We start from the raw sequence: 452,547 nt of genomic DNA on the forward strand, positions 1-452,547 counted from the left end.
ATGAAAAAGCATTGATCCCAATCAGCCGGATCCGGAGCATCACCCCATGTCAACAAGGGGTCGCTCCACGAAAGGACCGATATCCGTGGCGCAGCGCGTAGTAGTAACGCTCTCCGATGACATCGACGGAGGAGAAGCCGCAGAGACGGTCGCCTTCGGATTGGACGGGAAGACGTACGAGATCGACCTCAATCCAGCCAATGCGAAGAAACTGCGCGGCGCCCTCGCTCCGTTCGTCGAGGCCGGCCGCAAGCGGGCCAAGTCCGGCAAGGCCTACCACCGGACCGCGGTGAACCCCGATCCCGCGGCCGTCCGCGCCTGGGCCCGCTCCCACCAGATGGACGTCCCGCCGCGCGGCCGGATCCCCAAGAAGGTGTACGAGGCCTTCAACGCCGCCAACCACTAACCGACTTGCCGGCGTCCCCCGGCCCGGGCGCAGCCGACTTGCACAGCACCCCTACTGATCAGCTAGAGTCTGGAGCACGCCGAGGGGCGAGGCCGACAGGCCGGACCTCACGGAGTCACGCGGGTGTAGCTCAGTAGTAGAGCGCCCCCTTTCCAAGGGGGAGGCGCAGTGTGCAATCCCTGTCACCCGCTCTGACTGCTCGACCGGTCCTACGGATCAGGTAGAGTAGCTGTCGCGCCGCTCGGTGAAAGCCGAGTGGATGCCTGCGGACGTAGCTCAGTTGGTAGAGCGCAACCTTGCCAAGGTTGAGGTCGCGAGTTCGAGCCTCGTCGTCCGCTCAGAATAAGAAGGCCCCGGTTCTCTGGACCGGGGCCTTCTGCATTTCTGAAGTCACGTCACACACTCTGTTCACTTCCCGCACTCCCGGCACCGGCAACTGACATTTGTCATCGGCTGCGATGACAGGCCGCACTGCCCGAGGCCGTGATCCGGCGAAACGCTGGACGCATGAACATCGGGGAGAAAACCATCGCGAGCCCCGCCGGGAGCACCGGCCCCGGGGGCGGTGTGATCGACGTCACCGGACTGCGCCGACGCTACGGCTTCGTCTCCCGCCGGCGGCAGACGGGCGGGCCCGGCGACCGGAGCCGTTCGAACGGACGGCAGGACCACGAGGCCGTGCGCGGCATCGACTTCTCCGTCGGCCGCGGGGAGCTGTTCGCCCTGCTCGGGACCAACGGCGCGGGCAAGACCTCCACTCTCGAACTACTGGTTGGGCTGGCGCCGCCCAGCGGCGGACGGGTCCGGGTCCTCGGCAGGGATCCCTACCGGGAGCGGCGCGCGGTGCGGCCGCGGATCGGCGTCATGCTCCAGGAGGGCGGCTTCCCCGGCGAGCTGACGCCGGCGGAGACCCTGCGGATGTGGGCCGGGTGCACCACCGGGGCGCGGCCGGTCGACGAGGCACTCGGCACCGTGGGGCTCGGCCGGCGCCAAAACGTCCGGATCAAGCAGCTGTCCGGCGGCGAGCGGCGGCGGCTGGACCTCGCGCTGGCGCTGCTGGGCCGGCCGGAGGTGCTGTTCCTGGACGAGCCGACCACCGGGCTGGACACCGAAGCGCGCCGTACGACCTGGGAGTTGGTCCGCGGACTGCGGGACGAGGGGACCACCATCGTGCTGACCACGCACTATCTCGAAGAGGCCGAGGAGCTGGCGGACCGGCTGGCGATCCTGCACGAGGGGCGGATCGCGGCGGCGGGGCCGGTCGCCGAGGTGGTCGCCGCGCACCCCGCCCGCCTCTCCTTCGAGCTGCCCGACGACCTCTGTCCCGGATCGCTCCCGGCGTGGACGGAGCTGGGCGTCCTCGGCCGGGAGACGGAGGGGCGCACGATCCGGCTGCGGACGGGCGAACTGCAGCGGACCGCGACCGGAGTGCTGCTCTGGGCGCAGCGCGAGGGGATCACGCTGCGCGGACTGGATGTCAGGTCCGCATCCCTGGAAGAGGCTTTTCTGCACATCGCGAAGGGGCTGGAGCGCGCATGAACACGCCTGCGGAACACCTCACGGGCACCGGCCCGGCGAAAGACCCCGCGCGGACCGGGAGCGCGGGCCGTCTGCTGTCCCTCGGGCGGGCCGAGTGGACGCTGCTCACCCGCAACAAGTCCGCGCTGTCCACGTCGCTGGCCCTTCCGGTCGCCATGGCGTTCGCGATGAAAGGGGCGGCCGGCCACGTCGGCCCGGCCCGCTCCGGGCTGTCGCCCGACACGCTGCTGCTGCCCGCGGCCCTGGGATACGTCCTGCTCTTCGCCGTCTACTCCACCCTCACCGGTGCCTATGTCGCCCGGCGGGAAGAGCTCGTGCTCAAGCGGCTGCGCACCGGTGAGCCGGCGGATCGGGAGATCCTGGCCGGCACCGCGCTGCCGTTCGTGGTCCTCGGGCTGGTCCAGTGCGCCGTGCTCGTCGTCCTGGGCGACGTGGTCCTGCACGCGGGACTGCCTCGCGCTCCGCTGTCCCTGGTCGCCGGCGTGCTGCTCGGCACGGTGCTGGTCGTGACCCTCGCCGCGGCGTGCTCCTCGCTCGCCGGCTCGACCGAGGCGGCGCAGCTGGTCGTGCTGCCCCTGATGTTGCTGTCCATGGCCGGGTCCGGGATCGTGGCCCCTCTGGAGGCCTTCCCCGAGCGCGTGGCCACGGTCCTCGAACTGCTGCCGCTGTCACCGGTGATGGCGCTGATCCGTGCCGGGTGGACCGGTGGGGCGGATGCCGGGCAGACGCTGTCCCACCTGGCCGTCGTCGCGGTGTGGATCGCGCTCGCGCTGGTGGCGGTACGGCGGTGGTTCCGCTGGGAGCCGCGGCGCTAGCGTCAGGGGAGCCGGAGCGGCGGGGGTGGAGCGATGGGTGGGCTACGGGCGGTGTGGCGGCGCCGCAGTGAGCGGGGCATGGTCGATGCGTACTTCCGCTGGACGCTGTGCGCCTTCCCCTGGCTTTCCGTCCTCGGCGGGGTGACGCCCCTCCTCAGCAGCACGGAGGAGGGCGCGCTGCCCACCGCCCTGGCCGGCACCGCGGTGGGCCTGAACATCCTTCAGGCCGGCCTGGCGGTGCCCCTGTTGCACCACGCGCTGGACGGATATCTCGGGCGTGGGGCGCCGCCGCGCCGGCTGCTGCTGGTCTCGGGTGTGCTGACCGCCGCCGCCGAGGCCGCGCTCCTCGCGCTGGTGGCCGTCAAGGGACTGCGCGGCGTGGACGCACCGGGCGGGGCGGCGCTCGCGTTCGGCGCGGCCCTCACCCCGTTCCTCATGGCGTACTGCCTGATGGTGTCCAAGCGGACGTACCTGGTGGCGCTGGCCGGCGGCGCGGTGCTGTCGGCCGGGCTGCTCGCCGCGCTGACCGGCGCCGGGCCGCTGCCCGTGGTGCTGGCGGTGCTGCTGCTCTCCGCGGGCCTGTGGAGCTTGGTCCTCGCGCGGCCCACGGGCTGGCTGCTCGCCGTGTTCCGCAAGCTGGAGTCGGCACGCGAGACCGCGACCCGGCTCGCGGTCGCCGAGGAGCGGCTGCGGTTCGGCCGGGATCTGCACGATGTGATGGGCCGGAATCTGGCCGTGATCGCGCTGAAGAGCGAGCTGGCGGTCCGGCTGGCCCGGCGGGGGCAGCCGGCGGCCGTGGCACAGATGGTGGAGGTGCAGCGGATCGCCCAGGAGTCACAGCGGGAGGTACGGGAGGTGGTGCGCGGCTACCGGCGGGCCGAACTCCGGACGGAGTTGGCCGGTGCCCGCGGTGTGCTCCGGGCCGCGGGGGTGGACTGCCGTATCGAAGGCGGGGAGGGCACGCCGCTGCCGCCGGAGGTCGAGTCGGCGCTCGGCTGGGTGGTCCGCGAAGGCACCACGAACGTCCTGCGGCACGCCGCCGAGGCCCGGCGCTGTGTGCTGCGGATGCTGATCGACCCGGACCGCTCGGTCCTGGTGCTGACCATGGAGAACAACGGGGTCATCCGGCCGCCGGACGCGGCCGCCCCGCCCGCCGGCAGCGGACTGAAGGGACTGCGCGAGCGGCTGGACCCGCTGGGCGGGACCCTGACCGCCGGTCCGGCCCCGGACGGCTGCTTCCGGCTGACGGTCGAACTCCCGCTGGGCGGGGTGCGCACGGAGCGTGCGGGGCACGAATCTCCCGGCCCGGCGGCCGGCGTGAGCGAGGAGGCGGGGCGGCGGGATGGGTGACGGGATGATCCGGGTGCTGCTCGCGGACGACGAGCACCTGATCCGGGGAGCGCTGGCGGCGCTGCTGTCGCTGGAGGACGACCTGATGGTCGTGGCGGAGGCGGCGTCGGGGCCCGAGGCCCAGGCGATGGCGCGGGCGCACGCACCGGATGTGGCGGTGCTGGATCTGCAGATGCCCGGGGCTGACGGTGTGACGGTTGCCACATCTTTGCGGGTCGATGTGCCGGGGTGCCGGTCGATGATCGTGACGAGCCACGGACGGCCGGGGCATCTGAAGCGGGCGCTGACCGCGGGGGTGCGGGGCTTCGTGCCGAAGACGGTCTCGGCGCAGCGGCTGGCCGAGATCATCCGCACGGTGCACGCCGGGAGCCGTTATGTCGACCCGGAGTTGGCGGCGGACGCGATCAGTGCCGGGGACTCGCCGCTGACCGCGCGGGAGGCGGAGGTGCTGGCATGCGCCGCGGACGGGGCGCCGGTCGTGGAGATCGCGGAGCGGGCCTCGCTGTCGCCGGGGACGGTGCGCAACTACCTCTCGTCGGCCAGCGCCAAGCTCGGTGCGGAGAACCGCCACGCGGCGGTGCGGCTCGCCCGGGAGCGAGGTTGGCTATAGTGGTCCCCGCACCGCGCGGCGGCGACTGACGCCAGGAGCCTTGTACGGCGCATGCGGACGTAGCTCAGTTGGTAGAGCGCAACCTTGCCAAGGTTGAGGTCGCGAGTTCGAGCCTCGTCGTCCGCTCAGAAGGAGAAGCCCCGGTCGGTAGGGATACCGACCGGGGCTTCTTCGTACGCCGGTGTGGTCCGCGGACCCGTCGGCCCGGGCCGCGGGGGCCCGGGCCGGGAGGCGCTACGTCCAGGGAAGTCCCGTGAGGCGCTCGTAGGCCTCGGCGTACTTGGCGCGGGTGCTCTCGACGATCTCGTGCGGGAGGGCGGGCGGCGGCAGCGTGCCCGTACGGTCCCAGTCCGCGGCGGGCGAGGTCAGCCAGTCGCGGACGAACTGCTTGTCGAACGACGGCTGGGCGCGGCCCGGCTTCCACAGGTCGGCCGGCCAGAAGCGCGAGGAGTCGGGCGTCAGGACCTCGTCGGCCAGGGTCAGCCGCCCGCCGTCGAAGCCGAACTCGAACTTGGTGTCCGCCAGGATGACGCCGCGCTCACGGGCGATGTCGCGGGCCCGGCCGTAGACGGCGAGGGTGGTCTGCCGCAGCTCGGCGGCGACCTCGGGACCGACCTGGTGGGCGACCTCCTCGTAGGAGACGTTCTCGTCGTGGTCGCCGACGTCGGCCTTGGTGGCCGGGGTGAAGATCGGGGCGGGCAGCTCGGAGCCGTCCACGAGGCCTTCGGGCAGGGCCAGCCCGCAGACCGTACGGGTCCGGCGGTACTCGGCCAGGCCCGAGCCGGTGAGGTAGCCGCGGGCCACGCACTCGACCGGGACCATGTCCAGCGACTTGCAGACCAGGGTGCGGCCCGCCCAGTCGGCGGGGGCGCCGGCCGGGACGTCGGTGGACAGGACGTGGTGCGGGACCAGGTCGGTGAGCTGCTCGAACCACCACAGGGACAGCTGGGTGAGGATGCGCCCCTTGTCGGGGATCTCGGTGGGCAGCACCCAGTCGTAGACGGAGGTGCGGTCGCTGGCGACCATGACCAGCTCGCCGGCGGCGTTGCGATAGAGGTCGCGCACCTTCCCGGTGTGGAGGTGGGTGAGCCCGGGGACCTCCACCGGCTCAGGCTTTTCTACAAAACCGGGCACGCTTCCTCCGCGTAGGTTGATCCAGGAGTCCCCTCGATTCTCCCTCACGCCGGGCGGTGGTGACCGACGGGGGCCGGGTGCGCCCGGTGGCGACGGGCGCCCCGGGGCCCCGGAGGCGCGGGGCCACCCGGGCCCGGCGGGCGTACGGCAACGTTTCTGCCGTCCTGGGCTGCCGCGTTCAGTCGCGTTTGCAGATCCGGTCGAGGAGGTTGGCGGTGGCGCGCTGGACGCGCTGGTCGACATGGCCGGGGCGGTCGAGGGCGGGGGACCAGGCGAAGGTGCCGGACGAGAAGACCCAGGCGCCGCTGGGGGCGCGGTAGAGGGAGGTCTCCTGATGGCGGCGGGCGCCCTCGCTGTCGCGGTAGGGGGAATGGGCGAGCAGGATGCGTTCGCTGTGGTCGGGGAGGCTGGTGCGGGGGAAGTAGCGGTCGGCCTCGCCGGCGACCAGGCCGGGCAGCTCGTCGCCCTCGTGGGCGCCGGTGGCCTCCCACAGCCAGTGCTCGCCGTTGCGGACGACCAGGGGCGCCGGCTCGGGGACCCGGCCGGCGTACTGGATGCCCATCAGCCGCTGCTCGGGGTCGCCCAGCTCGCGCCAGAGCGCGGGACGGCCGGGACCCTGCCGCTTGCGGCACGTCAGCAGCGAATCCGGGCCCGAGGGCGACGGGGACAGCTCGACCTGCCAGTACATGGTGTTGGCGGACAGGAAGACCAGGGAGGTGCCGTTGTCGCGGGCGCTCTCGACCGTGCGGCGCATCGGCACCGACCAGTACTCGTCGTGGCCGGGGAAGACCAGGCCGCGGTAGCGCGAGGGGTCGACGCGGCCGGCGTGCAGATCGCGGGCGTCGGCGTAGGCGAGGTCGTAGCCGTAGCGCTCCGCCCAGCGGATGAAGTCGTAGGCGTGGCCGACATGGAGGGGCAGTCCGGCGCCCGCGTAGGGGCGGTTGAAGGAGACGGTGGTGGCGGCGTCCCCCTCGCCGAGCAGCGCGCCGTCCTCGTCCCAGGCGTGGTAGAGGCTGGCGCCGGTGCGGCCGTCCTCCGGGTAGAGGTTGTAGGCCTGCCAGGTGATGTCGGGCAGCAGCAGGAGGAGGTCGGCGGGCTGGTTGTCGCGGACCGTGAAGGGGATGTGGGAGCGGTAGCGGCCGTCGGCGGTGGTCAGCACGGCGACATAGGCGCCGAGGTTCCAGTAGGTGGGGACCTGGAGGCGCCAGGACAGCCACCAGTGGTGGCAGGTGACCGTGCGCTCGACCGCCATCGGGGGCGGCTGGACGATGCCGGCCAGGCGGGGGCTGGTGGTGACCTTGTGGGCACCCGTCCCGCCGTAGTGGCCGATGCGGTAGACGTCGATGCTGAAGGGCTGCGGCGGGTCGACCGAGACCCGGAAGTCGATGGCCTCACCGGGGGCCACCGCGCCGGTGCCGGCGAAGCCCTTGATCTGGCGGTGCACGTCATCGGCGGTGCGCGGGCCGTTGTGCTTGTGCGGCGCCGGCTCGCGCAGATCGCCCCGGGCCACGGCCGGGTCGACGTACCAGGGAACGATGCGGCCGGACTCGAAGTACGTCTCGCTGCCGCGCAGCCAGGGCAGCGGGCCCTGTCCGAACGGGTCCGTGACCGCGTGCGCCAGCGCGCCCGACTCCCAGCGCCTGATCTGATCCGTCGCCACCTTCCACTCCCCTCCCGCATCCCCCGTCGGTCCGGGCCGACGGGCCGGTGCTGCGTCCGGCTGAGCGGACCCGGCCGGCCATCCCCCAGCACATCACATTACGCACTCACTTCGTCACCCTTCGTCGTGAATTTAGAGGGCACCGCCCCCGAAATGCGAACTGGAAGGGAACATTCAGCCGGTAGGGGCGGGCGGCCCCGGGTGTCCGGCCCGGATCTCGCTGCCCGGTTCGCCTCCTCACGGCGGGGTGGCGGGCAGCCGCGGCCGTCGAGTCATACCAGCCGGACCGGCTTCTCGGGGCGGACGCCGACGGTCGTCAGCCAGCCGCGCAGCGGCCCGTCGTCCCCGTCGTCGACCAGGCTGAGCACCGGGCGGCCGAGGTCGGCCCGGCGGGCGCCGTCGACCAGCAGCGCCGGGCCGTCGAGCCAGTCCAGCCCGGGGGCGGCACCGGCGGTGTCGACGGCGGCGCAGCAGACCATGGCGGTGACGTGGTCGGCGAGGAGCTCACGGCCGGTGCGGGGCGGTTGCAGCGGGAACAGCGGCAGGCCGCCCTCGGCCAGGCCGTCGCCCCAGGCCACCCCCACGGCGGCGTCCTGCTCGCGGCTGCCGCGGGCGGCCTGGCGGGCCGCCTCCTCGCGCTCCTCCCGCTCGACCTCCGCGCCCAGCCGGGCGGCGACCAGATCGCCGGCCCGCTCGTCGTGCGCGAGCCGGTCGATGACCCGGGCCAGCGTCGGTCCCGGGGCCGGGGCGGCCGGTGTCCGGTCGGCGGGCGGCGGGCCGTCCGCGGGCGGGCTCACGGCCGGGACGCCGTCGGGACCGGGCAGCGCCGGGCGGCGGCCGGCGGGCGCGTGGGCGGGGGTGTGGGCGTACGAGAGGGGCGCCGCGGCGGAGTCGGGGGCCGCGGGCGGGGGCGCCGGCAGCGCGGTCGCCGGAAGATTGTCGAGAACCCGATGGAGGCGGGCGGCCTCCAGACGCCATTTCCGGTCCACGACCTCTTCCGGATACTGCTGCCAGCAGACCGGCGACCAGTCGGGCCCCGGCTCGGCGGGGCCGCCGTGGAAGAGCCGGGCGGCCAGCAGGGAGGCGGCGCGGTCGATGGCGCCCGGCTCCTCCAGGAGGTCGCAGGCCGGGCGGTCGCCGAGGCGGGAGGCGAAGCCGTCGGCGAGGCGGTCGCGGCGGGAGAGTTCGGTGAGCGCGGAGACCACGCCGGCGTCCAGCCGGGACGGCCAGCGGCCCATCCGCCAGGCGGGCAGCGCGACCCGGGTCAGCAGCCGGTCCCAGCCCGCGTACGCCAGGCCGACCTGCTCCTGGGCGACGATCCGCAGGCCGTAGTCGACGTTCTGGGCGCGCTCGGAGGCGGCGGCCGCGACGGCGCGCTCCATGATCGTGGCGTGCTCGCGGCCGACGTGCAGCAGCAGCCGCGCCACCCGGCCGACGAAGCGGAGCGGAAGACCGTGCAGCCGGCCGCCGGTCCTGGCGGCTACCGCCACGGCGGCGTCCAGACCGCGGATGAACCGGCGGGCGGCGGCTATGTCGGGGTGCGCGGAGGGGCCGGTGCCGGCGACGACGGGCGCCAGCAGGGCGCGCAGCTCGGCGACCCGCATCCACCACAGGAACGGGGAGCCGATGACCAGGACCGGCGCCTCGGGGGCCCGGCGCCCGGCACCGTCCGCACGGCGCAGGCCGCGCGGCGGGCCGTGGGCGCGGTGGGTGCGGTCCTCCAGCCAGCTGTCGCAGTCCGGGGTCAGCGCTATGGCCGAGGGAGCGGGGACGTCCAGGCGCTCGGCGAGATCGCGGACCAGGCGGTAGAGGTCGGGGGCCGACTTCTCGGAGATCGGCACGGACGGGCTGAGGGCGGGTCTGGCGCGCGCCACGACGACGGTGACCAGCGCGGCCAGCAGCAGGCTGACCACGGCGGCGCCGCCGGCGATCCAGCCGGCGAGGTCCCAGCCGGCGCCGAGCCGCCCGGTCGCCCGGCCGGCGAACAGCACCACCGCCACAGCCGCGGGCAGCAGCGCCACGGCTCTCGCCCTGCTGCGGATCCGCAGCACGGCGAGGGCGCGGGCACGCGCCGCCAGGACGCCTGTTTCGGGACTTGCCACGAGCCTGTACACCCCCTGCTGTCCTGACGGAGCCGGACGGAGAGAACGCGGGACGGACTACGAGAGATGCGCGTCGGTGGTGCACGCGAGGGCACACCACCACTGTGGCACCGGCCACCGACATCGCAATGCCGGTGAGCCAGTTGCCGGACGCCGCCGCGGCGGGGGTGCCGGATTCCGGCACGGCCACCGCAGGACGCTTGCGCGGCACCCTAGTTGGGGGGTGCGCGCCCCGTCAGCGGGATATGTGGTGCGGTCACCCGATGGAATGGCTTTGGGCAAAGCCGGGAACCGGTGCCGGGACGGTGTGGGCGGTGCGCCCTTCGGCCCTGTCTGCGCCCACAACGACAGGGGCATATGCCACGGTATGTGACATATGCCCCAGAAGAGACCTCGCCGGGTGGAGCAGGCACGCCCGCTCCGGCGTCCGCTCCCGCTACGCGCCCGGTGCCTGCGCCGCCTCGTCCGCGACCTTGGCGGCGATGTCCGTGCGGTGCTGCGAGCCGTCCAGCCGGATCCGGTCCACGGCGCGGTAGGCGCGCCGGCGGGCGGTGGTGAGGTCGGCGCCGACGGCCGTGACGGACAGCACCCGGCCGCCCGCGCTCAGCACCGCGCCGGCGTCGTCGAGCCGGGTGCCGGCGTGCAGCACGTACGCGTCCGGGGCGTCCTTCTCGGCGACCTCGGCCAGGCCCTCGATGGGGTCGCCGGTGCGCGGGGTGCCGGGGTAGTTGTGCGAGGCGATGACGACCGTGACGGCGGCGTCGTCGTGCCAGCGCAGCGGCGGCAGGGCGGCGAGGTTGCCGGTGGCGGCCGCGGTCAGCAGCCCGCCGAGCGGGGTCTGCAGGCGGGCGAGGACGACCTGGGTCTCCGGGTCGCCGAAGCGCGCGTTGAACTCGATCACGCGCACCCCGCGGGAGGTGATCGCCAGGCCCGCGTAGAGCAGCCCGGAGAACGGGGTGCCGCGGCGGCGCAGCTCGTCGACGGTGGGCTGCAGGACCGTGGCCATGACCTCGTCGACCAGCTGGGGGTCGGCCCAGGGCAGCGGGCTGTAGGCGCCCATGCCGCCGGTGTTGGGGCCCGCGTCGCCGTCGAGGGCGCGCTTGAAGTCCTGGGCGGGCTGCAGCGGGACGACGGTCTCGCCGTCGGTGACGGCGAAGAGCGAGACCTCGGGGCCGTCGAGGAACTCCTCGATGACGACGCGCTCGCAGGCCAGCGCGTGCGCCCGGGCCGCCTCGACGTCCTCGGTGACCACGACGCCCTTGCCGGCCGCCAGCCCGTCGTCCTTGACGACATACGGCGCCCCGAAGGCGTCCAGGGCTTCGTCGATCTCTTCCGGGGTGGTGCAGACATAGCTGCGGGCGGTGGGGACGGCCGCGGCGGCCATCACGTCCTTGGCGAAGGCCTTGGAGCCCTCCAGCTGCGCGGCCTCGGCCGAGGGGCCGAACACCGGGATGCCGCGCTCGCGGACGGCGTCCGCGACGCCCGCCACCAGGGGGGCTTCGGGACCGACCACGACCAGATCGGCCGCCAGGCCGGCGGCGAGTTCGGCGACGGCCGTGCCGTCGAGGGCGTTGACCCCGTGCAATTCGGCCACCTCGGCGATGCCGGCGTTGCCGGGAGCGCAGTGCAGCGCGGTGACGTCGGGGTCGAGGGACAGAGAGCGGCACAGGGCGTGTTCGCGGGCGCCGCCGCCGATGACGAGGACCTTCACGGTGGCAGCCTAGACGAGAGCGCCGGACCGCCGGACCCCGGCCGGGCCCCGGCGGCGGGCGGGCCCGAAGCGGCCGGAAACCGCGCGTCGCCGCGGCGGCAACTCTTTCGGGTGAGTTGCCCGATGCCCCTATACCCGACATGGCACTCCTTCCGGGCGGAAAGAGCGTGATCGTGGGGCCGACGCCAGCCGTTCGGCGGTAGGAAGGAGGCTGCGTGCACCGACCGTCCCGTATGACACGCGTGCCTCGCACGTACCGGAAGAGAGTTTTGGAGAGGGAGTGCACGGGTGAGTCAGCCGGAGATGCAGCCCGAGGGACCCCCTCGGGAGGGCGGCAGCCCCACGCGGGAGAACGGCCGCCGGGGCTCCGGCCGGCGGGATCTCGCGGGGCGGGTCTTCCCGCTCGGCGACTGGGGTGAGCCGGCCGACCGTCTGGACGCGCTCTACCTGTGGACCGAGGAGGGCGCGCTGCGCGCCGCCGACTGGTATCTGCGCGACCGGCGGGGCAAGCGGCGCGGTGCGCGGGTGCTGCGGCTGGGGGCGGCGGCCGGCGTGACGGTGGGCGGGGCGCTGCCGCTGCTGGATCTGGCCGGGGTCTGGCCGGGCGGGGCGCCCTGGGGCTGTCTGTCGCTGCTGCTGGCCGCGGTGTGCGTGGGCGCCGACCGGTACTTCGGGGTGACGGCCGGGTGGATGCGGGACCTGGCTACCGCCCAGGCGATCCACCGGCGGCTGGAGGCGCTGCAGTTCGACTGGGCGGCGGAGAGCGTGCGCGAGGTGCTCGGGCCGGCCGAGGGCACCGCGGGCGAGGCGGCGGAGCGCTGCCTGGGCCTGCTGCGGCGGTTCACCGAGGACCTCGCCGAGCTGGTGCGGGCCGAAACGGCCGACTGGATGGCGGAGTTCCGGGCCGGGCCGGTGCCGCAGGCCACGCTCGCGGTGGTGCCGTGGGCGGCCGTGCCGCGGCCCGAGGGCACGGCCCCGCAGCCCCGGTATCCGCTGCCGCCGCCGGGCGCCCGCCCGAACATGCCGCGGCAGCGGCCGCCGGAGTCCCCGCGCTGACCGCGGCCGTACGGGGTGGCGGGAGCGAGCGGGGTCACTCCCCGGCCCGCTCCCGCCCCCGTTCCGGGTCAGCTGAAGACGATCATGGAGCCCTGGCCGAGGCTCCGGGTGGCGGCCGCGTGCAGCCCGAGCCAGACGTGCCGCTCCCGGGCGAACGGACTGTCGTCCAGGGGCACCGCGCTCGCCCGCTCCTCCAGTGAGGTGGGCCCGGCCGGCGGCGCCGGAGGGGCCGGCGGATTGGCCGGATCGATGCCCAGGGACGGCGCGACGAGTTCGAGCTCGCGCAGCAGGCCGTGCGAGGAGCCCAGCGGGCCGCCGCCCTCCAGCAGTTCGTCGTTGGCGAGCGGCTGCGGGAAGTCGACCGGGACGTAGGCGCCCGCGTGGTCGTAGTGCCACACCAGATGGGACTCCTGCGCGGTGGCCTCGAACATCTCCAGCAACTGCTCGTAGTCGCCGCCCAGTTCGTCGACCGGGGTCACCTCCAGGCCGCACAGCCGCAGCAGATAGGCACGGCGCAGGAAGTGCAGGGCGTCGTAGTCGAAGCCGGCGATGGGCGCGACGTCACCGGAGAGCCCCGGCATGTAGCTGAAGACCGGGACCGGTGGCAGACCCGCTTCCGTCAGGGCCTTGTCATAGGCGGCGATCTCTTCGGAGAACGGGTTGTCGGGGCTGTGGCACAGCACATCGACGAGGGGTACCAGCCACAGGTCACATGCCACGAGTGTGGGCTCGCTTCCGGTCGGGGGACTAGGACTCCGGCGCACGTACGCTACGGGTACGGCCCATGACGGCCGACGGTCGGGACAGCGTAGTGCTAGCCGCGCGTTCCGACGAGAGCGAGGGAGTGCTCGTTGTACTCCGCGATCAGCCGCTGGGCGGTGGGCAGATCGTGGTGGATCAGCGCGTCGGCCAGCGCGCCGTGCCCCTGCCACAGATGGCTGCGCAGATCCGCCTGGCGGCGCAGCAGCGGCACCGCGAACATCCAGGTCTGCACGCGGATCCGGTCCAGGAAGTCGCTGATGTAGGCGTTGTGCACGATGCCGCTCAGCTCACGCCAGAACCGCAGGTCGTAGCCGATGAGCACGTCGAGGTCACCGGCCCGGGCGGCCCGTTCGGCCTCGTCGGCGCGGCGGCGGATGGAGACCAGCACCCCGGCGGGGGTGGCGCGCAGGGCGTGGTCGGCGCCGCTGCGGAAGATGCCCTCGATGATCAGCGTGCGGGCCTCGACCATGGCGCGGAAGTCGTCGGAGCTGAAGGCGTGCACCTTGTAGCCGCGGTGCTGTTCGACGTCGAGCAGGCCCTGGGCGCACAGATCCAGCAGCGCCTCGCGCACCGGGGTCGCGGAGACGCCGTACTGCTCGGCGATCTCCTTGACGGTGAAGGGGTGGCCGCACGGCAGCCGGCCGGCCAGGATCTCGTCGCGCAGCGCGTCGGCGATCTGCTGGCGCAGGGTGCTGCGTCGTATGACTGAGCTGTCTCCGCCGGCGGCCATCGTCTGCGTCTCCTTCGACGTCCCAGACCGCGCAGGTGGGAGCGGCCCCCGCCCACGATAGGCGAGGGCCACGCCGGGCCGCCGGGCGAGGGCGCTCTTCGAGCGTCCCGCGCGGCGGCCGTGACCTGCGGTTTCCCCGCGGACGGGGACCGCGGGGCGACGGTTCAGACGGTGTGGGCGTCGGCCGCCGTCAGCGCCTGGTCGAGGGCGGCGAGGCCCTCCTTGGCCTCGGCCTCGGTGACCGTGCAGGCGGGGACGACATGCGTCCGGTTCATGTTCACGAACGGCCACAGCCCACCGCTCTTGCAGGCCGCGGCGAATTCGGCCATCGGAGCGTTGGCGGCGCCGGACGCGTTGTAGGGGACCAGCGGCTCGCGGGTCTCCTTGTTCTTCACCAGGTCCAGGGCCCAGAAGACGCCCATGCCGCGGACCTCGCCGACCGACGGGTGACGTGCGGCGATCTCGTGCAGCGCGGGGCCGATGACCTTCTCCCCGATCTCGGCGGCGTTCTCCACGATCCGCTCCTCGGTCATCGCGTTCATGGTGGCGACGGCGGAGGCGCAGGCCAGGGGGTGGCCGGAGTAGGTCAGACCGCCCGGGTAGGGGCGCTGGTCGAAGGTGGCCGCGATCTCGGCGCTGATCGCCACGCCGCCCAGCGGCACATAGCCGGAGTTGACGCCCTTGGCGAAGGTCAGCAGGTCGGGGGTGACGCCGAAGTGGTCGGCGGCGAACCAGGCGCCCGTGCGGCCGAAGCCCGCCATGACCTCGTCGAGGATGAAGACGATGCCGAAGCGGTCGCAGATCTCGCGGACCCCGGCGAGGTAGCCGGCCGGCGGGACCATGATCCCGGCGGTGCCCGGCACGGTCTCCAGGATGATCGCCGCGATCGACTGCGGACCCTCGAAGGCGATGGTCTGCTCCAGGTGCGCGAGGGCGCGCTCGCACTCCTGCTGCTCGTTCTCGGCGTGGAAGGCCGAGCGGTAGAGGAACGGGCCCCAGAAGTGGACCACACCCGCGGAGGCGGTGTCGGAGGGCCAGCGGCGCGGGTCGCCGGTCAGGTTGATCGCGGTGGCGGTGGCGCCGTGGTATGAGCGGTAGGCGGAGAGCACCTTGGCGCGGCCGGTGTGCAGCCGGGCCATCCGGACCGCGTTCTCCACGGCCTCCGCGCCGCCGTTGGTGAAGAAGATCTTGTCGAGGTCGCCGGGGGTGCGCTCGGCGACCAGCCGGGCGGCCTCGGAGCGGACGTCCACGGCGAATCCGGGCGCGAGGGTGCACAGCTTCGCGGCCTGCTCCTGGATCGCCGCGACGACCTTGGGGTGCTGGTGGCCGATGTTGGTGTTGACCAGCTGGGAGGAGAAGTCGAGGTAGCGGTTGCCGTCGTAGTCCCAGAAGTACGAGCCCTCGGCGCCGGCGATCGGCAGCGGGTCGATCAGGCCCTGCGCGGACCAGGAGTGGAAGACGTGCGCGCGGTCGGCGGCCTTTACTGCGGCACCGGCAGCGGGGTCGGCGGAGGCGGAGGGCGTCGTGGTCACGGTCAGTACCTCGGATCGGTCGCTCGGGTCCGCCGGGGGATGGGCGCGGCGAACGTCCTCAGCGTAGGGATCACGGGCACCGGTCGACACCGACAGTGTGTATGGCACTCACCACCCGCGCGGACACACTGTCTACGGGCGGGCGCCCTGTCCGGCGTCCGGGGACGGCCGGCCGGGCGCGGGGCGGTCAGCCGGCCGCGGGGAACACCGTCCGCACCGCCCGCCCCCAGGGGTGGGCGGTCAGCTCCGGGCGCAGCGCCGCCAGGCCCCCGCAGTAGACGGGGAAGTCCTCCGCGGGTATCCCGCGGGCGGCCAGCAGCCGGTCCGCCGGGCCGGGCCCGCCGCCGGTCCGGCTCCGTACGAGGACCAGCCCGCCCTCGGCGCGCACCGTGCGGCCGGTCTCCGCGTCCCGGCAGCGCAGCGCCGCGTCACAGACCAGGCGCTGGCCGTCCGCGGCCAGGACGGCCCGGGTGCGCTCGGTCTCCAGGACGCGGCGCAGGCCGTCGGGGGCCGCGGGGCCGTCGGAGCCGTCCAGTACGGAGGCGAGGAAGCGGCGGGGCGCCGGGCCGAGCACCGCGTCATCGGGCAGCAGCGGCCTGCGGTGCGTGACCGGTGCCCCGCCCCGCCCGGTGAGCGCGACCTCGACCTGCCGCTCCCCGGTGTCCTCGCAGGTCCACTCCCGGATCGTGTGGCGGGTCCGGCGCTCCAGCCGGTGTTCGTGGAAGAACCGCAGGCCGGGGGTGTCGTAGTAGACCGCGCGGCAGGGGAACCAGCGGCGGCCGTTGACGCACAGCGCCACGAACCCGCCGCCGGGCCGGTCCCGTTCGGTGAGTGCGACCGCCACGGCGGTGAAGACCTCGAACGGGACGAGATAGCTGCGGTCGCACGGGGCGGGGCGGGCGGCCCGTGCCCGGACGTCGGCGAGCGTCGCCGGACGTGCGGCCATGGCGGCGCGGGCGAGGGCTCGTACGGCGGGGATCACTCGGTCTCCTTCGGCGTGACGTCGGTGGCGTTGCTGTCGGAGGCGCTGCTGTCGGAGGCGTCGTTGTCGTACGCGTTCTACGCCCTGCGCGCCCCCGGAAGTTCCGGTACGCGGAAACCGGCATCCGTCATCGCCGGGTCTCGGACAAAGTCGGCCGGTTGTGACACCCCGCCGACGACCGCGGGCCCCTCCGGCGCGGCGGATTGACAGCACACTGTCGTCATGCCCAGGGTGCTGTCACGGGCCGTGTGCCGCACCGGCACCGGACCCGGGAGCCGGGGATTCCGCCGCCGACCGAGGAGCACCCATGACCGACAGCACCGCACCCGACGCACCGGCCGGCGGCACCGTGCACGTCGCCGCCTACGACACGCTCGCCGACTGGGAGTGCGGCCACGCCCTCGCCCACCTCCGCGACGGCGGCTCCTTCCGCCCCTCGCGGCCGGCCTACGCCGTGGCCACCGTCGCGCTCACCGCCGACCGGCCGGTGACGACCATGGGCGGGCAGCGGATCACCCCCGATCTCGCGCTCGACGCGCTGCGTCCCGGCGACAGCGCGCTGCTGATCCTCCCGGGCGCCCGGCTCTGGGACACCGGCCCGGAGTTGGCGCCCTTCGCCGACAAGGCCCGGGAGTTCCTCGCCGCGGGGCTACCGGTCGCCGCGATCTGCGGCGCGACCGCGGGTCTGGCCCGGGCGGGCCTGCTGGACGACCGCGCGCACACCAGCGGGGCCGCCGGGTACCTCGCCGCGCAGTCCGGCTACCGGGGCGCCGGTCACTACCGCGAGGCGGACGCGGTGCGCGACGGCGGGCTGATCACCGCGGGCCCGACCGAGCCGGTGGCCTTCGCCCGGGAGATCTTCGCCGCGCTCGACGTCATGGAGCCGGCGGTCCTCGACGCCTGGTACCGGCTGTTCGCCCGCTCCGACGCCGCCGCCTTCCCCGTGCTCCGGGCGGCGGGCGCGGCCCGCGGCGGCTCCGCGTGACCGCCCCCCGGCCGCACGGGTCCCGGGGCGCCGTGCGGGAGGACCCGGAACTCCGCGGCTCCGCGCTCCTCAGCCGTACCGCCCTCGCCGTCTTCCGCCTCAACGGCCGGCTCCTGTCGGTCGCCGACGGCCTCGCCCGCCCGTCCGGCCTGACCGCCGCCTGGTGGCAGGTCCTGGGCGCCGTCCTGCCCGAGCCGCTGCCGGTGGCCGGGATCGCCCGCGCGATGGGCATCACCCGGCAGAGCGTGCAGCGCATCGCCGACCTCCTGGTCGACCGCGAGCTGGCGGAGTACCGCCCCAACCCGGCACACCGCCGCGCCAAGCTCCTCGCCCCCACCACGGCGGGCCGGGCGGCCGTGGCCCGCATCGCCCCCGGTCACGCCGAGTTCGCCGCCCGCCTGTCCGAACGACTCGGCGGCCCGGACGACTTCCGGCAGGTCATGGCGTCCCTGGAGCGCCTGTCGACCGCCCTGGACGCCCTCGCGGAGGACGACGGGATCCCCCCGGCCGCGCGCGGGTGAGAACCCACCCGACGTCCTCCCGGGACGACGCGTACTCCCCCATCACGACGAACAACCGCGCACCCACCCCGTGAGGGAATGGATGTGCGGCTGTCCGCGCCCGCCGTTCCGGCCGTCCTACGACAGGAACGAGTTGATCTCGATCGTCTCGTCGCGGCCGGGGCCGACGCCGATCGCGGAGATCGGGGCACCGGACATCTCCTCCAGCGCCTTGACGTACGCCTGGGCGTTCTTCGGCAGGTCGGCGAAGGACTTGGCCTTGGTGATGTCCTCGGACCAGCCGGGGAGCATCTCGTAGACCGGCTTCGCGTGGTGGAAGTCGGACTGGCTGTAGGGCAGTTCCTCGGTGCGCTTGCCGTCGATCTCGTAGGCGACGCAGACCGGGATCTGCTCCCAGCCGGTCAGCACGTCGAGCTTGGTGAGGAAGAAGTCCGTCAGACCGTTGACGCGGGTCGCGTAGCGGGCGATGACCGCGTCGAACCAGCCGCAGCGGCGGTCACGGCCGGTGGTCACCCCGCGCTCGCCGCCGATGCGGCGCAGCGCCTCGCCGTCCTCGTCGAACAGCTCGGTCGGGAACGGACCGGCGCCGACGCGCGTCGTATAGGCCTTGAGGATGCCGATGACGCGGCTGATCTTGGTGGGGCCGACGCCCGCACCGGTGCAGGCGCCGCCCGCGGTCGGGTTCGAGGACGTGACGAAGGGGTACGTGCCGTGATCGATGTCCAGCAGCGTGCCCTGGCCGCCCTCGAAGAGGACCACCTTGTCGTCGTCCAGCGCCTTGTTCAGGATCAGGGTGGTGTCGGCGACATAGCCCTTGATCTTGTCGGCGTAGCCCAGCAGCTCCTCGACGACCTGGTCGGCCTCGATGGCGCGGCGGTTGTAGAGCTTGGTCAGCAGCTGGTTCTTGACCTCAAGAGCCGCCTCGACCTTCTGGATGAGGATCGACTCGTCGTAGAGGTCCTGCACCCGGATGCCGACGCGGTTGATCTTGTCGGCGTAGGTCGGGCCGATGCCGCGGCCGGTGGTGCCGATCTTCCGCTTGCCGAGGAACCGTTCCGTCACCTTGTCGACGGTGATGTTGTACGGCGTGATCAGGTGCGCGTTACCGCTGAGCAGCAGCTTGGACGTGTCGACGCCGCGCTCGTTGAGTCCGCTCAGCTCGGAGAGCAGGACCGCCGGGTCGACGACGACACCGTTGCCGATGACCGGGGTGCACCCCGGCGAGAGGATTCCGGAAGGGAGCAGGTGCAGTGCGTACTTCTGGTCGCCGACGACGACCGTGTGGCCGGCATTGTTGCCGCCCTGGTAGCGCACCACATAGTCCACGGACCCACCGAGCAGATCGGTGGCCTTTCCCTTGCCCTCATCACCCCACTGAGCACCGAGCAGCACAAGTGCGGGCACAGGCGTACACCCCTTCCGGGCGGGGCATGTCCAACGTGCGTGGATGGCGACAACGTGCGTGTTCACGCGTACGTCATCGCCAGAGCCGTCGAACCGGTGCCCCGGAATAGACGAAGCCCCTGGCGCAATAGCGCAAGGGGCTCTTGCACCGAGATGCTACCTGAGGAAGGACCGAGGTGTCGGCGCAGCCTTCTGGGCACTTTCCCGTGGACTCCGTTCGGGGGTACCCCCTGCTCGTGGTCATCGACCCGGTCGCCCGCAGTACCGACGGCGAGGCCGTGCGGATCGCGAAGGATGTCCTGTGCGCGGGCGCGGGGGCGAAAATCTGCCTCCCGGAGGGCCCGGAGGAATTCGCGCGGATGCTGGCCCGGCGCGGGCAGCGGCGGCCGGTGGTGATCGGCGACGACCGGGCGCTGCTGCGCGTGGTGAGCCTGCTGCACAAGGAGCGGGAGCTGGCCGGGGTGCCGCTGTCGATGGTCCCGGTCGGGGCCCCGGCCACCGTCGCGCTGAGCCGCGCCCTGGGCATCCCGACGGACACCGTGGCCGCCGCCCGGACCGTCCTGGACGGCGGGGAGCGCCCGATGGACCTGCTCACGGACGACAGCGACGGCATCGTGCTGGGCAGCCTGCGCATCCCGTGCGGCGAGACGGGCCGGCCGGGGCCCGGGACGGCGGTGCCCCGGCAGTCGTCCCCGGCGGACGCGGCGGATCCGGCGGATTCCGTGGCCCCCCGGGGCGGCCCGGCGGCACCGGGGGATCCGGCCGACGGGGACGGCCCCTGGTGGCGGCCGTACGCCCGCACCGCCCGCACGGCGCTGTCGCTGCTGGCCGCCCCGGCGGCCGGGCACCTGCGGTCCGGCGACGGCCGCACGGGCGGGCGACGGGCACGGGTGCCGGGGCAGCGGCTGCGGATCGAGGCGGACGGGGTGCTGCTGGCCGATCTGGACCGGCCGGTGCGCGGGGTGTCGGTGGTGCCGGGCGGCCGGGCCGGGAACGGGTCCGGGCCGGACGGCGGCGGTGAGCTGGCCGAGGTCGTGGTGCACTGGCCCGGCGGCGGGCGGTCGGTGCGCACCCGGGCGCGGGCGGTGACGGTGTCCGGCGCGGACTTCCACTACCGGGCGGACGCCCTGGTCGGCGGCCCGGTCCGGACCCGTACGTGGACGGTGCAGCCGGCGGCCTGGCGGCTCCAGCTGCCGCGGGACTGAGGCGGCCTCCCGAGGCACAGCAGAAACGGTCCCTCAGCGGGCGGCGTCCTCCAGCTCGGCCCGCATCCGGTCGCGGTGCTCGCGCCAGCGCTGGAGCAGCCCGGTGAGCTCCGTCTGCAGGAACTCGAAGAACACCAGCGTCTCGCCGATCCGGCGGCCCGCGGGCGAGTCCTCGCCGAGGCTCACCACGCCCTCGCGCAGGGTGCCCTCCCAGCGGGTGAGGACGTTGTCGCGGCGGGCCAGCGCCTCGTACCACTGGTCGCTGTGCACGCGGTAGCGGTCGCGGCGGGAGCCGGGCTCGCGCTCGCGGCTGACCATGTCGACCTGGGACAGATAGCGGATCGCGCCGGAGACGGCGGCCGGACTGACCTGGAGGCGCTCGCCGAGTTCGGCCGAGGTCAGCACGCCGGAGTCGGAGGCGAGCAGACAGGCGAAGACCCGGGCGGACATCCGCTGCATCCCGGCGTCGACCAGCTGCGCGGCGAACCGCTCGACGAACTGCGCGACCGCCTCGTCGTCGCGGGCGTGCCCGGTGGGGTCCGGACGGGTCCCGGCGGTCCGGTCCGCGCTCCGGTGCTGCTCGCTCATGTCCGCATCATCTCCCCTGATCAGCGACGCCCCTCAACTTTATATGGTTTCTTAACTTCACAAGTTTGTGAATCTAGCGTACCTTCGAAATCATGACCACGGCAATCTCTCCCGCTCCCGCGATCCGGGTGGACGGCCTGCACAAGTCCTTCGGCCGCACCCACGCGCTGGACGGCCTCGATCTGCGGGTCGGCGCCGGTGAGGTGCACGGCTTCCTCGGCCCCAACGGCGCCGGGAAGTCCACGACGATCCGCGTCCTGCTCGGCCTGCTGCGCGCCGACGGCGGCACCGCCCGGCTGCTGGGCAAGGACCCCTGGCAGGACGCCGTCGAGCTGCACCGCCGCCTCGCCTACGTCCCCGGCGACGTCACCCTGTGGCGCAACCTCTCCGGCGGCGAGGTCATCGACCTCTACGGACGGCTGCGCGGCGGACTGGACGCCGGGCGCCGGGCCGAGCTGCTGGAGCGGTTCGAGCTCGACCCCACCAAGAAGGGCCGGACGTACTCCAAGGGCAACCGGCAGAAGGTCGCCCTGGTCGCCGCCTTCGCCTCCGCCCCCGAGGTCGAACTGCTCATCCTCGACGAGCCGACCTCCGGTCTCGACCCGCTGATGGAGGAGGTCTTCCAGAGCTGCGTGGCCGAGGAGCGCGACCGCGGACGCACCGTCCTGCTCTCCAGCCATGTGCTGTCCGAGGTCGAGGCGCTCTGCGACCGCGTCAGCATCATCCGCGGCGGACGCACCGTCGAATCCGGCACGCTGGCGGAGCTGCGGCACCTGACCCGCACCGCGGTCACCGCCGAACTCGCCGGTCCACCGGGCGGACTGGCCACCCTCCCCGGCGTCCACGGGCTGGAACTGCGGGGCGACCGCGTCACCTTCCAGGCCGACACCGACAAGCTCGACGCCGTGCTCCGCTCGCTCGGCGCCTCCGGCGTCCGCAGCCTCACCAGCACCCCGCCCACCCTGGAGGAGCTCTTCCTGCGCCACTACCAGGACGACGCCCGCGGCGCGGCGGTCGCGCGATGACCACCGTGGCCGCACCGCTCCCCGTCCGCGCCGCGCGCACCCGTCAACTGGCGGGCACCGGGCCCCTGCTGCGGCTGGCGCTGCGCCGCGACCGGGTGCTGATCCCGGCATGGGTGCTGGGCCTCGGCGTGGTCGTCGCCGGCACCGGCTCGTCCTTCGAGGCGCTCTACGACACCGCCGCCCGCCGCGCCGCCCTGGCCGTCTCGATGAACGCCAACGGCTCGATGCGCGCGCTGTACGGACCGGTCTTCGGCGACTCCGTGGGCGGGCTCGTCGCCTGGCGGATGGCCGGCTTCGGCGCCGTCCTCGCCGCCATGATGAGTCTGCTGATCGTGGTCCGGCACACCCGCGAGGAGGAGGAGACGGGCCGTCAGGAGCTGCTCTGCGCGGGCGCGGTCGGCCGTCGCGCACCGCTGACCGCGGCCCTGCTGACGGCCCTGCTCGCCGATGCCGCGCTCGCCGTGGTGATCGCGGGCTCGCTGGCCGGCTCCGGGCGGCCGGCGGCCGGTTCGCTCGCGCTCGGCCTCGGCATCGGCGCCACCGGTCTGCTGTTCGCCGCGCTGGCCGCCGTCACCGCCCAGCTCACCGAGAGCGCGCGGCTCGCCAAGGGGCTGACCGGCGCCGTCCTCGGCCTGGCCTTCGCGCTGCGCGCCGCGGGCGACGCCGGCTCCGACGGCGCCACCTCCCCGCTCACCTGGGCCTCCCCGCTCGGCTGGCCGCAGCAGCTGCGCGCCTTCGCCGGCGAACGCTGGTGGCCGCTCGCTCTGTTCGCGGCGGCGACGGCCCTGGTCGTCGCCGTCGCCCACGCCCTGACCGCCCGCCGCGACCTCGGCATGAGCTTTCTGCCCACCCGCCCCGGTCCGGCCCGGGCGCCGCGCTCCCTGAGCGGTCCGCTCGGTCTGGCCTGGCGGCTCCAGCGCACCACCCTGGCGGGCTGGACGCTCGGCTTCCTGTGCGCGGGCGGGATCTTCGGCGGTCTCGCCAAGGGCGCCTCGGACCTGGTCGGCGGCAACGCGCGCACCCGCGAGATCGTCGCGCGGATGGGGGGTCAACAGGACCTGACCGATGCCTTCCTGGCGACGATGGCCGGCCTGCTCGGCATGGTCGCCGCGCTCTTCGCGGTGGGTGCGGTGCTGCGGCTGCACGGCGAGGAGACCGCCGGGCGGGCCGAGCCGGTGCTGGCCGGCGCGGTCGGCCGGCTCCGCTGGGCGGCCGGTCATCTGGCCCTGGCCTTCGGGGGCGGCGCCGTCATCCTGGCCTTCGGCGGCCTGGCCCTGGGCGTCTCCTACGGCGTCTCGGCCGGCGACCCGCTCGGCTGGACCGGCCCGGTGCTGGCCGCCACCCTCGCCCAGGCCCCGGCCGTCTGGACGCTCACCGGTCTGGCGGTCCTCGTCCTCGGCCTGCTCCCCAAGGCCACCGGGGCCGTCTGGGCCCTGGTCGGCGGCTGTCTGGCCCTCGGCTGGGTCGGCCCCTCCCTGGACCTCCCCCGCTGGGCGATGGACCTCTCGCCGTACAGCCATCTGCCCAAGCTGCCCGGCACGGAGGCCACCGCCGCGCCGTTCCTCTGGCTGCTGGCGCTCTCCGCCCTCTTCACCGCCGCCGGTCTGCTGGGCCTGCGCCGGCGCGACCTTGGCTGACCGGGGCGGCGCGAGCGTGTCCACAGGGTGTGGATGCCGCACCCCACCCCCACACGGCAGCACATCGGGGATCCGAAGACCAGTCACCCTGTGCCATTTCACCTGACGGTGCGATAACCCACAGTAACTCTAGAGCGCAGGGTGATGGTCTTGTTACTTTCCGTATGCGTAGCCGTGACCACGGCGCGCGGCATCGGAGGGGATCATGCGACGCATCAGCACCAGGATCGGCATGCTCGCGGCGGCGGCGCTGCTGGCCGTCACCGCGGCCGGGCCCGCCCGGGGGGCGCAGGCGCACGACACCGCCCGGCGCACCGGCACCGACTCCGCGGCCTACTTCGTGATGACCGATGTCACCCGCGCCGAGTTCGTCATCAAGCTCACCGACCCCCGCAAGATCCAGCACGCCCGGGAGCTGCTGAGCGGGGCGACCAGGTCGGAGCCGCATGTCATCGGCCGGATCGAGAAGCGCCCCGCCCCGTACAACGGACGCTGGAGCTTCCATCTCCGCCCGGAGACGATCGACTTCTTCGACTTCGCCATCGAGGTCTGTGACGCCACCACGCCCTATGTCGAGGACCATCTCGACGAGGCCGGCGGCCCGTTCCTGCCCGGGCTGATCTGGTGCCCCTGGAGTTCGACGCTGGTGCGGGAGGTTCCCCAGCCGTAAGGCCCCCGGTCCGGGCCGCCGGCCTGCCCCGCCCACGGCTCCCGGGCGGGGCCCCCGCCGGGGCGGCGGCCCTCATCCTCCCGGAGTCACCAGCCGCGCCTCGTAGGCGAACACCGCCGCCTGGGTGCGGTCCCGCAGCCCCAGCTTCACCAGGATGCGGCTGACGTGCGTCTTCACCGTGGACTCGGCGACGACCAGATGCTCGGCGATCTCGCCGTTCGACAGACCCTGGGCGACCAGCACCAGGACCTCCGTCTCCCGCTCCGTCAGATCGGCGATGCGCTCCTGGGCCGGGGCGCGCGGGGTGCCCAGCCGGGAGAACTCCGAGATCAGCCGCTTGGTGACGGTGGGCGCGAGCAGCGCCTCGCCGGAGGCGACGACCCGTACGCCGTCGGCGAGCTGTCCGGCCGAGGCGTCCTTGAGCAGGAAGCCGCTCGCCCCGGAGCGCAGCGCCTGGTAGACGTACTCGTCCAGATCGAAGGTGGTCAGCACGAGCACCTTGGCGTCCGCGTCGGCGGCCACGATCTCGCGGGTCGCCTCCAGGCCGTTCATCTCCGGCATGCGGATGTCCATCAGGACGACGTCGGGCCGCAGCACCCCGACCTTCTGCACCGCCTGGCGGCCGTCGACGGCCTCGCCGACGACCTCGATGTCCGGCATCGCGTTGAGCAGGACGGAGAAGCCCTCGCGGACCATCACCTGATCGTCGACGATCAGTACACGGATCATGCCTTCTTTCCCCCTGCCGCGGCCTCGCCGGCCGCACTCCCCACCGGAATGAACGCCGCGACCTCGAAGCCGCCGTCCTCGGTGTGGTCGGCGGTCATCTCACCGCCCAGCATTTGTACCCGCTCGCGCATGCCCAGCACACCGTGCCCCGCCCCCGGGGACGGTTTGGCCAGCCGGCTCGGCCGGCCGTTGATGATCCGCAGGCCGATGCCGCCCAGGACGTAGGAGATCTCCACCCGGGCGTCGGCGCCCGGCGAGTGCCGCAGCGCGTTGCTCAGCCCCTCCTGCACGATCCGGTACGCGGACAGCTCCACGCCCTGCGGCAGCTGCCGCGGCGCACCGGTGACCACGGCCTCGACGGTCAGCCCGGCGCCGCGCACGCTGTCCAGCAGCGAGTCGAGGGTGGCGAGGGTGGGCTGCGGGGCCTCCGGGTCGCTCTCCGCGAAGGCGTCCGGATCCGCGGAGCGGACCACGCCCAGGATGCGGCGCAGCTCGGTCAGCGCGGCCACCGCGTTCTCCCGGATCGTCGCGAAGGACGTGGCCAGCTCGGGCGGGGTGTCCGCCACCCGGTACGGGGCGGCCTCGGCCTGGATGGCGATCACGGACATGTGGTGGGCGACCACGTCGTGCAGCTCACGGGCGATCAGGGCACGCTCCTCCAGCAGCGTGCGCCGGGAGCGCTCCTCGGCGGTGACGGTCCGGGTCTCGACGACCTGCCGGCGCTCCTCGCGCCAGGCGCGGACCGCGGCGGCGGAGACCAGCACCACCCCGCAGAACACCGCGACCGGCGGCAGATCGCCGGGATCCCTGCCGATCAGCGCCGTCAGCACGGCCGACAGCGCGAAGGTGACCAGCCACATCTCGATGGCCAGCCGGGGCCGGGTGCGCAGCACCACGAGCACCATCACGGCGAGGTGCGTGGCGAAGGCCGGGCCGCCGAAGACACTGGCGAACGGGGAGGAGAAGCCCACCGTGGTGACCGCCGCCGCCACGAACGCGAACAGCGACAGCCAGTAGGCGCCCACCGGGCGGAAGAGCGTGAGCATCGGCCCCGCGGCGACCAGCGCGCTGAAGCCGGTGACCAGGAGGCCGCGCAGCGAGCCCATCGAGCTTCCGCCGGTGAGGGTCGCCAGGAAGACGCACACGGAGAAGAAGCCCACGGTCAGGTGCGGCAGCCAGCGCGCCCAGTGCCGCAGCCGTTGCGGCAGCCACGGCACCCACCGGGACACCTTGGCGTCCTCCAGCGGCGGCATCGGGCGGAACGCGAAGGCGTCGACGAACAGGTCCTGGCGCAGCCGGTGCAGCGCGCCGTGCGCCATCCGGGCTTCCGAGCGCAGGCTGTCCTGCGTCTGGGTCGTGTCATTCACGCTGACAACGGTAAGCAACCGCACGCCGCCGGGCGTCCTCACCAGTGGGGATCTGTGGGCGTCCGCCTCAGGTACTAGACGGCCGACACAGGAGCCGGGTCAGCACGTCACAGCTGGGGCTGCCGGGAGTGACGGGGGCGTAGTGACCGACGCCGGGCAGCTCGCGCAGCACGGTGGTGGCGGGGCCGCGTGCGGCGTAGCGGCGGGAGAGTTCCGGCGGGACGTCCGGGTCGTCGGTGCCGTGCAGGATCGTGACCGGAATGCCGGCCGGCGGCCGCTGCGCCGGGTCGGCCGCGGCGAGGCGGGCCGGGAAGCCGGGCCCCGCTCCGAGGAGTTCGGCGACCGCACCGCCGCTCAGCCCCAGCGCGTGGGCGCGGGCGAGGTCGGCGACCGGGGAGACGGCCAGCACCCGGGCCACCGGGGTGCCCGGGCGGGCGGCGGCGAGCAGCGCGAGATGGCCGCCCGCGGAGTGGCCGACCAGCACGGGCGACGAGCCGGGCGCCTCGGGCGCCAGGGCCGCGCAGGCCGCGTCGATGCCCGCCGTGACGTCCTCGAACGTCTGCGGCGCCCCGCCGCCCGCCCCGACCCTGCGGTACTCCGCGAGCGCGACCGGCAGCCCCCGCCCGGCCAGCTCCGCGGCGAGCGGCGACAGATGGCGGCGGTCGTAGGCCGCGCGCCAGAATCCGCCGTGCAGCAGGACGACCACCGGGCCGCGGGCCGCCGCGGGCGCGCCGTCGCCCCGCGGCAGATACACATCGACGAGCTGGTCCGGATGCGGCCCGTAGGCCACCGTCCGGTCCGGCGCCACCGGGGCCAGCCCCAGCAGCGCCGACTCCTCGTCCGCGACCGTCACCCGCCGTCCCCCGACGACACCTCGGGCAGCGCCCGCAGCACCTCGCCCAGCACCCGGGCCGCCCGCTCCGCGTCCGCGAAGGAGGTGTAGAGCGGGGTGAAGCCGAAGCGCAGCACGTCGGGCGGGCGGAAGTCGCCGACCACCCCGCGCCGGATCAGCTCGTCCATCACCTGGCCGGCGACCGGGGTTTCACCCTGCCCGAACGGCGAGCCGAGCGCGGGCGCGCAGGCCAGCGACACCTGGCTGCCGCGCCGCTCGTGCGCGGCGGGCGTCAGGGAGCGGACCCGGCCCGGCGGCACACAGGCCTGCACGCACTCCAGGAAGAAGTCGGTCAGGGCCAGGCTCTTGGTGCGGACCGCCTCGATGGACACCCCGTCCCAGACCTCCAGCGCCGCCTCCAGCGCGAGCAGCGAGAGGATGTCGGGGGTGCCTACCCGGCCGCGCGCGATGCCGTGGGCGGGGGTGTGGTCGGGGTCCATCGCGAACGGGTCGGCGTGGGAGTTCCAGCCCGGCAGCGGCGACTCGAACCGCTCCTGGAGGCTCTCGCGGAGGTAGAGGTAGGCGGGCGAACCCGGCCCGCCGTTGAGGTACTTGTACGTGCAGCCGACGGCCAGGTCGACGTGGTGCGCGTCGAGGCCGACCGGCAGCGCACCGGCGCTGTGGCACAGGTCCCAGACGGCGAGCGCGCCCGCGGAGTGCAGCGCGTGGGTGATGCCCGGCAGGTCGTTGAGCCGGCCGGTGCGGTAGTCGACGTGGTTGACCAGTGCCAGCGCGGTCCGCTCGGTGACCTCGTCGGCGATCCGCGCGGGCTCGACCGGGCGCACCGCGAGGCCGGTCATCCGGGCCGCGGACCGGGCGATGTAGCCGTCGGTCGGGAAGGTCGTGGCGTCGACGAGGATCTCCGTGCAGCCCTTGCCGGCCATCCGGACCCCGCCGACCACGGCCTTGAAGATGTTGACGCTGGTGGAGTCGCCGACCACCACCCGGCCCGGCCCGGCACCGATCAGCGGCGCGATCTTGTCGCCGATCCGCTCCGGCGCGGTCCACCAGCCCGACTCGCTCCACGAGCGGATGCGCAGCTCACCCCACTCGCGGGCGATGACATCGGCGAGGCGGTCGGGCACCGCGCGGGGCAGCGCCCCGAGGGAGTTGCCGTCGAGGTAGACGGCGGCGCCGCCCGATGCCTCGTCCGGCGCGGCGTCCAGGACGAAGCGGTCGCGGACCGCGGCCAGCGGGTCGGCCTTGTCCCACTCCCGCGCACGGGCGCTGAGTTCACCCTCCGTGGGGGAGCCGGGGCCGGCCGCGCCGGCGGGGAATCCTGGGATCTCAGACATGACTGCGCGCCGTCCACAGCTCGGGGAAGACATTCTTGCGGGCCCGCTTCTCCAGCCAGGCCACCCCCGCGGAGCCGCCGGTGCCCATCTTGGCGCCCATGGCCCGCCGGGTCGCGACCAGGTGATCGTTGCGCCATCGCCAGACCAGCTCGGCGACATCGGTCAGCGCCTCACCCAGCAGGACGAGGTCCGACTCCTGTGAACCGGCGTAGATCTCGGCCCAGACCGCCTCGACGGCCGGGTCCGGTTCGTAGCGCAGCGCCGGGTCCCGCCGCAGCACGGCCTCCGGTATCGCATGGCCGCGGCGGGCCAGCAGCCGCAGCACCTCGTCCCACAGGCTCGGCTCGTGCAGGGCCTTCTCCAGCTCGGCGCGCTCACGGGGCGCACCGCGGTGCGGCACCAGCATGGAGGCGGACTTCTCACCGAGCAGGAACTCAAGACGCCGGTACATCGCCGACTGGAACCCGGATCCCTCGCCGAGCGCGCTGCGGTAGGCGTTGAACTGCGCCGGGGTCAGCCGGGCCAGCGGCTTCCAGGCGGCGTTCAGCGCCTCCAGCTCGTAGGTGGAGCGGCGCAGCGCGTCGCGGACCACCGTCAGGTCGTCGCGGCGCAGCGCCTCGGCGGCGGTGCACCACTCGTGGACGATGACCGTGAACCACAGCTCCATGACCTGGGTGGTGACCAGGAAGACCATCTCGCCGGGGTCGTCGGAGAGCGGGTGCTGGAGGTGGGTGAGGACATCCGCCTGGACATAGTCCTCGTACGGGGTCGTGCCGCGGGAGCCGATGCTGAGATCGGGGGCGAACGGCGGCTCGGACTCGGCATCGGCCGGTGCGGCGCCGACCGGACAGCCGGGTCCGCCGGGAGCGGTCACCGCGCTGTCCGCGGGATCTGTGGGAGACGGCTGCGACATGAGGGACTCCTCAGGTGCGAACTACCGGGTAGCGGTCCGCCCCTTCCTCGTCGGCTTGGGAGCCCCGGTCCCCTCGGGCTCGGGATGGCCCGGCCCACTGAAATCATCGGTGCTGGACAGCGACCGCGCAAGGGCCGGCCGCGATCACGCGGCCGGCCCCCGGTCGTGCCCTGTTTCCCGTCGCCGGGCCGCCCCAGGAAGGGGCGCCGGCGGTCAGCCGAGGGTGTCGGCCGCGGTCGGCGAGGACTCCCGCAGGAAGGTCGAGCAGCGCGCGTACTCCTCCTGCTCGCCGATCGACCCGGCGGCCCGGGCGAGGGCGTGCAGCGCCCGCAGGAAGCCGCGGTTGGGCTCGTGCTCGAACGGCACCGGGCCGTGGCCCTTCCAGCCGGCCCGGCGCAGCGCGTCCAGCCCGCGGTGGTAGCCGGTGCGGGCGTAGGCGTACGACTCGATGACCCGGCCCCCCTCGAACGCGTCGTCCGCCAGCTGCGCCCAGGCCAGGGAGGAGGCCGGGTACTTCGCGGCGACGTCGGACGGCGCCGTGCCCGCGGCGAGCATCTCGCGGGGCTCGGGGTCGTCGGGCAGATGGGTCGGGGGCGGTCCCCCGAGGAGGTTCTCGTGAATGGCCATGCGTCCCAGTCTGCCTGGTCGCGGGGGCCGGGTGGGACCGGCCGGGGCCGGACCGGGGGCCTCGCGGCGGTCATCGGCCCGCTCATCCGCCCTCCGGCGCCGCTCCGCCGCCCCGCGGCGGCTGCGCCTCCCGCACCCGTATCCCGCCCGGATCGAGCGGCGGGGCGCCCACCCCGCAGTGGAAGGTGCACTCCGGGTGGCACCGCTCCGCCAGGGCCGGCTCGGCAGCCTGCGCCACCGGGGTGCGCACCGTCAGAAACGCGATCAGCGCACCCACCACCAGGATCCCCGCGCACAGCGGCATCGCCCGCCGGAAGGCCGCCCCGAACTGGTCCGCCGAGCGATAGGCCTCCGGGCCGATGCCCGCCAGCAGCGGCAGCGCCGCGACCGCCACCAGGCTCGCCGCCCGGGCCGCCGCGTTGTTGATGCCGCTGGCCAGGCCCGCGCGGTCCACGTCCACCGACGCCAGCACCGTCGAGGTGAGCGGCGCGACCAGCGTCACCATGCCCGCGCCCAGCACCACCAGCGCGGGCAGCACATCGGTGAGGTACGAGGAGCCCCGGTCCGCCCGCGTCATCAGCAGCATCCCCGCGGCGCACAGCAGCGGCCCGACGGTCAGCGGGATCCGGGGCCCGATGCGCTGCCCCAGCGCGCCGGAGCGGGCGGACAGCAGCAGCATCAGCACGGTGGTGGGCAACAGCGCGGTGCCGGCCTGCAGCGCCGAATAGCCCACCACGACCTGGAGCTGGAGCACGGACAGGAAGAAGAAACCGCCGAACGCGGCATAGACGCACAGGGTCACCACGTTGACGGCGGAGAACAGCCGGATGCTGAAGATGGCCGGCGGCAGCATCGGATCCGGCCGCCGCCGTTCGACCCGGACGAAGACCACCCCGAGCAGCACGCCGAGGACCGCGGGCAGGATCACGCCCACCGACGCGCCCCCGGCCGGCGCGGCGATCAGCGCATAGGTCACCCCGGCCAGCGCCAGCGCCCCCAGCACCGCGCCGGGCACGTCGAACCCGCGGCGCTCGCGGGCGTCCCGCTCCCGGGTCTCGGGGACGTGCCGCAGCGCCACCGGCACACACACGGCGGCCAGCGGCACGTTGAGGAAGAACACCCAGCGCCAGCCCGCGCCGTCCACCAGCCAGCCGCCGATGAACGGGCCGACGGCCGCGGCCACCCCGCCGAGCCCGGACCAGGCGCCGACCGCCCGCGGCCGGTCGTCCGGGTGGTAGACGGCCTGGATCAGCGCCAGCGAACCGGGGGTGAGCAGCGCACCGCCCACGCCCTGCAGCGCCCGGGCCGTGATCAGCACCCCCGCGTTCGGCGCCAGCCCGCACAGCAGCGAGGCCGCGGCGAACCACACCACGCCGATCACGAACACCCGGCGCCGGCCGAACCGGTCGCCGAGCGCGCCGCCCAGCAGGATCAGCGAGGAGAGGGTGAGCATGTAGGCGGTGACCGTCCACTGGAGCACGGCCAGATCGGCGTTGAGGTCCTCGCCGATCCTGGGCAGGGCGACATTGACGACGGTGCTGTCGAGCATCGCCATCCCGGACCCCAGCACGGCGGTCGCCAGCACCCACCGGCCCCGTGCCGAGGTCAGCCGGACACCTCCGGGGGCCGCGGACTCCTGCCGTTCACTCATACCGCGAGCTTGCCCGGCGAACCGGCGGTCTGCACGGCGAAGGCCCCGCATCTCACCAGGAGATGCGGGGCCTTCGCACCCGTAAGGGTCGGACCGCCCGGACTACTTGATCTTGGTGCCGGCCGAGCGCAGATGGGTGCAGGCCTCGGTGACGCGCTTGGCCATGCCGGCCTCGGCCAGCTTGCCCCAGCTGCGCGGGTCGTAGGTCTTCTTGTTGCCGACCTCGCCGTCGACCTTCAGCACGCCGTCGTAGTTGCGGAACATGTGGTCCGCGACCGGGCGGGTAAAGGCGTACTGGGTGTCGGTGTCCAGGTTCATCTTGACCACGCCGTTCTCCAGCGCGGTGGCGATCTCCTGCTCGGTGGAGCCGGAGCCGCCGTGAAAGACGAAGTCGAACGGGGCCGACGTGCCGTACTTGGCGCCCACGCCCTCCTGGAGGTCCTTCAGCAGCTCGGGGCGGAGCACGACATTGCCCGGCTTGTACACGCCGTGGACGTTGCCGAAGGAGGCGGCGAGCAGGTAGCGGCCCTTCTCGCCCAGGCCCAGCGCCTCGGCGGTGCGCAGCGCGTCGTCGACCGTGGTGTACAGCTCGTCGTTGATCTCGTGGGTGACGCCGTCCTCCTCGCCGCCGGTCGGGGTGATCTCGACCTCAAGGATGATCTTGGCGGCGGCGGCCTTGGCCAGCAGCTCCTGGCCGATGGCGAGGTTGTCGGCCAGGTTCTCGGCCGAGCCGTCCCACATGTGGGACTGGAAGAGCGGGTTCTGCCCCTTGGCCACGCGCTCCGCGGAGATGTCCAACAGCGGGCGGACGTAGCCGTCGAGCTTGTCCTTGGGGCAGTGGTCGGTGTGCAGCGCGACGGTGACGTCGTACTTCTCCGCCACCACGTGCGCGAACTCGGCGAGGGCTACCGCGCCGGTCACCATGTCCTTCTTGTACTGGCCGCCCAGGAACTCCGCACCACCGGTGGAGATCTGGATGATGCCGTCGCTCTCGGCCTCGGCGAAGCCACGCAGCGCGGCGTGCAGCGTCTGCGTCGACGTGACGTTGATGGCCGGGTAGGCGAACTTTCCTGCCTTCGCCCGGTCCAGCATCTCGTTGTAGACCTCGGGGGTTGCGATGGGCATCTGTCCGCTCCTTGTGTGTGCGGGGTGTGCGTTCTTGGCCCTGACCAGGGGGCGAGGACTTCGCCGAGCACATCTTCCCAGACAAGGCCGATCGGGCCGCATTGCCCGCCCGGCCGTCTCGCACAGTGGGCGGCCGGTTTCACGTGAAACCAGCCGCCCCTCGGCAAAGCCGCAGCTCAGAGTCGTGCCCGCGCCGGAGCGGGGCCCGGCCGGACCTCAGCCCAGGCCGAGGTCACCGAGCTGGTAGCCGGTGAGGTAGGGCAGGCCGGCCTCGGCGATGGCCGACGCGGCACCCCGGTCCACGATCGTCGCCACCGCGACGACCTCGGCACCCGCCTCCCGCGCCGCCTCGACGGCGGTCAGCGGCGAGCCGCCGGTGGTGGAGGTGTCCTCGACGACCAGGACCCGGCGGCCCGTGATGTCCGGGCCCTCGATGCGGCGCTGCATGCCGTGCGCCTTCTGCGCCTTGCGGACGACGAAGGAGTCCAGCCGCCGGCCGCGCGCGGCCGAGGCGTGCAGCATCGACGTCGCGACCGGGTCGGCGCCGAGCGTGAGCCCGCCGACCGCGTCGTAGTCCAGCTCGGCGGTCAGGTCCAGCATCAGCTGCCCGACCAGCGGCGCGGCCTCGCCGTCCAGGGTGATCCGGCGCAGGTCGATGTAGTAGTCGGCCTCCTTGCCGGAGGAAAGCGTCACCTTGCCGTGCACCACGGCCTTGTTCTTGATCTGCTGCAGCAGCGCGCCGCGCACGTCGTCACTCATACGCACGAGCTTAGGCGCTGTCCCCGGCCAGGCTCCGCCAGCTCCAGGTCATGGAGACCTCCAGCGGATCGATGGGGGTGACCAGGCGCGGCAGGGTGTTGAGACCGTTCGGCGGGCCGGACTGCGGCTCGACACAGACCGCCTCTTCCTGCTCGTCGTAGACCACCACCCACTCGGCGCGGCTGGCGACCGTCAGCTCCAGCCGTCCCGGCCAGGTGAGCGTGGCCCGGACGCCCTGCGGCATGCCGAAGCAGTCGTCCCAGGGGCCGGGCACCGGCGGGATCCGCCGGCCGGTGGGGAGGTGGTCCTCGCCCCGCTCCTCCTGCCACTCGGGCGCGAAGTCGAGCCGGACGTCCTCGCCGCCCTCCCCCAGATTCCGCCGGAACCAGGGGTGCCAGCCTGCCTGGGCGGGGAAGGAGTCGTCGATCGTCTCGATGCCCAGGGTGACGGTCAGCGAGCCGCCGTCCTCGGCCAGTTCGACGAGCTGGGTGACCCGGCCCGGGTACGGCCAGGGGGCCGCCGGGTCGGTGAGTTCATAGGTGAAGACCGCCTCGGTGGCGCTCGAACGCGCCGTCCGCCAGCGGAGGTTGCGGCCGGTGCCGTGGATGGCGTGCGGCGCGGCGTTGAGCGGCATCTGGTGCAGTACGCCGCCGCCCCGCGCCCCGTTGCCCGCGGCGACGCCGCTGCGGAACTGCCCGTGGTCGAGCCTGCCGCACCACGGAACCATCGGGAAGCAGCCGTAATGGTCGCCCTGCCGCAGCAGCTCCGTGCCGCCGACACGGAGGCCGGCGATCCGGCAGCCGTTGTCCGGCCGGACGATCACTTCGGCGTCTCCGGCGGCCAGCCGTACGCCCTGAGGCGCCCCGGTCCGCGCTGCGTGCTGCGTGGTGTTGTCGGTACTCACGCAGGCGACCCTAGCGGGGCCCGGTTCCCCGGGGCGGGACGCCGCGGCCTCCCGGCGGCCGTCCGCCGCGGCCCGCGAACGGCGCGGGGCGGAGCCGGGTCAGCGGCGCCGGCGCAGCACCCGGCCGACGACCACGGCGGAGGCCAGCACGACCGCGGCGGCGGGCGCCGCCCAGCGCAGGGTCATCGAGGTGCCGTGCGGTTCGGGCGCGGGCACCGGCGCATAGCGGCCGCGCGGCGGGGCGTGGTCGACCTCCTCCGCGCTGCGTCCGATCATCGTCCGGCGGGCGTGCGCCGCCTCGGCGGGGGCGAGCCCGTCCTCGTCGTGCCCGTACGCGTGCTCGGGCCGCTCCTCGTGCACGGCGTGGAAGGCCTCCGCCGCCTCGTCGCCGTCGAGCCCGTCGACGCCCTCGAAATCCTCGGCGCCGGCCGCGTCGCCGGTGTCCGCCGCCCCGAGGACGTCGTCCTCGCCGGGCGAATCCCCGGACGGCGGCGGCGCCCCGGGACCGGACTCCGCGCCACCCCCGGACTCCCCGGCCGGCCGCTGCCGCAGGTCCTCCGTGAGGTTCGCCGCGAAGCGGTCCAGCAGCCGGCGGCCGGCGGTCTCCGCGGCGTGACCGGTGGCCTCGGCGAGCCGGCCGTCGCTGTGCACCGTGCCGGAGCAGACCAGCCGCGTACCGGGTCCGGGCTCGGTGGCCGGGAACAGCCGCAGGGTCAGGGACAGCACCGCCGCCCCGTCGCCGCGCGACTCGGCACCCTTGGCCTCGACGGTCACCACGGCGGCCGCACCGTCGCCGCCGGTGGCGTCGTCCGTGGCGGCGACCGTCAGCGAGCCGCGGTAGGTGATGGTGGAGCTTCCGATGCGCAGCCGCAGCCGGCCCTCCGCGCGCCCCGGGGCCGCGTCGGCATCGAGCTGGACTCCTGGGACACAGCGCGCCACCCGCTCGGGCCTGCTGAGCGCCTGCCGCACGGTCCCGACGGGAAACGGAACGTACACCTCATGCTCCATGACATGGGAGCCTACCCAGCACGCCCGGACCCGTGCCCGCCCACGCACGGTTTTCCGCGCACCGGCCCGCAGCAGCCCCCTCGCAGCGGCCCGCGCCCGCACACTCCCCGCACGCCCGAGCGCCGCCGACCGCCGGACCCGGTGCCGCCCGCTCACCCGAGATAGCGCGGATGTATCAGCGTCGACGGCGGCAGCCCCGGGATGCGGCCGCGGGCCGACCCGCGCCTACCGGCTTCCAGCTCCTCCCGGCCCAGGCCCGCCAGCGGGGGCGCGTCGGGCGCCAGTCCGAAGCGCGGGCGGTGCCGCGCGGCCAGCAGGAAGCCCCAGTAGCGGCCCCGCCCGGCCGAGGGCGCGGCGGCGGGCACCTCGGCGTCCACCAGCGGGAGGGGGTGCGCCGCACGGTCCGGGCCCCCGTAGAAGGACGCGGGCCGGCCCGGCACGCGGTACGGCACGGTGGCCAGCCCCACGGAGCGGAGCGTCGCGTCCACCGTCCAGTACAGCCGCGCCCGTTCGACCGGCGGCCCGGCGTGCACCACCAGCCGCCCGTCACCGGCCAGCACCCGCGTGGCGAGACCGTAGAACTCCTGGGAGTAGAGCTTGGTGCTGGCGGCGATCCCGGGGTCGGGAAGGTCGGAGACGATCACGTCGTACGGGGCCCGCCGCCGGGCGCTCATCCCCTGCTGCCGCAGCCAGTCGAAGGCGTCCTCGGTCACCACCCGCACCCGGGGATCGGCGAGCGAGTGCCGGTTGAGCCGGGAGAGGCCCGGGTCATTCCGCGCCAACCGCAGCACACCCGGGTCGAGTTCGACGACGGTGACCGAACGGACCGAGCGGTAGCGCAGGATCTCGCGCACCGCGAGCCCGTCCCCGCCGCCGAGGACCAGCACCCGGCGGTGCGGACCACCCGCCATCGCCGGATGCACCAGCGCTTCGTGGTAGCGGAACTCGGTCTCCGAGCTGACCCGCAGCCGGCCGTCCAGATACAGCGCCAGCGGCCCGCCAAAACCTTTCCTCCCCCGCCCCACCCCGGCTCCCCCGCCCGTGCCGCCGGTCATCACCACCTCCTGGATGCCGGTCTGCACCGCGACCCGCGCCGAGGAGCCGTACACCGCCTGCCGGGCGGCCCGTTCGAACGGCGTGGCCAGCACCATGCCAGCCGCCAGCAGCGCGAGCACCAGGGCGTTGACGCCGAGCAGCGCCCAGCGGGCGCGGACGGTCAGATCACGGCGGAAGAGCCACAGCACCAGCACGGCCCCGGCCACCGCGTTGACGACGCCGGTCAGCAGCGCGCCGGTCAGCTGCCCGAAGCTCGGCAGCAGCAGGAAGGGGAAAGCCAGTCCGCCGACGAGCGCGCCGACGTAGTCCGCGGCGAAGAGGTCGGCGACCGCACCGCCCGCGTCCTGCCGCCGCACCCGCTGGATCAGCGTCATCAGCAGCGGCACCTCGGCGCCGATCAGGATGCCGATGGCCAGGGAGAAGCCGACGAGCGCGGAGCGGGACTGGCCGAACCACGCGAAGCCGGCGTACAGCGCCATCGCGGAGGCGCCGCCGACCAGTGCGAGACCCGCCTCGACCGCGCCGAAGCCGACCGCCGCCCGGCAGCGCAGCCGCTTGGCGAGCAGCGCGCCCACCCCCATCGCGAAGACCATGACGGACAGCACGACGGAAGCCTGGGTGACGGAGTCCCCCACCAAGTACGTCGCCATCGCGACGAGTTCGAGTTCGTAGACCAGACCGCAGGCGGCGCAGACGAAGACGATGCCGAGGACGAGCAGTCGGCCGAGCCCGGCCGGCACGGGCAGCCGCGCCGGGGTCAGGTCCTCCGGCGGCCCGACGACTCCGGTGGGAGCGGGCTCTGACGGGTCGATCATGCGTGAACGTTACGTGACGATTCGGTGCCCCTCCGTCACCCACACGAGTACAGTCTGCGGGCGCCGTACGGCAGTTGGGGGCGCGGCGGCACACGGGGCACCGCAGGGGCGTCCGTGCCACACCGGCCGCGCATACCCCGCAATGCGCGCCCCGCCGGACCTCCCTGCCCCCGGCGCATCACCCTCGCGCCCCTCGCCCCGCCCACGCTCCCGCACGCTCCCGCCGGCCGGACCGGTCACTTTCCGCCGGCTCCCGCCGGCCCGCCGCGACCGCCGTCCGTACGCCCACCCGGGTGCGGGTGGCCACCAGGCGCCCCTCCTGTGGATACGCGTGCCAGGTCCGCCAGCGCACCTGCCCCTGCTGACACTGCGCCAGCATCGCGGTGAAGGCGTGCGGCGAACCGGGGAACGTCCCGGCCAGGCCGTGCGGATGCTCGGCGACCAGCGCGAGCAATTCCTGCGCCCGCCCGGCGAACGAGCCGCGCGAAAGGGTCTCCACATGGGCGGCGAATTCGTACTCCCAGTCCCCCAGCCGCTTTGCCACACCGAGCGGCAGCGGGGTGCTGCTGCCCGGCATACAGGCGACCGTTTCGGAGCACCTGCCGCGCTCCTGTTCCAGGAGCACCTGATGGGAGGCGCCCAGCAGCCTCAACTGAAGCTGGGCGCCATGGAGTTGAAGATCGAGTACGGCCAGCGCCGGCAGGGGTTCCCTGCCCAGCGCCCAGGCCAGGTCGGAGGCACGGGTATCGGTGTACGCCGCTGTCAAAGTGGTGAGCATGGGTCGGCTCCGCAAGCACGCAGTGGAATGGTGGGCCGGCCCGCCCGAGAAGGATCAGGAATGTACGACTGCCTGCCGGCTCGTGCCCACGTGGGATCGGAGAACGTGGGGGATTCTCTGATGAAGAGGGAATCATGAAAGCCCGGTCGCCCACAGCGCTTTTACCCATCTCCACCCGGGTTTACATCCGCGCGGGGGCCTTCCAGTTCAGTTGTTCAACACGCAAGCGTACGGCGGGTGTTGGTATTTACCCCGCACCCGCCGTGTGCATATGCGATGAGCAATGAGCCACCCGCATAATGCCGTGAAAAAACCGCGCTCGTGAATCAGGAACTGCCGCCCCCGCCACCGCAGCCACCGCCGCCACCACAGCCACCGCCCCCGCAGGAATGGCCGCCGCCGCACCCGTGATGCCCGCCTCCGTGGTGCCCGCCGCCGTGGTGCCCGCCGCCGTGGTGGCCGTGGTGCCCACCGCCCGAGCCGTCGCCGCTGAGCCACCAGCCGCCCGCGGCGCCGGAGGTCCTCCCGCGCCGGGCCCCGCCCCGCGAGGCCAGGGCCACCAGCCCGATGACCACCGCGCAGATCACGAGAAACATGACGATTCCCATGTGCCTCACACTCCTTTCGTTCCCCCGAAGCGTGGGGGCACCTCGCACGCCCTTTGGGCAGTGGGGCGCCTCCGCTCCCCGTCCGGCGCCCCGTGCGCCGTCCCGGCACCGTCCCGCGCCGGTGGCCGTCCTCGTCGACGGCCGTCACTGTCCTTCGCCCGGGGCTGATGCCCGGGCCACGCGGTCTCAAAGCACAGTTGAGGAACTCCAGAGGTTCGGCGGAGGATGGCCGGCATGGACCGACCGCTGCTCAACCGCCGCCTCGCCGAATTCGGCACCACGATCTTCGCCGAAATGTCGGCCCTCGCCGTACGGACCGGCTCCCTCAACCTCGGCCAGGGCTTTCCCGACGCCGACGGGCCCGAGGAGGTCAGGGAGGCCGCGGTGCGTGCCCTGCGCGACGGCCGCGGCAACCAGTACCCGCCGGGCCCCGGCGTCCCGGAGCTGCGCACCGCCGTCGCCGCCCACCAGGAGCGCTTCTACGGGCACCGCGGCCTGTCCTGGGACCCCGACACCGAGGTCCTGGTCACCGCCGGCGCCACCGAGGCCATCGCGGCCACCCTGCTGGCGCTGCTGGAGCCGGACGACGAGGTCATCGCGCTGGAGCCGTACTACGACTCCTACGCCGCGTGCATCGCGATGGCGGGCGGCCGGCGCGTGCCGGTGACCCTGCGCCCGGACCCGGAGGCCGGCAGCTACCGCCTCGACCTCGACGAGCTGCGCGACGCCGTCACCGACCGCACCCGCCTGATCCTCCTGAACACCCCGCACAACCCCACCGGCACGGTCCTGTCCGCCCCGGAACTCGCCGAGATCGCCCGCCTCGCCGTCGAGCGCGATCTGCTCGTCGTCACCGACGAGGTCTACGAGCACCTGGTGTTCGAGGGCGAGCACCTCCCCCTCGCGTCGTTCCCCGGCATGCGCGAGCGCACCGTCACCATCAGCTCGGCCGGCAAGACCTTCTCCTTCACGGGCTGGAAGGTCGGCTGGGTCACCGCGCCCGCCGAGCTGGTCACCGCCGTGCGCGCGGCCAAGCAGTTCCTCACCTACGTCTCCGCCGGCCCCTTCCAGTACGCCGTCGCCGAGGCGCTCGCCCTGCCGGACAGCTACTACAGCGGCCTGCGCGAGGACCTGCGCACCAAGCGGGACGTCCTGGCACGCGGACTGGCCGACGCCGGCTTCCGCGTCTTCACCCCCTCCGGCACCTACTTCATCACCACCGACATCCGCCCCCTGGGCCACGACGACGGCTTCGCCTTCTGCCGCGCCCTGCCCGAGCGCGCCGGTGTCGTCGCCATCCCCAACGCCGTGTTCTACGACCACAAGGACGAGGGCGCGCCCTACGTCCGCTTCGCGTTCTGCAAGGGCGTGGACGTCCTGCGCGAGGCGGCCGACCGGCTGCAGAAGCTCTGAGCGACAGAGCCGCACACATGACGACGCGGGCCCCGGAGCCGAAAGCTCCGGGGCCCGCGCAGCCGCACTGCGGACGGGGACTCAGGCCTCGTCGTCGCCCGGCTTCTCGTCGGAGTCGCCTTCGATCTCGGCCTCCAGGCCGAGCTGCTCGACGATCCACTTGTCGAATTCGATCGAGGCGCGAACCCAGCTGACCGTGCTCGACACGAAGTGTTCGAGCGAAACACCGGTGCCGATCAGCATCGATGCCTCACCGATCAGACGGACCGTGCCGTCGTCATGGGTGTGGGTGTAGGCCTTGGGCCACAGCGTCCGGCGGTTCCAGTCGTCGATCGCCTCCAGCAGCTTCGACTTGTCGTCGATGCCGTGGGCGCGGTCGTAGAACGTACGGACGGAGAAGATCTGCTGCTCCTCCTCGCCCCGGAACATGAAGTACGTGCGGAACTGCTCCCACGGAGCGGCGAGGTCACCCTCCTCGTCGACGACGTACTTCAGCTCCATCTGGTCGAGGAGCTGCTTGACCAGGTCCTGGTCAGGCACGACGGGACCCTCAGGCCCCGAGGGCTCGGGTTCGGGCTGGCCCCCGAAATTCGGAATCGAGGACGGGTCGATGCTCACCGTGGAATTCCCTTCGTATGGTCCCTGCCATCCTCCCCCACATCCGCCCCGTACTGGCAACCCGGGACGAGACGGATACGGGCGGGCCGTCGCCCGGGCCACGCCCGCGGGCGGGCGGCCGGTCCGCACCGGCCGGCCGTGAGGGCCCCGCGGCGCGGCGCGGCGGCGCACCCCGCCGGTGCGGCCCGGAGCCCGGGCCCGGGGCACGGGGGCCGGGCCCCGGCGCCGCGGCGCCCCGCTCAGCCCGCCGCGTGCCCCACCGGCTCCACCGACAGCTGGTCGCCGTCCACGTCCACCCGCACGGTGTCCCCGTCGAGCACCTCGCCGGAGAGGATCGCGCGGGCGAGCGGGTCGCCGATGGCCGTCTGGACCAGGCGGCGCAGCGGACGGGCGCCGTAGGACATGTCCGGGGCCGGGGCGTCGGCCGCCGGTTCCTGGCCGAGCCAGGCGAGCCAGGTCAGGGCGCGGTCGGTGACGTCCAGCGTCAGCCGGCGGTCGCCGAGGCGGCGCTGGAGGTGGTCCAGCTGGATCCGGGCGATCCGCTGGAGCTGGTCGGTGCCGAGCGGGTGGAAGACGACCACGTCGTCGAGGCGGTTGAGGAACTCGGGCCGGAAGGAGGCCCGGACCGTCTCCAGCACCTTCTCCCGCTTCTGGTCCTCCTTGAGCAGCGGGTCCATCAGGAAGCCCGAGCCGAGGTTGGAGGTCAGGATGAGGATGGTGTTGCGGAAGTCGACCGTGCGGCCCTGGCCGTCGGTGAGCCGCCCGTCGTCGAGGACCTGCAGCAGGACGTCGAAGACCTCGTGGTGGGCCTTCTCCACCTCGTCCAGCAGCACGACGGAGTACGGACGGCGGCGGACCGCCTCGGTGAGCTGGCCGCCCTCCTCGTAGCCGACGTAGCCGGGCGGCGCGCCGACCAGCCGCGCGACGCTGTGCTTCTCACCGTACTCCGACATGTCGATGCGGACCATCGCCCGCTCGTCGTCGAAGAGGAAGTCCGCGAGGGCCTTGGCCAGCTCGGTCTTGCCGACACCCGTGGGGCCGAGGAAGAGGAAGGAGCCGGTGGGGCGGTCGGGGTCGGCGATGCCGGCGCGGGTGCGGCGTACGGCGTCGGAGACCGACCGGACGGCCTCGGTCTGGCCGATCAGCCGCCGGCCCAGCTCCTCCTCCATCCGCAGGAGCTTTTGCGTCTCGCCCTCCAGCAGCCGGCCGGCCGGGATGCCGGTCCAGGCGCCCACCACGTCCGCGATGTCGTCGGGCCCGACCTCCTCCTTGACCATGGACTCCTTGGACGCCTCCTGCTCGGCCTCGGCGGCGGCCGCCTCCTCCAGCTCCTGCTCCAGGCCCGGGATCTCGCCGTAGAGCAGCTTGGAGGCGGTGTCGAAGTCGCCGTCGCGCTGGGCGCGCTCGGCCTGCCCGCGCAGCTCGTCGAGCTTCTCCTTGAGCGCGCCGACGCGGTTGAGGCTCTGCTTCTCCTTCTCCCAGCGGGCGGTCAGACCGCGCAGCTCCTCCTCCTTGTCGGCGAGGTCCTTGCGCAGCTTCTCCAGGCGCTGGACGGAGCCGGCGTCGGTCTCGTTGCGCAGCGCCAGCTCCTCCATCTTGAGCCGGTCGACCGCGCGCTGGAGCTCGTCGATCTCCACGGGCGAGGAGTCGATCTCCATCCGGAGCCGGGAGGCGGCCTCGTCGACCAGGTCGATGGCCTTGTCGGGCAGGAACCGGGAGGTGATGTAGCGGTCGGAGAGGGAGGCGGCGGCGACCAGCGCGGAGTCCGCAATCTGCACCTTGTGGTGGGCCTCGTAGCGGCCCTTGAGTCCGCGCAGGATGGCCACGGTGTCCTCGACGGTCGGCTCGGCGACCAGCACCTGCTGGAAGCGCCGCTCCAGCGCCGGGTCCTTCTCGATCCGCTCGCGGTACTCGTCGAGCGTGGTGGCGCCGACCATGCGCAGCTCACCACGGGCCAGCATCGGCTTGAGCATGTTGCCGGCGTCCATGGACGAGTCGCCGCCGGCGCCCGCGCCGACGACCGTGTGCAGCTCGTCGATGAAGGTGATGATCTGGCCCTCGCTGGACTTGATCTCCGCCAGGACGGTCTTCAGCCGCTCCTCGAACTCACCGCGGTACTTGGCGCCCGCGACCATCGCCCCCAGGTCCAGCGCGACCAGCCGCTTGTTGCGCAGCGACTCGGGCACGTCGCCCTTGACGATCCGCTGCGCCAGCCCCTCGACGACGGCGGTCTTGCCGACGCCCGGCTCGCCGATCAGCACCGGGTTGTTCTTGGTACGGCGGGAGAGCACCTGCACCACACGGCGGATCTCGTGGTCCCGGCCGATGACCGGGTCGAGCTTGCCCTCGCGGGCGGCCGCGGTGAAGTCCGTGCCGAACTTCTCCAGCGCCTTGTACGTGCCCTCCGGGTCGGCGTTGGTCACCCGCTGCCCGCCGCGGCTGGCCTCGAAGGCGGCCAGCAGCTTCTTGGCGGAGGCGCCCTGCTGGGCCAGCAGGGCGCCGGTCCGCCCGCCCTTCTCCGCGATGCCGATCAGGAGGTGCTCGGTGGAGACATAGGCGTCCCCGAGCTCCTTGGCGCGCTGGGTGGCGTCCGCGATGGCGGAGAGCAGATCGCGGTCCGGCTGCGGCGGCGCGACCGTCGAGCCCTGCACGCTGGGCAGCGCCGCGAGCTGCCGCTCGGCCCCGTTGCGCAGGGCCGCGGCGTCCGCCTCGACGGCGGACAGCAGATCCATGATGTTCTCGTTGTCCTGCCCGGACAGCAGCGCGAGCAGGAGATGCGCGGACGTCATGTCCGCATGCCCGGCGGTGACCGCCCGCTCATTGGCGGCGCTCAGCGCCTCCCGGCTCTTGTTGGTCAGCTCGGCGTCCACGTGCGCGTGATCCTCCTCGACTCGTCCTGAACAGCCTCGTCGCCCGGCCCGGCGCCCGGTCCCGACGCTTCCTGCTCACACCGGCATGCGATAAGTTGAGTCTAGTGCACTCAAGGCTCTTTCGGGAGTGCCGGCCCCCGCCCGGCGCGCCCGCTCTCCGTGAGCGACCCCCGGCGCACCCGCCGTCACCCGCCGGCCACCGCCGGGCCCGGGCCGCCGCACGGCCGCGAACTACGCTTGCCCCCATGGCCCACGACCTCAGCGCCCTCAGCCCGGACTATCTCGCCTTCTGGGGCGAGTATCTGATGCCGACGCTCACCACCCCCCGCCCGGACAGCACCCCGCACGTCGTCCCCGTGGGCGTCACCTACGACGCCGGGCAGCGGATCGCGCGGATCATCACCCGCAAGGACAGCACCAAGGTCAAGAACGTCCTCGCCGCCGGCGCGGACGGTGCCGCGGTGGCCGTCTGCCAGGTCGACAAGGGGCGCTGGGCGACGCTGGAGGGCCGGGCGCGGGTGCGCACGGACGCCGAGTCGGTGGCCGACGCGGTGCGCCGCTATGCCGAGCGGTACGGCCGGACGCCGGCCCCCAACCCCGACCGCGTCATGATCGAGATCGCGGTGACCCGGGCCATGGGCCGGGCCTGAGCGCCGCATGGCGCCGGCCCCTCGCTCCATGACGACCGCTGCGCACCACCCCGGCCCCGCCCCGCCGCGGCCCCGGGCCGAGCTGTGTCCGCGCTGCGGCGGGCAGCTCGCCGTCAATCAGGACGGCTGGAAGATCTGCCACGCCTGCGGATACGCCTCTCCACCCGGTACAGCCCCTCCACCACGGACCGCCCACGGGGGTATCGTCGCCCCCACAGTCGCCACGCCCCGGAGGGCACGATGAACTCGGTCCGAGTCACGGCGATCGCCTGCCTGATGCCGCTGTCCGAGCTGGACGAGGATCCGTTTCTGGTCGACGACCGCGGCCAGCACGACATGTGCACCCGGTGGGCGGCGGCCCGTGCGTACCACCTCACCTGCCGCCTGAGCCTGCACCAGCTGCGCGCCGACCACGGCGCGCTGTGGCGGGACGTCGAGGAGGGCCTGGTCGACGTGTTCGTGGCGCCCAACCGGCGGGCGCTGGAGAACGCCATCCACGGCGCCGACGAGTTCAGCGCCCGGTGCGCCGCGGCCGGCGTCCGGCTGGAGACCGCGGACCTCGACGAGCCGGTCTACACCCTCGCGATGAAGTCCCACGTGCACCGGCGGCTGTCCATGCCGACCGCCGGATACAGCGGCCGCTGAACCGCCCCCGCACAGCGGAAAGGGCCGGGTCTCCCCGGCCCTTCGCCACTTCTCGCTCCGGACGGCCGCCCGGCCGGCCCGTTACTCGGACCGCTTGGGCCGCCAGACCACCAGCGCGCTGGTCTGCTGCACATCCTGATACGGCACCAGATCGCGCCGGTAGGAGGCGTGCACCGCCGCCTCCCGCTGCTGCATCGTGCTGGCCGCGCCCTCCAGGGCGCCCTGGAGCTCGACGACCCGCTGCTGCAGGGCCGCGACCTGGTTCTCCAGCTCGATGATGCGCTTGATGCCGGCGAGGTTGATGCCCTCGTCCTGGGACAACTGCTGCACCGTACGGAGCAGTTCGATGTCCCGGGCCGAATAGCGGCGGCCCCGCCCGGCCGTGCGGTCGGGCGAGACCAGCCCCAGCCGGTCGTACTGCCGGAGGGTCTGCGGATGCAGCCCGGAGAGCTGGGCCGCGACGGAGATGACGTATACCGGCGACTCTTCGGTCAGTTCATACGGGTTACGACGCTGCCCGCCCCGGCTGTCCATCTCATGCTCCCTTCGCGGCCTGGAACAGCTCCGCCCGCGGGTCCGGGCCCGCGGTCGCCTCGCGATACGACTCCAGCGACGCCTTGGCCCGGTCGCTGAGGTCACCGGGGACCAGCACCTCGATGGTGACCAGCAGATCACCTCGGGTGCCGTCCTTGCGGGTCGCTCCCTTGCCGCGGGCCCGCATGGTGCGTCCGTTGGGGGTGCCGGCCGGCAGCTTCAGCGTCACCGGCGGGCCGCCCAGCGTCGGCACCTTGACCTCACCGCCGAGCGCGGCCTCCGGGAAGGTGACCGGCACCGTGACGGTGAGGTTGTCGCCCTTGCGGCCGAAGACGGGGTGGGCGTCGACATGCACGACCACGTACAGATCGCCGGCCGGACCGCCCTGCTCGCCCGGGGCGCCCTTGCCGCGCAGCCGGATGCGCTGCCCGTCGGAGACGCCCGCCGGGATACGCACCTGCATCGTGCGGGCACTGGTGGCGCGCCCGCTGCCCTTGCAGACCTCACAGGGGTCCTGGGCGATCAGGCCCCGGCCCTTGCAGTCGGCGCACGGGTCGGTGAGCGAGAAGCCACCGCCCGCGCCCCGGCTGACCTGGCCGGTGCCGACGCAGGTCGGGCAGACCCGCGGCGTACCGTTTTTGTCGCCGGTGCCCGAACACGCCTTGCACGGCGCCTGGCTGGACATCCGCAGCGGGACCGTGGCCCCGTCGACCGCCTCGGTGAAGCTGAGCGTCACCTCGGACTCGATGTCCTGGCCGCGGCGCGCGTGGGTGCGCGGACCGGCCCCGCCGCGGTTGAACAGGCCGCCGAAGACATCGCCCAGGCCGCCGCCGAAACCGCCGCCGCCCTGGCCTCCCTGGCCGCCCCCGAAGAGGTCACCCAGGTCGAAGTTGAAGTTGCCGCCGCCCCCGCCGGGTCCCGGCCGGAACCCGCCGTTGCCGAACAGCGCCCGCGCCTCGTCGTACTCCTTGCGGCGCTTGCTGTCGCCCAGGACGTCGTTGGCCTCGGAGATCTCCTTGAAGCGCTCCTCGGCCTTGGCGTCGCCCTTGTTGGCGTCCGGGTGGAACTCGCGGGCGAGCTTGCGGTACGCCTTCTTGATCTCCGCTTCGGTGGCGTCCTTCGGGACGCCGAGGACCTTGTAGTAGTCCTTCTCGACGAAGTCCTTGGTGCTCATCCCCGACGTCCCTCCTCCCGCACGGTTTTCCTGTCTGCGCTCACGTCAGCCCTCGTCCGGGCCACCGTTCTCCTCGTCCGAAGCCTTGGCACCCGGTGAGTCGTCATCGGATCCGGACTTGGTGCCCTGGGCACCCGGCTGCGGCTCGGCGACGGCGACCCGCGCGGGGCGGATCGTTCGTTCACCGATGCGATACCCGGGCTGCAGGATCGCCACGCACGTCGTCTCGGTGACGTCCGGTGCGTACGAGTGCATCAGCGCTTCGTGGATCGTCGGGTCGAAGGGCTCGCCCTCCGTGCCGAACTGCTGCAGACCCAGCTTGGCGACCACGGTCTCCAGCGACTCGGCCACCGACTTGAAGCCGCCGACCAGCTCGCCGTGCTCACGCGCACGGCCGACGTCGTCGAGGGTGGGAAGGAGTTCGGACAGGAGGTTCGCCGCGGCGATCTCCTTGACCGTCACCCGGTCCCGTTCCACCCGACGGCGGTAGTTCTGGTACTCCGCCTGGAGCCGCTGGAGGTCCGTCGTGCGCTCGCTGAGCGCCGTACGCACCTGGTCCAGCTGCGCCTGGAGCGCTATGTCCGTTACGTCCCCGGCCGGGGCCGAGCCCGCCTTGTCGGCGGACTCGGCCTGCGCCGCGTCTTCGGGAGCGGCGTCGGAAGGGACGTCGGGCTTCTCGTCGAAGCCCGGGGTCTCCTCCGTCACGCGGCACCATCCTTCTTCGGCTTCTCGTCGTCGACGATCTCGGCGTCCACCACGTCATCGGCGGCGTCGGCCTTGGCCTGCTCGGCGCCCTCGGCACCGGCGGCACCGGCGGCACCCTGGGCGTCGGCGTACATGGCCTGGCCCAGCTTCTGCGAGACGGCGGCGACCTTCTCGGTGGCCGTGCGGATCTCGGCGGTGTTGTCGCCCTCGGCGGACTCACCCTTGAGCTTTTCCTTCAGCTCGGTGAGGGCCTCCTCGACCTCGGTCTTGACCTCGCCCGGGACCTTCTCCTCGTTGTCCTTGAGGAACTTCTCGGTCTGGTAGACGAGCTGCTCGGCCTGGTTGCGGGTCTCGGCGGCCTCGCGGCGCTTGGTGTCCTCGTCCGCGTACTGCTCGGCCTCCTGGCGCATCCGGTCGACCTCGTCCTTCGGCAGCGAGGAGCCGCCGGTGACGGTCATCTTCTGCTCCTTGCCCGTGCCCAGGTCCTTCGCGGTCACGTGCATGATGCCGTTGGCGTCGATGTCGAAGGAGACCTCGATCTGCGGGACCCCGCGGGGGGCCGGCGGCAGACCGGTCAGCTCGAACATCCCGAGCTTCTTGTTGTACGCCGCGATCTCGCGCTCGCCCTGGTAGACCTGGATCTGCACGGACGGCTGGTTGTCCTCGGCCGTCGTGAAGATCTCGGACCGCTTGGTCGGGATCGTGGTGTTGCGCTCGATGAGCTTGGTCATGATGCCGCCCTTGGTCTCGATACCGAGGGACAGCGGGGTGACGTCCAGCAGGAGGACGTCCTTGACCTCACCCTTGAGGACACCGGCCTGGAGGGTGGCGCCGATGGCGACGACCTCGTCCGGGTTGACGCCCTTGTTGGCGTCCTTGCCGCCGGTCAGCTCCTTGACCAGCTCGGCGACGGCCGGCATACGGGTCGAGCCGCCGACCAGGACCACGTGGTCGATCTCGGACAGGTTGATACCCGCGTCCTTGATCACGTTGTGGAACGGCGTCTTGCAGCGGTCCAGGAGGTCCGAGGTGAGCTGCTGGAACTGCGAGCGGGTGAGCTTCTCGTCCAGGTGCAGCGGGCCCTCGGCGGAGGCGGTGATGTAGGGAAGGTTGATCGTCGTCTCCGTGGAGGACGACAGCTCGATCTTCGCCTTCTCGGCGGCCTCACGCAGGCGCTGGAGCGCCATCTTGTCCTTGGCCAGGTCGACGCCGTGGCCGTTCTGGAACTGCTTGACCAGGTAGTCGACGACGCGCTGGTCCCAGTCGTCACCACCGAGGTGGTTGTCACCGTTGGTGGCCTTCACCTCGACGACACCGTCGCCGATCTCCAGCAGCGAGACGTCGAAGGTGCCGCCACCGAGGTCGAAGACCAGGATGGTCTGGTCGTCCTTCTCCAGGCCGTAGGCCAGAGCCGCGGCGGTGGGCTCGTTGACGATGCGCAGGACGTTCAGGCCCGCGATCTCGCCGGCCTCCTTGGTGGCCTGACGCTCGGAGTCGTTGAAGTAGGCCGGAACGGTGATGACCGCGTCGACGACCTTCTCCCCGAGGTACGACTCGGCGTCGCGCTTGAGCTTCTGCAGGATGAAGGCGCTCATCTGCTGCGGGTTGAAGCCCTTGCCGTCGATGTCGATCTTCCAGTCGGTGCCCATGTGGCGCTTGACCGACCGGATGGTCCTGTCGACGTTGGTGACCGCCTGGCGCTTCGCGACCTCGCCGACCAGCACCTCGCCATTCTTGGCGAAGGCGACGACGGACGGCGTGGTCCTGGCGCCCTCGGCGTTGGTGATGACGGTGGGCTCACCGCCTTCGAGAACACTGACGACGGAGTTCGTCGTGCCCAGGTCGATGCCGACCGCACGTGCCATTTCAATTCCTCCAGCTGACTTGAGTGGAACAGGCTCAACAGTGCAGCACGGAAGAAAGCCTGTCAACAGACGTGAGTCGGTGGCGCTCAAGTTTTATGTGGCGCTTATCGTCACTACGTCTCCACGGAGACGCCCGCAGGGCCACAGAGGGTTGCCTTCGCGACGCAGATCACCGGCCGGGCGGCTTCATGGGGCACGGGAGAATGGGTAACCTCAGCGCAGACCCGAAAAGTTACCGCTTAGTAGTTCCGCTCAGTTTTCCGCTCTCGCAGGTTCGAGGAGCCACCCATGCAACTCGCCGCGATCATTGTGTCGCTGGTCCTAATCGCGGTCGGCGTCGCCCTGTTCGGCCGCGCCATCCTGCAGATCTACCGCTTCGTGCGGCTGGGTCAGCCGGTGCCCGCCGGCACCCGGACGGACGATCCGACGCGCCGCACGGTCACCGTGGCCAAGGAGTTCCTCGGCCACACCCGGATGAACCGCTGGGGCGTCGTCGGCGTGGCGCACTGGTTCGTGGCCGTGGGCTTCTTCTCCCTGCTGCTGACGATCGTCAACGCCATCGGCCAGCTCTTCCAGGCGGACTGGCTGATCCCGCTGATCGGCGACTGGCTGCCGTACGAGATCTTCGTCGAGTTCCTCGGCCTGACGACGACGCTGGGCATCGTGACCCTGATCGTCATCCGCCAGCTGAGCAAGCCCGGCAAGGCGGGCCGCAAGTCCCGCTTCACGGGCTCCAACTTCGGCCAGGCGTACTTCGTCGAGGCCGTCATCCTCATCGTCGGCGTGTGCATCATGACGCTGCGCGCCCTGGAGGGCGTCCAGCACGGTGTGGACCACTACGAGATCGGGTTCTTCGCCTCGTACCCGCTGATCCTGGCCTTCAAGGGACTCGGCCTCACCGCGATCCAGAACCTCACCTACCTCGTCGCGGGGATCAAGATCGCGACCTCCTTCATCTGGATGATCACGGTCGCCCTCAAGACCGACATGGGCGTCGCCTGGCACCGCTTCCTGGCCTTCCCCAACATCTGGTTCAAGCGCGAGGCGTCCGGTGACGTGGCGCTGGGCGCGCTCCAGCCGATGACCAGCGAGGGCAAGGAGATCGACTTCGAGGACCCGGGCGAGGACGACCAGTTCGGCGTCTCGCAGATCGAGCACTTCTCCTGGAAGGGCATCCTCGACTTCTCCACCTGCACCGAGTGCGGCCGCTGCCAGTCGCAGTGCCCGGCCTGGAACACCGGCAAGCCGCTGTCGCCGAAGCTGCTGATCATGGCGCTGCGCGACCACGCGCACGCCAAGGCCCCGTATCTGCTGGCCGGCGGCGGCAAGACGATGGAGGGCGAGGAGAAGGCGAGCGAGGAGCAGCTCAAGGACGTTCCCGCCGCCGCGCTGGCCGAGGCCGAGCGCCCGCTGATCGGCACCCTCGAAGAGAACGGCGTCATCGACCCCGACGTCCTGTGGTCCTGCACCACCTGCGGCGCCTGCGTCGAGCAGTGCCCGGTCGACATCGAGCACATCGACCACATCGTCGACATGCGTCGCTACCAGGTGATGATCGAGTCCAGCTTCCCCAGTGAGGCGGGCACGATGCTGAAGAACCTGGAGAAGAAGGGCAACCCCTGGGGCCTGGCCAAGAAGCAGCGTCTGGCGTGGACCAAGGAGGTCGACTTCGAGGTTCCGGTCGTCGGCCAGGACGTCGAGGACCTCACCGAGGTCGAGTACCTGTACTGGGTCGGCTGCGCCGGCGCCCTGGAGGACCGCGCCAAGAAGACCACCAAGGCCTTCGCCGAGCTGCTCCACATCGCGGGCGTGAAGTTCGCGATCATGGGCGGCGACGAGAAGTGCACCGGTGACTCGCCGCGCCGCCTGGGCAACGAGTTCCTCTTCCAGCAGCTCGGCGCGGAGAACGTGGCCACGCTGAACGCGGCCTTCGGTGAGGATGACGAGGACGAGTCGACCAGGAAGCCGAAGTCCTCGAAGAAGATCGTCGCGACCTGCCCGCACTGCTTCAACACGATCGCGAACGAGTACCCCCAGCTGGGCGGCGAGTACGAGGTCATCCACCACACCCAGCTGCTCCAGCACCTCGTCGACGAGGGCAAGCTGACCCCCGTCACGCCGGTGGAGGGTCTGATCACCTACCACGACCCCTGCTACCTGGGCCGCCACAACAAGGTCTACACGCCGCCGCGCGAGATCATCGCCAAGGTGCCGGGCCTGCGGAACGAGGAGATGCACCGCCACAAGGAGCGCGGCTTCTGCTGTGGCGCCGGCGGCGCCCGGATGTGGATGGAAGAGCGCATCGGCAAGCGCATCAACAACGAGCGCGTCGACGAGGCCCTGTCGCTCAACCCCGACATCGTCTCGACCGCCTGCCCCTTCTGCCTCGTCATGCTGACCGACTCGGTCAACGGCAAGAAGAACGACGGCAAGGCGAAGGAATCCATCCAGGTCGTCGACGTCGCCCAGCTGCTGCTGGACTCCGTCAGGACCCCCGTCGACCCCGCGGGCGACGAGGAGCCCAAGGACGCCCCCGAGCCGGAGCCGGTGCAGTAGCCGCCCGGTGAACGCACAGGCCGGCGGCCGGTCCCGTAGCTGTACGGGGCCGGCCGCCGGCGTTTTCCACAGGCCCGCGACCGGCGTTGCGGGACGGCCGCCGGCCGGGGAGCATCAGGGGCGGCGAAGCACGCCACGACGACAGCGTGAGTGAACGGGGTGGGGACGGCATGCGAGGACGGTCCGCGGTGGCGGCGGGGTGCGGGCTCGCGCTCGCCCTGCTCCTCAGCTCCTGCCATCCGTTCGGTTCCTCCGGTGCCGGCCGTCCCGCCGCCCGGCACCGCGCCTCCTCGCTGCCCGCCGCGCGCGCCGTCCCCGCCGGCCACGGCAGCACCACCGACCCGGACTTCAACGGGGACGGCCACCCCGATCTCGTCGTCGACAGCCTGCTGGCGCCCGCCGGCGGCCATGACGACGACCCGGGCATCGGCATCGTCTACGGCTCGGCGCACGGACTCGCCCCGGCCACCCGGGAGTTGCTCACCCCGGCCCGCAACGCCGCGCCCACCGGCGCCACCGTGCCCGCCTCCTTCGAGGCCGAGACCGTCTGCGATCTCGACCGGGACGGCTTCAGCGACCTCGTCGTCACCACCGACCCGCCGTACGACGGCATCGGCCGCCCGCCCGTCCCCGTCCAGCTCCTCTTCGGCTCGCCGCGGGGCCTCGGCGCGGCCCGTTCCGTGCGGCTGCGCATCCCCGCCCGGGCCCGCTTCGGCAACGAATGGCCCGACCAGCCCGTCTGCGGCGACTTCGACGGGGACGGCGCCCAGGATCTGGCCGTCACCGCCTCCGGCCCCCGGATCAGCTACCTCCGCGGCCCGTTCACCCGCTCCGGCGCCCCCGAGGCGGCCGGCGCACCGGTCGCCGTCCCCGGTACCGCCCTGGCCCCCGCGGCCCCCCTCTCCGCCGCCGCCGACCTCGATCACGACGGCGCCGACGACCTCCTCGTGCGCGCCGCCGGCCCCGGCCGCACGGCCCGCAGCCGTCTGGCGCTCGGCGGCCCCCGGGGTCCGCTCCGTGCGGGCCCGGCCGCCTATCCGCCCGGGTACGCCACGGTCTTCGGCCGCTTCTCCGTCGGCGGCCGGGGCGCGACGGCGGTCACCGCCGGCCCCAACGGCCTGCTGTCCGTCGCCGGCCGCCCAGGCACGGTCCGTACGGACACCGGCGGCACGCCCACCCTCGCCGCCGCCGAGGTGACCGGCGACGGCTACACCGACCTCGTCATAGGCGGCGCCCGCCCCGCCTTCCTCGCCGGCTCCGCGAAGGGGCTGTCCACCGCCGTGCACCGCCTCACGGTGCCCCGCCTCCCCGGGACGGGCGGCTCGCGCTCCACGGTCCTCGCCCTCGACGACTTCGACGGCGACCACCGTGCCGATCTCGTGCTGCTGACCCGGCGCGGCCACACCCACGACAGGGTGACGGTGTACCCCGGCGGCCCGTCGGGCCCCGCCCCGAAGCCCGCCCTCTCGTTCACCACGGCGGACTTCACCGCTCCCTGAGCGGTTCATGACCACCACTCAGGCCCGCGGTGGCCGTGGGCGCACGACCGCCACCGTTCACGGGCCGGCCGACCCGCCGTCAGCACCCCGCCAATCGGCCCCGTGAACAATGCAGTTGCCCGCCCCCGAGGCGCGACCCGACCATGACGGCATGGACAATGCGGGCTCCCACGCCGGTCCGGGCACAGGCACGGCCACCGGCAGCGATCCGGACACCGGCGCCGCCGACGGCACCGGCCTCGGCACCCCCGGCACCGGCACCGGCACGAACGTGACCATGAAAGTGAACACGCGCATGCACCTCAGCACCGGCGGCCCACCCGCTGCCGCCCCCGCCCCGCCGCTGGCCATCCGGCTCGCCCTGCCCGTCGACGCCCCGGCGATAGCCGCCGTCCACCTGGCATCGCGGCAGGCCACCATGCCGTATCTGCCACCGCAGCGCCGTACGCACGACGAGGTCACCCGCTGGATCCGGGAGATCGTGCTGCCGCAGTGTCACACCGTCGTCGCCGCCCGTGGCGCGGAGATCCTCGGCTACGCCAGCGTCCGAGGCGAGCTGCTCGACCAGCTCTATCTGCGCCCGGACGTGCTCCGTGCCGGCATCGGCAGCCGGCTGCTCGCCGCGGCCCGGCGCCACCGCCCGGCCGGCCTGTCCCTGCACGTCTTCCAACTCAACACCCGGGCCCGGGCGTTCTACGCCCACCACGGCTTCCGCGTCATGGCCACCGACGACGGCAGCGGCAACATGGAGAACCTGCCGCAGCTCACCCTCCGCTGGACGCCCGCCACCGCCCCGGTTCCCCCTCGGGGAACCCCCTAGGGGATGTCACAGGTCAGCAGCAAACCCCGCCCCGATGCCCCTGCTCCGCCACCCGATCCGCGCGGACCAGGTACTTTCGAGTACGTGGCTGGATTCAGGATGGGTCGCGGACGGGATGCCCGCCCCGCGCAGAACGGACAGCAAGGGCAGCAGGGGCAGCAGGCCCCGTACGGACAGCAAGGGCCGTACGGGCAGCAGCCCCCACCACCGCACGGGCAGTGGCAGCAGGCGCCGCAGCAGTACGGCGGACAGCAGCCGCAGCCGCACGGGCAGCACGGCGAGCCCGAGTACTTCGGCGACGGCGGCTACCACCCCCAGCAGTCCTACGCGCCGTACACGAACGACAACAACCCGGGTCACACCCAGCAGTTCAGCGTCGGCGAGGCGCCGGACGCCTACGGCACGCAGCCGGGCGGATACGACAACGGACCCGACGGCGCGTACGCGGACAGCGGCACCTACCGCGCGGGCCGGACCAGCGCACCGCCGGCCGGCCCCAAGCTGCACTGGAAGCAGCTGCTGTCCGGCATCGTGCTGCGCCCCGACGCCACGTTCTGGCAGATGCGCGACCACGCGGTCTGGGCCCCCGCCCTCCTCGTCACCTTCATCTACGGCCTGCTCGCGGTCTTCGGCTTCGACAAGGCCCGCGAGGACGTGCTGAACGCCACGCTGTCCAACAGCATCCCCTGGGTGCTGATCACCGCGGTGATGTTCATCATCGGCAGCCTGATCCTGGGCACGGTCACCCACACCATGGCCCGCCAGCTCGGCGGTGACGGCGCCTGGCAGCCGACCATCGGCCTGGCCATGCTGATCATGACGATCACGGACGCGCCCCGGCTGCTCTTCGCCATGTTCCTCGGCGGCGACAGCACCCTGGTGCAGGTCCTGGGCTGGCTGACCTGGCTCGCCACCGGCTATCTGCTCACCACCATGGTGAGCAAGTCGCACGACCTGCCCTGGCCCAAGGCGCTCGGCGCCTCCGCGATCCAGCTGGTCGCCCTGCTCGCCCTGCTGAAGCTCGGCACGCTGTGACGCTCGGCACGCGGTAACGCCGTACCGGCCACGGGCGAGGGGCCCGCCCCGGAGCACGCACACTCCGGAGCGGGCCCTTCGCCGTACGGGCATCCCCCAGGGGCAGGCCCCGCGTCCTACGCGAACCGCTGCCCGTCCGACCCGTCACACGCCCGCAGCCGCAGCGGTTCCTTCGCCGCACCCAGCGTCAGGCACAGCGACGGCGCGGCGGCCGGCCGGATCGTGCCGCCGGTCCGTACGAACTCCTGGTTGGCCGCGCCCGAGCAGTTCCACAGCACCAGACCGGCCCCCGCCTCGTACCGGGCACCGGGCACGTCCAGGCACCGGTCCTGGGTCAGCTCCACGTGCACCGACCGCCGCTCGGGGTCGTACCACCAGCCCTGGTTGCGCCCGCCGTGGCAGTCCCAGCCGCCGACCACGGTCCCGTTGGCGCTCGCGCCGCCGGTCGCGTCCACACAGGTGCCCGTGGCCGCGTTCTTCAGCGGCCCGTAGGCCTCGTCCCAGGCGCCGGCGTACAGCGTCGGCCCCCCGGTGCTCGCCGAATCCGCGCAGCCCGCCTCCCGCAGCCCCGACGCGTACAGCTGGGTCAGGCACGAGGCGAACGCGCCGTGCCCGCGGGCGTTGGGGTGGAAGGACTGCCGCACCGAGTTCGCGTTCGGCGGGAAGGGATTCGTGAGGTTCACCCACAGCCCGCGGGCCCAGGTGTCCTCCATGCACACCTCGTGCCCGTGGAACAGCCGGGAGGCGTCCAGATAGGTCGCACCCGCCTCCAGCGCGGCCTTCCGCATCCCCTTCTCGAACCCCGGCACGGCGGCGTTGCGCCCCCAGCCCGCGTCGGAGGTGTATCCCGTACATCCGCCCGGCAGCTTCCCCGGATAGTGCGGGTTGTCCTTCACATCCGGCCCGATCGGACTCGGATACGACATCACCACGAGCCGGTAGTCACCGTCGGCGTACCCCGCGTCCCGCATCACGGTCCGCAGATCCCCGACCGTCCGCTCGACCTTCGGCACCAGCCCGTCGACCCGCGCCTGCCAGCCCGGCTGGTACTTCTGCTCGCAGGTGCCCTGCAGCAGGAACCAGCGCTCCACGCAGTCCGTCATCACCGGCCCGAACTGCAGATCGTCGTTGGCGCCGGCCACCAGGAGCACCATCTTCAGCCGGGTGTTGCGGGCCGCGATCGCCAGGCTGTCGCTCTGCACCAGCTCATCGGCGTACTGCTTGCTGCCGCCGATCACGATGTTGCCGGTACCGGCACCCGAGCAGGCGGCGTTGTACGTCACGTCCGCCGCGATCCCGGTCCGGTGGATGGCCGAGTCCGGGGAGCGGTGGCACCAGTTGTCCGGCCCGTCGGTACCCGGCTCGTACGTCCCGACGCCCTCCCCCGAGATCTCGCTGTCACCCAGCGAGATCAACGAGGTCTTCCGCTCCCCCACCGGCCGCTCGGCCGGATCCCCGTAGAGCCTCGTCGCCTCCCGCGCCCGGATCTTCTCCAGTCCGGGCGCCAGCGGCGCGACGGCCGCGGCGCCGCCCGGCCGGTCCCGCGCCACGGCCCCGGGCGCGGCCGCCGCACCACCCGCCGCCACGGTGCACACCACGGTCAGCGCCGCCGCCGAGGTCATCACCACCGCCCGCAGCCGCCGCCCTCTCCCCTCGCGCCACCCATGTAACGCCCCCCGCCCACGTCTCGCACGCGCCATGGACCCTCCCCTACGGTCTGCTGTTACCGCGGGTTGTAGTCGCCACCGGCCCCACACGGAACACCCGGAACGGAATTGGCCGGATCCGGCACACAGCAGCGCACCCGACCGCCGACTCCGGTGCGGAGTGCGGCGATCGGGTGCAGGAAGGGTGCGTGCGCGGCGCGGGCAGGTGCCCGCCCGCCGCGGGCTCAGGCGTCGAGTATCTGACCCTCGCGCCGCACGACCGGCGGCTCGACGCTCCAGGGGAAGTTGATCCACTCGTCCGTGCGCTTCCACACGTACTCGCACTTCACCAGCGAGTGCGACTTCTCGTAGATCACCGCGCTGCGGACCTCCGCCACGGTGCCCTGGCAGAAGTCGTGGACCAGCTTGAGCGTCTTGCCGGTGTCCGCGACATCGTCGGCGATCAGCACCTTCTTGTCCGAGAAGTCGATCGCGTTCGGCACCGGCGCGAGCATGACCGGCATCTCCAGGGTGGTCCCCACCCCGGTGTAGAACTCCACATTCACCAGGTGGATGTTCTTGCAGTCCAGCGCGTACGCCAGACCGCCGGCGACGAAGACGCCGCCGCGGGCGATCGACAGCACGACGTCGGGCTCGTACCCGTCGTCGGCGATCGTCTGCGCCAGCTCGCGGATCGCCCCGCCGAACCGCTCGTACGTCAGGTTCTCCCGCACGTCACTCACGTATCTCTCTCAGACCCTCGGTGTCCACGCCCTGCCACGCGCCCGCCCTGTGGAGCGCGCCCCCGCACCGACGCGGCTGTGTCATACCTGCGAACGGTGAAAGTTCTTGAACGACCGGGACGGCGTCGGACCGCGCTGCCCCTGGTAGCGGGAGCCGTACTTCTCACTGCCGTACGGGTGCTCGGCCGGGGAGGTCAGCCGGAACATGCACAGCTGCCCGATCTTCATGCCCGGCCACAGCTTGATCGGCAGCGTGGCGACATTGCTCAGCTCCAGCGTCACGTGACCGCTGAACCCCGGGTCGATGAATCCGGCCGTCGAGTGCGTCAGCAGCCCCAGCCGCCCCAGCGAGCTCTTCCCCTCGAGCCGGGACGCAAGATCGTCGGGCAGCGTGATGACCTCGTACGTCGAGGCCAGCACGAACTCGCCCGGGTGCAGGATGAACGCCTCGTCGCCCTCGGGCACGACCTCACGGGTCAGATCGCACTGCTCGACCGCAGGGTCGATGTGCGGGTAGCGGTGATTCTCGAACACCCGGAAATAGCGGTCCAGCCGCACGTCGATGCTGGACGGCTGCACCATCGATTCGTCATAGGGGTCGATGCGCACCCGACCAGCGTCGATCTCGGCCCGGATGTCCTTGTCTGAGAGAAGCACGAGGACGAGGATACGCGCCCGCCCGACCCCCCTCACACGACGAGGGCCCGGCCTCCCCAGGGAGGCCGGGCCCTCGCTCCACTCCACATCGCTACCGCTCACCACGGCCGCCGCGGCCTCTCCTGCTCGCCGCCGCACCACCGCTCACCACCGGCCGTCGCCGATGGCTCCGTTCACTCACTACCGCTTCGCGTACTCGACGGGCACCGAGTGCCGCAGCCGAGCACAGCGCGGGCAGCGCAACAGCCGTCCGGGACCGAGCCGGTCGGTGGTCTGCATCGGGAACGAAGCGGTGCTGAACACGTGGCCCTCGGCACAACGTACGACGGTGCGCTCCATCAAGTCCCTCTCCCAACTGCGTGGACAACAAAAGCCACATTAGGGGATGAACTGGGCGCCCTCGAAGGCGGCACTCCGACGCCCCACCGTACGCCTCAACTCCCGCACCCCGCACCCACATCCCACCCCCGACCCCACCCGCCACACACCCCCCGGCGCCACCCCCGACACCCCTCCCGAGCACGCCAAATGCACCGCAGGGCGACGATGGGGTAGAGTGTGCGACGATGTTCCGCTCTCCACGCGAGAGGGAATGACGCGGGTGTAGTTTAATGGTAGAACATGAGCTTCCCAAGCTCAGAGCGCGGGTTCGATTCCCGTCACCCGCTCCATAGTTGAGGCCCAGGTCAGCGACCTGGGCCTTGTTTGGTGTCTGGACCGGCTAGGCACGCGCACCAGATCCGCACCAGAAGGGTCGTCGGAAGGCTTCTTGCGGGCCTTGCTGCGGGCGGCACGCACGAGGGCTCGGACCAGCGGTGACGCAGGTGGGCTGGAGCGGTAGTGAGCCCGGCAAGAAGAAGCAAGAATGGCGATCACGCCCCTCACCTGTGCGTTTGTCGCAGATGAGGGGCCGTCGCCGTTCTCTTCGAGGACCCCGCCGGGCGGCGCACGTACGGTCCGTACGGCCTGTTACACGATCCCGTAGACCCAGGCCCCGTGGGAGCCCGAAACGGCCTTGCCCTTCTTGCCGTTGAATGCCCGGAGCGCGAACCGCTGTCCGTTCCGGAGCTTGGGCTTGTACGTCTGGCACCCGCCGTCGGCCATGTTGTAGCCGTAGAAGTTGTCGTCGTCCTCGATCGTCACCATGATGCTGAGGCCGTCAGAGGCGTTGTCGCACACCTTGAGCGTGTTGGTGGAGCTGTTGAACACGGCGCTCCCCTTGTTCATGTAGTGGGGGTGCGCGGTGTACGTGGCCGCTTGTGCGGGTGCAGTCGCGAGCACGGTGACTGCCGCGGCGAAGGCAACGGTCCCCAGCGTCCGGGCGTAGCGCATGTGTCTTCTTCCTCCAGGTGAGTGGTACAAGATCGCGACGCTACCAGCATGATCAACTACACGGAGCGGGAAAGCAGGCTGCGGGCTGCGGGCTGCGTCCGGCCGGAGCCGCCCGCCCGGCCGGGGAGCGGCTCGGCCCGGCGGACCCGCGGGGGCAGCCGGGAAGAGGGCGCCGGCAGGGCGGGCTGCCCGTACCTCCACCGTGCGGATGCGGGCGTGTGAGCGGACCGGACCGGACCCTGATGTGTGGCTCATCTGGCCGAGCCCGTCATGGGCGCTCCGCTCAGCGCGCCACCGTCGTGGCAAGTTGGGCGCGGGCGTCCTGGCGAGCCAGGTTGAGGATCGGCTGCTGCGGTGCCACCCACTCCAGTTGGTGCTGCGCGGGATACACGCCGTACTCGCTGATCGCGATATGCACCCTGCCGACACGTTGTAGGAAGGTCGCGCCAACCCTCGGTAGACCTGCATTTCCCTGTTGTAAGGAACCACTCCACTTACGTGGCTGCGGCACAAAACCGGCCGCTGTTCACACAGGTCAGTCCCGCAGTCGTTACGGAACACACGGTGATTGCCGGGCGCAGAGCGGGGGTTCGACTCCCGATGTCCGTTCCATGGCGAGGGTCCAGGTGAGCGACCAGAGCTTTCATGGAGCCCGCAACTCCCGCGTACGCGTGCCCTTCGATTTCACCAACTCCCGACGGTGAAATACCCCGAGGGATGCCTTTCGGCCCGTCAGAAGGCCTCGGCGCCCTTTCCGCGGCGTCTCGATGTGGTCGGAGCCGGCACGCCCGCTCCGCGGAACCGGAACAGCGGCCGTTCGGTGAGCGTGTGGGCGATCAATTTCGGGTGGGGAGAGCGGTCACGGGCAGGGCGGCCACCCCCCACAGGAGTCGCCCTGACCGTGATCGCGATAGGGCGATTGCGCGCCCGCATGGGGTTCTGCGTCGTGGGGCGCCGGCGCGTTACCCGGAGGAGCGGTACGTCCGGTGTGTGGGGTGTTGGGTGCTGTTTCGGGGGTGGGGTGGGGCGTGTGTGGGTGTGGGTGGGTGGAGGCGGGGCCCCGTAGGTGGGTGTGACGGTTTTGGTGCGGGTGTCGCAGTGGGGGGTGCCGATCGGATTCGGTCGTGCGGTGCCTGGATGATGCGGTCCCCCCGCTTCAGGTTGCCGCGCGTGGCGTGGGCGGCCCCCCAGCCGGCCGCCCGCGCCGTCGGTCGTTGGCCGTGAAGTGGTGGGCCGAGGGCAGCGATGTGAATTAGCGGTGAAGGGAGTTTCGGAAACATTGGGCGGGAAAAGCACGGCACCGTGAGTTACCTCAATGACGGCATACCGCGAAATCGCCCATACGGTTCGAGTGCAAACTCTTCCTACCACGGCGGAGATACGGCTCCGCTCCCGAATGAGGGAGGGCACGGCCCGTATCCCGGCAATGCGCCCTCGCCGTACCCGCCTGCCCCGGCCGATCCGTACTACTCCGCTCCGCCACCCACCCCTTACCACCCCAGGGAGAGTGGGCGGGGAAACCGGAGAGGAATCGGCGCGGATCGACTCGCCTTGATCATTCACAGTCTTGCGGACCTCGCCGCCGGGTTTCTCGGGCTGTGGATCCTGCTGTATCTGCTCGACGCGAATCATGCGAATGTCTTCGTCGACTTCGTCCGTGGTGTGGCCAACTGGCTCGCGAGCTGGTCGCAGGACATCTTCATCATGAAGACGGAAGGGCTGCGGGTGTTCTTCAACTTCGCCCTTCCCGCGCTGGTTTACCTCGCCGTCGGGCATGGCGCGGCTGCCTGGCTGCGGCGTCTTTGACCCGTTCTTCCGGCGTGCGCGCTCAGGGGGCGCGGCCAGTCCCTGTGTCCCCTGAGCGCCGAGGTGGGGAAGTCCGGCCGGGCGCGTGCCGGTCACCTCGTTGATGCATTTCGTGGAGATCGTTGTCTGTGAAGCCGGCTGTCCGATCGGTGGGCCGCACCGGCGGGCCGCCACCTATGGCACCGGTTTGACCCGCCTGAATTCTCTCCGTCGGCCTTGACCACCCGTTCGGTCGGCTTCCTGCGCATGTGGCGTGACATTGCAGCCGAATGTCCCCTGGGTGGGGTGCAGTTGGTCGGGGAGAGAGCTGTCCATCTGATGTGTTTTCAGGCCGGTGACCGGGCCTGTCGTCCCTCGCCGGCCGGTTTCTCGTCGGGCCAACCCCTCGTCGGGCCAATGCCTCCCCGAGCCAGCCCGTCGCCGGGCGGCACGTTCGCGCAATCTGCCGGTTCGGCCATTGGGGCCTTGAGCGTGGTGGTGGAAGACCTCGCCAGGGTGTGTGCGTGAGGTGGTGAAGGCGGCGGAGTGGAACCGCGCGAGGTGTCGGCGGCAGGCGGTGTGTGGGGGCGGCCGGCTCGGTTGCGGCTACGGGTGGGGGCCACGGGGCGCAAGTGGTGGTGGGTTTTTTGGGCTCGGGGACCGAGTGCGGTGGGGGGTCGTCGCGATGGACTCGGGGTGTGGGCGGCGCTCGTCGCTCCGCGGCCCGGTCCGCCGGGTGTCGCTCCGAGGTGCTCCGTGTGCCCGGTCCGGCCGGGTCTTCCGCACGAGACCTGTGAGGCGTGGGTGGACGAGGACGAGATCGTCGGTGGCTGGAGCCTGGTGCAGTGTTCGGTCGAGCGGGCCGGGCGGGAGACCCGGCCGCTGGGGGACCGGCCCGGCGGGATGCTGCTGTACACGGCCGACGGCTGGATGAGTGCGCTGCTGACCACCGACCCGGCGGGCGCCGACGCGGCCGGGGCGCGGGCGGAAGCGGCCACCACCGCGGGGGTGTCCGGCGGGACCGTGGCGTACGCGGGGCGCTGGGAGCGGACGCCGGACGGGGCGGTGCGTCATCGCGTCGCCGCCAGCCACTACGGGCCCTGGGTGGGGACCACCCTGGAGCGCGCCGTCCACCACGGGCCGGACGAACTGGTGCTGACGGCTACCACTGATGAGGGTGCCCGCCAGCGCCTGCGGTGGCGCAGAGCCCGGGTGTGAGCGTCCCACGATGGCCGGGCGGCCACCTTCCGGCCCCGCCCCCTCCCGGACCGCCCTCCGGCACGCCCGCCGCCGGGCGTCCTCCGGGACCCGAGGCCCGACCTCCTTCTCCTCCTTCTCCCCCCTCCTCCCCCTTCTCCCCTCTCCCTTCCTCCTTCCTTCCCTTCCCCCCGGAGGTAGTGCGTCATGCGCACAGCACAGCTCGACGGCCGACTGGTACTCGTCCACGAGGACGGAGCCGTCGATGTGGAGCGGGCCAGTGACGGCCGGTTCCCCGCCGATCCGCAGGCCGTCTTCGCGTGCTGGGCGGAGTTCTGCGAGTGGGCGCGGACGCCGGCCGCGCACGAGGGCGAGCGGATCCCGCCGGCCCACGACCGGCTCGGTGCGCCCGTGCCGCGTCCGCGGCAGGTGTTCGCGGTCGGGCTGAACTACGCCGACCACATCGAGGAGTCCGGCCTCGACACCCCTGCCCAGCCGGCCGTCTTCACCAAGTACCCGACGTCGCTGGCCGGTCCGTACGACACGGTGGAGCTGCCCAGCGCGAGGGTGGACTGGGAGGTCGAGCTGGTGGTCGTGATCGGCGCGCGGGCCCATCGGGTGTCCGCCGGGGACGCCTGGCGGCACGTCGCGGGGCTCACCCTGGGCCAGGATCTGTCGGAGCGCCACATCCAACTGCAGGGACCCGCGCCGCAGTTCGCGCTCGGCAAGTCGTTCCCCGGGTTCAGTCCGACCGGTCCGGTCCTGGTCACCCCGGACGAGTTCGCCGACCCCGACGACCTGGCGCTCGGCTGCGCCGTCGACGGCGAGACGATGCAGGACTCCCGCACCGGGCGGATGGTCTTCCCGGTCGCGCAGCAGATCGCCCGGCTCTCCGCGATCTGCCCGCTGCTGCCCGGTGACCTGCTCTTCACGGGCACGCCGGCCGGGGTCGGCGGTGCCCGTACGCCGCGCCGCTTCCTCGCCCCCGGGGAGGAACTGCACAGCTGGATCGACGGTATCGGCGCGCTGCGCAACCGGATGGTCGCCGGCGCGGCCTACCCCGACGGTCCCGGCGCCTGACCCCGATCTCCCCGCTTTCCGCTTCCGAGGAGCTGCCATGCCCTTGCACCGTCTCGCCCGCATCACCATGGGGGTGCCCGATGTCGCGGCCACCCACGACTACTACGCCGATTTCGGGCTCACCGCCCTGGGCCGCGGGCGCTTCGCCTCGGCCGACGGCGGCGAACAGCTGAGGATCGTGCACGCGGCCCGGCGCCGGCTGGACGAACTGGTCGTCGCGGCCGACGACGCCGATGACCTCGGCCGGATCGGCGCCGCCCTGGACCGCCTGGAGCTGCCGTACGTCCTCGACGGGCGCGGCCTGCGCGCGGTCGATCCGGGGACGGAGGTGACGGTGACCGTCGAGGTCCGAGCGCGCCTCGCGCAGGCCGCGCCCGCACCGGTGCCGTACAACGGGCCAGGCCGTGCCGAGCGGCCCGACGGGCGGGCACCGGCGGTGCTGCGCGAGGACCCGGTCCGGCCGCGCCGGCTGGGGCATGTGGTGCTCGGCTCGACCGACCGGCCCGCCTCGCAGCGGTTCTTCACCGAGGGCCTCGGCTTCAAGGTCAGCGATCTGGTCCCCGGCGCGGCCTTCCTGCGGTGTTCCACCGATCATCACAACGTGCTGGTGCAGCAGGCCCCGCTGCCCTTCCTGCACCACTCCTCCTGGCAGGTCGACGACGTCGACGAGGTCGGGCGCGGGGCGACGCGGATGCTGGAGGGGCACCCCGAACGGCACGTCTGGGGCCTGGGCCGCCACCACATGGGCTCGAACTTCTTCTGGTACCTCAAGGACCCGGCGGGCAACTTCTCCGAGTACTTCGCCGACATGGACTGCATCGTCGACGACCAGCTGTGGACCCCCCGGGTATGGGAGGACGCCCGCGCGCTCTCCAGCTGGGGCCCGCCGGTCCCGCCGTCCTTCCTCCGGCCCGAGGATCTCGCCGCGCTGATGACCGGCGCCCACGACGCGCACTGACCACCGCACGGCAGGAGGACGACATGAACGAGCACCGCACGGACACCGCAGCCGGCCGCGGCACGGACCCCGCCGCGAGCCCCGAACCGGCCGCCGGGGCCACCGGTCCCGACGACCACGAGGTGTACGAGGTATATGACGTACTCGTCGTCGGCGCCGGACCGGTCGGGCTGACCACCGCGGCCCAACTCGGCGCGCGGGGGCGGCGGGTGGGCCTCGTCGAACGCTGGCCCCAGCGCTACCCGCTGCCCCGGGCGGTGGTCTTCGACCACGAGGTCGCCCGCGTCCTGGCCTCGCTGGGCCTCGCGGACGAGCTGGCCGCCCTCAGTGAACCGGCCGCGGACTACGAATGGCGCAACGGCCGGGGCGAGACCCTGCTCCGGCTGGCCTTCGAGGACACCGGCCACTCCGGCTGGCCGGCCATGAACCTCTTCACCCAGCCGCAGCTGGAGGCTGCCCTGGAGGCACAGGCCCGGCGCACCCCCGGGGTCGAGGTGCTGCGCGGCTGGGAGGCCGTGGACCTCACCGAGGACGCCGACGGCATCGCGCTGACCGTCGCCGAGAGCGCCGGGGACCGGCCGGTGCTCCGCGACGGGAGGCGGCGGCAGCGCACCCTGCGGGCGCGCTACGCCGTCGGCTGCGACGGCGCCCACAGCTTCGTCCGCTCCCGGATGACGACGGCGATGACCGACCGCGGCTTCCAGCACGACTGGCTGGTGCTCGACGTGCTCCCGCACGACCGGGACCGGGTCTTCGCCCCGCGCAACCTCCAGATCTGCGACCCGGCCCGGCCCACCACCGCGGTCTCCGGCGGGCCCGGCCGGCGGCGCTGGGAGTTCATGCTGCTGCCCGGCGAATCGGCCGCGGAGTTCGGCAGCGCGGAGATGGCCTGGCGGCTGCTGGCCGGCTGGGACCTGCACCCGGGCAACGCGACCCTGGAGCGGCACACCGTCTACACCTTCCGGGCCCGCTGGGCCGAGCGGTGGCGCGAGGGACGGCTGCTGCTGGCCGGTGACGCCGCCCACCAGATGCCGCCCTTCGCCGGGCAGGGCATGTGTTCCGGCATCCGGGACGCCGCCAACCTCACCTGGAAGCTGGATCTCGTGCTCTCCGGCGACGCCGACGCCGCCCTGCTGGAGACCTACACCTCGGAGCGCTCCGGGCATCTGCGGCACGCCCTCGAACTCTCCGTCCTGCTGGGCGGCATCATCTGCGAACCCGACCCCGACGCCGCGGCGCTGCGCGACGCGCGGCTGCTCGCCGACCGGCAGGCCGGCCGGGACCCGCTGGCGGACCTGCCCCCGCAGATCCTCACCGCGGGGCTGCTGCGACAAGGGGCGGACGGCGCGCCGGCGGGCCCGGCCGGACAGCTCGGCTGCCAGGGCCGGGTGCGCTTCCGCGGCCGCACCGGGCTCTTCGACCAGGTCGTCGGCACCGGCTTCACGCTGCTCGCCACCGGGGACCCGCGCGCCGTGCTCGACGACGAGGCCCTCGGCTGGTGCGCCCGGCTCGGCATCCGCCTCCTGCGGGTCACCGGCGACCCCGCGGCACCCGGGCCGGACGAGGTCGTCGACCTCGACGGCACCTACCGTGCCCACCTGGCGCACCACGGCCAGCACGCCCTGCTGCTGCGCCCGGACCACTACGTCTTCGGCGGCGCCGCCCGCCCGGAGGAGGTGTCCGGCCTGGTGGCGGCGCTGCGGCGGGGGCTCGACGGGGCCTTCGCCGCGGTACCCGCCCGGTGAGCTGACACCCGCCCTCCCGTCCGCACCGGCGGCAGGGGCCCGCACCCCTGACGGCCGGCGGCGGTGGTAGGGGTGGTCGGGCACCGGGACACGGTGCGGCCGGCTCCGGCCCCACGCACCCGAAGGGCGACACCATGACACGCCAGTGGCTCCGGCAGCTCCGCCCGGACCCGGACCTCCCGTCCCACGATCCGGCGATTCCACCGGCCGTGGTGAGCGCCGCGGCCGCGGAGCTGGGGCCCGAGCCGGTCCGGTGGGGGCTGCAGACCGCCGACGCCATGGCCGCCGAGGTCCTGGAGCAGGTTCCCGAGCACGGCGGCGGCCCGGCGCCGCTGGCCACCCTGCGGCGCTCGACCGAGTCCACCGTGCTGGCCGCCCTGCGCCTCCTGCTCATCGAAGGCTCCGGCGACGGCAACCACCTGCCCGAGGAAGCCCTGGACAGCTGCCGCGAGTTCGCGCGCCGGGGCCTGCGGCTCGACCGGGTGCTGCGCGGGGTGCGGCTCGGCCACGCCAGGCTCACCCAGGAACTCACCACGGCCGTCGAGCGGTACGTCCCGGCCGGCGAACGCCTCACCGAGCTGCGCCGGGTCACCGAGGAACTCTTCGCCCACGCCGACGCCCACGCCGGTCTGATCGCCGAGTCCTACATCGCCGAGCGGGACCGCTGGCGCGGCAGCGACGAGGCGGCCCGCCGCGCGACGGTCGACGCGCTGCTGGCCGCCCGCCCGGTCGACCCGGAAGCCGCGACCCGGCTGCTGCGCCACGACGTCACCCGGACCCAGCTGGCCGCCGTGCTGTGGTGCGCGCGCACCGAGGACCCGGTGCCCGCCGCGGAACGGCTCCAGCACACGGCGGCCGCGCTGGCCCGTGCCCTGGGCACCGGATCCCCGCTGACGGTCCCCGCCACGGCGGACACCGCCTGGGTGTGGCTGCACGCACCCGACGACCTCGCCGGCCTGGCCGACCGGGTGCGCGGCGGATGCGACCGCGCCCCGGGCGTCCGCCTCGCCCTCGGCCCGCCCGCGCACGGCACCGCCGGGATGCGCCGCAGCCACCTCGGCGCACGCGAGGCGGAACGCGTCGCCCGGCTCGCCCCCGGCGACTGGCTGACCGACTACCGCGACGTCCGGCCGGCCGCCCTGGCCACCGCCGACCCCGAGCACGCCCGCTGGTTCGTGCACGACGTCCTCGGCCCGCTGGCCTCCGTCGGCGCCCGGGTGGGGGAGTTGCGCGAGACGCTGCGGGTGTACCTCGCCGAGGAGCGCAGCCTGCGCGCCGCGGCCGCCACCCTGCACGTGGCCCGCAACACCGTCACCTACCGGGTCAGGCGCGCCGAGGAACTCCTGCCCCGGGCCGCCACCGCGGGCAGCACCCTGGAGCTGCGCCTCGCCCTGGAGATCGCCCGGTTCCTGCCGGCCTGACGAGACCCCGGCCGGGCGGCGGCACGGTCCCCGCCGGCCGGCATCCCGGTCAACGAGCCCGAAAGCTGATCTCAACTACCGTCATTCGTAAGGTAGTTGAGAACACATGACACGACCCGTGGCCGCTCCTCCCCACACCCCCGCCGCTTTTGTCACCGTTCCGCAACAGGCGTGAACCGCCTCGGAAGATGCCCCGTACAGCCACGTGTGCGCGGCCCCGGTGGCCGCGGCGATACGCAGCGATACGCAGCGATACGCAGCGAGGGAAGGAAACGGCATGGCCGGCGGCAACATCCACATCAGCCCGGACGAGATGCGGGAGGCCTCGACCTGGCTTCAGAACCAGAAGGAACTGATGCAGCAGAGCCTGCACGAGGCCAACACCAAGATGGACGAGATGGTCGAGGCGGCCTACGCGACCCCCGGCTCGGAGACCAAGTTCCGTCCGTACTGGGAGGAGTACAAGAACGGGACCGAGAAGGCGATCGAAGGCCTTCAGGGCGTCAGCGAGTTCATCAAGCAGGTCGCCGACGCGTTCGTCGACACCGACGACCAGACGTCCGGCTCCATCGGCTGACGTGCCCCGCCTGGTCCGGCCCCGTCCTCCCGGTGAGGGCGGGGCCGGACGGCCGGAGCAGGAGAGGAGACACCGATGGGGCGCATCAGCGTGCCCGTGCAGGACCTGAAGGACACCGCCAAGGAGCTCCAGAACATCGGGGACCTGATCGGCAATTCCGCGACGCTCTACCACGCCACGGGCGAGTCCGGCTCGTTCAAGAGCGCCGCCGGTGACTCCCGTCTCGCCGAGGCCCTCGACGGGTTCGACAAGGCATGGGTGGCGGGTCACGAGCGGGTCCACGACAACGTGAAGACGTTCTCCGAGAACACCGACAAGATCGCCGAGAACTTCACGAAGACGGACGACGACACCGCCGCCTCGCTGGAGAAATCGAAGAAGGACGCGTGACAGGAGACGTCGTGCGGAAGGGAAAGGCGTCATGACGCAACCGGTCACGCAGAAGCGGCCCGAGGGCGCGCCCGCCGGCTACACACTGAGGTTCCCCGACTCCTGGTGGCATCTCGACCTCGACCCGGGCACCCGGGACGCGTCGATCCGCCGCCGTATCGAGTCCGAGGTGAAGCAGGCCCCGCAGCTCTCCCGTGAGCAGGTGGACGCGCTGATCCGCAGTACCCGGCGCACCGCCCGCGAGGCGCACGCGCAGGGCGCGCTGCGGGCGGCGGGAATGCTCAGGATCCTGCGGGCGAGCAGCGGCCCCCTGGTGCTCAGCGCCACGGCGGTGGTGCTGCGGATGTCCGTTCCCGAGGAGCAGTCGGAGGACCTGGCGGACCTCGTGATGGCGGCCGGCATGCAGCTGGGCACCGCGGCCGAGGGCACCGGACTGCCGCCCGGCGAGGTGGAGTTGACGGAGCTGCCGCATGTCGGGGCGGTCGGGCGGATCAGCCGGATCGAGGACGTGGACCACCAGGGCAAGCCGGTGCCCACCGCGATGCGGCACACCCTGATCCCGGTGCCGAACAGCCGGGACTATCTGGTGCTCGCCAGCTCCACCCCCAACGTGGATCTGGCCGAGCAGTTCTACGACGTCTTCGACGCGATCGCGGAGTCGTTCCGCTTCGAGGACCCGGCCGGCACGTCCGGCGCAGCGGATCCGGCGGCGAAGCCGGCCGGATCAGGCCCCATGGGCGAAGCAGACAAGGGAAAGTGAGGAAGCGGCCATGGCGCGTCCAGCGGTGTCCGAATGGGAATCGGTCTTCGGGTTCGACGACGACCCGACTCCGGGTGATGCGGAGGTGCTCGGACAACTCGCGCGCAGCTACCGCTCCGTGGCCGACAACGCGGGTGACGCCCTCCCCCTCGTCTCCGGGCTGGAGAACCAGCAGGTGGGCGAGGGCAAGTCCATGGAGAAGCTCCGGGACAAGCTGGGCGACCTGGCCAACCAGGTGCGCAAGCTGCACAGCTCCTACGACCAGGCGGCCGGCGCCCTGGACACGTATGTGCACTCGCTGCGCGACCAGCAGCGCAACGCCGACAACGCCCTGGAGAAGGGGCGCGAGGCCAAGGAGCGGCTGGCGTCGGCCACCGACGCGGTGCGCGCGGCCGGTGCCGACATCGGCCGGCTCGACACGGTCAACCACCCGCCGGACGACATCGACGCGCGGGCCAGTACCCGGCGCGCGCTGGACGAGGCGCACAGCAAGCAGTCCACGGCGCAGGGGCACGCCGATGACGCGCAGGCGGACCTCGACGCGGCCCGCATGCTGGCCGAGGACGCGCGGCAGGTCCGCGAGGAGGACGCCTCCACCGCGGCGCAGAAGCTGGACGACGCGAAGGACGAGTCCGTCGCGGGCTACAGCCTGTGGGACAAGATCAAGAAGGCGTTCAGCACGGCCCTGGGCATCATCAGCGCGGTGCTGGGCGTGCTGGCGATGCTGGTGCCCGGCCTCCAGGGCATCGGGATCGCCCTGACGATCGGCAGCATCGTGGCCGGCGCGGCCTCGCTCGGCATCAACATGTCGATCATGGCCGAGACGGGCGAGTGGAACGTCCTGGAGATCGTGCTCGGCGTCGTGGGCCTGGTCGGGGGCGGGGCCGCGGCCCTCAAGGGCCTCGGGGGGATCGGCTCGGCCCTCAAGGGGGTCAAGCCCGCCTCGATCAAGCCGGGCAACATCCGTGTCACCAGCCGGCCCACGGGCAGCCGTACGTGCAAGACCGACCCGGTCGATGTGGCCAGCGGGGAAATGCTGCTGACGCAGACCGACCTGTCGCTGCCCGGCGTGCTGCCGCTGGTCCTCACCCGCACGCATCTCTCCACGTACCGCTACGGCCAGTTCTACGGCCCGTCCTGGGCCTCCACCCTGGACGAGCGCCTCGACGTGGACGACCGGGGACGGGCGTCGTGGGCCCGCGAGGACGGCTCGATCCTGACCTACCCGGGCCTGCCCGCCGCCGGGTCCGACGAGCCGGTGTGGCCCGAGGAAGGCCCCCGCCTGCCGCTGACCTGCGCGGAAACCGGCACCGCGGGCGAGAGCACCTACCGGGTCTCCGACCCCCGCACGGGCCTCGTCCGCACCTTCGCGCACGATCCCGCCGACGAGAGCGGCCTGTACTGGCTGACCCGGTGGCACGACCGCAACGGCAACGAGGTCACCGTCTCCCGCCTGGAGGACGGCACCCCGACCGCGCTGGCCCACTCCGGCGGCTACCACGCCACCCTGGAGTGCCCCCTCGGCCGCGTGACCCGTCTGACGGTCACCACGCCCGACGGGCCCGTCGGGGTCATGTCCTACGGCTATGACGACTCCGGCAACCTCACCCACGTCACCAACTCCTCCGGCAAGCCGCTGGAGTTCACCTACGACGACCGCTCGCGCATCACCGCCTGGACGGACCGGAACGACTCCACCTACCGCTACGTCTACGACGACGACAGCCGCGTCACCGAGACCGTCGGCCCCGAGGGCTACCTCTCCTCCCGCTGGAACTACGACCCCGACCAGCAGCAGACGCACTTCACCGACGCCTGCGGCGCCACGACCGTCTACCAGCTCAACGACCTGCACCAGGTCACCGCCGAGACCGACCCGCTCGGCAACACCACCACCTGTGAGTGGGACCGCTACGACCACCTCCTGGCCCGCACCGACGCCCTCGGCCACACCACCCGGTTCGAGTACGACAGCGCCCGCAACCCCACCGTCATCGAACTCCCGGACGGCAGCCGGTCCACGGCGACGTACAACGAACTGAACCTTCCGCTCTCCTCGACCGGTCACGACGGGACGACCTGGCACTGTGCGTACGACGAGCGGGGCAATCCCACTGCCATGACCGGGCCGGACGGGGGCACGCTCAGGTTCACCCACGACCGCGCAGGTGCCGTCGCGACCGCAACTGACGCCTCGGGCGCAGCAGCCACGTATGACAACGACGCCGCCGGTCTGCCCCTCTCCGTCACGGATGCCTCCGGCGGAACCGCCCTGCTCGAACGCGACGCGTTCGGCCGCCCCACCGTCCTCACCGACCCACTGGGTGCGATCACCCGCACCATATGGACCGTCGAAGGCCGCGTATCGGAGCGCACAGCAATCGATGGCCGCACCGAACGCTTCACCTGGGACGGCGAGGGCAACTGCCTCACGCACACCAACCCCGCAGGCGCCACCACCCGTTTCGAGTACACGCATTTCGACCGGCTCGCGGCGCGTACCGACCCCGACGGCGCCCGGTCCACCTTCGTCTACGACGCCGAGCTGCGCCCCACCCGAGTCACCAACCCGCAGGGCCTGAACTGGGATTACGCCTACGACCGCGTCGGCCGTCTCCTCAAGGAGGCCGACTTCGACAACCGCGAAATCCGTTACGCCCACGACGCGCTGGGCCGGGTCACCTCCCGCACGACACCGCTAGGCGAGGAGATCGGCTACACGTACAACGAACTCGGTCAGCTGACGTCCAAGGACGCGGCCGGGGTGCGGACCGACTACACCTATGACGCCGCAGGCGCGCTCCTCCGCGCGGTGTCCCCCACCTCCACGCTCACTTTCGAGCGGGACATCACGGGGAACCTGCTGTCGGAAACCGTCGACGGACGCACCACCCGCTACACCTACGACTTCATGGGGCGTCGCACCTCCCGCACCACACCCACCGGCGCGTACACCGAACTCGCCTACGACCGGGCAGGCAACCGTACCTCCCTGACCTCCGACGGCCACCGGATGGAGTTCACTCACGACCTCCTCGGACATGAACTCGTCCGCGCACTGGGCACGACCGCCTCGCCGGTCGCCATGACCACAACCTGGGACATGGCTGGTCGCCCCGTCGCACAGGGGCTCACCACCCCGGGCGGGGTCGTTCGGGCCGGCACCTACGCGTACCGGGCGGACAACTACGTCTCCGCCCTCACCGACGAGGTGAGGGGGACGAGCAAGGAGATGGAACTGGACCGGGTGGGACGCCCGTTGACGGTCACCGCCGAGGGCTGGACCGAGTCCTACGCCTACGACCAGGCAGGCAACCAGACCGAGGCCCACTGGCCCGACAAGGCGCCGCGCACCGAGGCCCGAGGCTCCCGGACCTACACCGACACCCGTCTGCTCTCCGCCGGCACGGTCCGGTACGAATACGACGAGGCGGGCCGCATGGTCCTGCGGCAAAAGCGCCGCCTGTCGAAGAAGCCCGACACCTGGCGCTACGAGTGGGACGCCGAGGACCACCTCGTCGCCTGCGTCACCCCCGACGGCACCCGGTGGCACTACACCTACGACCCGATGGGCCGCCGCACCGCCAAGTACCGCATGGCGGAGGACGGCGTCACTGCGGCCGAAGCGGTGCACTTCACCTGGGACGAAACGCGCCTCGCCGAGCAGACGGACGGCACCACCGGCGTCATCCTCACCTGGGACCACGACGGCCACCGACCCCTCACGCAGCTGGAGCGCAAGCCGGGAAGCCAGGACGAGTTCGACTCCCGCTTCTTCGCCATCGCCACCGACCTCGTCGGCACCCCCACCGAACTGGTCGATGAGCAGGGCACCATCGCCTGGCGCTCCCGTGCCACGCTGTGGGGCGTCACCACACGCAATCGGAACGCGATCGCTCACACACCGCTGCGTTTCCCGGGGCAGTACGAGGACCCCGAAACGGGCCTGCACTACAACTACTTCCGCCACTACGACCCCGAGACCGCCCGCTACACGACGCCGGACCCGCTCGGCCTCAAACCCGCCCTCAACCACCACACCTACGTCAAGAATCCCCTGGCGTGGACCGACCCCCTCGGCCTCGCGCCCTGCAGTGCGACGTACGGCCCTCTGACCAACGGCGCCGGCAGCTCCATGAAGGTCAAACTGGGGCCCGGCTCCAACTTGAACGGAAAGGCCCCGTCGGTCAAGCCCGCCTGGTGGCCGACCGGAAAGGGGCCGACAGCGCTGTGGTTCCAGAAGCAGATGGTGCAAGGACATCTGCTGAACGAGCATCTCGGCGGGCCGGGCAACACCCTGAGCAATTTGACCCCGTTGACGAAGACCGGAAACCTGAACCACCTCAACTCCATCGAGGGAACTGTAAAGAGGGAAGTGGCAGCAGGAAACACGGTGGAGTACGAGGTCATCGCGCACTACGGGAAGGTCACCGGGGCGGACCTGGGGGCCACTGGCCAGGTTGCCGCCGACATCGATCGGAACTACTCGTCGCTGATTCCCGAGTACCTCTCGTGCTACGCCACGGTGTACGACAAACAGGGCGCCCACATGTACGGAGAAGGCTGGCAAGTACGCAACACGAAGTGACTCGGGCGACGCCGATTCTCCTGCGGCGAATCTCGATGCCTCCCCCGTCATCGTCGCCATCGGCGACGAATGGTGGTCCGAGGGGACCGGGCATTTCCCGCTCGGCGCGGAGGATCTGAACGGGGACGACGTTTCACGCCGGCGCATCGGGCAGCAGCGAAGCCGTCCGCACACCACAGAGGGCTCCCGCCGAACTCGTCGGCGGGAGCCCTCTGTCGCGCAGCCCGTGGGGATCAGCCCTCGGCTGCCGGGAGTACCGTCTCCGGGACCTGGACGGTGCGCAGGACACCGTCGCCCAGGTGCAGGATCGCCCGGCCCTGGCGGGTCGCGCCCAGGCGGCTGCGGGGCACCTTGACGCCGATCAGCTCGCCGTCGCTCATGTTCTGCGGCTTCAGCAGCAGTCCGCACCGGTTCCGGCGGGCCTCGGTGTGCCAGCCGGAGAACCCGGAGGTGAGCCGCTCGGTCTGGCCCGCGATGACCAGGCCCCGGCCGGTCTCGGCACCGGACTTGGCGATCTGTGTGAGGACCGGCTCGGCCTTCGTCTTCAGCAGCAGGTCGGCGTCGTCCAGGAGCACCACGGCCCCGTCGGGCGCGGAGGCCAGTGCCGCCTCCAGGGCCGTGGGGTCGAGGTCGGCGTCGTCGAACACCGCGAGCACGCCGGGCCGTCCGGCGAGGTGGCGCAGCGGCGAGCGGGCCGGGGCCCCGACCACGATCGGGGTGCCGGCCGTGAGCAGCGCCAGCGCCATCGTCGACAGCGCGGTGCTGCGTCCCGAGCGGGCGGGCCCGGCGACCAGGAACGTCGGGGTGACGGTGAAGTCCGGCCCGATCGCGCTGAGTTCGTCACCACCGACGCCGGCCAGCGCCCACCGCGCGGAGCGCCGGGCCGGGACGAGGCGGGCGGCCTCCTCGAAGGTGAGCCGGTCCGGCAGGGTGTCGACGCGGAACGGCCGGGTGGCGGCGGGCAGATGGGCCGCCCACTGCCGGCACTGCTCGGCGATCTGCTGGAGCGCCGCGGCCTGCGCCTGGCCCTCCGGGTTCTCGGTGAGGAGCGCGATCTGCACTTCGGCCTTGTCGGCGGCGCGGAAGGCGCGGCCCGGCGGGATCTCGTCGGGCACGTTGCGCTGGGTGATGCCGATCATGCCGTACTCGGACTTCTCGTTGAGCTTCAGCACGAGCTTGTCCTCGGTGGAGCCGTTGACCCGGCTGGAGAACAGCGCCCGGTCACCGGTCATCACCAGGTGGATGCCGGCGCTCGCGCCGTCCCGGAGCAGAGTGAGCACGGCGTTCAGCAGATTGCCCGCGTCGTACTCGCCGAGCTGCTTGTCGAAGACCTCCCACCGGTCGAGGAACAGCACGATGTGCGGCGGCCGTTCGTCCTCGGGCAGGGCGCGGCGCAGCTCCGTCAGGTCGGCGCTGCCGCGGGCGGCGAGCATCTCCTGGCGCCGGGTCAGCTCCGCCGTCAGCCGGGCCAGCAGCCGGGCCACCCGGTCGGGCTGGGTGCGCTGGGTGACGGCGCCGCAGTGCGGCAGCCCCTCCATGGCCAGCAGCGCGCCGTTGCCGCAGTCGATGCCGTACATGTGCAGCTGCGCCGGGGAGTGGACCCGGGCCAGCGTGCCGGCGAGGGTGCGCAGCGTCTGCGAACGGCCCTGCCGGGGCGAGCCGACGAGGTGCAGGTGCCCGAGCGTCGCCGGGTCGATCACCAGCGGGAGCCGGGCCTGCTGGGCGGGCAGGTCCACCACGCCGTACGCGACGGGCGCGAGGTCGTAGTCCGAGGCCGGGACCGGCGGCAGGTCGCCGAGGACCAGCTTCTCGGGCAGCGGCGGCAGCCAGGGGCTGTGCTGCGCGGGGATGCCCATCTCCCGGTCCGCCTCGCGGATCGCCGCGACGAGCCCGGTGAGGTCCGTCTCCACCTCGGCGGGCGCGGCCACGGCGCGCGGCCGCGCCGGCAGCGGCTCGCCGAGCCGCTCCCAGCCGACCGCCACCGCCCACGGCGCCGGCAGCGAGGCCGCCGCGGCGCCGGGCCGGCGGCCGCCGACCCGCCCGGACTGGAACGGCACCAGGGAGTTCTGGCCCAGGCGCACATAGGCCCGGCCGGGGTTGCTCTGCGAGATCCCCGCGGCCTCACCGGAGTTGAGGACGTCCTGGCTCTCGCCGGCGTCCGTCACCCGCAGCGCGATCCGCAGATTGGTGTTGGCGCGGATCTCCGAGGAGACGACGCCGCTGGGGCGCTGGGTCGCCAGGATCAGGTGGATGCCGAGGCTGCGGCCCCGCTGGGCGATGTTGACCAGGCCCTTCACGAAGTCCGGCAGATCGCGCACCATCGAGGCGAACTCGTCGATGACGATGAGCAGCCGGGGCATCGGGGGGCGGCCCGCCGCCGGCTCGCGCTCCAGCAGGTCGACGTAGTCCTCGATGTCCTTGGCGCCCGCCGCGGCGAGGATGTGCTCGCGCCGGGTGAGTTCCGCCGTCAGCGATACCAGGGCCCGCTCGACGAGGTGGGCGTCGAGGTCGGTGACCATGCCGACGGTGTGCGGCAGGTGCACGCAGTCCTTGAACGCGGAGCCGCCCTTGTAGTCGACGAGGACGAACGTCATCGCGTCCGGCCGGTTCGCCACCGCGAGGGAGGCGACCAGCGTCTGGAGCAGTTCGGACTTGCCGGAGCCGGTGGTGCCGGCGACGAGCCCGTGCGGGCCGTCGCGCCGCAGGTCCAGGTGGAACGGGCCGTCCAGGGAGACGCCGACGGCCGCCCGGGTCGAGCGGCCCCCGGCCGTCCAGCGCGCCCGGATGCCGGCGGCCTGCGGCGGGTCGAGGGAGAGGACGTCGAGCAGCCGCGCGGACTGCGGGAGCACCGCGGCCTGTTCGTCGTCCCCGCCCGGGTCCCGCAGCGGCCCCATCGCGCGGGCCAGCGAACGGCACCAGTCCTGGGACACCACGTCGGGCCGGATGCCCCCGACGGTGCCCCGCCCGGAGCGTCCCACCCGCACCGTGCCGCCGGGCTCCTCGGCGACGACGGCGAGGCACTCCTCGGGCAGCAGCCGCTCCTCGGCGTCCAGGCAGACCGCGCGGACGCCGACGGACGGCCCGTCGCGCAGGATCTGCGCCACGCCGGGCAGCGACCGCAGCCGGCGGGCGCCGTCGAGGACGACCAGCACATCGGGCCCGGCGGCCCGGCTGCGCCGGTCCTCCCGTCCGGCCCGCTCGGCGATCAGCGCGGTCAGTTCGGCGACCCGCCGGGCACAGGTCTCGGTGCCGTAGCCGATGTTCGCCGGGGTGTCGCCGGACTTCCTCCGCACGTGCGGCAGCCAGCGCAGCCAGGACCAGCCGTCGCGGCCCGGACCGCCGGTGGTCAGCAGGTGGATCTGGAGGTCACGCGGGCTGTGCAGGACGGCGGCCTGGGCGATGGCCCACCGCGCCACCGCGCGCGCTGCCGGGCCCTCGCCGGCGATGCCCAGGACGTCGTGCTCGCGCAGCGGCACGGTCACCGGGACGTCGTAGGCCGTCCAGGGGTCCTCGCGGCGGTGTTCGTCCTTGGTCGGGTCCTGGAGCACCACGTCGGAGGGCAGGTCGGCGGTGCCGATGCGCAGTTCCAGGAAGTCGGCGTCCGTGGTGCGGCGCTCCCACAGGCGGCGCCGGGGGCCGACGGCGGTCAGGACGACCTCGGCCGGGTCCGGGAAGCCGCGCCGCCGGGCGGTGCGTTCGGCCGTCAGGGCCTGCTCCGCGTCGCCCTCGATGCGCCCCTTCTTCTCCTCGTAGGCGGCGACCTGGTCGGAGTGCGACTGGCGTCCGTTGCGCCGGCTCATCAGGTAGTTGCCGACGATCACGACCGGGGAGAGCAGCCCGAACAGCAGCATCGACATGCGGCCGAAGGCCAGCGCGCCGACCCCGGCCATCACCACCGGGGCGGCCGCGGTGATCCACGGCAGCGGCCGGGCGGCGGGGGCCCCGGGCGGGGAGGGCAGGGTGAAGCGGGTGGCGTTCTCGGCCGGCCGCAGCCGCGGCGGCCGGTTGTAGTCCCAGCCGGTGCCGTCCTCCGACAGCTGCACGGCCGCGTCCGGCTTCTGGGGGAGGGCGAGTTCGAGCAGGCAGCCGCCGACGAGGAGCTGTGCGCCGGCCGGCCAGGCGGTGGCCCCGGCGAGGTCCTCGCGGTCCAGCTGGAGGGGCCCGTCCGGCGCTGCCGGGTCGGGCGCGACCCGGCAGCGTCCGCCGGGGCCCACGGTCAGCACGGCGAACGGCCGCTGCGGCACGACGCGCAGCACCTGCGCGGTGCCGTCGTGCGCCAGTCCGATCCGGTAGGAGCCGATGTCGAGCCGGTGCACCGCACCCGCCCCGGCCCCACCGACCGCGCGGACCTCCACCAGCCCGCCCGGTTCGGCCGACGAGGTGCCCGCCGGGCGCCCCAGGCCCACGACGGAGGCGTGCCGCAGCGGCGCGTCCCGCAGCCGCAGGTCCGCGGGCAGCAGCTGGTCACCGGCGTACAGGCCGAGGCCCTCGGGGGGCCGGTGGACGCCGCCCGCCCCGGCCAGCGCCTCCGCGACGGCACCCACGGGCGTGTCGGGGTCGGCGTCGAGATGGACGTCGAACGCCTCACCGCCCCCCTCGACCACGGTCAACATCAACGACACGAAAACGTCCTCCAGCCGGCGTGAACGGGGGCCACGGGAGCCCTGTCCGTCGGCTCCCGTGCCACTGACCGGACCTACGGCGCCGGTGCGCGGATGGTTCACGGGCCGGTCCGGTGCCCGTCCGCCGCCCGCCGTGAACCATCCGCGGGCGGGCCCCGTAGTGGCCTTCGGGTACCTGGCACCGCGACGTAGCCGCGGTGCCGCCCGCTTCCGACCGTCCCGGCTCCGCCGCCGGGGCGTCCCGACAAGGAGTCCGAAGATGATCTGGTACGTCCTGGCCGTGGTGCTGGGGCTGGCGCTGATCGGGGCGGTGGCCGCGCTGATCGTCACCGAGCGGCGGCCCCGCCCGCCCAAGCCCGCCGCCGCCTCGGCCGCCGTCGTGGGGCGCGAGGCGCTGGACGTGGTCAACGCGGGCCTGCGCCGGCTGACCGGTGAGTGCCTGCGCTCCGGCCGGTCGCTGCCCGACCTGTACGCCGTCGTCTACTCCGAGGCACGCCTCGGACTGCTGCTGGCCGGCCGCGAGGAATCCGCCCCCGCGCCCTGGACCGCCGAGGCCGACGGCGAGCGCTGGACGATCTCGCCCGACAACCTGCACCGCCCCGGCCCGGAGGGCGAACCGGCCCTGCCGTACGCGCTGACGGTGACGGTGGGGCTGGACGGCGCCGACCGGGTGCTGGTCGACCTCTCCCGGGCGGGGGGACCGGTCTCGGTGACCGGTCCGGACGAGGAGGTGCGCAGCCTGGCACGGGCCCTCGTCACCGAGGCGCTCGCCGGCCCGGTGGGCGCGCTCGCCGAGGTCACCCTGGTGGGCTCGCTGGCCGGCGACGGCTTCTTCGGGGGCCAAGCGCCCCGGACCTCGCGGCTGCACAGCGCGGCCAGCCTGGAGGAGGCGTTCGCCAGGGCGGCTTCGGCCGGCCGGGGACAGCCGGAGCCCGGGTCGTCCGACGTCACCCAGATCTTCCGGCTCATCGAGGGCAGCAGCCGGATCGCCGTCGAGGGCGAGGCGCCCCACCTGTTCGTCGTGGACGCCTCACAGCTCCCGCGCCGGGCGGGGGCGTTGGACGGTCTGCGGCGCGGGGACGCGCTGCTGGTGCTCGGCGACGCGCCCGCGGGGTGGCCCTGGCGGGCCGGCGCGGACGGCTCGCTCGACACCGGTCCGCTCGGCCTGGACATCACCCGGCACGCGGGGCGCCTCGCGTGAGGCTCAGCCGGCGGCCCGGTCCTGGCCGCCGGCGCGCAGCCCGCGGCTGTGCAGCGCCGCCCGCAGCGCGCGGGCGGCGTAGTGGGTTCGCGACTTGACCGTGCCCGGCGGCACGCCGAGCACCCTGGCCGTCTGGTTGACGCTGCGCCCCAGGTAGTGCACGTGCAGCAACACCTCGCGCTGCGGCGGCCGCAGGTCCCCCAGCGCCTCGATGAGCACCTGGGAGGTCAGCAGGTGGTCCACGCCGTCGGACACCGGGAGGTGGGCGAGTTCGGGGTCACCGGCCTCCGGCGGTCTGGCCTGCCGGGCGCGGTGTCCGTCGATGACGAGGTTGCGCAGCACGGTGAACAGCCACGGCCGCACCGAGTCCGCGGTCGGGTCGAGTTCTTCGGCGTGGTGCCAGGCGCGGATCGCGACTTCCTGGAGGACGTCCTCGGCGCGGTGCCAGTCGCCTCCCAGCCGTCGGGCGGCGAACTGCAGCAACGCGCTGCCGTGGCACTGGTAGAGGGCTCTGAGGAACTCGTCGGGGCGGAGTTCCGCGGTGTGGGGGCGGGATATGCGGTCTTCGGTCGAAGCACTGGCCGACAAGGGCCTTTTCCTCTCCGGATCATCTGTGGGGGGGGAGACGGACGCCGCCGGCCGTGGGGGAGCCGGCGGACGCCGCCACGAGCGGTCGTGCGCCGTGTGCGGCGTGTCCGCCGGCCGCGGGCGGCGCCGGCCCCGCCCGTCAGCCCGGTTCGCGGGAGGAAAGCGAGCGCACCTGAGCAGGCGTCAATTCCTGGTCGTAGAGATGCACATCGCAGACGCCGCCCTTCCAGTGGTCGGCCGGCTTCCCGTCGAACTTGGCGCGTCCGATCACCACGCTTCCGGTGGGCTTCACCGTCCCGGCGGCCTGCCTGCTGCCCGCGAGCCGGCCGTTCACGTAGACCCGCATCCGGTGGTCCTTCTGCCGGTAGGTGCCGGTGAGGTGGTACCAGCGGCCGGCCTGCGGCTGCCCGGCCTGCTCCGCGACCGTACGGGCACCGGTGAAACTGAAGGCGAAGTTCTGGTCCTGGCCGGAGTACTGGAGGTAGAACGTGCTGCTCCGGTCGCCGTCCTGGGACAGGACGGTGTGGAAGCCGTTCAGGTCCTCGGGGGTGAGCCGCACCCGTGCGGCGACCGAGTAGTCCTTGCCGGCGGTGTCGAGCCGGGTTCCGGTGTCCGCGAATCCGCTGGTGCCGTCCAGCCGCAGGGCGCCGGCGCCGGGCCCGTCGGCCCACTGCGCGCCGCCGTTGACGACGGCGTCGTGCTCCCCCGCCTTCGCGGTGCCCGACCGGTGCAGCGGCCACCACCCGATACCGCGCAGCGCCCCGGTACCGGCATCCGGCCCCGCCGGGGCCGCCGTTCCCCCGGTGTCGTCCTTCGCGGAACCTCCGGCCCCCTGGCCGCGCACCAGTTGGGTGACGACGAAGGCCAGCGCGACGGTCAGTACGGCGATCGCGGTGATGAGCGACCATCTGCGCGTCATGAATCTCCCCGGGACGTGCGGCATACAGGTGACACAGGTGACCACGGATCCGTTCCGGAAGTGGTTCACCATGCACGCGAAGTCTGACAGGCCGTCGACTCGCCGGATGGGTGCCCCTTAATGTGCTGACCTGCGCAGGAACAGGCGGCGACACCACGGTATGAGTGGTTCCACATGGTTCTCCGAGACACCCGGAACGGCCCCCCGGAAGGCCCGCGGACACCCCCTCGACGACTCCACCGGCCCCCGGTCCCAGCACTCCCCCCTACTAGCATGCACTGCATGACTCATGCGGTGTAAGGTACTGGCCATGGAAGAGACGCCCGCCCCCCGCGCCCAGTGGCTGCGAGGGGTGCTGGACATGTGCCTGCTGGCCCTGATGGCGGAAGGCCCGGTCTACGGATACGAGATGACCGTCCGGCTCGCCCGGGCCGGACTCGACGTCGCGGACGGCTCGATCTACCCGGCGCTGGCGCGCCTGCGCAAGCGCGAACTGGTCGAGATCGAACGCCGCAGCGGGGACGGCGGCCCCGCCCGCACCTACTACAGCCCCAGCCCCGCGGGCATGCGGATGCTCCGCTCCTGGAACCGTGACTGGCACGCGTTCGCCACGAGCATCGGCTCTCTCATCGGCCCATCCGCACGGGAGGAATCATGACACCGACGGTCGACGACGCGATACGCACGGCCACCGAGACCTGGCGCCGCCTGGGCGTCGAGCGGGACGCGATCGGGGAGATGGCCGAGGAACTGGCCGCGGACCTGACCGCCGCCGCCGGTGACGGCCGCTCGGTCGCCGACTACCTGGGCGGGGACATCGAGGCGCTGGCCACCTCCTGGGCGGACGAACGCGGCCTGCTGCCGACCCACCGGCACCTGAAGGAGACCGCCGTCGCCGCGGCCCAGGGCGCCGCCCTGCCCGCCCTCGCCGCCCTCGCCCTGTGGTGGGTGTACTGGTCGCACCTCCTCGACCCCAGCGGCGAAACCCTGACCACCACGGCCGACGGCCAGGTGCTGCACGAGATACGCAAGTTCCCCGACCCCGGCGTCCCGCTGATGTGGGTGGGTCTGCCGCTGTGCGTGCTCGCCGCCTTCTTCCTGGTCCGGCGCGCCGTCCACGGAACGCTCCGCCACCATGCCGCCCCCGCGCACGAGGCGACCGTACGGGCCCTGACCAAGGCCCTCCCCGCCCTGCTCGCGGCAGCCGCCCTCCTGGGCATCGCCACCGGCCTCTTCGGCGCCCACGTGGTGGGGCACTACCAACTCCTCTTCACCGCCCCCTTCGCCCCGGCCGCCGTGCTCGCCACCGTCGCCGCCGGCGCCACCTGGATCCGCCACCGCACCTGCCCGCGGGCGGCCGCCGCCGCATGAACAGCGACGGCGGCCGCCGTCAGGCCAGATCCAGCAACTGCTCATGGAAGCCGCCGAATCCGTTGCGCTCGTCCACCAGGTGGATCTCCAGGATCCAGTGGCAGCGCCGCCCCGCCCGGTCGGTACGGCGCATCGGATGGACGTTGTCCGGCACGACGTACGACTCCGTCTTGGCGCCGTCGATCGTCTCGTGCGGGAACTCCCCGACGAGATGCCCCGCGTGCCAGCCGCCCAGGGCCCAGCCGGCCTCCGCCGCCAGCCGCGCCACCTCGGCGTACAGCCCCGCACCCGTGATCTCCGGATCGGCCTCGAACGCCCGCCGGCCGGCCGCGAAGAGGGCCGCCAGGTCCTCCCGCAGCCGGTGCTTGACCGGGTCGTCGCCGAGGACGAAGGTGCGGCCGAAGTCCGCTTCGTACTCCTCGAAGATCGGGCCGAAGTCGGCGAACGCGATGTCGTCAGCCCCGATGACCCGGTCCGGCGGATTCTCCCGGTAGGGGAACAGGGTGTTCGGCCCCGAGCGGACGATCCGCTTGTGCCAGTGCTTCGTCGTGCCGAACATCTCGTTCGCCAGATCCCGGATCCGGTCACTGACCTCCCGCTCACCGGCCCCCGGCGCCACCAGCCCCCGCGCCTCGACCTCCGCGAACAGCGCCGCCGCCTTGCCCTGCGCCGCCACCAGCCCCCGGACCCGCGCTTCCTCGTCCACACCCTCGGATACGCCCATTGCCGGCACTCCTCTCCTCCTCGCGCCTTTCACACCCACAACACCGGGCGAGCCCCCTACGCCACCCGCCCGGCCCACCCATCCCACACGCCCACCTCCGGGCCGTCACGCAGGCGCGGCCATGAGCTGGGTCGGGTATGCCGCCCTCGACGAACTCGTCGAATGTCCCCCCGACCGAGCAAGCCTGCCGGGCCACCGGAGGCACGAAGCGGCCCTGCCCTCTGCCGCCCCCCCCCCCCGGTCCACAACTCCCTAACTCCCTTGACGCCTCCCGGGCCGGGAGCTTTAGTGATCGCGACCGTCTTCAAACGATCAACATCCAGCGATCCGCGATCTCTTGGGGGAATCGATGCGCACTCTCACCTCGGCCGGGGCCGCCCTCGCCGCCGTCGGCCTCAGCCTCGGTCTGAGTTCGGCACCGGCGTCCGCGGCGCCCGCCGCTCCTGCCGTGCCGGGTGCTTCGCAGCACTCCGTCCCGGCCCCACTGGCGGCGAAGGCCCCGCCGAAGTCGGGGAAGGACAGCATCAAGTGCAGCGGATCGAGCGGGAAGGTCAACTTCTCGTGGAAGACCGGCTGGTCGAGCACCACGGTCTACTACAACAACCACTGCCTCGGGGGCACGCGCACCACCGCTGCCTTCAAGTTCTACAACAACGGATCGACGCCGTTCTACAAGTGCGTCACCTTCCAGGGCGATGCCCAGGGCAAGTACAAGTTCGCGCACATCAACGAGATCATGGACGTGAACACCGACACCAAGAAGTGCAAGAACAACTAGTCAGCCGGCGCCCGGGGCGACGCAGCGGGGCGTAGATGCCGCGCAGGTCGTCCTCGGTGGCGAGGCCGTCGCGGCGGGCCTGGCCGGCGATGGCCGGGTCCAGGACGCGGTCGGCCACATGCCGCCCCGGTGGGCACGGTCCGCCTCGTCGGCGTGACACCAGGTGCCGGTGCTCGGTGTGATGTCGGCGAACCCGGCGGGCCGAGCCCGGGCCGGCAGCCGCCGCCCGGCGTCCGGCTCGCCGTCGTTGACCCGCGCGCACCGCGACCAGCTCGGCCAGATCGGCGGTGAGAGTACCCGGCCGGCAGCCGACATCCAGGAGACGTGCCCCGGGACGCAGCTGACCGATCGGATACGCCGCGGACCTCTGCGCCGTACGCCGGCGAAGCACGCGCAGCAACGATTCGTGCGGTCCCCGCGTGTACGCGGCCGTGCCGCCCTGGCTCACCGCGGTCGCCGGCCCCGCGAGCGGCAGAACCCGGAAGGCGCAGGGGCGGGGGCACGGCTCAAGGGGGTGTGGGTGCGTTGCGGACGCGCCGTGCGCTTCGGTATGCGCGGAGGAGGATCTTCAGCATGGCGGGGAGGGCGGGGCGTGCCGAGGACGTGAGGAGGCGTGGGCCCTTGGTGGTGGCGGCGGCGGTGGTGGCTTCTTCGAGGGCGATCAGGGCGCGGACGAAGGGGCGGTTGGCAGGCGGGAGGAGGTCCGTCACGGGGTGGCTGGCGGCCAGGGTGGTGCGGGCCTGGTGGAGCAGGTCGCTCAGCAGGGCGCGGACTTCGGGGGTGTCCCGGGCCTGGAGCAGGTCGGTGCGGGTGACGCCGTGGCGGAGCAGGGTGTCCCGCGGGATGGTGAGTCGGTCGTCGGCGAGGTCTTCGGCCAGGTCGTTGACGAAGTCGAGGCGCTGGCTGCCGTCGATGTAGGTGCGGCAGGCGGCGCGGTAGCCGGCGGGTTCGTCGCCGGGTGCGAGCAGACAGGCGACCAGCAGGAACGCCGGCAGGGAGTAGTCGTCGAGGTAACGCTGGTAGTCCGACTCCGTGGCGAAGCCGGTGAATTCGAGGTCGGTGACGGCGGTGTTGAGGAAGTCGCGGACGTGGCCGAGGAGGCGGGGGTGCCGCGTGCCGGTGTGCAGGAGGGGGCGGATCACGGGGTGGTCGCTGACGCCGGTGGCCAGAGCCTGGTGCACCTCCTTCTCCCATGCCGCGTAGGCGGCGGCGCGCTCGGGCAGCGGGCCGTGGTCGAGGAGGTTGTCGGTGTGGTGCATGAAGGCGGTGGCGGCGATCACGTGGGGAGCCAGGGGGCGCGGCAGGAGCAGCAGGACCGCCAGGTAGGCCGCGGGCTTGTAGCGGGCCACCCGTGCACGCTGCCGGGTGAAGTCGTCGCGCAGCCGCGGGTCGTGAATGCCGGCGGCGTCCAGCCTGGTGGCCCACATGCGCAGGGGCAGGCCCGGGCGGGTACCTGTCCGCGTGCCCGTGCCCGTGCCTTTCCCCATTCCCGTGCCCGTGCTCTTGCTCGTGCTCATCCGGTGTCCTTTGCGGTGGTGGGAGGTCGGAGGTCGGAGGTCCGGCCCGTGTTCCGGGGGGCGTCTCCGTGTCCGAGCGCTGCGCATGCTCATTCTCCGGGCGGGAGTGCGGGCCGCGCCGCCCGGCCGAGGAGTGGTCCCGCCCCCACCCCCGAATTCCCCTCGCCCCGGCGCCCTCCCCGAAGGCAGCATGAGGGGATGATCCTTTCCGGGCCGCCCGGCCGCGAAGTGCACGTCCCGCCGTCGATCGTCTCGCTGGCCGGCGGGCGGGCTCTGGTGCCCGTCTGGCAGAACGCCCTGGGTGGGCTGACCTTTCAGCTCGGCACCGGGGACGGCCGGGTGTTCGCCAAGTGGGCGCCGGCCGGCTCCGGACTGGATCTCGGCGCCGAGATCACGCGCCTGGACTGGGCCGGGCGCTTCACGCCGGTGCCCCCCGTCCTCGACCACGGGGACGACGCGGACGGGGCCTGGCTCGTCACCCGTGGGCTGCCCGGTGAGAGCGCCGTCAGCCCGCGCTGGAAGGCTGATCCCGGCACCGCGGTACGGGCGCTGGGGGTGGGGCTGCGCGCCCTGCACGAGCGCCTTCCGGTGGCCGGCTGCCCGTTCGGCTGGTCGGTCGCCGCTCGTCTGGAGCGTGCCCGGGGTGCGGGGGCCGATGTCCCCGCGGCGCTCACGGAGCCGGCGGTGGACCGGCTCGTCGTGTGTCACGGAGACCCCTGCGCGCCGAACACGCTGCTGCACGAGGACGGTTCCTGGTCCGGCCATGTGGACATGGGCGCGCTGGGCGTCGCGGACCGCTGGGCCGACCTCGCCGTCGCCACCTGGAGCACCGAGTGGAACTACGGGCCGGGATGGGAGGACACCCTCCTCGACGCCTACGGCATCGCCCCCGACCCGGAACGCAGCGGCTTCTACCGCCGCCTGTGGGACCTCACCTGACGCAGCTACCGCGATCCCGCCGCATTCCGGTACGTCAGATGAGCCCGGGATCCCCGGATACGAGGTGCTCCGTCCGAGGTCCGGTAATCCTGCGCATTCTCTGTGCAGAAAGGGCACGCGCGCGCTGCCGATGCCGGCTCCACGGGGCGAGAGCCCCTCACGCGGCGCCCTGTCCTTCGCGCGGCACGGCCGGCGCCGCTTGGCAATCCAGGGGTGCCCAAAGGCCGGTGAAGGAGTTGTCACCATCCGGTGGAACGGGCCGCGTGCCGACATCACGTGATACCGGAACGTCTGGGGACATGACCGATGGGTCGCAGTGGCCGGTTCGCCGTGGACGTGGTGGGATCGCGCAGCGATCGGAAGGCTCACATCCGCTTCCGCTCTGCCACGGCCGCCGGACCGGCAGCGTCAGCTTGTCGCCGGGGCGGCCGATACCGCTCAGGATCACCGTGAACAACGAAGGAAAGGGCCGTCATGCAGAAGGACTCCATGCCCCGGAACGAGACGCACGAGATCGCCGACCACGAGCTGGACCAGGTGTCCGGTGGCATGCTCGGGGCCGGAAACCTGTTGGGCGGCGGGGCGTCGGCCCTGCCCGGCCTGCCCGCGCTGCCCGCGCTGGGCGGCTCGGTCTCGGGTGGCGTGAGCGGCCAGATAGGTCCCGTCTCCGGCCAGGCGGGCTTCTCCGGCGGCGTGGGGATCTGACACGTCACGCAACACCGCTGCACCGCCCGTCCCACCGGTTCGTCGCGCCGCCCGCAGTGTCTTCCGGTGGGGTGGTCATGGGCCCCGGCACGCTCGCGCGTCCGGGGCCCACGGCAGCTCTCGGCGCCTGACGGGGCCCACGGCGGTCTCAGCGGCCGCCGGGGTCAGGGAATCGCGAACCCCCCGGCCCCCGGGCTCACTTCGGCACCCGCGGCGCCACCGCCGCCGCGAAGTCCGAGGCGAGAGCGCACAGGTCGCGCTGCGGACCCTCGTTGACCCGGGCGACATGCACGAGGACCTCGCCGAACGACGCGGGCCACAGGAGCACGCAGGCGTTGTCGTTGCCCGTGGCGGCGGCGGACGGTACGCCGGCGACCGGGATCGGCGTCGGCGACGGTGAGACCGGGACGTCCCGGGTGTAGATGAGGTGGAACGTCGCGGTCTCGCGGCCGTCGGAGCCGGCGTAGCTCCACTTGCACGACTTCAGCTGCACGCTGGAGTTGCTCGGGTCGTCGGGCAGGCCCGTGCCCAGCCCCAACTGCTGGGCCGTGGTGGCGTCGAGCACCGCGCACGGGTCGCTCGCGGATCCCGGGGAGGCCGATGCCGTCGGGTAGGACCCGTACCCGGTCGGCGAACTCGACGGCACGACGCCCGGCAGGACGTCGCCCTGGTCCATGCGGTCGTCGCTGCCGTCGCGCGCCAGCAGCCAGATGCCCGTGCCGGCCGCCGCCGCCAGCAGGACCGTGGCGACCGCCACGACCAGCATGCGCCGGGGCCTGCTGCCTGATGGCGGTCCGTCCTGGTGCGGCGCCGCCGCCCAGTCCTGCCGCTCCTCGTCCCATTGGTCCACGCCGACTACCCCTGCCTGCCCAAGAGTTGCGTGATCTGCTGCACCACGGCCGCCGCCGAGGCGAGCGTGGCCGCGGCCGTCGCACCGAGGTCGAGCCGCTCACGCAGCCACTGCAGACGGCTGCGGCGCACCTGCCCGGTGGCCTCGATCTCCTCCTCGGCCTCGGCGAGCCGGGCGTCCACGTCGGACGTCTCGTCGCTGGGGCTGAGCAGACGCAACTGCGCACGCAGGGTGCCCATGGCCGCGAGGAGTGCGTCCGGTGCGTCGAGCACCTGGGTGGTGGCGTCCAGGGCCCTGGCCTGCGGCCCCGAGGCCGCCGCGCCCCCGCTCATGACGCCGATGCTGACGGCGCCGGCGGCCGGGGGCCCGACGGGCGGCCCCCCGCCGCCGGGCGGCGGCGCGGGCCGGCCGACGCGCTGCGCGCGGTCCTCGGCCGTCGCCCCCTCGCCGGCGGCCACCGCGCCACCGGTCAGCACACCGACACTGATTCCGCCTGAAGCACTCGGCGGGGACGGCGGGACGGCGGCCGCGCCGCCCGCTCCCTCGTCCTCCGCCGGCTCCCGCATCCCCGTGGTCATGACCGGCCACCCCCCGCTTTCACCGTGATGTCCTGCTGCTTCGCCGAGGCCCGCTCACCCGTCGCGACCGCGCCACCGCTCATCTCGCCGATGAAGACCCCGCCCCCGTTCACATTGACGACGTACTGCTCGAACTCGCCGGACTCGTAGCCCTTCGTGCGCAGCGCCGTCCGCACCCCGCCGGCGATCCGGTCCTGCAGCGTCTTCACGTACCGGCTGATGTCCATCTCCTGGAGCAGCGACACCTCGTGCACGCTGCCCAGCTCCCGCACCGAGGTGACCGGCCCGTCCGGCAGCGCGTACTGCGGGAGCGTCAGCCAGGTACGGAAGAGGGAGACGGCCGTGCGGAGCAGCGAGACCGCGGCGGCGAACCCCGCCGCGGGGCTGGTGAGCAGGCAGCGCACGGCATCGCGCAGCACATCGTCCGTACCCTGCGCGGCGATCACGTCCACCGAACGGAACTCCGGGCGGACGGGCGTGAGGATGTGCGGCACGACCTCCAGGACCAGCATCCCGCCCTGGGTGTGGACGCGGACCAGGAGGGAGACCCCGACCTGTTCGTCCCACGCCCCGACGCGCACCCGCAGGAAGTGCCGGCGCGCCTCGCCGCCCTCGCCGACCGCGCCGTCGAGGTGCCGCCGCACATTGGCGGGGTCGTACCTGACCTCGCCGCGCGCGACCCCGACGGGCAGATAGACCATCTCGTCGACCTCCAGGGAGCGGAGGCGGTCGCGGCTGCTGACCGCGGCCGAGGTGCGCAGGGCCTCCAGCCGCGGCTTGATGAGGTCGATGACCTCGCGGCCCGTGAGCGCCCCGGCGTCCGCGTCCGCGCCCGGTCGCGGCACCCCGCCCAGCTGCTTCTGCGGCTCCCGCCGCTTCAGCTCCATGACGAACGACCACGGCTTGTACGGTTCGCCGGCCCCGACGAACGGCCGGAAAGGGTCGTAGATCGCCAGGTGCGCGTGCTGTTCACGGTCGATGGCCGCGCCGATGCGCTGATACTGCTCGCCGGCCGGCAGTTCCTCGCGGGGCGCCCGCGCATGGGCGGCGCGGCTCAGCCGGTGGCGCATCACGGAGGAGACGTGCGCGCGGTAGGCCCACACGGGCGGGACCAGCAGCACCGGGAAGATCACGGCGGCCCAGGCGTCGGCGCCGCTGAAGAGGGTGAAGAGCACCAGCGCCCAGTACGCGAACGTCACGGCGAACGGCAGGACCGGCAGCACCGCCTTCAGCCGGCCGCGGGTGGCTTCCTTGAGCACCGAGCGGCCGAGCGCGAAGACGGCGCCCCGGCCCCCGCGAACGCCCCAGCACACGCCGCAGACCAGCCCGTACGCCAGGAACCAGGGCACCGGCAGCAGCGTCTCCGACCCGATGCCGGCCGGCCAGCAGGCGACGAATCCCGCCCAGACCACCAGCAGCGCCAGCCCGGTCTCCGCCTCCCGGCGGCGGGCGCGCAGGGCGTGCGCGAGGACCGGCAGGACGTCGATGCCGAGCGACGGGGCGACCGGGCGCTCCTCGTGCTCGACCAGCTGCTCGATGACGCGGCGGCGGAACTGACTGTCGAAGTAGACACCCGCGCACAGCAGCCGGGTGGCCTCGCTGCGGATGTGCTGCGGAGCGCCGTCCGGCGGCGACGCGGCGGACTCTTCAGGCACGAGCACCCACCCCCCGATGGTCGAACTCACTCTCGAAACAAGGAAGTTGAGTGAGTTTCAGTAGGGACAGTATGACCCTCGGCCGCCGCCCCCGGAAGGGATTCGGGCGCAGTGTCGGTAAGCATCCGAATTGTGAGGAAGAGCGAGGGATGGGGGAGGGATGGGGGGCCGGGCGGACTGCCCGGGGCCGGGGCGTGTTCCGGGCCCGGGGCTCTGTCGGGGCCGGGGGCATCTGCCCAGCTCAGGGGCGGTGCGCGGGCCTCGCGGAGGGCGGCGGGAGCGGGGTGCGGAGTAGGGTGAAAGCACCGGGAGCACTTCGTGGAACGGCTCTCTTACGGGTGTGTCTCCCGGCCGGCAGCACCACCGGGTCGCGGGAGCCGCGAGCCCGGGACAGGTCGCGGTATGACCGAGAAGACCGGCAGCGACACCACCGGGTGTCGGCGGGAGCTTCCCGGGCCGGGAGCCCGGACCGCCGCGCGGACGCCCGTCGGCACGAAGGGTGTGAGGGCATGGAGACCGTCGTCACCGTGGCCGCGATCCTGGCCCTGATCATCGTGGTCGCGTACCTGCTCGGCCTGCGGAGCGGGCCGCAGGCCGGCCCGGGCACGGCACGCCACGGCGGACGGGGCGCGGCGGCCCGCGGGGACCGGCGCGCGGCGCGCCGACGGGCGGCCGGGCTCCCCGACCCACCCGCCGTCCCTCCGGGCGGCCCGCGATGAGACACCCCCAGCCGCTGCCCGCGGCCGGGCACGCGGAGGTCCGGATCGTGGCGGCGACGCCGGAGGTCGCCCGGCTGATCGCGGAGGCGCTGCGGAGCCGCTTCGCCGCCACCGAGCAGCGCAGCTACCCCGCCGGCGGCGAGGGCGGGACCCGCCTGCACCTCACGGTCGACACCACCCACACCGCGGGGCCACCCCGCCCCTGGCTGGTGACCAGCGAGTCGTCCGGGTACCGCCGTCTCCAGGCGGACGAGATGTGAAGGGGCCGGTGCCGGCCGCGGCCCGCGAAGCCCCGGCCGCGCCGGTGGGCGGGCGGCGCCGGCCCCGGGGGCGTAGCGAACCGAGGAGCGAGCGGCAGCCATGGCAACACTGCACGAGCGCAAGAGCTACCGCGCGGCGGTCCTGAAGGCGCTGTACCGGGCCACCGCGGAGAACCGGCTGGACACCTCGGGGGTCCGGCTGCGCGACGACCTGGGGCTGCCCGAACAGGATCTGGCCGCCGCGTGCCGGTATCTGGCGGGCGAAGGGCTCGTCGAGGTCGACTGGACCACGCACCACACGCCCGCGTTGGTCACGCTGACGCACGAGGGCATCCGGCAGATGGAGGCCGAGGAGGAGGAACGCGAGGCCCGCGGCTGACCGGGCGGCCGGGCACACGGGCAGCCGGGCGCACGGCGGCCGGACGCACGGGCGGCGGTACCGCCGGCGGCTCCCCCGCACCGCGGCGGCCCGTCACCACGCGACGGTCAGAACTGGAGCCCGGGCAGCTCGGTGGACTCCGGCGGGGCCGGAGCGGCCGGGGTGACGCAGGTGAAGCCCAGCCGGGTCAGCGCCCTGGTCATCTCGCCCGCCGTGAAGTCCCGGCGGTCCTGCCGCGTGATCACCGCACCGACCTGCTTGACGGGGTAGGTGCGGCGGCCGATGACCACACACGGGCCGAGAGCGGGCTCCGGCGAGATCCCCGCCATGAGCTGCTCCACCTCACTCTTGACGAAGTCGAAGGGGAAGTGGGCGATAACGCATCGCATGGTGCCTCAACAGGGTTGAAGGGAGGGACCCGGCGCTTCCTGCCGGGTCCCGATCGATGCGGCCGCTCATGGCGTGAGCGGTCCGGACGGACGGATCATGCGGTCGCGCCGCCACGGGAGCGGTCCCGGGACACGGGCGCCCGCCCGTGCGCCGACGCCGCGGAGCGACGCCCCCGGCCGCCGCCTCCCCGACGGCGGCGCGAGGCCGCGGTGCGCGGCGCGTTCTGCTGCGCGGCCGGGGCGGCGAGGGTGACGGGGATGCCCGAGGGGGCCTGGGCGCCGGTGATACGGCTCAGTTCGGCCTCGCCGGAGCGCACCTTGGCCGTGCGCGGGGTGATCCCGGCGTCGGCCATCAGCCGGTCCATCTCGCGGCGCTGGTGGGGCAGGACGAGGGTGACGACGCTGCCCGACTCACCGGCGCGGGCGGTGCGCCCACCACGGTGCAGATAGTCCTTGTGGTCGGTGGGCGGGTCCACGTTGACGACGAGGTCGAGGTCGTCGACGTGGATCCCGCGGGCCGCCACGTTGGTGGCGACCAGGGCCGTGACCTGGCCCTCCTTGAACTGGGCCAGGGTGCGGGTGCGCTGCGGCTGGGACTTCCCACCGTGCAGCGCGGCGGCCCGCACCCCGCTCTTCAGCAGGTGCTTGGTGAGCCGGTCCACGGCGTGCTTGGTGTCCAGGAACATGATGACGCGGCCGTCACGGGCGGCGATCTCCGTCGTCGTGGCGTGCTTGTCGGCGTCGTGGACGTGCAGGAGGTGATGCTCCATCGTGGTCACCGCCCCCGCGGAGGGGTCGACCGAGTGCACGACCGGGTCGTGCAGGTAGCGGCGGACCAGGGCGTCGACGTTGCGGTCCAGGGTGGCCGAGAAGAGCAGCCGCTGACCGTCGGCCGGCATCAGGTCGATCAGTGCCGTGATCTGCGGCATGAACCCCATGTCGGTCATCTGGTCGGCCTCGTCCAGCACGGTGACGGTGACCCGGTCCAGCCGGCAGTCACCCCGCGCGATGAGGTCCCGCAGCCGCCCGGGGGTGGCCACCACGACCTCCGCGCCGTCCCGCAGGGCGCCGGCCTGACGGCCGATCGACATGCCGCCGACCACCGTGGCCAGCCGCAGCGACAGGGCGCGGGCGTAGGGGGTGAGCGCGTCCGTCACCTGCTGGGCGAGCTCCCGGGTGGGGACGAGGACGACGGCCAGCGGCCGGCGGGACTCCGCGCGCTGCCCGGCGAGGCGGGCGAGCAGCGCGAGGCCGAAGGCCAGGGTCTTGCCGGAGCCGGTGCGGCCACGGCCCAGGACGTCCCGGCCGGCCAGCGAGTTCGGCAGCGTCGCCGCCTGGATCGGGAACGGCACGGTCACGCCCTCGGCGGCGAGCGCCGCGAGGAGCGGCTGCGGCATGTCCAGCTCGTCGAACGCGGCGACGGCCGGCAGCGGCGGGGTCAGGGGCGCCGGGACGCTGTACTCCCCCTGCGGAGCGCCGGAGCGGCCCTTCCGGCCACCCGAGGGGCGGGAATTCTTCGCGCGGTTCGGTGCCTTGGCTCGGTTGGGTGTCTTGGAACGGTCCCGGGTGGTGGGGCTGCCCTGACCCGTTCGGGTGGTGCGGCCGTTCGTACGTGCTGCGCGGTTCATGTGAACCTTCCTCGGTCGAGAGCGACACGTACGAGGAATCCTCGGCCCTGCGGACCACACGGAGAATCGCCAGAACGAGTCGAACAAGATATGAAACAGGTCCGGCTGCGAACGAGATTTTCGAGGTATGCGCGCCGGAATATCTCGGCATTCTGCGCGGCGGGCCGGCCGAGGACATCGGACGGCAGGCTTCGAAAAAGGAACTCGAACGGCAGGACTCGAAAGCCGCGGCGACGGCCGGTGATGACCGGCTGCGCCGTCCCGCGGCGGCCGCCCCCGTCGCCCGCGCCCCGGACGGCGCGAGCCACCGGGCGGCACGGCCGCGTGGGCCGCGAAATGACAAGCGCTGGGGCCCGCACCCAAGGCGCGGGCCCCAGCGTTGCACGCTTCAGCTTCAGGCGGGAACGATGTTCTCCGCCTGGGGGCCCTTCTGGCCCTGGGTGACGTCGAAGCTCACCTTCTGGCCCTCCTGCAGCTCACGGAAGCCCTGGGCGGCGATGTTCGAGTAGTGGGCGAACACGTCAGCGCCGCCACCGTCCTGCTCGATGAAGCCGAAGCCCTTTTCCGAGTTGAACCACTTCACGGTGCCAGTAGCCATATCTTATTTCTCCATTCGGGGAATTCTTTGGACCCGCACTGCGCGAGCCTCGCGTCGCCGCGATGATTCTCCCATCCGGAAAAATTCCGGCTACACAAAACGCTCCCACCGGCTCGGCCGGCCGAAGCGTTGAAGATTTCGGGAACCACAACTGCAACTGATATCGACAGTAGCACGGCTCATACAACACCGCACAGAGGATTCCCGGCCGACCACCCCCGAGCCCGGAAGCGGTGCCCACGCGTCCGTAATTTCTCTGTTGGCGACATGAGATATTCATCGCCATTCAACGCCGAATCCATGTGCGCCGCCCTCCCGGCCCGGGCCCCGACCGGCCGAAATCTGTAGCGGCCGCAATAGACATTCTTCACCGCCAGCGGATAGGCTCGGTCGCGCAGCGCGCAGCCGTCCGGCAGGGCGGGCCACGCACTGCGAGCACTGCCTGGCAGCAGGGCCACGGAGTGCGCCCCGACCCGGACGCGGTTCCCGGGCGGACAGGCGGAGACCGACCCCGGTGGGGCCTTGGGTGCAGACGGACCCGGGCCCCTGGATGCCCAGGAAGAAGGGTGCGCATGGCTCCGGAACCCCGGCCGAACGCCGCCGGCCATCTCGACGACGACGATTACCCCGCCTACACGATGGGCCGCGCCGCGGAGCTGATCGGCTCCACGCCCGCCTTCCTGCGGTCCCTGGGCGAAGCCCGCCTCATCACCCCGCTGCGGTCCGGCGGCGGCCACCGCCGCTACTCCCGCTACCAGCTGCGCATCGCCGCCCGCGCCCGCGAACTCGTCGACCAGGGCACCCCGATCGACGCCGCCTGCCGCATCATCATCCTCGAGGACCAGCTCGAAGAGGCCCTGCGCCTCAACGACGAGCTGCGCCGGCACGAGGGCCGACCGGACCGGCACACCGGCTCCTGACCGACGGCCTCACGGACGGCCTCACCGCCGGCCCCGCTGACACCCTCCCCGCCGGCCCCGCCGACGGCCCCACCGGCGGCCTCGCGGCCGGATCCCTGCGGCGGTGATCCGGGCACCTTTCCCGTGGTCTTGGTTCACGAGGTCCCGGGGATTCCCGAAGAGGCGATTGCGAACACCGCGATTGATTCCGAGCGCGCGGTGTCCAGCCGGGCCACTTCCCCCTGCCTATGCGCCACTTCACTCTTCCCGGCTTCCCCGGCTTCCCCGGCTTCCCCGGCTTCCCCGGCTTCCCCGGCCTCCCTGGCTTCTTCAGCCTCCTCGGCCTCCCCGGCGGTGAATTCCTTTCCCCGCCCCCTCGACTCCTGTCGAATATGACGCTTCCTCAAAACCCGCACACCGTCAGGGTTTTTGGTGGCCGGGTCAGGTTTCGGCATGGCGGGCCCGGGAAGATCAAGAAGCGGTCCGCAGGGCGGTGGCGGGCCTGTCCCGGCGCGACGGGCGGGCCACGGCCCGGGGCGCGGACGGGCCGTCGCGACAGGCCGCGGGCGCGGACACCCGGCACCCGCCGCGCGAATTCTCCCCTATCGGGGCGGGTATCCGGGAAGCGAATTCCCGCCCCGTATAAGGCGGATCGGCGGGCGTCGCCAATTTCCTTGGTGCATCCCGGTATTCGTGCGGACATGTCCGGAGCGGAAATACCGATGGGTAAGGAATCTGCACGGAAGCGTTACAAGCTCTACGCGTTGCCTTCTGTATGTGCCGTTAGCGTTGCTGGCCGCTCGATCCCGCGTGCGAACGTGAAAAAACGTCGCCGGCGTCCCTGGCGGCGCAGCCAGCACAGAAAGATCGCAGATGGATTACTGCTCGTCCTGCCGTCGGAATCTCAATGGGGCGCTGGTGTGCCCGGGATGCGGTGACTACGCCCCCGACATCGCCCCGCCGTCCCACCGCCGCCGCCCCTCCCAGCTGAACCCTGCCGCCCAGCCGCGTGCGGAGGCCGCCGAGTCCTCGTGGGAGGCCTGGCCCGCGAGGGAGGACGCCGCCGCGGGGGCCTTCCCCGCTGCTCCGTACCCCGCTTCCGGACCCGTCGACGACGCCGCGGCCGGTGAGCCGGCGGCCGGCGACAACGGCGGTACGGGCGACGGTGCGGCCGGTGGCTACGAGGGTGCCGCCCCCGACGGGCTCGGCCGGGCGGCCCGGCGTCGGCAGTTGGCGCGCTGGAAGAAGTACCGCCGGCGGGCCGCGGCCGCCACGGCCCTCGCCCTGGTGGGCGGCGGTCTGACCGCGAGCCTCCTGCAGAACAAGCCGGCCACCGGGCACACCCAGGCGGCCGGATCCCCCCACCCGGAGGGCGTGGGCACGCCCCGGACGGTGAACACCGGTGCGTCCTCGAAGGAGCCGGACGGGCACCCTTCGCGGCAGCACGACAGCCGCCCCTCCAGGGCGGCCGGCCGGTCGCAGCCCACCGTGGCGAGCACGCCGCCCGCCGCCCCGGCGAGCCCGCGGCCGACCGCCACCCACACCGCGCCCCGCCACTCCGCGGCCCCGCACGCCGCTCCGCACGTCACCTCCGCGCCGGCCACCGCGCACGACGACCACCGCGTCGCGGCCCCGAGCGTCACGCCGTCCCCGTCCACCACCCGCCCCGGCACCGACAACCCGCCGGCCACGAGCACCTCCCCGTCGAGCCCGGCCCCGACCGCCCCGACGGCCGACCCGACCTCGCCGGTGTGCCTCCTGGGCGTGGTGTGCGTGGGCTGACGCCGCCCTCCGGCATGGCCTCGGCGTCGCACGGCAGTGGGACGTCCGGGGAGGTGCACCGGCCGGCCGGCACGCCCCGTCCCGGTCCCGCTCGGCGGGCCGGGCCACCCGGTCCTCGCCCCGCGGCCCCGTTCAGCGGAGCGCGCCGCCCGCCCCCTCGCGGGCGCGGCGGCGGCCGGCGGGTGCGGTCGTGGGTGGCTGCGGGGCGCCGTGCGGAGCAGGGGACGGCGGGCGGGTGCGGGACTTGAGGACCTGGGCGCCGATGGCGAGGGGGACGCCCAGCAGCAGGACGTAGAAGACGCCGATCTTGCGCAGATCGTCGAGGAAGAACCAGACGGCGGTCAGCGCGGTGAACCAGAAGGCCACCAGCGCGAATCCGCCCGATCGTTCGTCCCGGTAGCCGGCGGCCAGGCACAGCACGGCGACCACCCCCAGCATCAGCGCCAGGATGACGTAGTGGGTGTCCCAGCCGATGTAGCCGCGGGCGAGCCCGGAGAGCACCGCCACCGCCTCCGCCACCGGGCCCCAGGCCACCGCGCACGCCAGCCGCGCCGACCACAGCAGCAGCACGGCCCCCGCCACCGCGGCGAGCAGGGCGACCCGGGAGAAGGCGCTGCCCTCGATCACGTCGGTCCGGGAGATCACCAGCGACAGCAGACAGCCCAGCAGCGCGACCGCCCCCTCGGCCGTCGGGCGGAACACCACCCGGGCCGGCCGCCGGCGCGCGGACCGCGGCGCCGGGACGGCGTCCTGGGGCGGTGCGGGCGTCCCCGGAGCCGGCACGGCGGCGGCCCGGGGGTCGAGCGCGGTGGGTGTCGGGACGGGCGGCGGCGGGGTGACCCGGGCCGCCGCGGTCAGCGCCGTACGCATCGCGGCGGCATCGGCGAAGCGGTTCTTCCTGTCCTTGTGCAGCGCCTGGACGATCACCGCGTCGAGGGCGGGCGGCAGGTCCGGGCGGAGCCGCGAGGGCGGCACCGGGTCCGCGGTCAGATGCTGGTGCATGACGGAGAACGGGGAATCGCCGGTGTACGGGGGCCGCCCGGTCAACAGCTCGTACAGCAGACACCCCACGGCGTAGAGGTCCGTGCGGTGGTCGGTGTCGCCGCCCTTGATCTGCTCGGGGGCCAGATAGGCCGGGGTGCCGACCGCCACGCCCGTGCCGGTCAGCCGGGTGGCCACCTCGCTGAGGGCCTTGGCGATACCGAAGTCGACGACCTTGACCCGGCCCGTGCCGGCGAGCATCACGTTCGCGGGTTTGATGTCCCGGTGCACGATGGCGTGCCGGTGGCTGTGCTCCAGCGCCTCCAGCACCTGCCCCACGACATCGACGGCCCGCTCCGGCGGCAGCGCCCCGCCCTTGAGGACGTGGCTGAGAGTGGTGCCCTCCACGTACTCCATGACGAGATAGGGCTCGGCCACGCCGCCGGAGGCGTCCTCGCCGGCATCGTGCACGGTGGCGACGCCGGGGTGGTTGAGCGCGGCGGCGGCATGCGCCTCGCGCCGGAAACGGGAGAGGAACTCGGGCTGCAGCGCCAGTTCGGCGGAGAGCGTCTTGACGGCGACGGTACGGCGCAACCGGTGGTCCAGGGCCCGGTGCACCGTCCCCATCCCCCCGTGCCCGAGCTGCTCCACCAGCTCGTAGCGCTGCCCCAATATCCTGTTCTCCACCGGGTTTCCTCCACGGACCGTCGACGCCGACACGCCGGAAGACGCCCCCGGGCGCTGGCGGGTTCCGCCGCGGGGAGGGGCGCCGGGTCCGGTCCGCGCCCGCCCGGTGGCTCGTTCAGGTGTACGGGCTAGGGTGGCCGGAAAGTGTTCCGGTGCGGTGAAGGAGACCCGCGGTGTCCGATCTGGGGCGACTCGTGGCCGACCGGTACCGGCTCGTGCAGCGCGTGGGCCGCGGCGGCATGGGGACCGTGTGGCGGGCCGAGGACGAGGTGCTCGGCCGGCCGGTCGCCGTGAAGAAGCTGCACGTACCGCCGCATCTGGACGACGACGAGGCCCGCACGCTCCACGAGCGCACCCGCCGCGAGGCCCGCAGCGCCGCCCGGATCACCCACCCCAACGTGATCGTGGTGCACGACGTCGTCGACGACGAGGGTCTGCCCTGCATCGTCATGGAGTACGTCCCCTCCGTCACGCTGGGGGAGCTGCTCCGGCGCGAGGGTGCGCTGGCGCCCGGCGAGGCGGCCCGGATCGGCTGCGGGATGGCCGCCGCACTGCGCGCCGCGCACGACGCCGGGGTGCTGCACCGGGACGTCAAGCCCGCCAATGTGCTGCTCGGCAACGGGGGGCGGGTCGTCCTCACCGACTTCGGGATCGCCGTGCAGTCCGGCACGCCCTCGCTGACCCGGACCGGCGAGCTGGTGGGGTCGATCCCCTACCTCGCGCCGGAGCGTCTGCGCAGCCAGGACACCGGCCCCGGCCCGGCCTGCGACCTGTGGTCCCTGGGCGCCACGCTGTACGAAGCCGTCGAGGGCCGCCCCCCGTTCCGGCGGGACACCGCGATCGAGACGGCCTACGCCACGGTCGTCGACGCGCACGATCCCCCGCGCAGCGCCGGCGAACTGGCCCCGGTGATCGAGGGCCTGTTGGTGAAGGACCCCGGCCGGCGCATGGCCGCCCACGAGGCCGAGCGCCTCCTCGGCCGGGCGGCCGGCACCCCGCCGGACGCCGGCGCCCCGGCCGACCCGGCCGCCCCGGCTCCCCGGACCTCCCCCGGAGCCGGCCCCGGCGCCGCCCCCGAACCGCCCACCCGCCCCCACCCCGCCGGGGAACCCACCACGGCCCGGAAGGGCCGCCGCGGCCGGCGCACGCTGTGGTGGTGCCTCGCCGCGGTGGCGGCCGCCGGCTGTGCGGTGGGCGGGGTGCTGCTGTGGCCCGCAGGAGGCTCCGGCGCCGCGGCCGGCCGGCCGCCGGGGACCACCGACGGCCCGAAGCGCCCCCGCCCGTCCCCGCCGCCGCTGCCCGCGGGATACCACCTCGCCAAGGAGGGCACGGGCGTCTCCCTCCCCGTACGGGACGGCTGGACGCGCCGGTCCGTGTCCGGCGACGAGGCCGCCTATGTGGACCCCACCAAACTGGTGGGCCTGCGCATCAACATCGCGCCGTTCGCCGGGACCGATCCGCTCCGGCACTGGCGGGACACCGAGGAGGCCCAGACCCGCCGGGACAACCCGGGATACGAGCGGGTCCGGATGGATCCCACGACCTTCCGCGGACGGCCCGCCGGGTACTGGGAGTTCACCTTCCCGGGCCGGGCGCGCACCTACCGGGCGGCCGAGCTGGCCTTCAGCGGTGCCGACCACACCCGGTACGTCGTCTACCTCTCCGCGCCGGACGCCGAGTGGAACCGGTACCGGCCGGTCTTCGACCACGCCGTCAACGGCATCCGGCTGCCCTCGTAGCCGCCGGTCCGCGCGCACAGCGCGACGAGGGTGAGCACCGCGCAGACGGGATAGCACCAGCCGAGGGCGGCGAGGTACCAGGGGCGGCCGAACACGGTGATGTCCGGCTGGGCCAGCTCCAGCCAGTGGATGGGGTAGCCGGCGAGGACGGCGCACCAGGCGAGCAGGGCGACGGTCCGCGAGCGGGTCCGGCGCGCGGTGTACACCAGCCACAGCACCGCCGCGGCGGCCCAGACCCAATGGTGGCACCAGGAGACGGGGCACAGCAGCAGCCCGGTGAACTGGACGGCGAGCAGCGCGCCGAGCCGGTCGCCGCGGCGGGCCGTGCGCACCAGCGCGGCCGACGCCGCGAGCGCCACCGGGACGGCCACCGCCCACCAGGCCGCGGACCAGCCGACGTCATGGCCGAGGGTGCGCGACAGGGCCCCGCGCAGCGACTGGTTCAGCACCGAGCCGACCGGCCCGACCCGGCCGGCCTCGCCGACCGCGTGGAGCCAGAACTCGGCGGCGGAGTGCGGAGCCGCCCACCAGCCGGCCGCGACCGTGGCGAGGAACACCGCGGCCGTCCAGCCCGCCGCCGCCCAGCGCCGCTGCGCCAGGAAGTACAGGCCGGTGACCGCGGGGACCAGCTTGATGCCCGCGGCGAGGCCGGCGCCGAGCCCCGCCGTCGCCGCGGCCCGGCGCCGGACCGCGTAGCCGACCAGCGCCGCCAGCAGCAGGTTGATCTGCCCGAAAGCGCAGGTGACGGCGGCCGGTTCGGTCCACAGCAGGGCGGCGCTCCACAGCAACACCCGGCGCCGGTGACGGACGGCCGGCGCGGCCGGGTCGGCCAGCCGCAGACAGCAGTGGACCAGCGCGCACAGCGCCGCCACCGAGGCGGCGGTCCACAGGCCGCTGACCACCGGCCAGGTGAGGAGCCCGAGCGGGAGGAAGAGCAGGGCGGCGAAGGGCGGATAGGTGAACGGCAGCGGGAAGAGGTGCGGGCCGGGCAGGCGCAGGCGGAAGGCGTAGAGGTCGCCGGTGGCCAGATGCGGGGCGGCGGCCCGGTAGACCCGCAGATCGATCAGGCCCGTCCGCAGGCACGCCGGGAGCCACACGAGCAACAGCAGCGCGGTGGCGGACAGCAGCAGCACGAGGCCGGGGTGCCGGGCGAACAGCCCGCGCAGCGCGTGGGCGCGGCCCCGGCCCGGTGCCGTACGCCACCCGCCCGTCCGGCCCGGAGGAAGGCGGACCCCGCGGCTCACGCGCCGCGGCCCGTCCGCCGGCCGTGCTCCGCGGGGCGGCGCGGCACGGCGGGGTCCGGCGCCCCGGCCGCCTCGCCGACCCCGGCCGCCTCCCAGGCCCCGGCCGCCTCGTAGACACTGACGGCGAACGGGCGGCAGCTGTCGGCCTCCACGTGCTCGGCGACGCGGCGCAGGCCCGCTTCGGCCTCCAGGTACGCGCAGAATCTGCGGGCCTCCGGCCAGGGGTGCACCAGGACCAGCAGCCCGCCGGGCGCCACGGCCGCGGTCAGATGGGCGCAGGCCCGCCGCAGTTGCCGGGCGCGCCCGAGGTAGTAGAGCAGCTCGGCGCAGAAGACGAGGTCGAAGCGGCCGGCCGGCGGGGTGGTCACGATGTTCAGCCGGACGAACCGGGGGACCGGGCCGGCGGCGCGGGCCCGGGCGAGGGCGCGCTCGGAGATGTCCGCACCGGTGATGTCGGCCTGCGGGTAGGCCGCCGCGAGGCGATGGGTGAAGGTGCCCTCGCTGCATCCCACGTCCAGGATCCGCCGGTAGGGCCGCTCGGGCAGCTGCCCGAGCGTCGTCGCGTACTTGAACTGCTCGTAGTCGTCCACGGCCAGCCTCCACGGGTCCGGCCGCCGGTGCCACCAGTCGAAGTACCGGTGCAGCAACCGCTCCTGGCCGCGGACACCGAAGAGGGACAGCACGGCGAAGAGCGTGCGGTGACAGCGGTCGAGGACCGTGTGCATGGATACCTTCCGGCGGTTGCGGTGGCCGCTTTCCCCGGTGGCCGCCGCGCGAAGGGGGCGGCGCGGTGCGTCAGCGGGTGACGTCGTCGTAGGCGTGCGCGAAAGCGTCGGTGACCACCGGCCAGGTGCAGTGCACCGGTTCGGTCTCCCAGTTGTGGGCCGCCAGGCTGCGCCGTGCCCCCGGGGTGCGGGCCAGCCAGAGCACCTCGTCGGCGAGGGCGAAGGCGGAGTGACCGCACAGCGCGCCCTCCCGGTTGTGCCGGACGAAGTCGGCGACACCGGTGTGCACCCGGGCCAGCACCGGCAGCCCGCTGGTGCGCGCCTCCAGCGCCGCGATCCCGAAGGACTCCCGGCAGGACGCGTTGACGAACAGGTCCGCCTCGGACAGCAGTTCCCGGACCTCCCGCGGCTGCAGGCGGCCCACCAGACGGATCCAGCCGTCCATCCCGTTGCGGCGCAGATAGCGCTGTATCGGCCGCAGGCTCGGGCCGGCGCCCGCGAAGGTGGCGCGCAGCGCCGTGCCCTGACGGGACATCCGGGTGTGCGCGGAGTGCAGCGCCGCCAGCAGTTCCATGGGCTCCTTGCGCGGGACGAGCCGGCCGACGGCGACCACGTGCACCCGGCCGTCCTGCCGCTCCGCCGCGGCGCGGGTGCGCCACCACGCGGCGTCGATGCCGTTGGGGATGACCCGCGGGGCCAGGTCCGGCAGCGCCTGGCGGACCAGCCGGGCGGCCGACCGGCTCACCGTCGTCACGGCCACCGGAGCGGCCGGTCCGTGTCCGGTGCGGCTCAGCAGGCGGTACATGACCCGCACGACCGGGTCCCACATGCTGTGGATGGTGGCCACGGCCGGGATGCCGCGCCGCCGCGCGCAGGCCAGCGCCGCCCAGGCGAACGGGGAGGCGGCGCCCAGGTGCACATGCACCACCCTTGGGTGACGCGTCGTCAACAGCCGGTCGATCGCCTGTCCCGCCCTGGGGTGAACGGGCAGCTGCCCGGGCACCCGCGCGGTGAGCCGGTGCACGGGAAACGGCCATGGCGTCTCCGGTGCGCCCGGGGCGGCGGGCGTGGCGGTGGCGACCTCGGTGGCCTGACCCGCCCGGTGCTGCGCGGCGGCCAGGGCGGCGACCTGGATCTCGATACCTCCGGTCCGCGGCGCAAAGCAGTCTGAAATGTGAAGGATCATGGCTGCACTTCCGAAATCTGGCGTGAAGTCCACCAGTATGGGGTGGTACATCATGCTTCGTGCGACATACGTGTTTGTTCTTCCACGCCCACCCGGACGACGAGGCCCTGCTGACCGCCGGCACCATGGCGGGCCTGGCCCGGCGGGGACACCGCGTGGTGCTGGTCCTGGCCACGGCGGGCGAACGCGGGCTGACCTCCGACGCGCTGCGCGGCGACGGCCTCGGCGGGGTGCGCCGCGAGGAGGCGCACGCCTCCGCCCGGATCCTGGGGTGCGCGCGGGTCGCCTTCCTCGGCTACGCCGATTCCGGGCACATCGGCGCCCCGGCCGCCCCCGCCCCCGGCGGCGCGCAGCCGTTCGCCTCGGCGGACGTCGCGGAGGCGGCCGCCCGGCTGGCCGGCATCCTGGCCGAGGAGCGCGCCGACCTGCTGACCGTCTACGACCCGGCCGGCGGCTACGGCCATCCCGACCACGTCCAGGTGCACCGCGTCGGCTACCGCGCGGCACACCTCGCGGGCACCCCGGTGGTGTTGGAGGCCACCGTCGACCGGACACTGCTGCTGCGCGGGCTGCGGGCGGCCTCCTGGGTGCACCGCTTCCCGCCGGACTTCGACCGGGACGCCTTCCGCGCGGCATACGGCGCCCGCTCCGAGATCACCCACCGGGTGCCGGTCAAGCGCCACTGGCGGGCCAAGCGCGCCAGCCTCGCCGCGCACCTCAGCCAGGCGCGGGGCGGTGACTCCGAACGCACCCTGGCCGCCCTGGGCCGGCTGCCCGGTCCGGCCTTCCGCCAGGTGCTGGGAACCGAGTGGTACATCCAGCGCGGGCTGCCCGCCGGGCCCGTCCTGCGCGATCCGCTGGCCACCCTGGCGGGCACCGTGGCGTCGGCAGCGCGCCGATGACGCACCGCGCCCGGCGGCTGCCGGCGTGCGCCGGGCGGCTGCTGGGCGTGCTCTCCTCCGCCGCCGGCCTGGTGCTGCTGGCGCTGGCCGTGCCGAGGGCGGCGGGCACCGACTGGTCCGCCGTCCGGGACCGGCTCGCCCATCTCGGCGGCGCGCAACCGGCCCTGATGTGCGCCGCGGCGGCCGCCGCACTGTGGACCTACACCTACGTCCTGACCGCCGCCCTGCCGGGATTGACGCGGCGTCAGGCGCTGCTGGTGCACTGCACCGGCAGCGCCGTCAGCAATCTGCTGCCGTTCGGCGGCGGTGCCGGGGTCGCGGTCACCTACGCCATGACGCGCCGCTGGGGGCACCCGCCGGGTGCGGTGGCGGTGTGCGTGGCGCTCACCGGGGTGTGCAACGTCGCCGCCCGGCTGTTCCTGTCGGCGGTGGGCGCCCTGCTGCTGGCCCGGACGGCGGTGCCCGGCATCGGCTGGGCGGCGGCCGCCGGTGCGGTGGTCCTGGCCCTGCCCGCGGTGTACGCCGCCGTCCGCCCCCTCGTCCGCCGCCGCGCGCCCCGGGTCCGCCGGCCGGACGCGCCCGCCGGGACGCTGCGGCGCCGGATCACCGCGGGCGCCAGGCGGCTGGCCGCGGGGGTGCGCACCGGCCGGGACGTGCTGCACCGCTCGTGGCCGCAGCTGATGTGCGCGATGACCGCCACACTGGCGGCCCAGGGCGCGCTGTTCGTGGTCTGTCTGCACGCGGCGGGGGCCCGTACGGGTACCGGGGACGCCCTCGCGGTGTTCGCCGCCAGCCGGCTGCTCACCCAGATCGCGGTGACCCCGGGCGGGATCGGGGTCACCGAGAGCGCCGCCGCCGTCGCCCTCGTCGCCCTCGGTGGGGCCCCCGCCGCGGTGGCCGCGGCGCTGCTGCTCTACGCCGCGTTCACGCATCTGCTGGAGATCCCGCTGGGCGCGCTCACCGGGGCCCTCTGGCTGCTGCACCCGGGGGTACGGCGGCCGGCACCGGCACCGGCCGCGCCCTGAACTCCCCTACCCGGTCCGGTCCTTGGGGCGGCCGGGGCGCGTCAGCCCGGGCCGGGCCGCGGCTCCGCCGTCTCGTACGGCGGCTCGTGGGGCGGCGCCTCGCCCGGGTGCGCGGCGGCTCCGCAGGAAGGGGCGGCGGCGACGCGGCCGGGCGCCGGGCCGGACGCCACGGGCCCGGGCCGTCCCGCCGCCCCCGCCCCGCGCCGCCACAGCGCCACCGCGGCCAGCGCCGCGGCCGCCCCGGCCACCGCCGCGCAGCCGCTCGCCCAGGTCGGCCCCTGGCCCGAGGGCATCACCACCAGTGTCAGCGCCACCACCGCCGCCTTCGCGCCGGTCCGCGCCAGCGGCCGCCAGTCGGCCGCCGCCAGCGGCACCACCGCCCACAGCGCGTACCAGGGCTGGGCCACCGGCGCGGCCGCCACCAGCGCCAGCAGCCCCGCCCCCGTGGCCCGTTCGGCGCCGGTCCGCGGGGCGCGCCACACGCACAGGCCCACCGCGACCAGGCCCACCGCGAGCCCGGCCAGCCGCGCGGCCGTCATCGCCCCGTCCGCCGTGCCCCACCCCAGCCCCTCGGCGAGCCACCCCAGCAGATGGCCGGCGTCGGTGCTCAGGGACAGCAGCGTGTGCACCTCGGCGGGCGTCCGCAGGGTCCACAGCCAGCCCCACCCCTGGCCGCACGCCGCCACCCCCGCCACCAGCGCGGCGGCGGCCACCCCGGCGAGCCGCGCCGCCTGCCGCCACCGCTCCCGCCGGCCGGCCCGCCCGGCCACGCTCACCGCGGCCGCGCACAGCAACGCCACCACGGCGGGTGCCTTCACCAGCACCGCCGCGATCAGCACGACCGTCCCCAGACACCAGCGCCCGCGGCGGAACGCCACCAGCCCGGCCGGCACCAGCCCGAGCAGCAGCGCGTCGTTGTGCGCCCCGCCCACCAGGTGCAGCAGCACCAGCGGACTGAGCGCCCCGGCCCACAACGCGCCGGCCGCCCCCGGGCCCGAGGTGCCCGCCAGCCGTCCCAGCGACCACACCAGCAGCCCCACCCCGGCCAGTGCCACCAGCCGCAGCCCCAGCGCCGCGGCCACCACGTGCCCTTCCCCGGTGAGCGCCACCACGGCGCGGGCCACGGCGACGGACAGCGGTCCGTAGGGGGCCGGCGCGTCGTGCCACATCCCCGGGACGTTGGCCGCGAGCGGGCCGCCCAGGGCCGCCGGACCCAGCACATAGACATCCAGGCCGCGGCCCGCCAGCGCGCCCTGGGCGAGATAGCTGTAGGCGTCGCTGCTGCCCAGCAGCGGGCCCGGCACCAGCGGCAGCGCCCAGCACCACAGCGCCGTCCGCAGCTGCCGCCGCCCGGCGGCCGCCCCGGACGCGAGGAGGCCGCCCAGCCGCCACCAGGCGGTGAGCAGCAGCACCAGCCCCGCATAGGACAGCGCCACGCACACCGAGGTGAACGGCTCCCCGCGCCGGCCCCACACCCCGTCCGCAACTCCCGGCGGCAGCGCCCCGGATGCCCAGGCACCGGCCCCCAGCAGCACGGATCCCAGTGTGCCCAGGAGCACGGCTCCCCGGACGGTGCTCGCTGCCGCGCTCATCCGGCCAACCTAGACGCGGAGCGGGCCGCGGCGGCGCACACGGCCGGGCAAGTCGCCCGTCCGTGGGCGGGCGGGCCCGCGCCGCCGCGGCGGACGGCCCGTCACCGCTGCGGCGCCGCGGTTCAGTCGGCGCAGTAGCTGTCTTGCTGCGGGCGCCGCCCCGTCGTCAGGAACGTGGTCACCGTGCGGTCCCCGCAGGCGTTGCCGTTGCCCAGGTAGGCGCCGTGCCCGCCGTGGCCGAGGGTGACCAGAGCGGCCCGGCCGCCGAGCGCCTGACGCATCTTCAGGGCACCGGCGTACGGGGTGTTGGGGTCCCGGCGGTTCTGGATCATCAGGATGTCGGCGGGCCCGTCCGCGGTGATCCGGGTGGGTTCGCCGGCCGGCGCGTCCTTCCAGAAGGCGCAGGCCGAGACGTTCACCGGCATCCCGCCGGTGAGCGGATGCCGGACCCGGTCGGCGGCCACCGCACGCCGGTAGGCGGGCAGCGACGCCGGCCAGCGCACATCGTTGCAGACGGTCGCCATCGTGACGGCCGCGTCCTCGTCGGGCAGCGGCCCGGCGACGGCGGCCGGCAGCACCGGCACGGCGGCCGGATCGCGGGCGGCCCGCACGAGCCGGGCCAGCCCCTCGAAGAGGTCGTCGCCGACCAGGGCGTTCTGCATCGCCTGCCGCAGCCGGTTGCCGGTCAGCGGGACGCCCGGGGTGGTGGACGGCTTCGGCGCGCGGTCCAGCTTCGCCGCCAGCGCGAGGAACAGCGGCCGGACGTCCGCGGCGCGCCGGGCCAGCCGCAGTTCCCCGCGGGCCGGGTCCGCCGCCCAGGCCGCGAAGTCCGGGAACCGGTCGTCCGCGCCGACCGCCGTGTTCGCCAGCCACCCCCGCTCCACCCGGAACGGATCGGGGTCGCCGGTGCTGTCCAGCACCCAGCGGTCGGTGTGCCGCGGGTACTTCTGCGCGTACACCGCCGCGACATAGGACCCGTACGAGACACCCCAGGCCGACAGCTTCTCCTCGCCCAGGGCCCGGCGCAGGCGGTCGATGTCGCGCACCTCGTTCGCCGTGGTCATGCTGGGCACCACCGCCCCGCCGTTCCGATGGCACGCCTCGGCGATCCGCCGGGAGCGGGCGGTGTTCTCCGCGATGCCGCCGTCCGGGCCCGGCCAGGACCGCAGGGTGACCAGGTGCCGGTCCTCCGGGGCGAGCCCGCAGCCCGCCCGCGAACTGCCGCCCACCCCGCGCGGATCGAAACTGACCAGGTCGTACGCCCCCGCCGTCGCCCGACTCAGCGCCGCGCCCTTCGCCGTCATCCGGCTCAGTCCGGAGCCGCCCGGCCCGCCGGGGACGACCAGCAGCGTGCCCCGGCGCGCCGCGGGCCGCTCGCTGCGCACCCGGGTCACGGCGAGGCCGAGCCGCGGGCCGCCGGGGTCGCGGTAGTCGAGCGGGACGGGCAGGGTGGCGCACTCCCGGCCGGGCGGGTCCTGGGGGCCGGCGCACGGCCGCCACGCGAGCGCGGGGGTGCGGACGCCGGCCGCGCCGGCCGGCTGTGCGGTGGTCACCGTGGCGGCGAGGACCGCGAGACAGAGCGCGGAGGCCCGCACCCGGGAGGCGTAAGTCGTCATGGGGCAAGGGTGGTTGAGCCATTCGCGACCGCCCATCCGGCAACCCTCAGTGCCCGCAGGGGGGTTGACCCGAGTAAGCGGTCCGCACGGAGCCGCTCCGGGCTACTCGCCGATGCCGATCAGCGCCAGCGTGATGTTGTCGGGGCCCCCCGCCTCGATGGCGGACCTCCACAGTTCGAAGGCGGCCCGGCCGCCGCTGTGCTGCCGCAGCAACTCCGCGATCTCGTCCTGCGGGACGTGGTCGGTCAGGCCGTCGGTGCACACCAGGTAGCGGGCGCCCGTGGCGAGCGGCGCGGTCGTGAGGTGCGGGACGACCGGCGTGAACTCCGGTGCCCCGCCGAGCGCCTGGGTCACGAGGGAGGTGGTGGTCCGGCCCGGAGTGAGCGGCGGGCTGTCGTCCACGCTCACCTGCCGCAGACCGTCCGCGCCCGCGTCCAGCACCCGGCTGTCGCCGACGTTGAACACCAGCACCGACCCGTCCCGCACGACGGCGCCGGCCACCGTCGTGCCCATGGTGCACAGCTCCGGGTCCCGGTCAGCGGCCGCGTACACCGCGTGGTTGCAGAGGTTCAGGGCGTCACGGACGGCCTCCTCGCCGTCCAGTGACGGGCCGAGCGCCGCCAGTTGCCGCACGGTCAGCGCGCTGGCCACCTCGCCGGCCGGCTGCCCGCCGATGCCGTCGGCGACCGCGACGACCAGCGGGCCGCCGAGCGGGAACACCAGGGTCTGCGGGTTCTCGGTCACCGTGCCGCAGAGCGTCCAGGGGCCGGCCACCAGGCTGTCCTCGTTGTGCTCGCGGACCAGTCCGGTGTGGCTCAGCGCGGTCACGGTGACGTACTGCATGGACGCGTCCCCCGTCCCCGGTCGTGCTCCACCACGGCGGGCCCGCGGCGTGCCGTGCCCCCATTGTCGCGCCGGGGTCCCGTCCCGCGCGCCCGCTGGACGGTCACCGGCCGGTCAGCGGGGTTCCCGGCCGCTCAGGGAGCCGCGCTGCATCAGCCGGGAGATGTCCTTGCCGGTGGCGATGCCCACCAGCCGCCCGCCGTCCACGACGAGGATGCGGGCCCCGCTGCGCAGGGTGAGCCGGTCGAGCGCCGTGCTCAGCGGCTCGTCCGGGGCGGCGACGGCGCACTGGGACAGCGGGATCGCCACCTCGCGCACCCGCACGCTCTCCCGGCTCGCCACCGGCAGGGACGCCAGCCGGCGCAGCTGCACGACGCCGCTGGGGCGGCCGTCGAAGTCGACCAGCGGCAGCGCGGAGTGCCGCGAGGGCACGGCGACCTCGTCGATGAAGCGCTGGACGGTCAGCCAGTCGGCGCCGGTCGTCACCGGGCTGGACATCGCCTCGGCCACCGTGACCCCGCGCAGCGCGGCGTGCAGCGCGGCACGGCGCCGCTCGGCCCCGGCGACGACCATGATGAACAGGCCGACGAAGACGATCCACAGCCCGCTCGGCGCGCCCCGCAGCACGGCGATCCAGCCGGCGGCCACCAGCAGCAGCCCCATGATCTGGCCGCCCCGGGAGGCCACCACGTCCGCGCGGTCCCGGTCCCCGGTGCGCCACCACAGCACGGCCTGCACCACCCGGCCGCCGTCCAGCGGCACGGCCGGCAGCAGGTTGAACACGCCCAGGAACAGATTCGCCCAGCCCAGCCAGGCCAGGACGACGGCGGGCACCGCCCAGCCGGACAGCCGGTGCAGCCCGAACCCGGCGCCGAGCGCGACCCCGCCGATGACCAGGCTGGTCAGCGGCCCGCTGACGGCCACCGCGAACGCCGCCGCGGCGGTCTTGGGCCGCCCCATCCGGGTGGTGCCGCCCAGCGCCCACAGCGTGACGTCCTCGACGGAGATCTTCTTGCGCAGGGCGGTCGCGGCATGCGCCGTCTCGTGCAGCAGCAGGCTGCCCATGAGCAGCGCGGCCCCGACGACCCCGGCGAGGGCGTAGACCGCGCCCGGGCGGCCCGGCGTCCAGACGGGCAGGCCCTGCCGGCCCAGCGCGTACGCGAACAGGCCGATCAGCAGCGGCACGCTCCAGTGCATGCGCAGCGGCACCCCGACCACATGTCCCACACGGACCGAGCCGTTCATGCGCGTCTCCTGCCCGCCCGGTGCCCGGCCGCCACCCGGGGCGGACCTCGTCGGCCCGCGCTCCGGGAAGTGACCGCCCGGTCCTCACCTCACCATTGTCGCGCGCGGAACCTACGCTGGAGAGACGGAAGCACGGCCGGCCGTACGGACGGCGACCCCGTCCGGCGGCGCAGCACGCGGGAGGTGCGACATGGGTCAGAGCCACCACTTCCACCTGGACCAGGGTGATCACTCGATCACCGTGAACGTGGGGCCCGGCCGGGCCGGGGAGGTCGAGCTCCTGGTGGACGGCAAGGTGATCGCCTACCAGAAGGAGCACAGCGCCGGGATGAACGTGCTGACCGGCGAGCTTCCCGAGGAGCCCGTCCACCCCTTCCGGGTCCTGCTGCGCCAGCCGCATCTGGTGCCTTCCATGCCCCGGTGCACGCTGGAGCTGGACGGCGTCGAGCAGCCGATGCCGGAGCGGCTCGTCCTCTGAGCCCGCCGCGGCGCGGCCACCGGGTGAGCGGCCGCCCGGAGCCTTCGCCTGCCCCCGTCCGCCTGCTCCCGTCCGCCTGCCTCCGCGCCGCCCGGCCGGTACCCGCTCCGCGCGCAAAAGGGCGCATGACGCGTTGGGCCACCCGGCTGATTGTGGCCGCCGAGCGTTTCGCTCCTGGCGGGTTGAACGACGGTGCGGGAGCGCAACGGCAGGACGATACGTCTGGCATCGGACGGACGCGGAGGCGAGGAGCGACGTGAGAAGAATTGCGCAGGCAGGGAGCATCGTCGGGGCATGTGGACTGGTGATGCTCGGTGGCGGGGTCGCCCGGGCCGTGACCGTTCCGGGTGACTCGCTGCTGTCGGCGGTGGCGGGTGCCGACGTCGGCACCGTGGCCGGCATGGTCTCCGGAGTGATCTGCAACAACCGCCTCGCCGACTTCAACTACAAGTCCCCGGTGGTCAGATCGCCGCACCCCTGCGTCAACGGGCCGGTCCACAGCGGCAACAGCCTGCACAGCGGCAACTTCATCAACCACGGCAACCCCAACAACAGCGGCAATCTCCACAACACCAACGGGTCCACGAACAGCGGCGACAGCGTCACCGGCGCGTCGAAGGACAGCGGCAACAACCTCCAGCGCATCCTGCGCCTGCCCTGACCCGGAACGGGCCCCGGCCGGGGCCCGTTCCCCCGCGGCCCTTCCCGATCGCCCGGCGGCCTCCGCCGGGCGATCACCGTGTGCGGCCCCGCCTCCGCCGCAGCGCCCCCGGGGCCCGCCCGGAACGACTCCCGCCGGGAACGACTCCGGCCCCGGAGCGATCCGGGGCCGGAGGGTGTGACGGGTCAGCGGCGGATCACAGGCGCTGCCGGCCGCCGTGGCCGATGTGCTGCTGGTTGTTGCTGGTCTTGTTCTCGGCTCCGGTCGTGCCGCCCGCGTCGTCGTTGGTGTTGCCGTTGACGTTGGTCGGGCTACCGCTGTTGCTGTTGTTGCCCGACAAGTGGACGTTCTGCGAGTTCTGAACGTTTCCGCTGTTCAGTGGCCCGTTGATGCAGATCCGGGCGCGCTGGGTGCAGTTGAATCCGGCGTGGAAGCTGGCCACGGTGTCGCTGTTCCACACGCCGCCCCCGTCGTCGAACGGCCCGTCCCAGGCCTGGGCGGGCGAGGCCCCGCCGGCGGCCAGGAGCAGACCGCACGCTCCCGCAATCACCACATTGAACCGTGCCATGTTCTTCACTGTGTGCTCCTGCACCTCGCGGTTGGTACCCCGCGGACTTGCTACCGGCCGTGCCTCCATCCGCCAAGCGTGCGCAACGGCCCGTCCCGCGCATTCACCCTGATCGATCACCGGATTCACCGTGACGGCCCTGCGACGGCACACCAACGGCCGCCGGGCTGCGCCGTCCGGGGCGTGCCGGACGGCGCGAGCCGGGCGGGATGTCGCGGGCGCGTCCTACGACCGCAGCCGCAGCCGCTGGCCCGGGCGGAGGTGGTCCGGGCCCCGGTGGAGGGTGCCCTTGTTCAGGCCGTACAGGGCCTTGGTGCCGCCCGGGACCCGGGCGTGCGCGGCGACGGCGGAGAGGCTGTCGCCGCGGCGCACCACATGGGTGCGGGCGGCGGACCGCAGAGCGCGGGTGGCGGGGCCCCGGCTCGGGCCGGCCGCGGCGGCCTCCTGGTCGGCGGGGAGGGTACGGTCGCTCGCCGAGGTCACCCGGGCGCAGTTCGGCCAGGCCGACAGGCCGCGGTCGCGGACGATGCGCTCACCGACGGCGATCTGCTGGGCGCGGCTGGCGAGGTCGGCACGCGGGGCGAAGCGGTCGCCCCCGTACGCGCGCCAGGTGGCGAGGTCGATCTGCAGCCCGCCGTGGTAGCCGTTTCCGGTGTTGATGTGCCAGCGGCCGCTGCTCTCGCAGGCGGCGATCCGCTCCCAGTCGGGGCCCGGCGGGCCGGCGGGCGCGCGGGACACGGCGGCGCCCCGGCCGGCGGGGCCGAGGACTCCCAGCATGACCAGCAGCACGAACAGCAGCGTTTCGACGGACCGTTTGGCTAGGTGCGACGGCATGACGGTTTCCTCCGCTGTGCTCCGGCAACGCCGTGGCGCAGTGACTCGCCACGACCGGTGGGCACGCACCAACTAACCCGGCAATATGGTTTTTGGCGTGCTTGAGGAGCGCGACATGCGGGGTTTCACCCGGGTGGGCGCGTGGCAGCAACCGGCGGACCGGGGCGGCGGACGGCGACAGCCGCGAGCGGCGGACGGGCGCGGTCAGGCGACGGGCAGCGCCTCGTACGGGGTGCGCGGCGGTGCGGCGGGCGGCGGGGAGCCACGTGCCGCGACGGCGCCGACGGGAGCCCTCGAACGGGTCGCGGCGGGATACGCCGAGCCCCGACCTCACCCGGTGGGAGTCCGCACGGCCTCTGCGCGGTCATGCCGTCGACCGCTTCCCGCTCGCCACCCACGGAAATTCCGCTACGCAGGCGCTGCGTGCGGTTCTCGGGCTGGAGCCGGGGAGGGTCCGGGACCGGTGCCCCGTGGGGGCTGGGCCGTTGAACTCCGGGCGTGGTAAGGGTCGTTCAGGTCTGTGCGTGGACCGGCCGTTGCGGTGGGTCCGGCGTCTGCGGATGTTTCACGTGGAACACGTCTGCGACGGCTCCGGTGTCCGCTCCTGCGTCTGTGCCAGGTCTGTCTCTACGTCGGTTGTGCCTCTACGTCGGTTGGACTTCGGTGTCCGCGTCAGTTCTGCGGCCGCGTCATTTCCTGCGTCCGCGTGGGCGTTGCCCGGGCTGCTGGTCCGTCGTGCGGCTCCGCTGCGGGAGCCCGCCTCGGGATCCGCTGCCGGACCGGGCGGTGGGATCTGTCCGCCGGAACTGCTCCGGAGGTGCCCACCGGTGTGCCGGCGGTGGATCGTGCCGGTGACCGCTCTTCTCGGCGCGGATCTGTCACGCGCCTCGTCCGTCTCGTGTCCGTCCCTCGTCGGGGCGGGCCGAGCCGTCGGAATCATCGGAGCCGTCGAACCGTCGAGCCGTCGAACCGTCGAAAACCCGAGGTCAGATGACACCGGCGGTGTGCGCGCGGTTGCGGGCCGCCGGGATGACCGCGCCGCGTGCGTCGGCGTGGGCATCGGCAGGCGCGGCGGCGGCCGGCTTGGCGTCTGCCGGGGCCGCGGTGGCCTGGGCTGTCGCGTCCTGGTCGGCGCAGTCGTCGGAGGTCAGCGGATCGGCCGTGTAGCTGCGTCGGCTGCGCATGCCGGGTGAGGTGCCGTGCGCCTCGGCGAGGATGCGCTGCTTGATCGTCGGCGGCAGCTCGGGCCGCGGGAACCTGCGGCGTCCCGATCCGGCCTGGCCGTACAGCGGTACGGCGCGCGGCGCGGGCACCGAGGGAGACCCCGCTCCCGGCCGGTCCGACGCGCCGTGGCCCACCGCCTCGGCAACTCCCGCGCCCGGGGCCTCGCCGCCCGTGCTCTCCTTGCCCGGCGTCCGCTCGTACAGTGCGGCGTCCCGGCGCGCCGCCGAGGCGGTCGCGGAGACACCCAGTGATGCCAGCAGCCTGCCGAGCACGGCAAGGCACACCGCCCAGAACTTCATGACCTTGGTCGCAGCCATGGCCCCTCACTTTCGGTGAGGACCTCTCCCCGAGAGATCCGTTGCGTCTACTTCCGTCGTGCCGGTGGTGCATCGCTCCAGTCGCTCCGCTTCCGGGGTGCACCGCTCGGATGGCGTCGCTTCTGTTGCGTTTTCTTATGATGAGTACGCAATGGGAGGAATCGCGGACCGACGCCCCCGGATCGGCGTTCTTCCGATGAACACCACCCGTACGCAGTAGCCGCGGCCCTCCAGGGGCGGGGGAGCGCAGGTCGCGGGCCCGGCCGGCCGGGGTCTTCACCCGCGCCGCGACGCGGGTCGGGACGCCTGCGGGTGCGCCGGACGGGAACCCGGGTTATGGCCGGGCGCGAGCCACATCCGGGCTCAGGGCGGAGCCGGGCTCAGGGCAGGGCGGGGCCGGGCTCAGGCCGGTGTCAGCTCGCCGGTGCGCGCCATCTGCGCCATCATGCGCACGCCCGTCGGCTCGGGGATGCCGGGCGGGATGATCAGCAGGTCCCAGCGGCCCCGGCCCATCGAGACCAGACAGACGGTGTCCGGCCCGGGGCGGCCGGCGGTCCTGCGCAGGCGCACCACATGGCCCTCGACGAGGATGTGGGACGGGAGCGCGGGCCAGGCCTTGCCGTTCACGGTGGCGTGCGTGATCCGCGGCCAGTCGAAGGGCAACGCGGTCAACAGTTCGGGGAGTTCGGCCAGGAGATCGGCCGAGTGCGGCCACCAGACGCCGTCGATGCGCCGCGCCGTACCGGTGTGCGGGGCGAAGGTCAGGCGGGCGACGGGCGGGGGCGCGTGGTGCCGGTGCGGGTCGGCGTGCGGGTGGTCCTTGGCGACGGCGGTCATGCGGTGCTCCCGATGCGGCGGGCCGCCACCCGCGCCGGGTCCGGCCAGTGCACGTCCCGGACCCAGCCGAGCCGTTCGAAGAGCCGGATGACGGCGGCGGACACATCGACCTGCCCGCGGTCGACGCCGTGCCGGGCGCAGGTCGGGTCGGCGTGGTGCAGGTTGTGCCAGCTCTCGCCGAACGACAGCAGGGCCAGCGGCCACAGATTGGTCGCCCGGTCGTGGCGGCGGGTGCGGAAGGGCCGCTCACCGATGAGGTGGCAGAGCGAATTGACGCTCCAGGTCACATGGTGCAGCAGCGCGATCCGGACGAATCCCGCCCACAGCAGGGCGGTCAGCGCGGTGACCCAGGAGCCGCCCAGCGCCCAGCCGAGCGCGAAGGGCAGGCCGAGGGTGAGCAGGCACAGCAGGGGAAACGCCCGGTCCACCGCCCGGATGCCGGGGTCGGCGAGCAGGTCGGGCGCGTAGCGGCGGTGCGAGGTGGGGTCGTCACCGAACAGCCAGCCGATGTGCGAGTGCACCAGTCCGCGCAGCTGACCGCGCAGGCCGGTGCCGTAGCGGTAGGGGGAGTGCGGATCGCCGGGGCGGTCGGTGAAGGCGTGATGGCGGCGGTGGGTGGCGACCCAGTCGATGACATCGCCCTGGAAGCTGAGCGAGCCGGCCACGGCCAGGGCGACCCGCAGCACGGGGGTGGCGGTGTAGCTGCCGTGGGTCAGTCCGCGGTGGAAGCCGATGGTGACGCCCAGCCCGCTGATGACGTAGAAGACCACCAGCAGCACGAGGTCGGTCAGGTGCACGACGCTGCCCCACAGCAGGGGGATCGCGACGGCCAGTCCGACGAAGGGGGCGACGACGATGATGCCGGTCACCGTCACGTACATCCTGCGGCCGCCGGTCGGCGGGGAGGGGGCGTCGCGGTCGGGGAACGGCGAGGTCCCGTCGTAGTCCCGAGCCGGCGGGGCGCCGCGGGCCGCGGAGGTCACAGGTCGCTTCCCGCCTTGCCGGAGGGCGGCGCCGGGCCGGCCACGTGCGGTCCGCTCCGGGCGGCCTCGGCCTGCTGCTGTCTGCGCAGCCGCCGCGACTCCCTCCAGTCCGCGTACCGGTGGTGGGGCATCCGCCCGGTGTTCTGTGCGTTGAGCCGGGCGAGGAACAGTGCGCCCAGCGCGACCAGCGCCAGCAGCACGACCACGGTCCACAGCGTCTGCATGTGCTCACCTCACCGCATACCTCGGTCACCCTCGGCATTTCTCGGTGTTCCGGTGCTTTCACGGTACCCCGAGTGGGCCCGGTGAACCCCTGTATGGGGGTACATGGGCTGCTCTGTGCGGTTATCGCAAGGTATGGGGCCGTCTACCGGTCGGTCCGGAGGTGCCGGCCCGTGCGCCGGCGGGGGCGCCCCCGGTGGGCGCCCCCCGGCGGGCGGGCGCCCCGGCCGGCGGCGGGCGCTCAGTAGGATGCTGCGGCGTCCCGGCCCGCGGGGCGCCCGGCGTGACGGGAGGCGACGGCATGGGCGCAAAGCCCTTCGGGAGGCCGCCGGGCGGTGCGCAAAGGCCCGGTGCGCCGGAGCCGCAGGAGCGCGGCGCAGGCGGGCCGGAGCACACCCGGCGCCGCGGGCAGGGCCAGCTGGAGGCCCAGGTACTGGCCGCGCTGCACCACGCGCCGGGGCCGGCCGGCGCCGCCTGGGTCCGGGAGCGGCTCGGCGGCGACCTCGCGTACACGACCGTGATGACGATCCTCTCCCGGCTGCACGCCAAACAGGCCGTCACCCGCGAGCGGTCCGGCCGCGCCTACCTCTGGAGCCCGGCTGCCGACGAGGCCGGGCTCGCCGCCCTGCGGATGCGCCGCGTCCTGGACGGCGAACCGGACCGGGACGCCGTGCTGACCAGCTTCGTCTCCACGCTCTCCGCGCAGGACGAGCAGCTGCTGCGCGCCCTGCTGGACCGTGCCGCGGACGAGGACCCCGGCACGGACGAAGCACGCGGGGGCTGACCGGTGGGCGTCTTCGTGTTCCTGCCGCTCGTCCTGCCGCTCACCGCCCTGCCGATCGCCCGGCTCGCGGAGCAGCACCTCCATCCGCGGGCCACCACCCGGCTGCTGACCCTGCTCGCCGCGGTCCTCGGGCTGTGCAGCACGCTCTGTCTGGGGCTGCTGGTGGTGGTCGGCACCGCCCAGCTGCCCGGCAACCCACTGCCCGACGGCTGGTCGGACCCGGAGGTACGGGCCGCGGTCCCGTACGCCGAGGTCGCCGGCGCCGCCGCGATCCCGCTGCTGGCCACGGCGCTCACCGTCTGCGGCACCACGCTGCGCCGGCACCACCGCGTCCGGGCCCGCACCCACCGCGCGCTGGACGTGCTGCCGGCCGGCGCCGACCCCGCGGTGCTGCCGGACAGCGTCCCGTACGCCTACGCCGTGCCCGCCGCCCCCGCCCGGCCCGGGCGCCCCGCCAGGCCCGGCCGGATAGCGGTCTCCCGCGGGATGCTGGAGCGCCTGGACGAGGACGAGGTCCGCGCGCTGTTCGCCCACGAGCGGGCCCACCTGACCTGCCGTCACCACCGGGCGCTGCTCGCCGTGCGCCTGGCCGGCTGCGTCAACCCGCTGCTGCTGCCGCTGCGTTCGGCCGTCGCGTTCGCCACCGAGCGCTGGGCGGACGAGGAGGCGGCGCGGGTGGTGGGCGACCGGCGGCTGACGGCCCGGGCGGTGGGCCGGGCGGCGTTGATCCAGCGGTCCGCGGCGCCGGTGGAGCTGGCGCACTTCGCGGGGCCCGAACCGGGGCCGGTGCCACGGCGGGTGGCGGCGCTGCTCGGGCCCGTACCGCCGGCCCGTCCGTGGCCGCCGGCGCTGACCCCGGCGGGGCTGGCGGCCCTGGTCGCCGCGGCGGGCACCGCCGCCTCCGCGCTCTGCGCGCTCAACGCGGCCGTCGCGCTGTTCGTCGTTCTGAAGGCGGCCACGCCGCTGTGAGTGCACACTGACCCATGACCCGTACCGGGCGGCTCCCGCGCAGTGCGCCGTGCGCCACCCGACGACCGGCACCTTCTACACGACTGTAGAACTTCCCGGTACAGTGGCGCGCACTGCGCAACAGGCGCGTCCGGAGGGGGAGATGGCGACGAGGTGCGGACTCCTGACCTGGGACTGCCCGCCTCCAGAAACGGAGGTGCGATGGGTCTATCAGCCGGTGGAGGTCCAATACCCGGACGGCGGATGGACGTTGGGCCGGATCAATGCCTGGTGGACGGACGGGGCGGGCGAGTTGTGGTGCCGGCTGCGGACGCTGCCCGGCGGCGCGTGCCCGCAGTGGCTGCGTTACGACCCCGAGTCGATCCTGCTCCTGCCCAGCACCGGTCTGTGACCCGCTCCCCCCGGCCGGCCCGCCCGGCCGCCGCGGGCGCCCCCTCCCCCGTACGGCATCACCCGCATCAACAGCATCAGAAGGACCAGAAGGGCCACCGGCGTGCATGACAGGCAGAGGCACCAGCAGACGGCCCGGCGGGGCTCCGGTGGCGCCACCGGAGCGCCCCCTGCCGCCGGTGACGGCTCCCGCGGCCCCGGCGGCTCCCGCGCCTCCGCGCGCCGCCGGCCCGCCGACCCGGCCGGCCGGTCCGCCGGCGGCTCACGGAAGGCGGGCCGGCCGGACAAGGTCCGGATGACCCGCCGCGGCCGGATCGTCGCCTGGACCGGCGGCACGCTCGGCGTGCTGCTGCTGTGCACGGCCGGCGTCGGGGCGTGGGTCTACCAGCACCTGGACGGCAACATCCACGGCGCGGACATCGGCGTGGACGGTGCCCGGCCGGTCAATCTCAGCCCCGGCTCCAAGAACATCCTGGTCGTCGGCTCCGACAGCCGGGCCGGCGCCAATGCCAAATACGGCAAGGGCCTGACCACCATGCAGTCGGACACGCTGATGATGGTGCACATCGCCGCCAACCGGAAGTGGGCCACCGCGGTGTCCTTCCCCCGGGACTCCTGGGTGCAGATCCCCGCCTGCACCCGCGGCAACGGCTCCCGGTCCACCCCCCACCACTTCAAGATCAACGAGGCGTTCTCGATCGGCGGCGACTCCGGCGACATCGGCAAGGCCGCGGCCTGCACCATCAAGACCGTCGAGAAGAACACCGGGCTGCGCGTCGACCACTTCGCCTCGGTCGACTTCCAGGGCTTCAAGGGCATGGTCAACGCCCTGGGCGGCATAGAGGTCTGCCCCAAGCACGCCATCCACGACAAGAAGGCCCACCTGGACCTGGAAGCGGGCTGCCAGAACGTCCAGGACGAGAAGGCCCTCGGCTACGTCCGCACCCGCTACAGCGTCGGCGACGGCTCCGACCTCGGCCGGATCGGCCGCCAGCAGGAGTTCATGAAGGCCCTGGGCGCCAAGGCGCAGGCCAAGCTCACCAGCCCGGGCGAGCTGTACGACTTCCTGGACTCGGCCACCAAGTCCCTGACCACCGACAAGGACCTGGACGGCCTCAAGCCGCTCTACGACCTGGCCGCGACCGTCAAGGACATCCCCTCCGACCGGCTCACCTTCGTGACCGTCCCCAACTACTACCGCGAGTCCGACGTCCCCACCGACAAGGCCAATGTCGTCTGGCAATACCCGCAGGCCGCCCAGCTGTTCAGCGACATCGCCCACGACCGGGAACTCGGCGCCGCCGGGAAGAAGAAGCTCGCCGAGGCCGCCAAGAACCCGGTGACCGCGCACGCCGTGCGGGTCCGCGTGCTCAACGGCACGGGCATCGCCGGCCGGGCCGCCTCCGCCGCCGAGCAGTTGCGCAAGCTCGGCTTCACCGTCATCGCCACCGGCAACGGCCCCGCCACGGACCGCACCACCCTCACCTACCCCGCCGCGCTCAAGACCCAGAGCGAGGTGCTCGCCGCCCGCCTCCAGGGGACCAAGGCCACGGAGTCGGCCGGTGCGGCGGCGGACGCGGTGACGCTGACGATCGGGCCGGACTTCCGGGCACAGGACTAGTCGGCCCCCGGCGCCCCGGCCGCGGTCGGGGCGCGGCGGACACCGGCGCCGTCCGTCAGACCCGCAGCCGCTCGACCGGGCGGGCCGTGCGCATCTCGATGTCGTGCGCGGCCCGCTGGATCAGCTGATGGCTGAGGTCGGACATCGCCCGCGCCACCGCCAGTTCGTCCCCGATGTCCGGGACGTTCTCATCGGCGGGATTGCAGCGCGCCGTGCCCTGACCGACCAGCTGTCCGCCGTCCTTGCCCCGCAGCCTGGCCTCGGCCCGGACCTCGCTGTCGATCTCGGTGATGCTGATCTCGGTGTTCCAGGTCTTCGTGGCGGTCACCGGAAGCCTCCTCGTACGTCCCCCGAACAGCACATGTACCGCCCCCACACCCCCATCGTCGCACCGGCCGGGACCGCCCGCACCTGGGGCGATCCCACGCACGACCAGGGGTTTTCCCATGGCGGGGGCGCGTCGAACCGCCCTGATCCGCGGCGCGGTGTCGGTGCTCCGCGCCCGGGTCAGTCCTCGCCCTCCAGCTCCCCCTCGGTCTCCAGGAACGCCTCCCGCAGCGCCGCCAGCGTCTCGGCGTCCGGCTTCTCCCACATGCCGCGGGACTCGGCCTCCAGGAGGCGCTCGGCGATGCCGTGCAGGGCCCAGGGGTTGGCCTCCTGGAGGAAGGCGCGGTTCTCCGGGTCCAGGACGTAGGCCTGGGCGAGCTTGTCGTACATCCAGTCGGCGACCACGCCCGTGGTGGCGTCGTAGCCGAACAGGTAGTCCACGGTGGCGGCGAGTTCGAAGGCGCCCTTGTAGCCGTGGCGGCGCATCGCCTCGATCCAGCGGGGGTTGACCACCCGGGCGCGGAAGACCCGGGAGGTCTCCTCGACCAGGGAGCGGGTGCGGACCGTCTCGGGCCGGGTCGAGTCGCCGATGTAGGCCTCGGGCGCCTTGCCCTTGAGCGCCTTGACGGTGGCGACCATCCCGCCGTGGTACTGGAAGTAGTCGTCGGAGTCCGCGATGTCGTGCTCGCGGGTGTCGGTGTTCTTGGCGGCGACCGCGATGCGCTTGTAGGCGGTCTCCATCTCCTCCCGGGCCGGGCGGCCCTCCAGGCCCCGGCCGTAGGCGTAGCCGCCCCAGACGGTGTAGACCTCGGCGAGGTCGGCGTCGGTGCGCCAGTCGCGGGAGTCGATCAGCTGGAGCAGCCCCGCGCCGTACGTCCCCGGGCGGGAGCCGAAGATGCGGGTGGTGGCGCGCCGCTCGTCGCCGTGCGCGGCCAGGTCGGCCTGGGCGTGGGCGCGCACGAAGTTGGACTCCGCGGGCTCGTCCAGCCCGGCGACCAGCCGTACCGCGTCGTCGAGGAGGCCGATGACGTGCGGGAAGGCGTCGCGGAAGAAGCCCGAGATGCGCAGCGTGACATCGACGCGGGGACGGTCCAACTCGGCGAGCGGGATCGGCTCCAGGCCGTTGACCCGGCGCGAGGCGTCGTCCCACACGGGGCGGACGCCCAGCAGCGCGAGGGCCTCGGCCACGTCGTCGCCGCTGGTGCGCATCGCGCTGGTGCCCCACAGCGACAGCCCGACCGACTGCGGCCAGTCGCCGTTGTCGTCGCGGTAGCGCGCCAGCAGGGAGTCGGCGAGGGCCTGGCCGGTCTCCCAGGCGAGGCGGGAGGGGACGGCCTTGGGGTCGACGGAGTAGAAGTTGCGGCCCGTCGGCAGGACGTTGACCAGGCCGCGCAGCGGGGAGCCGGAGGGACCGGCCGGCACGAAGCCGCCGTTCAGCGCGTGCACCGCGTGGTCGATCTCGTCGGTGGTGGCGGCGAGGCGCGGCACGACCTGGCGGGCGGCGAAGTCGAGGATGTCGGCGACCGCGGACGCGTGGCCCGCGGCGATGCCGGCCACCGCCGCCGGGTCCCACTGCGCGTCCTCCATCGCCTGCACCAGCGCGCGGGCGGTGGCCTCGGCCTCGTCGGCGCTCGTGCGGGTCGCGGCGGACTCGTCCAGGCCGAGCGCCTCGCGCAGGCCGGGCAGCGCCGACGTCCCGCCCCAGATCTGGCGGGCGCGCAGGATCGAGAGCACGAGGTTGACGCGCGCCTCGCCGGTCGGCGCGCCGCCCAGGACGTGCAGCCCGTCGCGGATCTGGGCGTCCTTGACCTCGCACAGCCAGCCGTCGACGTGCAGCAGGAAGTCGTCGAAGCCGTCGTCGTCCGGGCGGGCCTCCAGGCCCAGGTCGTGGTCGAGCTTGGCGGCCTGGATCAGCGTCCAGATCTGGGCGCGGATCGCGGGCAGCTTGGCCGGGTCCATGGCGGAGATCGCCGCGTACTCGTCGAGCAGCTGCTCCAGGCGCGCGATGTCGCCGTAGGACTCCGCGCGCGCCATCGGCGGGACGAGGTGGTCGACGAGGGTGGCGTGCACCCGGCGCTTGGCCTGGGTGCCCTCGCCGGGGTCGTTGACCAGGAAGGGGTAGATCAGCGGGAGGTCGCCGAGGGCGGCGTCCGGGCCGCAGGCGGCGGACAGGCCGGCGTTCTTGCCGGGCAGCCACTCCAGGTTGCCGTGCTTGCCCAGGTGGACCATGGCGTCCGCGCCGAAGCCGCCGTCGGCCGCGGAGGCGGCGATCCAGCGGTAGGCGGCCAAGTAGTGGTGCGAGGGCGGCAGATCGGGGTCGTGGTAGATCGCGATCGGGTTCTCGCCGAAGCCGCGCGGCGGCTGGATGAGGATCAGCAGATTGCCGCGGCGCAGGGCCGCCAGCACGATGTCGCCCTCGGGGTTGCGGCTGCGGTCGACGAACATCTCGCCGGGCGGCGGGCCCCAGTGCTCCTCGACGGAGTCGCGCAGCTCCTGCGGGAGGGTGGCGTACCAGCGCTTGTAGTCGGCGGCGGGGATGCGGACCGGGTTGCGGGCGAGCTGCTCCTCGGTGAGCCACTCCTGGTCGTGGCCACCGGCCTCGATCAGGGCGTAGATCAGCTCGTCGCCGTCGCCGGACGCCAGGCCCGGGACCTCCTCGGCGCCGAAGTCGTAGCCGTCGGCCCGCAGCCGGCGCAGCAGCGCGACGGCGCTGGCCGGGGTGTCCAGGCCGACCGCGTTGCCGATGCGGGAGTGCTTGGTCGGGTAGGCGGACAGCACCAGCGCGAGGCGCTTCTCGGCGGCCGGGATGTGCCGCAGCCGGGCGTGCCGGACGGCGATCCCGGCGACCCGGGCGGCGCGCTCGGGGTCCGCGACGTAGACCGGCAGACCGTCCTCGTCGACCTCCTTGAAGGAGAACGGGACGGTGATCAGCCGGCCGTCGAACTCGGGGACGGCGATCTGCGAGGCGGCGTCCAGCGGGGAGAGGCCCTCGTCGTTCTCCTCCCAGGCGCTGCGCGGCCCGGTCAGGCACAGGGCCTGGAGGATCGGCACGTCGAGCGCGGCCAGCGCCCCGGCGTCCCAGGCCTCGTCGTCACCGCCGGCCGAGGCCTCGGCGGGCTTGCTGCCGCCCGCCGCCAGGACCGTGGTGACCAGCGCGTCGGCGGCCCCCAGGGCCTCGATCAGCTCCGGCTCGGGGGCGCGCAGGGAGGCGACGAAGAGCGGGCGGGCCCGGCCGCCGGCCGCCTCGATCTGCTCGCACAGGGTCCGCACGAAGCCGGTGTTGCCGCTCATGTGGTGGGCGCGGTAGTAGAGCACCGCGATCACCGGGCCGCTGTCGTTGCGGCTCTCCCGGTCCAGCGGGCCCCAGGACGGGGCGGGCGCCGGCGGCTCGAAGCCGTGGCCGGTCAGCAGCACCGTGTCGGAGAGGAAGCGGGCGAGCTGGTCGAGGTTGGCGGGGCCGCCGTGCGCGAGGTAGGCGTGCGCCTCGGCCGCGATGCCGACCGGGACCGTGGACTGCTCCATGAGCTGGGCGTCGGGGGCCTGTTCACCGGTGAGCACGACGACGGGGCGGTGCTGGTCCTCGGCGAGCAGCAGGTCCAGGCCCTCCTGCCAGGCGCGGATGCCGCCCAGGAGGCGCACGACGACCAGGTCCACACCGTCCAGCAGGGCCGGCAATTCGGCGACGTCGAGGCGGGCGGGGTTGGCGAGCCGGTAGGGCACCGGGCCCGTGGCCGCGCGGGCGCTGAGCAGATCGGTGTCGGAGGTCGACAGCAGCAGAAGCATGCGTGCGCAGGCCTTCCTCGGGGTGTCCGCGCCCCGGGTGGTCGTAAGGACGGCGGGAGTTCCTGACTCACCCGGCGCCTGCCGGGTTCACAGTGGCGGGACCGCGCCGGATTCGCACCGGGCTTCCTCCCTGGGGTCGTCCGACCCCACGCCGTCGCTGGCGTCGGCGGATCAGCCGACCCACCGACCTGAATGGTAAGGGCTGAGCCCGGAGGAGGTAAGCGGGCCTCCGCGGCGGCCGCACCGGGGTGCCCGCGAGGGGGTCCGGGGCCGGTTCCGGCGCGCACCGTCGTAGGTATGCTCGCCGCCATGCCGCCCTCCCCCTCGACACGCCCCCCAGGGGCCGAGCCGCCCCTGCGGGACCGCGGTGACGCCTGCCCGGGAGCGCTGCGGCTGCACGGTGCCGCCGACGGGTATCTGGCCCGAGTGCGACTGCCCGCAGGAGATTTGACGGTGCGTCAGGCAACGGACCTGGCCGACGCGGCGGACCGGCTCGGCGACGGCCACCTCTCCCTGACCTCGCGCGGCAACGCCGAGCTGCGCGGCCTGCCCGAGGGCTGCGGCGCCGAGCTGGCCGGGCTGCTGCGCGACGCCGGACTGCTGCCCTCCGCCCGCCACGAGCGCGTCCGCAACATCCTCGCCTCCCCCCTTGCCGGACTGACGCCCAACAGCCCTGCCCGGGTGCGGCGGTGGGCCCGTGAGCTGGACGGTCTGCTCTGCGCGAGCGAGCCGGCGACCGCGCTGTCGGGCCGTTTCCTCTTCGTCCTGGACGACGGGCGGGGCGAGCTGGCGGGCCTGGGCGGCGATGTGAGCTTGGTCGCAGAAGCGGCCCCGGCCGGGGGGACCCCCGGCGCCGGGGACACCGCGCTGCTGCGGGTCGGCGACGATCCGGCGGCGCTGCGGATCGCCGGCCCGGACGCCCCGCGGGCCGCGCTCGCCGCCGCCGAGGCCTTTCTGACCGCCGCCGCGGCGGGCGGCAGCGGCGCCTGGCGGGTGCGCGAACTGCCCGACGGACAGCGGCTGACGGCCCGCGACGTGGCGGAGCATCTGCACCGAACCGGCATCAGCGCCACATATCTGACGCGGGCCCCGGCGCCCGCCGCCCCGGTGGCCCCCCGCGCCGCGGCCCCCGGGATCGTCGAAGGCCCCGACGGCACGGCGGCGCTCAGCGTGCTGGCACCGCTGGGCCGGCTGACGTCCGCCCAGTGGCGGCTGCTGACCGCCGTCGCCGCCGACGACGGCTGCGGCGCGCTGCGGCTGACCCCCTGGCGCGGCGTCGTCCTGCCCGGGCTGCCCGGGCTGCCGGCCGGCGCGGCCGCCGCGCGCCTGTCCGCACTGGCCGCGGCCGGGCTGATCACCGATCCCCGCTCCCCCTGGCACCGCCTCGGTGCCTGCACCGGCCGCCCCGGCTGCGCCAAGTCGCTCACCGATGTCCGCACCGACGTGGCGGCCGCCGTCACCGCGGGCGCCCCCGTCCCCGGCGCTCCCCCCGCCGCCGTACCCGACGGCCTGCCCGTCCACTGGTCCGGCTGCGCCCGCCGCTGCGGCCACCCCCACGGCGCCTGGGTCGACGTGCTGGCAACGGAGGAGGGCTACCGGGTGTCGGTCGTCCGGCCCGCTGCCGCACCGCCCCCCGGTGACACCCCGGCACCCCCGCCGCACCCCGCCCCACCGGCCCCGAGCCACACCCCATGAGCCAGCCCGCACCCGACAACCCCGAGGCCACAGTGACCGCGTTCGACTACGAGAAGGACGGTGCGGCGATCTACCGCCAGTCCTTCGCCACCATCCGCGCCGAGGCGGACCTCGGCGGGCTGCCCGCCGACGTCAGCCGGGTCACGGTCCGCATGATCCACGCCTGCGGCATGGTCGACCTGGTACGCGACCTGGCCTTCACCCCCGGCGTGGTGGCCGCCGCCCGCACGGCACTGCGCGCCGGCGCGCCCGTCCTCTGCGACGCCAACATGGTCGCCAGCGGCGTCACCCGCAAGCGGCTGCCGGCGGACAACGAGGTGCTGTGCACCCTCACCGACCCGTCGGTCCCGGACCTGGCCGCCCGGATGGGCACGACCCGCAGCGCCGCCGCCCTGGAGCTGTGGCGGGACCGGATGGACGGCGCCGTGGTGGCGTTCGGCAACGCCCCCACCGCCCTGTTCCGGTTCCTGGAGATGATCGGGGAAGGGGCGCCCCGCCCGGCCGCGGTCATCGGCATACCCGTCGGCTTCATCGGCGCCGCGGAGTCCAAGGACGCGCTGATCGCCCATCCGTCGAAGCTGGATCACCTGGTGGTGCGCGGACGCCGCGGCGGCAGCGCCATGGCCGCGGCCGCGATCAACGCCCTGGCGAGCGAGGAAGAGTGAGCGTGAGCGAGCAGCAGGCACCCGGCAACGACGGCACCCCGCCCGCCCCGGGCCGTCTTTACGGCGTCGGGCTCGGCCCCGGCGACCCGTCCCTGATGACCGTGCGGGCCGTACAGGTCATCGGCGCGGCCGACGTCATCGCGTACCACAGCGCCCGGCACGGACGCTCCATCGCGCGCGCCATCGCCGCCGAGCACCTGCGCCCCGACCACCTGGAGGAGGCGCTGGTCTACCCGGTCACCACCGAGTCGACCGACCACCCCGGCGGCTACCGGGGCGCGCTGGACGAGTTCTACGAGTCCGCGGCGGCCCGCCTCGCCGCCCACCTCGACGCCGGCCGCACCGTCGCCGTCATCTCCGAGGGCGACCCGCTCTTCTACGGCTCCTACCAGCACATGCACAAGCGGCTGGCCGACCGCTACCCCACCGAGGTCATCCCCGGCGTCACGTCCATCAGCGCCGCCGCGGCCCGCCTGGGCCGGCCGCTCGCCGAGGCCGACGAGGTCCTGACGATCCTCCCCGGCACCCTGCCGGAGGAGGAGCTGACCGCCCGTCTGGCCTCGACCGACACCGCCGTCGTCATGAAGCTCGGCCGCACCTTCCCCACCGTGCGCCGCGCCATGGAACGCGCCGGGCGGCTGCCGGAGGCCCACTACGTCGAGCGCGCCACCATGTCCGGTGAACGCACCGAGAAGCTGGCCGACATCGACGCGCAGACGGTCCCGTACTTCGCCGTCACCGTCGTCCCCAGCCGCATCGCGAGCCCGCCCGCCGAGGCCGGCGCCGAGCCCGGCACCGGTGAGGTCGTCGTCGTCGGCACCGGCCCGGCCGGCCCGCTCTGGCTGACCCCCGAGTCCCGCGGCGCCCTGGCCGCCGCCGAGGACCTGGTCGGCTACACCACCTACCTCGACCGCGTCCCCGCGCGCCCCGGCCAGCGCCGCCACGGCTCCGACAACAAGGTCGAGTCCGAACGCGCCGAACTCGCCCTGGACCTGGCCCGGCGCGGCCGCCGGGTGGCCGTGGTCTCCGGCGGCGACCCCGGTGTCTTCGCCATGGCCACCGCCGTGCTGGAGGTCGCCGCCCAGGACCCGTACCGGGCCATCCCCGTCCGCGTCCTGCCGGGCGTCACCGCCGCCAACGCCGCCGCCGCCCGCGCCGGCGCCCCCCTCGGCCACGACTACGCGGTCATCTCCCTGTCCGACCGCCTCAAGCCCTGGGAGGTCATCGCCGAACGCCTGCACGCGGCCGCCTCCGCCGACCTGGCCCTGGCCCTCTACAACCCCGGCTCCCGCAGCCGCACCTGGCAGGTCGGCAAGGCCCGCGAACTCCTCCTGGAACACCGCGCCCCCGACACCCCGGTCATCCTCGCCCGCGACATCGGCGGCCCCGAGGAATCCGTCCGCACGGTCCGCCTGGCCGACCTCGACCCCCACCAGGTCGACATGCGCACCCTCCTGATCGTCGGCTCGTCCCAGACGCAGGCGGCACACCGCGACGACGGCACCGAGATCGTGTGGACACCGCGCCGGTACCCGGAGCAGTGAACCGGCCGCCGGGAGGGCGGCGTCGGCTCAGGCGGTGAGGTCCAGGAGGCGGACCGGTTCGCCGTGCCATCTCTTGGGGGAGGCGGTGGCGATGATCGCTCCGTCGGGACGGTCCGGCGTGGGCCGGGCCGCGTACTCGCTGTGGGCCGCGGCCCACGTCTCACGGCCCGCCAGGGCCAGGGCGGCAGGCAGGTCCAGGTCGAGGACGGTGATGCCGGGCAGGGCCGCGAGGTGCTCCGCGGTGCCGGGCCGCGCCCGGTCCGCCTCGACGAGCGCACACGCCGGCGCGTAGAGGTACCAGCCGGGCTCGGCGTGGGCGCGGTGGATGAGGCGGGAGGCGAGGACGTTGCCCTGGCCGGCCGCGGTCATCGCGGTGTCGTCCAGGACGATGTGCAGGGCGTCGCTCACCGGCCGGTCACCTGCGCCAGACGCCGGTCGAGTTCACTGTCCAGGTCCTGCTGCTCCCCGGCGGTCGGGGCGTACCCGTTCCACTTCTTCAGCGCCGCGCGGGCCTTCTCGGCACGCTCCGCACGCTCGGCCGGGGTCAGCAGGGTCTCCGCCAGACGCGCCAGATAGGCGCGCAGTGACAGGCCCTCGGCAGCCGCTATGGCGGCGAGCCGGTCCTTGGCCTCTTCAGGGATGCGGACATTGGCATCGGACATCGTCGCGCTCTTCCATCGGGGTACGGGTACGTACCCGTACCCTAGCCCACACCTCCCCCGTCAGCCCCAGCCGAGGGTCCGGCGTTCAGGCTCCGGTGGCCGCCGCTGCCTCACGGCGGCAGAGCGTGCACCGGTCCGTGCCGTCCCACTCCTCCCACCCGAAGGCCGCAGGGTCGAAGGACCTGCCCTCCAGCTCTTCGCGCACGGCCACGCGATAGGCCCATACCGCGTCGAGATACGGGTGGTAGGCGTCGTGGAACGCGGGCGAGGTCTGCCGGGCGCCCTCACCGACGACCCGCTGCAGAACGCGCAGCCGCTCGAACATCACCTGCCCGGCGCCGGCGATGTCGGTCGTCGCGTCGATGAACAGCCGCTCGCGCACTTCCCGGATCCCGGCGTCGCTCAGCGCCGCACGGGCGGCGGCGGCGAGATCGGCCCCGTCCTCCGGATTCTGGGCGAGCTGCCGCAGCCGCGCGTGCCCCACTCCGGCAGCGGTGATGAACTCGATGTACACCGCCCGCCGCCGGGCCTCGCTGGTGCGTTCCCCCTCGCGGCGATGGCGCAGACGATCGGCGAGAACGGTCCCGGAGATCGCGATGACCCCACCGCTCAACGTCGCGAGAAGTGTTCCCCAGTCCATGCGTCCCCCTTGACGGTGACCATGAAAGCCGCGCCTCAGCGGAGCCCGTCAGACTTCACGCCACCTATGAACGCCGACCAGGCGCCGTCCGGGAACAACAGCACCGGGCCCCCGGGGCTCTTGCTGTCACGGACGGGGACGGCACCGGGGAAGCTGTCGGCGACCTCGATGCAGTTGTCAGCTCCCCCATCGCTGTAGCTGCTCTTGTGCCATACGGCGTCGACCAGGTCGGGGATGGTGTTCATGGTCTGCTGTCCTCCACCAACTGCCGGATGAATACTGCTGAATCAGGCGGCGAGAGTGCCGCGTCGCGAAGCTGATCGTAAGACAGGCGGTATCGCTCGACATCGGCTGGCTCTTCGAGCAGTTCGCCTGACTTGTTGCCTTCCAAGTAGGCAACGGCGCTACCGTCCGCCGCCCACAAGAGCCAGAGTGAACCGCCCATCAGGCTATGCACTCCAGCGGCGAAGGGAAGCACCTGGATGGTCATGTGCTGAGCCTCGGCAGCTTCTGAGATGCGCACCAACTGGTCATGCCAGATCTTGGGATCGGGCACCGGGCGGCGCAACGCCGACTCGTCAAGGATGACCCGGACGTGCGCCGGTCGGTCACGCTGCAACAACTCCTGTCGGCCCAGTCGTGCGGCGACGGACTCTTCGAGCTCCTCGGGGGCTATGGGCGTCGGCGAAGACGACAGCGAGAATGTGGCGAAGTCCTCGGTCTGCAGCAAGCCAGGAACCGTGATCGCATACGAATGCAGGATCGTCGCCTTCGCCTCAAGCTTCATGAACTCCCTGTACTTGTCCTTGAAGGCATCCAGCCGCGCCAGCTTCCACAGGCGGACGAGCAGCTCGCCCGTCCCGTAGACCCGGTCCAGCGCCTCCATGACCGGCAGCTTCGAGAGCCGTTCGCCCGTTTCCAGGCGGTGCAGGTAGGTGCGGTCGTAGTTGATCTCGTCGGCCAGCTGGGCCAGCGACCTGCCGGACGCCTCCCGTAACCGGCGGAGTTCACCTGCGAGGACCCGGCGCGCCGAGCCCTCATCCTCCTCGGAACTCTTTTCGACCATTCCCCCATCTCCCTGTTGTCCCGTGCCGACGACAACGCCAACTCCCTGTCGGAGGCGTCTCGTTGTGACGACTCTAGGGCTGCGAAATGGAATCAGCAGCCCAGTCGGGACTCGAACGGAGAAGAGGAATGGGAATGGCGGAGCGCAGTCCGGTGGCCGGGAAGATCAGGGACGCGGAGCAGGCCTGCGGCGAACTGCGGGCGGCGTTGAAGGGGGCGGGCATCACCCTGCCGTCGCTGGCCGTGGACGTCCTCTCGCTGGCGGAGCACTTTCCACTGCCCCTCGTGGAGCTGGGGCGATGCACCCCGGATGTCGCGCGACGGCTCGCGGACGCGGTACGGAAGTGCGCCCCGTGAGCGACGTGAGAGAGGAAAGCGGTGATTCCACGGACGTCGGTGATCCGAGCGAGGACGACGAACCGGAGGAGTCCGTAAGGCGCCGCGAAGAATTAGCCAAAAGGGTCCGCGAGGCCAATCACTTCAGCACGAAGTGGCCCCGCTGAAAAGGCGGCGGAGCCATTCCGCGGCCTCCTCCGGACCCGTCGCGACCGGTACGCCGTCCGGGACGGGCGGCCGCTGGACGACGACCACCGGCAGCCCGGCCTCGCGGGCCGCCGTCAGTTTGGCTGCGGTGGCGGCCGCCCCGCTGTCCTTCGTGACGAGGACATCGATGCGGTGCTCCCGCAGCAGGGCCCGTTCGCCCTCGGGTGTGAACGGGCCGCGGTCCAGGAGGGTCGTCATCCGGGGTGGGCAGGGGGGCTCGGGGGCGTCGACGGAGCGGACGAGGAACCACAGGTCGGTGAGGTGGGCGAAGTGGGCGAGGCCCATGCGGCCGGTGGTCAGGAAGATGCGGTTGCCCAGGGCCGGGAGGGCGGCGGCCGCCTCGTCCAGGCAGGTGACCGGGTGCCAGCGGTCGCCGGGTCCCGGTACCCAGCCGGGCCGGCGGAGGGCGAGCAGGGGAACATGGACGGTGCCGGCGGCCAGGGCCGCATGGCGACTGATCGTGTCGGCGAAAGGATGGGTGGCGTCGATGAGCGCGTCCACCGCGTGCTCGCGCAGCCAGCGGGCTTGGCCCTCGGGGCCGCCGAACCCGCCGATGCGTACCTCCCCGGCGGGCAGCCGGGGCGCGGCGACCCGGCCGGCGAGCGAGCTGGTCACCCGCAGGGACGGGTCGGCCGCCAGCAGGCCGGCCAGTCGGCGGGCCTCGGTCGTACCGCCGAGAATCAGGACGTGGCGCACCGGGCGGGCTGCGTCGTTCATGGGATGTGGGTTCCTCCGTGGCTGAGGCGCAACCGCAGGGTACGGGGCCGCAGGATGCGGGCGGGGCCGCGGGCGGGCGCGGCGCGCAGCTCGCGCACACCGGGCTGCGGCACGGCTGGACGACCGGTGCCTGCGCGACGGCGGCGAGCACGGCCGCGTACACGGCGCTGCTGAGCGGCGAGTTCCCCGACCCGGTGACGATCACGCTGCCGAAGGGGCAGACACCGGCCTTCGCGCTGGCGGTGGAGGAACTGGCGGCGGGCCGGTCCTCCGCGATGGCGGGCGTGGTCAAGGACGCGGGCGACGACCCGGACGTCACCCACGGGGCGCTCGTGCGCGCCACGGTGCGGCCGCTGCCCGCCGGGTCGGGCCTCGTCTTCCGGGCCGGGCCGGGCGTCGGCACGGTGACCCGGCCGGGGCTGCCGCTGGACGTCGGCGAGCCGGCGGTCAACCCCGTGCCGCGGCAGCTGATCCGGGAGCACCTGACGGAGGTCGCCGCGCGGTACGGCGGGGCGGCGGCGGGCACGGTGCCGGACGTCGAGGTGGAGATCTCGGTCGACCACGGGGAGGAGATCGCCCGCAGCACCTGGAACCCGCGGCTGGGCATCCTGGGCGGGCTGTCGATCCTGGGCACCACCGGGATCGTGGTGCCGTACTCCTGCTCGGCCTGGATCGACTCCATCCGGCGCGGGGTGGACGTGGCGCGGGCCGCGGGGCGCCGGCACGTGGCCGGGTGTACGGGCTCGACCTCGGAGAAGGTCGCCGTCGCCGTGCACCACCTGCCCGAGGACGCGCTGCTGGACATGGGCGACTTCGCGGGCGCGGTGCTGAAGTACCTGCGGCGTCATCCGGTGGACCGGCTGACGGTCTGCGGCGGGTTCGCCAAGCTGTCCAAGCTGGCGGCCGGGCACCTGGATCTGCACTCCGCGCGCTCCCAGGTCGACAAGGGCTTCCTGGCGGAGCTGGCCCGGCGGGGCGGGGCCGACGAGGCACTGGCGGCGGCAGTGGCGGAGGCCAACACCGGCCTGGCGGCACTCCAGTTGTGTGCCGCGGCGGGCGTGCCGCTGGGCGATCTGGTGGCGGCGCGGGCGCGCGAGGAGTCGCTGGCCGTGCTGCGGGGGGCGCCCGTCGCGGTCGATGTCCTGTGCATCGACCGCGCGGGGATGGTGGTGGGCCGGGCGGAGCCGCGGGGCCCCGGGGGGAGCGGACGTGGAGCGCCCCTCGGGTGAGGGGCGTCCCCGGTCCGCCGGTCAGGTGCGGTAGCCGCGGTTGAGCCGCCGCGCGCAGGCGGTGTCGTTGCCGGTGAGGGCGCCCAGGGCCGTTCTGAGGGCACAGGCCGTCATCTGCAGCGGGTTGTTGTTGCGGTAGCGCCCCTGGGCCGCGGTGCGGCGGTCGCTGCGGCGGTCCCGGAACCGGCCGGAGCTGTCGTAGCTCCGCATCGGGGTGTCGTGCATCCACGGCGAGGCGTCGTGCGTCCGCGGGGTATCCGACGACAGCGTGGCGTGGTCCTTGCCGTCCGCGACGGCGGCGGGGCCGCCGACGAGCGTCAGCACGGTTGCGGCGCCGACCAGGCCGGCGGCGAGTCTGGTACGCATCGTGGCGTACTCCTTTGGCTCGGCCCCCCTTTGGATGTCGCTGCTTCCTTACCGGCCCCCGGGAGCCAGGAAACGGCCATTCACCCCGATGCGGTCAGATCACCCCCGGACGGTCCCGGGCGCACGGAGTGTCGGTCCTGCGGGGGGCCGGTCCTACGGGGGCCGGTCCTACGGGGTGTCGCTCCGCTCCGGGGCGCACGGGGCGCACGGGGCGTGCGGGCGCTCGCGGTCGGCCGAGTAGAGGTGGCTGTCGCGGAACTGCTCGGCGCCCAGGGTCCGGCCGACGAGGATGACGGCCGTGCGGACCACCCCCGCGTCCTTCACCTGGCCCGCGATGTCGGCGAGGGTGCCGCGCAGCACGAGTTCGTCGGGGCGGGAGGCCATGGCGACGACGGCGGCCGGGCAGTCGGCGCCGTAGTGCGGCAGGAGTTCGGCCACGACCCGGTCCACGTACATCGCCGCCAGGTGGAGGACCAGCAGCGCGCCGCTGCGGCCGAGGGTGGCGAGGTCCTCGCCCTCGGGCATGGGCGTGGCGCGCTGGGCGACCCGGGTGAGGACGACGGTCTGGCCGACGGTGGGGACGGTCAGCTCGCGCTTGAGGGCGGCGGCCGCCGCGGCGAACGCGGGCACGCCCGGCACCACGTCGTAGGGCACCCCGGCCGCGTCCAGCCGCCGCATCTGCTCGGCGACCGCGCTGAAGACGGACGGGTCGCCGGAGTGCAGCCGGGCCACGTCGTGGCCCTCGCGGTGGGCGCGGACCATCTCGGCGGTGATCGTGCCGAGGTCCAGCTGCGCGGTGTCGATGAGCCGGGCGCCGGGCGGGCACGCGTCGAGCAGCTCCCGCGGCACCAGGCTGCCGGCGTACAGACACACCCCGCAGGCCTCCAGCGTCCGGGCGCCGCGCACGGTGATCAGGTCGGCGGCGCCGGGGCCCGCGCCGATGAAGTGGACGGTCATGACGGTCGGTTCTCCTGCGGGGACGGGGACGGGGCCGGGTCCGAAAGGGCGGCAGGGGCATCGGAAGGGGCGGCGGACGGGGGTTTGACCACCGACCACTGGGTGACCGGCATCGCCTGCCGCCAGCCCGTGAAACCGCCGACCGGCACCGCGTGGGAGACCGCGAGCCGGACCAGTTCGCCACCGTGGCGGCGATAGCGGTCGGCGAGCAGCGCCTCGGATTCCAGGGTCACCGTGTTGGCGACGAGGCGGCCGCCCGCGGGCAGCGCCGCCCAGCAGGCGTCGAGCAGGCCGGGGGCGGTCAGCCCGCCGCCGATGAACACCGCGTCCGGCACCGGCAGTCCCGCCAGCGCGCCGGGCGCCGGGCCGGTGACCACCCGCAGTCCGGGGACGCCCAGCGCCCCGGCGTTGCGGCCGATCCGCTCGGCACGCACCGGGTCCCGCTCGACACTGACGGCACGGCAGCTGCGGTGCGCCCGCAGCCATTCGACGGCGATGGAGCCGGAGCCGGAGCCGATGTCCCACAGGAGCTCGCCGGGGGCGGGCGCCAGCGCGGCCAGGGTGGCGGCCCGGACATGACGCTTGGTCAGCTGGCCGTCGTGCGCGTAGGCGTCGTCGGGCAGCCCGGGGACGGTGGACAGGTGTGGGGTGCCGGGCGCGCGGACGCAGTCGAGCGCGAGCACGTTGAGGGCGTCGCCGGGCGGCAGGTCCCAGCCGTCGGCCACCCCCTCGGCCATCCGCTCCCGGGCACCGCCGAGCTGCTCCAGCACCCGCATCCGGGTCGGGCCGAAGCCGTGGACGCGCAGCAGCGCGGCGACCTCGGCCGGGGTGCCGGCGCCCGCGGACAGCACCAGCACCCGGCGGCCGTCGTACAGCGCCCGGACCAGGTTCTCGGCGGGCCGCCCGACGAGCGTGACGACCTCGGTGTCCTCCAGCGGCCAGCCGAGCCGGGCACAGGCGTGGGAGACGGAGGAGGGGTGCGGCAGGATCCGCAGCCGGGGGCCCGGTTCGGCCGCGGGGCCCCGGCCCGCCCGCTCCGCCAGCACCTCGCTCAGGGTCCGCCCGATCCCGTGGAACATCGGATCCCCACTGGCCAGCACGCACACCCGGCGCCCGGCATGCGCGTCGAGCAGCCCGGGCACGGCGGGCCGCAGCGGCGACGGCCACGGCACCCGCACCCCGGCACACTCCTCGGGCAGCAGCGCCAGCTGCCGGGCCCCGCCGATCAGCACCTCCGCCGCGCACAGCGCGTCACGGGAGACGGCGGGCAGCCCGTCCCAGCCGTCGGCCCCGATCCCGACGACACACAGCGGCTCGGGAACGGCCGGATCGGTCGGTGCGGGGCTCACTGCCGGGTACCTCGGAGTCGGGAGGGGACGGATGCCGCCCCGGAAGGACGGGAGCCGAACTCTACTGACCGTCCGCAAGCCCCCGGGCCGCGGGGAGGCCGGGGCGGCTCCGGGCACCCGCCCGCCCCGTTCAGCTCAGCAGCGCCCGCAGGAACTGGCCCGTGAACAGGAAGGCCGCGCAGAAGCCGACGAGCGCCGGGAGCCACTGCCAGAGGCCGCGTGGGGCGTCGAAGCAGACCAGGTGGCCGAGGACGGCGAGGACGCCGGTCAGGGCGCCCAGCCAGAAGGGCAGGCCGTCGTGGTGGGTGTACAGGATGGCGACGGCGGCCAGCAGGCCCAGCACCGCCATGATCTGGCCCCTGCCGGGCGCGGGCCGCCGGGTCTCCCCCGTAGCGCTCATGCCGCCGGATGCTACCCGCGCCGGGCCGGCTGCGGCCGTTGCCCACGCCGGACGGGGCCGGGCGGTCGGCTTCCGTTTCCCGCTCTCCCTCCTTCGGCCCCCACACCGCTCTGACCAGGCACGATCGGCCGTTCGACGGTAATGACAACGGTCACCGGTGCAGCCTTTGGATCTTTCGCCGAAGTGCGGTTTGCTTCCCAGCAGGAGCCAGTCGGCAGGAGCCGGGAAGGAGCGTTCATGACCGAGCACGCCCACAGCCAGGGGCACGACCACAGCCATGCGCACGGTGTCTCGGCGGACACCGACCGGCGCTGGCTGCGCGGCGCGCTCTTCCTGCTGACCGGATATCTGGCGATCGAGGTCGTGATCGGTGTCCTGGCGCAGTCCCTGGCGCTGATCGCGGACGCCGCCCACATGCTCACCGACGCGGTCTCGATCGTGCTCGCCCTGGTCGCCATGCGGCTGGCCGCGCGCCCGGCCCGCGGCGGGTACACCTACGGGCTCAAGCGCGCCGAGATCCTCTCCGCGCAGGCCAACGGCATCACCCTGCTGCTGCTGTCGGCCTGGCTGGGGTACGAGGCGATCCAGCGGCTGATCTCGCCGCCCGCGGTGACCGGCGGGCTGGTGCTGGTCACCGCGCTGGCCGGGGTCGTGATCAATCTGATCTGCACCTGGATGCTGTCCCGGGCCAACCGCTCCAGCCTGAACGTCGAGGGCGCCTACCAGCACATCCTCAACGACCTGTTCGGCTTCATCGCCACCGCCGTCTCCGGTCTGATCGTGCTGACGACCGGCTTCCGGCAGGCGGACGCCATCGCCTCGCTGGTGGTCGTGGTGCTGATGCTGCGGGCCGGGATCAGTCTGGTGCGCGAGTCCGGCCGGATCTTCCTGGAGGCCGCACCGGCCGGGATCGACCCGGACGCGCTGGGCGATCATCTGTGCGCCGCGGACCAGGTAGTCGAGGTGCACGATCTGCACATCTGGCAGATCACCTCCGGGCAGCCGGCGCTGTCCGCGCACATCCTGGTGGAGCCGGGCGGCGACTGCCACAAGGTCCGCCGCAGTCTCCAGGAGCTGCTGAGCGGCGAGTACGGCATCGGCCACGCCACCCTCCAGGTCGATCACGTCGGCGAACAGGGCGCGCCCGACGACGTCCTCACCCTCGGCCCGCGTCCCGGCGCCGAGCCGGACCAGGGGCCCGGGCACTGCGCGGACGCCCACGGCCCGGTGCACCGGCCGGGGCCGCACGAGCACTGACGGCGGCCGCCGGGGCCCGGCCGGACGGGTCCGATCCCGCCCCGCCGATCCTGCGAGCCGCCGCCCGGACGTTCCGCCGCTGCCGCCCTCACTCGGGTGAACCCGTGCCCGGGAGGGGGCCGCCTGCCGCCGGTGGCGGCGGCCGCGATGCTCCGATGACGGCATGAGAACCGCCGTTGTCCGCACGCTGCTGTGCGCCGCCACGTTCCTCGGACCGTCCGCCGCGGCAGCCGCACCGCAGGCACCACCGCCCGCCGTCTCGGTGTCGGTCGCGGTGACCGACGGGATCGACGACACCGAGGCCGGCAAGCGGCTCGACTACCGCATCACCGTGCACAACCTGGGGCCCACCGTGGTCCACCGGGCCCGCATCGAGCAGGAGATGCCGGCCACCACGACCTCCGCCACCGCGCCCGGCGCCACCGTCGAGGGGCGGGGCTCGGGCGGGCGGAAGGTGATCTGGCGCTCCGATCTGCCCGCGCACGACATCCAGGTGTTCCGGGCCACCGCCGTGCTCGGCGACCGCCCCGACCTCACCGCCACCGCGGCCCCCGGCAGCCTGCGCGCCGCCGCGACGGTCTGCGTCTACGTCGGCGGGTCCTTCGCGCCCACGGCCTGCTCGGGCGACCTCGACGACATGCCGGAGACGCGCCCGGAGGGCGGCGACGGCGATGGCTGGGTGTGGTGGGCGGTGGGCGCCGCGGCCGCCGCGCTGCTCGGGCCGGGCGTGGTGCGGGCGGTACGGCGGCGGACCGCGGCCCGGCGCTGAGCACGGCCGGGCGCCCGGTCACCCGTTGGCACCGGCCCCGCTCGCGGACGGCGGAGGTTCGCACTTGCCTGGGAGCAGGCCGCGGGGCGCGCCGGGTGGCGCTCCCCCGGACCGGCCGAGCCAGGGACGCCGAGCGAAATGCCGCCAGGAAGGACAGCCGCGATGTCAGCGAGCGCACCCGTACGCCCGGGCGGGCGGGTGCCGGCGGGGGAATCCGCCCCACCGACCGGGCACCGCCCGCACCGGCGCCCGCGGGGCCTGGTCGGCGGGGTGCTGCTGCTGGTGGGAGTGGTGCTGCTGCCGCTGGGGCTGGCCGCCGTCCGGGCGCGCACCGAGCTGACCGAGACCGACGGCTATGTGGCGGCGGTGGCGCCGCTGGCCGGGAACGCCGCCGTACAGGAGGCGGTCGTCGACGAGGTGACCGACGGGGTGATGGCCCATGTCCGGCTCGACGGACTGCTGAAGGCCGTCCCCCGCGCCGAACGCCCGGCGGTGCGCCGCCACTTCACCCGCGGCATCCGCCAGTACGTGACCCGGCAGGTGCGGCAGGTCGTCACCGGCCACGGCTTCCCGGCGATGTGGAACGGGGTGCACCGCACCGCCCACCGGACCCTGGACGGCAGCCTGACCGCGCCCGGGCGCTCCGCGGTCACCCTCGATCTCACGCCCGTCGTGGAGCGGGTGCGCGGTCAGCTGTCCCACAACGGCATCGGGCTCGACGTCGTGCGCCGGGTGCCGACGGCCGGGGCGCGGATCGTGCTGCTGAAGGCCCCGGACGTGCCGCGGGTCCGGGCGCTCTACGACCTCGTCCACACCGGGGCCCGGCTGCTGCCGCCGGCCGCGGCGCTGTGTCTGGCCGGCGGGCTGCTGCTGGTGCGGCGCCGGCGGCGGGCGCTGATCGGCGCCGGGGCGGGCTGTGCGGCGGCCGCCGGGCTGCTGGCCATGGCGCTGGCGCTGCTGCGCCGCCGCACCCTGGACGCGCTGCCCGCCATGGTCTCCCGGCCGGCCGCGGACGCCTACGCCGACGCGCTCACCGATCCGCTGCTGACCGGGGTCTGGCTGCTCATCGGCGCGGGCACGCTGACCGCCGCGCTGGCCGCGGGCGGCCCGCAGGCGGCCCGGGCGCTGCGCGCACGGCTCGCGGCCCGCGGCGCCGGCGGCTCCTGACCTTCGCTCAGAGCGCCAGCACCGTCTTGCCCTGGGCCCGGCCGGTGCGGCTGGCGGCCAGCGCCTCCGGCGCCTCCTCCAGGGCGACCTCGCGGCCCACCAGGACCGTCAGCCGGCCCGCGTCGACGTGTCCGGCGAGGATCTCCAGCAGCTGCGGGGAGGGGCGGTTGACGAAGTTGAAGCCGCGGAGGTTGTGCTCGGTCAGCTCGTCCGCGTCGGCCGAGCCGATGAGCGAGACGGCGATGCCCCCGTCGCGCACGGTCCGCGTCATCTTGGCGAAGTCCTCGGGGCCGCCGGTCATGTCGATCAGCACGTCGACGCCGTCCGGATGGGCCGACAGCACCTGGTCGGCGACCGATCCCGCGGTGTGGTCGACGGTCTCCGCGGCGCCCAGGGTGCGCATCAGCTCCGCCTTGGCGGGGCGCGCGGTGGCGATCACCTCGGCGCCGCGGCCGGCCGCGAGCTGGGTGGCGAAGGTGCCGACGCCACCGGTCGCGCCGACGATCAGCACCCGCCGGCCCTCGCCCACCCGGGTCTCCTCCACCAGGTTGTACGCGGTCATGCCTGCCGTCGGCAGCGCCGCGGAGCTGGCGTAGGTGACGCTGCGGGCGGCGTGCGCGATGCGGTCCTCGTCGGCGAGGGCGAGCTCGCAGTACGAACCACCGCCCTGCGCCGGTCGCTGGAACTGCCCGAACACCGCGTCGCCGATGGTGAACCGCCGTACCCCCGACCCGATCGCGAGCACCTCACCCGCCCCGTCGCTCCCCAGGACCAGCGGGAACGAGGCCGGCACGGCATCCCCGAACATCCCGTCGGCGATCTTCCAGTCGACGGGGTTGAGTCCGGCGGCGGCCAACCGCACCAGGACCTCACCGGGCCCTGGTTCGGGCTGTGGCAGATCCATGAGCTGCGGCTGTGCACCGAATGCGCTGACTGCTACGGCTCTCATGTGGCGTTCCCTTCCACCCTTCCGACCGGTGGCCGAAGTGGATCGTAAGCACGGGGGCGGGGCCGGACGCGGCAGGAGGGGAGGCGGTGCGGCGGAAGCAACTCTTACGGCCCCCCGGGCAGGGCCGCCTGGCCGCCGGGCGGACCCGGGGCGGTGAATTCCCCGCCCCGCGGGTCACGGCCACGAGAGCGTCCGGCGGCCGGACGCGGCGGCTCGGGTACACATGACGCCATGCGCGTTCTGGTGGTGGAGGACGAGGAGTTCCTCGCGGACATGATCGTCTCGGGGCTGCGCCGCGCGGCGCTCACGGTGGACATCGCCCACAGCGGCCGCGGGGCGCTGGACCGGCTGCGGCGCGACGCCTACGACGTCCTGGTCCTGGACCGGGATCTGCCCGGACTGCACGGTGACGAGGTCGTCCGGTACGTGGTGGAACAGGCGCTGCCGACCCGGGTGTTGCTGCTCGTCGCGGCCGGCCCGGCAACCGGCCGGGCACCCGTTCCCGGCGGCCGCCAGGAGCCCGGCGCCGACGACCGGCTGACCAAGCCGTTCGCGTTCGACGTACTGCGCGACCGGGTGCTGGCCCTGGGCCACGGCGCCCGCTCGGGACGTCCACCGGTGATCGAGCGGGCCGGTGTCCGCCTCGACACCGGGCGCCGGCTGGCCGTCCGCGACGGCCGGCCGCTGGCGCTGTCCCGCAGGGAGTTCGGCGTGCTGGAGGTGCTGCTGCGCGCCCGCGGCGCGGTGGTGGGCGAGGACGAGCTGATCGAGGAGGTGTGGGAGGAGCAGCCCCGCCACCGCACCAACGCCGTCCGCGTCACGCTCGGCACCCTGCGCGCCAAGCTCGGCGAGCCGCCGGTGATCGAGTCCGTGCCGGGCGCCGGATACCGGATGGGCGACGGGCCGGCGGCGGACGACGCCCCCTCGGCGAGCGGCGAGCCGGCGGCCGGCGCCCGCGGCTGAACCGGTGCCCCCGGCCCCGGCTGACGGCCGGTCCGGGCCCGCCCCACCCGATTGCGCGTAAGACGGGTCGGGCCGCGGACCGCGGGATTCAATGGCGCAATGATCCGGTTCGACTCCGTCACCAAGCGCTACCCCGACGGGACCACCGCCGTCGACGACCTCTCCTTCGAGGTCCGTGAGGGTGAGCTGGTGACGCTGGTCGGGCCGTCCGGCTGCGGCAAGACGACGACCATGATGATGGTCAACCGGCTGATCGACCCCACCCACGGCCGGATCAGCGTCGAGGGGGCCGACATCGCCGGCGTCGACCCGGTGCGGCTGCGCCGCCGGATCGGCTACGTCATCCAGCAGACCGGTCTCTTCCCGCATCGCACCGTGCTGGACAACACCGCGACCGTGCCGTTTCTGACCGGCTGGAAGAAGGCCAGGGCGCGCGAGCGGGCCGCCGAACTCCTCGACCTGGTCGGCCTGGACCCCGGCGTCTACGGCTCCCGCTACCCCGACCAGCTCTCCGGCGGCCAGCGCCAGCGGGTCGGAGTGGCCCGGGCGCTCGCCGCCGACCCGCCGGTGCTGCTGATGGACGAGCCGTTCGGCGCGGTCGACCCGGTCGTGCGCGACCGGCTCCAGAAGGAGTTCCTGCGGCTCCAGGCCGGCATGCACAAGACCGTGCTGCTGGTCACCCACGACATCGAGGAGGCCATCCGGCTCGGCGACCGGATCGCGGTCTACGGGGAGGGCCGGATCGAGCAGTACGACACCCCGGCGAACGTCCTCGGCGCCCCCGCCACGCCCTATGTCGCCGAATTCGTCGGCACCGACCGCGCGTTGAAGCAGCTCTCGGTCACCGCCATCGACCGCGCCGACCTCGAACGCCCTCCGTTCGCCCGGCTCGGCGAGCCCGCCGCGGACGCCACGACCCGGCTGCGGGCCGAGGGCGCCCGCTGGGCTGTGGTCCTCGACGAGGAGGGCGAACTTCACGGCTGGGTGGGCACCGAGGAGCTGGTGGGGGCAGCCGGCACGGTCGCCGGGCACGCCCGGCGGATGGAGGCCTGGGTCCCGGTGACCGGCACCCTCAAGGACGCCTTCAGCGAGATGCTCAAGCACGACGCCGGGTGGATCGCGGTACTGGACGGCCACCGCTTCCTGGGCGTCCTCACCCCGACCGCGCTCCACGAGGCCCTGCGCCGCACCATCGGCCGGGGCGAGCGGGGCGTACCGCGGGAGCGGGACGAGGTGGATTCCGTGCCGACGCAGTGAGCGCGCGGGAGGGCGGGAGAAGGGCCGCGTGTTTCACGTGAAACACGCGGCGCCGAGCGGGAGTGCGGCCGCGGTCACCGCTTCGGCAGCAGCCCCTTCGCTTGCAGGTAGGCGCGGGCCACGTCCGCGGGCAGCCGCCGCCAGCTGTCCACCTGCTCGTTGAGGTACGCCAGATCGGCGGTGGTGAGGACCTTGCCGAGGCGGTTGAGCGCGGCGGCCACCCGTGCGCTGCCCGCGCGGGAGCGGTTGACGACCGGGAGGACGTAGTCGGCGTTCTGCAGCTTCTTGTCGTCGGTGAGCAGCACCAGGCCGAACTTGTCGAGCGTGGCGTCGGTGCTGGTGGTCAGCATCAGCTGGTCCTGCCCGTTCTGCACGGCCCGCTTGGCGGGGGTGGTGCCGACGCCCTTCGGGTCGATGGCGGTGATGTGGATCCCGTACTTCTTCCGCAGCCCCGGCGCGCAGAACGGCCGCTGGACGCACTCGTCACCCGCCGCCAGACGCACCGGCAGCTTGGCGCGGCCCAGATCGCTGAGCGTCTTGAGGTGGTGCTTGCGGGCGTAGGCGGCGCTGACCGCGAAGGCGTTCTGGTCGACGGCCCGGCCGGCCGGGAGCACGGTCAGCCCGCGGGGTCCGGCGAGCCGCCGCAGCGCGGCCATGGTGACACCGAGATCGGGCGAGGCGACCGGGGCCGCCCGGGAGCCCTTGTTCTTGGCGTGGAGCCAGTCCGCGAAGGTCGCGGCGTACTCGGGGACGACATCGATCTGCCCGGCCTCCAGGGCGGGTTCGTACAGCTCACGGTTGCCGACGGTCACCACATGGGTGCGGTAGCCGGCGTGGTCGAGCAGCGCCGCGTACATCTGGGCGAGCAGCTCGCTCTCGGTGAACCCGGCCGAGCCGATGGCCAGCTCGTGGCTGTCGCCGGGGGAGCTGGTGATCGCGGACCGGGTCTCCAGGGACGGCCCGCCGGCACAGCCCCCGAGCCCGAGGGCGGCGAGGAGCACCAGGACCGGCCCGGCGGCCTTCACCGGGCCTGCCCCCGCACCCACCCCGGCGCGCGCCGCTGCACCAGCTCGAAGGCCGCCTCCATCAGCAGGGCGAACACTGCGACCAGTACGGCACCGGCGACCACCTGCGGGGTGCTGGCCAGGTTGAACCCCGCGGTGATGATCCGGCCCAGCCCGCCGCCGCCCACCAGCGCGGCCAGCGTCGCCGTGGCCACCAGCTGGACCGCGGCGATCCGGACGCCGGTCAGCACGAGCGGGAAGGCGAGCGGCACCTCCACCCGCCGTACCAGCTGAAACCCGGTCATCCCCATGCCACGCGCGGCCCGCACCACGTTCTGGTCCACCTCCCGCATCCCGACGTATGCGTTGGTCAGCAGGGGCGGAATGGCGAACAGCACCAGCGCAATGATCGTCGGCCACTGACCGTACCGCCCGAGGGGCGTGAGCAGCAGCAGGACCAGGACGGCGAAGGTGGGCACCGCCCGGCCGACGTTGGCGAGGTTGACGGCCAGCGCGCCGCCGCGCCCGAGATGGCCGAGGGTCAGCGCGACCGGCAGCGCGATCAGGGCGCTGAGGGCCAGGCAGGCGAAGGTGAGCACCACATGCTGTTCGAGGCGGTGCCAGACGCCGTTCTCGCCGGACCAGTTGGCGGCGGTGGTCAGCCAGGACCAGACCGCGGCGAGGGTGCTCACGCCCGCCGCCCGACGGCCGCGGCCGGCGCTTCCGTTCCCGCCGCGGCCCGCCTGCGCACCCTGCGCCCCCGCGTCCGCCGGTGCACCCGCCGCCAGGGCGTGAGCAGCCGCTCCGCGCCGAGCAGCAGCAGATCGAGGACGACCGCGATGAGCACGCAGAGCACCGACGCGGTGAGCACCTGCGCCTTGAAGAAGGAGTTCATCCCGGCGTAGATGAGGTTGCCCAGTCCGCCGTATCCGACGATCGCGCCGACGGTGGTGAGCGCGACCGCGGAGACCGTGGCGATCCGCAGCCCGGCCATCGCGGCCGGCACGGCCAGCGGCAGCTCCACGGTCAGCAGTTGGCGCATCGGCCCGTACCCCATGCCGCGGGCGGCCTCCGTGGCCTCGGCCGGGACCCCGTCCAGCCCGGCCAGGATGTTCCGTACGAGCAGGGTGAGGGAGTACAGGGCCAGGCCGACCACGACGAGGGTGGCGGACAGCCCGTAGACCGGCAGCAGCAGGGAGAACATCGCCAGCGACGGGATCGTGTAGACCACCGTGGTGACGCCGAGCACCGGCCCGGCCGTCCAGCGCCGGCGGCGGGCCAGCAGCGCCAGCGGGACCGCGATCACCAGCCCGAGTGCCACCGAGGACAGCGTCAGCTGCAGATGCTGGACGACCGCGTCGAGCAGGATCTGCTGACGGGTACGCAGATACGCGCCGCAGATCCAGTCGTTCCGGGCCAGGCAGTCGTTCGGCGGCGGTGCGGTCACGGTACGAGTCCACCCCGGCGGGGGCGGGGTGTCGCGGCGGACGCGTCCGATCGGGGTGGCCGCCGACCGCCCCCACCACGGCAGACACCCGGCCCGCCCCCTCCTCGCCCCACGCCATGGATCTCCACCTACACACCCCACGTATACATTGCATGTATACTTCCTATGTATAGTCGCTTCCGCGTCCCTGTTCGACCGCCGTGAGCGCGGGGCGGCGCGGCCTCGGCCTGCCCGTACGCGCCGGCTTCGCCCTGCCCGATCGCAGGTCACGGGCCTGCCGCCCGCCGTCCGTACCGAGGAGAACCGCATGCCGAAGCAGATATCCGCGGCCCGCCGCACGTCCTTGGCCGGGCTGCTGACGGCCACCTCCCTCGCCCTGGCCCTCAGCGGCTGCGCCACCTACGACGTCACGGCCCCGGCCGACGCCCGCGCCGAGGCACCCGAGGCCGCCGTCAAGGCGATGGACGCCCGGCTCGCCGCGGTCGGGGAGGCGAAGAACGGGGAGAGCCCGGGCGGGAAGACCGGCACCAAGGGGGACGGCGCGGCAGGGAAGAAGGGGACGGGCGGCGACGAGGTCGACTGCCGCAAGGCCAAGTGCGTGGCGCTGACCTTCGACGCGGGCCCCAGCGAGAACACCGGCCGCCTGCTGGACATCCTCAAGCGGGAGAAGGTGCACGCGACCTTCTTCATGCTCGGCGAGAACCATGTCGACAAGCGCCCCGCCGAGGTGAAGCGGATCGACGCCGAGGGCCATGAGCTGGCCAACCACACCTGGTCGCACCGGATCCTGACCGACATCGAGCCCGCGGAGGCCCGGCGCGAGATGTCCCGCGTCCAGGACGCGGTCCGCAAGATCACCGGCAAGACGCCGAAGCTGATGCGCCCGCCGCAGGGCAGGACCGACGAGAGCGTCTCCGCGATCAGCAAGGACCTCGGCCTGGCCCAGATCCTGTGGAGCGTGACCGCCAAGGACTACCGGACCAACGACTCGGCCCTGATCACCCAGCGGGTGCTCGAACAGACCGAGCGCGACGGCATCATCCTGCTCCACGACATCTACCGCGGAACCGTGCCGGCCGTCCCCGGCATCCTCAAGGAGCTGAAGAGGCGCGGCTACACGGTGGTCACGGTCTCCCGGCTGCTCGCCCCGGCGACGCCACAGCCGGGGATGGTCTACCGGCCGTAGCGCACGGCGGGGGCGGACATCGCGGGGCGCGGCCCGCCGCGCACGGACCCGCCGCCGGTCACTCCGTCCCGGCCCCGGCCGTCCCCGCCCCGGCCGTCCCGGCGGCAGTCCCGGCCCCGGCCGCCCCAGCGGTCTCGGTCGGCCCCACCGGCCCCCGGTTGCGCAGCCGGTGCCACCAGTGCCGGCGGCGCGGGTGCACGGCGCGGCCCAGCCGCCGGCCCAGCAGCAGATAACCGAGCAGCGCGCCGGTGCAGTTGAGGATGACGTCGTCGATGTCGAAGGCGCGGCCGGTGATCAGCGCCCCCTGCACCAGTTCCACCAGCAGCATCACCAGCGCCGTCGCCACCCCCACCCGCACCAGCCCGCGGGCCTTCGGCAGCAGCACCGGGAGCAGCACCCCGAACGGGATTCCCAGGACGACATTGCCGCCCACCTGCTTGGCCGCGTCGACCGCCGGCGACCGGGTGAGATAGCTCCGGATCGAATCGCCCGGGTGGAGGTTGGGGTGGGTGAGCGGCACCGACGCCGCCGACGGGGTCAGCGTGACCCGCGCCAGCGCCACCGCGAAGGCCACCATCGCGGCGAACGCCAGCACCAGCAGCAGGATCCGGACGGCCAGTGGGGCCCGCGCGGCCACCGGTGACCACCCGGCCCCGTCGCCCTGTTCCGTACGCGCCATGAGGATCTCCCGGTGTCCGAGAGGGGCCGTGCGCCCCGATGGCAGGTGCGGGTACCCCCGGCTGCGGCGATCATGCGGAACGGCCGGCCGCCCCGCACCGGGCCCGGCCACCCACACGACAGGGGCGCCGGATCACTCCGGCGCCCCTGCGCGTCTCCCCGCGGTGCGCGGCCGCTCGGCCCGCCCGCGGACGTCACCCGCGGCTCACCCCCGCGGGCGCTCCGCCTCCACCCGCCGGCGTCCCTTGTCGTCGGACGCGGCCGGCGACGTGGACGGCCCGGCCTGCGGCCCCGCGGCACCGCCCTTGCCCGCCCCGGGCTTCCGCGGCGGGGCGACGGCCTGGGTGTCCTGCGGGAACGTCAGCTGCTGGCTCTGCCACTCCAGGGCCGGGGCGACCTCGCGCCGCCAGGTCGTGAACTGGTGGCTGCCCTGCGGCAGGATGATCGAGTCGACCGTCATCGGCGGCTTGACCGCGTGCACGAAGTCCATCGTCGCGCCGTAATCCGCCTCGCCCTTGCGGCTGCTGGCCACCAGCGCGGAGATCTGCGGGGTGGGCAGGTGCTTCAGCCGCCACAGCAGGTCGTGCTCGTGCTCGCGCTTGGCGCCCTCGGGCCCCGGGCCGAACAGGCTGCCGGTGGTCAGGTCGTCCTTGATCGCGTAGTCACCCGAGAGCGAGACCGCCGAGGTGTAGGCCTTCGGGTTGCGCATCGCCAGCTGCAGCGAGCAGGAGCCGCCGGACGAGTAGCCGAACGCGCCCCAGGCGCTGGGGTCGTGGCCCACCCGGTAGGTCGCCTTCATGGCGTCCGGCAGGTCCTTGGTGAAGAACGTCTCGGCCTGCGGCCCGCCCGGCACGTCCACGCACTCGGTGTCCCGCGGCGGCGCGATGGTCGGCCGCACCATGACGATCACCGTCGGCTGCATCCGGCCCTGTGCGATCAGCCGGCCCGCGTTCTGCGGCACCTGGAGGTGCTGGGCGAGGTTCATGATGCCGCCGGGGTAGCCGCTGATGACGACCATGACGGGGAACCGCTGACGGCGGAACTGCTGCTGGAAGTACTGCGGCGGCAGATAGACGAAGCCGGGGTTGATGGCCCGCGTGCGGCGGCCGATGATCCGTACGGACTCGACCTTGCCCACCTTGTCCGCGGGGCCCTTGGGCAGCCCGGTCACCCGGTCGAGGCCCTGCGGCCCGGCGGGCTGGATCAGCCCGCCCTTCATGTTGCCCACCGAGGCGTACTGGCCGCCGCCCTGGCTCACGGACACCGGGGCCTTGTCGTTGTTGCCCAGCAGTTCGTCCCAGTTGCCGTAGAACTCGAAGTTCGTGTTCACGGCGAGGGCGAGCGCGCACACGATCGACAGCTGGGTGACCGCGATGGCCCCCAGTCTGCCCAGGACCGGGCCCACCCCGCGTCGTGACAACCGGGGCCAGAGCCAGACCGTGGCGGCCACACTCGCCACCGCCAGCACGATCACCGTGTACTCGAGCGACTGACTGGTCAGCCCCATGCGCCCACATCTCCCGTCACCCGCGAAAGGGTTCTTGCCTTCTTCCGGCCGCCTAAGGCACAACGTGCGGCTCAGGACAATGGTCACCGGAGAAGATGGGCACACCTGCGCATCGGATACCTGAACGACCCAGTTCTTACCTCGCTCTTGCCACATCGTTTCCGCGGCGTGATGTGCGACGGGGGCCGACGGCGCCCGCGAGGGCGGGGCGAGCACGGCGCGGGTGGCGCGCCTGCCGGAGGAAAGGCGCAGGTCAGCGAGGGTTTCGGGATCGGGGCGCGGCTCCGGCGGCCGGGACACCCGCGGCGCGGGCCACCACTCGGGCCCCACAAATCCCGCCACTTCACAAATGGCCGAATCAACTTCCCTTCCCCGTCCGGCCCTTGCGACACTCTCCCCCTTCTCCGCCGCCGCGCCCGCCAAAGCCCGTCCCGCAGTTTCCGGCCCACGGCACGCGGTTCGCATTTCGCTGATTTATTGCTCCCTATTTTTCCTGATGTGCGGTGTGCTGCATATGGGGGAGTAATGCGTTGTTCGGGTGCACTGTCGCGATGCATGACGCGTTGCTTCCTTTGCGGCGCTTTCTGCGTGATGTGCCCTTCGCGGGGCGAATGCCGAGGTCCGGTCCGTGAAATGCCGTGGGGAGATTCGGCGAAGAGGGCGACGGCCCGTCAGAGCCCCCGGAAGGCCCGTCCGTACGGCCCGGCAACCTCGTACGCAGGGCGAATGCGGCAATGACCCGCCGGCCGAAACCCCTCGTCCCCGGAACACCCCCGGATGGCCCACCACACAAGGCGCGGGGTCCCACGATGAGGCCGGTCCCGGCCGCTACGCTTACGTATCCGTCCTGGTCAGGGACATGTCTGTGCTTCACGGACAAAGGCCGCACCCACCACACGCAAGAGAGGTTCGCCGATGGGCATTCGGAGTCTGCTGCGCAACGCTTTCGGTCGCTCCAAGGCGACCCGCGAAGAAACCGGCGCGGCCCCGAGCGGCGCCGGCACCCCGGAATCCGCGACCATTCCCGAGGCCCGCGAGGAGTCCGTCCCGGCCCCCTCCGCTCCGGCCCCGGAAGCCGAGGTCCCGGCCGCACGGACGGCACCCCCTGCGTCGACGGAGGCCGCGTCCACCGACCCGGCTCCGGCGGCTCCCACGCTGCCGGCCCAGGGCAGCCGGCCCGATGTCGCGGAGCGCGCGGCGGCACGGGACGAGGCCGAGGTGCGGGACGAGCCCGCGGTGGAGTCCGTCGAGCCGGCGGAGCCGGTGGCGGACGTGGCCGAGGCCGCGAAGGCCGCCGAGCCTGCCGAGGCGCCCGTGGCGGAGCCGGCCGAGGGCGCCGCTCCGGCCGGGGCCCCCGCCGAAGCCTCCTCCGACGCCGCCTCCGACCTCGTGAGCCAGGCCTTTGACCACCCGGCGCCGCCGGCCGCGGAGCCGGAGGCAGCGGCGGAGGCAGCGGCGGAGGCAGCGGCGGAAGCCGAGCCCGAGCCGGCAGCAGCGGCCACCGCGCCGGAGCCCGCGCCGCAGGCCGTCGCAGAGCCGGAGGCCGAGCCGGAGCCCGAGCCCGAGGCGGTGGCGGAAGCCGGGCCGAAGGCAGCAGCCGAGCCCGAGCCGGCCCCGGCGCCGGCGCCCGAGCCCGTCGCCCCCGCGGCCGCGGACACCAGCGGCACCGCCACGCCCCCCGCCCTCGTCAGCCTCGTGAAGTCCGCGGCCGCCACCCTGGACAAGCACGGCCTCGGCACCCAGCGCGCCGCCGTCTACCTGGTCCTCGACCGCTCCGGCTCGATGCGCAACTACTACAAGGACGGCACCGTCCAGAACCTCGCCGAGCAGGCCCTGGGCCTGGCCGTCCGGTTCGACGACGACGCCACCGTCCCGGTCGTCTTCTTCTCCACCGACGTCGACGGCACCGCCGACCTCGACCTCACCAACTACGAGGGACGCATCGAGGAGCTGCACGCCGGCCTCGGGCACATGGGCCGGACGAACTACCACTGGGCCATCAACGCCGTCATCGAGCACTACAAGAAGTCCGGCTCCACCGCGCCGGCCTTCGTCATCTTCCAGACCGACGGCGCCCCGACCTCCAAGCCGGCTGCCGAGAAGGCGCTCTGCGAGGCGGCCGGGCTGCCCCTGTTCTGGCAGTTCGTCGGCTTCGGCGACCCGGACGCCAAGGGCTTCGACTTCCTGCGCAAGCTCGACGACCTGAGCGTCCCGGAGAAGCGGGTCATCGACAACGCCGGCTTCTTCCACGCCGGCCGCGACCCCCGCGGCCTCTCCCACGACGAGCTCTACCAGCAGCTCATGGTCGAGTTCCCCGAGTGGCTCGCCGAGGCCCGCAGCGCCGGCATCCTCAAGGACAGCTGACCTCCCCGCTCCGCTCACCCCACCTCACCGGCCGCGGCCGGGCCCCCACCGGCCCGTCCGCGGCCGCTGTCGTCCGCCCCCGCACGCCCCACGGGTGTCTCACCCGCCCCGCCCGGCTCCCTGACCACACGAGAGGCGGGCGCCCGCCCCGCTACCTACGCTGAATGGGTGACATGCCCCGTGTGATCCGGTTGCTCCGGTGTGGGCGGCGAGGTGGGCGGGGTGGCCCTACCAGCCGAGCGAGGCCGGTCGTGATGAGTGACGCGAGCCAGCAGGGAGCCGCCGCCGGCGCTCCCGGCGCCAGCACCCCGAGCTGGGCCGTGGCGGCCCCGCCCGATCCGCGGCGCTGGTGGGGGCTGGTGGTGATCGCGATCGCGCAGCTCATGGTGGTGCTGGACGCGACGATCGTGAACATCGCGCTGCCGTCGGCCCAGCGCGACCTGGGGATCTCGGACGCGAACCGGCAGTGGGTCATCACGGCGTACACGCTCGCCTTCGGCGGGCTGCTGCTGCTCGGCGGGCGGATCGCCGACCTGGTCGGTCGGAAGAAGACGTTCATGATCGGCCTGGTCGGGTTCGCGGTGGCGTCGGCCGTGGGCGGCGCGGCCACCGGCTCCGGGATGCTGTTCGGGGCGCGGGCCCTCCAGGGCGCCTTCGGGGCGCTGCTGGCACCGTCCGCGCTGTCGCTGCTGACCACGACGTTCACCATCGGCAAGGAACGCAGCAAGGCCTTCGGCATCTACGGGGCCATCGCGGGCGGCGGCGCGGCCATCGGGCTGATCGCCGGCGGCCTGCTGACCCAGTACCTGACCTGGCGCTGGTGTCTGTATGTGAACGTGCCGGTCGCGGTGATCGCGTTCACCGGCGCCGCCGTGTTCCTGCGCGACAAGCCCGAGCGGGACCGCGTCCACCTGGACGTGCCCGGCGTGCTGCTGGGCTGCAGCGGCCTGGTCGCGATCGTCTACGCGTGCAGCGAGGCGGAGCCGCGGGGCTGGGGTGACGGACTGGTCATCGGGCTGCTGGCCGGCGGTGTGCTGCTGCTGGCCGCCTTCGCGTGGTGGCAGACGCGGGCCCGCCATCCCCTGCTGCCCCTGCACATCGTGCGGAACCGGAACCGCGGCGGCGCCTTCCTGACCATGGCGCTGGCGGTCATCGCGCTGTTCGGGATGTTCCTGTTCATGACGTACTACCTGCAGACCGTGCTCGGCTACTCCCCGGTGAAGACCGGAATGGCCTTCCTGCCGATGGTGGCGGCGATCGTGATCGGGTCGACGCAGATCTCCGCGCGGCTGCTGCACCGCGTTCCGCCGCGGTTCCTGATGGTCCCGGGCGCACTGCTCGCCGCCGCGGGGCTGTTCACGCTGCGGTACCTGACGGCCGCGCCCGCCTATGTCTCGCACGTCCTTCCGGCCATGCTGCTCGTCGGGCTCGGCATGGGCCTGACCTTCATGCCGGTGATGGCGACGGCCACGTCCGGAGTGGCGCCGCACGACTCCGGGGTCACCTCCGCGACGGTCAACACCGCGCAGCAGGTGGGCGGTTCGATCGGGACGGCGCTGCTGAACACGATCGCGACCTCGGCGAGCGCGACCTTCATCGCGAGCCGGCTGGCGGACGCGGCACGGCGGGCCGGCGGGCCCGGGGGGCTGACCCCGGCGGTGCGCGACGGGATCGTGAAGACCGGTGTCGTGCACGGGTTCACCATCGCCATCGGGGTGGGGTCCGCCGTCATGCTGCTGGCCGCCCTGGTCGCCGGGCTGATGGTCAACGGCCGGCCCGCGCAGCAGGGGCCGGTGCCGACGTCGGAGGGCGCCGAGTCGGCGGACGCCGCGGTGTGAGGGCGGCCCGCGGGGCGATGCCCCCGTGGGCCCGCGGAGAGCCGTCGGACACCGGTGGCGGCGCGGTGGCGGGGCCTTGTCCACCCTGTAAAAGCCCGCGCGGGCACCCCTGGCCCGTCCAGTACGATATTGACGTTCCGTAAAGCAAATCCTCACTCACCGTAGCGACTTGGGAGCAGCCGGCAATGGCTCGACACCTCATCACCAGCGCCCTTCCGTACATCAACGGGATCAAGCACCTGGGCAACATGGTGGGGTCCATGCTCCCGGCGGATGTGTACTCCCGCTATATGCGCCAGCGCGGGCACGAGGTGCTCTACCTCTGCGCGACGGACGAGCACGGCACCCCCGCCGAGCTGGCGGCCAAGGACGCGGGGCAGTCGGTCGACGCCTTCTGCGCCGAGCAGCACGACAAGCAGAAGGCGATCTACGACGGCTTCGCCCTCGACTTCGACTACTTCGGCCGGAGCTCCTCGCGGGAGAACGTCGAGCTGACCCAGCACTTCGCGCGCAAGCTGCACGAGAACGGCTTCATCGAGGAGCGGGCGATCCGCCAGGTCTTCTCGGTCACCGACGACCGCTTCCTGCCGGACCGCTACATCGTCGGCACCTGCCCGCACTGCGGCTACGACAAGGCCCGCGGCGACCAGTGCGAGAACTGCACCCGGGTGCTCGACCCCACCGATCTGATCGACGCCCGCTCGGCGATCAGCGGCAGCGGCGATCTGGAGGTCCGGGAGACCAAGCACCTCTTCCTGCTCCAGTCGAAGCTGCAGCACGAGGTCGAGGGCTGGCTGGAGGGCAACGGCAGCAAGGAGTGGCCGACGCTGGCCTCGTCCATCGCGCACAAGTGGCTGACCGAGGGCCTCCAGGACCGGGCGATCACCCGTGACCTGGACTGGGGCGTTCCGGTGCCGGCCGATGTGTGGCCCGAGCTGGCCGCCGAGGGCAAGGTCTTCTACGTGTGGTTCGACGCGCCGATCGAGTACATCGGGGCGACGAAGGAGTGGGCGGACGCCGCGTCCGACGGGAGCCGCGACTGGAAGTCGTGGTGGTACGAGGCCGAGGACGTCCGGTACACGCAGTTCATGGCCAAGGACAACGTCCCGTTCCACTCCGTGATGTTCCCGGCGACCCAGCTGGGGACCCGCGAGCCGTGGCAGAAGGTCGACTTCCTCAAGGCCTTCAACTGGCTGAACTACTACGGCGGGAAGTTCTCCACCTCCCAGCGGCGCGGCATCTTCACCGACGCGGCGCTGGAGTTGCTGCCGGCCGACTACTGGCGCTACTTCCTGATCGCCAACGCCCCCGAGTCGGACGACACGTCCTTCACCTGGGAGCTGTTCTCCTCGTCGGTCAACAAGGACCTGGCCGACACCCTCGGCAACTTCGTCAACCGCGTACTGTCGTTCTCCCGCAAGCGCTTCGGCGACGAGGTGCCCGCGGGCGCCGAGGCCGGGGCCGCCGAGCAGAAGCTGGGCGCGGAGATCGCCGGGCTGCTGGCCGAGTACGAGGGCCACATGGACGCCCTCCAGTTCCGCAAGGCCGCCGCCTCGCTGCGCGCCCTGTGGAGCGCGGGCAACTCCTACCTGGAGGAGAAGGCCCCCTGGCTGGAGATCAAGACGGACAAGGACGCGGCGGCGCTGACGCTGCGCACGGCGATGAACCTGATCCACCTCTACGCGGTGGTCTCCGAGCCGTTCATCCCGTCCTCGGCCAAGGCCATGCGAAGCGCCTTCACGCTGGAGAACGACACCGCGGTGTGGGTCTCCCCGGAGGAGGCCGAGGCGCTCGCCTCGGTACCGGCCGGGACCCCGTTCACCGTCCCGCCGGTGCTCTTCGCGAAGATCACCGAGGAGGACCTGGAGTCCTACCGCGCCCGCTTCGGCGGCGCCGAGCAGTAACCCTCCCCGCACCCGTGCGCACGCGCCCGTCCGGCCCCCGCGGCCGGGCGGGCGCGCGCGTGTGCGGCCCCGGAGGTGCCGCGGCCGGGCCCCGGGCTCAGGGCCGGGCCGGCGGCGACACATAGGCGCTCAGCCGGTCCAGGCCCGGCACCCGCCGCAGCGGGACCGGCCGCCAGCCCCGGGCGTAGCCGGGCGGCTTGCCGCCGGTGACCAGCAGGACGGCGGCCGGCCGGTGCGCGCCCAGCCGGGCCAGCGCGGCGGGGCTGATGCGTGCGTCATGGCCGTACGGCTGCCGGGACGCGCAGCCCGCCCGGTACGCCACCCGCACCGCCTCCTCGCCGCTGACCACGCAGGGCGGCCGGACCCCGGCCTCGCGCAGCATCCCGGCGATCCGGTCGATGCCGGTCTGCGCCCGCGCGGTGCTCTGCACCATCCGGTGCACGATCATCAGCTGGACCACCTCATGGCCGATCAGCACCAGGACCAGGGCGGCCACCGCCCAGGCGTGCCGGCGGCGCGGCAGCCGGGTCAGCCAGTACAGGAACCAGGCGGCCGGCATCAGCAGCAGGGCGTAGGCGGGCAGCAGGAAGCGGGGCGCGGCGTAGTCCACGGTCAGGAGGTAGGGGGCGGCGAGGCAGACGCCGACCAGGGCCGCCATGACGAGCGGGGCCGGCCCGAACCGGTGCCGGTCGCCGGCGGACTCCCGCAGCCGCACCCCGGACCAGGCCGGACGCCCGCGGTGCGGCGCCGCCGCCAGGCCGGTGCCGTCGGCCGGGGCGGTGACCCGCCGCAGCCCGTCCGGCGGGACGGGGCTCAGCCCGAGCGGATGCCGGTCGGCGCGGCGGGCGGACGGCCAGACCGATCCGTACCCGTGCAGCGCGCCGCCCCACTCGCGCACCCGCAGCGCCGCCCAGAGCGCCCCGATGACGGCCAGCGGCAGCAGGAACCACCACACCGCCGCCACCGGGTGGTCCCACGCCAGATGGCAGGGGCGGCAGAGCGTCTTCCCCTGGAGGGCGCGGGCGTGGTCGTCGAACGACAGGTGCCAGCCGAGGCCGCCCTGGATCCGCCCGGCCTGCCGCAGCCGGGCGAGGAGCCCGCCGTAGTGCAGATACGCCTCGGTGACCCACTCGGCGCATCCCAGAACCAGCCCCGCCGGCAGCCCCAGCAGCACGGCGGGGCGCCGCCATGCCGGTACGCACAGCGCCGCGGCGAAGAGCGGCACGGCCAGGCACACGGCGTCGGTGGGGCGCATCAGTGCGGCGAAGGCCACCGCGGCGGCCAGCCCCGCCGCCGCGCCCCGCCCGGCCCGGGGCGCCAGTTGGCGGGGCGGCTGCCGGACGGCCCGCAGGAAGCAGCCGGTGGCGGCGAGCGCGGCGTAGGCGACCCACAGGTTGGGCATCGCCTGCGGCCCGTAGAAGAGCGTGACCCACAGGCCGGCGAAGAGCGCGCCGCCCAGGGCCGGGACGGGCGCGGGCAGCAGGCGCCGCCAGACGCACAGACAGAGCAGCAGTCCGGCGCCGGAGAGCACCGCCAGATAGCAGTGCAGCACGGGCGCCGAGGTCGTCAGGGCGGCCGCCGGGGCGAGCAGGAAGGAGACCCCGCGGGCCCGCGGGGCGCTGAAGAACGCGGCCGGCCGGTGCGGATCGACCTGGCTGACGTACACCGCCTCGTCCCACCCCAGCCCGGGGGTGACCAGGGCCGAGTAGAGCAGGCACGCGGTGAAGACGACGGCGACGGCGGCGAGCCACCACAGGTCACGGGCCGGGGCGGAGCGCACCGGCCGGGCCCTCGGCCCGAGGGCGGACGCGGCGGAGAGGAGGCTGGCTTGCTGCATGGGCACCAGCGTGCGGGCGGCGCGGGGGCCCGGCCACACGGGTGGAGCGGTCGGGGCACCCGGACCGCCGTCGCGGGCCCGCGGCCGGACCTCGTGCCGGGCGCCCGACGGTCGTGCCCCGGAACGGGCCGGGGCGGCGTTTCACGTGAAACGCCGCCCCTGAGCCTGCCGGGAGTGTGCTCCCGGGTCGTGCCTACTTCGCCTGCGGCTTGCGGATCGAGAGGTGCAGCTCCTTCAGGCGCGCTTCCTCGACCTCGCTCGGGGCGCCCATCAGCAGATCCTGGGCGTTGCCGTTGAGCGGGAAGGCGATGGTCTCGCGGATGTTGGGCTCGTCGGCCAGCAGCATGACGATGCGGTCGACGCCCGGGGCGATGCCACCGTGCGGCGGGGCGCCGAACTTGAAGGCGCGGAGCATGCCGCCGAACTCGGCCTCGACGGTCTCCTTGTCGTAACCGGCGATGGCGAAGGCCTTGTACATGACCTCGGGCTCGTGGTTACGGATCGCGCCGGAGGACAGCTCGGTGCCGTTGCAGACGATGTCGTACTGCCAGGCCAGGATGTCCAGCGGGTCCTGGGTCTCCAGCGCCTTCAGGCCGCCCTGCGGCATGGAGAAGGGGTTGTGCGAGAACTCGATCTTGCCGGTGTCCTCGTCCTTCTCGAACATCGGGAAGTCGACGATCCAGCAGAAGCGGAACTCGTCCTCGACGAAGTGGCCGGCGCGCTTGGCGGCCTCGACGCGGACGGCACCCATGATCTTGGAGACCTCGTCGAACTCACCGGCGCCGAAGAAGACGGCGTGGCCCGGCTTGAGGTCCAGGGCGGACACCAGCGCCTTGATGTCGTCCTCGGTGAGGAACTTGGCGATCGGTCCGGTCAGCTCGGTCTTCTCCGCGTCGCCGCCGACGCGGACCCAGGCCAGGCCCTTGGCGCCCTGCTGGACGGCGAAGTCGCCCAGCTGGTCGAAGAACTTGCGCGGCTGGTCGCCGGTGTCCGGCACGGCCAGGGCGCGGACGTGCTTGCCGGCGAAGGCCTTGAAGCCGGAGCCCGCGAAGACGTCGGAGACGTCCACCAGCTCCAGCTCGGCGCGCAGATCCGGCTTGTCGGAGCCGTACTTGAGCATCGCCTCGCGGAACGGGATGCGCGCGAAGGGGGAGGTGACCGTGCGGCCGTTGCCGAACTCGGTGAACAGCTCGGTCATCAGCGTCTCGACGGGCCCGAAGACGTCCTCCTGCTCGACGAAGCTCATCTCGACGTCGAGCTGGTAGAACTCGCCCGGCGAGCGGTCCGCGCGGGCGTCCTCGTCGCGGAAGCAGGGCGCGATCTGGAAGTAGCGGTCGAAGCCGGCGATCATCAGCAGCTGCTTGAACTGCTGGGGGGCCTGCGGCAGCGCGTAGAACTTGCCGGCGTGCAGACGGGAGGGGACCAGGAAGTCGCGGGCGCCCTCGGGGGAGGTCGCGGAGAGGATCGGGGTCGCCATCTCGTTGAAGCCGAGGGCCACCATCTTGTGACGGATGGCGGAGATGACGGCGGTGCGCAGCATGATGTTGCGGTGCATCCGCTCGCGGCGCAGGTCGAGGAAGCGGTACTCCAGGCGGCGCTCCTCGTTGACGCCGTCGTCCGCGTTGATCGTGAAGGGGATCTGGTCGGCGGCGCCGAGCACCTCGACCTCGGTGACCTCGATCTCGACCTCGCCGGTCGGCAGATCGGGGTTGACGTTGTCGGCGCCGCGCGCGCTGACCTTGCCGTCGATCCGGACGACGGACTCCTTGGTCAGGGAGCCGAGAGCCTCGTTGGCCGGGGTGCCGGGGCGGGCGACGAGCTGGACCAGACCGTAGTGGTCGCGCAGATCGATGAAGAGGATGCCGCCCAGGTCACGTCGATTGTGCAGCCAGCCGCTGAGGCGGACGTCGGTGTCGACGTCCGCGGCTCGGAGCTCGCCGCAGTTGTGGGACCGGTACCGATGCATCGCTCATCCAAGTCGTCGCGAGGTCGAGGTGAGGAGTTGGGAGAGGGAGAGGAAAAGGAGCACGGGCGCGGATGCCCGGTCGCTCTCCCCGTGGATCACCCGAAAGGCCACCCCAGGATTGACATAACCGCTCCAGGTTACCGTCCCGGTCCGCGCGGCTTGGTTGACATATACGCAACAGCGTCGCCGCCCCCGGGAGCGAACGCCCCAACTGGGACGATGGTCACGTCCAGCGTGCTGGCCCGGCCTCGCCAAACGCCCATAAAGTGAGGCAATGCGCACCGAGGACCTCCTGGCCGCCATCGCGACCGGCCTGTGGCGCTGGGACAACGCGTCGGGGCGGGTGACCCTCGATGCCGAAGCCGCCCGGCTGCTCGGGCTGCCCGCCGCCCCCGCCGAGCTGACCGAGGCCGCGGTGCGTTCCCGGTTCCATCCCGTCGACTTCGCCGAGATCAACGGGATCGTGCAGCTCGCCCTCGCCGAGGAGACCCTGGCCGAGGCCCGGCTGCGCATCGTCGACGAACGCGGGCGGGTGCAGCGCATCGTCCGCACCCGCTCCCGCGCCCGGGTCGTCGACGGCGGCTTCGAACTCGTCGGCACCCTCCAGGAGGTGCCCGAGCCGCAGCCCGGGACCTCCGCCGCGCACACCCCGATCACCGGCGACTGGCGGCGCTCACGCGAGGCGTTCCTGCTGGACGCGGGCCGGGCGCTGGCCGAGGCACGGTCCACCGCCGAGGTGCTGCGGGTCGCGGCGGGGCTGTCCATGCCCGGGTTCATGCCGGACGGGCTGGCGGTCTTCGCCATCGAGGGCGACCGGCTGTCGGTCATCGGCCACCACGGTCCCCACGACGCCCACGAGAACCCCGCGGCGCCGTTCCCCGGCACGGCGCTGGCGGACCACCACCCGGCCGCCGAGGTCGTCCGCACCGGGCGGGCCCTGTATCTGCCCACCCCAGAGGAGTACAGCCGCCGCTACCCCGCCGTCCGGCCCGTGGAGACCCCTTGCCGGCGCACCTCCTGGGCGTTCGTGCCCCTGGTGAACGCGGGCCGGACCATCGGCGCCTGGATGGCCGCGTTCCTCCAGCCCGTGGCCTTCACCCCCGACGAGCGCTCGGTGCTGACCACCGTCGCCCGGATGCTGGCGCAGGCGCTGGCCAGGGCCGGGATGCAGGAGGAACAGCAGGAACTGGCCCTGGGACTGCAGCGCAGCATGATGCCGACGGTGCAGCCGGATATCCCCGGGATGACGGTCGCGGCGCGCTATGTCCCCACCGGCGGCGGACTGGAGGTCGGCGGCGACTGGTACGACATGATCCCGCTGCCGTCCGGCCGTCTCGCCCTGGTGATCGGGGACGTCCAGGGACACGACGTGCGGGCCGCGGGCCTGATGGGCCAGCTGCGGATCGCCCTGCGCGCCTACGCCTCCGAGGGACACCACCCCGACGCGGTGCTCTCCCGCGCCTCCCGGTTCCTGGCCGGGATCAACGCGACCGAGCTGCACGGCCACGGCGAGGACCAGCGCTTCGCGACCTGCCTGTACATCGAGGTGGATCCGGCGACGGGGCTGCTGGACATCGCACGGGCCGGGCACCCCGACCCGGCGATCCTGCTGGACGACGGCACGGTGCTGGTCCGGCCCACCGCGGGTGGCCTGCCGCTGGGCATCGTCCCGGACACCGACTACCCCACCACCCGGCTCGTCCTGGAGCCCGGCGAGACCATGCTGGTGTGCACCGACGGGCTGATCGAGACCGGCGGCCACGACCTGGACACCGGCTGGGCGCGGCTGCGCGACACCATCGAGGCGCACGAGGCCGGTGAGCTCGACGAGAGCCTGGAGCGGCTCGCCGACGCCCTGGTCCAGGCCGTGCACGGACCGCCCTCGCACCACACCACCGGACCGCTGGTGGACCGCCGGGAGGACGACATCGCCCTCCTCCTGCTGCGCCGCGACGGCGCCGGCTGCGTGATCGGCGCCGGCGGACCGTCGGCCCGGCCCGTGCGGCGCACCGTGCTCACCGTCGCCCAGGCCGAGCCGGAGCGGATAGCCGAGGCGCGCCGGCAGGTCCGTGAGCTGCTGCACGACTGGGCCGACCCGGACCAGGTGGATTCGGCGGTGCTGATGGTCTCCGAGATGGTCACCAACGTGCTGCTGCACACCGACGGGGACGCCCTGCTGGTCGCCGAGGTCACCGGCGAGCGCGGGTCGCGGCGTGTCCGGATCGATGTCGCCGACAGCAGCGACGAGTTGCCGCACCGCCGCTGCCCCGGCGAGCTGGCGTCGTCCGGGCGCGGTCTGGTGCTGCTGGAACTGCTCGCCGGGGCGTGGGGCGTGGATCCGCGCGGGGACGGCAAGTCGACGTGGTGCGAGCTCTACGAGGACGCCGGTGCGGCGGCCGGCCCGCTGTCGTCGGAGTCCGGTCCCGCGGTGTAGTGCCGCCGCAGCTCGTGGAGCACGCCGGAGAAGGCGGCGACCAGCGGCACGGACAGCAGCATGCCGAGGATGCCGGCGACGCTGGCGCCCGCGGTGATCGCCAGCAGCACGGTCGCCGGATGCATCTGGACGGTACGGCTCTGGATCATCGGCTGCAGCACATGCCCCTCCAGGACCTGCACGGCCAGCACGACGCCCAGCGCCCACAGCGCGATCACGAAACCGCGGTCGGCCAGCGCCACCAGGACCGCCACGGCGCCCGAGATGAAGGCGCCGAGGTAGGGGATGTAGGCGCCGACGAAGACCAGTGCGCCCAGCCCGACCGCGCCCGGCACCCGCAGGACCAGCAACCCGATGGTGATGCAGAGGGCGTCGATCAGCGCGATGAAGGTGGTGCCGCGCATGAAGCCCTCGATGCCCTGGAACCCCCGGCGGGCCATCCGCTCCAGCTGCGGCCCGGAGCGGCCCGGCGCCCAGTCGTTCAGCGCCCGGACGGCCTTGTCGGAGTCGCGCAGGAAGAAGAAGGTCAGCAGCAGGGCCAGGATCGACGCGGCGATGAACTGCCCGACGACGCTGACGCCGGCCAGCAGCCCGGAGGCCGCGCTGCCGCCGAACTTGGTGATCAGCTGCTTGGACCGGGAGGCGAGGTCGTCGAGCGAGGTACCGGCCGTGCCGAAGTGTTCGGTGAGGCTCTTGGCGGCGCTGCGGAGCGAGGCGATGATCTGGTCACCGGTCTCGACCAGCGCGCTGACCACGATGTACCCGGCGCCGCCGACCACCACCACGAGGACGGCGCAGGTCAGTCCGGCCGCCAGGGAGCGGTTGAGCCGCATCGCCACCAGCCGCCGGTAGAGCGGCCCGAGCAGCCCGCTGCCCAGCAGCGCCAGCAGGACCGGGGTGACCGCCGCGCTCAGTTCGACGCACAGCCACACCCCCAGGGCCACCACGGTCGCGAGCAGCAGCACCACCAGGCACCAGGCCGCGGCCCGGCGGGCCTCGACGGGCAGCAGCGGCTCGCGGGACCACGGCCGTTCACGCTCGGCGCCGGGCCGGTTTTCGTCCGAGTCGTTTCGCACCCGGACAGTCCACCACGCCCGACGGCCCGGGCCCGGGCCCCGAAACGGGCCGGGGCGGCGTTTCACGTGAAACGCCGTCCCTGGTCCCTGCGGGGCTCACCGTGCCGTCGACGCGGCGTCAGTGCTCGCCGTCGGGGATGGTGCCGAGCCGGCCGGCCTGGAAGTCCTCGAAGGCCTGGGCGAGTTCGGCGTGGGTGTTCATCACGAACGGGCCGTAATGCATCATCGGCTCGCGGATCGGCAGCCCGCCCAGCAGCACCACCTCGAAGTTCGGGCTGCGCGACTCCTGGGACTCGTCCGCCCGGATCGTGAGCGAGTCGCCGTCACCGAACACGACCGCCTGTCCCATACGGAACGGGCGCCCCTCGGCACCGGCCGCGCCGCGTCCGGCCAGGGCGTAGGCGAGGGCGTTGAAGTCCTTGCGCCACGGCAGGGTCAGTTCGGCTCCCGGGTTCACCGTCACATGCATCATCGTGATCGGGGTGTGGGTGATGCCCGGGCCCTGGTGGCCGTCGAGCTCACCGGCGATCAGCCGCAGCAGCGCGCCGCCGTCGGCGCTGGTCAGCAGCTTGACGTTGCCCCCGCCGATGTCCTGGTAGCGCGGGGCCATCATCTTGTCGCTCTTCGGGAGGTTCACCCACAGCTGGAGGCCGTGGAAGAGCCCGCCGGACAGGACCAGCGACTCCGGCGGCGCCTCGATGTGCAGCAGGCCCGAACCGGCCGTCATCCACTGGGTGTCGCCGTCGTTGATGACGCCGCCGCCCCCGTGCGAGTCACGGTGCACGAAGGTGCCGTCGATCAGGTACGTCACGGTCTCGAAGCCGCGGTGCGGGTGCCAGGGCGTGCCCTTGGGCTCGCCCGGCGCGTACTCCACCTCGCCCATCTGATCCATCATGATGAACGGGTCGAGGTGCTTGTAGTCGATGCCGGCGAATGCCCGGCGCACCGGAAAGCCCTCGCCCTCGAATCCACTCGGAGCGGTGGCTACGGCCAGCGCGGGACGGGTGTGCGCCGCGACGGGCGCCGCCACACGCGGCAGGGTCAGCGGGTTCTCTACGGTCACTGCGGGCATCAAGGCCTCCTCGGTCACACCCAACTTAGTTGAATGGTGAACAACCTGCAAGGGGCATGGCATTCCCTCCCACATATCTGCAGGTCAGGTGGGTGATCGAGAGTCCGCCACCAGGAGGACCGGGCACGGCCGACGGACAGCCGAAGGGGCCGGCCCCCTCCCGGGACCGGCCCCTCACACAGCAAAGACGGCCGGGACCCTCCATGGGCCCGGCCGCGTACCGGCAGGCGCTAGCCGTACATCCGCCGCATCGCGAAGTCGACCATCTGCTCCACAGCCTTCGCGTCGAAGACCATCCGGTGGTCGCCCTCCATGTCGAGGACGAACCCGTAGCCGGTCGGCAGCAGATCGAGGACCTCGGCGCCGGTGATCACGAAGTACTTGGACTCCTTGCCCGCGTACCGCCGCAGCTCCTTGAGCGAGGTGAACATCGGGATCACCGGCTGCTGGGTGTTGTGCAGCGCCAGGAAGCCGGGGTTGTCACCGCGGGGACAGTAGATCTTGGACGTGGAGAAGATGCCCTGGAAGTCCTCGGCCGACATCGAGCCGGTGGTGAAGGCGCGCACCGCGTCGGCCAGGGAGGGCGGGGACGGCTCGGGGTAGAGCGGCTGCTCGCCGTAGCCCCCGGGGGCCGGTTGCTGCGGCGGGGGCGGCGCACCGTATTGCTGCTGCCCGGCACCCGCGTTCTGGTCGTAGCCGTACATGCGGCCCAGCGTACTGAGTCGGCGGGCGACAGGGGACGCTCGTCACAGATGCGCGGTAGGGGTTGATTCTTATTACCGGTGGGTAGCATCATTTAGCTACTAGCTGGTATTGCGTCTGAGGTCCCTCCCTTGGGGCCCTCTCCCGAACCCTTAACGGAGCCGTACCCATGGGCCACTACAAGTCGAATCTCCGCGACATCGAGTTCAACCTCTTCGAGGTCCTCGGCCGCGACAGCGTGTACGGCACCGGACCGTTCGCGGAGATGGATGTCGACACCGCCAAGAGCGTGCTGTCCGAGATCGCCCGGCTGTCCGAGAACGAGCTGGCGGAGTCCTTCGCCGACACCGACCGCAACCCGCCGGTCTTCGACCCGGACACCAACACCGCGCCGGTTCCGGACACCTTCAAGAAGAGCTACCAGGCCTACATGGACGCCGAGTGGTGGCGGCTGGGCATCCCGGAGGAGCTGGGCGGCACCACCGCGCCGCGCTCCCTCCTGTGGGGCTTCGCCGAGACCATCCTGGGCGCCAACCCGGCCGTGTGGATGTACGCGTCCGGCCCCGCCTTCGCCGGCGTGCTCTTCGACGAGGGCACCGAGGAGCAGCACCGCATAGCCCAGCTGATGGTGGACAAGCAGTGGGGCTCGACCATGGTCCTCACCGAGCCGGACGCCGGTTCGGACGTCGGCGCCGGCCGCACCAAGGCCGTGCAGCAGGCGGACGGCTCCTGGCACATCGAGGGCGTCAAGCGCTTCATCACCTCCGGTGAGCACGACATGTCCGAGAACATCGTGCACTTCGTCCTCGCCCGCCCCGAGGGTGCCGGTCCGGGCACCAAGGGCCTGTCGCTGTTCATCGTGCCGAAGTACGACTTCGACCGGGAGAGCGGCGAGCTGGGCGAGCGCAACGGCGCCTACGCCACCAACGTCGAGCACAAGATGGGCCTGAAGGCCTCCAACACCTGCGAGATGACCTTCGGCGCCAACCACCCGGCCAAGGGCTGGTTGCTCGGCGAGAAGCACGACGGCATCCGCCAGATGTTCAAGATCATCGAGTTCGCCCGGATGATGGTCGGCACGAAGGCCATCGCCACCCTCTCCACCGGCTACCTCAACGCGCTGGAGTACGCCAAGGAGCGCGTGCAGGGCCCGGACCTGGCGGCCTTCACCGACAAGACCGCCCCGCGCGTCACGATCACCCACCACCCCGACGTGCGCCGCTCCCTGATGACGCAGAAGGCGTACGCCGAGGGCATGCGCGCCCTGGTGCTCTACACCGCCACGGTCCAGGACGAGATCATCGTCAAGGAGGCCGCGGGCGAGGACGCGAGCGCCGAGACCCGCCTCAACGACCTGCTCCTGCCGATCGTCAAGGGCTACGGCTCGGAGAAGTCCTACGAGCAGCTGGCGCAGTCGTTGCAGACCTTCGGCGGCTCCGGCTACCTGCAGGAGTACCCGATCGAGCAGTACATCCGGGACGCCAAGATCGACACCCTCTACGAGGGCACCACCGCGATCCAGGGCCAGGACTTCTTCTTCCGGAAGGTCGTCCGCGACCAGGGCCAGGCGCTCACCGCCCTGTCCGACGAGATCAAGCAGTTCCTCGCCGGTGACACCGGTGGCGAGGAGCTGGCCCAGGCCCGCGGCGAGCTGGCCAAGGCCGCCGCCGACCTGGAGGCGATCGTCGGCACCATGCTGACCGACCTCGCGGCGACCGAGAAGGACGTCAAGTCCATCTACAAGGTCGGGCTGAACACCACCCGCGTGCTCATGGCCTCGGGCGACGTCGTCATCGGCTACCTCCTGCTCAAGGGCGCGGCCGTGGCCGCCGGGAAGCTGGAGAGCGCCTCCGCGAAGGACAAGCCCTTCTACACCGGCAAGATCGCCGCCGCGAAGTTCTTCGCGCACAACGTCCTGCCGGGCGTCGGCATCGAGCGCGGGCTGGCCGAGAGCGTCGACCAGTCGCTGATGGAGCTCGACGAAGCCGCGTTCTGAGCACGCCGCCCGCAGCCCGCTGCGGCGCTCTGACCGGTCCTTCGGACTGACCGCACCGACCGACGCGGCCCGTCTCTCTTCCCCCGGAGAGGCGGGCCGCGTCGTCTGCGGCCGCCGGCCGGCGCCGCCCGCGCCGGTGAGCCACCCGTCCGCCCGGCGAGCGGGACGGACACCCCGACGAGCGGGACGGAAACACGGAATTGCCCCTTCCCTTACGGACTTCGCTCCGGCGTACGCGAATCGTGGCCGGAAGGCAACGGAGTCACGAGGCATGCGCACGAGGAATGCCGGGCCGGGATCCTTATGCTGAATCCATGACCAACTCCGCCCGCTTCGATCGCGGCCACACCGACGACCTCATGTCCTTCCTCGCCGCCAGCCCGTCCCCCTACCACGCGGTGGCGAATGCGGCGGAGCGGCTGGAGAAGGCCGGTTTCCACCAGGTCGCCGAGGTCGACGAGTGGGACGGCACGAGCGGCGGGAAGTACGTGCTGCGCGGCGGGGCGATCATCGCCTGGTACGTGCCCGAGGGCGCGAGCGCGTCGACTCCGTACCGAATTGTCGGGGCTCACACCGACTCTCCCAATCTGCGGGTCAAGCCGATTCCGGACACCGGCTCCCGCGGCTGGCGGCAGATCGCCGTCGAGATCTACGGCGGCACCCTGCTCAACACCTGGCTCGACCGCGATCTGGGGCTCAGCGGGCGGGTGACGCTGGCGGACGGCAGCCACCGGCTGGTGCACGTCGACCGGGCGCTGCTGCGCGTTCCCCAACTGGCCGTGCATCTGGACCGCTCGGTGAACTCCGACGGCCTCAAGCTCGACAAGCAGCGCCACATGACGCCGATCTGGGGCCTGGGCACGGTGGCCGAGGGCGATCTGATCGCCTTCGTCGCCGAGGAGACCGGCGTCCCGGCCGGCGACATCAAGGGCTGGGACCTGATGGTGCACAGCATCGAGGCCCCCGCCTATCTGGGCCGCGACCAGGAGCTGCTGGCCGGCCCGCGGATGGACAACCTGCTGTCCGTGCACGCCGGTACGGCCGCGCTGGCCGCCGCCGCGGCGAGAGGTGGTGAGCTACCGGCCATCCCGGTGCTGGCCGCCTTCGACCACGAGGAGAACGGCAGCCAGTCCGACACCGGCGCCGACGGCCCGCTGCTCGGCACGGTGCTGGAGCGCTCGGTCTTCGCCCGCGGCGGCTCGTACGAGGACCGGGCCCGGGCCTTCGCCGGCACCCTCTGCCTGTCCTCCGACACCGGCCACGCCGTCCACCCCAACTACAGCGAGCGGCACGAGCCGGGGCACCACCCGATGCCCAACGGCGGACCGATCCTCAAGGTCAACGTCAACCAGCGCTACGCGACGGACGGCAGCGGACGGGCCGTCTTCGCGGCGGCCTGCGAGCGGGCCGGGGTCCCGTGGCAGAGCTTCGTGTCCAACAACTCGATGCCGTGCGGGACCACCATCGGGCCGATCACCGCGGCCCGGCACGGCATCGCGACGGTCGACATCGGAGTGGCGATCCTTTCCATGCACTCGGCGCGTGAGCTGTGCGGTGCCGAGGACCCGTATCTGCTGGCGAACGCCCTGACGGCCTTCCTGGAGGGCTGAGTTGGACTTCTCCCTGCTCGGCCCCATCGCCGTGACGACCGGCTCCGCGGAGCTGTCGCTCGGGCCCGCCAAACGGCGCAGCGTGCTCGCGCTGCTGCTGCTCCAGCCCAACACCACCGTGCCCCTGGAGCAGTTGATCGACTCCCTGTGGGAGGACGAGCCGCCCGAGCACGCCCGCACGGTCGTCCAGGGGCACGTCTCACGGCTGCGCGCCACGCTCGCCGAGGGCGGAGCGGAGGCGTACGGCGTCGAACTGACCACGCACGGCTCCGCCTATCTGCTGCGGCTGCCGGAGGAGCTGATCGACGCCCACCGGTTCGGTGAGCTGGTGACCCTGGCCCGTCCCGAGGCCGCGCCGGGCGACGCGGTACCCCTGCTGCGCGAGGCGCTGGGCCTCTGGCGGGGCCCCGCGCTGACCGGCACGGTCACCAGCCCGCCGTTCGCGGCCGCCGCGCACGCGCTGGAGGAGCGCCGGTTGACGGCCGTCGAGGCGCTCGGGCGGGCGTACGGCGCGCTCGGCGAGCACGAGCAGGCGGCCGCGATCCTCTACTCCGCCGCCGTCAACCACCCGTTGCGCGAAGGGCTGATCGCCGGGCTGATGCGGGCGCTGTTCCGTACGGGGCGACAGTCCGACGCGCTGGAGTGGTTCCACCGCACCCGGCGGCTGCTCAGCGAGGAGCTGGGCGTCGACCCCGGCGAGCGGCTGCGCGGCGCCTACGAGGAGATCCTGCGGGCGGAGGCCGCCGGCCGGGTGCGCAAGGCCGCCGGGCCCACGGGCGGAGCGGGCGCCTCCGGTGCCGGGCCCGCCGGCGGGCCCCGTTCCGCGACGGGCGGCGGGGCGCGTCCCGCCGCGGAGGAACCGCGGCCCGCGGCCCCCGGGGAGACCGGCACGGCGGCGCCCGGCGCCGCCGAGGCGGGCGCCGCGAACGGGCCGGGCCCGCGGGCCGGTGCCGCGCCCCGGCTGCTGCCCCGTCCCCCCGCCCGCTTCCTGGGCCGCGAGCAGCAGCTCACCGCGCTGACGCAGGTGCTGACCGACCGCACGACCGGTGAGAGCCCGCTCGCCGTGGTGGCGGGCCCGGCCGGCGTCGGCAAGACGGCCTGCGCCGTGCAGTGGGCGCATGTGCACGCCGGGTCCTTCCCCGACGGCCAGCTCTTCGCCGATCTGCGCGGCTTCGGCGAGGGCGACGAGGCGCCGCCGGCCGAGATCCTGCGTGACTTCCTGCTGGCGCTGGGCACCCCGCCGGAGCGGGTGCCCCGCTCCGCCGAGGCCGCCTCGGCGCTGTTCCGCTCGCTGGTCGCCGAGCGCCGGCTGCTAGTCGTCCTCGACAACGCGCGCAGCTCGGCGCAGGTACGGCCGCTGCTGCCCGGCGGCCCGCACTGCGCCACGGTCGTCACCAGCCGCAGCCGGCTCGACGGTCTGGTCGCCACCGACTGGGCCCGCCCGGTCGGCCTCCAGGCGCTCGGCCACGAGGAGGGCGCGGCGCTGCTCGGCGCGATGCTCGGCCCGGACCGGGTCGCCGAGGACCCGGCCGCCGCGCGCGAACTGGTCGACCTGTGCGACGGACTGCCGCTGGCGCTGCGGGCCGCGGCCGCCCAGCTGACCGCCCGGCCGCGCTGGCGGCTGGCCCGGCTGGCCGCCGCGCTGCACGACGAACGGCGGCGGCTGGCGCTGCTGTCGGCCGAGGACGCCGGCGTCGCGGCGGCGCTGCGGATGTCCGTGGCCCGGCTGTCGGCGGACGACGCCCGGCTGCTCAGCGCGCTCGCGACGACCTCGGACGGACACCTCAACGCCTCGGCGGCCGCGGCGCTGGCCGGGTACGACCAGGAGCGCACCCAGGACGGCCTGGACCGGCTCGCGGAGATGCATCTGGTGGACGAGGAGGCCACCGACGTCTACACCATCAGCACGCTGACGCAGCTGTTCGCGCGGGACACCCAGGGGGAGAGCGGGGAAGCGGAACCCGGCGGTTCGGATGACGGGGGCGGCGCGCGCGGCTGAGCCGTGCCCGGGCCCGCCCCGCGCGGACGTTAGGCGCACGTTAGTGGCACGCCAGCGGCCGGCGGCACTCTGGTGCCCAGGCCGCGGGGGAGAACCCGGCCGGACACAGGGCGCACCGCGGACACGGTGCGGGCCACCGACCGGGGGAGACCGACATGGACAGCCGCACCCGATCCGAGACCGTCTCCCACGGGACCGTCCCCGGGGCCGCCACCGGTGGCCCCGCCCGGGGACGGACCGTCCGCCGCCGCACGCTGCGCTGCGCCGGGGCCGGGCTGACCGCCGTCGCCGCGCTCACCCTGACCGCCTGCGGCGGCCAGGACAACCCGCTCCAGACCAGCGCCGCCAAGCCGTTCCACCCGCGGCCCCTGGAGGCCGTCCCGGTGGCCCGGCAGGCCGGCGGCACCGTACCGGGCGGCCTGCAGACCGACAGCGGCCGGGAGGAGCGGACGGCTTCGGGGCACACCGGCAACGGCCCGGCGGCGGGCACGACCGGCCGCACCCTCGACGCCCGTACGGGCCGCGGCGGCAACGCCACCGCCGGACACACCACCTGCGACGCCGCGAAGGTCCGCCTCACGGCCACCGTGCTGACCCGGCCGGTCAACCATCTGCTGCTGACGGCCACCAACATCTCCGGCGCCCCCTGCGACCTCCACTTCTCCCCGGACCTGCGGTTCGACGACGCCGCGTCGCCGCTCCCCGCGCTGCCGGCCGGCAAGCCGCAGGCCGTGGTCACCCTCGCCCCCGGCGCGTCCGGCTACGCGGGCGTGCTGACCTCGTCCGCCGACGGCTCCGGCCGCCACGGCCGGATGAGGACCTCACTGTCCGTCAGCCTCCCCGGCCGCGACGGCAAGGGCAGCATCGGCGGCCCGGCGGCCGTGGAGCTCCCCGGCGGCGCGGCATACGTCGACGACAGCGCCTGGGTGACGTACTGGCGCGCGGACGTGAGCGAGGCGACGGCCTGGTGAGCCACCGTTGAGGAACCGCCTCCGGTGAGCCACCCCTGACTCAGGGCGCCCGCAACCCCCAGCGGGCGCCCTGTGCCGCGTCCGGGCCCCCGCCGCCCCCTCCGCGCACGGATCTTCACCCGCTCTCCGGGGCCTCTTCACCGCCGCGACGTCCCATCTGACCTGCTATGGCGCCAGATCGCCCGGGCGGCCCGCGCACCTGCCCTGGCGGATCCGGCGGCTATGGATATCGTGGCCGTGCCATGACAGACGCGCCTCACTGACACCGCAGCTCCACACGGGGGGACCCACCCATGACCGTACGCCGCTCCCGCCATCGCTCCGCCGCGTACGCCGCGCTGGCGCTCGGACTGGCCGGCTCGCTCGCGCTGACCGGCTGCAACAGCCACTCGTCGAAGCGGTCGAAGTCTTCGAAGAAGTCGTCCTCGTCGTCCCGGTCGTCCGGGTCCTCCTGGTCGTCCTCCAAGAGCAAGAAGCGCAAGGTCATCGGCGGCGCGGCGGGAGTGGGCGCGGGGACGGCGGCCTCGCGCCGGGTGCCCGACTGCTACCCGAGCACCTACAAGGTCACGTTCTCCCAGCAGAGCGGCCCCGGCAGCCATGTCACGGTGAAGTTCAAGAACACCACCGCCCGCGACTGCACGCTCCACAACGCCCCGCTGCTGCGCTTCGACCACGCCAAGACCGCGCTGCCGCTGTCGCAGGGCACGCCCGGTCACCTCAGCGGCACCCGCCTCACGGTGCCCGGCCACGGTTACGCCTACGCGGTCATCCCCACCGACACCGCGGCCGCCAGGGGCACCGCGCGGAAGTCGGTGACCATCGACTTCATGGGCCGCTCGGCCGGTTCCGTCACCCACGGCCCGGTGACCGTCGACTTCGCGGAGAAGCGGCTGCACCTCTCCGTCGGCACGACCAAGGTCACCAACTGGACGTCGAGCGTCCACGGCGCCGAGCTGGCGGCGGGCGTCGGGAAGTAGCGGCCGGCGCCGGGCGGCCGTCCGGGTCCGGTGACGGCCCGGACCGCCGCGCGGCTACTGCGCGTCCAGCCCCGCGAGGACCAGTCCCAGCCGGGCCGTCCCGTCCGCGGAGACCTCCACCGGAACGCCCCAGTCCTGCTGGTGCACATGGCAGGCGGGGTACTCGATGTCCGGGGCGTCATCGCAGGACGCGGCCATCGCCGAGACGTGCAGCACCCCCTCGGTCACACCGTCCGCGAGCACCAGGTCGCGGGCGAGATCGGTACCCGGGCCCGCACCCGCGGCGAGCAGCTCCGGCGGGGTCGCGCTGACCAGCAGCCGCGTCGACGGGCCGTAGCGGGTGTCGAGCTTCTGGCCCGCGGGAGCCTGGAAGACCACCTCCAGCCGCAGCGCCCCCGGGGCGACCGCAGTGGCCGCGCGCCGGGTGTGGTGCGCCACCGCCTCGACCCGGACCGCCTCCTCGGGCAGCCGCAGCCGGGTCAGCCGGTGCCGGGCCGACTCCACGACCACGATGTCGTCGCCGGCCAGCACCGCCGCGGACGGCTCCCGCAGGTCCGTCGCCAACGTCGTCACCTCACCGCTCGCGGGATCGAAGCGGCGCAGCGCGTGGTTGTAGGTGTCCGCGACGGCCACCGAGCCGTCGGGCAGCGCGGTCACGCCCAGCGGATGCTGCAACAGCGCCTGGCCGGCCGGACCGTCGCGGTGCCCGAAGTCGAAGAGCCCGGTACCGGCGGCGGTGCGCACGACATAGCCGTCGCCCGTCTCGTCGGGCTCCACCCAGCGGACCGCGCTGGTCTCGGAGTCGGCGACCCACAGCCGCTCGCCGGACGCCGCGAGCCCGGACGGCTGGGCGAACCAGGCCTCCGCGGCCGGGCCGTCCACCAGACCCTCGTGGGTCGTACCGGCCGCGACCTCGACCGTGCCGGTGGCCGGGTCGTAGGTCCACAGCTGGTGCACCCCGGCCATCGCGATCCACAGCCGGTCCCGCCACCAGGCGAGGTCCCACGGCGAGGAGAGCGCCACCTCACGGGCCGGGCCCGAGGTCGGCGAGCCCTGCCACCACTGCGTGCCGGTGCCCGCCACCGTCTCCAGCGTGCCGCTCTCGGGGTCGAAGACGCGAAGGGCGTGGTTGACCGTGTCCGCCACGGCCACCGTGCCGTCGGGCAGCAGCGCCAGGCCCTGCGGCTCGTTGAAGGAATCCGGGGTCAGCCCGCGCTCACCGGAGCCGATCCGGCGCAGCACCTGCTCGCCGTCGGCCGCCAGCTCCACCAGCTGATGCCGGGTGGTGTCCGACACCAGGAAGCCGCCGTGGGGCAGCCGGACCGCCTTGCCGGGGAAGCGCAGATCGGTGGCGACCGGCTCCGGCGGCACATAGGGGCCGTCGCCGCGGCGCAGCGTGCCCTTCGCCGTGTGCGCGGCCTCCAGCTCCTCGACCAGCTGCTCGATGGCGTGCGCATGGCCCTCGCCGGCGTGCTGGGCGACGACATAGCCCTCGGGGTCGATCACCACGAGCGTGGGCCAGGCCCGGACCGCGTACTGCTTCCAGGTGGCCAGTTCGGGGTCGTCGAGGACCGGGTGCTCCACCTCGTAGCGCTCGACGGCGTCCACGACCGCCTGGTGCTCGGCCTCGTGCACGAACTTCGGGGAGTGCACACCGATGATCACGACCGTGTCGCGGTGCCGCTCCTCCAGCGCACGCAGCTCGTCCAGGACATGCAGACAGTTCACACAGCAAAAGGTCCAGAAATCCAGGACGACGATGCGTCCACGCAGGTCGGAGAGGGTCAGTTCCTTGTCGCCGGTGTTCAGCCAGCCGCCCTTGCCGATCAGCTCGGGGGCGCGGACGCGTGCACGTGAAGCCATGGGGCCATTCAACGTCACTCCGGTGCGTGCGCATTCCGCAGGTCCCGGCGGGAACACGTCCTCCATGCTGCACTCTCCCGGGGAGCCGGCCCCGCACTCGCGCAAGTACCTGGTCCGCGACCGCATCTTCGGCATCGGTGACGACTACTGGATCGAGGACGAGCACGGGCGGCACGCCTTCCTCGTCGACGGCAAGGCGCTGCGGCTGCGGGAGACCTTCGAGCTGAAGGACCCCGAGCGGCGGGTGCTGATCACCATCCGCAAGAAGATGCTCAGCCTGCGCGACACCATGACCATCGAGCGGGACGACCAGCCGCTGGCCACGATCAAGCGCAAGCGGCTCTCGCTGCTGCGCAACCACTACCGCGTCGAGCTGGTGGACGGCACCGAACTCGACGTCAGCGGCAAGATCCTCGACCGGGAGTTCGCGGTCGAGTACGAGGGGGAGCTGCTCGCCGACATCTCACGGCGCTGGCTGACCGTGCGGGACACCTATGCGGTCGGCGTGGTGCGGGAGGACGCGGATCCGGCACTGCTCATCGCCGTCGCGGTCTGTGTGATCCGGCTGGCGGAGCGGGAGCGCGGCGAGGACTGAGAAGCGGGCGTTCCGCCCCGCGTCGCACCCCTCTGCCGCCGGGGGACATCGGCCTACGATGGTCACCCGAAAGCACTGCCGGGGTGCTCGCGCGCAGCGTAACTTAACTGCACAGACCGCAGCCCGCGTACGAACCGTCCGAGGGGTCCCGTGACCGTCCATCCCAGCCTTCAGTCCTCCGTCGATGCCTGGTCCCACTCCATAGAAGCGATAACCGAGCTGGTGACTCCGCTCGTCGAAGGCGAGTGGAACGGGGCGACGGGCCTGCCAGGATGGTCCGTGCGCGATGTGGTCTCCCATGTCATCGGCCTGGAATGCGAAATGCTGGGCGACCCGCGGCCGATCCACACGCTGCCGCGCGACCTCTACCACGTCCGCAGCGAGTCGGCGCGACGCATGGAGGTGCAGGTCGACGTCCGCCGGCACCACACCGCGCCGGAGATGCTCAGCGAACTCGAGTACACCGTCATCCGCCGCTCCCGGCAGCTGCGCAACGAGTCCCGTCAGCCGGACGCCGTGGTGCGCAGCCCGCTCGGTGAGGAGCGCTCACTGGAGTTCGTCCTCCAGCAGCGGGCGTTCGATGTCTGGGTGCACGAGCAGGACCTGCGCCGGGCGCTCGGCAAGCCCGGCAACCTCGACTCCCCCGGCGCCCATGTGACGCGCGACCTGCTGGTGAAGGCCCTGCCCGGCATCGTCGCCAAGAGGGCCCAGGCCCCGGCCGATTCGGCGGTGGTCTTCGACGTCAGCGGGGCGCTGGAGTTCCTGCGCACGGTCCGCCTCGACGCCGAGGGCAACGCCACGATCGACGGCAGTGTCTCGCTCGGCCCGACCGTGACGCTCGCCCTGGACTGGGACACCTTCCACCAGCTGGCCTGTGGCCGGGTCCGCCCGGCGGCCGTCGCCGAGCAGATCAAGATCGACGGCGACCGCGAGCTGGCCGACGCGGTCCTGCACCACTTCGCCATCACGCCGTAGCGGCGCCCCGGCCGGCGCGGAACCGGCCGCCCCCACACTCCCACCGGCCGGCCGGCACGCGGGGAGTGCGTCCCGGAGCGAGCTGTTTCACGTGAAACCGCGCTGTCCGTTTCACGTGAAACGGGCCCGCCCGAAGGCCAGTTGACCGTCCGGCGTCAGGCCGGGACGTGCACGGCCTCGACCCGGCTGACCACCAGCCGTTCGCGCTCGCGTCGTACCGCTCGCCGGCGCAGCCGCAGCATCTGCGAGACACCGAGCGCCTCGACCACGAAGAGCGAGGAGAAGGCGATCCGGTAGTTGTCGCCGGTGGCGTCCAGCAGGACCCCGATGGCGAACAGGGTCGTCATCGAGGCGGTGAAGCCGCCCATGTTGACGATGCCGGAGGCGGTGCCCAGGCGCTCGGGCGGATTGGCGGGCCGCGCGAAATCGAAGCCGATCATCGAGGCGGGACCGCAGGCGCCCAGCACCGCGCACAGCGCGATCAGCAGTCCCCTCGGCGCATGGTCGCCCGGCCAGCTCAGCACGAGCACCCACATCAGAGCCGTGGCGAGGACCGTGCCCAGGGCCAGCGGCATCCGGGCCGCGTGATGACGGGCGATGACCTGGCCGTAGACCAGGCCCACCGCCATGTTGGAGAGCACCACCAGGGTGAGCAGTTCACCGGCGGTGCCACGGGAGAGCCCCTGGGCCTCGACGAGGAACGGCAGGCCCCACAGCAGCAGGAACACCATCGCGGGGAACTGGGTGGTGAAGTGCACCCACATGCCCAGCCGGGTGCCGGGCTCACGCCAGGACTCGGCGATCTGCCGGCGGACGAAGCCCGGGCCGGCGTGCTCGGCGGCGGGCGGCGGCGGGGCGAAGCCCTCCGGGTGGTCCTTGAGGAACACCAGCAGCACGATCAGCACGACGATGCCGCCGGCGGCACTGGCGGCAAAGGTCGGCGTCCAGCCGAAGCTGTGCAGGAACCGGGCGAGGACGAGCGTCGAGACGAGGTTGCCCGCCATGCCGACCAGCGCGGCGATCTGCGCGACCATCGGGCCGCGGCGGGCCGGGAACCACCGGGAGCCCAGCCGCAGCACGCTGATGAACGTCATCGCGTCCCCGCAGCCGAGCAGCGCACGGGAGCCGAGCGCCATGGGGTACGAGCTGGAGAGCGCGAAGCCGAACTGGCCGACGGTGTAGAGCACCACGCCCAGGGTCAGCACCTTCTTGGCGCCGAGGCGGTCGACCAGCAGCCCGACGGGAATCTGCATCCCCGCGTACACCAGCAGCTGGAGGATGGAGAAGGTCGACAGCGCCGAGGCGTTGATGTGGAAGCGCTCGGCGGCGTCCAGTCCGGCCACCCCGAGGCTGGTGCGGTAGGTGATGGCGACGAAGTAGACCGCGACGCCGATGCCCCAGACGGCCATGGCCCTGGCACCGCCGGGCGGGTCGGCGGGCAGCAGCCGGGCGCTGCCGCCGCCTATGCCGGAACTGCCGGCCCCGTCGGCCGCCCCCGTGCCGGCGCTCATCGCACATCCCCCTGCGCGAGGTGACGGACCCAGCTGACGTGGCGCTGCACGACGCCGGTCGCGGCGTCCGCGTCCCCGGCCCGCAGCGCCTCAAGGATCTCCGCATGCTCGGAGATGTTCTTGGCGATCCGGTCCGGATGGGCGTGCATCACCGCGACCCCCATCCGCAATTGCCGGTCGCGCAGCTGCTCGTAGAGACGGTCCAGGATCTGGTTGCCGGCGCTGCGCACGATGGCGGCGTGGAAGGCGCGGTCGGTGACGGAGACGGCGGCCAGATCGCCAGCGGCGGCCTGCTCCCGCATCGTCTCCAGCAGCTCGGCCAGCTCGCCGAGCAGCGCCTGGCTCGCGGGCACCGCCTTGGCGGCGGCGTGCTTCTCCACCAGCAGCCGGGTCTCGACGACATCGGCGATCTCCTGCGCGGAGACCGGCAGCACCAGCGCGCCCTTCTTCGGGTAGAGCTTGATCAGCCCCTCGACCTCCAGCCGCAGCAGCGCCTCGCGCACCGGGGTCCGTGAGACCCCGACGGCCTCGGCCAGCTCCCCCTCGGTGAGCAGCATCCCGCCCTCGTAGCGGCGGTCCAGGACGGCGTCCTTGACATGCGCGTAGACCCGCTCGGCGGCGGGCGGCTGTTTGGCGGCGGACTCCCGGACAGGGGCGGTGGGCGTGGCGGCGGAAGGCATGCACACATGATAGATACAACAGGTATACGTGCGAAACCCGGTCCGCGATACGGACATGACCCACCGGACCGGGCGGACCGCTGCCCACCGGCGCCCTCCGCACCCGCTCCGCGCCCGCCTCTCGCCCGGCTCCCCACCCCCGGCGAGGTACCTCTCACGGCGGACCGGGCCCGTTCGCCTCCGCGCTCCCCCGCGCTCTTCCGCGAGGAACGGCGGCGTCTGCGGGACCACACCCGGTCCGGCGCCGATGCCCAGGTCAGCGACCCGGCTGCGCCCGGCCCTCCCGGTCGTGGCCGAGAAGCTCACCGTGCGCGGCGGGCGGTCGGCGACATTCCGCTTTCCCCCGGCGATCCCGGCCCCGGCCGGACGGCAGACCACAGGCTGATGCCCCGTCCCTCTCAGGTCTGACACGAGTCCGTACCTGCCGCGTACGAAGGAGCGCGGATCTCATGGGTGAATAGAGACAGGGAGCCGGGGAGGCTCCGACAGCCAAGGGGAGTGGACATGCAGCCCAGGACGAGCGCCGGCCGCCGTACGCGGAACACCGTCGTGGTGGCCCTGATCGTGGCCGGCCTGTGGGCCGGCGTCACCCTGACCCGCGGCGCCGCCCGCGCCGAGGAGCCCGGAACGAACGGCCCGGTGGGACACTTCAGCCGCGCGGTCCAGCTCATCCACGGCTGACCACCGGCCCCTACCGCTCGCTACACCGCCCGCGGCTCTCCGCGGTAGGTCCCGAACGACCAGCGGTTGCCCTCGGGGTCGCGAGCGCCGAAGCCCCGTGAGCCGTAGTCGGTGACGGCCGGCTCATCAGTGATCTCCGCGCCGGCCGCGGTGGCCCGGGCGTACAGCTCGTCGGGACGGTCGGTGACGACATAGGCCCCGAAGGTCCCCGGCCGCAGCGGCCAGTGGTCGTCCTTCTCGTCCCGGGCGGAGCCGAGCATGATGCCGCCGCCCTCCGGCCAGGAGAGCTGGGCGTGCTCGATGCGCCCGCCCTCGCCGGGGATGACCACGGTCTCCTCGAAGCCGAACGCGTCGACCAGGAACCGGATCAGCGCGCGGGCATCTCGAGCCCGCAGCGTCGGCCATACCTGGGGTGCGGGTGTGGTGTCGGACATGGTCGCCGGACCTCCAGCCTCGGACGGGCGGCCGCCGGTGGGCCGCTGACCTCAGCCTCCTCGCCGTACCTCCGGGCCGGGGCCTTTCGGGATTCCTCGGCGAGCCGTCCGCGCACGGGCGTCCACGGAACCCGGACGGGGCCCGGGCGGCGTTTCACGTGAAACGTCGCCCGGGCCCCGCATACCGGCTCATCCCCAGGTGATCAGGCGCTTCGGCCGTTCCAGCACCGCGGCGATGTCGGCGAGCAGCTTGGAGCCCAGCTCACCGTCGATGAGGCGGTGGTCGAAGGACAGCGCGAGGGTGGTGACCTGACGCGCCTTCACCTTGCCCTTGTGGACCCACGGCTGGAGCTTGACCGCGCCGAAGGCCAGGATCGCCGACTCCCCCGGGTTGAGGATCGGCGTACCGGTGTCGACGCCGAAGACGCCGACGTTGGTGATGGTGACCGTGCCGCCGGACATCGCCGCCGGGGAGGTCTTGCCGTCGCGGGCGGTGGCGACCAGGTCACCCAGTTCCGCGGCCAGCTCGGGGAGCGTCTTGGATCCGGCGTCCTTGATGTTCGGGACGATCAGCCCGCGCGGAGTGGCCGCCGCGATCCCGAGATTGACGTCGTCCTTGTAGACGATCTCCTGGTTCACCTCGTCCCAGGCCGCGTTGACCTCCGGGTGGCGCCGGAGGGCGACCAGGAAGGCCTTGGCGACGAGCAGCAGCGGGTTGACCCGCAGCCCCGCCATGTCCGGGTCCTGCTTGAGTTCCTGGACGAGCTTCATCGTGCGGGTCACATCGACGGTGATGAACTCCGTGACGTGTGGCGCGGTGAAGGCACTGGCGACCATCGCCTGCGCGGTGGCCTTGCGGACGCCCTTGACCGGCACCCGCCGCTCGCCGCCGGCGACCGGGACCGCCGCCGGAGCCACGGCCACCGGGCCGGGGGCGGCCGCCGCGGACGCCGCCGCTGCCGGGGCCGCGGCGGCATGTACGTCCTCACGCGTGATGATGCCGTCCGGCCCGGTCGGCGCGATCGTCGCCAGGTCGATGCCGAGGTCCTTGGCGAGCTTGCGCACCGGCGGCTTGGCCAGCGGACGTCCGGCGGTGGGCACCGCACCTGCGGCCGGGGCCGCGGGAGCGGAAGGCGCGGCAGGCACCGGCACCGGGGTGACCACCGGGGCGGGCGCGGCCCGCCCGTTCAGCTCGGCCTGGAGCGCGGCGCCCGCGGCCTCCGGCTGGGCCGGCACCGCGGGCTGCTTGCGCGCCCGGCGCTTGGTCGAGGACGGCGCGGCGCCGTAGCCGACCAGCACCGCCTGGCGGCCCTGCGGCTCGGCGTCCTCCTCGGCGGACGGCGCGGACTGCTGCGGCGCGTCCGCCGCCGGCGCCGCGGCGGGCCCGGCTCCGGGGTCGGTGTCCACCGAGATGATGACGGTGCCGACATCGACGGTGACGCCCTCACCGAAGTTCAGCTCGTGCACCACCCCGTCGTAAGGGATGGGCAGTTCGACGGCCGCCTTGGCGGTCTCGACCTCACAGACGACCTGGCCGTCGGCGACGGTGTCGCCCGGCTGGACGTACCACTTGAGGATCTCGGCCTCGGTGAGGCCCTCGCCCACGTCGGGCATCTTGAACTCGCGGAAGCGCTGAGCGCGGGCGGGACTTGCAGTCATGGTCACGAACTCTCCTCAAACCCTCAGTACGCCAACGCACGGTCAACGGCGTCGAGCACCCGGTCCAGCCCCGGAAGGTACTCGTCCTCCAGACGGGAGGGCGGATACGGGGAGTGGAAACCGCCGACCCGCAGGACCGGAGCCTCCAGGTGGTAGAAGCACCGCTCGGTGATCCGGGCGGCGATCTCCGCACCTGCGCCGAAGAAGACCGGGGCCTCGTGGACGACGACCAGCCGGCCGGTCTTCTCCACCGACGACTGCACGGTGTCGAAGTCGATCGGGGAGAGCGAGCGCAGATCGACGACCTCGACCGACTTGCCCTCCTCCGCCGCGACCTTGGCGACGTCCAGGCAGACCTTCACCATCGGGCCGTAGGCGGCCAGCGTGAGGTCGGCGCCGCTCTGGGCGATCCGGGCCTTGTGCAGCGGGTCCGGGATCGACTCGGTGTCCAGCCGCGACTTGTCGTGGTAGCGGCGCTTGGGCTCGAAGTAGATGACCGGGTCGTCACCGGCGATGGCCTGCTGGAGCATCCAGTAGGCATCCGAGGAGTTCGAGGGAGTGACGATCTTGAGGCCCGCGACATGCGCGAACAGCGCCTCGGGGGACTCGGAGTGGTGCTCGACCGCGCCGATGCCGCCCGCGTACGGAATGCGGATGACGACCGGCACCTTGACCTTGCCCAGCGCGCGGGCGTGCATCTTCGCGAGCTGGGTGACGATCTGGTCGTAGGCGGGGAAGACGAAGCCGTCGAACTGGATCTCCACGACGGGGCGGTAGCCGCGCAGGGCCATGCCGATCGCGGTGCCGACGATGCCGGACTCGGCGAGCGGGGTGTCGATCACCCGGTCGTCGCCGAAGTCCTTCTGCAGGCCGTCGGTGACGCGGAAGACGCCACCGAGCTTGCCGACGTCCTCGCCCATGACGAGGACCTTGGGGTCGGCCTCCATGGAGGCACGCAGCGATTCGTTGATCGCCTTGGCAATGGTGATCTTCTCGAAGACTGCCATGGTCAGTTCCCCTCCGCGGCGGCGTCGGCATCGACGAACGACGCCTGGTAGGCGGCGAACTGAGCGCGCTCCTCATCGACGAGCGCGTGCCCGTCGGCGTAGACATTCTCGAAGATGGCCATGTCGTCCGGGTCGGGCATGGCACGCACCGCGTCGCGCACCCGCTTGCCGAGGGCGTGGCTCTCCTCGTCGATCGAGGCGAGGTAGGCCTCGTCGACGATGCCCTCGGACTCCAGGTACGTCCGCAGCCGCAGGATCGGGTCCTTGGCCTCCCAGGCCGCCCGCTCCTCGTCCTCCCGGTACTTCGTCGGGTCGTCGGAGGTGGTGTGGGCACCCATGCGGTAGGTGAACGCCTCGATGAGCATCGGGCCCTGGCCGGTGCGGGCCCGCTCCAGCGCCGCCCGGGTCACCGCCAGACAGGCCAGGACGTCATTGCCGTCGACCCGTACGCCGGGGAATCCGAAGCCGCGGGCGCGCTGGTAGAGCGGCACCCGGGTCTGCTTCTCGGTCGGCTCGGAAATCGCCCACTGGTTGTTCTGGCAGAAGAACACGACCGGGGCGTTGTAGACCGCGGAGAAGGTGAAGGATTCGGCGACATCTCCCTGGCTGGAGGCACCGTCACCGAAATACGCGATGACCGCGGAATCCGCGCCGTCCTTCTGCACCCCCATCGCATAGCCGGTCGCGTGCAGCGTCTGCGAACCGATGACGATGGTGTAGAGGTGGAAGTTGTTGGTGTTGGGATCCCAGCCGCCGTGATTGACGCCGCGGAACATGCCCAGCAGATTCGTCGGGTCGACGCCGCGGCACCAGGCCACGCCGTGCTCGCGGTAGGTCGGGAAGACGTAGTCGTCGTCGCGCAGCGCGCGGCCGGAGCCGATCTGGGCGGCCTCCTGGCCCAGCAGCGAGGCCCACAGGCCCAGCTCGCCCTGGCGCTGGAGGGTGGTCGCCTCGGCGTCGAACTTCCGCGTCAGCACCATGTCGCGGTAGAGACCGCGCAGCTCGTCGGGGGACAGGTCGATCGAGTAATCGGGGTGCTCGACCCGCTCCCCTTCGGGGGTCAGCAGTTGTACGAGCTGATCCTGCTCCGCCTGCTCGGTCCGGCCGGAATTCCGGGCCCGGTCCGGGGACGCCTTCTTGGCCGGCGTCGCCTTTTTGGCGGCGGTGCGCTTGCTGCTGCCGCGGGCGTTTTTCCGCTGCGCAGTGCCTTCCACGGTCACGTGCTGCTCCTCCGTCTGTCCGGCCCCCGGGGTCCGCCGGTGGCCGTATTGCGGCTCACCCGGTATCCGATACGGCGCACGGGGTGTGTGCGATCGCGGCCCGGCTCCGGGTGGAACAAAGCTCCCGGACAGTGGCCTGCTCATTGCACGTTACCCATTGTCAAAGCCGAAGTGGAAACGGCGCTGACCTGCGATTTTGCTTGGATTTCCAAGTAAATCGCTAAGGCTTGGAACAACTCCTGGTCACAGCGTTGCAGGCCGCCGGGACAACGGCACGTTATATCGGTGACCTGGAGCACGGGAAGACTTGATGTGTGAGACTGGGGTGGTGCGCGAAGACGGAAAAATCACGGTATTCCTGCTCGATGACCACGAAGTTGTCCGGCGTGGCGTCCACGAAATGCTCTCGGTCGAGGACGACATCGAGGTGGTGGGCGAGGCGGGCACGGCGGCAGATGCCCTGGTCAGGATCCCGGCGACCCGCCCGGACGTGGCGGTGCTCGACGTCCGGCTGCCCGACGGGAGCGGTGTCGAGGTCTGTCGCGAGATCCGTTCACAGGATGAGGACATCAAATGCCTGATGCTCACCTCGTTCGCGGATGACGAGGCCCTTTTCGATGCGATTATGGCCGGTGCGTCAGGCTATGTCCTCAAGGCCATTCGAGGCAACGAACTCCTCTCCGCGGTGCGCGACGTGGCGGCCGGGAAGTCCCTGCTCGACCCCGTGGCCACCGCCCGGGTGCTGGAGCGGCTGCGCGACGGCAGCACCACCAAGGGTGACGACCGGCTGGCGAACCTCACCGACCAGGAGCGCCGGATCCTCGATCTGATCGGCGAGGGCCTGACCAATCGCGCGATCGGCGAAAGGCTGCACCTCGCCGAGAAGACGATCAAGAATTACGTCTCCTCCCTGCTGTCCAAGCTCGGCATGGAACGACGCTCCCAGGCCGCCGCGTACGTCGCGCGCATGCAGGCCGAGCGGCACTGACACCGCCCGAGGGGTGTCGTTCGGACCGAGCCCGGCCTGATCCGAACGAGACCCCCTCGGGGCGGGGTTCGCCGCCACGCCCGGCTCATGGCGATTCAGGACCATCGGCCCCGCCGCACGGGGCTGCTGGCCCCTACGTGCCGGTCGCTCCCGCCCGGCAAGGTGGTGCCATGCCCACCGACAACCACCGCGCCATCGAGCTGCTGAGCCGCACGCCGTACGGGCGCGTCTCCGCCAGTCGGCGGGCGCTGCCCTTCACCACCGTCGCCCGGCACCTCGTCCTCGACGGGCGGCTGGTGCTGCGGCTGCACCAGGGCTACGACTACCACCAGGCCCTGGACGGCAGCGTGGTCTCCTACGAGGCCGACAACGTCAACAGCGGTGAGAACGACACCTGGTCGGTGCAGTTCACCGGCACCGCCCGGGTCGTCGATCCCACCCCCGTCGAGCGGGAACTGTTCGGCCGCCCGCCGCTGCTGGCCGACGGCGCCCCCTTCGCCCCGGTCTTCCTGCGCATCGAGCCGGAGTTCGTGACCCTGCACTGCCTCAGCGACGTGCCGGCCCTGCGGGACGTGCACTCTGTGTGAGGCTCTCCGGCGCGCCCGCTGTGACGGATGCCGTTGATCTAACATCTGGTGGGTGCTGCGCTCATCTGTAGTCCGGACGGCGGCGACGCCCGACAAAGACACCCTCGGAGCCCTGCTCCGCCACTACACCGGCGCCGGCGCGCCGCTGTCCTGTGAGCCCGTCGCCGAGGGTCTGCTCAACCACGGCTACTTCCTCGCCACCACCCGCGGCCGCTACTTCCTCAAGCACCACCTCGACGGCGACCTCGCCGCCCTCACCCGCCAGCACCGCGCCACCCGCCGGCTCGCCGCGCTCGGCCTGCCGGTCGCGCCGCCCCGCGCCGACGCGGACGGCCGCACCGTCACCGTCCTCGACGGCCGCTGCTACGCCCTGCACCCCTGGGTCGTGGGCCGGCACCTCGACGGCGCGGCGCTGACCCGTGGCCAGTCCCGGCGGCTGGGCGCGCTGCTCGGGCTGGTCCACACCGCCCTGGAGCAGGTCATGGCCGACGAGCCGCCTCCGCCGCGGCCGCCCGGCGCGGACGCCGGCGCCGACCCGGAGCGGACCGTCGAGACGATCGAGGAGCTGCTGGCGCTGGCCCGCGGCGCCCGCCCGCGCACCAGCTTCGACGAGCTCGCCGAGCACCGTCTGCTGGAGCGCCGGGCCCTGCTGGCCGAGCAGGCGCACCACCGTCCGCCGCCCGGCGCCGAGCCACCGGCGGGCTGGGTGCACGGCGACTTCCACCCGCTGAACGTCCTCTACCGCGGCACGGAGCCGACCGCGATCGTCGACTGGGACCGGCTGGGCGTCCAGCCGCGCGCCGAGGAGGCGGTCCGGGCCGCCGCGATCTTCTTCGTGCGCCCCTGCGGGACCCTGGACCTGGCCAAGGTGGCGGCGTACGCGGGCGCCTACCGCAGCGCCTGCGGAGCCGGCGCCGGGGAGCTGGCCGCGGCCGTCCACCGGGTGTGGTGGGAGCGGCTGAACGACTTCTGGATGCTGACCTGGCGCTACCAGCTCGGCGACCGCCGCACCGATCCCCAGTTCCCGGCGGCGGCCGCGCTGGCCGTGTGGTGGACCCGCGAGTACCGGGCCGTACGGAACGCCTTCACCCGCTGACGCGCGGGCGGGGCGCCGGTCAGCCGGCCGGGCCGAGCGTCGAGCCGGTGTCCGTGCCGGTGCCGGTGGTGGTCCCGCTGTCCGTGCCGGTGGTCGTGCCGCCGTCGCCGGTGCCCCCGTCCGCGGTGCCGCCGTCGGCCGTCCCACCGTCCGCGGTGCCGCCGTCCGACGTCCCGCCGGTGGATCCGGTGGGCGGCTGCGACGTCGAGGGTTCCGGCGTCGACGGCTCGGGGCTGGAGGGCTCGGGCGACTTGGGCGTGCTGGGCTGCTGCGACGGCGGGCTGTAGGTGTCGCCGTCGCCGCCCGTGGTGCCCGGGTCGGTCTCCGGGGTGCTCGGCTCCTCCGTCTGCGGCTCGTCCGTCTTGTCGTCCTTGGACGGCGACGGGGAGTGCGTGGCGGGGGTGTTCTTCTTGGTGTCCTGGCCGCCGGTGTTCTGCAGCGCGAAGGCCACGCCCACCGCGATGGCGATCACCGCGAGCGCCGCGATCAGCCAGATCTTGCCGCGGCCGCCCCGGGCGGGCCGGGGACCGCCGTCGAAGCCGCCGTCGTCGTCGCGCATGCCGGGCGTGAAGATCGGCTGCGCCGTGGTCTGGCCGGCGTCGGGGTGCGGCAGCGCCGTGGTGGCCGCGGTGCCCATGGCACCGGTGTGACCGCCCTCGTGCAGCGCGACCGGGCCGGTGTTCCAGGTGCCGGTGTGGCCGCCCTGCTCGTGCAGCATCTGCAGCGAGTACTGGACCAGGCCGCGCATCTCCTCGGCGGACTGGAACCGGTCGTCGGGGTCCTTGGCCAGCGACCGCATGACCAGGCCGTCCAGCTCCGGCGGCACCGCGTCGGCGACCTCGGACGGCGCCACCGGCATGTCCTGGACGTGCTGGTAGACGACCGACAACGGTGTCTCGCCGGTGAACGGCGGCCGCAGCGTGAGGAGCTCGTAGAGCAGGCAGCCGGTGGCGTAGAGGTCGGAGCGGGTGTCGACGGTCTTGCCGAGCGCCTGCTCCGGGGAGAGGTACTGGGGCGTTCCCATGACCATGCCGGTCTGGGTCATGGTCGACTGGGCGCCGTGCAGGGCACGGGCGATGCCGAAGTCCATGACCTTGACGGCGCCGCTGTTCGTGATGATCACGTTCGCGGGCTTGATGTCACGGTGCACGATGCCGTGCTGGTGGCTGTAGGCCAGCGCCTCCAGCACCCCGGAGACGATGATCAGCGCCTGGTCCGCCGGCGGGGCGTCGGCGTTGAGCAGCAGATCGCGGATGGTGTGGCCCTCGACCAGCTCCATCACGATGTACGGCACGGTGTTCCCGCCGACCAGGTCCTCGCCCGAGTCGTAGACCGCCACGACCGCGTGGTGGTTCAGCCCGGCCACGGACTGTGCCTCACGCGTGAAGCGGGCCTTGGAGACCGGATCCTCGGCCAGGTCCGCGCGCAGCAGCTTCACGGCGACGGTGCGACCGAGACGGACGTCCTCGGCGGCGAACACCTCCGCCATCCCACCGCGGCCGAGCCGTCGCGTGAGCCGGTAGCGGCCGTCGCCGACCAGCCCGCCGTTGCCCCACATCTCCGGTGCGTCGGGGATATTGGAGCCGGTGGCGTCAGGATCGGACGGGCCCTGGGGGCTCTGCGTCGGTGCCATCGGTCCTCGCCGTCGAATCGATCCGCATGAGAGCGGTAAGGTCATCGGTCTTCGCTAGAGCACGCTACAGGTTCCGCGGCATCCACCGGTCCGCCGTGGACAGGCCGGGAAACCGGTGGGAAGCCAGTGCGGGCAAGTTCACCAGGGACGATCCGGTGCCGAAATCGTCTGGCAGCCGTGATGGGATCTTGCGCATCTGGTCACGGAACGGGCACACAGCTTGACGTGTCCGGGCCCTGGGGCAGACTTGGCTGCGGAATTCCAGATTTTGATCACTATCCGTACAGGATGGTGCGCGCGTAGGGGGAAGCGGAGCGATGAGCCAGGACGGCGCTCAGGGCCAATTCGAGGGCCGTGCGGTCGGCGGGGGACGTTACCAGCTTCGTGATCTTCTCGGCGCCGGCGGCATGGCCTCCGTGCACCTCGCCTACGACAGCGTGCTCGACCGCGAGGTCGCGATCAAGACCCTGCACACCGAGCTCGGCCGCGAGCAGGCCTTCCGTGAGCGCTTCCGCCGCGAGGCGCAGTCCGTGGCGAAGCTCACGCACACCAACATCGTCTCGGTCTTCGACTCCGGCGAGGACGAGCTCGACGGCGCCATGGTTCCGTACATCGTCATGGAGTACGTCGCGGGCCAGCCGCTGCGCTCCGATCTGGACACCGACGTCGCCCAACATGGCGCGATGCCGACGGAAAAAGCCCTGAAGATCACGGCGGATGTGCTCGCCGCGCTCGAGGTCAGCCACGAGATGGGCCTGGTCCACCGGGACATCAAGCCCGGCAACGTGATGCTGAACAAGCGCGGCGTCGTCAAGGTCATGGACTTCGGCATCGCCCGGGCCATGCAGTCCGGCGTGACGTCGATGACGCAGACCGGCATGGTCGTCGGCACCCCGCAGTACCTCTCGCCCGAGCAGGCGCTCGGGCGCGGTGTGGACGCCCGCTCCGACCTCTACTCCGTCGGCATCATGCTCTTCGAGCTGCTGACGGGCCAGCTGCCGTTCGACGCGGACTCCCCGCTGGCCATCGCCTACGCCCATGTCCAGGAAGAGCCCCCGGTCCCGTCGGGCATCAACAGCGCGCTGCCGCCGGCCGTGGACGCGCTGGTGGCCCGGGCGCTGAAGAAGAACCCCAATGAGCGGTTCCCCACCGCCGAGGCGATGCGGGACGAGTGCCTGCGGATCGTCGGGTCCGGGCAGTCCGGCGCGACGCCGCTGATCATCGGTGGTGGCCCGCCGGCCCGCACCAGCGGCGCGTCGGTGTCCTCCGCGGTGTTCCCCACCGCGTCCGGCGCCCTGCACACCCCGGCCCCGCCGAGCGTGCAACAGCCGTACCAGCCGACCCAGGCGGCCGGCTTCGGGCCGTCGACGCCCCCGCCGCCGAACAGCGCCTACCCGACGCCCACCCCCGGCCCCATCCCCGCGCCGTACCACGCGGGCGGCTTCCAGCCCCCGGCGTACACCCCGCCGCCCCCGCCCGTGACGGCCTCGATGCCGCCGGCCGGCGGCCGCAAGGGCAACTCCGCGGTGATCGTCGTCTCGGCGATCGTCGGGGTGGTCGTGGTCACCGCGATCGCGATCGGCATCGGTCTGAGCGCCGGCTCCAGCGACGACAACGGCGGGGACGTGACCCCGACCCCGACGTACTCGTCCTACTCCTCGCCCACCGAGAGTGTCCGGCCCGAGGACAAGACGGCGACGATCCTGACGTCCGACTGCACCAACCCGACCAAGAGCTACAGCGACAAGGGCAAGATCCTCGCCCCGTCGTTCCGCTTCAAGAACCTGGACTCGGTGAAGAAGTGCATCGAGGCGGCGGGCTGGAAGTACAAGATCGTCAAGGAAGAGGACAGCGCGATCTGGGGCAAGAACACCGTCACGGATCAGACCCCGGCCGCCATCAGCTGGTGGGACCCGCGCAAGGGCGACACCATCGAGCTGACGGTCTCGACCGGCCGCAGCGGCTGACGACGCCCGGCCCACGGGTCCCCGGAGCATGGGAAGGGGCCGGCACGCAGTGCGTGCCGGCCCCTTCCGTGCGTCCCGATCCGCCGGTGGCGGAGCCGGCGCTCTAGAGGTACGGGCCCGAGCGGGCGCCGCCCTGGCCGGGCTGCCCCTCCTCACCGTCCAGTGAGACGGCGCCGGGCGGCAGCGCACGGCGCATCGACTCCAGCTGGGCACGGGCCGCCATCTGCTGGGCGAACAGCGCGGTCTGGATGCCGTGGAACAGCCCCTCCAGCCAACCCACCAGCTGAGCCTGGGCGATCCGCAGCTCCGCCTCCGTCGGCACGGACTCATTGGTGAAGGGCAGCGACAGCCGCTCCAGCTCCTCGACCAGCTCGGGTGCCAGGCCGTCCTCCAGCTCCTTGACCGAGCTGGCGTGGATCTCCTTCAGCCGGACCCGGCTCGCCTCGTCGAGCGGCGCGGCCTTCACCTCTTCCAGCAGCTGCTTGATCATGCTGCCGATGCGCATGACCTTCGCAGGCTGTTCGACCATGTCCGTCACCGGCGTCTCGCGGGGCTCATCGCCGTTCTCCCCGCCACCGGAGCCGGCGCTGCCGAGCGCCATGCCGTCCGGGCCGACAACCAGGACGTGCGGGTTCTCCTGCGACCGTTCGTTCATCGGCATATCCATGCCGCCATTCTCTCGCACAAGGGGTTATGAACGGTGGTGCCCCCTGGAGAACGTGATCCACCCTCCTGACGCGAACCGGCTGTCACGGTTTCACGTGAAACAAGCGCTTCCCGGCCGTTTCACGTGAAACCGTGGACGTCAGCTACGCCGCAGCCGCAGGGCGAAGAAGGCCAGCCCCAGTCCGGTGAGGGCAAGGCCGGCACCCAGCGGCAGGACCCGCTCCACCGGGGCCGTGGGCGTTTCCAGGGCTGAGGGGTCGCTCACGGCCGCCTCGCCGTCCGCCCCGTCCGGCACGGAGCCGCCCTGCTTCTTCGGGACGACGGGCGGCAGCGGCGGCAGGCTCTCGTAGGAGCGCACCGGGCGCCGGTCGGCGACGTTGTGGCGGCGCGAGGCGTCCGATCCGGCCGGGGCACGGGAGCCGGACGCCGCGGGCTGGTGGTGCTTGCGCGGCGCGTGCCGGCCGGGCCGGGGGTGCGCACGGTCGGCGTCGGGCGGGCCGGGAGGACCGGGCGGCCCGTGATGACCACGCCAGGAGAGGTCGCCGCCCCCGTCCTCGGTGCCCGGGAGGCCGTAAGGCGGCATCGGACCGGGGAAGTCGGGGCCGAACGGGCGATGCGGGCGATGCCGCCACTCTCCGTAGCCCCGGCGCCCGCCGGGGTGGTGGTGCGGCGACCGGTGCGGGAAGCCCGGAAAGGCGTACGGCAGTCCTGGGATGCGGTCCGGCAGCTCCCGCGCGGACGGGCCGGAGTGCCCGTGGTGCACCCGGCCCCGCCCGTCGGATCGCGGGGGACCGGGCGCCGGATCGTCCTCGCCGTAGCCGTCCGGCCCGAAGTCGTCGGCTCCGTAGTCGTCCCCGCTGCCGTCGTCGTGCGGATCGTCCTGGCGGGCGAGGTTCGGCGGACGGTCGACCGGAGTGGCCCGTCGGTCCGCAGCCACCGCGGAGGTGGCGCCCAGAGGTACGGGCAGGACGACGGAGGCCACCAACAGGCCGGTGGCAATGCGCGAACGGAACCCTGGAGCGCCCACGTGCCCCTCCCGTGCCGAGCCGTCGAGTGACCCGTCCAGCGTCACATGTGACGAGATTCACGGCATCTCGGACATATCAGGTGGGTTACCCGTCGGCCACGCGGGAGGGGCGGCACGTGCCGGGTGCGTGTTCCAGCCGACTCAGACGGTCAGGACGACCTTGCCGACGTGCGCACTCGCGTCCACGACGCGGTGTGCCTCGGCGGCCTCCGGCATCGGCAGCGCGCGGTCCACGATCGGCCGGACCTGACCGTTGGAGATCAGCGGCCAGACGTGCTCGCGTACGGCGGCGACGATGGCCGCCTTCTCGTTCAGCGGGCGGGCCCGCAGCCCGGCACCGGTGATCGCGGCACGCTTGGCCATCAGCGCGGCGAGGTTCAGCTCCGCCTTCACCCCGCCCTGCAGCCCGATGACCGCCAGCCGTCCGCTGATCGCCAGCGCCTTGACGTTCCGCTGCAGGTACTTCGCCCCGATGATGTCGAGGATGACGTCCGCGCCCGCCCCGTCGGTGGCCTTGCGGATCTCCTGGACGAAGTCCTGCTCGCGGTAGTCGATGAGGATGTCGGCGCCCAACTCGGCGCAGCGCGCCAGCTTCTCGGGGCCGCCCGCGGTGACCGCGACCCGTGCGCCGACGGCCTTGGCGAGCTGGATCGCCATCGTGCCGATACCGCTGGCGCCGCCGTGGACCAGCAGGGTCTCGCCGGGCCGCAGGTGCGCGATCATGAAGACGTTCGACCAGACCGTGCAGGTCACCTCGGGCAGCGCCGCGGCCGTGACCAGGTCCAGCCCGGCCGGCACCGGCAGCAGCTGCCCGGCCGGAACGGCGACCTTCTCGGCGTAGCCGCCGCCCGCGAGCAGTGCGCACACCTCGTCGCCCACGGCCCAGCCGTGCACACCGGGTCCGAGCGCGCTGATCCGCCCGGAGCACTCCAGCCCGGGGTACGGGGAGGAGCCGGGCGGCGGGTCGTAGAAACCCTGACGCTGGAGCAGATCCGCGCGGTTCACGGCGCTGGCCGCGACCTCGATCAGGACCTCGCCCTCGGCGGGCTGCGGATCGGGCACATCCGCCCAGACAAGTGCTTCGGGGCCACCGGGCTCCGGGATAGTGATCGCTCGCATGGCGCGAGGCTACTCGCCGTGCGCGCGCGGGGCGACGGTGCGGGGCCCCCGGATCACCACCGGCCCGGCCTTCCCACCTGCACAGAGCCCGGTGAACCGCCGCCCGGGACACCGGACTCCGCAGAGGTCGGGACGAAGCGGAGCAGCCGGGCCGGGGATCCCGTCGCGCCGGCACGACGGCCACTCCCCTGGGTGACCGCCCCGGCATTGCCCCACGACGGCCCCACGGGCGGCGATATCAACAACCCGTGATCGACACGACCGCCCCCACCCGCGCCGTTGCCCTGCCGCCCGGTCCCTGCACCGGCAAGGGGCCCGCCGGCCTCCTCGGCCGTACCGGCGCCGCCACGGCACCACCGCCGCCCGCCCGGCGCCACCGCCCACCGCCCCTCCCCTCGACCGCCGTGCGCGCGCAAGCGTCGGCATCGCGGACCATGGGAGGTATGTCCCCCTCACACACCGCTGCGGAGCGGGCCGTTCCCCGGGAGGCGGCCGGATGAACGACGCGCGGCCACCGCGCCGCAGGCCCGGCAGATTCCCGATCCTCCGCTCCCTCTGGTCGCTCTCCCGCTCCGAGGCCAAGGACGACACGGAGGCCGGCCGCTCCATCGTCCTGCCCGCGCAGGGCATGACCCCACCGCTCCAGCAGGTGGCGCGCCGGCTGCTGATGGCGCTGGCGGTGCTGGCGGTCACCACCCTGCTCGTCTGGCTCGAGCGCGCCGGGTACCGCGACAACGCCCACGACGAACTCACCTTCCTCGGCGCGGCCTACTACGCGACGGTCACCCTCTCGACCACCGGTTACGGCGACATCACCCCGGTCAGCGACGGCGCGCGGCTGACCAACATCCTGCTCATCACGCCGCTCCGGGTGCTGTTCCTGATCATTCTGGTCGGCACCACACTCGAAGTGCTCACCGCACGCACCCGCCACCAGGTGCGCATCCACCGCTGGAGATCCCGTATGCGAGACCACACCGTCGTCATCGGATACGGAACCAAGGGCCGCCACACCATCGAGACCCTGACCGTCCAGGGCGTCCCCAAGGACCAGATCGTCGTGGTCGATCCGCAGCAGAGCGCCGTGGACACCGCCGGCAGCGACGGGTTCGTGGCGGTGCACGGCGACGCGACCCGCTCCGACACCCTGACCAGGGCCGAGGTGCAGCGGGCCGCACGCGTGGTCGTGGCGACCCAGCGCGACGACACCGCCGCCCTGGTCACCCTGACGGCACGCCAGCTCACCCGGCACGCCACGATCGTGGTGGCGGTCCGGGAGGACGAGAACGTGCCGCTGCTCAAGCAGAGCGGCGCCGACCTCGTCATCACCAGCTCCAGCTCGGCGGGCCGGCTGCTGGGCATGTCGATGGCCAGCCCGAACGTGGGCAGCGTCCTGGAGGACCTGCTGACGTACGGGAGCGGGCTCGACCTCGACGAACGGCCGGTGACCCGGAGCGAGGCGGGCCGCTCCCCGCGCGAGCTCGACGACCTGGTCGTAGCGGTCGTACGGGGCCACCGCGTCCTGAACTACACCGACCCGCAGGCCGCCACCCTGGAACTCACCGACCGCGTGATCACCATCCGGCAGGCGGTGCCGAGCGCCTGACCCGCCAGGCCGGCCGCAGCCGCGCGCGGCCCCGGGGGACGGCAGCCGTCCTACCGCTCCCCCGGGGCGTCCCAGTCCGTCGGTGCCTCGGGGGTCCAGCCCGCAGACCAGCCCGCCGGCCAGGGCAGTTCCAGGAGTTCCAGCTCGTCCCCGCGCCGCGCGCCGCCGGGCGGGACGACCGCCAGCGCATCGGCGGCGGCGATCCCGCGCAGCATGGCGGGGCCGTGGAAGTGCAGCGGCGCCGCCATCAGGCCGTACCGCTCGTCGTCGCGGTAGGCCACCGGAACGAGCCGGGTGTCGTGCGCGGGACCGGGGACGGGGGCGGCCAGCGGCACCCGGTACGGCGGAGCGGGGCGGCGCGCGGCGAGCGCGGACAGCAGGGGTTCGGCGAGCGTGCACAGCCCGGCCACCGCCGCGAGGGGATTGCCCGGCAGACCGACGAGATGCCGGCCCGGGGCCAGCCGGGCGAGCAGCATGGGGTGCCCGGGGCGGACCGCCACCCCGTCCACCAGCACCTCGGCGCCCAGCCGGCGCAGGGTGGGGTGGACATGGTCGACGGGGCCGGACGCGGTGCCTCCGGTGGTGAGCACCACGTCCGCGGTGGAGGCCGCGAGCGCCTCGTACAGTGCGTCGGCGTCATCGGCGAGCGGGCGGGCCGCGGCCGTCTCGACGCCCAGCGCGTGCAGCCAGGGCGCCAGCATCGGCCCGAGCGCGTCACGGATCCGGCCTTCCTCAGGCAGCCCGCGGGCCAGCAACTCGTCGCCCAGGACGAAGACTTCGGCGCGCGGCCGGGGGTGGGCGGTCAGCTCGTCATAGCCGGCCGCCGCGGCCAGGCCGAGGACGGCGGGGGTCACCAGGGCGCCGGCCGGCAGCAACTGGTCGCCGCGCCGGCACTCCTGGCCGCGCGGGCGGATGTCCTGGCCGGGCGGCACCGGCCGCGGGGCATACAGCCGCCGCCCGCCGCCGGACGCCCGGACCTCACCGTGTTCGCTGCGCAGGACGGCGGTGGCGCCGGACGGGACGCGGGCACCGGTGGCGATCGCGATCGCCCGGCCGTCGAGGAGCCCCTCGGTGGGCGCGTGACCGGCGAGGATGCCGGTCGCCGGGCCGGTCTCTGGGGTGCCGGCGGGGTCGTCGAGGCGCCAGGGGCCGGGGCCGGCGACCGCCCAGCCGTCCATCGCCGAGGTGTCGAACGACGGCAGGTCGGTGAGCGCGGTGAGGGGCGCGGCCAGCGTGCGGCCGAGGGCCGCGGCGAGCGCCGAAGTGCGCGGCGCGGGCGGCTCGGTCACGGCCCGCCGGGCGATGTCCCGGGCGGTGTGCCAGGGGAGGGCGGGGGTGGGGGTGGGGTCTGCGGGGTCTGTGGGGTCAGTCGGGTCAGTCGGGGCGGGGCGATTGCCGGTGGGGGCGGGGGTGTCGGAGGTGTTGGAGGTGTGGCGGGTGTCCGAGGGGGAGGGGACCTGGGAGGCGAAGGGGTCGCCTGGGGCGAACGGGTCGTCGGGGTTGTAGGGGACGTCGGGGGTGGAGGACGTCCAGGAGGTGTCACCGGCGTCGCCGGGCGTGGCCGCACACGCCGCACGGGCGGCGTACGACACCCGGACGGTCGGGGCCTCGGCTCCGGCCCCAGATCCGGTCCCGGCTCCGGTCCCGGCTCCGGCCCGGGGGCGTTCGCGCGGCGGGCGCGGGCCGTTGACCAGCGCGAGCGCATCGTCGAACGGGTCGCCGCCGTGGGAGCCGCCCTCGTCCGGGGCGGTGCCCGCCGTCCCGGCCACCGTGTCGTCCGGCTGCCCGTCGGTCATTCCGCGGGCTTCGCGTCGTCGTGGGCGACGGCGCCGCCGGACCGGGCGGCGCCCTCGGACTCCTCGGCCTCCGCCGCCCAGCGGTGGGCCAGCGCGGCGGCCCGGTCGGACAACTCCTGCACGTCGCGGCCCTGCCGGCCCGCCGCGTAACCGATCAGAAAGGTCGTCAGCGGGGCGGCCGGGCGGGCGACGCCGTGCGCCGCGTCCCGCGCGAGGTCGAGAAGCGCTGCCGCGTCGACATCGAGCTCGATGCCCAGTTCGGCCTTGACTGCGGTGATCCATTCGTCCAGCACGGTGCCATGCTCCCTGATGCGGGCACGGGCCGCGCTGAGGTCTTCCCAGGTGTCGCAGTCGAAGGACGCCGTGGACGGGGCGTCCGGAACCCGCGCGAGCAGCAGCTCGGTCCACAGGGCACGCAGCGGCAGCCCGGCCAGGGTGCCGTGCCCGGCCCGCAGCCGCGCCAGCTCGCGGCGCAGCGGACCGGCCCGGTAGGCGGCCACCAGCGGCTGGTCCCGTCCCGAGGCGTCATGGAGCATCGCCCCGTCGTAGGGCGTGCCCTCGTAGGGCATGCCGTCGTCGTAGGGCGTGCCGTCGCGGGGCGTGCCGTCGCGGCCCTGTCCGGAGGCGTCGGCCGGGGCCGGGGCCGGGGCCGGGGCTGTCGCCGTCGCCGGGGCGGTCGCGCTCGCCAGGAGGCGGTGCACGGTCTCGGCGGTCAGGAACGGGAGGTCGGCGGAGAGCACCAGCACCACCGGGGCGGTGGTGTGCCGCAGTCCGGCTTCCAGCGCGGCGAGCGGGCCGCCGCCGGGCGGGTCCTCCAGGGCACGGACGACGGGCCGGACGGTCGGACGGCCGGGGCCGACGACGACGGTGCGCGCGGCATCGGGGCAGGCCGCGAGCACCCGGTCCAGGAGAGGACGGCCGCCGACGGACAGCGCGGGTTTGTCCGCACCGCCGAGCCGCCGGGCCGCACCTCCGGCCAGCACGAGGGCGTCGTAGACGGTGGTGTGGTCGCTCACCCCTTGAGTATCGCCAGGGGTACGGGGGGCACACCGCCGCCGGAGCCACGACGGATGTCAGATCTGCCACAGCGGAAGCGGTCCCGCTCGCGGTTCCCGGGGCCGGTCGCGGCGTCGGCACCGGGTCCCGTCGTCGGCAGCGCCGTCGTGTCAGCCGTCCCGCCGTGCCGGCCGGCTCGTCCTCGCCGGCCGGCTCGCCGTCGCCACCGGCCGCGTGCCGGTCACAGCGTCCGCAGCAGCGTCGCGGGCTGCTCCACGCAGTCGGCGACGAACCGCAGGAAGCCGCCTGCCGTACCACCGTCGCACACCCGGTGGTCGAAGGTGAGCGAAAGCTGTACGACCTGCCGGACCGCCAACTCACCCTCGTGCACCCACGGTTTGGCCGTTATTCGGCCGACGCCGAGCATCGCCGCCTCCGGGTGGTTGATGATCGGCGTGGAGCCGTCGACACCGAAGACCCCGTAGTTGTTGAGGGTGAAGGTGCCGTGCGTCAGCTCGGCCAGGGAGAGCCCGCCGGCCCGGGCGGTCTCCGTGAGCCGGGCGATCTCCGCGGACAGCTCCTCGGCCGTGCGGGTATGCGCGTCCCGTACGACCGGCACCATCAGGCCACGGTCGGTCTGCGCCGCGAAGCCCAGGTGCACGGCGGGCAGCCGCACGATCTCCTGGGACGCGGTGTCTACGGTGGCGTTGAGCTGCGGGAAGCGGGCGAGGGCCGCCGTACTGATCCGGGCCAGCAGGGCGAGCAGCGACACCTTGGGACCGCCCGCGGCGTTCATCGCCCTGCGGGCGGCGAGGAGTTCGGTGGCGTCGGCGTCCACCCAGCAGGTCGCCTCGGGGATCTCCCGGCGGCTGCGGCTGAACTTCTCCGCGGCCGCACCGAGCATCCCCTTCAACGGGATCCGCTCCTCGCCCGGCACGACACCGGTCCCGGCAACGGCCCGGGCGGGCGTCATGGACCCGGCGGGCGCCACAGCCCCGGCCGCGGGCACGGCCCCGGTCAGCTCCCGTTCACGCTCGCGGATCGCGCACTCCACGTCCGTACGGAGAATCAGCCCGTCACGCCCGGACCCCGTCAACTCACGCAGATCCAGGTCGTGTTCCCGCGCCATCCGGCGCACCAGCGGCGAGATGACGGCCACCGTACGGCTGTCGTCCTCGGCCACCCCGGCCCCGGCGGACCCGTTCGCGCCGGTGGTACCGGCTGCCTCGGACTTCCCGCCGGTACCGGCCGCCCCCACGGCGGTCGCCCCGGCGTGCACCGTCTCCGGGCCACCCGTCCTGTCACCGGCCACCGCGGCCCCGGCCGGTCCGTGCGCCGCCCGTGCCGGCGGACGCTGCGCCCCGCCGAGGGGGCTCGCTCCCCCGGGACGGATCCGGCGCCGCCGGGCCGCCGCCGCAGCCGTGCCGTAGCCGACGAGCACATTCCCGGACCCGGAATCCGCCGCGCCCGCCCCGGAGGCACCAGGGGCCGCCGCGGAAGCGGGTGTGCCGCCGGCCTCGCCCCGCGCGCCCGCCCCGGAGCCCGGCTCCTCGCCCGGGCCGGTCGCTGCAAGATCGTCCGGCACGGCCCCCACCGCGACCGTCACCAGCGGATCGCCGACCGGGACCTCCGTCCCCTCCTCGCCGAAACGGGCGGTCACCACGCCTCCGTAGGGGCAGGGCACCTCCACCATCGCCTTGGCCGTCTCGACCTCCACCACCGGCTGGTCGATGGCCACCACCTCGCCGACCTCGACCAGCCAGTGCACGATCGTCGCCTCGGTCAGGCCCTCCCCCAGATCGGGCAGGGTGAATTCGCGGACCACGGCCATCACTCACCACCTCCGACAGTCCGGTCCGACTCCCACTGGAGGCGGGCGACGGTGTCCAGGATCCGGTCCACACCCGGCAGATGGTGCCGCTCCAGCATCGGCGGCGCGTAGGGGATGTCGAACCCGGCGACGCGCAGGACCGGCGCCTCCAGGTGGTGGAAGCAGCGCTCGGTGATCCGTGCGGCGATCTCCCCTCCGGGACCGCCGAACCCGTTGGACTCGTGCACGACCACGGCCCGCCCGGTGCGCCGCACCGAGGCGCAGACCGTGTCGTCGTCGAACGGCATCAGGGAGCGCAGATCGACCACTTCCAGGTCCCAGCCCTCGGACCGGGCGGCCTCGGCGGCCTCCATACAAACCGGGAGCGACGGACCGTAGGTGATCAGGGTGGCGCTGCTGCCGCGGCGCCGGACCGCGGCCCGCCCCAGGGGGGCGACCTCGGTGGGTGCGTCGGGCGACCAGTCGGCCTTGGACCAGTACAGCCGCTTGGGCTCCAGGAAGACGACCGGGTCGTCGGAGGCGATGGCCGCCCGCAGCAGCCCGTAGGCGTCCTCGACGGTCGCCGGGGTGACGACCTGGAGGCCCGCGGTGGCGAGGTAGTACGCCTCGGAGGAGTCGCTGTGGTGCTCGACCCCGCCGATCCCGCCGCCGTAGGGGACGCGGATGGTCAGCGGCATCGTCAGGGCGCCGCGGGTGCGGTTGCGCATCTTGGCGACATGGCTGATCAGCTGCTCGAACGCCGGATAGGCGAACGCGTCGAACTGCATCTCCACGACCGGCCGCAGCCCGTACATCGCCATGCCGACGGCGGTGCCCAGGATGCCGGCCTCGGCGAGCGCGGTGTCCGTGCAGCGGTCCTCGCCGAACTCCTTGGCGAGGCCGTCGGTGACCCGGAAGACGCCGCCCAGGGTGCCGACGTCCTCGCCCATGACATGGACGGACGGGTCGTCCGCCATCGCGTCGCGCATCGCGCGGGTCAGCGCCTGCGCCATGGTGGCGGGCTTGCGCGCGGTCGCCGGAACGGTGGTCGTCATGGCCTGGCCTCCTCGGCGACGCCGCCGGCGCCCGCCGCGTCCTCGGTGTGTCCGGCGGCCTCGGCGTCCAGTTCGGCACGCAACTGGGCCGCCTGGGAACGCAGTTGGCTGGTCTGCTCGGCGAATACGTGGGTGAACAGGTCCATCGGGTCCAGCGCGGGGTCGGCGTTCATCCGCTCCCGGAGGTCGGCCGCCAACTGCTCGGCGCCCTCCTTGGTGTCGTCGACGAAGGCGTCGGTCAGCAGCTCACGGGCGGCCAGCTCGCGCTCCAGCAGGGCTATCGGATCGTGCGCCCGCCAGGTCTCGACCTCGGCCGCGCTGCGGTAGCGGGTCGCGTCGTCGGCGTTGGTGTGGGCCTCGATGCGGTAGGTGACGGCCTCGACCAGGGTGGGGCCGCCGCCCCGGCGGGCCCGCTGCACGGCCTCGCTGAGCACCTCGTACATCGCGGGTGCGTCGTTGCCGTCCACCAGGCGGCCCGGCATGCCGTATCCGACCGCCTTGTGGGCCAGGGACGGCGCGGCGGTCTGCTTGGCCAGCGGCACGGAGATCGCGAAGCCGTTGTTCTGGACGAGGAAGACCACCGGCGCCTGCCACAGGGCCGCGAAATTCAGCGCCTCGTGGAAGTCGCCCTCGCTCGTGCCGCCGTCGCCGACCATCGCCAGCGCCACCACCTCGTCACCCTTGAGGCGGGCGGCGTGCGCCAGGCCCACGGCGTGCGGGAGCTGGGTGGCGAGCGGGGTGCACAGGGGGGCGATGCGGTGTTCGTGCGGGTCGTAGCCGCTGTGCCAGTCGCCGCGCAGCAGGGTCAGCGCCTGGACGGGGTCGAGGCCGCGGGCCACCGCGGCGAGGGTGTCGCGGTAGCTCGGGAAGAGCCAGTCGCGCTCTTCAAGGGCCAGCGCCGCGGCGATCTCGCAGGCCTCCTGGCCGGTGGAGGAGGGGTAGACCGCCAGGCGTCCCTGCCGGGTCAGGGCCGTGGCCTGCGCGTTGTACCGGCGGCCGCGCACCAGCTGGGTGTAGAGCCGGGTCAGCAGTCCGGAGTCGAGCCGGGCGGCGGCGTCCGTCCCCAGGAGGCGGTAGGGCTCCGGGTCGGGCAGGAGAGGCGCGGGGTCGGTGCGCGGCCGCCAGGAAGGCGGCGGGCCGGCCAGGCTGCTCGTGTTCCTGCTGCTGCCGGGCTGCTCAAGGACCGTCATGTCGAGCACCTCCTCTGATCGAAGGGGTGGCGCGATGCGCCTCATGTGGGTGGTGGGCCGACGGCGGGTGGGCAGGATGCATCGGGTCAGGACGACGGGATCGCCCTTCCCTACCGATTGTTCGGTCGCTGATGCATTTTGGCTACGGGTGGGTTCAGCCTGTGGACAAACGGTTCTCCACAGCTTCAGATGAAGGCAGGGCGTCCACAAAGGGGAGGCGGGAGCACATGCCGGACGAACAGATGGCCAATTCCGGCGGGCAGGCACCGTCCGGCGGGCAGCCGCCCGCGGAGGAGGCGCCGCCCGTGCCGCCCGCGCGCCCGCTGGACACCATCGACCGCTCGATCCTGCGCATGCTCCAGACCGACGGCCGCGCCTCGATACGCTCCGTGGCCGAGCGGGTGCACGTCTCCCGCGCCAACGCCTACGCCCGGATCAACCGGCTGCTGGACGACGGGGTGATCCGCGGCTTCAGCGCCCTGGTCGACCAGGAACGGGCAGGTCAGGGCGCCTCCGCGTACATCACGCTGAAGATCGTGCAGAACTCGTGGCGCACCGTGCGCAAGCAGCTCACCACGCTGCCGGGGACCACCCACATCGCGCTGGTCAGCGGCGATTTCGATGTGCTGCTGCTGGTCCACACCAAGGACAACCGCGAGCTGCGCGAACTCGTCCTCACCCGGATCCAGTCGATCCCGGAGGTGCTGAGCACCCGCACGCTACTGGTCTTCGAGGAGACCGACCTCGGGCCCGAGGGGGACTGACCACCGCGCGGCCCCCGGGGCACACCAGGGGCCCGGAAGGCGCCCCGGCGGGCGTCTCAGGCCTTGCGCAGCCCCGCGAACGCCGTCCGCACCACGGCCTCGGCGACCTCGTCCCGGCGCACCGCACCACCGCGCCCGGGGCGGTACCACTCCACGATCGAGTTGATCATGCCGAAGAGCAGCCGGGTGGCCAGCCGGATGTCCACGTCGTCGCGCAGGTCACCGTCGGCGGCGGCCCGCTTGAGCAGATCCGCGACCTCGTGGTCGAACTCCCGGCGGCGCTCCATGGCCCACCGCTCGGTGTCCGTGTTTCCCCGCACCCGCAACAGCAGCGTCACATAGGGGAGTTCGTCCATCAGCACCTCGGCCACCCGCCGGGTGACGTGCTCCAGCCGCTCGATCGCCCGCCCCTGGCGCGCACCCGGCTCCTCCAGCACGCCGAACAGCCCGTCCAGAGCCCGGCTTATGGCGCGGCGCAGCAGCTCTTCCTTGCTGCGCACATGGTGGTAGATCGAGGACTTCGAGATGCCGGCCGCCTTGGAGAGGTGCTCCATGGAGGTGCCGTCGTAGCCGCGCTCGATGAACACCTCGACGGCGACCGCGAGCAGCGAATCGGGCGTATAGGTGTCGCGCTTGGCCATGGTCATGATTAGAGCACCTACTCCTCGAGGTCCGCACGGCGCCGTAGTGCCCAGGACGGTACATAGCGGCCGCCGGCGTTGTGGCGATACATCGCGTCCAGCAATTCCCACACCCACCGGGCGCCCAGCCGCTCGGCCCACTCCATGGGGCCGCCGGGATAGTTGACGCCCAGCCGCATGGCCGTGTCGATGTCTTGGGGAGTCGCCACCTCACGGGCCGCCGCGTCCACGGCGAAGTCGACGATCATCGCGATCGTCCGGGCGGCGATCATGCCAGGCACATCGTCGACCACGCTGACCTGCTTGCCCAGCGCCTGGAAGAGCCCCACGGCCTCCGCGAGGTCCGCTTCGCAGGCCTGCGCCGAGGCAGCCAGGGCGATCCTGGTCGCGGCCCGGTAGTCGAGCGACAGATCGAAGCAGACGTACCTGCCGTCGGCCCGGCCCGACGCCGGACGGCCGTCGGTCAGCGCCAGGCGGGCCCCTCCGGGCAGCCGTAGGAAGCCCTCCGGCCCGTACGGCGTGCCCTCCTCGGTGACCTTGACGCCCGCCTCCTCGATCAGCTCCCGCAGCACCGCCGCCGGGCCGGGCAGCGCCGCGTGCAGGGCGACGGACGCGGGCGCCGGGCAGGGGTCCGCGGTCCGGGGTGCGGGCCGGCGGGCGCCCTCGGCGTAGTCGAACCAGCCGCGCCCCGTCTTGCGGCCGTGCAGTCCGGACTCCACCAGGCGCCGCTGCGCCAGGGAGGGCGTGAACTTCGGGTCCTGGAAGAAGGCGTTCCACACGGAGTGGGTGACCGCCTCGTTCACGTCCTGCCCGATGAGGTCGGTCAGCTCGAAGGGCCCCATCCTGAAGCCGGTACCCTCGCGCAGCACCGCGTCGAGGGTGGCGGGGTCGGCGGTCCGCTCCTCGTAGGCACGCAGGGCCTCGGCGTAGAAGGGGCGGGCGATGCGGTTGACGAGGAAACCGGGGGTGTCGGCGCAGCGCACCGGAGTCTTCCCCCAGGCGGCGGCGGTGTCGTACGCGGTGGTGGCGGCCGTCTCGTCGGTGGCGAAGCCGCTGATCACCTCGACCAGGGGCAGCAGCGGCGCGGGGTTGAAGAAGTGCAGGCCCACACACCTGCCGGGGTGGCGCAGCCCGCCCGCGACGGCCGTCACGGACAGCGAGGAGGTGTTGGTGGCCAGCAGGCAGTCCGCCGCCACGATGTCCTCCAGGGCGGTGAACAGCTCCTGCTTTGCCGGGAGTTGTTCCAGGATCGCTTCGATGACCAGCGCGGCATCGGCCAGCTCGGCGAGATCCGCCGCAGGGGAGAGCCTGCCCGCCGCCGCGTCCCGCTCGGACGCAGAGATCCGGCCTTTTTCGACGAGCCGGCCCAGGCGGCCGGCGATCGCCCCGGCGGCCTGCCCGGCGCGCCCGGGGGCCGTGTCGTAGAGGCGTACGCGGTGGCCGGCGACCAGCGCCACCTGCGCGATGCCCTGTCCCATGGTGCCGGTACCCACCACTGCCACGGTGCTGCTCGTCCCGATTGCCGTCATGCCAGCTGATCCTCCCCGACCGACTTTTCCACAGCCTGGCCGGGCCCTCTTGCCCCGACCGATCGTTCGGTTACTCTAACTCCGTTGCCCCGTGCGCACCCAGCCCCTGTCCACTCTCCGCCCGGCTCGACGAGGAGTTGGTCTTCGATGGCCGCCGAAATGACCGCAGCGCAGTTGATCGAGAAGCACCGTCCGACCCTCGACCGGACGCTGGAGGCGATCAGCACCCGCGCGTACTGGTCCCCGCACCCCGAGCACCCCAAGGCGTACGGCGAGACCGCCGCGCCCGACGGGCTCGCCGCGTTCGAGGCGCTGCGCGGCAAGCGGTTCGAGCTCGACCAGCCCGGCACCGACGACTGGACGGGCGAGGAGATCTCCCCGTACGGACCGGAGTTGGGCATCACCTATCCGCATCCGGACGCGGAGGTCCTGCTGCCGGCCATGCGCGCCGCGCTCCCCGTCTGGCGGGACGCCGGTCCCGAGGCGCGGGCGGCGGTGTGCCTGGAGATCCTGGCCCGGATCAGCGCGCGCACCCACGAGTTCGCCCAGGCCGTGATGCACACCAGCGGACAGGCCTTCATGATGGCGTTCCAGGCGGGCGGGCCGCACGCCCAGGACCGCGGCCTGGAGGCGGTGGCGTACGCGTACGCCGAGCAGGTCCGCACCCCGCGGCAGGCACCGTGGTCCAAGCCCCAGGGCAAGCGCGATCCGCTGGAGCTGAACAAGAGCTTCACGCCCGTGCCGCGCGGCATCGCCCTGATGATCGGCTGCAACACCTTCCCGACGTGGAACGGCTATCCGGGCCTGTTCGCCTCCCTGGCGACCGGCAACCCGGTGCTGGTCAAGCCGCATCCGCGGGCCGTGCTGCCGCTGGCGATGACCGTCAAGGTGGCCCGCGAGGTCCTCGAGGACGCCGGCTTCCCGGCCGATCTGGTGTGCCTGGCGGTGGACAAGCCGGGGGAGGGCTTGGCCAAGACCCTGGCCGTCCGCCCCGAGATCCGCATCATCGACTACACCGGCTCGACCGCCTTCGGCGACTGGCTGGAGACGCACGCCCGGCAGGCGCAGGTCTTCACGGAGAAGGCCGGCGTCAACACCGTCGTCATCGACTCCACCGACGGCTACAAGGGCATGCTCGGCAACCTCGCCTTCTCCCTGTCCCTCTACAGCGGCCAGATGTGCACCACCCCGCAGAATCTGCTGATCCCGCGCGAGGGCATCACCACGGACGCCGGGCCCAAGTCGTACGACGAGGTCGTCAGCGATCTCGCGGCCGCGGTGGGCGGGCTGCTGGGCGACGATGCCCGGGCCAACGCGCTGCTGGGCGCCCTGGTCAATCCGCAGGTCAAGGAGCGGCTCGAGGCCGCGGCCGGGCTCGGCGAGGTGGCGCTGGCCTCCCGTGAGGTGGACAACCCCGAATTCCCCGGGGCCACGGTCCGCACGCCGGTGATCGTCAAGCTCGACGGCGCCAAGCCGGACGACGAGGCGGCCTATCTGTCGGAGTGCTTCGGGCCGGTCTCCTTCGCGGTGGCCGTCGATTCCGCGGCCGACGCGGTGGATCTGCTGCGGCGCACGATCCGCGACAAGGGCGCCATGACGGTCGGCGCGTACACCACCTCCGCCGAGGTCGAGCAGCTGGTGGAGGAGGCCTGTCTGGAGGAGTGCGCCCAGCTGTCGCTGAATCTGACCGGCGGGATCTATGTGAACCAGACCGCGGCGTTCTCGGACTTCCACGGCTCGGGTGGCAACCCGGCGGCCAACGCGGTGCTCTGCGACGGCGCCTTCGTCGCGAACCGCTTCCGGACGGTGGAGGTGCGCCGGCAGGCGTGAGGGGCGACGGGGCCGGACGGGGGCCCGGAGCGTTCTTCCGGGCCCCGCATCGTTCGGTCAGGGGGCAGCCGGCCCCTCGATCCGCGCATGGCGGCCGATCCAGGCATGCATGGCGATGGCGGCCGCGGCCCCCGCGTTGATCGAGCGGGTCGAGCCGAACTGCGCGATCGAGCAGACCAGCGAGGCGTGCCGGCGCGCGTCCTCGGTCAGCCCCGGCCCCTCCTGGCCGAACAGCAGCACACAGCGCCGCGGCAGCGCGGTCGTCTCCAGCGGCACGGAGCCGGGGAGATTGTCGATCCCGATGATCGGCAGCTCCTCGGCCGCCGCCCAGGCCGTGAGATCCGCGGTGTCCGGGTGGTGGCGGACGTGCTGGTAGCGGTCGGTGACCATCGCGCCGCGGCGGTTCCAGCGGCGCTGCCCGACGATATGGATCTCCTTGGCCAGGAACGCGTTGGCGGTCCGGACCACCGAGCCGATGTTGAAGTCGTGGCTCCAGTTCTCGACGGCCACATGGAAGTCGTGGCGCCGGGTGTCCAGATCGGCGACGATCGCCTCCCGCGTCCAGTAGCGGTACCGGTCGACGACATTGCGGCGGTCGCCGTGCGCGAGCAACTCGGGGTCGAGCCGCTCGTCCTGCGGCCAGGGCTCGGGGTGCGGCCCGACGCCGATCTGGGTCCCGTACCCCTCGTCGTACTGGACCGGCTCGGCGGGGGCGGTGTTCTCGCTGCTCACCCCACGAGCGTATGGCCCCCGCCGCCGTGGTCCGCACGGGCCGGCGGCTCGCCGTCCCCGGAGCCGGGGGCAGGGACGGCCTTCCGGTCGCGCCGGAACAGCCGTTCCCACAGGCCGGAGAGGCGCCCGGCGACCCAGGTCAGGAAGTTCGTGGGCAGGAAGACCGCGTCCGCGGTGATCATCGCGAGCGAGAAGAACGGCAACCCCAGCAGGAACGCGATCGAGAGGTGCTCGCAGATCATCGCGACCAGCAGCACATTCTTCAGCCGGCGGTTGAAGAGCGTGAAGGGGAAGGCGACCTGCACGATCACCGTGCCGTAGGTGATCAGCATGACCATCACGCCATTGCTGCCGAGCAGGTCGGACAGACCGGGCCAGGGCGAGAAGTAGTCCAGGTGCATCGGGTAATAGACGGCGGTGCCGTCCTGCCAGCGGTTCCCCTGGATCTTGTACCAGCCGGCGGTGGCGTAGATCAGGCACACCTCGACCATGATCACCAGCAGTGCGCCGTTGTGGGCGAGCTTGGCGAGGGTGTCCAGGACGATCCGCGGCTCTCCGGGCGCGTACCGCTGCACCGCCCACCACAGGCCATGGGCCAGCCACAGGCCCCACAGCACCAGGCTCCAGCCGAGGTGCGGGAACGGGCCGTGCCCGAACCAGGTGAGGCCCCAGCCGCCGGTCAGCTGGGCGACGGCCAGGGCGAGGCCGAGCACGGCCCACAGCACGACGCCGGGCAGGTCACGGGGGACGGCGGGGCGGCCGGTGGCGCCGTCAGGGGCGTCGGCGGCGGCCCGCCGGGCGCGGCGCGCGTCCAGCGACCAGACCTGCCCGCACCGGGTCAGCACGAGATACATCGACATCAGGTGGATGACGTTGTCGCCGCCGTCCCCTATGAAGATGCTGCGGTTCTGCAGCGAGAGCACGCCCACCATGAAGAGCACCGACATGGTGCGGGTGCGCCAGCCGAGCATCAGCAGCGCGGAGGCCACGATGGCCAGGAGGTAGACGCACTCGAACCAGGCGCCGCTGTCGGACCAGGGCAGCACGGAGAAGGCATGGTTGCCGGCCAGGAGCCGGCGCGCCATGTCCAGACTCCAGGGGCTGTCGGGCCCGTAGAGCACCGCGCGGTGCGGCCATTCGCGCAGCAGGAACAGCAGCCAGGTCGCCGAGAAGCCGATCCGGATCAGGGCGGTCTGGTACGGCGCCAGCGCGCGTGCGGTGACGAACCCGAAGCCACGGCCTATGGCGCGCTCTATGCGGGTCTCCTGGTAGGAGGAAGTCTCCTGGGGCGTCTGTGGTGCCTGTGCTTGCTGCGGCACGTCGGTCGGCTCCGTGGTGTGCGGCGGCTGCCGGTCGTCCGGCGTCTGCTGAGGCTGCTGGGGCGTCGGTGACGTCACTTGCGCTTCGCCCCCTCGGGCAGGTCGTCTGCGGTGACCTGCCACCAGGGCAGTACGCGGTACACGGGCTTGTCGCTGATCTTCTCGGAGCTCCACGGCGGCGGGGTGACCGCGGTCGTCTGCGAACGGACCTGGAACTGCTCGACGCGGGCGCCGCCCCGGGTCCACTCGCCCTCCATCCGCAGCAGCACCAGCCGCCGGATGTAGCGCTCGGACAGCTCACCGCGGGGGCCCACCGGGCGGTTCTGCGCGTTGTGACTGCTGCTGAAGAGCTCCCAGGCCCGGCGCAGCTGGTTCTGCTGGGTGTGGCTGGGCAGCGGGTTGTGGAGAATGGCGTTTCCGTCGCGGGCGGTCAGATCCGTCCATCCCGTGGTCCGCACGGCGCCGTCACCGGTGCGCAGCTGCCCGCGCACCTGGACGGCGATGTTCTGCTGGAGGGGATTGGGCGCGAACAGCTTCCAGTTCTGTTCGTACTCGGGATACACATATTCGCTGATCAGGGCGCCCTGTTGCTTGCTGAGCGTGTTCGACGGCGCGACGTGCAGAAACATCATGGCGAGATGGATCGCGACGACGACCGCGACGGCGCACGCCGCTACCCCGATGATGATCCGCGAGGGCAGCGAGAGCGCGGCCAATGGCCGCGATTCGTCCCCGTATGACTGCATTCCCGCCCCGTTCCCAGAATCCATGCGGCCAACTCCGCTCCGGAACGGTACCTACGCGGCCCCGCCGGGCACACCCTCACCCGCGTTATCCACAGGCTTGACACCCGAGGTCCGCCCACTCACCATTGAACCGAACGATCGGTCGGTCGGGAGTAGCGAGGGGGCATCACATGACGACGATCGCGCCGGAGGACACGGCCCACGAGACCGTATTCGACGCCACCGTGGCCGCGGACGAGCGCATCGAACCGCGGGACTGGATGCCGGACGCCTACCGCTCGACTCTCGTGCGGCAGATAGCCCAGCACGCCCACTCCGAGATCATCGGCATGCAGCCGGAGGCCAACTGGATCACCCGCGCGCCGTCCCTGCGCCGCAAGGCGATCCTGATGGCGAAGGTGCAGGACGAGGCCGGCCACGGCCTGTATCTCTACAGCGCCGCCGAGACCCTGGGCACCAGCCGCGACGAGCTGCTCGACAAGCTGCACTCCGGCCGCCAGAAGTACTCCTCGATCTTCAATTACCCGACCCTGACCTGGGCCGACGTTGGCGCCATCGGCTGGCTGGTGGACGGCGCGGCGATCACCAACCAGGTCCCCCTGTGCCGCTGCTCCTACGGCCCCTACGCCCGCGCGATGGTCCGCGTCTGCAAGGAGGAGTCCTTCCACCAGCGACAGGGCTACGAGTCCCTGCTTGCCCTCAGCCGCGGCACCGAAGCCCAGCACGCCATGGCACAGGACGCGGTGAACCGCTGGTGGTGGCCGTCGCTGATGATGTTCGGCCCGCCCGACGACGAGTCGTCGCACTCCGCACAGTCCATGGCCTGGAAGATCAAACGGCACTCCAACGACGAGCTGCGCCAGCGCTTCGTGGACATCTGCGTCCCCCAGGCCGAAGCCCTCGGGCTCAAGCTCCCCGACCCGGATCTGACGTGGAACGAGGAGCGCGGCCACTGGGATTCCGGCCCGATCGACTGGACCGAGTTCCGCGAGGTCCTCAAGGGCAACGGCCCCTGCAACGCCCAGCGGATCGACCGCCGGCGGCAGGCGCACGAGGAAGGCGCCTGGGTGCGCGAAGCCGCCGCCGCACACGCCGCCAAGCACGGGAAGGCCACCCGATGACCACACCGCGCCCCGCCGAGACCCCCGCAGCCGCCGCGGACACCGCTCCCCGGCCCGGCGACTGGCCGCTGTGGGAGGTCTTCGTGCGCAGCCGCCGCGGCCTCTCGCACACCCACGCCGGAAGCCTGCACGCGCCGGACGCCGAGATGGCGCTGCGCAACGCCCGGGACCTCTACACCCGCCGCTCGGAGGGCGTCTCTCTGTGGGTGGTGCCCTCCGCGCAGATCACCGCCTCCTCGCCCGACGAGAAGGACGCCTTCTTCGAGCCGGCCGGCGACAAGCCCTACCGCCACCCGACGTTCTACGAGATCCCGGACGGGGTGCATCACCTTTGAGGAACGTCACCGCCACCCCGGCCCTGCCCCTCGGGGACGACGCCCTGATCCTCTCCCACCGCCTGGGCGAGTGGGCCGGAAACGCCCCGGTCCTGGAGGAGGAGGTCGCGCTGGCCAACATCGCGCTGGATCTGCTCGGTCAGGCCCGCGTCCTGCTCTCCCTGGCCGGCGACGAGGACGAGCTTGCCTACCTGCGCGAGGAGCGGCAGTTCCGCAACCTCCAGCTCGTCGAGCAGCCCAACGGCGACTTCGCCCACACCATCGCCCGCCAGCTCTACTTCTCCACCTACCAGGAGCTTCTGTTCGAGCATCTCGCCGCCATAGACAGTGAGTTGGCGCCCCTGGCGGCGAAGGCCGTCAAGGAGGTCGCCTACCACCGCGACCACGCCCACCAGTGGACCCTGCGCCTGGGCGACGGCACCGACGAAAGCCGGGTCCGGATGCAACGCGCACTGGACGCCCTCTGGCGCTTCACCGGCGAACTGTTCGAGCCGGTCGAGGGGCTGGAAGCCCTCCCCTGGACGGCTCTGCACGACAGCTGGACCACCCGCATCACCCACACCCTGGAGCAAGCCACCCTCACGGTCCCCGACGGCCCCCGCCGAGGCGGCTGGGCGGCCGGCGCGGGCCGCCAGGGACTGCACACCGAGTCGTTCGGGCGGATGCTCGCGGAGATGCAGCACCTCCACCGCAGCCACCCGGGGGCGTCATGGTGACCACCACCGCCCTCGAAGCGGAACTGCTGACGCTGGCCGGTTCCGTTCCCGACCCCGAGCTGCCCGTGCTCACCCTCGCCGAGCTGGGCGTGCTGCGCGGGGTGCAGCTGACGGCGCCGGGCCGGGCCGAGGTGCTCCTCACCCCCACCTACACCGGCTGCCCCGCCGTCGAGGCGATGTCCGCCGACATAGAGCAGGTGCTGCACGACCACGGCATCCCCGAGGTGGAGGTCCGCACGGTCCTCAGCCCGCCGTGGACCACGGACGCGATCACCGCCGAGGGCCGCCGCAAGCTCGCCGAGTTCGGCATCGCGCCCCCACGCCCCACGGGACCGGTCGGCGGACCGGTCGCCGTCGACCTCACCCTGCGCTGCCCGCACTGCGGATCGACCGACACCACCCTGCTGAGCCGGTTCTCCTCCACCGCGTGCAAGGCCCTGCGCCGCTGTGAGTCCTGCCGTGAACCCTTCGACCACTTCAAGGAGTTGTGATGTTCCACCCGCTCCAGGTCCGGGAGATCGAGCGGCTCACGGACGATGCGGTGGCCGTCACCTTCACGGTCCCGCCCGAGTTGCACACGACCTTCCGGCACACGCCCGGGCAGCACATCGCCCTGCGCCGCTCGGTCAACGGCCAGGAGATCCGCCGCACGTACTCCATCTGCGCCCCGGCCACCGACCGGCCGGTGCTGCGCGTGGGCATCCGCCTGGTCGAGGACGGCGCCTTCTCGACCTACGCGCTCAAGGAACTCGCGGTGGGCGACACCGTGGAGGTCATGGCCCCGGCCGGCCGGTTCACCCTCGACCCCCGTCCCGGCCACTTCGTCGGCATCGTCGGCGGCAGCGGCATCACCCCCGTGCTGTCCATCGCCGCCACCCTGCTCGCCCGGCAGCCGGACGCCCGCTTCTGCCTCATCCGCAGTGACCGCACAGCGGCATCGACGATGTTCCTGGAGGAGGTGGCCGACCTCAAGGACCGCTACCCCCAGCGCTTCCAGCTCCTCCACACGCTCTCCCGCGAGGAACAACAGGCCGGCCTGCCCTCCGGCCGCCTGGACGAGCCCCGGCTGCGCTCCCTCCTGCCCGCCCTGCTGACGATCGACTCCGTCGACGGCTGGTACCTCTGCGGCCCCTACGGCCTGGTGCAGGGCGCCGAACGCGCCCTGAACGCCCTGGGTGTGCCCCGCACCCGTATCCACGAAGAGATCTTCCACGTCGACAACGGCAGCGCGACGGCCCCGGCCGTCGCCACCCCCGCGCACAGCACGGTGACCGCCACCCTCGACGGCCGCTCCGGCACCTGGCCCGTCCACGACAGCGAATCGCTGCTCGAAGCGGTCCTGCGCAACCGCGCCGACGCCCCCTACGCCTGCAAGGGCGGCGTGTGCGGCACCTGCCGCGCCTTCCTGGTGAAGGGCGAGGTCCGGATGGACCGTAACTTCGCCCTGGAAGCCGACGAGGTCGACGCGGGATACGTCCTGGCCTGCCAGTCCCACCCGGCCACCGAAAAGGTCGAGCTGGACTTCGACCGCTGACCCATCTCGGCCCGCCCCGACCGGGCGCCGCGACACCTTGCCCGTAGCCGCCCGGACGGGACACCAACTCCCTTACCTTTCAGGCCATTCACTCCTCCCCACACCATTCCCAATTACTGGAACCTGTTCTACCTTGACGCTCCGTCAGAACGAGGCGCCGCGTGGGAGGACAAACCAGTGGACTTCACCTTCACCGAGGAGCAGCAGGCCGCCGCCGAAGCTGCGAAGGCCGTCTTCTCCGGGGTCGCTCCGGACAGCGTGCCCAGCCCCGCGCTCACCCCCGGCGCGGTCGCCGACGACTTCGACCGGACGCTGTGGAGCAAGCTCGCCGACGCCGATCTGCTGAGCCTGCTGATCGCGCCCGAGCACGGCGGGGCGGGCCTGGACACGATCGCGCTCTGCCTCGTCCTCCGTGAATCAGCCAAGGTCCTGGCGCGGGTCCCGCTGCTGGAATGCGGCGCCGCCGCACTCACCCTCCAGCGCTACGGATCCGACGAACTACGGGCGGAAGTCCTCCCCCGGATCGCCACCGGCGACCTCGTCGTGACCGTTGCCGCCGGCGGCCGCACCGGACACGAACCGGCCGAACTCGCCGTGCAGGCCCGCCCGGAGGGCACCGACTGGATCATCGACGGCGTCCAGACCGCCGTCCCCTGGGCCCGGACAGCGGACCGGATCCTGCTGCCCGCCCACACCCCCGAAGGCCATGCCGTTCTCGCGCTCGTCTCCCGCGCCCACCCCGGCGTGACCCTCGACGACCAGATATCCACCAGCGGCGAGCGCCTCGCCGAGGTCCGCCTGGACTCCGTACGCGTCAGCGGCCGGGAAATGATCGACGACGCCACCGCCTGGGCGTCGCTGCGCAACGTTCTGACCACCGGTACCTGTGCACTCGCCCTGGGACTCGGCGAGCGCGTCCTCGCCATGACCAGCGACTACACCGGAAAGCGCGAACAGTTCGGGTTCCCGGTGGCCACTTTCCAGGCCGTCGCCGTCCAGGCCGCCGACCGCTTCATCGACCTGCGCGCCATGGAGGCCACCCTCTGGCAGGCGGCCTGGCGCCTCACCACCGACGCGGCCGGCCCGCTACCGCCCGCCGGAGATGTGGCGGTCGCCAAGATCTGGGCCTCCGAGGGCGTCCGCCGCGTCGTCCAGACCGCCCAGCATCTGCACGGCGGCTTCGGCGCCGACACCGACTACCCCCTGCACCGCTACCACGCCTGGGCCAAGCACCTCGAGCTCTCCCTCGGCCCCGCCGCCGCCCACGAGGAAGCCCTCGGCGACCTGCTCGCGACCCATCCACTGGGCTGAAGGGGAGAGATCCGCCGCGCGCCCCGGGAGGTCGGGACATCGGGTACCTCGGGTCTGGTTTCACGTGAAACCAGACCCGGATTCACGGAGAATCTGCCGCCAGGAAGGCAGGCCACGCAACCGCGGCCTTCTCCTGCGGGGCCTTCGCCACCGGTCTCGTCGGGCCGGCGCCCCGCGCGGGCTCATCCGACTCCCGGCTAGACGACCGAGCCCGAGCCGCCCTTGCCGTCCGAGACGGGACGGCCGGCGGCTTCCCAGGCTTGCATGCCGCCGACGACGTTCACGGCGTCGACACCCTGCTGGATCAGATACTGGGCGACCTGCGCCGAGCGCCCACCGACCCGGCACAGCACGTACACCTTGCCGTCCGCAGGAGCCGCCTCGGTCAGTTCCCCGTACCGGGCAACGAAATCGCTCATCGGGATGTGCAACGCACCCTCGGCGTGCCCCGCCTCCCACTCGTCGTCCTCACGCACGTCCAGAAGGAAGTCCTCCGACGTGAGCGCATCAACACCGACCGTGGGCACAGAACCAAAATGCATGGCCCCGACGCTACCCGACCAGCTGCGCGAGGTAGGCCTCGCGTTCTGAGACATCGGCGAGCAGCTTCTCGGCGATCTCCTCCAGCAGCGCGTCCGGATCCTCCGGCGCCATCTTGATCATCGCGCCGATCGCGCTCTCCTCCAGCTCGGCGGCAGCGGCAGCCAGCAGCTCCTTGCGCTCGGCCAGCCACTCCAGCCGGGCGTAGAGCTCCTCGCTCTCGCTGCGCCGCTCCTCGGGCACGGGACCTTCCTCCCACTCCCGCGCCAGCTCACGCAGCAATGCCTCGTCGCCCCGCGCGTACGCGGCATTGACCCGCACGATGAATTCATCCCGCCGTGCCCGCTCCGCGTCCTCCCGCGCCAGGTCGGGGTGGGCCTTGCGCACCAGGTCGCGGTAGACCTTGCGGGCTTCCTCGCTGGGCCGCACCTTCTGCGGCGGCTGCACCGACTGTTCGGTGAGCATCGCCTGCGCCTCCGGGAACAGCCCGTCCGGCCCCATCCAGCCGTGGAACAGCTCTTCCACCTCTGGCATCGGCAGCACCGAGGCCCGGGCCTCCTGCGCCTTGCGGAGGTCCTCGGCAGCGCCCGTACGCGCTGCCACCGCCTCGGCGATCTGTGCGTCCAGCTCGTCCAGCCGCGCGTACATGGGGCCGAGGCGCTGATGATGCAGGCGGGAGAAGTTCTCGACCTCCACCCGGAAGGTCTCCACCGCGATCTCGAACTCGATCAGCGCCTGCTCCGCAGCCAGCACCGCCTTTGCCAGCCGCTTGGTCGCCTCGTCCTGCGCCGCCTGCTGATCCTGCACGTCACTCTGCTCGGCTTTCGGGTCGCCCTGACCATCGCCGGCCCCAGGCGCTCCCTCTGCTCCCGCCGAACCGGCGGGCATCTCGGCGCCTGCCCCGGCTCGGTCCGCGGGCTGGCCGGCCGTCTCGCCCTGGCCCGTACCGCCCCCCTCGGGGCTCGCGGGCCGACCTTCCGGGACTCCGCCGTCACCGAGCGGGGCGCCCTGACCACCGTCGCGGGCGTCCGTTGCCTGCGGGTCGGTCTGGTCGTCCGGGGTACCCGATACGTCCGGTCGGTGCTGGCCGTCCTGCGTGTTCTCCGCGTGCGAGTTCGTCACCCGGTCAGCGTACGGCCCATGCCGGACCGGGGCTTCCACAGTTGTCCTTCCCCTTTCCTGCTCGGGGCCCCTCCCCCCGCCCCACCCCTCCTCCCCCTCAATCAAGCGAACGATCAGCCGAGCAACCGGACAAACAGCCGACCAACCCACCAGCAGAAGTCAGCCACCGACCACCCGGCAGCAAACCCCCGCGTTAGCCGTCACCAGACGGCGACACCCGTCAGCGGACACCGGTCAGCAGTCAGCAGTCAGCAGTCAGCAGTCAGCAGTCAGCAGTCAGCAGTCAGCAGAAGGCTCCGCCGAGACAGCCTGACGGCCGACTCGCGAAACGCTGTACTCGGTACGCGGCACCTTCACCCGCTTCACCCGCGCCCGAGTCTGGATGCCCGAGCCCGAGCCCGAGCTTGGCACCTGCCACCTGCCACCTGCCACCTGCCACCCAACGTCCGCCCCCGGCACCCGGCGCTGGCACCCAGGCCTACAGCCGTCACACCCAGACCCCTGGCCCCGCACTAGGCAGCCCCCGCCCGAGCCCGGCCTCTCCCCGGACGTCCCCCTCTCAGATCCCCGTCTCCGCTGCGATGCGGCCGTTTCTTACCGCTGTGGCCAGTGCTGCGTGGTCGGCTTCCGTGCGGTCTGCGTAGGACAGGGCGAAGTGCGCGATGGCCTCGTCGAGTTCCTCGTTCTTTCCGCAGTAGCCGGCCACCAGGCGGGGGTCGGCGCTGTGTGCGTGGGCTCGGGCCAGGAGGGCGCCGGTCATGCGGGCGTAGTCGTCCAGCTGGTCGTCGGAGAGCTGCGCCGGGTCCACGCTGCCCTTGCGGTTTCTGAACTGGCGGACCTGGAAGGGCAGTCCGTCCCGTCGGGCGGTGCCCGAGGCGGCACCGGACGAGCCGGGCGAGCCCGGCGAGGCGATGTCCTGCACTGTCGTCCAGCCCAGCAGGATGTCGCTGACCACCTGCATCCGGCGCTGTCCGAGCACTATCCGGCGCCCCTCGTGCATCACCGCCGGCACCGGGAAGCCTGCCTTCTCCACATGCGGCGCCAGCACCGAGGCACGCGCCTCCTTCACCTGGAGGACCAGTGGCTCGCCCCGGTGATCCAGGAGCAGCACCACATAGGACCGCAGGCCCACGCTGCCCGTGCCGACCACACGGAAGGCCACGTCCTGCACGGCGTACCGGGCCAGCAGCGGCAGCATGTCCTCGGGAAGCGTGTCCAGATAGTCGGCCAGGGAAGCCGCCACGGCTGCCGCTTCGGCATCCGGCACCCGCCGCAGCACCGGCTCCGCGTCCACGAACCGCAGGCCGCCGTCCGCCGTCAGCTCCGTCGCCTTCGCCGCGAACCGCGCGCTGGTGTTCTTGCGCGCCTTGTCCGCGACCCGCTCCAGCGTCCCCAGCAGATCCCGGGCGTCGGTGTGCGAGACGAGCTCCTCGTCAGCGATCGCGTTCCACGCCTCGGTCACCGGAAGCTTGGCCAGCAGCCGCATGGTGCGCCGGTACGCGCCCGTCACGTCCTGTGCGGCCCGGTGGCAGTCGTCATCGCTCGCGCCCGCCTCCCGGCCCGCCAGCACCATCGAGGTGGCGAGCCGCTTCACGTCCCACTCCCACGGGCCGTACAAGGTCTCGTCGAAGTCGTTGAGATCGATGACCAGGCCACCCCGGGCGTCGCCGTAGAGCCCGAAGTTGGCGGCGTGCGCATCTCCGCAGATCTGCGCGCCGATACCGGTGGTGGGCTCGGCCGTCAGGTCATACGCCATCAGCCCTGCCGAGCCGCGGAGGAAGGCGAAGGGACTCGCGGCCATCCGGCCGACCCGTATCGGCGTCAGCTCGGGCAAACGGCCGGCATTCGATGCCTCGACCGCCGCCACCGCATCCGGCCGCCCGGCCGCGCTCGACAGCGCGGCCTGCTCGGCACGCGGAAGGCGCTTCCGCAGCGCCTTCCCGACCGCCTTGGGCGACGGCCCTTGGGTGTCTGCCTTCGCGAACCCCGGTACGTACGGCACACGCGACATCGCGGCCACCTCCCCCTTCACGAACTGCGGTCCTGAGTCCCTGTTGTCGCCATCGCCGGCCCGACCAGCAGCGGACGGTCCGGCGCTCCGACGGCAACGACGTTACCCAGATCCCCGCACGGCCTGCAGGGCCTGTGGATAACTCTTCGGAACAGCCGAACCCGACCGGACCGAACCAAACCAGACGGTACCGGGCTAAACCTGACGCCTCATCAAGAGCTCCGGCCCCAGCGGCCGGCACACAGACCACCCGCCGCACAGCCGCACAGCCGCACAGCCGCACAGCAAAGGCAGCCAGCCCGCCCTACCTAAACCCCCACAGCCTCTTCCATCTCCTCTTCCCGCACCTCCTCTTCCCGCTCCTCATCCACCCGCGCCCTCTCCCCAGCCGCAGCCGACCCGGACGCCGCACCCGACCCCGACCCCGACCCCACAACCGCACCCGACCCCGGCTCCGGCACAGCGGCCCGCACCGCGGCCGCCGCCACCGCCGCGGCGTTGGCCACGGCCTCCGCCTCCGCACCGCGTCGCCGCCTCTCGGCCAGCGCCGCCGCGCCGACCGTCACCACACCGGCGACCAGCCACCCCACGAGCGTCCAGACATGCCCGGACAGGCCGTAGCCGTCGAAGTAGACGTGGCTGCGAGTGCCTTCGACGAAGCCCGAGCCATTCCAGAACGAGTGCAGCGCCGCGAAGAACCCGTTCTGCATCTCGGGGCGGAAGATCCCGCCGGAGGACGTGAAGTTGAGCATCACGAACAGGGCCATCACACCGAGCGTGGTCCAGCGCTTGAGGAAGGTGTGCAGGCCGGTGCCGATCAGCAGAATGCCGGCGGAGTAGAGCCAGGCCATGCCCCACAGTCCCGCGAGGCCGTGGTCGACGAGGTGGAAGACGGGGCCGGCGAACGCCGTGCCGATGAGGCCGACGACGAAGGACATGCCCAGCGCCAGCGCCACCCGCAGCCGGATCGGCAGCACGGCTCCGGCGCCGCCGATCACCGCGACCGACGCGTAGGACCCGATGCTGATCGCGACCAGCAGGAAGAAGATGCCCTGCCCCGTCGGATCGTCCTCGGCCGTCGGCACCACGTCCGTGACCTTCAGCGGCGCGCCCTGGTGCGCCGCGATCGGGGTGAAGACCTTCTGCACGACGGTGGCGCTGGTGTCGGATCCGGCGGTCGCCACCAGCAACTCGGGGGCCGGCCGCACGGCGCCCGCCGCCCCGTCGGCACCCGCCCGCGCCCCCGCCGCGCCCGCCCCACCCGAAGCATCCAAGGCACCCGAAGCACCTGAAGCAGCCGAAGCACCCTTCACACCATGGGCGTTGCTCACATACGCACCGAAGATCTCCTGGTGCCTGAGCCCGTCGATCGCCGCCGACCGGTCGCCGACGGTCCGCACCTCCAGCGCGCCGTCCGCCTTGTCATTGATCGACTGGGCGAGCAGCTGCGCGCTGCGGCCCGATCCGACGACCGCCACGGGCAGGTGGTGCGGCGCCGGGTTGGCGAAGGCACCCAGATACGCCAGCCCCATCCCGACGCACATCAACAGCGGGGTGATCAGGTGCGTCAGGACGTGCCGCAGCCCGGCGGAGTGCCGGGACCGCGGGGAACGGCGCGCGTGCTGGTGGTCGGGGCGGTGGTCCGTACTCATGGGGCAGGCCTTCTCAGCTCGTCGGCTCAGCTGTCGCCACTGGCGGGAAACCAGTAGTTGGCTATTACAACTCTCAAATCACGTTGTACTATACAACTAGCTCTACGAAAGGCAACCCGTGGCCCACCGCGACGACTCCGTCGAGACCATCCAGCAGGAGATGACCGCGTTCGCCCGCCGGGCCCGCGCCAGCGCCGCCCGGATGCACCCCGAGCTGTCACTGGTCTCCTACACCCTGCTGGCACACCTCGATGACCAGCACGGATGCCGCGCCACGGACCTCGCCGCGCACTATCTCCTGGACAAGTCCACGGTCAGCCGGCAGATCGCCGCACTGGAGAAGCTCGGCTTCGTCGAGCGCCGTATCGACCCGGACGACCAGCGCGTCCAGGTGCTGCACCCCACCGAGAAGGGCGCCCAGGTGCTCGCCGACGTCACCGCCCGGCGCCGCCTGGCGTTCCGCGACCGGCTGGCGGACTGGAACGAGGACGACCTCGACCGCTTCGCGACCTACCTGGAGCGCTACAACGCCGCCCGGGAACGACAGGACTGACGAGAGAGCCAAGACCCGAAGGCCGCCGGCCGCCCCGCCCCGAGGCGTCCGTCAGTCTACTTCCGGAACTGCTCCGGGCACTGCCCGCCGTCGGTGAGATACGTCTCCGCCCACCGCGCCAGCTCCTTGAGCGAGGGCTCCATGGCCAGACCGGCCTCCGTCAGCCGGTAGGAGACCCGCAGCGGCGGCCCCCCGTCCACCTCGCGCACGACCAGGCCGGTCGCCGACAGCTCCATCAGGCGGTCGGAGAGCATCCGCTCACTGATCCCGGGGATGGCCCGCCGCAGCTCGGCGAAGTGCACCGGGCCCGGCATGAGAGTGGCGACGATCAGGCCCGTCCAGCGCTTTCCGAAGACCTCGAAGACGCGCGTCATGCCGCCGTCGACCTGCCTGCACATCGCCTCGCCCTGGTCCGCCATAGGCCCAGCGTACCGCCCTCCTGTTTGCTACTGCGGAAAAGTAAGTTCCTGTGCTATGAATAGTGACGTACGGAATTCAACCTGTGGTCGCGCACCGCCCGGCCGCGTACCGAAGGACCGATCCCCATGGCCACGCTTCTGCTCATCGACTCCTCCGTCTTCCCCGAGGCCGGCTCCGCCTCCCGCTCGGTCACCGCGGCCTTCCGCAAGGCCTGGGAGGCGCAGCACCCCGACGGCACCGTCATCCACCGCGACCTGGCCGCCGACCCGCTGCCACACCTCGACGCGGTCGCCGCCTCCGCCGGCTTCTCCGACCCGGCCACCCACTCCCCCGAGCAGCAGGCGGCCTTCGCACTGCGCGTCCGGCTCGCCGAGGAACTGGAGCAGGCCGACGCGATCGTCATCGGCGCACCGATGTACAACTTCACGATCCCCTCCACGCTCAAGGCATGGCTCGACCAGGTGATCCTCATGGGCCGCACGTCGGGCGAGCAGCCGTCCGCCAAGGGCACCCCGGTCACCGTCGTCGCCAGCCGCGGCGGCTCCTACGCGCCGGGCACGCCCCGTGAGCCCTTCGAGTACGTGCAGAACTACCTGGAGGCCGTACTGGGCGGCGGGCTGGGCCTGGACGTCGACTTCATCGTCCCGGAGCTGACCATGGCCCCCAACAACCCGGCGATGGCCGAGCTGGTGCCGCTGTACGAGACCTCCCGCGACAAGGCGCACGAGGACGCGACGGCCAAGGCGAAGGCCCTCGCCGCGCGCCTCGCCGCCTGAACCCGGCCCGGAACGCCCCCGAGCCGGCCCGGCACGACCGGCCGGAAGCATCCCGGATTCGGGGAGGGGGAGCGGGAACGGGGCCCGGGGCTCCGGGCGAGGGCTGCCGGACACGGCACCTCGCCCACGCCCCGGGCCCCAACTCCCGCCCCCGTAAAAGCGATTGGTTCGCGCCGCCCGGCGCCCGGCCCCGGAAGCCGTCCGCCCGGGCCCGCACGCACGCGCACCCAAGATCAAATATGTGACGTAGGCCTCACGCCGGCCCCCGCGGATCCGTCGCGCCCGTGACGCGGGCAACAACGTGACGAAGACAACGAAAGACCCCCGGTCGCCGGATTTCTCCGGAGACCGGGGGTCTCATCTGTGCGCGAGGGGGGAGTTGAACCCCCACGCCCTTTCGGGCACTGGAACCTGAATCCAGCGCGTCTGCCTATTCCGCCACCCGCGCATGGGTGCTGCCGGTTGATGCTCTCACGTGATCCGGGCCGTTCCGTCCGGGTCTTGTGCGAGCGCCTTTCGACATGCAGAACATTAGCACGCTGTCGGGGGTGCCTTCACATGCCTTTCCCCCGGTCCCCGACCTGCGGGTACCTCCCGGCGGCACCCCTCCGCGCCTCGGGCATTGGCCGTGCACCGCCCCTAGGGGTCACACTCGCGGTAGCCGCGACCGGAGCGAGCGCACCGGCCGGCTTCCGGGCCGACCGGAAGGGCAGGCTCCGTGCCGGGGCCCCGTGCCACGACCGACTCCGGGCCCCGCCCGGCCGGACCGGTCGGCGGTTGCGGGACACTGTTCACGGGGCACATCTACGATCGCAGTGCACGAGCAGTGGGCAAGGAGCAGACAAGCACCGGGCAACCCTGTGAGGGGCGACACTCGTCCTCAAGGCGGGAAAGGGGAACCAGCCGATTTCCCTACGCGTGGATACGATCAGTAAGCAGTATCAGGACGACTCGATGTGGACGACCCCGACGAAGACTGAGGAAGGAGGTGCCCCGTGGGAGTACTGAAGCGTTTCGAGCAGCGGCTCGAAGGTCTCGTCAACGGCACCTTCGCCAAGGTGTTCAAGTCCGAGGTACAGCCCGTGGAGATCGCCGGCGCCCTGCAGCGCGAGTGCGACAACAACGCCACCATCTGGAACCGCGACCGCACGGTCGTTCCCAACGACTTCATCGTCGAGCTGAGCACGCCTGACTTCGAGCGGCTGAGCCCCTACAGCGGGCAGCTCGGCGACGAGCTCTCGAGCATGGTCCGCGACTACGCGAAGCAGCAGCGCTACACCTTCATGGGCTCGATCAAGGTCCATCTGGAGAAGGCCGACGATCTCGACACCGGCCTGTACCGCGTCCGCAGCCGCACGCTCGCCTCCAGCTCGTCCCAGGAGCCCGCGGGCCCGGCGGGCGCCCCGCGCGCCGCCTCGGCGCCCCGCGGCAGCCAGCCCGGCGGCGGGCACGTGAGCCCGCCTCCCATGCCGTCGTCCCCGCCCCCCGGCGGCGCACAGCCCGTACCCCGTACGGCACCGCCCGGTGCAGGACCGCAGCCCCAGGCACAGACCCGGCGCTGGATCGAGATCAACGGCACCCGCCACCAGATCTCGCGTCCCACCCTCGTGCTGGGCCGCAGCACCGACGCCGACGTACGGATCGACGACCCGGGTGTCTCCCGGCGTCACTGCGAGATCCGGGTCGGAACGCCCCCCATGGTCCAGGACCTGGGCTCCACGAACGGCATCGTGGTGGACGGGCAGCACACCACTCGCGCTAATCTCCGCGACGGCTCGCGGATTGTCGTGGGCAGTACCACCATCGTTTACCGGCAAGCCGAAGGGTGAAGCGGGGGCAATGTCAGAGCTGACCCTCACGGTCATGCGGTTGGGTTTCCTCGCCGTACTGTGGCTGTTCGTCATCGTGGCCGTTCAGGTCATCCGCAGCGATCTGTTCGGCACGCGCGTCACACAGCGCGGTGCCGCCCGGCGGGGCGGACAGGAAGCACGTACGCAGCGACAGGCGGCCGCACCGCCACCGCAGCAGCAGCGCCGCCAGGAAGGCGGCCGCGGCAACAACCGGCAGCGCCGAGGAGCCCCCACCAAGCTGGTGGTCTCCGAGGGCTCGCTGACCGGCACCACCGTCGCCCTCCAAGGCCAGACGATCTCCCTGGGCCGCGCGCACGACTCCACGATCGTGCTGGACGACGACTACGCGTCCAGCAGGCATGCCAGGATCTACCCGGACCGTGACGGCCAGTGGATCGTCGAGGACCTCGGTTCCACCAACGGCACGTACCTGGACCGGACCCGACTGACGACCCCGACACCGATTCCGCTGGGAGCCCCGATCCGCATCGGCAAGACCGTCATCGAGCTGCGGAAGTAGTACGACAATGAGCGAGCGGAGCGAGCGAGCCGCGGCGGTCCACTCGACGGACCACGGTGTGCTCCCGACCGGAGGGTGGGCAGTGTGGCTCGACGAGACCGGCTGTACCCCGAGCCGACGGGTGAGGTGCGCATGAGTCTGTCCCTGCGCTTCGCCGCCGGATCGCACAAGGGCATGATCCGCGAGGGCAACGAAGACTCCGGTTACGCCGGGCCACGGCTGCTCGCCATCGCGGACGGCATGGGCGGCCAGGCCGCCGGTGAGGTCGCCTCCTCCGAGGTGATCTCCACCCTCGTCCAGCTCGACGACGACGTACCCGGCTCCGACCTCCTGACCTCCCTGGGCACGGCCGTGCAGCGCGCCAACGACCAGCTGCGGGTGATGGTCGAGGAGGACCCCCAGCTGGAGGGCATGGGCACGACCCTGACCGCCCTGCTGTGGACCGGACAGCGGCTCGGCCTGGTCCACGTCGGCGACTCGCGCGCCTACCTGCTGCGCGACGGCGTCCTGACCCAGATCACCCAGGACCACACCTGGGTGCAGCGGCTGGTCGACGAGGGCCGGATCACCGAAGAGGAAGCCACCACCCACCCGCAGCGGTCCCTGCTGATGCGGGCGCTGGGCAGCGGCGATCACGTCGAGCCGGACCTGTCGATCCGTGAGGTGCGGGCCGGCGACCGGTATCTGATCTGCTCGGACGGACTGTCCGGAGTCGTCAGCCACCAGACGCTGGAAGAGACCCTCGCCAGCTACCACGGGCCGCACGAGACCGTGCAGGAGCTGATCCAGCTCGCCCTGCGCGGCGGCGGTCCCGACAACATCACCTGCATCGTCGCCGACGTCCTGGGCGTGGACGGCAACGACACGATGGCCGGGCAGCTCAACGACACCCCGGTCGTCGTCGGCGCCGTCGCGGAGAACCAGCACCAGCTCAGCGACCCGAGCACGATGCAGACGCCCGCCGCCCGGGCCGCCGAGCTCGGCCGGCCGGGCGGGCAGCCGCCCGCACCCGGTGGCGGCTTCGGGCCCCCCGGCAGCGGTGATCCGGAGGTCGGCGGTCCGCCGCAGGGCTCCTTCGGCGCGTTCATGGACGAGGACTTCGTCAAGCCCCGCCCGCGCGGACGGTGGATCAAGCGGACCCTGCTGATCGCGCTGGCGCTGGCGGTCGTCGGCGGCGGGCTCTACACGGGCTACCGCTGGACGCAGACCCAGTACTTCGTCGGCAGCAAGGACGACCACGTCGCGCTCTACCGGGGCATCAGCCAGGACCTCGCGTGGATAAAGCTCAACGACGTCGACCAGGACCACCCCGAGATCGAACTCAAGTACCTGCCGCTGTACCAGCGCAACCAGGTCAAGGAGACGATCGCGGTCGACAGCCGCACCCAGGGCGGCGAGAAGGTCACCGAACTGAGCCGGCAGGCCAACGCCTGCCGCAGCAAGGAGCAGCGGGAGGCCGCCGAGCGCGAGGCCGCGCGGCACCCCGGCAAGGGCCAGACGGGCACCCCGTCGAAGCCCGGCACGCCGTCCAAGTCCGGTGCCCCGAGCACCCGGCCCGGCTCCACCGACAAGACGGACAAGAACAGCGGCACCAGCACGGCAGGCACCCTGGCCGCGCCCGTGTCCCCGTCTCCCACAGCCAGCCCCAGCCAGGCCCCCACCGAGGAACAGCTGAAGCTGGAAAAGAATTGCAGCACCCAGCAGTGAGGGCGTAGGGGGCCGTAGATCTCATGAGCAGCAGTACCACCAACACCACCACTATCGGCACCATCGGAGCCCCGAGCCGCCGCAACACCGAACTGGCGATGCTCGTCTTCGCGGTGCTGATCCCGGTGTTCGCGTACATCAACGTCGGCCTGGCCAAGGAAGGCACGGTGCCGGCCGGTGTGCTCGGCTACAGCCTGGGCCTCGGCCTGCTGGCGGGCGTCGCGCATCTCGTCGTCCGCAAGTGGGCGCCGTACGCCGACCCGCTGATGCTGCCGATCGCCACCCTGCTCAACGGCCTGGGCCTGATCTTCATCTGGCGGCTGGACCAGGAGCCCTCGCTGGGCCCGGCGATGGCGCCCAACCAGCTGATGTGGTCGACCCTCGGTGTGGCCTTCTTCCTCGCCATCCTGATCTTCCTCAAGGACCACCGCGTCCTGCAGCGCTACACCTACATCTCGATGGTGGTCGCGCTGGTGCTGCTGGTGGCGCCGGTGTTCTTTCCCGGGGTCAACGGCGCGAAGATCTGGATCAAGATCCCGGGTCTGGGCTCGCTGCAGCCCGGTGAGTTCGCGAAGATCATCATCGCGATCTTCTTCGCCGGCTATCTGATGGTGAAGCGGGACGCGCTGGCGCTGGCCAGCCGCCGCTTCATGGGCCTCTACCTCCCGCGCGGCCGCGACCTCGGACCGATCCTCGTCATCTGGGCGCTGAGCCTGATGATCCTGGTCTTCGAGACCGACCTGGGTACCTCGCTGCTCTTCTTCGGTCTGTTCGTCGTCATGCTGTACGTCGCCACCGAGCGCACCAGCTGGATCGTGTTCGGTCTGCTGCTCAGCGCGGGCGGCGCGGTCGCGGTGGCCACGTTCGAGTCGCACGTCCAGACGCGTGTGCACAACTGGCTCAACCCGCTGGAGCTGTCCAACGGCGGTGTCACCGAGACCGCCCAGGCGATGTACTCCTTCGGGTCCGGCGGCATCCTCGGCTCCGGTCTGGGACAGGGCTACTCCCGCCTCATCCTGGGCATCGCGCCCAAGAGTGACTACATCCTCGCCACCGTCGGCGAGGAGGTCGGTCTGGCCGGCCTGATGGCCATCCTGCTGCTCTACGGCCTGCTCATCGAGCGCGGTATCCGCACGGCGCTGGCCGCCCGCGACCCGTTCGGCAAGCTGCTGGCGATCGGCCTGTCCGGCGCCTTCGCGCTGCAGGTCTTCGTCGTCGCCGGCGGTGTGACCGGGCTGATCCCGCTGACGGGTATGACGATGCCGTTCCTCGCCCAGGGTGGCTCGTCCGTGATCGCCAACTGGGCACTCGTCGCCATCCTGCTGCGGATCAGCGACACCGCGCGCCGCCCGGCGCCGGCTCCCGCCCCGTCCACCGACGCCGAGATGACCCAGGTGGTCCGCCCGTGAACAAGCCCCTGCGCCGGGTCGCGATCTTCTGCGGCCTGCTCGTCCTCGCCCTGCTGGTCCGCGTCAACTGGGTGCAGTTCGTCGAGGGTGACCAGCTCAAGAACGACCCGCACAACCGCCGGGTCGCCATCGAGCGCTACAGCACCCCGCGCGGCAACATCATCGTGGACGGCAAGGCCGTCACCGGCTCCACGACCACCGACAGCGGCGACTTCAAGTACAAGCGCACGTACAAGAACGGCAAGATGTGGGCGCCGGTCACCGGCTACGCCTCGCAGGCGTTCGACGCCAACCAGCTGGAGAAGCTGAACGACGGCATCCTCACCGGCACCGATGACCGCCTCTTCTTCAGCCGCACGGTCGACATGTTCACCGGCGGCAAGCAGAAGGGTGGCGACGTGGTCACCACCCTCAACGCCAAGGCCCAGAAGGCCGCCTTCGAAGGGCTCGGCAAGCAGAAGGGCGCGGTCGCCGCGATCAACCCGGAGACCGGCGCGATCCTGGCGCTGGCCAGCACCCCGTCGTACGACCCGTCCTCGTTCGCCGGCATGAGCAACAAGGACGCCGAGGCGTACAACGCGCTGCAGAAGAAGAGCGACCCCGACGAGCCGATGCTCAACCGGGCGCTGCGCCAGACCTACCCGCCCGGCTCCACCTTCAAGGTCGTCACGGCCTCGGCGGCCCTGGAGAACAAGCTCTACACGGACGTCGACACCAAGACCAACTCGCCGCTGCCCTACACGCTCCCCGACACCTCGGGCCTCCCGCTGAAGAACGAGGGCAACATCCCCTGCGAGGACGCCACCCTCCGAGAGGCGCTGCGCTGGTCCTGCAACACCGTGTTCGGCAAGATCAGCGCCGACCTCGGCAACAAGAAGATGAAGGCCGAGGCGGAGAAGTTCGGCTTCAACGACCCGGGGATCAACACCCCGGTCCGTGCCTCGGAGTCGATCTACCCCGAGGACAACCGGCCGCAGAACGCCATGGCGGGCATCGGCCAGGCCTCCAACCGCGCCACGCCGCTGCAGATGGCCATGGTCGCCTCGGCCGTCGCCGACGGCGGCAAGCTGATGAAGCCGTACATGGTCGACCAGCTGGTCGCGCAGAACCTCAACGTGGTCCAGCAGCACACGCCGCAGCAGATGAGCCGGCCGCTGAGCCCGGAGAACGCCCAGAAGGTCCAGAGCATCATGGAGACCGTGGTCAAGAACGGCACGGGAACCGCCGCTCAGATCCCGGGCGTCACCGTCGGCGGAAAGACCGGCACCGCGCAGCACGGCGAGAACAACAAGGACAACCCGTACGCCTGGTTCATTTCCTACGCGAAGACCGGCAAGGGCACCCCCGTCGCGGTCGCCGTCGTCATTGAGGGATCCGACACCCTCCGCGACGACATCGCCGGCGGCAAACTCGCTGCTCCGATCGCAAAGCGCGTGATGGAGGCAGTACTCGAAGGCCAGAAGTGACGCGGATCATGCCAATACCGGTCACGTATCAGGTTGCGGCTCCGGTCCGGTCCGGTAGGGCCTGCCGGGTACCGTATGCCCGGACAGCACACCGCCGGACCACACACCGGTGCGGTCGGGACTGACGGAGAGGGCTGGAGAAGCTTATGGAAGAGCCGCGTCGCCTCGGCGGCCGGTACGAGCTGGGCTCGGTGCTCGGCCGCGGTGGCATGGCCGAGGTGTACCTCGCGCATGACACCCGCCTGGGCCGCACCGTAGCTGTGAAGACGCTGCGGGTGGATCTCGCCCGTGACCCGTCCTTCCAAGCCCGGTTCCGCCGTGAGGCCCAGTCGGCCGCCTCGCTGAACCATCCGTCGATCGTCGCGGTCTACGACACCGGCGAGGACTACGTCGACGGCGTTTCCATCCCGTACATCGTGATGGAGTACGTCGACGGCTCCACCCTGCGTGAGCTGCTGCACTCCGGAAGAAAGCTGCTGCCCGAGCGTTCGCTGGAGATGACCACCGGTGTCCTCCAGGCGCTGGAGTACTCCCACCGGGCCGGCATCGTCCACCGCGACATCAAGCCCGCCAACGTCATGCTGACGCGCACCGGCCAGGTCAAGGTCATGGACTTCGGCATCGCCCGCGCCATGGGCGACGCCGGCATGACCATGACGCAGACCGCGGCCGTCATCGGCACGGCGCAGTACCTCTCTCCCGAGCAGGCCAAGGGCGAGCAGGTCGACGCCCGCTCCGACCTGTACTCCACCGGCTGTCTGCTCTACGAGCTGCTGACGGTCCGGCCGCCGTTCGTCGGTGACTCACCGGTCGCGGTGGCCTATCAGCATGTCCGTGAAGAGCCGCAGAAGCCGAGCAACTTCGACCCCGAGATCACGCCGGAGATGGACGCCATCGTCCTGAAGGCGCTGGTCAAGGACCCGGACTACCGCTATCAGTCGGCGGACGAGATGCGCGCCGACATCGAGGCGGCCCTGGAGGGCCAGCCGGTCGCGGCGACCTCCGCCATGGGCGCGGTGGGCTACGACCAGGACCAGCCGACCACGATGCTGCGCCCGCAGGATCCGGCCGGCCAGACCTCGATGATGCCGCCGATGAGCGACGACGGGGGCTACGGCGACGACCGCGGCGACCGCCGGCGTGGCGGCGGCCAGAAGAAGAGCAACACCTCGACGATCCTGCTGGTGCTGGCGGCCGTCCTCGTCCTGATCGGTGCGATCTTCATCGGCAAGGCGATGTTCAGCCAGAACAACAAGGGCGGCACGACACCCGTCCCCAACCTTGTGGGCAAGACTCTCCGCGAGGCCAAGGAGTCCGGCCGCAACGGCAGCTTCAAGGTCGACGAGGGGGGCCGCAAGGCCTGCGACAACGTCAAGAAGGGCCAGGTCACCGAGCAGGACCGCAAGCCCGGCGACGACATGCGGAAGAACGACACGATCACCGTCACGCTGTGCACGGGCCAGGAGCAGATCTCGGTTCCCAGCGTGACCGGCCTGACCGAGTCCGAGGCCCGCTCGGACCTCCGGGAAAAGGGCTTCACCAACATCGAGAGCAAGCCCGTCGTCTCCGACCGTGACCCCGGTACCGTCGCGGACCAGGACCCGGCGGCGAACTCCAAGAAGACCAAGGGCACCAAGATCACGCTGTCCATCGCCACGGCGAGCCCGAAGGTGAGCGTCCCCGACGTCACCGGACAGGACGCCGACGCGGCGGAGAAGCAGCTGAAGGACCAGGGCTTCCAGGTCTCCCGGTCCGAGCAGGAAACCCCCGACCCCACCAAGGTCGGAAAGGTGATCTCGCAGAGCCCGGAGGGCAACACCAAGGCCAAGCCCAACTCCACGGTGACCCTGACGATCGGCAAGGCGGGTGCCCAGACGCCGGTGCCCAGCGTGATCGGCCAGACCGTGAAGCAGGCCAAGCAGGCGCTCCAGCAGGCCGGGTACAAGAACATCCAGTTCGCCGGCGGCAGTTCGCAGGACGACAACGCCCGGGTGGTCACGCAGGACCCGGCCGCCCAGACCCCGTCCGACCCCACGACCACCACCGTCACGCTGACGACCATCGGCGGCGGGGGCGGCAACGGTAACGGCGGCAACGACGGCGGGGGCGGCATCTTCGGCGGACCGTTCGGCGGCTAGCGGCCCGTACGGCGAGGAAGCACGGAGCCCCGGCACCCAGGAAGGGTGCCGGGGCTCTCCGCTGTCCGCAGGCCGGGCCGGCGGGGCCGTTGGCGGCTAGCCGAGTTCCTTCGGAGGTGTGCGGTCCGCGTCGACCTTCTCGGTGCGGACCAGTTCGCCCCAGACGACGTAGCGGTAGGTCGAGGTGTAGACCGGGGTGCAGGTCGTGAGGGTGATGTAGCGGCCGGCCTTGTGCTTGCCGGATTCCTTCGGGACCTCGTCGAGGACGTCCACGTTGAACTTCGAGGTCTCGGGCAGCGTCGCGAAGACCTTGTAGACGTACCAGGTGTCCTGGGTCTCGAAGACGATCGGGTCGCCGTCCTTGAGCTTGTCGATGTTGTGGAACTTCGCGCCGTGGCCGTCGCGGTGCGCGGCGAGGGTGAAGTTGCCCTTCTTGTCCTTCGGCAGGCCCGACTTGACCGGCTTGGTGTAATAGCCGGCCACGCCCTCGTTGAGGATCCCGGCGCCGGTGCCCTTCTTGACCAGTACCTCGCCGTTGTCCATCGCCGGCACGTGCAGGAAGCCGATGCCGTCCTTGGTGTCGAGCTCCCCCGGCCCCTTGGGACCGCTGCTCGCCCAGTGCTTGCGCACCTGGTCGCCCTGCTGGTGCGCGGCGCGGTCGGCGAGGACGTTGGTCCACCACAGCGAGTAGGCGACGAACAGCCCCAGGATCAGCCCGGCCGTGATCAGCAGCTCACCGATGACGCTGACGACGGAGGCGACTGCTCTGCGCACCCGGCGCGGCGGGAGTGGCGGCGCGGACCGGTCGGATACCTGGTCGTTTCCGGTGGCAGTCACCGCGTAGCACCCCTCTTTTGTTCATTCAGCCGGTGAGCGCATCCGGTTTGCCCTTGCTCCGCGGCCGCTCGTCGACCATCTTGCCCCAGACGATCATCCGATAGGTACTGGTGAACTCGGGGGTGCAGGTCGTCAGCGTGAGGTAGCGGCCCGGGCCGGTGAACCCCGAGCCGGGTGGCACGGGGCCGATCACGCTGGTGTTGCTGGGCGAGGTCTGCGGGAGGATGCTCTCCATCTCGTAGGTGTAGTACGAGCTCTGCGTCTCGACGACGATTTTGTCGCCCTTGGTCAGCTTGTTGATGTAGCGGAACGGCTCGCCGTGGGTGTTGCGGTGCGCGGCCACCGCGAAGTTGCCCTTCTTGTCCCAGGGCATCGCGGTCTTGGTGCCGCTGTTCTTGTCGTAGTGACCGACCATGCCGTGGTCGAGCACGTTGTGCTTGTCGATGCCCTCGGCTATCGGAGCCTTCACATCGAGCTTGGGGATGTACATGATCCCGAAGCGCTCGCCGTCCGCGAGGTTCTTCTTCTCGCCGCCGCCCTTGTCCCACTCGTGCTGGAGGTTGGTGGTGGCGCCGCCCGCCTCCTCCTCGGCGCGGACGTTCGTCCACCAGAGCTGATAGGTGACGAAGAGCAGCATCAGCACGCCGAGGGTGATGAACACTTCGCCCAGCGCGCGGCTGGCGATCAGGCTGGGGCTGTCCTTGGCGGCGCGGGCGGCCCGCCGGGCCTCCACCCGGGACGTGGGGGCTGCGGCGGCCTCAGTGGCGGCCGCGGTGTCGCCCGGCCCGCCGTGTCGTCCTCGCCGGCCGCCGCGCTTGGCGGCCTCCTGCGCGGCTTTGCGCCGGGCGGCTCTGCCGCCTCCGGCCGGAGACTCCGCCGTGGTTTCACGTGAAACCACGGCACCCCCGGCCTCCGCGTCGTCCCTCGTGTCCGCGGCATCGGTTTCACGTGAAACGGTGGCGCCGCCGGGCGTCTCGGCCTGCCGCAGCGCCATGGTCTCGTCGTCGTTCCGCCACGGCGCGGGGGCGGCCGCCGCGGGGGGAGCGGGAGCGGCGGGTGGCGGTGTCTCCCGCGGGACGTAGGGCCGGGCTATCGGCTGGGCCGAGGCGGGGCGCGGGGCGGGGACGGGGCCGGCGCCGTAGCCCTGGCCGTAGTCGGCGGACTGCGGCGGCGCGGGCGGCTGTCGGTGCGGCGGGGTGGTGTCCGGCTGCAGATGCGGGCGGAACCACGGCGAGCCCTGCCGCACGCCCTCCTGGGCCGGCTTGCCCCGGCGTCGTCCCCGGCCCGGCCGGCCGTACGCAGCGGCCGGGCCGGCCGGGGGTGCCTGCCCCGGCAGCGGATCGTTCAGGGGGTCGTTGAGCGCGTCCACCGCGGCCTCGAACGCGTCGGGCTGCCGGTGGGGCTCCTGCGGCCCGTATGGGTCGTGTGGCGCATACGACCGGTCCGGTTCGTAGGGCTCGGAGGAACTGCCTTCACGCTCGGGGCGCAAGGCGGTCACGCGCCGGCCTTGCCGACCACCGGGGCCAGCCCCGTCGAGCGCGCCACCGCCCCCTCATCGCCGCATTCGACGAGCCAGTTGGCCAGCATCCGGTGCCCCCACTCGGTCAGGACCGACTCGGGGTGGAACTGCACACCCTCCACCGGTAGTTCGCGGTGCCGCAGACCCATGATGATCCGTCCGCCGGGAACGTCGTCGGCCTCCGTCCAGGAGGTGACGAGCAGGTCGTCGGGGACGGTGTCCGGCTCGACGGCCAGGGAGTGGTAGCGGGTGGCGGTGAACGGGCTGGGCAGCCCGTTGAAGACGCCGCCGTTCTCGTGGAGCACCGGCGAGGTCTTGCCGTGCAGCAGCTCGGGCGCGCGGTCCACCACGCCGCCGTAGGCGACCGCCATCGACTGCATGCCCAGGCAGACGCCGAAGACCGGGACGCCGGTGTCCGCGCAGTGCCGGACCATGTCGACGCAGACACCGGCCTGCTCGGGGGTGCCGGGTCCGGGCGACAGCAGCACCCCGTCGAAGCCGTCCTGGGCGTGCCGCGGGGCGACCTCGTCGTTGCGCAGCACCTCGCACTCGGCACCGAGTTGGTAGAGGTACTGGACGAGGTTGAAGACGAAGCTGTCGTAGTTGTCGACGACGAGAATCCGTGCGGTCATCGGACGGCTGCCATCCCTTGATCGACAGTGACGTCATTGAAGGGGAGCAGCGGCTCCGCCCACGGAAAGACGTACTGGAAGAGTATGAAGACCACCGTCAGGGCGAGCACCAGGGAAATCAGCGCCTTCACCCACGTGTTGCCCGGCAGATGCCGCCAGATCCAGCCGTACATGCTGTCGCTGTCCCCTTGCCGATGCCGATGACGATGTCCGTTGCGACACCAGAGTAAGGGGCGAGGGCGGGCGCAGGTGGGTCAGCCGGTCAAAGCCGATGGCCTTCCCCGTGCCGCGGGTTGGGTGGAATCCAGGTGTGCCCAGGCGATCAGCCGGTGGCTGTGGCCCCATTCCGGCTCGCAGGTCGTCAGCGTGAGATACCGCCCGGGGCCGTGGAAACCGGACTTGAGCGGCACGGGGTCGATCACGCCGACATCGCCGGGCAGCGTCGTGTAGGGCCGGTTGTCGATGCGGTAGGTGAACCAGGTCGTGCCGTCGGTGAGCACCACGGCGTCGCCGGGGCGCAGCCGGGGGAAGTCCTTGAACGGGTCGCCGTAGGTGCGGCGGTGCCCGGCGACGGAGAAGTTGCCGAGCGCGCCGAGGTGCGCGGTGCGGTCGTAGTGGCCCAGACCGCGCTTGAGGACGTCGGCCGCGGTGCCCTCCAGCACGGGCTTCGCCCAGTCGGCGCCGAAACGCGGGATGTACATCACGGCGAACGAGGCGCCCGGCGGGTAGGCGCGGGGGCGCGCGGCCGGTGCGGTGCCGCCGCCGGGGGCCGGCGGGCGGGTGGGAGTGGTGACCGGGCCGGTGGACCATCGGTCCTGGAGCCGGCCGATCTCGCCGTCCATGGCGCTGTCGGCCCGTACGCCGGTCCAGAAGAGGAGGTAGAACACGAAGAGCACGATGAGCGCGCCCGCGGTGACGCAGATTTCGCTGAGCGTCCGCACGATCCACCGCACCGTCGTTCCGCCCCGCTGCGTCATCCGGCCCCGCCCCTCCCCGCTGCCCCGGGGGGCGCGGCTACGGCTTCACAGGCTGTGCGTAGTGGAGATCCACTGTGCCGGAGTAGCCGGGAAGAGTCACCGCCTCGTGCTGGTCGACTTTCCAGCCGAGGCCGTAGGCGTTCACGTACTGGAGGTAGTTCTGGATGGCGGGGGAGGCGGTCAGGGCGTTGGTGAGGGCCTCGCGGTCGCCGACGGCGGTGATCTTGTACGGCGGGGAGTAGACCCGGCCCTGGAGGATCAGGGTGTTGCCGACGCAGCGCACCGCGCTGGTGGAGATCAGCCGCTGGTCCATGACCTTGATGCCCTTGGCGCCGCCGTGCCACAGGGCGTTCACGACGGCCTGCAGGTCCTGCTGGTGGATGACCAGGTCGTTGGGCTGGGGCTCGGGGATGCCGGGGATCTTGGCGGTGGCGTTCGGCGGGGCGTCGGTGAGCGTGACCGTCACGCCCTGGCCCTTGACCGGCTTGGTGCCGGCGTTCTTCTCCAGCGCTTTGAGCTTGGCCTCCTCGGCCTGGGAGTTGCCGTTGTCGCGCTGGGCGAGGGAGTCGACCTCGGCGCGCAGCGCGGCGTTGCTCTCGTCCTGGACGCCGTTCTTGTGGCTGCGCTCCTGGATGAGGTCGGACAGCCGCAGCATCGAGTCGTCCGAGCGCAGGTTCGTGCCCCGTGCGGTGTCGAAGCTGAGCCAGAACAGCATCCCGGCGAGCGCGAAGACCACGAGCGTGAGGAGGCGTACCGGCCGCAGGCGCGAGCGGGCGGGGCGGTCGGAGGAGTCAGCGGAATTGCTCAACGTACCCTTACTCCTTACGGCGCCGCGGAAGGACTACGCTAACGGACGCCCGGGAGACGAATCCGCTCCCCACCGCATCCGCGTCCCGGCGCACACTCCGTACCTCCCCGCGGATGGGGGCACCGCCCGCTCGAGCACGGACGAGAGCCGGGGAGCAGCACATCGACAGGAGAGTTCCTCGTGCCGAAGTCACGGATCCGCAAGAAGGACGACTTCACGCCGCCGCCGGCGGCGAAGACCACCAGCCTGAAGATGAACTCAGGGCGTGGCTGGGTAGCGCCGCTGATGCTGGCCATGTTCCTGATCGGACTGGTGTGGATCGTGACGTTCTACGTATCCGAGGGCGATCTGCCCATCGGGGCCATGGGCAACTGGAACATCGTCTGCGGCTTCGGATTCATCGCGGTGGGCTTCGGCGTATCCACCCAGTGGAAGTAGGGCAAGCCCTACCCAAGGCCATCCACACGGTTATCCACAGTCGGGGAAAACTTCAGAAGATCTGTGGATAACCTTCGGGAGGTTGACGCCGGTGTGATCGGCGGCCTCCGCCCCGAGCCACCCGCTCCCCCTGTCCCGGCTGGGGAAACGCAGGTCAGGGCGGTGCGGAACGAGAGTTCCGCACCGCATGCACAAGATCGGCCACGCACTGTGGACAACGTGGCGCCACGAGCCCTCAGCCCGTGAGCTGAAGGGTCCGTACCCACACCACGGCGACGATCGCGAGCAGCATCACCGCGCAGGTCCCCAGATGCACCAGGGTCCGCCTGTCACGCGGCGCGTGCACCATCCCGAACGCCACCGCGGCGCCCACCACGAGCCCGCCCACATGCGCCTGCCAGGCGATATTCGGCCACAGGAACGTGAAGACGAGGTTCAGGCCGAGCAGGATCAGCACCGGCTTCATGTCGTACCGCAGCCGCCGCATCAGCACCGCGGTCGCGCCGAGCAGCCCGAAGATCGCGCCGGAGGCGCCCAGCGAGGGCTGGTTCTGCGCGTCGAGGAGGAACGACAGGGCGCTGCCGCCCAGGCCGGCCAGCAGATAGAGCGCCAGGAACCGGGCCCGGCCGAGCGCCGCCTCCAGCGGCGGCCCCAGCCACCACAGCGAGAGCATGTTGAAGGCGATGTGGGCGATCTGCTGGTGCAGGAACATCGCGGTCAGCAGGCGGTACCACTCGCCCTCGGCGACGCCGACGAGCTGGTAGCGGCCCGGCTCGGCGGCCAGACCGATCAGATCGAGGTGGTTGACCAGCGGGCTCATCGCGCCGCCGGTCGCCATGACGGCGAGGAAGAGCGCGACGTTGAGGCCCAGCAGCACCTTGGTGACCAGGCGGGGATCGGCGGTGATCGTGCCGCCCGCGAGCGTGCGCGGCGCCGCGGCCTGCGGGGCCCGGCCGCTGCCGCCGCCGGCGCGTACGCAGTCCGGGCACTGGAAGCCGACCGAGGCGCTGATCATGCACTCGGGGCATATCGGCTTGTCACAGCGGGTGCAGCGGATGCCGGTCGGGCGGTCCGGGTGGCGGTAACAGCCCGGCAGGCCGTCGTCGCCCCGTGCGTCCCGCGGCTCCTGTGGGCTGCCTGGCACCTGGTCCATCGGTCCCCTCGTCCTCTTCTCCGTCCGGGCGCCCACGCGCCCTCCCGCCCGGCTCCGGACGAGCGTCGCGCCCCGCCTGATGTACGACCGGGCGGGGCGCAATGGTTCCCCGGCTCACGCCGGGGCACAAGACACGGCTCAGCGGGTCTCGATGACCACCGACTCGATGACGACGTCCTGGACCGGACGGTCCGTGCGCGGGTTCGTCTGGGTGCCGGCGATCGCGTCGACGACCTTCTTGCCGGCGTCGTTGCTGACCTCGCCGAAGATGGTGTGCTTGCCGGTCAGCCAGGCGGTCGCGCCGACGGTCACGAAGAACTGCGAGCCGTTCGTGCCGGGGCCGGCGTTCGCCATGGCCAGGAGGTACGGCTTGTTGAAGGCCAGGTCGGGGTGGAACTCGTCCCCGAACTCGTACCCGGGGCCGCCGGTGCCGTTGCCCAGCGGGTCGCCGCCCTGGATCATGAAGCCACTGATCACCCGGTGGAAGACGGTGCCGTCGTAGAGGCGGTCCGTGGACTTCTTGCCCGTCGCCGGGTGCGTCCACTCCCGCTCGCCGTTGGCGAGCTCGACGAAGTTCTTGACCGTCTTGGGTGCATGGTTCGGCAGAAGCCGAATCTCGATGTCGCCCTGGTTCGTCTTCAGGGTGGCGTAGAGCTGCTCAGCCACGATCTACCTTCCATAAGTCTGCACTGACGGTTCACGATCCTCGCATGGACCGGCCCGCCCGTGGTCCGACCTCACCCCTCTCGGGCCGCGCGCCACTCTTTCCCCCCGCCCGGCTCGTGACGGCCTTCGTGCCGATTTCCTGCGCCGGGAGCGGCAAAGCGTGGCATTGTCGTCAACAAGGCTCCGGAAGGTCCGCAATGACCCGGATGCCCGCTCGCACATGCCGTGTGACGTCCGAGCGGGCATGATCTTCAAACGGGTGGACAGGCGATACAGCAGACACGGGGGAACCAGGCCCCCAGCCCCGGACAACGCCACCGAGGAGGAGGATCCCGTGACCCGCAAGGACAGCGTGCGCGCCGCGACCGGTACGGCCAGGGACAGCGTGCGGCACGCCGCGGAGGTGGTGGCTCCGTATGCCGGTACGGCCAAGGAAGCCGCCGTGCACTTCGCTCATGAAGCACGTACGCGCGCGGCTCCCAAGGTGGCCGAGGCCGCCCACCAGGCACGCACGCAGTACGACGCCCACCTGCAGCCGCGGTTCGAGCACGCCCGCGGCACCCTGCCGCCCAAGGTGGACGCCGCGGCGACCCGCGCGGCACGCCGCACCCGCAAGGCCGCCCGCCAGGCCGCCGACTACACCGGGCCGCGGCTGGAGAACGCCGTGACCAGCGCGCGCGCCGCGGCCGAGCCGGTGCGGGAGGAAGCCGTCGCGCGCGGTGCCGCCGCGCTCGCCGCGCTCCGCGGCCAGGTGACGGCCAAGGAGATCGCCAAGCTCCAGAAGAAGCACAGCCGGCGGGCCAAGTGCGGCAAGGCCGCCAAGCGCCTCACCGTGCTGGGCCTCCTGGCCGGCGGTGCGATCGCCGCATGGAAGTGGTGGGACAAGCAGGCCAACCCGGACTGGCTGGTCGAGCCGCCGGCTCCCACCGAGGTCAGCGACCGCGGCCGGCTGAGCTCGGTCGACGGCAGCCAGTCACTCGACCCCGAGGTGCAGGCCAAGCAGGCCGACGCCGAGGCCGATGAACGCGGCGGCGGCAGCACCGCCTGATCCGGCCGCCACCGGCTCACGGGCCGTGTCCGCCCTCCCCTCCCGGGAGCCGGCGGACACGGCCCGCCCGCGTAGGGCCGTGCGATACGTCCTCAGCCGAGCGCGGACCGCAGCCGGGCGAAGGCCGTCCGCAGGATCGCCGGATGGCTCGCCGCGTTGATGCGGAAGCAGTTCGCGAACGCCTGGCCGCCGAAGGTCTCGCCGGCCAGGACGTGGATGCCGCTGCGCTCCAGCGCCCCGGCGAACCGGCGCGCGTCCTGCTCCCCCGCGGCCTCGGCCCACACCAGGTACGTGGCGTCGGGCGCCGCCGCGGCGACGCGCACCGGCAGATCCGTCAGCTCGTCGAGAACGAGCCGCACGCGCTCGGCGAGTTCCTCGCGCAGGGTGTGCAGCCAGGCGACGCCCTCCGGCCCGTAGCAGGCGACGGTGGCGAGGGCGCCGAGGCTGCCCGGGCGCCCCAGAAGGCTCTGCGGCAGCTCCGCGAGGGCGTGCGCCGAGCGCTCGGAGGCGTAGACACTGGCGCTCTTCAGCCCGGGGATGTTGAACGCCTTCGACGCGGAGGTGAGGCCGAAGGCGCGTATCCCGTGGACGGCCGCGTCCGCGAACGCCGAGGGCATCGCGCGGCCGGGCATCCCCAGCGGGAGGTGCACCTCGTTGGAGAGCAGCAGCAGGTCGTGCTCCCGGCACACCCCGATCGCCCGGGACAGCTCCGGGAGGGTCCAGGCCCGCCCGACCGGGTTGTGCGGCTGGCACACGATCCAGCCGCGGGCGCCCTCCCGGGCCGCGGTGGCCAGGGCCGCCCAGTCGTGCTGCCAGTGCCCCCCGGTGCGGCGCAGCGGCACGGCCACCGGTACGAGGCCCGCCTCGCGGACCACCGTGAACAGATCGCCGTACACAGGGGTCTCGACGAGGACGGGGCTGCCCGGCGGCAGCCCGGAGTGCATCAGGGTGCGCAGCCCGGTCAGCACGTCCGTGGTGCAGCGCAGCCCGGCGGCCTGTGCGTCGTGGTGCTCGGCCAGATAGCGCCCGCACGCCGCCTCCTGCGCCTCGGGCAGGCCGTAGCCGGTCTCGCCGAGACCGATGGCCTCGACCAGGGCGGAGCGCAGGAAATCCGGTGGGTGGAGGTCCATTTCGGCGACGCCGAGGCAGATCCGGTCGGGGGTGTCCGGGCCGAGCTGCCACTTCAGGGTGCGGCGGGCGCGCAGCGCGTCGAGGTCGGCCAGGAAGCGCGGACGCTCCGGCAGCAGGCCGGGCGAGGCGGTACGGGTGGGGCGGGCCGGCGGCTGGTGGGCCGTCGCCGCCCGGAGGTCATGGGGCATTCCGGTCCAGTTCGATGTAGAGCCGGGTGCCGCCCTTGCCCTTGGTGCGGCGGCGCACGGACACCGTGCCCTGGATCTCCTTCGGGTGGCGGACGTGCGTCCCGCCGCAGGGGATCTCCAGGTCTCCCGAGCGCCACACGAAGACGTCCCGGGTGCCGGGCAGCGGGTCGACCGTCGCCTCGGGGGAGTTGGCCAGCAGCTGGGTGACGCGCTCCTGGATGCCGGGGACGGCGTCCGTCGCGATCGCGCAGTTGAAGTCGAAGCGGGCGGAGCTGTCGCTGATGTGGCAGCCGCGGGTCGACCGCGTCAGCCCCTGGGACTCCAGGTATTCGCCGGTCGCGTGGAAGAGGAAGTGCGCCAGGGTGTGCATCTGCATGTGGTGCAGCCGGCGCTCCCCGTCGATCTCCATCGTGACCTGCTCGCCCACGGTGAGCGCGCAGGGCTCCTCGAACTCGTGGTAGAACACCGCCTCGATGGTGGCGACTTCGCCGTTGGGCAGCTGGAACGGGCGGCCGCCGGCCTTCTGCACGTCGATGACGCGCTGTCCGTTGACCGTTCCCTGGTCGGCGACCTGACCGCCGGACTCCGCGTAGAAGACGGACTGGTCGAAGATCGCGTAGCGGTCACTGACCTGGAGCACCGTCGCCGTGCCCGTGGTGGCGTACGGGTCGTGGTGGAAGAGCTGCTTGGTGGGCGGGCAAGAGCTCCACAGGGCGGCTTCAATCACTGCTGTCTCCCCAGTTCAGTAGCGTGGTGCCATACAGTTCGCCGCGGTCGGCGAAGAAGGTGAGGATCTCACCTTCGGCGTCCGGCCCCAGGGCGGCGGCGAGTTGGCGCGCCCCCATGTAGCAGACGCCGGAGGAGCCGCCCACGCTGATGCCGCGGGCCGCCAACTCCTGCACTCCGGCACAGGCTTGGGCGTCGGACACCTGGAACACCCCGGCCACGCGGTCCCGGGCGGAGTCGATGACGGCCGGGATGCGGTTCTGGTTGCCGGTGCCGCGCAGGATGCTGGGGGCGGGGTCGCCGCCGAAGGTGATGGAGCCGTGCCGGTCGGCGACATAGGAGCGGATGCCCTCGTCGTGCAGCATGGCGGACAGCGCGGAGAAGTGGCCGCCGCTGCCGACGCAGAAGATGCCGGCGCTGATGCGGGCGAAGTCCAGGGTGCGTCTCAGGTGGGGGACCACCCAGCGGGTGTAGACCTCGGGGTTGAGCGGGCTGTCGTTCTGGTTGGTCCAGTAGTAGTGGGGGTTCTCCGCCCGCAGCTGCTGGAGCAGGTCGTCCCGGGCCTGCTGGAAGCCGAGGACGGGGTGCGGCGCCGGGGCGAGGTGCAGCACGGCGCCCGCCAGCTCGATCTTGCGCCGGGTCACGGCCGGGATGCCGGGGTCGGACACCAGGTGGATCTCGTGGCCCAGCAGGCGGCCCGCGGCCGCCAGGCCCAGGCCCAGCGACCCGGAGGTGGACTCGATCACCGGCTGGCCCTCGGCGAGCAGGCCGTGTTCCCGGGCCAGCAGCAGCAGGCCGAGGCCGAGGATGGACTTGAAGCTGGTCTCGGTGGCGGGGCTGCCGTGGATCGCGCGCAGCACGAGACGGGTGTCGTCGATGCGGCCGGCGTGCAGGGTGGTCAGCCGGCTGAGCCCGTCGAGGACGGCGTAGGGATCGACGCGGTCCGGGGGCGCGGCGGTGACGGTCATGAACGGCCCTCCAGAAGGTTCTTGGCCCAGAAGATCGAGATGAGCAGGACGGCGATGCCCGCCAGCTGGATCCAGCTGAGCTCCTGGCCGAACAGGACGAAGCCGTACACGGCGGCGGCGACCGGCTGGAGCAGCACGTAGACGGCGGCCAGCTGAAGCCGCAGGAACTTCACCGCGTGCGCCATGAGGGTCTGCCCGAGCACCTGCGAGGTCACGGCGAGCGCGATCAGCACCAGCCAGCCCTTGGCCGTCGTCGGCCACAGGCTCTCGCCGAGCGCGGCGGCGACGACGAAGCAGGCCGCGGCGCAGGCCAGGCTGAGGGTGGCCATGATGCGGGTCGCCTCGTAGCGCTCGCGCAGGCCCTTGGTCACGACGAGGAACAGGGCGTAGAACACGGCGGTCAGCAGGGCGAGTACGTCACCGCGCAGGTGCTGCGGGTCGAGGCCGGTACCCAGGATGACGAGGATGTACAGGCCGCCGAGCGCAAGCAGCGCCGGGAACAGCAGCTTCCACGGGATGCGGTCCTTGAAGAGGAAGAACAGCAGCGGGGCGATGATGAACGGCACCAGGTTGGCCAGGAGGTTGGCCTCGGCCAGCGAGGTGTAGAGGAACGAGATGTTCCACAGGCACAGGTCGGCCGCGAGGAACAGCCCGCCGAGCACGATCAGGAAGCGGTCGCGCGGCGTCACCCGGGCCTGCGCGGCCGGGGCCTCGCCCGCCGCCGGGGCCTGGCCGCCGCGGGCCGTGCGGCCCGCGTTCCGCGACAGGGCGACGGACATCCCGAGCAGCAGCGGTACGGCGAAGAGGGAGCGGTAGGCGCCGGTGGCGACCGGGCCGATCTCGCTGATCCGGACGAACACCCCGCCCAGGGCCAGGCAGCACACGGCGAGCAGCACCATGCCCTGGTAGTGGGCCTGGGACCGGGGGCGGGTCGGAGGGCTCGGGTCCGGCGCGGCCGGACCGGGGGCGGCCCCCGGCTCGGGGGCCGTGCTGGTGGTGCTGGTCGTCAACGCTGGGCCTCTTTCAGGGTGAAGGTCTCGCTGCTGTATCCGCAGGCCTCCAGCTGCGTGCGGCACTCCCGGACCCGCAGGTCGTGGTCCGGCTGGTGGCGGGAGAAGATGAGCCCCGCGAGCGTGCCGCTGTGCGCGATGCAGACGCCCAGGGCGCCCAGGTCGTGCTGGATCCGCCGCAGGTCCTCCAGGGACTTCTTGGGCAGCCGGTCGTTGTGCAACTCGGCGCTCCGGGAGGCGACTTCGGCCGCGGCCGCGTAGTCGTCGGCCCGCAGGGCGGTGTCGAGCTGCGCGAAGAGCTGTGCGTAGACCCGCGCCTTGCCCGGGTCCTCGGGGCTCTCCTGGTGGAACTCCTCGGTGCGCACCCAGCCGCCCTCGTCGATGCCGACGATGGTCCAGCGCAGGTCCGTGCGGTACGCGTGCAGGAGCCGGTGGGTGCGCTGGGCGCAGGCCGCGACTCCCGGGTGCAGGAGGTAGTCGCCGTACTCCAGCTTCCGGGCCACGGAGAGCGCGAGCGCGTGCACGACCGGCTCCGGGGTCTGCGGGTGCAGGCTGCGAATGCACAGCTGAGCGGTCGCCAGAATGTCGGCGGTGGAGCTGGCGTAACCCTTCGCCACCGGGATGTTGGAATCGATCTCGATCGTGCAGTCGGGAGCGCCGTGTCCCAGCTCGGCGCTCAGTAATTCGAAAGCGGAAAGGGCCTTGACCCGGTCACCAGGAGTGATGCCGAGCCGCTTCTTACCCGTGCCCTCTTGCGGGCACAACCGAGCCTGACTTTTCAACTCCTCGATCGGGGCAGTGAAAAGAAAATGCTCGAACCCATGCGCACCAAAGGTATACCCCTGGAGAATTTCTCCGAAAGTGCCATGGATCGCTGTGACGATCTCGGCAGGCATGGCGCAGTTCTATACGGCCATGATCGGAGCTGCAATCCAAGATATCCTTTAGGTATCCATAAAAGTCATTTTGAAGGCCGGAAAAATGCGCCCGCTTCGTACCGTTCGACCCTTTTGATGCGGCAACCGGACGGTATATTCGCACCCTTCATCCCGATTACTGCGGCCATAACTGGAATCCGGATTTCCGCACTCCATTTCCCATGACCCCATCTCTTTACCTTCACTTGGGGGTAGCTTTGCAATCACGGCTCCCCGGTGAGCAACGCCGGGGACGTCACCGCCCATTCCTCGTCTGCTCAATGGGGTTGATCGGAAACACGGCAATTCCGTATGCTCGCCGAGTGATCGAGCCCCGCCACCTTCGTGTACTGCATGCCGTGATGAAGGCCGGTTCATTCACCGCCGCCGCACGTGAGCTGAACTGCACGCAACCGGCAGTCAGTCAGCAGATAAAAGCCCTCGAAAAGTCCGTGGGAACGCCGATTCTGGCCCGCTCGGGGCGGGACGCGCGTCTCACGGAAGCCGGCGAGATTCTCGCGCGGCACGCCACGTCCATTCTCGCCCGGCTGACCGCGGCGGAAGAGGAGATAGCCGCCATCGCGGGCCTGCACATGGGCTGTGTGCGGCTGGTCTCCTTCCTCAGCGGCACCGCCACGGTGATCCCGCCGGCCCTGGCCACCATGCGCGCGGCCCAGCCGGACATCGAGGTCACCCTCAGCGAGGCCACACCGCCGCGCGCCATCGCGATGCTGCGCGACGGCGAGTGCGACATCGCGCTGGCCTTCCGCTATCCGGACCTCCCCGCCCTCGCCCCGCGCACCGCTGCCGCATACCCGGACGACCCCGGCGCGGAGAAGGCGGACGACGCCGACTGGGACGGTCTGGTCGCGCATCCCCTGCTCACCGACCGGCTCGTCGGCCTGCTCCCCGCGGGCCATCACCTCGCCGGCGCGGACAAGCTGGAACTCACCGACCTGGCCGACGACACCTGGGTCCTCGGCTGCGCGAGCTGCCGCCACCATGTGGTGAAGCTCTGCGCGCGCAGTGGGTTCACCCCCCGGATGGACCTGACCACCGATGACTACCCCACGGTGATCGGCCTGGTCGGCGCCGGCATGGGGGTGGCGGTCCTGCCGGAGCTGGCGCTGAGTTCCGTGCCGTCCGCGTCGATCCGCCTGGTGCCGGTCGTCCCCACCGTCCCGCGCGAGGTGGTCGCCCTGACCCTGCCCGCCCACGAGTCCGTGCCGGCGGTCCGGCTCATGCTCCAGCACCTGGGAGGCGCCGCCCGCCTCGCCGCGCGGGAACCGTCGACGGCACCGGGCTGAGCCGGAACCGGCGGCCGGGACACGCCCCCGCGCGCCGTCCTCCGCCCGTCCGGAGCCGGCCCGCGACGCCGGCACGAAAAAAGACCCCTCCGACCGCGTTTCCGCAGGTCGGAGAGGTCTTCGTGGTGGAGCCTAGGGGAGTCGAACCCCTGACATCTGCCATGCAAAGACAGCGCTCTACCAACTGAGCTAAGGCCCCTTCGCGCACCAGGGTACCCGGTGTCCGGCCCCTTTCCCGACCGGGTATCGCCGCGCACCGTCGCTCTCCGTAGGATGCTTCGCGAGATTCGCGGCAGCGAAGCCACCGGGGAGACAGGGGAGACGGTATGGACGCAGCACAGCAGGAAGCCACCGCGCGGGCCCGGGAGCTGCAGCGCAGTTGGTACGGGGAGCCTCTGGGTGCGTTGTTCCGCCGTCTCATCGACGATCTCGGCCTCAACCAGGCCCGGCTCGCCGCCGTACTGGGGCTGTCCGCCCCGATGCTGTCCCAGCTGATGAGCGGACAGCGGGCAAAGATAGGCAACCCGGCCGTGGTCCAGCGGGTGCAGGCGCTGCAGGACCTGGCCGGCCAGGTCGCCGACGGCAGCGTCAGCGCCGCCGAGGCGACCGACCGCATGGAAGAGATCAGGAAGACCGCGGGGGGCTCGGTGCTGAACAACACCGCGCAGCAGACGTCTTCGACCGGGGCGACCACGGTGCGGCGCGTGGTGCGCGAGATCCAGTCGCTGCTGCGGTCCGTCTCCGACGCCGGGGACATCATCGACGCGGCGAACACCCTCGCCCCCGCTCACCCCGAACTGGCAGAGTTTCTCCGGGTTTACGGTGCCGGTCGCACCGCGGACGCGGTCGCCCACTACGAGGCGCACCAGAGCTAGCGGGGTGTCGTTCGGATCGTGGTGGATCGGGGAGCGGGCCAGGATCCGAACGACCCCCCGTGGCCACAGGGGACCTTGCGAGTTCAGACAGCGGACGGGGCGCCATGGGTGAGATCTTCGCCGGCCGGTACGAGCTGATCGACCCGATCGGACGGGGCGGGGTGGGCGCGGTCTGGCGCGCCTGGGACGCCCGGCGGCGGCGCTACGTCGCGGCCAAGGTGCTCCAGCAGAGCGATGCGCACACACTGCTGCGCTTCGTCCGCGAACAGGCACTGCGGATCGACCACCCGCATGTGCTGGCCCCGGCGAGCTGGGCCGCGGACGACGACAAGGTGCTGTTCACCATGGACCTGGTGAACGGCGGCTCGCTGGCGCATCTGATCGGGGATTACGGGCCGCTGCCGCCGCGGTTCGTGTGCGTCCTGCTGGACCAGCTGCTGGCCGGGCTGGCCGCGGTGCACGCGGAGGGCGTGGTGCACCGTGACATCAAGCCGGCGAACATCCTGCTGGAGGCCACCGGTACCGGCCGTCCGCATCTGCGGCTGTCGGACTTCGGCATCGCGATGCGCAAGGGGGAGCCACGGCTCACCGAGGCCAACTATGTGGTGGGGACGCCCGGTTACTTCGCGCCGGAGCAGATGCTGGGCGCCGAACCGGACTTCCCCGCCGATCTGTTCGCGGTCGGCCTGGTCGCGCTCTATCTGATCACCGGCGTCAAGCCGGACGCCGAGGGCCTGACCGACCACTTCGACCGGCCCGGCATCCCCGACGCGCCCGAGGGCGTGCCGGAGCCGCTGTGGCAGGTGCTGGCGTCCCTGGTGCACCCCGACCCGGACGCGCGGTTCAAGACGGCCACCGGGGCGCGCAAGGCCGTCCTCGGGGTGGTCGAGCTGCTGCCGGAGATGACGATCGAGGACGAGATCGTCGAGGTCTTCGACCACATAGGCCCCCTGCCGGCCGGCTTCGGGCCGACCGGGCCGCTGCGAGCCACCGGGGACACCACGGGAGCCGCGACCGCCGGCGCCACCGCGGGCACCGCGTCCACCGGCCATGTCTCCATGTCGGACACCGGCAGCTTCCAGCTGGCCCCACCGGACCCCACACCCACCCCCGCACCCGCTCCGGGACCGCGTCCGGCGCCGGGCCATGCACCCACGGGCCCCGCGTCCACGGGCCATGGCGGTCCGCCGGCAGGCCATGCCGGTCCGCCGACGGGGTACGGCAGCACGCCTACCGGATACGGCCACCCGCCCACGGGACAGAGGGGCCCGGCCACCGGCCAGGTGGGCACGCCTACCGGCCAGGTGGGCATGCCGACGGGCCACACCGGCCCGTCCACGGGGCACACGGGCCCGGTCACGGGGCACACGGGCCCGGTCACGGGCCACACCGGCCCGGTCACCGGCCATGGCGCCCCGGCCGCCCGGGTGGGCCCCGCCGGGCCGGGCACCTCGTCCGGCATGCCCCATACGCCGGCCCCGCCCCCGGCACCCGCGTACGAGCCGACGGCCGCCGTCCCCCCGGACCACTCCGCGACCCGCCCCTACACGGCGGGCCCGCAGCCGCTGCCCGTCCGGCACCCGGCCGCTGCCCCCGTCGCCACGCCGACCGCCGCGCCGCCCGCGCCGTACCGGAGACCGGGGCCGCCCGTGAAGGTCGCGATCCCGGTGCTGATCGTGGCGCTGCTGTGCATCGCGGTCGGTGTGTGGGCGCTGCTGACGGCCTGACACCACGCCACGGGCGCGAGCGGCTGTCGGCTCCTGCCCCGCTACCAGCCCGGCGGTGGACCGAACTGTGAGCCCCGCTGGCTCTGTTGGGTGGTCCGGGTCGACTGTCCGGGCACGGCGGGCGGTGCGGGTGGCTCACCGGAGGTGCCCGCCGTGACGACGGGCACCGCCACCGCGCGCCGGGCCACCAGCGTCCACGTCCCGAGCCCCGTCAGCAGCACCACGCCGGTGCCGATACCGGCGTAGGCCACCGTCATCAGGACGCCGCTCTTCGCCGTCTCCCCGGCCTGCTGCGCGGTCCGGCCCGTGCGCGCCGTATCGCGGTCCTCGGGCGTGACGGAGAAGGTGCCGGCCGGCTGGGCGTAGTCGGGGCCGGACTTGGCGTGGAGCCGGACGTCCACCCGGAGCGTGAGGTCCGTGCCCTGGGGGAAGTACCGCGCGGTATCGGGGTGCAGGGAGACCGCGAGGTAGTACCAGCCCGCGAACCGCATCGCGCTGACCGCGTTGACGGGGTTGAAGCGGTTGCCGTAGTCGACCGGCGCGGTGAACTGCTTGGCCGCTGCCGGCTCGCCCCGGTACGGGACGAAGGTGGCCCCGCCGACCGCGCCGCGGGCCGGGTTGTAGACGCCCAGCCCCAGGCCGCTGGCGACGAACCCGGATGTCCGGCCGAGGGCTTTGCCGGTGGCGCCGCCGCTGCTGCGGCCAGCGGCGTTCGGCAGCTCCGCGCTGAGGTTGAGGCGCTGTCCCCAGTCCACCGGGACGCGGTAGAAGCGGGTCTCGCCGGGCCGGATCCGGTCCGTCCAGACGCCCGAGGTCACCGAGCCCGCGTCGTTGAAGCCGGTGCCGCCCCGGGCGGTGCGCCTGGTGGTGTCCGTGCGCGGTGCGGGCGTCGCGGTGCTCCAGGTGCCCTGGCCGGGCCGGGCGGGGGTGCTGCCCTTGAGCGGGGGCTCTTCGAGGTAGTCCAGCTCGATCGGCCAGATGTCGGAGCCGGAGGCCGCCGAGCCCTGCCGGCTGAGCACCAGGTAGTACGGGCCGGCCTTCTGACAGGCCGTGCGGTCGGAGCCGATGCGGCGGGTGGCGTAGTCGGCGATCGGATACGCCATACCACCGCCGCGGAAGAACGGGCTGGCTCCCGTGTCGCACGTGTGCCCGCTGCTGTCCTGGACGTTGATGGTCAGCTTGTCGCCGTAGTCCCGGACCTTGGTGCCGGGCGGGGGAGCCACCACCGCCGAGAAGTACGCGTTCGTCCGGTCGTCCAGGATGACCGAGTAGTACTTCTTCTCCCCGCGCTTGATGCGGTCGGTGTGCAGTCCGGGCCTCAGCCGCGGTGCATCGGAGTTGCTGGCCGATCCCCCGACCCGGGTGGCGCCGTCCGCGATGCGGTAGCCGGGTATCGCGTCGGCCGAGGCCACGCCCACCGCCCCCGGCAGCACCGCCACCGCGCCGAGCGTCGCCAGTACGGCGATGCCCCTGTGCGTCCTGCGCGCCGTCACCACGAGCCACCCCTCCTCGGATCCGTGTTCCCGTCGGCAGCGGCCGGCCGGCGACGGGGATGTACGTGGACCGGCGCCGAACCGGCCCGGCAGCAGGACGCCCACTCGTCGGCGGCGACCGCCCTCACACGTCCTGGGGGCCATCCTCCACCGCTGTCCCGCGCGGTGTCCGCCGAGGGCCCGGAATCCCGCCGGGAGACCGCGGCACCCCGACCCGCGGCACCACGGTGCCCCACCCTCCGACTCGTCCCCGAACTCCTGGTCATGGCACAGCTGCTGGCCCCGATGTTCCACGTGAAACATCGACTCCCGCCCCCACCGAGCGACCCCGAGCACCTGGCAGCCCCACGCGCCGGCCGACACCACCCCGCGCCACACTCCACACCGCCGGCAAGGCGTTTGCCAATGCAAGCAAATGGTGTGCTATAGCAAACTCACGAGCCCGGCCACCGCCCCCCGCAATCCCCCTCGGCCACCCGGGCCGCCGGCCGCCGACCCCGCCTCCCAGGGCGCCCTCAGAGCGCCCCAGCCGCCCCCGGACGCACGAAACCCCGACCACCCAGGGGCAGTCGGGGTCCGTACGAATGTGCTGTGCGTGTGGGGTCTCAGACACCCGAACCTGCGGGCACGGAGTCGGTCGCCTCCGTCCACAGATCCTGCTCGGCGCGATCCGCCTGGATCTGGCGGTACACGAGGAGCCCGCCGATGGCGGCCAGTGCGACCAGGAGAAGCTTCTTCACCGCGCGACCTCGTCTTTCGTTGACGTAGGGGACCTATGTCGGCCGATGATACACACCGGTTGATACCGATCGGTTACCTAGCCCACGGTCGGCTACACCTCAGCCACGGCGCCCGCCACGAGCCAACTTGCGCCCGCACAGAACGAATCGGCCCGGCCGGAGAGATCTCCGGCCGGGCCGACTGCGCGGTGCGGCTACCAGGACTTGAACCTGGGGCCTCTTCCTTATCAGGGAAGCGCTCTAACCGTCTGAGCTATAGCCGCTCGTTCGCTGCACCGAAAGATTAGCGCACTTCAGAGGCGTTCCCAAAATCGGATCCCGGAGCCCTTCGCACACCCGTCGGTGCGGGCTCACTCGTCCTCGGCGAGGGTGAGCTCGACGCCTCCGACGAAGCCCGCCGACAGGTTGTAGATGAACGCCCCGAGCGTGGCCAGCGCGGTCGCCAGCACCACATCGATCACCGCGATGATCGAGGTGAACAGCAGCACCCGCGGCAGCGACAGCAACGACTGCACATCGAAGCCGGCACCGTCACCGGAGCCGGTGGCGTCGCTGATCGTCCCGCCGACCGTGGTGAAGACCCCCATGGCGTTCATGACCATCCACAGCACCGCGACGGCCACCACGGTGCAGATGCCCAGCGCGATGGAGAGCAGGAAGCTGACCTTCATCACCGACCACGGATCGGCGCGGGCCACCCGCAGCCGCGCCTTACGGGTCCGCGGGGCCGTGCGGGCGCCCGTACGCGGCAGGCGCACCGCGGCCCCGCCCTGCTGTCCGCCGGCGGTGGGATACGCCTGAGGCGGCTCGTAGGGCTGTGCGGAGCCGCCCTCGGGCTTTCCCTGCGGCTGTGGTTGCGGCTGACGGGTATCGGTCACGGGTCCCCCCTGGTGCGAGCCCTCGTCCCGGGGGCCGGTGTCAGAAACGGCGGAGCCACGGGCGCCGGCATCCGTCACGGTGGCGGATTTCGACGAGGAGCCCTTGCCGGCTCCCGGTCCGTCCGCTGCAGCGCCCGTGGCTCCACTCACGACCTACTCCTCGTGCTACTCCGCCGTGGGCTGCTCGCCCTCGGCCACTGTGGGCTCGGTCCCCTCGGCCGCGTCGGTCTCCTCGGGTCCCTCGACCCCGTCGACCTCTTCGGCCTCACGGCCGGCCTCGGCGTTCCGTGCGATACCGACGACGGCATCACGCTTGCCCAGGTTGATCAGTTGGACGCCCATGGTGTCACGGCCGGTCTCCCGCACTCCGTTGACCCGCGTACGGATCACGCCACCCCCGAGCGTGATCGCGAGGATCTCGTCGGTCCCCTCGACGACCAGCGCGCCGACCAGCGAACCCCGGTCCTCCACGATCTTCGCGGCCTTGATACCGAGACCGCCACGGCCCTGGACACGGTACTCGTCGACCGGAGTGCGCTTGGCGTAGCCGCCGTCCGTCGCGGTGAAGACGTACGTACCGGCGCGGACCACGTTCATCGAGAGCAGTTCATCGCCCTCGCGGAAGCTCATGCCCTTCACGCCGGAGGTGGCGCGGCCCATCGGGCGCAGCGCGTCGTCGGTCGCGGTGAACCGGATCGACTGCGCCTTCTTGCTGATCAGCAGCAGGTCGTCGGTCTCCGACACCAGCTCGGCGCCGATCAGCTCGTCGTCCGTGCCGTCCGCCTGCTCGCGCAGGTTGATCGCGATCACACCGCCGGAGCGGGGCGAGTCGTAGTCCTTGAGCGGCGTCTTCTTCACCAGGCCGGCCTTGGTGGCGAGGACCAGGTAGGGCACGGCCTCGTAGTCGCGGATCGCCAGGATCTGCGCGATCTGCTCGTCCGGTTGGAAGGCGAGGAGATTGGCCACATGCTGACCCCGCGCGTCGCGTCCCGCGTCCGGGAGCTCGTAGGCCTTGGCGCGGTAGACCCGGCCCTTGTTCGTGAAGAACAGCAGCCAGTGGTGGGTGGTGGAGACGAAGAAGTGGTCGACGATGTCGTCTTCCTTGAGCTTCGTGCCCCGCACGCCCTTGCCGCCGCGCTTCTGCGAGCGGTAGTCGTCGGTCTTGGTGCGCTTCACATAGCCGCCACGGGTGATCGTGACGACGATGTCCTCCTCGGCGATCAGGTCCTCGATGGACATGTCGCCCTCGAAGGGCACCAGCTTGGAGCGCCGGTCGTCGCCGAACTTCTCGACGATCGCGGCGAGTTCCTCGCTGATGATCTGGCGCTGGCGCTCCGGGGAGGCCAGGATCGCGTTGTACTCGCTGATCTTGCGCTGCAGCTCGTCGTGCTCGGCGGTGATCTTCTGGCGCTCCAGGGCGGCCAGCCGGCGCAGCTGCATCTCCAGGATCGCGTTCGCCTGGATCTCGTCGATCTCCAGGAGGCCCATCAGGCCCTCGCGCGCCACCTCGACGGTGTCACTGCGCCGGATCAGCGCGATGACCTCGTCGATGGCGTCCAGCGCCTTGAGCAGGCCGCGCAGGATGTGCGCCCGCTCCTCGGCCTTGCGCAGCCGGAACTTCGTGCGGCGGACGATGACCTCGATCTGGTGCGTGACCCAGTTGCGGATGAACGCGTCCAGCGAGAGCGTGCGCGGCACCCCGTCGACCAGCGCGAGCATGTTGGCGCCGAAGTTGGTCTGCAGATCGGTGTGCTTGTAGAGGTTGTTGAGGACGACCTTGGCGACCGCGTCCCGCTTGAGGACGATGACCAGGCGCTGTCCGGTGCGCGAGGAGGTCTCGTCGCGGACGTCCGCGATGCCGCCGACCTTGCCGTCCTTGACCAGGTCGGCGATCTTCTGCGCGAGGTTGTCCGGGTTGACCTGGTAGGGCAGCTCGGTGACCACCAGGCACTGGCGGTTCTGGATCTCCTCGACCTCGACCACCGCGCGCATCGTGATCGAGCCGCGGCCGGTGCGGTAGGCCTCCTCGATGCCCTTGCGGCCGACCACCAGCGCGCCGGTGGGGAAGTCGGGGCCCTTGATCCGCTCGATCAGCGCCTCCAGCAGCTCCTCCTGGGAGGCCTCCGGGTTCTCCAGCGCCCACTGGGCACCGGCGGCGACCTCGCGCAGGTTGTGCGGCGGGATGTTGGTGGCCATACCGACCGCGATGCCCGCCGAACCGTTGATCAGCAGGTTCGGGAAGCGGGCCGGCAGGACCGTCGGCTCCTGGTTACGGCCGTCGTAGTTGTCCTGGAAGTCGACGGTCTCCTCGTCGATGTCCCGGAGCATCTCCATCGACAGCGGCGCCATCTTGCACTCGGTGTACCGCATGGCCGCGGCCGGGTCGTTGCCCGGGGAGCCGAAGTTGCCGTTGGAGTCCACCAGCGGCATCCGCATCGACCAGGTCTGCGCCAGGCGGACCAGGGCGTCGTAGATCGAGGAGTCGCCGTGCGGGTGGTACGTACCCATGACGTCGCCGACGACGCGGGCGCACTTGTAGAAGCCCTTCTCGGGGCGGTACCCGCCGTCGTACATCGCGTAGAGCACCCGGCGGTGGACGGGCTTGAGGCCGTCCCGGACGTCGGGCAGCGCACGCGAGACGATGACGGACATCGCGTAGTCGAGGTAGGAGCGCTGCATCTCCGTTTCGAGCCCGACGGGCTCGACGCGCATGCCCACGCCTTCGATGGCGGCGGGCGTGCCCTCGGCGGTCACGCCGTCCGGGGTCACAGGGGTGTTCTCGTCGGCCATGCTGGTTCAAAGTCCTTTCGAGCTGCGGCTGTTGTACGGGCCGACAGGGCTCAGATGTCGAGGAAGCGGACGTCCTTGGCGTTGCGCTGGATGAACGAGCGGCGTGCCTCGACGTCCTCACCCATCAGCACCGAGAACAGGTCGTCCGCGCGGGCCGCGTCGTCCAGCGAGACCTGGCCGAGGACACGGTGGTCGGTGTCCATGGTCGTGATCCGCAGCTCCTCGGCGTTCATCTCACCGAGACCCTTGAAGCGCTGGACCGAGTCGTCCTTGATGCGCTTGCCGCTCCGCTTGCCGAGCTCGATCAGCGCGTCCCGCTCCGGGTCGGAGTAGGCGTACTCGAAGTCGTCCCGGCCCCACTTGATCTTGTAGAGCGGCGGGCGGGAGAGGTAGACGTGCCCGGCCTCGACCAGCGGCCGCATGAAGCGGAAGAGGAAGGTGAGCAGCAGGGTGTTGATGTGCTGACCGTCGACGTCGGCGTCCGCCATCAGGATGATCTTGTGATAGCGGAGCTTCGCGATGTCGAAGTCCTCGTGGACCCCGGTGCCGAAGGCCGAGATCAGCGCCTGGACCTCGTTGTTCTGCAGGATCTTGTCGACCCTGGCCTTCTCGACGTTGAGGATCTTGCCCCGGATCGGCAGGATCGCCTGGTACTCCGGGTTGCGGCCGGACTTGGCCGAGCCGCCGGCGGAGTCACCCTCGACGATGAAGATCTCGCACTTGGTCGGGTCGTTGGACTGGCAGTCGCTCAGCTTGCCCGGCAGCGACGCCGTCTCCAGCAGCCCCTTGCGGCGGGTCAGATCGCGCGCCTTGCGGGCCGCGACCCGGGCCGTCGCCGCCTGGATGCCCTTGCGGATGATGTCCGCGGCCTCGTTGGGGTTGCGGTCCAGCCAGTCCGTGAGGTGCTCGTGCACGACCTTCTGCACGAAGGTCTTCGCCTCGGTGTTGCCCAGCTTCGTCTTGGTCTGGCCCTCGAACTGCGGCTCGCCGAGCTTGACCGAGATGATCGCCGTCAGACCCTCGCGGATGTCCTCGCCCGTGAGGTTGTCGTCCTTCTCGCGCAGCAGCTTCTTGTCGCGCGCGTAACGGTTGATCAGACCCGTCAGCGCCGCCCGGAAGCCCTCTTCGTGCGTGCCGCCCTCATGGGTGTGGATGGTGTTCGCGAAGCTGTAGACACCCTCGCTGTACTGGGTGTTCCACTGCATCGCGATCTCGACCGAGAGCAGCCGCTCCTTGTCCTCGGCCTCCACGTCGATGACCGTGGGGTGTACCAGCTCGCCCTTGCGGGAGTTCAGGTACGTCACGAAGTCGACGATGCCGCCCTCGTAGAAGTAGCGGACCGAGAGGGGCTTGCCCTCCTCGTCCACGTGGTCCGGGCGCTCGTCCGTCAGCGCGATCGTCAGACCCTTGTTGAGGAACGCCATCTCCTGGAAGCGCCGGGAGAGCGTCTCGAAGCTGTACTCGGTGGTCTCGAAGATGTCGCCGTCGGCCCAGAACGTGACCGAGGTGCCGGACTCCTGGGTGGCCTCGTGCTGGGCCAGCGGCGCGGTCGGCACACCGAGCTTGTACTCCTGCGTCCAGCGGTGGCCGTCCGTGCGGACCTCGACCGCCACCCGCTGCGAGAGCGCGTTCACGACGGAGACACCCACGCCGTGCAGACCACCGGAGACCGCGTAGCCGCCGCCGCCGAACTTGCCGCCCGCGTGCAGCACGGTCATCACGACCTCGACGGCCGGCTTGTTCTCCGAGGGCACGATGCCGACCGGGATGCCACGGCCGTTGTCGACGACGCGGACGCCGCCGTCGGGGAGGATCGTCACGTCGATCGTGTCGGCGTGGCCGGCCATCGCCTCGTCGACGGAGTTGTCGACGACCTCTTGCACGAGGTGGTGCAGGCCCCGCTCGCCCGTCGAGCCGATGTACATGCCGGGGCGCTTGCGGACCGCGTCCAGGCCTTCGAGGACGGTGATCGCACTGGCGTCGTACGACTTCTCCACCGAGGAGTCGCCCAGGACGCCGGCAGGAACCCCCTCTTCTGTGGAAGCCGTGATGTTCTCGTTGAGGTCGCCGGAGTCGGCCACGAAGCGCCCTTTCTGGCACAGCACGAGCCCTTCCACACCTGTGGGGATCACCCCTGGGAAGACAGGCGGGAGCGGCTGCGTCGTTCGACATGTTCCGCGAGTGGGCGGGATTGCCATCAGTCTACCGGTAGCGCTGACACTCATGGGGGTTTGCAGCCACCTGAGTCGTCATGTGCCGCCCTGAACTGGCGTCCGCCGACTCCCCATATCCGAGAAGGGGCCCCAAGGCGCTCACACGGGCACTCAGCGCTTCCGGCTGTCAACCGGCGGCTACCGTGAGCGGAGTCTCACCCGCCTCACCCGTATACGGGGGTCCTACGCGCGTCACCCCGGCGCCGCGCGGCTCAGCCGTAGGTGTCGCCGGGGCCCTTGCTTCCGGGTGCGCGCAGCGCTCCGTACCGCCGGGCGGGACCGCCCGGACCCAGCACCTTGATCACCTTCACGGTGCCGTGGCCCAGGTCCTCGTTGAGGCGGGCCACCAGCGTCGGGGCAAGTAGCCGCAGCTGCGTCGCCCACGCCGTCGAATCGCACTGCACCGTCAGCACCCGGGCGTCCTCGTCGTACTTCTGCGGCTCGCAGTGCTGCGCCACCTCGGGCCCCACCAGCTGCGGCCAGCGCCCCATCACCCCGCCGACCGCGGCCGGGGTTTCCCAGCCGCGCTCCGTGATCAGCCGGTTGATCGCCGCACCGAGCGGCAGCGGGTCGCGGCCGTCCGCCCGCGCGCCCGACCGCAGGCCTCCGCGCCGGGCCTGCTTCTTCTGCTGGGCGGCCGCGCCCCGCGCCCGCGCCTGCTCCTTGGCGGCCACCAGCGCCTGGCGGGCCAGGTCCACCCCGGAGAGCTCCGGTTCCTTGGGCCGCTCGGGCTGCGGGTCGCTCACGGGATCACCTTCTCCACGGCGCCGCCGGACACCTCGAAGCGCGCCCCGGACAGCACCGCGGGAACGTCCTCGGCCACCGCCGCCGTCACCAGGACCTGCTCGCCCGGCGCCACCAGCTCCGCCAGCCGCTCGCGGCGCCGCGCGTCCAGCTCGGCGAAGACGTCGTCGAGGACCAGGACCGGCTCGCCCGCCCGTCGCCCGCCCTCGTCCGGGGCGCCCGCCGGACCGCTCATCGGGCTCTCCGCGCGCAGCAGGTCGTACGAGGCCAGCCGCAGCGCCAGGGCGTACGACCAGGACTCGCCGTGGCTGGCGTAGCCCTTCGCCGGGAGCTGGCCCAGCTTGAGCACCAGGTCGTCGCGGTGCGGGCCGACCAGCGTCACCCCGCGCTCGATCTCCTGCTTACGGGCCTCGCCGAGCGCGGCCAGCAGCACGCCGTACAGCTCCTCGCGGTTCGTGGCGGCGGCCATCGCCTCGCCCGCGGACCCGCGGTACTCCAGCGCCAGCGGACCGCCGCCCGGCGCCAGCTGCTGATAGGCCTTGTCCGCCAGCGGCTGCAGCGCCGCGATCAGGTCGAGCCGCTGGGCGAGCAGCTCGGCGCCGGCCCGCGCCAGATGCTGGTCCCAGATGTCCAGCGTCGACAGATCCATCTGCCGACCGCCGTGCCGCCGCGCCAGCGCGGCGGTCTTCAGCAGGGTGTTGCGCTGTTTGAGGACGCGGTCGTAGTCCGCCCGCACCCCGCCCATCCGCGGCGAACGGGCCGTGATCAGCTCGTCCAGGAAGCGCCGCCGCTCTCCCGGGTCGCCCTTGACCAGCGCCAGATCCTCCGGCGCGAACAGCACCGAGCGCACGATCCCCAGCACGTCCCGCGGCTTGGACTGCGAGGACCGGTTGATCCTGGCGCGGTTCGCCTTGCCGGGATTGAGCTCCAGTTCGATCAGCTGCTGCCGCTCGCCCTGGACGACCGCGGCCCGGACGATCGCCCGCTCGGCGCCCATCCGTACCAGCGGCGCGTCCGAGGAGACCCGGTGGCTGCCGAGCGTGGCGAGATAGCCGACCGCTTCGACCAGATTGGTCTTGCCCTGTCCGTTGGGCCCCACGAACGCCGTGACGCCCGGTTCGAGGGGAACCTCGACCCGGGCGTACGAGCGGAAGTCGGCGAGGGACAGATGCGTGACATGCATGACGGCGCCGACCTCCCCCGGCTTTTTCTGCGGTGACTGCTGTTCGGTACTGCTGCGGGCTACTTCTTGCTCTCGACCGCGTGGCCACCGAACTGGTTGCGCAGCGCGGCGATCATCTTCATCTGCGGGGAGTCGTCCTGACGGGACGCGAAGCGGGCGAAGAGCGAGGCCGTGATCGCGGGCAGCGGCACGGCGTTGTCGATCGCGGCCTCGACCGTCCAGCGGCCCTCACCGGAGTCGGCGGCGAAGCCGCGCAGCTTCTCGAGGTGCTCGTCGTCGTCGAGGGCGTTGACGGCCAGGTCGAGCAGCCAGGAGCGGATGACCGTGCCCTCCTGCCAGGAGCGGAAGATCTCGCGCACGTCCGTGACGGAGTCGACCTTCTCCAGCAGCTCCCAGCCCTCGGCGAAGGCCTGCATCATCGCGTACTCGATGCCGTTGTGGACCATCTTGGCGAAGTGGCCGGCGCCGACCTTGCCGGCGTGCACCGAGCCGAACTCACCCTCGGGCTTGAGGGCGTCGAAGATCGGCTGCACCTTGGCGACATCGTCCTTCTCGCCGCCGTACATCAGCGCATAGCCGTTCTCCAGGCCCCAGACGCCGCCGGAGACGCCGCAGTCGACGAAGCCGATGCCCTTGGCCTTCAGCTCCTCGGCGTGCTTCTCGTCGTCGGTCCAGCGGGAGTTGCCGCCGTCGACGACGATGTCGCCCGGCGACAGCAGCTCGGCCAGCTCGTCGACCGTGGACTGGGTGGCGGCACCGGCCGGCACCATGACCCAGACGACCCGCGGGCCCTTGAGCTTGTCCACGAGCCCCTGGAGGCTGTTGACATCCGCCACGTCCGGGTTGCGGTCGTATCCGATGACGGTGTGGCCGGCGCGGCGAATGCGCTCGCGCATGTTGCCGCCCATCTTGCCGAGACCGACGAGACCGAGCTCCATCAGAGACCCTCTTTGCACGTAGTCGTTGCTGTCGTACCCGAGTCCGAGCCTACGCCCGTAGGTCCGTGCACACCTGTGGGCTCAGCCGCTCATCAGGGGCCCGTCAGCCGGTCGCCGCACAGGGCGGGGCCAGGGCACCGCGACCCACGGCGAATACGCGCCGCGGGTCGCACGGACGGCCGTCAGCCCGACAGCCGCACCGGCATGATCAGGTACTTGTACGCGTCGTCCGCCTCGGCGTCCTTCGCCGGCCGGCCGCTCAGCAGCGCGGGCTTGGTCGAGGTCGTGAAGGACAGCTGCGCCACCGGGGAGTCGATGGCCGACAGGCCCTCCAGCAGGAAGCCGGGGTTGAAGGCGATCGAGATGTCGTCGCCGTCCAGATCGGCGTCGACCCTCTCCACAGCCTGTGCGTCGTCGCTGGAGCCGGCCTCCAGGATCAGCACACCCTGCTCGAAGCTCAGCCGGACCGGGGTGTTCCGCTCGGCCACCAGCGCCACACGCTTGACGGCCTCGACGAACGGGGCGGTCTCGATCACGGCGACGGAGTTGAACTCGGTCGGGAAGAGCGTGCGGTACTTCGGCAGGTCGCCTTCGAGCAGACGCGTCGTCGTCCGGCGCCCGGCGCCCTCGAAACCGATCAGCCCCTCGCCCTGGCCGGAGCCGGAGAGCGCGAGCGTGACGGTGTCGCCGCTGCTCAGGGACTTGGCGGTGTCCAGCAGGGTCTTGGCGGGGACCAGCGCGACCGCGGAGGCGTCCGGGCTCTCCGGCTTCCAGAGGAACTCGCGCACCGCGAAGCGGTAGCGGTCGGTGGAGGCCAGGGTGACGGTGTCGCCCTCGATCTCGATCCGGACGCCGGTGAGCACCGGGAGGGTGTCGTCACGGCCGGCGGCGATGGCGACCTGGGCGGCGGCCGCGGCGAAGACCTCACCGGGGACGGTGCCGGTGGCGGTGGGCATGGCCGGCAGGGCCGGGTACTCCTCCACAGGAAGGGTGTGGAGGGTGAACCGCGAGGAGCCGCAGACGACGGTCACCCGTACACCGTCGGTGGAAATCTCCACCGGGCGGTTGGGCAAGGCGCGGCAGATGTCGGCGAGCAGCCGGCCGGAGACGAGGACCGTGCCCTCCTCCTCCACCTCCGCGTCCACCGAGACCCGCGCGGAGACCTCGTAGTCGAAGCCGGAGAGGCTCAGCGCGCCTTCCTCCGCCTTCAGCAGCAGGCCCGCGAGGACGGGCACCGGCGGACGGGCCGGGAGGCTCTTGGCCGCCCAGGCCACTGCCTCCGCGAGTACATCGCGCTCCACCCGGATCTTCACCGGAACCGCCTCCTGCTGTTGCTGGCTCTCGCCCTGCTGGCCTTCGTCGTCGGCTGAGTTGCCGGAGACCAGTCTGACGCACGCCACCGACAGTCGGTGCGGCTCGGGGTCAAGTCGGATCGACCGGTGTCGGACGCCCGGCGGCCAACTTGTGCACAGGCCCCGTTTCCGAACGAGTTCCCCGGTAGATATCCGTGGTCGTAGTAGTAGGGCCTGTGGAAACCGTGGACAACTGCCTTTACGCAGGTCAGCACGGATTTTTTGTCCACTGCTCCTGTGGGCGGCGGCCGTGGAAAAGCCGGCGTAGCTGTGGACCACGAGAAGTTCTGCACACCCGATGCACAGGGGAAGGCCACTTCTCCCCAGTGCCGTCCCCAGCTTTACCCCGGTTCCCCACAGCCCAACCGGCCAACTTGGTGTGACGGCTTTCACTCGGCCCGGTGAGAGCGGGTGTTGCGTTGCCGAACAGTGGACAGGGGTGTGGAGAAGCTGGGGACAACAGCCGCTTGCCTGTGGGCGGCCGGTGGACAAGATCGTGTCTCCCCTGTGGACGAAATCTCCGTCCACACCCTGTGGAAGACGGTTGGCCACAAATCCACACCCGGCTGACCTCCTCCGATGCCCCGTCAGCTCATCGCCCTGTGGATCCCACAGGGATAACTTTCCCCTCCCCAGGATGTGGAAGGAAAATTGTTGCCCAATCTGTGGAGGGAGGCCGTGACCCGGCCCGGAATCGAACACGGCCGGCCCGCTCCACAGGTTTGGGACGGCCCCGGAGCGCACCGATCCGCGGCGTGAACACCTCCGAAGCAGCCCGGAAGCACCCTCTGAGCCGGCTCGGGCCGGCGCGGGACGTGCGCGGAGCGGGGCGCCGAGAGCACCGGCGCGCGGGACGGGAAAGCCGCGCGCGAGGCCGGAGCGCCGGGAACGGCCGGAGGCCAAGCCACCCTCCCCCTCTCCTATCTCCTCCTGCCCGCTCCTTCCTCTCCCCGTACGGCCTTCTCCCCGTACGACGAAGGGCGCTCCGGGAGCGGGTCCCGGAGCGCCCTGGGCGTCCGTGGTGGCCGGTGCGGCGCCGTGGCGTCGTGGCGCCGGCCTCAGCCGTTCTTGATGCGGTTGGTCAGCTCGGTGACCTGGTTGTAGATCGAGCGCCGCTCGGCCATCAGCGCGCGGATCTTCCGGTCGGCGTGCATCACGGTCGTGTGGTCCCGGCCGCCGAACTGCGCGCCGATCTTCGGCAGCGAGAGATCGGTCAGCTCACGGCACAGATACATGGCGATCTGCCGGGCGGTCACCAGCACCCGGCTGCGCGAGGAGCCGCACAGATCGTCGATGGTCAGCCCGAAGTAGTCGGCCGTCGAGGCCATGATCGCCGTCGCGGTGATCTCCGGCGCGGCGTCCTCGCCCCCGGGGATCAGATCCTTCAGCACGATCTCGGTCAGCCCCAGGTCCACCGGCTGCCGGTTGAGCGAGGCGAACGCGGTGACCCGGATCAGCGCGCCCTCCAGCTCGCGGATGTTGCGCGAGATCCGGGACGCGATGAACTCCAGCACCTCCGGCGGAGCGTTCAGCTGCTCCTGCACCGCCTTCTTGCGCAGGATCGCGATCCGGGTCTCCAGCTCGGGCGGCTGGACGTCGGTGATCAGGCCCCACTCGAAGCGGTTGCGCAGCCGGTCCTCCAGGGTGACCAGCTGCTTGGGCGGCCGGTCACTGGAGAGCACGATCTGCTTGTTCGCGTTGTGCAGCGTATTGAAGGTGTGGAAGAACTCCTCCTGCGTCGACTCCTTGCTCGCCAGGAACTGGATGTCGTCGACCAGCAGGATGTCCATGTCGCGGTAGCGCTTGCGGAACGCGTCCGCCTTGCCGTCGCGGATGGAGTTGATGAACTCGTTGGTGAACTCCTCCGAGCTCACGTACCGCACCCGGGTGCCCGGATACAGGCTCCGTGCGTAGTGCCCGATCGCATGCAGCAGGTGGGTCTTGCCGAGGCCCGATTCCCCGTAGATGAACAGGGGGTTGTAGGCCTTGGCCGGCGCCTCGGCGACGGCGACCGCGGCGGCGTGCGCGAAGCGGTTCGAGGCACCGATGACGAAGGTGTCGAAGAGGTACTTGGGGTTCAGCCGCGCGGTCGGCTCACCGGGGCCGGTCGCCGGCGCGGGCTGGGCCGCGAGCGGGCTGGGCGCGCCGCTGGGCGCCGGCAGCACGGCGCCGGGACCGGAGCCGGGGATGCCCGGGCGGCCCCCGTGCCCGCCGGGCTGGTGCTCGGACAGATCACGGCGCGGCGGGTCGTAACGGGAGCGGTGGCCGTCGGAGTGCTGCGGCGGCCCGCTGCGGTCGGACGTCTGCCCGCGGTAGTCGTTCTGCCGCTGCTGGTGCTGCGAGACGTGGGACGACGGGGAGGCGTACGGGTCGCGGTCGGGGAAGCCGCCGGAGTGCTGCTGCCAGCCGTAGTCGTCGCGCGGCCCGGGACCGCCGGCCATGGGGGAGTGCTGCGGCCAGCCGCCCGGCTCGTGCCGGGGCTGCTGGTAGTCCGGATAGGCGGGCCGGACGTCCGGCAGGTCGTCGTTCTGGTGCCCGTAGCCCTGCCGGCTGTCGTGGCGGGTCTCGTAACCGTCGTACTGCTCGTGCTGCTGCGGCTGACGTGTCTGCTGGTGCGACTGCTGAGAATGCGGGGCCTGCTGCTGCGACTGGTGCTGCTGGTGTGCAGGGGGTGCGGGCGGTGTCGCGGGCTCCTCGGAGGAGTCGTCCACGGTGATCGCGATCCGGATCGGGCGGCCGCACTCGTGGCTGAGGGCCTCGCCGATCAGTGGCGCCAGCCGGCCCTCGAGCACGGTCTTGGCGAACTCATTGGGCACAGCGAGCAGTGCGGTGTCCGCGACCAGCGCCAGCGGCTGGGTGCGCCTGAGCCAGTCCTGGTCCTTGGGCTTGAGGCCGTCGGCCTCCGCACGAAGGAGATGATCGAGCACGCGGGGCCACACTGCGGCAAGATCGGCAGGCACATCAGCCACAGGGCACGCTCTCTCACAGTCCCACGAATGTGTGATTCTCAGGACGGGCGGGAAGGAATCGGAGTTCAGCCACGGTAGTCAGGGCGGGCCTGGGGATTCAAGTTGTTGTCCACAGGCTGTGCATAGTGTGTCCCGGCGTGGGGCCGGAACGGGCTGCCGAGGAGCCGGTTTGACCGGATGGCGTAGCCGCGCGTACCGTGACCAGGTCGAGTTGTCGATGGCTGCTGCCGCCTGCCTCCGATGGGCAAAGATCACGCTCGAGTGATCGTGTAGCGGTGCACTTAGGCGTTGCGAGCTACTCGTGGGCGCACGGTGACAGCCAGTCGACGCCCCACATCTGTCTCTCCTTGAGACAACAAGCATTCCTGGAGCCCCCGAGTGAGCAAGCGCACCTTCCAGCCGAACAACCGCCGCCGCGCGAAGACCCACGGCTTCCGTCTGCGCATGCGGACCCGTGCCGGCCGCGCGATTCTCGCGTCCCGCCGTGGCAAGGGTCGCGCCCGCCTGTCTGCCTGAGCAGCCGGAAAACTAGGTCCATGACGTGCTGCCTACCGAGTATCGGCTGAGGCGGCGCGAGGACTTTGCGACCGCGGTACGCCGGGGACGCAGGGCCGGGCGCCCGCTCCTTGTCGTTCATTTTCGAAGCGGTGCAACGGACCCGCACGGGTCGGGGGAAAGTGTTCCCCCGGCACGTGCGGGTTTCGTCGTGAGCAAGGCAGTGGGTATCGCTGTCGTGCGCAGCAAGGTCAAGCGCAGACTCCGTCATCTCGTGCGCGATCGGCTGGACCGGCTGCCCGCCGGTAGCCTGGTTGTCGTACGGGCCCTGCCCGGCGCGGGTGACGCGGATCACGATCAGCTGGCCCGCGACCTGGACGCCGCCTTCGAGCGGCTGCTGGGAGGGGTGCCGAGAGGCCGCCATCCCTCGGCGGCTGCGACCGACAGCAGCTGCCCCGCGGGCCCCCGGAGCTCCGGACGGGACCCGGGAGGGAGCGCACAGTGAAGTACCCGCTGCTGCTTTTGATCAAGATCTATCAGTGGACCATCAGCCCCCTGCTGGGACCGGTCTGCAAGTACTACCCGTCGTGCTCGCACTATGGCTATACGGCCATCGACCGGCACGGCGCGGTGAAAGGGACTGCGCTGACAGCCTGGCGCATCCTGCGTTGCAATCCGTGGTCGCTCGGGGGCGTCGACCACGTCCCTCCCCGGAAGCGTCCGGTTTGGCATCAGCGGCTGAGGAGCCGCCTGGGCGGGCCCACCGTCCCTGAGCCTGTCGCCCAGCCCGAGACTCAGCCCAACGTCCAAGGAGCCTGATTCGTGGACACGATCCTCAGTCCCCTCTATATCGCTGTTTCCTGGATCATCGTCCAGTTCCACTCGTTCTACAGCCTCATCTTTGACAAGGACAGTGGCGCGGCGTGGGGTCTGTCCATCGTCTCGCTGGTGGTGCTGATCCGTATCTGCCTGATCCCGCTCTTCGTGAAGCAGATCAAGTCGACGCGGAACATGCAGGCGCTTCAGCCGAAGATGAAGGCGATCCAGGAGCGCTACAAGAGCGACAAGCAGCGCCAGTCCGAAGAGATGATGAAGCTCTACAAGGAGACGGGCACCAACCCGCTCTCGAGCTGTCTCCCGATTCTGGCCCAGTCACCGTTCTTCATCTCGCTGTACCAGGTTCTGAGCCACATCGCGCAGAACAAGACGGTCGGCGTCATCGACGTCCCGCTGCTGGAGAGCGCGCAGCGGGCGCACATCTTCGGTGCGCCGCTGGCGGCGAAGTTCATGGACAGCGCGGCGAAGATCCAGAGCCTCGGCGCTTCGGTGATCGACGTCCGCGTGGTCACGATCATCATGATCGTCCTGATGTCGGCGTCGCAGTTCTACACGCAGCGCCAGCTGATGACCAAGAACGTCGACCTCACGGTGAAGACGCCGTTCATGCAGCAGCAGAAGATGCTGATGTACGTCTTCCCCATCATGTTCGCCGTCTTCGGCATCAACTTCCCCGTCGGTGTTCTCGTCTACTGGCTGACCACCAACGTGTGGACCATGGGCCAGCAGATGTTCGTCATCCGTCGTAACCCGACCCCGGGCAGCAAGGCCTTCGCGGAGCGCCAGGAGCGGCTGCGGGCCCAGGGAAAGGTCGTCGAGGACCCGGCCGTGGTCGAGGCGAAGCACGCCGCCGAGGAGGCGCGCCAGAACCGCCAGCAGCCCAAGCGCCAGACGAAGGCCAAGCGGCAGACCGGCGGCGCTCCCGCCGGCGGTGCCCAGAACCGCACGCGTGCCGCGTCTTCGGCGCATGACGCGGACGCCGGCACGGCGGAATCCGGCCAGGGTGCCGGGAAGAAGCAGTCGCTGGACAAGAAGGACGCGCAGGGCGGCAAGGAGAAGGGCGGCGCCTCCGGGTCCCGCACCACCAAGTCCGGGCAGCGCAAGGGCCAGCAGCCCAAGCACCCGTCGAAGAAGTAGAAGGAGTCCCTTTCGTGACGGACACGACCCCTGCCGCCGAGGGCACCGACACCCTGAGCCGCCTGGAGCAGGAAGGCGAGATCGCGGCCGACTACCTCGAGGGTCTGCTGGACATCGCCGACCTCGACGGCGACATCGACATGGATGTCGAGGCCGACCGCGCCGCCGTGTCGATCATCAGCGATTCGACCAGCCGCGACCTGCAGAAGCTGGTGGGCCGCGACGGCGAGGTGCTGGAGGCGCTGCAGGAGCTGACCCGGCTGGCCGTCCACCGCGAGACCGGTGACCGCAGCCGTCTGATGCTGGACATCGCCGGCTTCCGGGCGCGCAAGCGCGAGGAGCTCGCGGAGATCGGTGCGAAGGCGGCCGAGGAGGCCAAGGGCACCGGCGAGCCGGTGAAGCTCGACCCGATGACTCCCTTCGAGCGCAAGGTCGTTCATGACGCGGTGGCCGCCGCCGGGCTCCGGAGCGAGTCCGAGGGCGAGGAGCCGCAGCGCCGAGTGGTAGTGCTCCCGGCCTGACCGCCCAGCGCTCCCGTTTCTCTTGGCCCCGTCTGTTCGCAGGCGGGGCCAAAAGTTGTCAGCGTTCTGTGTTATCCCGGGTGCCTGACCCGGATACCCGGCAGGAAAAGCAGTCCAGAGAAAGGGCGGTTCCCCGTGACGGAGGCAGCAGCGGAGCTCCCTCCCGCGCCGAAGGCGGCGGAGGAGGTTTTCGGCGAGCACTATGCGGAGGCCGTGCGGTACGGCGAACTGCTCGCCGACGCCGGCGTGACGCGAGGGCTCATCGGCCCGCGCGAGGTTCCGCGCCTGTGGGAGCGGCACCTGTTGAACTGCGCCGTGCTCTCCGAGGTGGTGCCCGAGGGCGTCTCGGTCTGTGACGTGGGTTCGGGAGCGGGGCTGCCCGGTATCCCGCTCGCCCTGGTGCGCCCGGACCTGAAGATCACGCTCCTGGAGCCCCTGCTGCGGCGTACGAACTTCCTCCAGGAGGTCGTCGAGCTGCTGGGGCTGGACCATGTCACCGTGGTGCGGGGCCGGGCCGAAGAGGTCATGGGCAAGCTTCCGCAGGTGCATGTGGTGACGGCGCGCGCGGTGGCTCCGCTCGACCGGCTGGCCGGCTGGGGCGTTCCCCTGCTGCGTCCCTACGGCGAGATGCTGGCGCTCAAGGGTGATGCCGCGGAGGAGGAGCTCAAGGGTGCCCGGGCGGCGCTGAGTAAGCTCGGCGTGGTGGAGACCTCGGTGGTGCATGTGGGCGAGGGGATCGTGGATCCTCCCTCCACCGTCGTACGGGTCGAGGTCGGCGAGAGCCCGGGCGGAGTGCGCTTCGCGGCCAAGCGGGCGAAGGCGGCCCGAGTGAACCGGGTGTCCAGGGGACGCCGACGCTGATGCCGAAGTGAGGCGGGTCGGCACGTAGGAAGACGCGGAATGCGCTGATCCGTGCATCGGGATCGGCGAATTCCGCAAATGCCACCAAAACGACATAAGGCGGAGTGTCGCGGCTCATTCAGTCGCGACGCTGGCATCGTGTTTCACGTGAAACGTCGTTCTCTGCTGCAAGGCATCATCGGCCGTGGTCGTGCGGCCGCCGCGCCGCGCGACCACCGGCCCACAAGGGTCAGGGAAGTATCCACAGACGTGGGTTCGTCCACAGGAGAGCGGACCTCACTGGTTCACGACACCGAAAGCATGGCAGGCTCTGAACATTGCGAGCCCTCTGTCGAGGAGAGTGAACCCTTGCGGTCCGACGCCAACATCGCGGGACCGATGACCGATCCGGTCCCCGGTCCCCGTAGCGAGTCGTTCGGGGACGACGTTTCACGTGAAACGCCGCCCCCGATGGACGACACCCCGATCGGTCGTGCAGCTCAGCTGGCGGTGGAGGCAATCGGCCGCGCGGGTGAGGGGCTGCCCCGGCCCGAACAGACTCGGGTCATGGTGGTGGCCAACCAGAAGGGCGGGGTCGGGAAGACCACGACCACGGTGAACCTGGCGGCCTCCTTGGCTCTGCACGGTGCACGGGTGCTGGTGATCGACCTCGACCCCCAGGGCAACGCGTCCACGGCGCTGGGGATCGACCATCACTCCGACGTTCCGTCGATCTATGACGTGCTGGTGGAGAGCAAGCCGCTCTCCGATGTGGTCCAGCCGGTCCTGGATGTCGAGGGCCTCTTCTGTGCGCCCGCCACGATCGATCTGGCCGGCGCGGAGATCGAGCTGGTCTCGCTGGTGGCTCGCGAAAGCCGGCTGGACCGGGCCATCAAGGCGTACGAACAGCCGCTGGACTACATCTTCATCGACTGTCCGCCCTCCCTCGGCCTGCTGACGGTGAACGCGCTGGTGGCCGGCGCCGAGGTGCTGATCCCGATTCAGTGCGAGTACTACGCCCTCGAGGGACTGGGCCAGCTGCTGCGGAACGTCGATCTGGTGCGGGGACATCTCAACCCCACGCTCCATGTCTCGACGATCCTGCTCACCATGTACGACGGGCGCACCCGGCTGGCTTCCCAGGTCGCCGATGAGGTGCGCAGTCACTTCGGTCGCGAGGTGCTCCGTACGAGCATTCCCCGGTCGGTGCGCATCTCGGAGGCACCCAGCTACGGGCAGACGGTGCTCACTTATGACCCGGGATCCAGTGGCTCGCTGTCCTACCTCGAAGCGGCCCGGGAGATCGCACTGCGTGGGGTCCCGCAGACCGGGGGCCAGGGCCTCAGCGTGAACTATGAAGCACAGCACAGCATCTCGGAGGGGACTCAGTGAGCGAACGACGTAGAGGCCTGGGCCGTGGGCTCGGTGCGCTGATCCCCGCAGCACCGCAGAGCACGGACCATGTCGGGACCGCAGGACAGGGCGCGACGTCACCGTCGTCCGTCCCCGTCCTTGCCCCGGAGCGAGGAGTGGCGGCGGCCAAGGTGACCGCGCTGCCGGCGCACGGTGTTTCACGTGAAACGGAAGTACCTGCCGGCCGGGAGAGCGCGGAGTCGGGTGTCGCGGAGGTGTCCGGTGCGCACTTCGCCGAGGTGCCGCTGGATGCAATCAAGCCCAACCCGCGCCAGCCGCGCGAGGTCTTCGACGAGGACGCCCTTGCAGAGCTGGTCACCTCCATCAAGGAGGTCGGACTGCTCCAGCCGGTGGTCGTCCGTCAGACGGGTCCGGGGCGCTATGAACTCATCATGGGCGAGCGCCGCTGGCGTGCGTGCCGTGAGGCCGGCCTGGAGAAGATTCCGGCGATCGTACGGGCCACCGACGATGAGAAGCTGCTGCTCGACGCGCTGCTGGAGAACCTCCACCGCGCCCAGCTGAACCCGCTGGAAGAGGCGGCCGCCTATGACCAGTTGCTGAAGGACTTCGCCTGCACGCATGACGAGCTGGCCGACCGGATCGGGCGTTCGCGTCCCCAGGTCTCCAACACACTGCGACTGCTGAAGCTCTCGCCGTCCGTACAGAAGCGGCTTGCCGCCGGAGTGCTCTCGGCCGGACATGCCCGCGCGCTGCTTTCCGTGGAGGACTCGGAAGAGCAGGACCATCTCGCGCGCCGCATCGTGGCCGAGGGACTCTCGGTCCGTTCGGTCGAAGAGATCGTCACGCTGATGGGGACGACGCCCAAGAACGCGAGCAAGACCAAGGGGCCGCGTGCCGGCGCCCGGGTGTCCCCCGCGCTCACGGGTCTTGCCTCCCGGCTGTCCGACCGGTTCGAGACCCGGGTGAAGGTCGATCTGGGGCAGAAGAAGGGCAAGATCGTCGTCGAGTTCGCCTCGATGGACGACCTGGAGCGCATCCTCGGCACCCTCGCCCCGGGTGAGGGCCGCGTCCTCGGCCAGGTGCTGGCCGAGGAGAGCGACGAAGAAGAGTGAGCTGACGCGTCGGCCCCGGGCGGGCCGTGTTCCGGGCCATACCGGAACACGGCCCGCCCTTTGCTCTCTTGCGGTACCCGCGCCCGTAAAGGGTGGTTACGATGCGTTCGGGTATGGCACGCATCCATGTGGAGACACCTCATACCGAGGAGAGGGCCATGCGATCGGTGAGCCGCACCGGACTGTTGGCCGCGGGGTTCAGCCTCGCAGCCGTCGGAGGATTCGTTGGAGGTCTGCTCAGGGAGCAGGCGGCACTGACGGTGCTGCGCGGTACGGCGGGCGAGGGAAGTGAGGACCTGGATTCATGGGCCGTCGGCTCGTACCGCTCACGCTGGACAACCTTCCGGATCTCCCCAAGCGCTGCCGCTCCTGTGTCTTCTGGGAGCTCGACCCCGTCAGCGGTGAGGCCGCGGTAAAGGCGGGTCGTCCCGAGCTGGAGAAGGAAGCCTGGATCTCGGCGGTGCTGCTGGAATGGGGCTCCTGCGGACGGGTGGTCTATGTCGACGAGGTGCCCGTGGGCTTCGTGATGTACGCCCCGCCGGCCTATGTGCCGCGCTCCACGGCCTTCCCCACCAGCCCGGTGTCGCCGGACGCGGTGCAGCTGCTGACGGCCTGGCTGATTCCCGGCTACCAGGACCAGGGGCTGGGGCGCGTGATGGTCCAGACGGTCGCCAAGGACCTCATCCAGCGCGGGTTCAAGGCCATCGAGGCCTTTGGCGATGCCCGTTGGAGCGAACCTGCGTGTGTGCTGCCTGCTGACCATCTCCTTGCGGTGGGCTTCAAGACCGTACGGCCCCACCCCCGCTTTCCCCGGCTGCGTCTGGAGCTGCGGACCACGATCTCGTGGAAGGAAGACGTCGAGCTGGCTCTCGACCGCCTGTTGGGGGCCGTGCAGAAGGAGCCCGCGCTGCGGCCGCTCTGAGCGTGGATGTTTCACGTGAAACAGAGAACGGGCCCTCCCCTCGTGGGGCGGGCCCGTTTCCCGTGAAACGTGACGAGGTGCCTCGTCAGGCGAGGTAGTCCTCCAGGTCGCGCACGATCGCGGCCTTCGGCTTGGCGCCGACGATGGTCTTCACGACCTCGCCGCCCTGGTAGACGTTCATCGTCGGGATCGACATGACGCCGTACTTGGCGGTGGTCGCCGGGTTCTCGTCGGTGTTCAGCTTGGCGATGACGATCTCGTCATGCTCGGCGGCAATGGCCTCCAGGGACGGGGCGATCTGGCGGCACGGACCGCACCAGGTGGCCCAGAAGTCCACGAGAACGGGCTTGTCGCTCTTGAGGACGACCTCTTCGAAGTTGTCGTCCGTGACGGTCACCGTGGCGCCGGCCATGGCAATCTCCTTACTGGGTGGGTGGTGGGAAAGCGGGGTGCGCGGGTCAGACGGACGCGGTCTTGTCCGGCTCGGCCGTCGCCTCGCCGTCCGACAGCGCGGCGAGGAACCGCTCGGCGTCGAGGGCGGCGGAGCAGCCGGTGCCGGCCGCGGTGATCGCCTGACGGTAGGTGTGGTCGACGACGTCGCCGGCGGCGAAGACACCGGTCTGGTTGGTGCGCGTGCTGGGCGCCTCGACCTTGAGGTAGCCGTCGTCGTCGAGCTTCAGCTGACCCTTGAACAGCTCGGTCCGCGGGTCATGGCCGATCGCGATGAACAGGCCGGTGACCGGGAGTTCGGAGGTCTCGCCGGTCTTGAGGTTGCGCAGCGTCAGGCCCGACAGCTTGCTCTCGCCGTGCAGCTCGGCGACCTCGCTGTCCCACACAAACTTGATCTTCGGGTCGGCGAAGGCGCGCTCCTGCATCGCCTTGCTGGCGCGCAGAGTGTCGCGACGGTGGACGACCGTCACCGACTTGGCGAAGCGGGAGAGGAACGTGGCCTCCTCCATCGCGGTGTCGCCGCCGCCGATCACGGCGATGTCCTGGTCCTTGAAGAAGAAGCCGTCGCACGTCGCGCACCAGGACACGCCGCGGCCGGACAGCTCGTCCTCTCGGGGCAGACCGAGCTTGCGGTGCTGGGAGCCGGTGGTGACGATCACGGTCTTCGCGCGGTGCACCGTTCCGGCGGAGTCGGTGACGGTCTTGATCTCGTCGGAGAGATCGACCGCGGTGACATCGTCCGGCACCAGCTCGGCGCCGAAGCGCTCGGCCTGGGCGCGCATGTTGTCCATCAGGTCCGGCCCCATGATGCCGTCGCGGAAGCCGGGGAAGTTCTCCACGTCGGTGGTGTTCATCAGCGCGCCTCCGGCGGTGACAGCACCTTCGAAGACCAGCGGCTTCAGGGACGCGCGGGCGGTGTAGAGCGCTGCGGTGTAGCCCGCGGGCCCGGAGCCGATGATGATCACGTTACGGACGTCGCTCACGGGTGTCTTCCTTGTCTCTGCCGACTGCTTGCTGGGGCTCTCGGAACCTCTCACCCCACCCAACGGATCCTACGGGGCGAGCATTCCCGGAGTGTCACAGCGCACGTCTCGTCGTTCAGTCTCGCTGGTACGAGTGCGTCAGCAGGACCTTCCCGGGAGCGGGCGGGGTGGCAGAGACGCATGAGGATGCGATGACATAGGCGGAGACGCGCTGCGGGTCACTCGGGTCCGGCAGCACCACGAGATAGGCATCCTTGCCCTGATAGCGGGTGTGGCTGGAGGCGAGCGGGGCTTCCGGGCGCCCGATGCCCTGGCGTACACACGACGGAACGGTGTCGGCGGTGCCGCGCAGCGGGCTGTCGGGGGTGCTGCGGGCGCCGACGTCCGGGGTCTTGTGCGAGCCCTTGGACGCGAGCAGCTGCTGGACGCGCGGGCCAAGGCTGGCGGCGGTCAGCTCGCCTGCGGCAGCGGTGCTCTTCTCGGTGCTCGCCCCCCGGTGCGGGGCACTTGCCTGCGTGCCGTCGTCAGCGGCGTTCTGGAGGAGCAGGCCACCAAAGCTCAGGACCGCCGCGGCCGCGGCGGTACCGAGCAGTATCCGGGGCCAGCGCCGCGCGCGGGACGAGCGGCCGCCCGGCGACTGTCGGCCGGGCCCGGAGGAGCCGCGGGGACGACCCGCGGGCCGGGTGGACGCGCCTCGGCCGGGCGGCTCGTCCTTGGTTTCACGTGAAACGGTGATCGGTGCGGTGACGGTTTCACGTGAAACCGTCACTCCGCCGGCGGGAGTGGTGGCGTCCAGCAGCGCCTCGGCCGCGAGGGCGGCATCGATGCGGCCGGCGATGTCGGCCGGCATCCGCGCCGGGCCGGGGAGTGTGCCGAGCAGTGCCCGGATCTCCTCCAGGGAGGCGTAGACGTCTTCGCACAGCGCGCAGGTATCGAGATGGTGGCGCAGCTCCGCGGTGCGCAGGGGGGACAGCAGTCCGTCCGTGAGCTCGGAGATCTCGGATACCTCTGGGTGGTCACCCGTGGGGTGCTCCCCCGTGCCGGTAGTCGATGTCACGCTCGCCCACCTCCGCCCTTCACGGCACCTTTGTCCTTCGGCCCTGCCGTCGGTGGGACGGATGTCCCCTGCGCCCGGTTCCTTCCCCCGCTCGCGGGTTTGCTACCCCCGTCGTCGGTGCGCAGATGGGTGACCAAAGGCAGCAGCCGAGCACGGCCCCGTGCACAGCGGCTCTTCACCGTTCCCGTCGGGATGTCGAGGATCGCCGCGGCCTCGGCCACGGGGTATCCCTGCATATCGACGAGGACCAGAGCGGCACGCTGTTCCTCGGGAAGGGTGCGCAGGGCGCCGAGCAGCTCGCGGTGCAGATCCTTGCGCTCGGCGGGTGCCGCGGCGGATTCCTCCGGTTCGAGAAGCTGCTCCAGCCGCTCGGTCTCGGCGACGGGCGAGGTGCGCCGGGAGGCGGTCTTACGGGCTCGGTCGAGACAGGCATTGACCGTGATGCGGTGCAGCCAGGTGGTGACGGCGGACTGGCCACGGAAGGTATGGGCCGCGCGATAGGCGGACACCAAGGCGTCCTGCACGGCGTCGGCGGCCTCTTCGCGGTCGCCCAGAGTGCGCAGCGCCACCGCCCAGAGCCGGTCGCGATGGCGCCGGACGATCTCCCCGAAGGCATCGGGATCGCCGTCGACATGGAGGCTGAGGAGGTCTTGATCGCTGCGGTCGTCCAGCGAGCTCATGAAAGGACCCCCTCCCTTTGGGACTGACGTGATCTCACCAAGATCGTTCCTCGGTCGCAAGGCCCGGCGCATAGCTTATGGCACTGCTTCTGCCCCGTCTGAGGCCATAAAGCGTGCCGGCGCCGAACCTCATGGGTTCGGCGCCGGTTTCTGCGCAGTCAGTGGATCGTCGGCCGCTTCTCCGGCTGATCAGCCGGAGACCTTCACCTCGGAGATCCCGCCGCGGAACCAGTCCGCTTCCCCGTCACTGGGCAGCTCGGTGATGTGGATCAGGAGGTACCGCGTCTTCACGGGCTTGTCCGGCTTCACCGTGAGCTTGTCCCCGGCCTTCGACGACTTCGAGAGCCGCTGGGAGAAGTCACTGAGCGAGGTCGGATTCGACGTGGAGGGGCCGGCGGCCAGAATCTCCGTGGTCTGCCCCGGGCGGTACATGCTGACCTGCACGCTGGATACGTCCTTGGCGCTGCCCAGGTCTATGACGATGCCGCTGCCGTCCTTGCGATTCGGCAGGTTCCCGAAGTTCGGCCACCCCTTGAACCGCTTGGTGACCCACGCGGTCGACGGGTCGCCATCGGCCGCGGCGGACGCCTTGTCCGGGGAGAAGGCCTCCCCCAGCGGAGAGAACTCCGTGGCGCCGGCGATCGACAGCGGCTTCGTGGGCTTCTTCTTGGAGCCCTGCTGTGGCTGGGAGTTCTGGGGCTTGTCCTGGTCGTTCTCCCGCTTCAGCAGCGTGTCCGCCAGCTGCCAGCTGCCCAGGCCCAGCGCCGCGATGAGCAGCGCGGAGACGGACCACTTCAGTGCCCGGCCGGTGCGGCTCTGCAGCGGCGGCGGAGGCGTGGCCACAGACTGCGCCTGGCGGGCGGTGGGGCCGCTGTGGGCCGACGCCTGGCGGTGACTGCCCTGCTGGTAGCCCGTGCGCTGGTAGGGCGGGGGCGTGGCGAACGCGGTCTCCGGGGGCCGGATGCGCGGCATGGCGGCGACGGCCGCGGCCAACTCCTCGGGAGTGGTGCACGGCGGCTCCTGGCGGGAGGCCGTGGCGCCGTCGTTGATCAGCGCGCGCATGGCGAGCTCGGACAGTCCGCGGTGCACGCCGGCCCGCACCTGGTCCGGCGCGATGAGCCCGACGCCCTTCGGCAGGCCGGTGAGGCCGTGGGCATCGTTCTCGTACGGCCAGCGCTGGGTCAGCGCGGCGTAGAGCAGCGCGCCGATCGCCTCGGTGTCCGTGCGCTGCGGGTGCTCGCAGGTGATGCCGCGCAGCGCCGCCATGACGGCCAGGCCGCGGATGCGGTACTGCCCGGACTCCGTGCGCAGCACCGAGCCGGGGGTGATCCGCAGATGGGACAGCCCCTCGCGGTGTGCGGCGGCCATGGCCTGGGAGACCTGGCTGACGAGCTGGTAGGCGTCGTGCGGCTCCAGCGGGCCGTTGGCCAGCACCGTGGTGAGTTCGGTGGCGTCCGGCAGCCATTCGTGGACGACGTAGACGAGGTCGTTCTCCTCGACGGCGTCCAGGACCTGCACGAACCGGGGGTCACCGAGCAGTGCCGAGGAGCGGGCGGCGGACAGTACCGGCCTGGCCCGTGGGTGCTCGGCGGGCAGGATGTGCACGCCGACGGCGCGGCGCAGCTTCTCGTCGACCGCGCGCCAGCTGCTGAATCCGTCCAGACGGGTGACGCACTCCTCGAGGCGATAGCGTCTGGCAAGCTTGTGGCCGCTGTGCAGTTCCGGTGGCTGGGCCTCGATCGCCTCGGCACGCTCCTCAGCGGTGCCTGCGGCGTCGTTCTCCCCGCCGGATACCTTCTCGGCCTTAGCACCGTCGTCCGTGGCCTTACCCGCCTTGGCGGTCAGCGGTTCTTCACCGCTCGTGTCAGCCACGTCGACGGCAGCCGTGCTCCGTTCCGCCACCGTCGTTCCTGCCTCCCCATCCGTTGCAGGCTCAATGAGCCAAGACAATTGTGCCCACAGTCCGCCACTATGCACGACACACGGTGGCAGTCGATGGTTGTGCTCCCTCAGCGCCCCAGCTTCGACCGGACCATGCCGACCAGGGCGTTCAGTTCCTCGATGCGCATTTTGCGTGCGGCGACGTAGAACACGGCCAGAAGCGCGGCAGCGCCGACGATCAGAGCGGACAGCGATCCGAGGACGTCGCTGCCCAGTGTCTGCATGATGCCGTAGACCGCCGCCCCGGAGATGATCGTGGCCGGAATGCTCGCTCCGGCCAGCCGCGCATAGGTCCGGACGACGTGCGCCGTGTCGAGATCGCCGTCCATGCGCTTGCCCAGACGCCGCCAGGCCACGCCCACGCCGATGATGTACGCCAGGCCGTAGGAGGCCGCCATGCCGACCACGGCCCAGCGGGCCGGCAGGACCAGGAAGCACAGGGCGGAGGCGGCGGCGTTGACCGCGGCGACGATCACCGTGTTGTAGAAGGGGGTGCGGGTGTCCTCGTACGCGTAGAAGGCGCGCAGGACGACGTACTGGACCGAGAACGGGATCAGCCCCACACCGAAGGCCATCAGCATGTAGCCCATCGGGATCCCGGCGCCGGACGAGCCGTAGACCAGCGTGCACAGTGGGATGCCGAGGGACAGGAAGCCGAACGAGATCGGGACGATGGCGACGGCGGAGGTGCGCAGGCCCTGCGACATGTCGTCGCGGACGGCTCCGGTGTCACCGTCGTGCGCGGAGCGTGCCAGACGCGGCAGCAGCGCCGCCATCACGGAGACGGTGATGATCGCCTGCGGCATGTTCCAGATCAGCTGCGCGCTGGCGTACGAGATGAAGCCGGTGCCCGGGTGGCCCTGGTCGTTGGCGGTGTTGCCGGCCCAGGTGGAGAGCTGGGTGACGACGAGCACGCCCGCCTGGTTGGCGAGCACGAACAGTACGGTCCACTTGGCGAGCTTGGCGGCCTTGCCCAGGCCGTGGCCGCGCCAGTCGAACCGCAGCCGGAGCTTGAAGTCGGCGTCGCGGAGGTACGGGATCATGGCCAGCGCCTGGACCACGAGCCCGAGGAGGGTGCCGATGCCCAGGAGCCGGATGCCCTGGTCGGGGATGGTGGTGACGCCGATGTGCGAGGTCTTCGCCGTGCCGTAGACCCAGATGAACAGGCCGAAGGTGGCGATCATGACGATGTTGTTGAGGACCGGGGTCCACATCATCGCGCCGAAGCGGCCGCGGGCGTTGAGGATCTGCCCCATGACCACGTGCAGACCCATGAAGAAGATCGTGGGTACGCAGTAGCGGGTGAACGCGACCGCGACCTCGTTGGCCGCCGGATCGCGGGAGATGTCGAAGGAGACCAGTTTCACCAGGAGCGGCGCGGCCACGACGGCCAGCACGGTCAGCACGCCGAGGACCACGACGACCAGCGTCAGCAGCCGGTTGGCGTAGGCTTCGCCGCCGTCGTCGTCCTCCTTCATGGCGCGCACCAGCTGCGGCACGAAGACGGAGTTCAGACCGCCGCCGATGGTCAGGATGAAGATCATGGTCGGGAGCTGGTAGGCGACCTGCCAGGAGTCACCGAGGACCGCGCCGCCGAGCGCCGCGACGATCAGCGCCGAGCGGACGAAGCCCGTCAGACGGGACACCATCGTGCCGGCGGCCATCACCGCGCTGGACTTGAGCAGGCCGGAGGCGCGGCCACCGGACTGCTTGCCGGCCGCCGCCACGGGGGCGGGCTCCGGTTCCGGCACGGGCTGGGGCGGTACGGCCTCCGGGCCCGCAGCCACGGGTGCTGCGGGGTGCTGGGACTCGTAGTGCTGCTGGTCCCGGTAGAGATGCGCGAAGGCATCCGGCTCGGGGTGGTCCTGGGCGGCCTGGGTCATCAGGTCGTCGACGCCCACGAACTGGGTGGTCGCGGCGGCATCGCCGTAGGGGAGATTGCGGGCGGGCCCCTGCGGATCCGAGGGCGGAGGGGTGGCCCAGCGCTGCTGATCGGGGGTGTGCCGGCCGGCGGCAGGCTGCGGGTAGAGCGGCTGCGTGGGCTGGTCCTGCGGCGGGTGCACGGCGCGGTCGTGGAACGCCTCGGCCACCGGGTCCTGTGCCGTCGGGTGCTGTGCGCGGTGTGGATCGTTGCGGTAGGCGTCCTGGACGTAGGGGTCCTGGTCCGCGGGCAACGGGGGCGTCGGAGGGACCGGCCCGTTGGGGTCGCCATTGGCGCCCCGGCCCCGGTCACCGTCGTACGGCGCATTCATCGCTGCCCCACCTCATCCGTCGCCGGCCATCCGGCCCCGCCATCTATCAACGGTCCACTTTCTCACCTGAGCCGGACGGGTCGGAGCTTTCCGAACCGGTGTCCGGCGTGGGGTCACTCGGCTGCTCGGGCTGGTCGCCGTCCGTGCCGCCGTTGTCGCCGTCCGTGCCTGAATCGCCGTCGGTGCCGTCTCCGTCGGTCCCGTCCTCGGCCCGCCGGCCGGCTGCCCGCTTGCGCTGGAGGTAGATCCGGACGCCGGCGAGGACGAGCAGCAGCACGCCGCCCGCGATGACGAGCATCACCGTCGCGGTGATCTCCGTGACGTTCACCTGGAACGTCATGGGCTCACCGTAGGGCTTTCCGTCCGAGGTGTAGAGCTGGGCGGTCACCCAGGCCCGGCCGTTCGCGTTCGCGGTGGTGTCGAACTTGAAGGACTGGCTGTGTCCGCCGTCCACCGTGATCGTCTGCGTCTTCCCCGCGTCCAGTCGGTTGGGCTGCGAGGAGGTCAGCTTCAGCTTCATGTCCCGGACGCCCTGGACCAGGTTGTTCTGGACCGTCACCGGAATCGTGGCGCTGCGCCCGGAGAGCGTGGCCTCCGACTTCTGGATCAGGTGCACCTTCTTGGTCAGGCCGTCGAGGTAGCTGCGCACCGAGTGGCGGAACGCCTTGGCACCGGTGGGGTTGCCCCGCCACTGCGTCGACATCTCCCGCATTATGGCGTTGCCGAACGGCGTCACCACGCGCTCCGGGTGGGCCAGGATCACCTGGTAGTCGTCCAGCGCGTCCTGGGTGCCCTGGATCTGCCGGAAGGCATCCGTGGGGAGCTCCTGGCGGCGCAGCGAGGACGGGTAGGAGTTGCCGCTCGGGACGTGGCGGGTGGCCGCGCGGTCGGGCTTGGCCTTGGCGGCGCCGCTGAGGCTCAGCGGCTGGGTCCAGCGGCCGGACTGCTTGAGGTCCCGCAGCGCCGTGGCCATCGCCTGGGCCTGGCTGACCGTGGGCATGCGCTGCGGCGCGACGACGATGCTGCGCTGCCGGCCGGGGTCCTCCAGGTTGATCATCTCGGTCTGGGCGAGGAACTCCTGGACCGCGTGGGCGGTGTTTCCCGCCTTCGACATATCGCCTTCGAAGGCCCGCGAGAGCTGGGCGTCCGCGACGACGGCGGTATTGCCGCCGCCGATGGGCCGGGCGGCCGTCGGGGTGTAGGACAGCCCGCCGGCCTCGCGCAGGCTGTCGCTGCGGGTGATCACGTTGTGTGCGCCGGCCGAGGTCGCGACGTCGACGATGGAGGAGTCGATGGCGCCGTCGACGGGCCAGGCGAAGTCCGTGCGCGGTTTGACGCCGAGGATCGTGTCCACGGTCTTGTCGGCGAGATCGGTGGCCGGCCCGAGGTGGCTGAGCGCGCTGGGCACGCCCTTGCCGTGGTGGGCCAGGGATGCCAGGTCGGGGTCGGCGAAGGGCAGTGCGACCACCTGGTGCGTCTTGGCCGCTTCCTCGAGCTCGTGCAGCCACTGCTTGGCGACCGCCTGGTTCTTGCCCATGGGCCCGTCCGGCCCGTTCACCCGGTACGACTTGGTCATCGCGTCGACCGTCGCGAGCAGGTCGGGATCGATGACGAAGGTCACCGGGAGGTTCTTGGCGAGCGAGACCATCTGCTGCAGCCGGCCACCGGGCGCCAGCTCGGCGGCGAGGTCGTCATCGCGGAAGACCGGCGTCTGCTGGGCGTCGGCGTCGGTCTCCGCGGTGAGGTGCGTGGAGGAGATCAGCGGCCACATGTACGTGAGCTGCGTCTTCTTCGCGCTGTCGGACTCCTGCCAGGGGAGGAACGTCCGGTCGAAACCGAGGACCTGCCCGTACGGCGCGGACGCGGAGCGTCCTGACAGAGAGATACCGAGCTGGTACACCCCGTCCTTGCTGAGGTCGAGATCCTTGACCGGGACGCTGAGGCTGAAGGGCTGGCTGACGCCTGGCTCCAGCTTGTCGATCTTCTCCGTGTGGCCCTTGACCGCTTCGCCGTCCGCGCCCGCCAGATAGCCGGTGCGGCGGGACAGGCTCTCGATGGAGCTGCGGCCGCCGATCGCGCTGCCGCGGTGCATGGCGACCTTGGCGTCGGTGATCGTGCTGCGGCCGTCGTTGATCAGCGTGCCGGAGACGGTGACCGTGTCGTCCCCGGACGGCGTGGGCGGGGACATGGAGTCGATCGTCACATCGACCGTGCGGGAGCCGGTGGGGGCTGCCTGAGCGGTGGAAGCGTGCGGCACCTGGAGCAGCCCCACGACAAGGAGCACTCCGGTGAGCAGTGTCACAGTCCTTCGCAGCCATCGACCACGCGGCCGTTCAGTCGCCTGGAACCCTGCCGCCTCGGCCACGCGCTCGCCCGTCCCTCGTCGTCGTCTGTGGTCGTTCGGAATGTGCGTCCACGAATGGTAACGAGGTGCGCCGGGCCGGAGTGCCAGGGACTGCTCCACATGATGGCGGCGCAGAGGGCGGTCCGCCCCGCCTGTCCCCTTTATTACGTGACGCCTGGGGGCTGCGCGGCCACGTACCCTGTTTTGTTGTGCCGAACGCCAACAATGATCACCCCGCCCCGCTCTCCGAGCGGACCCCGCAGTCGACGAACGCGCTGAACCACGTCCAGCGCCGTGCCGTGAGCGAGCTGCTGCGGGTGTCCCCCGTCGCGGATGACCTGGCCCGTCGATTCCAGGAGGCCGGGTTCACGCTTGCCCTGGTCGGCGGCTCGGTCCGGGACGCGCTGCTGGGCCGGCTCGGCAATGACCTCGACTTCACCACCGATGCCCGCCCCGAGGACGTCCTCAAGATCGTCCGGCCCTGGGCCGACGCGGTCTGGGAAGTCGGTATCGCCTTCGGGACGGTCGGCTGCAAGAAGGACACGTTCGACATCGAGGTCACGACCTACCGCTCGGAGGCATACGACCGCACTTCCCGCAAGCCGGAGGTGTCGTACGGGGACTCCATCGAGCAGGATCTGGCCCGCCGGGACTTCACGGTGAACGCCATGGCGGTGCTGCTGCCGCAGAAGGAGTTCGTCGACCCGCACGACGGTCTGGAGGACCTGGCGGCCCGCGTGCTGCGGACGCCGGGGACGCCGCAGGAGTCGTTCTCCGACGATCCGCTGCGGATGATGCGTGCGGCCCGCTTCGCCGCCCAGCTGGACTTCGAGGTCGCTCCCGAGGTCATCGCCGCCATGAAGGCGATGTCGGACCGCATCGAGATCGTCTCCGCGGAGCGTGTGCGGGACGAGCTGAACAAGCTGATCCTTGCGCCGCATCCGCGCGAGGGGCTGCGGCTGCTCGTCGAATCGGGCCTGGCCGACCAGGTGCTGCCCGAGCTGCCCGCGCTGCGGCTGGAGAGTGACGAGCATCACCGCCACAAGGACGTCTACGAGCATTCGCTGACGGTCCTGGAGCAGGCGATCGACCTCGAGGAGAACGGTCCCGATCTTGTGCTGCGGCTGGCGGCCCTGCTGCACGACATCGGCAAGCCCAGGACGCGGCGCTTCGAGCAGGACGGCCGGGTCTCCTTCCACCACCACGAGGTGGTGGGAGCGAAGATGACCAAGAAGCGGATGACCGCGCTGAAGTATTCCAACGACATGATCAAGGACGTCTCGCGGCTGGTGGAGCTCCACCTGCGCTTCCACGGCTACGGGACGGGCGAGTGGACGGACTCCGCGGTCCGCCGGTACGTGCGGGATGCCGGCCCGCAGTTGGAGCGGCTGCACAAGCTCACGCGCTCGGACTGCACCACCCGCAACAAGCGCAAGGCCGGTGCCCTGTCCCGTGCCTACGACGGGCTCGAGGAGCGCATCGCGCGGCTGCAGGAACAGGAAGAGCTGGAAGCGATCCGACCGGATCTCGACGGCAACGAGATCATGAAGATCCTGGGCATTCGCCCGGGGCCCGAGGTCGGCAAGGCGTACCAGCAGATGCTGGAGCTCCGGCTGGAGCACGGCCCCATGGACCGTGAGGCGGCCATCGCCGCGTTGAAGGAATGGTGGGCCACCCAGAGCTGAAGTTTCACGTGAAACGCGCGGTCGGTCCACGGCCATGTTTCACGTGAAACGAGGAGAGGAGCGGTGTTTCACGTGAAACACCGCTCCTCGTCTTTCCGGCGCCAGGCCGGTTACTTCGCGGCGGTCAGGCAGAGCACCATGGCGGTGTCGGCACGCCGGCGACGGTGCGTTTCCTTGACGTAGGCCGGCTGACCCGCGGGGCACACCGAGGTGTCCGTGGTGCCGTTGTGCACGGCGGTCACCTTGTACTGGGCCTTCGAGGTCCCGCAGTCCACCACCTCGAGGCCGTCATCGAGCGAGCTGCTGGACTTGTGCACGCAGTCGCCGACCTCGGCGGACTCCGCGTCATCCATGCTGCTGATCCACGCGACTGCGATGACGATCAGCCCGATGACGAGCCCGATGCCCCGCAGGACGGTCCGGGCGGAACGCTTGGCGGGCCGCGGCGGCGGTACGGGAGGTCCGCCCTGCATGAACGGCTGCTGCGGGGCCAAGGGGTAACCGGGCTGCGGCTGCTGTCCGTAGGGAGCCTGCGGCTGCGTGGGGTGGCCGTAGCCACCCTGCGGCGGACCGTAGGAAGGGTGCGGCGCCGGCGCCTGCGGATAGGGACTCTGCCCGTAGGGCGGCTGTCCATAGGGCTGCTGACCGTATGGCGCCTGGCCGTACGGATGCGCGCCCTGATGAGGCGGCGTGGTCATGGGATCCCCCGGTTTTGGTGCGTCAGACGCGTGTAGGACGCCCGTAAGGTATCCGGTCCGCAGTCCCTGCCGCAGAGGCCGAGGCGTTCACCGCACCGGGGAGGGCCTCTCACCCCGGCCGAAGCGGACAACCATCACGGCCACCAGCGCGTACAGCACGGTCACCACGCCCAGCAGCGCGACGGACCGTCCGTCCGGAGGCAGCATGAGCGCGGCGACGGCGGCGGCGCCGACGAAGGCGACGTTGAACAGGACGTCGTACAGGGCGAAGACCCGGCCACGGAAGGCGTCGTCCACGGACGACTGGACGATGGTGTCCGTCGAGATCTTGGTCCCCTGGGTGCTGAGGCCGAGCACGAACGCGGCCGCCAGCATCGGGCCCGGCGTGAAGAACAGCCCCAGGGTCGGGACCAGCACGGCGCCCAGGGCGGCACAGCAGACGATCCAGCCGAACGCGGTGAGCCGTGTGACGGCCCAGGGCGTGACGACAGCGGCGGCGAAGAACCCCCCGCCGGACACCGCGAGGGTGATCCCGAGCAGTGCCAGGCCCTCGGACGCGGTGTCGGACCAGGAGTACCGGCACAGCATCAGCACCATGACCGTCAGGGCCCCGTAGCAGAACCGGATCAGGGTCATCGCGGTCAGCGCACGCGCCGCGGTGCGCCGCTCGGCGAGATGGCGCAGCCCTTCCGCAAGACCGCGCACCGTGCTCAACAGGGCTTCCCGCAGGTGGGGTTGGAGGCGTGCGTCATCCGGTCCGAGCAGTTGCGGTGTCATCCGCAGTGAGGTGAGGGCCGAACAGAAGTAGAGGGCCGCGGCGAGGAGTACGACGAACGCGTCCACGTCCGAGCCCGCCAGTCGGATGGCGAAGGCGAGCCCGCCGCCGGCCGTCGCGGCGAGCGTCCCGGCGGTGGGGGCGAGGGAGTTGGCCATGACCAGCTGCTGCTCACCGTTGACCACTCGGGGGAGCGCGGCCGAGAGACCGGCCAGGACGAAGCGGTTCACGGCCGTCACGGACAGGGCCGAGGCGTAGAACAGCCAGTCCGGGACCTCCGACGCGACCAGCCCCGCGGTCACCATGGCCAGCACGGTCCGCAGCAGGTTGCCGTACAGCAGGACCTGACGGCGGCGCCAGCGGTCGAGGAGGACACCGGTGAACGGCCCGAGGAGCGAGTACGGCAGCAGCAGGATCGCCATGGCGGAGGCGATGGCCGCGGGCGAGGCCTGTTTCTCGGGCGAGAAGACGACGAACGTCGCCAGGGCGACCTGGAACACCCCGTCGGCCGCCTGGGACAGGAGCCGTGCGGCGAGGAGCGAACGGAAGTCGCGTAGCCGGAGTAAGACGGACAGGGCGCGCACCGCATGCATGAGGCACAGCCTCACACAGCCCGCAGGCCCCCGGGTGGAATACCCGGGGGCCTGCGGGGGAGCGGCGTGGGGCGTCTCAGCGCTCGACCTCACCGTTGATGAACTTCTCGACGTTCTCCCGTGCCTCGTCGTCGAAGTACTGCACCGGCGGCGACTTCATGAAGTACGAGGACGCGGAGAGGATCGGGCCACCGATGCCCCGGTCCTTGGCGATCTTCGCGGCGCGCAGGGCGTCGATGATGACACCCGCGGAGTTCGGGGAGTCCCACACCTCGAGCTTGTACTCCAGGTTCAGCGGAACGTCACCGAAGGCGCGGCCCTCGAGCCGGACGTAGGCCCACTTGCGGTCGTCCAGCCAGGCCACGTAGTCCGAGGGGCCGATGTGGACGTTGTCCTCGCCCAGCTCACGGTCCCGGATCTGGGAGGTGACGGCCTGCGTCTTGGAGATCTTCTTGGACTCCAGGCGCTCGCGCTCGAGCATGTTCTTGAAGTCCATGTTGCCGCCGACGTTCAGCTGCATCGTGCGGTCCAGGATGACGCCCCGGTCCTCGAAGAGCTTGGCCATCACGCGGTGCGTGATCGTGGCACCGACCTGCGACTTGATGTCGTCACCGACGATCGGGACGCCGGCCTCGGTGAACTTGTCCGCCCACTCCTTGGTGCCGGCGATGAACACCGGGAGGGCGTTGACGAAGGCGACCTTGGCGTCGAGGGCGCACTGCGCGTAGAACTTCGCCGCGTCCTCGGAGCCGACGGGGAGGTAGCAGACCAGGACGTCGACCTGCTTGTCCTTGAGGACCTGGACGACGTCGACCGGGGCCTCGGTGGACTCCTCGATGGTCTGGCGGTAGTACTTGCCCAGGCCGTCGTGGGTGTGGCCGCGCTGGACCGTCACGCCGGCATTCGGCACGTCGCAGATCTTGATGGTGTTGTTCTCGCTGGCGCCGATGGCATCCGCGAGGTCGAGCCCGACCTTCTTGGCGTCGACGTCGAAGGCGGCCACGAACTCGACGTCACGCACGTGGTAGTCGCCGAACTGCACGTGCATGAGGCCGGGCACGCGGCTCTTCGGGTCGGCGTCCTTGTAGTACTCGACGCCCTGTACCAGCGAGGCGGCGCAGTTGCCCACGCCGACGATGGCTACGCGAACCGAACCCATTCCGGTTGCTCCCTGTGATCTCGATGAGGCTCCGCACGACGGAACCTCATGTGGTGGTGTCATCGGACGGATCCGGCCGGGTACCACCCCGGTGCCGGGGCAGGCCGCCCGTATCTCCTGACTGGTGGTTGCGCTCCTGTGCTGCGGAACCCGGTGCGCGCTGATCGCGCCCGGCACGCTCACTTTCGATGAGCTCGTTCAGCCAGCGGACTTCGCGCTCCACGGACTCCATGCCGTGCCGCTGCAGCTCGAGGGTGTAGTCGTCCAGCCGCTCGCGGGACCTGGCCAGGGAGGTGCGCATCCGCTCGAGGCGCTCCTCCAGGCGGCTGCGGCGGCCTTCCAGCACGCGCATCCGCACGTCCCGCGACGTCTGGCCGAAAAAGGCGAAGCGGACGCCGAAGTGTTCGTCCTCCCAGGCGTCCGGCCCGGAGTGCGCGAGCAGCTCCTCGAAGTGCTCTTTGCCCGCTGCGGTCAATCGGTAGACGATCTTGGCTCGGCGCCCTGTCAGGGCCGCGGCCGGTACGCCCTCCGCAGCGCCCTCGGTCTCCTCGATGAGCCAGCCGTTGGCGACCAGCGCCTTGAGGCAGGGGTAGAGGGTGCCGTAGCTGAACGCACGGAAGACCCCGAGCGACGTGTTGAGCCGTTTCCGCAGCTCGTAGCCGTGCATCGGGGATTCGCGGAGCAGGCCGAGGACGGCGAACTCAAGGATGCCGGAACGTCTGCTCATCCTCCGCCTCCCTGGTCTGTGCGTTCTTTATGTCGCGCTGATGTATCGACTCGATACATCCAGACGATAGAACGGCCGCCGGGGCGGAACAAGAGGGGGGATGGTGAACGGCGTCACATCACCGATTCGTGCTACTCAACCTGACTGATTTGGAGTGAATTTCAACACTGGGCAGGTTTTGGTCGTGCGTAGTCTGTGCGGCATGCAGACTGCCGGGAACCGTGGGCCTATATCTGACGTCCCCGTCCTCGGTGTAGTGCGGCTCGAACCTAGGAGCGAGCCGCACATCCGGGGGGACCTGAAGACAACTGCCGCCTTCAGGCGACGAGATAGCGCGCCTGCCCGAGGAGTATTCGTTCCATGAGCGAGCACCGTCGCAAACCGCCACAGCCGCAGAGTGGCGGACGTGCCGCGGCCCGACGCGCCGCACAGCAGCCACCGGGGCGCCGAGGCGCCCCTTCGCGTGGCTCGGCTGTCAGTTCTGCCTCTCCCTCCGAGTCATACGGTCCCGAGCCGCGGCAGGGCGGGCGTGCCGAGGCCCGCAGAGCCGCCCAGCGTGGGCGTCGAAGGGCGTCCGAGGCCTCCGATTCGGCCTCCGGTGACGGTGGCGGCGGCCGTGGCCGCGGTGGCGGAGGCCGGCGCGGTGGCGGCGGCGGTGGCCCCGAGGGCCGCGGTCGCGGTGGCGGGAAGCCGGCCAAGAAGCGACTGATCGACTACCCGCGTGCGCACCGCACCGGGTGGCAGCGCTTCGTGCCGTCCTGGAAGCAGGTCGCCAGCCTGAGCGTCGGCTTCATAGGGCTGATCGTCGGCGTTTCCGGAGTCGCGCTGGCCGTGGTGCAGGTTCCCGACGAGAGCCTGGCCGCCAAATCGCAGAACAATGTCTATCTCTGGGCCAATGGCAAGGTCATGGCGCGTGACGGAGAGACGAACCGGCAGAACGTCACGATCAATGAAATTCCGCGTTCGATGCAGAATGCGGCGATCTCTGCGGAAAATGCCTCGTTCCGCACGGACTCGGGTGTGGACCCGATGGGTATCGCGCGTGCCGTGTTCAACATGGCCAAGGGCGGCGAGACCCAGGGCGGATCGACGATCACGCAGCAGTATGTGAAGAACGCGATGCTGAGCCAGCAGCAGACCCTGGACCGCAAGTTCAAGGAACTGTTCATCGCGATCAAGGTCGGCTGGTCGAAGAACAAGGACCAGATCCTCCAGGGATACCTCAACACCAGCTACTACGGCCGCGGCGCCTACGGCATCCAGGCGGCGGCTCAGGCGTACTACGGCGTGGACGCCGACAAGCTGAAGCCGGACCAGAGCGCCTTCCTGGCCACCGTGCTCAAGGGCGCGGACCTGTACGACCCCGCGGGCGGTACCAGCCCGGGGGCCACCCGGGCGGCGAACACCAAGCGTGCCGAGGCGCGCTGGTCCTGGATCCTCGACCGCGAGGTCGACAACCACCTCATGTCGAAGGCGCAGCGGGACTCCTACCGCGGGAAGTTCCCCAAGCCGAAGCTGCCGAAGCCGGTCGCCAGCAAGAGCGGCCAGATCGGCTACATGATGGACACCTCGAAGAAGTACGTGCTCAAGCACTCCGGGCTCAGTGAGGCGCAGTTCGACAAGGGCGGCTACACGATCCGGACGACCTTCGACGAGAAGCGGACCAACCAGCTCGAGACCGCGGTCAAGAAGGTCGACAAGCGGTACATCGATCCCAAGAAGCGCGCGAAGGACAAATACGTCCAGTTCGGTGGGGCCTCGGTGGTACCGGGAGACGGCAAGATCGTCGCCCTGTACGGCGGTGAGGGCTACGACAAGGGCCACTTCAGCAACAACGCCGACACCTTCGGTGTGCCGGTCGGCTCGACCTGGAAGCCGTTCGTGCTCGCGGCGTCGATGAAGTACGGAACGGCCAAGAGCGAGGGCCAGCCGATCTCACCGGACAGCCGGTACAACGGCGATGACCACCTCAAGGTGAAGGACGCGCAAGGCAACTTCGTCCGGAAGCGGGACAACTCGGTCTTCTACCAGGAGAACGAGAGCAACCACCCCTGGGGCTACATCCCCTTGACCAAGGCGATGGAGCAGTCCGTCAACACCCCGTTCGTGCAGCTCGGCATGGATGTCGGGATGAGCAAGGTCCGGGACATGGCTCAGGCGGCGGGCATCGCGCCGGCCAGCTTCGACAAGAACCTGAACCCGTCGTTCGCACTGGGCACCTCCACGCCGAGCGCGATCCGGATGGCCGACGCCTATGCCACGTTCGCCGCTTCGGGGACGAAGGTCGAGCCGTATTCGGTGACCAAGGTGACGTTCGAGGGCGAGGACCTGAAGGGCTTCGACAAGCCCACGCCCGAGACCGGCATGGATTCCAACATCGCCAACAACGTGACCAAGGTGCTGAAGAACGTCATCCAGAACGGCACCGCGAAGGAAGCCAGGCGGCTGGGCATGCCGGCCGCGGGCAAGACCGGTACCACCGACGAGAACAAGTCGGCCTGGTTCGTCGGCTACACCAAGCAGCTGTCGACGTCCGTCACGATGTTCCGTGAGGACGCCCAGAACCCGCGTCAGCTGTCCATGAACGGCGTCGGTGGCTTCGACTCGATCCATGGTGGTGCGCTGCCCACCGAGGTGTGGACCGAGTACATGCTGCAGGCGATGAAGGGCGTCACGCCGGTGGACTTCCAGCCCGCCACGCCCATCGGGGACCGGGTGGACGAGGAGGGCATGCCGACTCCGACGCCGACCCCCACGCCGTCGGACACGCCGTCGAGCTCTCCGTCGGGGACGCCCAGCAAGTCCGCTCCCCCGACGAACTCTCCCAGCCCCAGCCCCTCGGACTCCTGCTCTCCCTGGGACATCAACTGCAAGAACAGCGGTGGCGCCGGTAACGGCGGCGGAGGCAATGGAGGCGCCAACGGTGGGCCCGGCGGACCGGGCGGCGGCACCGGAGGCACCAGTCCGACGCCCGACCCGACGGACGCGACCGGCGGCGGCTGGTTCGGCGGCCCGACCGGTTGATGAGCACCGACCGTTTCACGTGAAACGCTGAAGGTTTCACGTGAAACACCGGGAGCCACGAAGCCCCCGCCCGGATTGTCCGGGCGGGGGCTTCGCCGTCTTCGCCACAAGGTCGTACGGCAGGATGGGGCCATGACGAGCGTGCGACGGGACGAGTCGGTGCGGCCGACGGAGCGGGATGAGGTGGCGGCGGCCGGCAGCGAGCTGATCGGAGGACCGATCGGCCGGCACGCACTGCTCGGAACGAGTTGGCTGACACCGGTACGGGTCATCGCGCTGGTCGCCCTCGGTATGTTCGCGCTCGGTATGGTGCAGAAGCTCCCCTGCTACAACGGCGGCTGGTTCTTCGGCGCCACGAGCCAGTACACCCACGCCTGCTACTCCGACATCCCCCACCTCTATGCGGGGCGGGGCTTCGCCGATGGGCTGATCCCGTACTTCGACCGGCTGCCGGGCGACATGGAGTATCTCGAGTACCCGGTGCTCACCGGTCTCTTCATGGAGGTCGCCTCCTGGATGACCCCGCACTCGGGCGGCATCCAGCAGCGCGAACAGATCTACTGGCTGGTCAACGCCGGCATGCTGATGATCTGCGCCGTCGTGGTCGCCGTATGCGTGACCCGCACCCACCGGCGGCGTCCCTGGGACGGCCTCCTCGTCGCTCTGGCGCCCGCCGCCGCCCTCACCGCCACCATCAACTGGGACCTGCTGGCGATCGCCCTGACTGCCGCGGGAATGCTGATGTGGTCCCGCAGCCGCCCGCTGGCGGCCGGTGTCCTCCTCGGGCTGGCCACCGCGGCGAAGCTGTATCCCGTGCTGCTGCTGGGCCCCCTGCTGGTGCTGTGCTGGCGTGCGGGAGCCTGGCGCGCGTACCGGAAGGTGGCGACCGGCGCCGTGGTGTCGTGGCTGGTGGTGAACCTCCCGGTGATGATCACGCACGACGCCACGGGATTCCACATCCGGGAGGGCTGGGCGAAGTTCTACACGTTCAGCCAGGAACGGCCCATCGACTTCGGCTCGGTCTGGCTGCTGATCTCGCAGCGCACCGGGAACCCCCTGGAGAACGCCAATACCTACGCCACGCTGCTGATGATCCTCGGCTGCGCCGGCATCGGCCTGCTGACCCTCCACGCGCCGCGCCGGCCGCGCTTCGCCCAGCTGGCGTTCCTGGTCGTCGCGCTGTTCATCCTCACCAACAAGGTCTACTCGCCGCAGTACGTCCTGTGGCTGATCCCGCTCGCCGCGCTGGCCCGGCCGCGCTGGCGGGACTTCCTGATCTGGCAGGCCTGCGAGGTCATGTACTTCCTGGGGATCTGGATGTACCTCGCCTACACGGGCAACGGCGACAAGCACCAGGGGCTCCCCACGGAGGGGTACCAACTGGCCATCGTCCTGCACCTGTTGGGCACGCTCTACCTGTGTGCCGTGGTCGTACGGGACATCTGGCTGCCGGAGCGCGATGTGGTCCGCAGGGACGGGGACGACGACCCCTCGGGCGGCGTCCTGGACCGCAGCGCCGATGCCTTCGTGCTCGGGAGGACACACCAGCAGCCCCGGCACGCGGTGCACTTCGAGGCGGCGCCACGGGTGCGCTGGGGCGCCGTACGGGAGTGAGCCGGAAGCCGGCCGAACAGCGTGCCAAGGGCCCGGCGCCGCAGGAGATCTCTGCGGCGCCGGGCCCTTGATCCGTCCGGAGCGGACTGCGTCCGGCTCAGCGGTCCATGAGGCGGTCGTACTGCGTGGTGGTGTGGCGCAGATGGGCCACCAGCTCCTCGCCGACCTGCGGCTGCGGGGCATCCCCCGGTACGAACAGGATCGACACCTGCATGTGCGGCGGCTCCGCGAACCAGCGCTGCTTCCCGGCCCACACATAGGGCGCGAGGTTGCGGTTGACGGTGGCCAGGCCGGCCCGCGCCACGCCCTTGGCGCGCGGCATCACGCCGTGCAGCGCCTTGGGCGACTCCAGGCCGACGCCGTGCGAAGTGCCGCCGGCGACCACGACCAGGTAGCCGTCCGAGGCTGCCTTCTGCTGGCGGTAGCCGAAGCGCTCGCCCTTGGCGATCCGGGTGACGTCGAGCACCGCACCGCGGTACTCGGTGGCCTCGTGGTCGCCCAGCCACAGCCGGGTACCGATCCGCGCGCGGAACCGCGTCTGCGGGAACTGCTGCTGGAGACGGGCGAGTTCATCGGCCTTGAGGTGGCTGACGAACATGGTGTGCAGGGGCAGACGGGCGGCACGCAGCCGGTCCATCCAGCCGATGACCTCCTCGACCGCGTCCGACCCGTCGGTGCGGTCCAGGGGCAGGTGGATCGCGAAGCCCTCGAGGCGGACGTCCTCGATGGCCGTTGCCAGCTTCGGCAGGTCCTCCGGCTTGACGCCATGGCGCTTCATGCTGCTCATGACCTCGATGACCACGCGGGCGCCGACCAGGCCACCGACGCCCTCGACGGAGGAGACCGAGCGGATCGCCCGGTCGGGCAGCGGCACCGGCTCCTCGCCGTGGCGGAACGGCGTCAGGACGAGCAGGTCGCCGCTGAAGAAGTCCTTGATTCGGGCCGCCTCGTAGGTGGTCCCGACCGCGAGGATGTCGGCGCCCAGGCGGGTCGCCTCGTCGGCGAGGCGCTCATGGCCGAAGCCGTAGCCGTTGCCCTTGCAGACCGGGACGAGCCCGGGGAACTGCTGGAGAACGCTCTGCTGATGCGCCCGCCAGCGCGCGGTGTCGACGTAGAGGGTGAGCGCCATGGCCGGGCCCGGAACCTTTCTCGTAGCTGCGGTGTGTCAGAGGTACCAACGGTGCGGTGAAGCGGATCAGCGGCGTGCCATGTACATATCGAACGCCTTGTGCAGAAGCTTGTTGAGCGGGAAGTCCCACTCGCCGAGGTACTCCGCTGCCTGCCCGCCCGTGCCGACCTTGAACTGGATCAGGCCGAAGAGGTGGTCGTTCTCGTCCAGCGAGTCGCTGATGCCGCGGAGGTCGTAGACCGAGGCGCCGAGCGCGTAGGAGTCCTGGAGCATCCGCCACTGCATGGCGTTCGAGGGGCGGACCTCGCGGCCGATGTTGTCGGAGGCGCCGTAGGAGTACCAGACGTGCCCGCCGACCACGAGCATCGTCGCCGCGGAAAGGTTCACGCCGTTGTGGCGCGCGAAGTAGAGCCGCATGCGATTGGGGTCCTCGGAGTTGAGGGCCGTCCACATGCGCTGGAAGTAACTGAGCGGCCGCGGCCGGAACTGGTCACGCACCGCGGTGATCTCGTAGAGACGCTGCCATTCGGCCAGGTCGTCGTAGCCGCCCTGGACGACCTCGACGCCGGCCTTCTCGGCCTTCTTGATGTTGCGGCGCCACAGCTGGTTGAAGCCCTTGTGGACCTCCTCCAGGGAGCGGTCGGCCAGCGGCACCTGGAAGACGTAGCGGGGCTGGACGTCGGCGAAGCCGGCGCCGCCGTCCTCACCCTGCTGCCAGCCCATGCGGCGCAGCTTGTCGGCCACCTCGAAGGCGCGCGGCTCGATGTGCGTCGCCTCGACGTCCCGCAGGCGCTTCACATCCGGGTTCTGGATGCCGGCCTTGATGGCCTGGGCGTCCCAGCGGCGGATGATGACCGGCGGGCCCATCTTCACGGTGAAGGCGCCCTGCTGCTTGAGGTGCCTCAGCATCGGCTGCAGCCAGTCCTCCAGGTTCGGCGAATGCCAGTTGATGACCGGCCCCTCGGGGAGGTACGCCAGGTAGAGCTTGACCTTGGGGACCTGGCGGTAGAGCACCAGGCCCGCGCCGACCATCTTGCCGCTCGCGTCGAACCAGCCCAGGCTCTCCGCCCGCCATTCGGCCTTCACGTCCGCCCAGGCCGGAACCTGCATGTGGCTTGCCGCGGGCAGGCTCTGGATATACGCCAGATGCTGCTCACGGCTGATGGTCCTCAGGGTCAGGCTCATGCGGGGCGCTCCTCGGCAGGTGTGTCCCCATGGTCGGGGCTCCGGCTCTCGCGCCGAAGCCTACTGTGACCGTGGAGCGCCCCGACTGGGCCGTACGGCCACGGACCCCATATGCCGCACAGCTCAGGGGCCCGTACGGCGTCGCTAGCCGATCACGCCGCCGAAAAGGCCGCCGTGCGCCAGGCCGAGATAGAAGCCCACGGCCGAGGCCCCGAGGCCGATGATCAACAGGAAGCGTTCGCCCGTCGTCGAGGAGATGAACTGGCCCCACAGGCCGGTACCGATACCGATCAGGCCGACCCAGGAGCTGATGAGGTGCAGGCTGGGAGAGAGCGTGGTGAAGACGGCGATCGCGCCGAATACCACGGTCACGATCGCGAGCGTGTTCTCGACGGGATGGTCCTTGCCGTCGCTGTTGAGCAGCGAGAGCAGATTGCGCTGGGTCCTTGCCTGTGCCATGCGGCACCTCCGATGACAGGGCGGCGCACTGTAACGCCGCTCACACCCGTTGTGTTCCAGATTGGGGGGTGTACCGGCCGGATTTCAACCGGAAGGCTCGAGGCAGGTACTCTGTACGGTCTGCGCCTATGTCTGTCCGGATGACCGGTCGGACCCGGCGCGGAAACGCATACGACCCTCCTGCCACGGAACGACCGTGGCCGCTGAGTCCAAAGGAGGTGGGTTCCACATGCGTCACTACGAGGTGATGGTCATCCTCGACCCCGATCTCGAGGAGCGCGCTGTCTCCCCGCTGATCGAGAACTTCCTCTCCGTCGTCCGTGAGGGCAACGGAAAGGTCGAGAAGGTCGACACCTGGGGCCGTCGTCGTCTCTCGTACGAGATCAAGAAGAAGCCCGAGGGCATCTACTCGGTCATCGACCTGCAGGCCGAGCCTGCGGTCGTCAAGGAGCTCGACCGTCAGATGAACCTGAACGAGTCGGTCCTCCGGACCAAGGTTCTCCGTCCCGAGACCCACTGAGCGCGACAGCGCCAGCGGTAACCGGGTCCGAGTAGCAGCAACACCAGCAGCCAGCAGCACACCCGCCGAGAGGTTCCCCTAATGGCAGGCGAGACCGTCATCACGGTTGTCGGCAATCTTGTCGACGACCCCGAGCTGCGCTTCACCCCGTCCGGTGCGGCGGTCGCGAAGTTCCGCGTCGCGTCCACTCCCCGCACTTTCGACCGTCAGACCAATGAGTGGAAGGACGGCGAGAGCCTGTTCCTCACCTGCTCGGTGTGGCGTCAGGCGGCCGAGAACGTCGCCGAGTCCCTGACGCGGGGTACCCGCGTGGTCGTCCAGGGCCGCCTCAAGCAGCGGTCGTACGAGGACCGCGAGGGCGTGAAGCGCACGGTCTACGAGCTCGACGTCGAGGAAGTGGGCGCGAGCCTGAAGAACGCCACGGCCAAGATCACCAAGACCAGCGGTCGTGGTGGCCAGGGTGGCGGCGGCTTCGGCGGCGGTCAGCAGGGCGGTGGCCAGGGTGGCGGCGGTTGGGGCGGCGGCCCCGGCGGCGGCCAGCAGGGCGGCGGCGGTGCTCCCGCCGACGACCCGTGGGCGACCAGTGGCCCGGCCGGCGGCGGTCAGCAGGGTGGCGGCGGCGGTGGCTGGGGCGGTAGCTCCGGCGGTGGCTACTCGGACGAGCCGCCCTTCTAGGTCCATGCAGCCGGTCCGACCCGCGCTGTTTCACGTGAAACAGCGCTGCGGAACGGCCGGGGGTCTGGCGAGGGCGTCAGCACAAACTTCTTGAACTCATTGGAGAGAGACAATGGCGAAGCCGCCTGCTCGCAAGCCTAAGAAGAAGGTTTGCGTGTTCTGCAAGGAGAAGATCTCCTACGTGGACTACAAGGACACGAACCTGCTGCGGAAGTTCATTTCCGACCGTGGCAAGATCCGTGCCCGCCGGGTCACCGGCAACTGCACCCAGCACCAGCGTGACGTCGCCACGGCCGTGAAGAACAGCCGTGAGATGGCGCTGCTGCCCTACACGTCCACCGCGCGATAAGGGAAGGGTGACCGAATCATGAAGATCATCCTCACCCACGAGGTCTCCGGCCTCGGCACCGCCGGCGACGTCGTTGACGTCAAGGACGGGTACGCCCGCAACTACCTGGTTCCGCGTGGTTTCGCGATCCGCTGGACCAAGGGTGGCGAGAAGGACGTCGAGCAGATCCGTCGCGGTCGCAAGATCCGCGAGATCGCCACGATCGAGCAGGCCAACGAGGTCAAGGGCCAGCTCGAGGGCGTCAACGTGAAGCTGGCCGTGCGTGCCGGCGACGCGGGTCGCCTGTTCGGCTCCATCACCCCGGCCGACGTCGCCTCGGCGATCAAGGCTGCCGGTGGTCCGGACGTCGACAAGCGCCGTGTCGAGATCGGCTCGCCGATCAAGACCCTGGGCGCGCACCAGATCTCCGTGCGTCTGCACGCCGAGGTCGTTGCGAAGCTCGGCGTCGAGGTCGTCGCCGCGTAATCGCAGTACCGCGCCGAAGGGCCGCATCCCGTCACCGGGGTGCGGCCCTTCGCCGTGTCCGGGGCCGTTGCCCGGTTCGGTCCTCGTGGGGCGGCCGGGCCGGAGCCCGCTCTCAGTCCTCGTCCTGGGCGTGCTTGTAGAGCTTGGCGATGTCCTCGCCGAAGTACGCGGCGTAGGAGACGTCGTCCTCGTCGCCGCCGCCTTCGTGGCCGCCCAGGACACCGATGACCGTGCCGGTGTGGCTCTTGGGGTCGTAGTCGGCCAGCCAGGGGCTGCCGCTCGTGCCGCCCTCGAAGTCGGTGCACTGGATGCGCAACTGGGTGTCGCTGAACTTCGTGGTGCGGTTCTGGCAGGAGATCGGCGTATTGCGGCTGGTGGGATAGCCCGTGATCTTCACTTCGTTGTCGAAGCCACGGTCTATGCCGAGAGTGTTGCCGCCCAGGACGTCCTGGACCTGCTTGCCGTTCTTCTTGTCGAGCACGAGGAAGGCGACGTCGTAGTCCTCGTCCTGCGACTTGGCCCAGTGATCGTCGACGATCACCCTCTTGACCTTCCACAGGCCGGTGGGCTCGTCACCGTTGCGGTAGTCCGGGGCGAAGACCAGATCGTCGACCGTGCTGCCGGCGTCGCTGTCGAAGGCACAGTGCGCCGCGGTGATGAGCATGTTCCTGCCCGGGCTCTGCACCACGCTCGCGGTGCAGAAGTGGTCGCCGGAGTCGTCCTTCTCGAAGACCGCGCCGACCCGTGCGTTCTGCTCGGTTCTGCGCGGGGTGTACGCATTGCCGTCGTCGGCCGGCGCCGTCGCCTTGGGGTCCTGGTCCTGCGGGTCCTGGCTGCCCTCGCCGGACTTGCCGAAGCTGCTGCGGCCGCCGCTGTTTCCGCTGCTGATGCCGGTGACGCCGGATTCTTCCGTGGCGTAGCCCACCACGGCAGCAGCCACCATGACGACGAACGTCAGGGGCAGCACGGATTTCCTGGCAAGCGAGCGCACAGGGTCATTATTGACACGCGCTGCGTGTAAACGGGAGGTGCTTCAGCGCGAGGCCCCGGTCACAATCCATCGTCCGGAACGCGTGCGCAGCCACAGGGTCAGCAGACGCGCGGTCATCATCAGGGTCATTGCCCACCACAGTGTGACAAGTCCGCCGCCGAGGGCCGGCACGGCCAGCGCGACCGGTGCGAACAGGGCCAGCGTCGCGACCATGGCCCAGGCGAGATACGGGCCGTCCCCCGCGCCCATCAGCACGCCGTCGAGGATGAAGACGATGCCGGAGACCGGCTGGGTCAGGGCCACGACCAGGAGCGTGGCCAGCAGCGGGCCCTCCACGGCGGGGTCGGAGGTGAACAGCGGGATGAACAGCGGGCGGGCGAGCGCGACCAGCAGGCCGAGCACCAGGCCGGCGGCGATGCCCCACTGGACCATCCGGCGGCAGGCTGCCCTGGCGCCCTCGCGGTCCCCCGCCCCGAGGTAGCGGCCTATGATGGCCTGCCCGGCGATGGCGATCGCGTCCAGCGCGAAGGCCAGCAGGGACCACAGCGTGAGCACGATCTGGTGGGCGGCGACCTCGGCGTCGCCGAGCCGGGCGGCGACGGCGGTGGCGATCATCAGCACGGCGCGCAGCGAGAGCGTCCGCACCAGCAGCGGGACCCCGGCCTGCGCCGAGGCGCGGATCCCCGCGGCGTCGGGGCGCAGCGAGGCGCCGTGCCGTCGTGCACCGCGGACGACGACGGTGAGGTAGACCGCGGCCATGCCGCACTGGGCGATGACCGTGCCCCAGGCCGAGCCCGCGATGCCGAGGCCGGCGCCGTAGACCAGGCCGATGTTGAGCGCGGCGTTGAGGGAGAAGCCGCCGAGGGCGACGTAGAGCGGGGTCCGGGTGTCCTGGAGGCCACGCAGCACGCCGGTGGCGGCCAGCACGACGAGCATCGCGGGGATGCCCAGCGCGCTGATCCGCAGGTAGGTCGTGGCGTACGGGGCGGCGGTGCCGGAGGCGCCGAAGGCCTCGACGAGCCAGGGGGCACCGGGCAGCACGGCCGCGATCACGACGGCGCCGAGCAGCAGCGCGAGCCAGATGCCGTCCATGCCCTGGCGGATGGCGGCGGGGAGGTCGCCGGCGCCGACCCTGCGGGCGACCGCCGCGGTGGTGGCGTAGGCGAGGAAGACGAAGACGGAGACGGCGGTGGTCAGCAGGGCGGCGGCGATGCCGAGGCCGGCGAGTTGGGGGGTGCCGAGGTGGCCGATGACGGCGCTGTCGGCCATGACGAAGAGCGGTTCCGCGACCAGGGCGCCGAAGGCCGGCAGGGCGAGGGCGATGATCTCGCGGTCATGGCGGCGAACGGTGCGTCGCGGTGTCGCGGGAGCCTGTGTCATGCGGTCAATCTAATCTTCCACAGGTAAGAGATGCAAACCCCTTGCAGTCCTTACTTTCCGCTGTGCGGAGTGCTCATCCGTGTGCCGTTTGCAGCGATCTTGCACACCTGGGGAAAGTTTTTCTCCCCCACAGCCTATGGATGAGAAAGATGCAGGTCAGACGAGTGAGGGTGGGGTGATTGTGTGCTTGTCCACAGAAGTTTCCCCCGGGCCGTGCACAGGATCCGGGGACTTCTCCACAGCTGAGGGCCAGTCATCCACATGGCCTGTGGATAACCAGATTGGCGGACGGTGCCCACAGGCCTACCGTGGTCCGGCACCCGCCGCCTGTTCCGGCCTGAGAAGCCGTCCGAACTCGACGCGCCGTAACCGGAGTCGGGCGTCTCGATTGTCAGAGCTGTGCCGTAAGAAAGAACCGCACAGCAAGGTCCGCGTCGCGGACGGGAGGAGGTGCCGGGGTGAGCATTCCCGAGCCCATGGAAGACCCTTGGGCGGACTCCGGTCCCAGCGACCTGCTGCCGTCCGCCCGCTCCCGGCGCGGCGAGGGCAAGGGCCGCGGCCGCGGCGACCGGCAGGAGCGTGACGACGACGGCGGTTGGGCCGGCGGCTTCGAGCGGGTCCCCCCGCAGGACCTGGACGCCGAGCAGTCCGTGCTCGGCGGCATGCTGCTGTCCAAGGACGCCATCGCGGATGTCGTCGAGGTCCTCAAGGGTGAGGACTTCTACCGTCCCGCCCATGAGCTGGTCTACCAGGCGATCCTCGATCTCTACGCCAAGGGCGAGCCGGCCGACCCGATCACCATCGCCGCGGAGCTGACCAAGCGGGGCGAGATCGCCCGGGTGGGCGGCGCCTCGTATCTGCACACCCTCGTGCAGTCCGTACCGACCGCGGCGAACGCCGAGTATTACGCCGAGATCGTCCACGAGCGGGCGGTGCTGCGCCGGCTGGTCGAGGCCGGCACCCGTATCACGCAGATGGGATACGCCGCGGACGGCGATGTCGACGAGATCGTCAACAGCGCCCAGGCGGAGATCTACGCCGTCACCGAGCAGCGGACCAGCGAGGACTACCTCCCGCTCGGCGACATCATGGAGGGCGCGCTCGACGAGATCGAGGCGATCGGTTCACGCCAGGGCCAGATGACGGGCGTGCCGACGGGCTTCACCGATCTCGACTCCCTCACCAACGGCCTGCACCCGGGCCAGATGATCGTCATCGCGGCCCGCCCCGCCATGGGTAAGTCGACCCTGGCACTGGACTTCGCGCGGGCTTGCTCGATCAAGAGCAACCTGCCGAGCGTGATCTTCTCGCTGGAAATGGGGCGCAACGAAATCGCGATGCGCCTGCTGTCCGCCGAGGCGCGGGTGGCGCTGCACCACATGCGTTCCGGCAGCATGACGGACGAGGACTGGACGCGGCTGGCGCGCCGGATGCCGGACGTCTCCGCCGCGCCGCTGTACATCGACGATTCGCCGAACCTCTCGATGATGGAGATCCGCGCGAAGTGCCGCCGGCTCAAGCAGCGCAACGAGCTGAAGCTGGTGGTCATCGACTATCTGCAGCTGATGCAGTCCGGCGGCTCGAAGCGCGCCGAGAGCCGCCAGCAGGAGGTCTCGGACATGTCCCGAAACCTCAAGCTGCTCGCGAAGGAGCTGGAGCTCCCGGTCATCGCGCTCTCCCAGCTGAACCGTGGCCCGGAACAGCGCACGGACAAGAAGCCGATGGTCTCCGACCTCCGTGAATCCGGCTCGATCGAGCAGGACGCCGACATGGTCATCCTGCTGCACCGCGAGGACGCCTACGAGAAGGAGTCCCCACGGGCCGGCGAGGCCGACCTGATCGTGGCCAAGCACCGTAACGGCCCCACCGCCACGATCACGGTGGCCTTCCAGGGCCACTACTCGCGGTTCGTGGACATGGCCCAGACCTGAGCCGGCGGCCTGTCGGTTTCCAGATCCTGTGGCCTTCCCTCAGCGATGGCCACCGCGTGGCCGATACTCGCCGGCGGGTCCGTCGCAAACTCAACGGGGCGGTGTGACCGGGAACCACATGCCGAGCCACTGCTCGGCGCCCCAGGCCTCGAACCGCTCTACCTCAGTGAACCCCAGCTTCGCCGCGAGACGCATCGAGCCGGCGTTGGCGGTCTGGGTGGTGAGCACCACCGGCTCACCGGGAAGCGCGCCGGCGAGCCAACCGAGCGCCGCTGCGCACGCCTCGGCGGCGTACCCGAATCCCCACGCCCGCGGCTGGAACAGGTAGCCGAGATCGACTTTCCCAGCGGCAGCGGAGCGGCGGTGCCCCGTTGCTCTCCTGAGCAGGATCTGGCCGATCATCGATCCTTCGAGATCAACGACGAAGCTCCCGGGCCACCGCTCGGGGGCCCCGGACATCTCGCGCTCAAGCTCGTCACGCGGCCGGGGGCCACCGAGGTAGGTGTGCACCTCTGGCGAGGCGAGCAGCGCGATGAACGCCGCACGGTCCCGAGCCTCGGGCTCACGGAGGACGAGCCTGTCGGTCCTGATCGGCCCAGGCGGCCAAGCCACGGATCCCAGATCTTCCATCCGTGCACGCTAACAAGTGGTCAAACCAAGCGAAGGGGAAAGCTGGGCGCCACAGACGATGCTGAAGCAGTGCGCAAAGCCTGAGGCATTGGGAATCTACAGGTCCGTCCGTACGGGCCTCGGATTTCGTGCCGCAGTCTCCGGGCTGATGTCGGATCGGATTCGGCTGTGCCATGGATCTGAGACGTGCAGGTCGTGACCATCACAGGATGGGCTGTGTGGTCCCTTCGGCGAGACGGCATGGCGCCAGCCAGCACCGTCATCATTTGCCGGTGACCACATGAATGCGCTGCTACTGGGACGAGGAAGACACCAGGTTCTACTTCGAGGTCGACGCCGAAGGCTGGGTGACCCGGCAGGTCGAACTCGAAGGGCCTGAGATGACCCCGATCGCGGCTGCTTCCCTCGTCGAGTACGACAGCAGATTCGGGATCACCGCCGAGTTGCCCATCTCGGAATGGGCACGCCACGGCCCCGAGCAACTGACCGCCGAGGATTTCGAGGCAGTCTGGGGTCCCGCCCGTCGGCAGATCTCGTTCCGACCCGGCTGAAATCTCGGTCCGCGTGGGCTACTTGGCATCCTCTCGCCCGCTGGACAGCCTGACGATGACACCGTTCTGAGGCAGCCGCCGCTTGACACGTCGTGAGACTGAAGGGGCACGTCCAGGTCACAACGCCGGTGAACCCACACCGGGAGAGCGTCGGGCGGCGGCTTCGCCTCGCACGGTCGGGTCAGGGTGCGACCGACAGGACGATCTTGCCGGTGGTGCGGCCGGTCTCGCCGAGGGTGTGTGCCTTCCCGGCGTCCTCCAGCGGCATCACGGAGTCGATGAGGACCCGCAGCTCTCCGCCGGCCACCAGGTCGGCCACGGCCTGCAGTCCGGCCCGGTCCGGCTCGACCATCATGAATCCCGCGCTGATCCGTGCCTCGCGTGCCTGCTCGGCCGGGAACGTCTCGTCCAGCGGCAGGATCGAGACCAGGCGGCCGCCCGAGCGCAGGGTGCGCAGCGAGCGGGCCCCGTACGCGCCCGCGATGGTGTCGACGACGACGTCGACATCGCGCACCGTCTCGGCGAAGTCCTGCTGGGTGTAGTCGATGACTTCGTCGGCGCCCAGCTCGCGCAGCACGTCGTGCTTGGTCTGCCGGGCGGTGCCGATCACGTACGCGCCGCGGGCCTTGGCGATCTGCACGGCGAGATGGCCGACTCCGCCGGCCGCGGCGTGGATCAGTACCCGCTCACCGGGCTGGAGCTGCGCGGTGTCGACCAGCGCCTGCCAGGCGGTCAGCGCCGCCAGGGGAAGGGCCGCGCCCTGCACATGGTCCAGGCCCTCCGGGAGGTGGGCGAAGTGGCGGGCCGGCGCGGTGACGTACTCGGCGTACGCCCCGGCCGGGTGCGGGAAGCGGGGCATCCCGAAGACCTTGTCGCCCGGCTCGAAGAGGGTCACCCCGAGCCCGACCTCCTCGACCACACCGGAGACGTCGAAGCCCAGGGTCAGCGGCGCCCCGCGGCCGGTCATGAACGCGCCCTCGGCCCGCGTCTTCCAGTCCGTCGGGTTGACGCCCGCGGCGTGCACCCGGACCAGGATCTCCGTCGGGCCCGGCACCGGGCGGTCGGTCGTGATCATCTTGAGGACCTCGGGGCCCCCGGCGGTGTCCTGGCTGACGGCGCGCATCTGCGGGGCCTGGGACGCGGACATGGTGTCTCCTTCGCATGCTGAGGGCTGTGACCTGGGCGTATGAGCCGTGGGTGCGGCCGTTCTCCCCAGGTGCTGACAGCTTTCCGCGGTGGACGGGTCCCTGGCGGTGTCCTAATGGCCAACGTTTGAAAGAATCGGGACATGAATCGGGACATGAATCGAGAGGGGCATCGGGACATGCATCGCGTGGGAGTGCTCGCCCTGGACGGAGTCGTCCCCTTCGAGCTGGCGATTCCGGCACGGATCTTCGGCGCGGCGGTCGGCGCCGGCGGTAAGCCGCTCTACTCCGTCGTCACGTGCAGTCTGGACGGAGGCCCCGTGCGGGCCGACGCCGACTACGACATCACGGTCGCTCAGGACGCCTCCGTCCTGGCGGACGTGGACACCCTCGTCATCCCGCCGTCCCACGCCCTGGGCGCGATCTGCGTGGACGGCCGGCTCCCCGACGACCTGCGCACCGCGCTGGAGCGGGTCCGCCCGGGCACCCGGATGGTGGCCATCTGCACCGGTGCCTTCGTCCTGGCCGCCGCGGGGCTGCTCGATCACCGGCCGGCCACCACACACTGGAAGGAGGCCGCACAGCTGCAGCGCCTCTTCACCACCGTGCGTGTCGATCCCAATGTGCTGTTCGTCGACGACGGTGATGTCCTCACCTCTGCCGGAGTGGCCGCGGGCGTGGATGTGTGTGTGCACCTGGTGCGCCGCGACCACGGCAGCGCCGTCGCCAACGACGTGGCCCGCATGTGTGTGGTGCCGCCTTGGCGCGACGGCGGCCAGGCGCAGTTCATCCGGCAGCCCGTGCCCCAGCCGGCGGGCGGTACCGCGGCCACCCGCGCCTGGGCCCTCGACCGGCTCGACGAGCCCCTCGCCCTGACCGACCTCGCCGCGCACGCCCAGGTCAGCGTGCGCACCCTGACCCGGCGTTTTCGCGACGAGGTCGGGATGAGCCCCGGTCAGTGGCTCGCCGGCCAGCGCATCGAACGCGCCCGGCATCTGCTGGAAACCACGGACTGGCCCGTCGACCTCGTCGCCCGCCACGCGGGCTTCGGCACCGGGACCTCGCTGCGCCAGCATCTGCACAGCGCGGTGGGCGTGGCACCGCAGACCTACCGGCGCACCTTCCGGAACACCACTGTGCTGACGGCCTGACATACCGCGGGGTGGGGAGGCCGCGCGGCTGGGCAGCCGGCGTACGGCGAGCAGGCGGAACCGGGCGTGGTGATCGGGGCGGCGGTGATGCGGGGAGGATGGGCTCGGCCGAGTCGGATCCGCCGTGGAGGAAACGCATGACCATCGCACAGTCCAGGCAGTCCCAGGGGCCGGGGGCGGCCGCCGTGCCCGACGAGTTCGTGGAGCTGTTGCCGCAGACGCGGCGGGCGTTGCTGCACCGGCTGGCGGTGGGGCAGTCGGAGGGCCGGGCACCCTCGATGGTGGGCGCGGTGATCCGTGACGGCCGGACGGTGTGGACGTCAGCCCGCGGTGCGGTGGACGGGGAGGCGCCGCACGACGCGATGCAGTACCGGATCGGCTCGCTCACCAAGACCTTCGTCGCCGTGCTGGTGCTGAGACTGCGGGACGAGGGACTGCTGCGGCTGGAGGACCCGCTCGGCAGGCATCTGGACGGGACTCCGGTGCCGGACGCGACGATCGCGCAACTGCTCGCGCACAGTTCGGGGCTGACCGCCGAGCCGCGCGGCCCGTGGTGGGAGCGGACCGCGGGCGAGCTGCGGCCCTCGCCCGCCGACCTCTTCGGCGAGCGGCCGCAGCGGCTGCCTGCCGGCCGTCGGCACCACTACTCCAACCCCGGCTATGCGCTGCTCGGGGCGCTGGTCGAACGGCTGCGGGGCGACACCCCCTGGTACGAGGTCCTGCGCCGTGAGGTGCTGGAACCACTCGGCATGAGCCGTACGACTCTGCATCCGCAACCGCCGTTCGCCGCTGGCTGGGCGGTACATCCGTGGGCCGACGTGTTGCTGCCGGAGCCGACCGAGGACACCGGACTGATGGGCCCGGCGGGGCAGTTGTGGTCGACGACGGCAGACCTGTGCCGATGGTCGGCGTTCCTGCTGCGGGGCGACGACGGGGTGCTCAGTGCGGAGAGCCTGGCCGAGATGCGGATGCCGGCCGTACCGCCGGAGGGTGCCTGGGACGCGGCGTACGGTCTGGGCCTTCAACTCGTGCGGCGAGAGGGGCGGCTGCTGGCCGGACATCTCGGCTCGATGCCCGGCTATCTGGCGGCGCTGTGGACCGATGCCGAGGAGGACGTCGCCGCAGTCGTGCTGACCAACTGCACATCGGGCCCGGCGGTCGCGGCCGTCGCCGCCGATCTCCTCGCCCTGGTGACCGAGCACGAGCCGCGGTTCCCCGAGGCCTGGCGCCCGCTGACCGAGACGCCGGAACGGGAGCTGCTGGAGCTGACCGGGCCCTGGTACTGGGGCGCGAACCCGCACGTCCTGCGTGTGCGGCCCGACCGGGGGCTGGAGCTCGCGCCGATGTCCGGAGCGGGCCGGGCCTCGCGGTTCCGCCCGGCGGAGGACGGCACGTGGACGGGGCTGGACGGCTATTACGCGGGCGAGACGCTGCGGGTGGTCCGGGACGCGGACGGGGCGGTCAGCCATCTGGACCTCGGCACCTTTGTGTTCACCCGCGGGCCCTACGAGCCGTCAGAGGCGGTGCCCGGCGGGGTGGATCCGCGGGGCTGGCGGGTGTGAGGCCCGTAGGCGAGGGGGCGCGGGCCGGACGTACAGTCGAGCCAGATGTCAGGAGCCGCGCCGCGTCGGCTCGCCACCGCTGGAAGGCCTTGTGACTGCCGTGTCTGACCCGACCGCGAACTTTGCTGTCCCCGATCTGCTCGACCTGCCGCCGCTCACCGCGGCTCACTTCGCGCGGATCGAGGACAAGGTCGCCGCGCTGCTGCACACCCGCTGCGATGTCGTGGCGATGCAGGGCGAGGCGCTGCTTCCGCTGGAAGCCTGTATCCGCTCGGCCGTCCGCCCCGGCAGCACCGCGCTCAACATCATCACCGGGCCGTACGGCGAGACCTTCGGCGGCTGGCTGCGCTCCTGCGGCGCCGAGGTCGTCACGCTCACCGCGCCGTTCACGGGCGCGGCCGGCCCGCAGCAGGTGGCCGACGCCCTGCGGAAGCACCCGGAGATCGACTTTGTGAGCCTGGTGCACGCCGAGGCGGCCACCGGCAACACCAATCCCGTCGCCGAGATCGGCGCGGTGGTGCGGGAGCACGGCGCTCTGCTGATGCTGGACGCGGTCGCCTCGGTGGGAGCCGAACCGCTGCTCACCGACGAGTGGGGAGTGGACCTCTGTGTGATCGGCGGGCAGAAGGCGTTGGCCGGGCCCGCCGGAGTGTCGGCCGTCTCGGTCAGCGCACGGGCGTGGGAGCGCATCGCCGCCAACGAGCAGGCCCCGCGGCGCTCGTACCTCTCACTGCTGGACTGGAAGGAGCGCTGGATCGACGGCGGACGCACCGCACTGCCGCACGCCCCGGCGCAGCTGGAGATGCTGGCGCTGGAACAGGCCGCGGACCGCATCGAAGCCGAGGGTCTGGCCGCGGTCATCACGCGGCACCGGGCGGCGTCCGCGGCGACCAGGGCCGGTGTCCAGGCCCTGGGAGGGCTCGCGCCATACGTCGTGCGGAACGAGGACGCGGCGCCGGCCGCCACGACGCTCCGTGCGTCCGAGGGGATCGACGCCCGGGAGGCCGTGGCAGCTGCGCTCGCAGTGGATGCCGCCGTGCCGGTGCAGGCCGCGGCGGGCGCGCTGGCCAAGGAGATGATCCGGGTGAATCACTATGGTCGCGCCGCCGACCGGGCCGTGGTCACGGCCTCGCTGATGGCGCTGGCGGGTGGGCTGCGTGCGCTGGGCGTGTCGGTGGATGCCGAGGCGGCGGCCCTGGCAGCGGGCGCGGCATGGGACACGGCGGTCGCCGGCTGAGCCGGGTCGGCGCCCGGATGTAGGGCGAGCCGTTGATGTGGGGTCGTGTTTCACGTGAAACACGACCCCACACGTATGTCTGGGTGCGGGGGCGTTTCACGTGAAACGGTCGGACATTGCGGGGGGCCCGACGGCAGGAGTCGCGGGCTCAGGAGGGGTGCTGGCCAGCGGCCCTAGTACCGCCAAGTCGCCTATGCAGAAGCAGAGTTGGATGCGGAGGGCGCAGGGCTCCCGATGCTCTGTGAGTGGGGAACGCCGGTGACCTCGCGGCTTTCGTCCGTCCGGCGCCCTCCGGTGGCGCACCCCGGGCGCCGGAAACAGGCTTGACGCCGGGGGCACCGCATTCGCTGTCGATGGAATGCCGCGGGTGCAGGCGCGCGCTCCCGTGAGCCGACGGTTCATCGGCCTCGTCGCACGACCGCACAGCTCCGCCCGATCTTCCCGCCGCGGCGATCGGCTCGTCAGCGACGGTCGGTCGAGTCGCTAACGATCTTGTTTGAGCCCTCCTCTAGAATCGGAACGACTGACCCGTTTGTGTGGGCGGATCCCTTCACCCCGAGGTCGACGAAATCTCAGGAGGCCCGGCGATGGCGGACGGCGGTGTCGCGCCCTCGCGTGCGGATGCGCGGCGGAACAGAGCACTGGTGCTCCAGGCGGCCCGATTCGCCTTCGAGGAGCAGGGGTTGGGGGTGCCGCTCGGGGAGATCGCACGCCGTGCGGGGGTCGGCGCGGGTACCGTCTACCGGCATTTTTCGTCCAAGGAAGCCCTGTTCAGGGCGACCATCGTGGACCGGATCGAACTCTTCACCGACACCGCGAGGGACTTGGCCGATGTCACGGATCCCGGTCCGGTCTTCTTTCGCTTTCTGGCGTCGGTCGTGCGGCTCGCATCACAGAACAGGGCGTTGTGCGATGCGCTGGAGGCGGCCGGCGCGGGCCGCTTCGAGCCGTCGCCCGGGGTCGGCAAGGACTTCGAGGACGCGCTGGAGACCTTGCTCAGTAGGGCTCAAGAGGCGGGCGCGGTCCGCCCGGACGTCGGGATAGCGGACGTCCGGGCGCTGCTGGTGGGCTGTCTCTCGATGGAGCGGGCCCGGGCGGGTTCCGGCGCGGAGGGCGGGGTGCGGGGCCGGATGACGGCGTTGATGTGTGAGGCGTTGCAGCCTGAGCGGACCGTGACGAAACTGCCTTCCGAGGTCGTGAAACGTAACGGAGAGCGGTGTGAGGTGTGTGGAGCGGTGCTCACAGCAGCGCTCACGGGTCGGCCCGCCCGCTACTGCGGAGGCGCCTGCCGGCAAAAGGCCCACCGGGCGCGGAGGCGCACCCGGCAGAGGTGAGGTGCCACGGCCGGGGCCGACCGGACGGCTCCCGGCTCAGAGCGGGAGCTTGAAGCCCAGGTGGGAGGCCTCGAACCCGAGGCGCTCGTAGAAGCGGTGCGCGTCGACCCGGGTCGCGTCCGAGGTGAGCTGCACCATCTGGCAGCCGAGCGTGCGGGACTCGGCGACCGCCCATTCGATCAGCTCGGTACCGAGGCCGGTGCCACGCTCGTCGCGGTGGATCCGTACGCCTTCGATGATCGAGCGGGTGGCGCCGCGGCGGGACAGCCCGGGGACGACCGTGAGCTGGAGCGTGCCGATCGTCCGCCCGTCGCGGACCGCCACCATGAGGTGCTGCTGCGGGTCGGCGGCCAGCACCTCGAACGCGGCTCGGTACGGCGTCAGATCGTCCGGGGCCTCGCGGACAGCGCCCAGCGGGTCGTCGGCGAGCATGGCGACGATGGCGGGCAGATCGTCTTCGGTCGCGCGGCGTATCTCGATGTCACTCATGGGCGCGACCCTATGCCGAGGGATTCCCGGGGCGGCAGGCGGTCGGCCGCCCGCTACCGGGCCCTGTCCGCGGGCCTCACTCGGACGGAGCGAGCGTTTCGACGGCGGTGACGAGCGGTGCCAGCTCAGGTCGTTGCGCGGCGTTCTGGAGTGCCTCGCGCAGGGCTCCGTCATGGGTGGGCCGGGCCTCCACGAGGAGGGTTCGGCCCTCGGACGTGACGTTGGTGTAGATGCCGCGCCGGTCGTCGGGGCACAGATAGCGCGAGAGCAGGCCGCGTTCCTCGAGCCGGGTCACCAGGCGGGTGGTGGCGCTCTGGCTCAGGACGACGGAGTCCGCGACCTGGTGCATCCGCAGATGGCCGCCGGGTCCGTCGTGCTGCTCGTTGAGCACATTGAGGACCGAGAACTCGCGGACACTGAGGTCGTGCCGGGCCTGCAGCGCGCGCTCGATGTGCGTCTCGATGCGGCCGTGCAGCGCGGAAAGCGCGCACCAGCCCTGCGCCAGTGCCGGAGTGGCTGCCGGCGGGCAGTCGGGCGCGGTGGCCGTCGCTTCCTGCGTGACCTGCTTCTCGCGCGTCTGCTGCGTCATCGAAGACCTCCTCATAGGTCGTACGAGCCAGGATAGGCCACGCGCGAAATATCCCGCGCTTGCAATTAACCCGCGTCTGCAATTATTGTGGACGCTCGTAAGCGACGGACGCAATGAAGTGAAGGGATCCGTCATGCCTCTCGCACTCCTGGCTCTCGCCATCGGTGCCTTCGGGATCGGAACGACCGAGTTCGCGGTGATGGGCCTGCTGCCCGACATGGCGGCCGGCTTCGGCATCTCCATCCCGCTCGCCGGATACGCGACCACTCTCTACGCCCTCGGCGTGGTCGTCGGAGCGCCCCTGATGACGGCTCTCGGTACGCGCTTCACCCGCAAGCAGATGCTGATGCTGCTGATGGGCCTGTTCATCGCCGGCAATCTGCTCACCGCCGTCGCACCCACCTTCGGGGTCCTGCTCGCGGGGCGGATCGTCGCCGCGTTCACGCATGGCGCGTTCTTCGGCATCGGTGCGCTCGTGGCGGCCGACCTCGTCGCGCCCCAGAAGCGCGCCACCGCCATCTCGCTGATGTTCAGCGGTCTGACCGTCGCCAACGTCGTCGGGGTGCCGGTCGGCACGCTGCTCAGCCAGCACTTCGACTGGCGCACCACCTTCTACGCCATCACCGCGCTCGGCGTGATCGGCCTGCTCGGCATCGTCCGGCTGATCCCGGCGCAGCGAGCGAAGGCGGCCTCCCCCATGGGCAGTGAACTCGCCGTCTTCCGCAATCCCCAGGTCGGCCTGGCGATGCTGATGACGGTCCTGGGCTTCGGCGGCGTCTTCGCGGCCGTCACTTACCTGGCCTCGATGATGACCGAGGTCACCGGCTTCGCCCCGTCCTCCGTGATCTGGCTGACGGTCGTCTTCGGCCTCGGCATGGTCGGCGGAAACCTGGTCTCCGGCCGTTTCACCGACCGCGCGATGATGCCGATGCTCTATGTGTCGATGACGGGTCTGGCACTCTCGCTGGCCGCGTTCACCTTCACCGCGCACAGCAAGACCGCCGCCATCGTCACCATCGCGCTGATCGGCGTCTTCGGCTTCGCCACCGTGCCGCCGCTCCAGAAGCGGGTGATGGATCAGGCGGCCTCGGCTCCCACCCTCGCCTCGGCGGGCAATATCGCGGCCTTCAACTTCGGCAATGCCCTGGCCGCCTGGCTCGGCGGGATCGTCATCTCGGCCGGCCTCGGCTACACCGCGCCCAACTGGGTCGGCGCGCTGATGACCACCGCGGCCCTCGGGGTAGCGATATTCGCCTCCGCCCTCGAGCGACGCCAGAAGAGCCGCGGCCAGGTGGTGGCCGCCGGGGGACCCGCCGCGGTCGTCGACGAGTCGGTGCACGTGACGCACGGCTGACCTTGCCGCCCGCACCGCACCACCACCGGCCAACTGCCGCTCGCCAGCATCTCGGAAGGGCTGACAAGGACCCGCGGCACGCACGGCACCACCAGCACCAGAACCAGAAACACGATCTCCCCAAGGACACCCCTCATGAGCACCACCATCCCCGCCACCGAGGCCGCCCCTACCGTTCGTCCGCTCACGACCCGCGAGGCCGATGCCCTCATCGAGGCTGCCGCCCGGGCGGCCGAGGGTCTCGGAGTGGGCGGCAGTGTCACCGTGCTGGACGGGGGCGGCAATCTGCTCGGCTTCCGGCGCGACGACGCGGCCGTGCTGATCTCCGGCGAGACCAGCACCCGCAAGGCGTACACCGCACTGCAGTTGGACGCACCGACCACTGACCTCGTCGACCTCGTCCGGCCCGACGGGCTCTTCCACACACTGCCGACGGCGCTGGACCGGCCGCTGCTCTTCCTCGCCGGCGGGGTACCGCTCCACCGCGACGGCAGGCTGATCGGCGCGCTCGGGTTCGGCGGCGGCTCCCCCGAACAGGACCACCGGATTGCCCTCGCGGCGATAGCGGAGAGCGGCCTCGTCTGAGGGCCCTCGGGTCCCGCTCCTAGCGGACCTCCGCGCCCTTGATACCTCACCTTTGTGCCCGACCGGCGCGGGATCCGGCCGACCGCGCGGCGTGCAGTCGGCTGCCGCGCTTCGTCGAGCCCCAGGGCTTGAGGACGGAGATCGCGGTGAGGAAGAAGTAGGTGGCCGTGGCGACCGCCGGCGCGACGACAAGCGGGACGCCGGGGGCCGGGGTGCCCGCCGCGGCCTCGGCGGCGAGGTGGTTGATGCCGGGTCGGAGTGCGCACACCGACAGCAGCAGGGTGAGGAGCGTCAGCCAGAACTTGGTGACCACCCAGCGGTACCTCGCCAGCCCCCACGGTGTGCCCAGCGACAGCGCCAGCCCGCTGATCAGCGATAGCAGGGCGACGGGAAGGACCAGCCAGTCACCGAAGATCTTCATCGCGCGGTAGGCGGCCGACGCCATGTCGGGTGAGTTGGCGGCGTAGCCGGTGATGCCGAGCGCCAGCAGGCCGAGTGTGAGGCCGAGCCAGCTGACGGACACGGCGACATGAAGGACGAGAACGGCCCGGCGGGCGGGGCGGCTGAGCTGTCGCATGCCGTCCACGGTGGTGTTCCGCGCCCCGCGGTACATCTGCCCGCGGGAGTATCCGCGCCTATGCGGGCTTGAGTACGTCCCCCCCCCCGCATACCGGCGGCCTGCCCCCTCCGGTCCTGGGACCGTACGGCAGCCGAGGTCCATCGTTCGTCCCGGGACCGTACGGCAGCCGAGGACCACCACCCGCCCCGGGACCGTGCAGCCGCCGCCCGCCGCCCGCCGCCCGCCGCCCGCCGCCCGCCGCCCGCCGCCCGCCGCCCGCCGCCCGTCGCCCGTTTCGAGCCCCGTACACAGCCGGTCGTAGCCATCCCCGGTTCCGGCCGGGCCTCTCGCCGGACGGGCCCCTAGGCTCGGGGGGCATGGGCAAGCTGCATCTGTTCGACATGGACGGGACCCTGCTGCACGGGTCCGCGGCCGCTGTCGAGATCTCCCGCCGGCTCGGGCTGGAGCGGGAGATCGCCGAGCTGGAACGGGGATTCGCCGCGGGCGAGCTGACGCCCGTCCGGTTCGCACAACTGGCTTGTGACATGTGGGCCGCCGAGCTGACCGAGCTTCAGGTGGCCGCGGCTTTCGAGGGCGCGCCCTGGCTGACCGGGATCCGGGAGGTCTGGGCGGATATCCGAGCACGTGGTGAACGGTGCGCGGTGATCTCCCTGTCGCCGGCGTTCTTCGTCGAACGGCTGCTGGGCTGGGGCGCCGACACGGCGCACGGCTCACTCTGGCCCGCGGTGCCGATCCGGCAGCCGGTGGATCCGGCGGGCATCCTCTCCTCGGCGGCGAAGGTGCGGATCGCCGATGAACTCTGCGCGCAGTACGGGTTGACCCGGGCCGACTGCGTGGCATATGGCGACTCGATGTCGGACACCGAACTGTTCGCGGCGGTTCCGCGGTCCATTGCCGTGAATGCGGATCACCATGTCAGCGACCTGGCCTCATATGCGTACGCGGGCCGTGACCTGCGTGAGGCATACGAACTGGTCCGTACTGGCGGGTAATTCCGAGTTCCCCGGCGGAATCGCCCCCTGTATCCACTGAAATTGCACTCTGTGGGGAGGATCACTGCTATCGGAGGGCTCGTGCGGGGTGCTCCAAGATCAGGTCTTGTGGTTTCAACCGCTGCCGGTATGGTCGACTCCGGCTTGGCGGAGGCGAGCGCTTCCGCGGGTGTACGGAGGTCGGGCAAATCTCGTCAGTCTAGCGGCGAAGCCACCCTCGGCGCCGGTACTTCCCGCAATTTGTCCGACGGGTGAGCAAGAGTGGGATGCTGCTGACGCGGCATCTGTTCCGCATTGTCGCAAGGACGTGAGATTTGTCCGCTTTGGAGGGTGTTGCCGGGATCGCTTGAGTCGATTAACAATTCCGGGGCAGGGCGGGGGAATTCCGGGCAGTTCCGATCACGGAAGTGCGTAGACAACCGAAAGACGTTCGAGGCGAGGCAGACCATGGACGCTCCGACCACCACGTCGGCCGATAACGGCTCTTCCGGCGGGAACAGTGGCGATTGGGGTTGGTTCACTCCGTCGGCGAAGAAGTCCTCCGGAGATCCACAGGAGCGGCAAAACCAGGACCGGCAAGAGAACGAGAACGGCCGGACCGAACCCGACGAGCGGAGTGCACACCACGACCGCGACGAGTACAGAGATCGCCATCAGCGGCAGGAAAGAACGGACCGGAACGACCGGGAGGACATACCCAGTCGTCCGGTCAACCCGATCCGGCCGGTAGGCACCGCGGCCGAGCGCGAGAGCGACACGGAGCCGCCGCAGGTCGCGCAGCCGCGCCCCGCCGAGGCGACCCGTCAGCACGCCGCCCCCTCCTCCACCGAGGCCCCCGCCGCGGCCGCCCCTGAGGGCCAGCCCTCCGTTGCCCCCGGGTACGCCCCTTCCGCCTACACGGCGCCGCAGCACGAGGCCGAGCCCGCCCCCATCGCGGACCGTGATCCGTTCCGGGGCAGCTGGCCGATCTGGGAGCGGGTGTCCGGCCCGGGCCCGGAGCCCGAGCCCGTACACGAACCGGCGCACCACACGCAGCCTCCCGCGGCACACGCCCCCACCGGAGCCGCCCCGGTCCAGGAGCCGACGCTTCCGGAACCGCCCGTTCAGCAGCCGGCGACTCAGCAGCCGCCCGTTCAGCAGCCGGCGGCCCCGCGGCCGCCTGTTCAGCAACGGCCCGTTCAGCAGACACCCGCTCCGGAACCGGCGGCCCCACAACGGCCTGGCCCGCAGCCGCCTGTCCAGGAACAGGCCGGCCAGGAACCGGCCGGCCAGCAACAACCCGTGCCGCAACAACCCGTGCCGCAACAACCCGTGCCGCAACAACCCGTCCAGAACCAGGCCCCTGCCGCCCCCGCCTCCGTCTTCGCGCCCAGGGAGCGTCCCGCCGCTCCTGCCCCCGAGCCCTCGCTCGGCGCGGTGCGGGCCGCGGCCTCCTCGGCCACCCCTGCCTCGCCCGACGCGATACTCATCCGTCGCACCATGGCGGAGATCGAGCCCGTGGCCGACAAGGTCACCTCGTACTTCTACGCGCTGCTCTTCGTCCAGTACCCCGACCTGCGGGCGCTGTTCCCCGCGTCGATGGACACCCAGCGCGACCGGCTCTTCAAGGCGCTGCTCACCGCCGCCCAGCACGTCGACGACGCCGATGTGCTCACCGCCTACCTGGCGAACCTCGGCCGCGGTCACCGCAAATACGGCACCGTGCCCGACCACTACCCGGCGGTCGGCGAGTGCCTGCTCGCCGCGCTCGGGCGCTATGCGACGTCCAGCTGGGGGCCGGAGACCGAGGCCGCGTGGGTGCGCGCCTACACCGCGATCTCGCAGATCATGATCGACGCGGCGGCCGCGGACGAGGCCGTGGCCCCCGCGTGGTGGCATGCCGAGGTGGTCTCGCACGAGCTGCGCACCCCCGACATCGCGGTGGTGACGGTCCGCCCGGACCAGCCCTACCCGTTCCTCGCGGGCCAGTACACCAGCGTGGAAACCCCCTGGTGGCCGCGGGTCTGGCGGCACTACTCCTTCGCCTCCGCACCCCGCTCCGACGGCCTGCTCTCGTTCCACGTCAAGGCGGTCCCGGCCGGCTGGGTCTCCAACGCCATGGTCCATCGCGCCCGCCCCGGCGACGTCATCCGGCTCGGGGCGCCCGGCGGTTCGATGACCGTCGACCACACCACGCGCAGCGGTCTGCTGTGCGTCGGCGGCGGCACCGGTATCGCGCCCCTCAAGGCCCTGGTCGAGGATGTCGCGGAACACGGCATCCACCGCCCCGTGGAGGTCTTCTACGGCGCCCGCAGCGACCACGACCTCTACGACCTCGACACCATGCTGCATCTGGAAAAGGCGCACCCCTGGCTCTCCGTCCGCCCGGTCGTCGCCACCGGACCCGCTGCTCGTGGCGGGACGAGCAGCGAGACCGGGCAACTTCCGGACGCAGTGCGGCAATACGGTCCGTTCCAGGAATATGACGCATATCTGTCCGGGCCGCCGGGGTTGATCCGCAGCGGTGTGGACGCGTTGGTCGGGGCCGGCGTCCCGGCCGACCGCATACGGCACGACTCCGTGGAAGAGCTGGTCGCGGCGGCGGGCTGAGGTCTTCGCAGCGCAGGCGGTCTTTGCGGGGCACAGGGCGAGTATCCGGTCCGACAGGGGAGTGATGGGGCATGGCGCAGCAGGAACGCCCCGGAAGCGACGGCGAACACTTGGTGCAGCAGCGGCTCGGCACCACCGAGCGCGCCGACCGCTTCTACGGGGACCAGGTACTGGACCATCTCAACGTCCGTATGCAGGAGTTCGTGGCCCGGCAGGAGATGTTCTTCCTGGCCACGGCGGATCGCCACGGCGAGTGCGATTCGACGTTCCGGGCCGGCCCGCCCGGCTTCATCCAGGTGCTGGGCGACCGGACGCTGGCGTACCCGGAATACCGTGGCAACGGTGTCATGGCGTCCATCGGCAACATCTCGGAGAACCCGCGCCTGGGCATCCTGATGATCGACTTCACCCGCGATCGCATCGGACTGCACATCAACGGGCGTGCCCGGGTCGTCATGGACGAGGAGATGCGGGCGCGCTGCACCGATCTCCCGGTCGATCCGATCCCCGGCCGGCGCGCCCAGTTGTGGGTCACGGTCGAGGTCGAGGAGGCCTACATCCACTGCGCCAAACACATCCCGCCTCTGCAGAAGGTCCCGGCGCAGGGCCGCGGGGCGCGGGCCTGGGGCACCGATGACGTCAAGCGCAAGGGCGGCGACTTCTTCGGTGCGGCGGCCGAGGCGGGTGAGCGGCAGCCCTTCCGCCGTGCGGCGCACGGCAACGAACAACTGCGGGGCGGCCTGCACGAGGACATCGCGGACCCCGCCTACCGGGAAACGGCCAGGCAGGATGCCGTTCCCCAGGAAGCGGCGCCCATGGAGACGGCTCCGGTGCACGGCAGCGGCCCGGTGGCCGCCACGTCCCGGGTCGCGCGGGCCGGTCCGGCGACCGGTGCCGGTCCCCGGGTGGCCGGCCGCGAGGACTACGTCGAGGAGCTGAACGCGGAGTTCCTCGACCGGGTCGAGCGGGTGCTCGCCCGGGCCCGGCCCCGGCGGCCCGTGGAGGACGAGCCCGGGTTCCGTGGATGGTTCGACCGCCGCGACGCCTGAGCCACCGCCCGCGTCGTGGCGCCGTCAGCCCAGGTCGGGGGCGTGCATGGCCCGCACGCCCTCGATATTGCCGTCCAGGTAGTGCCGCAGCGACAGCGGTACGACCTCGACGGAGGCGATGCCGACGCGGGTGAAGGGCACCCGCACGATCTCGTAGTCCCCGCAGGGCTCGTCGACCTCGGGGCCGTGCCGGCGGGAGAGATCCATGGAGTCGAGCCGGCAGACGAAGAAGTGCTGCACCTTCACGCCGTCCACGCCGCCGTCGCTGAAGTGCTCGACGGTGTCGACGAAGACCGGCACCACGTCCTTGATCTTCGCGCCCAGTTCCTCGTCCAGCTCCCGGTGGAGGGCCTCGACCACCGTGGCGTCCTCGGGCTCGACCCCGCCGCCCGGGGTGATCCAGTACGGCGCCCGGCCCGGCTTGGTGCGTTTGATCAGAACGAGGTCCGCGCCGTCGAGCAGAATCGCGCGGGCGGTGCGTTTGACGACTGGCCGTACGTTCATAGGGGACAGATGCCGCAGTCGGGGCCCGGTGAAACCCAGGCCTCTCGTTCACCAGGCGACGGCGGCCCGCAGCAGCCATTCCTGCGCCCGCGCGATATGCGGCAGCCCGAGCGTCCCGGTCCGTGCGACCAGGAAATAGGTCCGCAGCGGAGGCACCGGCGGGTCGAGCAGGGCGATGCCCTCACCGCGGTCGAGCGCATCGGCGCACGGAGAGCGGGGTAGCAGGGCGACCCCCGCCCCGGCCGCCACACCGGACAGCACCACCCGGAGATCGGCGGCGATCATGGTGGCGGAGGCGGCGGGCTTGGCGTCGAAGGCCGCGGACCAGTAGCGGGCGATCAGCGGCAGGTTCTCGTGGACCTCGACGAGCGGTAGGGGATCCAGCGCCCGCGCGCCCGCCCTTGAGTACCGCAGGTCCGCCCAGCTGGTCCGCCCAGAGCGGTGCGGCGATCAGTACGTGCTCCTCGTCGCACAGCGGGGTCAGCGCGCGGAGCGCCCGCTCGGCGAGGAACTCCGGGGGCCTGGCGAGATGCAGGGTGCGGGTGACGGAGTCCCGGTCCAGGCCGGCTTCGGTGATCTCGGTGAGCGCGTCGAGATGCGGCGCGTACCTCCCGCGCCCCTCGGAAGCCTGGTCGCAGGCCAACCACAACCTGTCGATAGGGTGGTGTCGCCAGGGTGATGGGGCACTGACGCACAGTCAACTAGCCTTGTTCGAGCGGTCGTTTCACGTGAAACCGTTGGTTTCACGTGAAACGCTTGGGCTCTAACCCACGTGGCCCGCAGGCCGGCAGGGTGACGAGCGGGGATACCCCGCCAGTCTTCCCATGTCCTTTCCCGCGCGCTGGACCGCAGGTTCACGCCTATTGTTCGAGTCGTCCCCGTAAGCGGTGTGCCTTTGCGCAGCTCGTGGCGGTGTGAGCGGGTCAGCTCTGCGCGGCCGCGTCCAGTGCGCGGGTGACATCCGCGAGTAGGTCCTCCGCCTCCTCGACGCCGACGGAGAAGCGGATGAAGCCTTCCGGCACCGCGTCACCGCCCCAACGCGCCCGGCGCTCTGCGCTGGACCGCACGCCGCCGAAGCTCGTCGCGTCGTCGACCAGGGTCAGGGCCGCCAGGAACCGTTCCGCGTAGGCCTTGTCGGGCAGCACGAAGCTCACCACGGAGCCGAAGCGGCCCGGGCGCATCTGCCGGACGGCGAGCGGGTGGGACGGGTCGGACGGCAGCCCGGGGTGCCGGAGGCCGGTGACCTCGGGGCGGCCGGCCAGCGCTGCGGCCAGCGCCAGCGCGTTCTGTGACTGCTGGCGGACGCGCAGCGCCAGAGTGGCGAGCGAGCGATGCGCGAGCCAGCTCTCCATCGGGCCGGGGATCGCGCCCACGGTCTTGCGCCACAGCCGCACGGCATCGGCCAACGCGGCATCGCGGGTGCTGACGTACCCCAGCAGCACATCGCCATGACCGGTCAGCGCCTTGGTGCCGCTGGCCACGGAGAAGTCCGCGCCGAGATCCAGCGGTCGCTGGCCGAGCGGGGTGGCCAGGGTGTTGTCGACGGCGACCAGCACGCCGTGACGGTGGGCCTCATCGGACAGCCGCCGGATGTCGCATACATCGAGGCCGGGGTTGGAGGGTGTCTCGATCCACAGCAGCCCGGCGCCGTCCAAGGCGTCGAGCTGAGCATCGAGAGCCGTCGGCGCCGTACGGACCTCGATGCCGTAGCTCTCCAGCCGCGTCCGGACAGCCGGCAGCAACTGGTAGCCGTCGCTGGGGAACACCACGGCGTCACCGGTGCGCAGGTGGGAGAAGAGAACGGCGGCGATCGCCGCCATCCCGGAGGCGAATGCCACGGTATAGGCGGGTTCCTCCGGTGATTCGAGCTCTCCGATGGCCTGTTCCAGTCGGGTCCAGGTCGGGTTGGCATCACGCCCGTACGTATACGGGCCGACGGCGTCGCCGGGGAGGTGGTAGTGCGCCGCGAACACCGGCCCGGGGAGAGCCGGCTCGTACGCCTCGGGCTCCGGGAGCCCGGCCCGTACGACGCGGGTGCCGTCGCCTGTCATGTGTGCTCCTTGTTCCGCGGCCGGTTCGGCCCCCGGAGGCCGGGCGAGCTGTCGTGCTCGGGCGGGCGGGCCGCGACCACACCGCGGTCCGCGAGCGCGTCCCGGACCGCCGCCAGCAGGCCCTCGCTCGCGGACTCGATCATCTCCAGGCACTCCTCGAAGCCGTCGAATCCGCCGTAGTACGGATCGGGGACGTCCAGGTCATCCGTGAAGCCGGAGCCGGACCGGGAGCCGGGGAGCCGACCCGGGCCGGCGGCCGCCGCCGCGCCCTTCTCGTACGAGCGCAGCAGGCGGACCTTGGCGGCGTCCTGCTCGGTGGGGGCCAGGCCGCGCAGCTCGCGCAGATGGCCGGAGTCGAGCGCGATGACCAGGTCGAGGTGGTCGAACCACGAGGCGTGGAACTGCCGGGCGGTGTGGGCATACGGGTAGCCGCCCGTGCGCAGTACGGCGACCGTGCGCGGGTCGGCTCCGTCGCCCTCGTGCCAGCTGCCGGTGCCCGCGCTGTCGACCTCGACCAGGCCGTCGAGTCCGTCCTCCGCGAGGTGGGCGCGGACCACGGACTCCGCCATCGGCGACCGGCAGATATTGCCGGTGCAGACGAAGCAGATGCGGAAGGGGGCGTTCAAAGGTCAGTCCTCGTCGGGAAGTACCACGTGCATCGCCCAGGCCACGATGGAAATGATCACGCCGCCGAGCAGTGCCGTCCAGAAGCCGCCCACATGGAAGGCGAGGTCGGCCTTGCCGGCGAGCCAGGACGTGAGCAACAGCATGAGGGCATTCACGACCAGCGTGATCAAGCCGAGGGTGAGGATGAACAAGGGGAAGGAGAGCAACTTCACCACGGGCTTGACGATGAAATTGACCAGCCCGAAGATCAGCGCGACCAGGATCAGGGTGAGTATTTTGCGGCCGGTGTTCTCACCGGTGAGCGTGATGTCCTTGAGCAGCCAGATGGCCACGGCAAGCGCCGCGGCGTTGGCGATCGTCTTGACCAGAAAATGCTTCATGGTGAGATCGTCGCAGACGAGTCTGAACTATCGAGGGGTGCGAACGGCATGAAGGCTTTCCGACTGGATGAGCTGGAGGCGGAGCGGGCCGCGAACGACGGTGCATATCTGCAGTTTGTCCGGGAACGCACCATGTCGGTCGGCCTGTACGCACTGGACGCGGGTGGCACCGATCCGCAGCAGCCGCACGCCCAGGACGAGGTGTATCTCGTGGTCAGCGGCCGTGCGGCGATCACCGTCGGCACGGAGACGGAGTCGGTGGCCCGCGGCAGTGTGGTCTTCGTCCCGGCCGGGGTGCCACACAAGTTCCACCACATCAGCGAGGACCTCCGGGTGATGGTGGTCTTCTCTCCTCCTGAGAGCTAAGGGACGGGCCCCGGGTCCCCGTAGGGGACGGGTCAGGGGAGGGTGGGGGCTGCGCGGCCCCCACGGCGGCGGCCGGCGTCCTAGCATCATGGGAGAAGGAATCGGACGGGTGTGGCGGCGGACACGCGGCACACGGAACGTGCCCTTCGGCGCGACAGACGGCGCAGCAGGCAGACAACGCAACGGACAGATAGCGCGGTGCACACAGCGACAGCGCGACAGACGGAAAGCGGGGCAGAGCAGTGGCTGGTAAGGGGATATTCGCAGGGCTTCCTTGGTGGGTCACCTGGGTCGTGGTGCCCGTCATCCTGATCGTCGTCTTCGGCGGTCTGATCACTGCCGCGCTCGGGTTTCTGATCGGCCTGCTGTTCAAGGTCCTCATAGCGGCGGCGCTGATCGCCGGGGCCATCTACCTGGTGCGCAGGTTCACCGGCTCGTCCTCGTCCTCGTCGAAGAGCGACTGGTAGGCGAACGGACCGAGGCGGCCCGGCATTGCCGGCCGCCCCGACTCCCGCTCTGAGGAACGGCCCGCGCACCGCACCCGGCCCCACCCGGCCGGCCCCGGACGCCCGCGCGGGCCGTTCCTCAGCTCACCAGGGCGGTGCTCGTGGGTGTGGCGTCGTCGGGGGCCCTGGCGTACGTCTGGCGTCAGAGGCGGGTGACGGGCCCGGCGCCGCGTGGTGGTCGCGTGGTGGCACGCAGCGGGCCGGGCGTCGGGGTACGAGCACTCCGCGGGCCTCGAGGGCCCGGCGGCGCGGTGCCCATGCGGCTGACGCGTCGCGGCTGATGCCCCGCCGGAGCCCCCGGGAGAGGCACGGCCGGGCATCGGTATGAGCCCACGCCGGTCGTCGGTATCGCCCGGTAACGGCCCGGGCCCACAACTCGCCACCACCGGCATACGGGCCGAAGACAGCTGACGGGACCGGCACCCGGCACCCGGCCGCCGGAAGGAACTAGCCCACGTACACCGGCTCGGGGCCACAGCCAAAGACGCCGCCTCACGGGTACCGGGCTAAGAGCAACGGCCCACGGGCACCAGCTGATCGTCAGTGGGGCACACGTACCGAGCCAATGGGATCGCCCCACGGCCACCACCATCCGGCGCCAACCCGCCAACCCGCCCAACCAACAAGGGCGCACGGATACCGGCCCACGAGCCCCCACGGACCACCTCCAGGACACCACCTCCCGGGCACCACTTCTCGGACCACCTCCCGGGCCACCTCCCTGGCGTCGTCTCACCCCCACCACGCTCGCCCCCCAACAACTCACCCCCGCCCCACCCGCCAACTCCACCCCACCGTCCCCGAAACCGGCCGATCGGTCGCGTCTCAAATCGCCCAAGGGTGGTGCAATCGATTTCGATGTCGAATCAATCCCGCCCGCTCGCGTCCACACGGGGACCAGGCCGGGTGACTCCCCGAATTTCCGCTTACGGCCTGGATCGGCCGAGTTAGAGTGCGGCTCGCAGGCGTCTTCCGGATGGTGGCATTCCGGGACATTCCGAGTGAAGCGAGACCGGTCCGACCGGCACGCGGGGGCCCGGGAGACGCGCGCGGTGGCGGGCGTGTGTCCCGCGACCGGGCCCCCGTGCCCCACCGCGAGCGGATCTGGGGGTAGGCGTTGTCACTCGTGAATGGCGAATCCGTCTCTCATCCCACCTTGATCGGATCGGTGCAGCGGGCGCTCCGGCTGCTGGAGGCGGTGGGCGCCCATCCCGGCGGCGCGCCCGCCAAGCAGCTCGCCAGGGAGGCCGGTCTGCCGCTGCCGACGACCTACCACCTGCTGCGGACCCTGACGTACGAGGGCTATCTGCACCGCGAGCACGGTGTGTTCGTGCTCGGTGCGGCTGCCGAGGCCATCGGCCGGGCCGGGGCGGGGTGCCGGCAGCGGGCGCGGATCTCCGACGCCCTGGCGGTGGCCGGCCGCGAATTGGGCGCCGCCGTCTACTTCGCTGTCTACCGTGAGGGTGAAGTTGAAGTGGTCGCGGTGACCGACGACCCGGAGCGGCCGCCCGTAGAGGAGTGGGTCGATTTCCGCACCACCGCCCACGCCCATGCGATTGGACAGTGCCTGCTCGCGCAGCTTGACGAGGCATCAAGGAAGGAGCATCTCGCGCGCTATCCCGTCCAGTCGATAACACCCTTTTCCGTGCGAACTGAGGACGATTTGCTGCATCGTTTGGATACAGTGCGTCGCGGTCAAGTGGCTTATGAGCGGCAGGAATATGCCCTTGGCACGGTGTGCGCAGCCATCCCCATTCAGGTCGGGGCGGCTTCCGCGGCGCTGGCGATTTCTCTGCCCGCGGACGAACTGCATCGATTGCGGTCCGTTACGGACCGACTACGAAAAATGGCGGAGGCAACACTAACGACACTCGCCTTCTCTATCAGTATCTGAAAACTCACTCCTTGTGATCTGCTGGCACCTGGCAGACGATGGCGCCAATAGGGCTACGGGGGATGTTTCCCGGCCATCTCCGATCAAGTGCGGGGCAGTGGTTGATGACCGACACAGTTCAGGCAGAAGTGATCATGAGCTTCGTCGTCTCGGATGAGCTTGCGTTCCGGATCCCGGTGGAGCTGGACTTCGCCAGCGCCGATCCCTACGCCGTCCGCCTCACCTTCGACCTGCCCGGCGATGCACCTGTGACCTGGGCGTTCGGCCGGGAGTTGCTGCTGGACGGGCTGAGCCGGCCGTCCGGTGAGGGCGATGTGCGCATCGAGCCGGCCTCCCCCGAGCACCTCAGCGATGTCTTCATCAGCCTTCAAGTCGGTTCGGAGCGTGCGCTGTTCCGGGTGAGCGCGGCGCCGCTGGTGGCCTTCCTGGACCGCACGGACCGCCTCGTGCCGCTCGGCAAGGAAGAGGTCTGCGACACCCTGGAGGCCGTGCTGGACCGGATCCTCACCGAGGCGCCGGCGGGCTGACGCCGTCCCCGCGTGCCCACCCGTAAGTCCCGTCCCGCACCGACCGTCCACGCCGACGCCAGCGGGTACGCAGGTGATCCCGCGTACCCGCCTGCTCACCGCACGCCGCCGCGCCCCGCACCATCCCCGTCGGGCGTCCCCACCCGTCACCCGTCACCCGTCCCTCGCGCCCTTCGCCCCCGGCCGTGTCCGAACGCGCCCCGCGCCCGCCGTCCCTCGCGCCCCGCCGCACCCCGCACAACGCCCCCACCCCTCACCGCTTGCGGCGCCTTCCGTGCCCCCCGTGCCGTCGCTGCCGCCCGACCGTGGCGGCCATCGGCCCACCGGCGCCGTCCGGCCCCGCGAGGCCCGCACCAGCTCCCGTACCGGCTTCCGCCCCGCCTCCCGCTCCCGGCCCGCCGGTCCCCGGGGGACCGCCTCGCTCCTTCCGGTCCGCCGAGACCACCAGCGCCGCCAGCAGCGTCGTCAGCGGTACCGCCGCGACCAGCCCGATGCTGCCCACCAGCGTGCGGACGACCTCCTCCGCGACCACTTCGCTCGTGGCGACCGTGCCGACGCTGCTCTGTGCGATCGAGAACAGCAAAAGCAACGGCAGCGCCGCGCCCGCGTAGGCCAGCACCAGCGTGTTGACGACGGACGCGATGTGGTCCCGGCCGATCCGCATCGCCGCGCCGTACAGCTTGCGCCAGCCGGCCGACGGGTCCGCCTCCTTGAGCTCCCAGACCGCGGCGGTCTGCGTGACCGTCACATCGTCGAGCACGCCGAGCGACCCGATGATGATTCCCGCGAGCAGCAGACCGCGGATCTCGATGTCCGGGTAGAGGCCGTGCACCAGCCCGGTGGTGTCGTCCGTATTGCCGGTCAGCAGCGCCCAGTTGATGAACACCGACCCGAGCAGCCCGATCAGCAGCAGGGACGCCAGGGTGCCGAGCACGGCCACCGACGTGCGCGCCGTCAGCCCGTGGCACAGATACAGCGCGATCAGCATGATCGCGCTGCCCCCGACCACCGCCACCACCAGCGGATCGGAGCCCTGGAGGATCGCCGGGAGGATGAACAGCGTCAGGACCACGAAGCTGGCCGCGAGGGCCACCAGCGCGAGGATGCCGCGCAGCCGGCCGACGAGCACCACCGCGAGGGCGAAGACCGCCGCCAGCACCCACATCGGAAGCGAGCGGTCCACATCACTGACCGAGTACTGCAACTCCTTCGGCGCCTTGGGGGAGTAGGCCACCACCACGTCCTGGCCGGCGGTGTAGTGGCGCAGGGCGTCCGGCGTCACCACCGTCCGGAAGGTGCGCCCGGCGTTCTCCCCCGTGGTGACCTCGATCGTCGCCTGCTGGCAGGGCTTGCCCCTGGCCGACGCTCCCCCGGCCGGCGGCTGACCGCCCGGTGACGGCGGCTGGGGCTGCTGCTCGGCGTGGACGTCCGCGCAGTTCACCTCCGCCACCTTGGTCACTCTGGCCCGCTCGGTGGGCTGGTCGAAGCCGACGCCGGACGGCTTGTGGGGTGGTGCGCCGCCGGGCCAGAGCACGAGCAGCCCCACGGCCACCGCGGCCGCGAAGGGGATCAGCACCGCCGCGATGACCTTGCGCAGGTGCCGTGAGACGGGTGCTGCGGGGCCGTGGCCATGGCTGTGGGCGTGCGGGGCGGAGTGGTGGTGGGACTCGACAGGAGGCACGGCCCGATCATTGCAAGAGTCCGGGCCCCCTGTTCACCACGGCGGAACGGCCGCTACCGTGGAGCCACCTTTGCAATCGCGGGAGCTCGGAGCACCGGGCTGAGAGGGCGCTGACCTCCGCGGGACCGCCGGCACGTAACCGGCGCCGGACCCACGGAAGCCGCTGCGTCGACCGCCGAACCTGTTACCGGGTAATGCCGGCGTAGGGAGTTGGGTCTGATGACTCTGCAGGATGCACGCACGCCCGAAAACGGTGCCGGCGACGGCAACGAGCCGCTGATCGGCTGGCACAAGGGCTATGTTTCCGGATCGCGTCCGGACCTTCGGGTTCCGGTGCGGCGGGTGCACCTCACCAACGGCAAGGACGTGACGCTCTACGACACGTCAGGGCCGTACACCGATCCCCATATCGAAACCGACGTCCGCCGCGGCCTGGCACCGCTGCGGGAAAACTGGATCATCGGCCGGGGCGACACCGAGGAGTACGCGGGCCGCCCCCTGCGGCCGGAGGACGACGGCCTCAAGCACACCTCGCCGCGCGGCGGCCTCAAGAACCTCGACGCGGTCTTCCCCGGCCGCCCCCGCCAGCCGCGCCGCGGCCGCGACGGCGCCGCGGTCACCCAGCTCGCCTACGCGCGGCGCGGCGAGATCACCGCGGAGATGGAGTACGTCGCCGTCCGCGAGAACGTCGCCCCCGAGTTCGTGCGCGACGAGATCGCGGCCGGGCGCGCGGTGCTGCCGGCGAACATCAACCACCCGGAGATCGAGCCGATGATCATCGGCAAGAACTTCCTGGTCAAGGTGAACGCCAACATCGGCAACTCGGCGGTGACTTCCTCCATCGAGGAGGAGGTGGAGAAGATGACCTGGGCGACCCGCTGGGGCGCCGACACGGTCATGGACCTGTCCACCGGCCGCAACATCCACACCACCCGCGAGTGGGTGCTGCGCAACTCCCCCGTCCCCATCGGCACCGTCCCCCTCTACCAGGCGCTGGAGAAGGTCGACGGCAAGGCCGAGGAGCTGACCTGGGAGATCTACAAGGACACCGTCATCGAGCAGGCCGAACAGGGCGTCGACTACATGACGGTGCACGCCGGTGTGCTCCTCCGGTACGTCCCGCTCACGGCCCGCCGCAAGACCGGCATCGTCTCCCGTGGCGGCTCGATCATGGCGGCCTGGTGCCTGGCGCACCACGAGGAGTCGTTCCTCTACACGCACTTCGAGGAGCTCTGCGAGATCCTCGCCTCCTACGACGTCACCTACTCGCTCGGTGACGGCCTGCGCCCCGGCTCCATCGCGGACGCCAACGACGAGGCGCAGTTCGCGGAGCTGCGGACGCTCGGCGAGCTGAACACCGTCGCCAAGCGGCACGGCGTGCAGACCATGATCGAGGGCCCGGGACACGTCCCGATGCACAAGATCAAGGAGAACATCGACCTCCAGCAGGAGATCTGCGAAGAGGCCCCGTTCTACACGCTCGGCCCGCTGACCACCGATATCGCGCCCGCCTACGACCACATCACCTCCGGCATCGGCGCCGCGATGATCGCCTGGTGGGGCACCGCGATGCTCTGTTACGTCACGCCCAAGGAGCACCTGGGCCTGCCGGACCGTGACGACGTCAAGACCGGCGTGATCACGTACAAGATCGCGGCGCATGCGGCGGACCTCGCCAAGGGCCACCCGGGCGCCCAGGATTGGGACGACGCGCTCTCCGACGCCCGCTTCGAGTTCCGCTGGGAGGACCAGTTCAACCTGGCCCTCGACCCGGACACCGCCCGCGCCTTCCACGACGCGACGCTGCCCGCGGAGCCGGCGAAGACGGCCCACTTCTGCTCCATGTGCGGGCCGAAGTTCTGCTCGATGAAGATCAGCCGCAGCATCACCGAGCAGTTCGGCGGGGAGCCGGACGCGACGCCCGAGGAGGTCGAGGCGGGGATGCTGGAGAAGTCCAAGGAGTTCGCCGCCGCGGGGAACCGGGTGTACCTGCCGCTGGCCGACTGACCGGGGCCCGTCCTTCGCGCTGTCCCGGTGGGAGCCGCCGTGCTCCCGCCGGGACAGCGCTCCGTTCTCGTGCGGCGCAGCCCGTCCAGCTCACTCCGGCGGGTGGTCCGGTCCGCCGTGATCCGGGCTGGTGAAGTCCGGGCTGGAGTAGCGCGGACGGGAGCCGGCGGAAGGGCTGTCGGGGCTGGAGAACTCCGGGCGGGAGTAGCCGAGGGTCGGGATGCGGCTCTCGGGTGCGGCGGTGCGGCGCGGGAGGGAGCGGGCGGGGGCGTCGTCCGGCCGGGCCGCGCGGTCGGCGAGGGCCTCACGGAGAAACGGCAGCAGGCCGCGCTCCAGGAGGGCGCCGCGCCAGGCCTCGTGGGCCAGGTGCAGTTCTTCGCTCAGGTCCTCGGCTCTGGCGGCCTGGGCGGACGGACCGTTGCGCAGCGCCGTCAGGAGCAGACCGCCCATCGCGACGAGGGTGCCCACCGCGGTCAGCGCCGCGAAGATCCAGCCGACGCTGATCAGCGGCCGGGCCAGGGACTTGTCGGGGCTGATGGCGCTCAGCACATAGCCGATGAGGAGGAAGAGGACGGCGGCGATGCCGGCGAGGACGGGGGCGAGCACGGCGATCATGGCGGTCAGTCCGGCGCCGGTGGCCTCCGCCTCGTCGAGAGTGGCCGGTTCTGCACCCTCGTCGGCGCCCCCGGCCGGCTCCTCGCCGACCGCAGTGGACGGGGACGGTGCGCGTGCCGGCGCGCGCACCTCGGCGCGCAGGTGCACATAGCGCTGGTATTCGGCCGTGGCGCAGGCGGCGATGGCGGTGGTGGCGCTGAGCGCCATCGCGCGCAACTGCTCGGTGCCGAGCTGCTGTCCCGCGCCACCGGTGAGGTCGTCCGGGCGGTATTCGGCGGTGCGCAGCGCCTCATCGAGGATCCGCGCGAATTCCGCGCGGTCCTCGTTCAGCAGGTGCGGAGCGCTGTTCATATGGATCCCCCGATGCTCCGTAGGGCCGTACGGCCGGCGTGGGCCGGGTGGTGGGCAGAAACGGAGGAGAGCCTGCTACGGATAGTCCGATGGTAGAGCTACTCCGGCACGGCGTGACAGAGAGTTTGCGGAATTTGAGTAACGCCGCGACCGGTTCACGCCGGTAGAGGGCACCCGGTCCCCTGCCCTCCGGACAGCTGTCCGGTTGAACCGCTGACGCTCAGCCGGCCAAAGGAAGTTGAACGACCAGTAGCTTCCCGGCCATCGTGATACCGCCGTCCATGGCGATGGCCAGACCATCGGCGTAGACATGCGGACCCTCGACCGCGACGCTCTCGCTCTCGCCGTCCTCCGCCCCGACTTCGCCCAGCAGATACGGGATCGGGCTGTGGCCGTGGACGACGCGGTCGCCGCCGTAGGCGTCGAGGAGTTCGCGCACGGCATCGGAGCCGGACTCGTCGCGGAAGGCGAAGCGCTTGGTGAACTTCCGGAACAGGTCCCAGACTTCGTCCGCCTCGCTGCGCGTCAGCACCTCGTGCACGGTGTCGTTGACGGCCTCGATGGAGTCGCCGTAGTCGAGGTAGGCGGTGGTGTCGGAGTGCACGAGCAGATGCCCGTCCTCCTCCATCACGGCGTCCAGCCGGGCCATCCACTGGAGGTGGTGGTCCTCCAGGCGGTCCATGTCGGTCTTCTGGCCGCCGTTGAGGAGCCAGGCGGCCTGGAAGGAGGCGGTGCCGGCACCGGACTGCACGGGGGTGTCGCCGAACCGCTTGGCGCCCAGCAGCAGCAGTTCGTGATTGCCCATCAGGGCCTTGCAGTAGCCGCCGGCGGCCGCGGCTTCGGCGGAGAGCTGCATCACGAGGTCGATGACGCCGATGCCGTCCGGGCCGCGGTCGGTGAAGTCGCCGAGGAACCAGAGCCGGGCGTTGCCGGCCGCCCAGCTGCCGTCGGCGTCGATCAGGCCCTCGGCGGCCAGCGCCTCGCGCAGCTCGTCGTAGTAGCCGTGCACATCGCCGACGACGTACAACGGGCCCATGCCGTCGGGCGCGTCGGGGTCCGGAGCCGGTTCCGGGACGGGGACGACGGACGGCCGGTCGATCAGGGTGTCCGTCCGGCCGGGCTCGATGACCGGCAGGTCACGCGCGGTCGGCGTGTACTCCTCGGGGAGGTCGGCCGGCGGCGCGGCGGGCGGCACCACGGGGGGTGCGGCGGGCGGTGCGGCCGGGGCGCCTGCGGGCAGCGGGACCGGTGGGCCGGCAGGCGGCACGGGGGACCCGGCGGTCATGCCGGAGGGCACTCCGGGCGGCGGTACCGACGCCGGAGCTTCTCCCGCCATGGTCCACACCATGGGTCCCTGACCGGCCCCCTGAGTCATCGACCCCTCCACCATCGCGCCGCCGTGCACCTCTCGGACCTTTGCCTGGTCGACGGCGGTCCGCGGTGTCGTGCGCCCATCATAGGAATGCCGGTAGCGGGTTGTGACGCACCCGGGGGTGGTCAATCCTCCGGAGCCCGGCATTCGCGGCTGATTTCTCCCGGGATCACCCGGTTTTTTCCCTGTTGAAGTGAGCGTGCGGTCCTCCGTATGTGCGAGCAAGATCAATCGCCGGTGGGTCCCCGGGGTGGACTGACGGTCGTTCGGGGCGAGCGCCGCTGGGACGAGGCCCGGATGATCAGGTCGGTCGGTATGACCTGTTCGATCGGCCGGCCGGTGTCGAGCCCCTCGATGGCGTCGATGAGGATCTGGACGACGGCGGTGCCGATGCGGCGCGGCTTGAGGGACAGCGTGGTGACGGGCGGCTCGGTGGCCGCGTAGAGGGTGGACTCGCTGCAGCACACCAGCAGCAGGTCCTCCGGGACCCGCAGCCCGTAGCGGCGGGCGGCGGCGAGCAGGTCCGTGCCGTTGGGGTCGAAGAGCCCGTAGACCGCGTCCGGGCGGTCCGGGCGGGCCAGCAGCCGGTCGGCGGCCACCGCGCCCGCGCACGGGTCGTGCGCCGGGTAGGACTCGTACACCGGGTCCTGGCCGACCCGCTCGCACCAGTGCAGATAGGCGGTGGTCGACAGTCGTGTGTAGGTGTCGGTGGTGTTGCCGGTGAGCAGGCCGATGCGGCGGGCGCCGGCGTCGGCGAGATGGTCGAGCAGGCCGAGGACGGCCGCCTCGTGATCGTTGTCGACCCAGCCGGTGACCGGCAGCGCGCCGCCGGGCCGGCCGTCGGAGACGACGGGGATGCCGTGCCGGACCAGCTCGGTGACGACGGGGTCGCCGTCGGCGGGGTCGATGACGACGGTGCCGTCCAGGGCGACGTTGGACCACACGTCGTGGCGGGAGGTCGCGGGGAGGATGACCAGCGCATAGCCGCGGGCCAGGGCGGCGGAGGTGGCGGCTCTCGCCATCTCCGCGAAGTAGGCGAATTCGGTGAAGGTGAAAGGTTCATCCCCGTACGTGGTCACGGTCAGGCCGAGGAGGCCCGACTTGCCGGTACGGAGGGTGCGGGCGGCTGCGGACGGGCGGTAGCCCAGCCGGTCGGCCACCTCGCGGACATGGCTACGGGTGGCATCCGGAAGCCGGCCCTTGCCGTTGAGCGCGTCGGAGACGGTCGTGATCGACACACCGGCTGCGGCGGCCACGTCCCGGATGCCCGCCCGCCCCAGCCGGCGACCGGTCGACCGGCTCACCTGGTGCTTCCCTGCTGCTGTCATGGCGAGCCGATAGTAGGGCTCGTGAGCGCCCTTCACGCGGCTTGGGTGACGGCTTCGGAAAGACACGTTTCTGCATGGCGAAGGCCCACCAAGTCACCTTGATTCGCAGGTAGTTGGGTGGGGAAGGGATGATTCCGGGGGAGATTCGGCAGCTTCACCTGCCCGTCGGTTCAGGTCGCGAAGTGGCCTCAAGTCACCTTGACGGGGGATGCGCGCCACGGCGCGAGCCACCGGCGCGCACCGGATCGGGCAGCGCCCTTCGACGGGGTCGCGCGGGCCGGCCGGGCGGGGCCGTCGGGGTGCCCGAGGCGGTCCGGGGCTGCCACCGAACGGGTTAATCCTCATAAGGTGTGCAGTATTGGAGACGAGCGGGACGGTTGAGGAGGACCTGCGGTGAGCGAGAAGACCCCGAAGCTGCGTACGGCGCTGGACGGCATCCCCACGTATAAGCCGGGCCGGCCGGCGGCTGCCGGTGGAGCGGTCACCTACAAGCTGTCCTCCAACGAGAACCCCTATCCGCCGCTGCCCGGCGTCCTGGAGAGCGCGGTGAGTGCCGCCGGGGCCTTCAACCGCTACCCGGACATGGCCTGCACGGGTCTGATGGCGGAGCTGTCCGAGCGGTTCTCGGTGCCGGTGGAGCACCTGGCGACCGGCACCGGTTCGGTGGGCGTGGCCCAGCAGCTGGTCCAGTCGACGGCCGGGCCCGGTGATGAAGTGATCTACGCCTGGCGGTCGTTCGAGGCGTACCCGATCGTCACCCAGGTCTCCGGCGCCACCCCGGTGCAGGTCCCGCTGGACTCCGACGAGGTGCACGACCTGGAGGCCATGCTCGCGGCGATCACCGAGCGGACCCGGCTGATCTTCGTCTGCAACCCCAACAACCCCACCGGCACCGTGGTGCGCCGCGCGGAGCTGGAGTCCTTCCTGGACCGGGTGCCGAGCGATGTGCTGGTGGTGCTGGACGAGGCCTACTGCGAATTCGTGCGCGACCCCGAGGTGCCGGACGGCCTCGACCTCTACCGGGACCGCCCCAATGTGTGTGTGCTGCGCACCTTCTCCAAGGCGTACGGCCTGGCGGGGCTGCGGGTCGGCTTCGCGGTGGCGCACGAGCCGGTGGCCGCCGCGCTGCGCAAGACGGCGGTGCCGTTCGGTGTGAGCCAGCTCGCGCAGGAGGCGGCGGTGGCCTCGCTGCGCAGCGAGGCGGCCCTGCTGGAGCGGGTCGACGCGCTGGTGGCCGAGCGGACGCGGGTGGTCGAGGGGCTCCTCGGGCAGGGCTGGACGGTCGCCGAGACGCAGGCCAATTTCGTCTGGCTGCGGCTGGGCGAGCGCACCGCCGACTTCGCGGCGGCCTGTGAGCGGGCCGGCGTGGTGGTCCGGCCGTTCCCCGGCGAGGGCGTGCGGGTGACGATCGGGGAGAGCCCGGCGATGGATCTGTTCCTGGAGGCCGCGGAGGGCTTCCGCAAGGCGTTGTAGGCCGTCGTACGAGCGCCGCCGAGGCCGTGGGTCCCGTGACCCGCGGCCTCGGCGTTTTTGCGCCCGCGCCATGGATTCGAGCGTGACCGCGGTCACGCACCCCCCAGAGGAATGGCTGAAAGGCGGTGGGGGATAATCATTTGTGAATGTGAACGCGTTCACAAGCGCGCCCCGGTATGTGCCGCTTTATGTGGCGCAAAAGGGGCACTGGCGCAGTGCAACGGTGACGTAAGGAGGAAGCGACGTGGAGCTGGCGTTGGCGCCAGAGACACTGGCGCGATGGCAATTCGGCATCACGACCGTCTACCACTTCCTGTTCGTCCCCTTGACGATCTCCCTCGCCGCCCTGGTGGCCGGACTCGAGACCGCATGGGTGCGCACGGCGAAGGAGAAGTACCTCAAAGCCACCAAGTTCTGGGGCAAGCTGTTTCTGATCAACATCGCGATGGGCGTCGTCACCGGCATCGTCCAGGAGTTCCAGTTCGGAATGAACTGGTCCGACTACTCGCGGTTCGTCGGTGACGTCTTCGGTGCCCCGCTGGCCCTCGAGGCGCTGATCGCCTTCTTCTTCGAGTCCACCTTCATCGGACTGTGGATCTTCGGCTGGGACAAGCTGCCCAAGAAGATCCACTGCTTCTGCATGTGGATGGTCTCGATCGGCACGATCCTGTCGGCGTACTTCATCCTGGCGGCGAACTCCTGGATGCAGCACCCGGTCGGCTACAAGTACAACGCCGCCACCGGACGTGCCGAGCTGACCGACTTCTGGAAGGTGCTGACCCAGGACACCACCCTGGTCGTGGCCTTCCACACGCTGACCGCGGCCTTCTTGACGGGCGCCGCCTTCATGGTCGGCATCGCCGCCTTCCACCTGATGCGCAAGAAGCACGTCAAGGTCATGCGCACCTCGCTGCGGCTCGGGCTGGTCACCCTCGTGATCGCCGGCGTGCTGACCGCGATCAGCGGTGACTCGCTCGGCAAGGTCATGTTCCAGCAGCAGCCGATGAAGATGGCCGCCGCCGAGGCGCTGTGGGACAAGGAGGAGCCGGCGCCGTTCTCGGTCTTCGCGTACGGCGATGTCGAAAAGGGCCACAACGACGTGGCCATCGAGATCCCCGGCCTGCTCTCCTTCCTGGCGCACAGCGACTTCTCCTCGCCGGTGCCCGGCATCAACGACGTCAACAAGTCCGAGCAGCAGAAGTTCGGGCCCGGTGACTACCGGCCCAACATCCCGGTCGCCTACTGGGGCTTCCGCTGGATGATCGGCTTCGGGATGTCGTCGTTCGCCATCGGGCTCGCCGGCCTCTGGCTCACCCGGAAGAAGTTCTGGCTCTCGCCGGGGCTGCGGACGGGGGACGAGGAGCCACCCCGGCTCGCGCTCACCAAGAACAAGGAACTCGGCGCCCGGCTGAGCAAGGCGTACTGGTCGCTCGCCTTCGTCACCCTCGGCTTCCCGCTGATCGCCAACTCGTGGGGCTGGATCTTCACCGAGATGGGCCGCCAGCCCTGGGCCGTCTACGGCGTGCTGCGCACCTCCGACGCGGTGTCCCCCGGCGTCTCGCAGGGCGAGGTGCTCACCTCGATGATCGTCTTCACCACGCTGTACGCGGTCCTCGCCGTGGTCGAGGTCAAGCTGCTGGTGAAGTACATCAAGGCCGGCCCGCAGGAGCTCTCCGACTCCGACCTCAACCCGCCCACCAGGATCGGCGGCGACAGCACGGACGCCGACCGGCCGATGGCCTTCTCGTACTAGGAGGCGACCGTGCAACTCCACGACGTCTGGTTCGTCCTCATCGCCTTCCTCTGGGTCGGGTACTTCTTCCTCGAAGGGTTCGACTTCGGGATCGGCGTCCTCACCAAGCTCCTCGCCCGCGACCGGCGCGAGCGGCGCGTACTGATCAACACCATCGGGCCGGTCTGGGACGGCAACGAGGTCTGGCTGCTCAGTGCGGCCGGGGGCACCTTCGCGGCGTTCCCCGACTGGTACGCCACCCTGTTCTCCGGGTTCTACCTGCCGGTGCTGTTGATCCTCGTCTGTCTGATCCTGCGCGGTGTCGCCTTCGAGTACCGCGTCAAGCGGCCCGAGGAGCGCTGGCAGCGCAACTGGGAGCACACGATCTTCTGGACCTCGCTGCTGCCCGCGGTGCTGTGGGGCGTCATCTTCGGCAACATCGTGCACGGCGTGAAGATCAATGCCCACAAGGAGTACGTGGGCGGCCTGCTCGACCTCTTCCACCCCTACGCGCTCCTCGGCGGGCTGGTCACGCTGACGCTGTTCACCTTCCACGGTGCGGTGTTCGCCTCGCTCAAGACCGTCGGTGACATCCGGGAGCGGGCGCGCCGCACGGCGACCGCCGTCGGGCTGATCGCCGTGGTGCTGGTGACCGGGTTCCTGGGTTGGACGCAGGCCGACAAGGGCGACGGCGCGAGCCTGGTCGTCCTGGTGGTCGCGGTGGCCGCGCTGGTCGCGGCGCTGGTCGCCACCCGGCTGGGGCGTGAGGGCTGGGCCTTCGTGTTCTCCGGCGTCACGATCGTGGCCGCCGTCGCGATGCTGTTCCTGACGCTGTTCCCGAACGTCATGCCCTCCACGCTGAACGAGAGCTGGAGCCTGACGGTCGGCAACGCCTCGTCCAGCCCGTACACCCTGAAGATCATGACCTGGGGCGCCGGGTTCGCCGCGCCCCTCGTGATGCTCTACCAGGGGTGGACGTACTGGGTCTTCCGCAAGCGCATCGGCACCCAGCACCTCGCCGCCGATGCCCACTAGCCGGCCGGCCGCCCCTCGGGGCGGCTCCGGCAGGAGGGAATGTTTCACGTGAAACCCGTCGACCCGCGCCTGCTCCGTTACGCCCGCGCCACCCGTGGCTTCCTCGTCGCGGTGGTGGTGCTCGGGCTCGCCGGAGCGGGCCTGGTCGTCGGCCAGGCGATGCTGATCGCCGAGATCGTGGTGGGCGCCTTCCAGCACGGCCTCGGCCCCGGCGGCCTGACCACACCGCTGGTCCTGCTCGCCGCCGTCTCCGTCGGCCGCGGGCTGGTCTCCTGGCTCACCGAGCTGGCTGCCCACCGCGCCGGTGCGGCGGTCAAGTCCGAGCTGCGGATGCGGCTGATCGAGCGGGCGGCGAAGCTCGGTCCCGACCGGCGCCCGGCCACGTCCGAGGGAGCGCCGGACGAGGCGGCGTGGCGCACCGGCGCCCTCACCACCCTCGCCACCCGCGGCATCGACGCCCTGGACGACTACTTCGCGCGCTATCTGCCGCAGCTGGGGCTGGCGGTCGTCGTCCCGGTCGCGGTGCTCGCCCGGATCGTCACCGGCGACTGGGTCTCGGCCGTCACCATCGTGCTCACCCTGCCGCTGATCCCGCTGTTCATGGTTCTGATCGGCTGGGCCACCCAGTCGCGGATGGACCGTCAGTGGCGGCTGCTCGCCCGGCTGTCGGGCCACTTCCTGGACGTCGTGGAGGGGCTGCCCACCCTCAAGGTCTTCGGGCGGGCCAAGGCCCAGGCCGCCGCCATCCGGGAGATCACCGGCACCTACCGCCGGGCCACGCTGCGCACCCTGCGGATCGCCTTCCTCTCCTCCTTCGCCCTGGAACTCCTCGCCACGATCTCCGTCGCGCTGGTCGCGGTCGGCATCGGGATGCGCCTGGTGAAGGGCGAACTCGACCTCTACACCGGCCTGATGGTGCTGGTGCTGGCCCCCGAGGCCTATCTGCCGCTGCGGCAGGTCGGCGCGCAGTACCACGCCGCGGCCGAGGGGCTGGCGGCCGCGGAGGAGATCTTCGCGGTACTGGAGACACCGCTGCCCGTACCCGGCACCGCGCCCGCGCCCGAGGGCACCGCACTGGCCGTCGAGAACCTGGTCGTCCGCCACCCCGGGCGCACCGCCGACTCGCTCCCCGCCACCTCGTTCGAGGTCCGGCCCGGGGAGACCGTCGCGCTGGTGGGGCCCTCCGGCGCCGGCAAGTCCACGCTGCTGAGCGTGCTGCTGGGCTTCACCGCACCGGCCGCGGGACGGGCCCTCGTCGACGGGCGGGACATCGCGTCCCTGGACCCCGAGAGCTGGCGGCAGCGGATCGCCTGGGTGCCGCAGCAGCCGCACCTGTTCGCCGGCAGCATCGCCGAGAACGTACGGCTGGCGCGGCCGGACGCGGACGAGGCGGCGGTGCGCGCGGCCCTGGCCGACGCGGGTGCGCTGGACTTCGTCGACGCCCTTCCGGACGGGACGGCCGGCAGGCTCGGCGAGTCCGGTGCCGGGCTCTCCGCCGGGCAGCGCCAGCGCCTCGCACTCGCCCGCGCCTTCCTCGCCGACCGCCCGATCCTGCTGCTGGACGAGCCCACCGCGAATCTGGACGGCGCCACTGAGGAGGCGGTCGTGGCCGCGGTCCGCCGGCTCGCGGCCGGCCGTACGGTCCTGCTCGTCGTCCACCGGCCGGCGCTGCTGTCGGTGGCGGACCGGGTGGTGCGCCTCCCGGACCCGGCGGGGACCGAGCCGGCCGGCGCGGGGGAGCCGCGGCCGCACACCGGTGCCGGAGCGCGCCCGGAGGCCGCGGCGGTGCCCGCTCCGCGGGAGGCGGACGACACCGGCGTCCCGGAGCGGGAGACGGCGGGGCCCGCCCGCGGCGGCCCGCTCGCCCGGCTGCGCGGGACGGCCCGCGCCCGCCGGGCCCGGCTGGGTCTGGCGCTGCTGCTGGGGAGCCTCGCGCTGGGCTGCGCGGTGGGCCTGATGGCGACGTCCGGCTGGCTGATCTCGCGTGCGGCGCAGCAGCCGCCGGTGCTGTATCTGCTGGTGGCGGTGACCGCGACCCGGGCGTTCGGCATCGGGCGGGCGGTCTTCCGGTACGCCGAGCGGCTGGTCGCGCATGACGTGGTGTTCCGGATGCTCGCCGATGTGCGCGTGGCCGTCTTCCAGCGGCTGGAGCGGTTGGCGCCGGCCGGGCTCGCGGGGCGCCGGCGCGGCGATCTGCTGTCGCGGCTGGTGGCCGACGTCGACGCGGTACAGGACTACTTCCTGCGCTGGCTTTTGCCGGTCGGCGCGGCGGTGCTGGTCGGTGCGGGCGCGATCGGCTTCACCGGCTGGCTGCTGCCGCAGGCCGGGGCGATCCTCGCCGCCGGGCTGCTGCTCGCGGGCATCGGGGTGCCGCTGCTCTCGGACGCGCTGGCCCGGCGGGCGGAGCGTCAGCTGGCGCCGGCCCGCGGACGGCTCGCCACCCGGGTCGTCGAGGTGCTCACCGGCACCGCCGAGCTGACGGTGGCCGGCGCGCTCCCGGCCCGTACGGCGGCGGTGCGGCGCGCGGACCGGGACCTGACCGCGCTCGCCGCCAGCTCGGCCGCCGTGGCCGGGACCGGTGCCGGGCTGTCGGCGCTGCTGTGCGGGCTGACCACGGCCGCGGCGGCGGTCGCCGGGGTCCAGGCCGTGCACGCCGGCCGGCTGGAGGGGGTGGCGCTGGCGGTCGTCGTGCTCACCCCGCTCGCCGCGTTCGAGGCGGTCACGGGGCTGCCGCTCGCGGTGCAGTACCGCCGGCGCACCCGGCACGCCGCCGAGCGGGTCTTCGAGGTGCTGGACGCCCCGGAGCCGGTGCGCGAGCCGGCCGTCCCGGCCGACGCTCCCGCGACGCCGTTCCCGCTGGTGGTGCGGGGGCTGACCGCGCGCTACCCGGGGCAGGACCGGCCGGCGCTGGACGGGGTCGGCTTCACCCTGCGGGCCGGGCACCGGCTCGCCGTCGTCGGCACGTCCGGTTCCGGCAAGACCACACTGGCGCAGGTGCTGCTGCGCTTCCTGGACCAGGAGTCGGGGACGTACACACTGGCCGGCACCGCGGCCCGGGAACTCGACGGTGACGCGGTCCGGCGGCTGGTGGGGCTGTGCGCGCAGGACGCGCACCTCTTCGACAGCTCGCTGCGGGAGAACCTCCGGCTCGCCCGCCGGGACCGCTCGGTGCCGGACGGCGCCGACCAGGACCTGTGGGACGCGCTCGGCCGGGCGCGGCTCGCGGACTGGGTGCGCGGGCTGCCCGACGGCCTGGACACCATGGTCGGTGAGCACGGCGCCCGGCTGTCCGGCGGCCAGCGGCAGCGACTGGCGCTGGCCCGTGCGCTGCTCGCGGACTTCCCGGTGCTCGTCCTGGACGAGCCCGCCGAGCACCTCGACCTGGCCACCGCCGACGCGCTGACCGCCGATCTGCTGGCCGCGACCGAGGGCCGTACGACGGTTCTGATCACCCACCGGCTCACCGGTCTCGACGCCGTCGACGAGGTGCTGGTGCTGGACGGCGGGCGGATCGTGCAGAGCGGGAGCCCGGCCGCGCTGGCCGCGGCCGACGGCCCGTACCGCCGCATGTGGGAGCGTGAGCGGGCCGTGGAGGCGGCCTACGGCGCGGCCCAGCCGGTGGCGTAGGGGCGTGGTCCGCGGCGTTCCTCCCATACGCGGACTTTCCTCGGAAAAGAGCCGTTATTAGGCTCATGACATGGCAGCCACTGCGGAACCACCACCCCCGGGCCCGGAGGACCCCGGAAGCGGTGGCGCGGGCACGGCCCCCGACCCCATGGACGTCGCCACCGAGGCCACGCGCAGCTTGCAGGGCCTGTCACCCGAGCTGACCGCCCGGGTACCCCAGCTGCTGGAGGCGATGCGGACGGTCGGTGCCGGGCTCGACCTGCACGTCACCCTCGACCGGATCGTGGAGACCGCCGCCGAGATCGCCGACGCCCGCTACGCCGCGATCGGGATCATCGACGAGACCGGCGCCGGGCTCTCGGACTTCGTGACGTACGGCGTGACCACCCGGCAGCACGAGCAGATCGGCGCGCTGCCCGACGGCCACAAGGGCCTGCTCGGCGCGCTCATCCACGACCCCAAGCCGCTGCGCCTGGGCGACCTCACCGAGGACGCCCGCTCGGCCGGGTTCCCGCCCGGGCACCCGCCGATGCGGACGTTCCTGGGGGTGCCGATCCGGGTGCAGGGCGAGATCTTCGGCAACCTGTATCTGACGGAGAAGCGCGGCGGCGCGGAGTTCAGCGAGGAAGACCTGCACATGGTGCGGGTGCTGGCCACCGAGGCGGGTATCGCGATCGGCAACACCCGGCTGCATTCGGCGACCCGGCAGCGGGAGCGGTGGATCGACGGTTCCGTGGCCGTGACCACCGAACTCCTGGCCGGCAGCGATGTCGACGACGCGCTCGCGGTGGTCGCCGAGCAGGCCCGGAAGCTGGCGGACTCGGCGGCCGGCATCGTGCTGCTGCCCGATGACGAGGGCGGGCTGGAGATCGTCGCGGTGTCGGCGGACGACCCCACCGGGATCATGGGCACGCAGATCCCTCGCGACAGCCCGGTGGTCGAGCAACTCCTGCGCGGGGAACCGGTGTTCGTGGAGGACTCGGCCAGTGATTCGCGCATGGTCACGGACATCGCGCAGCGCTTCGGCCCCAGCATGATGCTGCCGCTCAAGAGCGGCGGCCGGGTGCTCGGCACCCTCACGACCCCGCGCAGCCGCGGCGCCCGCCCGTTCACCGACGCCGAGCGGACGCTGGCCACCCAGTTCGCGGCGCAGGCCGCGCTGGCGCTGGTGCTGGCCGACGCCCAGCGCGACCGGGAACGGCTGGCGGTCTACGAGGACCGCGACCGGATCGCCCGTGACCTGCACGATCTCGTCATCCAGCGGCTGTTCGCGACGGGCATGATCCTGGAGAGCGCCCAGCGCCGGACGATCGTGCCGGAGGTGGCGCAGGGCGTCGGCAAGGCCGTCGACGAGCTGGACGTGACCATCCAGGAGATCCGCACCGCGATCTTCGCCCTCCAGCAGGGCCCGGCCGAGGCGCCGTCCGGGCTGCGCACCCGGGTGCTGCGGGAGGTCGGCACCGCCGCCGTACCGCTGGGCTTCCAGCCGTCGGCCGCCTTCGTCGGCGCGGTCGACTCCCGGGTCGGCGAGCTGACCGGCAAGAACCTGATCGCCGCGCTGCGCGAGGCGCTGTCGAACGCCTTCCGGCACGCCCAGGCGTCCCGGATCGAGGTGGTCGTCGACGCCACGATCAGCCTGCCGGACGGCACCGACGGCGTCCGGCTCACGGTCGCCGACGACGGCATCGGCATCCCGGACGGCGGCCGCCGCAGTGGCCTGCGCAACCTCGCCAAGCGCGCGGAGTCGCTGGGCGGCCGCAGCACCTACGGCGCGGGGCTGGGCGAGGCCGGGACGGGGACGACGGTGTGGTGGGAGGCGCCGCTGTGAGGGGGCGCGAGGGGCGCGCTCAGCGCTGCCGGCCGCCCTCCGCCAGGATCCGCTCGATGACGACCGCGACACCGTCGTCGTTGTTGGACGCGGTGTGGCGCGTCGTGGCGGCCAGCACATCCGGGTGGGCGTTGGCCATGGCGTACGCGGTGCCCGCCCAGGTCAGCATCTCTATGTCGTTCGGCATGTCCCCGAAGGCAACGACCTCCTCCGGGGCGATGCCGCGCTCGGCACAGCAGTGGGCGAGGGTGCCCGCCTTGCTCACCCCGGGGCCGCTGATCTCCAGGAGGGCGGTGGGGCTGGACCGGGTGAAGGAGGCGAGCCCGCCCGCGACCGTACGGGCCAGCGTGAGGAAGGCGTCGGGGTCCAGCTCCGGGTGGTGGGCGAGCAGCTTGATCACCGGCTGGTCGGGGAAGGCGGGGCCGTCGGCGTCACCGGCCGGGCCGTCCTGCGGCGGCGCGTCCGGGGCCGGCGGGGTGACGAAGTCCTCGGCGAGCAGCTTCTCGGCCGGGGCGACGACCGCGGCCGGATCCAGCAGCAGCGGCGGGTAGTGCGGCTCGTAGTGGATGCCACCGGTGCGCTCGACCGCGAACGAGGTACCGGGGGCGGCGCCGCGCAGCGCGTCCACGACGGCCAGCGCGGTGGTCCGCTCCAGGGGGCTGACGTCGACGATCCGGCCGCCGCGGTGCAGATCGACGACGGCCGCGCCGTTCGCGCAGATCGCCAGTCCGTGGCCGTGCACATGGTCGCTGACCACGCCCATCCAGCGGGCCGGGCGGCCGGTGACGAAGAACACCTCGATGCCGGCCCGCTCGGCGGCGGCGAGCGCGGCGATGGTCCGGTCGGAGACCGTCTTGTCGTCGTGCAGCAGGGTGCCGTCGAGGTCGGTGGCGATCAGCCGGGGCGCAACGGCCGTAGCGGGGCCCCGGGATGGCGTGGCGGAGGCATCAGTCACGGGGCCATCTTCCCGTACCGCCGCGCACAGGCGGGCGGTGGGTTGCGCGGATGAGCCCCGCGGCGGGCGGGCGGCGGCCGCCGAGGCGGATCGTGCGGCACCTCCGGGCGGCCGTACGCTCGGGGGTATGCGATTGAGCACCGTGATACTCCCCGTCCGCCGCTGGTCCCAAGGCGGGCGGGAGGTGTGGCAGCGCGCCGAGGAACTGGGCTTCCACGCCGCGTACACCTATGACCACCTCTCGTGGCGCAGCTTCCGCGACCAGGCCTGGTTCGGCGCCCTGCCGACGCTGACCGCGGCCGCGGCGGCCACCTCCCGGCTGCGCCTGGGCACCCTCGTCACCTCGCCGAACTTCCGGCACCCGGTCACGCTCGCCAAGGAACTGATCTCCCTCGACGACATCAGCGACGGCCGGATCACCCTGGGCATCGGCGCCGGCGGCAACGGCTTCGACGCCACCGCGCTGGGCCAGGAGCCCTGGGAGCCGCGGGAACGGGCCGACCGCTTCGCCGAGTTCGTCGGGCTGCTGGACCGGATGCTGAGCCAGGACGTCGTCTCCTACCGGGGCGAGCACTACTCGGCGCACGAGGTGCGCAACATTCCCGGCTGTGTGCAGCGGCCCCGGCTGCCGTTCGCGGTGGCGGCCACCGGACCGCGCGGGCTGAAGCTGGCCGCCCGGTACGGCCAGGCCTGGGTGACGACCGGCGATCCCAAGGTCGTCAACGCGGGCGGGACGCCCGACGAGTCCCGCGAGGCGATCCGCGGACAGGTCGAACGTCTGGGGAAGGCCTGCGCCGACCAGGGCCGGGACGCCGCCGAGCTGCAGAAGATCATGCTGACGGGCTTCACCCCGGACCGCCCGCTGGACTCCGTGGACGCCTTCGTCGACTTCGCCGGACGCCATGCGGAGCTGGGCATCGACGAACTGGTCCTCCACTGGCCGATCGCCGATTCGCTCTTCGCGGCCGACCCCGCGGTCTTCGAGCGCATCGTCACGGAGGCGCCGGCGCAGCTGGAAGCGGCCCGGTAGAGGGGTTTCTCCGGGGACGGCCGGCCCTACGGGGCGGGCCGTCCGACGCGCCCGGTGTTCTCCTGGCCCGAGCTTTACTCCGCATATAGCTGCGAAGAGGGAGAATCGGGACAGCGGCGCAGTGTGAGGTACGCGGCGCGCGGCACGAGAACGGCGCGCGAGCGGGTCGGCACACTGCGCGAAATGCGGCGTGTGGAGGAGCCATGGCACAGACCCGATTCGCCCCGGACCGCGGGCTGACCTCACGCATGGTCACGACGATGTTCTTCATCGGACTGCTGTACGTGGTCGTCGTCGGCGTGCTGGTGGTGCTGCTCAAGGGCGCGTGGGTGGTGGTCCTGCTGATCGCGGGCGGGCTGTTCGTCGCGCAGTTCTGGTTCAGCGACCGGATCGCGGCATTCAGCATGGGGGCCCGCGAGGTCACCCCGGAGGAGGCGCCCGCGCTGCACGGCGCCGTCGACCGGCTCTGCGCGCTGGCGGACATGCCCAAGCCCCGGGTCGCGATCGCCGAGTCGGACGTGCCGAACGCGTTCGCCACCGGCCGCAGCCAGAAGAACTCGATGGTCTGCGCCACGACCGGGCTGCTGCGGCGGCTGGAGCCGGAGGAGCTGGAGGGCGTGCTGGCCCATGAGCTCTCGCACGTCGCCCACCGCGATGTCGCGGTGATGACCATCGCCTCGTTCCTCGGCGTGCTGGCCGGGATCATCACCCGCGCCGCCCTGTGGAGCGGCATCGGCCGCAACAACCGTGACCAGAACGCGGCCATCGCCGTGCTCATCGTCACCGGCGTCAGCGTGGTCGTCTACGCGATCAGCTTCCTGCTGACCCGGCTGCTGTCCCGTTACCGCGAGCTGTCCGCCGACCGGGCCGCCGCACTGCTGACCGGCCGCCCCTCCGCGCTGGCCGCCGCGCTCACCAAGGTCACCGGCCAGATCGCGCGGATCCCGACCGAGGATCTGCGCAAGGACCAGGCGTTCAACGCCTTCTTCTTCGCCCCGGCGTTCAACAAGGAGAGCTTCAACCGGCTGCTGTCCTCGCACCCGACGCTGGAACAGCGGCTGGACCAGCTGGGCCGGATCGCGGCGGAGCTGGGACGGCCTTGACGGCCGTGACGCACGGTGCCGCCCGTAACGAGCAAGGAGTACCCCGCACATGGGATTTCTGGACGCCCTCCTCGGCCGCAGCAAGCCGGTACGCCCCGATCTTGACCAGCTCTTCGCCCTGCCGTCCGCCGCGGTGACGCTCCAGGCCGCGGCCGGATTCGAGCCCACCGGCCTGGGGTCGGTGTGTTTCGCGAGCGTCGAGGGCGGGGCGTTCTCGCGCATCCAGGAGGAAGCGCGGGCCCTGCTGGACGGCTCGGTGGAGTTCACCCAGGACGCGTACGGCTACTCGTGGCTGCTCGCACGGCACCCGGCGGAGGACGTGGCGGGCCTGGTCAATGACCTGCACGCGGTCAACACCTCGCTGGAGGAGGCGGGTTTCGGCCCGCAGCTGCTGTGTTCGCTGCTCGGCTTCCGCGACGAACGGCAGCGGCCGCTGGCGCTGGTCTACCTCTACAAGCGGGGCACGTTCTACCCCTTCGCCCCCAAGACGGACGCCGGCGAGAAGCGCGACAACCCGCTCGAACTCCAGGTGCGGGCGATGATCGGGGACGATCTGACCATCGAGCAGGACCTGTCGCGGTGGTTCCCGGTGTGGGGCGCGCCGGGGCTCTGAGCCGGTACGGGGCATTGAGCCGGTCCGGGGCTGGTGCCCGTGTGGGGCGGCGGGCCCTGTGCGGCCAAGGGGTCAGTCGGGGAAGCCGAGGTATGCGGCCGGCACCCGGTCGGTGAGCCAGACGCCGTTGGCGCTGACCTGGAAGACATGGCCCGCCCGGTGCATCGCGGCGGCGTCGACGGTCAGCACCACAGGAGTGCCGCGGCGCGCGCCCACCCGGGTCGCGGTCTCCGGGTCGGGCGAGAGGTGCACGGCGTGCCGCGCCATCGGCCGCAGTCCCTCGGCGCGGATGGCGGCCAGATGGCGGCCCACCGTGCCGTGGAAGAGCCGGCCGGGCGGTACGGCGGGCGGCAGATCGAGTACGACGTGCACGGAGTGGCCTTGGTGCGCGCGGATCCGGTCGCCCTCGATGACGTACCGCTGCTTGTCGTTGTCGGCGACGACCTGCTCCAACTCGGCCCGGGAAAACGGGAATCCATGCCGCGCGGCCGCTGCCATCAGGACGTCCACGGGCACCCGGCCCTGGGCGTCGAGGGTGATGCCGATCCGCTCCGGCGCATGACGCAGATGCTTCGCCAGGTACTTCGAGAGGCGCACGGAGCGCTGCTTGTCCATGCCTCCAGGGTGGCGCGGCGCGCGTCCGTCGGCACCTGAATTCCGGGCCGGAGGGGTTGTGGTGGGGAGGTTTTGAGGCGGGAAGGTGGACGCCGGGGCGCGGGCGTCAGTCCCCTGCGGGTCGGCCCGCCTCTTCCTGCCGGCTCTCTTCCTGGGGACGGCCCGGCTCGTGCTTCCGCTGCGCGAGTTCGCTCGCCTTCCTCGCCCTGGCGCCGGTGACCTCTTCGGCCGCCCACCGCGCCCACTCCTCCTGGGTCGCCGACATCCGCAGGCCGTACTCCAGGGCGATCCGCCCGTAGACCGAGATCATTTCCTCGTCCCACTGGGCGGTCTTGTCGAGATGTTCGAGTTCGGCGTGGGCGCGCGCGGCGCGCTCGGCCTGATGCAGGAGGTAGGTCTGCGCCTCGAGCGGCGTGACGAGGCCGAGGAAGAAGGTGCGCAGCAGGCCGTCATGGCGCTGCTGGCCCGTGGGCTGGACCTCGACGAGCCAATGGCGCAGCTCCGCCAGCCCGTCCGCGGTGATCGCGTACTCCTTGCGGCCGCGGGGGCCGTGGGCCGCGACCTCGGCGAGACCGGCCGTCGTGAGCTTGGTCAGCTCGCCGTAGACCTGGCTCTGCGTGGCAGGCCAGACGTTCGACAGCGAGGCGTTGAACAGCTTCATCAGGTCGTAGCCGCTCGCCGGGGATTCGGCCAGCAGACCCAGCACGGCATGTTTCAGGCTCATGGCCCGCACTTTACCTTCCACTGTTGACATGTCAAAGGTGGAGCTTCTATGTTCGACATGTCGAGAGTGGAATGTGCCGCGCAGGGCGGCGGCTCGACGGCGCGCGGAGCGCCGGCGGGCGCGGGCGACGAGGGGGAACCATGAACTATCTGCGGGGCTTCATTCCCTGGCTGGTCTTCGCGGGGGTGTCCTCGGCCGGCTGGCAGTGGGGCGCGCTCGCCGGTCTGGTGACGGCCGTGGTGCTGCTCCTCGCCGACCGTGCGGCCGGCCTCGCGCTCGAACACCGTCTGCTGGAATACGGCACGATCGTGTTCTTCGCGGCGCTCGGGATACTCGCCTTCGCCCAGCCGGACAGCGCTCTCAAGAGCTACGGCAGCGCGCTCTCGATGGGCTGGCTGGCGCTGATCGCGTGGGTGTCGATCGCCGTGCGGCGTCCCTTCACGCTGGGGTTCGCGCGGCGGATGGCCCCGCCGGAGGTCTGGGACAGTCCGCTGTTCCGCCGCATCAATGTCGTGCTCACCGCCGCCTGGGCGTCGTCCTTCACGCTCACCGCGATCGCGCAGGCCGCCGCCTCCGCCCTCGGCTGGAGCGTGGCCGTCTCGATCGTCATTCAGCTCGCCGGATTCATCCTTCCCGTCCGCTTCACCGCCGCCTACCCGGAGCGGGCCCGAGCCCGCTTCCTGCGGGAGTCCGGTACGCGGACCGACACCCAGGGAGGCCTGGCCTCATGACCACCACATCCCCGACCACCGCATCCGCATCCGATGCCCCGGCCCCGCACATGGCGGGCAACTTCGCCCCGGTGAAGGAGGAACTGACCGCCTACGACCTCCCGGTCACGGGCACGATCCCGCCCGAGCTGACCGGCTGGTTCCTGCGCAACGGGCCCAACCCGCGGGACGCCGCCACCCCGCACTGGTTCTTCGGTGACGGCATGGTCCACGGCCTGCGCCTGGAGGGCGGCCGGGCTGTCTCCTACCGCAACCGCTGGGTGCGCACCGCCACCTTCACCGAGGGCGTGCAGCCGGTGGACGCCCAGGGCCGCCGGAATCGGGCGGCGGGCGTGGCCAACACCCATGTCGTCCGCCATGCCGGACGCACCCTCGCCCTGGTCGAGACGTCGTTCCCCTACGAGATCGACTGCCGCCCCGGCCATGAGCTGGAGACCGTCGGCGTCCATGACTTCGAAGGCCGGCTCACCACCGCCATGACCGCTCACCCCAAGACCTGCCCGGTCACCGGTGAGCTGCACTTCTTCGGCTACGGCGGCCCCAACCCGCCCTATCTCACCTACCACCGTGCCGATGCCTCGGGGGAGTTGGTGCTCAGCCGGCCCATCGACGTCCCGGGTCCGACGATGATGCACGACTTCCATCTCACCGCGCGCCATGTCGTCTTCATGGACCTCCCGGTCGTCTTCGACCGCAGCCACCCGGGCATGCCGTACCGCTGGGACCCGGAGTACGGCGCCCGGCTCGGTGTGCTGCGTCGCGACGACCCCCAGGGTGCGGTCCGCTGGCTGTCCATCGACCCCTGCTATGTCTTCCACGCCCTGAACGCCCACGACGAGGGCGACCGGCGCATCGTGCTCCATGTGTCCCGCTACGCGGATTTCGGCGACGGGACCCCGGCCCACCTGTGGCGCTGGACGATCGATCTCGTCACCGGCACCGTCGCCGAGGAGCAACTCGACGACCGCTTCTGCGAGTTCCCCAGGGTGGACGACCGGCTCGCCGGCCAACCGGCCTGCTTCGGTCATGCCACCACCGCGGAGCTGCCGGGCACCGGCCCGATACCCGGCGCTCTGCTCCGCTACGACCTGGAGACGGGCGGGGTCGTCCGACACGACTTCGGCCCCGGGCGCACCCCGGGCGAGGCGGTCTTCGCCCCGGCCGATGACCGACCGGGAGGACCCGGCTGGCTGCTCACCTATGTCTACGACGCCTCCACCGATACCAGCGATCTCGTCGTACTCGACACGGAGGACATATCCGCCGACCCGGTCGCCACGGTCCATCTCCCCCAGCGGGTGCCCTACGGATTCCATGGCAACTGGCTTCCGGATCCTGCCAGTTGACGCTGATGTCCCTGAAGGGCGCGGCAGGGCCGCGCCCGGCTGCACCTTGACAACTCAAGAGGGATACGAGGGGAGGGGCGGGCCCGTGGCCGGGGCGGGGACTGCGGGCTCCGGACGCCACGGGCCGGCGGCCGGGGGCTGACGAGCGCGGGTCAGGGCCCGTCCGGGCGTCCCCGGCCGTCCTTCTCGGGGGCTGTGCGGTCCTTCTGGCGGGCGGCGGTCCCGGCCGGTGTGCCCGCCGGTGCGGGTCCGCTTCCGCCTGCCGCCAGGGCGTCCATCGTGCGGGCGTGGACCTCCCGCTGTGCGGCGGCGGCGAGGAAGGCCGCCGTGTGCTCCGGGCCCACCAGCGCCTGCACGGCCCGCACGGTGTCGGCGGGGAGCGTCACGCTCTCGAAGGCTGCCACCGGGTCGGTAGCGGTAGCGGGACGGGTGGCCGAGACCGGCTTCACGGCTGCCGGAGGTGCGGCGCCGGTCCGTGGCCCGGGGACACCCACGGATGCCCCGGCCTTCCCGGCCACTGCTCCGTCCGGCCCGGCCGCCGGCCCGATCTCCGCCGGTGCCACCGCTCGGCCCGTTCCCCCTTCCCCACTCACTCCCGCTCCCGCTCCCCCTCCGACCGGCCCGAGTGCCTTCGTGGGGCGGGCGTCGCTGAGGTGGTGGCGCAGGTACTGGGTGGCCAGGGTGCGCATGGCGCGGGCGAGTTCGGCGTCGATGGTCTGCTGGGCCAGGGGGCGCAGTCGGCGTACCAGAACGGCGGCCTCCGCCGCCTCGGCCCCGGTCGGCAGATGCTCCAGGAACGGCTGGAAGACGTGCTCGGCGGTGAAATCCAGGAACCGGGCGGCGATCTGCTCGACCTGGCCGCGCACCTCCCGCAGATGACCGGAGATCGCCAGGAGCGGGACGCCGGCCGCGTGCAGATCGGCGGCGACGGCGAGTTCCCGCGGGCTGGGGACGAGGAAGGCGTCGTCCCGGCCGGGGACCCGTTCCAGGACGCCCAGTTCGACGGCCTCGGCGATCGCCGTCTCGTCGGAGGTGCCCCCGAAGGCGGCACTCAGTTCGGCGCGGGAGAGGCGGGCCGGCTCCTCGTCGGTCCACGGCCCGTCGATCTCGGTGACCAGGCCCAGGACCCCGCCGAGGTCGAGGCCCGCGTCCCAGGCCTGGAGGAGTTCCTTGATGCTGGCCAGGGTGTAGCCGCGGTCGAGCAGACCGGCGATCTGGCGCAGCCGCGCCAGGTGGGCGTCGCCGTAGACATTGGCCCGGCCGCGGCGCTCCGGGCGGGGGAGCAGCCCGCGGTCCTGATACGCACGGATCGTGCGGACCGTGGCGCCGCTGAGGTGAGCCAGGTCCTCGATGCGGTACTCGGCGGGCTGCGGCTGCTCGGTCATTCGGTTGCTCCTCACACCATGGCCGCGCGTTACGGGAGAGCCGCTCGGCCCACCGCACCCGCCGCGGCGCGTGCCGCCGGGGAGGAGGCCAGATAGGCGACGGCCGTGCGCAGCGACCCTTCCTGCGAGGGATGGTACGACCGCCGCAGGTACCGCGGTATCGCCGCTCCCAGCTCTCCCCAGGTGGGCAGCAGCCCCTTGCGGACGGCACGGCGGTGCGCGCGCAGCGAGTAGCGGGAGGGGGAAGCCAGTTGCGGGTCGTGCCGCAGGAGGTAGGCGGCGCCCCAGCCCCAGAGGTAGAGCAGCACGGGGGTGGTCATGGCCATACCCAGGACACGACGGAGATAGCGGCCGGGGTCCTCGCCTCCGGTGTGCTGGTACATGTCGAAGGCGACCGCGCGGTGCTCGACCTCCTCCGCGCCGTGCCAGCGCAGCAGGTCGAGCATGACCGGGTCGGGCCCGGCGCGGTCGAGGCCCTCGGCGTTCAGCACCCAGTCGCCGAGCACCGCGGTGAACTGCTCGATGGCGGCGATCACGGAGAGCCGGAACCGCAGCCACTCCCGGTCGGTGAGCGGGAGGCCGAAGGGCGGCTTCTCCCCCAGGAGGTGGGCGAAGAGGGCATCGACGTGCCGGGTGTAGGGGGTGGTGTCCAGGCCCTGGTGGGCCAGGTGGTCGAGCACGGTGGAGTGCTGGACGCTGTGGGTGGCCTCCTGGCCCATGAAGCCTTTGACGTCCGTGCGGAGTTGCTCGTCGTGGACCAGCGGCAGGGCTTCCTTGAAGACCTTGACGAACCATCGCTCGCCCGCCGGCAGCAGCAGGTGCAGCACGTTGATGACGTGGGTGGCGGTGGGCTCGTCCGGTATCCACACCAGCGGTGTGGCCCGCCAGTCGAACGAGACCCGCCGCGGTGCGATGGGGCGGGGCTCCTGGACGTGCGGCGGGAGGTCTGGGGTGGTCATGCGGCGTGCTCCTGGGGGTGGTTGGTTCTCCTGACCGGCGGCGGGGGCGCCCGGCCCCGGTACCGGGCCCCTGATGCCGGGCGGTCGCGGCTCCGACCGACCGCTGCTTGGCCGGGCCCGGCCTGCTCCGTACTGGGGGCCGTGTGGGGCCCATGGGCGGCTTCCGTGGCTCGGCAGGTGTGGCCGCACGGCGGGCACCCGCCCGTGCGCGCCCGCCCGTCCGCCGTGCCCGTCCGCCATACCCGGCGCCACACACGGCCGGTGCCCGGTCCCGCTACCCGCCGCCCGGCCCCCTGGAGTCCTACAACCGCGGCTCGAAGCGGGCGAAGGCGCGCAGCAGGCGGGGGGTGAAGCGGTACAGCAGGCGGGCGCCGTGTGCTTCGGGGGTGACCGGCACCACCGCCTGGTTGTGGACGACCGCGCGCAGGATGGCGTCGGCGACCTTCTCCGGTGGGTAGCTGCGCCGCCGGTACTTCCGCGCGGCCGAGTCCTGGCGACGCTTCTCCTCGTCGGCCGGGACCCCCGTGAAGTGGGCGGTGTCGGTGATGGCGGTGTTGACCAGCCCGGGGCAGATGGCCGTGACGCCGATGCCCTGCCCCGCCAGCTCGGCGCGCAGACACTCGCTGAGCATCAGGACGGCCGCCTTGGACGTGCTGTAGGCGGGCAGCATCTTCGACGGGAGGAAGGCGGCGGCCGAGGCGGTGTTGACGATGTGACCGCCCTGCCCGCGGTCCGCCATCCGGCTGCCGAAGACCCGGCAGCCGTGGATGACGCCCCAGAGGTTCACGTCCAGGACCTTCTTCCAGTCCTCGGTGGTGGTCTGGAGGAAGGAGCCGGCCAGCCCGATGCCGGCGTTGTTCACCAGCACGTCGACCGTGCCGTACTCCGCGTCGACCCGGTCGGCGAGCTTCTCCATCGCCGCCTCGTCCGCGACGTCGACGGCCTTCGCCCAGGCCTGGGGTGCGCCGATCAGCCGGGAGAGGTCCGCGGTCCGTGCCGCGCCCTCGGCGTCCCGGTCGACGGCGATGATCCGCGCGCCGGCCTCCGCGAAGGCGAACGCCGTCGCCCGGCCGATGCCGCTGGCCGCGCCGGTCACCAGCACCAGCTGTCCGCCGAACCGGTCGGCGTGCGCCCCGGACGCCACGACCCGCCGCGCCGGATCGCCCTCCTCCTTGGCGGTGACGAACGCATCGATCCAGGAGACCAGTTGGTCCGGGCGGGTACGCGGCACCCAGTGCTTGGCCGGGAGGGTGCGGCGCACCAGCTGGGGAGCCCACTGCTCCAGGTCGTCGTAGAGCCGCTCGGAGAGGAAGGCGTCCCCGGTGGGGGTGATCAGCTGGACCGGGCAGTGCGCGTAGGCGTCGGCGCGCGGGCGGCGGAGCCGGGGGAGCACATTGTCGCGGTAGAGCCAGGCGCCGTGCGCCGCGTCCCTCGGCAGCGAGGCGGTGGGGTAGTCACCGGCCGGCATCTTCTCCAGCCGCTCCAGGATCCGCGGCCAGCGCTTGCCGAGCGGGCCCTTCCACGCCAGCTCGGGCAGCACGGGGGTGTGCAGCATGCCGACGTACCAGGACTTGGCGCTCTGCTGCAGCAGTTGGGCGGCCCGCCGGGGGGTGGGGCGCGTCATCCGCGCCTTGATCCAGTGGCCGAAGTGGTCCAGGGACGGGCCCGACATGGAGGTGAAGGAGGCGATCCGGCCCTCCGTGCGCGGCACCGTGGCGAATTCCCAGCCCTGTACCGAGCCCCAGTCGTGGCCGACGAGGTGGACCGGGCGGCCCGGGCTGACGGCGTCGGCGACGGCCAAGAAGTCGTCCGTCAGCTTTTCCAGGGTGAAGCCGCCCCGCAGCGGCCTCGGGGCGGTGGACCGGCCGCAGCCCCGGACGTCGTAGAGCACCACATGGAAGCGGTCGGCCAGCCCGCGGGCGACCTCGGACCACACCTCCTTGCTGTCGGGATAGCCGTGCACCAGCAGCACCGTCGGCTGCTCCGGATCACCCAGCTCCGCGACGCACAGCTCGATCCCGCCGGTCCGCACCCGGCGCTCCCGCGCCCCCGCGATCCCCGCACCGGCTCCGGCCCCGCCGTCCGCTGCGCCGCCCCGCTGCCCCCGGCCCATCCCCGACCCCCGGCTCATCCCGGACCCCTTCCTCCGGCTACTGCCCTCTCCATGCCCCGGGCCTTCTCCACGTCCCTGTCCCCCTCCACGTCCCGTGTTCACGCGGCCCTCTCCTCCTGCCAGCGCCGCACATGCGGCAGATCGTCGTCGAGCCAAAAGGCGCTTTCCTGCGGGTCCGCCGAGTCCGTCACGACCAGGATTTCCTCGAACTTCGCGCCGGTGCCCCGGAAGCCCAGGTGGGGTTCGACGGCCCACAGCCCCGGTGCCGGCGGGTGGTCGGAGAAGCGGTACGGGCTCCACAGCGGGGACCAGCCGTCCCGGTGGCCGCGCAGCGCATCGGAGGCGAGGCCCCGCAGGGAGCCGACGCCGAACCCGAAGACGGTGGGGGACCAGCGGCGTTGCCCGACCCGGTCGATCTTGTGCGCGATCACGCCGAACGGATAGGCGCGGTGCCGGTTGGCATAGCCCTGCCGCACCATCAGCCGGTCGACGTCCTCGTATATCTCCCGCAGCGACCGCCGCTCGCGCACCTCGCGCAGGATCAGGGCCCGGTGTGCTTCGAGGTCGGCGAGGAGCCGGTCGTGCACGGGGTTGAGGCCCAGACAGCCCGAGTAGCCGATATCGGCGGTGAACCCCTGGTGGACCGGAGCCAGGTCGAGGATGAAAGGCATCCCGGGCTCCAGCACACGGTGGGTGGGGAAGAACTGGAGCGGCACCCGGAAGTTGACGAAGGCCGTGCGGTCGCCGAACCACGCGAACGGCAGGTGGAACCAGTCCTGTACGCCACGCTCGCGCAGCCACTCGCGCTGCATCCGCGCCGCCGTACGCTCGGTGACCCCGGGCCGGAGCTGCGCGGCCACCGCCTCCGCGCAGGCATAGGCGAGCCGCTGGACCTCCTTGAATCCCCCCAGCTCGGCGCTGAGTTCCGCGGCGTCCCGTGCGGTCGCTGTGGTGACTGAGGCCATCGCCCACCGTCCCGTCCCTGAGCAGTCATCGCGGTACGTGCTCGTAACTTGACACTGATAAATGTGACAATGGCCGAAGGCTGCGTCAAGAGGGGGCAGGCGCGGGCGCCGCGATCCCGACGCCGCGACCCCGACGCCGTAGGGAGCTCCCGGGAGGAGACCCCTACGGGCATGTACTACCGCAGGCGGAGGGAGATCCCATCGTCTGGGTTGACGACCGGTGTGGCGGGCGCCACTAGCGTCTACGACGTGACTGTGATCGTGACCGAAAGCCTGAGCAAGCGGTTCCCGCGGGTGACCGCCTTGGACCGGCTCTCCGTTGACATCGCCCCCGGCGTAACGGGCCTGGTGGGTGCCAACGGCGCCGGCAAGTCCACCCTGATCAAAATCCTTCTGGGACTGGCTCCGGCCACCGAGGGGAGTGCGCATGTCCTCGGCCTGGACGTGACCAAGGACGGCGGCACCATCCGTGAACGGGTCGGCTACATGCCCGAGCACGACTGCCTGCCGCCGGACGTCTCGGCCACCGAATTCGTCGTGCACATGGCCCGGATGTCCGGCCTGCCGCCGACCGCCGCCCGCGAGCGCACCGCGGACACCCTGCGCCACGTCGGCCTCTACGAGGAGCGCTACCGCCCCATCGGCGGCTATTCGACGGGTATGAAGCAGCGGGTGAAACTGGCCCAGGCCCTGGTCCACGACCCGCAGCTGGTCTTCCTCGACGAGCCCACCAACGGCCTCGACCCGGCCGGGCGGGACGAGATGCTCGGGCTGATCCAGCGCGTCCACCGCGACTTCGGGATCTCCGTCCTGGTGACCTCCCACCTCCTCGGCGAGCTGGAGCGCACCTGTGATCATGTCGTCGTCATCGACGGCGGCAAACTGCTGCGCTCCTCCTCGACCGATGAGTTCACGCAGGTCACGGCCTCGCTGGCGGTCGAGGTGACGGACACCGACGCCCATCCGGACGGCACCGGAGCGCTGCGCACGGCCCTGGCCGCCGCCGGTGTCGCGGTGACCACCGCCGCGGGCGGCTCCGAGAGCCTCGCCTCCTCCGGCCACCTCCTGTATGTCGAGGCGGCCGGCGAGGAGACCTACGACCTGGTGCGCGACACCGTCGCCGGGCTCGGGCTGGGCCTGGTCCGGATGGAACAGCGCCGCCACCGGATCGCCGAGGTCTTCCGTGACGCGGACGCCGCGCAGGCCATCCCCGCCCCCGCGGGCGCCCCGCGCGCCCCGCACGCCACCCAGGACGGAGGCGCCCACGATGTCGCCTGAGCCCACGACGCCCCAGACCGCGACCTCGCAGCCCGCCGCGGCCCCGTCCGCGACGGCCGTGGCCGGTGCGCCGGGCGGCGCCCATATCCACAACATCGGCTACCGCCACTACGACGGCCCCCGCCTGGGCCGCGCCTATGCCCGCCGGTCGCTCTTCTCGCAGAGCCTGCGCGGCGCCTACGGTCTGGGCCGCTCGGCCAAGAGCAAGGTGCTGCCGATGCTGCTCTTCGCCGTGATGTGCCTGCCCGCCGCGATCATGGTCGCGGTGGCGGTGTTCACCAAGGCAGGCAAGCTCCCGGTCGGCTACTCCGGCTACGCCGTCTACCTCCAGGCCGTCATCGGCCTCTATCTGGCGTCCCAGGCCCCGCAGTCGGTCTCCCGGGATCTGCGCTTCCGGTCCATACCGCTGTATTTCTCCCGCCCCATCGAGCGGGGCGACTACGTGGCATCGAAGTTCGCGGCCATGGCCGCCGCCCTGTTCGCCCTCACCACCGCCCCCCTGCTGGTGCTCTACGCCGGAGCGCTGCTGGCGAAGATGGACTTCCTCGACCAGACCAAGGGGCTGGTACAAGGACTGGTCTCCGTGGTGCTGCTCTCGCTGCTGTTCGCCGGGATCGGCCTGGTCGTCTCCGCGGTCACCCCGCGGCGCGGTTTCGGCGTCGCCGCCGTGATCGCCGTCCTGACCATTCCGTACGGCGCGGTGAGCGCGCTGCAGGGGATCGCCCACATCCAGGGCAACGACGCCGCCGCCGGCTGGCTGGGGCTGTTCTCCCCCATCACCCTGATCGACGGGGTGCAGGCGGTGTTCCTCGGGGGCACCAGCTCCTTCCCCGACAGCATCGCCCCCTCGACCGGCGCCGGATTCGTCTACCTCCTCGTCACGCTCTCGGTCATCGCCGGCTGCTACGCCCTGCTGCTGCGCCGCTACCGGAAGGCCGGGCTGTGACGCCCGCCCGCCGCCGGCCGCTGCCGGGCGGCGCCCCCGGCCCCACCACGACCCTCCGAAGGAACGGGCCGCGCCCATGACGCACCTCTCCATCGACCATGTCTCGCGCTGGTTCGGCAACGTCGTCGCCGTCAACGACATCACGATGTCCATCGGGCCCGGCGTGACCGGCCTGCTCGGCCCCAACGGCGCCGGCAAGTCGACCCTCATCAACATGATGGGCGGCTTCCTCGCGCCCTCCAACGGCACCGTCACCCTCGACGGCGCGACGATCTGGCGCAACGCCGGCATCTACCGTCACATCGGCATCGTCCCGGAGCGCGAGGCGATGTACGACTTCCTCACCGGGCGCGAATTCGTCGTCGCCAACGCCGAGTTGCACGGGCTGGGCCGGACCGAGGCGGCCCGGGCGCTGGCCACCGTCGAGATGGAATACGCCCAGGACCGCAAGATCTCGACGTACAGCAAGGGCATGCGCCAGCGCGTGAAGATGGCGTCCGCGCTGGTCCACGACCCGTCCGTGCTGCTGCTCGACGAGCCGTTCAACGGCATGGACCCGCGCCAGCGGATGCAGCTGATGGAGCTGCTGCGGCAGATGGGCGACCAGGGCCGGACGGTCCTGTTCTCCTCGCACATCCTCGAAGAGGTCGAGCAACTCGCCTCCCACATCGAGGTGGTGGTGGCCGGACGGCACGCCGCGTCCGGCGACTTCCGCAAGATCCGTCGCCTGATGACCGACCGCCCGCACCGCTACCTCATCCGGTCCGACAACGACCGGGCGCTGGCCGGTGCCCTGATCGCCGACCCCTCGACGGCCGGGATCGAGGTGGATCTCGCCGAAGGCGCCCTGCGGGTCCAGGCGGTCGACTTCGGGCGCTTCACCGAACTCCTGCCGCGGGTCGCCCGCGAGCACGGCATCCGCCTGCTGACGGTCTCGCCCTCCGACGAGTCGCTGGAATCCGTCTTCTCCTACCTCGTAGCGGCCTGACCGAGGCCTGAAAGGAGCCCTGACGCATGTCCACGACCACTCCGGCGGCCTCGCCCGCGCGCGCGCCCAAGGCCGCACTGTTCCACCCGACCGTCGCCCGGCTCACCTACCGCGCCCTGCTCGGCCGGCGGCGAGCCCTGATCCTCTTCGCCCTGCCCACCCTGCTGGTGGTGCTCGCCATCGCCGTCCGCGCGCTGGCCAGCGCGGACGACTCCACCGCCGGCGGCATCCTGGGCGGCTTCGCGCTCGGCACGATGGTGCCGCTGATCGGCGTCATCGCCGGTACGGGCGCGATAGGCCCGGAGATCGACGACGGCTCGGTGGTCTACCTCCTGGCCAAGCCGGTGACCCGGCCGACGATCATCTTCACCAAACTCCTCGTCGCGATCGGTGTCACGGTCGCCTTCTCCGCCCTGCCCGTCCTGCTCGCCGGCTTCCTCCTCAACGGCAACAGCCAGCAGATGGCCGTGGGGTACGCGGTGGCGGCGGCGATCGCCTCGGTCGCCTACAGCGCCCTGTTCCTGCTCTTCGGCACGCTCACCCGGCACGCCGTGGTGTTCGGCCTGGTCTACGCCCTGGTCTGGGAAGCGCTCATGGGGACGCTCATTCCGGGCGCGAAGACCCTCAGCATCCAGCAGTGGGCGCTGGCCATCGGGCAGCGGGTGGCCGCGGACGGCGCGATCACCTCGGACGTCGGACTGCCCGCCGCGATCTGCCTGCTGGTCGGCCTCACGGTCGTCGCCACCTGGTACGCCGGCCGCCGTCTGAAGGCGCTCACGCTCGCCGGCGAGGAGTAACCCCCGCCGGCGGCCGGGCCCGCGGGGTGGCAGGACGGACCTCGTCCCTGCCGCCCCGCGGGTCCGTAGGCACACCGTGCCGTCGAGGCCCCGGCCCTAAGCCCCGCCACCGCCCGCTGCGCCGCCACTCACAGCGTTACCGCTTCCCCCGCCCCGCTGCCGGCGGTTGAACTCCCGCACGTTCCTCAGATGCCGCGGGTAGTCGGCCGTGAAGCGGGTGTCGCCCGGTGTGACCGTGACGAAGTAGAGCCAGTCACCGGTCGGCGGTGCCCCGGCCGCCCGCAGCGCGTCCGCCCCGGGGTTGTCGATCGGCGTCGGCGGCAGGCCCGCGTTCCGGTAGGTGTTGTACGGGCTGTCGATCCTGGTGTCGGCGTGGCTGGTGCGCAACGTGCTGCGGCCCAGCGCGTAGTTGAGCGTCGAGTCCATCTGCAGCGGCATGTGGTGGTCGAGCCGGTTGGTGATGACCCGGGCGACCTTGCCCATGTCGGCCGGCCGGTCCGCCTCGGCCTGCACGATGCTGGCGATGACCACCGTCCGGTAGGAGGAGACGCCGCGGTCGGCGAGGTGCCCCCTGGCGGTCCTGACCATGTAGGAGAGCAGCGACGCCGGGGTGGTGTCCGAGCGGAGCGGATACGTCGCCGGAAAGAGGTAGCCCTCGGGGTTGCCGTGGGCGTCGTCCGGCAGAGTGAGGTGCGCGCTCCTCGCTGCCTTCGCCGTGGAACCCGCGGGCACCTTCAGGGCCCTGTCCGCGGCGGCGTAGATCTGTCCGGCCCGCTGCCCCTCGGGGACCGTCAGGGAGCCCACGGCCCGCCCGCGCAGCCACCGGGCCAGCAGCAGGCCGCCCAGGACGAGCACGACGACCAGGACGGCCAGGACGGTCACGAGAAGAAGCCGGCCACGACGGGAGGACCACGGTCCCGGCCGGTGCACGGTGTGCTGAACCTCGCTCATGGGGGCACGGTAGGACACCACCCCGACCGTCGGGTGACCACCACGAGAAGGGGTCCCGGAGATCTCCGGGACACCGCCCCACCGGCGCTCTTTCCCTCCCCGTACGGGCTACTCGCCGTTCCCCTCGCCGATCCGCCGGTCCCGCCCCGCGCCCGCGCCCAGCAGCGCCAGACCGGCGCAGACCGCGAGCAGCAGGATCAGCGGGACACTCCAGCCACCGGTGGCCTGGTGGACCGCGCCCAGCACCAGGGGCCCGGCGGCGGCGAGGAGGTAGCCGCCGGTCTGGGCCATGCCGGAGAGCCGGGCGGCGGTGTGGGCGTCACCGGAGCGCAGCACCATCATCGTCAGGGCCAGCCCCAGCGCACCGCCCTGTCCGACGCCGAGCAGCGCGGCCCACAGCCAGGCGCCGGCCACCGGCGCCAGCAGCAGACCGGCGACGCCGCAGGCCATCAGCGCGGACACCGCCACGCCCAGCAGCCGCTGACGCCGCATCCGCCCCGCGAGCACCGGCACCACGAACGAACCGGCCATCTGCAGCAGCGTGCTGAACGCGAAGACCAGCCCGGCCTCGCTCTTGGCCATGCCGTGGTCGGTGAAGATCGTCGGCATCCAGGCGATGCTCACGTACGCGATCAGCGACTGCGAGCCCATGAACAGCGTGACCTGCCAGGCCAGCGGGGAGCGGCTCAGCTTCGGCCCGGCCGCGCCCCGATGCGCCGGGGTGGCCGCGGGCGCGCCGTGCCGGCTGCCCCGCCGGACGAGCAGGGCCTGCGGGATCCAGACCACCGCGGCGACGGCGGCCAGCAGCGACCAGGAGACCAGCGACCCCTGCCAGCTGCCGAGCGCTTCCTCCAGCGGGACCGCCGTGGCGGCCGAGACGGTCGCCCCCAGGATCATCGCGGTCGAGTACAGCGCCGTCATCCCCGCCGCCCGGTCCGGGAAGTCCCGCTTGATCAGCCCCGGCATCAGCACGTTCAGCAGGGCTATGGAGGACCCCACCACCGCGCACCCGGCGAACAGCGCGACCACCGGCGGGGCGATCCGCAGCACGATGCCGCCGCACAGCGCTACCAGCGCCCCGCACAGCACCGCCTCCGTGCCCCAGCGCCGCGCCAGCTTCGGCGCGGCGATCGAGCCGAGTCCCATGAAGACCAGCGGAATCGTCGTCACCAGGCTGCTGGAGGTCGCGGTCAGCCCGAAGTGCCGGCCGATCTCCCCGAGCAGCGGGGAGACACCGGCCAGCGCGGTGCGCATGTTGAGCGCGGCGAGCACGATCCCGGCCATGAGCAGGGCGGGGTGGGCCCGCAGCCGGCGGCGGGCGGTGGCGACCGGCGGTGTCGCGACCAGATCCTCCTCGGCGTCGATCACCGCGGTTGCCCGCTCGGATGTGCTCGGCATGCTCTCTTCCTCCGCTCGTTCGGCCGGCCGCGGCGATCTGCCGCGCGGCTCGTGCGTGTGTCCGCTCCCCGCGCGAAAGCCCGTCCGTGCGCCGGCATCGCGCACCGGCTTCCGGCGCGCCCGGGCACCCGTGCTGCGGCACCGGAGCACCGTGGGCCCGGTGCGAAAAGGCAGGGAACCCCGTCGTCCGGTCCGGAGACAGGGGCTCAGTCGTCGCTCAGCAGGGCTTCCACGGCCCGCTTCGGCTTCTCCAGCAGGGCGCGGGTGGCCCGTTCCGCGGCCTCCGGGTCGCCCGCCGCGATCGCGTCCAGCACCGCGCGGTGATCCCCGTGCAGGATCCTCGGCATCGCCCGGTCGTCGAGCGCGCTGACCAGCGCCTCCCGCACCGAGCTGCTGAACCAGCCGTAGGTGGCCGTCAGCGCGGTGTTGTGCGCGGCCTCGACCACGGCCCGGTGGAAGGCGATGTCGTGGTCGGCGTAGAGCTCCAGCTGGTCGGCGTGCGGCTGGCCCTCCGCGTCCGCGAGGTCGGCCTGCGCGTCCAGCGCGGCCCGCATCCGCGCCAGGTCGGCGGGCTCGTGGCGCAGCGCGGCCAGCCGGGCGGCCTCCGCCTCCAGCGCGATCCGCAGCTCCAGCACGTCCCGGATGCCCGCCCGTTGGACGCCGCGCATGATGTCGCCGGGGTCCGCGGTGGACACCACGAAGGTGCCCTCGCCCTGCCGGGAGCGCAGCATCCCCGCATGGACGAGCACCCGCACGGCCTCGCGGACGGTGTTCCGGCCGACTTCGAGCTGTTCGGCGAGCGCGTGCTCGGTGGGGATGCGGGAGCCCACCGTCCATTCCCCGGCGGCGAGTTGGGCCCGCAGGGCGTCGACGACGGTGTCCACGAGTGAGCGTCGTCCCGCCGCCTGCAGTGCCATGGCCGTTCCGTCCGTGTCGGTGAGCGCCAGTTGCCCTGTCATCCTACAACTGACTGATTCATCGTACATGGAAGTGGTCGGGGAGGGGAAAATACCTGGTGGGAGCGCGTACGGGGGCGGGCGGCGGGGTGCCGGGCGGTGTCCCTGCCGCCCCGTCGCCCGCCCCCTGCGTCACAGTCCGACGTCCCGCTCCTGGAGGTCCGCCAGGGATTCGCGGCGCACCAGGAGGCGGGCCCGGCCGCCGGTGACGGCGACGACCGGCGGCCGGCCGACGAGGTTGTAGCCGGAGGCCATCGAGAGCTGGTAGGCGCCGGCGACGGGCACGGCCAGCAGGTCGCCGGGGCGGACGTCGGCGGGCAACGGGACATCGGCGGCGAGCACATCGCCCGCCTCGCAGTGCCGCCCGACGACGGTGACCGGCTCCGTCGCGGCCGCCGTGTCCCGCCCGACCAGCCGCGGGGCGTAGCGCACCCCGTACAGCGCGGGCCGGGGGTTGTCGCTCATCCCGCCGTCCACCGCGACGAAGGTGTGGGCGCCGGTCCGCTTGACCGACAGCACCCGGTAGAGGACGACGCCGGCCGGACCCACCACGGCGCGGCCGGGCTCGACGGCGAGCCGGGGCACCGGCAGTCCGGCCGCCGCGCAGCCGCGGGCCAGCTCCGTGCGGACCCTCGCGGCGAGGGCGGCGACGTCGAGGGCCGGCTCACCGGGGCGGTAGGCGACGCCGTGGCCGCCGCCGAGGTCCAGCTCGGGCAGCGTGACACCGTGCTGCTCACGGATCCGGGCCAGCAGGCCGATCAGTCGTCGCACGGCCGACAGATACGGCTTGACGGTGGTGATCTGCGAGCCCAAGTGGCAGTGCAGCCCGACCAGTTCGAGGCAGGGCTGGCCGAGCACCCGGGCGATGGCGTGCTGGGCGGAGCCGTCGGCGATCGACAGCCCGAACTTCTGGTCGTCGGTCCCGGTCCGGATCTTGGCGTGCCCGCCGGCGGCGATCCCCGGCACGACCCGGATCAGGACCTTCTGCCGGGTGCCCGCCGGAACCGCGGCGGCCAGCCGGGCGATCTCCGCGGTGTTGTCGAGGGCGATCCGGCCGACGCCGAGCCGCAGCGCGGCCCGCAGATCCGCCGGGCTCTTGGCGTTGCCGTGCAGCACCATCCGCGCGGGCGGGAAGCCGGCGGTGACGGCCAGTTCCAGTTCGCCCGCCGAGCAGACGTCCAGGCCGAGGCCCTCCTCCCGCACCCAGTGCACCATGGCGCGGCACAGGAACGCCTTGGCCGCGTAGTAGACCTCGGCGTCGGGGAAGGCCCGCAGGTAGGCCCGGCAGCGATGGCGTATCTCGTCCTCGTCCAGGACGTAGGAGGGGGTGCCGAACCGGTCGGCCACCTCGGTGAGCGGCACCCCGCCGACGGCCAGATCGTCATGGCCCGCGGGTGTCGTCGACCCGGGCCAGACGGACAGCGGCCCGTCGCCGGCGGCCGGCCCGTTGTCGGAGGCCGGCCCGTCGCCGGCGGCCGGCCGGAGGGCGGTGCGCGGCGGGGCTGTGACGGCACCGGCCACGGGGGCGGCGGTTTCCGGGACGGCCCGGGGCGGGGCGTGACGACGCCTCGGGTTCAGGCGGTTCGGGTGACTCATGGCGCTCGCCTCCCTCAGACGGCCCGCAGATGGTGACCGCGGCTGCGGGGCGTCTCGGGGACGAACCCCGGATCCACGGTCAGCGCCGCCGCCCCGACGGGTTCGGCCAGCGCCCGCAGCGCGGCCTCGGAGAGCCTGACCCACGGCTGGCCGCTGCCGAGGACCGCGGCGAGCCGCTCGGGCGAGGTGAAGCCGACGGCGGTGCGGCCGCCGAGCGGAGTGCGGAACAGGCGGGCCGTGCAGCCCGCGGGGCCCGACCGGACGGGGACGTACAGCAGCCCGGCCGGGACGGGTTCGGCAGGCTCGGGATCTTCCGCGTACAGGGGATGGGACACGGCGTCGCTCCTCGTGCAGAACAGCGGCCCCGGACCGGTGGGAAACGCGTGCGCCGGGGCTCGGCCCTGACGCTATGCCCGGGATGCGGGGCTTCCGGCCGGTCCCTGACGCGTCATTGACGGGTTGTGGGCCCTACTTGACGCGATGCTGCCGCCCGGTGGCCGGCTGTGCGACGGGGGTGACACAGGGCAGCCGCCGGCCGGGCCTGGCCCGCCCCGCTCGACCTTGACACGGTGGAAGGCACTGGACTGGAAGGCACCATGTTCACCATCGGGGACTTCGCCCGGCACGGACGGGTGTCGGCCCGCATGCTGCGCCACTACGACGCGCTCGGGCTGCTGCGCCCGGCCCGCACTGACGGCGGCGGGCGCGCGGCTGGCCCAGGTCGAGGCGAGGCTCCGGACGATCGAGAGTGAGGGACGCATGTCTGCCGACGAGGTGGTGGTCAAGCGCACCGCAACGGTCCTGCTGGCCGAGCTGACCGGCATCGCGGCCGGCTACGGGCCCGAGGACATCGGGCCGGTCATCCAGCCGCTCTACGCCGAACTGTGCCGCCGGCTGGAGGCGGCCGGGGTGACCCCGGCCGGACCGGGCCTGGCCTATTACGAGGACGCCCCGCGGACCGGAGCGGGCGGCGAACGGCCCGCCGACGACGAGGACTCCGGCGGTGCGGCCGTCGTCGTCCACGCCGGGATCGTGCTCACCCGCGAAGCCCTGGACAAGGCCGGCTGCACGGCCACCGGCAGGTCCACGACGGCCGGCGCGGACGGCCCCGGCTTCGACGTCGTCACCCTCCCCGGCCTCGACTGCGCCGCCACGGTGGTCCACCACGGCCCGATGAGCCGGATCCTGCCCACCGTCCAGAACCTGGCCCGCTGGATCGACACCAACGGCTACCGTTCCGCCGGTTACGCCCGCGAGCTCTACCTGGAGTGCCCACCCGACCAGGAGCAATGGATCACCGAGATCCAGGAGCCGGTGGTCCGGATCTGAGCGCGGCTCTCCCGTGCCCACGGCGGCGTCCTTCGCCGCACGCTAGCCTCGAATGGTGACAATCGACGGCAATCAGGACGGGGCGGTTCCGGGGGACGCGCTCGGCCACCCTCGGTGCCCGCGCACCGACTTCGGCGGGAGCGCGCCCCTCCGGCGGCTCATCGAGACCCCCGGACCGCGGATCGCCGCCCCCCGAGGGCGCCGCTGATGGGCGCGCCGATGGAGCCGCCGCGGCCCGGTGTGCGGACGCCGTGCGGGAATCCGCTGGTCCGGGCGAGGGAGTGGGTGCGCAGCAGTCCCGGTACGCACATCTGGCTGCTGGTCATCGGGGTCACCAGCCTGGTCGTGGCCTCCGCCTCGGAGGGGCTGGGGCAGTTCCTCGTCCACCGCACCAGCAGCAACATCCACGAACTGAACGAGCATCCGCTGCCGTCGCTGCTGATCAGCGGCTTCTGGATCGAACGCCCCGGGTCCTTCCTGCTCTACGTGGTGATGTTCGAGCTGGTGCACGCCAACGTGGAGCGCTGGACGGGGACCACGCGCTGGCTGCTGACCGTCGGCGGTGCGCACATCGCGGCCACCCTGGCCAGCCAGGAACTCGTGCTGCTGGCCATCGAGGGGCACCGGCTGCCGCGGTCGATGACTCATGTGGTGGACATCGGCGTCTCGTACGGGCTGGCGGCGGCCGCCGGGGTGCTGACCTACCGGCTGCGGCCGCCCTGGCGGTACGGCTACCTCGCCGTGGTGCTGGTGTTCTTCGGCATCCCGCTGCTGACCGGTGCGAGCTTCACCGACTTCGGTCATGCCATCGCGCTGGCCATGGGCTTCGCCGCCTGGCCGCTGACCCCGGCGGCGGCCGCCGGGGCCGGGGAGGCCGCGGAGCCGGGGGAGGCGCCGACGAATGCGGCGCACGGGCGAAAGGGCGTGCGGCCGGGGACCGCGGAGCCGGAGAGAACCGGTCCGGACGCCCGGCCGCCCGCGGGGTCCGGACCGCCGGACGGTCAGGAGAGGTAGAGCCGCTCCAGCACCACCGCGACGCCGTCCTCCTCGTTGGAGGCGGTGAGTTCGTGCGCCACGGCCTTCAGCTCGTCATGGGCGTTGGCCATCGCCACGCCGTGCGCGGACCAGGCGAACATCGGGATGTCGTTGGGCATGTCGCCGAAGGCCAGCGTCTCCTTGGCGGTGACGCCCAGCCGGCGGGCGGCCAGCGACAGTCCGGTGGCCTTCGACAGGCCCAGCGGCAGCAGTTCGACGATGCCCTCGCCGGCCACCGTCACCCCCACCAGGTCCCCGGCGATCTGCCGCGCGGCCAGCGCCAGCGCGTCGTCGTCCAGGGTCGGGTGCTGGAGGTAGACCTTGTTGAGCGGGGCCGCCCACAGCTCGCCGGGATCGTCCAGCAGGACGTTCGGCAGCGGGCCCTCCTGGACGCGGTAGCCGGGGGCGACCAGCACCTCGCCGTCGAGTCCGTCGCGGCTGGCCGCCAGATACAGCGGACCGGTCTCCGCCTCGATCTTGGACAGCGCCAGACCGGCCAGCTGGCGGTCGAGCGTCACCGACGTCAGCAGCCGGTGCTCACCGGCGTGGTAGACCTGACCGCCCTGCCCGCACACCGCGAGGCCCTTGTACTCCAGGGCATCCAGGATGTGCCGGGTCCAGGGCACGGCCCGGCCGGTGACGACGATGTGTGCCGCGCCCGCCGCGGTGGCCGCGGCGAGCGCCTGGCGGGTGCGCTCGGAGACGGTCTCGTCGGGGCGCAGCAGCGTCCCGTCGAGATCCGTCGCGATGAGCTTGTAGGGCAGCGGAGCCGGCGTGCTCACTTGGCGACGGGCTCCAGGATCTCACGGCCGCCCAGGTAGGGGCGGAGCACCTCGGGGACGCGCACGGAGCCGTCCGCCTGCTGGTGGTTCTCGAAGATCGCCACGATGGTGCGCGGAACGGCGCAGAGCGTGCCGTTCAGGGTCGCCAGCGGCGAGACCTTCTGCTTGCCGTCGACGTTCTCGCGCATCCGGACCGAGAGGCGGCGGGCCTGGAACTCGTCGCAGTTGGAGGCCGAGGTCAGCTCGCGGTACTTGCCCTGGGTGGGGATCCACGCCTCGCAGTCGAACTTGCGCGAGGCGGAGGCGCCGAGGTCACCGGTGGCGACGTCGATCACCTGGAAGGGCAGCTCCAGACCGGTCAGCCACTGCTTCTCCCAGTCCAGCAGGCGCTGGTGCTCGGCCTGCGCGTCGTCCGGCGCGACGTAGGAGAACATCTCCACCTTGTCGAACTGGTGGACCCGGAAGATGCCGCGGGTGTCCTTGCCGTAGGTGCCGGCCTCGCGGCGGAAGCACGGCGAGAAACCGGCGTAGCGCAGCGGCAGCTTGGCCGCGTCGACGATCTCGTCCATGTGGTACGCGGCGAGCGGGACCTCGGAGGTGCCGACCAGGTAGTAGTCGTCCTTCTCCAGGTGGTAGACGTTCTCCGCGGCCTGGCCGAGGAAGCCGGTGCCCTCCATGGCGCGCGGGCGCACCAGGGCGGGGGTCAGCATCGGGGTGAAGCCGGCCGCGGTGGCCTGCGCGATGGCGGCGTTGACCAGGGCGAGCTCCAGCAGCGCGCCGACGCCGGTGAGGTAGTAGAAGCGGGAGCCGGAGACCTTGGCGCCGCGCTCGACGTCGATGGCGCCGAGCAGTTCGCCGATCTCCAGGTGGTCCTTGGGCTCGAAGCCCTCGGCGGTGAAGTCACGGATGGTGCCGTGCGTCTCCAGGACCGTGAAGTCCTCCTCGCCGCCCACGGGGACGTCGGGGTGGACGAGGTTGCCGAGCTTGCGCAGCAGCGCCTGCGTCTCCTCCTTGGCCTCGTCCTGCGCGGCGTCGGCGGCCTTGACGGCGGCGGACAGCTCGCCGGCCTTCTCCAGCAGCGCGGCCTTCTCGTCGGCGGCGGCCTTGGGGATCAGCTTGCCGAGCGACTTCTGCTCGGCACGCAGCTCGTCGAAGCGGACGCTGGACGACCTGCGCCGCTCGTCGGCGGAGAGAAGCGCGTCGACGAGTGCGACGTCCTCTCCACGGGCGCGCTGGGACGCGCGCACACGGTCGGGGTCCTCACGAAGCAGGCGAAGGTCAATCACCCCCCCAGGCTACCGGGGCCTCACCGCGGCACTCGACGCGATATTCCCCCGCACGGCATTTGTCCGTTTTGAGGTGTTTATTCCCTTAAGGGGGGCGGAAGGAAAGCGACGGGAAATGCAGTCGCATTCCGGGGTGCGCGGCGGTTCGGCGCGGGGCTTTCGCGGGGTGCCGGGGAGGGGATTTCGCGGCGCCCCGGCCGGTGATCCACTGCGCGCGGGGCGGCAGTTGGGCGGCCTCCGCAGAGGGGTGCGGGTCAGGGTTATCCCCCGGGATTCCCTTGGTTGTCCACAGGGGCTGGGGGTTTCCGGATTGTTATCCACAGGCTGTGTGTGAGATCTGTGGAAGTCGGAGGAGATCATTCCGCTCCCGAAATGCTCGGCTATGGATTCTCTGTCCAAACCCCGTTCACGCACTCTTTCGTGTGGGATTGCCTCGCCCTAAAGGATTGATCACCTGAATTGTGCTGACGCTGTCCGACGTGAGGTGCTGTGGAGTGATGTGGGATCAGTAGGGCGATTTGTCGACTCTGTCCGTTTCCCGTGTCGACTTACCCACAGGTCGAGAACCGGGCCTGTGGATAACTTTGTGGATAACTCGCGGCCCCGTCAAAGCCGCAGGTCGTGCCGTTCCGCGGGGCCCTCGCTGCCGGGTCGCGGCGCGCCCGGAGCGCCCGCTCAGCCCCGCCCGTCCAGGCAGCGCGCCAGCCAGTCCGACGCCTCGCTGAACGCCGCGTCGGTCATCTCGCGCCGCACGGTCGGCAGCACCTCGTCGGCCCGCGGGTACGAGCCGAGGAAGCGCACCTCGCGGCAGACCCGCTTGAGCCCCATCAGGACCTCGCTGACCCGGCGGTCGGTGAGATGCCCCTCGCAGTCCACCGAGAAGCAGTAACGGCCGATGCCCTCACCGGTCGGCCGGGACTCGATCCGCATCATGTTCACCCCGCGGACCGCGTACTCCTGGAGCAGCTCCAGCAGCGCGCCGGGGTGGTCCTCGGACAGCCACAGCACCACCGAGGTCTTGTCCGCGCCGGTGGGCGAGGCGGGCCGGGCCGGGCGGCCCACCAGTACGAAGCGGGTGGCCGCGTTCTGCGCGTCGTGGATGTCGGTGACCAGCGGCGAGAGGCCGTAGGTCACGGCCGCGAACTCGCCGGCGAACGCGCCGTCGTAGCGGCCCTCCTGCACCAGCCGGGCACCGTCGGCGTTCGAGGCCGCCGACTCCCATACGGCCTCGGGGAGTTGGGCAGCCAGCCACTTGCGCACCTGCGGCTGGGCGACCGGATGCCCGGTCACCGTCTTGACCTCGCTGATCGCCGTACCGGGGCGCACCAGCAGCGCGAAGGCGATCGGCAGCAGCACCTCGCGGTAGATCATCAGCGGCTCGCCGGCGGCGAGTTCGTCGAGGGTGGTGGTCACCCCGCCCTCGACGGAGTTCTCGATCGGCACCAGCGCCGCGGCGGCCTCACCGGCGCGCACCGCGTCCAGGGCGGCCGGCACCGACACCATCGGCACCAGCTCGCGGGTGGCCGCCTCGGGCAGGCTGCGCAGCGCGGCCTCCGTGAAGGTGCCCTCGGGGCCGAGATAGGTATAGCGGCTGGCCGACATGGATAGGACTCCCTCGCGTAACTGCGGGGGCACCCCGCCGATGTTCCTGCCCTGCCACGATAACCGGCCCGTCCGGGGCCCGGGCCGGACTTCCGCGGCGGGCCGGGGCCGGGCCCCGGGGCCGCTCAGCCCTCCAGCAGCGGCCGGCCCACGTAGCCGCCCGGCTCCGCGGCCGGCGGCACCGCGAACAGTCCGCTCGCCTCGTGCCGCAGGAACGGCGAGAGCGCGTCCCCGCGGTCCAGCTTCCGCTGGATCTGGGTGAAGGCCCGCAGCGGATCGGCCTGCCAGCAGACGAAGAGCAGTCCGGCGTCCGGGGCGCCGTCCTCCCGGAAGCCGTCGTGGTAGGAGAACGGGCGGCGCAGCAGGGCCGCGCCCTGATTGGACGCCGGCGCCGCGATCCGGGCGTGCGCGTTGGCCGGGATCACCGGCAGCCCGTCGGATCCGTTCGCGTCCAGCCGCATCGGGGTGGTCTCGGAACCGCCGGTCAGCGGGGCACCGTTGGCCTTGCGGCGCCCGATGACCTTCTCCTGCTCGTGCCGGGAGCGCTTCTCCCAGTCGTCCAGCAGCATCCGGATCCGCCGGACCACGGCGTAGGACCCGCCGCGCATCCAGGCCTGCTCGCCGTCGCGCCCGACGAAGATCCGCTCGTCGAAGTCCTTGTCCGACGGCTTCGGATTGTTGGTGCCGTCGATCTGGCCCATCAGATTGCGGGCGGTCATCGGGCGCGCGGTGGCGCCCGGGGTGCGGTGGAAGCCGTTCATCTGCCAGCGCAGCCGGGCACTGCCGGCCGCGTCCTTCTGCAGCGCGCGCAGCGCGTGGAAGGCGACCAGGGCGTCGTCGGCGCCGATCTGGATCCACAGATCGCCGTTGCTGCGCCGGGGGTCCAGCGCGTCGGCGGAGAAGTCCGGCAGCGGGTCGAGCTGGACGGGGCGCCGCTTCGTCAGGCCCGTACGGCCGAAGAAGCTGTGCCCGAGGCCGAACGTGACGGTCAGCGAGGACGGGCCGGCGTCGAGCGCGACCCCGGTGTCGGCGTCCGGGACGCGCCCGGCCATCAGCTCCTCGGCCGTCCGCGACCAGCGCCGCAGCAGCGCGGCGGCGGTCTTGCGGTCCGCGTCCGGGGCCAGGTCGAAGGCGACGAGATGGCCGGTGGCCTGGAGCGGGGTGGTGATCCCCGCCTGGTGCGTGGTGTGCGCCTCCCGGAACGCCACCTCGGTCGAGCCGATGCTGGTCAGCGCGGTGGGGGCGGGGTCCTGCGCGGCGTGTGCCGCGAGCGCGCCGCCGGCCCCGCCGGCCACCAGCCCGGCCGCGCCCGCCGCGCCGGCGGTGCCGAGCAGCCGGCGCCGGGAGACCTGCGGGGAGGGGGAGGCGCCGCCTGCGCCGGCCGGTGTGGCGGCCGGCTCGGCGGCCGGGGCGGGGACGCGGCCGCCGGTTGGCCCGCCGGTCCGGGTGCCGGGGGTCCGCTTGCCGGTGGCCTTCTTGCCGGGGGTCTGCTTGCTCATGAGCCGATCTTCACGTTCTTGATCTCGGTGACCTGGTCGATGTCGGAGGTCCGCACGACCAGCGACAGCTGCCACTGCCCGGGGACCGGCAGCCGGACCCCGCTCGCGCGCCAGCGGCCCGTGCCCTCGTGCCGGGCGGTGGCCGCCAGCGGCCCGAGCTTCTTGGCCTTCTGGGTGAAGGCGAGCTTCACCTCGGGGACGTCCATGGGCTTGCCCGAGGGATCCGTGAGCCGCAGCCGCACCGTATTGGCGGCCGTGCTGCTCCCGGGGGCGAGGTCGAGGCGGGCGGTGCCCTTGCCGTGCGGGCCGCCGGTGTCGAACGGGATGGTCAGCGACTGCTGCCGGGCGGCCGCCGCGGCCTGCCCGCCCGAGGTGGCCTTGACCGCCTCTTCGGTGCGGGCCGGCTCGGTGGCCGTCAGCACCGTGGTCACCACGAGCACGACGGCCGCGACCGCCGCCTCGGCCAGCACGGACCGGCGCAGCCCCCGTCGCTCCGGATCGGCGTCGCGCTTCCGCTTGGCCCGCGTACTGTCCAACACGGCCTGCTGCCGGGCGAGTTGAGCGGCACGGGCGGGGTCGGGGGCGGAGGCGTCGTCGGGGGTGTCAGGGGCGTCGGGGGTGTCTGCGGACGTGGACCCGGAATCGGAACCGCCTCCCGTCCCCGGGCGGGTGGCGCGGGCCGATCCGGCGGTGGCGGTGGCGGCGGCCGGAACACCGACGCCGGCCTTCTCCGCGCCCGCGTCCGCCGGCGAGGCCTCCGAGGTCCCCGCCCCGGTCGCCCCGGTCGCCCCGGCCGTCTTCTCCGCCTCGTCGGCCTCGACCGCCTCAGCCGCCAGGTCCTCCCCCGCCGGCAACTCTGCCAGCCGCCCCGTCCACCTGCGCGACACCCAGGCGATCCCGACGAGCACCACGACCAGCCCCGCCTTGAGCAGCAGCAGCCACCCGTACGTGGTGTCGGTCAGCGCCCGCCAGGTGCCGACCTGGCGCCAGGACTGGTAGATGCCGGTGGTGACCAGCACCAGCACCGAGCCGAACGCGATCCGCGAGAAGCGGCGCACGGCGGCCCGTTCGACCGGCGGGCCCCAGTACAGGGACACCACCAGCGTCGCCAGCCCGCCGAGCCAGGCGGCGACCGCGAGCAGATGCAGCACGTCGACCGGCATCGCGACGGCGGTCTGCAGACCGGTCGAGGCGTGCTCGGCCATCGCCCAGGTCGCGGCGAGCCCGGCGGCGATGATCACGCCGCCGACGCCGAGACCGAAGGTGAGGTCCTTTCGCTGCCGGGCCGCCACCGCGGGATCCAACGGCTCCTCGCCCGGCTCGGCCGGCTCCTGGGTCCGGGCGTACGCCCCGAAGAGCACCGCCACGAGCAGCGCCGCGGCGGCGAGCAGCAGCAGCCGGGAGACCAGCGCCGCACCCGGCTTGGTCACCAGGACCTGCTGGAGGCCGCCGAAGTCGAAGACGTCGGCGAGATCGCCGGACCCCGTGTAGGGGGTACGCAACAACAGCATCGCCACGGTGGTGCCGGTCAGCAGCGCCCAGCCCTGGACGACCACCCGCTGCACGGACCGCACGAGGGCCGCGGCCGGCCGGCAGGCCACCACGAAGGCGGCGCCGCCCACCAGCAGCACGAACCCGGTGTACGCCAGCGCGCGGGCGATCCCGTAGAGCGCGCCCACCAGCCCGCCGCCGGCCTGCTGCGGGGAGACGGCGGCGGTGGTCTTGGAGGGCGCGCCGACCGAGAAGGTGAAGGCGCCCGAGACGGGGTGGCTGTCGGCGGAGACCGCCTGCCAGGCGACGGTGTACGTACCGTCGCCGAGCCCCGCCGGCAGCCCGGCGCCGTATTTGACGACGCTGCCGCTGGACAGGTTGCGCAGCTTGCCGGCGTCCACCCGCTTGCCCTTCGGATCCAGGACCCGGATGGAGTCGTCGCCCATGGCGACGCCCTCGGAGAAGGTGAGCGCCACCTGCTCGGGGGCGTGGTTGACCACCGCCCCCTGCGCGGGCGTGCTGCCGGTCAGCGCGGCGTGCGCCGACGCCGGGGCGGCACCGCCGAGTCCGCCGAGCAGCGCACCCGCCAGCGCCACCGCGACGACCAGCAGGCGCAGCACGGCGGACCGTCCCGGCCGGAGCCCGGTGGTGACCATAGTGATCGCTCCCCTTACTGCGTCTGCTGGGTTGTCCGTGGGGGAGCCGGCCGGTGCCGGCTCCCCCAAGGCGGCTACTTCTCCGGCGCGTAGGTGGCGGCCTTGACCGGGACCTCCACCTTGATCGGTTTCGCGGTGGCGAAGTGCAGCTCGACGGTGACCTTCTCGCCCTCGGCCGGCTTCTTCTTCAGCCCCATGAACATCAGGTGGCTGCCGCCGCGGCCGAGCACCAGCTCGCCGTTGGCCGGTACGGGCAGGGAGTTGACCTGCTCCATCTTGGTGCCGACCGTCTTGTGCAGCGAGATGTCCTCGGACAGGTCGCTGGTGACGGAGGTGAGCTTGTCCGCGGTGCCGCCGCTGTTCTTGACGGTGAAGTACGCACCCGCCATTTTCTGGGTGACCGGCTGCGGCATGTACGGGTCCGCGACCTTCAGCTGCGGCGCGCTGTCGCCGCAGCCCGCCAGGACGAGACCGGTGGTCAGGGTGAGGGCGGCGGCGAGGGTGGTGCGGCGGTTCACGGGTTCTGTCCCTTGACGATCTTCGGCAGTGCCTTGGTGTAGTTGTCGGAGGTCGCCTCCTGCATGCCCATCCAGTGGATCTTGTCGTCCTTGGGGGAGCTGAGCAGCACCTGCGCCCCGTGGGTGGACACGACATCGCCGTTCTTCTTCTTGACCGGCTTCTCGATGCCGATGTTCACGCTGCGCGCGGCGGCCTGGATGGTGTCGAACTTTCCGGTCAGCCCGGTGAAGTCCTTGTTGATGCCGCCGAGCCACTTCTTGAGGGTGGCCGGGGTGTCGCGTTCGGGGTCGGAGGTGACGAAGACGACCCGCAGATCCTTCTGCTCGTCCTTCGGCAGCTGCTTCACCGCGACGGCGATGTTGGCCATCGTCAGCGGGCAGACGTCGGGGCAGTTGGTGTAGCCGAAGTAGATCAGTGTCGGGTGGCCCTTGGTCTGCTTCAGCAGGTCGTACTTCTTGCCGGCGGTGTCCGTCAGGACCAGGTCCGGCTTCGCCATCGGGCTGTCGAGCGTGACGATCGGCTTGGCGGCGGTGCCGCCGGAGACCTCGGCGGCGGGCTTGTTGCTGTCATCGCCGTTGCAGGCGGTCAGGCTGAGCGCTGCGGCCGCCGTGAGGGCGGACGCCAGCAGGGTTCTTCTACGCATTGCAGATAAATCCTGTGAGTCGGCTCCCGGAAGTCCGGGAGGGGTGCCGGGCCGGCACGGGTCGGGCGCCGGCCCGTGCGGTGATCAGGCGCTGCGGCGCCGGCCGGCGAACACGCCGAAGCCGACTCCGGCGAGGCCGACGACGATGCCGGCGGCACCCAGGACGCGGGCGGTGGTGTCACTGCCGGACGCCGCGGCGGCGGTGTTCCGGCCGCCTTCCCCGGCCCCGCTCTTGTCGTCCGCTGCGGCGCCGTGGCCGTCCGCCCCGGCCGCGGTGAGCTTGAGGACCGGTGCCGGGTTCTCCGGCTCCGGCGCGCCTTCCTTGGTGGGCTCGATCCAGCGCACGACCTTCTTGTCGTCGTACGTCTGCAGGGCCTTGAAGACGAGCTGGCCGGTGTCCTCGGGCAGCTGCCCCACGGAGAGCGGGAACTGCTGGAACTGGCCCGGCTCGACGCCCTTGTCCTCGGCCGTCCACGTGATCTTCGAGGGGGCTTCGGTGATCTTCTCGCCCTCCATCTCGATCGGCTTGGGGAGCTTGGCCTTGGTGATGGACACCTTCCAGCCGGGCACCGGCTGCGGCATGACGGATGCCAGCGGGTGGTCGGTCGGCAGCGTGACCTCGAGCTTCACCGTCGAGGAGTCGTCGCGCTCGTTGGGCACCTTGAAGTTGACGGTCGCGAAGCTGCCCTTGGCGGCCGACTCCGGCTGCACGCTGACGTGCGCGAACGCCGGTCCGGCGAGCAGCAGCACGCTGCCGGCAGCGGCGGCGCCGACCAGCGGCATCCGGCGCGCGTAGCGCCGCGTCCGCGACGACTCCGGCTGCTGTGACTGCTGTGGCATCGGCGTCATCTTCGAGTTCTTCGACATCGGAAAACACTCCACAGGAAGGAGAAAGGTGCTCATAACGGTTCGGGTGGCGCGCGTACGGCGACGACGCGCGAGCCCGTACCCGTCCTGTGGGAGCGTGGTTCGCGTGACGTCAGGCCGCGAGGGCGAGGGTGGGTGGCCCGCGCCTGATCACACTGTGGTGGAGTGCGGGGTCCTGCGGGCCGGGTTTGTCATCCCCGTACGAAACGGGGGCGCGCAGCGCCTTGTCGTGCGCCGTCGCAAGTCCCCTGAGCAGGGCGTGGACCAGCCGGAGCGCCCCGCGCACGGCATGGACCAGCGTCCGCACGGCGCTCTCGTACGCGGCCGGCGCCGACAGCCGGACCAGCCGCCACAGCGCCACCTCGCCCCGCCGCAGCAGCCAGCCGAGCGCGAGCGCGGCCAGCAGGTGTCCCAACAGCATGGGCAGCGAGGGCAGCAGCGCCTCGGGCCCGGAGCCCGCGGCGGCCGCGGAACCGGCCATGGGGTGTCCCGCCGGGGCGGTCATCCCGGCGGCCGACGCCGTGTCGAAGCCGCCCGAGCCGAGCATCCGGCGCGCCTGGGTCCCGTCCATCCGCCCGGCGCCGAACCCGCAGGTGACATGGCGGGCGAGGGCGATCGCCGCCTGGTCCGTGAGCCCGCCGATGCCGTGTCCGCCGACGCGGGGCGGCACGATCCGGGGGCTCTGGCCCCAGGCGAACAGGGCGTGCAGACCGAGCTGCGCCACGGCGAGTCCCGCGGCGATCCCCGGCAGCGAGCGCTCCCGTCCGGCCAGCGGTGCCGCGAGCGCGAAGACCGCGACCGCGGCCACCCCCAGCGTCCACAGCGGGACGCCGGCGCACGAGGCGGTGATGTGCCCGGCCGCGGACAGCGCGACACAGGCCGCGGCGAAGACCGCGGCCCTCAGCAGCCGGAGGTCGGCGGCTGCGCGCGCTGTGGAGGCGGGCGGGGGAGTCATGGCGGCGCCATCATCCCACTGCGCTTATGGGCCGCCTACGGCAGGTCGGCACCAAGGGGCGCCCGGCGGGGCGCCCGAGGAGTCCGGCGGGGCGCGCAAGGGCGCATGGGCAGCGCTGCGCCTACACCGATGCGCTCACTCTTCGCATCCGCCGAATGAGCGGTATCACGTCCCGGACATGCTTACGGACCTTGAGGCACGGCAATAGGTATCGATATGTCGAGCCGCGGCCAGGAGGCTGGAGCGATGAGCATCTGGTGGTCACTCCATTTGCGGCGTGAGGCTGCGAGCGTCCCGCTCGCCCGCCGCCTGTTGCTGGGCACGATGGAGACGGCGGGCGTGGACCCGGACATCTGCTACGACCTGGCGGTGGCCCTCTCCGAGGCCTGTGCCAACGCCGTCGAGCACGGCGGGGACGCGGCCTCCGAGGACTACCGCGTCACGGCGTTCATCGACGGTGACACCTGCCGCATCGAGATCACCGACTCGGGCCCCGGCTTCCGCCCCCGCCCCGCACCCTCCGCCCCGCCCCATACGGCCGGGGACCGCGCCCTCGCGCCGGCCCCCGTGCCCACCCCCGAGCAGGCCCCCGCCTTCGCCGAGGACGGCCGGGGGCTCTTTCTGATCGAGGCCCTCACCGACCACGTCCACTACCGCAACCGCACGGGCCGCCCGGGCGCGGTCGTCAGCTTCGACAAGATCCTCAAGTGGCGCGAGGGGGCGGCGCTTCCGCTGGCGTCGTGAGCGGCGCCCGTTGCGCACTCCGGCGTCAGTCCCGCGAAGTGCGGTGCGCCGCCGGTCAGTTGGGGCGCGGCGTGGCCCGACCGGTGCGCAGGGCCAGCCGCCGTACCCGGCGCCAGTCCATCGGCGGCAGACCGCGCGGCACCCCGGGGCGGTGCCGGGGCAGTCGTACGCGCAGTGCCCCGGGTGCGATCCGGCAGCGGACGGGGGTGGGCAGGGTGAGGGCCTCGCCGTCGACGCCGGCCTGGACGGCGGGGGCGTCCGCGTCGACGACGACGTCCCGGGCGCTCAGCGAGGTCAGGCCGGGACCGTTGCGGCCGCGCAGCGTCCAGGCCGCCTGCGCCGCGTTGTCGACCTTGACGCCCAGCATCCCCAGGACGCCGGAGTCCAGCCGCTCCCGCAGGCCAAGGCCCGCCGGATCGTCCATGCGGTAGGGGTTGTTGCTCACCAGGACGGCCTGCGGCCCGTCGACGGCGGTGCCGCCCGCGCGCACGGTCAGGTGCGGACCGCTGTGGTGGGTCAGCAGATCCGGCAGCATCTCCAGGGTCGTGCGGGCCTTGTCCGCGCGGTACGCCGGACTCTGCACGACCGCCGCATAGGCGCCGAACGAGGCGTTGTTGACGAAGATCCGGTCCCCGGCGAAGCCCAGATCGACGCGCCGCTCGACGCCGTCGGTCAGCGCCTCCAGGCACGTCGAGGGGTCCTCGCGGTCCAGCCCGAGGTCCATGGCGAAGTGGTTGCGGGTCCCGGCGGAGATCACCACGAACGGCACGTCGCGCTCCGCCGCCACGCCCGCGACCAGGGCCTGGGTGCCGTCACCGCCCGCGACGCCGAGCAGATCGGCACCGTCGTCGACGGCCCGCCGGGCCAGTTCGGCCACGTCCCGGGGGTGCGCGGGATCCAGTACGCACACCTCGGCGCCGAGCGCCTCGGCCTTGTCCACCAGCCCGAACTCCCCGACCTTCCCGCCGCCCGACCGCGGATTCATGATCAGGAAGGGGTGCGCGGGCGGCGGGGCCGCGGGCTCCGGCCGGCTCACCGGGTCGCTCGGTGCCGCCAGCGCGGCCCGGCCCGTGGAGACCGCCAGCGCCCACAGCACGACCGAGAGGAGTACCACCCAGAGCAGCCCGGCGATCACGTAGAGCACGAGGACGGCGAGCGGGGCGGCCAGGGTGAGCACGAGGCCCAGCACCCGCGCGACCCCCTTGCGGGAGAGCGTCCACCACAGCCCGGCCGCGGCCACGGCCAGTCCGGCCGCCCCCAGGCCCACCAGGGCGAGGCTCTGCAGCCCGGCGAAGCCCAGCAGTACCAGCACCGCCGCCGCTGCCGCCGTCAGCGCCAGGCGCGCCGTCCAGCGTCCGTCCATGCGGCCACCTCCCGTCCGGCCCCGCACGCCCGCACGGGGGCGGCGTGGCGCGGTCCCTTCCAGCGTCCACCGGCGCGGCCCGGACCACATCCGGGAGCGAGGGCGTGAGGGGAGCAGGCGTTGCCCACAGGGAGCCGCAGGGGGCGCGAGGCCCGGGCAGCGTGGTGACGCGCCGGCGGCGAGGTGTCAAACGGGGCGAACGGGAGCAGTCGGAAATCTGACTGAAAATCGCCCTTGCGTAAGGTGGTTAGCGCGGCCTCGCGGTGGGAGGACCTCCCCCGCGGCGTCCCCTGTCCCGGCGAGACCAGCGCACACCTGATGAATGCGAAGTTGCTCGCATTAACCTTTCCCGGACAATACTTGGCGTGATCCCGCACTGCAATACGGAGCCGTCGTGACGACAGCGCACCACGCCCCGGGCGAGGCCCGCCCCGGTGGGCGCACGGCCCGCACCCGCGAGGCCGTAGTGGCCGCCGTTTTCGAGGAGTTGGGCGCGCACGGGCTCGGCGGGCTGACCATGGAGAGGGTCGCCCGGCGCGCGGGAATCCACCTGGCCACGGTCTACCGCCGCTGGCGCTGCGTCGAGGGCCTGATCTGCGAGCTGCTGACCGAGCTGAGTGCCGATGTGCCGCTGCCGGACTCCGGGGCCCTGGCCGGGGACCTGCGGGCGCTGGCCCGCGCGGTGGCCGACTTCTACGGGGAGGCGCGGGTCCGGCGCCTGATCGAGGCGGTGGTCTCCGCCGCGGCCCGCGACCCGAAGGTGGCCCAGGAGCTGCGGACCTTCTTCGACGAGCGGCTGGCGCTGGCCGGCCGGATGGTCCAACGGGCCGTCGGCCGCGGCGAACTGCCCCCGGAAACCGACCCGGTGCAGGTGATGTCGGCGCTCGGCGCGCCCTTCTACTACCGGATCCTGATCACCCGCCGCCCCGTCGACCGCGACCTCGCCGACTCCGCCGCCACCGCGGTCCTGGCGGCCGCCCACGCCGGCGCGTACCCGCGGAAGGACGGCCGCCCGGCCGACGGCACGTCCCCCGGCGGCTGAGGCCACCGGGGGACGGGGAAGCAGGCGGTGCCGCGCGGACTACTTGCCGAGCAGGCCGGCCATCCAGGCCTCGACCTCGTCCGAGCGCCGCGGCAGCCCGGCCGACAGATTGCGGTTGCCGTCCTCCGTCACGAGGATGTCGTCCTCGATCCGGACGCCGATGCCGCGGTACTCCTCGGGAACGGTCAGATCGTCCGCCTGGAAATACAGACCGGGCTCGACGGTCAGCACCACGCCCGGCGCCAGCGTGCCGTTGACGTACGACTCGGTGCGGGCCGCGGCGCAGTCGTGGACGTCCAGACCGAGCATGTGGCCGGTGCCGTGCAGGGTCCAGCGGCGCTGCAGACCCAGCTCCAGGACCCGCTCGACCGGGCCCTCCAGCAGGCCCCACTCGACCAGCTTCTCGGCCAGGACCCGCTGCGCCGCGTCGTGGAAGTCGCGGAAGGCCGCGCCCGGCTTGACCGCGGCGATGCCCGCCTCCTGGGCCTCGTACACCGCGTCGTAGACGGTGCGCTGGAGGTCGGTGTAGCGGCCGTTGATCGGCAGGGTGCGGGTGACGTCCGCGGTGTAGAGGGAGGTGGTCTCCACGCCGGCGTCCAGGAGGAGCAGATCGCCGGAGCGGACCGCGCCGTTGTTGCGGACCCAGTGCAGCGTGGTGGCGTGCGGGCCGGCGGCGCAGATCGAGCCGTAGCCGACGTCGTTGCCCTCGACGCGGGCGCGCAGGAAGAACGTGCCCTCGATGTAGCGCTCGCTGGTCGCCTCGGCCTTGTCCAGGACCTTCACGACGTCCTCGAAGCCGCGCACCGTGGAGTCGACGGCCTTCTGCAGCTCGCCGATCTCGAACTCGTCCTTGATCACGCGCGCTTCGGAGAGGTGGACCCGCAGCTCTTCGTCGCGCTCGGCGGTGACCTTGTCGGTCAGCGCGGCCTCGATGCCGGCGTCGTGGCCGCGCACCACGCGGACCGGGCCGCCGGCCTCCCTGAGCGTCTCGGCCAGCTCGCGCACGTCCTTGCAGGGGACGCCGAGCAGCGCCTCGGCCTCGGTCAGGCTGTGCCGCCGGCCGACCCACAGCTCGCCCATGCCGTTCAGCCAGAACTCGCCGTTGTCCCGGTCGGAGCGGGGCAGCCGGTAGAGCGTCGGCTCGTGGGTCTCCCCCCGGGGCTCCAGGACCAGGACGCTGTCGTCGGTCTGGTCGCCGGTGAGGTAGACGTACTCCGTCGCGGCACGGAAGTCGTACTCGGTGTCGTTGGAGCGGGTCTTGAGCGTGCCCGCCGGGATCACCAGACGCTCGCCGGGGAAGCGCGCGGACAGCGCGGCCCGCCGCCGGGCGGCGTTCGGGGCCTGCTCGATCGGCCGCAGGTCACGCAGCTCGGTATCGGCCCAGCCGCTCTTCATGTTGTCCGCGAGCTCATCGGAGACGGCCGGGTAGAGGCCGTTCTTCCGCTGCTTGATCGGCTGCTCGTGCTCGTCCGGGGTCTCCGGCGTGAGCTCGTCGGTCACGGTGCCTCCTCTAAAGACTGAACCGCCTTCCATCGTATGTGCGGATCGAAAGCGGTCCAGGGGCGGAAAGGTGTGACCTCTCCGGCAATCCGGCCCCTGCGGTGCGTCTGCGCGCCGCGGGCCGGCCGGCTCCGTGCGGCCGGCTCACTCCTCGAAGTACGCCGCGAGCAGCACCACGTCCTCCTCCGACGACGGATCGTCCAGGCCCTGCGGCAGCATCGTGCGCACGATGTGGTCCACGACGGCCTCGGGGTCGTGCCGGATCGCCCGGGGGACGCCCGCGGCGGCCGCGTGCAGCAGGCTGAAGGCGCGGTCCATGGACTCGCCGGTGCGCCGCAGCAGACCGTCGCTGTAGAGCAGCACGGTCTCGCCGCCGGCCGGTTCGATCTCCACGCTGGGCGCCTCCCAGCAGGCCAGCATGCCCAGCGGCGCGGACAGCGAGGTCTCCACGAACTCGGTCCGCGTCCCGCCCAGGACGAGCGGCGGACAGTGGCCTGCCCCGGCCAGCACCAGCGTGCGCGCCGGTGCGCTCCCCCAGCCGCCGCCCGGGGCGTCCGCCGGGTCCGGGGGAGGGCCGTCGATGCCGCCCGGCCCGGGGGCGAGGGCCGGTCCGCCCGGCGTGCCGGGCGGCGGCTCGCTGTAGGCGAACAGCGCGGTGGCGCTGCGGGCCGGCTCGGTCAGCCGCAACAGCAGTTCGAGATCGGACAGGACCGCGACCGGATCCTCGCCCTCCATGACGGCGTAGGCGCGCAGGGAGGCCCGCAGCCGCCCCATGGCGGCCACCGCGCTCGGCCCGGAGCCGGTCACCGAGCCGACCGCCAGGCCCAGCGCGCCGTCGGGCAGCGGCAGCGCGTCGTACCAGTCGCCGCCGCCGCGCGGACCGGTGCTGTGCCGCACGGCCAGGCGGACGCCGGGGATCCGCGGCAGCCGGTGCGGCAGCAGCTCCTCGCGCAGGGTCTCGGTGGCCTGCCGGCTGCGGTGCAGCTCCAGGAGGCGGGCGAGGTGTTCGGCGGCGTGCGCCCGGTAGAGGCCGACGAGATGGCGCTGCCGCTCGGTGGGCTCGGCCGGTTCGTCGTAGAGCCACACCGCGGCGCCGGTGCGGCCGATGGGGTCGGCGGTGAGCGGGACCGCGTAACTGGCCGCGTACCCGAGACGGGCGGCGACCTCCCGCAGGCGCGGGTCGAGGTCCTTCTCCCCGGGGATGTCGGGCTCGGAGATCTCGGTGCGGACCACGGCGGACGCGCGCGGGTCGGCGGTGCGGACCGGGGCGTCGAGCGGCTCGGCCCGTTCGTCCTCACCGCAGGCGCCGGGCTCGGGAAGGCCGTCCAGTATCCGGGCGTACGACAGGGCGCGGCGCGGGACGGTCTCGATGTGGCCGATCTCGGCGTGGCCGAGGCCGAGGCCGACGGTGGTCTCCGGGCCGAGGCCGTCGGCCGGGGCGAGGACGACCAGTCCGCGGCGGGCCCCGACCAGCGCCGCGCCGGCCCGCAGCAGCTCCCGCAGGGCGTCCTCCAGCGTGCGGGTGTGCGCGAGCCGTTCGGTCAGGTCGTGCAGGGTGCTGAGGTCGGAGATCCAGCCGGCCAGCCGGTCCTGGACGGCGGCGAGTTGCTCGTCGCCGGACACGCCGGGGGACGCGCCGCCGGCGCCGGCTGACGGGGTGTCGGAACCGGGGGCCCGGGAGGCGCCCGGCGCGCCCTCGGACAGGGCGTCGGAGCCGGCGTCCGCGGGGGCGTTCGCGGTATGTGGCGCGACAGTGTGCGCGAGGGCGGGAAGTGCTGGTTCGATTCCAGCCACTTTCGGTACGTGCGGGGCGCTCATGACCGACGGCTCTCGTCGGGCCGGGTGTGACCCCAGGTCAGGCCGCTTTTTGCCAGGGAGTGCGGCATTTTGTTGAGTGATGTTGTGCGGTGCAGTGGACCGCTCAATTTCCTCAATAGCATCGCAAACCCCCATGTCATGCTGCTCCGCTATCAATGACTCCAGATGTACACGCATCAACGATGTGATGTCCAGCACTGTCCCCATGGGGTTTGTGGTGTCAGCGAGGTCTGTACTTTGGCCTGAAAAAAGCCCCCTGAGCGTCAATTTGAGGTCGACTGACGGCGATCAGCAGCGCGTCATCACCACAGTGGCGGGTACGTAATCGGAAAGGTGCGGGGCCAGTTGCGGCCGCACCGGAACCCTCCGGCGGGCAGCGGCGTCTCACACGCCGACGGCCGCTACGCACTCCCAAGCGGCGGGGACTGCACGACCCAAGCGCAAGCGCCATGCGCGCGCCACCCCCCGCCACGTTCCACGCTCGGCGTACGGCGTGATGCGCTGCCTTGTACACGCGGTGACCAGTGATCCACGTGACGTGATCGATGTGCGATCGGCCCCGGGCTGCACTGCCGGGTCTTCAGGAAACGTCACAAAAGGCATGAAGCGGCACGGCGGACGACCGCGAGTCGAAAGCGGCGCCCGGCAATGCGATGCGTAGTGCGATGGACTCAGCCCTCGGCGTTAACGGAAAGGAACGAGCGCTCATGCGCGAGATCCTCGGAAGGCGACGCAAGCTCCTGTTCCGGCGCGGCGGAAGGTCGGCGCTGCTCGATGCGGCGCTCCGGTGCGCCACCGAGTGGCAGTGGCCCGTCCTTCCCGGAGTGGGCCTCAGGTCGGGCGGCCGGCAGCCGGCCGGTGCCCGGCTCGGCCTCGGCGAGCGGCCCGCCCCTCGGTGCAACTGCCCCGACCCCGACTGTGTGGTGCCCGGTGCGCACCCCTTCGACCCCGGCCTGCTGGCCGCCACCACCGACGCCCGGATGCTGCGCTGGTGGTGGACCAACCGCCCCGATGCCCCGCTGGTGCTGGCCACGGGCGGCCGGGCGCCCTGCGCGGTGAGCCTGCCCGCCGTCGCCGGCGCCCGCGCCCTGGCGGCCCTGGACCACTTCGGCGTACGCCTCGGCCCCGTGGTGGCCACCCCCACCCGCTGGTCGCTGCTCGTATCGCCTTACGACCTCGCGGAGTTGGGCGAGCTGCTGCACTCCCGGGACTGGGTGCCCAGCTCGCTGCGCTTCCACGGCGAGGGCGGCTACGTGGTGCTCCCGCCCTCACCGGTCGGTACCGGCCGGGTCCGCTGGGAGCGCCCGCCGGCCTCCGGTCCGGCCGCGCCCTGGCTGCCGAAGGTCGCCACGATCGTGGACGCCCTCGTCACCGCGAGCACCAGCACTCCCGACGGCGGCAGCCGGCTCGCCTACTGACGCCGCGCGGCGCCCCGGCGCCCGGTTCGACGCGGGCGGTGTCACCCACCGCCCGCGGGCGGATCACCCGTACGGGTGTGACCGCCCCCGATCCCGCCCGGAAACGGGCTTCGGGTGTCATGGGGCACCCCCGCCGGCCGATAGGTTCGCACCACCGTCAAGCCGTCGTCGGCGGCATCTCAATCGCAGGTGGGGGCCCATGCAGCGTGCGCAGAAACTCCGCTTGACCGGGCTCGCCGGCGTCGCGGTGCTCGCCCTCGCCGTGCCGCTCGGTGCCGCGATGGCCGGCCCGGCCTACCGCGCGGCTCCGGGAACGCAGCCGGGGACAGCGGCCAAGGCCGAAAACAGCTCTTCGGACGACATGGTGGACACGGCCGAAAGTGGCTCCGATCCGGGCACGAGCCCTGCCGCCGGCGCCGGCTCCGGGAGCGCCTCCGGCCCCCGCACCGGCCCCGGCCGCCTCCCCGGGCATACCGTCCGCTGCGGGCCCGAACTCACCGCCCCGCAGGGCATCGAGGCCCAGACCTGTGTGCTTTCCCGGGCGGGCCGGACCCGGGCGAGGACGTACTACCGCAACCGCACGGGCCGCCCGCTGCGCGCCGCCCTCACGCTGCTGCGGCCGGACGGCGGGGCCGTCCAGGCGAACTGCGCGGTGCCGGCGGCCGGGGCGCCGGGGATGTGTGAGACGCCGGCCGGTCCGACCGTGCACGCGGGAGGGCTGCCGTACGCCGCGGTGGCGGAGGTCTCCGACGTGGCGGGGGAGCGGCTGCTGCTGCGCTCCGGCAGCAACTCGCCGCTGCGGAGCGGTGGTTCAAAGCGCTGAGGGGAGAGACGCCGGGGGAGGCGGGGCGGATGCCCGGGCCTCGGCGCTCTCGACGCCCCGGTCCGGTGAAGCGGATCGTCCGCCTCCGGACATGGAAGCGCCCGGTCGCTGGCGACGGGGGATGCACCAGCGACCGGGCTTTTAGAACCGTAACAAGAGATCGGCGGTTCGCAAATTCGATCGTGGAATTCCGGACGCCGATTTACCGGCAGGTACGGGCAGTTGTGACTGGTGTCACGCGCCGGTTTTCGCGGAGGCGTCCACTCCGCCCGGCCGGGGCCGGCCCGGTCAGCTCAGGGTGACCTGACGGTTGGTGAGACCGCCCCGCGCCCGGCGCTCCTCGGGGCTCAGCGGGGCGTCCTCGGCCAGCGCCTTCGCCAGCCGCTCGGCGAACGCCGCGGCGGGCTCGGCGACGTCGTCGGCGCTCATCGACGAGGGCAGGTCCCAGACCGGAACGACCAGGCCGTGGGCGCGGAACGAGCCGACCAGACGGGTGTTCTCACCGAGCGAGGTGGCACCCGCCACGTGCAGTCGCGCGAGCGCGTCCAGCAGTTGCTCCTCGGGGTATCCGGTGACCCAGCGCAGGTGGTTCTTGTCCGGCGCCTCGCACCAGTACGCGCCCTCCAGCCCGGGGATCCGCGCGGTCGGGATGGCCGCCGCGTTGGCCCGCTCCAGCGAGGCCGCGACCTCGCCGGTGGCGTTCTCGGGGTTCTCCACCCAGAACTCGAAGCCGGTGTGGACGGTCGGCTCAAAAGCCGCGTCCGCATCGAGCAGGTCCTGCAGCCGCGGGCCGTCGGGCGCGGTCCGTGCGGCGGGGACCGGAGTGCCGGGCTCCGCGGTCAGGGCGCGCTGGAGGATGTCCGCGAGGTCGCGGCTGAGGTCGCCGGAGGCGGTGTCGTTCTGCAGGCCGAGCATGATCGCGCCGTTGTCGCGGCGCAGCGCGGGCCAGGCCATCGGCAGCACCGTCGCCAGCGTCACCGACGGGACGCCCTCGGGCAGTCCGCCCTTCAGCGTCAACTCGGCGGTGGCGGCGGGCACCAGCTCCCGCAGTGCCACCCAGTCGCACTCACCGGGCAGGCCCTCGAACGGCCGCTGCACGAGCGCGGTGGCGGCATGCGCCGCGGCCCGCCCGTGACAGGCCTTGTACCGGCGGCCGGAACCGCAGGGACAGGGCTCGCGAGCGCCGACGACCGGCACCTCGCCGTCCTTGATCTGCGGTGCTGCGGCCTGGGACTGGGGACGGCGCTTCTTGGCCATGGCGACGGAGTCTCCTGGTCGATCCTGGGCGTACGGACGCGTTTCGGCGCGAGCCTAGAGGATTGCGTACCCGGTCGCGTCCGGCTGCGCCCGCGGCCGTGTCCCGTAACGGTGCGGCCGGGACCCGTTCCGTCGGCCGGGTCCGCCTAGACGAGTTCGTCGAAGTCGGGGAAGCCCGGCCCCAGCGGATGCCCGGTGCGCACCGGCGCGCCCGTGGCGAGCGAGGGCGGCAGATCGGGCGTCAGTTCCACGCGCGTAGCGAACGCGTCGTGAAGGGACAGGGCGGCCCAGACCGTCACCTCGCCCGCGGCGGTGTCGCGCACGCCCCAGTCCTTGGCGAGCGAGCGGATGATCGCCAGCCCGCGGCCGCCGCGCGCCGTGACCGACGGAGTGGCCGGAAGTGGCCGGGTCGGGCCGCCGCCGTCGGTGACCGAGACGGTCAGCCTGCCCTGCGCGTCGATGCGCCAGGAGGCCCGGATGGATGCCGACGGGGTGTCACCCTGCCCGGCCGTTACGGAATCCGGTGCGCCGTTTTCGTATATCGGACGCGCATGGCGACACGAATTGCTCAACAGCTCCGAAAGAATAAGGACCGCGTCATCGACGACCGTGTCCTGAACTCCACTTGCCAGTAGCTCTTCACGCATGCGCCGCCTGGCCATGCCCACACCCACTGGTCCGTGGGGTACGGCCATGATCGACGACGTCGGCACCTCTTGTGCCACCACCAACGCCACCCCCGAGACCTCCTTTGCCCCACGCCACGGGATGAATGCCCCAATGGACTGGACCGGAAACCGGCCAAGCGACACTCGGTGACGCACTGGACATAATCGAATACGGGTCGAATGCGCCGGTGCACACCCTGTGAGGAGCTTTAGCCAAGACCCAGTTGCATTCGCACCTGTTTGGGGCGATTTGTAATGACTGCGTCCACGCCCAATTCCCGGCAGAGCGCGACATCGGCCTCGTCGTTGACCGTCCACACATGGACCCGGTGGCCCGCGCGGTGCGCCTTGGCGACGTAGTCGGGGTGCGCGCGGAGGATCCGGATGCCCGGGCCCGCGATGCCGACGCCGGGCGGGAGCCGGCCGTCGCGGTGCCGGGGGGTGAGGAACTGCATCAGATAGACGCCGGGGAGCGCGGGCGCCGCGGCCCGGACGCGGTGCAGCGAGCGCGCCGAGAAGCTCATGACCCGGACCTGGGGAGTCCAGTCGGTGCGGGAGGCCGGCTTCGTGTGCCCGAAGCGGCCGAGCAGCTCGACCAATCGCTCCTCCACCTGTCCGGCCCAGCGCGTCGGATGCTTGGTCTCGATGGCCAGCTCGACCCGGCGGTCCGCGTCGGCGACCAGTTCCAGCAGCCGTTCCAGCGTCAGGACGGCGGTCCGCTCGGGGTCCTCGTGCTGCCGGTCCGGCGCCTCGTTCGCGAACCCCTCGGTCTTCCAGGAGCCGAAGTCCAGCATGGCGAGGTCGGCGAGTTCCAGGGCGGAGACCGAGCCGCGTCCGTTGGAGGTGCGGTTCACCCGCCGGTCGTGTACGCACACCAGATGGCCGTCCGCGGTCAGCCGGACATCGCACTCCAGGGCGTCCGCGCCGTCCTCGATCGCCTTGCGGTAGGCGGCCAGGGTGTGCTCCGGCGCGTCTTCCGAGGCACCGCGATGGGCTACGACGGACAGGGCGGGACGATCCGGACGGGCGCCCTGAACGGGGCGTGCATAGGTCACCGCGTTATCGTGCCATCCGCCGCCTCCGGGCCCGTCGGTGCGTACCCCTGGCACGGAACAGGGGATGCGCCGGTTTTGTCCGGGATAAAGGATGAGGGGACAGTCACAGTCTCGGCTTACGGTGCTCTGACGCGCAGTGGGTAAGGCTGGAACGGAGACTCGCCCGTACCGTCCGGTCGCAGGTCGCGGCCCGGATGCACGGACCGGGTCTCGCGGACGGACGGGAGCCGCGACGGACCGCCGGGCCACGGCCCGCGGCCCCGGACCGGCGGACCGGGACTCGCCCGCGGCGCCCGGATCCCGGATCCTGAATCCTGGAGTACCGGGTTCCGGATCCCTCGGCACCGAGGAAACCGGACGCCCCGGAGGGCCCGCCAGGCCCGCCGGACCGCAACAACCGCACCACCCGGCGGACCACCCGGCCCGCCGGCAGGAACAGACCGCACCACCCGGACGCACCCCCAAGGGTCCGGCCGCACCGCAAGCCCCGGAAGAAACGGCGCCCCAGGCATCAGACAGCCGAGGCACCGGGCACCCGCCCGCGAGTCGTGGACACCGACAGTCGTGAAGCTGAGGAGAGAGCTGTGAGCACCGAGAACGAGGGAGCCGTCCCGTCGGAGGCCAAGCCGCCGACCGGGCCGCAGCCGGACAGCGCCTCCGCCTCCGGCGCCCGGTCTCCCGGCGGTCCGCCGCCGGCCGCTCCCCCCGTGGCGCCCCCGCCCCCGGACTTCGCGCCGACCGCGGCCGCGCCCCACGGCGGGGCCGGCGGGATGCCGCCCTACAGCTCCGGACAGCCTCCGCAGCACGGCTTCGGCCACCCCGGCGACGAGCCCACGGACCGGACCGCCCCGCTCCCCCCGTACGGCTCGGCCGCGCACGGTGCCCCCGGAGCGGGCGGCGGCGCGGGCGGCTGGGGCGGTCCCCCGTACGGCGGTGGCGGCGGCGACCCCTGGGGTCTCACCGGTAACCCCGCCCCCAAGCGGCGCAACGGCGGTCTGATCGCGGCCGTCCTGGCGGCCGCGCTGGTCTTCGGCGGTGTCGGCGGCGGTGTGGGCTTCTGGCTCGCGGGCCGCAGCGACGACGCCTCGACGACGGTCTCCGCGCCCGGCGACGCCGGGGCGCTGAACCGCAAGCCCACCTCCGTCTCCGGGATAGCGCAGAAGGCGCTGCCCAGCGTCGTGACGATCGAGGCCCAGGGCGCCGGCGGCGAGGGCGGCACGGGCACCGGCTTCGTCTACGACAAGCAGGGCCACATCCTCACCAACAACCACGTCGTCGCCAGCGCGGCCGACGGCGGCAAGCTCACCGCGACGTTCTCCAACGGCAAGAAGTACAACGCCGAGGTCGTCGGCCACGCCCAGGGCTACGACGTCGCCGTGATCAAGCTCAAGAACGCCTCCGGCGCCCCGCTCAACCCGCTCCCGCTCGGCAAGTCCTCCCATGTGCAGGTCGGCGACGCCACGATCGCGATCGGCGCGCCCTTCGGCCTGTCCGGCACGGTCACCACCGGCATCATCAGCGCCAAGGACCGCCCGGTGGCCTCCAGCGACGGCGGCGGCGCCAGCGCCTCGTACATGAGCGCCCTGCAGACGGACGCCTCGATAAACCCCGGTAACTCCGGCGGCCCGCTGATGGACGCCGCCGGCAACGTCATCGGCATCAACTCCGCCATCCAGTCGGCCGGCAACGGCGGCGGCCTGGGCGGCGAGTCCCAGCAGTCCGGCAGCATCGGCCTGGGCTTCGCGATCCCGATCGACCAGGCGAAGCGGGTCGCCCAGGACCTGATCAAGACGGGCAAGCCGGTCTATCCCCAGATCGGCGTCCAGGTCGGCATGCGCGACACCGGCAACGGCGCCACCATCGCCCAGACCGGCAACAACGGCACCGACGCCGTCAGCCCGAACGGCCCCGCCGCCAAGGCCGGCCTCAAGCCCGGCGACATGATCACCAAGCTCGACAACACGGTGATCGACAGCGGCCCCACCCTCATCAGCGAGATCTGGCAGCACAAGCCCGGCGACGAGGTCACCCTGACCTACAAGCGAGGCGGCAAGGAGCACACCGCACGGGTCACCTTGGGGCAGCGCACAGGCGACAAGTGACGCGCTAGTCTGATCCCGCGACACCACACACCGGTGCCGCGGGGAGGCTTGCCCGAGCGGCCTAAGGGAACAGTCTTGAAAACTGTCGTGGCGGCAACGTCACCGTGGGTTCAAATCCCACAGCCTCCGCGGTGAGGTACATGGAACGGCCCTCGACCGGGGAATTCTGGTCGGGGGTCGTTTCATGTCCTGGCGACCGATGATCCGTGGCCGACCGCTCGTGGCCGCGTTCGGCCGCCCTGTCTGGCACGGAACCGGCACGCACGCGGGCGCCATGACGACCCGGCGGTTTCGCTGACGGGTGCCGTTCCGGCGGCAGGGAGCAGGGCCGGATCCGCGTCAGAGTGCTGCGGTCTCCTCGGGCTTGGTGGGGCGGCGTCTTCGTTTCTGGCCTCACGGTCGCGTCAGAGGGTTCGCGGACCCGTGCGGCATCCGCTCGGAAAAATAGGTCGTGCTCGTGGGTGATCTTTTGTATCGTCAGAAAAACACTCAACGGGGGGATTTCCATGATTCGTCGTGCCTCGCTGGCTGCTGCTGCGTGTGCGGCCGTCGGTTTTTCGCTGCTTACTGTTCCGGCTCATGCGGCTGGGGCCGAGGCGTCGACCGCCAAGGTGGCGCAGAAGGTGGCGTCGGGGTCGGACCATGTCAAGTGCACCAGCATGAGCAACGGACAGCTCTGCATCGTCATGAACAGCCGGCCGCAGTCCATCGACGTCCTGTACACCAAGAAGGACGGCTCGAACATCAAGGCGCAGCTCGGCTATCGCATGAACGGTTCGTCGTCGTACGACAGGCTCGAGACCATCAGCAAGGGCGACCGGGCCACCAGCACCTGGAAGATGAGCTGGCCCTGCAACAAGGCCGTTGGCCTGATCAAGGTCCAGGGGCAGGGGACCTTCGAGACCCCGTCGGCGACGTTCCCGGGCTGCTGACGAGGTAGTGAGCGGGGCGGGATTGTCCTCGTACTGGGCGTACTTGGGTGGCTTCGACAGCGCGGTGTGATGTCGTAGGTGTCGTCGCGGCCCGGAGGAGAGCGGCCAGGCAGGGGATAGCGCTCGTCAGCGACAGCATCACCGCTAAGGGGCCCGCCATGGGGCGGGCCCCTTTCGCATGTGCGCAGAAGCTGTTGGTGTCTTCCCCCTCCCGGTCGCACCTGTATTAGCCGGGCGTTAGTGGTGCGGCAGTCAGGCGGTAAGGGCCCCGTTCAGAGTGGGTGTCGTACCGAGGCGATCACGACACCAACTTCCTCCGGGGGACACGAAATGAGCTCCAGCACCACTGCCCGCACCGCTCGCCGCCGCACCATGCGCGTCGCCGCCGCGGCTCTGGTCGCCACCGCCGGCCTCAGCCTGACCGCCTGCTCCGGTGCGGACGCCACCAGCGCGAAGCCCACGGGGAGCACGGGCACGAGTGCTGCCGCCGAGCCCGGCGGCGCGGGTCCCTCCGCCGGAGCGCAGGGCGCCGGCGCTCAGCCGGGCAACGCGAAGTCGGGCTCCGGCGGCGGAGCTTCGTCGCATGCCGGCTCCGGCGGCGCCGCCTCGTCCCGGGCCGGCTCGGGGAACGGTGCGGCGAAGAGCGGGGGGACGAGCAAGTTCTGCCGCACGAATGAGCTGAACATCGAGGCTGTGGACAGCTCGCCCGATTCGGGCACCGGTGACGTGACCGTTCAGATGACGAACAAGGGCGGGCGGACCTGCTCGACGACGGGCTTCGCGGGCGTCGATCTGAAGGATGCCGATGGCACCTCCGCGCCGGTCCACCGCGGCCACGAGCAGCCTCGGATCACCGACCTGAAGCCTGGTGACACCGCCACCTTCAGCATCTCGTACACGGTCGACTCCAGCGGCGACAACCTCGCGAGCCCGACCAACATCATCGTGACCCCGCCGAACGAGACCCACAGCGTTTCTCTGAAGTGGCCCGCGGAGGCGCTGAAGCTGGCCGGTCCGTATGACGAGAAGATCCAGGTTCACCCGGTCGGCATCGCCAACTGAGCATCGGGAAGGCTCTCGCGAGAGCCGTTCTGACACTCGCCCCGTGGGACCGCTGATTGCGGTGTCCCGGGGCCCGGGGCGAAGCCCGGCAGGTGTGTGGCAGGGTGCTCTGCCTCTTCGACGGTGGCGTGCTGCCGGTGCTCAACCGGTCCAGTGGCGAGCGTAGAGCGTGCGGGCCTCGTGGAGGTTGGTCACGGTGTTCTCCTCGACGGCGTTCAGGGTCGGGGCGTAGGGGTGGCCGCTGTGTGCCCAGAGGAGGTGCACCAGGGCGTAGGCCGCGAGGAACAGGTAGTGCGGGTGTGTATAGGTCTTGATGCTCGCAGCGCTGCTGTAGAAGGGGGAGAAGGATTCCCCGTGGTACCGCTCGTTCCGGGCGGTGTAGAGGAGCCCGCACAGAAGGATGCGGAGCCGGGCGGGGAGCGACAGGTTGACCTGGGTACCTGCGATGTCGAGGGTTTCTCCCGCCAGGGCGCGACGGAGCAGGGCGGCCCCGCGGCGGGCGGTGTCACCGTCCGCCGCGGCATACTTCTTCTCGACGAGGGCCAGGAAGTCCGTGATCATGCCCGGCAGGGCATCTCCGGGGCCGTAGCCCATTGACAGCCTGGTCAGGGCGCGACCGCTGCTTTCGGCCGGCTCGCGAGTGATGAGCCGCTTGAAGAGATACCCGCAGGTCTGGCTGGGAATTTCGCCGAGCAGCGCTTCCGTGACCGGGTTGGACAGCCTGGGGTCGGCGCTCAAGCGTCCCAACGCGTCCGTGATGTTCGGTCCCTTCTTCGGGGGAGCCGACCACCACGCGTGAGCGCTCTTTTCGAGCACCTTCCACACCGAGTCGAAGGCGATGTCCGGGCGTCGGGGCAAAGCATCGAGGGCCTCCAAAAGAAAGGAGACCTGCGTGTTGTACCAGAGGTCGTCCGAATGAGTCAGCGGGAGCGGGACGAAGAAGCGGGATCCGGCCCGGGCCACTCGCTCCGCGAACTGGTCCTCGATGAGCAGGCGTTGCCGCTCTTCCAAGATCCCGGTTCGGCTCCACGCGGCGATGATGTCGATGCGCTCGCGCCGTTGCTTGGATCGCCTCTGTGAATCCATCGGGCCGTCCCCCTCCACGGCTCCTCTGAGGAAGAGGAGCGTGCTCTGCCGTTGCGTGACGATACCTCAGCTCATCCGACCGCAACTCGGAAACAGCCGAGGTGTGTTGGTGGTGCTCCTGGCCTGCGGAGGGTGTGCGTCCGGCAAGATCACGGCCGGCTTTGGGCCGGGCGGTCGGCTTCCCGTGCCGGCTTGGCCGTCGTGATGCTGCGGATTGGTCCGGGCGGCGGTGTGATGCCCTACCCAGGCTGTTTCGGAATATGAAGTCCTTGGCCTGAGTGTCTCTTTATGCTGGTATTGAAGGTCTGTTTCTCTTTCTTTGTCCGTGCGGTGGCTCGATGAATTCTTGGGTAATTCGCGTGCTGGTTGGTTAATGGCAGGTATTGTTGTGGGGTGTCCGGTTGAGTGGTGTGTGTGGGGAGTGGGTGTGGGCGGCGTGAGTGGATATGGGCCGGGGGATGTGGTGGTGCGGCGGGCTGTGGGGCGGGACGGGCGGGGGCTTACCCGGTTGGTGCGGGGGTCGCGGGCGTATCAGGGGCGGTATGCGGCCATGGTCAAGGGGTATCGGGTGGGGCCGGATTACGTGGAGGCGCACCGGGTTTTTGTGGCGGTGGAGGCGGGGGGACCGGATGAGGATTCTTCCGGAGCGGGGCGGGTTTTGGGGTTTTATGCGTTGGTGGTGGAGGCGGGGGAGCTGGATTTGATGTTTGTGGCGGACCGGGTGCAGGGGTGTGGGATAGGGAGGATGCTGGTCGAGCATATGAAGGGGGAGGCGCGGCGGCTCGGGGTTGAGAGGGTGCGGGTGGTTTCGCATCCGCCGGCCGAGGGGTTTTATCGCAGTGTGGGTGCGCGGCAGGTCGGGGTGGTGCCCGCGAATCCGCCGGTGGTGATGTGGGATCGGCCGGAGTTTGAATTCGTGGTGGGGGAAAGCGAGTAAATCGGTTGGTGTGGGGGACGGGGTCGGTGATCGTGGGGGTATGACGCGATCGTTTGAGGAGCTGGTGGCCGAGGCGGAGGCCGTGTCGGTCGAGGGGTGGGATTTCTCGTGGCTGGACGGGAGGGCCACCGAGGAGCGGCCCTCCTGGGGGTATCAGCGGGGCATGGGGGAGCGGCTGGCGCGGGCGTCGGCCGCTTTGGACGTGCAGACCGGTGGTGGGGAGGTGCTCGCCGGGGCGGAGAAGTTGCCGCCGGTGATGGTGGCGACGGAGTCCTGGCCGCCGAATGTCGCCAAGGCCACCGCGCTGTTGCATCCGCTCGGCGCGGTGGTGGTGGCCGATCCGGACGAGCCGCCGCTGCCGTTCGGTGAAGCGGCGTTCGACCTGGTGACGAGCCGCCATCCGGTGACCGTGTGGTGGGAGGAGATCGCGCGGGTGCTGCGGCCGGGGGGCGTCTACTTCTCCCAACAGGTCGGGCCGGCGAGCGTGTTCGAGCTGGTCGAGTTCTTTTTGGGGCCGCAGCCGGAGCACGTGCGGCGGGCCCGTCACCCCGAGGACGCGCGCCGGGCGGCGGAGGCGGCGGGCCTGGAGGTGGTGGATCTGCGGGTGGAGTCGTTGCGGACCGAGTTCTTCGATGTCGGGGCGGTCGTCTACTTCCTGCGGAAGGTCGTGTGGATGGTGCCCGGGTTCACGGTGGAGCGCTATCGCGACCGGTTGCGGGAGCTGGATGAGTTGATCCGTCGTGAGGGGGCGTTCGTGGCGTGGACGACCCGGTTTCTGATGGAGGCGCGGAAGGCTCCTTCGGTGCAAGCATCCCCTTCGGTGCAAGCATCCCCTTCCGTGTAAGGCATCCCCTTCGGTGTAAGGCATCACTTTCGGTGTGGGGGTGTGGCGCGGGCCGCGGAGGCGAGGGTGGTGTGTGCCTCCTGGGCGGAGAGGCCGGTGGCGCGGGCTGCCTCCGTCAGGCGGGCGCAGAGTTCCTGGCCGAGGCCGGCCTCGTGGGCGCGGCAGGCGGCCCAGAAGAGGCGGGCGTTGCGCTGGCCGTACGGGGAGGCGCGGACGAAGCGTAGGAGGGCCGCGGCCTGCTGGGGCGGGACGCCGGGTGGGGGCTCCCGGTGCGCGGGCGGGGGCGGGTAGGCGAGGAGGCCGAGCAGGGGGCCCGGCAGGGGGGCGGGGCGGCGTGGTGTGTGCGGGGCGTGGGTGTATCGCCCGTGGGTGGTGACCGAGCCGGGGCCGACCAGATAGCCGGCGGTGCCGCGGATGTCGATGCCCGGGGCGAGGCGTCCGGCCGAATTCGGTACGGGTGGGGCCGGGGGGCCGGTGAACCAGAGGTGGCGGCCGCCGCTGGGGGTGAGGACCGTGACGGTCGGCGGGATCGGGACGTCGAGCTCTTCGGCGAGGAAGCGCAGAGCGGTCAGGCCGTCGGCGCCGTTCTTGGTGTCGAGGTCGATGCCGATGAGGTGGTGTGGGGGCCGTCCGCAGGCGATGCCGTAGGCGGTGGACCAGGGCGCGGCGGCGAACATCCGGCGGATGGTGAGCGGGTCGGTGCTCGCGTCATGGACGCCGTGCCCGAGCCGGCCGCACGCGCCGCGGCAGGGCGGGACCTCGGGATGCCCGCGGTGCGGGGAGCGTAGGGCGGGGAGCTTGTTACGGGTCAGCGGGATGACGGGATAGCCGCCGGAGGCGGCGAGGAGCGCCGCGGTGAGCGCGGCGGCGTGCGGATCGGGCGGGGGCTCGGTGCGCGGGGAGTGGGACGGCGGGTCGGGGGGCAGGCCGGTCCGCGGGGCAGGCGGCGGTTCGCCCCGGTGGTCGGTCGGTGTTTCGGTATGGCGTCGGTGCATGGCCATGGAGCTATTTTCGTACGAATGTTCGACGAAGGGAAGGGGGTGTGGAAGGGAGTGGGGCGCGCGCCGGGGGCTTCTGGGGGTGCGGGTGTGGGCGGTGGGCCTGGAGGTGAGCGGTGCGGCGGGGCTTCTGGAGGGCTCGCCGCCGTCGAGGGGTGGGGCGGGCGATCACGGGGGGCGGTGGGGGTTTATTCGGGGGTGCTCATGCTTGCGGGGGAATCGGGGCCCGGTGATGGGTCCGCCGTGGATTCGTGGGCAAGCCTGAGTGCGCGACGTCGAGGAAAGCACCGTGGTGGTCGGCCAACTACCGGGTGAAGCAAGGAAGTTCCATGTATGGGGGGCGGAGGAAGTGGGAGCGGATCGGTGACAGCGGGTCCGGTGGTTCCGGTCCCGTGCGTCGGAGAGAGCCGCAAACGGGCGTAGTCATCGGCACGGTGACGAACGGCGTCACCAGCGCCGTGACGAACGCCGTGAGGAAAGCCGTGACGAACGCCGTCACCAGCACGGTGGCGAATGCCGTCACCGGCACAGGACACCAACGCAGTCGTATGTCAGAGCTGTAGAGCAGACCCCCGCGCAGAAGGGCCGTGCCGGATGCCGGCGCGGTAGATCCAGAAGTCGTGTTCCGTAGGAGGAATAGACATGGCAAGCATCCGTACCGCCCGTGTTCTCGCCGTTGCCGCCGCGCTGCCGCTCGCGGCCGCGCTCTGCACCGGCGTGGCGCAGGCCGACAACGGCGGCTTTGCGACCGGCGGGTCGAGTTCGGCGGCGACGAGCCAGGCGGGGAGCGGTGTCGGCGGCACCAACCTCGGCAATTCGACCACCGGCCAGCAGGTCGCCAACGGGGCCGGGGCCTCCAACCAGAACAACACCGCCAGCGTGAACGGCTCCGGCCCCACGCGCATCGACCAGACCAACGCCACCGTCACGTTCACCAAGCTCTGGTGAGCCGGTGGCGGTCTCCGGGGAGCCGGCGGCGCGTCGCGAGGGGAGCGCGGCGCGGCTGACCGGCGGGTGAGGCGTCAGGGCCGGTACGGAGGGAATGGGGCTGCTCCGGAGTTCGCTGCGCCGGCCTTGACAGTGAGCGGGTTTCTGACGGACAGTCAGAAACCCGCTCGCTTCCTTTGTGCGCCCGGCCCCCGTGTACCGGGCGTACGGCCCTCAGAAGGGGAGGCCGCCGACGTGCACCTCGCCCCCACTGCCCGCCAGGAACAATTGCGCAGCCAACTGCGTTCCTACTTCAGGGAGTTGTTGCCGAACGGGCCGGTCGAGGAGGAGGACGAGCAGCGCGCGGTGCTGCGCCGGATCGGTGCGGACGGCATGCTGGGGCTGGGCTGGCCGACGGCCTACGGAGGGCAGGGCCGCGGGCCCGACGAGCAGTTCGTGTTCTTCGACGAGGCGTATCGCGCGGGCGCGCCGGTCTCGATGGTCACCCTCAACACCGTCGGCCCGACCCTGATGAAGTACGGCACCCCGCAGCAGAGGGACTACTTCCTGCCGCGGATCCTCCGTGGCGAGCTGGTCTTCGCGATCGGCTATACGGAGCCCGGGGCCGGGACCGACCTCGCCGCACTCCGCACCCGCGCGGAAAGGCGGCCGGGTGGAGTGCCTCCCGAAGGCGGGGTCCGTTCCGACGGCGGAGCGGGCGCCGCCCCTGACGCGGCGTGTGCCGAGCCCGGCCCGGGCGCCGCCGAGGACGCGCACTGGCTGATCAACGGCGCCAAGAGCTTCACCAGCAACGCCCACCGGGCCGACTGGATCTGGCTGGCCTGTCGCACCGACCCCGAGGCGCCCAAGCACCGGGGCATCTCCCTCCTCCTCGTGCCCACCGACGCACCCGGCTTCTCCTGGACGCCGATCGAGACGGTCGGCGGGCTGATGACCACCGCCACGTACTACGACGGCATCCGCGTCCCGGCCGGGAATCTCGTCGGCGAGGAGAACGGCGGCTGGCAGCTGATCACCAACCAGCTCAACCATGAACGCGTCGCGCTGGCCGCCCTCGGGATGCAGGCCGAGGACTCCTTCGACGCGGCGCTGGCGTATGCCCGTACGCCGGATCAGGAGACCGGCGAGCGGCCCGCGGACCGGCCCTGGGTACGCTCCCGGCTCGCCGAGGCGCACGCCCGGCTGGCCGCGACCCGGCTGCTGAACTGGCGGCTGGTCGGGGATGTGGGTGCCGGGACGCTCAGCCCCGGAGACGCCGCCGGGGTGAAGTTCGCCGGGACGGAGAGCGCTGTCGAGGTCTACCGGATGTGCCAGGAGGTGGCCGGGGACGCCGCCCTGGTGCGGGCCGGATCTCCGGGCGCCTTCGGGGACGGCGAACTGGAGCGGATGAACCGGGCGGCCCAGATCAACACGTTCGGGGGCGGGGTGAGCGAGGTCCAGCGGGAGATCGTCGCGACGATGCGACTGGGGATGCGGAGGGGGCGGCGATGAGCGAAGTGGCCCAGGAGGAGCCGGCGCCGGCGGCGCGCACCGCCCGGCCCCCGGAGACGCCCCTGCCTCACGCACGGCTCAAGGCCTTCGAGGGGCGTCCGGCCGCGACCGCGGCGGTCGGCAAGGACCCGGTCAACGCGCCGATGATCAGGCACTGGTGTGAGGCGATGGGCGACGCCAACCCGGCCTACCGGGGACCGGACGCCATCGCTCCGCCGACGATGCTGCAGGCCTGGACGATGGGCGGCCTCGCCGGCCACACGGACCGCTCGGGCGCGTTCGACGCGCTTTTCGCGCTGCTGGACGGAGCCGGGTACACCTCGGTCGTCGCCACCGACTGCGAGCAGGAGTATCTGCGGCCGCTGCGGCCGGGCGACGAGATCACCTTCGACGCGGTGATCGAGACCGTGTCGGAGCGCAAGACGACCAAGCTGGGGGCCGGGCACTTCGTCACGACGCGGATGGACGTGCGGGCGGGCGGGGAACTCGCGGGGACGCACCGCTTCCGGATCCTCAAGTACGCCCCGCACGCCCGGCAGACCCCGCCCGCCCTGCAGGACAAGCACGCCCAGGACAAGCACGCCCAGGACAAGCACGCTCAGGACGCGCACGCCCAGGAGGACCGGAAACCGGAGCCGCCCGCCCCGCCCGCCTCACCCGCCGCGCCAGCTCCGGCCGCCCCGCGCCGCCCCCGCCCGGTCATCAACCGCGACAACGCCGGATTCTGGGCGGGCGTCGCCGCGCACCGGCTGCTGATCCAGCGGTGCACGGGGTGCCGGACGCTGCGTTTCCCCTGGCTGCCGGGGTGCTCGCGGTGCGGGTCGCCGGAGTGGGACACCGTCGAGGCGAGCGGTGCGGGCACGGTCTTCTCCTACGTCGTGCTGCACCACCCGCCCTTCCCCGCCTTCGACCCGCCCTACGCGGTCGGACTGATCGAACTCGCGGAAGGGGTACGGATGGTCAGCAACATCGTCGGCGTCCCGCACGACCGGGTGCGCATCGGCATGCCCGTCCGGCTCGCCTTCGAGCGGGTGGACGAGGAGTTCGAGCTGCCGGTCTTCCGGGCGACGGCGGGGGGTGAGGGGTGACATGGACTTCACGCCCACACCGGAGCAGACGGCGGCCCGTGAGCTGGCCGCGGAGATCTTCGGCGACCTGTCCACCCCCGAGCGCCTCGCCGACCGCGGCGCGGAGACGGACACCGCCCTCTGGAAGGAGCTGTGCTCGGCCGGGCTGCCGGGCGCGGTGGCGGAGACCGGGCTGCTCGGGCTGGTCCTGATGCTGGAGGAGCAGGGCCGGACGACGGCGCAGGTGCCGTTCGCCGCGAGCTGTGTCTACGGGCTGCTGGCGATCGGTGCGCACGGCGACGCGGACCAGCGGGCACGGCTGCTGCCGGCGCTCGGGGACGGCACGGCGGTCGCCACCGGGGCGTTCCCGGCCCGGCCGGGCGGCGTACGGGCCTGGCCGGACGCGCCCCGCAGGCCGGAAGGAACCGCGGGAATGCCAACAACCGCGAGGCCGGAAGGACCTGCGGGAGCGCGAGTAACCGCGAGGCCGGAAGGAACCGCCGGAACGACAGCGACCGCGAGGCCGGAAGGACCCGCGAGGCCGGACGGTCCCCGGCCGGCGGACGAGCCCCGCAGGACGGACGGCAGGGCGCGGCTGACCGGCTGCGTCCCCGTGGTTCCGTGGCTGCGCGAGGCCACCCATGTGCTGGTACCGGACGGGGTGACGCAGACACTGTGGCTGCTGCGCACCGACGCCCCCGGGGTACGACGGGACCCGGTCGAGACCACCGCCCCCTGGTCGGCGGGCCGGCTCACGCTCGACGACGCCCCCGCCGAACGGCTGGGTCCGGACGCCTCCGCGCCCCGGCGGTCCGCCCTCCACCCGTACGCCGATGTCCTGGCCACCGCCCGTACCGCCTTCGCGGGTCTGCAGGCCGGGGTCTGTGCCGGGGCGCTGGCCCGTGCGGTGTCCCACACCCTGACGCGGGAGCAGTTCGGCCGGCCGCTCTGCACCCACCAGGGCGTTCAGCTGCGCGCCGCCGACGCCCACATGGACACCGAGGCCATCCGGCTGACCGCCTACGAGGCGGCCTGGCGCCGGGACGCGGGTCTGGACGCCGGGGAGCAGGCGCTGACCGCCGCCTGGTGGGCCGCCGAGGCGGGCACCCGTGTCGTACACACCGGCCAGCATCTGCACGGCGGCATCGGCGCCGATCTGGAACACCCCGTCCACCGGCACTTTCTGTGGGGCCGCCAACTGGCCGCCTACCTGGGCTCGGGCGCCGAAGTGCTGGAGGAACTGGGCCGGTTGCTCACCACACGGGACCCGCGGGGAGCACAGGCGGCACAGGCGGCTCAGGCCGCAGAGGCCGTACCGAACGCGCGGGATCCGCACCCCCGGCACGAGGAGGCCGCCTCATGAAAGCCGGTGACGAGCTTCCGGAACTCACCGTCCCGATCACCCGCACCCTGATCGTGGCCGGCGCACTCGCCTCCCGTGACTACCAGGACGTGCACCACGACACCGAGGCGGCCGCGGAGAAGGGCTCCCCGGACATCTTCATGAACATCCTGACCACCAACGGGCTGGTCGGCCGCTACCTCACCGACCACTTCGGGCCACGCTGCGTGCTGCGCAAGGTCGCCATCCGGCTGGGCGCACCCAACTACCCCGGGGACACCATGGTGTTGCGCGGCACCGTCACCGAGGTGGCGGACGGCACGGCCGTGGTGCGGGTGGTCGGGGCGAACGGCCTCGGCCACCACGTCACCGGCACCGTGACGGTGAGCCTCCCGGAGGGCACGGAATGAGCATCCACCGCCGCGACTCCCTGGGCGGCCGGGCCGCGATCGCCGGTATCGGGGCCACCGAGTTCTCCAAGGACTCCGGCCGCAGCGAACTGAAGCTCGCCGTGGAGGCGGTCCGGGCCGCCCTCGACGACGCCGGGCTGACACCCGGGGACGTCGACGGCATGGTCACCTTCACCATGGACACCAACCCCGAGATCACCGTCGCGCAGGCGGCCGGCATCGGCGAACTGTCCTTCTTCTCCCGCGTCCACTACGGGGGCGGCGCGGCCTGCGCCACCGTCCAGCAGGCGGCCCTGGCGGTCGCCACCGGGCTCGCCGAAGTCGTCGTCTGCTACCGGGCGTTCAACGAGCGCTCCGGCCGCCGCTTCGGCTCCGGCGTCCAGCAGCGGGAACCCTCCGCGGAGGGCGCGGCGCTCGGCTGGAACCTCCCCTTCGGCCTGCTCACCCCCGCCTCCTGGGTCGCCATGGCCGCACAGCGCTACCTCCACACCTACGGGCTGACGCCGGACGCCTTCGGCCATGTCGCGGTCACCGGCCGCCGCCACGCCGCCACCAACCCGGCCGCCTACTTCCACGGGAGGCCGATCACCCTCGCCGACCACGCCGCCTCCCGCTGGATCGTGGAGCCGCTGCGGCTGCTGGACTGCTGCCAGGAGACGGACGGCGCCCAGGCGATCGTGGTGACCTCGCCCGAGCGGGCCCGTACGCTGCCGCACCCGCCGGCGCTGATCACGGCCGCCGCGCAGGGCGCGGGCCGCGCCCAGGAGCAGATGACCAGCTTCTACCGCGACGCGCTGACCGGCCTCCCGGAGACGCGGGTGGTCGCCCGCCAGCTCTGGCGCACCTCCGGGCTCTCCCCGGCCGACATCGACCTGGCGATCCTCTACGACCACTTCACCCCCTTCGTGCTCATGCAGCTGGAGGAGTTCGGCTTCTGCGCCCCCGGTGAGGCCGCCGACTTCGTCGCCGCGGACGCCCTGCCCCTCAACACCCACGGTGGCCAGCTCGGCGAGGCCTATCTGCACGGCATGAACGGCATCGCCGAGGCCGTCCGCCAGCTGCGCGGCACCTCCGTCAACCAGTCCGCCGCCCCCGCGCACGTCCTGGTCACGGCGGGGACCGGGGTGCCCACCTCCGGGCTGGTCCTCGGCGCGGACGGCTCCTGATCACCGTCCCGGGCACGGAGCCGACGCCTTACGCGAAGCGCGGGACGGTAGCGGCGGGCGTCGCGGGTCGGGGTCCCCTTGGGGGAGGGCGCCCCGCCCCGTCCCCCCAAAGGAGGTGCGGCGGGGGCCACCCGTACAACTTGAGGCGGATGGCGCTTCGGCACCTGGGGCCGATCCCCAGGCCCCACCCTCGCTTCTAGCGTGGTTCACATGACCACGCCAGTGTGCAGAAGCGCCTCAACCGCCGCTGTCTTCCCGACGTTCTCGTCCTATGTACGGGCCCGGGGGCCGGTCCTGCTGCGCGCTGCGCGGTCGATGTCCGGCAACCCGAACGACGCCGAGGATCTCCTCCAGACCGCGCTCACCAAGACCTTCGTGGCCTGGGAGCGCATCGAGGACCACCGCGCACTGGACGGCTACGTCCGCCGCGCGCTGATCAACACCCGCACCTCCCAGTGGCGCAAGCGCAAGGTGGAGGAGTTCGCCGTCGACGAGCTGCCGGAGCCGGACCCGCTGCCGGCACCCGACCCGGCCGAGCTCCAGGGCCTGCGCGATGCGATGTGGCGCGCCGTGCTGCGACTGCCGCCCCGCCAGCGGGCCATGGTCGTACTCAGGTATTACGAGGACCTCAGCGAGGCCCAGACCGCCGAGGTCATGGAGGTCTCGATCGGCACGGTCAAGAGCGCCGTCTCCCGCGCCCTGGCCAAGCTCCGGGAGGACCCGGAACTGGGGATGATCGCCTGACCACCCGCGACCGCGAGCCTCAGCCCTCGTCGGCGGCGTACGCCAGGAAGTCGGACCACGTGCCCGGCTGGACGCGCAGCTGCGGTCCGTGGGGGTTCTTGGAGTCGCGGATGCGGATGGTGTCGGGGGCGGTGGCGACCTCGATGCAGTCGTCACGCTCGTTGCTGTCGCTGTAGCTGCTCTTGAACCACGCCAGATCAGAATCGTTTCCCGTAGAGGGCTTGAGGGTCATGTCTCTCCCAGCGCATTTTCGATGAAGGCCAGTGACTCCCGGGGCGTGAGAGCCTGGGCACGGATGATGCCATAGCGCAGCTCAAGGATCCGGATCTCTTTCGGGTCGCTGATCGGCCCGTTGGTGGCTTGGCCTTCGTCGCGCCCCACCGCTGAGCCGTCCCCGAACTTCAGGATCTGGATCCGACCACCCATCCCGGCGTGGTCGTCACGGTCGGTCGGCATCACCTGGATTTCGACGTTCCGTAACTTCCCTACCTCCAACAGGCGTTCGAGCTGCCGACGCAGAACCATTCTCCCCCCGACCGGGCGGCAGAGCGTCACCTCTTCTTGGACGAATGTGAGCGATGGTGCCGGTGAGCGCTCGAAAATCGCCTCTCGGGCGACGCGGGCGGCTACCAGTCGCTCCACCTGGTCGTGCGAGTAAGCGGGCCGTCGCATCTCGAACAGCGCCGTCGTGTACTCCTTCGTCTGCAACAGCCCATGCAAGTTGTGGTTGCTGTAGGCGCCGAGTTCGACGGCCTCTGCCTCCAGCTTGGCCAGATCGCGGACCTTTTTCGGGTACCTGGCCTGTTCCAGGTCGGTCTTCATCGCGGCGATCTTGCCCCCCGCATCCAGCACCTCGTCCGCCTTGTCGAGGAACTCCGGGCGGGGGATCCGCGCGCCCCGCTCGATCTTGTAGATCAAGTTCTCGCCGTAGCCCATGATCGCTGCGAACTCCGCAGGTCGCATGCCCTTTGCCTGCCGCCAGAGTTTCAATTGGCGGCCGACCGCTTCGACGACGGCCCTCGACTCGTCTTCCGGATCGAGATCCCAGCCCGCCTCGTCCGCTCCGTCAACATTCATCCGCTCCCACCTCCTGGACAGCGGGGACACTCCTGGACAAGACCAGGACGGTCACCGTGAGTACCGGCCGAATCACTTTTCAGCGTAAGCACGGGCGACCACGCTGAGTGATATGAATCAGGAAATCCCCGCGTACAAGCTCCAGTTCAGGGTCCAGCTGTCCGCCACCCGCCGGGGCGCCCGCCTCGCGCGGCTGCTGGCCACGGAGGAACTCCGGGCATGGGGCCTGCCGTTCGAGGCACCGGCTCAGGTCATCGCCGAGTTGGCCGCGAACGCCGCCACGCACGGGTGCGTACCGGGGCGGGACTTCCGGCTCGCCGTGCTGTCCGACGCGGACACGCTCCGTATTGAGGTGACGGACGCGCAAGGGGACCGGCTCCCGGCCCGGCAGGCGGCGCACGTGGGGGAGTCGGGGCACGGGCTGGTGCTCGTCGAGGCGCTCGCGGACCGCTGGGGGGTGTGCCGGGGGCCGTTCCCCTGCAAGACGGTCTGGGCGGAATTCGACCTTCCGATGTGGGGGCGGTGAGGCGGCCGGCCGCTCGTGCACCGGATCCCGGAAAGCCGGACGCCGGTACGCGGGGCGCCGGGGCCCCGGGCCGTAAAAGACTTCATTACCGCAGGTGAGAAACCATCCCAGCCATCCCAACCGGCCCTGGGGCCAAGGTCGTCACCCACCTGGGTGATCCCGCACCGGAAGATTCGCCTCCGCGGACTGTTTCGAGGCAGTCTCGGCACCAGCACCCCGGAACCTTGCGGACCCCGCAAGCCCGTACACACACGACGGCCCCCGGCCGGGACTGGCATCCCGATCGAGGGCCTGACCACCGAGGAAGAAACACCTTCCAGATGGCTGAGAAGCAGTTTAATGCGCCTGCGCCCGCCCGGTCCGCGATTCGGCGAAGCCCTGGCCGCGGCGTGCAGAAGGTCACCGAGTACCAGCGCCCCGGCTACACGATCATCGGCAACCACCTGACCCAGCACCGCGCGCTGTCGGGCCTGGCGATCGGGCTGGCCGCCCACATCCAGTCGCTGCCCGACGGCGCGCCGGTCGACATCCGTACGCTCGCCAGGCGCTTCCCCGAGGGGCGGGACCGGATCGCCGCCGCCTTACGGGAGTTGGAGACGCACGGCTACCTCGAACGGGTCCGGCGGCGCACCGAGGGAGGGCAGCTCGTCACGGTCACGCTCTCGTACAACAACCCGGAGGCCACCCGCGCCCGCCGCGCACGGGGCGAGGCCGAGGAGGACAAGCGGCGCCGGGCGACCGCCCCGCCGCCCCGCCGCCCCACCGGCCCGCCCCCGCACCGATTCCCCCGCCGGCCCCGGAGCCTGCCTGCGCACCGGCGGCACCGGTCGTATCGGCGGCGCCGGCCGCCCCGGCCGTACGAGCAGCCCCGACCGCGCCACAGCCACCACAGCAACCGTCACCACAGCCGCCACCACCCCGCGCCCGGCTCCCCCGCCCCCGCACCCCCGCGCACGGCACCCCGGCCGGTGACCTCTTGGCCGGGCTGCGCCGTGACGATCCCCGGCTGTTGCTCTCCGCCCGGGACGTCGACCGCCTCGCACCGGCTGCCGCCGTCTGGCTGGCACGCGGGGCGTCCCCGGACGCCGTACGCAACGCCCTGGTCAGCGACCTGCCGACGGCTCTCCACCACCCGGCCGCCCTGCTCGCCCACCGGCTGAGCGAACGGCTGCCCCCACCCCTCCCGGCCGTCGCCGCCCGCTCCGCTCCGGCGCCGGACCGCCCGGACCCGCTCCAGACCTGCGACGGGTGCGAGCGCGCCTTCCGCGCCCCCGGTCCGGGGCGGTGCCGCGACTGCCGAAGACACGGGTGACGCGCCGCACGAGGGCCTGCGGTCAGGAACAGCGGCCAGGAACGCACCGCTCACGTCCCCCGGTTCACCATCATCCTGCCCACCGCCTGTTCCAGCTCCGCGATGCGGTCGGCGAGGCGGGCCTTGTCGTCGCCCTTGGCGTCGCGCAGGAGGAGTTCGACTTCGGCGAGCTGGCCGGCGATCTCCGCGAGGCGGGAGGCGTCGCCGGCCCCGGACTGCGGTGGCTCGTCGGGCTTCCCGGGCTGCGGCTCGCCGGGCTTCCCGGGCTGTACGGACGGGCCGGGCGGCGGGGGCCCGGGGGCGCCCGGGTCCGGCGGGAGGTCGGGGTGCGGTGCCGCCGCCGGCTGGTCGGCCTTTCCGGATGCGGGCGGGGCCGGGTGGTCCTGCGCCGCCGGTGTCGAGGTCGTGACCCCGGGGGCGGGCGTGCCCATCGGTGCCGTCATGGGCGGCGGGGGTGGCGCCCCCTCGCCCGCGGGGTTCTCGTCCGAGGTCAGCAGGCGCCGCAACTGCTCGGCCTGGGAAGCGAGTTGGCGGTTCTTGCGGAAGAGGTCGAGGAAGACGTTCACCTTGGTGCGCAGCAGCCAGGGGTCGAACGGCTTGATCAGGAAATCGGCGGCGCCGACCGTGTAGCCGCGGTAGGCGTAGTTGGGGTCGATGGAGGCGCCGGTCAGGAGAATGATCGGGACGTCCTTCGTCTGGTCCAGGCCCTTGATGTTGGCGGCGGTCTCGAAGCCGTTCATGCCCGGCATCAGCACATCGATGAGGACGACCGCGAATTCCTCGCGGAGCATGGCCTTCAGGGCCTCCTCGCCGGAGCGGGCGCGCACCACCTTCTGGGTGAGGGAGCCCAGTACGGCTTCCAGCGCGACGAGGTTCTCCTCCATGTCGTCGACGATGAGGATGCTGGGTGCGGTGTCCGGAGCGGTCGTCATGGGTGCTCCCCCGTCGTTCCGTCGGTGTCCTGGCCGGTGTCCCCGTCCGGATCACGGCCCGCGTCGGGGCCGGTACCCGCCCCCGCGTCGAGGCCGGCGCCGGTGCTCGTGTCGCCGTCGGCCCCGGGGCGCGGCGGCGGATCGCAGTCCTCCGGGTCCAGGAGGCGGCAGATCACGGACAGCAGCCGGTCCACGTCCACCGGCTTGGGGATGTAGTCGTTGGCCCCGCCCTCGATGGCCTTCTCGCGGTCGCCCGGCATGGCCTTCGCGGTGAGCGCGATGACCGGGAGGTCCGCGAACCGGGGGGCCTGGCGGATGGCCGCGATCATCTCGTAGCCGTCCATCTCCGGCATCATGATGTCCATCAGCACCAGCGAGACATCCGGTGTCCGGTCCAGGACCTCCAGCCCCTCGCGGCCGTTCTCGGCGTACTTCACGCTGATGCCGACCCGGCCGAGGACGTGCGTGAGGGCGAAGACGTTGCGGATGTCGTCGTCGACGATGAGGATGCGGCGGTCGGCCAGCACCTCGCCGGGGCGGCCGCTGAGCCAGTCCTTGAGGCGGGTGGTCTCCGGCCAGGTCACGGCGTCGCCCTCGGAGTCGGCGGCGGGGGCCGGCGCCGGGGCCGCCGGTTCCTGGTCCTCCTGGCCGCGGAAGAGGTCGCCGCGCGGGGCGCCCTCCAGCTCCGCGGGCGCGGACGTGCGCTGCTCGCCCAGCGCGGGCCGGGCGGCCGCCGGGGTGACGCCGGCCGGGGCCGGGCCCTCCGCGGTGACGGGCCCGGCCGTGGAGCCCGTGGCGGGGGAGGGGCCGGTGTAGCGCGCGGGCACGTACAGGGTGAAGGTCGAACCGGCGCCCGGCTCGCTCTCGGCGATGATCCGGCCGCCCAGCAGCGCGGCCATGTCACGGCTGATGGACAGGCCGAGACCGGTGCCGCCGTATTTGCGGTTGGTGGTGCCGTCGGACTGCTGGAACGCCTCGAAGATCGCGTCGAGTTTCTCCGGCGAGATACCGATGCCGGTGTCCTTGACGGAGAGCGCGATGACGTTGTCGGCGGTGCGCAGCGACTCCTCCTCGAAGTCCGTGCCCGGCACCCGCTGGACGAGGAGTTCCACGCTGCCGGAGGAGGTGAACTTCACGGCGTTGGACAGCAGGTTGCGCAGGATCTGCTGGAGGCGCTGTTCGTCGGAGAACAGCTCCTTGGGGACGTTTTCGGCGACCTTGACGTCGAAGGTCAGTCCGCGGTCGACGGTGAGCGGTTTGAAGGTGGCCCGCACGTAGTCGAGGAGCTTGATCAGCGGCAGGGTCTTGGGGTGGACGTCCATCCGGCCGGCCTCGATCTTCGACAGATCGAGGATGTCGTTGATGAGCTGGAGCAGATCGGCGCCCGCGCGGTGGATGGTGACGGCGAACTCCACCTCCTGCGCGGACAGCCGGCCCTCGGGGTTGTCGGCCAGCAGCCGGGAGAGCACCAGCAGGGAGTTCAGCGGGGTGCGCAGCTCGTGCGACATGTTCGCCAGGAACTCCGACTTGTACTGCGAGGAGGTGGCCAGCAGCGCCGCCTTCTCCTCCAACTCGGCGTTCGTGAGCTGGAGTTCGTCGGAGCGCTGACGCAGCTCGGCGGTCAGCCGCTGGGACTCCGAGAGCAGCGACTCCGTCCGGGCGTTGGCGATGATGGTGTTGATCGAGACGCCGATGGTGTTCACGAACTGGTCGATGAAGGCGAGGTGGACCTCGCTGAACCGGCTGAACGACGCCAGCTCGATGACGCCGAGCACCTGGTCCTCGAAGAGGATCGGGAGGATGACGATGCTGGCGGGGGCGGCGGCGCCGAGTCCGGAGCTGATGGTGATGTAGTCGGGCGGCACGGCCTCGACGACGATGCGCTTCTTCTCCATGGCGGACTGGGTGATCAGGCCCCAGCCGGGGGTGCCCAGCCGCAGCCGCGGCAGCGAGCGGCGGCCCTCGGGCTGGCCGGTGCCGTAGCCGGCGATCAGCTCCAGCCCCTCGCCGGGCTCGGCGCCCGCCTCGGCCAGGAAGAACGCGCCGAACTGCGCGTTCACCAGCGGGGTCAGCTCGCGCAGGATCAGGTCGGCGACCTCGACCAGGTCGCGGTGGCCCTGCATCAGGCTGGCGATACGGGCCAGGTTGGACTCCAGCCAGTCCTTGGCGCGGGTGGTCTCGCGGAGGTTGGCGACCATCAGGTTGACGTTGTTCTTCAGGGCGGCGACCTCGCCCTGGGCGTCCACGGTGATCGAGCCGGACATGTCGCCCTGGGTGACGGCGCTGGCCACCTCGGCGATCGCCCGGACCTGTGTCGTCAGGTTCAGCGCCAGCTCGTTGACGCTGGTGGTCAGCCGCTTCCAGGTGCCGTACACGCCCTCGACCCGGGCCTGTCCGCCCAACTGGCCCTCGCTGCCGACCTCACGGGCCACGCGGGTCACCTCGGACGAGAACGAGGACAGGGTGTCGACCATGGTGTTGATCGTCGTCTTGAGTTCGAGGATCTCGCCGCGGGCGTCGACGTCGATCTTCTTCGACAGGTCGCCCTTGGCGACGGCGGTGGCGACCTGGGCGATGTTGCGGACCTGGGAGGTCAGGTTGTCGGCCATGAAGTTGACGTTGTTGGTGAGGTTCTCCCAGACGCCCGAGACGCCGTGCACCTGCGCGCGGCCGCCGAGCCGTCCCTCGGTGCCGACCTCGCGGGCCACCCGGGTGACCTCGTCGGCGAACGCCCGCAGCTGCTGGACCATCGTGTTGACGGTGTCCTTCAGCTCCAGGATCTCGCCGCGGGCGTCGACGTCGATCTTCTTCGACAGGTCGCCGTTGGCCACCGAGGTGGTCACCTGGGCGATGTTGCGGACCTGGGAGGTCAGATTGAGCGCCATGAAGTTGACGTTGTCGGTGAGGTCCTTCCAGACCCCGGAGACGCCCCTGACCTGCGCCTGACCGCCGAGGTTTCCCTCGGTGCCGACCTCGCGGGCCACCCGGGTGACCTCGTCGGCGAAGGCGGAGAGCTGGTCGACCATGGTGTTGATCGTCGTCTTGAGTTCGAGGATCTCGCCCTTGGCCTCGACGGTGATCGTCTTGCCGAGGTCGCCCTCCGCGACGGCGGTGGCGACCTGGGCGATGTTGCGGACCTGGGAGGTCAGGTTGTCGGCCATGAAGTTGACGCTCTCGGTGAGGTCACGCCAGACCCCGGAAACGCCTCTGACCTGCGCGCGGCCGCCGAGCTGTCCCTCGGTGCCGACCTCGCGGGCCACCCGGGTGACCTCGTCGGCGAAGGCGGAGAGCTGGTCGACCATGGTGTTGATCGTCGACTTCAGTTCGAGGATCTCGCCCCGGGCGTCCACGGTGATCTTCTGACTCAGGTCGCCGGTGGCCACCGCCGTCGTCACCTGTGCGATGTTGCGGACCTGCCAGGTCAGGTTGGACGCCATGAAGTTGACGTTGTCGGTGAGGTCCTTCCAGACCCCGGAGACGCCCCTGACCTGCGCGCGGCCGCCGAGCTGTCCCTCGGTGCCGACCTCGCGGGCCACCCGGGTGACCTCGTCGGCGAACGCCCGCAGCTGGTCGACCATCTTGTTGACGGTCAGCTTCAGTTCCAGCAGTTCGCCGGTGGCCTCCACCGTCACCTGCTGGGTCAGATCGCCGGTGGCCACCGCCGTCGTGACCACCGCGATGTCGCGCACCTGCGCCGTCAGCCGGGACGCCATGGTGTTGACCGCCTCGGTCACGTGCAGCCAGTCGCCGGAGAGCCCCTGGACCTTGGCCCGGCCGCCGAGGCGCCCCTCGGTGCCCACCTCGCGGGCGACCCGGGTGACCTCGCCGGTGAACAGCGACAGCTGGTCGACCATGCGGTTCACGCCGCTGCCCAGCCGGCGCAGATCGCCGCGGAGCTGGCGGTTGCCGTCGTGCAGATCGACGCGCTGGGTCAGATCGCCGTCGGCCACCGCGTCCAGCACCCGGGTGGCCTTGGCGAGCGGGACCACCAGCGCCTCCAGCACGGTGTTCGCCGCGTCGATGTTCGTCGTCCAGGCCCCCTGGCCGGGGCTCGCGGAGATCCGCTCGTCCAGCCGACCCTGCCGGATGACCTCGCCCCGTACGCGCTGCAGCTCGGAGGAGAGATGGGCGTTACGGGCGATGATCTGGTTCAGGACGCCGATCATGTCGGCCAGCACGCCGTCCGGGGAGCCGCCGTCGGGCGGGCTGGGAACACGGGTGGTGAAGTCCCCGTCGCGCAGCGCGTTCATCGCCGCGAGCAGCGGCCGCAGTTCGCTGGTGCGTACCCACTGCCCGTCGTCGGGGGGCTCCGCGGGCCGCGTGCTCCCGGGTGTCGCCGGGGACCGGGGGGTCTCGGAGTCCGCGGTGGCCGGCGCGCTCCCGTCGGCCACCGCGGGCCGGGCGGGCGCAGGGGTGTCCGCGGCTTGCGGAGCAGCCTCGCGCCGGGTCGGGTCGAGCGCCATGTCACACCATCCCGCCGATGATCGGTAGAGAGAGGGTTCCGTCGGGCAGAGTGATCAATTTGGGCAGGTATGACATAGTATAAAGCGCCCGTAGATGTATTTTCCCGGCACCTCCAGGGGGTGCAGTGACCTCGCTGTCCTCCCCGCCCACGACGGAAACCGTCTCCCGGAAAGGCCTGCCCGCGAACCAGCTCGCGGCGGCCGGAGCGCGCAAGTTCGTGCGGGCGCTGCTCTCCGAACGGGCGGCCGCGCCACCCGCCACCACGGCCGGGCGCGGAGCGGCGGCGATCAGCCAGGAACTGATCCACGACGCGGTGCTCCTGACCAGCGAGCTGGTCACCAACGCCGTGATGTACGCCGGGACCGACATCGACGTGACCTGCCGCCTGGAGTACGGCCGGCCCTCCGGCGAAGAAGGCGGCGAGCGGCCGGGACGGGCCACCGTGGGCGTGGTCATGGAGGTCTCCGACCGCCACCCCTCGCGGGGCGTACGCGGCGGGGTGGACGCCCGCAGCGGGGAGCCGGGGTACGGGCTCCAGCTGGTGAGCGCGCTGGCGGAGTCCTGGGGCGTGACCTACCACAAGGCCGTCAAGACCGTCTGGTTCCGCCTGGAGGCCACCGAGGGCGAGCCCGGCACGGCCGGGAGCCCCTCCCCGCGGCTCGAACGCCCCGCCGCCGAGCCGTCCGCGCCGCCGCTGGCGCACCCCGCGCGGGAGCCGGCCCACCGGCCCGGACTCGCCGCCGAATGGGCCGACCGCGGCGGCCCGTCCTTCCTCGCCGAGACCAGCGAGCTGCTGGCCGGACAGCTCGACCAGGACATGGTCACCGCGCTCGCCGCCCAGCTCCTGGTGCCCCGGCTCGCCGACTGGTGCGCGATCTGGCTGACCACCGAGGGCGGCGGCATGGAGCTGTCCCGCGTCTGGCACGTCGACGAGCGGCGGATCACCCCGCTCCGCGACGACCTGGAGCGCAGCGATCCGCCGACCGAGGCCATCCGCACCGCCGGTATCCCCTGGCCCTGGCCGGAAAGCGCCGGCGCGGCCCCCACCGGCGGCTCGGCGCTCGCCTTCCCCCTCGTCGCCCGGGACGCCGAACAGGGCGTGCTGCTGCTCGGCCGGGCCGGACACCTACAGATGACCGACACCGTGGTGCGGATGGTCGAGGACGTGGCGCGCCGGGTCGCACAGGCCGTGTACACCGCCCGCCAGTACACCCGGCAGACCACGATCAGCCTGGCGCTCCAGCGCCGCCAGCTGCCCGCCTCGCTCGCCAGCATCGTCGGCGTCGACACCGCGATCGTCTACGAGCCGCACGGCGAGGGCCAGACCGTCGGCGGCGACTTCTACGACGTCTTCCCGATGGGCGACCGCCGCTGGTGCTTCCTGCTCGGCGACGTCCAGGGCAAGGACCCGGAGGCGATGTCCGTCACCGGACTGGCCCGCCACCTGGTGCGGCTGCTGGCCCGGGAGGGGCACGGCGTCGAGTCGGTCCTGAGCCGGCTGAACCTGGCCATGGCGGAGGAGAGCGCCGAGGCGGTGGAGCAGGGCGGCGAGCAGGCCTCCTCCCGCTTTCTGAGCCTGCTCTACGGCGAGCTGGAGGTCGAGCCGGGCGTGCCCGGCGCCCGCTGCACGGTCGCCACGGCCGGCCACCCGCCACCGCTGCACATGTTCGTCGACGGCACCGTCGAGGCGGCCTCCGAGCCGCAGATGCTGCTGGGCATCGACGAGGGCACCGAATTCCAGGCCAGCTCCTTCACCCTCGCACCGGGCGAGACCCTGCTGTGCGTCACCGACGGGGTCACCGAACGCCGCAGCGGCAACTGGCAGTTGGACGACAACGACGGTCTGATGGAAGTGCTGCGAGACGGCATGGGGCTGGGCGCCAAGGCCCTCGCCGAGCACGTCCGGCGCGCCGCCCACGACTTCGGCACCGGCCCGGTCGAGGACGACCTGTCGGTGCTGGTCCTCCAGGCGGTGACCCCGGCGGCCGACCGGCGCCCGTGAGGCCGGCCGGCGCCCGCCCGCCCCGGCCGTACGGCGGGGGCGGTGGGCGGTGCCGCGGTATCAGCGCCGGCCGTCGGCCTTGAGGACCACCGGCCGGCCGCCGCCAGCGAGCACCCCGCCGCCGCTCCCGGCGACCGGGTCGAACCGCCCGGCGAACAGCGGACGGACGACGGCGGGACCGTCGCCGCCCGGACGCGCGGCCGGGGCGGTGTGCGGGGCCGCCTGCGCGGTGCCGCAGGCGAGCGCACCGATTCCGCCCAGGGCGGCAAGGACGAGACAACGGCCGAGGTGGGGGCGCATGGGACGCTCCTGTCGGAAGAGGACGAAGGACCGGGGTTCCGGTGGGCGCCAGCGTGCTGCGCGGCGCCGAGGCGGCACAAGCAACGTGCCGTACGGGCCCTCCCTGCGGGTGAAAGGGGCGGCCCGGCAGCCCGGCGGGTTGACCCGGTCCGGGCCCGCGCGGGCGAGGACGGCGGCGCGGGCCCGTCGGGTGGCCGTATCCGGTCAGGAGCGGGCAAGAACACACCCCGGAGGGCGTGACATACCGCCTGGTATGCGATGACAATCGCAGCACCACTAACCGCCCGTAACAAAGCGGAGGCACCCGGTGCTCAGCACGATGCAGGACGTACCGCTCACGGTCTCGCGAATCCTGGCCCACGGATCGACGGTTCACGGCCAGTCGCAGGTCATCACCTGGACCGAGGGGGACCCGCAGCGCCGCACCTTCGCCGAGATCGGCCGCCGCGCCGCCCGGCTGGCCCACGCGCTCGGCGAGGAGCTGTCCGTGGCCGACGAGGAACGCGTCGGCACCCTCATGTGGAACAACGCCGAGCACCTGGAGGCCTACCTCGCGATCCCCTCCATGGGGGCGGTGCTGCACACCCTCAACCTGCGGCTGCCCGCCGAGCAGTTGGTGTGGATCATCAACCACGCCCAGGACCGGGTCGTGCTGGTCAACGGCAGCCTCCTCTCGCTGCTCGCCCCGCTGCTCGGCCAGGTGCCGCACGTCGAGCACGTCGTGGTCGTCGGCCCCGGCGACCGCTCCGTACTGGACGGCGCCCCGGTCCGCGTGCACGACTACGAGGAGCTGCTCGCCGGCCGCCCGGACAGCTATGACTGGCCCGAGATCGACGAGCGGGAGGCCGCGGCGCTCTGCTACACCTCGGGCACCACCGGCGACCCCAAGGGCGTGCTCTACAGCCACCGTTCGCTCTACCTGCACTCGATGCAGGTCAACACCGCCGAGGCGTTCGCCCTCACCTCACGCGACATCACCCTGCCGGTGGTGCCGATGTTCCACGTCAACGCCTGGGGCCTGCCGCACGCCGCGTTCATGGCCGGCGCCTGGCTGCTGATGCCGGACCGCTTCCTGCAGCCCGCGCCGCTCGCCGAGATGATCGCGACCGAACGGCCCACCATCGGCGCCGCCGTCCCCACCATCTGGCAGGGGCTGCTCGCCGAACTCGACGCCACGAAGCGGGACGTGGCCTGTCTGCGGACGGTCGTCATCGGCGGCTCGGCCTGCCCGCCCGCCCTGATGCGCGGCTTCGAGGAGCGCCACGGCATCCGCGTCGTCCACGCCTGGGGCATGACCGAGACCTCCCCGCTGGGCAGCGTCGCCCATCCGCCGGCCGGCGTCAGCGGCGACGAGGAGTGGGACTACCGCGCCACCCAGGGCCGCTTCCCCGCCTCCGTGGAGGCCCGGCTGATCGGCCCGGACGGCGAACGGCTCCCCGCGGACGGCCGGGCCGCCGGTGAACTGGAGGTCCGCGGGCCCTGGATCGCCGGTGCCTACTACGGCGGCGCGCAGGGCGAACCGCTGCGCCCCGAGGACAAGTTCAGCCCCGACGGCTGGCTGCGCACCGGCGACGTCGGCACCATCACCCCCAACGGCTTCCTGACGCTGACCGACCGCGCCAAGGACGTCATCAAGTCCGGCGGCGAGTGGATCTCCTCGGTCGAGCTGGAGAACCACCTGATGGCCCACCCGCACGTCGCGGAGGCCGCGGTGGTCGCCGTACCGGACGACAAGTGGGGTGAGCGGCCGCTGGCGACGGTGGTCCTCAACCACGGTGTGAGCATCGGCTACGAGGAGCTGAAGGCGTTCCTCGGCGAGCGGGTCGCGCGCTGGCAGCTGCCGGAGCGCTGGGCGGTGATCCCGGCGGTGCCCAAGACGAGCGTGGGCAAGTTCGACAAGAAGGTGCTGCGCAAGCAGTACGCGGACGGGCAGCTGGACGTCACGCTGCTGGCGTGAGCCGGCGGCCGTGAGCGGTGCTCCGGGCCCGGGCGTCCACGGCGTGGGCGTCCGGCCGGTCGGCCGCGCGCACCCCGGTCTCCCCGGTCACCGCGGTCAGTTCGTGCCGATCTTGGCGAGCAGATCGACGATCCGGGACTGGACCTCGGCGCTCGTCGAGCGCTCGGCCAGGAAGAGCACCGTCTCGCCGACGGCCAGCCGGGGCAGCTGCGCCGGATCCATGTCGGCGGAGGTGTAGACGACCAGCGGGGTGTGATCGAGCAGCCCGTTGGCGCGCAGCCAGTCGACGATGCCGGCCCGCCGGCGGCGCACCTGCATCAGGTCCATCACCACCAGATTCGGCCGCATCTGCGTGGCGAGGGTGACCGCGTCGGCGTCCGCGCAGGCCCGGCCGACCTGCATCCCGCGCCGCTCCAGCGAGGCGGTCAGCGCCGCCGCGATGTCGTCGTTCTGCTCGATCAGCAGCACCCGCGGCGGGTGCACCTCGCTGTCCCGCGGGGCCAGTGCCTTGAGGAGCACGGCCGGGTCGGCGCCGTACGCGGCCTCCCGGGTGGCCTGCCCCAGACCGGCCGTCACCAGGACCGGGACCTTGGCCGCGCCCGCCGCCTGGCGCAGCGACTGGAGCGCGGTGCGGGTGATCGGCCCGGTCAGCGGGTCGACGAAGAGCGCCGCCGGATACGCGGCGATCTGCGCGTCCACCTCCTCACGGGAGTTGACGATCACCGGGCGGTAGCCGCGGTCGCTGAGCGCCTGCTGGGTGGCGCCGTCCGGCGCGGGCCAGACCAGCAGCCGGCGCGGGTTGTCCAGCGGCTCCGGCGGCAGCTCGTCGTCCCGCGGCATGGGCTGACGGTCCATCACCTCGATGGCGCCGTTCGGACCGTCCAGCGGCTCGGGCCCCTCGCTGCCCTCGTCCGGCGCGGAGATCGCGAAGGCCCGGCCCTCGCTCGCGTCCAGCAGATGCGGCTGGGGCGGTGCGGCGGCCGGGTGCTGGGCCTGCTGAGGCGGCTGCTGCGGCGGGGCGGTGGGGTGCGGCCGGGCCTCGGCCGCCCCGGGCCCGGCGGCGGTCGTGCGCTCACCCTCCTGCGGCGGCGCGGCCAGCTTGCGGCGGCGGCCCGAACCGGCGGACGTACCCCCGGGCGGGGTGCTGCCGGGCGGCACCGGCGGGCGCTGCTGGTCGGCGATCTGCTGCGCGAACGGCACGCCCTGCCCGAGCGTGCGCACGCTGAACGCGCGCCCCTGGGAGTGCCCCGCGGCATGCCCGTCGTCCTCGGCGGCGGGCGGCAGCGGCTGACGGTGCGGCGCCGCGGCCGGCCCGCCCTGCGCGGCGGCCGGCGCCGGGCCCGCGGACTCTTCGGCCGGGCTGGGGCGACCGCGCCGGCGGCCGGTGGGGGCGGGGGCCTCGGCGGCCTGCGGATGCTGGGGCGCGGCGGGCGCGTGGGGCGGCTGGGGGGCGGCGGTCTCCGGCGCCGGGGCGATGCCGGCCGCCGTGCCGGTGGCCGAACCCGTCGCCTCGGCCGGTTCGGAGGGCTGCGCCACGAGCCCCTCCGGGCCCGCCACGAAGGTCCCGGAGGACTCGGAGTCGGCCATCGCGGCCGCCGCGCGCTCCTCGGCGGCGGCCCGCCTGGCCCGCCGTCTCCCGGTCGGCTCGCCCTCCCCGTCACCCTGCGGCGGCGTGGCGTCACCGGCCGCGGCGAGCTCGTGGCCCGGCTGCGCGCCGGGCGCCGGGGCCTGCGGACCACCGGCCACCGGACGGCGCGCCCGACGGCGTCCCGTGCCGCTGCCGTCGGACGGTCCCCCACCGGGCAGCCGGTCGGCGGCCGCCGACAGCTCCGGCGACGACTGCGGGGCGCGGTCCGCCGCGGCGGGCGGCAGCGCGAAGGCCGTGCGGGCACCGGAAGCCTGCGGGGCACCGGCGGCCGCCTGGCCGTCGCCCTGCGCGGGACGCCCCGGCGCCTCGGCCAGCGCCCGGCGCGCCCGTCGGCCGTTCTGCGGTACGGGGGCGAGCCCCTGCGGGCCCGCCGACTGGCCGGGAATGTGGGCCTGGCCCGGAGCCGCGGCCTGATCCGGCGCCGGGGCCTGGCCCGGAATCTGCGGGCGCGACGCAACCTGCGCGGGCGCCTCGGCCGCCGTCGTGTGGGAACCGGCGGGCAGCGCGGGCAGGCCGCCGCCCTCCGTCGCCCCCTGCCGGGCCCGGCGCCGTCCGGTCGGCGGCACGGCCTCGGCCCCCGCCATCCCCGGCGGCAGCCCCGCCCCGTGCGTACCGTCACCGTGCTGCGGGTGCGCGCCCCGGCCGCCGTCGGTCCCGGCCGCGCCCGTCCCGCCCCGGTCGCCGTCGCCCACCGCACCGTGCGGACCGGCGGCCTGCGGGCCGCCCGCCGCCGCAGGTGCGCCCGACTGCGCGCCCTGCTCCGCACCCGAGTGCCGCGCCCGCCGGCGGCCGGTCGGCTGCGCGCCGCCCGCCTGGGCCGGCACGACACCGTGCCCCGCACCGCCGCCGAGCGGCTGCCCGGACCCGCCGCTGCCACCCGGTCCACCGGGCCCGCCGTCACCACCGGGACGGCCCTCGCCGCCCTCGCCGCCCTCGTCGTCCGGCCGCTCGACGGCCGCGGAATCCGCCGCGTTCTGGGTGCCCCGCGCCCGCGCGGCCGGCACCGGCATCACCGTCGTCTCGTTGCCGGTCGGCTCGGGTCCCCGGTCCGCCCCGGCGTCCAGGGCCGCGCCGTCCGCCGCCACCGGCAGCTCCAGCACATACGCGCTGCCGCCCGCACCGGGCCCGCCGCCGGGCGCCCCCGGCACGTCGTGGGTCTGCAGCAGCCCGCCGTGCTGCCGCACGATGCCGCGCACGATCGGCTCATGGACCGGGTCGCCGCCGCCGAACGGCCCGCGCACCTCGATCCGTACGACATCGCCGCGCTTGGCCGCCGCCACCACGATCGTCGAATCACCCGGGATCGGCCCCGAACGCCCGCCCATGGCGGTCTCGCCGGCCGGCATCCGGCCCGTCGAATCCACCCCGGCGACATCCGCGATCAGATGCGACAGCGCCTGCGCGATCCGCTCCGCGTCGACCGTCGCCTCTATCGGCGGCGCATGCACCGCGAACTGTGCGCGGCCCGGCCCGATCAGCTCGATCGCGCCCTCCACACCCGCCGCGACCACCGCGTCCATGGACACCGTCGTGCGGTGCAGCTTCTCCTTGCCGGAGTCCAGCCGCTGGAAGCTGAGGACGTTGTCCACCAGCGTCGTCATCCGGGCATGGCCGGCCGCGAGGTGGTGCAGGATCTGGTTGGCCTCGGGCCACAGCTGCCCGGCCGGGTCCGAGGCGAGCGTGCCCAGCTCGCCCTTCAGCTCCTCCAACGGCCCGCGCAGCGCCTGGTCGAGCACCGCCAGCAGCTGGGTGTGCCGGGCCGCCAGCGCGTCGAAGGCGCGGCGGTCGGTGAAGGTCATCACCGCGCCGACGAGCTGATCGCCGTCCCGCACCGGCGCCGTCGTCAGATCGACGGACACCGCGCGCCCGTCCTTCGCCCACAGCGCCTGTCCGCGCACCCGGTGCTTGCGTCCCGACTTGAGCGTGTCCGCCAGCGGGGTGTCCTCCCACGGCAGTGTCGAGCCGTCCGTCCGGGAGTGGTGGATGAGCGGATGCAGCTCCTTGCCGCCCAGCTCGCTCGCCCGGTAGCCCAGGATCTGTGCCGCGGACGGATTGACGAGCACGACCTTGCCCTCGGCGTCGACCCCGACCACCCCCTCGGCCGCGGCCCGCAGGATCATCTCGGTCTGCCGCTGCTGCCGGGCCAGCTCGGTCTCGGTGTCCAGCGTCCCGGTCAGATCGCGGACCACCAGCATCAGCAGCTCGTTGCCCGTGTAGCCGTTGCGGTGATCGGCGTACGCGGCCTCGAAGGCCGACTCGTACGGCGTGCGGCCGTCCTCGAGATTCGCGCTGGTCACCTCGACCAGCAGCTCGGTCCCGTCGGTCCGCCGCGCGACCATCCGCGTCGGCTTCGTGCGGGTGCCCTCTTCCTCCTCGTCCAGGCGCCGCATGGAGCCCGGGATCCGCTTGGAGTCGAAGGACGGCAGCAGATCGAGCAGCCCGCGCCCGACCAGGGCCGTGCCCGGCGCCTCGAAGGTCTCCAGCGCGATGGTGTTGGCGTTGACGACGGTGCCGTTGCAGTTCACCAGCAACAGGGCGTCGGGGAGGGCGTCGAGTATGGCTGCGAGGCGAGCAGCGCCTCGGGATGGCCTGCTGCTCACGACGACGCTTCCTCCCTGTTACCGCACCTTGCCGGATCCACCGCGGTGGACCGCTGGGATGGAGTCTACGGGCACTTGCCCGGGACGCGGAGGCGGATGACGAGGAGGTACTGCCACGGGGTTGTGCGACTCGCCGCACGACCGACATGTGCCCCTCGTCCTGACCTGCCGCGCTACTACGGCACGAACCGGGTCATGAGCGGGTCGAGGGGAGCAGGGGTTCGAAGTGGCCCCAGCGGCTGATCTCACACCCATTGGTGCGCCGGAAGTCGGCGTTGACGGGGCGCCCGGCCCAGGTACCGGTGACATGGGCGAGGGCCGGCCCGCCGTACATCATCGTGCAGTTCACCCCTTGCGGCACCGGGGCGAACGGGTCCCGGCCCCACCGCGCCATCCCGTCGAGCTTCGCGCACGCGGCCTTGACGTGCGGGTGGTTGCCGCCGCCGGGGTGGCAGTACAGCTCGAAGGTGCCGTCGGTGCGCGCCGAGCCGGAGTGGTGGACGGTGACGGTGAGGTGATCGCCGCGCCCGAGGTCCGCCACCGGCCGGGCGGCGGCGGGGGAGCCCCCGTCGGGCGTCCGGGGGTCGGCGACGTGATGGCCGGCGCCGACCAGACCGGTCCCGGACCAGTGGTGCGGCAGCGGGATCGGGGCGGCCGCCGCGGCGGGCCCGGCCAGGGTCAGCGCGGCGGCGGAGGCGAGGGACACGGCGGTCGCCGCGGCGGCGAGGCGGGTGCCGGCCGTGGCGGTGGCGCCGACGACTGCGGAGAAAAGGGATGACGTCCGGTGGTGCGGCATCACAGGCTCCAGAGGCGAGTGCGGGGCGGCACGCGGTGCGTACACGCTGGGGGCGCACGACGACGACGTCGCAACGGCCCCACACTCCTAACGCGCTACCGCCCTCGACGTTGCGCCGCAGGAACGTCTTTGCCGGGCGGGCCGCGTGGCTAGTACCGTGGGGGGCGATTGGTGACAGCCCTTGGAGCTGTGCCATTATCTGGACACACCACAGCGCGCATCTGCGTGCGTGGGGTGTGTGGAGGCGTCGCCTAGTCCGGTCTATGGCGCCGCACTGCTAATGCGGTTTGGGGTTTACCCCCCATCGAGGGTTCAAATCCCTCCGCCTCCGCTCTCCGTTCGGGCCCCGGTCTTCGAGACCGGGGCCCGAACGCTTTTCCGGGCGGCACGGGGCTTGTCCGCGGCCGGTCTCCGGTCCGTGCGGGTCCGGGCGGTTCCGGGTGGTTCCGTGCGGGTCCGGGTGGGGCGTCGGGCGGGTCCGGGTTACGGCAGGCTCCCGCCGCACCGATCCCCTCCCCCATCCATCGGCCCGGGGCGACCGACCCTCGGGGGAGGCAGCCGGTCGGCCGAAAGGGGTCATCCGGCCGCGACCCGCCCGCACGCACTCTGGGCATGCCCGGCCGGACCACGCCACCCTGAACCCATGACGACCCCGAACCGCCGACCCGCGTCCCCGTGCGGCCCCGCCATCGGCGGCATCCCCGTCCCCGACAGCACCCTGGCCCGGGAGGCGACCGAACTCGTCCGCGACGTCACCGACGACCTGATCTACCACCACTCCCGCCGCGTCTACCTCTTCGGCGCCCACCACGGCCACCACCGGGGCCTGGACTTCGACCCGGAGCTGCTCTACGTGGGCGCCCTCTTCCATGACCTCGGCCTCACTGGGAAGTTCCGCACCTCCCGGCAGCGCTTCGAGCTCGACGGCGCCGACGAGGCCCGCGCCTTCCTGACCGCCCGCGGCATCCCCGAGGACCGCGCCCGCCTGGTCTGGGAAGGCATCGCCCTGCACACCACCCCGGAGATCCCGCACCACATGGCCCCTGAGGTCGCGCTCGTCACCGCCGGCGTCGAACTCGACGTCCTCGGCATCGGCTACGACACCCTCCCCACGGAGACCCGCGAAGCCGTCGTCGCGGCCCACCCGCGCCCCGACTTCAAGCGCCGCATCCTCCACGCCTTCCACGCCGGCCTGGCGCACCGCCCCGCGACCACCTTCGGCAATGTGAAGGCCGACGTCCTGGACCGATTCGAAGAGGGCTACACCCGCCCGAACTTCGTCCGCATCATCGAGGACTCCCCCTGGCCCGAGTAGCCCCCCCCAAACACCCCCACAAGCGCGTTTCCGCAGGTCAGGGGTGCTACGGGCAATGGATTTCGCCTCACGGCGCAGGTCATGTAATGTTGTTCCCGCAACGCCGACCGGCAAGAAAAACCGCCGGAAAGCCAAGCGCTCGTAGCTTAACGGATAGAGCATCTGACTACGGATCAGAAGGTTGCAGGTTCGAATCCTGCCGAGCGCACAGCAGGTCAAAGCCCCCGCCGGGTAATCCGGACGGGGGCTTTGTCGTGCCGTACAGCAGCGAAGTACAGCAACCGGGTCAGCTGGCGCCGCCCATCGCTTCGGAGAGCTTGCCGAGGGCCGCGCGCACCTCTTCCTCACTCGCTTCGGCGTAGACCTCCATCGTCATCGCAATCTGGGAGTGCCGGAGGATCCGCTGCGCGATCTTCGGATGCACCTTCAGGGCGACCAGCAGCGAACCGCAGGTGTGCCGCGTGTTCCGCAGCGGGATGCCCCGAAGGCCGGCCCGGCGAGCCCGTAGCGCGAACATCCGGGTCATGTTGCCCGGCTCGATCGGCGTGCCGTACTTCGTCGTGAAGACGAGACCGCGGCTGTCCTGCCACAGATCACCGACCGCCTTCCGGTCCCCGATCTGCAGAGCGCGACGCATCCGGAGCGCCTTGAGGCAGAGCGCCGGCAGCGGCAGGAAGTCGTCCGACTCCTCCGTCTTGGTCTCCCGGTGGAGGAGCTGGCGCCCCGCCCGCTGGATCTGGTGATCCACGTACAGCTCACCCGCCTCGAAGTCGATGGACTTCCACGTCAGGCCCAGCACCTCACCACGGCGAAGCCCGAGGCACAGCACGAGCACCCAGGCTGCGAGGAGCGGATCCTCCCGAGTCACGGCGTCCGCCAGGAAATGACCTGCCTCGGCCGCGGACCAGGGCTTGATCCGGCGACGCCGCGGCTTGGGCACCTTCACCAGGGCGGCGACGTTCTTCCCGATCTCCTCTTCGGTGACCGCGTGTGTCAGGGCGGCCCGCAGGGCATCGCGAGCCGCTTGGATCACCCGACGGGATGCATACGCCTCACAGCACTCCCCGGCTGCACAGCAGCGCCGACGGCTGGGAGCCCTCTTGGCGTCCTTCCCCTGGGCGCAGCACTGGCAGGTGATCGTCAGCTTGGTCAGCCATTCGCGCACGTCCCGGACGGTGAGCTTGTCCAGCCGCTTCGAGCCGAGGTGGGGAGCGATGTAGAGCCGTACGCAGCCCTCGTACGAGACGTATGACAGGGGCGCGAGGTTCGGCTTCACGATGGACTCAAGCCAGTACGCCAGGAAGGCGGAGACCGTGCGGTGTCGAGTAGCGACCGGGCCGTTCTTCGCTTCCACGTGAAGCTTGATCCACTTGTCGTGGACGTCTTCGCGGGTCTTGCCGTAGACGTACTTGCGCTTCTTCGTGCCGTCCGGGGTGGTCACCCAGGCGTAAGCGGCGAAGCCGTTCTTGTAGGGGTAGATCGAGCCTTCACCGTTGCCACGCTTGCCGCTCATGCTGACCACTCCATCTCCGCTTCACGGGCACGGCGTTCGATGTACTCATCCACCCAGCGGGGCAGGATGCGGCGGTTGCGGCCGTCCTTGATGGAGTGGATCTCGCCGGTGAGCACGAGCATCTTGGTCTTGGACAGGCCGTAGCCGAGCATCTGCGCGACTTCGGCGGTGGTGTGCCACTTCCTCTCGATCAGGGTGGTGGTCATGACCAGTCGTCTCCTTCTTCGGCTTGGAGGTCGGCGCGGGCTTGGCGTGCGGTGTCGCGGTTGGTCTGGATGTCGCGGGCGATGGTGGCGGCGAGGGCGGATTCGCCGGGGGTGTGGCCGTGGCCGGCGTACTGCCAGTCGGTCAGGACGAGGACGGTGTCCGGCTGCGCGGTTTCGAGGCCGAGGGCTTGGCGTTCCTGGGCGGCGCGGAAGTCGGCGCGGGCCGCGCGCAGCTCGCCGAGGGTGACCGAGTAGCGGCGGGACTTGGAGGAGAAGTGGCCGCGGAAACCGAGCATGTGGGCCCAGGCCCAGAGGCGACGGTCCGGGTAGAGCGGATCCAGGGTCTTGCACGCGGTGATCAGGCGGCGGGTGTGTTCGGGGACCTGGTGGTGGTCCAGCTCGGTGAGTTCGCCGATGCGGCGGTCGAGAGTGCCGGTGGTCTCGGCGGCTTTGGTCGCGTACTTCGCGACGTAGGAGGCCACGGCCTGTTCGGTGATGTCGGAGCCGTCGCCGAATGCCTTGACCGGCCGGACGTCCAGTTGCGTGCCCCAGTGGAAGGTCCGGGTGGGCTGGTCGCCGGCAGGCGGGGCCGTGACCGAGGTGTAGGAGTGCGTGGCGGCGGCGCGGATCGCGTCGGTCAGCAGGTCGACGCTTGCCCAGGACGGCGGCGGTGTTCCGGGGCCGTCCGGTCCGTCGATGCGGATCACCGCGTGGAAGTGGAGGGCGCCGCGCTTCTGGAATTCGGCGACCTTGCCGTAGGAGAGGCGGGCCGATTCCTTGAGGGCGCGTTGGGTGAGGTCGGCGCGGGCGGCCAATTCGCGGCGGAGTCGGGTGGTGAAGCGTTGCCAGAGGTCGCCCGCGTGATTGTTGAACAGGACGGCGGCGGCGTAGTCGTACGTCTCGTGGTCCAGGGCGGTGCCGAGCGCCGGATCGTCCGTGCGGTGCTGTGTGCCGCAGCGGCAGACGCCTCGGTCGGGCTGGTTGTGCACGGGGCCGAAGGAGGGCGCGGTGAGCGTGGTGAAGACACGGGGGTGGTCTCGAACGGTGCCGGGGATGTCGCGGCGGTCGTCTCCGGCCAGGCCGGCGCGGATGAGGCGGTAGGTGTCCCCGGCGTACGTCCAGGCGCAGGCGGGGCAGCGGGAGGCACGGCGGTTGCCGCAGGCGAGGCGGAGTCGTCCGCCGGGTTCGGTGGCGGTTGAGTAGTGGTGCAGGGTCTCGCCCGACGTGCGGTCCTTGGTAAGGGTCCAGCCGGTGAGGTGGATCGGGTCGGAGCAGCCGCCGGTGCGGTGAATCTGGTCGGCCCAGCGGTCGTAGTCGGGGGCCGAAGCCACCCTCAGCAGGTCGCCGAGGGTGGTCAGGTCGAGGAGCGCGTCAGGCACGGGCGACCTCCCGCGTACGCGGGTGTGGTCGGTCATGATGGAGCTTCCTTCCGGATCTGTGGTTCGGGCAGGAGCACGGCTCCCGGGCGGCGGAGACTTGGCGGTTGAGGCCGCCCGGGGGCCGGTCAGCGGTGCGTGCGCCCGGAGGCGAGCAGCGAGCGGAGGACGACCGCGCAGACGGCGACGGACACCCCGCTGATGGCGACCGCCAGGAGCATCGAGACCAGGACGGCGCCGACGACCAGGACCACGCCCGTGCCGCCGCCGACGAGGGCGACCGCGGTACCGGGCGTGAGTTGAACGGCGGGGCGGGGCGAGGACTGAGCGACCGGGGCCGGCGCCGGGGCGTGCCGCACGGGGGCGGTCGGTTCGACGGTGAGAGGAACGACGAGCCCGGTGGGCGTCGGGTTGGTCGGGACCTTGGGACGGAACATGGTGGATCTCCCTTCTGCAGGCGTTACTTGACGGCTGCGTTGATGGCGGAGGCCAGGAAGCTGTCGGCGAGGAGGTAGCCGCCGAGGAGGAACACGGCTACGAGCCACCAGGGCGGGCGGATGAGCTTGATCCCGAGGTAGCCGACGGCGATCAGAGCGAGCCAGAGCGGGACGTCCATGGGGTCTCCTCGGTCGTTCAGCGGACGGAGCAGCGGTGGGTGCGGGCGGCGAGCTGGGCGGCCGAGCGGCTGGAGAAGTCGGAAGACCAGCCGCAGCGGTCGGCGGTGCAGACGGCGGCGTGCTTGGTGCGGCCGTGGCGGTCGCGATGGGTGCCGATCTGTACGGGGCCGATCCGCATGACGGAGTGGAAGTGGTCGCGGGGAGGCATGGTGGTTCTCCTTGCTGGTCAGGTGAGTTGGGCGGCGATGGAGTCGGCGAGCTTGGGCGGGACGCCGAGGCGGACCCGCAGGGTGTCGGCGTCGATCCGGTCCCCGGTCCGGGCGCGGTGTTCGTCTGCGACCTTGCGGGCGTGGGCGACGAGCGCGGCCGGGACGGGCGCGGGTGCGGGTGCAGGCCGGGACGGTTCGGCGGGGGGCTCAGTCGTGGGGAGGTCGACGGCGCGCAACTCGGCCGGATTGTCCGGGAGTTCGGCTTCAGGAGCCGGAGCGGGCACCGGAGTCACGTCGATCGGCGGGGCGGGATCGGCCGCTTCAGCTGCACTCCGCGTATGCGCCAGCAGCGTCCCGCCGAGAAAGGCGAGCGCCGGCCATCCGGCGATGCCGAAGCGGAGCCAGGCGGGTGGGTGCCGGAGGTCGAGGAACCCAGCGGTCACGACGTTGGCGCCGAGCGAAGCCACCAAGGCGATCAGGAACCAGCACCACGCGAGCCGGGACGAGCCGTCGTTGCGGAGTCGCCGCCAGGCCGCGACCAGCAGCAGGTCGACGCTGATCGGGTAGGCCCACGCCTTCCAGCCGTCCTGTCCGGCAGCGGCGGCCAGGTCGTGGAGGTGGGCGAAGGAGAGCGCTCCGGCGATCACGGCTTGTACGAGAACGGGGTCCGGGCGGATGCGTCCCATGACGGTTCTCCTTCCGGGAGCTGACATGGAGGGGTAGGGACTTGGCGCGTCGAGGTGGCGGCCGACCTTGGGAAGGGGAGGGTCAGGCAGTCGCGGAGGACGCCTTGGCGAGCCGCACGGCAGTCGAGGCCGGCGGGGCGACGGCGGGCCGGAAGGGCGCGAGCGCGGGCAGGTCCGGCGTGCGGTCGGCGTACTTGTTGCAGAGGTTCACTGCCTCGCGCAGCGAGGTGTGCGGGGCGCGGATGCGTGACCAGCCACCGCTCAAGTCACCGGCGACAGCGATGCCGGGGGCGTCCGCGGGTATCTGGATGGCGGCCAGTACGGCGTCCGGGGAGATGTCGCCGAAGGCCATGTTGGCGCTGGTCTCGTCGTTGACGCGGTGCACCGTACGGCCGGTGAGCTGGGCCCGGAGCATCGTGATGCCCTTGCCGAGTTCGGAGCCGAAGCGCTGGCCGCAGATCTCCAGGTAGATGCCGGCGGCGCGGCCGAGCTGGGCCAGCCGGACGAGCGCGGTGATGGTCCGGTCCCGGCGCTTCTCCTCCTCCTTGGAGGCGAAGAGCGCGAGTTCGGACACCTCGTCCACCAGGACCACGACGGGCGTGGGCCGCAGGTCCTCGGCCAGGTCCCAGATGTCGGCGGCGATCTCCGCATCCGGGACGTTCACGCTGATGCGCTGTTCCTCGCGGACGAGTTGGTAGACGTACTCCATGTGCGAGACCAGAGCTTCGAGCAGATCGAGTGCGGTGTCCTGGTTGTCGGCGAGGGCGGAAAAGCGGCGAGCCAGTGGGAACAGCTCGACGCCCTGCTTGCAGTCGATGCCGACGAGCGCCACGTCCTGGGCGGCGAGGCCGGCCACCAGATTGCGCTGGTAGACGGACTTGCCCGACTCGGTGGCCCCGATCGTGAGCCCGTGCGGGACGATCCGGAAATCTCGGTAGTGGACCGCCCCGTCCTCGCGCAGTGCGACGGGCACACGCATCGGAGTGCGGTCGATCTTGGCGGGCATCTGCACGCGCTTGAGCACGTCGTAGCCCGTCATCCGCAGTTCGACGACCCCGGAGCGGATCTCCCGGGCGGTGACGCCGTACATCCCGAAGGAGTGCCGCAGCCGATCGGTGGCGGCGGAGACATCGAATGCGTCCTGGCCGGGCCGGAGTTTGAGCCGCAGGACGAGCCCGGTACGGGTCGGCCGGAGGCGGAGGATGCGTGGGGCGCGCGACTCGGGGGCCGGGCGGTCGGTCATGCGAGCGAGCGCGAGCCGCCAGCGCGAGGGCGGGACGGTCAGGCCGCAGGCGTCCATGACCGAGGCATACCGGACTAACACCCGCAGCGCGGCGAGTACGACCCCGAGCGTCATCCAGTACCAGGCGGGGCGCCGCCACCGCAGTACGACAGCGGTGGCGACGACCAGCAGCAGTACGACCGAGAGACGGGCCATGATCAGGCCGCCTCAGCCTGCGAGCCGCCGGCGGCGAGCGAGGTGACCGCCACGGCGCGGAAGGCGATGCCGTGCCGCTTCTGCCCGTTGAACTCGTTCTCCCACGGCCGGGCGATCAGGCCGGTCAGCGCCACCGGCGTGCCCATGCCCAGCTCACCGGAGACCCCGCTCTCGGGGACGGTGACGGAAAGGATCTCCACCGCGTCGTTGGCGGCGAACATCACGTCCACGGTCATGAGCTTCGCCCCGGTCTCGACGTCGAGGGCGACCTCACCGGTACGGCGGTCCTTGACCTTGATCTGCGGCTGCTTCGCGACCATCACGGTCGCGGCGGAGGTGTCGACGGGGATCTGACGCACTACGGATCACTCCTCTATAGATCATAGAACTCCGTCACTCATGTACATGAGTGACATGAAGAAGAGTGCCTGACTCCTGTACATGAGTCAACCCGCCTCGACGAAGAAGTCGGGGCGGGCTGAGGAGAGTTGAGCGGGTGTCAGTCAGTGGCGGGGATGCGGTAGCTGAAAACGAACTGGTCAGCGGCCATGAGGGTGTCGCAGACCTCCACCACTCGGCCTTCGGTCGTCAGCGCCTCACGGACGAGATGCACGACGGGGGCACCGGGGCTGAGCGCCAGCTCGGACGCTTCGGCCTTGGTGGCGGACCGGGCCTGCAAGGTCTCCACGAACTCGGCGAACTCATACCCGTGGTCTTCGAGTCGGGCGTAGATACCGCCACCGCCGGGATTCTCGGCGAAGAGCTCGGGGATGTCCTTCACGACGTCCCACGGCAGGTACGAGCTGGCCGTCTCGACCGGCGTGCCGTTACGGAAGTACAGCCGCCGGCGGGCGAGAACCTGAGTGCCGGGCTCGACCCCGAGCCGCTCGGCCACGTCCTCGGGGACCTCCATGGGCCCGATGTACAGCACGCTGACCTTGGCCGTAGCCCCCGACTGCGCGGACTCCGCCAGATACGCAGCCTTGCCGCCCTGCCGGTGCGAGCGACGGAAGCGGTCGGAGGATCGGTGCCGTACCGGCGGCCGGTCCTTCACGATCGAGCCCTTGCCGTGGCGGGTCTCCACCAGACCGCTCGCCCGGACCTCCACCATCGCCTTGCGGATCGTGCCGCCCGAGACGCCGTAGCGTTCGACCAGCTCCGATTCACTCGGCACCATCTCGCCGGGCTTGAGGACCCCAGCCCTGATCTGCTGGAGGACATCGTCGGCGATCTGCACGTATCGAGGTACGGCCCTGCCCCCTCCTACCGCGGTTCCCATCGTTCTTCCCATCCTCCTATGCTCCTGTACATGAGTAACAGCGCTCCGGAAGCCCAGTCAATGCCACTGCATTCCGTGTCCGTGGCCGGAGTGGTGGTCCGCGAGGACGGCAAGCTCCTAACGATCCGGCGGGCCGACAACGGCGCTTGGGAGCTCCCGGGCGGGGTGCTCGAACTCGACGAGACCCCGGAGGCCGGCGTACGACGCGAAGTCTGGGAAGAAACGGGCATCCACATCGAGGTGGACGAGCTCACCGGGGTCTACAAGAACACGACACGAGGCATCGTCGCCCTGGTCTTCCGCTGCAAGCCGGTAGGCGGCGAGGAGCGGACCTCCAGCGAGTCGACGGCGGTCACCTGGCTCACGCCCGACGAGGTGGCGCAGTCCATGTCCGAGGTCTACGCGGTCCGGTTCCTGGACGCCTTGGACGGGGCGGGCCCTCACGTACGAAGCCACGACGGCAAACGGCTGGCCCGGGCGCGATAGAACTTTCCCTACTTCATCAAGGCTCGCTGCGCTCGCTACCCGGCCCCGCGGTAGGGGCAGTTCAGGAGCACACCACACGCTGGCGCAGGAGCGCTGACGTTCCCGGCCTCCTGGAACTGCAAGCAGTCAGATCACAGATCAGAGGTGCCGCGCACAGCGCGGCGGCGCCGGCCGTCGCCGCCGCACGGCTCCCTCCTCGTCTCCGCCGCCGGGGCCGCGCGCCGTCGACGCCCGCGCCCACAAGGGGCGAAAGACCAGGCCGGGGGTGGGGCGGTCGGCTCCACGGCTTTACCCACCTCCCCGGTTCGGGTCCCGCGTCGAGCAAGACCAGGGGGCCACTCGTTCAAATTCCGGGCAGCTCACAAGCCTGCCCGAGTTGCCGGCCAGCGTACGGCCCCCTGCTCATGCTCGACCCCAAACCGGGCAGGCCACCGGCCAAAGCCGTGGAGCCGACCTATCGCGTGCGTTGCCCGACGATCACAGACGTCACAACAGTCACAGGTGAAGATAGATCAGGCACGTAATAGACGATCACAAACAAGACCATCACTGCCGCCCAGCGGGTGGCCCGCTTGCCCTTGAACCTGGTCAGCCACGCGGTGTGGGCACGCAACTTCGTGCCCGCTGACGAAGGCTTACTAAACATGCACGCACTCTCCTCACTCAGTTCCCGCTTCAACTCAGCACAGAAGTGCTGCGCTGCAGGCCCTGACCGTTCCAACTCCCTTACACAGTGATTAGGGAACCGAGACCACTCAGTCCGAAGAAGCAACTAAGGTGAGGTCCGGGGGCTTTCCGAACGTTCCGAGTCGGACACGTCGGACGCGAGTGCATCGGGAGATCGGCGGTACGGATGACCGAAGACAGCTCGACTCAAGTACTGCAGGAGGAGCTGCGGTCTCTGGAACGACGAGCCCAGGCCGTCCGTAGGGGCCACGGGCGTTCGTGGACTCGCAACGTGGCTGTTCAAGCATCAGGACTCTCGAAGCAGACAGTAAGCGGCTGGTTTAGTCAGAAACATCCGAGAGTTCCCAAAAACCCGGATGACCTATGGAAGCTGGTATCTATTTACAGCTCATGGGCGAACGAGAGGGCGCGTCGACCTTACTGGGAAAAACTCCTGGAATGCGCCAATGCTGCGATAATCGCCGCTACTCCTTCAAAGGCATTAGATCAAAGGGTAAGGGATTGGACAGACCCTTTCGCGCTTGAGGTTCACCGCTCCATTTCCTCGAGAGAGCGGCAATTTGACCTCCCTTCACTTCCTGCTTATGTTCGACGCCCTCATGATGGTTTACTTGAAGACGCTGCTTTAGAAGCGGCCAACGGAGCAAGCAGGATTTCCATCTTGCTTGGGGAATCTTCTACAGGCAAGACTCGAGCATGCTGGGAAGTCCTGCAAAAAATTCCCGACTCGTGGAATCTTTGGCATCCAATCTCCCCTTCACACGCTGAGGCGCTAGCCGTCGTCATAGATAAAGGAATTCCCCCCAGGACAGTTCTATGGCTCAACGAAACACAGCTCTATCTCGACACCCCCGCAAGCTCCCTGGGAGAACGCGTAGCCGCTGGCCTACGTGAATTGCTCAGAGACCCCAAAGCGGGTCCTATTTTGATTCTGGGAACGATGTGGCCCAAACATTGGGGCAGAATTACAAGGTGCCCTGCTGCAGGTGGTGACGACAGGCACCCTCAGGCGCGATCCCTCCTCGCTGGTTCAGATATCCTAGTTCCTAGTAGTTTCCTTAGGGAGCCGCTAGAAAATCTGAAAGAGCTGATGAAAGCAGACCCCAGGCTAGCCGAAGCCTACAAGAGCACGAAGGGTAAAAAGGCTCGCATTACACAGTTCCTCGCAGGGGCTCCCGCACAAATGGAACGCTACCTTAATGGGCCCCAGGGTGCGAGAGCGATTGTGGATGCGGCAATCGATTTGCGTCGCTTCGGGCATGCGCCGATAATTCGTGAGTCATTGTTGGTGGAAATGTCGTCCGCCGCTTTGGACCTGGACGAGTTGATCCTGTTGGGTGACAATTGGGTTGGGGAATCCCTTGAGTACACGCTCACACCCTGTAAAGGTGTGAGCGGCCCGCTGAGTCGAGTGTCGCCGATACTAGATACCGCTGGTTCAGATCGGCATTATCGGATTTCGGACTATGTAGAGCAAGTTGGAAGCGCTGCACGCGCCTCCCTGTTGCCTCCCTCTGATTTTCCGTACATAGTGCTTCAAAATGTTAACGAATTGGAGCAACTTCGCGCCATCGCCTCTTCTCTTGCGGATAGGGGGCGGATCTTCCATGCTGCGCAGCTATACCTGCGAGCATCGGAACTTGGCGACTATGAATCTGGTTTCAAGTTGGCTGACATTCTAGATTTCGCAAAGGATCATGTAGGTGCGATAGAGGTGGTGAGGCGCCATCACGATGCAGGAGATCCTGGTAGCGCCAAGAAACTAGTGGGCTACTTGTATGAAAGTGGCCAGATCATAGAGGTTGAAGAGATTTGCATTAAGGAGATTGAACACGGAGACGCGAGGCCTCTGGTTTCCTTGAGAGAGTTCTGCGACAGCTACGATGACTCTGCGACACATCAACACATTGAAGGCAAGGTGCTAAGTCGAAAGTTTCCAGACCTCTATTCTCGCATATGCAGCTCAGAGGATCGTATTTCAAACTACGTCCAGTTTGCGATAGAGGTGTCGCGCCAGCTTAAAGTCTCGCAAGATGAGGCAGAAAGTCTGATCGATGCAGAAATTGAAGCCATGATGCCTAGGCTGCATTTGATTAATGGTGCCATGGAAGAGGAGGTCGGCGAGTTGCGTACCGCAACCGAGCGTTTGCACTTGCTTGTTGAAGAAGGCAAGTCGGACATCTTTCATATTGAGACCGTGCGCATACTTCAGAGAATTGAGGATCTCCAGAATTCAGGAGATTTTGCGGAGGCGCGAAACCTGATCGATAATGGATTGAATTGTGGGAGAATTGGATTGGAGGTCTTGGATGTACTCCTCTCTGAGTCCGATTCTTCACACTTGGAGGAATCTGCGTTGCGATTCGGCCTTGATTGGGAGGGGGATCTGATTGGCCCATGGGCGCTAGCAGATGTGCGGCATGCATGCCATCTGGCACTTGGGGGCGATGAGTAGCCATACCGCGTCGATCATTTTTGAATCTAGAGCGACTGTTTAAGATATCGGCCCACAAGCGCAGTTCGAAAGCACGCCTTAGGCTGGGCAAGCCATGCAGCTGGTGGGGGCTGTGAACTGCCAACGCTGATTGGTGGGACGTACCCGTCCCCGGAGCGCAGCATGAGGTCCCAACCGGAGATGATGGTCGAACGGCAGGGGAGCCCCGTTGAACATTGGGCTCCCGTGCCGTCCGGTGTGTCGCTGCTACTCGAAGGTCGTCGCAGGCAGTCGAGGGCCCTCGTCGTCTTCGCAAGCAGGAGGATCCGCTAACGGCAGGCGGTGACCACGGCTGATCGCTACACGACGCACCTCGCGCAGGGCTTCAGCCATGTTCAGCGCCAGGAGCCGGACTTCGTTCGGCTCGGCCTCTCCGTCGCCAAGCACTTCGAGCGCGTGCTCCAGGAGCTCGCCTGACATTTCCAGCTGCACCGCTTCCGTGGTGTCCGCAAGGCGCGATAGGTAGCCACCGCTGCCCTCGGTGCTCAGATAGCAGGGGTTGCCCTCGGGTCCTGACCACGGGAGGAGCCGCAGCTCGCTGTGGGTCGTCATCCTCCGCTTGTCCTCTCGTGAGTCAAGTGGTGAGTGGTGAAGAATGCGTCGGCGCGGTCGCCAGGAAGCACCAGGAGCGCCGCCTCGACCACGCGGCCTGTGTGGTCGGCCGCCACGCGCGTGATCGCGAGTACTGACAAGGTCGAGCTGATGCGAAGGGTCGCCGCTTCCTCTGGTGTCGGAGGACGAGCGCTGACTCGTTCGCGGACCTCAGCCAGCGGCGGGCGGAGCTCTGTCAGCTTCGCCTCAACGCTCTTGCAGCAGTGCGATTCGGCGGGAACGTCGGTCGGCGACAGGTCGCGAGGTACGTAGATGCGAGCGAGGCTGTGCGGTGACTTCCCCTCGTGGGTGAGGCAGAGGAATTCGGTGAGCGGGCTACTGGCCGACACCCCCAGCAGAAAGGTCAGTTGACCGTGCGCCTGGAGGTTGGTGGTGCGGACGCTGACGCGTAACGCCGACTCGGCGGAGGACTCCGTCCTGAGCGTGTGACCGCCGCCGATGTACGTGATTCTGCGGAGGGGGTAGCGGACGAAGTTGCCCTTGCCGTGGATCTTCTCGACGAGCCCTTCGCCCTGTAGGGCCGAGAGGGCGCTTCGCAACGTCGACGTGCTGACCCCGTAGCGGGAAGCGAGCTGCGCCTCAGAAGGGAGACATGCGCCGGCCTTGATCCGGCCGGTCGAGATCTTGTTCCGGAGGTCATCGGCAATGACGTGACGGCGAGAAGTCACGGACGGCATCACCACCTTCTCAGCGTGCGTAGGACTACAAGCCGAGAGCGGGCGTGCAGGGTGAGCAGTTCGCCCGACTCGAAGCACAGACGCTTCGCTCCGCCGGGAAGCTGGAGCAGGTTGGTGACACGACACGAATGGCCGCCGATCTGGATGATGTCGCCGCGCTGCACGCTGGCAGATGTGATCTCGACAGGGGCGGCCGGTGCACCACCCGGCGCCCAGCCCCTCACTGGGGTCCGTCCTTTCGGTCACCGCGGGAGGCCACTGTGTGGCAGGCGCAACTGCACGCCTCGTAGACGATGGGAACGCCGACCGGTGCAGCCGCGGGCGAGGAATGCGCGCACTCACTGTGCCTACCGATCCGGCAGGAACTCGATTGATAGGTAACGGCCTTCGGGTTGCTCACGCAGTGCTTCTGACGAGGAGGCATCAAAGGGCCTCCGCCGTCGCGGACCAGTTGTGGCGGATACGGTTGAACATGCTGATCAGCTCCTATCGCTGACGGCCAGGCCCCCGGACATCGCCTGTCGCGGGGGCCGTTCTGTGTACGGCGGCCCATAAGGTGCGGCCGTTCAAGCTGTTGGCGAAGAGCCCGAATCGGTCGGCCTCCGCCACCACTTCCAAGACCTCCCGCCATGACTCGGCGGAGAGCGCTTCCGGTACCTCCGCTTCGATCGAGGTGACTACGTGGTGGTGCTCCACGCGCGGGGTGAGGCCGGCGGCGGACAGCCGGGCTGCGATGCCTTCGGCTCTTGGTTCCGAAGCAGGCACAGGGCAGCCTCCGTCACTGGCGGTCACTTGGAGTGAAGCTAGTTAACTAGATTAGGGCTAGTGGACTAGATTTTCCATATGCCTGAGCAGCCGCCGTATCTCCGAATCGCTGACGAGCTCCGGCGACGGATCGCGGAGCAGGAGTGGACGCCGGGAGACCGACTCCCGTCGCGCGCCCAGATTGCCGAGGAGTGCGACGTCGGCGAGAACGTGGTTCGTCGCGCTCAAGAGCTACTGATTTCCCAGGGAGCGCTGGAGGGTCGTGCCGGATCCGGTACGTACGTTGCCGCCCCTCGTCAGCGTGTACGCGTGGTCCGCTCCTCGGCGCGCGAGCAGCCTGACGGTTCCCCGTTCCGCGCGGACATGAAGGCCGCGGGCAAGTTGGGGGATTGGGAGAGCCGGACCGAGGCGAAGGTGCCGGCGCCTGCCGAGATCTCGTCGCGGCTCGGTATCGCCGAGGGTGATCTGTGCGTCCGCACCGTGTACGAGTTCCTCGCTGACGGTAAGCCTGTGCAGCTGTCGACGAGCTGGGAGCCGTACGACCTCACCGCTGGCACCGTCGTCGTCCTCCCCGAGGGAGGGCCGCACGCAGGCGCGGGCGTGGTGAACCGCATGGCCGAGATCGGCATCACGATCAGCCACGCAGTGGAGCAGCCGGAGCCGCGGCAAGCGAATGCCGAGGAGGCATCGCTCCTCGGGATCCAGAAGGGCGGCTTGGTCACGCACGTCCGGCGGACGTATTACAGCGACGAGGGGCGGCCCGTTGAGACGGCGGACATCGTCGTCCCTGCCGCTCTGTGCGAGATCGTCTACGAGATCCCCATCAGTCGTTAGTGGAGCTGACGTTCCCAACCCGGTGTTCCCACACGACTAGCGAACGGAGACGTGCATGCCCACACAGCCTCCAGTGTGTCTGCGCTGTGAGCAGGACTGGGTTCATCCGTGGTGATGCGACCTCGACGACCCTGCTGCCGGTAGTTCGCAACGAGGGGTCAACGTGCATCAGGTCCCACGTGTTGGGCTCCTGTCGAACTTGTCTTCACTTGCGCAGCCCCGGCTGCGCTCCGCTCCGCCGGGCGCGCTACCGGCTCCGCCGCGGGCGCCGCTTCTGTCTTCGGCTCGCTCCGCCGGCGCTGCGCCGACGAGCGCCCTGGAGAGGGTTGGCTGGCGGCATGAGGCCAGAACACATCGTGGCTGGGGCGATGGGTTCCACGGCTTTAGGCAGCCACTTAGGGGGGAGCCTCGAAGATCATGGCCCCAACGTCGTGCGTTACCGGGCAGGTCCACAGACTGCCCGACGCGCCGGAAGCTTACGGAGCCATGATCACTCCCCCCCAATCCGCTCCGCCGACCTCATAATTCGACTGACGACACCATGGGGCGAATGTCAAACTAGGCCCTATGGATGAATCCGATCTGCCACTTTATGAGTCTCTTGGAAAAAGGCTGTCGTGGGGAGTCGTAGATAGGTCCGTCAGCAGCGGCGCAATCGACATTTCGGAAATGACTGACGAGGAGGTGGTGAGCGCTGCCCTGTTCGGCTTCCTCAACGACACTGAGCCCGTCGATTCGGCGAACGAACGAGACAGCGATCCGTCCGACAGCGAAGTCCTCGTGGTAACCGACCACTCTGACGGCCTACTCCGCAAGGCGAACGAGGCCGTAGGTTCCGAGGAATACTGGTTCGCGATCCTATTCTACGCCACATGGATCGAGCATTGGATAAACAATATCTTGATCAGCCTGAGTTGCCGGTCCAACGTGCCAGCAGGAGTAGCGGTAGCCCTGGTCCGCAGTTGCGGCTTCAACCTGAAGATGAAGGACGTGTGGACGTCACTGGGCGCGGAGCCACTTGAGAAAGAAATCATGCGCACCATGGCCGAACTCATGGAACTAAGAAATGGATTTGTGCACTACAAGTGGCAAGCCCGAATAAGCTCAGAGAAAGAGCGCCAGGATCAGCGAGTGAAAGAGGTAGCCCTCGAAGGGCAAAAGCTCATCAAGATCCTTGAGGAGATCGAGGATCAAGTCCTTTTCCTTGGGCGCCGCAAGTCGCTTCGAGCTCAACTCGGTCTCTCCGAATGAGCTACCTGGGCAGCAGTCTGGCGTCACCCTCCATGCTGCCTCCAGTCTGACCACCCCGGGGCCGCCAATCAACTGATCCGCATCCAGGCCGTGCCACTCTCGTGCCAGAACGGACGGGGGCTCAAGGAGACTCGGGGCTCGCCGGGGCCTGAGTCAACTGGCGTCCGCCCAAGGCAGGCATCCACTGGTCACGTCCGCGATCGCCCTACCTCGCTCCTAAAAGTGTCCGAGCATTCTGTTAGTTCCTCTTAGGCAGCCGCTTTGGGGCGAGCCTCTAAGATCACGGCCCCAACGTCGTGCTTTAACGGGCAGGTCCACAGACTGCCAGACTCGCCGGAAGCTTAAGGGGCCATGATCGCTCGCCCCAAAGCAGCTCCGGTCCAAAGGCGTTCCACCGCCCTCTGAGGCAGATCTTGCTCAAAGAGCTGGGAGAGGGGCGCTGGCGCAGCGAAGTCATCGTCTGAGGGCGCCCAGCAGCACTTACGTCCATCCTGTGTCAGTCAGCCTTGGCTACTGCATTTCCCGTCCCGCCACGTCACAGACTTGCGCCCAGATTTCCGCGACAGAGACCGCGGTTAGTGGAACGGTTTCGGTGTAGCCCACGTAGCCCAGTCCATTGTCCAGGACGTAAGGGAATCCTGCGCGACGCCAAGATCGCACGATCACGCTCTCAACAGCACGAGCCTGAGCGCCGATCTCAAACCGCATTGTCTCGACGCTGAGCCATCCGTTCCGGCGGTGGTCAGCGAGCCGCATGTTCTTGGGGCTGTCTTCGCATATTCCAATCTTGGCTGCTACAAGTCGAGGCGAAACAACTAGATACAGAACCGCCGGTTTATCTGGTTTGAAGCCATTGTCCGCGCAAGCTCCGCACGGTCCACATTGAAACCTGCTATTGAGGACGGGCGAGCAGAAGTGTCCCTTCGCGATACAGCGCCCTGGCCATTTCGTGGCATCGTTCCTGTATGGCAGTTTTGGGTCGGGAATATAGCCCCACTCTTTCGCGATCTGACGGGCGCGCTCTTCAGGGTGCCGCCTCTTGCCGCCGCAGTTCTCGCAGCCACCCTGCTGGCCGTTCTTGACGTTGTCGAGCCTGGGGCCAGGGTCGCAGACCTCCCAACAACGAAGACACCAGGAACGGGTGGCAGTTCTGGAGCCGGTAACTTCGAACATGGGTAGAACCCGCCCCAGCTTGATCATCTCGGCTCTACGTTGATGGGCACGCTCCCCTCTGCGGCAGTGTATGCAGGCGACTTTGCCCTCCTTCGCCAACGCCCGGACGGAGCTTAGGTAGGTTGGGAACGGGGTGGCGTTTCCCTCGCAGCGCGGCTTGAGGCATCTCACGAGGAGGGGGATTGATGTTCTACCGGGGTACGGCTGCACAGGCTCGACGCCGGAAGCGCGCAGCTCGAGTAAGGCACCACCGTGGTTCGTCTTGGGATGTTTCATGCCGTCAGCATCCCGCGAGTCACTGACATCGCCGATATGGATCGACTGGCGTGCTGTGGACCATCCATGGACAGGGAATCGCCGAGAGCGCCCTCGCGGGCCTATGACCTGGGGAAGTATCCAGCGCTGAACGGCTCTTCGGAGCCGTGTGCGTGTCGAGCACTTCCAAACTGGGGCTCTCCCGCCAACAGACTTGGAAAGCGTGATGGCGGTGCAGAACTCAGCAGGCGTCTGATGGTGGCGGGCCCGGTTGGGTTTGCCGGACGCCGGTGCACGCCACCAGGGTGCTGCCGTCCTGGTCGAGGAACAGCATGAAGATCCACGCCCCATCGGTGGCCCGGATCTGACTCAGCCGGACCGGCCCGCCGTAGCGGTTGAGGTGTTGCACGGCCTGCTCAAGGCCGGACGTCTCGATGCCCTTCTGGAGGGTGTGTCTGAGCCGGCGCCCATAAACTCCGGCGAGTGACTGGGCAGGCGTCGTGCCATCCCAGACAACATAAGAAGCGCCGGAGCGGAGAGCAGCCAGAGCGGCCGCCGAGGTCTCGTCGTCACCTCTCAGCAACTGTTCGAGTCGTTCCCGTCGCACGCTCTCACCCCCGGCCCCGATCGTGCTGTACAGCAACGAAGTACAGCAACCCCAGCAAGCGCCAGCGCCCAGCACCGGTCGCCATGCTCCTCCCCGCAGCCTGTATGACCCCCAATGACCGATCTCTCCAGAGCTACGGATCAGAAGGTTGCAGGTTCGAATCCTGCCGAGCGCACAGCAAGCCAGAGGCCCCGTTCGATATCGAACGGGGCCTCTGGTGTTTCTCTTGACGGCAGTAAGCGACGGCAACTGCCTCTGAGCGCTGGTCGGGGTGGACCAGGTGGGCACCCGGATGCCGGCCGGGTCGGCGTCATTGTCCGGGTGTTGCGGCCATCCCTCAGTGCGTCCCTCGTGCGGTCGAGTCCGTAGGGCGGGGTGGGGTGGGGCATATGTGGACAAGGGGGATGAGGGGAGGGGGGGTGGGTCGGGGAGGCGATTAGGTGTTGGGGTGGGTGTCGCGTAGAGTTTGGGTTACCGACGCGGGGTGGAGCAGCTCGGTAGCTCGCTGGGCTCATAACCCAGAGGTCGCAGGTTCAAATCCTGTCCCCGCTACTGATAGCCGCAGGCCCAGTGGATTCACTTCCACTGGGCCTGCGGCTTTTGTGCGTGTGGTTCAGGGGTGGGCCGGTGGGGGTGGGGCTGTGTAGTGGGCGGCCGGGCCGGGGGGTCGGGTCGGGGTGGGGTGGAGAAGGAGGTCGTCGTCGTAGTCGGGGCCGTTTTGGTGGCGGAAGGGCAGCGGGGGCGTGGTGGGGAGCGTGCGGAGGCGTTCGCGCAGGCGGGTGGCGGCGGTGGCGTAGGTGGTGGGGGTGGTGCGGTCCGCGCCGGGGATGAGGAGGGGCGGGACGACGGAGATCCCGGTGTACCAGAGGGTGCCGTGCTGGAGGGGGAAGAGGAGGTCGTTGAGGTCGCCGTTGACGCCGCGGGGGCCGAGGGTGGCGGCGCGGGCGCCGGCGGTGGTGACGACCATGGCGCGCTTGCCGGTGAGTCTGCCGTCGCCGTAGCGGCGGGGGCGGCCGGTGGCCGGGTTGGTGAGGCCGAAGGCGAAGCCCTTGACGAAGACGCGGTCGAACCAGCCCTTGAGGACGGCGGGCATGCCGTACCACCAGAGGGGGAACTGGACGATCAAGGTGTCGGCCCAGGTGAGCTTCTCCTGTTCGGCGCGGATGTCGGGGGCCAAATGGCCGCCCTCGTAGGCGCGTTGGGAGGCCTCGCCGACGAGGAGGCGGTCGGCCGGGTCGTGGGCGTAGTCGGCGGCGTCGACCACCGGGTTCCACTTCATGGCGTACAGGTCGGAGACGCGGTGCTGGTGGCCGTGCGCGTCGAGGGTGCGCAGGCCCTCGGTCATGAGGGAGCCGCTCAGTGAGCGCCGGTCGGGGTGGGCGAACAGCCAGAGGACCTTCATGTCTTCCACTCTCCGGGGGTGTGGAGGGGCAAACGAGTGGCCCGATGGCCATGGTGTGTCAGGATCGGGCCATGGGTGTGGAGGAGAGCGGCGGGCGGCGGCACCGGGTGGTGGTGCTGGTGCGGGACGGGATGCTGCCCATGGAGGTGGGCATCGTGCACCGGATCTTCGGGGAGGCCCGGTCGGCCGACGGGGAGCCGCTCTATGAGCTGATGACGTGTGCACTGCGGGCCGGGGAGGTGCTGACGGACACGGATTTCACGGTCCGCGTCGCCCATGGGCCGGAGGCGCTGGCGACGGCCGACACCGTGGTCGTACCGGCGTCCGGGGCGGACTACGACGGGAGCGAGGGGTGCGGGGCCGGGCGGCTGAGTGCGGAGCTGGCCGGTGCGCTGGGCCGGATCCGGCCGGGGACGCGGGTCGCGTCGATCTGTACGGGGGCGTTCGTGCTGGCCGCGGCCGGGCTGCTGGACGGGCGGCGGGCGACCACGCACTGGGCCTCGGTGGACGACTTCCGCCGACTGTTCCCCTCGGTCGAGCTGGATGCGGACGTGCTGTACACCGACTGCGGCGAGGTGCTGACGGCGGCCGGTGTCGCCTCCGGGACCGATCTGTGTCTGCACATGGTCCGGTGTGATCACGGGGCGGCGGTGGCCAACGACGTGGCGCGGCGGACGGTCGTGCCGCCGCACCGGGAGGGCGGCCAGGCGCAGTACATCCGGCGGCCGGTGCCGGAGCCGCAGCTGTCCTCCACGGGGGCGGCGCGGGCCTGGGCGCTGGAGCATCTGGACCGGCCGCTGAGTCTGCGGGAGCTGGCGGCGCGCGAGTCGATGAGCGTACGGACCTTCACCCGGCGCTTCCGGGAGGAGACCGGGATCTCGCCGCTCCAGTGGCTGACCCGGCAACGCGTCGAGCGGGCACGGCAGTTGCTGGAGGAGACCGAGCTGACCGTGGACCGGATCGCGGCCGAGGCCGGCTTCGGGACGGCGGCCTCGCTGCGGCAGCATCTGCAGGCGGCGGTGGGGGTCTCGCCGCGGGCCTACCGGTGCACCTTCCGGGGACCCGGAAGCGAGGGCGGGCAGGGCCCCGGCGCACCGTGAGCGCGGGCGGCGTTGTCAGTGGGTGGTCGTACGCTGGCAGTGTGTGGCGATGTACGGGACCGCGCTGGTCGGGCGGTGGGCCGGAGCCGGCGGGGCGTTTCGCGCAGCGGCTCGGCTGGTACTGCGCGGAGCGCGCGGAGACGCGGACGAGCTTGCTCCCCGCGGGCAGGACGCTGGCGTTCACGGCGGTGGGGGAACGGCGCTGTCCGGGGGTGTGGCGGGCCGGCCGCTGGATCGTGTGCCCGTATCGCGCGGTGCTCGACGGGGTGAGCGCCAGGGACCAGTGCGCGCGCTGCGCCCAGCTGGACCGGTCGCGTTCGGTGGCGGCGGACACGATGGCCGACGACCCGCGTCCGTACGGCGTCTACCTCGCGTACTTCGGGCCCGGCCTGTTGAAGGTGGGGATCACGGCGGCCGAGCGGGGAGCGGCCCGGCTGGTGGAGCAGGGCGCGGTGGCGTACGCCTGGTTGGGGCGGGGGCCGCTGATGGCGGCGCGGCGGGCGGAGGCGGTGCTGGGGAGCGCGCTGGCGGTGCCCGACAGGTTCACGAAGGCGGCGAAGCGGGCGGCGCGCGGGGCGCTGCCACCGGTGGCGGACCGGGCGGCCGAGCTGGCCCACCTGCACGGCAGGGCGCGGGAGCCGGCGCTCTGGCCGGAGACGCTGGAGCCGGTGGAGTTCGCGTGCACGGACCATTCGCAGTTGTTCGGGCTCGACCGGATTCCGGGTGAGGTGGCGGAGCTGGGCGGGATGACGGCGGGGGCGGACGTGGTGGGGGAGGTGCTGGCCGGGGTGGGGTCCGATGTGTATCTGCGGCTGGCGGGCGAGCACGGGGCGGGAGCGCGTGAGGGGGAGGGGGCCGGTAGGGGCGGTGGGACCGGTGGGCTGATTGCGGTGATGGACGCGCGGGTGTTGTCGGGGTGGGTGCTGGGGGCGGCCGCGGGCCCGGTGACGACCGTGCCGGTGTCGGAGCCGGCGAGGGGGCGGGCCGGGGCGAAGGGGGCCGGGGAGCGGGAGGGCGGTGGGCAGGAGGGGTTGTTCTGAGCCGGCGGAGGGGGTTGTTCCGGGGTGGGCGGGGGCGTTGGATGCTGTGTGCGGGTAGCTGGTGCGGGATGTGGTGGGCGAGTCGCCGTGGGGAGCCGTGGCGGGCGGGCCCGTAGGGGCGAGACGTAAGGGGAGGGGCCCGGCGTGGCGGACGGGGATGAGCGGGTCGGCGCGTTCTGGCGGGAGTTGGGGCTGCCGGGGCTGATCGATGTGCACACGCACTTCATGCCCGAGCGGGTGATGGCGAAGGTCTGGGCGTACTTCGACGCCGCCGGGCCGCTGGTGGGCCGGGCATGGCCGATCGCCTACCGGTTCGAGGAGGACGAGCGGCTGGCGGTGCTGCGCGGATTCGGGGTGCGGGCGTTCACCTCGATGATCTACCCGCACAAACCGGGAATGGCGCAGTGGCTCAACGGCTGGGCGGCCGATTTCGCCGCCCGGACGCCCGACTGCCTGCGCACCGCGACGTTCTTCCCGGAGGAGGGCGCCGGCCGCTATCTGGAGGCCGAACTCGCGAGCGGGGCGCGGGTCTTCAAGGCGCATGTGCAGGTGGGCGGGTACGACCCGGCCGATGCGCGGCTCGCACCGGTGTGGGGTGCGCTCGCGGAGGCCGGAGCGCCGGTGGTCATCCACTGCGGCTCGGGGCCGGCGCCCGGCAAGCACACCGGGCCCGAGCCGATCGCGCGGCTGCTGGCGCGGCATCCCCGGCTGCGGTTGATCATCGCCCACATGGGGATGCCGGAGTACACCGACTTCCTGGACCTCGCACAGCGCTATCCGGGGGTGCACCTCGATACGACGATGGCCTTCACCGACTTCTCCGAGCGGACCGCGCCGTTCCCACGACAGGAGCGCGGCCGGCTGAGGGACCTCGGTGAGCGGGTGCTGTTCGGCAGCGACTTCCCCAACATCCCCTACGGGTACGCGCATGCGCTGGAGGCGCTGACCCGGCTGGAGCTGGGCGAGGAGTGGCTGCGCGGGGTCTGTTACGGGAATGCGGCGCGGCTGTTCGGGGTGTGAGCCGGACGGCGCGGACGGCGCGGACTGTGCGGACGGTGCCGTGAGGGGCGGCGGGGAGCGGGGAGGCCGGCCGGGCTCCGGGGTGTTCGGCCGGCTTCCCGGACGGCGTCAGGGTGCCGGTGGGGTGGCGGCGGCCGCGGCCAGGTGCGTCAGGGCCGTGCGCAGGTCGGCGAGGGTGTCCTCGTCCGTCAGGCGGGCGGTGGCGGGGTCGGTCTTCGGGCCGATGGCGGGGATCTCGCGGCAGGCCGCCGTCACGACCGTGCCGGTCATCATGCGCAGGGTCTCGCGGAGTTGGGCGTTGGCGTGGTCGCCGCCGGCGGGGGACGGGGAGGCGGTGAGCACCGCGACCGGCTTGTGGACGCACTCACCGCTGCTGACCAGCCAGTCGAGCGCGTTCTTGAGGACACCGGGGACGCCGTGCGCGTACTCGGGGCTGACGAGGAGCAGGGCGTCGGCGGCGGCGACCCCGGTGCGCAGGGCGGCGACGGGCGCGGGAGGTGTGTCGCCCTCGCCGTCCAGGTCCGGGTTGAAGTGCGGGAGCGCGCCGATGTCCGCGAGGGCGGTCGGGCCGTCCCAGAGGGCGAGGGCGGAGCGCAGCACAGCGCCGTTGGAGGAGCGTTCCCGCAGACTGCCGGAGAGGGCGAGGAGTCTCATGGGGTGACGGTACGCGGCACGCGGCGTGGGGCGCGGGGACGGGGCCCAGTTGGGCGGCGGGGGCACCCGGCGGGAGGTGAACGTGCTGGTCAGGCCGATTGTCAGTGGCCGGTGCGATGCTGTGCAGGTGGTGATCGGCCTGGACCGCGCGGGGGGCGGCCCAGGCCGGTCGGGAACGCGTACGGCCGGGGCGGGGCGGTACGGGGCAGTGTGCGGGCAGGGGTGGGGCGGGGCGGGGGCGGGCCCCCGGGGGAGGGGGAAGCGGAGCACGGGGGATTCTCAGGAAATTCACAGAAAGGCGCAAGGAAGCTCTCACGGCGGCCTCTCAAGCTCACCGACATGACCGTGACTTCGTCCTCCTCAGCGTCGTTCCGTACGTCGGCTTCGGCCTCGTCCTCCAGGGGGGCGCCCGCGAAGCAGCCGGAGCTGTTGCGGGCCGACGGCAGTCCCGTACGGGTCCTGGTCGTGGACGACGAGTCCTCGCTGGCCGATCTGCTGTCGCTCGCGCTGCGCTACGAGGGCTGGGACATCCGCGCGGAGGGGGACGGCGCGGGCGCGCTGCGCTGCGCCCGTAGTTGGCGGCCGGACGCGGTCCTGCTCGATGTGATGCTGCCCGACATGAACGGGCTGACGGTGCTCGGCCGGCTGCGGCGGGAACTGCCGGACGTCCCGGTGCTGTTCCTGACCGCCAAGGACGCGGTCGAGGACCGGATCGCCGGGCTGACGGCGGGCGGCGACGACTACGTCACCAAGCCGTTCAGCCTGGAGGAGGTCGTGGCCCGGCTGCGCGGACTGCTGCGCCGGGCGGGCGCGGCCGCCGCGCGGAGCGAGTCGCGGCTGACGGTGGGCGATCTGGTGCTCGACGAGGACAGCCACGAGGTGTGGCGGGACGGTCAGGAGATCCATCTGACGGCCACCGAGTTCGAGCTGCTGCGCTATCTGATGCGCAATCCGCGGCGGGTGCTGAGCAAGACGCAGATCCTCGACCGGGTCTGGAGCTATGACTTCGGCGGCCAGGCCAACGTCGTGGAGCTCTACATCTCGTACCTGCGGCGGAAGATCGACGTGGGGCGGGCGCCGATGATTCACACCCGCCGGGGTGCGGGCTATCTGATCAAGCCCGGTGAGTGACGGAGCGACCCGGCGGCCGGCCGGGTGGCCGGCCGGGCGGTCGGTGAGCGAGCCGAGCGAGCCGTACACGCCGGATGGCCGGGCCGAACCGGCCGTCCCGGCCGACCACTCCGTCCCGGCCGACCACTCCGTCCCGGCTGACCACTCCGTCCCGGCCGACCACCCCACCCCGCCCGACCGAACCGGCCACCCCGCCCCCGGCAAGCCCCCGACACCCGCGACGCCCCCGACACTCCCCGCACCCCCGGCCTCCCCGCCCCCCGCCGCGTCGCGCCGTCGCTGGTCGCTGCGGACCCGGCTGGTCGTGTCGGCGGTGGTCATGATCGCCGTGGTGGGCGCCGTCATCGGGACGGTGACGACCATCGCCCTGCACTCCTATCTGCAGGGGCAGCTGGACGGGCAGGTCCAGGAATCCGTGCGGCGGGCGGAGGATCCGCGGCCGCACGATCCGCTGCGCAAGGAGGGCAACGGCCTGGACTTCGTGGCCATGGGGGGCCAGCCGCTGGGGACCGTGGGGGCACGGATCGGGCCCGACGGCACCGTCCAGGACGGGGCGAAGCTGAGCAACTCCAACCAGCGGCTGCCCGAGGACCGGCTGGCGCGGCTGAACGGGGACCAGCTCGCCGCGCTGGACGCGGTGCCGCGGGACGGCAGGCCGCACACCACCGAGGTGCCCGGCCTCGGTGACTACCGGGTGCAGACCGGCAAGAACGGCACGCTGATGCTCGGCCTGCCGCTGCGCTACGTCCAGGGCACGGTCGGCAGGCTCGTCCTCATCGAGGGGTGTGTGACGCTCGCCGGGCTGATCGCGGCCGGGATCGCCGGGTCCGCGATGGTCGGCATCGCGCTGCGGCCGCTGCGCAGGGTCGCCGCCACCGCCACCCGCGTCTCCGAACTCCCGCTGCACCGCGGCGAGGTGGCGCTGCACGTACGGGTGCCGGCGTCCGAGTCGGACGGGCGGACGGAGGTGGGGCAGGTCGGCGCGGCGCTGAACCGGATGCTGGGACACGTCGGTTCGGCGCTCTCGGCCCGCCAGGAGAGCGAGACGCGGGTGCGGCGCTTCGTCGCCGACGCCAGCCATGAGCTGCGCACACCGCTCGCGTCGATCCGCGGCTATGCCGAGCTGACCCGGCGCGGACGCGAGCAGCCCGGGCCGGAGACCCGGCACGCGCTGGGGCGGATCGAGTCGGAGGCGGAGCGGATGACGGGGCTGGTGGAGGACCTGTTGCTGCTCGCCCGGCTCGACTCCGGCCGGCCGCTGTCGTGTGCGCGCACCGATCTGTCGCCGCTGGTGGTGGACGCGGTGAGCGACGCGCGGGTGGCCGGGCCCGGTCACCGGTGGCGGCTGGAGCTGCCGGACGAGCCGGCGCTGGTGTGCGGCGACGGCGAGCGGCTGCACCAGGTCCTGGTGAATCTGCTGGCCAACGCCCGTACCCACACGCCGGAGGGCACCACGGTGACCGCACGGGTGGTGGCGGCGGGCCGGGGCGGTCCGGTGCGGCTGGCGGTGCAGGACGACGGACCCGGCATTCCGGCCGGGCTGCTGCCGCACGTCTTCGAGCGCTTCGCGCGCGGCGACGCCTCGCGCTCGCGGATCGCCGGGAGCACGGGGCTCGGCCTCGCCATCGTGCAGGCGGTGGTCGCCGCGCACGGCGGCACGGTCGGGGTGGACAGCGTGCCGGGACGGACCGTCTTCACGGTGACCCTGCCGTCGGACGCGTCGGACGCGTCGGACGCATCGGCCGTGACCCGGACCGCGCCCGCTCGGGCGCCCGCACTCCCGCCCGCGCCCCCGAGCGCACCCACCGTCCCCCACTCATAGCCCAGGCACAGGTTCACCACACGGGCATGACAGCGGAGTTGGCGAGTGTCGTCTGCATGACGACGACACAGCCGCCCGGCCCGCAGCTGGGTTCCCTGCCGCCCCGTGAGCATCTGCGCCTCGGCCAGATCGCGACCGTGCTGGACGTGGTGATCCCCGTCCACAACGAGGAGCGGGACCTCGCACCCTGTGTGCGGCGCCTCCACGAGCACCTCGTCCGCACCTTCCCGTACACCTTCCGGATCACCATCGCCGACAACGCGAGCACGGACCGTACGCCGGATGTCGCCGCGCGGCTCGACGACGCGATCGACGAGGTCACGGCGGTGCGACTGGAGCAGAAGGGGCGCGGGCGGGCGCTGCGCACCGTGTGGTCGCTGTCCGAGGCGCCGGTGCTGGCCTACATGGACGTCGACCTGTCCACCGACCTCAACGCGCTGCTGCCGCTGGTGGCGCCGCTGATCTCCGGGCACTCGGACCTGGCGATCGGCACCCGGCTCAACCGGGGCGCCCGCGTCGTGCGTGGGCCGAAGCGGGAATTCATCTCACGCGCCTACAACCTGATCCTGCGCGGCTCGCTCGCCGCCCGGTTCTCCGACGCGCAGTGCGGGTTCAAGGCCATCCGGGGCGAGGTGGCCGCGCGGCTGCTGCCGATGGTCGAGGACACCGGCTGGTTCTTCGACACCGAGCTGCTGGTGCTCGCGGAGCGGGCCGGGCTGCGGATCCACGAGGTGCCGGTGGACTGGATCGACGATCCCGACAGCACCGTGCACCTCGTGCGGACGGCCGCCGACGACCTCAAGGGCGTGTGGCGGGTGGGGCGGGCGCTGGCGACCGGTGCGCTGCCGCTGGACCGGCTGGCCCGCCCGTTCGGGGACGATCCGCGCGACCGTGAACTGTCCGGGGTGCCCGGCGGACTGGCCCGCCAGCTCGTCGGCTTCTGCGTCGTCGGCGGGCTGAGCACCCTGCTCTACCTCGGCCTGTACTCCCTCTTCCGGCTCGGCGTGGGGCCGCAGCCGGCCAACGCGGCGGCCCTGCTGGTCTCGGCGCTCGGCAACACCGCCGCCAACCGGCGGCTGACCTTCGGCGTACGGGGCCGGGACCGGGCGGTCCGCCACCAGGCCCAGGGGCTGGTGGTCTTCGCCATCGGACTCGTGTTGACCAGCGGTTCCCTCGCCGCCCTCGACGCCGCCAGCGGCACCCCCTCGCACGGCACCGAACTCGCGGTGCTGGTGTCCGCCAATCTCGCGGCGACCGTGCTGCGGTTCCTGCTCTTCCGCGCCTGGGTCTTCCCGGACCGTGAACGCGCGGACGAGACCGCCGCGGCGCAGCTGCCCGTTCCGCACGACCGTGACGACCTCTTCAGGAGCGCTCGATGACCCCGCACCCGTCCGGTACGCCGGCCCGGCCGCCGTATCCGACCCCGACGCCACCGCAGGGGGCGCCGCCGGCTTCCGGGGAGCCGTCCGCGGCGCCGCACCCGGTGGCCGACCCCCGCTGGGCGCGCCCCGCGCTGGCGGCACTGCTGCTGGTCACGCTGGTGCTCTACCTCTGGAGCCTGTCCTCCTCCGGCTACGCCAACCAGTTCTACTCGGCCGCCGTGCAGGCCGGCAGCGAGAGCTGGAAGGCCTTCTTCTTCGGCTCCTCGGACGCGGCCAACGCCATCACCGTCGACAAGCCGCCGGCCGCGCTGTGGCCGATGGCGCTGTCGGTACGGCTCTTCGGGCTCGGCTCGTGGGCGATCCTGGTGCCCGAGGCGCTGATGGGCGTGGCCACCGTCGGGGTGCTGTACGCGGCCGTGCGGCGGCGGTTCGGGGCGGGCGCCGGGCTGCTCGCGGGCGCGGCGCTGGCGGTGACGCCGGTCGCGGCGCTGATGTTCCGGTTCAACAACCCCGACGCGCTGCTGTGCCTGCTGATGGTCTGCGCCGTCGCCGCGGTGCTGCGCGGCCTGGCCGACGGCCGTACGAGGTGGCTGGTGCTGGCCGGGGTCTGCTTCGGCCTGGGATTCCTCACCAAGACGCTCCAGGCGTGGCTGATCCTGCCGGCGCTGGCCGTGGTGTACGCCTGCTGCGCGCCGGTGACGCTGCGCCGCCGGCTGGGCCAACTGCTGCTCGCCGGGCTGGCGATGGTGGTGTCCGCCGGCTGGTGGGTGGCGATCGTCGAGCTGTGGCCGGCGTCCTCGCGCCCGTACATCGGCGGCTCGCAGCACAACAGCTTCCTGGAGCTGACCTTCGGCTACAACGGCTTCGGGCGGATCAGCGGCAACGAGACCGGCAGCGTCGGCGGGGGTGGCCGCGGCGGTGGCGGCGGTGGCGGCTGGGGGCAGACCGGGATCACCCGGCTGTTCTCGTCCGACATGGGCGGGCAGATCTCGTGGCTGCTGCCCGCGGCGCTGATCCTGCTGGTGGCGGCGGTGTGCGTGCTGTGGCGGGCGCGGCGCGCGGTGGCCGCCGAACAGGCCGCGCAGCGTGCGGAGTTCCTCGTGTGGGGCGGCGCCCTGCTGATGACCTTCACGATCTTCAGCTTCATGTCCGGGATCTTCCACCAGTACTACAACATCGCGCTGGCCCCGTATATCGCGGCGCTGGTCGGGATGGGCGCGGCGCTGCTGTGGCGGCGCGGCGGGCGGCTCGCCGCCGGTGTGCTGGCCGGGACGGTCGTGGTGACCGCCGGCTGGTCGTTCGTGCTGCTGGACCGCTCGCCGACGTGGTTGCCGTGGCTGCGCTGGACGGTGCTGGTGCTCGGTCTGCTCGCGGCGGCCGCTCTGCCGGCGGCGGCGCGTCCGGGGGCGCCGCTGTGGCGGGCCGCACCGGACGGCGCTGCGGACGGGGACGGGGCCGGTACGCCGCGGACCGCCGCGGGCCGGCGGGTCGCGGTGCTCGCGGCCGGGCTCGCGGTGGCCACGGCGCTGGCCGGGCCGGTGGCGTACACCCTCGATACGGTCAACACCCCCAAGAACGGGTCGATCGTCACGGCCGGGCCCTCGGTGCGCGGTGCGATGGGCGGGCCCGGCGGCTTCCCGGGCGGCGGCCGGGGCCGGATGTGGCGCGGCCACAACGGCGGGATGCCGGGCGGTGTCCCGGGCGCGGGCCGGGGCGGGCAGGGCATGCCGCCGGGGGCCGGCGGCACGGTCCGGGGCGGCAAGCAGGGGGCCCGGCAGGGCTTCCCGGGCGGCTTCGGTGAGCGCGGCGGCACGGGCGGCGGCATGGGCGGTCTGCTCAACGGCAGCAAGGTGAGCGACCGGGCGAAGGCGCTGGTGTCGAAGGACGCGGAGCACTACACCTGGGCCGCCGCGGCCATCGGTGCGCAGAACGCCGCGAGCTACCAACTCGCCACCCAGAAGCCGCTGATGTCGATCGGCGGCTTCAACGGGAGCGACCCCTCGCCGACCCTCGCCCAGTTCCAGCGCTACGTCGCGGACGGGAAGATCCACTACTTCATCGCGGGCGGCCGGGACGGACGCGGCGCCGGCGGCGGCAAGGGCGGTCCCGGCACCGGCAAGGGCGGCCCCGGCGGCACGTGGGCCGGGCCCGGCGGCAAGGCCACCACCGGCGGGAAGGGCAACCCCGGCGGCGGGCGGGGCGGTCCCGGCGGTGGCAGCGGCGACTCCGCGAAGATCTCGTCCTGGGTGGAGAAGACCTTCCGGAAGGTCACCGTCGGCGGCGCCACCTTCTACGACCTGACCCGGAAGGCCTAACGGGCGGGGGCGGACGCCGGGCGGTACCCCGGGGCGCGGCGCGCCGTCCCGCCGGCACGACGGAAAAGGAAATGTACGGCGTATAACACTCCCTGTACGGTGTAAGGTGTCCGCCTCGCACCGTACAGGGAGCCCGTATGTCCGCCGTGGCCTCCGACGCCACCACGCTCCAGCCCACCGGCCGGCACGCCGCCCGCTGGGTGATCCTCGCCGTCATCTGCCTCGCGCAGCTCACGGTGGTCCTCGACAACACCGTCCTCAACGTCGCCATCCCCTCCCTGACCGGGGAGCTGAACGCGACCACCGCCGACGTCCAGTGGATGATCAACGCCTACTCGCTGGTCCAGTCCGGTCTGCTGCTCACCGCCGGCAACGCCGCCGACCGCTACGGCCGCAAGAAGATGCTCGCCACCGGCCTGGCGCTGTTCGGCCTCGCCTCGCTGGGCGCGGCCCTCGCCCAGTCGCCCGGCCAGCTCATCGCCGCCCGCGCCGGGATGGGCGTGGGCGGCGCGCTGCTGGTGACCACCACCCTCGCCGTCGTCATGCAGATCTTCGACGACGCCGAGCGGCCCAAGGCCATCGGCATCTGGAGCTCGGTCAACTCCCTCGGCTTCGTCGCCGGGCCGCTGATCGGCGGCGCGCTGCTGGACCACTTCTGGTGGGGCTCGCTCTTCCTGGTCAATCTGCCGGTCGCCGTCATGGCGGTGGTGGCCGTCGTCGCCCTGGTCCCGGAGTCCAGGAGCCCCGGCGGGGAGCGGCCGGACCTGCCGGGCGCCCTGCTGTCCATGATCGGCATGGGCGGGGTGGTCTTCGCGATCATCTCCGGGCCGCAGGCCGGCTGGCTGTCCGGGCGGGTGCTGATCTCCGCCGCCGTCGGGGCCGCCGGGCTCGCGGCCTTCGCCCGGTGGGAACTGCGGGTCCCGTATCCCATGCTGGACATGCACTTCTTCCGCAACCGCCGGTTCATCGGCGCGGTCTCCGGCGGCATCCTCGTCGCCTTCGGAATGGGCGGCTCGCTCTTCCTTCTCACCCAGCACCTCCAACTGGTGCTCGGCTACGGCCCGTTGGACGCGGGGCTGCGGATGGCGCCGCTCGCCGTCACCGTCATCCTGATCAACTTCACCGGTCTCGGCGCCCGACTGATGCCCAGGATCGGCACCCCCGGGATGATCATCGCGGGGATGTCGCTGCTCGCGGCCGGTCTCGCCGCCATAGCGCTGCTCGGCGGGCACAGCTACGGCGGCCTGCTGACCGGCCTGCTCGTCATGGGTGTCGGCGTGGCGCTCGCCATGCCGGCGATGGCCAACGCGATCATGTCCGCGATCCCGCCGGCCAAGGCCGGCGTGGGCGCCGGGGTCAACGGCACGCTGATGGAGTTCGGCCAGGGCCTGGGCGTCGCCGTCCTCGGCGCGGTCCTCAACTCCCGCTTCGTGGCGCTTCTCCCGGTGGTCGCCGCGGGCGCCGGCTCGCTGCCCGCGGCGCTCGACCGGGCCCGTACGGGTGCCGAACGGGCCGCCGTGCAGGACGCCTTCGCCACCGGCATCGGCGTCAGCCAGCTGGCCGGGGCGGCCGCGGTCTTCCTCGGCGGACTGCTCGCCGCGGTGCTGCTGAGCCGGGCCGAGCGCACCGGCACCGGGCAGGCGGCGCCGGGCGCGTCCGCCGGTCCGGAACCGGCCGCCGCCGCGGCGGAATAGCATCGTCCGTGGACATGATCGCGAACGGCCCGTACGGGCGGCGGGCACCGCGCCCCCACGGGCCGTTCCCCGGACGACGCGCAGGAACAGGGAGGGCGCCATGGCGGCGAAGGACGGCCCGGCCGGGAAGCGGCCGAACAGCGTCTGGCTGACCGAACGCCCCCCGCCCCGGCGGAAGACAGAGCAGCCGGCTGGACTCGGCCTGGACAAGATCGTCGCGGCGACGGTCCGGCTGCTGGACGCCGACGGCCTGGCGAAGTTCTCCATGCGCCGGCTCGCCGCCGGCCTCGGCGTCACCGCGATGTCGGTCTACTGGTACGTCGACACCAAGGACGACCTGCTGGAACTCGCCCTGGACCACGTCATGGGCGAGATGCGGCTGCCGGACGAGAGCGACGCCGGCCAGGACTGGCGGGAGCACCTGCGGGCACTGGCCGGCGAGTACCGCGCCCTGCTGACCGGCCACCCGTGGGTCGCCCGGCTGCTGGGGATGTACATCAACGTCGGCCCGCACTCCACGGCCTTCTCCGACGCCAGCATGCGGGTGATGAAGGGCAGCGGGCTGTCGCTGGAGCAGATCGCCGGCGGGCTGTCCGCCGTCTTCCAGTTCGTCTACGGCTTCGCCACCATCGAGGGCCTGTTCAACGCCCGCTGCGCGGAGGCGGGGATGCCCGTCGACGCGTATTTCCGGCAGGTGATGCAGGCGCTCCAGGGCCGCCCGGAGTTCGCCGAGCTGCTGGAGAACTCCACCGAGGTCATGGCGGCCCGCGGCGGCGCCACCATGGAGGAGATGCGCGACCGCGACTTCGCCTTCGCCCTCGATCTGCAGATCGCCGGCATCGAGGCGATGCGCGACCGGCCGTCGCGCTGACGGCCGGGGCCGGGCGGGCCCGGGCCCCGGGGGAGGCCCGGGGCCTCACCCCATCGGCAGGCTCTCGCCCTGCACCGCCTGGATGTCCAGCTCGACCTTGAGCGTCGTGCCGATCGCCGCGATGCCGGCCGCCACCACCTGGTTGTAGTTCATCTTGAACTCCTCGCGGCGCAGCTCCGCGGTCGCGCGGAACGCGGCGCGCACCCCGCCCCACGGGTCGGGTCCGGTGCCCAGGTAGCTCAGTTCGAGGTCCACCGGGCGCACGACGCCGTGCAGCGACAACTCACCGTGCACCGTCCAGCGGTCGGTGCCGGCCGGTGCCAGGCCCGAGCTGCGGTAGGTGAGTTCCGGGTACGTCTCGACGTTCAGGAAGTCCTCGGAGCGCAGATGGCCGTCGCGCATCCCGTTGCCGGTGTCGATGGACGCGGCCTTGATGACCGCCTCGACCCGCGACGTCGCAAGGTCCTCGGCGATCTCGATCCGGCCGCTGAACTCGGTGAACCGGCCGTGCACGCTGGAGATCCCCAGGTGCTGGGCGACCGCGGCCACCGACGAGTGCATCGGGTCGATGGTCCAGGCACCGGGCGGCGGCAGCTCGGCCCCGCCCTGCCGCGCCAGGACGACGGCGCCCACGTCCATCCGGCCGCTCGCCGTCACGATCGCCGTGGAGGCGGCCGGCGCGTAGCCGACGGCCGTCACGATGACCGTGTACGGGCCGGGGGCCAGCGGCTCTGCGCTGCGGACGGCGCCTTCCTCGTCCGCCGCCGCGCGCAGCACCTGCGCGCCCGTCATGTCGGTGACGGTCAGTACGGCGTGCTGGACCGCCCAGCCGTCCCGTGTGCGGATCTGGGCCCGCAGTCCCGCGCCCGTCGAAGTCATTGCCTCTCCCGTTTCTTGCCTGGTGTGGTGACCCGGCCCGCCGCGGCGCCGCGGCGGGCCGGGGGAGTGTCGGGCTCCGGACGGCGGCGTGCAGGCCGTCCCCTGCCTGTGTGCCACGCCGCCGCCGGAGCCCTGGGGGCCGGTCCGGGGCGCGCCTCCGCTCAATGCGCGCCCGGGACCGGGGTCTTGCTCCCGGGGAGGTCCCGGGGGCCGGAGGTCAGTCCCCGGGGTGGGCGAGTGCCACGTCGTACCCGTCGACCCCGCGAGCGTCGACCGCGAGGCCGGTGGCGACCGGGGGGTAGCCGCTCGCGATGACCGTGTAGTCGCCGGCGTCCAGGTCGGTGAAGGCGTACGCGCCGTCCTCCCCGGTCGTCGAGGTGGCCACGACGTTGCCGGCCGCGTCCACCAGCGTCACCCGGGCGTCCGGCAGCGGACGGCGGTCGTCGCCCGCGCGGACGACGCCCTGCACCCGTGCGCCGGACAGCAGCTCGACCTCGATGCGGGTGGTGCCCTGGCCGCCGACCTCGACCGGCAGCGCGGCCGGGCGGTGGTTCGGGGCGTTCACGGCGACGGTGAAGGTCCCCGGCGCCAGCTCGTCGAAGGCGAAGTGGCCCTCGGCGCCGGTCGCTCCGGTGGCCAGCACCTCGCCGCGGACATCGGTGACGACGACCATCGCGCCCTCCACCGGCTGACCGGTGGCCGCGCTGCGGACCTGGCCGCCGAGGCCGCTGGTGCCGCTGAGCAGGATGTCGTAGCCGTGCGGCTGGTCGCCGACGACGACCGTGGAGGCCTGCGGCTGGTGGCCGTCGGCCGCCGCGATCAGCACGTACGAGCCGGCGCCGGGGGCGTTCAGCATGTACGAGCCGTTGGCCTGGGCGACCGCGCGGCCCAGCTGACGCCCGCCGAGCGAGATCAGCGTGACCGCGGACCGCGGCACGGGGTTGCCGTCCGCGTTCCGGACGAAGCCGTGGACCGCGGAGCCGGTGGGGGTGGCGTCACCGCCGCCGGCGGAGGCGTAGGCGGCCAGCGGCCGGGTGGCCGCCGCGGCGGCCGGCTGGGCCCAGGAGGGGACGTGCGCGTCGTCCTCCGGGGCCACCGAGGGGGCACCCACCAGGGCGAGTTCCCGCTCCTCGGCCGGCGCCGGGGCGGCGGCCTGGGCGGGGACGCCGGTGAGGGACGGGGTGGCGGGCGCGGTGGCCGCGGCCTCCTCGCCCTCCGGGCTCTGGTGCAGTCCGCCACGCGTCTTCAACGCGACCTCCTTGATGAACAGGGTGAAGAGGAAGGCGAGCAGCGCACAGGGCGCCGCGTACAGGAACACATCGCCGACCCCATGACCGTAGGCGCTCTCCATGACGGTGCGCAGCGGAGCCGGCAGAGAATCCAGGTCCGGGATGCCGCCGCCGCTGTTGCCGGCGCCGTGCGCGGCGGCCTTGGCGGCCTTGGGGCCGAGGTCGGCCAGGCCGTCCTTGACGTAGTGGGTGACGCGGTTGGCGAGCACCGCACCGAGGGCCGAGACGCCCACCGCACCGCCCAGCGAGCGGAAGAAGGTCACGACGGACGAGGCGGAGCCGAGGTCCTGCGGGGCGACCTGGTTCTGCGTGGCGAGCACCAGGTTCTGCATCATCATGCCGATGCCCAGGCCCATCAGCGCCATGAAGATCGCGATGTGCCAGTACTCGGTGTCGTAGCGGATGGTGCCCAGCAGGCCGAGGCCGGCGGTCAGCAGCACGCCACCGGAGACCAGCCAGGCCTTCCAGCGGCCGGTCTTGGTGATGATCTGGCCCGACACGGTCGACGAGATGAACAGGCCGCCGATCATCGGGATCGTCATGACACCGGACATCGTCGGCGACTTGCCGCGAGCCAGCTGGAAGTACTGGCTGAAGAAGACGGTGCCGGTGAACATCGCGACACCGACGAAGAGCGAGGCCAGCGAGGCCAGGGTGATCGTCTTGTTGCGGAACAGCCGCAACGGGATGATCGGCTCCTTGGCCTTGGTCTCGACGAGGACGAAGACCGCGCCGAGCACGACCGCGCCGCCGACCATCGCGGCGGTCTGCCACGACATCCAGTCGTACTTGTCGCCGGCCAGCGTCACCCACACCAGCAGCAGCGAGACCGCCGCGCTGATGAAGAAGGCGCCCGCCCAGTCGACCTTGACGCCCTCGCGCTTGACGACGGGAAGCTTCAGGGTCTTCTGCAGCACGATCAGCGCGATGATCGCGAACGGCACACCGACGTAGAAGCACCAGCGCCAGCCGAGCCAGCTGGTGTCGGTGATGACGCCGCCGAGCAGCGGGCCGCCGACGGTGGCGACGGCGAAGGTGGCACCGAGGTAGCCGCTGTAACGGCCGCGCTCCCGCGGGGAGATCATCGCGGCCATCACGATCTGGGCCAGGGCGGACAGACCGCCCACGCCTATGCCCTGCACGACCCGGCAGGCGATCAGCATGCCGGTGTTCTGCGACAGACCGGCGACGACCGAGCCCAGGACATAGATGATCAGCGCGAACTGGACCAGCAGCTTCTTGCTGAACAGGTCGGAGAGCTTGCCCCACAGGGGGGTGGTGGCGGTCATCGCCAGCAGCGAGGCGGTGACCACCCACGTGTAGGCGCTCTGTCCGCCGTCGAGGTCATGGATGATCTCGGGCAGCGCGTTGGAGACGATCGTCGACGACAGGATGGCGACGAACATGCCGAGCAGCAGCCCGGACAGCGCCTCCATGATCTGACGGTGAGTCATCGGGGCCCCGTCGGAGGCGTGGTGTCCGCCTCCGTGTCTGGCGTGGCCGCCCCGCACACCGGCCGGTGTGGTCGTAGCCATGTGGTTCCTTTTCATTCCGCGGGTGTACGGGTGGTGTCGTGGTGCGCCCGGGGGCGACAGTCGCCGAAGCTCGTACGGAGCCTGGCGAGCAGTTCGTTGAGACGTCCGACGTCGGCGTCGGACCAGTCGTTCAGATAGCGGGCGAGCGTGGCCGAGTAGCGCGCGGAGAGTTCCTCCAGGAGCTCCCGGCCGCTCGGCGTCAGCCGCAGCAGCCGCGACCGCTTGTCCGCCGGATCGGGCTCCCGCTCGATCCAGCCGCGCTCCGCGACATGGGCCACGTGCCGGCTGGTCACCGACATGTCGATGGCGAGCAGCTCGGCGAGCTGGCTCATCCGCATCTCGCCGTGCCGGTCG

395 protein-coding genes, 11 tRNA genes, 3 pseudogenes and 1 riboswitch (1 of these 410 running past the window's edge) are annotated in these 452,547 nt (G+C 72.0%); of the genes and pseudogenes, 189 read left to right on the forward strand and 220 right to left on the reverse strand.

Translation table 11 applies throughout. The features are described from left to right. Positions 1-85 precede the first annotated feature (85 nt). From ACQP17_RS17345 to ACQP17_RS17380, 8 genes are all read left to right on the forward strand, one after another. Positions 86-406: a histone-like nucleoid-structuring protein Lsr2 gene (locus ACQP17_RS17345; RefSeq protein ID WP_189101592.1), complete on the forward strand. Its 321-nt coding sequence runs from the start codon at positions 86-88 to the stop codon at positions 404-406. 119 nt (positions 407-525) lie between these two features. Next, positions 526-597 (forward strand) — tRNA-Gly (locus ACQP17_RS17350). A 74-nt stretch (positions 598-671) separates the two neighbouring features. Further along, a tRNA-Gly gene (locus ACQP17_RS17355) sits at positions 672-744 on the forward strand. 169 nt (positions 745-913) lie between these two features. Continuing rightward, positions 914-1,945 (forward strand): ABC transporter ATP-binding protein, encoded by a 1,032-nt coding sequence (locus ACQP17_RS17360; protein ID WP_433857090.1) that lies wholly within the window; start codon positions 914-916, stop codon positions 1,943-1,945. After that, positions 1,942-2,760, forward strand: coding sequence for an ABC transporter permease (locus ACQP17_RS17365; RefSeq protein ID WP_433857091.1), 819 nt, complete (start codon positions 1,942-1,944; stop codon positions 2,758-2,760). Before ACQP17_RS17360 ends, ACQP17_RS17365 begins: the two co-directional genes overlap by 4 nt. Before the next feature lie 78 nt (positions 2,761-2,838). Continuing rightward, positions 2,839-4,110, forward strand: coding sequence for a sensor histidine kinase (locus tag ACQP17_RS17370; protein ID WP_433857092.1), 1,272 nt, complete (start codon positions 2,839-2,841; stop codon positions 4,108-4,110). Next, positions 4,103-4,720 carry a response regulator transcription factor gene (locus ACQP17_RS17375; protein ID WP_433857093.1) on the forward strand — a complete coding sequence of 206 codons (618 nt, stop codon included), beginning with the start codon at positions 4,103-4,105 and terminating at the stop codon, positions 4,718-4,720. The genes ACQP17_RS17370 and ACQP17_RS17375 overlap by 8 nt, the downstream gene beginning before the upstream one ends. Before the next feature lie 53 nt (positions 4,721-4,773). Continuing rightward, positions 4,774-4,846, forward strand: a tRNA-Gly gene (locus ACQP17_RS17380). 108 nt (positions 4,847-4,954) lie between these two features. Here the strand turns inward: ACQP17_RS17380 and ACQP17_RS17385 are convergent. From ACQP17_RS17385 to purD, 4 genes are all read right to left on the reverse strand, one after another. Continuing rightward, positions 4,955-5,854: a phosphoribosylaminoimidazolesuccinocarboxamide synthase gene (locus tag ACQP17_RS17385; protein WP_433857094.1), complete on the reverse strand. Its 900-nt coding sequence runs from the start codon at positions 5,852-5,854 to the stop codon at positions 4,955-4,957. Between the two features lie 178 nt (positions 5,855-6,032). Then, the gene (locus ACQP17_RS17390; protein ID WP_433857095.1) at positions 6,033-7,514 is read right to left on the reverse strand and encodes a N,N-dimethylformamidase beta subunit family domain-containing protein; all 1,482 of its coding nucleotides are present in this window, start codon (positions 7,512-7,514) and stop codon (positions 6,033-6,035) included. A gap of 272 nt (positions 7,515-7,786) precedes the next feature. Continuing rightward, on the reverse strand, positions 7,787-9,616 hold the full coding sequence (locus ACQP17_RS17395; RefSeq protein ID WP_433857096.1) for a hypothetical protein: 1,830 nt from the start codon (positions 9,614-9,616) through the stop codon (positions 7,787-7,789). A gap of 436 nt (positions 9,617-10,052) precedes the next feature. Beyond that, positions 10,053-11,327 carry a phosphoribosylamine--glycine ligase gene (gene purD, locus ACQP17_RS17400; RefSeq protein ID WP_433857097.1) on the reverse strand — a complete coding sequence of 425 codons (1,275 nt, stop codon included), beginning with the start codon at positions 11,325-11,327 and terminating at the stop codon, positions 10,053-10,055. Between the two features lie 288 nt (positions 11,328-11,615). On the opposite strand from purD, the gene ACQP17_RS17405 reads away from it, so the two are divergent. Continuing rightward, positions 11,616-12,383 (forward strand): SLATT domain-containing protein, encoded by a 768-nt coding sequence (locus ACQP17_RS17405; RefSeq protein WP_433857098.1) that lies wholly within the window; start codon positions 11,616-11,618, stop codon positions 12,381-12,383. 68 nt (positions 12,384-12,451) lie between these two features. On the opposite strand, the gene ACQP17_RS17410 is transcribed toward ACQP17_RS17405, so the two are convergent. The 4 genes from ACQP17_RS17410 to ACQP17_RS17425 all read right to left on the reverse strand — a co-directional run bounded on the left by ACQP17_RS17410 (position 12,452) and on the right by ACQP17_RS17425 (position 16,389). Continuing rightward, positions 12,452-13,102 (reverse strand): hypothetical protein, encoded by a 651-nt coding sequence (locus ACQP17_RS17410; RefSeq protein WP_433857099.1) that lies wholly within the window; start codon positions 13,100-13,102, stop codon positions 12,452-12,454. Between the two features lie 95 nt (positions 13,103-13,197). Further along, positions 13,198-13,875 (reverse strand): GntR family transcriptional regulator, encoded by a 678-nt coding sequence (locus tag ACQP17_RS17415; protein ID WP_433857100.1) that lies wholly within the window; start codon positions 13,873-13,875, stop codon positions 13,198-13,200. A 164-nt stretch (positions 13,876-14,039) separates the two neighbouring features. Continuing rightward, positions 14,040-15,407 (reverse strand): aspartate aminotransferase family protein, encoded by a 1,368-nt coding sequence (locus ACQP17_RS17420; RefSeq protein ID WP_433857101.1) that lies wholly within the window; start codon positions 15,405-15,407, stop codon positions 14,040-14,042. 187 nt (positions 15,408-15,594) lie between these two features. Beyond that, positions 15,595-16,389, reverse strand: coding sequence for a hypothetical protein (locus tag ACQP17_RS17425; RefSeq protein WP_433857102.1), 795 nt, complete (start codon positions 16,387-16,389; stop codon positions 15,595-15,597). 307 nt (positions 16,390-16,696) lie between these two features. Between ACQP17_RS17425 and ACQP17_RS17430 the strand changes: the two genes are divergently transcribed. Together ACQP17_RS17430 and ACQP17_RS17435 are read left to right on the forward strand one after the other, a co-directional pair. After that, positions 16,697-17,374, forward strand: coding sequence for a DJ-1/PfpI family protein (locus tag ACQP17_RS17430; protein ID WP_433857103.1), 678 nt, complete (start codon positions 16,697-16,699; stop codon positions 17,372-17,374). A gap of 32 nt (positions 17,375-17,406) precedes the next feature. After that, entirely contained in the window at positions 17,407-17,895 is a 489-nt protein-coding gene (locus ACQP17_RS17435) for a MarR family winged helix-turn-helix transcriptional regulator (protein WP_433859928.1), read from the forward strand. A 117-nt stretch (positions 17,896-18,012) separates the two neighbouring features. Here the strand turns inward: ACQP17_RS17435 and ACQP17_RS17440 are convergent, their stop codons facing one another. After that, positions 18,013-19,299 (reverse strand): adenylosuccinate synthase, encoded by a 1,287-nt coding sequence (locus ACQP17_RS17440; protein ID WP_433857104.1) that lies wholly within the window; start codon positions 19,297-19,299, stop codon positions 18,013-18,015. Positions 19,300-19,505: 206 nt separating this feature from the next. Between ACQP17_RS17440 and ACQP17_RS17445 the strand changes: the two genes are divergently transcribed. Then, on the forward strand, positions 19,506-20,504 hold the full coding sequence (locus tag ACQP17_RS17445; RefSeq protein WP_433857105.1) for a hypothetical protein: 999 nt from the start codon (positions 19,506-19,508) through the stop codon (positions 20,502-20,504). A 33-nt stretch (positions 20,505-20,537) separates the two neighbouring features. On the opposite strand, the gene ACQP17_RS17450 is transcribed toward ACQP17_RS17445, so the two are convergent. Further along, the gene (locus tag ACQP17_RS17450; protein ID WP_433857106.1) at positions 20,538-21,092 is read right to left on the reverse strand and encodes a GbsR/MarR family transcriptional regulator; all 555 of its coding nucleotides are present in this window, start codon (positions 21,090-21,092) and stop codon (positions 20,538-20,540) included. 92 nt (positions 21,093-21,184) lie between these two features. On the opposite strand from ACQP17_RS17450, the gene ACQP17_RS17455 reads away from it, so the two are divergent. The 3 genes from ACQP17_RS17455 (at position 21,185) to ACQP17_RS17465 (ending at position 24,424) form a co-directional block, all read left to right on the forward strand. Next, a complete protein-coding gene (locus tag ACQP17_RS17455; RefSeq protein ID WP_433857107.1) occupies positions 21,185-22,117 on the forward strand; it encodes an ABC transporter ATP-binding protein in 933 nt (310 codons plus the stop codon). Then, positions 22,114-23,754, forward strand: coding sequence for an ABC transporter permease (locus ACQP17_RS17460; RefSeq protein ID WP_433857108.1), 1,641 nt, complete (start codon positions 22,114-22,116; stop codon positions 23,752-23,754). Before ACQP17_RS17455 ends, ACQP17_RS17460 begins: the two co-directional genes overlap by 4 nt. Positions 23,755-23,959: 205 nt before the next feature. Then, the gene (locus ACQP17_RS17465) at positions 23,960-24,424 is read left to right on the forward strand and encodes a calmodulin-binding protein (protein ID WP_433857109.1); all 465 of its coding nucleotides are present in this window, start codon (positions 23,960-23,962) and stop codon (positions 24,422-24,424) included. Positions 24,425-24,496: 72 nt separating this feature from the next. Here ACQP17_RS17465 and ACQP17_RS17470 read toward each other — a convergent pair whose 3' ends face one another. The 14 genes from ACQP17_RS17470 to ACQP17_RS17535 all read right to left on the reverse strand — a co-directional run bounded on the left by ACQP17_RS17470 (position 24,497) and on the right by ACQP17_RS17535 (position 38,951). Further along, positions 24,497-25,153 carry a response regulator gene (locus tag ACQP17_RS17470; RefSeq protein ID WP_433857110.1) on the reverse strand — a complete coding sequence of 219 codons (657 nt, stop codon included), beginning with the start codon at positions 25,151-25,153 and terminating at the stop codon, positions 24,497-24,499. Further along, on the reverse strand, positions 25,150-26,472 hold the full coding sequence (locus ACQP17_RS17475; protein WP_433859929.1) for a sensor histidine kinase: 1,323 nt from the start codon (positions 26,470-26,472) through the stop codon (positions 25,150-25,152). The genes ACQP17_RS17470 and ACQP17_RS17475 overlap by 4 nt, the downstream gene beginning before the upstream one ends. A gap of 115 nt (positions 26,473-26,587) precedes the next feature. Next, complete coding sequence (locus ACQP17_RS17480) at positions 26,588-27,373, reverse strand: alpha/beta hydrolase family protein (RefSeq protein WP_433857111.1); 786 nt, start codon at positions 27,371-27,373, stop codon at positions 26,588-26,590. Next, on the reverse strand, positions 27,370-28,707 hold the full coding sequence (gene kynU, locus ACQP17_RS17485) for a kynureninase (RefSeq protein WP_433857112.1): 1,338 nt from the start codon (positions 28,705-28,707) through the stop codon (positions 27,370-27,372). Before kynU ends, ACQP17_RS17480 begins: the two co-directional genes overlap by 4 nt. Beyond that, positions 28,700-29,620: a tryptophan 2,3-dioxygenase family protein gene (locus tag ACQP17_RS17490; RefSeq protein ID WP_433857113.1), complete on the reverse strand. Its 921-nt coding sequence runs from the start codon at positions 29,618-29,620 to the stop codon at positions 28,700-28,702. Before ACQP17_RS17490 ends, kynU begins: the two co-directional genes overlap by 8 nt. 213 nt (positions 29,621-29,833) lie before the next feature. Next, positions 29,834-30,247 (reverse strand): DUF3151 domain-containing protein, encoded by a 414-nt coding sequence (locus ACQP17_RS17495; protein WP_364881978.1) that lies wholly within the window; start codon positions 30,245-30,247, stop codon positions 29,834-29,836. Positions 30,248-30,329: 82 nt separating this feature from the next. Further along, complete coding sequence (locus ACQP17_RS17500; RefSeq protein ID WP_433857114.1) at positions 30,330-31,898, reverse strand: MFS transporter; 1,569 nt, start codon at positions 31,896-31,898, stop codon at positions 30,330-30,332. Between the two features lie 102 nt (positions 31,899-32,000). Then, positions 32,001-33,023, reverse strand: coding sequence for a class II fructose-bisphosphate aldolase (gene fbaA, locus ACQP17_RS17505; RefSeq protein WP_249638193.1), 1,023 nt, complete (start codon positions 33,021-33,023; stop codon positions 32,001-32,003). 216 nt (positions 33,024-33,239) lie between these two features. Further along, the gene (gene pyrE / locus ACQP17_RS17510) at positions 33,240-33,782 is read right to left on the reverse strand and encodes an orotate phosphoribosyltransferase (protein ID WP_364881972.1); all 543 of its coding nucleotides are present in this window, start codon (positions 33,780-33,782) and stop codon (positions 33,240-33,242) included. A gap of 10 nt (positions 33,783-33,792) precedes the next feature. After that, on the reverse strand, positions 33,793-34,686 hold the full coding sequence (locus ACQP17_RS17515; RefSeq protein WP_433857115.1) for an aldose 1-epimerase: 894 nt from the start codon (positions 34,684-34,686) through the stop codon (positions 33,793-33,795). A 99-nt stretch (positions 34,687-34,785) separates the two neighbouring features. Further along, positions 34,786-35,694 (reverse strand): SRPBCC domain-containing protein, encoded by a 909-nt coding sequence (locus tag ACQP17_RS17520; RefSeq protein ID WP_433857116.1) that lies wholly within the window; start codon positions 35,692-35,694, stop codon positions 34,786-34,788. Between the two features lie 152 nt (positions 35,695-35,846). Further along, the gene (locus ACQP17_RS17525; protein WP_433857117.1) at positions 35,847-37,565 is read right to left on the reverse strand and encodes a polyamine aminopropyltransferase; all 1,719 of its coding nucleotides are present in this window, start codon (positions 37,563-37,565) and stop codon (positions 35,847-35,849) included. Positions 37,566-37,743: 178 nt separating this feature from the next. Next, complete coding sequence (locus ACQP17_RS17530) at positions 37,744-38,343, reverse strand: DUF2617 family protein (RefSeq protein ID WP_433857118.1); 600 nt, start codon at positions 38,341-38,343, stop codon at positions 37,744-37,746. 326 nt (positions 38,344-38,669) lie between these two features. Beyond that, positions 38,670-38,951 carry a hypothetical protein gene (locus ACQP17_RS17535; RefSeq protein ID WP_433857119.1) on the reverse strand — a complete coding sequence of 94 codons (282 nt, stop codon included), beginning with the start codon at positions 38,949-38,951 and terminating at the stop codon, positions 38,670-38,672. 234 nt (positions 38,952-39,185) lie between these two features. On the opposite strand from ACQP17_RS17535, the gene ACQP17_RS17540 reads away from it, so the two are divergent. Continuing rightward, positions 39,186-40,364: a pyridoxal phosphate-dependent aminotransferase gene (locus ACQP17_RS17540; protein ID WP_433857120.1), complete on the forward strand. Its 1,179-nt coding sequence runs from the start codon at positions 39,186-39,188 to the stop codon at positions 40,362-40,364. Between the two features lie 81 nt (positions 40,365-40,445). Here ACQP17_RS17540 and ACQP17_RS17545 read toward each other — a convergent pair whose 3' ends face one another. Next, the gene (locus tag ACQP17_RS17545) at positions 40,446-40,982 is read right to left on the reverse strand and encodes a YbjN domain-containing protein (protein ID WP_086718879.1); all 537 of its coding nucleotides are present in this window, start codon (positions 40,980-40,982) and stop codon (positions 40,446-40,448) included. Between the two features lie 239 nt (positions 40,983-41,221). Beyond that, positions 41,222-43,852 (reverse strand): ATP-dependent chaperone ClpB, encoded by a 2,631-nt coding sequence (clpB, locus tag ACQP17_RS17550; RefSeq protein WP_433857121.1) that lies wholly within the window; start codon positions 43,850-43,852, stop codon positions 41,222-41,224. 245 nt (positions 43,853-44,097) lie between these two features. Between clpB and ACQP17_RS17555 the strand changes: the two genes are divergently transcribed. Both ACQP17_RS17555 and ACQP17_RS17560 read left to right on the forward strand, forming a co-directional pair. Further along, entirely contained in the window at positions 44,098-44,502 is a 405-nt protein-coding gene (locus tag ACQP17_RS17555; RefSeq protein ID WP_433857122.1) for a pyridoxamine 5'-phosphate oxidase family protein, read from the forward strand. 240 nt (positions 44,503-44,742) lie between these two features. Further along, positions 44,743-45,147: a hypothetical protein gene (locus ACQP17_RS17560; protein WP_433857123.1), complete on the forward strand. Its 405-nt coding sequence runs from the start codon at positions 44,743-44,745 to the stop codon at positions 45,145-45,147. Positions 45,148-45,228: 81 nt separating this feature from the next. Here the strand turns inward: ACQP17_RS17560 and ACQP17_RS17565 are convergent, their stop codons facing one another. From ACQP17_RS17565 to dnaK, 4 genes are read right to left on the reverse strand one after another with little or no spacing between them, the layout of a single operon-like run. Continuing rightward, positions 45,229-45,681, reverse strand: coding sequence for a heat shock protein transcriptional repressor HspR (locus tag ACQP17_RS17565; protein WP_189096565.1), 453 nt, complete (start codon positions 45,679-45,681; stop codon positions 45,229-45,231). A gap of 1 nt (position 45,682) precedes the next feature. Next, entirely contained in the window at positions 45,683-46,855 is a 1,173-nt protein-coding gene (gene dnaJ / locus ACQP17_RS17570; RefSeq protein WP_433857124.1) for a molecular chaperone DnaJ, read from the reverse strand. A gap of 45 nt (positions 46,856-46,900) precedes the next feature. Beyond that, the gene (grpE, locus tag ACQP17_RS17575) at positions 46,901-47,560 is read right to left on the reverse strand and encodes a nucleotide exchange factor GrpE (protein WP_433857125.1); all 660 of its coding nucleotides are present in this window, start codon (positions 47,558-47,560) and stop codon (positions 46,901-46,903) included. Continuing rightward, positions 47,557-49,425, reverse strand: a complete 1,869-nt coding sequence (dnaK, locus tag ACQP17_RS17580) for a molecular chaperone DnaK (RefSeq protein ID WP_433857126.1) — start codon at positions 49,423-49,425, stop codon at positions 47,557-47,559. The genes grpE and dnaK overlap by 4 nt, the downstream gene beginning before the upstream one ends. Positions 49,426-49,713: 288 nt before the next feature. On the opposite strand from dnaK, the gene ACQP17_RS17585 reads away from it, so the two are divergent. From ACQP17_RS17585 to ACQP17_RS17600, 4 genes are all read left to right on the forward strand, one after another. After that, positions 49,714-51,981 carry a (Fe-S)-binding protein gene (locus ACQP17_RS17585; protein ID WP_433857127.1) on the forward strand — a complete coding sequence of 756 codons (2,268 nt, stop codon included), beginning with the start codon at positions 49,714-49,716 and terminating at the stop codon, positions 51,979-51,981. A gap of 170 nt (positions 51,982-52,151) precedes the next feature. Beyond that, on the forward strand, positions 52,152-53,480 hold the full coding sequence (locus ACQP17_RS17590) for an FG-GAP repeat domain-containing protein (RefSeq protein WP_433857128.1): 1,329 nt from the start codon (positions 52,152-52,154) through the stop codon (positions 53,478-53,480). Positions 53,481-53,631: 151 nt separating this feature from the next. Beyond that, positions 53,632-54,300 carry an N-acetyltransferase family protein gene (locus ACQP17_RS17595; RefSeq protein ID WP_433857129.1) on the forward strand — a complete coding sequence of 223 codons (669 nt, stop codon included), beginning with the start codon at positions 53,632-53,634 and terminating at the stop codon, positions 54,298-54,300. Between the two features lie 99 nt (positions 54,301-54,399). Beyond that, complete coding sequence (locus ACQP17_RS17600; RefSeq protein WP_433859930.1) at positions 54,400-55,335, forward strand: Yip1 family protein; 936 nt, start codon at positions 54,400-54,402, stop codon at positions 55,333-55,335. A 116-nt stretch (positions 55,336-55,451) separates the two neighbouring features. Here the strand turns inward: ACQP17_RS17600 and ACQP17_RS17605 are convergent, their stop codons facing one another. The 4 genes from ACQP17_RS17605 to ACQP17_RS17620 all read right to left on the reverse strand — a co-directional run bounded on the left by ACQP17_RS17605 (position 55,452) and on the right by ACQP17_RS17620 (position 58,720). Continuing rightward, positions 55,452-56,957, reverse strand: a complete 1,506-nt coding sequence (locus ACQP17_RS17605; RefSeq protein WP_433859931.1) for a ricin-type beta-trefoil lectin domain protein — start codon at positions 56,955-56,957, stop codon at positions 55,452-55,454. Positions 56,958-57,226: 269 nt separating this feature from the next. After that, on the reverse strand, positions 57,227-57,724 hold the full coding sequence (locus tag ACQP17_RS17610) for a phosphoribosyltransferase (protein WP_433857130.1): 498 nt from the start codon (positions 57,722-57,724) through the stop codon (positions 57,227-57,229). A gap of 81 nt (positions 57,725-57,805) precedes the next feature. Then, a complete protein-coding gene (dcd, locus tag ACQP17_RS17615) occupies positions 57,806-58,381 on the reverse strand; it encodes a dCTP deaminase (RefSeq protein ID WP_433857131.1) in 576 nt (191 codons plus the stop codon). A gap of 180 nt (positions 58,382-58,561) precedes the next feature. Further along, on the reverse strand, positions 58,562-58,720 hold the full coding sequence (locus tag ACQP17_RS17620; protein ID WP_006604620.1) for a hypothetical protein: 159 nt from the start codon (positions 58,718-58,720) through the stop codon (positions 58,562-58,564). A 258-nt stretch (positions 58,721-58,978) separates the two neighbouring features. Between ACQP17_RS17620 and ACQP17_RS17625 the strand changes: the two genes are divergently transcribed. Continuing rightward, positions 58,979-59,052, forward strand: a tRNA-Gly gene (locus tag ACQP17_RS17625). 298 nt (positions 59,053-59,350) lie between these two features. Here the strand turns inward: ACQP17_RS17625 and ACQP17_RS17630 are convergent. Then, positions 59,351-59,713, reverse strand: a complete 363-nt coding sequence (locus ACQP17_RS17630) for a hypothetical protein (RefSeq protein ID WP_433857132.1) — start codon at positions 59,711-59,713, stop codon at positions 59,351-59,353. A 1,551-nt stretch (positions 59,714-61,264) separates the two neighbouring features. Here ACQP17_RS17630 and ACQP17_RS17635 point away from each other — a divergent pair. The 10 genes from ACQP17_RS17635 (at position 61,265) to ACQP17_RS17680 (ending at position 74,214) form a co-directional block, all read left to right on the forward strand. Further along, entirely contained in the window at positions 61,265-61,519 is a 255-nt protein-coding gene (locus ACQP17_RS17635; protein ID WP_433857133.1) for a hypothetical protein, read from the forward strand. A 783-nt stretch (positions 61,520-62,302) separates the two neighbouring features. Next, entirely contained in the window at positions 62,303-62,716 is a 414-nt protein-coding gene (locus ACQP17_RS17640; protein WP_433857134.1) for a lipocalin-like domain-containing protein, read from the forward strand. A 186-nt stretch (positions 62,717-62,902) separates the two neighbouring features. Beyond that, positions 62,903-63,775, forward strand: coding sequence for a fumarylacetoacetate hydrolase family protein (locus tag ACQP17_RS17645; RefSeq protein WP_433857135.1), 873 nt, complete (start codon positions 62,903-62,905; stop codon positions 63,773-63,775). Between the two features lie 37 nt (positions 63,776-63,812). Then, positions 63,813-64,733 carry a VOC family protein gene (locus ACQP17_RS17650; protein ID WP_433857136.1) on the forward strand — a complete coding sequence of 307 codons (921 nt, stop codon included), beginning with the start codon at positions 63,813-63,815 and terminating at the stop codon, positions 64,731-64,733. Between the two features lie 23 nt (positions 64,734-64,756). Beyond that, a complete protein-coding gene (locus tag ACQP17_RS17655; protein WP_433857137.1) occupies positions 64,757-66,478 on the forward strand; it encodes a bifunctional 3-(3-hydroxy-phenyl)propionate/3-hydroxycinnamic acid hydroxylase in 1,722 nt (573 codons plus the stop codon). 134 nt (positions 66,479-66,612) lie between these two features. Beyond that, on the forward strand, positions 66,613-67,899 hold the full coding sequence (locus ACQP17_RS17660) for a PucR family transcriptional regulator (protein WP_433857138.1): 1,287 nt from the start codon (positions 66,613-66,615) through the stop codon (positions 67,897-67,899). Between the two features lie 277 nt (positions 67,900-68,176). Further along, a complete protein-coding gene (locus tag ACQP17_RS17665) occupies positions 68,177-68,476 on the forward strand; it encodes a WXG100 family type VII secretion target (protein ID WP_189096586.1) in 300 nt (99 codons plus the stop codon). A gap of 75 nt (positions 68,477-68,551) precedes the next feature. Continuing rightward, the gene (locus ACQP17_RS17670; RefSeq protein ID WP_433857139.1) at positions 68,552-68,866 is read left to right on the forward strand and encodes a hypothetical protein; all 315 of its coding nucleotides are present in this window, start codon (positions 68,552-68,554) and stop codon (positions 68,864-68,866) included. A gap of 31 nt (positions 68,867-68,897) precedes the next feature. Beyond that, positions 68,898-69,626, forward strand: coding sequence for a hypothetical protein (locus ACQP17_RS17675; protein ID WP_433857140.1), 729 nt, complete (start codon positions 68,898-68,900; stop codon positions 69,624-69,626). Positions 69,627-69,636: 10 nt separating this feature from the next. Beyond that, a complete protein-coding gene (locus ACQP17_RS17680; RefSeq protein WP_433857141.1) occupies positions 69,637-74,214 on the forward strand; it encodes an RHS repeat-associated core domain-containing protein in 4,578 nt (1,525 codons plus the stop codon). A gap of 233 nt (positions 74,215-74,447) precedes the next feature. Here ACQP17_RS17680 and ACQP17_RS17685 read toward each other — a convergent pair whose 3' ends face one another. Continuing rightward, positions 74,448-78,827, reverse strand: a complete 4,380-nt coding sequence (locus tag ACQP17_RS17685; protein WP_433859932.1) for an FtsK/SpoIIIE domain-containing protein — start codon at positions 78,825-78,827, stop codon at positions 74,448-74,450. A gap of 268 nt (positions 78,828-79,095) precedes the next feature. Here ACQP17_RS17685 and ACQP17_RS17690 point away from each other — a divergent pair, with 268 nt between their 5' ends. Further along, entirely contained in the window at positions 79,096-80,037 is a 942-nt protein-coding gene (locus ACQP17_RS17690) for a hypothetical protein (protein WP_433857142.1), read from the forward strand. 3 nt (positions 80,038-80,040) lie between these two features. On the opposite strand, the gene ACQP17_RS17695 is transcribed toward ACQP17_RS17690, so the two are convergent. Both ACQP17_RS17695 and ACQP17_RS17700 read right to left on the reverse strand, forming a co-directional pair. Further along, the gene (locus tag ACQP17_RS17695) at positions 80,041-80,625 is read right to left on the reverse strand and encodes a sigma-70 family RNA polymerase sigma factor (RefSeq protein ID WP_364873768.1); all 585 of its coding nucleotides are present in this window, start codon (positions 80,623-80,625) and stop codon (positions 80,041-80,043) included. Between the two features lie 139 nt (positions 80,626-80,764). Next, positions 80,765-81,544, reverse strand: a complete 780-nt coding sequence (locus ACQP17_RS17700; protein ID WP_433857143.1) for a LamG domain-containing protein — start codon at positions 81,542-81,544, stop codon at positions 80,765-80,767. Between the two features lie 310 nt (positions 81,545-81,854). Here ACQP17_RS17700 and ACQP17_RS17705 point away from each other — a divergent pair, with 310 nt between their 5' ends. Further along, a complete protein-coding gene (locus tag ACQP17_RS17705; protein ID WP_433857144.1) occupies positions 81,855-82,202 on the forward strand; it encodes a PadR family transcriptional regulator in 348 nt (115 codons plus the stop codon). Beyond that, entirely contained in the window at positions 82,199-82,915 is a 717-nt protein-coding gene (locus ACQP17_RS17710) for a hypothetical protein (RefSeq protein WP_433857145.1), read from the forward strand. Before ACQP17_RS17705 ends, ACQP17_RS17710 begins: the two co-directional genes overlap by 4 nt. Positions 82,916-82,934: 19 nt before the next feature. Here ACQP17_RS17710 and ACQP17_RS17715 read toward each other — a convergent pair whose 3' ends face one another. Then, positions 82,935-83,639 carry a M24 family metallopeptidase gene (locus ACQP17_RS17715; protein ID WP_433857146.1) on the reverse strand — a complete coding sequence of 235 codons (705 nt, stop codon included), beginning with the start codon at positions 83,637-83,639 and terminating at the stop codon, positions 82,935-82,937. Positions 83,640-83,988: 349 nt separating this feature from the next. Here ACQP17_RS17715 and ACQP17_RS17720 point away from each other — a divergent pair, with 349 nt between their 5' ends. Further along, a complete protein-coding gene (locus ACQP17_RS17720) occupies positions 83,989-84,417 on the forward strand; it encodes a hypothetical protein (RefSeq protein WP_433857147.1) in 429 nt (142 codons plus the stop codon). 506 nt (positions 84,418-84,923) lie between these two features. Here the strand turns inward: ACQP17_RS17720 and ACQP17_RS17725 are convergent. Beyond that, positions 84,924-85,934, reverse strand: coding sequence for a squalene/phytoene synthase family protein (locus ACQP17_RS17725; protein ID WP_433857148.1), 1,011 nt, complete (start codon positions 85,932-85,934; stop codon positions 84,924-84,926). A gap of 198 nt (positions 85,935-86,132) precedes the next feature. On the opposite strand from ACQP17_RS17725, the gene ACQP17_RS17730 reads away from it, so the two are divergent. Together ACQP17_RS17730 and ACQP17_RS17735 are read left to right on the forward strand one after the other, a co-directional pair. Beyond that, a complete protein-coding gene (locus ACQP17_RS17730) occupies positions 86,133-86,873 on the forward strand; it encodes a phosphotransferase (protein ID WP_433857149.1) in 741 nt (246 codons plus the stop codon). Between the two features lie 474 nt (positions 86,874-87,347). After that, positions 87,348-87,578: a hypothetical protein gene (locus ACQP17_RS17735; RefSeq protein ID WP_433857150.1), complete on the forward strand. Its 231-nt coding sequence runs from the start codon at positions 87,348-87,350 to the stop codon at positions 87,576-87,578. 196 nt (positions 87,579-87,774) lie between these two features. Here ACQP17_RS17735 and ACQP17_RS17740 read toward each other — a convergent pair whose 3' ends face one another. From ACQP17_RS17740 to ACQP17_RS17750, 3 genes are read right to left on the reverse strand one after another with little or no spacing between them, the layout of a single operon-like run. After that, positions 87,775-88,428 carry a DUF3558 family protein gene (locus tag ACQP17_RS17740; protein ID WP_433857151.1) on the reverse strand — a complete coding sequence of 218 codons (654 nt, stop codon included), beginning with the start codon at positions 88,426-88,428 and terminating at the stop codon, positions 87,775-87,777. 5 nt (positions 88,429-88,433) lie between these two features. Beyond that, the gene (locus tag ACQP17_RS17745) at positions 88,434-89,006 is read right to left on the reverse strand and encodes a hypothetical protein (RefSeq protein WP_433857152.1); all 573 of its coding nucleotides are present in this window, start codon (positions 89,004-89,006) and stop codon (positions 88,434-88,436) included. After that, positions 89,003-90,661 (reverse strand): hypothetical protein, encoded by a 1,659-nt coding sequence (locus ACQP17_RS17750; protein WP_433857153.1) that lies wholly within the window; start codon positions 90,659-90,661, stop codon positions 89,003-89,005. Before ACQP17_RS17750 ends, ACQP17_RS17745 begins: the two co-directional genes overlap by 4 nt. A gap of 509 nt (positions 90,662-91,170) precedes the next feature. On the opposite strand from ACQP17_RS17750, the gene ACQP17_RS17755 reads away from it, so the two are divergent. From ACQP17_RS17755 to ACQP17_RS17765, 3 genes are all read left to right on the forward strand, one after another. Continuing rightward, on the forward strand, positions 91,171-91,380 hold the full coding sequence (locus ACQP17_RS17755) for a hypothetical protein (RefSeq protein ID WP_433857154.1): 210 nt from the start codon (positions 91,171-91,173) through the stop codon (positions 91,378-91,380). Further along, positions 91,377-91,640, forward strand: a complete 264-nt coding sequence (locus ACQP17_RS17760) for a hypothetical protein (protein WP_364873744.1) — start codon at positions 91,377-91,379, stop codon at positions 91,638-91,640. Before ACQP17_RS17755 ends, ACQP17_RS17760 begins: the two co-directional genes overlap by 4 nt. Before the next feature lie 100 nt (positions 91,641-91,740). Then, complete coding sequence (locus tag ACQP17_RS17765) at positions 91,741-92,019, forward strand: hypothetical protein (RefSeq protein WP_433857155.1); 279 nt, start codon at positions 91,741-91,743, stop codon at positions 92,017-92,019. Between the two features lie 107 nt (positions 92,020-92,126). On the opposite strand, the gene ACQP17_RS17770 is transcribed toward ACQP17_RS17765, so the two are convergent. The 3 genes from ACQP17_RS17770 to ACQP17_RS17780 form a co-directional block, all read right to left on the reverse strand. Then, positions 92,127-92,408 (reverse strand): SCO5918 family protein, encoded by a 282-nt coding sequence (locus ACQP17_RS17770; RefSeq protein ID WP_364873740.1) that lies wholly within the window; start codon positions 92,406-92,408, stop codon positions 92,127-92,129. A gap of 95 nt (positions 92,409-92,503) precedes the next feature. Then, on the reverse strand, positions 92,504-94,036 hold the full coding sequence (locus ACQP17_RS17775; RefSeq protein ID WP_433857156.1) for a DEAD/DEAH box helicase: 1,533 nt from the start codon (positions 94,034-94,036) through the stop codon (positions 92,504-92,506). A gap of 394 nt (positions 94,037-94,430) precedes the next feature. Beyond that, positions 94,431-94,634, reverse strand: a complete 204-nt coding sequence (locus ACQP17_RS17780) for a cold-shock protein (protein WP_006604579.1) — start codon at positions 94,632-94,634, stop codon at positions 94,431-94,433. A 572-nt stretch (positions 94,635-95,206) separates the two neighbouring features. On the opposite strand from ACQP17_RS17780, the gene ACQP17_RS17785 reads away from it, so the two are divergent. Both ACQP17_RS17785 and ACQP17_RS17790 read left to right on the forward strand, forming a co-directional pair. After that, on the forward strand, positions 95,207-95,554 hold the full coding sequence (locus ACQP17_RS17785; RefSeq protein WP_189096609.1) for a MerR family transcriptional regulator: 348 nt from the start codon (positions 95,207-95,209) through the stop codon (positions 95,552-95,554). A gap of 852 nt (positions 95,555-96,406) precedes the next feature. Then, a complete protein-coding gene (locus tag ACQP17_RS17790) occupies positions 96,407-97,315 on the forward strand; it encodes an SCO2400 family protein (protein ID WP_433857157.1) in 909 nt (302 codons plus the stop codon). Positions 97,316-97,447: 132 nt separating this feature from the next. Here the strand turns inward: ACQP17_RS17790 and ACQP17_RS17795 are convergent, their stop codons facing one another. Further along, a complete protein-coding gene (locus ACQP17_RS17795) occupies positions 97,448-98,983 on the reverse strand; it encodes a protein kinase domain-containing protein (RefSeq protein WP_433857158.1) in 1,536 nt (511 codons plus the stop codon). A gap of 173 nt (positions 98,984-99,156) precedes the next feature. Between ACQP17_RS17795 and ACQP17_RS17800 the strand changes: the two genes are divergently transcribed. Further along, on the forward strand, positions 99,157-100,722 hold the full coding sequence (locus ACQP17_RS17800; protein ID WP_433857159.1) for a serine/threonine-protein kinase: 1,566 nt from the start codon (positions 99,157-99,159) through the stop codon (positions 100,720-100,722). Here the strand turns inward: ACQP17_RS17800 and ACQP17_RS17805 are convergent. From ACQP17_RS17805 to ACQP17_RS17815, 3 genes are all read right to left on the reverse strand, one after another. Further along, positions 100,638-101,966, reverse strand: coding sequence for a glycosyltransferase 87 family protein (locus ACQP17_RS17805; protein ID WP_433857160.1), 1,329 nt, complete (start codon positions 101,964-101,966; stop codon positions 100,638-100,640). The two genes, ACQP17_RS17800 and ACQP17_RS17805, sit on opposite strands and share 85 nt — an antisense overlap. Beyond that, positions 101,963-102,691 carry a class I SAM-dependent methyltransferase gene (locus ACQP17_RS17810; protein ID WP_433857161.1) on the reverse strand — a complete coding sequence of 243 codons (729 nt, stop codon included), beginning with the start codon at positions 102,689-102,691 and terminating at the stop codon, positions 101,963-101,965. Before ACQP17_RS17810 ends, ACQP17_RS17805 begins: the two co-directional genes overlap by 4 nt. Positions 102,692-102,761: 70 nt before the next feature. Next, positions 102,762-103,877: a glycosyltransferase family 4 protein gene (locus tag ACQP17_RS17815; RefSeq protein ID WP_433857162.1), complete on the reverse strand. Its 1,116-nt coding sequence runs from the start codon at positions 103,875-103,877 to the stop codon at positions 102,762-102,764. A gap of 59 nt (positions 103,878-103,936) precedes the next feature. Between ACQP17_RS17815 and ACQP17_RS17820 the strand changes: the two genes are divergently transcribed. After that, the gene (locus ACQP17_RS17820) at positions 103,937-104,779 is read left to right on the forward strand and encodes a PIG-L deacetylase family protein (RefSeq protein ID WP_433857163.1); all 843 of its coding nucleotides are present in this window, start codon (positions 103,937-103,939) and stop codon (positions 104,777-104,779) included. Next, positions 104,776-105,804 carry a lysylphosphatidylglycerol synthase domain-containing protein gene (locus ACQP17_RS17825; RefSeq protein ID WP_433857164.1) on the forward strand — a complete coding sequence of 343 codons (1,029 nt, stop codon included), beginning with the start codon at positions 104,776-104,778 and terminating at the stop codon, positions 105,802-105,804. Before ACQP17_RS17820 ends, ACQP17_RS17825 begins: the two co-directional genes overlap by 4 nt. A 41-nt stretch (positions 105,805-105,845) precedes the next feature. Here the strand turns inward: ACQP17_RS17825 and mptB are convergent, their stop codons facing one another. The 4 genes from mptB to ACQP17_RS17845 all read right to left on the reverse strand — a co-directional run bounded on the left by mptB (position 105,846) and on the right by ACQP17_RS17845 (position 111,100). Further along, entirely contained in the window at positions 105,846-107,396 is a 1,551-nt protein-coding gene (gene mptB / locus ACQP17_RS17830; RefSeq protein ID WP_433857165.1) for a polyprenol phosphomannose-dependent alpha 1,6 mannosyltransferase MptB, read from the reverse strand. A 122-nt stretch (positions 107,397-107,518) separates the two neighbouring features. Continuing rightward, positions 107,519-109,012, reverse strand: coding sequence for an alpha/beta hydrolase (locus ACQP17_RS17835; RefSeq protein WP_433857166.1), 1,494 nt, complete (start codon positions 109,010-109,012; stop codon positions 107,519-107,521). A gap of 102 nt (positions 109,013-109,114) precedes the next feature. Next, complete coding sequence (locus ACQP17_RS17840) at positions 109,115-109,855, reverse strand: PP2C family protein-serine/threonine phosphatase (RefSeq protein ID WP_433857167.1); 741 nt, start codon at positions 109,853-109,855, stop codon at positions 109,115-109,117. Between the two features lie 114 nt (positions 109,856-109,969). Beyond that, the gene (locus ACQP17_RS17845) at positions 109,970-111,100 is read right to left on the reverse strand and encodes a site-2 protease family protein (protein WP_433857168.1); all 1,131 of its coding nucleotides are present in this window, start codon (positions 111,098-111,100) and stop codon (positions 109,970-109,972) included. 190 nt (positions 111,101-111,290) lie between these two features. Here ACQP17_RS17845 and ACQP17_RS17850 point away from each other — a divergent pair, with 190 nt between their 5' ends. Both ACQP17_RS17850 and ACQP17_RS17855 read left to right on the forward strand, forming a co-directional pair. Continuing rightward, positions 111,291-111,578: a hypothetical protein gene (locus tag ACQP17_RS17850; protein ID WP_364873713.1), complete on the forward strand. Its 288-nt coding sequence runs from the start codon at positions 111,291-111,293 to the stop codon at positions 111,576-111,578. A 307-nt stretch (positions 111,579-111,885) separates the two neighbouring features. Next, positions 111,886-112,239 carry a hypothetical protein gene (locus tag ACQP17_RS17855; protein ID WP_433859933.1) on the forward strand — a complete coding sequence of 118 codons (354 nt, stop codon included), beginning with the start codon at positions 111,886-111,888 and terminating at the stop codon, positions 112,237-112,239. A 196-nt stretch (positions 112,240-112,435) separates the two neighbouring features. Here ACQP17_RS17855 and ACQP17_RS17860 read toward each other — a convergent pair whose 3' ends face one another. The 6 genes from ACQP17_RS17860 to ACQP17_RS17885 form a co-directional block, all read right to left on the reverse strand. After that, entirely contained in the window at positions 112,436-112,816 is a 381-nt protein-coding gene (locus ACQP17_RS17860; RefSeq protein ID WP_433859934.1) for a hypothetical protein, read from the reverse strand. 216 nt (positions 112,817-113,032) lie between these two features. Next, positions 113,033-113,641, reverse strand: a complete 609-nt coding sequence (locus ACQP17_RS17865) for a transglycosylase family protein (RefSeq protein ID WP_433857169.1) — start codon at positions 113,639-113,641, stop codon at positions 113,033-113,035. Between the two features lie 986 nt (positions 113,642-114,627). Beyond that, positions 114,628-115,182, reverse strand: coding sequence for a DUF6344 domain-containing protein (locus ACQP17_RS17870; protein ID WP_433857170.1), 555 nt, complete (start codon positions 115,180-115,182; stop codon positions 114,628-114,630). Positions 115,183-115,584: 402 nt separating this feature from the next. Next, on the reverse strand, positions 115,585-116,019 hold the full coding sequence (locus tag ACQP17_RS17875) for a DUF5994 family protein (RefSeq protein WP_433857171.1): 435 nt from the start codon (positions 116,017-116,019) through the stop codon (positions 115,585-115,587). Then, the gene (locus ACQP17_RS17880) at positions 116,016-117,002 is read right to left on the reverse strand and encodes an acyl-CoA desaturase (protein WP_433857172.1); all 987 of its coding nucleotides are present in this window, start codon (positions 117,000-117,002) and stop codon (positions 116,016-116,018) included. The genes ACQP17_RS17875 and ACQP17_RS17880 overlap by 4 nt, the downstream gene beginning before the upstream one ends. Beyond that, positions 116,999-117,226 (reverse strand): hypothetical protein, encoded by a 228-nt coding sequence (locus tag ACQP17_RS17885; RefSeq protein ID WP_433857173.1) that lies wholly within the window; start codon positions 117,224-117,226, stop codon positions 116,999-117,001. Before ACQP17_RS17885 ends, ACQP17_RS17880 begins: the two co-directional genes overlap by 4 nt. A gap of 299 nt (positions 117,227-117,525) precedes the next feature. Here ACQP17_RS17885 and ACQP17_RS17890 point away from each other — a divergent pair, with 299 nt between their 5' ends. The 4 genes from ACQP17_RS17890 (at position 117,526) to ACQP17_RS17905 (ending at position 120,988) form a co-directional block, all read left to right on the forward strand. Next, positions 117,526-118,008, forward strand: coding sequence for a BlaI/MecI/CopY family transcriptional regulator (locus ACQP17_RS17890; protein WP_433857174.1), 483 nt, complete (start codon positions 117,526-117,528; stop codon positions 118,006-118,008). 3 nt (positions 118,009-118,011) lie between these two features. After that, entirely contained in the window at positions 118,012-118,977 is a 966-nt protein-coding gene (locus ACQP17_RS17895; RefSeq protein ID WP_433857175.1) for a M56 family metallopeptidase, read from the forward strand. Positions 118,978-119,173: 196 nt separating this feature from the next. Beyond that, positions 119,174-119,368, forward strand: a complete 195-nt coding sequence (locus ACQP17_RS17900; RefSeq protein WP_040900439.1) for a hypothetical protein — start codon at positions 119,174-119,176, stop codon at positions 119,366-119,368. A 294-nt stretch (positions 119,369-119,662) separates the two neighbouring features. Beyond that, positions 119,663-120,988 carry an LCP family protein gene (locus tag ACQP17_RS17905; RefSeq protein ID WP_433859935.1) on the forward strand — a complete coding sequence of 442 codons (1,326 nt, stop codon included), beginning with the start codon at positions 119,663-119,665 and terminating at the stop codon, positions 120,986-120,988. A 55-nt stretch (positions 120,989-121,043) separates the two neighbouring features. Here the strand turns inward: ACQP17_RS17905 and ACQP17_RS17910 are convergent, their stop codons facing one another. Further along, positions 121,044-121,316 (reverse strand): DUF1876 domain-containing protein, encoded by a 273-nt coding sequence (locus ACQP17_RS17910; RefSeq protein WP_433857176.1) that lies wholly within the window; start codon positions 121,314-121,316, stop codon positions 121,044-121,046. A gap of 179 nt (positions 121,317-121,495) precedes the next feature. Further along, a complete protein-coding gene (gene cobN, locus ACQP17_RS17915; RefSeq protein ID WP_433857177.1) occupies positions 121,496-125,098 on the reverse strand; it encodes a cobaltochelatase subunit CobN in 3,603 nt (1,200 codons plus the stop codon). A 38-nt stretch (positions 125,099-125,136) separates the two neighbouring features. Beyond that, positions 125,137-125,297, reverse strand: a riboswitch (cobalamin riboswitch). 98 nt (positions 125,298-125,395) lie between these two features. Here cobN and cobG point away from each other — a divergent pair. From cobG to ACQP17_RS17930, 3 genes are read left to right on the forward strand one after another with little or no spacing between them, the layout of a single operon-like run. Beyond that, positions 125,396-126,793, forward strand: coding sequence for a precorrin-3B synthase (cobG, locus tag ACQP17_RS17920; RefSeq protein WP_433857178.1), 1,398 nt, complete (start codon positions 125,396-125,398; stop codon positions 126,791-126,793). 32 nt (positions 126,794-126,825) lie between these two features. Next, positions 126,826-127,458 (forward strand): precorrin-8X methylmutase, encoded by a 633-nt coding sequence (locus tag ACQP17_RS17925; RefSeq protein WP_433859936.1) that lies wholly within the window; start codon positions 126,826-126,828, stop codon positions 127,456-127,458. After that, on the forward strand, positions 127,455-129,002 hold the full coding sequence (locus ACQP17_RS17930) for a precorrin-2 C(20)-methyltransferase (protein ID WP_433857179.1): 1,548 nt from the start codon (positions 127,455-127,457) through the stop codon (positions 129,000-129,002). The genes ACQP17_RS17925 and ACQP17_RS17930 overlap by 4 nt, the downstream gene beginning before the upstream one ends. A 27-nt stretch (positions 129,003-129,029) precedes the next feature. On the opposite strand, the gene ACQP17_RS17935 is transcribed toward ACQP17_RS17930, so the two are convergent. The 5 genes from ACQP17_RS17935 to ACQP17_RS17955 form a co-directional block, all read right to left on the reverse strand. Continuing rightward, entirely contained in the window at positions 129,030-129,410 is a 381-nt protein-coding gene (locus ACQP17_RS17935) for a hypothetical protein (protein WP_433857180.1), read from the reverse strand. Next, positions 129,407-129,664: a hypothetical protein gene (locus ACQP17_RS17940; RefSeq protein ID WP_433857181.1), complete on the reverse strand. Its 258-nt coding sequence runs from the start codon at positions 129,662-129,664 to the stop codon at positions 129,407-129,409. Before ACQP17_RS17940 ends, ACQP17_RS17935 begins: the two co-directional genes overlap by 4 nt. 85 nt (positions 129,665-129,749) lie before the next feature. Then, positions 129,750-130,304 carry a CchlQ gene (locus ACQP17_RS17945; protein ID WP_433857182.1) on the reverse strand — a complete coding sequence of 185 codons (555 nt, stop codon included), beginning with the start codon at positions 130,302-130,304 and terminating at the stop codon, positions 129,750-129,752. 35 nt (positions 130,305-130,339) lie between these two features. Further along, positions 130,340-130,549 (reverse strand): DUF397 domain-containing protein, encoded by a 210-nt coding sequence (locus ACQP17_RS17950; protein WP_433857183.1) that lies wholly within the window; start codon positions 130,547-130,549, stop codon positions 130,340-130,342. Further along, positions 130,546-131,370 (reverse strand): helix-turn-helix domain-containing protein, encoded by an 825-nt coding sequence (locus ACQP17_RS17955; RefSeq protein WP_433857184.1) that lies wholly within the window; start codon positions 131,368-131,370, stop codon positions 130,546-130,548. The genes ACQP17_RS17950 and ACQP17_RS17955 overlap by 4 nt, the downstream gene beginning before the upstream one ends. A gap of 134 nt (positions 131,371-131,504) precedes the next feature. Here ACQP17_RS17955 and ACQP17_RS17960 point away from each other — a divergent pair, with 134 nt between their 5' ends. Further along, positions 131,505-131,726: a hypothetical protein gene (locus ACQP17_RS17960; RefSeq protein ID WP_433857185.1), complete on the forward strand. Its 222-nt coding sequence runs from the start codon at positions 131,505-131,507 to the stop codon at positions 131,724-131,726. A 123-nt stretch (positions 131,727-131,849) separates the two neighbouring features. On the opposite strand, the gene ACQP17_RS17965 is transcribed toward ACQP17_RS17960, so the two are convergent. Then, on the reverse strand, positions 131,850-132,629 hold the full coding sequence (locus ACQP17_RS17965) for a cobalt-precorrin-6A reductase (RefSeq protein ID WP_433857186.1): 780 nt from the start codon (positions 132,627-132,629) through the stop codon (positions 131,850-131,852). A 17-nt stretch (positions 132,630-132,646) separates the two neighbouring features. Here ACQP17_RS17965 and ACQP17_RS17970 point away from each other — a divergent pair, with 17 nt between their 5' ends. Next, complete coding sequence (locus ACQP17_RS17970; RefSeq protein WP_433857187.1) at positions 132,647-133,858, forward strand: cobalt-precorrin-5B (C(1))-methyltransferase; 1,212 nt, start codon at positions 132,647-132,649, stop codon at positions 133,856-133,858. Positions 133,859-133,879: 21 nt separating this feature from the next. Here the strand turns inward: ACQP17_RS17970 and ACQP17_RS17975 are convergent, their stop codons facing one another. The 4 genes from ACQP17_RS17975 to ACQP17_RS17990 all read right to left on the reverse strand — a co-directional run bounded on the left by ACQP17_RS17975 (position 133,880) and on the right by ACQP17_RS17990 (position 136,930). Next, on the reverse strand, positions 133,880-134,224 hold the full coding sequence (locus ACQP17_RS17975) for a hypothetical protein (protein ID WP_433857188.1): 345 nt from the start codon (positions 134,222-134,224) through the stop codon (positions 133,880-133,882). A 168-nt stretch (positions 134,225-134,392) separates the two neighbouring features. Then, on the reverse strand, positions 134,393-135,181 hold the full coding sequence (gene cobM / locus ACQP17_RS17980) for a precorrin-4 C(11)-methyltransferase (RefSeq protein ID WP_433857189.1): 789 nt from the start codon (positions 135,179-135,181) through the stop codon (positions 134,393-134,395). After that, positions 135,178-136,530 carry a precorrin-6y C5,15-methyltransferase (decarboxylating) subunit CbiE gene (gene cbiE, locus ACQP17_RS17985; RefSeq protein ID WP_433857190.1) on the reverse strand — a complete coding sequence of 451 codons (1,353 nt, stop codon included), beginning with the start codon at positions 136,528-136,530 and terminating at the stop codon, positions 135,178-135,180. The genes cobM and cbiE overlap by 4 nt, the downstream gene beginning before the upstream one ends. Before the next feature lie 130 nt (positions 136,531-136,660). Continuing rightward, positions 136,661-136,930, reverse strand: a complete 270-nt coding sequence (locus ACQP17_RS17990) for a hypothetical protein (RefSeq protein WP_433857191.1) — start codon at positions 136,928-136,930, stop codon at positions 136,661-136,663. Positions 136,931-137,167: 237 nt separating this feature from the next. On the opposite strand from ACQP17_RS17990, the gene ACQP17_RS17995 reads away from it, so the two are divergent. The 3 genes from ACQP17_RS17995 (at position 137,168) to ACQP17_RS18005 (ending at position 140,123) form a co-directional block, all read left to right on the forward strand. Continuing rightward, positions 137,168-138,187: a cation diffusion facilitator family transporter gene (locus ACQP17_RS17995; RefSeq protein ID WP_364873667.1), complete on the forward strand. Its 1,020-nt coding sequence runs from the start codon at positions 137,168-137,170 to the stop codon at positions 138,185-138,187. A gap of 163 nt (positions 138,188-138,350) precedes the next feature. Next, on the forward strand, positions 138,351-138,956 hold the full coding sequence (locus tag ACQP17_RS18000) for a hypothetical protein (RefSeq protein ID WP_433857192.1): 606 nt from the start codon (positions 138,351-138,353) through the stop codon (positions 138,954-138,956). Positions 138,957-139,118: 162 nt separating this feature from the next. Next, on the forward strand, positions 139,119-140,123 hold the full coding sequence (locus tag ACQP17_RS18005) for a hypothetical protein (protein WP_433857193.1): 1,005 nt from the start codon (positions 139,119-139,121) through the stop codon (positions 140,121-140,123). A 7-nt stretch (positions 140,124-140,130) separates the two neighbouring features. On the opposite strand, the gene ACQP17_RS18010 is transcribed toward ACQP17_RS18005, so the two are convergent. After that, entirely contained in the window at positions 140,131-141,072 is a 942-nt protein-coding gene (locus ACQP17_RS18010; protein ID WP_364873661.1) for an NADP-dependent oxidoreductase, read from the reverse strand. Positions 141,073-141,303: 231 nt separating this feature from the next. Between ACQP17_RS18010 and ACQP17_RS18015 the strand changes: the two genes are divergently transcribed. Both ACQP17_RS18015 and ACQP17_RS18020 read left to right on the forward strand, forming a co-directional pair. Continuing rightward, positions 141,304-142,035, forward strand: a complete 732-nt coding sequence (locus ACQP17_RS18015) for a response regulator transcription factor (RefSeq protein ID WP_433857194.1) — start codon at positions 141,304-141,306, stop codon at positions 142,033-142,035. A gap of 99 nt (positions 142,036-142,134) precedes the next feature. Continuing rightward, on the forward strand, positions 142,135-143,292 hold the full coding sequence (locus ACQP17_RS18020; RefSeq protein WP_433857195.1) for an ABC transporter ATP-binding protein: 1,158 nt from the start codon (positions 142,135-142,137) through the stop codon (positions 143,290-143,292). A 74-nt stretch (positions 143,293-143,366) separates the two neighbouring features. On the opposite strand, the gene ACQP17_RS18025 is transcribed toward ACQP17_RS18020, so the two are convergent. From ACQP17_RS18025 to ACQP17_RS18035, 3 genes are read right to left on the reverse strand one after another with little or no spacing between them, the layout of a single operon-like run. Further along, on the reverse strand, positions 143,367-144,317 hold the full coding sequence (locus ACQP17_RS18025; RefSeq protein ID WP_433857196.1) for an ABC transporter substrate-binding protein: 951 nt from the start codon (positions 144,315-144,317) through the stop codon (positions 143,367-143,369). Further along, positions 144,314-144,988, reverse strand: coding sequence for an ABC transporter permease (locus tag ACQP17_RS18030; RefSeq protein ID WP_433857197.1), 675 nt, complete (start codon positions 144,986-144,988; stop codon positions 144,314-144,316). The genes ACQP17_RS18025 and ACQP17_RS18030 overlap by 4 nt, the downstream gene beginning before the upstream one ends. Continuing rightward, positions 144,985-145,743 carry an ABC transporter permease gene (locus tag ACQP17_RS18035; protein ID WP_433857198.1) on the reverse strand — a complete coding sequence of 253 codons (759 nt, stop codon included), beginning with the start codon at positions 145,741-145,743 and terminating at the stop codon, positions 144,985-144,987. Before ACQP17_RS18035 ends, ACQP17_RS18030 begins: the two co-directional genes overlap by 4 nt. A gap of 307 nt (positions 145,744-146,050) precedes the next feature. Between ACQP17_RS18035 and ACQP17_RS18040 the strand changes: the two genes are divergently transcribed. Beyond that, positions 146,051-146,929, forward strand: coding sequence for a polysaccharide deacetylase family protein (locus tag ACQP17_RS18040; protein WP_433857199.1), 879 nt, complete (start codon positions 146,051-146,053; stop codon positions 146,927-146,929). Positions 146,930-146,987: 58 nt separating this feature from the next. On the opposite strand, the gene ACQP17_RS18045 is transcribed toward ACQP17_RS18040, so the two are convergent. Beyond that, a complete protein-coding gene (locus ACQP17_RS18045; protein WP_433857200.1) occupies positions 146,988-147,608 on the reverse strand; it encodes a VanZ family protein in 621 nt (206 codons plus the stop codon). Between the two features lie 204 nt (positions 147,609-147,812). Next, complete coding sequence (locus tag ACQP17_RS18050) at positions 147,813-149,114, reverse strand: alpha/beta hydrolase (protein WP_433857201.1); 1,302 nt, start codon at positions 149,112-149,114, stop codon at positions 147,813-147,815. A 915-nt stretch (positions 149,115-150,029) separates the two neighbouring features. Between ACQP17_RS18050 and ACQP17_RS18055 the strand changes: the two genes are divergently transcribed. The 3 genes from ACQP17_RS18055 (at position 150,030) to metG (ending at position 155,220) form a co-directional block, all read left to right on the forward strand. Then, positions 150,030-151,478: a vWA domain-containing protein gene (locus ACQP17_RS18055; RefSeq protein WP_433857202.1), complete on the forward strand. Its 1,449-nt coding sequence runs from the start codon at positions 150,030-150,032 to the stop codon at positions 151,476-151,478. 254 nt (positions 151,479-151,732) lie between these two features. After that, positions 151,733-153,316, forward strand: a complete 1,584-nt coding sequence (locus tag ACQP17_RS18060; RefSeq protein WP_433857203.1) for an MFS transporter — start codon at positions 151,733-151,735, stop codon at positions 153,314-153,316. Between the two features lie 185 nt (positions 153,317-153,501). Beyond that, complete coding sequence (gene metG, locus ACQP17_RS18065) at positions 153,502-155,220, forward strand: methionine--tRNA ligase (RefSeq protein WP_433857204.1); 1,719 nt, start codon at positions 153,502-153,504, stop codon at positions 155,218-155,220. A gap of 97 nt (positions 155,221-155,317) precedes the next feature. On the opposite strand, the gene ACQP17_RS18070 is transcribed toward metG, so the two are convergent. Further along, the gene (locus ACQP17_RS18070; RefSeq protein ID WP_433857205.1) at positions 155,318-157,057 is read right to left on the reverse strand and encodes a hypothetical protein; all 1,740 of its coding nucleotides are present in this window, start codon (positions 157,055-157,057) and stop codon (positions 155,318-155,320) included. A 193-nt stretch (positions 157,058-157,250) separates the two neighbouring features. Then, positions 157,251-159,023, reverse strand: coding sequence for an aspartate--tRNA ligase (gene aspS, locus ACQP17_RS18075; RefSeq protein WP_433857206.1), 1,773 nt, complete (start codon positions 159,021-159,023; stop codon positions 157,251-157,253). Between the two features lie 274 nt (positions 159,024-159,297). Here aspS and ACQP17_RS18080 point away from each other — a divergent pair, with 274 nt between their 5' ends. Beyond that, positions 159,298-161,457, forward strand: a complete 2,160-nt coding sequence (locus tag ACQP17_RS18080) for an ATP-binding SpoIIE family protein phosphatase (RefSeq protein ID WP_433857207.1) — start codon at positions 159,298-159,300, stop codon at positions 161,455-161,457. Here the strand turns inward: ACQP17_RS18080 and ACQP17_RS18085 are convergent. The 3 genes from ACQP17_RS18085 to ACQP17_RS18095 form a co-directional block, all read right to left on the reverse strand. Beyond that, positions 161,397-162,533, reverse strand: coding sequence for an AI-2E family transporter (locus ACQP17_RS18085; protein WP_433857208.1), 1,137 nt, complete (start codon positions 162,531-162,533; stop codon positions 161,397-161,399). The genes ACQP17_RS18080 and ACQP17_RS18085 overlap by 61 nt on opposite strands. A 118-nt stretch (positions 162,534-162,651) precedes the next feature. Then, positions 162,652-163,605: a pirin family protein gene (locus ACQP17_RS18090; RefSeq protein ID WP_433857209.1), complete on the reverse strand. Its 954-nt coding sequence runs from the start codon at positions 163,603-163,605 to the stop codon at positions 162,652-162,654. Positions 163,606-163,835: 230 nt separating this feature from the next. Then, entirely contained in the window at positions 163,836-164,309 is a 474-nt protein-coding gene (locus ACQP17_RS18095) for an SseB family protein (protein ID WP_189096659.1), read from the reverse strand. Between the two features lie 167 nt (positions 164,310-164,476). Here ACQP17_RS18095 and ACQP17_RS18100 point away from each other — a divergent pair, with 167 nt between their 5' ends. The 5 genes from ACQP17_RS18100 (at position 164,477) to ACQP17_RS18120 (ending at position 171,860) form a co-directional block, all read left to right on the forward strand. Continuing rightward, the gene (locus tag ACQP17_RS18100; RefSeq protein WP_433857210.1) at positions 164,477-166,303 is read left to right on the forward strand and encodes an acyl-CoA dehydrogenase; all 1,827 of its coding nucleotides are present in this window, start codon (positions 164,477-164,479) and stop codon (positions 166,301-166,303) included. Between the two features lie 314 nt (positions 166,304-166,617). Further along, complete coding sequence (locus tag ACQP17_RS18105) at positions 166,618-167,913, forward strand: M18 family aminopeptidase (protein WP_433857211.1); 1,296 nt, start codon at positions 166,618-166,620, stop codon at positions 167,911-167,913. 1 nt (position 167,914) lies between these two features. Beyond that, positions 167,915-169,912: a BTAD domain-containing putative transcriptional regulator gene (locus ACQP17_RS18110; protein WP_433857212.1), complete on the forward strand. Its 1,998-nt coding sequence runs from the start codon at positions 167,915-167,917 to the stop codon at positions 169,910-169,912. Between the two features lie 155 nt (positions 169,913-170,067). Next, positions 170,068-170,883 carry a DUF4232 domain-containing protein gene (locus ACQP17_RS18115; RefSeq protein WP_433857213.1) on the forward strand — a complete coding sequence of 272 codons (816 nt, stop codon included), beginning with the start codon at positions 170,068-170,070 and terminating at the stop codon, positions 170,881-170,883. Positions 170,884-171,176: 293 nt separating this feature from the next. Continuing rightward, positions 171,177-171,860, forward strand: a complete 684-nt coding sequence (locus ACQP17_RS18120) for a DUF4232 domain-containing protein (protein ID WP_433857214.1) — start codon at positions 171,177-171,179, stop codon at positions 171,858-171,860. 54 nt (positions 171,861-171,914) lie between these two features. Here ACQP17_RS18120 and ACQP17_RS18125 read toward each other — a convergent pair whose 3' ends face one another. Beyond that, complete coding sequence (locus ACQP17_RS18125; protein WP_433857215.1) at positions 171,915-173,723, reverse strand: NHL domain-containing thioredoxin family protein; 1,809 nt, start codon at positions 173,721-173,723, stop codon at positions 171,915-171,917. A gap of 64 nt (positions 173,724-173,787) precedes the next feature. Between ACQP17_RS18125 and ACQP17_RS18130 the strand changes: the two genes are divergently transcribed. Both ACQP17_RS18130 and ACQP17_RS18135 read left to right on the forward strand, forming a co-directional pair. Next, positions 173,788-174,318 (forward strand): LURP-one-related/scramblase family protein, encoded by a 531-nt coding sequence (locus ACQP17_RS18130; RefSeq protein WP_433857216.1) that lies wholly within the window; start codon positions 173,788-173,790, stop codon positions 174,316-174,318. A gap of 150 nt (positions 174,319-174,468) precedes the next feature. Further along, the gene (locus tag ACQP17_RS18135; RefSeq protein ID WP_364873614.1) at positions 174,469-175,293 is read left to right on the forward strand and encodes a maleylpyruvate isomerase family mycothiol-dependent enzyme; all 825 of its coding nucleotides are present in this window, start codon (positions 174,469-174,471) and stop codon (positions 175,291-175,293) included. 155 nt (positions 175,294-175,448) lie between these two features. Here ACQP17_RS18135 and ACQP17_RS18140 read toward each other — a convergent pair whose 3' ends face one another. Both ACQP17_RS18140 and ACQP17_RS18145 read right to left on the reverse strand, forming a co-directional pair. Beyond that, on the reverse strand, positions 175,449-176,702 hold the full coding sequence (locus tag ACQP17_RS18140; protein ID WP_433859937.1) for an MFS transporter: 1,254 nt from the start codon (positions 176,700-176,702) through the stop codon (positions 175,449-175,451). A gap of 98 nt (positions 176,703-176,800) precedes the next feature. Next, on the reverse strand, positions 176,801-177,484 hold the full coding sequence (locus tag ACQP17_RS18145) for a GntR family transcriptional regulator (protein WP_433857217.1): 684 nt from the start codon (positions 177,482-177,484) through the stop codon (positions 176,801-176,803). Between the two features lie 504 nt (positions 177,485-177,988). Here ACQP17_RS18145 and ACQP17_RS18150 point away from each other — a divergent pair. Continuing rightward, complete coding sequence (locus ACQP17_RS18150; RefSeq protein WP_433857218.1) at positions 177,989-178,165, forward strand: hypothetical protein; 177 nt, start codon at positions 177,989-177,991, stop codon at positions 178,163-178,165. A gap of 20 nt (positions 178,166-178,185) precedes the next feature. Here ACQP17_RS18150 and ACQP17_RS18155 read toward each other — a convergent pair whose 3' ends face one another. The 4 genes from ACQP17_RS18155 to pdhA (ACQP17_RS18170) form a co-directional block, all read right to left on the reverse strand. Beyond that, positions 178,186-178,599 carry a VOC family protein gene (locus ACQP17_RS18155; protein ID WP_364873608.1) on the reverse strand — a complete coding sequence of 138 codons (414 nt, stop codon included), beginning with the start codon at positions 178,597-178,599 and terminating at the stop codon, positions 178,186-178,188. Between the two features lie 189 nt (positions 178,600-178,788). Then, positions 178,789-180,258 carry a dihydrolipoamide acetyltransferase family protein gene (locus tag ACQP17_RS18160; protein WP_433857219.1) on the reverse strand — a complete coding sequence of 490 codons (1,470 nt, stop codon included), beginning with the start codon at positions 180,256-180,258 and terminating at the stop codon, positions 178,789-178,791. A gap of 23 nt (positions 180,259-180,281) precedes the next feature. Continuing rightward, positions 180,282-181,265 carry an alpha-ketoacid dehydrogenase subunit beta gene (locus ACQP17_RS18165; RefSeq protein ID WP_433857220.1) on the reverse strand — a complete coding sequence of 328 codons (984 nt, stop codon included), beginning with the start codon at positions 181,263-181,265 and terminating at the stop codon, positions 180,282-180,284. Positions 181,266-181,267: 2 nt separating this feature from the next. Next, positions 181,268-182,485 carry a pyruvate dehydrogenase (acetyl-transferring) E1 component subunit alpha gene (pdhA, locus tag ACQP17_RS18170; RefSeq protein WP_433857221.1) on the reverse strand — a complete coding sequence of 406 codons (1,218 nt, stop codon included), beginning with the start codon at positions 182,483-182,485 and terminating at the stop codon, positions 181,268-181,270. A gap of 328 nt (positions 182,486-182,813) precedes the next feature. On the opposite strand from pdhA (ACQP17_RS18170), the gene ACQP17_RS18175 reads away from it, so the two are divergent. The 3 genes from ACQP17_RS18175 to ACQP17_RS18185 all read left to right on the forward strand — a co-directional run bounded on the left by ACQP17_RS18175 (position 182,814) and on the right by ACQP17_RS18185 (position 185,156). After that, positions 182,814-183,473, forward strand: coding sequence for a response regulator transcription factor (locus ACQP17_RS18175; RefSeq protein WP_364873602.1), 660 nt, complete (start codon positions 182,814-182,816; stop codon positions 183,471-183,473). Between the two features lie 170 nt (positions 183,474-183,643). Then, positions 183,644-184,060, forward strand: coding sequence for a pyridoxamine 5'-phosphate oxidase family protein (locus tag ACQP17_RS18180; protein ID WP_433857222.1), 417 nt, complete (start codon positions 183,644-183,646; stop codon positions 184,058-184,060). Positions 184,061-184,112: 52 nt separating this feature from the next. Then, positions 184,113-185,156, forward strand: coding sequence for a phosphotransferase (locus ACQP17_RS18185; RefSeq protein WP_433857223.1), 1,044 nt, complete (start codon positions 184,113-184,115; stop codon positions 185,154-185,156). A gap of 19 nt (positions 185,157-185,175) precedes the next feature. Here ACQP17_RS18185 and ACQP17_RS18190 read toward each other — a convergent pair whose 3' ends face one another. Continuing rightward, positions 185,176-186,789, reverse strand: coding sequence for a protein kinase domain-containing protein (locus ACQP17_RS18190; RefSeq protein WP_433857224.1), 1,614 nt, complete (start codon positions 186,787-186,789; stop codon positions 185,176-185,178). 317 nt (positions 186,790-187,106) lie between these two features. On the opposite strand from ACQP17_RS18190, the gene ACQP17_RS18195 reads away from it, so the two are divergent. Further along, positions 187,107-188,756 carry a protein kinase domain-containing protein gene (locus ACQP17_RS18195; RefSeq protein ID WP_433857225.1) on the forward strand — a complete coding sequence of 550 codons (1,650 nt, stop codon included), beginning with the start codon at positions 187,107-187,109 and terminating at the stop codon, positions 188,754-188,756. 103 nt (positions 188,757-188,859) lie between these two features. Here ACQP17_RS18195 and ACQP17_RS18200 read toward each other — a convergent pair whose 3' ends face one another. From ACQP17_RS18200 to ACQP17_RS18210, 3 genes are all read right to left on the reverse strand, one after another. Continuing rightward, complete coding sequence (locus tag ACQP17_RS18200) at positions 188,860-189,423, reverse strand: bacterial proteasome activator family protein (protein ID WP_433857226.1); 564 nt, start codon at positions 189,421-189,423, stop codon at positions 188,860-188,862. 138 nt (positions 189,424-189,561) lie between these two features. Beyond that, entirely contained in the window at positions 189,562-190,449 is an 888-nt protein-coding gene (locus ACQP17_RS18205; RefSeq protein ID WP_433857227.1) for a hypothetical protein, read from the reverse strand. A 141-nt stretch (positions 190,450-190,590) separates the two neighbouring features. Further along, positions 190,591-191,568, reverse strand: a complete 978-nt coding sequence (locus tag ACQP17_RS18210) for an NAD(P)H-quinone oxidoreductase (protein WP_364873591.1) — start codon at positions 191,566-191,568, stop codon at positions 190,591-190,593. Positions 191,569-192,064: 496 nt separating this feature from the next. Between ACQP17_RS18210 and ACQP17_RS18215 the strand changes: the two genes are divergently transcribed. After that, entirely contained in the window at positions 192,065-193,174 is a 1,110-nt protein-coding gene (locus ACQP17_RS18215) for a potassium channel family protein (RefSeq protein ID WP_433857228.1), read from the forward strand. Positions 193,175-193,224: 50 nt separating this feature from the next. Here the strand turns inward: ACQP17_RS18215 and ACQP17_RS18220 are convergent, their stop codons facing one another. From ACQP17_RS18220 to pdhA (ACQP17_RS18240), 5 genes are all read right to left on the reverse strand, one after another. Next, the gene (locus ACQP17_RS18220; RefSeq protein WP_433857229.1) at positions 193,225-194,970 is read right to left on the reverse strand and encodes a molybdopterin molybdotransferase MoeA; all 1,746 of its coding nucleotides are present in this window, start codon (positions 194,968-194,970) and stop codon (positions 193,225-193,227) included. Continuing rightward, on the reverse strand, positions 194,967-195,986 hold the full coding sequence (locus tag ACQP17_RS18225; RefSeq protein WP_433857230.1) for a DUF6457 domain-containing protein: 1,020 nt from the start codon (positions 195,984-195,986) through the stop codon (positions 194,967-194,969). Before ACQP17_RS18225 ends, ACQP17_RS18220 begins: the two co-directional genes overlap by 4 nt. 221 nt (positions 195,987-196,207) lie before the next feature. Next, entirely contained in the window at positions 196,208-197,797 is a 1,590-nt protein-coding gene (locus ACQP17_RS18230; RefSeq protein WP_433857231.1) for a dihydrolipoamide acetyltransferase family protein, read from the reverse strand. Next, positions 197,797-198,831, reverse strand: a complete 1,035-nt coding sequence (locus ACQP17_RS18235; protein WP_433857232.1) for an alpha-ketoacid dehydrogenase subunit beta — start codon at positions 198,829-198,831, stop codon at positions 197,797-197,799. Before ACQP17_RS18235 ends, ACQP17_RS18230 begins: the two co-directional genes overlap by 1 nt. Continuing rightward, positions 198,828-200,021: a pyruvate dehydrogenase (acetyl-transferring) E1 component subunit alpha gene (gene pdhA / locus ACQP17_RS18240; RefSeq protein ID WP_433857233.1), complete on the reverse strand. Its 1,194-nt coding sequence runs from the start codon at positions 200,019-200,021 to the stop codon at positions 198,828-198,830. The genes ACQP17_RS18235 and pdhA (ACQP17_RS18240) overlap by 4 nt, the downstream gene beginning before the upstream one ends. A 227-nt stretch (positions 200,022-200,248) precedes the next feature. Between pdhA (ACQP17_RS18240) and ACQP17_RS18245 the strand changes: the two genes are divergently transcribed. Continuing rightward, complete coding sequence (locus tag ACQP17_RS18245) at positions 200,249-200,785, forward strand: Lrp/AsnC family transcriptional regulator (RefSeq protein WP_433857234.1); 537 nt, start codon at positions 200,249-200,251, stop codon at positions 200,783-200,785. 56 nt (positions 200,786-200,841) lie between these two features. On the opposite strand, the gene ACQP17_RS18250 is transcribed toward ACQP17_RS18245, so the two are convergent. Next, positions 200,842-201,432: a TetR/AcrR family transcriptional regulator gene (locus tag ACQP17_RS18250; RefSeq protein ID WP_433857235.1), complete on the reverse strand. Its 591-nt coding sequence runs from the start codon at positions 201,430-201,432 to the stop codon at positions 200,842-200,844. Positions 201,433-201,443: 11 nt separating this feature from the next. Beyond that, positions 201,444-202,955 carry a 3-hydroxyacyl-CoA dehydrogenase gene (locus ACQP17_RS18255; RefSeq protein WP_433857236.1) on the reverse strand — a complete coding sequence of 504 codons (1,512 nt, stop codon included), beginning with the start codon at positions 202,953-202,955 and terminating at the stop codon, positions 201,444-201,446. Between the two features lie 147 nt (positions 202,956-203,102). Between ACQP17_RS18255 and paaN the strand changes: the two genes are divergently transcribed. Continuing rightward, a complete protein-coding gene (gene paaN / locus ACQP17_RS18260) occupies positions 203,103-204,785 on the forward strand; it encodes a phenylacetic acid degradation protein PaaN (protein WP_433857237.1) in 1,683 nt (560 codons plus the stop codon). A 57-nt stretch (positions 204,786-204,842) separates the two neighbouring features. Here the strand turns inward: paaN and ACQP17_RS18265 are convergent, their stop codons facing one another. From ACQP17_RS18265 to ACQP17_RS18275, 3 genes are read right to left on the reverse strand one after another with little or no spacing between them, the layout of a single operon-like run. Further along, entirely contained in the window at positions 204,843-205,517 is a 675-nt protein-coding gene (locus ACQP17_RS18265; RefSeq protein WP_433857238.1) for a TrmH family RNA methyltransferase, read from the reverse strand. Then, the gene (locus ACQP17_RS18270) at positions 205,514-206,914 is read right to left on the reverse strand and encodes an HTTM domain-containing protein (RefSeq protein ID WP_433857239.1); all 1,401 of its coding nucleotides are present in this window, start codon (positions 206,912-206,914) and stop codon (positions 205,514-205,516) included. Before ACQP17_RS18270 ends, ACQP17_RS18265 begins: the two co-directional genes overlap by 4 nt. After that, entirely contained in the window at positions 206,911-207,582 is a 672-nt protein-coding gene (locus ACQP17_RS18275) for a DUF5819 family protein (RefSeq protein WP_433859938.1), read from the reverse strand. Before ACQP17_RS18275 ends, ACQP17_RS18270 begins: the two co-directional genes overlap by 4 nt. Positions 207,583-207,752: 170 nt before the next feature. On the opposite strand from ACQP17_RS18275, the gene paaA reads away from it, so the two are divergent. From paaA to ACQP17_RS18305, 6 genes are all read left to right on the forward strand, one after another. Continuing rightward, positions 207,753-208,703: a 1,2-phenylacetyl-CoA epoxidase subunit PaaA gene (gene paaA, locus ACQP17_RS18280; protein WP_433857240.1), complete on the forward strand. Its 951-nt coding sequence runs from the start codon at positions 207,753-207,755 to the stop codon at positions 208,701-208,703. Further along, entirely contained in the window at positions 208,700-209,038 is a 339-nt protein-coding gene (gene paaB, locus ACQP17_RS18285; RefSeq protein WP_173909831.1) for a 1,2-phenylacetyl-CoA epoxidase subunit PaaB, read from the forward strand. Before paaA ends, paaB begins: the two co-directional genes overlap by 4 nt. After that, the gene (gene paaC, locus ACQP17_RS18290) at positions 209,035-209,754 is read left to right on the forward strand and encodes a 1,2-phenylacetyl-CoA epoxidase subunit PaaC (RefSeq protein WP_433857241.1); all 720 of its coding nucleotides are present in this window, start codon (positions 209,035-209,037) and stop codon (positions 209,752-209,754) included. The genes paaB and paaC overlap by 4 nt, the downstream gene beginning before the upstream one ends. Further along, on the forward strand, positions 209,748-210,245 hold the full coding sequence (gene paaD, locus ACQP17_RS18295; RefSeq protein ID WP_433857242.1) for a 1,2-phenylacetyl-CoA epoxidase subunit PaaD: 498 nt from the start codon (positions 209,748-209,750) through the stop codon (positions 210,243-210,245). Before paaC ends, paaD begins: the two co-directional genes overlap by 7 nt. Further along, positions 210,245-211,288 (forward strand): 1,2-phenylacetyl-CoA epoxidase subunit PaaE, encoded by a 1,044-nt coding sequence (gene paaE / locus ACQP17_RS18300; protein WP_433857243.1) that lies wholly within the window; start codon positions 210,245-210,247, stop codon positions 211,286-211,288. The genes paaD and paaE overlap by 1 nt, the downstream gene beginning before the upstream one ends. A 177-nt stretch (positions 211,289-211,465) precedes the next feature. Next, positions 211,466-212,599 carry an acyl-CoA dehydrogenase family protein gene (locus ACQP17_RS18305; protein ID WP_433857244.1) on the forward strand — a complete coding sequence of 378 codons (1,134 nt, stop codon included), beginning with the start codon at positions 211,466-211,468 and terminating at the stop codon, positions 212,597-212,599. A 197-nt stretch (positions 212,600-212,796) separates the two neighbouring features. Here ACQP17_RS18305 and ACQP17_RS18310 read toward each other — a convergent pair whose 3' ends face one another. The 4 genes from ACQP17_RS18310 to ACQP17_RS18325 all read right to left on the reverse strand — a co-directional run bounded on the left by ACQP17_RS18310 (position 212,797) and on the right by ACQP17_RS18325 (position 217,924). Continuing rightward, on the reverse strand, positions 212,797-213,141 hold the full coding sequence (locus ACQP17_RS18310; RefSeq protein WP_433857245.1) for a rhodanese-like domain-containing protein: 345 nt from the start codon (positions 213,139-213,141) through the stop codon (positions 212,797-212,799). 10 nt (positions 213,142-213,151) lie between these two features. Then, the gene (locus ACQP17_RS18315) at positions 213,152-214,261 is read right to left on the reverse strand and encodes a hypothetical protein (protein ID WP_433857246.1); all 1,110 of its coding nucleotides are present in this window, start codon (positions 214,259-214,261) and stop codon (positions 213,152-213,154) included. Positions 214,262-214,820: 559 nt separating this feature from the next. After that, positions 214,821-216,272, reverse strand: a complete 1,452-nt coding sequence (locus tag ACQP17_RS18320) for a DUF2252 domain-containing protein (protein ID WP_433857247.1) — start codon at positions 216,270-216,272, stop codon at positions 214,821-214,823. 308 nt (positions 216,273-216,580) lie between these two features. Beyond that, positions 216,581-217,924: an ABC transporter permease gene (locus ACQP17_RS18325; protein ID WP_433857248.1), complete on the reverse strand. Its 1,344-nt coding sequence runs from the start codon at positions 217,922-217,924 to the stop codon at positions 216,581-216,583. Positions 217,925-218,042: 118 nt separating this feature from the next. Here ACQP17_RS18325 and ACQP17_RS18330 point away from each other — a divergent pair, with 118 nt between their 5' ends. After that, positions 218,043-218,477 carry a MarR family winged helix-turn-helix transcriptional regulator gene (locus ACQP17_RS18330; RefSeq protein WP_433857249.1) on the forward strand — a complete coding sequence of 145 codons (435 nt, stop codon included), beginning with the start codon at positions 218,043-218,045 and terminating at the stop codon, positions 218,475-218,477. Between the two features lie 56 nt (positions 218,478-218,533). Here the strand turns inward: ACQP17_RS18330 and ACQP17_RS18335 are convergent, their stop codons facing one another. Next, a complete protein-coding gene (locus tag ACQP17_RS18335; RefSeq protein ID WP_433857250.1) occupies positions 218,534-218,896 on the reverse strand; it encodes a winged helix-turn-helix transcriptional regulator in 363 nt (120 codons plus the stop codon). 126 nt (positions 218,897-219,022) lie between these two features. On the opposite strand from ACQP17_RS18335, the gene ACQP17_RS18340 reads away from it, so the two are divergent. After that, positions 219,023-219,673, forward strand: a complete 651-nt coding sequence (locus ACQP17_RS18340) for an FMN-dependent NADH-azoreductase (RefSeq protein WP_364873544.1) — start codon at positions 219,023-219,025, stop codon at positions 219,671-219,673. 364 nt (positions 219,674-220,037) lie between these two features. Here the strand turns inward: ACQP17_RS18340 and ACQP17_RS18345 are convergent. Beyond that, positions 220,038-220,121: transfer RNA gene (locus ACQP17_RS18345), tRNA-Leu, on the reverse strand. 547 nt (positions 220,122-220,668) lie between these two features. On the opposite strand from ACQP17_RS18345, the gene ACQP17_RS18350 reads away from it, so the two are divergent. The 6 genes from ACQP17_RS18350 (at position 220,669) to pknB (ending at position 228,763) form a co-directional block, all read left to right on the forward strand. Further along, a complete protein-coding gene (locus tag ACQP17_RS18350) occupies positions 220,669-221,502 on the forward strand; it encodes a DUF3662 and FHA domain-containing protein (RefSeq protein ID WP_364873542.1) in 834 nt (277 codons plus the stop codon). Positions 221,503-221,512: 10 nt separating this feature from the next. Continuing rightward, the gene (locus ACQP17_RS18355; RefSeq protein WP_249634310.1) at positions 221,513-222,043 is read left to right on the forward strand and encodes an FHA domain-containing protein FhaB/FipA; all 531 of its coding nucleotides are present in this window, start codon (positions 221,513-221,515) and stop codon (positions 222,041-222,043) included. Positions 222,044-222,175: 132 nt separating this feature from the next. Continuing rightward, positions 222,176-223,750: a PP2C family protein-serine/threonine phosphatase gene (locus ACQP17_RS18360; protein WP_433859939.1), complete on the forward strand. Its 1,575-nt coding sequence runs from the start codon at positions 222,176-222,178 to the stop codon at positions 223,748-223,750. Positions 223,751-223,773: 23 nt separating this feature from the next. Continuing rightward, positions 223,774-225,159: an FtsW/RodA/SpoVE family cell cycle protein gene (locus ACQP17_RS18365; RefSeq protein ID WP_433857251.1), complete on the forward strand. Its 1,386-nt coding sequence runs from the start codon at positions 223,774-223,776 to the stop codon at positions 225,157-225,159. Further along, positions 225,156-226,625, forward strand: a complete 1,470-nt coding sequence (locus ACQP17_RS18370) for a peptidoglycan D,D-transpeptidase FtsI family protein (RefSeq protein ID WP_433857252.1) — start codon at positions 225,156-225,158, stop codon at positions 226,623-226,625. The genes ACQP17_RS18365 and ACQP17_RS18370 overlap by 4 nt, the downstream gene beginning before the upstream one ends. Positions 226,626-226,771: 146 nt before the next feature. Beyond that, positions 226,772-228,763: a Stk1 family PASTA domain-containing Ser/Thr kinase gene (gene pknB, locus ACQP17_RS18375; protein WP_433857253.1), complete on the forward strand. Its 1,992-nt coding sequence runs from the start codon at positions 226,772-226,774 to the stop codon at positions 228,761-228,763. 96 nt (positions 228,764-228,859) lie between these two features. On the opposite strand, the gene ACQP17_RS18380 is transcribed toward pknB, so the two are convergent. From ACQP17_RS18380 to ACQP17_RS18405, 6 genes are all read right to left on the reverse strand, one after another. Further along, positions 228,860-229,600 carry a class E sortase gene (locus ACQP17_RS18380; RefSeq protein WP_433857254.1) on the reverse strand — a complete coding sequence of 247 codons (741 nt, stop codon included), beginning with the start codon at positions 229,598-229,600 and terminating at the stop codon, positions 228,860-228,862. Between the two features lie 25 nt (positions 229,601-229,625). After that, on the reverse strand, positions 229,626-231,098 hold the full coding sequence (locus ACQP17_RS18385; protein WP_433857255.1) for a class E sortase: 1,473 nt from the start codon (positions 231,096-231,098) through the stop codon (positions 229,626-229,628). Further along, positions 231,095-231,751, reverse strand: coding sequence for an aminodeoxychorismate/anthranilate synthase component II (locus tag ACQP17_RS18390; RefSeq protein WP_433857256.1), 657 nt, complete (start codon positions 231,749-231,751; stop codon positions 231,095-231,097). The genes ACQP17_RS18385 and ACQP17_RS18390 overlap by 4 nt, the downstream gene beginning before the upstream one ends. Further along, a complete protein-coding gene (locus tag ACQP17_RS18395) occupies positions 231,748-231,924 on the reverse strand; it encodes a hypothetical protein (protein ID WP_189096714.1) in 177 nt (58 codons plus the stop codon). Before ACQP17_RS18395 ends, ACQP17_RS18390 begins: the two co-directional genes overlap by 4 nt. 81 nt (positions 231,925-232,005) lie before the next feature. Further along, positions 232,006-232,728, reverse strand: coding sequence for a class E sortase (locus tag ACQP17_RS18400; protein ID WP_433857257.1), 723 nt, complete (start codon positions 232,726-232,728; stop codon positions 232,006-232,008). Positions 232,729-232,765: 37 nt separating this feature from the next. Next, entirely contained in the window at positions 232,766-233,536 is a 771-nt protein-coding gene (locus ACQP17_RS18405) for a DUF881 domain-containing protein (protein ID WP_433857258.1), read from the reverse strand. A 180-nt stretch (positions 233,537-233,716) separates the two neighbouring features. On the opposite strand from ACQP17_RS18405, the gene crgA reads away from it, so the two are divergent. After that, positions 233,717-233,974: a cell division protein CrgA gene (gene crgA / locus ACQP17_RS18410; protein WP_433857259.1), complete on the forward strand. Its 258-nt coding sequence runs from the start codon at positions 233,717-233,719 to the stop codon at positions 233,972-233,974. Between the two features lie 235 nt (positions 233,975-234,209). On the opposite strand, the gene ACQP17_RS18415 is transcribed toward crgA, so the two are convergent. Both ACQP17_RS18415 and ACQP17_RS18420 read right to left on the reverse strand, forming a co-directional pair. Further along, positions 234,210-235,127 carry a rhomboid family intramembrane serine protease gene (locus ACQP17_RS18415; RefSeq protein ID WP_433857260.1) on the reverse strand — a complete coding sequence of 306 codons (918 nt, stop codon included), beginning with the start codon at positions 235,125-235,127 and terminating at the stop codon, positions 234,210-234,212. Between the two features lie 138 nt (positions 235,128-235,265). Further along, positions 235,266-235,793 carry a peptidylprolyl isomerase gene (locus ACQP17_RS18420; RefSeq protein ID WP_189096719.1) on the reverse strand — a complete coding sequence of 176 codons (528 nt, stop codon included), beginning with the start codon at positions 235,791-235,793 and terminating at the stop codon, positions 235,266-235,268. Between the two features lie 334 nt (positions 235,794-236,127). Here ACQP17_RS18420 and ACQP17_RS18425 point away from each other — a divergent pair, with 334 nt between their 5' ends. Then, positions 236,128-236,841: a DUF5324 family protein gene (locus tag ACQP17_RS18425; RefSeq protein WP_433857261.1), complete on the forward strand. Its 714-nt coding sequence runs from the start codon at positions 236,128-236,130 to the stop codon at positions 236,839-236,841. A gap of 92 nt (positions 236,842-236,933) precedes the next feature. Here the strand turns inward: ACQP17_RS18425 and ACQP17_RS18430 are convergent, their stop codons facing one another. Genes ACQP17_RS18430 through ACQP17_RS18450 form a run of 5 tightly spaced genes read right to left on the reverse strand, consistent with a single transcriptional unit; the run spans position 236,934 to position 241,628 of the window. Further along, a complete protein-coding gene (locus tag ACQP17_RS18430) occupies positions 236,934-238,160 on the reverse strand; it encodes an aminotransferase class I/II-fold pyridoxal phosphate-dependent enzyme (protein WP_433857262.1) in 1,227 nt (408 codons plus the stop codon). Continuing rightward, on the reverse strand, positions 238,150-238,887 hold the full coding sequence (locus ACQP17_RS18435; RefSeq protein WP_433857263.1) for an alanine--tRNA ligase-related protein: 738 nt from the start codon (positions 238,885-238,887) through the stop codon (positions 238,150-238,152). Before ACQP17_RS18435 ends, ACQP17_RS18430 begins: the two co-directional genes overlap by 11 nt. Further along, a complete protein-coding gene (locus tag ACQP17_RS18440; protein WP_433857264.1) occupies positions 238,880-239,854 on the reverse strand; it encodes a pyridoxal-phosphate dependent enzyme in 975 nt (324 codons plus the stop codon). The genes ACQP17_RS18435 and ACQP17_RS18440 overlap by 8 nt, the downstream gene beginning before the upstream one ends. Further along, complete coding sequence (locus ACQP17_RS18445; protein WP_433857265.1) at positions 239,851-240,864, reverse strand: DMT family transporter; 1,014 nt, start codon at positions 240,862-240,864, stop codon at positions 239,851-239,853. Before ACQP17_RS18445 ends, ACQP17_RS18440 begins: the two co-directional genes overlap by 4 nt. Continuing rightward, positions 240,861-241,628 (reverse strand): hypothetical protein, encoded by a 768-nt coding sequence (locus ACQP17_RS18450; RefSeq protein ID WP_364873510.1) that lies wholly within the window; start codon positions 241,626-241,628, stop codon positions 240,861-240,863. The genes ACQP17_RS18445 and ACQP17_RS18450 overlap by 4 nt, the downstream gene beginning before the upstream one ends. 476 nt (positions 241,629-242,104) lie before the next feature. Here ACQP17_RS18450 and ACQP17_RS18455 point away from each other — a divergent pair, with 476 nt between their 5' ends. Then, entirely contained in the window at positions 242,105-243,088 is a 984-nt protein-coding gene (locus ACQP17_RS18455) for a LysR family transcriptional regulator (protein WP_433857266.1), read from the forward strand. 123 nt (positions 243,089-243,211) lie between these two features. Here the strand turns inward: ACQP17_RS18455 and ACQP17_RS18460 are convergent. Beyond that, positions 243,212-243,287, reverse strand: a tRNA-Ala gene (locus ACQP17_RS18460). Positions 243,288-243,414: 127 nt separating this feature from the next. Here ACQP17_RS18460 and ACQP17_RS18465 point away from each other — a divergent pair. Both ACQP17_RS18465 and ACQP17_RS18470 read left to right on the forward strand, forming a co-directional pair. Further along, positions 243,415-243,963 carry a helix-turn-helix domain-containing protein gene (locus ACQP17_RS18465; RefSeq protein ID WP_433857267.1) on the forward strand — a complete coding sequence of 183 codons (549 nt, stop codon included), beginning with the start codon at positions 243,415-243,417 and terminating at the stop codon, positions 243,961-243,963. 104 nt (positions 243,964-244,067) lie between these two features. Then, a complete protein-coding gene (locus tag ACQP17_RS18470) occupies positions 244,068-245,690 on the forward strand; it encodes a protein kinase domain-containing protein (protein WP_433857268.1) in 1,623 nt (540 codons plus the stop codon). Between the two features lie 41 nt (positions 245,691-245,731). On the opposite strand, the gene ACQP17_RS18475 is transcribed toward ACQP17_RS18470, so the two are convergent. The 11 genes from ACQP17_RS18475 to dnaA form a co-directional block, all read right to left on the reverse strand. Then, the gene (locus tag ACQP17_RS18475) at positions 245,732-247,186 is read right to left on the reverse strand and encodes a hypothetical protein (protein WP_433857269.1); all 1,455 of its coding nucleotides are present in this window, start codon (positions 247,184-247,186) and stop codon (positions 245,732-245,734) included. Between the two features lie 602 nt (positions 247,187-247,788). Then, a complete protein-coding gene (locus ACQP17_RS18480) occupies positions 247,789-247,923 on the reverse strand; it encodes a DLW-39 family protein (protein WP_003958712.1) in 135 nt (44 codons plus the stop codon). A 189-nt stretch (positions 247,924-248,112) separates the two neighbouring features. Then, positions 248,113-248,186, reverse strand: a tRNA-Ile gene (locus tag ACQP17_RS18485). A gap of 87 nt (positions 248,187-248,273) precedes the next feature. Then, positions 248,274-248,951: a DUF3566 domain-containing protein gene (locus ACQP17_RS18490; protein WP_433857270.1), complete on the reverse strand. Its 678-nt coding sequence runs from the start codon at positions 248,949-248,951 to the stop codon at positions 248,274-248,276. A 15-nt stretch (positions 248,952-248,966) separates the two neighbouring features. After that, positions 248,967-251,591, reverse strand: coding sequence for a DNA gyrase subunit A (gene gyrA / locus ACQP17_RS18495; RefSeq protein ID WP_433857271.1), 2,625 nt, complete (start codon positions 251,589-251,591; stop codon positions 248,967-248,969). A 50-nt stretch (positions 251,592-251,641) separates the two neighbouring features. Further along, positions 251,642-253,696, reverse strand: a complete 2,055-nt coding sequence (gyrB, locus tag ACQP17_RS18500) for a DNA topoisomerase (ATP-hydrolyzing) subunit B (protein WP_433857272.1) — start codon at positions 253,694-253,696, stop codon at positions 251,642-251,644. A gap of 320 nt (positions 253,697-254,016) precedes the next feature. Further along, the gene (locus tag ACQP17_RS18505) at positions 254,017-254,550 is read right to left on the reverse strand and encodes a DUF721 domain-containing protein (RefSeq protein WP_364873495.1); all 534 of its coding nucleotides are present in this window, start codon (positions 254,548-254,550) and stop codon (positions 254,017-254,019) included. Next, positions 254,547-255,731, reverse strand: a complete 1,185-nt coding sequence (gene recF, locus ACQP17_RS18510) for a DNA replication/repair protein RecF (RefSeq protein WP_433857273.1) — start codon at positions 255,729-255,731, stop codon at positions 254,547-254,549. Before recF ends, ACQP17_RS18505 begins: the two co-directional genes overlap by 4 nt. Before the next feature lie 59 nt (positions 255,732-255,790). Beyond that, positions 255,791-256,669: a phosphogluconate dehydrogenase (NAD(+)-dependent, decarboxylating) gene (gene gnd / locus ACQP17_RS18515; protein ID WP_364873491.1), complete on the reverse strand. Its 879-nt coding sequence runs from the start codon at positions 256,667-256,669 to the stop codon at positions 255,791-255,793. Positions 256,670-256,851: 182 nt separating this feature from the next. After that, the gene (dnaN, locus tag ACQP17_RS18520; RefSeq protein ID WP_189096877.1) at positions 256,852-257,982 is read right to left on the reverse strand and encodes a DNA polymerase III subunit beta; all 1,131 of its coding nucleotides are present in this window, start codon (positions 257,980-257,982) and stop codon (positions 256,852-256,854) included. Positions 257,983-259,079: 1,097 nt separating this feature from the next. Continuing rightward, positions 259,080-260,990 carry a chromosomal replication initiator protein DnaA gene (gene dnaA / locus ACQP17_RS18525; RefSeq protein WP_433857274.1) on the reverse strand — a complete coding sequence of 637 codons (1,911 nt, stop codon included), beginning with the start codon at positions 260,988-260,990 and terminating at the stop codon, positions 259,080-259,082. 378 nt (positions 260,991-261,368) lie between these two features. Between dnaA and rpmH the strand changes: the two genes are divergently transcribed. The 9 genes and pseudogenes from rpmH to ACQP17_RS18570 all read left to right on the forward strand — a co-directional run bounded on the left by rpmH (position 261,369) and on the right by ACQP17_RS18570 (position 268,228). Next, entirely contained in the window at positions 261,369-261,506 is a 138-nt protein-coding gene (gene rpmH / locus ACQP17_RS18530; RefSeq protein ID WP_003949374.1) for a 50S ribosomal protein L34, read from the forward strand. A 25-nt stretch (positions 261,507-261,531) separates the two neighbouring features. Continuing rightward, positions 261,532-261,900: pseudogene (gene rnpA / locus ACQP17_RS18535) on the forward strand (ribonuclease P protein component); the annotation flags it as partial. Positions 261,901-261,986: 86 nt separating this feature from the next. After that, complete coding sequence (gene yidD, locus ACQP17_RS18540) at positions 261,987-262,304, forward strand: membrane protein insertion efficiency factor YidD (protein WP_042150996.1); 318 nt, start codon at positions 261,987-261,989, stop codon at positions 262,302-262,304. Between the two features lie 3 nt (positions 262,305-262,307). After that, positions 262,308-263,459 carry a membrane protein insertase YidC gene (gene yidC, locus ACQP17_RS18545; protein WP_433857275.1) on the forward strand — a complete coding sequence of 384 codons (1,152 nt, stop codon included), beginning with the start codon at positions 262,308-262,310 and terminating at the stop codon, positions 263,457-263,459. A 14-nt stretch (positions 263,460-263,473) separates the two neighbouring features. Then, complete coding sequence (locus ACQP17_RS18550; protein ID WP_249634332.1) at positions 263,474-263,980, forward strand: protein jag; 507 nt, start codon at positions 263,474-263,476, stop codon at positions 263,978-263,980. Positions 263,981-264,115: 135 nt separating this feature from the next. After that, positions 264,116-264,841: a 16S rRNA (guanine(527)-N(7))-methyltransferase RsmG gene (rsmG, locus tag ACQP17_RS18555; protein ID WP_189096738.1), complete on the forward strand. Its 726-nt coding sequence runs from the start codon at positions 264,116-264,118 to the stop codon at positions 264,839-264,841. Between the two features lie 300 nt (positions 264,842-265,141). Beyond that, entirely contained in the window at positions 265,142-266,212 is a 1,071-nt protein-coding gene (locus tag ACQP17_RS18560) for an AAA family ATPase (protein ID WP_433857276.1), read from the forward strand. After that, positions 266,209-267,306 carry a ParB/RepB/Spo0J family partition protein gene (locus ACQP17_RS18565; RefSeq protein ID WP_433857277.1) on the forward strand — a complete coding sequence of 366 codons (1,098 nt, stop codon included), beginning with the start codon at positions 266,209-266,211 and terminating at the stop codon, positions 267,304-267,306. The genes ACQP17_RS18560 and ACQP17_RS18565 overlap by 4 nt, the downstream gene beginning before the upstream one ends. A 304-nt stretch (positions 267,307-267,610) precedes the next feature. After that, positions 267,611-268,228 carry a GNAT family N-acetyltransferase gene (locus tag ACQP17_RS18570; protein WP_433857278.1) on the forward strand — a complete coding sequence of 206 codons (618 nt, stop codon included), beginning with the start codon at positions 267,611-267,613 and terminating at the stop codon, positions 268,226-268,228. An 85-nt stretch (positions 268,229-268,313) separates the two neighbouring features. Here ACQP17_RS18570 and trxA read toward each other — a convergent pair whose 3' ends face one another. The 7 genes from trxA to ACQP17_RS18605 all read right to left on the reverse strand — a co-directional run bounded on the left by trxA (position 268,314) and on the right by ACQP17_RS18605 (position 277,893). Continuing rightward, positions 268,314-268,640, reverse strand: a complete 327-nt coding sequence (gene trxA, locus ACQP17_RS18575) for a thioredoxin (RefSeq protein WP_364873472.1) — start codon at positions 268,638-268,640, stop codon at positions 268,314-268,316. 46 nt (positions 268,641-268,686) lie between these two features. Next, entirely contained in the window at positions 268,687-269,661 is a 975-nt protein-coding gene (trxB, locus tag ACQP17_RS18580) for a thioredoxin-disulfide reductase (RefSeq protein WP_364873470.1), read from the reverse strand. 115 nt (positions 269,662-269,776) lie between these two features. Continuing rightward, positions 269,777-270,718, reverse strand: a complete 942-nt coding sequence (locus ACQP17_RS18585; RefSeq protein WP_433857279.1) for a hypothetical protein — start codon at positions 270,716-270,718, stop codon at positions 269,777-269,779. After that, positions 270,715-271,398 (reverse strand): RNA polymerase sigma factor SigM, encoded by a 684-nt coding sequence (sigM, locus tag ACQP17_RS18590; protein ID WP_433857280.1) that lies wholly within the window; start codon positions 271,396-271,398, stop codon positions 270,715-270,717. The genes ACQP17_RS18585 and sigM overlap by 4 nt, the downstream gene beginning before the upstream one ends. A gap of 189 nt (positions 271,399-271,587) precedes the next feature. Next, complete coding sequence (locus ACQP17_RS18595; protein WP_433857281.1) at positions 271,588-273,300, reverse strand: serine/threonine protein kinase; 1,713 nt, start codon at positions 273,298-273,300, stop codon at positions 271,588-271,590. A gap of 107 nt (positions 273,301-273,407) precedes the next feature. Next, complete coding sequence (gene murJ / locus ACQP17_RS18600) at positions 273,408-275,591, reverse strand: murein biosynthesis integral membrane protein MurJ (protein WP_433857282.1); 2,184 nt, start codon at positions 275,589-275,591, stop codon at positions 273,408-273,410. Positions 275,592-275,637: 46 nt separating this feature from the next. Then, a complete protein-coding gene (locus ACQP17_RS18605) occupies positions 275,638-277,893 on the reverse strand; it encodes a DUF6049 family protein (RefSeq protein WP_433857283.1) in 2,256 nt (751 codons plus the stop codon). A gap of 251 nt (positions 277,894-278,144) precedes the next feature. Between ACQP17_RS18605 and ACQP17_RS18610 the strand changes: the two genes are divergently transcribed. Continuing rightward, complete coding sequence (locus ACQP17_RS18610; RefSeq protein WP_433857284.1) at positions 278,145-279,620, forward strand: CCA tRNA nucleotidyltransferase; 1,476 nt, start codon at positions 278,145-278,147, stop codon at positions 279,618-279,620. A 110-nt stretch (positions 279,621-279,730) separates the two neighbouring features. Here ACQP17_RS18610 and ACQP17_RS18615 read toward each other — a convergent pair whose 3' ends face one another. The 4 genes from ACQP17_RS18615 to ACQP17_RS18630 form a co-directional block, all read right to left on the reverse strand. After that, positions 279,731-280,318 carry an LppU/SCO3897 family protein gene (locus tag ACQP17_RS18615; RefSeq protein WP_433857285.1) on the reverse strand — a complete coding sequence of 196 codons (588 nt, stop codon included), beginning with the start codon at positions 280,316-280,318 and terminating at the stop codon, positions 279,731-279,733. Positions 280,319-280,405: 87 nt separating this feature from the next. Further along, the gene (locus ACQP17_RS18620) at positions 280,406-281,686 is read right to left on the reverse strand and encodes an MFS transporter (protein ID WP_433857286.1); all 1,281 of its coding nucleotides are present in this window, start codon (positions 281,684-281,686) and stop codon (positions 280,406-280,408) included. Between the two features lie 76 nt (positions 281,687-281,762). Further along, positions 281,763-282,845 (reverse strand): inositol-3-phosphate synthase, encoded by a 1,083-nt coding sequence (locus tag ACQP17_RS18625; protein ID WP_433857287.1) that lies wholly within the window; start codon positions 282,843-282,845, stop codon positions 281,763-281,765. A gap of 46 nt (positions 282,846-282,891) precedes the next feature. After that, on the reverse strand, positions 282,892-283,572 hold the full coding sequence (locus tag ACQP17_RS18630) for a PadR family transcriptional regulator (protein ID WP_364873449.1): 681 nt from the start codon (positions 283,570-283,572) through the stop codon (positions 282,892-282,894). 360 nt (positions 283,573-283,932) lie between these two features. Between ACQP17_RS18630 and ACQP17_RS18635 the strand changes: the two genes are divergently transcribed. Together ACQP17_RS18635 and ACQP17_RS18640 are read left to right on the forward strand one after the other, a co-directional pair. Continuing rightward, positions 283,933-286,596 (forward strand): transglycosylase domain-containing protein, encoded by a 2,664-nt coding sequence (locus ACQP17_RS18635; protein ID WP_433857288.1) that lies wholly within the window; start codon positions 283,933-283,935, stop codon positions 286,594-286,596. A gap of 132 nt (positions 286,597-286,728) precedes the next feature. Beyond that, the gene (locus ACQP17_RS18640; protein ID WP_433857289.1) at positions 286,729-288,210 is read left to right on the forward strand and encodes a glycosyltransferase family 87 protein; all 1,482 of its coding nucleotides are present in this window, start codon (positions 286,729-286,731) and stop codon (positions 288,208-288,210) included. Between the two features lie 97 nt (positions 288,211-288,307). Here ACQP17_RS18640 and ACQP17_RS18645 read toward each other — a convergent pair whose 3' ends face one another. From ACQP17_RS18645 to ACQP17_RS18655, 3 genes are all read right to left on the reverse strand, one after another. After that, entirely contained in the window at positions 288,308-289,339 is a 1,032-nt protein-coding gene (locus tag ACQP17_RS18645) for an alanine racemase (RefSeq protein ID WP_329149041.1), read from the reverse strand. 66 nt (positions 289,340-289,405) lie between these two features. Further along, positions 289,406-290,524, reverse strand: a complete 1,119-nt coding sequence (locus ACQP17_RS18650; protein ID WP_433857290.1) for a lipid II:glycine glycyltransferase FemX — start codon at positions 290,522-290,524, stop codon at positions 289,406-289,408. A gap of 144 nt (positions 290,525-290,668) precedes the next feature. Further along, complete coding sequence (locus ACQP17_RS18655) at positions 290,669-290,983, reverse strand: hypothetical protein (RefSeq protein ID WP_189096755.1); 315 nt, start codon at positions 290,981-290,983, stop codon at positions 290,669-290,671. A gap of 229 nt (positions 290,984-291,212) precedes the next feature. On the opposite strand from ACQP17_RS18655, the gene rpsF reads away from it, so the two are divergent. From rpsF to rplI, 4 genes are all read left to right on the forward strand, one after another. Continuing rightward, the gene (gene rpsF, locus ACQP17_RS18660) at positions 291,213-291,503 is read left to right on the forward strand and encodes a 30S ribosomal protein S6 (RefSeq protein ID WP_006604399.1); all 291 of its coding nucleotides are present in this window, start codon (positions 291,213-291,215) and stop codon (positions 291,501-291,503) included. Positions 291,504-291,584: 81 nt separating this feature from the next. Next, positions 291,585-292,178, forward strand: coding sequence for a single-stranded DNA-binding protein (locus tag ACQP17_RS18665; protein ID WP_433857291.1), 594 nt, complete (start codon positions 291,585-291,587; stop codon positions 292,176-292,178). A 112-nt stretch (positions 292,179-292,290) separates the two neighbouring features. Further along, a complete protein-coding gene (gene rpsR, locus ACQP17_RS18670) occupies positions 292,291-292,527 on the forward strand; it encodes a 30S ribosomal protein S18 (RefSeq protein ID WP_003978893.1) in 237 nt (78 codons plus the stop codon). Positions 292,528-292,545: 18 nt separating this feature from the next. After that, on the forward strand, positions 292,546-292,992 hold the full coding sequence (gene rplI / locus ACQP17_RS18675; protein WP_433857292.1) for a 50S ribosomal protein L9: 447 nt from the start codon (positions 292,546-292,548) through the stop codon (positions 292,990-292,992). A 112-nt stretch (positions 292,993-293,104) separates the two neighbouring features. On the opposite strand, the gene ACQP17_RS18680 is transcribed toward rplI, so the two are convergent. Beyond that, a complete protein-coding gene (locus ACQP17_RS18680; protein WP_433857293.1) occupies positions 293,105-293,959 on the reverse strand; it encodes a trypsin-like serine peptidase in 855 nt (284 codons plus the stop codon). Positions 293,960-294,025: 66 nt separating this feature from the next. Then, on the reverse strand, positions 294,026-295,363 hold the full coding sequence (locus ACQP17_RS18685) for an MATE family efflux transporter (RefSeq protein ID WP_433857294.1): 1,338 nt from the start codon (positions 295,361-295,363) through the stop codon (positions 294,026-294,028). Positions 295,364-295,821: 458 nt separating this feature from the next. Between ACQP17_RS18685 and dnaB the strand changes: the two genes are divergently transcribed. Then, positions 295,822-297,294, forward strand: coding sequence for a replicative DNA helicase (dnaB, locus tag ACQP17_RS18690; RefSeq protein ID WP_364873432.1), 1,473 nt, complete (start codon positions 295,822-295,824; stop codon positions 297,292-297,294). Between the two features lie 90 nt (positions 297,295-297,384). Here dnaB and ACQP17_RS18695 read toward each other — a convergent pair whose 3' ends face one another. Continuing rightward, the gene (locus tag ACQP17_RS18695) at positions 297,385-297,924 is read right to left on the reverse strand and encodes a GNAT family N-acetyltransferase (RefSeq protein WP_433857295.1); all 540 of its coding nucleotides are present in this window, start codon (positions 297,922-297,924) and stop codon (positions 297,385-297,387) included. A gap of 284 nt (positions 297,925-298,208) precedes the next feature. On the opposite strand from ACQP17_RS18695, the gene ACQP17_RS18700 reads away from it, so the two are divergent. Next, entirely contained in the window at positions 298,209-298,475 is a 267-nt protein-coding gene (locus tag ACQP17_RS18700) for a hypothetical protein (RefSeq protein WP_433857296.1), read from the forward strand. A gap of 181 nt (positions 298,476-298,656) precedes the next feature. Here the strand turns inward: ACQP17_RS18700 and ACQP17_RS18705 are convergent, their stop codons facing one another. Next, complete coding sequence (locus ACQP17_RS18705; protein ID WP_433857297.1) at positions 298,657-299,622, reverse strand: NADP-dependent oxidoreductase; 966 nt, start codon at positions 299,620-299,622, stop codon at positions 298,657-298,659. Positions 299,623-299,799: 177 nt separating this feature from the next. On the opposite strand from ACQP17_RS18705, the gene ACQP17_RS18710 reads away from it, so the two are divergent. The 4 genes from ACQP17_RS18710 to ACQP17_RS18725 all read left to right on the forward strand — a co-directional run bounded on the left by ACQP17_RS18710 (position 299,800) and on the right by ACQP17_RS18725 (position 304,904). Next, entirely contained in the window at positions 299,800-300,771 is a 972-nt protein-coding gene (locus tag ACQP17_RS18710) for a GlxA family transcriptional regulator (RefSeq protein ID WP_433857298.1), read from the forward strand. A 137-nt stretch (positions 300,772-300,908) separates the two neighbouring features. Beyond that, complete coding sequence (locus tag ACQP17_RS18715; RefSeq protein WP_433857299.1) at positions 300,909-302,333, forward strand: serine hydrolase domain-containing protein; 1,425 nt, start codon at positions 300,909-300,911, stop codon at positions 302,331-302,333. 100 nt (positions 302,334-302,433) lie between these two features. Next, positions 302,434-303,570 carry a pyridoxal-phosphate-dependent aminotransferase family protein gene (locus tag ACQP17_RS18720; protein WP_433857300.1) on the forward strand — a complete coding sequence of 379 codons (1,137 nt, stop codon included), beginning with the start codon at positions 302,434-302,436 and terminating at the stop codon, positions 303,568-303,570. Between the two features lie 587 nt (positions 303,571-304,157). Beyond that, on the forward strand, positions 304,158-304,904 hold the full coding sequence (locus tag ACQP17_RS18725) for a TetR/AcrR family transcriptional regulator (RefSeq protein WP_433857301.1): 747 nt from the start codon (positions 304,158-304,160) through the stop codon (positions 304,902-304,904). Positions 304,905-304,940: 36 nt separating this feature from the next. Here ACQP17_RS18725 and ACQP17_RS18730 read toward each other — a convergent pair whose 3' ends face one another. Together ACQP17_RS18730 and ACQP17_RS18735 are read right to left on the reverse strand one after the other, a co-directional pair. Then, on the reverse strand, positions 304,941-305,393 hold the full coding sequence (locus ACQP17_RS18730; protein ID WP_433857302.1) for an N-acetyltransferase family protein: 453 nt from the start codon (positions 305,391-305,393) through the stop codon (positions 304,941-304,943). A gap of 76 nt (positions 305,394-305,469) precedes the next feature. Next, a complete protein-coding gene (locus ACQP17_RS18735) occupies positions 305,470-305,982 on the reverse strand; it encodes a MarR family winged helix-turn-helix transcriptional regulator (RefSeq protein ID WP_433857303.1) in 513 nt (170 codons plus the stop codon). 133 nt (positions 305,983-306,115) lie between these two features. Between ACQP17_RS18735 and ACQP17_RS18740 the strand changes: the two genes are divergently transcribed. Together ACQP17_RS18740 and ACQP17_RS18745 are read left to right on the forward strand one after the other, a co-directional pair. After that, positions 306,116-307,336, forward strand: coding sequence for an MFS transporter (locus tag ACQP17_RS18740; protein WP_433857304.1), 1,221 nt, complete (start codon positions 306,116-306,118; stop codon positions 307,334-307,336). Between the two features lie 135 nt (positions 307,337-307,471). After that, entirely contained in the window at positions 307,472-307,921 is a 450-nt protein-coding gene (locus tag ACQP17_RS18745) for a GlcG/HbpS family heme-binding protein (RefSeq protein WP_433857305.1), read from the forward strand. A 46-nt stretch (positions 307,922-307,967) separates the two neighbouring features. Here the strand turns inward: ACQP17_RS18745 and ACQP17_RS18750 are convergent, their stop codons facing one another. Continuing rightward, positions 307,968-308,498: a DUF2269 domain-containing protein gene (locus ACQP17_RS18750; RefSeq protein WP_433857306.1), complete on the reverse strand. Its 531-nt coding sequence runs from the start codon at positions 308,496-308,498 to the stop codon at positions 307,968-307,970. Positions 308,499-308,857: 359 nt separating this feature from the next. Between ACQP17_RS18750 and ACQP17_RS18755 the strand changes: the two genes are divergently transcribed. The 3 genes from ACQP17_RS18755 (at position 308,858) to ACQP17_RS18765 (ending at position 313,131) form a co-directional block, all read left to right on the forward strand. Next, positions 308,858-309,493, forward strand: a complete 636-nt coding sequence (locus ACQP17_RS18755) for an HAD family hydrolase (RefSeq protein WP_433857307.1) — start codon at positions 308,858-308,860, stop codon at positions 309,491-309,493. 447 nt (positions 309,494-309,940) lie between these two features. Then, positions 309,941-312,082: a globin domain-containing protein gene (locus ACQP17_RS18760; protein WP_433857308.1), complete on the forward strand. Its 2,142-nt coding sequence runs from the start codon at positions 309,941-309,943 to the stop codon at positions 312,080-312,082. 71 nt (positions 312,083-312,153) lie between these two features. Further along, positions 312,154-313,131, forward strand: coding sequence for a pyridoxamine 5'-phosphate oxidase family protein (locus ACQP17_RS18765; RefSeq protein WP_433857309.1), 978 nt, complete (start codon positions 312,154-312,156; stop codon positions 313,129-313,131). Between the two features lie 24 nt (positions 313,132-313,155). Here ACQP17_RS18765 and ACQP17_RS18770 read toward each other — a convergent pair whose 3' ends face one another. From ACQP17_RS18770 to ACQP17_RS18790, 5 genes and pseudogenes are all read right to left on the reverse strand, one after another. Continuing rightward, positions 313,156-313,635, reverse strand: a complete 480-nt coding sequence (locus tag ACQP17_RS18770; protein WP_189096773.1) for an NUDIX domain-containing protein — start codon at positions 313,633-313,635, stop codon at positions 313,156-313,158. Between the two features lie 48 nt (positions 313,636-313,683). Beyond that, positions 313,684-314,245: pseudogene (locus ACQP17_RS18775) on the reverse strand (LysR substrate-binding domain-containing protein); the annotation flags it as partial. 313 nt (positions 314,246-314,558) lie between these two features. Continuing rightward, positions 314,559-315,686 (reverse strand): cystathionine gamma-lyase, encoded by a 1,128-nt coding sequence (locus tag ACQP17_RS18780; RefSeq protein ID WP_433857310.1) that lies wholly within the window; start codon positions 315,684-315,686, stop codon positions 314,559-314,561. Beyond that, the gene (locus tag ACQP17_RS18785; protein ID WP_433857311.1) at positions 315,683-316,312 is read right to left on the reverse strand and encodes a low molecular weight protein-tyrosine-phosphatase; all 630 of its coding nucleotides are present in this window, start codon (positions 316,310-316,312) and stop codon (positions 315,683-315,685) included. The genes ACQP17_RS18780 and ACQP17_RS18785 overlap by 4 nt, the downstream gene beginning before the upstream one ends. 3 nt (positions 316,313-316,315) lie before the next feature. Then, complete coding sequence (locus ACQP17_RS18790) at positions 316,316-316,693, reverse strand: phage holin family protein (protein WP_189096776.1); 378 nt, start codon at positions 316,691-316,693, stop codon at positions 316,316-316,318. Positions 316,694-316,741: 48 nt separating this feature from the next. Here ACQP17_RS18790 and ACQP17_RS18795 point away from each other — a divergent pair, with 48 nt between their 5' ends. From ACQP17_RS18795 to ACQP17_RS18810, 4 genes are all read left to right on the forward strand, one after another. Then, a complete protein-coding gene (locus ACQP17_RS18795; RefSeq protein ID WP_189096777.1) occupies positions 316,742-317,059 on the forward strand; it encodes a cupin domain-containing protein in 318 nt (105 codons plus the stop codon). A 242-nt stretch (positions 317,060-317,301) separates the two neighbouring features. Beyond that, on the forward strand, positions 317,302-317,526 hold the full coding sequence (locus ACQP17_RS18800) for a DUF5326 family protein (RefSeq protein ID WP_189096778.1): 225 nt from the start codon (positions 317,302-317,304) through the stop codon (positions 317,524-317,526). Between the two features lie 1,165 nt (positions 317,527-318,691). Further along, a complete protein-coding gene (locus ACQP17_RS18805; RefSeq protein WP_433857312.1) occupies positions 318,692-319,459 on the forward strand; it encodes an IclR family transcriptional regulator in 768 nt (255 codons plus the stop codon). A gap of 104 nt (positions 319,460-319,563) precedes the next feature. Then, the gene (locus ACQP17_RS18810; RefSeq protein WP_329148991.1) at positions 319,564-319,986 is read left to right on the forward strand and encodes an SsgA family sporulation/cell division regulator; all 423 of its coding nucleotides are present in this window, start codon (positions 319,564-319,566) and stop codon (positions 319,984-319,986) included. A 253-nt stretch (positions 319,987-320,239) separates the two neighbouring features. Here ACQP17_RS18810 and ACQP17_RS18815 read toward each other — a convergent pair whose 3' ends face one another. Next, the gene (locus ACQP17_RS18815) at positions 320,240-321,667 is read right to left on the reverse strand and encodes a YibE/F family protein (protein WP_433857313.1); all 1,428 of its coding nucleotides are present in this window, start codon (positions 321,665-321,667) and stop codon (positions 320,240-320,242) included. A gap of 219 nt (positions 321,668-321,886) precedes the next feature. On the opposite strand from ACQP17_RS18815, the gene thiC reads away from it, so the two are divergent. Next, positions 321,887-323,674, forward strand: coding sequence for a phosphomethylpyrimidine synthase ThiC (gene thiC, locus ACQP17_RS18820; RefSeq protein WP_433857314.1), 1,788 nt, complete (start codon positions 321,887-321,889; stop codon positions 323,672-323,674). A gap of 90 nt (positions 323,675-323,764) precedes the next feature. Here the strand turns inward: thiC and ACQP17_RS18825 are convergent, their stop codons facing one another. The 3 genes from ACQP17_RS18825 to ACQP17_RS18835 form a co-directional block, all read right to left on the reverse strand. Then, positions 323,765-324,640, reverse strand: a complete 876-nt coding sequence (locus ACQP17_RS18825) for a hypothetical protein (protein ID WP_433857315.1) — start codon at positions 324,638-324,640, stop codon at positions 323,765-323,767. Positions 324,641-324,860: 220 nt separating this feature from the next. Continuing rightward, positions 324,861-326,030, reverse strand: a complete 1,170-nt coding sequence (locus tag ACQP17_RS18830; RefSeq protein WP_433859940.1) for a metallophosphoesterase — start codon at positions 326,028-326,030, stop codon at positions 324,861-324,863. Positions 326,031-326,239: 209 nt separating this feature from the next. Beyond that, positions 326,240-327,340 carry a LacI family DNA-binding transcriptional regulator gene (locus ACQP17_RS18835; RefSeq protein ID WP_364873388.1) on the reverse strand — a complete coding sequence of 367 codons (1,101 nt, stop codon included), beginning with the start codon at positions 327,338-327,340 and terminating at the stop codon, positions 326,240-326,242. Between the two features lie 393 nt (positions 327,341-327,733). Here ACQP17_RS18835 and hisC point away from each other — a divergent pair, with 393 nt between their 5' ends. The 5 genes from hisC to ACQP17_RS18860 all read left to right on the forward strand — a co-directional run bounded on the left by hisC (position 327,734) and on the right by ACQP17_RS18860 (position 337,035). Beyond that, positions 327,734-328,813: a histidinol-phosphate transaminase gene (gene hisC, locus ACQP17_RS18840; protein ID WP_433857316.1), complete on the forward strand. Its 1,080-nt coding sequence runs from the start codon at positions 327,734-327,736 to the stop codon at positions 328,811-328,813. Between the two features lie 244 nt (positions 328,814-329,057). Next, positions 329,058-330,566 (forward strand): cytochrome ubiquinol oxidase subunit I, encoded by a 1,509-nt coding sequence (locus ACQP17_RS18845; RefSeq protein WP_433857317.1) that lies wholly within the window; start codon positions 329,058-329,060, stop codon positions 330,564-330,566. 9 nt (positions 330,567-330,575) lie between these two features. Further along, on the forward strand, positions 330,576-331,580 hold the full coding sequence (cydB, locus tag ACQP17_RS18850) for a cytochrome d ubiquinol oxidase subunit II (protein ID WP_433857318.1): 1,005 nt from the start codon (positions 330,576-330,578) through the stop codon (positions 331,578-331,580). A 39-nt stretch (positions 331,581-331,619) separates the two neighbouring features. Then, positions 331,620-335,207, forward strand: a complete 3,588-nt coding sequence (cydD, locus tag ACQP17_RS18855) for a thiol reductant ABC exporter subunit CydD (RefSeq protein WP_433857319.1) — start codon at positions 331,620-331,622, stop codon at positions 335,205-335,207. Between the two features lie 148 nt (positions 335,208-335,355). Beyond that, on the forward strand, positions 335,356-337,035 hold the full coding sequence (locus ACQP17_RS18860) for a sensor histidine kinase (protein ID WP_433859941.1): 1,680 nt from the start codon (positions 335,356-335,358) through the stop codon (positions 337,033-337,035). A gap of 19 nt (positions 337,036-337,054) precedes the next feature. On the opposite strand, the gene ACQP17_RS18865 is transcribed toward ACQP17_RS18860, so the two are convergent. Beyond that, positions 337,055-337,990, reverse strand: coding sequence for an HAD hydrolase family protein (locus tag ACQP17_RS18865; RefSeq protein ID WP_433857320.1), 936 nt, complete (start codon positions 337,988-337,990; stop codon positions 337,055-337,057). Positions 337,991-338,117: 127 nt separating this feature from the next. Between ACQP17_RS18865 and ACQP17_RS18870 the strand changes: the two genes are divergently transcribed. The 3 genes from ACQP17_RS18870 (at position 338,118) to pspAB (ending at position 340,736) form a co-directional block, all read left to right on the forward strand. Then, the gene (locus ACQP17_RS18870; RefSeq protein WP_433857321.1) at positions 338,118-339,020 is read left to right on the forward strand and encodes an LLM class flavin-dependent oxidoreductase; all 903 of its coding nucleotides are present in this window, start codon (positions 338,118-338,120) and stop codon (positions 339,018-339,020) included. Between the two features lie 203 nt (positions 339,021-339,223). Next, positions 339,224-340,123: a zinc metalloprotease HtpX gene (gene htpX, locus ACQP17_RS18875; RefSeq protein WP_364873375.1), complete on the forward strand. Its 900-nt coding sequence runs from the start codon at positions 339,224-339,226 to the stop codon at positions 340,121-340,123. A gap of 49 nt (positions 340,124-340,172) precedes the next feature. Continuing rightward, a complete protein-coding gene (gene pspAB, locus ACQP17_RS18880; RefSeq protein WP_433857322.1) occupies positions 340,173-340,736 on the forward strand; it encodes a PspA-associated protein PspAB in 564 nt (187 codons plus the stop codon). A 72-nt stretch (positions 340,737-340,808) separates the two neighbouring features. Here the strand turns inward: pspAB and ACQP17_RS18885 are convergent, their stop codons facing one another. Together ACQP17_RS18885 and ACQP17_RS18890 are read right to left on the reverse strand one after the other, a co-directional pair. After that, positions 340,809-341,351, reverse strand: coding sequence for an RNA 2'-phosphotransferase (locus tag ACQP17_RS18885; protein WP_433857323.1), 543 nt, complete (start codon positions 341,349-341,351; stop codon positions 340,809-340,811). Positions 341,352-341,457: 106 nt separating this feature from the next. Continuing rightward, entirely contained in the window at positions 341,458-342,075 is a 618-nt protein-coding gene (locus tag ACQP17_RS18890; protein ID WP_433857324.1) for a helix-turn-helix transcriptional regulator, read from the reverse strand. A gap of 140 nt (positions 342,076-342,215) precedes the next feature. Here ACQP17_RS18890 and ACQP17_RS18895 point away from each other — a divergent pair, with 140 nt between their 5' ends. Both ACQP17_RS18895 and ACQP17_RS18900 read left to right on the forward strand, forming a co-directional pair. Further along, positions 342,216-342,806: a hypothetical protein gene (locus tag ACQP17_RS18895; protein ID WP_433857325.1), complete on the forward strand. Its 591-nt coding sequence runs from the start codon at positions 342,216-342,218 to the stop codon at positions 342,804-342,806. Further along, positions 342,803-344,152 (forward strand): carotenoid oxygenase family protein, encoded by a 1,350-nt coding sequence (locus tag ACQP17_RS18900; protein ID WP_433857326.1) that lies wholly within the window; start codon positions 342,803-342,805, stop codon positions 344,150-344,152. The genes ACQP17_RS18895 and ACQP17_RS18900 overlap by 4 nt, the downstream gene beginning before the upstream one ends. Positions 344,153-344,304: 152 nt before the next feature. On the opposite strand, the gene ACQP17_RS18905 is transcribed toward ACQP17_RS18900, so the two are convergent. From ACQP17_RS18905 to ACQP17_RS18920, 4 genes are all read right to left on the reverse strand, one after another. Continuing rightward, the gene (locus tag ACQP17_RS18905; protein ID WP_433857327.1) at positions 344,305-345,537 is read right to left on the reverse strand and encodes a MerR family transcriptional regulator; all 1,233 of its coding nucleotides are present in this window, start codon (positions 345,535-345,537) and stop codon (positions 344,305-344,307) included. A 29-nt stretch (positions 345,538-345,566) separates the two neighbouring features. Then, a complete protein-coding gene (locus ACQP17_RS18910; protein ID WP_433857328.1) occupies positions 345,567-346,496 on the reverse strand; it encodes a metal-dependent hydrolase in 930 nt (309 codons plus the stop codon). Positions 346,497-346,797: 301 nt separating this feature from the next. Continuing rightward, complete coding sequence (locus ACQP17_RS18915; RefSeq protein ID WP_433859942.1) at positions 346,798-348,609, reverse strand: SDR family oxidoreductase; 1,812 nt, start codon at positions 348,607-348,609, stop codon at positions 346,798-346,800. Positions 348,610-348,707: 98 nt separating this feature from the next. Continuing rightward, positions 348,708-349,574, reverse strand: coding sequence for a M24 family metallopeptidase (locus ACQP17_RS18920; RefSeq protein WP_433857329.1), 867 nt, complete (start codon positions 349,572-349,574; stop codon positions 348,708-348,710). A 171-nt stretch (positions 349,575-349,745) separates the two neighbouring features. Here ACQP17_RS18920 and ACQP17_RS18925 point away from each other — a divergent pair, with 171 nt between their 5' ends. The 4 genes from ACQP17_RS18925 (at position 349,746) to ACQP17_RS18940 (ending at position 353,583) form a co-directional block, all read left to right on the forward strand. Then, positions 349,746-350,852, forward strand: a complete 1,107-nt coding sequence (locus tag ACQP17_RS18925) for an ABC transporter ATP-binding protein (RefSeq protein ID WP_433857330.1) — start codon at positions 349,746-349,748, stop codon at positions 350,850-350,852. Next, positions 350,842-351,798: an ABC transporter permease subunit gene (locus ACQP17_RS18930; protein WP_433857331.1), complete on the forward strand. Its 957-nt coding sequence runs from the start codon at positions 350,842-350,844 to the stop codon at positions 351,796-351,798. Before ACQP17_RS18925 ends, ACQP17_RS18930 begins: the two co-directional genes overlap by 11 nt. 76 nt (positions 351,799-351,874) lie before the next feature. Next, the gene (locus ACQP17_RS18935; RefSeq protein WP_364873352.1) at positions 351,875-352,786 is read left to right on the forward strand and encodes an ABC transporter ATP-binding protein; all 912 of its coding nucleotides are present in this window, start codon (positions 351,875-351,877) and stop codon (positions 352,784-352,786) included. A gap of 77 nt (positions 352,787-352,863) precedes the next feature. Next, a complete protein-coding gene (locus ACQP17_RS18940) occupies positions 352,864-353,583 on the forward strand; it encodes an ABC transporter permease subunit (protein WP_433859943.1) in 720 nt (239 codons plus the stop codon). Between the two features lie 96 nt (positions 353,584-353,679). Here ACQP17_RS18940 and mltG read toward each other — a convergent pair whose 3' ends face one another. The 5 genes from mltG to ACQP17_RS18965 all read right to left on the reverse strand — a co-directional run bounded on the left by mltG (position 353,680) and on the right by ACQP17_RS18965 (position 358,819). Then, complete coding sequence (gene mltG / locus ACQP17_RS18945) at positions 353,680-354,534, reverse strand: endolytic transglycosylase MltG (protein ID WP_433857332.1); 855 nt, start codon at positions 354,532-354,534, stop codon at positions 353,680-353,682. Between the two features lie 108 nt (positions 354,535-354,642). Continuing rightward, entirely contained in the window at positions 354,643-355,932 is a 1,290-nt protein-coding gene (locus ACQP17_RS18950; RefSeq protein WP_433857333.1) for a CynX/NimT family MFS transporter, read from the reverse strand. Positions 355,933-356,138: 206 nt separating this feature from the next. Then, a complete protein-coding gene (locus ACQP17_RS18955; protein WP_364873828.1) occupies positions 356,139-356,849 on the reverse strand; it encodes a FadR/GntR family transcriptional regulator in 711 nt (236 codons plus the stop codon). 171 nt (positions 356,850-357,020) lie between these two features. Next, on the reverse strand, positions 357,021-358,484 hold the full coding sequence (gene lysA, locus ACQP17_RS18960) for a diaminopimelate decarboxylase (protein WP_433857334.1): 1,464 nt from the start codon (positions 358,482-358,484) through the stop codon (positions 357,021-357,023). Positions 358,485-358,498: 14 nt separating this feature from the next. Next, positions 358,499-358,819, reverse strand: coding sequence for an SAV_915 family protein (locus tag ACQP17_RS18965; protein WP_433857335.1), 321 nt, complete (start codon positions 358,817-358,819; stop codon positions 358,499-358,501). Between the two features lie 261 nt (positions 358,820-359,080). On the opposite strand from ACQP17_RS18965, the pseudogene ACQP17_RS18970 reads away from it, so the two are divergent. Together ACQP17_RS18970 and ACQP17_RS18975 are read left to right on the forward strand one after the other, a co-directional pair. Then, positions 359,081-359,813 (forward strand): annotated as a pseudogene (locus tag ACQP17_RS18970) (MerR family transcriptional regulator). Positions 359,814-360,098: 285 nt separating this feature from the next. Continuing rightward, a complete protein-coding gene (locus ACQP17_RS18975) occupies positions 360,099-360,827 on the forward strand; it encodes a rhomboid-like protein (RefSeq protein ID WP_433857336.1) in 729 nt (242 codons plus the stop codon). On the opposite strand, the gene ACQP17_RS18980 is transcribed toward ACQP17_RS18975, so the two are convergent. The 9 genes from ACQP17_RS18980 to ACQP17_RS19020 form a co-directional block, all read right to left on the reverse strand. Further along, entirely contained in the window at positions 360,815-361,630 is an 816-nt protein-coding gene (locus tag ACQP17_RS18980) for an HAD family hydrolase (RefSeq protein ID WP_433857337.1), read from the reverse strand. The genes ACQP17_RS18975 and ACQP17_RS18980 overlap by 13 nt on opposite strands. Continuing rightward, the gene (gene serS, locus ACQP17_RS18985) at positions 361,627-362,916 is read right to left on the reverse strand and encodes a serine--tRNA ligase (RefSeq protein WP_433857338.1); all 1,290 of its coding nucleotides are present in this window, start codon (positions 362,914-362,916) and stop codon (positions 361,627-361,629) included. The genes ACQP17_RS18980 and serS overlap by 4 nt, the downstream gene beginning before the upstream one ends. A 675-nt stretch (positions 362,917-363,591) precedes the next feature. Further along, positions 363,592-364,518 carry a prephenate dehydratase gene (pheA, locus tag ACQP17_RS18990; RefSeq protein WP_433857339.1) on the reverse strand — a complete coding sequence of 309 codons (927 nt, stop codon included), beginning with the start codon at positions 364,516-364,518 and terminating at the stop codon, positions 363,592-363,594. Between the two features lie 125 nt (positions 364,519-364,643). After that, positions 364,644-366,017 (reverse strand): iron uptake transporter deferrochelatase/peroxidase subunit, encoded by a 1,374-nt coding sequence (gene efeB, locus ACQP17_RS18995; RefSeq protein ID WP_433857340.1) that lies wholly within the window; start codon positions 366,015-366,017, stop codon positions 364,644-364,646. Next, on the reverse strand, positions 366,014-368,164 hold the full coding sequence (locus ACQP17_RS19000) for a FixH family protein (RefSeq protein WP_433857341.1): 2,151 nt from the start codon (positions 368,162-368,164) through the stop codon (positions 366,014-366,016). Before ACQP17_RS19000 ends, efeB begins: the two co-directional genes overlap by 4 nt. A gap of 74 nt (positions 368,165-368,238) precedes the next feature. After that, positions 368,239-368,682, reverse strand: coding sequence for a copper chaperone PCu(A)C (locus ACQP17_RS19005; protein ID WP_433857342.1), 444 nt, complete (start codon positions 368,680-368,682; stop codon positions 368,239-368,241). Then, a complete protein-coding gene (locus ACQP17_RS19010) occupies positions 368,679-369,326 on the reverse strand; it encodes an SCO family protein (RefSeq protein ID WP_433857343.1) in 648 nt (215 codons plus the stop codon). Before ACQP17_RS19010 ends, ACQP17_RS19005 begins: the two co-directional genes overlap by 4 nt. A gap of 84 nt (positions 369,327-369,410) precedes the next feature. Next, a complete protein-coding gene (locus tag ACQP17_RS19015) occupies positions 369,411-370,166 on the reverse strand; it encodes a YcnI family copper-binding membrane protein (RefSeq protein WP_433857344.1) in 756 nt (251 codons plus the stop codon). 139 nt (positions 370,167-370,305) lie between these two features. After that, complete coding sequence (locus tag ACQP17_RS19020; RefSeq protein ID WP_433857345.1) at positions 370,306-371,148, reverse strand: hypothetical protein; 843 nt, start codon at positions 371,146-371,148, stop codon at positions 370,306-370,308. A gap of 246 nt (positions 371,149-371,394) precedes the next feature. On the opposite strand from ACQP17_RS19020, the gene ACQP17_RS19025 reads away from it, so the two are divergent. After that, the gene (locus ACQP17_RS19025) at positions 371,395-371,892 is read left to right on the forward strand and encodes an ATP-binding protein (protein WP_433857346.1); all 498 of its coding nucleotides are present in this window, start codon (positions 371,395-371,397) and stop codon (positions 371,890-371,892) included. Between the two features lie 55 nt (positions 371,893-371,947). On the opposite strand, the gene ACQP17_RS19030 is transcribed toward ACQP17_RS19025, so the two are convergent. After that, on the reverse strand, positions 371,948-373,255 hold the full coding sequence (locus ACQP17_RS19030; RefSeq protein ID WP_433857347.1) for a diacylglycerol/lipid kinase family protein: 1,308 nt from the start codon (positions 373,253-373,255) through the stop codon (positions 371,948-371,950). Positions 373,256-373,649: 394 nt separating this feature from the next. Between ACQP17_RS19030 and ACQP17_RS19035 the strand changes: the two genes are divergently transcribed. Next, positions 373,650-374,297 (forward strand): TetR/AcrR family transcriptional regulator C-terminal ligand-binding domain-containing protein, encoded by a 648-nt coding sequence (locus ACQP17_RS19035; RefSeq protein ID WP_433857348.1) that lies wholly within the window; start codon positions 373,650-373,652, stop codon positions 374,295-374,297. Positions 374,298-374,336: 39 nt separating this feature from the next. Here ACQP17_RS19035 and ACQP17_RS19040 read toward each other — a convergent pair whose 3' ends face one another. Further along, on the reverse strand, positions 374,337-375,797 hold the full coding sequence (locus tag ACQP17_RS19040; RefSeq protein ID WP_433857349.1) for an aminopeptidase P family protein: 1,461 nt from the start codon (positions 375,795-375,797) through the stop codon (positions 374,337-374,339). Positions 375,798-375,941: 144 nt separating this feature from the next. After that, positions 375,942-377,591: a PP2C family protein-serine/threonine phosphatase gene (locus tag ACQP17_RS19045; protein ID WP_433857350.1), complete on the reverse strand. Its 1,650-nt coding sequence runs from the start codon at positions 377,589-377,591 to the stop codon at positions 375,942-375,944. 731 nt (positions 377,592-378,322) lie between these two features. Here ACQP17_RS19045 and ACQP17_RS19050 point away from each other — a divergent pair. Then, positions 378,323-379,033: a bifunctional DNA primase/polymerase gene (locus tag ACQP17_RS19050; protein WP_433857351.1), complete on the forward strand. Its 711-nt coding sequence runs from the start codon at positions 378,323-378,325 to the stop codon at positions 379,031-379,033. Between the two features lie 199 nt (positions 379,034-379,232). Next, positions 379,233-379,856, forward strand: coding sequence for a hypothetical protein (locus ACQP17_RS19055; protein WP_433857352.1), 624 nt, complete (start codon positions 379,233-379,235; stop codon positions 379,854-379,856). Between the two features lie 288 nt (positions 379,857-380,144). On the opposite strand, the gene ACQP17_RS19060 is transcribed toward ACQP17_RS19055, so the two are convergent. From ACQP17_RS19060 to ACQP17_RS19070, 3 genes are all read right to left on the reverse strand, one after another. Then, the gene (locus ACQP17_RS19060; RefSeq protein WP_433857353.1) at positions 380,145-381,113 is read right to left on the reverse strand and encodes a DUF5926 family protein; all 969 of its coding nucleotides are present in this window, start codon (positions 381,111-381,113) and stop codon (positions 380,145-380,147) included. Positions 381,114-381,259: 146 nt separating this feature from the next. Further along, a complete protein-coding gene (locus ACQP17_RS19065; protein ID WP_433857354.1) occupies positions 381,260-381,937 on the reverse strand; it encodes an ATP-binding protein in 678 nt (225 codons plus the stop codon). Positions 381,938-381,990: 53 nt separating this feature from the next. Next, entirely contained in the window at positions 381,991-382,836 is an 846-nt protein-coding gene (locus tag ACQP17_RS19070) for a glycerophosphodiester phosphodiesterase (RefSeq protein ID WP_433857355.1), read from the reverse strand. 584 nt (positions 382,837-383,420) lie between these two features. Between ACQP17_RS19070 and ACQP17_RS19075 the strand changes: the two genes are divergently transcribed. The 4 genes from ACQP17_RS19075 (at position 383,421) to ACQP17_RS19090 (ending at position 386,932) form a co-directional block, all read left to right on the forward strand. Further along, entirely contained in the window at positions 383,421-384,938 is a 1,518-nt protein-coding gene (locus tag ACQP17_RS19075) for a S1C family serine protease (protein WP_433857356.1), read from the forward strand. Between the two features lie 42 nt (positions 384,939-384,980). Next, positions 384,981-385,067, forward strand: a tRNA-Ser gene (locus ACQP17_RS19080). A 530-nt stretch (positions 385,068-385,597) separates the two neighbouring features. Then, complete coding sequence (locus ACQP17_RS19085) at positions 385,598-385,870, forward strand: hypothetical protein (RefSeq protein ID WP_433857357.1); 273 nt, start codon at positions 385,598-385,600, stop codon at positions 385,868-385,870. Positions 385,871-386,242: 372 nt separating this feature from the next. Continuing rightward, positions 386,243-386,932, forward strand: a complete 690-nt coding sequence (locus tag ACQP17_RS19090; protein WP_433857358.1) for a DUF4232 domain-containing protein — start codon at positions 386,243-386,245, stop codon at positions 386,930-386,932. A 141-nt stretch (positions 386,933-387,073) separates the two neighbouring features. Here the strand turns inward: ACQP17_RS19090 and ACQP17_RS19095 are convergent, their stop codons facing one another. Beyond that, entirely contained in the window at positions 387,074-388,018 is a 945-nt protein-coding gene (locus ACQP17_RS19095) for a hypothetical protein (RefSeq protein WP_433857359.1), read from the reverse strand. A gap of 373 nt (positions 388,019-388,391) precedes the next feature. Here ACQP17_RS19095 and ACQP17_RS19100 point away from each other — a divergent pair, with 373 nt between their 5' ends. Together ACQP17_RS19100 and ACQP17_RS19105 are read left to right on the forward strand one after the other, a co-directional pair. Beyond that, positions 388,392-388,955 (forward strand): GNAT family N-acetyltransferase, encoded by a 564-nt coding sequence (locus ACQP17_RS19100; RefSeq protein ID WP_433857360.1) that lies wholly within the window; start codon positions 388,392-388,394, stop codon positions 388,953-388,955. Between the two features lie 40 nt (positions 388,956-388,995). Further along, positions 388,996-389,799 carry a class I SAM-dependent methyltransferase gene (locus ACQP17_RS19105; protein WP_433857361.1) on the forward strand — a complete coding sequence of 268 codons (804 nt, stop codon included), beginning with the start codon at positions 388,996-388,998 and terminating at the stop codon, positions 389,797-389,799. Between the two features lie 23 nt (positions 389,800-389,822). Here the strand turns inward: ACQP17_RS19105 and ACQP17_RS19110 are convergent, their stop codons facing one another. Beyond that, complete coding sequence (locus ACQP17_RS19110) at positions 389,823-390,800, reverse strand: bifunctional DNA primase/polymerase (protein WP_433857362.1); 978 nt, start codon at positions 390,798-390,800, stop codon at positions 389,823-389,825. A 639-nt stretch (positions 390,801-391,439) separates the two neighbouring features. On the opposite strand from ACQP17_RS19110, the gene ACQP17_RS19115 reads away from it, so the two are divergent. The 7 genes from ACQP17_RS19115 to ACQP17_RS19145 all read left to right on the forward strand — a co-directional run bounded on the left by ACQP17_RS19115 (position 391,440) and on the right by ACQP17_RS19145 (position 397,965). Then, positions 391,440-391,745, forward strand: a complete 306-nt coding sequence (locus ACQP17_RS19115; protein ID WP_364873284.1) for a hypothetical protein — start codon at positions 391,440-391,442, stop codon at positions 391,743-391,745. A 234-nt stretch (positions 391,746-391,979) separates the two neighbouring features. Then, entirely contained in the window at positions 391,980-393,236 is a 1,257-nt protein-coding gene (locus ACQP17_RS19120; RefSeq protein ID WP_433857363.1) for an acyl-CoA dehydrogenase family protein, read from the forward strand. Next, on the forward strand, positions 393,233-394,324 hold the full coding sequence (locus ACQP17_RS19125; protein ID WP_433857364.1) for a bifunctional MaoC family dehydratase N-terminal/OB-fold nucleic acid binding domain-containing protein: 1,092 nt from the start codon (positions 393,233-393,235) through the stop codon (positions 394,322-394,324). The genes ACQP17_RS19120 and ACQP17_RS19125 overlap by 4 nt, the downstream gene beginning before the upstream one ends. Before the next feature lies 1 nt (position 394,325). Next, positions 394,326-395,666, forward strand: coding sequence for an acyl-CoA dehydrogenase family protein (locus tag ACQP17_RS19130; RefSeq protein WP_433857365.1), 1,341 nt, complete (start codon positions 394,326-394,328; stop codon positions 395,664-395,666). Next, on the forward strand, positions 395,663-396,055 hold the full coding sequence (locus tag ACQP17_RS19135; protein ID WP_189096846.1) for a MaoC family dehydratase: 393 nt from the start codon (positions 395,663-395,665) through the stop codon (positions 396,053-396,055). The genes ACQP17_RS19130 and ACQP17_RS19135 overlap by 4 nt, the downstream gene beginning before the upstream one ends. Continuing rightward, positions 396,052-397,221 carry a lipid-transfer protein gene (locus ACQP17_RS19140; protein WP_433857366.1) on the forward strand — a complete coding sequence of 390 codons (1,170 nt, stop codon included), beginning with the start codon at positions 396,052-396,054 and terminating at the stop codon, positions 397,219-397,221. The genes ACQP17_RS19135 and ACQP17_RS19140 overlap by 4 nt, the downstream gene beginning before the upstream one ends. Before the next feature lie 210 nt (positions 397,222-397,431). Further along, positions 397,432-397,965 carry a SigE family RNA polymerase sigma factor gene (locus ACQP17_RS19145; protein ID WP_433857367.1) on the forward strand — a complete coding sequence of 178 codons (534 nt, stop codon included), beginning with the start codon at positions 397,432-397,434 and terminating at the stop codon, positions 397,963-397,965. Positions 397,966-397,984: 19 nt separating this feature from the next. Here ACQP17_RS19145 and ACQP17_RS19150 read toward each other — a convergent pair whose 3' ends face one another. Both ACQP17_RS19150 and ACQP17_RS19155 read right to left on the reverse strand, forming a co-directional pair. Continuing rightward, positions 397,985-398,197, reverse strand: coding sequence for a DUF397 domain-containing protein (locus ACQP17_RS19150; protein WP_433857368.1), 213 nt, complete (start codon positions 398,195-398,197; stop codon positions 397,985-397,987). Beyond that, positions 398,194-399,042 carry a helix-turn-helix domain-containing protein gene (locus tag ACQP17_RS19155; RefSeq protein WP_433857369.1) on the reverse strand — a complete coding sequence of 283 codons (849 nt, stop codon included), beginning with the start codon at positions 399,040-399,042 and terminating at the stop codon, positions 398,194-398,196. The genes ACQP17_RS19150 and ACQP17_RS19155 overlap by 4 nt, the downstream gene beginning before the upstream one ends. Before the next feature lie 112 nt (positions 399,043-399,154). Here ACQP17_RS19155 and ACQP17_RS19160 point away from each other — a divergent pair, with 112 nt between their 5' ends. Together ACQP17_RS19160 and ACQP17_RS19165 are read left to right on the forward strand one after the other, a co-directional pair. Next, positions 399,155-399,568, forward strand: a complete 414-nt coding sequence (locus ACQP17_RS19160; RefSeq protein WP_433857370.1) for an ATP-binding protein — start codon at positions 399,155-399,157, stop codon at positions 399,566-399,568. Positions 399,569-399,957: 389 nt separating this feature from the next. Then, positions 399,958-400,728 carry a hypothetical protein gene (locus ACQP17_RS19165; RefSeq protein ID WP_433857371.1) on the forward strand — a complete coding sequence of 257 codons (771 nt, stop codon included), beginning with the start codon at positions 399,958-399,960 and terminating at the stop codon, positions 400,726-400,728. A gap of 202 nt (positions 400,729-400,930) precedes the next feature. Here the strand turns inward: ACQP17_RS19165 and ACQP17_RS19170 are convergent, their stop codons facing one another. Together ACQP17_RS19170 and ACQP17_RS19175 are read right to left on the reverse strand one after the other, a co-directional pair. Next, positions 400,931-401,812: a response regulator gene (locus ACQP17_RS19170; RefSeq protein WP_433857372.1), complete on the reverse strand. Its 882-nt coding sequence runs from the start codon at positions 401,810-401,812 to the stop codon at positions 400,931-400,933. Continuing rightward, a complete protein-coding gene (locus ACQP17_RS19175) occupies positions 401,809-406,062 on the reverse strand; it encodes a HAMP domain-containing protein (protein ID WP_433859944.1) in 4,254 nt (1,417 codons plus the stop codon). Before ACQP17_RS19175 ends, ACQP17_RS19170 begins: the two co-directional genes overlap by 4 nt. 338 nt (positions 406,063-406,400) lie before the next feature. Here ACQP17_RS19175 and ACQP17_RS19180 point away from each other — a divergent pair, with 338 nt between their 5' ends. Continuing rightward, positions 406,401-408,278, forward strand: coding sequence for a SpoIIE family protein phosphatase (locus tag ACQP17_RS19180; RefSeq protein WP_433857373.1), 1,878 nt, complete (start codon positions 406,401-406,403; stop codon positions 408,276-408,278). 60 nt (positions 408,279-408,338) lie between these two features. Here the strand turns inward: ACQP17_RS19180 and ACQP17_RS19185 are convergent, their stop codons facing one another. After that, entirely contained in the window at positions 408,339-408,578 is a 240-nt protein-coding gene (locus tag ACQP17_RS19185) for a hypothetical protein (RefSeq protein WP_433857374.1), read from the reverse strand. A 307-nt stretch (positions 408,579-408,885) separates the two neighbouring features. Here ACQP17_RS19185 and ACQP17_RS19190 point away from each other — a divergent pair, with 307 nt between their 5' ends. After that, on the forward strand, positions 408,886-410,535 hold the full coding sequence (locus tag ACQP17_RS19190) for a long-chain fatty acid--CoA ligase (RefSeq protein ID WP_433857375.1): 1,650 nt from the start codon (positions 408,886-408,888) through the stop codon (positions 410,533-410,535). 96 nt (positions 410,536-410,631) lie between these two features. On the opposite strand, the gene ACQP17_RS19195 is transcribed toward ACQP17_RS19190, so the two are convergent. Beyond that, positions 410,632-414,783, reverse strand: a complete 4,152-nt coding sequence (locus ACQP17_RS19195; RefSeq protein ID WP_433857376.1) for a PAS domain-containing protein — start codon at positions 414,781-414,783, stop codon at positions 410,632-410,634. Between the two features lie 193 nt (positions 414,784-414,976). Next, entirely contained in the window at positions 414,977-415,579 is a 603-nt protein-coding gene (locus tag ACQP17_RS19200) for an SSI family serine proteinase inhibitor (protein WP_433857377.1), read from the reverse strand. Positions 415,580-415,819: 240 nt separating this feature from the next. Between ACQP17_RS19200 and ACQP17_RS19205 the strand changes: the two genes are divergently transcribed. The 3 genes from ACQP17_RS19205 (at position 415,820) to ACQP17_RS19215 (ending at position 417,102) form a co-directional block, all read left to right on the forward strand. Next, positions 415,820-415,910 (forward strand) — tRNA-Ser (locus ACQP17_RS19205). 312 nt (positions 415,911-416,222) lie between these two features. After that, entirely contained in the window at positions 416,223-416,894 is a 672-nt protein-coding gene (locus ACQP17_RS19210; RefSeq protein ID WP_433857378.1) for an HD domain-containing protein, read from the forward strand. A gap of 135 nt (positions 416,895-417,029) precedes the next feature. After that, positions 417,030-417,102, forward strand: a tRNA-Arg gene (locus ACQP17_RS19215). A 78-nt stretch (positions 417,103-417,180) separates the two neighbouring features. Here ACQP17_RS19215 and ACQP17_RS19220 read toward each other — a convergent pair. The 10 genes from ACQP17_RS19220 to ACQP17_RS19265 form a co-directional block, all read right to left on the reverse strand. Further along, the gene (locus ACQP17_RS19220; RefSeq protein ID WP_433857379.1) at positions 417,181-418,416 is read right to left on the reverse strand and encodes a site-specific integrase; all 1,236 of its coding nucleotides are present in this window, start codon (positions 418,414-418,416) and stop codon (positions 417,181-417,183) included. Next, positions 418,404-418,613 (reverse strand): helix-turn-helix domain-containing protein, encoded by a 210-nt coding sequence (locus tag ACQP17_RS19225; RefSeq protein ID WP_382856323.1) that lies wholly within the window; start codon positions 418,611-418,613, stop codon positions 418,404-418,406. Before ACQP17_RS19225 ends, ACQP17_RS19220 begins: the two co-directional genes overlap by 13 nt. Continuing rightward, a complete protein-coding gene (repSA, locus tag ACQP17_RS19230) occupies positions 418,610-420,028 on the reverse strand; it encodes a replication initiator protein RepSA (protein ID WP_433857380.1) in 1,419 nt (472 codons plus the stop codon). Before repSA ends, ACQP17_RS19225 begins: the two co-directional genes overlap by 4 nt. 89 nt (positions 420,029-420,117) lie before the next feature. Continuing rightward, the gene (locus ACQP17_RS19235) at positions 420,118-420,426 is read right to left on the reverse strand and encodes a SpdD-like protein (protein WP_433857381.1); all 309 of its coding nucleotides are present in this window, start codon (positions 420,424-420,426) and stop codon (positions 420,118-420,120) included. Between the two features lie 23 nt (positions 420,427-420,449). Beyond that, the gene (locus ACQP17_RS19240) at positions 420,450-420,605 is read right to left on the reverse strand and encodes a hypothetical protein (RefSeq protein WP_433857382.1); all 156 of its coding nucleotides are present in this window, start codon (positions 420,603-420,605) and stop codon (positions 420,450-420,452) included. Positions 420,606-420,622: 17 nt separating this feature from the next. Beyond that, positions 420,623-420,814: a mobile element transfer protein gene (locus tag ACQP17_RS19245; protein ID WP_433857383.1), complete on the reverse strand. Its 192-nt coding sequence runs from the start codon at positions 420,812-420,814 to the stop codon at positions 420,623-420,625. A gap of 18 nt (positions 420,815-420,832) precedes the next feature. Then, entirely contained in the window at positions 420,833-421,501 is a 669-nt protein-coding gene (locus ACQP17_RS19250) for a DUF2637 domain-containing protein (protein WP_433857384.1), read from the reverse strand. An 82-nt stretch (positions 421,502-421,583) separates the two neighbouring features. Beyond that, the gene (locus tag ACQP17_RS19255; protein WP_433857385.1) at positions 421,584-422,939 is read right to left on the reverse strand and encodes an FtsK/SpoIIIE domain-containing protein; all 1,356 of its coding nucleotides are present in this window, start codon (positions 422,937-422,939) and stop codon (positions 421,584-421,586) included. A gap of 2 nt (positions 422,940-422,941) precedes the next feature. Next, positions 422,942-423,298, reverse strand: a complete 357-nt coding sequence (locus tag ACQP17_RS19260) for a hypothetical protein (protein WP_030988949.1) — start codon at positions 423,296-423,298, stop codon at positions 422,942-422,944. A gap of 140 nt (positions 423,299-423,438) precedes the next feature. Next, positions 423,439-424,218 (reverse strand): GntR family transcriptional regulator, encoded by a 780-nt coding sequence (locus tag ACQP17_RS19265; RefSeq protein ID WP_433857386.1) that lies wholly within the window; start codon positions 424,216-424,218, stop codon positions 423,439-423,441. A gap of 18 nt (positions 424,219-424,236) precedes the next feature. Here ACQP17_RS19265 and ACQP17_RS19270 point away from each other — a divergent pair, with 18 nt between their 5' ends. The 3 genes from ACQP17_RS19270 to ACQP17_RS19280 all read left to right on the forward strand — a co-directional run bounded on the left by ACQP17_RS19270 (position 424,237) and on the right by ACQP17_RS19280 (position 428,302). Beyond that, positions 424,237-424,704 (forward strand): NUDIX hydrolase, encoded by a 468-nt coding sequence (locus tag ACQP17_RS19270; RefSeq protein WP_433857387.1) that lies wholly within the window; start codon positions 424,237-424,239, stop codon positions 424,702-424,704. A gap of 958 nt (positions 424,705-425,662) precedes the next feature. Continuing rightward, positions 425,663-427,846: a hypothetical protein gene (locus ACQP17_RS19275; protein ID WP_433857388.1), complete on the forward strand. Its 2,184-nt coding sequence runs from the start codon at positions 425,663-425,665 to the stop codon at positions 427,844-427,846. Positions 427,847-428,167: 321 nt separating this feature from the next. Further along, positions 428,168-428,302 (forward strand): hypothetical protein, encoded by a 135-nt coding sequence (locus tag ACQP17_RS19280; RefSeq protein WP_433857389.1) that lies wholly within the window; start codon positions 428,168-428,170, stop codon positions 428,300-428,302. Positions 428,303-428,433: 131 nt separating this feature from the next. Here ACQP17_RS19280 and ACQP17_RS19285 read toward each other — a convergent pair whose 3' ends face one another. The 3 genes from ACQP17_RS19285 to ACQP17_RS19295 all read right to left on the reverse strand — a co-directional run bounded on the left by ACQP17_RS19285 (position 428,434) and on the right by ACQP17_RS19295 (position 429,939). Next, positions 428,434-429,174: a GntR family transcriptional regulator gene (locus ACQP17_RS19285; protein WP_433859945.1), complete on the reverse strand. Its 741-nt coding sequence runs from the start codon at positions 429,172-429,174 to the stop codon at positions 428,434-428,436. Further along, entirely contained in the window at positions 429,174-429,398 is a 225-nt protein-coding gene (locus tag ACQP17_RS19290) for a hypothetical protein (protein WP_433857390.1), read from the reverse strand. Before ACQP17_RS19290 ends, ACQP17_RS19285 begins: the two co-directional genes overlap by 1 nt. 262 nt (positions 429,399-429,660) lie before the next feature. Continuing rightward, a complete protein-coding gene (locus ACQP17_RS19295; protein WP_433857391.1) occupies positions 429,661-429,939 on the reverse strand; it encodes a hypothetical protein in 279 nt (92 codons plus the stop codon). Positions 429,940-430,017: 78 nt separating this feature from the next. Here ACQP17_RS19295 and ACQP17_RS19300 point away from each other — a divergent pair, with 78 nt between their 5' ends. Together ACQP17_RS19300 and ACQP17_RS19305 are read left to right on the forward strand one after the other, a co-directional pair. Beyond that, on the forward strand, positions 430,018-430,773 hold the full coding sequence (locus ACQP17_RS19300; protein WP_433857392.1) for a GntR family transcriptional regulator: 756 nt from the start codon (positions 430,018-430,020) through the stop codon (positions 430,771-430,773). A 567-nt stretch (positions 430,774-431,340) separates the two neighbouring features. Further along, a complete protein-coding gene (locus tag ACQP17_RS19305; protein ID WP_433857393.1) occupies positions 431,341-432,024 on the forward strand; it encodes a hypothetical protein in 684 nt (227 codons plus the stop codon). Between the two features lie 1,669 nt (positions 432,025-433,693). Here ACQP17_RS19305 and ACQP17_RS19310 read toward each other — a convergent pair. After that, positions 433,694-434,059, reverse strand: coding sequence for a hypothetical protein (locus ACQP17_RS19310; RefSeq protein WP_433857394.1), 366 nt, complete (start codon positions 434,057-434,059; stop codon positions 433,694-433,696). A 478-nt stretch (positions 434,060-434,537) separates the two neighbouring features. Here ACQP17_RS19310 and ACQP17_RS19315 point away from each other — a divergent pair. Beyond that, a tRNA-Met gene (locus ACQP17_RS19315) sits at positions 434,538-434,611 on the forward strand. A gap of 61 nt (positions 434,612-434,672) precedes the next feature. On the opposite strand, the gene ACQP17_RS19320 is transcribed toward ACQP17_RS19315, so the two are convergent. Continuing rightward, entirely contained in the window at positions 434,673-435,461 is a 789-nt protein-coding gene (locus tag ACQP17_RS19320; protein ID WP_433857395.1) for an NAD(P)H-dependent oxidoreductase, read from the reverse strand. A 44-nt stretch (positions 435,462-435,505) separates the two neighbouring features. On the opposite strand from ACQP17_RS19320, the gene ACQP17_RS19325 reads away from it, so the two are divergent. The 3 genes from ACQP17_RS19325 (at position 435,506) to ACQP17_RS19335 (ending at position 438,621) form a co-directional block, all read left to right on the forward strand. Next, entirely contained in the window at positions 435,506-436,561 is a 1,056-nt protein-coding gene (locus ACQP17_RS19325; protein ID WP_433857396.1) for a GlxA family transcriptional regulator, read from the forward strand. A gap of 41 nt (positions 436,562-436,602) precedes the next feature. Further along, positions 436,603-437,601 (forward strand): DUF2797 domain-containing protein, encoded by a 999-nt coding sequence (locus ACQP17_RS19330; RefSeq protein ID WP_433857397.1) that lies wholly within the window; start codon positions 436,603-436,605, stop codon positions 437,599-437,601. 144 nt (positions 437,602-437,745) lie between these two features. After that, the gene (locus tag ACQP17_RS19335) at positions 437,746-438,621 is read left to right on the forward strand and encodes an amidohydrolase family protein (RefSeq protein WP_433857398.1); all 876 of its coding nucleotides are present in this window, start codon (positions 437,746-437,748) and stop codon (positions 438,619-438,621) included. A 108-nt stretch (positions 438,622-438,729) separates the two neighbouring features. Here ACQP17_RS19335 and ACQP17_RS19340 read toward each other — a convergent pair whose 3' ends face one another. Next, a complete protein-coding gene (locus ACQP17_RS19340) occupies positions 438,730-439,275 on the reverse strand; it encodes an NADPH-dependent FMN reductase (RefSeq protein ID WP_433857399.1) in 546 nt (181 codons plus the stop codon). Between the two features lie 429 nt (positions 439,276-439,704). On the opposite strand from ACQP17_RS19340, the gene ACQP17_RS19345 reads away from it, so the two are divergent. The 6 genes from ACQP17_RS19345 (at position 439,705) to ACQP17_RS19370 (ending at position 448,490) form a co-directional block, all read left to right on the forward strand. After that, positions 439,705-440,406 carry a response regulator transcription factor gene (locus ACQP17_RS19345; RefSeq protein WP_364873820.1) on the forward strand — a complete coding sequence of 234 codons (702 nt, stop codon included), beginning with the start codon at positions 439,705-439,707 and terminating at the stop codon, positions 440,404-440,406. A 319-nt stretch (positions 440,407-440,725) separates the two neighbouring features. Beyond that, entirely contained in the window at positions 440,726-442,228 is a 1,503-nt protein-coding gene (locus tag ACQP17_RS19350; protein ID WP_433859946.1) for a sensor histidine kinase, read from the forward strand. A 56-nt stretch (positions 442,229-442,284) separates the two neighbouring features. Beyond that, positions 442,285-443,607 (forward strand): glycosyltransferase, encoded by a 1,323-nt coding sequence (locus ACQP17_RS19355; RefSeq protein ID WP_433857400.1) that lies wholly within the window; start codon positions 442,285-442,287, stop codon positions 443,605-443,607. Further along, positions 443,604-445,925, forward strand: a complete 2,322-nt coding sequence (locus tag ACQP17_RS19360) for an ArnT family glycosyltransferase (protein WP_433857401.1) — start codon at positions 443,604-443,606, stop codon at positions 445,923-445,925. The genes ACQP17_RS19355 and ACQP17_RS19360 overlap by 4 nt, the downstream gene beginning before the upstream one ends. A 137-nt stretch (positions 445,926-446,062) precedes the next feature. Further along, positions 446,063-447,619 (forward strand): MFS transporter, encoded by a 1,557-nt coding sequence (locus ACQP17_RS19365; protein WP_433857402.1) that lies wholly within the window; start codon positions 446,063-446,065, stop codon positions 447,617-447,619. A 100-nt stretch (positions 447,620-447,719) separates the two neighbouring features. Continuing rightward, positions 447,720-448,490: a TetR/AcrR family transcriptional regulator gene (locus tag ACQP17_RS19370; protein ID WP_433857403.1), complete on the forward strand. Its 771-nt coding sequence runs from the start codon at positions 447,720-447,722 to the stop codon at positions 448,488-448,490. A gap of 45 nt (positions 448,491-448,535) precedes the next feature. Here the strand turns inward: ACQP17_RS19370 and ACQP17_RS19375 are convergent, their stop codons facing one another. The 3 genes from ACQP17_RS19375 to ACQP17_RS19385 form a co-directional block, all read right to left on the reverse strand. Continuing rightward, positions 448,536-449,369 carry a YceI family protein gene (locus ACQP17_RS19375; protein ID WP_433857404.1) on the reverse strand — a complete coding sequence of 278 codons (834 nt, stop codon included), beginning with the start codon at positions 449,367-449,369 and terminating at the stop codon, positions 448,536-448,538. A gap of 217 nt (positions 449,370-449,586) precedes the next feature. Next, positions 449,587-452,193: an MFS transporter gene (locus tag ACQP17_RS19380; RefSeq protein ID WP_433857405.1), complete on the reverse strand. Its 2,607-nt coding sequence runs from the start codon at positions 452,191-452,193 to the stop codon at positions 449,587-449,589. An 11-nt stretch (positions 452,194-452,204) separates the two neighbouring features. Continuing rightward, positions 452,205-452,547, reverse strand: the 3' portion of a protein-coding gene (locus ACQP17_RS19385) for a MarR family winged helix-turn-helix transcriptional regulator (RefSeq protein WP_364873229.1). It continues 128 nt past the right edge of the window; only the last 343 of its 471 coding nucleotides appear in the window; its start codon lies off the right edge, out of view — the gene reads right to left on this strand; its stop codon occupies positions 452,205-452,207.

Origin of the sequence: Streptomyces kronopolitis (assembly GCF_050953795.1) — a bacterium.
In the GTDB taxonomy this organism is placed as follows: Bacteria; Actinomycetota; Actinomycetes; order Streptomycetales; family Streptomycetaceae; genus Streptomyces; species Streptomyces kronopolitis_A.

Excerpts from the sequence above, each read along its gene's own strand:
- ACQP17_RS17360 (WP_433857090.1), top strand. The coding sequence starts at position 914 with ATGAACATCGGGGAGAAAACCATCGCGAGCCCCGCCGGGAGCACCGGC.
- ACQP17_RS17365 (WP_433857091.1), top strand. The coding sequence starts at position 1,942 with ATGAACACGCCTGCGGAACACCTCACGGGCACCGGCCCGGCGAAAGAC.
- ACQP17_RS17370 (WP_433857092.1), top strand. The coding sequence starts at position 2,839 with ATGGTCGATGCGTACTTCCGCTGGACGCTGTGCGCCTTCCCCTGGCTT.
- ACQP17_RS17375 (WP_433857093.1), top strand. The coding sequence starts at position 4,103 with ATGGGTGACGGGATGATCCGGGTGCTGCTCGCGGACGACGAGCACCTG.
- ACQP17_RS17415 (WP_433857100.1), bottom strand. The coding sequence starts at position 13,875 with ATGGCCGCCGGCGGAGACAGCTCAGTCATACGACGCAGCACCCTGCGC.
- ACQP17_RS17430 (WP_433857103.1), top strand. The coding sequence starts at position 16,697 with ATGACCGACAGCACCGCACCCGACGCACCGGCCGGCGGCACCGTGCAC.
- ACQP17_RS17450 (WP_433857106.1), bottom strand. The coding sequence starts at position 21,092 with ATGAGCGAGCAGCACCGGAGCGCGGACCGGACCGCCGGGACCCGTCCG.
- ACQP17_RS17455 (WP_433857107.1), top strand. The coding sequence starts at position 21,185 with ATGACCACGGCAATCTCTCCCGCTCCCGCGATCCGGGTGGACGGCCTG.
- ACQP17_RS17460 (WP_433857108.1), top strand. The coding sequence starts at position 22,114 with ATGACCACCGTGGCCGCACCGCTCCCCGTCCGCGCCGCGCGCACCCGT.
- ACQP17_RS17465 (WP_433857109.1), top strand. The coding sequence starts at position 23,960 with ATGCGACGCATCAGCACCAGGATCGGCATGCTCGCGGCGGCGGCGCTG.
- ACQP17_RS17470 (WP_433857110.1), bottom strand. The coding sequence starts at position 25,153 with ATGATCCGTGTACTGATCGTCGACGATCAGGTGATGGTCCGCGAGGGC.
- ACQP17_RS17475 (WP_433859929.1), bottom strand. The coding sequence starts at position 26,472 with ATGGCGCACGGCGCGCTGCACCGGCTGCGCCAGGACCTGTTCGTCGAC.
- kynU (WP_433857112.1), bottom strand. The coding sequence starts at position 28,707 with ATGTCTGAGATCCCAGGATTCCCCGCCGGCGCGGCCGGCCCCGGCTCC.
- ACQP17_RS17490 (WP_433857113.1), bottom strand. The coding sequence starts at position 29,620 with ATGTCGCAGCCGTCTCCCACAGATCCCGCGGACAGCGCGGTGACCGCT.
- ACQP17_RS17495 (WP_364881978.1), bottom strand. The coding sequence starts at position 30,247 with ATGGCCATTCACGAGAACCTCCTCGGGGGACCGCCCCCGACCCATCTG.
- ACQP17_RS17500 (WP_433857114.1), bottom strand. The coding sequence starts at position 31,898 with ATGAGTGAACGGCAGGAGTCCGCGGCCCCCGGAGGTGTCCGGCTGACC.
- fbaA (WP_249638193.1), bottom strand. The coding sequence starts at position 33,023 with ATGCCCATCGCAACCCCCGAGGTCTACAACGAGATGCTGGACCGGGCG.
- pyrE (WP_364881972.1), bottom strand. The coding sequence starts at position 33,782 with ATGAGTGACGACGTGCGCGGCGCGCTGCTGCAGCAGATCAAGAACAAG.
- ACQP17_RS17520 (WP_433857116.1), bottom strand. The coding sequence starts at position 35,694 with ATGGAGCATGAGGTGTACGTTCCGTTTCCCGTCGGGACCGTGCGGCAG.
- ACQP17_RS17525 (WP_433857117.1), bottom strand. The coding sequence starts at position 37,565 with ATGATCGACCCGTCAGAGCCCGCTCCCACCGGAGTCGTCGGGCCGCCG.
- ACQP17_RS17530 (WP_433857118.1), bottom strand. The coding sequence starts at position 38,343 with ATGCTCACCACTTTGACAGCGGCGTACACCGATACCCGTGCCTCCGAC.
- ACQP17_RS17535 (WP_433857119.1), bottom strand. The coding sequence starts at position 38,951 with ATGGGAATCGTCATGTTTCTCGTGATCTGCGCGGTGGTCATCGGGCTG.
- ACQP17_RS17540 (WP_433857120.1), top strand. The coding sequence starts at position 39,186 with ATGGACCGACCGCTGCTCAACCGCCGCCTCGCCGAATTCGGCACCACG.
- ACQP17_RS17555 (WP_433857122.1), top strand. The coding sequence starts at position 44,098 with ATGGCCCACGACCTCAGCGCCCTCAGCCCGGACTATCTCGCCTTCTGG.
- ACQP17_RS17560 (WP_433857123.1), top strand. The coding sequence starts at position 44,743 with ATGAACTCGGTCCGAGTCACGGCGATCGCCTGCCTGATGCCGCTGTCC.
- ACQP17_RS17565 (WP_189096565.1), bottom strand. The coding sequence starts at position 45,681 with ATGGACAGCCGGGGCGGGCAGCGTCGTAACCCGTATGAACTGACCGAA.
- dnaJ (WP_433857124.1), bottom strand. The coding sequence starts at position 46,855 with ATGAGCACCAAGGACTTCGTCGAGAAGGACTACTACAAGGTCCTCGGC.
- dnaK (WP_433857126.1), bottom strand. The coding sequence starts at position 49,425 with ATGGCACGTGCGGTCGGCATCGACCTGGGCACGACGAACTCCGTCGTC.
- ACQP17_RS17585 (WP_433857127.1), top strand. The coding sequence starts at position 49,714 with ATGCAACTCGCCGCGATCATTGTGTCGCTGGTCCTAATCGCGGTCGGC.
- ACQP17_RS17590 (WP_433857128.1), top strand. The coding sequence starts at position 52,152 with ATGCGAGGACGGTCCGCGGTGGCGGCGGGGTGCGGGCTCGCGCTCGCC.
- ACQP17_RS17595 (WP_433857129.1), top strand. The coding sequence starts at position 53,632 with ATGGACAATGCGGGCTCCCACGCCGGTCCGGGCACAGGCACGGCCACC.
- ACQP17_RS17600 (WP_433859930.1), top strand. The coding sequence starts at position 54,400 with ATGGGTCGCGGACGGGATGCCCGCCCCGCGCAGAACGGACAGCAAGGG.
- ACQP17_RS17605 (WP_433859931.1), bottom strand. The coding sequence starts at position 56,957 with ATGACCTCGGCGGCGGCGCTGACCGTGGTGTGCACCGTGGCGGCGGGT.
- ACQP17_RS17620 (WP_006604620.1), bottom strand. The coding sequence starts at position 58,720 with ATGGAGCGCACCGTCGTACGTTGTGCCGAGGGCCACGTGTTCAGCACC.
- ACQP17_RS17630 (WP_433857132.1), bottom strand. The coding sequence starts at position 59,713 with ATGCGCTACGCCCGGACGCTGGGGACCGTTGCCTTCGCCGCGGCAGTC.
- ACQP17_RS17645 (WP_433857135.1), top strand. The coding sequence starts at position 62,903 with ATGCGCACAGCACAGCTCGACGGCCGACTGGTACTCGTCCACGAGGAC.
- ACQP17_RS17650 (WP_433857136.1), top strand. The coding sequence starts at position 63,813 with ATGCCCTTGCACCGTCTCGCCCGCATCACCATGGGGGTGCCCGATGTC.
- ACQP17_RS17655 (WP_433857137.1), top strand. The coding sequence starts at position 64,757 with ATGAACGAGCACCGCACGGACACCGCAGCCGGCCGCGGCACGGACCCC.
- ACQP17_RS17660 (WP_433857138.1), top strand. The coding sequence starts at position 66,613 with ATGACACGCCAGTGGCTCCGGCAGCTCCGCCCGGACCCGGACCTCCCG.
- ACQP17_RS17665 (WP_189096586.1), top strand. The coding sequence starts at position 68,177 with ATGGCCGGCGGCAACATCCACATCAGCCCGGACGAGATGCGGGAGGCC.
- ACQP17_RS17670 (WP_433857139.1), top strand. The coding sequence starts at position 68,552 with ATGGGGCGCATCAGCGTGCCCGTGCAGGACCTGAAGGACACCGCCAAG.
- ACQP17_RS17675 (WP_433857140.1), top strand. The coding sequence starts at position 68,898 with ATGACGCAACCGGTCACGCAGAAGCGGCCCGAGGGCGCGCCCGCCGGC.
- ACQP17_RS17680 (WP_433857141.1), top strand. The coding sequence starts at position 69,637 with ATGGCGCGTCCAGCGGTGTCCGAATGGGAATCGGTCTTCGGGTTCGAC.
- ACQP17_RS17685 (WP_433859932.1), bottom strand. The coding sequence starts at position 78,827 with ATGTTGACCGTGGTCGAGGGGGGCGGTGAGGCGTTCGACGTCCATCTC.
- ACQP17_RS17690 (WP_433857142.1), top strand. The coding sequence starts at position 79,096 with ATGATCTGGTACGTCCTGGCCGTGGTGCTGGGGCTGGCGCTGATCGGG.
- ACQP17_RS17700 (WP_433857143.1), bottom strand. The coding sequence starts at position 81,544 with ATGACGCGCAGATGGTCGCTCATCACCGCGATCGCCGTACTGACCGTC.
- ACQP17_RS17705 (WP_433857144.1), top strand. The coding sequence starts at position 81,855 with ATGGAAGAGACGCCCGCCCCCCGCGCCCAGTGGCTGCGAGGGGTGCTG.
- ACQP17_RS17710 (WP_433857145.1), top strand. The coding sequence starts at position 82,199 with ATGACACCGACGGTCGACGACGCGATACGCACGGCCACCGAGACCTGG.
- ACQP17_RS17715 (WP_433857146.1), bottom strand. The coding sequence starts at position 83,639 with ATGGGCGTATCCGAGGGTGTGGACGAGGAAGCGCGGGTCCGGGGGCTG.
- ACQP17_RS17720 (WP_433857147.1), top strand. The coding sequence starts at position 83,989 with ATGCGCACTCTCACCTCGGCCGGGGCCGCCCTCGCCGCCGTCGGCCTC.
- ACQP17_RS17725 (WP_433857148.1), bottom strand. The coding sequence starts at position 85,934 with ATGAGCACGAGCAAGAGCACGGGCACGGGAATGGGGAAAGGCACGGGC.
- ACQP17_RS17730 (WP_433857149.1), top strand. The coding sequence starts at position 86,133 with ATGATCCTTTCCGGGCCGCCCGGCCGCGAAGTGCACGTCCCGCCGTCG.
- ACQP17_RS17735 (WP_433857150.1), top strand. The coding sequence starts at position 87,348 with ATGCAGAAGGACTCCATGCCCCGGAACGAGACGCACGAGATCGCCGAC.
- ACQP17_RS17745 (WP_433857152.1), bottom strand. The coding sequence starts at position 89,006 with ATGACCACGGGGATGCGGGAGCCGGCGGAGGACGAGGGAGCGGGCGGC.
- ACQP17_RS17755 (WP_433857154.1), top strand. The coding sequence starts at position 91,171 with ATGGAGACCGTCGTCACCGTGGCCGCGATCCTGGCCCTGATCATCGTG.
- ACQP17_RS17760 (WP_364873744.1), top strand. The coding sequence starts at position 91,377 with ATGAGACACCCCCAGCCGCTGCCCGCGGCCGGGCACGCGGAGGTCCGG.
- ACQP17_RS17765 (WP_433857155.1), top strand. The coding sequence starts at position 91,741 with ATGGCAACACTGCACGAGCGCAAGAGCTACCGCGCGGCGGTCCTGAAG.
- ACQP17_RS17770 (WP_364873740.1), bottom strand. The coding sequence starts at position 92,408 with ATGCGATGCGTTATCGCCCACTTCCCCTTCGACTTCGTCAAGAGTGAG.
- ACQP17_RS17775 (WP_433857156.1), bottom strand. The coding sequence starts at position 94,036 with ATGAACCGCGCAGCACGTACGAACGGCCGCACCACCCGAACGGGTCAG.
- ACQP17_RS17780 (WP_006604579.1), bottom strand. The coding sequence starts at position 94,634 with ATGGCTACTGGCACCGTGAAGTGGTTCAACTCGGAAAAGGGCTTCGGC.
- ACQP17_RS17785 (WP_189096609.1), top strand. The coding sequence starts at position 95,207 with ATGGCTCCGGAACCCCGGCCGAACGCCGCCGGCCATCTCGACGACGAC.
- ACQP17_RS17790 (WP_433857157.1), top strand. The coding sequence starts at position 96,407 with ATGGATTACTGCTCGTCCTGCCGTCGGAATCTCAATGGGGCGCTGGTG.
- ACQP17_RS17810 (WP_433857161.1), bottom strand. The coding sequence starts at position 102,691 with ATGCACACGGTCCTCGACCGCTGTCACCGCACGCTCTTCGCCGTGCTG.
- ACQP17_RS17815 (WP_433857162.1), bottom strand. The coding sequence starts at position 103,877 with ATGATCCTTCACATTTCAGACTGCTTTGCGCCGCGGACCGGAGGTATC.
- ACQP17_RS17825 (WP_433857164.1), top strand. The coding sequence starts at position 104,776 with ATGACGCACCGCGCCCGGCGGCTGCCGGCGTGCGCCGGGCGGCTGCTG.
- mptB (WP_433857165.1), bottom strand. The coding sequence starts at position 107,396 with ATGAGCGCGGCAGCGAGCACCGTCCGGGGAGCCGTGCTCCTGGGCACA.
- ACQP17_RS17835 (WP_433857166.1), bottom strand. The coding sequence starts at position 109,012 with ATGACGACTTACGCCTCCCGGGTGCGGGCCTCCGCGCTCTGTCTCGCG.
- ACQP17_RS17840 (WP_433857167.1), bottom strand. The coding sequence starts at position 109,855 with ATGCAGTACGTCACCGTGACCGCGCTGAGCCACACCGGACTGGTCCGC.
- ACQP17_RS17845 (WP_433857168.1), bottom strand. The coding sequence starts at position 111,100 with ATGAACGGCTCGGTCCGTGTGGGACATGTGGTCGGGGTGCCGCTGCGC.
- ACQP17_RS17850 (WP_364873713.1), top strand. The coding sequence starts at position 111,291 with ATGGGTCAGAGCCACCACTTCCACCTGGACCAGGGTGATCACTCGATC.
- ACQP17_RS17855 (WP_433859933.1), top strand. The coding sequence starts at position 111,886 with ATGCTCGGTGGCGGGGTCGCCCGGGCCGTGACCGTTCCGGGTGACTCG.
- ACQP17_RS17865 (WP_433857169.1), bottom strand. The coding sequence starts at position 113,641 with ATGCCGTCGCACCTAGCCAAACGGTCCGTCGAAACGCTGCTGTTCGTG.
- ACQP17_RS17870 (WP_433857170.1), bottom strand. The coding sequence starts at position 115,182 with ATGGCTGCGACCAAGGTCATGAAGTTCTGGGCGGTGTGCCTTGCCGTG.
- ACQP17_RS17875 (WP_433857171.1), bottom strand. The coding sequence starts at position 116,019 with ATGACCGCCGTCGCCAAGGACCACCCGCACGCCGACCCGCACCGGCAC.
- ACQP17_RS17885 (WP_433857173.1), bottom strand. The coding sequence starts at position 117,226 with ATGCAGACGCTGTGGACCGTGGTCGTGCTGCTGGCGCTGGTCGCGCTG.
- ACQP17_RS17890 (WP_433857174.1), top strand. The coding sequence starts at position 117,526 with ATGGGCGCAAAGCCCTTCGGGAGGCCGCCGGGCGGTGCGCAAAGGCCC.
- ACQP17_RS17905 (WP_433859935.1), top strand. The coding sequence starts at position 119,663 with ATGACCCGCCGCGGCCGGATCGTCGCCTGGACCGGCGGCACGCTCGGC.
- cobN (WP_433857177.1), bottom strand. The coding sequence starts at position 125,098 with ATGCTTCTGCTGCTGTCGACCTCCGACACCGATCTGCTCAGCGCCCGC.
- cobG (WP_433857178.1), top strand. The coding sequence starts at position 125,396 with ATGCTCGCCGCCATGCCGCCCTCCCCCTCGACACGCCCCCCAGGGGCC.
- ACQP17_RS17940 (WP_433857181.1), bottom strand. The coding sequence starts at position 129,664 with ATGTCCGATGCCAATGTCCGCATCCCTGAAGAGGCCAAGGACCGGCTC.
- ACQP17_RS17945 (WP_433857182.1), bottom strand. The coding sequence starts at position 130,304 with ATGGACTGGGGAACACTTCTCGCGACGTTGAGCGGTGGGGTCATCGCG.
- ACQP17_RS17950 (WP_433857183.1), bottom strand. The coding sequence starts at position 130,549 with ATGAACACCATCCCCGACCTGGTCGACGCCGTATGGCACAAGAGCAGC.
- ACQP17_RS17955 (WP_433857184.1), bottom strand. The coding sequence starts at position 131,370 with ATGGTCGAAAAGAGTTCCGAGGAGGATGAGGGCTCGGCGCGCCGGGTC.
- ACQP17_RS17960 (WP_433857185.1), top strand. The coding sequence starts at position 131,505 with ATGGCGGAGCGCAGTCCGGTGGCCGGGAAGATCAGGGACGCGGAGCAG.
- ACQP17_RS17965 (WP_433857186.1), bottom strand. The coding sequence starts at position 132,629 with ATGAACGACGCAGCCCGCCCGGTGCGCCACGTCCTGATTCTCGGCGGT.
- ACQP17_RS17975 (WP_433857188.1), bottom strand. The coding sequence starts at position 134,224 with ATGCGTACCAGACTCGCCGCCGGCCTGGTCGGCGCCGCAACCGTGCTG.
- cobM (WP_433857189.1), bottom strand. The coding sequence starts at position 135,181 with ATGACCGTCCACTTCATCGGCGCGGGCCCCGGCGCCGCCGACCTGATC.
- ACQP17_RS17990 (WP_433857191.1), bottom strand. The coding sequence starts at position 136,930 with ATGAGCGCTACGGGGGAGACCCGGCGGCCCGCGCCCGGCAGGGGCCAG.
- ACQP17_RS17995 (WP_364873667.1), top strand. The coding sequence starts at position 137,168 with ATGACCGAGCACGCCCACAGCCAGGGGCACGACCACAGCCATGCGCAC.
- ACQP17_RS18000 (WP_433857192.1), top strand. The coding sequence starts at position 138,351 with ATGAGAACCGCCGTTGTCCGCACGCTGCTGTGCGCCGCCACGTTCCTC.
- ACQP17_RS18005 (WP_433857193.1), top strand. The coding sequence starts at position 139,119 with ATGTCAGCGAGCGCACCCGTACGCCCGGGCGGGCGGGTGCCGGCGGGG.
- ACQP17_RS18010 (WP_364873661.1), bottom strand. The coding sequence starts at position 141,072 with ATGAGAGCCGTAGCAGTCAGCGCATTCGGTGCACAGCCGCAGCTCATG.
- ACQP17_RS18015 (WP_433857194.1), top strand. The coding sequence starts at position 141,304 with ATGCGCGTTCTGGTGGTGGAGGACGAGGAGTTCCTCGCGGACATGATC.
- ACQP17_RS18020 (WP_433857195.1), top strand. The coding sequence starts at position 142,135 with ATGATCCGGTTCGACTCCGTCACCAAGCGCTACCCCGACGGGACCACC.
- ACQP17_RS18040 (WP_433857199.1), top strand. The coding sequence starts at position 146,051 with ATGCCGAAGCAGATATCCGCGGCCCGCCGCACGTCCTTGGCCGGGCTG.
- ACQP17_RS18045 (WP_433857200.1), bottom strand. The coding sequence starts at position 147,608 with ATGGCGCGTACGGAACAGGGCGACGGGGCCGGGTGGTCACCGGTGGCC.
- ACQP17_RS18050 (WP_433857201.1), bottom strand. The coding sequence starts at position 149,114 with ATGGGGCTGACCAGTCAGTCGCTCGAGTACACGGTGATCGTGCTGGCG.
- ACQP17_RS18055 (WP_433857202.1), top strand. The coding sequence starts at position 150,030 with ATGGGCATTCGGAGTCTGCTGCGCAACGCTTTCGGTCGCTCCAAGGCG.
- ACQP17_RS18060 (WP_433857203.1), top strand. The coding sequence starts at position 151,733 with ATGAGTGACGCGAGCCAGCAGGGAGCCGCCGCCGGCGCTCCCGGCGCC.
- metG (WP_433857204.1), top strand. The coding sequence starts at position 153,502 with ATGGCTCGACACCTCATCACCAGCGCCCTTCCGTACATCAACGGGATC.
- ACQP17_RS18070 (WP_433857205.1), bottom strand. The coding sequence starts at position 157,057 with ATGCAGCAAGCCAGCCTCCTCTCCGCCGCGTCCGCCCTCGGGCCGAGG.
- aspS (WP_433857206.1), bottom strand. The coding sequence starts at position 159,023 with ATGCATCGGTACCGGTCCCACAACTGCGGCGAGCTCCGAGCCGCGGAC.
- ACQP17_RS18080 (WP_433857207.1), top strand. The coding sequence starts at position 159,298 with ATGCGCACCGAGGACCTCCTGGCCGCCATCGCGACCGGCCTGTGGCGC.
- ACQP17_RS18090 (WP_433857209.1), bottom strand. The coding sequence starts at position 163,605 with ATGCCCGCAGTGACCGTAGAGAACCCGCTGACCCTGCCGCGTGTGGCG.
- ACQP17_RS18095 (WP_189096659.1), bottom strand. The coding sequence starts at position 164,309 with ATGTACGGCTACGACCAGAACGCGGGTGCCGGGCAGCAGCAATACGGT.
- ACQP17_RS18100 (WP_433857210.1), top strand. The coding sequence starts at position 164,477 with ATGGGCCACTACAAGTCGAATCTCCGCGACATCGAGTTCAACCTCTTC.
- ACQP17_RS18105 (WP_433857211.1), top strand. The coding sequence starts at position 166,618 with ATGACCAACTCCGCCCGCTTCGATCGCGGCCACACCGACGACCTCATG.
- ACQP17_RS18115 (WP_433857213.1), top strand. The coding sequence starts at position 170,068 with ATGGACAGCCGCACCCGATCCGAGACCGTCTCCCACGGGACCGTCCCC.
- ACQP17_RS18120 (WP_433857214.1), top strand. The coding sequence starts at position 171,177 with ATGACCGTACGCCGCTCCCGCCATCGCTCCGCCGCGTACGCCGCGCTG.
- ACQP17_RS18125 (WP_433857215.1), bottom strand. The coding sequence starts at position 173,723 with ATGGCTTCACGTGCACGCGTCCGCGCCCCCGAGCTGATCGGCAAGGGC.
- ACQP17_RS18130 (WP_433857216.1), top strand. The coding sequence starts at position 173,788 with ATGCTGCACTCTCCCGGGGAGCCGGCCCCGCACTCGCGCAAGTACCTG.
- ACQP17_RS18140 (WP_433859937.1), bottom strand. The coding sequence starts at position 176,702 with ATGGCCGTCTGGGGCATCGGCGTCGCGGTCTACTTCGTCGCCATCACC.
- ACQP17_RS18145 (WP_433857217.1), bottom strand. The coding sequence starts at position 177,484 with ATGCCTTCCGCCGCCACGCCCACCGCCCCTGTCCGGGAGTCCGCCGCC.
- ACQP17_RS18150 (WP_433857218.1), top strand. The coding sequence starts at position 177,989 with ATGCAGCCCAGGACGAGCGCCGGCCGCCGTACGCGGAACACCGTCGTG.
- ACQP17_RS18155 (WP_364873608.1), bottom strand. The coding sequence starts at position 178,599 with ATGTCCGACACCACACCCGCACCCCAGGTATGGCCGACGCTGCGGGCT.
- ACQP17_RS18160 (WP_433857219.1), bottom strand. The coding sequence starts at position 180,258 with ATGACTGCAAGTCCCGCCCGCGCTCAGCGCTTCCGCGAGTTCAAGATG.
- ACQP17_RS18165 (WP_433857220.1), bottom strand. The coding sequence starts at position 181,265 with ATGGCAGTCTTCGAGAAGATCACCATTGCCAAGGCGATCAACGAATCG.
- ACQP17_RS18180 (WP_433857222.1), top strand. The coding sequence starts at position 183,644 with ATGCCCACCGACAACCACCGCGCCATCGAGCTGCTGAGCCGCACGCCG.
- ACQP17_RS18190 (WP_433857224.1), bottom strand. The coding sequence starts at position 186,789 with ATGGCACCGACGCAGAGCCCCCAGGGCCCGTCCGATCCTGACGCCACC.
- ACQP17_RS18195 (WP_433857225.1), top strand. The coding sequence starts at position 187,107 with ATGAGCCAGGACGGCGCTCAGGGCCAATTCGAGGGCCGTGCGGTCGGC.
- ACQP17_RS18200 (WP_433857226.1), bottom strand. The coding sequence starts at position 189,423 with ATGGATATGCCGATGAACGAACGGTCGCAGGAGAACCCGCACGTCCTG.
- ACQP17_RS18210 (WP_364873591.1), bottom strand. The coding sequence starts at position 191,568 with ATGCGAGCGATCACTATCCCGGAGCCCGGTGGCCCCGAAGCACTTGTC.
- ACQP17_RS18215 (WP_433857228.1), top strand. The coding sequence starts at position 192,065 with ATGAACGACGCGCGGCCACCGCGCCGCAGGCCCGGCAGATTCCCGATC.
- ACQP17_RS18220 (WP_433857229.1), bottom strand. The coding sequence starts at position 194,970 with ATGACCGACGGGCAGCCGGACGACACGGTGGCCGGGACGGCGGGCACC.
- ACQP17_RS18230 (WP_433857231.1), bottom strand. The coding sequence starts at position 197,797 with ATGGCCGTGGTCCGCGAATTCACCCTGCCCGATCTGGGGGAGGGCCTG.
- ACQP17_RS18235 (WP_433857232.1), bottom strand. The coding sequence starts at position 198,831 with ATGACGACCACCGTTCCGGCGACCGCGCGCAAGCCCGCCACCATGGCG.
- pdhA (WP_433857233.1), bottom strand. The coding sequence starts at position 200,021 with ATGACGGTCCTTGAGCAGCCCGGCAGCAGCAGGAACACGAGCAGCCTG.
- ACQP17_RS18245 (WP_433857234.1), top strand. The coding sequence starts at position 200,249 with ATGCCGGACGAACAGATGGCCAATTCCGGCGGGCAGGCACCGTCCGGC.
- ACQP17_RS18250 (WP_433857235.1), bottom strand. The coding sequence starts at position 201,432 with ATGACCATGGCCAAGCGCGACACCTATACGCCCGATTCGCTGCTCGCG.
- ACQP17_RS18255 (WP_433857236.1), bottom strand. The coding sequence starts at position 202,955 with ATGACGGCAATCGGGACGAGCAGCACCGTGGCAGTGGTGGGTACCGGC.
- paaN (WP_433857237.1), top strand. The coding sequence starts at position 203,103 with ATGGCCGCCGAAATGACCGCAGCGCAGTTGATCGAGAAGCACCGTCCG.
- ACQP17_RS18275 (WP_433859938.1), bottom strand. The coding sequence starts at position 207,582 with ATGCAGTCATACGGGGACGAATCGCGGCCATTGGCCGCGCTCTCGCTG.
- paaA (WP_433857240.1), top strand. The coding sequence starts at position 207,753 with ATGACGACGATCGCGCCGGAGGACACGGCCCACGAGACCGTATTCGAC.
- paaB (WP_173909831.1), top strand. The coding sequence starts at position 208,700 with ATGACCACACCGCGCCCCGCCGAGACCCCCGCAGCCGCCGCGGACACC.
- paaD (WP_433857242.1), top strand. The coding sequence starts at position 209,748 with ATGGTGACCACCACCGCCCTCGAAGCGGAACTGCTGACGCTGGCCGGT.
- paaE (WP_433857243.1), top strand. The coding sequence starts at position 210,245 with ATGTTCCACCCGCTCCAGGTCCGGGAGATCGAGCGGCTCACGGACGAT.
- ACQP17_RS18310 (WP_433857245.1), bottom strand. The coding sequence starts at position 213,141 with ATGCATTTTGGTTCTGTGCCCACGGTCGGTGTTGATGCGCTCACGTCG.
- ACQP17_RS18320 (WP_433857247.1), bottom strand. The coding sequence starts at position 216,272 with ATGTCGCGTGTGCCGTACGTACCGGGGTTCGCGAAGGCAGACACCCAA.
- ACQP17_RS18325 (WP_433857248.1), bottom strand. The coding sequence starts at position 217,924 with ATGAGTACGGACCACCGCCCCGACCACCAGCACGCGCGCCGTTCCCCG.
- ACQP17_RS18335 (WP_433857250.1), bottom strand. The coding sequence starts at position 218,896 with ATGGCGGACCAGGGCGAGGCGATGTGCAGGCAGGTCGACGGCGGCATG.
- ACQP17_RS18340 (WP_364873544.1), top strand. The coding sequence starts at position 219,023 with ATGGCCACGCTTCTGCTCATCGACTCCTCCGTCTTCCCCGAGGCCGGC.
- ACQP17_RS18355 (WP_249634310.1), top strand. The coding sequence starts at position 221,513 with ATGTCAGAGCTGACCCTCACGGTCATGCGGTTGGGTTTCCTCGCCGTA.
- ACQP17_RS18360 (WP_433859939.1), top strand. The coding sequence starts at position 222,176 with ATGAGTCTGTCCCTGCGCTTCGCCGCCGGATCGCACAAGGGCATGATC.
- ACQP17_RS18365 (WP_433857251.1), top strand. The coding sequence starts at position 223,774 with ATGAGCAGCAGTACCACCAACACCACCACTATCGGCACCATCGGAGCC.
- pknB (WP_433857253.1), top strand. The coding sequence starts at position 226,772 with ATGGAAGAGCCGCGTCGCCTCGGCGGCCGGTACGAGCTGGGCTCGGTG.
- ACQP17_RS18390 (WP_433857256.1), bottom strand. The coding sequence starts at position 231,751 with ATGACCGCACGGATTCTCGTCGTCGACAACTACGACAGCTTCGTCTTC.
- ACQP17_RS18395 (WP_189096714.1), bottom strand. The coding sequence starts at position 231,924 with ATGTACGGCTGGATCTGGCGGCATCTGCCGGGCAACACGTGGGTGAAG.
- ACQP17_RS18400 (WP_433857257.1), bottom strand. The coding sequence starts at position 232,728 with ATGACGCAGCGGGGCGGAACGACGGTGCGGTGGATCGTGCGGACGCTC.
- ACQP17_RS18415 (WP_433857260.1), bottom strand. The coding sequence starts at position 235,127 with ATGGACCAGGTGCCAGGCAGCCCACAGGAGCCGCGGGACGCACGGGGC.
- ACQP17_RS18430 (WP_433857262.1), bottom strand. The coding sequence starts at position 238,160 with ATGCCCCATGACCTCCGGGCGGCGACGGCCCACCAGCCGCCGGCCCGC.
- ACQP17_RS18440 (WP_433857264.1), bottom strand. The coding sequence starts at position 239,854 with ATGACCGTCACCGCCGCGCCCCCGGACCGCGTCGATCCCTACGCCGTC.
- ACQP17_RS18465 (WP_433857267.1), top strand. The coding sequence starts at position 243,415 with ATGGACGCAGCACAGCAGGAAGCCACCGCGCGGGCCCGGGAGCTGCAG.
- ACQP17_RS18470 (WP_433857268.1), top strand. The coding sequence starts at position 244,068 with ATGGGTGAGATCTTCGCCGGCCGGTACGAGCTGATCGACCCGATCGGA.
- gyrA (WP_433857271.1), bottom strand. The coding sequence starts at position 251,591 with ATGGCCGACGAGAACACCCCTGTGACCCCGGACGGCGTGACCGCCGAG.
- recF (WP_433857273.1), bottom strand. The coding sequence starts at position 255,731 with ATGCATGTCACGCATCTGTCCCTCGCCGACTTCCGCTCGTACGCCCGG.
- gnd (WP_364873491.1), bottom strand. The coding sequence starts at position 256,669 with ATGGAGCTCGGTCTCGTCGGTCTCGGCAAGATGGGCGGCAACATGCGC.
- ACQP17_RS18560 (WP_433857276.1), top strand. The coding sequence starts at position 265,142 with ATGGCAGGCTCTGAACATTGCGAGCCCTCTGTCGAGGAGAGTGAACCC.
- ACQP17_RS18570 (WP_433857278.1), top strand. The coding sequence starts at position 267,611 with ATGGGCCGTCGGCTCGTACCGCTCACGCTGGACAACCTTCCGGATCTC.
- trxA (WP_364873472.1), bottom strand. The coding sequence starts at position 268,640 with ATGGCCGGCGCCACGGTGACCGTCACGGACGACAACTTCGAAGAGGTC.
- sigM (WP_433857280.1), bottom strand. The coding sequence starts at position 271,398 with ATGAGCTCGCTGGACGACCGCAGCGATCAAGACCTCCTCAGCCTCCAT.
- murJ (WP_433857282.1), bottom strand. The coding sequence starts at position 275,591 with ATGAATGCGCCGTACGACGGTGACCGGGGCCGGGGCGCCAATGGCGAC.
- ACQP17_RS18615 (WP_433857285.1), bottom strand. The coding sequence starts at position 280,318 with ATGACCACGCCGCCTCATCAGGGCGCGCATCCGTACGGCCAGGCGCCA.
- ACQP17_RS18620 (WP_433857286.1), bottom strand. The coding sequence starts at position 281,686 with ATGCATGCGGTGCGCGCCCTGTCCGTCTTACTCCGGCTACGCGACTTC.
- ACQP17_RS18625 (WP_433857287.1), bottom strand. The coding sequence starts at position 282,845 with ATGGGTTCGGTTCGCGTAGCCATCGTCGGCGTGGGCAACTGCGCCGCC.
- ACQP17_RS18630 (WP_364873449.1), bottom strand. The coding sequence starts at position 283,572 with ATGAGCAGACGTTCCGGCATCCTTGAGTTCGCCGTCCTCGGCCTGCTC.
- ACQP17_RS18635 (WP_433857288.1), top strand. The coding sequence starts at position 283,933 with ATGAGCGAGCACCGTCGCAAACCGCCACAGCCGCAGAGTGGCGGACGT.
- ACQP17_RS18640 (WP_433857289.1), top strand. The coding sequence starts at position 286,729 with ATGACGAGCGTGCGACGGGACGAGTCGGTGCGGCCGACGGAGCGGGAT.
- ACQP17_RS18645 (WP_329149041.1), bottom strand. The coding sequence starts at position 289,339 with ATGGCGCTCACCCTCTACGTCGACACCGCGCGCTGGCGGGCGCATCAG.
- ACQP17_RS18650 (WP_433857290.1), bottom strand. The coding sequence starts at position 290,524 with ATGAGCCTGACCCTGAGGACCATCAGCCGTGAGCAGCATCTGGCGTAT.
- ACQP17_RS18655 (WP_189096755.1), bottom strand. The coding sequence starts at position 290,983 with ATGGCACAGGCAAGGACCCAGCGCAATCTGCTCTCGCTGCTCAACAGC.
- rpsF (WP_006604399.1), top strand. The coding sequence starts at position 291,213 with ATGCGTCACTACGAGGTGATGGTCATCCTCGACCCCGATCTCGAGGAG.
- ACQP17_RS18665 (WP_433857291.1), top strand. The coding sequence starts at position 291,585 with ATGGCAGGCGAGACCGTCATCACGGTTGTCGGCAATCTTGTCGACGAC.
- rpsR (WP_003978893.1), top strand. The coding sequence starts at position 292,291 with ATGGCGAAGCCGCCTGCTCGCAAGCCTAAGAAGAAGGTTTGCGTGTTC.
- rplI (WP_433857292.1), top strand. The coding sequence starts at position 292,546 with ATGAAGATCATCCTCACCCACGAGGTCTCCGGCCTCGGCACCGCCGGC.
- ACQP17_RS18685 (WP_433857294.1), bottom strand. The coding sequence starts at position 295,363 with ATGACACAGGCTCCCGCGACACCGCGACGCACCGTTCGCCGCCATGAC.
- ACQP17_RS18695 (WP_433857295.1), bottom strand. The coding sequence starts at position 297,924 with ATGGAAGATCTGGGATCCGTGGCTTGGCCGCCTGGGCCGATCAGGACC.
- ACQP17_RS18700 (WP_433857296.1), top strand. The coding sequence starts at position 298,209 with ATGCGCTGCTACTGGGACGAGGAAGACACCAGGTTCTACTTCGAGGTC.
- ACQP17_RS18705 (WP_433857297.1), bottom strand. The coding sequence starts at position 299,622 with ATGTCCGCGTCCCAGGCCCCGCAGATGCGCGCCGTCAGCCAGGACACC.
- ACQP17_RS18710 (WP_433857298.1), top strand. The coding sequence starts at position 299,800 with ATGCATCGCGTGGGAGTGCTCGCCCTGGACGGAGTCGTCCCCTTCGAG.
- ACQP17_RS18715 (WP_433857299.1), top strand. The coding sequence starts at position 300,909 with ATGACCATCGCACAGTCCAGGCAGTCCCAGGGGCCGGGGGCGGCCGCC.
- ACQP17_RS18725 (WP_433857301.1), top strand. The coding sequence starts at position 304,158 with ATGGCGGACGGCGGTGTCGCGCCCTCGCGTGCGGATGCGCGGCGGAAC.
- ACQP17_RS18730 (WP_433857302.1), bottom strand. The coding sequence starts at position 305,393 with ATGAGTGACATCGAGATACGCCGCGCGACCGAAGACGATCTGCCCGCC.
- ACQP17_RS18735 (WP_433857303.1), bottom strand. The coding sequence starts at position 305,982 with ATGACGCAGCAGACGCGCGAGAAGCAGGTCACGCAGGAAGCGACGGCC.
- ACQP17_RS18740 (WP_433857304.1), top strand. The coding sequence starts at position 306,116 with ATGCCTCTCGCACTCCTGGCTCTCGCCATCGGTGCCTTCGGGATCGGA.
- ACQP17_RS18745 (WP_433857305.1), top strand. The coding sequence starts at position 307,472 with ATGAGCACCACCATCCCCGCCACCGAGGCCGCCCCTACCGTTCGTCCG.
- ACQP17_RS18750 (WP_433857306.1), bottom strand. The coding sequence starts at position 308,498 with ATGCGACAGCTCAGCCGCCCCGCCCGCCGGGCCGTTCTCGTCCTTCAT.
- ACQP17_RS18755 (WP_433857307.1), top strand. The coding sequence starts at position 308,858 with ATGGGCAAGCTGCATCTGTTCGACATGGACGGGACCCTGCTGCACGGG.
- ACQP17_RS18760 (WP_433857308.1), top strand. The coding sequence starts at position 309,941 with ATGGACGCTCCGACCACCACGTCGGCCGATAACGGCTCTTCCGGCGGG.
- ACQP17_RS18765 (WP_433857309.1), top strand. The coding sequence starts at position 312,154 with ATGGCGCAGCAGGAACGCCCCGGAAGCGACGGCGAACACTTGGTGCAG.
- ACQP17_RS18770 (WP_189096773.1), bottom strand. The coding sequence starts at position 313,635 with ATGAACGTACGGCCAGTCGTCAAACGCACCGCCCGCGCGATTCTGCTC.
- ACQP17_RS18780 (WP_433857310.1), bottom strand. The coding sequence starts at position 315,686 with ATGACAGGCGACGGCACCCGCGTCGTACGGGCCGGGCTCCCGGAGCCC.
- ACQP17_RS18790 (WP_189096776.1), bottom strand. The coding sequence starts at position 316,693 with ATGAAGCATTTTCTGGTCAAGACGATCGCCAACGCCGCGGCGCTTGCC.
- ACQP17_RS18795 (WP_189096777.1), top strand. The coding sequence starts at position 316,742 with ATGAAGGCTTTCCGACTGGATGAGCTGGAGGCGGAGCGGGCCGCGAAC.
- ACQP17_RS18810 (WP_329148991.1), top strand. The coding sequence starts at position 319,564 with ATGACCGACACAGTTCAGGCAGAAGTGATCATGAGCTTCGTCGTCTCG.
- thiC (WP_433857314.1), top strand. The coding sequence starts at position 321,887 with ATGACTCTGCAGGATGCACGCACGCCCGAAAACGGTGCCGGCGACGGC.
- ACQP17_RS18825 (WP_433857315.1), bottom strand. The coding sequence starts at position 324,640 with ATGAACAGCGCTCCGCACCTGCTGAACGAGGACCGCGCGGAATTCGCG.
- ACQP17_RS18830 (WP_433859940.1), bottom strand. The coding sequence starts at position 326,030 with ATGGTGGAGGGGTCGATGACTCAGGGGGCCGGTCAGGGACCCATGGTG.
- ACQP17_RS18835 (WP_364873388.1), bottom strand. The coding sequence starts at position 327,340 with ATGACAGCAGCAGGGAAGCACCAGGTGAGCCGGTCGACCGGTCGCCGG.
- cydD (WP_433857319.1), top strand. The coding sequence starts at position 331,620 with ATGTTTCACGTGAAACCCGTCGACCCGCGCCTGCTCCGTTACGCCCGC.
- ACQP17_RS18860 (WP_433859941.1), top strand. The coding sequence starts at position 335,356 with ATGGACGTCGCCACCGAGGCCACGCGCAGCTTGCAGGGCCTGTCACCC.
- ACQP17_RS18870 (WP_433857321.1), top strand. The coding sequence starts at position 338,118 with ATGCGATTGAGCACCGTGATACTCCCCGTCCGCCGCTGGTCCCAAGGC.
- htpX (WP_364873375.1), top strand. The coding sequence starts at position 339,224 with ATGGCACAGACCCGATTCGCCCCGGACCGCGGGCTGACCTCACGCATG.
- pspAB (WP_433857322.1), top strand. The coding sequence starts at position 340,173 with ATGGGATTTCTGGACGCCCTCCTCGGCCGCAGCAAGCCGGTACGCCCC.
- ACQP17_RS18885 (WP_433857323.1), bottom strand. The coding sequence starts at position 341,351 with ATGGACAAGCAGCGCTCCGTGCGCCTCTCGAAGTACCTGGCGAAGCAT.
- ACQP17_RS18890 (WP_433857324.1), bottom strand. The coding sequence starts at position 342,075 with ATGAGCCTGAAACATGCCGTGCTGGGTCTGCTGGCCGAATCCCCGGCG.
- ACQP17_RS18895 (WP_433857325.1), top strand. The coding sequence starts at position 342,216 with ATGAACTATCTGCGGGGCTTCATTCCCTGGCTGGTCTTCGCGGGGGTG.
- ACQP17_RS18900 (WP_433857326.1), top strand. The coding sequence starts at position 342,803 with ATGACCACCACATCCCCGACCACCGCATCCGCATCCGATGCCCCGGCC.
- ACQP17_RS18905 (WP_433857327.1), bottom strand. The coding sequence starts at position 345,537 with ATGACCGAGCAGCCGCAGCCCGCCGAGTACCGCATCGAGGACCTGGCT.
- ACQP17_RS18910 (WP_433857328.1), bottom strand. The coding sequence starts at position 346,496 with ATGACCACCCCAGACCTCCCGCCGCACGTCCAGGAGCCCCGCCCCATC.
- ACQP17_RS18915 (WP_433859942.1), bottom strand. The coding sequence starts at position 348,609 with ATGGGCCGGGGGCAGCGGGGCGGCGCAGCGGACGGCGGGGCCGGAGCC.
- ACQP17_RS18920 (WP_433857329.1), bottom strand. The coding sequence starts at position 349,574 with ATGGCCTCAGTCACCACAGCGACCGCACGGGACGCCGCGGAACTCAGC.
- ACQP17_RS18925 (WP_433857330.1), top strand. The coding sequence starts at position 349,746 with ATGTACTACCGCAGGCGGAGGGAGATCCCATCGTCTGGGTTGACGACC.
- ACQP17_RS18930 (WP_433857331.1), top strand. The coding sequence starts at position 350,842 with ATGTCGCCTGAGCCCACGACGCCCCAGACCGCGACCTCGCAGCCCGCC.
- ACQP17_RS18935 (WP_364873352.1), top strand. The coding sequence starts at position 351,875 with ATGACGCACCTCTCCATCGACCATGTCTCGCGCTGGTTCGGCAACGTC.
- mltG (WP_433857332.1), bottom strand. The coding sequence starts at position 354,534 with ATGAGCGAGGTTCAGCACACCGTGCACCGGCCGGGACCGTGGTCCTCC.
- ACQP17_RS18950 (WP_433857333.1), bottom strand. The coding sequence starts at position 355,932 with ATGCCGAGCACATCCGAGCGGGCAACCGCGGTGATCGACGCCGAGGAG.
- ACQP17_RS18955 (WP_364873828.1), bottom strand. The coding sequence starts at position 356,849 with ATGGCACTGCAGGCGGCGGGACGACGCTCACTCGTGGACACCGTCGTC.
- lysA (WP_433857334.1), bottom strand. The coding sequence starts at position 358,484 with ATGAGTCACCCGAACCGCCTGAACCCGAGGCGTCGTCACGCCCCGCCC.
- pheA (WP_433857339.1), bottom strand. The coding sequence starts at position 364,518 with ATGTCGGCCAGCCGCTATACCTATCTCGGCCCCGAGGGCACCTTCACG.
- efeB (WP_433857340.1), bottom strand. The coding sequence starts at position 366,017 with ATGAGCAAGCAGACCCCCGGCAAGAAGGCCACCGGCAAGCGGACCCCC.
- ACQP17_RS19000 (WP_433857341.1), bottom strand. The coding sequence starts at position 368,164 with ATGGTCACCACCGGGCTCCGGCCGGGACGGTCCGCCGTGCTGCGCCTG.
- ACQP17_RS19010 (WP_433857343.1), bottom strand. The coding sequence starts at position 369,326 with ATGCGTAGAAGAACCCTGCTGGCGTCCGCCCTCACGGCGGCCGCAGCG.
- ACQP17_RS19015 (WP_433857344.1), bottom strand. The coding sequence starts at position 370,166 with ATGCCACAGCAGTCACAGCAGCCGGAGTCGTCGCGGACGCGGCGCTAC.
- ACQP17_RS19020 (WP_433857345.1), bottom strand. The coding sequence starts at position 371,148 with ATGACTCCCCCGCCCGCCTCCACAGCGCGCGCAGCCGCCGACCTCCGG.
- ACQP17_RS19025 (WP_433857346.1), top strand. The coding sequence starts at position 371,395 with ATGAGCATCTGGTGGTCACTCCATTTGCGGCGTGAGGCTGCGAGCGTC.
- ACQP17_RS19030 (WP_433857347.1), bottom strand. The coding sequence starts at position 373,255 with ATGGACGGACGCTGGACGGCGCGCCTGGCGCTGACGGCGGCAGCGGCG.
- ACQP17_RS19050 (WP_433857351.1), top strand. The coding sequence starts at position 378,323 with ATGCGCGAGATCCTCGGAAGGCGACGCAAGCTCCTGTTCCGGCGCGGC.
- ACQP17_RS19055 (WP_433857352.1), top strand. The coding sequence starts at position 379,233 with ATGCAGCGTGCGCAGAAACTCCGCTTGACCGGGCTCGCCGGCGTCGCG.
- ACQP17_RS19060 (WP_433857353.1), bottom strand. The coding sequence starts at position 381,113 with ATGGCCAAGAAGCGCCGTCCCCAGTCCCAGGCCGCAGCACCGCAGATC.
- ACQP17_RS19085 (WP_433857357.1), top strand. The coding sequence starts at position 385,598 with ATGAGCAACGGACAGCTCTGCATCGTCATGAACAGCCGGCCGCAGTCC.
- ACQP17_RS19090 (WP_433857358.1), top strand. The coding sequence starts at position 386,243 with ATGCGCGTCGCCGCCGCGGCTCTGGTCGCCACCGCCGGCCTCAGCCTG.
- ACQP17_RS19095 (WP_433857359.1), bottom strand. The coding sequence starts at position 388,018 with ATGGATTCACAGAGGCGATCCAAGCAACGGCGCGAGCGCATCGACATC.
- ACQP17_RS19100 (WP_433857360.1), top strand. The coding sequence starts at position 388,392 with ATGGCAGGTATTGTTGTGGGGTGTCCGGTTGAGTGGTGTGTGTGGGGA.
- ACQP17_RS19105 (WP_433857361.1), top strand. The coding sequence starts at position 388,996 with ATGACGCGATCGTTTGAGGAGCTGGTGGCCGAGGCGGAGGCCGTGTCG.
- ACQP17_RS19110 (WP_433857362.1), bottom strand. The coding sequence starts at position 390,800 with ATGGCCATGCACCGACGCCATACCGAAACACCGACCGACCACCGGGGC.
- ACQP17_RS19115 (WP_364873284.1), top strand. The coding sequence starts at position 391,440 with ATGGCAAGCATCCGTACCGCCCGTGTTCTCGCCGTTGCCGCCGCGCTG.
- ACQP17_RS19125 (WP_433857364.1), top strand. The coding sequence starts at position 393,233 with ATGAGCGAAGTGGCCCAGGAGGAGCCGGCGCCGGCGGCGCGCACCGCC.
- ACQP17_RS19130 (WP_433857365.1), top strand. The coding sequence starts at position 394,326 with ATGGACTTCACGCCCACACCGGAGCAGACGGCGGCCCGTGAGCTGGCC.
- ACQP17_RS19135 (WP_189096846.1), top strand. The coding sequence starts at position 395,663 with ATGAAAGCCGGTGACGAGCTTCCGGAACTCACCGTCCCGATCACCCGC.
- ACQP17_RS19140 (WP_433857366.1), top strand. The coding sequence starts at position 396,052 with ATGAGCATCCACCGCCGCGACTCCCTGGGCGGCCGGGCCGCGATCGCC.
- ACQP17_RS19145 (WP_433857367.1), top strand. The coding sequence starts at position 397,432 with ATGACCACGCCAGTGTGCAGAAGCGCCTCAACCGCCGCTGTCTTCCCG.
- ACQP17_RS19150 (WP_433857368.1), bottom strand. The coding sequence starts at position 398,197 with ATGACCCTCAAGCCCTCTACGGGAAACGATTCTGATCTGGCGTGGTTC.
- ACQP17_RS19155 (WP_433857369.1), bottom strand. The coding sequence starts at position 399,042 with ATGAATGTTGACGGAGCGGACGAGGCGGGCTGGGATCTCGATCCGGAA.
- ACQP17_RS19160 (WP_433857370.1), top strand. The coding sequence starts at position 399,155 with ATGAATCAGGAAATCCCCGCGTACAAGCTCCAGTTCAGGGTCCAGCTG.
- ACQP17_RS19170 (WP_433857372.1), bottom strand. The coding sequence starts at position 401,812 with ATGACGACCGCTCCGGACACCGCACCCAGCATCCTCATCGTCGACGAC.
- ACQP17_RS19175 (WP_433859944.1), bottom strand. The coding sequence starts at position 406,062 with ATGAACGCGCTGCGCGACGGGGACTTCACCACCCGTGTTCCCAGCCCG.
- ACQP17_RS19185 (WP_433857374.1), bottom strand. The coding sequence starts at position 408,578 with ATGCGCCCCCACCTCGGCCGTTGTCTCGTCCTTGCCGCCCTGGGCGGA.
- ACQP17_RS19200 (WP_433857377.1), bottom strand. The coding sequence starts at position 415,579 with ATGCCGCACCACCGGACGTCATCCCTTTTCTCCGCAGTCGTCGGCGCC.
- ACQP17_RS19210 (WP_433857378.1), top strand. The coding sequence starts at position 416,223 with ATGACGACCCCGAACCGCCGACCCGCGTCCCCGTGCGGCCCCGCCATC.
- ACQP17_RS19225 (WP_382856323.1), bottom strand. The coding sequence starts at position 418,613 with ATGACCACCACCCTGATCGAGAGGAAGTGGCACACCACCGCCGAAGTC.
- repSA (WP_433857380.1), bottom strand. The coding sequence starts at position 420,028 with ATGACCGACCACACCCGCGTACGCGGGAGGTCGCCCGTGCCTGACGCG.
- ACQP17_RS19235 (WP_433857381.1), bottom strand. The coding sequence starts at position 420,426 with ATGTTCCGTCCCAAGGTCCCGACCAACCCGACGCCCACCGGGCTCGTC.
- ACQP17_RS19240 (WP_433857382.1), bottom strand. The coding sequence starts at position 420,605 with ATGGACGTCCCGCTCTGGCTCGCTCTGATCGCCGTCGGCTACCTCGGG.
- ACQP17_RS19245 (WP_433857383.1), bottom strand. The coding sequence starts at position 420,814 with ATGCCTCCCCGCGACCACTTCCACTCCGTCATGCGGATCGGCCCCGTA.
- ACQP17_RS19250 (WP_433857384.1), bottom strand. The coding sequence starts at position 421,501 with ATGGGACGCATCCGCCCGGACCCCGTTCTCGTACAAGCCGTGATCGCC.
- ACQP17_RS19255 (WP_433857385.1), bottom strand. The coding sequence starts at position 422,939 with ATGGCCCGTCTCTCGGTCGTACTGCTGCTGGTCGTCGCCACCGCTGTC.
- ACQP17_RS19265 (WP_433857386.1), bottom strand. The coding sequence starts at position 424,218 with ATGGGAACCGCGGTAGGAGGGGGCAGGGCCGTACCTCGATACGTGCAG.
- ACQP17_RS19270 (WP_433857387.1), top strand. The coding sequence starts at position 424,237 with ATGCTCCTGTACATGAGTAACAGCGCTCCGGAAGCCCAGTCAATGCCA.
- ACQP17_RS19285 (WP_433859945.1), bottom strand. The coding sequence starts at position 429,174 with ATGCCGTCCGTGACTTCTCGCCGTCACGTCATTGCCGATGACCTCCGG.
- ACQP17_RS19300 (WP_433857392.1), top strand. The coding sequence starts at position 430,018 with ATGCCTGAGCAGCCGCCGTATCTCCGAATCGCTGACGAGCTCCGGCGA.
- ACQP17_RS19305 (WP_433857393.1), top strand. The coding sequence starts at position 431,341 with ATGGATGAATCCGATCTGCCACTTTATGAGTCTCTTGGAAAAAGGCTG.
- ACQP17_RS19320 (WP_433857395.1), bottom strand. The coding sequence starts at position 435,461 with ATGAAGGTCCTCTGGCTGTTCGCCCACCCCGACCGGCGCTCACTGAGC.
- ACQP17_RS19325 (WP_433857396.1), top strand. The coding sequence starts at position 435,506 with ATGGCCATGGTGTGTCAGGATCGGGCCATGGGTGTGGAGGAGAGCGGC.
- ACQP17_RS19340 (WP_433857399.1), bottom strand. The coding sequence starts at position 439,275 with ATGAGACTCCTCGCCCTCTCCGGCAGTCTGCGGGAACGCTCCTCCAAC.
- ACQP17_RS19350 (WP_433859946.1), top strand. The coding sequence starts at position 440,726 with ATGATCGCCGTGGTGGGCGCCGTCATCGGGACGGTGACGACCATCGCC.
- ACQP17_RS19355 (WP_433857400.1), top strand. The coding sequence starts at position 442,285 with ATGACGACGACACAGCCGCCCGGCCCGCAGCTGGGTTCCCTGCCGCCC.
- ACQP17_RS19360 (WP_433857401.1), top strand. The coding sequence starts at position 443,604 with ATGACCCCGCACCCGTCCGGTACGCCGGCCCGGCCGCCGTATCCGACC.
- ACQP17_RS19365 (WP_433857402.1), top strand. The coding sequence starts at position 446,063 with ATGTCCGCCGTGGCCTCCGACGCCACCACGCTCCAGCCCACCGGCCGG.
- ACQP17_RS19370 (WP_433857403.1), top strand. The coding sequence starts at position 447,720 with ATGGCGGCGAAGGACGGCCCGGCCGGGAAGCGGCCGAACAGCGTCTGG.
- ACQP17_RS19375 (WP_433857404.1), bottom strand. The coding sequence starts at position 449,369 with ATGACTTCGACGGGCGCGGGACTGCGGGCCCAGATCCGCACACGGGAC.
- ACQP17_RS19380 (WP_433857405.1), bottom strand. The coding sequence starts at position 452,193 with ATGGCTACGACCACACCGGCCGGTGTGCGGGGCGGCCACGCCAGACAC.